At 57.4% G+C, this 452,477-nt stretch carries 426 protein-coding genes, 4 tRNA genes and 13 pseudogenes (2 of these 443 only partly in view); 251 read left to right on the top strand and 192 right to left on the bottom strand.

Translation table 11 applies throughout. From position 1 onward, the window contains the following. The 3 genes from sseA to ACZ1GS_RS14315 all read right to left on the bottom strand — a co-directional run. Positions 1–317 carry the 5' end (the start) of a 3-mercaptopyruvate sulfurtransferase gene (sseA, locus tag ACZ1GS_RS14325; protein ID WP_472695847.1) on the bottom strand. It extends 520 nt beyond the left edge of the window, so the window shows 317 of its 837 coding nt (coding positions 1–317); the start codon lies at positions 315–317; its stop codon lies off the left edge, out of view. Positions 318–453: 136 nt separating this feature from the next. Continuing rightward, on the bottom strand, positions 454–1,983 hold the full coding sequence (locus ACZ1GS_RS14320) for a cryptochrome/photolyase family protein (protein WP_472695846.1): 1,530 nt from the start codon (positions 1,981–1,983) through the stop codon (positions 454–456). A 64-nt stretch (positions 1,984–2,047) separates the two neighbouring features. Further along, entirely contained in the window at positions 2,048–3,478 is a 1,431-nt protein-coding gene (locus ACZ1GS_RS14315; RefSeq protein WP_472695845.1) for a hypothetical protein, read from the bottom strand. 130 nt (positions 3,479–3,608) lie between these two features. On the opposite strand from ACZ1GS_RS14315, the gene queF reads away from it, so the two are divergent. Both queF and ACZ1GS_RS14305 read left to right on the top strand, forming a co-directional pair. Then, entirely contained in the window at positions 3,609–4,079 is a 471-nt protein-coding gene (gene queF, locus ACZ1GS_RS14310) for a preQ(1) synthase (protein WP_472695844.1), read from the top strand. Further along, positions 4,079–5,167, top strand: a complete 1,089-nt coding sequence (locus ACZ1GS_RS14305; protein ID WP_472695843.1) for a glutathione S-transferase family protein — start codon at positions 4,079–4,081, stop codon at positions 5,165–5,167. The genes queF and ACZ1GS_RS14305 overlap by 1 nt, the downstream gene beginning before the upstream one ends. A 12-nt stretch (positions 5,168–5,179) precedes the next feature. On the opposite strand, the gene ACZ1GS_RS14300 is transcribed toward ACZ1GS_RS14305, so the two are convergent. Beyond that, on the bottom strand, positions 5,180–5,893 hold the full coding sequence (locus ACZ1GS_RS14300) for a glutathione S-transferase family protein (RefSeq protein ID WP_472695842.1): 714 nt from the start codon (positions 5,891–5,893) through the stop codon (positions 5,180–5,182). Positions 5,894–6,040: 147 nt separating this feature from the next. Here ACZ1GS_RS14300 and ACZ1GS_RS14295 point away from each other — a divergent pair, with 147 nt between their 5' ends. Beyond that, positions 6,041–6,442 (top strand): acyl-CoA thioesterase, encoded by a 402-nt coding sequence (locus ACZ1GS_RS14295; RefSeq protein WP_472695841.1) that lies wholly within the window; start codon positions 6,041–6,043, stop codon positions 6,440–6,442. Between the two features lie 30 nt (positions 6,443–6,472). Here ACZ1GS_RS14295 and ACZ1GS_RS14290 read toward each other — a convergent pair whose 3' ends face one another. From ACZ1GS_RS14290 to hflK, 5 genes are all read right to left on the bottom strand, one after another. After that, entirely contained in the window at positions 6,473–8,053 is a 1,581-nt protein-coding gene (locus tag ACZ1GS_RS14290; RefSeq protein WP_472695840.1) for a helicase HerA-like domain-containing protein, read from the bottom strand. A gap of 98 nt (positions 8,054–8,151) precedes the next feature. Beyond that, positions 8,152–9,690 (bottom strand): Do family serine endopeptidase, encoded by a 1,539-nt coding sequence (locus tag ACZ1GS_RS14285; protein ID WP_472695839.1) that lies wholly within the window; start codon positions 9,688–9,690, stop codon positions 8,152–8,154. A 296-nt stretch (positions 9,691–9,986) separates the two neighbouring features. Continuing rightward, positions 9,987–10,427 (bottom strand): nuclear transport factor 2 family protein, encoded by a 441-nt coding sequence (locus tag ACZ1GS_RS14280; RefSeq protein WP_472695838.1) that lies wholly within the window; start codon positions 10,425–10,427, stop codon positions 9,987–9,989. A gap of 17 nt (positions 10,428–10,444) precedes the next feature. Next, a complete protein-coding gene (gene hflC / locus ACZ1GS_RS14275; protein WP_472695837.1) occupies positions 10,445–11,284 on the bottom strand; it encodes a protease modulator HflC in 840 nt (279 codons plus the stop codon). A gap of 11 nt (positions 11,285–11,295) precedes the next feature. After that, positions 11,296–12,330 (bottom strand): FtsH protease activity modulator HflK, encoded by a 1,035-nt coding sequence (gene hflK / locus ACZ1GS_RS14270; RefSeq protein ID WP_472695836.1) that lies wholly within the window; start codon positions 12,328–12,330, stop codon positions 11,296–11,298. Between the two features lie 131 nt (positions 12,331–12,461). Between hflK and ACZ1GS_RS14265 the strand changes: the two genes are divergently transcribed. From ACZ1GS_RS14265 to ACZ1GS_RS14205, 13 genes are all read left to right on the top strand, one after another. Next, positions 12,462–13,424 carry an Mrp/NBP35 family ATP-binding protein gene (locus tag ACZ1GS_RS14265; protein WP_472695835.1) on the top strand — a complete coding sequence of 321 codons (963 nt, stop codon included), beginning with the start codon at positions 12,462–12,464 and terminating at the stop codon, positions 13,422–13,424. 29 nt (positions 13,425–13,453) lie between these two features. Beyond that, positions 13,454–13,891 (top strand): CoA-binding protein, encoded by a 438-nt coding sequence (locus ACZ1GS_RS14260; protein WP_472695834.1) that lies wholly within the window; start codon positions 13,454–13,456, stop codon positions 13,889–13,891. Then, entirely contained in the window at positions 13,881–16,298 is a 2,418-nt protein-coding gene (locus ACZ1GS_RS14255; protein WP_472695832.1) for a xanthine dehydrogenase family protein molybdopterin-binding subunit, read from the top strand. The genes ACZ1GS_RS14260 and ACZ1GS_RS14255 overlap by 11 nt, the downstream gene beginning before the upstream one ends. Beyond that, entirely contained in the window at positions 16,201–17,211 is a 1,011-nt protein-coding gene (gene hemH, locus ACZ1GS_RS14250; RefSeq protein WP_472695831.1) for a ferrochelatase, read from the top strand. Before ACZ1GS_RS14255 ends, hemH begins: the two co-directional genes overlap by 98 nt. Next, positions 17,202–17,465: a ribbon-helix-helix domain-containing protein gene (locus ACZ1GS_RS14245; protein WP_472695830.1), complete on the top strand. Its 264-nt coding sequence runs from the start codon at positions 17,202–17,204 to the stop codon at positions 17,463–17,465. The genes hemH and ACZ1GS_RS14245 overlap by 10 nt, the downstream gene beginning before the upstream one ends. 10 nt (positions 17,466–17,475) lie before the next feature. Further along, positions 17,476–17,853 carry a fluoride efflux transporter CrcB gene (gene crcB, locus ACZ1GS_RS14240; RefSeq protein ID WP_472695829.1) on the top strand — a complete coding sequence of 126 codons (378 nt, stop codon included), beginning with the start codon at positions 17,476–17,478 and terminating at the stop codon, positions 17,851–17,853. Continuing rightward, positions 17,850–19,127 carry an RluA family pseudouridine synthase gene (locus ACZ1GS_RS14235; RefSeq protein ID WP_472695828.1) on the top strand — a complete coding sequence of 426 codons (1,278 nt, stop codon included), beginning with the start codon at positions 17,850–17,852 and terminating at the stop codon, positions 19,125–19,127. The genes crcB and ACZ1GS_RS14235 overlap by 4 nt, the downstream gene beginning before the upstream one ends. A gap of 2 nt (positions 19,128–19,129) precedes the next feature. Then, positions 19,130–19,762, top strand: coding sequence for an FMN-binding negative transcriptional regulator (locus ACZ1GS_RS14230; protein WP_472695827.1), 633 nt, complete (start codon positions 19,130–19,132; stop codon positions 19,760–19,762). Continuing rightward, complete coding sequence (locus ACZ1GS_RS14225; protein WP_472695826.1) at positions 19,759–20,427, top strand: HAD-IA family hydrolase; 669 nt, start codon at positions 19,759–19,761, stop codon at positions 20,425–20,427. Before ACZ1GS_RS14230 ends, ACZ1GS_RS14225 begins: the two co-directional genes overlap by 4 nt. Next, positions 20,424–20,750 (top strand): hypothetical protein, encoded by a 327-nt coding sequence (locus ACZ1GS_RS14220; RefSeq protein WP_472695825.1) that lies wholly within the window; start codon positions 20,424–20,426, stop codon positions 20,748–20,750. The genes ACZ1GS_RS14225 and ACZ1GS_RS14220 overlap by 4 nt, the downstream gene beginning before the upstream one ends. Further along, positions 20,734–21,432 (top strand): ATP12 family chaperone protein, encoded by a 699-nt coding sequence (locus ACZ1GS_RS14215; RefSeq protein ID WP_472695824.1) that lies wholly within the window; start codon positions 20,734–20,736, stop codon positions 21,430–21,432. The genes ACZ1GS_RS14220 and ACZ1GS_RS14215 overlap by 17 nt, the downstream gene beginning before the upstream one ends. Before the next feature lie 56 nt (positions 21,433–21,488). Next, a complete protein-coding gene (locus ACZ1GS_RS14210) occupies positions 21,489–22,934 on the top strand; it encodes an AMP nucleosidase (RefSeq protein WP_472695823.1) in 1,446 nt (481 codons plus the stop codon). A 230-nt stretch (positions 22,935–23,164) separates the two neighbouring features. Then, positions 23,165–23,833, top strand: a complete 669-nt coding sequence (locus tag ACZ1GS_RS14205) for an OmpW/AlkL family protein (protein WP_472695822.1) — start codon at positions 23,165–23,167, stop codon at positions 23,831–23,833. An 89-nt stretch (positions 23,834–23,922) separates the two neighbouring features. Here the strand turns inward: ACZ1GS_RS14205 and ACZ1GS_RS14200 are convergent, their stop codons facing one another. Continuing rightward, positions 23,923–24,915: a tetratricopeptide repeat protein gene (locus tag ACZ1GS_RS14200; protein WP_472695821.1), complete on the bottom strand. Its 993-nt coding sequence runs from the start codon at positions 24,913–24,915 to the stop codon at positions 23,923–23,925. Between the two features lie 322 nt (positions 24,916–25,237). Here ACZ1GS_RS14200 and ACZ1GS_RS14195 point away from each other — a divergent pair, with 322 nt between their 5' ends. The 9 genes from ACZ1GS_RS14195 to ACZ1GS_RS14155 all read left to right on the top strand — a co-directional run bounded on the left by ACZ1GS_RS14195 (position 25,238) and on the right by ACZ1GS_RS14155 (position 36,055). Next, a complete protein-coding gene (locus tag ACZ1GS_RS14195) occupies positions 25,238–27,640 on the top strand; it encodes a cyclic nucleotide-binding domain-containing protein (RefSeq protein ID WP_472698151.1) in 2,403 nt (800 codons plus the stop codon). Beyond that, positions 27,640–28,524: a hypothetical protein gene (locus ACZ1GS_RS14190; protein WP_472695820.1), complete on the top strand. Its 885-nt coding sequence runs from the start codon at positions 27,640–27,642 to the stop codon at positions 28,522–28,524. Before ACZ1GS_RS14195 ends, ACZ1GS_RS14190 begins: the two co-directional genes overlap by 1 nt. A gap of 15 nt (positions 28,525–28,539) precedes the next feature. Next, complete coding sequence (locus ACZ1GS_RS14185; protein ID WP_472695819.1) at positions 28,540–30,423, top strand: cytochrome c3 family protein; 1,884 nt, start codon at positions 28,540–28,542, stop codon at positions 30,421–30,423. A gap of 45 nt (positions 30,424–30,468) precedes the next feature. Further along, the gene (locus ACZ1GS_RS14180; RefSeq protein WP_472695818.1) at positions 30,469–31,317 is read left to right on the top strand and encodes a phosphodiesterase; all 849 of its coding nucleotides are present in this window, start codon (positions 30,469–30,471) and stop codon (positions 31,315–31,317) included. Between the two features lie 109 nt (positions 31,318–31,426). After that, positions 31,427–32,719, top strand: coding sequence for an FAD-dependent oxidoreductase (locus ACZ1GS_RS14175; RefSeq protein WP_472695817.1), 1,293 nt, complete (start codon positions 31,427–31,429; stop codon positions 32,717–32,719). 9 nt (positions 32,720–32,728) lie between these two features. Then, the gene (locus tag ACZ1GS_RS14170) at positions 32,729–33,589 is read left to right on the top strand and encodes a methyltransferase domain-containing protein (protein WP_472695816.1); all 861 of its coding nucleotides are present in this window, start codon (positions 32,729–32,731) and stop codon (positions 33,587–33,589) included. 216 nt (positions 33,590–33,805) lie between these two features. Further along, a complete protein-coding gene (locus ACZ1GS_RS14165) occupies positions 33,806–34,945 on the top strand; it encodes a hypothetical protein (protein ID WP_472695815.1) in 1,140 nt (379 codons plus the stop codon). Then, positions 34,839–35,480, top strand: a complete 642-nt coding sequence (locus ACZ1GS_RS14160) for a M3 family metallopeptidase (RefSeq protein WP_472695814.1) — start codon at positions 34,839–34,841, stop codon at positions 35,478–35,480. The genes ACZ1GS_RS14165 and ACZ1GS_RS14160 overlap by 107 nt, the downstream gene beginning before the upstream one ends. Continuing rightward, entirely contained in the window at positions 35,477–36,055 is a 579-nt protein-coding gene (locus tag ACZ1GS_RS14155; protein WP_472695813.1) for a M3 family metallopeptidase, read from the top strand. The genes ACZ1GS_RS14160 and ACZ1GS_RS14155 overlap by 4 nt, the downstream gene beginning before the upstream one ends. Positions 36,056–36,146: 91 nt before the next feature. Here the strand turns inward: ACZ1GS_RS14155 and ACZ1GS_RS14150 are convergent, their stop codons facing one another. After that, the gene (locus tag ACZ1GS_RS14150) at positions 36,147–37,313 is read right to left on the bottom strand and encodes a serine hydrolase domain-containing protein (protein WP_472695812.1); all 1,167 of its coding nucleotides are present in this window, start codon (positions 37,311–37,313) and stop codon (positions 36,147–36,149) included. A 176-nt stretch (positions 37,314–37,489) separates the two neighbouring features. Here ACZ1GS_RS14150 and ACZ1GS_RS14145 point away from each other — a divergent pair, with 176 nt between their 5' ends. Continuing rightward, positions 37,490–38,398 (top strand): haloalkane dehalogenase, encoded by a 909-nt coding sequence (locus tag ACZ1GS_RS14145; protein WP_472695811.1) that lies wholly within the window; start codon positions 37,490–37,492, stop codon positions 38,396–38,398. A 9-nt stretch (positions 38,399–38,407) separates the two neighbouring features. Here ACZ1GS_RS14145 and ACZ1GS_RS14140 read toward each other — a convergent pair whose 3' ends face one another. The 3 genes from ACZ1GS_RS14140 to ACZ1GS_RS14130 form a co-directional block, all read right to left on the bottom strand. Continuing rightward, the gene (locus tag ACZ1GS_RS14140) at positions 38,408–38,611 is read right to left on the bottom strand and encodes a hypothetical protein (protein ID WP_472695810.1); all 204 of its coding nucleotides are present in this window, start codon (positions 38,609–38,611) and stop codon (positions 38,408–38,410) included. A gap of 338 nt (positions 38,612–38,949) precedes the next feature. After that, on the bottom strand, positions 38,950–39,786 hold the full coding sequence (locus tag ACZ1GS_RS14135; RefSeq protein ID WP_472695809.1) for a S1/P1 nuclease: 837 nt from the start codon (positions 39,784–39,786) through the stop codon (positions 38,950–38,952). 76 nt (positions 39,787–39,862) lie between these two features. After that, a complete protein-coding gene (locus ACZ1GS_RS14130; protein WP_472695808.1) occupies positions 39,863–41,401 on the bottom strand; it encodes an acyl-CoA carboxylase subunit beta in 1,539 nt (512 codons plus the stop codon). An 86-nt stretch (positions 41,402–41,487) separates the two neighbouring features. Here ACZ1GS_RS14130 and ACZ1GS_RS14125 point away from each other — a divergent pair, with 86 nt between their 5' ends. Both ACZ1GS_RS14125 and ACZ1GS_RS14120 read left to right on the top strand, forming a co-directional pair. Continuing rightward, positions 41,488–41,682, top strand: coding sequence for a hypothetical protein (locus tag ACZ1GS_RS14125; protein ID WP_472695807.1), 195 nt, complete (start codon positions 41,488–41,490; stop codon positions 41,680–41,682). Further along, a complete protein-coding gene (locus ACZ1GS_RS14120) occupies positions 41,679–42,578 on the top strand; it encodes a fatty acid desaturase (RefSeq protein ID WP_472695806.1) in 900 nt (299 codons plus the stop codon). The genes ACZ1GS_RS14125 and ACZ1GS_RS14120 overlap by 4 nt, the downstream gene beginning before the upstream one ends. Before the next feature lie 57 nt (positions 42,579–42,635). Here the strand turns inward: ACZ1GS_RS14120 and ACZ1GS_RS14115 are convergent, their stop codons facing one another. Further along, complete coding sequence (locus tag ACZ1GS_RS14115; RefSeq protein ID WP_472695805.1) at positions 42,636–43,769, bottom strand: isoaspartyl peptidase/L-asparaginase family protein; 1,134 nt, start codon at positions 43,767–43,769, stop codon at positions 42,636–42,638. Between the two features lie 80 nt (positions 43,770–43,849). Continuing rightward, positions 43,850–44,515, bottom strand: a complete 666-nt coding sequence (locus ACZ1GS_RS14110) for an SDR family oxidoreductase (protein WP_472695804.1) — start codon at positions 44,513–44,515, stop codon at positions 43,850–43,852. A 116-nt stretch (positions 44,516–44,631) separates the two neighbouring features. Between ACZ1GS_RS14110 and ispG the strand changes: the two genes are divergently transcribed. Then, a complete protein-coding gene (gene ispG / locus ACZ1GS_RS14105) occupies positions 44,632–45,765 on the top strand; it encodes a flavodoxin-dependent (E)-4-hydroxy-3-methylbut-2-enyl-diphosphate synthase (protein ID WP_472695803.1) in 1,134 nt (377 codons plus the stop codon). A gap of 12 nt (positions 45,766–45,777) precedes the next feature. Here the strand turns inward: ispG and ACZ1GS_RS14100 are convergent, their stop codons facing one another. Then, complete coding sequence (locus ACZ1GS_RS14100) at positions 45,778–46,293, bottom strand: RrF2 family transcriptional regulator (RefSeq protein WP_472695802.1); 516 nt, start codon at positions 46,291–46,293, stop codon at positions 45,778–45,780. A 73-nt stretch (positions 46,294–46,366) separates the two neighbouring features. Here ACZ1GS_RS14100 and ACZ1GS_RS14095 point away from each other — a divergent pair, with 73 nt between their 5' ends. From ACZ1GS_RS14095 to gspN, 4 genes are read left to right on the top strand one after another with little or no spacing between them, the layout of a single operon-like run. Then, entirely contained in the window at positions 46,367–47,293 is a 927-nt protein-coding gene (locus ACZ1GS_RS14095) for a hypothetical protein (protein WP_472695801.1), read from the top strand. A gap of 55 nt (positions 47,294–47,348) precedes the next feature. After that, positions 47,349–48,758 (top strand): NAD(P)-binding protein, encoded by a 1,410-nt coding sequence (locus tag ACZ1GS_RS14090; protein WP_472695800.1) that lies wholly within the window; start codon positions 47,349–47,351, stop codon positions 48,756–48,758. Between the two features lie 3 nt (positions 48,759–48,761). Then, positions 48,762–49,250 (top strand): thioredoxin family protein, encoded by a 489-nt coding sequence (locus ACZ1GS_RS14085; protein WP_472695799.1) that lies wholly within the window; start codon positions 48,762–48,764, stop codon positions 49,248–49,250. Between the two features lie 18 nt (positions 49,251–49,268). Next, entirely contained in the window at positions 49,269–50,000 is a 732-nt protein-coding gene (gene gspN, locus ACZ1GS_RS14080) for a type II secretion system protein N (RefSeq protein WP_472695798.1), read from the top strand. Positions 50,001–50,057: 57 nt separating this feature from the next. On the opposite strand, the gene ACZ1GS_RS14075 is transcribed toward gspN, so the two are convergent. Next, positions 50,058–50,339 carry a hypothetical protein gene (locus ACZ1GS_RS14075; protein ID WP_472695797.1) on the bottom strand — a complete coding sequence of 94 codons (282 nt, stop codon included), beginning with the start codon at positions 50,337–50,339 and terminating at the stop codon, positions 50,058–50,060. Between the two features lie 212 nt (positions 50,340–50,551). On the opposite strand from ACZ1GS_RS14075, the gene ACZ1GS_RS14070 reads away from it, so the two are divergent. The 3 genes from ACZ1GS_RS14070 (at position 50,552) to ACZ1GS_RS14060 (ending at position 54,240) form a co-directional block, all read left to right on the top strand. Next, a complete protein-coding gene (locus ACZ1GS_RS14070) occupies positions 50,552–51,553 on the top strand; it encodes an LLM class flavin-dependent oxidoreductase (RefSeq protein ID WP_472695796.1) in 1,002 nt (333 codons plus the stop codon). 99 nt (positions 51,554–51,652) lie between these two features. Next, positions 51,653–52,909, top strand: coding sequence for a Na+/H+ antiporter NhaA (nhaA, locus tag ACZ1GS_RS14065; protein ID WP_472695795.1), 1,257 nt, complete (start codon positions 51,653–51,655; stop codon positions 52,907–52,909). Next, positions 52,906–54,240: a hypothetical protein gene (locus ACZ1GS_RS14060; RefSeq protein WP_472695794.1), complete on the top strand. Its 1,335-nt coding sequence runs from the start codon at positions 52,906–52,908 to the stop codon at positions 54,238–54,240. Before nhaA ends, ACZ1GS_RS14060 begins: the two co-directional genes overlap by 4 nt. 333 nt (positions 54,241–54,573) lie before the next feature. Here the strand turns inward: ACZ1GS_RS14060 and ACZ1GS_RS14055 are convergent, their stop codons facing one another. After that, positions 54,574–54,831 carry a YjhX family toxin gene (locus tag ACZ1GS_RS14055; protein WP_472695793.1) on the bottom strand — a complete coding sequence of 86 codons (258 nt, stop codon included), beginning with the start codon at positions 54,829–54,831 and terminating at the stop codon, positions 54,574–54,576. 371 nt (positions 54,832–55,202) lie between these two features. Here ACZ1GS_RS14055 and ACZ1GS_RS14050 point away from each other — a divergent pair, with 371 nt between their 5' ends. From ACZ1GS_RS14050 to ACZ1GS_RS14025, 6 genes are all read left to right on the top strand, one after another. Beyond that, positions 55,203–56,777: an NAD(P)/FAD-dependent oxidoreductase gene (locus ACZ1GS_RS14050; RefSeq protein WP_472695792.1), complete on the top strand. Its 1,575-nt coding sequence runs from the start codon at positions 55,203–55,205 to the stop codon at positions 56,775–56,777. A gap of 5 nt (positions 56,778–56,782) precedes the next feature. Beyond that, on the top strand, positions 56,783–57,235 hold the full coding sequence (locus ACZ1GS_RS14045; protein ID WP_472695791.1) for a GtrA family protein: 453 nt from the start codon (positions 56,783–56,785) through the stop codon (positions 57,233–57,235). Then, positions 57,232–58,593, top strand: a complete 1,362-nt coding sequence (locus ACZ1GS_RS14040) for a sulfatase-like hydrolase/transferase (RefSeq protein WP_472695790.1) — start codon at positions 57,232–57,234, stop codon at positions 58,591–58,593. The genes ACZ1GS_RS14045 and ACZ1GS_RS14040 overlap by 4 nt, the downstream gene beginning before the upstream one ends. A 63-nt stretch (positions 58,594–58,656) precedes the next feature. Further along, positions 58,657–60,483, top strand: coding sequence for a hypothetical protein (locus tag ACZ1GS_RS14035; protein ID WP_472695789.1), 1,827 nt, complete (start codon positions 58,657–58,659; stop codon positions 60,481–60,483). After that, on the top strand, positions 60,480–62,276 hold the full coding sequence (locus tag ACZ1GS_RS14030; protein WP_472695788.1) for a hypothetical protein: 1,797 nt from the start codon (positions 60,480–60,482) through the stop codon (positions 62,274–62,276). Before ACZ1GS_RS14035 ends, ACZ1GS_RS14030 begins: the two co-directional genes overlap by 4 nt. Positions 62,277–62,343: 67 nt before the next feature. Further along, complete coding sequence (locus ACZ1GS_RS14025) at positions 62,344–62,730, top strand: VOC family protein (RefSeq protein ID WP_472695787.1); 387 nt, start codon at positions 62,344–62,346, stop codon at positions 62,728–62,730. A 31-nt stretch (positions 62,731–62,761) separates the two neighbouring features. On the opposite strand, the gene msrB is transcribed toward ACZ1GS_RS14025, so the two are convergent. The 4 genes from msrB to ACZ1GS_RS14005 form a co-directional block, all read right to left on the bottom strand. Next, positions 62,762–63,268, bottom strand: a complete 507-nt coding sequence (gene msrB / locus ACZ1GS_RS14020) for a peptide-methionine (R)-S-oxide reductase MsrB (RefSeq protein ID WP_472695786.1) — start codon at positions 63,266–63,268, stop codon at positions 62,762–62,764. Positions 63,269–63,348: 80 nt separating this feature from the next. Further along, positions 63,349–64,662 (bottom strand): cytochrome P450, encoded by a 1,314-nt coding sequence (locus tag ACZ1GS_RS14015; protein WP_472695785.1) that lies wholly within the window; start codon positions 64,660–64,662, stop codon positions 63,349–63,351. 120 nt (positions 64,663–64,782) lie between these two features. After that, positions 64,783–65,994, bottom strand: coding sequence for an ABC transporter permease (locus tag ACZ1GS_RS14010; RefSeq protein ID WP_472695784.1), 1,212 nt, complete (start codon positions 65,992–65,994; stop codon positions 64,783–64,785). Next, the gene (locus ACZ1GS_RS14005; RefSeq protein WP_472695783.1) at positions 65,991–66,983 is read right to left on the bottom strand and encodes an ABC transporter ATP-binding protein; all 993 of its coding nucleotides are present in this window, start codon (positions 66,981–66,983) and stop codon (positions 65,991–65,993) included. Before ACZ1GS_RS14005 ends, ACZ1GS_RS14010 begins: the two co-directional genes overlap by 4 nt. An 84-nt stretch (positions 66,984–67,067) precedes the next feature. On the opposite strand from ACZ1GS_RS14005, the gene queG reads away from it, so the two are divergent. Beyond that, positions 67,068–68,198 (top strand): tRNA epoxyqueuosine(34) reductase QueG, encoded by a 1,131-nt coding sequence (queG, locus tag ACZ1GS_RS14000; RefSeq protein WP_472695782.1) that lies wholly within the window; start codon positions 67,068–67,070, stop codon positions 68,196–68,198. A 3-nt stretch (positions 68,199–68,201) separates the two neighbouring features. Here queG and ACZ1GS_RS13995 read toward each other — a convergent pair whose 3' ends face one another. After that, the gene (locus tag ACZ1GS_RS13995; RefSeq protein ID WP_472695781.1) at positions 68,202–68,573 is read right to left on the bottom strand and encodes a hypothetical protein; all 372 of its coding nucleotides are present in this window, start codon (positions 68,571–68,573) and stop codon (positions 68,202–68,204) included. Next, positions 68,570–69,289, bottom strand: coding sequence for an EI24 domain-containing protein (locus ACZ1GS_RS13990; protein WP_472695780.1), 720 nt, complete (start codon positions 69,287–69,289; stop codon positions 68,570–68,572). Before ACZ1GS_RS13990 ends, ACZ1GS_RS13995 begins: the two co-directional genes overlap by 4 nt. A 108-nt stretch (positions 69,290–69,397) precedes the next feature. Here ACZ1GS_RS13990 and ACZ1GS_RS13985 point away from each other — a divergent pair, with 108 nt between their 5' ends. Beyond that, positions 69,398–70,396: an adenosine kinase gene (locus tag ACZ1GS_RS13985; protein ID WP_472695779.1), complete on the top strand. Its 999-nt coding sequence runs from the start codon at positions 69,398–69,400 to the stop codon at positions 70,394–70,396. Positions 70,397–70,416: 20 nt separating this feature from the next. Here the strand turns inward: ACZ1GS_RS13985 and ACZ1GS_RS13980 are convergent, their stop codons facing one another. From ACZ1GS_RS13980 to tsaD, 3 genes are all read right to left on the bottom strand, one after another. Then, complete coding sequence (locus ACZ1GS_RS13980) at positions 70,417–71,859, bottom strand: lipopolysaccharide biosynthesis protein (RefSeq protein ID WP_472698150.1); 1,443 nt, start codon at positions 71,857–71,859, stop codon at positions 70,417–70,419. A 218-nt stretch (positions 71,860–72,077) separates the two neighbouring features. Continuing rightward, the gene (locus tag ACZ1GS_RS13975; RefSeq protein WP_472695778.1) at positions 72,078–73,085 is read right to left on the bottom strand and encodes an NAD(P)H-dependent glycerol-3-phosphate dehydrogenase; all 1,008 of its coding nucleotides are present in this window, start codon (positions 73,083–73,085) and stop codon (positions 72,078–72,080) included. Continuing rightward, positions 73,082–74,116 carry a tRNA (adenosine(37)-N6)-threonylcarbamoyltransferase complex transferase subunit TsaD gene (gene tsaD / locus ACZ1GS_RS13970; RefSeq protein ID WP_472695777.1) on the bottom strand — a complete coding sequence of 345 codons (1,035 nt, stop codon included), beginning with the start codon at positions 74,114–74,116 and terminating at the stop codon, positions 73,082–73,084. The genes ACZ1GS_RS13975 and tsaD overlap by 4 nt, the downstream gene beginning before the upstream one ends. A gap of 41 nt (positions 74,117–74,157) precedes the next feature. Between tsaD and hemC the strand changes: the two genes are divergently transcribed. Genes hemC through ACZ1GS_RS13955 form a run of 3 tightly spaced genes read left to right on the top strand, consistent with a single transcriptional unit; the run spans position 74,158 to position 76,808 of the window. After that, entirely contained in the window at positions 74,158–75,117 is a 960-nt protein-coding gene (gene hemC, locus ACZ1GS_RS13965) for a hydroxymethylbilane synthase (RefSeq protein ID WP_472695776.1), read from the top strand. Further along, on the top strand, positions 75,114–75,812 hold the full coding sequence (locus ACZ1GS_RS13960; protein WP_472695775.1) for a uroporphyrinogen-III synthase: 699 nt from the start codon (positions 75,114–75,116) through the stop codon (positions 75,810–75,812). The genes hemC and ACZ1GS_RS13960 overlap by 4 nt, the downstream gene beginning before the upstream one ends. A 33-nt stretch (positions 75,813–75,845) precedes the next feature. After that, on the top strand, positions 75,846–76,808 hold the full coding sequence (locus ACZ1GS_RS13955; RefSeq protein WP_472695774.1) for a mitofilin family membrane protein: 963 nt from the start codon (positions 75,846–75,848) through the stop codon (positions 76,806–76,808). A gap of 11 nt (positions 76,809–76,819) precedes the next feature. Here the strand turns inward: ACZ1GS_RS13955 and ACZ1GS_RS13950 are convergent, their stop codons facing one another. Together ACZ1GS_RS13950 and ACZ1GS_RS13945 are read right to left on the bottom strand one after the other, a co-directional pair. After that, a complete protein-coding gene (locus tag ACZ1GS_RS13950; protein ID WP_472695773.1) occupies positions 76,820–77,221 on the bottom strand; it encodes an acyl-CoA thioesterase in 402 nt (133 codons plus the stop codon). Next, positions 77,221–79,290, bottom strand: a complete 2,070-nt coding sequence (locus tag ACZ1GS_RS13945; protein ID WP_472698149.1) for a S9 family peptidase — start codon at positions 79,288–79,290, stop codon at positions 77,221–77,223. The genes ACZ1GS_RS13950 and ACZ1GS_RS13945 overlap by 1 nt, the downstream gene beginning before the upstream one ends. A gap of 182 nt (positions 79,291–79,472) precedes the next feature. Between ACZ1GS_RS13945 and ACZ1GS_RS13940 the strand changes: the two genes are divergently transcribed. Both ACZ1GS_RS13940 and ACZ1GS_RS13935 read left to right on the top strand, forming a co-directional pair. Continuing rightward, positions 79,473–81,254, top strand: coding sequence for an aminopeptidase P family protein (locus tag ACZ1GS_RS13940; RefSeq protein ID WP_472698148.1), 1,782 nt, complete (start codon positions 79,473–79,475; stop codon positions 81,252–81,254). A gap of 85 nt (positions 81,255–81,339) precedes the next feature. Next, the gene (locus ACZ1GS_RS13935; protein ID WP_472695772.1) at positions 81,340–81,825 is read left to right on the top strand and encodes an acyl-CoA thioesterase; all 486 of its coding nucleotides are present in this window, start codon (positions 81,340–81,342) and stop codon (positions 81,823–81,825) included. Here ACZ1GS_RS13935 and ACZ1GS_RS13930 read toward each other — a convergent pair. After that, complete coding sequence (locus ACZ1GS_RS13930; protein ID WP_472695771.1) at positions 81,822–81,956, bottom strand: hypothetical protein; 135 nt, start codon at positions 81,954–81,956, stop codon at positions 81,822–81,824. The genes ACZ1GS_RS13935 and ACZ1GS_RS13930 overlap by 4 nt on opposite strands. A gap of 110 nt (positions 81,957–82,066) precedes the next feature. Between ACZ1GS_RS13930 and ACZ1GS_RS13925 the strand changes: the two genes are divergently transcribed. Continuing rightward, positions 82,067–82,141: transfer RNA gene (locus tag ACZ1GS_RS13925), tRNA-Thr, on the top strand. Between the two features lie 208 nt (positions 82,142–82,349). Here ACZ1GS_RS13925 and ACZ1GS_RS13920 read toward each other — a convergent pair. The 3 genes from ACZ1GS_RS13920 to ACZ1GS_RS13910 form a co-directional block, all read right to left on the bottom strand. Then, on the bottom strand, positions 82,350–83,969 hold the full coding sequence (locus tag ACZ1GS_RS13920; protein ID WP_472695770.1) for a recombinase family protein: 1,620 nt from the start codon (positions 83,967–83,969) through the stop codon (positions 82,350–82,352). Continuing rightward, positions 83,962–84,294: a DUF2924 domain-containing protein gene (locus ACZ1GS_RS13915; RefSeq protein WP_472698147.1), complete on the bottom strand. Its 333-nt coding sequence runs from the start codon at positions 84,292–84,294 to the stop codon at positions 83,962–83,964. Before ACZ1GS_RS13915 ends, ACZ1GS_RS13920 begins: the two co-directional genes overlap by 8 nt. 122 nt (positions 84,295–84,416) lie before the next feature. After that, positions 84,417–84,662, bottom strand: coding sequence for a DUF3489 domain-containing protein (locus ACZ1GS_RS13910; RefSeq protein ID WP_472695769.1), 246 nt, complete (start codon positions 84,660–84,662; stop codon positions 84,417–84,419). Between the two features lie 78 nt (positions 84,663–84,740). Here ACZ1GS_RS13910 and ACZ1GS_RS13905 point away from each other — a divergent pair, with 78 nt between their 5' ends. After that, complete coding sequence (locus ACZ1GS_RS13905) at positions 84,741–85,085, top strand: hypothetical protein (RefSeq protein ID WP_472695768.1); 345 nt, start codon at positions 84,741–84,743, stop codon at positions 85,083–85,085. A 343-nt stretch (positions 85,086–85,428) separates the two neighbouring features. On the opposite strand, the gene ACZ1GS_RS13900 is transcribed toward ACZ1GS_RS13905, so the two are convergent. Continuing rightward, positions 85,429–86,118: a response regulator gene (locus tag ACZ1GS_RS13900; protein WP_472695767.1), complete on the bottom strand. Its 690-nt coding sequence runs from the start codon at positions 86,116–86,118 to the stop codon at positions 85,429–85,431. A 62-nt stretch (positions 86,119–86,180) separates the two neighbouring features. Between ACZ1GS_RS13900 and ACZ1GS_RS13895 the strand changes: the two genes are divergently transcribed. Further along, positions 86,181–88,151: a sensor histidine kinase gene (locus ACZ1GS_RS13895; protein ID WP_472695766.1), complete on the top strand. Its 1,971-nt coding sequence runs from the start codon at positions 86,181–86,183 to the stop codon at positions 88,149–88,151. A gap of 16 nt (positions 88,152–88,167) precedes the next feature. Here ACZ1GS_RS13895 and ACZ1GS_RS13890 read toward each other — a convergent pair whose 3' ends face one another. The 6 genes from ACZ1GS_RS13890 to ACZ1GS_RS13865 form a co-directional block, all read right to left on the bottom strand. Further along, positions 88,168–88,401, bottom strand: a complete 234-nt coding sequence (locus ACZ1GS_RS13890) for a hypothetical protein (RefSeq protein WP_472695765.1) — start codon at positions 88,399–88,401, stop codon at positions 88,168–88,170. A 577-nt stretch (positions 88,402–88,978) separates the two neighbouring features. After that, a complete protein-coding gene (locus ACZ1GS_RS13885) occupies positions 88,979–89,335 on the bottom strand; it encodes a hypothetical protein (protein WP_472695764.1) in 357 nt (118 codons plus the stop codon). 30 nt (positions 89,336–89,365) lie between these two features. Further along, a complete protein-coding gene (locus tag ACZ1GS_RS13880) occupies positions 89,366–90,718 on the bottom strand; it encodes a hypothetical protein (protein WP_472695763.1) in 1,353 nt (450 codons plus the stop codon). Between the two features lie 175 nt (positions 90,719–90,893). Beyond that, the gene (locus tag ACZ1GS_RS13875; RefSeq protein ID WP_472695762.1) at positions 90,894–91,565 is read right to left on the bottom strand and encodes a hypothetical protein; all 672 of its coding nucleotides are present in this window, start codon (positions 91,563–91,565) and stop codon (positions 90,894–90,896) included. 21 nt (positions 91,566–91,586) lie between these two features. Then, positions 91,587–91,847, bottom strand: a complete 261-nt coding sequence (locus ACZ1GS_RS13870; RefSeq protein ID WP_472695761.1) for a hypothetical protein — start codon at positions 91,845–91,847, stop codon at positions 91,587–91,589. Between the two features lie 75 nt (positions 91,848–91,922). Further along, positions 91,923–92,081: a hypothetical protein gene (locus ACZ1GS_RS13865; protein ID WP_472695760.1), complete on the bottom strand. Its 159-nt coding sequence runs from the start codon at positions 92,079–92,081 to the stop codon at positions 91,923–91,925. Positions 92,082–92,183: 102 nt separating this feature from the next. Here ACZ1GS_RS13865 and ACZ1GS_RS13860 point away from each other — a divergent pair, with 102 nt between their 5' ends. Both ACZ1GS_RS13860 and ACZ1GS_RS13855 read left to right on the top strand, forming a co-directional pair. Further along, positions 92,184–92,759: a hypothetical protein gene (locus ACZ1GS_RS13860; protein ID WP_472695759.1), complete on the top strand. Its 576-nt coding sequence runs from the start codon at positions 92,184–92,186 to the stop codon at positions 92,757–92,759. A 130-nt stretch (positions 92,760–92,889) separates the two neighbouring features. Continuing rightward, positions 92,890–93,279, top strand: a complete 390-nt coding sequence (locus tag ACZ1GS_RS13855; RefSeq protein WP_472695758.1) for a hypothetical protein — start codon at positions 92,890–92,892, stop codon at positions 93,277–93,279. Positions 93,280–93,370: 91 nt separating this feature from the next. Here ACZ1GS_RS13855 and ACZ1GS_RS13850 read toward each other — a convergent pair whose 3' ends face one another. The 10 genes and pseudogenes from ACZ1GS_RS13850 to ACZ1GS_RS13805 all read right to left on the bottom strand — a co-directional run bounded on the left by ACZ1GS_RS13850 (position 93,371) and on the right by ACZ1GS_RS13805 (position 103,191). Further along, entirely contained in the window at positions 93,371–93,802 is a 432-nt protein-coding gene (locus tag ACZ1GS_RS13850) for a hypothetical protein (RefSeq protein ID WP_472695757.1), read from the bottom strand. Between the two features lie 358 nt (positions 93,803–94,160). Continuing rightward, positions 94,161–95,228 (bottom strand): M14 family metallopeptidase, encoded by a 1,068-nt coding sequence (locus tag ACZ1GS_RS13845; protein WP_472695756.1) that lies wholly within the window; start codon positions 95,226–95,228, stop codon positions 94,161–94,163. Positions 95,229–95,250: 22 nt separating this feature from the next. Then, on the bottom strand, positions 95,251–96,501 hold the full coding sequence (locus ACZ1GS_RS13840; protein ID WP_472695755.1) for a DUF3526 domain-containing protein: 1,251 nt from the start codon (positions 96,499–96,501) through the stop codon (positions 95,251–95,253). Next, a complete protein-coding gene (locus tag ACZ1GS_RS13835; RefSeq protein WP_472695754.1) occupies positions 96,501–97,937 on the bottom strand; it encodes a DUF3526 domain-containing protein in 1,437 nt (478 codons plus the stop codon). Before ACZ1GS_RS13835 ends, ACZ1GS_RS13840 begins: the two co-directional genes overlap by 1 nt. After that, a complete protein-coding gene (locus ACZ1GS_RS13830) occupies positions 97,934–98,653 on the bottom strand; it encodes an ABC transporter ATP-binding protein (protein ID WP_472695753.1) in 720 nt (239 codons plus the stop codon). The genes ACZ1GS_RS13835 and ACZ1GS_RS13830 overlap by 4 nt, the downstream gene beginning before the upstream one ends. An 18-nt stretch (positions 98,654–98,671) precedes the next feature. Continuing rightward, positions 98,672–100,852: a TonB-dependent siderophore receptor gene (locus ACZ1GS_RS13825; RefSeq protein ID WP_472695751.1), complete on the bottom strand. Its 2,181-nt coding sequence runs from the start codon at positions 100,850–100,852 to the stop codon at positions 98,672–98,674. Between the two features lie 124 nt (positions 100,853–100,976). Beyond that, positions 100,977–101,285 carry a hypothetical protein gene (locus ACZ1GS_RS13820; protein ID WP_472695750.1) on the bottom strand — a complete coding sequence of 103 codons (309 nt, stop codon included), beginning with the start codon at positions 101,283–101,285 and terminating at the stop codon, positions 100,977–100,979. 199 nt (positions 101,286–101,484) lie between these two features. Next, positions 101,485–101,801: pseudogene (locus ACZ1GS_RS13815) on the bottom strand (site-specific integrase); the annotation flags it as partial. 231 nt (positions 101,802–102,032) lie between these two features. After that, positions 102,033–102,353, bottom strand: a complete 321-nt coding sequence (locus ACZ1GS_RS13810) for a ParB N-terminal domain-containing protein (RefSeq protein ID WP_472695749.1) — start codon at positions 102,351–102,353, stop codon at positions 102,033–102,035. Positions 102,354–102,391: 38 nt separating this feature from the next. After that, positions 102,392–103,191: pseudogene (locus ACZ1GS_RS13805) on the bottom strand (alpha/beta hydrolase fold domain-containing protein). A 340-nt stretch (positions 103,192–103,531) separates the two neighbouring features. Between ACZ1GS_RS13805 and ACZ1GS_RS13800 the strand changes: the two are divergent. From ACZ1GS_RS13800 to ACZ1GS_RS13780, 5 genes are all read left to right on the top strand, one after another. Next, the gene (locus ACZ1GS_RS13800; RefSeq protein ID WP_472695748.1) at positions 103,532–103,948 is read left to right on the top strand and encodes a helix-turn-helix transcriptional regulator; all 417 of its coding nucleotides are present in this window, start codon (positions 103,532–103,534) and stop codon (positions 103,946–103,948) included. A gap of 114 nt (positions 103,949–104,062) precedes the next feature. Continuing rightward, positions 104,063–106,018 carry a hypothetical protein gene (locus tag ACZ1GS_RS13795; RefSeq protein WP_472695747.1) on the top strand — a complete coding sequence of 652 codons (1,956 nt, stop codon included), beginning with the start codon at positions 104,063–104,065 and terminating at the stop codon, positions 106,016–106,018. Between the two features lie 447 nt (positions 106,019–106,465). Next, positions 106,466–108,991 carry a TonB-dependent receptor gene (locus tag ACZ1GS_RS13790; protein ID WP_472695746.1) on the top strand — a complete coding sequence of 842 codons (2,526 nt, stop codon included), beginning with the start codon at positions 106,466–106,468 and terminating at the stop codon, positions 108,989–108,991. A gap of 73 nt (positions 108,992–109,064) precedes the next feature. Next, positions 109,065–111,062 carry a tetratricopeptide repeat-containing sulfotransferase family protein gene (locus ACZ1GS_RS13785; protein WP_472695745.1) on the top strand — a complete coding sequence of 666 codons (1,998 nt, stop codon included), beginning with the start codon at positions 109,065–109,067 and terminating at the stop codon, positions 111,060–111,062. Further along, complete coding sequence (locus ACZ1GS_RS13780; RefSeq protein ID WP_472695744.1) at positions 111,059–112,684, top strand: BCCT family transporter; 1,626 nt, start codon at positions 111,059–111,061, stop codon at positions 112,682–112,684. The genes ACZ1GS_RS13785 and ACZ1GS_RS13780 overlap by 4 nt, the downstream gene beginning before the upstream one ends. A gap of 77 nt (positions 112,685–112,761) precedes the next feature. Here ACZ1GS_RS13780 and ACZ1GS_RS13775 read toward each other — a convergent pair whose 3' ends face one another. Beyond that, on the bottom strand, positions 112,762–113,877 hold the full coding sequence (locus ACZ1GS_RS13775) for an FG-GAP repeat domain-containing protein (protein ID WP_472695743.1): 1,116 nt from the start codon (positions 113,875–113,877) through the stop codon (positions 112,762–112,764). 170 nt (positions 113,878–114,047) lie between these two features. After that, positions 114,048–114,566, bottom strand: a complete 519-nt coding sequence (locus ACZ1GS_RS13770; protein ID WP_472695742.1) for a GNAT family N-acetyltransferase — start codon at positions 114,564–114,566, stop codon at positions 114,048–114,050. 193 nt (positions 114,567–114,759) lie between these two features. Here ACZ1GS_RS13770 and ACZ1GS_RS13765 point away from each other — a divergent pair, with 193 nt between their 5' ends. Together ACZ1GS_RS13765 and ACZ1GS_RS13760 are read left to right on the top strand one after the other, a co-directional pair. Next, positions 114,760–115,230: an ASCH domain-containing protein gene (locus ACZ1GS_RS13765; RefSeq protein WP_472695741.1), complete on the top strand. Its 471-nt coding sequence runs from the start codon at positions 114,760–114,762 to the stop codon at positions 115,228–115,230. 24 nt (positions 115,231–115,254) lie between these two features. Further along, positions 115,255–115,554 (top strand): GNAT family N-acetyltransferase, encoded by a 300-nt coding sequence (locus ACZ1GS_RS13760; RefSeq protein ID WP_472695740.1) that lies wholly within the window; start codon positions 115,255–115,257, stop codon positions 115,552–115,554. Here ACZ1GS_RS13760 and ACZ1GS_RS13755 read toward each other — a convergent pair. Next, positions 115,516–115,761, bottom strand: a complete 246-nt coding sequence (locus ACZ1GS_RS13755; protein ID WP_472698179.1) for a hypothetical protein — start codon at positions 115,759–115,761, stop codon at positions 115,516–115,518. The two genes, ACZ1GS_RS13760 and ACZ1GS_RS13755, sit on opposite strands and share 39 nt — an antisense overlap. 172 nt (positions 115,762–115,933) lie before the next feature. Between ACZ1GS_RS13755 and ACZ1GS_RS13750 the strand changes: the two genes are divergently transcribed. The 4 genes from ACZ1GS_RS13750 (at position 115,934) to ACZ1GS_RS13735 (ending at position 121,351) form a co-directional block, all read left to right on the top strand. Next, positions 115,934–117,979 carry a S9 family peptidase gene (locus ACZ1GS_RS13750; RefSeq protein WP_472698146.1) on the top strand — a complete coding sequence of 682 codons (2,046 nt, stop codon included), beginning with the start codon at positions 115,934–115,936 and terminating at the stop codon, positions 117,977–117,979. Continuing rightward, positions 117,969–119,192, top strand: a complete 1,224-nt coding sequence (locus ACZ1GS_RS13745; RefSeq protein ID WP_472695739.1) for a DUF819 family protein — start codon at positions 117,969–117,971, stop codon at positions 119,190–119,192. Before ACZ1GS_RS13750 ends, ACZ1GS_RS13745 begins: the two co-directional genes overlap by 11 nt. Positions 119,193–119,281: 89 nt before the next feature. Next, on the top strand, positions 119,282–119,908 hold the full coding sequence (locus ACZ1GS_RS13740) for a Type 1 glutamine amidotransferase-like domain-containing protein (protein ID WP_472695738.1): 627 nt from the start codon (positions 119,282–119,284) through the stop codon (positions 119,906–119,908). 39 nt (positions 119,909–119,947) lie between these two features. Continuing rightward, positions 119,948–121,351 (top strand): aspartate ammonia-lyase, encoded by a 1,404-nt coding sequence (locus tag ACZ1GS_RS13735; protein WP_472695737.1) that lies wholly within the window; start codon positions 119,948–119,950, stop codon positions 121,349–121,351. Here ACZ1GS_RS13735 and ACZ1GS_RS13730 read toward each other — a convergent pair. Continuing rightward, entirely contained in the window at positions 121,346–122,254 is a 909-nt protein-coding gene (locus ACZ1GS_RS13730; RefSeq protein ID WP_472695736.1) for a LysR family transcriptional regulator, read from the bottom strand. The two genes, ACZ1GS_RS13735 and ACZ1GS_RS13730, sit on opposite strands and share 6 nt — an antisense overlap. A 156-nt stretch (positions 122,255–122,410) precedes the next feature. Here ACZ1GS_RS13730 and ACZ1GS_RS13725 point away from each other — a divergent pair, with 156 nt between their 5' ends. From ACZ1GS_RS13725 to ACZ1GS_RS13705, 5 genes are all read left to right on the top strand, one after another. Continuing rightward, positions 122,411–125,587, top strand: coding sequence for a TonB-dependent receptor (locus tag ACZ1GS_RS13725; protein WP_472695735.1), 3,177 nt, complete (start codon positions 122,411–122,413; stop codon positions 125,585–125,587). Between the two features lie 111 nt (positions 125,588–125,698). Next, positions 125,699–126,670 (top strand): alpha/beta fold hydrolase, encoded by a 972-nt coding sequence (locus tag ACZ1GS_RS13720; protein WP_472695734.1) that lies wholly within the window; start codon positions 125,699–125,701, stop codon positions 126,668–126,670. A gap of 318 nt (positions 126,671–126,988) precedes the next feature. Then, complete coding sequence (locus tag ACZ1GS_RS13715; RefSeq protein WP_472695733.1) at positions 126,989–127,441, top strand: hypothetical protein; 453 nt, start codon at positions 126,989–126,991, stop codon at positions 127,439–127,441. A gap of 114 nt (positions 127,442–127,555) precedes the next feature. Then, on the top strand, positions 127,556–127,924 hold the full coding sequence (locus ACZ1GS_RS13710; RefSeq protein WP_472695732.1) for a SnoaL-like domain-containing protein: 369 nt from the start codon (positions 127,556–127,558) through the stop codon (positions 127,922–127,924). Between the two features lie 48 nt (positions 127,925–127,972). Further along, positions 127,973–129,307 carry an MFS transporter gene (locus ACZ1GS_RS13705; RefSeq protein ID WP_472695731.1) on the top strand — a complete coding sequence of 445 codons (1,335 nt, stop codon included), beginning with the start codon at positions 127,973–127,975 and terminating at the stop codon, positions 129,305–129,307. Between the two features lie 81 nt (positions 129,308–129,388). Here the strand turns inward: ACZ1GS_RS13705 and ACZ1GS_RS13700 are convergent, their stop codons facing one another. From ACZ1GS_RS13700 to ACZ1GS_RS13685, 4 genes are all read right to left on the bottom strand, one after another. After that, positions 129,389–130,570: an acyl-CoA dehydrogenase family protein gene (locus ACZ1GS_RS13700; protein ID WP_472695730.1), complete on the bottom strand. Its 1,182-nt coding sequence runs from the start codon at positions 130,568–130,570 to the stop codon at positions 129,389–129,391. Between the two features lie 289 nt (positions 130,571–130,859). Next, on the bottom strand, positions 130,860–131,168 hold the full coding sequence (locus ACZ1GS_RS13695) for an ATP-binding protein (RefSeq protein WP_472695729.1): 309 nt from the start codon (positions 131,166–131,168) through the stop codon (positions 130,860–130,862). Further along, positions 131,050–132,774, bottom strand: a complete 1,725-nt coding sequence (locus tag ACZ1GS_RS13690; RefSeq protein WP_472695728.1) for a 7TM diverse intracellular signaling domain-containing protein — start codon at positions 132,772–132,774, stop codon at positions 131,050–131,052. Before ACZ1GS_RS13690 ends, ACZ1GS_RS13695 begins: the two co-directional genes overlap by 119 nt. Continuing rightward, a complete protein-coding gene (locus ACZ1GS_RS13685) occupies positions 132,767–133,420 on the bottom strand; it encodes a response regulator (protein WP_472695727.1) in 654 nt (217 codons plus the stop codon). Before ACZ1GS_RS13685 ends, ACZ1GS_RS13690 begins: the two co-directional genes overlap by 8 nt. Positions 133,421–133,624: 204 nt before the next feature. Here ACZ1GS_RS13685 and ACZ1GS_RS13680 point away from each other — a divergent pair, with 204 nt between their 5' ends. The 7 genes from ACZ1GS_RS13680 to ACZ1GS_RS13650 all read left to right on the top strand — a co-directional run bounded on the left by ACZ1GS_RS13680 (position 133,625) and on the right by ACZ1GS_RS13650 (position 142,560). Then, positions 133,625–134,044: a DUF4864 domain-containing protein gene (locus ACZ1GS_RS13680; protein ID WP_472695726.1), complete on the top strand. Its 420-nt coding sequence runs from the start codon at positions 133,625–133,627 to the stop codon at positions 134,042–134,044. 1 nt (position 134,045) lies between these two features. Further along, positions 134,046–134,438 (top strand): hypothetical protein, encoded by a 393-nt coding sequence (locus ACZ1GS_RS13675; RefSeq protein ID WP_472695725.1) that lies wholly within the window; start codon positions 134,046–134,048, stop codon positions 134,436–134,438. Between the two features lie 60 nt (positions 134,439–134,498). Further along, on the top strand, positions 134,499–137,246 hold the full coding sequence (locus ACZ1GS_RS13670) for a DEAD/DEAH box helicase family protein (RefSeq protein ID WP_472695724.1): 2,748 nt from the start codon (positions 134,499–134,501) through the stop codon (positions 137,244–137,246). Positions 137,247–137,434: 188 nt separating this feature from the next. Continuing rightward, complete coding sequence (locus tag ACZ1GS_RS13665) at positions 137,435–139,738, top strand: hypothetical protein (protein WP_472695723.1); 2,304 nt, start codon at positions 137,435–137,437, stop codon at positions 139,736–139,738. After that, positions 139,671–140,495 (top strand): hypothetical protein, encoded by an 825-nt coding sequence (locus ACZ1GS_RS13660; RefSeq protein WP_472695722.1) that lies wholly within the window; start codon positions 139,671–139,673, stop codon positions 140,493–140,495. Before ACZ1GS_RS13665 ends, ACZ1GS_RS13660 begins: the two co-directional genes overlap by 68 nt. A gap of 96 nt (positions 140,496–140,591) precedes the next feature. Continuing rightward, entirely contained in the window at positions 140,592–141,593 is a 1,002-nt protein-coding gene (locus tag ACZ1GS_RS13655; RefSeq protein ID WP_472695721.1) for a threonine aldolase family protein, read from the top strand. Positions 141,594–141,600: 7 nt separating this feature from the next. Next, positions 141,601–142,560, top strand: coding sequence for a DMT family transporter (locus tag ACZ1GS_RS13650; protein ID WP_472695720.1), 960 nt, complete (start codon positions 141,601–141,603; stop codon positions 142,558–142,560). On the opposite strand, the gene ACZ1GS_RS13645 is transcribed toward ACZ1GS_RS13650, so the two are convergent. Together ACZ1GS_RS13645 and ACZ1GS_RS13640 are read right to left on the bottom strand one after the other, a co-directional pair. Then, entirely contained in the window at positions 142,527–143,327 is an 801-nt protein-coding gene (locus tag ACZ1GS_RS13645; protein ID WP_472695719.1) for an SDR family oxidoreductase, read from the bottom strand. The two genes, ACZ1GS_RS13650 and ACZ1GS_RS13645, sit on opposite strands and share 34 nt — an antisense overlap. Before the next feature lie 5 nt (positions 143,328–143,332). Next, positions 143,333–144,643: a M48 family metallopeptidase gene (locus ACZ1GS_RS13640; protein ID WP_472695718.1), complete on the bottom strand. Its 1,311-nt coding sequence runs from the start codon at positions 144,641–144,643 to the stop codon at positions 143,333–143,335. A 74-nt stretch (positions 144,644–144,717) separates the two neighbouring features. Between ACZ1GS_RS13640 and pepN the strand changes: the two are divergent. From pepN to ACZ1GS_RS13620, 4 genes and pseudogenes are all read left to right on the top strand, one after another. Next, a pseudogene (pepN, locus tag ACZ1GS_RS13635) lies at positions 144,718–147,331 on the top strand (aminopeptidase N). Next, positions 147,324–148,106, top strand: a complete 783-nt coding sequence (pgeF, locus tag ACZ1GS_RS13630; RefSeq protein ID WP_472695717.1) for a peptidoglycan editing factor PgeF — start codon at positions 147,324–147,326, stop codon at positions 148,104–148,106. Before pepN ends, pgeF begins: the two are co-directional and overlap by 8 nt. A 40-nt stretch (positions 148,107–148,146) precedes the next feature. Next, the gene (locus ACZ1GS_RS13625) at positions 148,147–149,553 is read left to right on the top strand and encodes an SLC13 family permease (protein WP_472695716.1); all 1,407 of its coding nucleotides are present in this window, start codon (positions 148,147–148,149) and stop codon (positions 149,551–149,553) included. A 45-nt stretch (positions 149,554–149,598) separates the two neighbouring features. Continuing rightward, entirely contained in the window at positions 149,599–150,924 is a 1,326-nt protein-coding gene (locus ACZ1GS_RS13620) for a cystathionine gamma-synthase family protein (RefSeq protein WP_472695715.1), read from the top strand. Between the two features lie 18 nt (positions 150,925–150,942). On the opposite strand, the gene ACZ1GS_RS13615 is transcribed toward ACZ1GS_RS13620, so the two are convergent. Beyond that, positions 150,943–151,614 (bottom strand): HAD family hydrolase, encoded by a 672-nt coding sequence (locus ACZ1GS_RS13615; RefSeq protein ID WP_472695714.1) that lies wholly within the window; start codon positions 151,612–151,614, stop codon positions 150,943–150,945. A 116-nt stretch (positions 151,615–151,730) separates the two neighbouring features. Between ACZ1GS_RS13615 and ACZ1GS_RS13610 the strand changes: the two genes are divergently transcribed. The 4 genes from ACZ1GS_RS13610 (at position 151,731) to ACZ1GS_RS13595 (ending at position 155,291) form a co-directional block, all read left to right on the top strand. Beyond that, on the top strand, positions 151,731–152,843 hold the full coding sequence (locus ACZ1GS_RS13610; RefSeq protein ID WP_472698145.1) for an MlaE family ABC transporter permease: 1,113 nt from the start codon (positions 151,731–151,733) through the stop codon (positions 152,841–152,843). After that, positions 152,843–153,652 (top strand): ABC transporter ATP-binding protein, encoded by an 810-nt coding sequence (locus ACZ1GS_RS13605; protein WP_472695713.1) that lies wholly within the window; start codon positions 152,843–152,845, stop codon positions 153,650–153,652. The genes ACZ1GS_RS13610 and ACZ1GS_RS13605 overlap by 1 nt, the downstream gene beginning before the upstream one ends. Before the next feature lie 71 nt (positions 153,653–153,723). Beyond that, entirely contained in the window at positions 153,724–154,671 is a 948-nt protein-coding gene (locus tag ACZ1GS_RS13600; RefSeq protein WP_472695712.1) for an MlaD family protein, read from the top strand. Positions 154,672–154,685: 14 nt separating this feature from the next. Further along, positions 154,686–155,291, top strand: coding sequence for an ABC-type transport auxiliary lipoprotein family protein (locus tag ACZ1GS_RS13595; RefSeq protein WP_472695711.1), 606 nt, complete (start codon positions 154,686–154,688; stop codon positions 155,289–155,291). Between the two features lie 13 nt (positions 155,292–155,304). On the opposite strand, the gene ACZ1GS_RS13590 is transcribed toward ACZ1GS_RS13595, so the two are convergent. Together ACZ1GS_RS13590 and lgt are read right to left on the bottom strand one after the other, a co-directional pair. Further along, the gene (locus ACZ1GS_RS13590) at positions 155,305–156,177 is read right to left on the bottom strand and encodes a class I SAM-dependent methyltransferase (protein ID WP_472698144.1); all 873 of its coding nucleotides are present in this window, start codon (positions 156,175–156,177) and stop codon (positions 155,305–155,307) included. A gap of 228 nt (positions 156,178–156,405) precedes the next feature. Further along, a pseudogene (gene lgt / locus ACZ1GS_RS13585) lies at positions 156,406–157,263 on the bottom strand (prolipoprotein diacylglyceryl transferase); the annotation flags it as partial. Positions 157,264–157,326: 63 nt separating this feature from the next. Here lgt and ACZ1GS_RS13580 point away from each other — a divergent pair. Further along, on the top strand, positions 157,327–159,033 hold the full coding sequence (locus ACZ1GS_RS13580) for a class I adenylate-forming enzyme family protein (RefSeq protein WP_472695709.1): 1,707 nt from the start codon (positions 157,327–157,329) through the stop codon (positions 159,031–159,033). Further along, a complete protein-coding gene (locus ACZ1GS_RS13575) occupies positions 159,030–161,813 on the top strand; it encodes a [protein-PII] uridylyltransferase (protein WP_472695708.1) in 2,784 nt (927 codons plus the stop codon). The genes ACZ1GS_RS13580 and ACZ1GS_RS13575 overlap by 4 nt, the downstream gene beginning before the upstream one ends. A 12-nt stretch (positions 161,814–161,825) precedes the next feature. Here ACZ1GS_RS13575 and ACZ1GS_RS13570 read toward each other — a convergent pair whose 3' ends face one another. Both ACZ1GS_RS13570 and ACZ1GS_RS13565 read right to left on the bottom strand, forming a co-directional pair. Then, positions 161,826–162,377, bottom strand: a complete 552-nt coding sequence (locus ACZ1GS_RS13570) for a YceD family protein (RefSeq protein WP_472695707.1) — start codon at positions 162,375–162,377, stop codon at positions 161,826–161,828. Further along, positions 162,374–162,901 (bottom strand): ubiquinol-cytochrome C chaperone family protein, encoded by a 528-nt coding sequence (locus ACZ1GS_RS13565; protein WP_472695706.1) that lies wholly within the window; start codon positions 162,899–162,901, stop codon positions 162,374–162,376. Before ACZ1GS_RS13565 ends, ACZ1GS_RS13570 begins: the two co-directional genes overlap by 4 nt. Positions 162,902–163,096: 195 nt before the next feature. Between ACZ1GS_RS13565 and ACZ1GS_RS13560 the strand changes: the two genes are divergently transcribed. Then, on the top strand, positions 163,097–163,579 hold the full coding sequence (locus ACZ1GS_RS13560) for an outer membrane protein assembly factor BamE (protein WP_472695705.1): 483 nt from the start codon (positions 163,097–163,099) through the stop codon (positions 163,577–163,579). 78 nt (positions 163,580–163,657) lie between these two features. Here the strand turns inward: ACZ1GS_RS13560 and ACZ1GS_RS13555 are convergent, their stop codons facing one another. Then, positions 163,658–165,928 (bottom strand): NADP-dependent malic enzyme, encoded by a 2,271-nt coding sequence (locus ACZ1GS_RS13555; RefSeq protein ID WP_472695704.1) that lies wholly within the window; start codon positions 165,926–165,928, stop codon positions 163,658–163,660. Positions 165,929–166,225: 297 nt separating this feature from the next. Between ACZ1GS_RS13555 and mutS the strand changes: the two genes are divergently transcribed. The 8 genes from mutS (at position 166,226) to ACZ1GS_RS13515 (ending at position 173,051) form a co-directional block, all read left to right on the top strand. Then, the gene (gene mutS / locus ACZ1GS_RS13550) at positions 166,226–168,805 is read left to right on the top strand and encodes a DNA mismatch repair protein MutS (protein WP_472698143.1); all 2,580 of its coding nucleotides are present in this window, start codon (positions 166,226–166,228) and stop codon (positions 168,803–168,805) included. 15 nt (positions 168,806–168,820) lie between these two features. Then, complete coding sequence (locus ACZ1GS_RS13545; protein WP_472695703.1) at positions 168,821–169,114, top strand: hypothetical protein; 294 nt, start codon at positions 168,821–168,823, stop codon at positions 169,112–169,114. Continuing rightward, positions 169,054–169,398, top strand: coding sequence for a redoxin domain-containing protein (locus ACZ1GS_RS13540; protein ID WP_472698142.1), 345 nt, complete (start codon positions 169,054–169,056; stop codon positions 169,396–169,398). Before ACZ1GS_RS13545 ends, ACZ1GS_RS13540 begins: the two co-directional genes overlap by 61 nt. 42 nt (positions 169,399–169,440) lie before the next feature. Next, positions 169,441–170,370 (top strand): acetylglutamate kinase, encoded by a 930-nt coding sequence (gene argB / locus ACZ1GS_RS13535; RefSeq protein WP_472695702.1) that lies wholly within the window; start codon positions 169,441–169,443, stop codon positions 170,368–170,370. 108 nt (positions 170,371–170,478) lie between these two features. Next, complete coding sequence (locus ACZ1GS_RS13530; RefSeq protein WP_472695701.1) at positions 170,479–170,781, top strand: YggT family protein; 303 nt, start codon at positions 170,479–170,481, stop codon at positions 170,779–170,781. After that, entirely contained in the window at positions 170,778–171,680 is a 903-nt protein-coding gene (gene folD / locus ACZ1GS_RS13525; protein WP_472695700.1) for a bifunctional methylenetetrahydrofolate dehydrogenase/methenyltetrahydrofolate cyclohydrolase FolD, read from the top strand. The genes ACZ1GS_RS13530 and folD overlap by 4 nt, the downstream gene beginning before the upstream one ends. Before the next feature lie 4 nt (positions 171,681–171,684). Then, positions 171,685–172,401, top strand: coding sequence for a hypothetical protein (locus ACZ1GS_RS13520; protein WP_472695699.1), 717 nt, complete (start codon positions 171,685–171,687; stop codon positions 172,399–172,401). Further along, the gene (locus tag ACZ1GS_RS13515) at positions 172,398–173,051 is read left to right on the top strand and encodes a MarC family protein (RefSeq protein ID WP_472695698.1); all 654 of its coding nucleotides are present in this window, start codon (positions 172,398–172,400) and stop codon (positions 173,049–173,051) included. Before ACZ1GS_RS13520 ends, ACZ1GS_RS13515 begins: the two co-directional genes overlap by 4 nt. On the opposite strand, the gene ACZ1GS_RS13510 is transcribed toward ACZ1GS_RS13515, so the two are convergent. Genes ACZ1GS_RS13510 through trxA form a run of 3 tightly spaced genes read right to left on the bottom strand, consistent with a single transcriptional unit; the run spans position 173,026 to position 174,753 of the window. Next, positions 173,026–173,220: a Trm112 family protein gene (locus ACZ1GS_RS13510; protein ID WP_472695697.1), complete on the bottom strand. Its 195-nt coding sequence runs from the start codon at positions 173,218–173,220 to the stop codon at positions 173,026–173,028. The two genes, ACZ1GS_RS13515 and ACZ1GS_RS13510, sit on opposite strands and share 26 nt — an antisense overlap. Beyond that, positions 173,217–173,834: an LON peptidase substrate-binding domain-containing protein gene (locus ACZ1GS_RS13505; RefSeq protein ID WP_472695696.1), complete on the bottom strand. Its 618-nt coding sequence runs from the start codon at positions 173,832–173,834 to the stop codon at positions 173,217–173,219. Before ACZ1GS_RS13505 ends, ACZ1GS_RS13510 begins: the two co-directional genes overlap by 4 nt. A gap of 4 nt (positions 173,835–173,838) precedes the next feature. After that, positions 173,839–174,753: a thioredoxin gene (gene trxA / locus ACZ1GS_RS13500; RefSeq protein WP_472695695.1), complete on the bottom strand. Its 915-nt coding sequence runs from the start codon at positions 174,751–174,753 to the stop codon at positions 173,839–173,841. Positions 174,754–174,992: 239 nt separating this feature from the next. On the opposite strand from trxA, the gene ACZ1GS_RS13495 reads away from it, so the two are divergent. Then, positions 174,993–175,067, top strand: a tRNA-Gly gene (locus tag ACZ1GS_RS13495). A gap of 161 nt (positions 175,068–175,228) precedes the next feature. Next, positions 175,229–175,909 (top strand): crotonase/enoyl-CoA hydratase family protein, encoded by a 681-nt coding sequence (locus tag ACZ1GS_RS13490; protein WP_472695694.1) that lies wholly within the window; start codon positions 175,229–175,231, stop codon positions 175,907–175,909. Between the two features lie 16 nt (positions 175,910–175,925). Here the strand turns inward: ACZ1GS_RS13490 and ACZ1GS_RS13485 are convergent, their stop codons facing one another. From ACZ1GS_RS13485 to ACZ1GS_RS13465, 5 genes are all read right to left on the bottom strand, one after another. Beyond that, positions 175,926–176,300 carry a VOC family protein gene (locus ACZ1GS_RS13485; protein WP_472695693.1) on the bottom strand — a complete coding sequence of 125 codons (375 nt, stop codon included), beginning with the start codon at positions 176,298–176,300 and terminating at the stop codon, positions 175,926–175,928. A gap of 31 nt (positions 176,301–176,331) precedes the next feature. Further along, positions 176,332–176,883 carry a DUF4199 domain-containing protein gene (locus ACZ1GS_RS13480; protein WP_472695692.1) on the bottom strand — a complete coding sequence of 184 codons (552 nt, stop codon included), beginning with the start codon at positions 176,881–176,883 and terminating at the stop codon, positions 176,332–176,334. Positions 176,884–176,978: 95 nt separating this feature from the next. Beyond that, positions 176,979–177,404, bottom strand: coding sequence for a response regulator transcription factor (locus ACZ1GS_RS13475; RefSeq protein WP_472695691.1), 426 nt, complete (start codon positions 177,402–177,404; stop codon positions 176,979–176,981). Positions 177,405–177,408: 4 nt separating this feature from the next. After that, the gene (locus ACZ1GS_RS13470) at positions 177,409–180,081 is read right to left on the bottom strand and encodes a DUF2339 domain-containing protein (protein ID WP_472695690.1); all 2,673 of its coding nucleotides are present in this window, start codon (positions 180,079–180,081) and stop codon (positions 177,409–177,411) included. A gap of 3 nt (positions 180,082–180,084) precedes the next feature. Further along, complete coding sequence (locus ACZ1GS_RS13465) at positions 180,085–182,019, bottom strand: S9 family peptidase (RefSeq protein WP_472695689.1); 1,935 nt, start codon at positions 182,017–182,019, stop codon at positions 180,085–180,087. A gap of 71 nt (positions 182,020–182,090) precedes the next feature. Here ACZ1GS_RS13465 and pabB point away from each other — a divergent pair, with 71 nt between their 5' ends. From pabB to msrA, 8 genes are all read left to right on the top strand, one after another. Further along, complete coding sequence (gene pabB / locus ACZ1GS_RS13460; RefSeq protein WP_472695688.1) at positions 182,091–183,890, top strand: aminodeoxychorismate synthase component I; 1,800 nt, start codon at positions 182,091–182,093, stop codon at positions 183,888–183,890. Then, positions 183,887–184,318, top strand: coding sequence for a hypothetical protein (locus ACZ1GS_RS13455; RefSeq protein ID WP_472695687.1), 432 nt, complete (start codon positions 183,887–183,889; stop codon positions 184,316–184,318). Before pabB ends, ACZ1GS_RS13455 begins: the two co-directional genes overlap by 4 nt. Before the next feature lie 49 nt (positions 184,319–184,367). Beyond that, a complete protein-coding gene (locus tag ACZ1GS_RS13450; protein ID WP_472695686.1) occupies positions 184,368–185,657 on the top strand; it encodes an O-acetylhomoserine aminocarboxypropyltransferase in 1,290 nt (429 codons plus the stop codon). A 115-nt stretch (positions 185,658–185,772) separates the two neighbouring features. Next, complete coding sequence (locus ACZ1GS_RS13445) at positions 185,773–186,237, top strand: phosphate-starvation-inducible protein PsiE (protein ID WP_472695685.1); 465 nt, start codon at positions 185,773–185,775, stop codon at positions 186,235–186,237. A gap of 313 nt (positions 186,238–186,550) precedes the next feature. Then, entirely contained in the window at positions 186,551–187,099 is a 549-nt protein-coding gene (locus ACZ1GS_RS13440; RefSeq protein WP_472695684.1) for a hypothetical protein, read from the top strand. A gap of 354 nt (positions 187,100–187,453) precedes the next feature. Then, positions 187,454–188,656, top strand: coding sequence for a pyridoxal phosphate-dependent aminotransferase (locus tag ACZ1GS_RS13435; protein WP_472695683.1), 1,203 nt, complete (start codon positions 187,454–187,456; stop codon positions 188,654–188,656). A gap of 146 nt (positions 188,657–188,802) precedes the next feature. Next, entirely contained in the window at positions 188,803–188,961 is a 159-nt protein-coding gene (locus ACZ1GS_RS13430; RefSeq protein ID WP_472695682.1) for a hypothetical protein, read from the top strand. Positions 188,962–189,000: 39 nt separating this feature from the next. Next, positions 189,001–189,738, top strand: coding sequence for a peptide-methionine (S)-S-oxide reductase MsrA (gene msrA, locus ACZ1GS_RS13425; RefSeq protein ID WP_472695681.1), 738 nt, complete (start codon positions 189,001–189,003; stop codon positions 189,736–189,738). A gap of 271 nt (positions 189,739–190,009) precedes the next feature. Here the strand turns inward: msrA and infC are convergent, their stop codons facing one another. The 3 genes from infC to thrS all read right to left on the bottom strand — a co-directional run bounded on the left by infC (position 190,010) and on the right by thrS (position 193,124). Further along, entirely contained in the window at positions 190,010–190,549 is a 540-nt protein-coding gene (infC, locus tag ACZ1GS_RS13420) for a translation initiation factor IF-3 (RefSeq protein WP_472698141.1), read from the bottom strand. Positions 190,550–190,647: 98 nt separating this feature from the next. Continuing rightward, a complete protein-coding gene (gene copM / locus ACZ1GS_RS13415) occupies positions 190,648–191,121 on the bottom strand; it encodes a CopM family metallochaperone (RefSeq protein ID WP_472695680.1) in 474 nt (157 codons plus the stop codon). Beyond that, the gene (gene thrS, locus ACZ1GS_RS13410) at positions 191,118–193,124 is read right to left on the bottom strand and encodes a threonine--tRNA ligase (protein ID WP_472695679.1); all 2,007 of its coding nucleotides are present in this window, start codon (positions 193,122–193,124) and stop codon (positions 191,118–191,120) included. Before thrS ends, copM begins: the two co-directional genes overlap by 4 nt. Positions 193,125–193,462: 338 nt before the next feature. Here thrS and ACZ1GS_RS13405 point away from each other — a divergent pair, with 338 nt between their 5' ends. From ACZ1GS_RS13405 to ACZ1GS_RS13375, 7 genes are all read left to right on the top strand, one after another. Further along, on the top strand, positions 193,463–193,894 hold the full coding sequence (locus ACZ1GS_RS13405) for a hypothetical protein (protein ID WP_472695678.1): 432 nt from the start codon (positions 193,463–193,465) through the stop codon (positions 193,892–193,894). Further along, a complete protein-coding gene (locus ACZ1GS_RS13400) occupies positions 193,891–194,328 on the top strand; it encodes a hypothetical protein (RefSeq protein WP_472695677.1) in 438 nt (145 codons plus the stop codon). Before ACZ1GS_RS13405 ends, ACZ1GS_RS13400 begins: the two co-directional genes overlap by 4 nt. Beyond that, positions 194,325–194,516 carry a helix-turn-helix transcriptional regulator gene (locus ACZ1GS_RS13395; protein ID WP_472695676.1) on the top strand — a complete coding sequence of 64 codons (192 nt, stop codon included), beginning with the start codon at positions 194,325–194,327 and terminating at the stop codon, positions 194,514–194,516. The genes ACZ1GS_RS13400 and ACZ1GS_RS13395 overlap by 4 nt, the downstream gene beginning before the upstream one ends. A gap of 76 nt (positions 194,517–194,592) precedes the next feature. Continuing rightward, on the top strand, positions 194,593–194,946 hold the full coding sequence (locus ACZ1GS_RS13390; protein WP_472695675.1) for a hypothetical protein: 354 nt from the start codon (positions 194,593–194,595) through the stop codon (positions 194,944–194,946). A 152-nt stretch (positions 194,947–195,098) separates the two neighbouring features. Continuing rightward, a complete protein-coding gene (locus tag ACZ1GS_RS13385) occupies positions 195,099–195,845 on the top strand; it encodes an alpha/beta hydrolase (protein ID WP_472695674.1) in 747 nt (248 codons plus the stop codon). Between the two features lie 86 nt (positions 195,846–195,931). Continuing rightward, complete coding sequence (locus tag ACZ1GS_RS13380; protein ID WP_472695673.1) at positions 195,932–196,708, top strand: tetratricopeptide repeat protein; 777 nt, start codon at positions 195,932–195,934, stop codon at positions 196,706–196,708. Positions 196,709–196,811: 103 nt separating this feature from the next. Then, positions 196,812–197,318: a DUF3617 domain-containing protein gene (locus ACZ1GS_RS13375; RefSeq protein WP_472695672.1), complete on the top strand. Its 507-nt coding sequence runs from the start codon at positions 196,812–196,814 to the stop codon at positions 197,316–197,318. On the opposite strand, the gene ACZ1GS_RS13370 is transcribed toward ACZ1GS_RS13375, so the two are convergent. The 3 genes from ACZ1GS_RS13370 to ACZ1GS_RS13360 form a co-directional block, all read right to left on the bottom strand. Then, entirely contained in the window at positions 197,311–198,954 is a 1,644-nt protein-coding gene (locus ACZ1GS_RS13370; protein WP_472695671.1) for a DUF4166 domain-containing protein, read from the bottom strand. The genes ACZ1GS_RS13375 and ACZ1GS_RS13370 overlap by 8 nt on opposite strands. Next, complete coding sequence (locus ACZ1GS_RS13365) at positions 198,951–199,376, bottom strand: thiol-disulfide oxidoreductase DCC family protein (RefSeq protein ID WP_472695670.1); 426 nt, start codon at positions 199,374–199,376, stop codon at positions 198,951–198,953. Before ACZ1GS_RS13365 ends, ACZ1GS_RS13370 begins: the two co-directional genes overlap by 4 nt. A gap of 109 nt (positions 199,377–199,485) precedes the next feature. Beyond that, a complete protein-coding gene (locus ACZ1GS_RS13360; RefSeq protein WP_472695669.1) occupies positions 199,486–200,220 on the bottom strand; it encodes an SIMPL domain-containing protein in 735 nt (244 codons plus the stop codon). A 111-nt stretch (positions 200,221–200,331) separates the two neighbouring features. Here ACZ1GS_RS13360 and ACZ1GS_RS13355 point away from each other — a divergent pair, with 111 nt between their 5' ends. Further along, positions 200,332–200,772 carry a VOC family protein gene (locus ACZ1GS_RS13355; RefSeq protein ID WP_472695668.1) on the top strand — a complete coding sequence of 147 codons (441 nt, stop codon included), beginning with the start codon at positions 200,332–200,334 and terminating at the stop codon, positions 200,770–200,772. 12 nt (positions 200,773–200,784) lie between these two features. On the opposite strand, the gene ACZ1GS_RS13350 is transcribed toward ACZ1GS_RS13355, so the two are convergent. The 3 genes and pseudogenes from ACZ1GS_RS13350 to ACZ1GS_RS13340 all read right to left on the bottom strand — a co-directional run. Then, the gene (locus ACZ1GS_RS13350) at positions 200,785–202,419 is read right to left on the bottom strand and encodes a sensor domain-containing diguanylate cyclase (protein ID WP_472695667.1); all 1,635 of its coding nucleotides are present in this window, start codon (positions 202,417–202,419) and stop codon (positions 200,785–200,787) included. Between the two features lie 173 nt (positions 202,420–202,592). Further along, entirely contained in the window at positions 202,593–203,177 is a 585-nt protein-coding gene (locus ACZ1GS_RS13345; RefSeq protein WP_472698140.1) for a GGDEF domain-containing protein, read from the bottom strand. A 63-nt stretch (positions 203,178–203,240) separates the two neighbouring features. After that, a pseudogene (locus ACZ1GS_RS13340) lies at positions 203,241–203,764 on the bottom strand (7TM diverse intracellular signaling domain-containing protein); the annotation flags it as partial. Between the two features lie 714 nt (positions 203,765–204,478). Here ACZ1GS_RS13340 and gloB point away from each other — a divergent pair. Continuing rightward, complete coding sequence (gloB, locus tag ACZ1GS_RS13335) at positions 204,479–205,201, top strand: hydroxyacylglutathione hydrolase (protein ID WP_472695666.1); 723 nt, start codon at positions 204,479–204,481, stop codon at positions 205,199–205,201. 72 nt (positions 205,202–205,273) lie between these two features. Then, entirely contained in the window at positions 205,274–205,699 is a 426-nt protein-coding gene (locus ACZ1GS_RS13330; RefSeq protein ID WP_472695665.1) for a hypothetical protein, read from the top strand. A 30-nt stretch (positions 205,700–205,729) separates the two neighbouring features. Here ACZ1GS_RS13330 and ACZ1GS_RS13325 read toward each other — a convergent pair whose 3' ends face one another. From ACZ1GS_RS13325 to ACZ1GS_RS13315, 3 genes are all read right to left on the bottom strand, one after another. After that, complete coding sequence (locus ACZ1GS_RS13325) at positions 205,730–207,487, bottom strand: AMP-dependent synthetase/ligase (protein WP_472698139.1); 1,758 nt, start codon at positions 207,485–207,487, stop codon at positions 205,730–205,732. 202 nt (positions 207,488–207,689) lie between these two features. Further along, entirely contained in the window at positions 207,690–209,396 is a 1,707-nt protein-coding gene (gene ggt / locus ACZ1GS_RS13320; RefSeq protein ID WP_472695664.1) for a gamma-glutamyltransferase, read from the bottom strand. Between the two features lie 144 nt (positions 209,397–209,540). Continuing rightward, complete coding sequence (locus ACZ1GS_RS13315) at positions 209,541–210,587, bottom strand: quinone-dependent dihydroorotate dehydrogenase (RefSeq protein ID WP_472695663.1); 1,047 nt, start codon at positions 210,585–210,587, stop codon at positions 209,541–209,543. Positions 210,588–210,692: 105 nt separating this feature from the next. On the opposite strand from ACZ1GS_RS13315, the gene ACZ1GS_RS13310 reads away from it, so the two are divergent. From ACZ1GS_RS13310 to ACZ1GS_RS13290, 5 genes are all read left to right on the top strand, one after another. After that, on the top strand, positions 210,693–211,655 hold the full coding sequence (locus ACZ1GS_RS13310) for an NAD-dependent epimerase/dehydratase family protein (RefSeq protein WP_472695662.1): 963 nt from the start codon (positions 210,693–210,695) through the stop codon (positions 211,653–211,655). Beyond that, complete coding sequence (locus tag ACZ1GS_RS13305) at positions 211,652–212,338, top strand: glutathione S-transferase (protein WP_472695661.1); 687 nt, start codon at positions 211,652–211,654, stop codon at positions 212,336–212,338. The genes ACZ1GS_RS13310 and ACZ1GS_RS13305 overlap by 4 nt, the downstream gene beginning before the upstream one ends. Before the next feature lie 109 nt (positions 212,339–212,447). Further along, complete coding sequence (locus ACZ1GS_RS13300; protein WP_472695660.1) at positions 212,448–213,965, top strand: SulP family inorganic anion transporter; 1,518 nt, start codon at positions 212,448–212,450, stop codon at positions 213,963–213,965. Positions 213,966–214,039: 74 nt separating this feature from the next. Then, positions 214,040–214,672, top strand: a complete 633-nt coding sequence (locus tag ACZ1GS_RS13295; protein WP_472695659.1) for a glutathione S-transferase family protein — start codon at positions 214,040–214,042, stop codon at positions 214,670–214,672. Between the two features lie 95 nt (positions 214,673–214,767). Continuing rightward, positions 214,768–215,574 carry a DMT family transporter gene (locus ACZ1GS_RS13290; protein WP_472695658.1) on the top strand — a complete coding sequence of 269 codons (807 nt, stop codon included), beginning with the start codon at positions 214,768–214,770 and terminating at the stop codon, positions 215,572–215,574. Here the strand turns inward: ACZ1GS_RS13290 and ACZ1GS_RS13285 are convergent. Together ACZ1GS_RS13285 and ACZ1GS_RS13280 are read right to left on the bottom strand one after the other, a co-directional pair. Further along, positions 215,549–216,070 carry a sterol desaturase family protein gene (locus ACZ1GS_RS13285; protein ID WP_472695657.1) on the bottom strand — a complete coding sequence of 174 codons (522 nt, stop codon included), beginning with the start codon at positions 216,068–216,070 and terminating at the stop codon, positions 215,549–215,551. The genes ACZ1GS_RS13290 and ACZ1GS_RS13285 overlap by 26 nt on opposite strands. After that, entirely contained in the window at positions 216,067–216,912 is an 846-nt protein-coding gene (locus ACZ1GS_RS13280; RefSeq protein ID WP_472695656.1) for a hypothetical protein, read from the bottom strand. The genes ACZ1GS_RS13285 and ACZ1GS_RS13280 overlap by 4 nt, the downstream gene beginning before the upstream one ends. 72 nt (positions 216,913–216,984) lie before the next feature. Here ACZ1GS_RS13280 and leuC point away from each other — a divergent pair, with 72 nt between their 5' ends. From leuC to grxD, 7 genes are all read left to right on the top strand, one after another. After that, the gene (gene leuC, locus ACZ1GS_RS13275) at positions 216,985–218,415 is read left to right on the top strand and encodes a 3-isopropylmalate dehydratase large subunit (RefSeq protein ID WP_472695655.1); all 1,431 of its coding nucleotides are present in this window, start codon (positions 216,985–216,987) and stop codon (positions 218,413–218,415) included. Positions 218,416–218,425: 10 nt separating this feature from the next. Then, the gene (locus tag ACZ1GS_RS13270; RefSeq protein ID WP_472695654.1) at positions 218,426–218,680 is read left to right on the top strand and encodes a hypothetical protein; all 255 of its coding nucleotides are present in this window, start codon (positions 218,426–218,428) and stop codon (positions 218,678–218,680) included. After that, positions 218,677–219,270, top strand: coding sequence for a 3-isopropylmalate dehydratase small subunit (gene leuD, locus ACZ1GS_RS13265; protein ID WP_472695653.1), 594 nt, complete (start codon positions 218,677–218,679; stop codon positions 219,268–219,270). Before ACZ1GS_RS13270 ends, leuD begins: the two co-directional genes overlap by 4 nt. A gap of 51 nt (positions 219,271–219,321) precedes the next feature. Then, entirely contained in the window at positions 219,322–220,323 is a 1,002-nt protein-coding gene (locus tag ACZ1GS_RS13260) for an NADPH:quinone oxidoreductase family protein (protein ID WP_472695652.1), read from the top strand. An 86-nt stretch (positions 220,324–220,409) separates the two neighbouring features. Continuing rightward, positions 220,410–220,736, top strand: coding sequence for a DUF1476 domain-containing protein (locus ACZ1GS_RS13255; protein WP_472695651.1), 327 nt, complete (start codon positions 220,410–220,412; stop codon positions 220,734–220,736). Positions 220,737–220,747: 11 nt separating this feature from the next. Further along, positions 220,748–220,981 (top strand): BolA/IbaG family iron-sulfur metabolism protein, encoded by a 234-nt coding sequence (locus tag ACZ1GS_RS13250; protein ID WP_472695650.1) that lies wholly within the window; start codon positions 220,748–220,750, stop codon positions 220,979–220,981. A gap of 23 nt (positions 220,982–221,004) precedes the next feature. After that, a complete protein-coding gene (grxD, locus tag ACZ1GS_RS13245) occupies positions 221,005–221,340 on the top strand; it encodes a Grx4 family monothiol glutaredoxin (RefSeq protein ID WP_472695649.1) in 336 nt (111 codons plus the stop codon). A 30-nt stretch (positions 221,341–221,370) separates the two neighbouring features. Here grxD and ACZ1GS_RS13240 read toward each other — a convergent pair whose 3' ends face one another. Then, complete coding sequence (locus tag ACZ1GS_RS13240) at positions 221,371–221,811, bottom strand: YidH family protein (RefSeq protein WP_472695648.1); 441 nt, start codon at positions 221,809–221,811, stop codon at positions 221,371–221,373. Between the two features lie 433 nt (positions 221,812–222,244). Here ACZ1GS_RS13240 and ACZ1GS_RS13235 point away from each other — a divergent pair, with 433 nt between their 5' ends. From ACZ1GS_RS13235 to ACZ1GS_RS13190, 10 genes are all read left to right on the top strand, one after another. Next, positions 222,245–222,613, top strand: a complete 369-nt coding sequence (locus ACZ1GS_RS13235; RefSeq protein ID WP_472695647.1) for a BlaI/MecI/CopY family transcriptional regulator — start codon at positions 222,245–222,247, stop codon at positions 222,611–222,613. After that, positions 222,610–224,697, top strand: a complete 2,088-nt coding sequence (locus ACZ1GS_RS13230) for a M56 family metallopeptidase (protein WP_472695646.1) — start codon at positions 222,610–222,612, stop codon at positions 224,695–224,697. Before ACZ1GS_RS13235 ends, ACZ1GS_RS13230 begins: the two co-directional genes overlap by 4 nt. 127 nt (positions 224,698–224,824) lie before the next feature. After that, positions 224,825–225,706 carry an MBL fold metallo-hydrolase gene (locus ACZ1GS_RS13225; RefSeq protein WP_472695645.1) on the top strand — a complete coding sequence of 294 codons (882 nt, stop codon included), beginning with the start codon at positions 224,825–224,827 and terminating at the stop codon, positions 225,704–225,706. Continuing rightward, the gene (locus ACZ1GS_RS13220; protein ID WP_472695644.1) at positions 225,703–226,404 is read left to right on the top strand and encodes a DUF4230 domain-containing protein; all 702 of its coding nucleotides are present in this window, start codon (positions 225,703–225,705) and stop codon (positions 226,402–226,404) included. Before ACZ1GS_RS13225 ends, ACZ1GS_RS13220 begins: the two co-directional genes overlap by 4 nt. Next, entirely contained in the window at positions 226,401–227,492 is a 1,092-nt protein-coding gene (locus ACZ1GS_RS13215) for a Kelch repeat-containing protein (protein WP_472695643.1), read from the top strand. Before ACZ1GS_RS13220 ends, ACZ1GS_RS13215 begins: the two co-directional genes overlap by 4 nt. Before the next feature lie 87 nt (positions 227,493–227,579). Further along, positions 227,580–228,593 (top strand): quinolinate synthase NadA, encoded by a 1,014-nt coding sequence (gene nadA / locus ACZ1GS_RS13210; protein ID WP_472695642.1) that lies wholly within the window; start codon positions 227,580–227,582, stop codon positions 228,591–228,593. 98 nt (positions 228,594–228,691) lie between these two features. Then, positions 228,692–229,540, top strand: a complete 849-nt coding sequence (gene nadC / locus ACZ1GS_RS13205) for a carboxylating nicotinate-nucleotide diphosphorylase (RefSeq protein WP_472695641.1) — start codon at positions 228,692–228,694, stop codon at positions 229,538–229,540. Positions 229,541–229,543: 3 nt separating this feature from the next. Beyond that, positions 229,544–229,990 (top strand): hypothetical protein, encoded by a 447-nt coding sequence (locus ACZ1GS_RS13200; RefSeq protein ID WP_472695640.1) that lies wholly within the window; start codon positions 229,544–229,546, stop codon positions 229,988–229,990. Between the two features lie 51 nt (positions 229,991–230,041). Beyond that, a complete protein-coding gene (locus tag ACZ1GS_RS13195; RefSeq protein WP_472695639.1) occupies positions 230,042–230,533 on the top strand; it encodes a hypothetical protein in 492 nt (163 codons plus the stop codon). Next, a complete protein-coding gene (locus tag ACZ1GS_RS13190; protein ID WP_472695638.1) occupies positions 230,511–231,260 on the top strand; it encodes a ribonuclease T2 family protein in 750 nt (249 codons plus the stop codon). The genes ACZ1GS_RS13195 and ACZ1GS_RS13190 overlap by 23 nt, the downstream gene beginning before the upstream one ends. On the opposite strand, the gene ACZ1GS_RS13185 is transcribed toward ACZ1GS_RS13190, so the two are convergent. From ACZ1GS_RS13185 to ACZ1GS_RS13175, 3 genes are read right to left on the bottom strand one after another with little or no spacing between them, the layout of a single operon-like run. Further along, positions 231,257–231,679, bottom strand: coding sequence for a DUF4112 domain-containing protein (locus ACZ1GS_RS13185; RefSeq protein ID WP_472698138.1), 423 nt, complete (start codon positions 231,677–231,679; stop codon positions 231,257–231,259). The genes ACZ1GS_RS13190 and ACZ1GS_RS13185 overlap by 4 nt on opposite strands. A 32-nt stretch (positions 231,680–231,711) precedes the next feature. After that, positions 231,712–233,226 (bottom strand): ABC transporter substrate-binding protein, encoded by a 1,515-nt coding sequence (locus ACZ1GS_RS13180; protein WP_472695637.1) that lies wholly within the window; start codon positions 233,224–233,226, stop codon positions 231,712–231,714. Then, the gene (locus tag ACZ1GS_RS13175; protein WP_472695636.1) at positions 233,223–234,779 is read right to left on the bottom strand and encodes a peptide ABC transporter substrate-binding protein; all 1,557 of its coding nucleotides are present in this window, start codon (positions 234,777–234,779) and stop codon (positions 233,223–233,225) included. Before ACZ1GS_RS13175 ends, ACZ1GS_RS13180 begins: the two co-directional genes overlap by 4 nt. A 74-nt stretch (positions 234,780–234,853) precedes the next feature. Between ACZ1GS_RS13175 and ACZ1GS_RS13170 the strand changes: the two genes are divergently transcribed. The 3 genes from ACZ1GS_RS13170 (at position 234,854) to ACZ1GS_RS13160 (ending at position 237,770) form a co-directional block, all read left to right on the top strand. Beyond that, positions 234,854–236,038, top strand: coding sequence for an acyl-CoA dehydrogenase family protein (locus ACZ1GS_RS13170; protein WP_472695635.1), 1,185 nt, complete (start codon positions 234,854–234,856; stop codon positions 236,036–236,038). Positions 236,039–236,286: 248 nt separating this feature from the next. Continuing rightward, on the top strand, positions 236,287–237,420 hold the full coding sequence (locus ACZ1GS_RS13165) for a tyrosine-type recombinase/integrase (protein WP_472695634.1): 1,134 nt from the start codon (positions 236,287–236,289) through the stop codon (positions 237,418–237,420). Between the two features lie 95 nt (positions 237,421–237,515). After that, the gene (locus tag ACZ1GS_RS13160) at positions 237,516–237,770 is read left to right on the top strand and encodes a helix-turn-helix transcriptional regulator (RefSeq protein WP_472695633.1); all 255 of its coding nucleotides are present in this window, start codon (positions 237,516–237,518) and stop codon (positions 237,768–237,770) included. Here the strand turns inward: ACZ1GS_RS13160 and ACZ1GS_RS13155 are convergent. After that, on the bottom strand, positions 237,763–239,373 hold the full coding sequence (locus tag ACZ1GS_RS13155) for a hypothetical protein (RefSeq protein ID WP_472695632.1): 1,611 nt from the start codon (positions 239,371–239,373) through the stop codon (positions 237,763–237,765). The genes ACZ1GS_RS13160 and ACZ1GS_RS13155 overlap by 8 nt on opposite strands. A gap of 431 nt (positions 239,374–239,804) precedes the next feature. On the opposite strand from ACZ1GS_RS13155, the gene ACZ1GS_RS13150 reads away from it, so the two are divergent. The 4 genes from ACZ1GS_RS13150 to ACZ1GS_RS13135 all read left to right on the top strand — a co-directional run bounded on the left by ACZ1GS_RS13150 (position 239,805) and on the right by ACZ1GS_RS13135 (position 244,016). Further along, the gene (locus tag ACZ1GS_RS13150; protein WP_472695631.1) at positions 239,805–240,092 is read left to right on the top strand and encodes a helix-turn-helix transcriptional regulator; all 288 of its coding nucleotides are present in this window, start codon (positions 239,805–239,807) and stop codon (positions 240,090–240,092) included. Further along, a complete protein-coding gene (locus ACZ1GS_RS13145) occupies positions 240,070–242,265 on the top strand; it encodes a VapE domain-containing protein (RefSeq protein ID WP_472695630.1) in 2,196 nt (731 codons plus the stop codon). The genes ACZ1GS_RS13150 and ACZ1GS_RS13145 overlap by 23 nt, the downstream gene beginning before the upstream one ends. Positions 242,266–242,802: 537 nt before the next feature. Beyond that, a complete protein-coding gene (locus ACZ1GS_RS13140) occupies positions 242,803–243,372 on the top strand; it encodes a hypothetical protein (protein ID WP_472695629.1) in 570 nt (189 codons plus the stop codon). Further along, positions 243,369–244,016 carry a hypothetical protein gene (locus tag ACZ1GS_RS13135; protein ID WP_472695628.1) on the top strand — a complete coding sequence of 216 codons (648 nt, stop codon included), beginning with the start codon at positions 243,369–243,371 and terminating at the stop codon, positions 244,014–244,016. Before ACZ1GS_RS13140 ends, ACZ1GS_RS13135 begins: the two co-directional genes overlap by 4 nt. 402 nt (positions 244,017–244,418) lie before the next feature. On the opposite strand, the gene ACZ1GS_RS13130 is transcribed toward ACZ1GS_RS13135, so the two are convergent. After that, complete coding sequence (locus ACZ1GS_RS13130) at positions 244,419–244,640, bottom strand: excalibur calcium-binding domain-containing protein (protein WP_472695627.1); 222 nt, start codon at positions 244,638–244,640, stop codon at positions 244,419–244,421. Between the two features lie 230 nt (positions 244,641–244,870). On the opposite strand from ACZ1GS_RS13130, the gene ACZ1GS_RS13125 reads away from it, so the two are divergent. From ACZ1GS_RS13125 to ACZ1GS_RS13115, 3 genes are all read left to right on the top strand, one after another. Beyond that, complete coding sequence (locus ACZ1GS_RS13125) at positions 244,871–245,353, top strand: hypothetical protein (RefSeq protein ID WP_472695626.1); 483 nt, start codon at positions 244,871–244,873, stop codon at positions 245,351–245,353. After that, entirely contained in the window at positions 245,350–246,186 is an 837-nt protein-coding gene (locus ACZ1GS_RS13120) for a hypothetical protein (protein ID WP_472695625.1), read from the top strand. The genes ACZ1GS_RS13125 and ACZ1GS_RS13120 overlap by 4 nt, the downstream gene beginning before the upstream one ends. Positions 246,187–246,906: 720 nt before the next feature. After that, positions 246,907–248,067 carry a DNA cytosine methyltransferase gene (locus ACZ1GS_RS13115; protein WP_472695624.1) on the top strand — a complete coding sequence of 387 codons (1,161 nt, stop codon included), beginning with the start codon at positions 246,907–246,909 and terminating at the stop codon, positions 248,065–248,067. Here the strand turns inward: ACZ1GS_RS13115 and ACZ1GS_RS13110 are convergent. From ACZ1GS_RS13110 to aroA, 10 genes and pseudogenes are all read right to left on the bottom strand, one after another. Next, positions 248,060–249,067, bottom strand: coding sequence for an Eco29kI family restriction endonuclease (locus ACZ1GS_RS13110; protein ID WP_472695623.1), 1,008 nt, complete (start codon positions 249,065–249,067; stop codon positions 248,060–248,062). The two genes, ACZ1GS_RS13115 and ACZ1GS_RS13110, sit on opposite strands and share 8 nt — an antisense overlap. Positions 249,068–249,152: 85 nt before the next feature. Next, positions 249,153–249,392 (bottom strand): hypothetical protein, encoded by a 240-nt coding sequence (locus tag ACZ1GS_RS13105; RefSeq protein ID WP_472695622.1) that lies wholly within the window; start codon positions 249,390–249,392, stop codon positions 249,153–249,155. 82 nt (positions 249,393–249,474) lie between these two features. Continuing rightward, positions 249,475–250,194 (bottom strand): DUF262 domain-containing protein, encoded by a 720-nt coding sequence (locus tag ACZ1GS_RS13100; protein WP_472695621.1) that lies wholly within the window; start codon positions 250,192–250,194, stop codon positions 249,475–249,477. After that, positions 250,194–250,937 (bottom strand): FRG domain-containing protein, encoded by a 744-nt coding sequence (locus tag ACZ1GS_RS13095; RefSeq protein ID WP_472695620.1) that lies wholly within the window; start codon positions 250,935–250,937, stop codon positions 250,194–250,196. The genes ACZ1GS_RS13100 and ACZ1GS_RS13095 overlap by 1 nt, the downstream gene beginning before the upstream one ends. Before the next feature lie 19 nt (positions 250,938–250,956). After that, a tRNA-Leu gene (locus ACZ1GS_RS13090) sits at positions 250,957–251,043 on the bottom strand. A 286-nt stretch (positions 251,044–251,329) separates the two neighbouring features. Beyond that, positions 251,330–251,611 carry an integration host factor subunit beta gene (locus ACZ1GS_RS13085; protein ID WP_472695619.1) on the bottom strand — a complete coding sequence of 94 codons (282 nt, stop codon included), beginning with the start codon at positions 251,609–251,611 and terminating at the stop codon, positions 251,330–251,332. 258 nt (positions 251,612–251,869) lie between these two features. Next, positions 251,870–253,572 (bottom strand): annotated as a pseudogene (rpsA, locus tag ACZ1GS_RS13080) (30S ribosomal protein S1). Between the two features lie 205 nt (positions 253,573–253,777). Further along, positions 253,778–254,422 carry a (d)CMP kinase gene (cmk, locus tag ACZ1GS_RS13075; RefSeq protein ID WP_472695618.1) on the bottom strand — a complete coding sequence of 215 codons (645 nt, stop codon included), beginning with the start codon at positions 254,420–254,422 and terminating at the stop codon, positions 253,778–253,780. Continuing rightward, positions 254,419–254,679, bottom strand: coding sequence for a CBU_0592 family membrane protein (locus ACZ1GS_RS13070; protein ID WP_472695617.1), 261 nt, complete (start codon positions 254,677–254,679; stop codon positions 254,419–254,421). The genes cmk and ACZ1GS_RS13070 overlap by 4 nt, the downstream gene beginning before the upstream one ends. Next, entirely contained in the window at positions 254,676–256,046 is a 1,371-nt protein-coding gene (gene aroA, locus ACZ1GS_RS13065) for a 3-phosphoshikimate 1-carboxyvinyltransferase (protein ID WP_472695616.1), read from the bottom strand. The genes ACZ1GS_RS13070 and aroA overlap by 4 nt, the downstream gene beginning before the upstream one ends. A 182-nt stretch (positions 256,047–256,228) precedes the next feature. Here aroA and ACZ1GS_RS13060 point away from each other — a divergent pair, with 182 nt between their 5' ends. Further along, on the top strand, positions 256,229–256,552 hold the full coding sequence (locus ACZ1GS_RS13060; protein WP_472695615.1) for a TIGR02300 family protein: 324 nt from the start codon (positions 256,229–256,231) through the stop codon (positions 256,550–256,552). Between the two features lie 189 nt (positions 256,553–256,741). Here the strand turns inward: ACZ1GS_RS13060 and ACZ1GS_RS13055 are convergent. The 4 genes from ACZ1GS_RS13055 to ACZ1GS_RS13040 form a co-directional block, all read right to left on the bottom strand. Further along, positions 256,742–256,817: transfer RNA gene (locus tag ACZ1GS_RS13055), tRNA-Ala, on the bottom strand. A 214-nt stretch (positions 256,818–257,031) separates the two neighbouring features. Continuing rightward, entirely contained in the window at positions 257,032–258,276 is a 1,245-nt protein-coding gene (locus ACZ1GS_RS13050) for a glycosyltransferase (protein ID WP_472695614.1), read from the bottom strand. 87 nt (positions 258,277–258,363) lie between these two features. Continuing rightward, on the bottom strand, positions 258,364–259,476 hold the full coding sequence (locus tag ACZ1GS_RS13045) for a glycosyltransferase family 4 protein (RefSeq protein WP_472695613.1): 1,113 nt from the start codon (positions 259,474–259,476) through the stop codon (positions 258,364–258,366). 181 nt (positions 259,477–259,657) lie between these two features. Beyond that, positions 259,658–260,695 carry a glycosyltransferase family 2 protein gene (locus tag ACZ1GS_RS13040; protein WP_472695612.1) on the bottom strand — a complete coding sequence of 346 codons (1,038 nt, stop codon included), beginning with the start codon at positions 260,693–260,695 and terminating at the stop codon, positions 259,658–259,660. A gap of 262 nt (positions 260,696–260,957) precedes the next feature. Here ACZ1GS_RS13040 and ACZ1GS_RS13035 point away from each other — a divergent pair, with 262 nt between their 5' ends. The 3 genes from ACZ1GS_RS13035 to ACZ1GS_RS13025 all read left to right on the top strand — a co-directional run bounded on the left by ACZ1GS_RS13035 (position 260,958) and on the right by ACZ1GS_RS13025 (position 264,808). After that, entirely contained in the window at positions 260,958–262,142 is a 1,185-nt protein-coding gene (locus tag ACZ1GS_RS13035) for a BaiN/RdsA family NAD(P)/FAD-dependent oxidoreductase (protein WP_472695611.1), read from the top strand. Between the two features lie 99 nt (positions 262,143–262,241). Then, positions 262,242–264,308 (top strand): DEAD/DEAH box helicase, encoded by a 2,067-nt coding sequence (locus ACZ1GS_RS13030; protein ID WP_472695610.1) that lies wholly within the window; start codon positions 262,242–262,244, stop codon positions 264,306–264,308. A gap of 32 nt (positions 264,309–264,340) precedes the next feature. Beyond that, complete coding sequence (locus ACZ1GS_RS13025) at positions 264,341–264,808, top strand: YaiI/YqxD family protein (protein WP_472695609.1); 468 nt, start codon at positions 264,341–264,343, stop codon at positions 264,806–264,808. A 6-nt stretch (positions 264,809–264,814) separates the two neighbouring features. Here ACZ1GS_RS13025 and ACZ1GS_RS13020 read toward each other — a convergent pair whose 3' ends face one another. Next, on the bottom strand, positions 264,815–266,887 hold the full coding sequence (locus tag ACZ1GS_RS13020; RefSeq protein ID WP_472695608.1) for a DUF11 domain-containing protein: 2,073 nt from the start codon (positions 266,885–266,887) through the stop codon (positions 264,815–264,817). A 189-nt stretch (positions 266,888–267,076) separates the two neighbouring features. Beyond that, on the bottom strand, positions 267,077–267,838 hold the full coding sequence (locus ACZ1GS_RS13015; protein WP_472695607.1) for a 16S rRNA (uracil(1498)-N(3))-methyltransferase: 762 nt from the start codon (positions 267,836–267,838) through the stop codon (positions 267,077–267,079). Between the two features lie 147 nt (positions 267,839–267,985). On the opposite strand from ACZ1GS_RS13015, the gene ubiA reads away from it, so the two are divergent. From ubiA to ACZ1GS_RS12995, 4 genes are all read left to right on the top strand, one after another. Beyond that, positions 267,986–268,900, top strand: coding sequence for a 4-hydroxybenzoate octaprenyltransferase (gene ubiA / locus ACZ1GS_RS13010; RefSeq protein ID WP_472695606.1), 915 nt, complete (start codon positions 267,986–267,988; stop codon positions 268,898–268,900). 112 nt (positions 268,901–269,012) lie between these two features. Then, positions 269,013–270,029, top strand: a complete 1,017-nt coding sequence (locus tag ACZ1GS_RS13005; protein WP_472695605.1) for an aldo/keto reductase — start codon at positions 269,013–269,015, stop codon at positions 270,027–270,029. A gap of 43 nt (positions 270,030–270,072) precedes the next feature. Further along, entirely contained in the window at positions 270,073–271,008 is a 936-nt protein-coding gene (locus ACZ1GS_RS13000) for an NAD(P)H-dependent flavin oxidoreductase (RefSeq protein WP_472695604.1), read from the top strand. 31 nt (positions 271,009–271,039) lie between these two features. Next, positions 271,040–272,176 (top strand): MDR/zinc-dependent alcohol dehydrogenase-like family protein, encoded by a 1,137-nt coding sequence (locus ACZ1GS_RS12995; RefSeq protein ID WP_472695603.1) that lies wholly within the window; start codon positions 271,040–271,042, stop codon positions 272,174–272,176. A 71-nt stretch (positions 272,177–272,247) separates the two neighbouring features. Here ACZ1GS_RS12995 and ACZ1GS_RS12990 read toward each other — a convergent pair whose 3' ends face one another. The 3 genes from ACZ1GS_RS12990 to ACZ1GS_RS12980 form a co-directional block, all read right to left on the bottom strand. Next, positions 272,248–272,862 carry a pyridoxamine 5'-phosphate oxidase family protein gene (locus tag ACZ1GS_RS12990; protein WP_472695602.1) on the bottom strand — a complete coding sequence of 205 codons (615 nt, stop codon included), beginning with the start codon at positions 272,860–272,862 and terminating at the stop codon, positions 272,248–272,250. 79 nt (positions 272,863–272,941) lie between these two features. After that, complete coding sequence (locus tag ACZ1GS_RS12985) at positions 272,942–273,322, bottom strand: VOC family protein (protein ID WP_472695601.1); 381 nt, start codon at positions 273,320–273,322, stop codon at positions 272,942–272,944. Beyond that, on the bottom strand, positions 273,319–273,576 hold the full coding sequence (locus ACZ1GS_RS12980) for a VOC family protein (RefSeq protein ID WP_472695600.1): 258 nt from the start codon (positions 273,574–273,576) through the stop codon (positions 273,319–273,321). Before ACZ1GS_RS12980 ends, ACZ1GS_RS12985 begins: the two co-directional genes overlap by 4 nt. 430 nt (positions 273,577–274,006) lie before the next feature. Here ACZ1GS_RS12980 and soxR point away from each other — a divergent pair, with 430 nt between their 5' ends. Together soxR and ACZ1GS_RS12970 are read left to right on the top strand one after the other, a co-directional pair. After that, positions 274,007–274,453 carry a redox-sensitive transcriptional activator SoxR gene (gene soxR / locus ACZ1GS_RS12975; protein ID WP_472695599.1) on the top strand — a complete coding sequence of 149 codons (447 nt, stop codon included), beginning with the start codon at positions 274,007–274,009 and terminating at the stop codon, positions 274,451–274,453. 301 nt (positions 274,454–274,754) lie between these two features. Continuing rightward, positions 274,755–275,630 carry an OmpA family protein gene (locus ACZ1GS_RS12970; RefSeq protein ID WP_472695598.1) on the top strand — a complete coding sequence of 292 codons (876 nt, stop codon included), beginning with the start codon at positions 274,755–274,757 and terminating at the stop codon, positions 275,628–275,630. A gap of 111 nt (positions 275,631–275,741) precedes the next feature. On the opposite strand, the gene smc is transcribed toward ACZ1GS_RS12970, so the two are convergent. From smc to ACZ1GS_RS12950, 4 genes and pseudogenes are all read right to left on the bottom strand, one after another. Beyond that, entirely contained in the window at positions 275,742–279,179 is a 3,438-nt protein-coding gene (smc, locus tag ACZ1GS_RS12965; RefSeq protein ID WP_472695597.1) for a chromosome segregation protein SMC, read from the bottom strand. A gap of 67 nt (positions 279,180–279,246) precedes the next feature. Further along, positions 279,247–279,990, bottom strand: a complete 744-nt coding sequence (locus tag ACZ1GS_RS12960; protein ID WP_472695596.1) for a thioredoxin domain-containing protein — start codon at positions 279,988–279,990, stop codon at positions 279,247–279,249. A gap of 51 nt (positions 279,991–280,041) precedes the next feature. After that, positions 280,042–280,749, bottom strand: coding sequence for a thioredoxin domain-containing protein (locus tag ACZ1GS_RS12955; RefSeq protein ID WP_472695595.1), 708 nt, complete (start codon positions 280,747–280,749; stop codon positions 280,042–280,044). Positions 280,750–280,856: 107 nt separating this feature from the next. Then, positions 280,857–281,432: pseudogene (locus ACZ1GS_RS12950) on the bottom strand (DUF721 domain-containing protein); the annotation flags it as partial. A gap of 27 nt (positions 281,433–281,459) precedes the next feature. On the opposite strand from ACZ1GS_RS12950, the gene ACZ1GS_RS12945 reads away from it, so the two are divergent. Genes ACZ1GS_RS12945 through ACZ1GS_RS12930 form a run of 4 tightly spaced genes read left to right on the top strand, consistent with a single transcriptional unit; the run spans position 281,460 to position 285,332 of the window. After that, on the top strand, positions 281,460–282,563 hold the full coding sequence (locus ACZ1GS_RS12945) for an A/G-specific adenine glycosylase (protein ID WP_472695594.1): 1,104 nt from the start codon (positions 281,460–281,462) through the stop codon (positions 282,561–282,563). Continuing rightward, the gene (locus tag ACZ1GS_RS12940; RefSeq protein ID WP_472695593.1) at positions 282,560–283,894 is read left to right on the top strand and encodes a serine hydrolase domain-containing protein; all 1,335 of its coding nucleotides are present in this window, start codon (positions 282,560–282,562) and stop codon (positions 283,892–283,894) included. Before ACZ1GS_RS12945 ends, ACZ1GS_RS12940 begins: the two co-directional genes overlap by 4 nt. Then, positions 283,891–284,817, top strand: coding sequence for an NAD(+) diphosphatase (nudC, locus tag ACZ1GS_RS12935; protein ID WP_472695592.1), 927 nt, complete (start codon positions 283,891–283,893; stop codon positions 284,815–284,817). The genes ACZ1GS_RS12940 and nudC overlap by 4 nt, the downstream gene beginning before the upstream one ends. Continuing rightward, a complete protein-coding gene (locus ACZ1GS_RS12930) occupies positions 284,814–285,332 on the top strand; it encodes a DUF2867 domain-containing protein (RefSeq protein WP_472695590.1) in 519 nt (172 codons plus the stop codon). The genes nudC and ACZ1GS_RS12930 overlap by 4 nt, the downstream gene beginning before the upstream one ends. 53 nt (positions 285,333–285,385) lie before the next feature. Here ACZ1GS_RS12930 and ACZ1GS_RS12925 read toward each other — a convergent pair whose 3' ends face one another. Further along, a complete protein-coding gene (locus tag ACZ1GS_RS12925; protein WP_472695589.1) occupies positions 285,386–287,506 on the bottom strand; it encodes a phosphatase PAP2 family protein in 2,121 nt (706 codons plus the stop codon). A 282-nt stretch (positions 287,507–287,788) separates the two neighbouring features. Next, positions 287,789–288,190, bottom strand: a complete 402-nt coding sequence (locus tag ACZ1GS_RS12920; protein WP_472695588.1) for a DUF1489 family protein — start codon at positions 288,188–288,190, stop codon at positions 287,789–287,791. Between the two features lie 174 nt (positions 288,191–288,364). Here ACZ1GS_RS12920 and ACZ1GS_RS12915 point away from each other — a divergent pair, with 174 nt between their 5' ends. Continuing rightward, the gene (locus ACZ1GS_RS12915; RefSeq protein ID WP_472695587.1) at positions 288,365–288,793 is read left to right on the top strand and encodes a hypothetical protein; all 429 of its coding nucleotides are present in this window, start codon (positions 288,365–288,367) and stop codon (positions 288,791–288,793) included. 30 nt (positions 288,794–288,823) lie between these two features. Here the strand turns inward: ACZ1GS_RS12915 and mgtE are convergent, their stop codons facing one another. After that, positions 288,824–290,239 carry a magnesium transporter gene (mgtE, locus tag ACZ1GS_RS12910; RefSeq protein WP_472695586.1) on the bottom strand — a complete coding sequence of 472 codons (1,416 nt, stop codon included), beginning with the start codon at positions 290,237–290,239 and terminating at the stop codon, positions 288,824–288,826. A gap of 205 nt (positions 290,240–290,444) precedes the next feature. Between mgtE and ACZ1GS_RS12905 the strand changes: the two genes are divergently transcribed. The 4 genes from ACZ1GS_RS12905 to ACZ1GS_RS12890 all read left to right on the top strand — a co-directional run bounded on the left by ACZ1GS_RS12905 (position 290,445) and on the right by ACZ1GS_RS12890 (position 292,947). After that, positions 290,445–290,894, top strand: a complete 450-nt coding sequence (locus ACZ1GS_RS12905; RefSeq protein WP_472695585.1) for a peptidylprolyl isomerase — start codon at positions 290,445–290,447, stop codon at positions 290,892–290,894. A 6-nt stretch (positions 290,895–290,900) separates the two neighbouring features. Continuing rightward, positions 290,901–291,335 (top strand): hypothetical protein, encoded by a 435-nt coding sequence (locus tag ACZ1GS_RS12900; protein ID WP_472695584.1) that lies wholly within the window; start codon positions 290,901–290,903, stop codon positions 291,333–291,335. Positions 291,336–291,500: 165 nt separating this feature from the next. Continuing rightward, positions 291,501–292,397 carry a glutathione-dependent disulfide-bond oxidoreductase gene (gene yghU / locus ACZ1GS_RS12895; protein WP_472695583.1) on the top strand — a complete coding sequence of 299 codons (897 nt, stop codon included), beginning with the start codon at positions 291,501–291,503 and terminating at the stop codon, positions 292,395–292,397. Next, positions 292,384–292,947 (top strand): carboxymuconolactone decarboxylase family protein, encoded by a 564-nt coding sequence (locus tag ACZ1GS_RS12890; protein ID WP_472695582.1) that lies wholly within the window; start codon positions 292,384–292,386, stop codon positions 292,945–292,947. Before yghU ends, ACZ1GS_RS12890 begins: the two co-directional genes overlap by 14 nt. Before the next feature lie 9 nt (positions 292,948–292,956). Here ACZ1GS_RS12890 and ACZ1GS_RS12885 read toward each other — a convergent pair whose 3' ends face one another. Next, on the bottom strand, positions 292,957–293,790 hold the full coding sequence (locus ACZ1GS_RS12885) for an LD-carboxypeptidase (protein ID WP_472695581.1): 834 nt from the start codon (positions 293,788–293,790) through the stop codon (positions 292,957–292,959). A 56-nt stretch (positions 293,791–293,846) separates the two neighbouring features. Between ACZ1GS_RS12885 and ACZ1GS_RS12880 the strand changes: the two genes are divergently transcribed. After that, positions 293,847–295,238, top strand: coding sequence for a glutamate ligase domain-containing protein (locus ACZ1GS_RS12880; RefSeq protein WP_472698137.1), 1,392 nt, complete (start codon positions 293,847–293,849; stop codon positions 295,236–295,238). A 110-nt stretch (positions 295,239–295,348) separates the two neighbouring features. On the opposite strand, the gene ACZ1GS_RS12875 is transcribed toward ACZ1GS_RS12880, so the two are convergent. Beyond that, on the bottom strand, positions 295,349–295,612 hold the full coding sequence (locus ACZ1GS_RS12875; RefSeq protein WP_472695580.1) for a hypothetical protein: 264 nt from the start codon (positions 295,610–295,612) through the stop codon (positions 295,349–295,351). Positions 295,613–295,790: 178 nt separating this feature from the next. Further along, entirely contained in the window at positions 295,791–296,669 is an 879-nt protein-coding gene (locus tag ACZ1GS_RS12870; protein WP_472695579.1) for a LysR substrate-binding domain-containing protein, read from the bottom strand. A 359-nt stretch (positions 296,670–297,028) separates the two neighbouring features. Between ACZ1GS_RS12870 and ACZ1GS_RS12865 the strand changes: the two genes are divergently transcribed. Next, on the top strand, positions 297,029–299,365 hold the full coding sequence (locus ACZ1GS_RS12865) for a CDC48 family AAA ATPase (protein ID WP_472695578.1): 2,337 nt from the start codon (positions 297,029–297,031) through the stop codon (positions 299,363–299,365). Here the strand turns inward: ACZ1GS_RS12865 and ACZ1GS_RS12860 are convergent. Beyond that, on the bottom strand, positions 299,362–300,516 hold the full coding sequence (locus ACZ1GS_RS12860) for an MFS transporter (protein WP_472695577.1): 1,155 nt from the start codon (positions 300,514–300,516) through the stop codon (positions 299,362–299,364). The two genes, ACZ1GS_RS12865 and ACZ1GS_RS12860, sit on opposite strands and share 4 nt — an antisense overlap. A gap of 244 nt (positions 300,517–300,760) precedes the next feature. After that, positions 300,761–301,108 carry an antibiotic biosynthesis monooxygenase family protein gene (locus tag ACZ1GS_RS12855; protein WP_472695576.1) on the bottom strand — a complete coding sequence of 116 codons (348 nt, stop codon included), beginning with the start codon at positions 301,106–301,108 and terminating at the stop codon, positions 300,761–300,763. 106 nt (positions 301,109–301,214) lie between these two features. Here ACZ1GS_RS12855 and ACZ1GS_RS12850 point away from each other — a divergent pair, with 106 nt between their 5' ends. The 3 genes from ACZ1GS_RS12850 to ACZ1GS_RS12840 all read left to right on the top strand — a co-directional run bounded on the left by ACZ1GS_RS12850 (position 301,215) and on the right by ACZ1GS_RS12840 (position 305,229). Beyond that, on the top strand, positions 301,215–301,841 hold the full coding sequence (locus ACZ1GS_RS12850) for a class I SAM-dependent methyltransferase (protein ID WP_472695575.1): 627 nt from the start codon (positions 301,215–301,217) through the stop codon (positions 301,839–301,841). 139 nt (positions 301,842–301,980) lie between these two features. Beyond that, complete coding sequence (locus tag ACZ1GS_RS12845; protein ID WP_472695574.1) at positions 301,981–304,896, top strand: M16 family metallopeptidase; 2,916 nt, start codon at positions 301,981–301,983, stop codon at positions 304,894–304,896. A gap of 36 nt (positions 304,897–304,932) precedes the next feature. Next, positions 304,933–305,229, top strand: a complete 297-nt coding sequence (locus ACZ1GS_RS12840) for a hypothetical protein (protein ID WP_472695573.1) — start codon at positions 304,933–304,935, stop codon at positions 305,227–305,229. A 73-nt stretch (positions 305,230–305,302) separates the two neighbouring features. On the opposite strand, the gene pal is transcribed toward ACZ1GS_RS12840, so the two are convergent. From pal to ACZ1GS_RS12780, 12 genes are all read right to left on the bottom strand, one after another. Then, positions 305,303–305,812, bottom strand: a complete 510-nt coding sequence (gene pal / locus ACZ1GS_RS12835) for a peptidoglycan-associated lipoprotein Pal (protein WP_472695572.1) — start codon at positions 305,810–305,812, stop codon at positions 305,303–305,305. Positions 305,813–305,900: 88 nt separating this feature from the next. Beyond that, a complete protein-coding gene (gene tolB / locus ACZ1GS_RS12830) occupies positions 305,901–307,244 on the bottom strand; it encodes a Tol-Pal system beta propeller repeat protein TolB (protein ID WP_472695571.1) in 1,344 nt (447 codons plus the stop codon). 10 nt (positions 307,245–307,254) lie between these two features. Then, positions 307,255–308,049 carry a cell envelope biogenesis protein TolA gene (locus tag ACZ1GS_RS12825; RefSeq protein ID WP_472695570.1) on the bottom strand — a complete coding sequence of 265 codons (795 nt, stop codon included), beginning with the start codon at positions 308,047–308,049 and terminating at the stop codon, positions 307,255–307,257. Positions 308,050–308,064: 15 nt separating this feature from the next. Then, positions 308,065–308,511, bottom strand: a complete 447-nt coding sequence (gene tolR / locus ACZ1GS_RS12820) for a protein TolR (protein WP_472695569.1) — start codon at positions 308,509–308,511, stop codon at positions 308,065–308,067. Positions 308,512–308,514: 3 nt separating this feature from the next. Then, positions 308,515–309,213, bottom strand: a complete 699-nt coding sequence (gene tolQ / locus ACZ1GS_RS12815; protein WP_472695568.1) for a protein TolQ — start codon at positions 309,211–309,213, stop codon at positions 308,515–308,517. Positions 309,214–309,228: 15 nt separating this feature from the next. Next, positions 309,229–309,732, bottom strand: coding sequence for a YbgC/FadM family acyl-CoA thioesterase (locus tag ACZ1GS_RS12810; RefSeq protein ID WP_472695567.1), 504 nt, complete (start codon positions 309,730–309,732; stop codon positions 309,229–309,231). A gap of 287 nt (positions 309,733–310,019) precedes the next feature. Next, positions 310,020–310,367: a TraR/DksA family transcriptional regulator gene (locus ACZ1GS_RS12805; RefSeq protein WP_472695566.1), complete on the bottom strand. Its 348-nt coding sequence runs from the start codon at positions 310,365–310,367 to the stop codon at positions 310,020–310,022. Positions 310,368–310,373: 6 nt separating this feature from the next. Beyond that, positions 310,374–311,720 carry an amidohydrolase gene (locus tag ACZ1GS_RS12800; RefSeq protein ID WP_472695565.1) on the bottom strand — a complete coding sequence of 449 codons (1,347 nt, stop codon included), beginning with the start codon at positions 311,718–311,720 and terminating at the stop codon, positions 310,374–310,376. Positions 311,721–311,745: 25 nt separating this feature from the next. Then, a complete protein-coding gene (locus ACZ1GS_RS12795) occupies positions 311,746–312,138 on the bottom strand; it encodes a VOC family protein (RefSeq protein WP_472695564.1) in 393 nt (130 codons plus the stop codon). Positions 312,139–312,142: 4 nt separating this feature from the next. Further along, positions 312,143–312,526, bottom strand: a complete 384-nt coding sequence (locus ACZ1GS_RS12790; RefSeq protein ID WP_472695563.1) for a VOC family protein — start codon at positions 312,524–312,526, stop codon at positions 312,143–312,145. 45 nt (positions 312,527–312,571) lie between these two features. Beyond that, on the bottom strand, positions 312,572–313,702 hold the full coding sequence (locus ACZ1GS_RS12785) for a serine hydrolase domain-containing protein (RefSeq protein ID WP_472695562.1): 1,131 nt from the start codon (positions 313,700–313,702) through the stop codon (positions 312,572–312,574). Positions 313,703–313,766: 64 nt separating this feature from the next. After that, positions 313,767–314,309, bottom strand: coding sequence for a DUF3617 domain-containing protein (locus tag ACZ1GS_RS12780; RefSeq protein WP_472695561.1), 543 nt, complete (start codon positions 314,307–314,309; stop codon positions 313,767–313,769). Between the two features lie 140 nt (positions 314,310–314,449). Between ACZ1GS_RS12780 and uvrB the strand changes: the two genes are divergently transcribed. The 3 genes from uvrB to ACZ1GS_RS12765 all read left to right on the top strand — a co-directional run bounded on the left by uvrB (position 314,450) and on the right by ACZ1GS_RS12765 (position 318,203). Next, positions 314,450–316,627: an excinuclease ABC subunit UvrB gene (gene uvrB / locus ACZ1GS_RS12775; protein ID WP_472698136.1), complete on the top strand. Its 2,178-nt coding sequence runs from the start codon at positions 314,450–314,452 to the stop codon at positions 316,625–316,627. Between the two features lie 121 nt (positions 316,628–316,748). Continuing rightward, positions 316,749–317,549: a class I SAM-dependent methyltransferase gene (locus ACZ1GS_RS12770; protein ID WP_472695560.1), complete on the top strand. Its 801-nt coding sequence runs from the start codon at positions 316,749–316,751 to the stop codon at positions 317,547–317,549. A 450-nt stretch (positions 317,550–317,999) separates the two neighbouring features. Continuing rightward, complete coding sequence (locus ACZ1GS_RS12765; RefSeq protein ID WP_472695559.1) at positions 318,000–318,203, top strand: hypothetical protein; 204 nt, start codon at positions 318,000–318,002, stop codon at positions 318,201–318,203. Positions 318,204–318,475: 272 nt separating this feature from the next. On the opposite strand, the gene ACZ1GS_RS12760 is transcribed toward ACZ1GS_RS12765, so the two are convergent. Continuing rightward, entirely contained in the window at positions 318,476–319,093 is a 618-nt protein-coding gene (locus ACZ1GS_RS12760) for a thioredoxin family protein (RefSeq protein WP_472695558.1), read from the bottom strand. A 17-nt stretch (positions 319,094–319,110) separates the two neighbouring features. Then, complete coding sequence (locus ACZ1GS_RS12755; protein WP_472695557.1) at positions 319,111–321,294, bottom strand: protein-disulfide reductase DsbD family protein; 2,184 nt, start codon at positions 321,292–321,294, stop codon at positions 319,111–319,113. A gap of 83 nt (positions 321,295–321,377) precedes the next feature. On the opposite strand from ACZ1GS_RS12755, the gene ACZ1GS_RS12750 reads away from it, so the two are divergent. Both ACZ1GS_RS12750 and ACZ1GS_RS12745 read left to right on the top strand, forming a co-directional pair. Then, on the top strand, positions 321,378–323,051 hold the full coding sequence (locus ACZ1GS_RS12750; protein ID WP_472695556.1) for an alkaline phosphatase family protein: 1,674 nt from the start codon (positions 321,378–321,380) through the stop codon (positions 323,049–323,051). Positions 323,052–323,167: 116 nt separating this feature from the next. Next, positions 323,168–324,712: an amidohydrolase family protein gene (locus ACZ1GS_RS12745; RefSeq protein WP_472695555.1), complete on the top strand. Its 1,545-nt coding sequence runs from the start codon at positions 323,168–323,170 to the stop codon at positions 324,710–324,712. 22 nt (positions 324,713–324,734) lie between these two features. Here the strand turns inward: ACZ1GS_RS12745 and ACZ1GS_RS12740 are convergent, their stop codons facing one another. Next, positions 324,735–325,685 carry a right-handed parallel beta-helix repeat-containing protein gene (locus ACZ1GS_RS12740; RefSeq protein WP_472695554.1) on the bottom strand — a complete coding sequence of 317 codons (951 nt, stop codon included), beginning with the start codon at positions 325,683–325,685 and terminating at the stop codon, positions 324,735–324,737. Positions 325,686–325,953: 268 nt separating this feature from the next. Between ACZ1GS_RS12740 and ACZ1GS_RS12735 the strand changes: the two genes are divergently transcribed. Next, entirely contained in the window at positions 325,954–326,586 is a 633-nt protein-coding gene (locus ACZ1GS_RS12735; RefSeq protein WP_472695553.1) for a PEPxxWA-CTERM sorting domain-containing protein, read from the top strand. 48 nt (positions 326,587–326,634) lie between these two features. Here ACZ1GS_RS12735 and metH read toward each other — a convergent pair whose 3' ends face one another. From metH to ACZ1GS_RS12715, 4 genes and pseudogenes are all read right to left on the bottom strand, one after another. Next, positions 326,635–329,265 carry a methionine synthase gene (metH, locus tag ACZ1GS_RS12730; protein WP_472695552.1) on the bottom strand — a complete coding sequence of 877 codons (2,631 nt, stop codon included), beginning with the start codon at positions 329,263–329,265 and terminating at the stop codon, positions 326,635–326,637. 91 nt (positions 329,266–329,356) lie between these two features. Continuing rightward, positions 329,357–330,403, bottom strand: coding sequence for a homocysteine S-methyltransferase family protein (locus ACZ1GS_RS12725; RefSeq protein WP_472695551.1), 1,047 nt, complete (start codon positions 330,401–330,403; stop codon positions 329,357–329,359). Further along, positions 330,400–331,355, bottom strand: a pseudogene (gene metF / locus ACZ1GS_RS12720) (methylenetetrahydrofolate reductase). Before metF ends, ACZ1GS_RS12725 begins: the two are co-directional and overlap by 4 nt. Continuing rightward, positions 331,352–332,386 (bottom strand): ArsR/SmtB family transcription factor, encoded by a 1,035-nt coding sequence (locus ACZ1GS_RS12715; RefSeq protein ID WP_472695550.1) that lies wholly within the window; start codon positions 332,384–332,386, stop codon positions 331,352–331,354. The pseudogene metF and the gene ACZ1GS_RS12715 overlap by 4 nt, the downstream one beginning before the upstream one ends. A gap of 232 nt (positions 332,387–332,618) precedes the next feature. Between ACZ1GS_RS12715 and ACZ1GS_RS12710 the strand changes: the two genes are divergently transcribed. Together ACZ1GS_RS12710 and ACZ1GS_RS12705 are read left to right on the top strand one after the other, a co-directional pair. After that, a complete protein-coding gene (locus tag ACZ1GS_RS12710; RefSeq protein WP_472695549.1) occupies positions 332,619–332,990 on the top strand; it encodes a hypothetical protein in 372 nt (123 codons plus the stop codon). A 103-nt stretch (positions 332,991–333,093) separates the two neighbouring features. After that, on the top strand, positions 333,094–333,279 hold the full coding sequence (locus tag ACZ1GS_RS12705) for a hypothetical protein (RefSeq protein WP_472695548.1): 186 nt from the start codon (positions 333,094–333,096) through the stop codon (positions 333,277–333,279). Between the two features lie 22 nt (positions 333,280–333,301). On the opposite strand, the gene ACZ1GS_RS12700 is transcribed toward ACZ1GS_RS12705, so the two are convergent. Beyond that, positions 333,302–334,393 carry a serine hydrolase gene (locus tag ACZ1GS_RS12700; RefSeq protein WP_472695547.1) on the bottom strand — a complete coding sequence of 364 codons (1,092 nt, stop codon included), beginning with the start codon at positions 334,391–334,393 and terminating at the stop codon, positions 333,302–333,304. Positions 334,394–334,552: 159 nt separating this feature from the next. Beyond that, positions 334,553–335,752, bottom strand: a complete 1,200-nt coding sequence (locus ACZ1GS_RS12695; RefSeq protein WP_472695546.1) for a phospholipase D-like domain-containing protein — start codon at positions 335,750–335,752, stop codon at positions 334,553–334,555. A gap of 144 nt (positions 335,753–335,896) precedes the next feature. Between ACZ1GS_RS12695 and rpoZ the strand changes: the two genes are divergently transcribed. Next, positions 335,897–336,244 carry a DNA-directed RNA polymerase subunit omega gene (gene rpoZ / locus ACZ1GS_RS12690; protein ID WP_472695545.1) on the top strand — a complete coding sequence of 116 codons (348 nt, stop codon included), beginning with the start codon at positions 335,897–335,899 and terminating at the stop codon, positions 336,242–336,244. A 41-nt stretch (positions 336,245–336,285) separates the two neighbouring features. Here rpoZ and ACZ1GS_RS12685 read toward each other — a convergent pair whose 3' ends face one another. The 8 genes from ACZ1GS_RS12685 to ACZ1GS_RS12650 form a co-directional block, all read right to left on the bottom strand. Further along, the gene (locus ACZ1GS_RS12685) at positions 336,286–337,125 is read right to left on the bottom strand and encodes a sterol desaturase family protein (protein ID WP_472695544.1); all 840 of its coding nucleotides are present in this window, start codon (positions 337,123–337,125) and stop codon (positions 336,286–336,288) included. A gap of 71 nt (positions 337,126–337,196) precedes the next feature. Continuing rightward, complete coding sequence (locus tag ACZ1GS_RS12680; protein ID WP_472695543.1) at positions 337,197–337,691, bottom strand: hypothetical protein; 495 nt, start codon at positions 337,689–337,691, stop codon at positions 337,197–337,199. Next, the gene (ftsH, locus tag ACZ1GS_RS12675; RefSeq protein ID WP_472695542.1) at positions 337,663–339,615 is read right to left on the bottom strand and encodes an ATP-dependent zinc metalloprotease FtsH; all 1,953 of its coding nucleotides are present in this window, start codon (positions 339,613–339,615) and stop codon (positions 337,663–337,665) included. The genes ACZ1GS_RS12680 and ftsH overlap by 29 nt, the downstream gene beginning before the upstream one ends. Positions 339,616–339,767: 152 nt before the next feature. Then, a complete protein-coding gene (gene tilS / locus ACZ1GS_RS12670) occupies positions 339,768–340,712 on the bottom strand; it encodes a tRNA lysidine(34) synthetase TilS (RefSeq protein WP_472695541.1) in 945 nt (314 codons plus the stop codon). 70 nt (positions 340,713–340,782) lie between these two features. Next, positions 340,783–341,673: a tetratricopeptide repeat protein gene (locus ACZ1GS_RS12665; protein ID WP_472695540.1), complete on the bottom strand. Its 891-nt coding sequence runs from the start codon at positions 341,671–341,673 to the stop codon at positions 340,783–340,785. A gap of 127 nt (positions 341,674–341,800) precedes the next feature. Continuing rightward, a complete protein-coding gene (locus ACZ1GS_RS12660) occupies positions 341,801–342,670 on the bottom strand; it encodes a helix-turn-helix domain-containing protein (protein ID WP_472695539.1) in 870 nt (289 codons plus the stop codon). 176 nt (positions 342,671–342,846) lie between these two features. Beyond that, positions 342,847–345,129, bottom strand: coding sequence for a phosphoenolpyruvate--protein phosphotransferase (gene ptsP / locus ACZ1GS_RS12655; protein ID WP_472695538.1), 2,283 nt, complete (start codon positions 345,127–345,129; stop codon positions 342,847–342,849). Between the two features lie 125 nt (positions 345,130–345,254). Continuing rightward, positions 345,255–345,413: a YdcH family protein gene (locus ACZ1GS_RS12650; protein ID WP_472695537.1), complete on the bottom strand. Its 159-nt coding sequence runs from the start codon at positions 345,411–345,413 to the stop codon at positions 345,255–345,257. A gap of 191 nt (positions 345,414–345,604) precedes the next feature. Between ACZ1GS_RS12650 and ACZ1GS_RS12645 the strand changes: the two genes are divergently transcribed. Then, on the top strand, positions 345,605–345,802 hold the full coding sequence (locus ACZ1GS_RS12645) for a YdcH family protein (RefSeq protein WP_472698135.1): 198 nt from the start codon (positions 345,605–345,607) through the stop codon (positions 345,800–345,802). Between the two features lie 157 nt (positions 345,803–345,959). Next, complete coding sequence (locus ACZ1GS_RS12640) at positions 345,960–346,415, top strand: DUF1465 family protein (RefSeq protein ID WP_472695536.1); 456 nt, start codon at positions 345,960–345,962, stop codon at positions 346,413–346,415. 35 nt (positions 346,416–346,450) lie between these two features. On the opposite strand, the gene ACZ1GS_RS12635 is transcribed toward ACZ1GS_RS12640, so the two are convergent. After that, complete coding sequence (locus ACZ1GS_RS12635) at positions 346,451–347,548, bottom strand: alkene reductase (protein ID WP_472695535.1); 1,098 nt, start codon at positions 347,546–347,548, stop codon at positions 346,451–346,453. Positions 347,549–347,698: 150 nt separating this feature from the next. Between ACZ1GS_RS12635 and ACZ1GS_RS12630 the strand changes: the two genes are divergently transcribed. The 14 genes and pseudogenes from ACZ1GS_RS12630 to ACZ1GS_RS12565 all read left to right on the top strand — a co-directional run bounded on the left by ACZ1GS_RS12630 (position 347,699) and on the right by ACZ1GS_RS12565 (position 360,229). Next, a complete protein-coding gene (locus ACZ1GS_RS12630; RefSeq protein WP_472695534.1) occupies positions 347,699–348,376 on the top strand; it encodes a COQ9 family protein in 678 nt (225 codons plus the stop codon). A gap of 113 nt (positions 348,377–348,489) precedes the next feature. Then, complete coding sequence (locus ACZ1GS_RS12625) at positions 348,490–348,756, top strand: FeoA family protein (protein WP_472695533.1); 267 nt, start codon at positions 348,490–348,492, stop codon at positions 348,754–348,756. Between the two features lie 3 nt (positions 348,757–348,759). Beyond that, positions 348,760–350,619 (top strand): ferrous iron transporter B, encoded by a 1,860-nt coding sequence (gene feoB, locus ACZ1GS_RS12620; RefSeq protein ID WP_472695532.1) that lies wholly within the window; start codon positions 348,760–348,762, stop codon positions 350,617–350,619. Between the two features lie 51 nt (positions 350,620–350,670). Beyond that, the gene (gene ssb / locus ACZ1GS_RS12615; protein WP_472695531.1) at positions 350,671–351,216 is read left to right on the top strand and encodes a single-stranded DNA-binding protein; all 546 of its coding nucleotides are present in this window, start codon (positions 350,671–350,673) and stop codon (positions 351,214–351,216) included. Positions 351,217–351,367: 151 nt separating this feature from the next. Then, positions 351,368–352,078 carry a Crp/Fnr family transcriptional regulator gene (locus tag ACZ1GS_RS12610; protein WP_472695530.1) on the top strand — a complete coding sequence of 237 codons (711 nt, stop codon included), beginning with the start codon at positions 351,368–351,370 and terminating at the stop codon, positions 352,076–352,078. Positions 352,079–352,237: 159 nt separating this feature from the next. After that, positions 352,238–353,907: pseudogene (gene ccoN, locus ACZ1GS_RS12605) on the top strand (cytochrome-c oxidase, cbb3-type subunit I). 11 nt (positions 353,908–353,918) lie between these two features. Then, positions 353,919–354,650: a cytochrome-c oxidase, cbb3-type subunit II gene (gene ccoO, locus ACZ1GS_RS12600; RefSeq protein ID WP_472695529.1), complete on the top strand. Its 732-nt coding sequence runs from the start codon at positions 353,919–353,921 to the stop codon at positions 354,648–354,650. Further along, positions 354,647–354,808, top strand: a complete 162-nt coding sequence (locus ACZ1GS_RS12595; RefSeq protein WP_472695528.1) for a cbb3-type cytochrome c oxidase subunit 3 — start codon at positions 354,647–354,649, stop codon at positions 354,806–354,808. Before ccoO ends, ACZ1GS_RS12595 begins: the two co-directional genes overlap by 4 nt. After that, entirely contained in the window at positions 354,801–355,757 is a 957-nt protein-coding gene (gene ccoP, locus ACZ1GS_RS12590; RefSeq protein WP_472695527.1) for a cytochrome-c oxidase, cbb3-type subunit III, read from the top strand. The genes ACZ1GS_RS12595 and ccoP overlap by 8 nt, the downstream gene beginning before the upstream one ends. Then, complete coding sequence (gene ccoG, locus ACZ1GS_RS12585) at positions 355,744–357,201, top strand: cytochrome c oxidase accessory protein CcoG (RefSeq protein WP_472698134.1); 1,458 nt, start codon at positions 355,744–355,746, stop codon at positions 357,199–357,201. The genes ccoP and ccoG overlap by 14 nt, the downstream gene beginning before the upstream one ends. Further along, entirely contained in the window at positions 357,198–357,674 is a 477-nt protein-coding gene (locus tag ACZ1GS_RS12580) for a FixH family protein (protein WP_472695526.1), read from the top strand. Before ccoG ends, ACZ1GS_RS12580 begins: the two co-directional genes overlap by 4 nt. Before the next feature lie 56 nt (positions 357,675–357,730). Beyond that, entirely contained in the window at positions 357,731–359,812 is a 2,082-nt protein-coding gene (locus tag ACZ1GS_RS12575) for a heavy metal translocating P-type ATPase (protein WP_472698133.1), read from the top strand. Then, on the top strand, positions 359,809–359,988 hold the full coding sequence (gene ccoS / locus ACZ1GS_RS12570; protein ID WP_472695525.1) for a cbb3-type cytochrome oxidase assembly protein CcoS: 180 nt from the start codon (positions 359,809–359,811) through the stop codon (positions 359,986–359,988). Before ACZ1GS_RS12575 ends, ccoS begins: the two co-directional genes overlap by 4 nt. Further along, positions 359,978–360,229: a hypothetical protein gene (locus ACZ1GS_RS12565; protein WP_472695524.1), complete on the top strand. Its 252-nt coding sequence runs from the start codon at positions 359,978–359,980 to the stop codon at positions 360,227–360,229. Before ccoS ends, ACZ1GS_RS12565 begins: the two co-directional genes overlap by 11 nt. A gap of 22 nt (positions 360,230–360,251) precedes the next feature. Here ACZ1GS_RS12565 and ACZ1GS_RS12560 read toward each other — a convergent pair whose 3' ends face one another. The 6 genes from ACZ1GS_RS12560 to ACZ1GS_RS12535 form a co-directional block, all read right to left on the bottom strand. Continuing rightward, complete coding sequence (locus ACZ1GS_RS12560; protein WP_472695523.1) at positions 360,252–361,067, bottom strand: universal stress protein; 816 nt, start codon at positions 361,065–361,067, stop codon at positions 360,252–360,254. 69 nt (positions 361,068–361,136) lie between these two features. Then, positions 361,137–361,643, bottom strand: a complete 507-nt coding sequence (locus tag ACZ1GS_RS12555; protein ID WP_472695522.1) for a L,D-transpeptidase family protein — start codon at positions 361,641–361,643, stop codon at positions 361,137–361,139. Then, on the bottom strand, positions 361,640–362,653 hold the full coding sequence (gene ribA, locus ACZ1GS_RS12550; protein ID WP_472698132.1) for a GTP cyclohydrolase II: 1,014 nt from the start codon (positions 362,651–362,653) through the stop codon (positions 361,640–361,642). Before ribA ends, ACZ1GS_RS12555 begins: the two co-directional genes overlap by 4 nt. 50 nt (positions 362,654–362,703) lie before the next feature. Continuing rightward, on the bottom strand, positions 362,704–363,498 hold the full coding sequence (xth, locus tag ACZ1GS_RS12545) for an exodeoxyribonuclease III (protein WP_472695521.1): 795 nt from the start codon (positions 363,496–363,498) through the stop codon (positions 362,704–362,706). A 299-nt stretch (positions 363,499–363,797) separates the two neighbouring features. Continuing rightward, a complete protein-coding gene (locus ACZ1GS_RS12540) occupies positions 363,798–364,427 on the bottom strand; it encodes a LolA family protein (RefSeq protein ID WP_472695520.1) in 630 nt (209 codons plus the stop codon). A gap of 94 nt (positions 364,428–364,521) precedes the next feature. After that, the gene (locus tag ACZ1GS_RS12535) at positions 364,522–366,828 is read right to left on the bottom strand and encodes a DNA translocase FtsK (RefSeq protein ID WP_472695519.1); all 2,307 of its coding nucleotides are present in this window, start codon (positions 366,826–366,828) and stop codon (positions 364,522–364,524) included. A gap of 171 nt (positions 366,829–366,999) precedes the next feature. On the opposite strand from ACZ1GS_RS12535, the gene ACZ1GS_RS12530 reads away from it, so the two are divergent. Next, positions 367,000–368,232, top strand: coding sequence for a UbiH/UbiF/VisC/COQ6 family ubiquinone biosynthesis hydroxylase (locus ACZ1GS_RS12530; RefSeq protein WP_472695518.1), 1,233 nt, complete (start codon positions 367,000–367,002; stop codon positions 368,230–368,232). A gap of 12 nt (positions 368,233–368,244) precedes the next feature. On the opposite strand, the gene ACZ1GS_RS12525 is transcribed toward ACZ1GS_RS12530, so the two are convergent. The 4 genes from ACZ1GS_RS12525 to ACZ1GS_RS12510 all read right to left on the bottom strand — a co-directional run bounded on the left by ACZ1GS_RS12525 (position 368,245) and on the right by ACZ1GS_RS12510 (position 372,279). Further along, positions 368,245–369,741 carry an erythromycin esterase family protein gene (locus tag ACZ1GS_RS12525; RefSeq protein WP_472695517.1) on the bottom strand — a complete coding sequence of 499 codons (1,497 nt, stop codon included), beginning with the start codon at positions 369,739–369,741 and terminating at the stop codon, positions 368,245–368,247. Positions 369,742–369,929: 188 nt separating this feature from the next. Then, positions 369,930–370,550 carry a PEPxxWA-CTERM sorting domain-containing protein gene (locus ACZ1GS_RS12520; protein WP_472695516.1) on the bottom strand — a complete coding sequence of 207 codons (621 nt, stop codon included), beginning with the start codon at positions 370,548–370,550 and terminating at the stop codon, positions 369,930–369,932. Between the two features lie 197 nt (positions 370,551–370,747). After that, positions 370,748–371,515 (bottom strand): SDR family NAD(P)-dependent oxidoreductase, encoded by a 768-nt coding sequence (locus ACZ1GS_RS12515; RefSeq protein WP_472695515.1) that lies wholly within the window; start codon positions 371,513–371,515, stop codon positions 370,748–370,750. Between the two features lie 83 nt (positions 371,516–371,598). After that, entirely contained in the window at positions 371,599–372,279 is a 681-nt protein-coding gene (locus ACZ1GS_RS12510; protein WP_472695514.1) for a YiaD family glycine zipper/OmpA-like lipoprotein, read from the bottom strand. Positions 372,280–372,485: 206 nt separating this feature from the next. Between ACZ1GS_RS12510 and ACZ1GS_RS12505 the strand changes: the two are divergent. Beyond that, positions 372,486–373,797: pseudogene (locus ACZ1GS_RS12505) on the top strand (hemolysin family protein). A 3-nt stretch (positions 373,798–373,800) separates the two neighbouring features. On the opposite strand, the gene ACZ1GS_RS12500 reads toward ACZ1GS_RS12505, so the two are convergent. The 3 genes from ACZ1GS_RS12500 to ACZ1GS_RS12490 all read right to left on the bottom strand — a co-directional run bounded on the left by ACZ1GS_RS12500 (position 373,801) and on the right by ACZ1GS_RS12490 (position 377,044). After that, a complete protein-coding gene (locus tag ACZ1GS_RS12500; RefSeq protein ID WP_472695513.1) occupies positions 373,801–374,436 on the bottom strand; it encodes a hypothetical protein in 636 nt (211 codons plus the stop codon). A 158-nt stretch (positions 374,437–374,594) separates the two neighbouring features. Then, positions 374,595–375,353, bottom strand: coding sequence for an OmpA family protein (locus ACZ1GS_RS12495; RefSeq protein WP_472695512.1), 759 nt, complete (start codon positions 375,351–375,353; stop codon positions 374,595–374,597). Between the two features lie 206 nt (positions 375,354–375,559). Then, the gene (locus ACZ1GS_RS12490; RefSeq protein ID WP_472695511.1) at positions 375,560–377,044 is read right to left on the bottom strand and encodes a vWA domain-containing protein; all 1,485 of its coding nucleotides are present in this window, start codon (positions 377,042–377,044) and stop codon (positions 375,560–375,562) included. Between ACZ1GS_RS12490 and ACZ1GS_RS12485 the strand changes: the two genes are divergently transcribed. Further along, a complete protein-coding gene (locus ACZ1GS_RS12485) occupies positions 377,043–377,306 on the top strand; it encodes a hypothetical protein (RefSeq protein ID WP_472695510.1) in 264 nt (87 codons plus the stop codon). The genes ACZ1GS_RS12490 and ACZ1GS_RS12485 overlap by 2 nt on opposite strands. A 140-nt stretch (positions 377,307–377,446) precedes the next feature. Here ACZ1GS_RS12485 and ACZ1GS_RS12480 read toward each other — a convergent pair whose 3' ends face one another. Next, positions 377,447–378,184, bottom strand: coding sequence for a M48 family metalloprotease (locus ACZ1GS_RS12480; RefSeq protein WP_472695509.1), 738 nt, complete (start codon positions 378,182–378,184; stop codon positions 377,447–377,449). Positions 378,185–378,345: 161 nt separating this feature from the next. Continuing rightward, a complete protein-coding gene (purD, locus tag ACZ1GS_RS12475) occupies positions 378,346–379,629 on the bottom strand; it encodes a phosphoribosylamine--glycine ligase (RefSeq protein ID WP_472695508.1) in 1,284 nt (427 codons plus the stop codon). On the opposite strand from purD, the gene xseA reads away from it, so the two are divergent. From xseA to ACZ1GS_RS12460, 3 genes are all read left to right on the top strand, one after another. After that, complete coding sequence (xseA, locus tag ACZ1GS_RS12470; protein WP_472695507.1) at positions 379,628–381,121, top strand: exodeoxyribonuclease VII large subunit; 1,494 nt, start codon at positions 379,628–379,630, stop codon at positions 381,119–381,121. The genes purD and xseA overlap by 2 nt on opposite strands. Positions 381,122–381,197: 76 nt before the next feature. Beyond that, positions 381,198–381,407 carry a DUF2093 domain-containing protein gene (locus ACZ1GS_RS12465; RefSeq protein ID WP_472695506.1) on the top strand — a complete coding sequence of 70 codons (210 nt, stop codon included), beginning with the start codon at positions 381,198–381,200 and terminating at the stop codon, positions 381,405–381,407. Between the two features lie 20 nt (positions 381,408–381,427). Beyond that, the gene (locus tag ACZ1GS_RS12460) at positions 381,428–382,318 is read left to right on the top strand and encodes a M23 family metallopeptidase (protein WP_472695505.1); all 891 of its coding nucleotides are present in this window, start codon (positions 381,428–381,430) and stop codon (positions 382,316–382,318) included. Between the two features lie 72 nt (positions 382,319–382,390). On the opposite strand, the gene ACZ1GS_RS12455 is transcribed toward ACZ1GS_RS12460, so the two are convergent. After that, entirely contained in the window at positions 382,391–382,957 is a 567-nt protein-coding gene (locus ACZ1GS_RS12455) for a hypothetical protein (protein WP_472695504.1), read from the bottom strand. 395 nt (positions 382,958–383,352) lie between these two features. On the opposite strand from ACZ1GS_RS12455, the gene ACZ1GS_RS12450 reads away from it, so the two are divergent. The 4 genes from ACZ1GS_RS12450 to ACZ1GS_RS12435 all read left to right on the top strand — a co-directional run bounded on the left by ACZ1GS_RS12450 (position 383,353) and on the right by ACZ1GS_RS12435 (position 387,502). Beyond that, entirely contained in the window at positions 383,353–386,316 is a 2,964-nt protein-coding gene (locus ACZ1GS_RS12450) for a TonB-dependent receptor plug domain-containing protein (RefSeq protein WP_472695503.1), read from the top strand. A 64-nt stretch (positions 386,317–386,380) separates the two neighbouring features. Beyond that, positions 386,381–386,794: a hypothetical protein gene (locus tag ACZ1GS_RS12445; RefSeq protein WP_472695502.1), complete on the top strand. Its 414-nt coding sequence runs from the start codon at positions 386,381–386,383 to the stop codon at positions 386,792–386,794. Between the two features lie 51 nt (positions 386,795–386,845). Continuing rightward, the gene (locus ACZ1GS_RS12440; protein ID WP_472695501.1) at positions 386,846–387,178 is read left to right on the top strand and encodes a hypothetical protein; all 333 of its coding nucleotides are present in this window, start codon (positions 386,846–386,848) and stop codon (positions 387,176–387,178) included. 12 nt (positions 387,179–387,190) lie between these two features. Then, the gene (locus tag ACZ1GS_RS12435) at positions 387,191–387,502 is read left to right on the top strand and encodes a hypothetical protein (RefSeq protein ID WP_472695500.1); all 312 of its coding nucleotides are present in this window, start codon (positions 387,191–387,193) and stop codon (positions 387,500–387,502) included. A gap of 100 nt (positions 387,503–387,602) precedes the next feature. Here the strand turns inward: ACZ1GS_RS12435 and ACZ1GS_RS12430 are convergent, their stop codons facing one another. The 3 genes from ACZ1GS_RS12430 to ACZ1GS_RS12420 all read right to left on the bottom strand — a co-directional run bounded on the left by ACZ1GS_RS12430 (position 387,603) and on the right by ACZ1GS_RS12420 (position 392,870). After that, positions 387,603–388,562 carry a hypothetical protein gene (locus tag ACZ1GS_RS12430; RefSeq protein ID WP_472695499.1) on the bottom strand — a complete coding sequence of 320 codons (960 nt, stop codon included), beginning with the start codon at positions 388,560–388,562 and terminating at the stop codon, positions 387,603–387,605. 37 nt (positions 388,563–388,599) lie between these two features. After that, positions 388,600–391,197 (bottom strand): ATP-dependent chaperone ClpB, encoded by a 2,598-nt coding sequence (clpB, locus tag ACZ1GS_RS12425; RefSeq protein WP_472695498.1) that lies wholly within the window; start codon positions 391,195–391,197, stop codon positions 388,600–388,602. Positions 391,198–391,286: 89 nt separating this feature from the next. Beyond that, positions 391,287–392,870: a leucyl aminopeptidase gene (locus ACZ1GS_RS12420; protein ID WP_472695497.1), complete on the bottom strand. Its 1,584-nt coding sequence runs from the start codon at positions 392,868–392,870 to the stop codon at positions 391,287–391,289. A gap of 113 nt (positions 392,871–392,983) precedes the next feature. Between ACZ1GS_RS12420 and ACZ1GS_RS12415 the strand changes: the two are divergent. Beyond that, positions 392,984–394,450 (top strand): annotated as a pseudogene (locus tag ACZ1GS_RS12415) (penicillin acylase family protein); the annotation flags it as partial. Positions 394,451–394,542: 92 nt separating this feature from the next. Continuing rightward, complete coding sequence (locus ACZ1GS_RS12410) at positions 394,543–395,184, top strand: penicillin acylase family protein (protein ID WP_472695496.1); 642 nt, start codon at positions 394,543–394,545, stop codon at positions 395,182–395,184. A gap of 78 nt (positions 395,185–395,262) precedes the next feature. On the opposite strand, the gene ACZ1GS_RS12405 is transcribed toward ACZ1GS_RS12410, so the two are convergent. Then, positions 395,263–395,607 carry a hypothetical protein gene (locus tag ACZ1GS_RS12405; RefSeq protein ID WP_472695495.1) on the bottom strand — a complete coding sequence of 115 codons (345 nt, stop codon included), beginning with the start codon at positions 395,605–395,607 and terminating at the stop codon, positions 395,263–395,265. 274 nt (positions 395,608–395,881) lie between these two features. On the opposite strand from ACZ1GS_RS12405, the gene ACZ1GS_RS12400 reads away from it, so the two are divergent. Continuing rightward, the gene (locus ACZ1GS_RS12400; RefSeq protein ID WP_472695494.1) at positions 395,882–396,322 is read left to right on the top strand and encodes a hypothetical protein; all 441 of its coding nucleotides are present in this window, start codon (positions 395,882–395,884) and stop codon (positions 396,320–396,322) included. Positions 396,323–396,451: 129 nt separating this feature from the next. Then, complete coding sequence (locus tag ACZ1GS_RS12395; protein ID WP_472695493.1) at positions 396,452–396,856, top strand: hypothetical protein; 405 nt, start codon at positions 396,452–396,454, stop codon at positions 396,854–396,856. Positions 396,857–397,426: 570 nt separating this feature from the next. On the opposite strand, the gene gyrB is transcribed toward ACZ1GS_RS12395, so the two are convergent. Further along, positions 397,427–399,952 (bottom strand): DNA topoisomerase (ATP-hydrolyzing) subunit B, encoded by a 2,526-nt coding sequence (gyrB, locus tag ACZ1GS_RS12390; RefSeq protein ID WP_472695492.1) that lies wholly within the window; start codon positions 399,950–399,952, stop codon positions 397,427–397,429. Between the two features lie 170 nt (positions 399,953–400,122). Here gyrB and ACZ1GS_RS12385 point away from each other — a divergent pair, with 170 nt between their 5' ends. From ACZ1GS_RS12385 to ACZ1GS_RS12370, 4 genes are all read left to right on the top strand, one after another. Beyond that, positions 400,123–400,524 carry a PaaI family thioesterase gene (locus ACZ1GS_RS12385; RefSeq protein ID WP_472695491.1) on the top strand — a complete coding sequence of 134 codons (402 nt, stop codon included), beginning with the start codon at positions 400,123–400,125 and terminating at the stop codon, positions 400,522–400,524. Positions 400,525–400,581: 57 nt separating this feature from the next. Next, on the top strand, positions 400,582–401,112 hold the full coding sequence (locus tag ACZ1GS_RS12380; RefSeq protein WP_472695490.1) for a hypothetical protein: 531 nt from the start codon (positions 400,582–400,584) through the stop codon (positions 401,110–401,112). A 197-nt stretch (positions 401,113–401,309) separates the two neighbouring features. Next, on the top strand, positions 401,310–402,044 hold the full coding sequence (locus ACZ1GS_RS12375) for a formylglycine-generating enzyme family protein (RefSeq protein ID WP_472695489.1): 735 nt from the start codon (positions 401,310–401,312) through the stop codon (positions 402,042–402,044). 60 nt (positions 402,045–402,104) lie between these two features. Next, positions 402,105–403,670 carry a class I adenylate-forming enzyme family protein gene (locus tag ACZ1GS_RS12370; protein ID WP_472695488.1) on the top strand — a complete coding sequence of 522 codons (1,566 nt, stop codon included), beginning with the start codon at positions 402,105–402,107 and terminating at the stop codon, positions 403,668–403,670. 88 nt (positions 403,671–403,758) lie between these two features. On the opposite strand, the gene ACZ1GS_RS12365 is transcribed toward ACZ1GS_RS12370, so the two are convergent. Continuing rightward, positions 403,759–404,295, bottom strand: a complete 537-nt coding sequence (locus tag ACZ1GS_RS12365; RefSeq protein ID WP_472695487.1) for a PEP-CTERM sorting domain-containing protein — start codon at positions 404,293–404,295, stop codon at positions 403,759–403,761. Between the two features lie 351 nt (positions 404,296–404,646). Between ACZ1GS_RS12365 and ACZ1GS_RS12360 the strand changes: the two genes are divergently transcribed. From ACZ1GS_RS12360 to ACZ1GS_RS12320, 9 genes are all read left to right on the top strand, one after another. Beyond that, positions 404,647–406,278, top strand: coding sequence for a tetratricopeptide repeat protein (locus tag ACZ1GS_RS12360; RefSeq protein WP_472695486.1), 1,632 nt, complete (start codon positions 404,647–404,649; stop codon positions 406,276–406,278). Positions 406,279–406,386: 108 nt separating this feature from the next. Beyond that, positions 406,387–407,946: a glutamine-hydrolyzing GMP synthase gene (gene guaA / locus ACZ1GS_RS12355; protein WP_472695485.1), complete on the top strand. Its 1,560-nt coding sequence runs from the start codon at positions 406,387–406,389 to the stop codon at positions 407,944–407,946. Between the two features lie 242 nt (positions 407,947–408,188). Next, entirely contained in the window at positions 408,189–410,219 is a 2,031-nt protein-coding gene (locus tag ACZ1GS_RS12350; RefSeq protein WP_472695484.1) for an acyltransferase family protein, read from the top strand. Between the two features lie 87 nt (positions 410,220–410,306). After that, positions 410,307–411,314: a zinc-dependent alcohol dehydrogenase family protein gene (locus ACZ1GS_RS12345; protein ID WP_472695483.1), complete on the top strand. Its 1,008-nt coding sequence runs from the start codon at positions 410,307–410,309 to the stop codon at positions 411,312–411,314. A 6-nt stretch (positions 411,315–411,320) separates the two neighbouring features. Then, positions 411,321–411,722, top strand: a complete 402-nt coding sequence (locus tag ACZ1GS_RS12340; RefSeq protein WP_472695482.1) for a GNAT family acetyltransferase — start codon at positions 411,321–411,323, stop codon at positions 411,720–411,722. Positions 411,723–411,947: 225 nt separating this feature from the next. Further along, complete coding sequence (locus tag ACZ1GS_RS12335; protein WP_472695481.1) at positions 411,948–412,316, top strand: ArsC family reductase; 369 nt, start codon at positions 411,948–411,950, stop codon at positions 412,314–412,316. 11 nt (positions 412,317–412,327) lie between these two features. After that, on the top strand, positions 412,328–412,840 hold the full coding sequence (locus ACZ1GS_RS12330; protein ID WP_472695480.1) for a metal-dependent hydrolase: 513 nt from the start codon (positions 412,328–412,330) through the stop codon (positions 412,838–412,840). Between the two features lie 9 nt (positions 412,841–412,849). Continuing rightward, positions 412,850–413,134 carry a DUF427 domain-containing protein gene (locus ACZ1GS_RS12325; RefSeq protein WP_472695479.1) on the top strand — a complete coding sequence of 95 codons (285 nt, stop codon included), beginning with the start codon at positions 412,850–412,852 and terminating at the stop codon, positions 413,132–413,134. 107 nt (positions 413,135–413,241) lie between these two features. Beyond that, positions 413,242–414,249 (top strand): glycerophosphodiester phosphodiesterase, encoded by a 1,008-nt coding sequence (locus ACZ1GS_RS12320; protein ID WP_472698131.1) that lies wholly within the window; start codon positions 413,242–413,244, stop codon positions 414,247–414,249. Here ACZ1GS_RS12320 and ACZ1GS_RS12315 read toward each other — a convergent pair. Then, complete coding sequence (locus ACZ1GS_RS12315; protein ID WP_472695478.1) at positions 414,231–415,457, bottom strand: TCR/Tet family MFS transporter; 1,227 nt, start codon at positions 415,455–415,457, stop codon at positions 414,231–414,233. The two genes, ACZ1GS_RS12320 and ACZ1GS_RS12315, sit on opposite strands and share 19 nt — an antisense overlap. A gap of 122 nt (positions 415,458–415,579) precedes the next feature. On the opposite strand from ACZ1GS_RS12315, the gene panB reads away from it, so the two are divergent. The 5 genes from panB (at position 415,580) to ACZ1GS_RS12290 (ending at position 420,753) form a co-directional block, all read left to right on the top strand. After that, positions 415,580–416,452: a 3-methyl-2-oxobutanoate hydroxymethyltransferase gene (panB, locus tag ACZ1GS_RS12310; RefSeq protein ID WP_472695477.1), complete on the top strand. Its 873-nt coding sequence runs from the start codon at positions 415,580–415,582 to the stop codon at positions 416,450–416,452. A gap of 153 nt (positions 416,453–416,605) precedes the next feature. Then, positions 416,606–417,406: a tetratricopeptide repeat protein gene (locus ACZ1GS_RS12305; protein ID WP_472695476.1), complete on the top strand. Its 801-nt coding sequence runs from the start codon at positions 416,606–416,608 to the stop codon at positions 417,404–417,406. Beyond that, positions 417,406–418,755: an outer membrane protein assembly factor BamB family protein gene (locus ACZ1GS_RS12300; RefSeq protein WP_472695475.1), complete on the top strand. Its 1,350-nt coding sequence runs from the start codon at positions 417,406–417,408 to the stop codon at positions 418,753–418,755. The genes ACZ1GS_RS12305 and ACZ1GS_RS12300 overlap by 1 nt, the downstream gene beginning before the upstream one ends. A gap of 35 nt (positions 418,756–418,790) precedes the next feature. Continuing rightward, positions 418,791–420,182, top strand: a complete 1,392-nt coding sequence (der, locus tag ACZ1GS_RS12295) for a ribosome biogenesis GTPase Der (RefSeq protein ID WP_472695474.1) — start codon at positions 418,791–418,793, stop codon at positions 420,180–420,182. A 130-nt stretch (positions 420,183–420,312) separates the two neighbouring features. Next, positions 420,313–420,753 (top strand): Hpt domain-containing protein, encoded by a 441-nt coding sequence (locus ACZ1GS_RS12290; RefSeq protein ID WP_472695473.1) that lies wholly within the window; start codon positions 420,313–420,315, stop codon positions 420,751–420,753. Positions 420,754–420,763: 10 nt separating this feature from the next. Here ACZ1GS_RS12290 and bfr read toward each other — a convergent pair whose 3' ends face one another. Then, a complete protein-coding gene (bfr, locus tag ACZ1GS_RS12285) occupies positions 420,764–421,240 on the bottom strand; it encodes a bacterioferritin (protein WP_472695472.1) in 477 nt (158 codons plus the stop codon). 117 nt (positions 421,241–421,357) lie between these two features. Further along, complete coding sequence (locus tag ACZ1GS_RS12280; protein ID WP_472695471.1) at positions 421,358–421,528, bottom strand: (2Fe-2S)-binding protein; 171 nt, start codon at positions 421,526–421,528, stop codon at positions 421,358–421,360. A 145-nt stretch (positions 421,529–421,673) separates the two neighbouring features. Here ACZ1GS_RS12280 and ACZ1GS_RS12275 point away from each other — a divergent pair, with 145 nt between their 5' ends. Then, the gene (locus ACZ1GS_RS12275) at positions 421,674–422,552 is read left to right on the top strand and encodes a hypothetical protein (protein ID WP_472695470.1); all 879 of its coding nucleotides are present in this window, start codon (positions 421,674–421,676) and stop codon (positions 422,550–422,552) included. On the opposite strand, the gene ACZ1GS_RS12270 is transcribed toward ACZ1GS_RS12275, so the two are convergent. Together ACZ1GS_RS12270 and ACZ1GS_RS12265 are read right to left on the bottom strand one after the other, a co-directional pair. After that, positions 422,545–423,792, bottom strand: a complete 1,248-nt coding sequence (locus ACZ1GS_RS12270; RefSeq protein WP_472695469.1) for a DUF418 domain-containing protein — start codon at positions 423,790–423,792, stop codon at positions 422,545–422,547. The genes ACZ1GS_RS12275 and ACZ1GS_RS12270 overlap by 8 nt on opposite strands. A gap of 62 nt (positions 423,793–423,854) precedes the next feature. Next, entirely contained in the window at positions 423,855–424,529 is a 675-nt protein-coding gene (locus ACZ1GS_RS12265) for a nitroreductase family protein (protein ID WP_472695468.1), read from the bottom strand. 272 nt (positions 424,530–424,801) lie between these two features. Here ACZ1GS_RS12265 and ACZ1GS_RS12260 point away from each other — a divergent pair, with 272 nt between their 5' ends. Beyond that, the gene (locus tag ACZ1GS_RS12260) at positions 424,802–425,605 is read left to right on the top strand and encodes a Coq4 family protein (protein ID WP_472695467.1); all 804 of its coding nucleotides are present in this window, start codon (positions 424,802–424,804) and stop codon (positions 425,603–425,605) included. A 128-nt stretch (positions 425,606–425,733) separates the two neighbouring features. Here ACZ1GS_RS12260 and ACZ1GS_RS12255 read toward each other — a convergent pair whose 3' ends face one another. Together ACZ1GS_RS12255 and purL are read right to left on the bottom strand one after the other, a co-directional pair. Then, complete coding sequence (locus tag ACZ1GS_RS12255; protein ID WP_472695466.1) at positions 425,734–426,159, bottom strand: endonuclease domain-containing protein; 426 nt, start codon at positions 426,157–426,159, stop codon at positions 425,734–425,736. A 106-nt stretch (positions 426,160–426,265) separates the two neighbouring features. Further along, positions 426,266–428,479: a phosphoribosylformylglycinamidine synthase subunit PurL gene (purL, locus tag ACZ1GS_RS12250; protein ID WP_472695465.1), complete on the bottom strand. Its 2,214-nt coding sequence runs from the start codon at positions 428,477–428,479 to the stop codon at positions 426,266–426,268. A gap of 124 nt (positions 428,480–428,603) precedes the next feature. On the opposite strand from purL, the gene ACZ1GS_RS12245 reads away from it, so the two are divergent. Beyond that, entirely contained in the window at positions 428,604–429,329 is a 726-nt protein-coding gene (locus ACZ1GS_RS12245; RefSeq protein WP_472695464.1) for an SDR family NAD(P)-dependent oxidoreductase, read from the top strand. Positions 429,330–429,345: 16 nt separating this feature from the next. After that, a complete protein-coding gene (locus ACZ1GS_RS12240) occupies positions 429,346–429,936 on the top strand; it encodes a DsbA family protein (RefSeq protein ID WP_472695463.1) in 591 nt (196 codons plus the stop codon). On the opposite strand, the gene ACZ1GS_RS12235 is transcribed toward ACZ1GS_RS12240, so the two are convergent. Both ACZ1GS_RS12235 and ACZ1GS_RS12230 read right to left on the bottom strand, forming a co-directional pair. Then, a complete protein-coding gene (locus tag ACZ1GS_RS12235; protein WP_472695462.1) occupies positions 429,937–430,341 on the bottom strand; it encodes a DUF2177 family protein in 405 nt (134 codons plus the stop codon). A gap of 31 nt (positions 430,342–430,372) precedes the next feature. Further along, entirely contained in the window at positions 430,373–431,032 is a 660-nt protein-coding gene (locus ACZ1GS_RS12230; protein WP_472695461.1) for a hypothetical protein, read from the bottom strand. Between the two features lie 136 nt (positions 431,033–431,168). Between ACZ1GS_RS12230 and ACZ1GS_RS12225 the strand changes: the two genes are divergently transcribed. The 5 genes from ACZ1GS_RS12225 (at position 431,169) to queA (ending at position 434,670) form a co-directional block, all read left to right on the top strand. Continuing rightward, complete coding sequence (locus ACZ1GS_RS12225; protein ID WP_472695460.1) at positions 431,169–431,417, top strand: exodeoxyribonuclease VII small subunit; 249 nt, start codon at positions 431,169–431,171, stop codon at positions 431,415–431,417. Positions 431,418–431,459: 42 nt separating this feature from the next. Continuing rightward, positions 431,460–432,326: a polyprenyl synthetase family protein gene (locus ACZ1GS_RS12220; protein ID WP_472695459.1), complete on the top strand. Its 867-nt coding sequence runs from the start codon at positions 431,460–431,462 to the stop codon at positions 432,324–432,326. A 25-nt stretch (positions 432,327–432,351) separates the two neighbouring features. Then, a complete protein-coding gene (gene coaD / locus ACZ1GS_RS12215; RefSeq protein ID WP_472695458.1) occupies positions 432,352–432,855 on the top strand; it encodes a pantetheine-phosphate adenylyltransferase in 504 nt (167 codons plus the stop codon). A 157-nt stretch (positions 432,856–433,012) separates the two neighbouring features. Then, positions 433,013–433,627, top strand: coding sequence for a peptidylprolyl isomerase (locus ACZ1GS_RS12210; RefSeq protein WP_472695457.1), 615 nt, complete (start codon positions 433,013–433,015; stop codon positions 433,625–433,627). A gap of 8 nt (positions 433,628–433,635) precedes the next feature. Further along, the gene (queA, locus tag ACZ1GS_RS12205; protein WP_472695456.1) at positions 433,636–434,670 is read left to right on the top strand and encodes a tRNA preQ1(34) S-adenosylmethionine ribosyltransferase-isomerase QueA; all 1,035 of its coding nucleotides are present in this window, start codon (positions 433,636–433,638) and stop codon (positions 434,668–434,670) included. Between the two features lie 39 nt (positions 434,671–434,709). On the opposite strand, the gene ACZ1GS_RS12200 is transcribed toward queA, so the two are convergent. After that, entirely contained in the window at positions 434,710–435,639 is a 930-nt protein-coding gene (locus ACZ1GS_RS12200; RefSeq protein WP_472695455.1) for an FkbM family methyltransferase, read from the bottom strand. Between the two features lie 198 nt (positions 435,640–435,837). On the opposite strand from ACZ1GS_RS12200, the gene ACZ1GS_RS12195 reads away from it, so the two are divergent. Beyond that, complete coding sequence (locus ACZ1GS_RS12195; protein WP_472695454.1) at positions 435,838–437,040, top strand: glycosyltransferase family 4 protein; 1,203 nt, start codon at positions 435,838–435,840, stop codon at positions 437,038–437,040. A gap of 65 nt (positions 437,041–437,105) precedes the next feature. On the opposite strand, the gene ACZ1GS_RS12190 is transcribed toward ACZ1GS_RS12195, so the two are convergent. Beyond that, positions 437,106–437,456, bottom strand: coding sequence for a BufA1 family periplasmic bufferin-type metallophore (locus ACZ1GS_RS12190; RefSeq protein ID WP_472695453.1), 351 nt, complete (start codon positions 437,454–437,456; stop codon positions 437,106–437,108). A 185-nt stretch (positions 437,457–437,641) separates the two neighbouring features. Between ACZ1GS_RS12190 and tgt the strand changes: the two genes are divergently transcribed. The 8 genes and pseudogenes from tgt to ACZ1GS_RS12150 all read left to right on the top strand — a co-directional run bounded on the left by tgt (position 437,642) and on the right by ACZ1GS_RS12150 (position 445,747). Next, positions 437,642–438,769 (top strand): tRNA guanosine(34) transglycosylase Tgt, encoded by a 1,128-nt coding sequence (gene tgt, locus ACZ1GS_RS12185; protein WP_472695452.1) that lies wholly within the window; start codon positions 437,642–437,644, stop codon positions 438,767–438,769. Next, positions 438,766–441,494, top strand: a pseudogene (gene glnE, locus ACZ1GS_RS12180) (bifunctional [glutamate--ammonia ligase]-adenylyl-L-tyrosine phosphorylase/[glutamate--ammonia-ligase] adenylyltransferase). The gene tgt and the pseudogene glnE overlap by 4 nt, the downstream one beginning before the upstream one ends. Next, positions 441,491–441,952: a peroxiredoxin gene (locus ACZ1GS_RS12175; protein WP_472695451.1), complete on the top strand. Its 462-nt coding sequence runs from the start codon at positions 441,491–441,493 to the stop codon at positions 441,950–441,952. The pseudogene glnE and the gene ACZ1GS_RS12175 overlap by 4 nt, the downstream one beginning before the upstream one ends. A 132-nt stretch (positions 441,953–442,084) precedes the next feature. Beyond that, the gene (locus tag ACZ1GS_RS12170; protein ID WP_472698130.1) at positions 442,085–442,810 is read left to right on the top strand and encodes a ferritin-like domain-containing protein; all 726 of its coding nucleotides are present in this window, start codon (positions 442,085–442,087) and stop codon (positions 442,808–442,810) included. Positions 442,811–442,992: 182 nt separating this feature from the next. Further along, on the top strand, positions 442,993–443,616 hold the full coding sequence (locus ACZ1GS_RS12165) for a M23 family metallopeptidase (RefSeq protein ID WP_472695450.1): 624 nt from the start codon (positions 442,993–442,995) through the stop codon (positions 443,614–443,616). A 132-nt stretch (positions 443,617–443,748) separates the two neighbouring features. Then, positions 443,749–444,099 (top strand): iron-sulfur cluster insertion protein ErpA, encoded by a 351-nt coding sequence (gene erpA / locus ACZ1GS_RS12160; RefSeq protein WP_472695449.1) that lies wholly within the window; start codon positions 443,749–443,751, stop codon positions 444,097–444,099. Positions 444,100–444,122: 23 nt separating this feature from the next. Further along, positions 444,123–444,911, top strand: a complete 789-nt coding sequence (gene xth, locus ACZ1GS_RS12155; protein ID WP_472695448.1) for an exodeoxyribonuclease III — start codon at positions 444,123–444,125, stop codon at positions 444,909–444,911. Then, entirely contained in the window at positions 444,911–445,747 is an 837-nt protein-coding gene (locus tag ACZ1GS_RS12150; RefSeq protein ID WP_472695447.1) for an alpha/beta hydrolase, read from the top strand. Before xth (ACZ1GS_RS12155) ends, ACZ1GS_RS12150 begins: the two co-directional genes overlap by 1 nt. Before the next feature lie 10 nt (positions 445,748–445,757). On the opposite strand, the gene ACZ1GS_RS12145 is transcribed toward ACZ1GS_RS12150, so the two are convergent. Then, entirely contained in the window at positions 445,758–446,915 is a 1,158-nt protein-coding gene (locus tag ACZ1GS_RS12145; RefSeq protein WP_472698129.1) for an N-acetyltransferase, read from the bottom strand. A gap of 167 nt (positions 446,916–447,082) precedes the next feature. Here ACZ1GS_RS12145 and ACZ1GS_RS12140 point away from each other — a divergent pair, with 167 nt between their 5' ends. Continuing rightward, a complete protein-coding gene (locus ACZ1GS_RS12140) occupies positions 447,083–448,177 on the top strand; it encodes a fatty acid desaturase family protein (RefSeq protein ID WP_472695446.1) in 1,095 nt (364 codons plus the stop codon). A 2-nt stretch (positions 448,178–448,179) separates the two neighbouring features. Here ACZ1GS_RS12140 and lptG read toward each other — a convergent pair whose 3' ends face one another. Both lptG and lptF read right to left on the bottom strand, forming a co-directional pair. Then, entirely contained in the window at positions 448,180–449,268 is a 1,089-nt protein-coding gene (lptG, locus tag ACZ1GS_RS12135) for an LPS export ABC transporter permease LptG (protein WP_472695445.1), read from the bottom strand. A 36-nt stretch (positions 449,269–449,304) separates the two neighbouring features. Beyond that, positions 449,305–450,509 (bottom strand): annotated as a pseudogene (gene lptF / locus ACZ1GS_RS12130) (LPS export ABC transporter permease LptF). A 132-nt stretch (positions 450,510–450,641) separates the two neighbouring features. On the opposite strand from lptF, the gene ACZ1GS_RS12125 reads away from it, so the two are divergent. The 3 genes in view from ACZ1GS_RS12125 to ACZ1GS_RS12115 are tightly spaced (at most 34 nt apart) and all read left to right on the top strand, a layout consistent with a single transcriptional unit that may run on beyond the window. Next, positions 450,642–451,124 carry a DUF2141 domain-containing protein gene (locus ACZ1GS_RS12125; protein WP_472695444.1) on the top strand — a complete coding sequence of 161 codons (483 nt, stop codon included), beginning with the start codon at positions 450,642–450,644 and terminating at the stop codon, positions 451,122–451,124. Between the two features lie 34 nt (positions 451,125–451,158). After that, positions 451,159–452,133, top strand: a complete 975-nt coding sequence (locus tag ACZ1GS_RS12120) for a diacylglycerol/lipid kinase family protein (RefSeq protein WP_472695443.1) — start codon at positions 451,159–451,161, stop codon at positions 452,131–452,133. A 14-nt stretch (positions 452,134–452,147) separates the two neighbouring features. Continuing rightward, a protein-coding gene (locus ACZ1GS_RS12115; RefSeq protein ID WP_472695442.1) for a hypothetical protein crosses the window boundary here: on the top strand, positions 452,148–452,477 show its start. Its footprint extends 573 nt past the window's final position; the window shows 330 of its 903 coding nt (coding positions 1–330); the start codon lies at positions 452,148–452,150; its stop codon lies beyond the right edge, outside the window.

The following is a 452,477-nucleotide window of genomic DNA, read 5'->3' as shown; positions in this document are numbered from 1 at the left end:
GTCAGCATCCACCAGGCCCGGGCGGCACTTTTCAGCGGGCTGTCGTCATAGAGAACGATGCGGCTGCCGTCGCCCAGTCCAAGCGATTGCATCCGGCTCGCGAATTTCTCAGCCGGAGGGAGCATGTTTTCCACAGGATTGCTGGTATCGGTCAATTCGGCCAGATCCATGAAAACGGCGCCGGGAATATGACCGGCTTCATATTCAGCAGCAGGATTGCGTCCGGCATCAGGCATGAATTTCGTGGCATCGACGATACGGAGATCCGATGCGCCGAGTTCGTTTGCAAGCCAGTCGGTGGTTACCAGCAGTTCCATCTTAAGCTCCTTATGCGCGGCCAGAAAAGCTAGGCCATGAATTGCAATCTGTAACGAGTCGTTGTTCAGCCGTCGAGGCTATAACGCATTGGAAAAGGAATCCACCGCTTATGTGACTTTTGGGCAAATGATTGATTTATAACCGTTCCAGAAACGTAGCCGCGCTATCGCGTAGGGCCTTCTGGGCGTCAGCGTCCATCTTGTCCCACGTCCGATACGGCATCGCGAGCCGGTTATTGTCGCGCAGCTTGTCCGCGTTCCGGGCGAGAAAATCCCAGTAGAGCGCGTTAAAAGGACAAGCCTTGTCGCCCGTCTTCTGTTTGACGTCATAGGCGCAGGACGCGCAATGGTCGGACATTTTGTTGATATAGTTTCCGGATGACGCATAGGGTTTCGATGCAATGATTCCGCCGTCGCCAAATTGGCTCATGCCGAGCGTATTGGGCAGCTCCACCCATTCATAGGCATCGGCATAGACTTCCAGATACCAGCGATGCACCGCTTGCGGGTTAATGCCGGCGATGAGCGCGAAATTGCCGGTGATCATCAACCGTTGAATATGATGGGCATAAGCAAGATCCAGCGTCTGGCCGATCGCCTCGGACAGGCATTTCATGTCGGTTTCGCCGTGATAGTAGAAATCCGGCAACGGCCGATCCGCTTCAAGGAAATTGCGGCTGACATAATCCGGACCCTCGCGCCAGTAGATACCGCGGACATATTCCCGCCAGCCGATAATCTGCCGGATGAAGCCTTCTGCGGCGTTCAGCGGGACTTTTCCTTCGTCATATAGCGCAGCCACTTCCTCGCAGAGCTTGAGCGGATCAAGCAGGCCGGAATTGAGATAAGGCGACAGGATCGAATGCCACAGAAACGGTTCACCGGTCAGCATGGCGTCCTGATAGTCACCAAACCGGGCGAGCGCATGATCAAGAAACTGGCGTCGCTGACGCAGGGCCTCTCCTTGGGTGACGGCGAAATGGAAATGGTCGAGCGAACCGGGATGGTCAGCAAAGCGGTCATCCACCAGTTCCAGCACATCCTTGGTGATCGCATCGGACTGAAAGCGGATCGGCTGGGGCATCATGAGATCGGCCTGGGCCGGTTTCCGATTCTCGGAATCATAATTCCACTTGCCGCCTTCCGGTTTGCCTTCCTTATCCAGCAACAATCCGGTTTTGCGCCGCATTTCGCGATAGAAAAACTCCATCCGCAGCTGCTTTTTGCCCTCGGCCCAGTCGGCAAATTCCTGATGGGTGGCGATGAACCGATCATCCGGACAGATGGTAACCGGCAAACCGAACTGGTCTTCCCAGTTCTCGATCATCGCCATGACCCGCCATTCGCCGGCTTCGGTGATGCGGATGGCTGCGATGGCGTGCCGCTCCAGCGCGCGGGCTACTTCGCCGGTAAAGCTGCCGGTGGAATCCGGATCGTCCAACGCGATATAATCGACCTGCCAGCCACGTTCGCGCAAGTCTTCGGCATGATGTCGCATGGCCGAGAATATATAGGCAATCTTGGCCTTGTGATGCTTTACATAGTCGGTTTCATCCGCCACCTCCATCATCAGCAGGACGGTGGAATCGGGATCCTGATCGGCCAGCGAAGAGAGCGTGGCCGACAGCTGGTCGCCCAGAATCGGTATAAGAGTTTGCTTCGTCATCAGCGCTTTATGACGCGATCTGGAGGATATTGCATTCTGTGCTTTGGTGCAGGAATGCCGATTTTCAGAAGGCGTTAAGCTGCCGCTGTCCCACCGGTCCGAAATTGCGTGGCCCGAGGTCGAGCCGGAACGGGGCCATTTTTGGTCGTGGCGGCTCATATTCCTGGCCGATGATGAAGGTTGCCGATTGTTCGTGGCCGGAAGCGTGTCCATCCTCATAAGCCATTTTGAAACGGGCCAGCGGAACAAACAGGGCTTGTGATTTGAAGCTGATCGGTTTGATGGCGTTCAAAGGCAATTTGATCTCGCCGTGCAGGGTTACGGTATCTCCGGCAGCGATATCGCCGATCTGATGCAGGGCGTCTCCCATCTCGGGGAATGAAGAATCAGTCAATCGGTTGTCGGCTTGCTGCATCGTGCCGAACAGGCGGATATTGCGGACGGCTTCCGCTCCGTTATTGGCCAGGGTGATGCGATAGTTGAGCACCGCGTTGAGCAAAGTCGATGACGCGGCCTCGGGTTCAAAGGACAGCGACAGCGATGACACTCCTTTGCTGGTGGCGGCGCGGTGTGCTGATGGAACGCGGGCATTTGTCCGGTTCACGCTGCTGGTGACAAATCCGTCACGATCAGATGCGGCTTTTACGCTTTCGGGTTTTTCAGGCTCCAGTTCAACCGCTTTGGTCTCTGCGGTTGCTGCTTGGTCTTCGGGTTCGATCGCCGGTACCGGGACAGCCGCTTGCGACTCGGGTGCGGTGTCGGATTCGCTCTCGGTGATGGTGTTTTCGATCATGGCATATTCGTCGTTCACACCTTTTTTGCGACCGATCACAAACGCCACAGCGCCGGTGATCAGCAGCGCCAACAAGCCGCCGAGCCAGAGCCACAAATTGTCGCCGATGCCGGACGATTCGGCTGCCATTGGCTCGCCGGTCACAGGCCCATCATCGGTGGATGCCGGGTCGATGGCTGGGCCGCCGTCAGACGGTGACCCGAACGAAAAGCCTGGACGGGGTGCAGGGTCTGAAGTTGTAGGCGCGTTGACCGGTTCGCCGGCAGAAGCAGGCGGGTTTCTTGGTTCTGCTGGCGCTGGTCGTTGCGGGCGCGCAGCCGTTGCCGGGATCGCGTTGCCGGCAGGCACTGGCCGCGGTTCAACCCGGGGTTGGACAATGGCTGGAGCAGGACGGCGCGACGGGTTGACTGCCGGTTGATCTGAACCGGGTGGGCCGGTTGCCGGGTTTATTGGCTGGACATCAGCAGCTTGCGGAGGCGGCGCGATGTCTTCGGAGGGCCCTTCGGCTTGCGCTGATGCTGAGCTCTGGTTGGTTTCGTCTTCACCAGGCGGCAGGGAATATTCGCTGACCGATGGCAGGTCCGGCGCTGGCTCGGGCGGCAAGTCGCGCGGCACAGCCTGGCCCATGACCGGCTGCGTTATCAGCATGGCTATGGCAAAGCCCGGCAAGACGATCGCCATCGGCCGCTTTGCCATCATCATCACTCTGTCCTGCAATTTCGTCATTGCCCTCGCTGACCCCGTGCGACGAAAATGCCACTGCGGTCACTGAACCATCAATGAATATGCGCGATGGGATGACATGAGCCGCCCTGTGCACTAGATGATCTGCATGACAGATCAGACAGACCCCGCAGCGGCGCCCCGTTTTCTCGGGCAAGACAGCGACCTCCCCGAATCACCAGAACAGGCAGAACTGGACTATGTTCCCAATCCGCGGGCGGGAGAATTGTATCTCACGCGATTTGCCGTACCGGAATTCACCTCGCTTTGCCCGGTAACCGGGCAACCGGATTTTGCGCATCTGGTGATCGATTATGCGCCCGCCGAAACGATTGTCGAATCAAAGTCACTGAAGCTGTTTCTGGGATCGTTCCGTAACCATGCCGCCTTTCATGAAGATTGCACCGTGGGTATCGGAACGCGTCTGTTCGCCGAGATGAAGCCGCAATGGCTGCGGATCGGGGGCTATTGGTATCCGCGCGGTGGTATTCCGATTGATGTGTTCTGGCAATCGGGGGAACCGCCGAAGGGACTGTGGATACCGGATCAGGGTGTCGCTTCCTATCGGGGGCGGGGATAATGGGCCATAAATTTTACGGCGCACCCCTGTCGCTCTATTCTGGAAAAGCCCGCGCCTATCTCGACTGGAAGGGCGTCGATTATGAAGAGATACTCTCTTCCGCTGAGGTCTATCGTGACATCATCATTCCGAAAGTCGGCCGGCCGGTTATTCCGGTGCTGGAAACCGCAGACGGCGAGATTGTCCAGGATACGACCCTGATCATCGACCATTTTGAAAACACGATGCCGGGACCGTCCATCTATCCCGATACACCAAAACAACGGTTGGCGGCGTTGCTGCTCGAAACATTTGGCGACGAATGGCTTGTTATTCCAGCGATGCACTACCGCTGGAACTATAATGAGGAGTGGGTTTACGGCGAATTTGGCGCGGCATCGGCGCCAGAAGCCAGCAAGGAAGAGCAGCTGGCTATCGGCCGCGAACGCGGCGCCAGTTTCAAGGGTTTTTGCCCGATTCTCGGGATTAATCCCGACACCATTCCGGCGATTGAAGCGAGTTATGAAGCGTTGCTGGCAGAGCTCGACACGCATTTTGCCGCGCATGATTATCTGCTGGGATCGCGCCCCTCGATCGGGGATTATGGTCTGATCGGACCGCTCTATGCGCATCTCTACCGGGATCCGGCATCGGGCGAGATCATGAAGCGTCTTGCGCCCAAAGTGGCCGAATGGGTCGAACGGCTGGTCCATGTCTCGGCGCCGCTATCTGGTGATTTTCTGCCCGATGACACCATTCCTGAAACCTTGGTTCCGGTGCTCGAACGGATGATGACCGAGCAGATGCCATTTCTGCAAACCAGCGCTACGATGCTGAAAAGCTGGGCCGAAGAAAATGGCGATGCGGCGCTTCCCCGCGCGGTTGGGATGGCAGAATTCACCATCGAGGGCGTCTCTGGCCAGCGTATTGCGCCCCCGTTCAGCCTGTGGATGTTGCAACGGCCGTTGGACTATTATCAGAGCCTCGAAGGGCCAGCCAAAATGGCTGCTGACGCGATGTTGTCATCGATCAGAGGCGCTGACAATTTCCGGAATTTCAGCCTCGATCAACGGTTGAAATTTGCCGACTTCAAGCTGTCACTGGTTTGAGCAGGGTGACGCTCAACCGGTAAAGTCGGGGAACCACAAAGCCTGGCAGCGTTGCACATAAGGCGCAAAATTCGCATGAGACTGGGCCGCATCGAGTAACGGCCCGGGCAGGCTTTCGATCAGGCTGTTGGCGATGATCGGATAGGCAATCGCGTCGAGACTGGTCGGGCGATCACCAAACATATAGTCTTGTGACCCGAGTTGTACGGACAGGGCGGCGAGGTCGCTCTTGCCGAAAGCGTAGATCTGATCCGCGTCATGGCGCCCGATGCCATGGCCATGCAGCGCGCTGATGACTTGCCGGCGCGCCACCCAGGGCACAAGATTGCGCACCACCGGCGGCATGTCACCAAACCAGAAATCGGCAATGACAGGCCAGTTGGTGTCATCCATCCAGCGACTGTAAAGGGTTGTCCAATAGAGCCGCTCCTCGACCATCCGCGCCATCGCATGAGAGACTGCACGCTGCTCGGCGCTCAGTCCTGCGTCAAAATCGACACCGTAATTCTGCTGCAGATGTGCTGCAATCAACGCTGTATCCGCGATCTTCTTGCCGCCATCCTCGATATAGGGGAGCTTCCCTTTCGGCGCCTTGCGCGGGTCGTCGAGAATCTCTGTCTCATATTCGAGATTCGCCATTTTCAGCAGAATTTCGCCTTTCATGCAGAATGGGCTGGGGCAGGGCACGCCAAAACCGGGTCGAAATTGCACCAGTTTTATTGCCATCTATCGGTCTCCCCATTACGTAAAATGCTGATTTGCCATGGCTATATCACAAAATCACGGCGGCGTTTGGCGAGTCCCTGCAACAGTATGTCGCTTTTTTGGCTTTAGATCTATCAATTGCCGTTCGCTAACATTATTGTTAGCATCATGACAAACAGCCCCCACCATCATGCGATCGCTATCCAGCCGGACGATATTGATTTCATGGGGCATGTGAACAATGCCAATTATCTGAAATGGGTGCAGGATGCGGTGGTTTCCCACTGGCAGAATATTGCGCCTTCAGAAGCCGTGGCAACGCATTTGTGGGTCGCCTTGAAACATGAAATAACCTATCGCAAACCGGCGTTTCTGGATGACGATGTGTTCGCCGAAGTCCTGCTCGAGAAAGTGCACGGCGCCCGCGCTTTTTACAGCACGGTGATCCGCCGCGGCGAGGATGTGCTGGCCGAGGTTCAGTCAAGCTGGTGCTGCATTGACGCGGATACCTTGCGACCGATGCGCATCGCCAAGGATATTGTCGCCAATTTCCTGGGTTCGAAGGACTAGATTTCTGGTCCGACGACCCAGCCCACCGGCCTAGCGCATCAAGCCGCCAATCAGGTTTCGGACAAAACGCCCGGCGACGGGTCCGGCGAGTTCGGTCGCGATTGATCCCACCGCAGAGGTGACGCCGGAGCGCACCGGATTGGCTCGTGATTTCTTGCCGAGCATTGTCGAAGCGGCCATCCCGGCTGCGGACCCCATTGCAACCTTCGCGCCGCGGCTGAGGGCTTTTTCCCACATGCTTTTGCTTTTGCGCGGCCGCTTACGAACCTCTTCCTCCCCTTTTTCCTCGACTTCCTTGGCCGTTTCTGTGGCGTCGATGACCTTTTGGGCGAGGATTTCCTCGGCGCTGTTGCGATCGATCTCTTCGTCATATTTGCCTTCATAAGGCGAAATGGACTGCATGATCGCGCGTTCCTTGGCGGTCACTGGACCGAGGCGAGAGCGCGGCGGCTTGATCAGGGTGCGTTGCACAACCGAAGGGGCACCGTCCTCGAGCAGCGTCGAAACCAAAGCCTCGCCCACCCGCAATTCGGTAATTGCCTCTTCGACATCGAGATCCGGGTTGATCCGGAATGTATCGGCCGCCGCCTTGATCGCCTTTTTATCGCGGGGCGTGAAGGCGCGCAGCGCATGCTGCACCCGATTGCCCAGCTGGCCGGCCACATCTTCCGGGATATCGATCGGGTTTTGGGTTACGAAATAGACACCGACGCCTTTCGAGCGGATCAGGCGGACCACTTGTTCGATCTTGTCTTCGAGTGCCTTGGGTGCATCTTCGAAGAGCAAATGGGCTTCGTCAAAGAAGAAAACCAGTTTGGGTTTGTCGGGATCCCCAACCTCGGGCAGCGTTTCAAAAAGTTCGGACAACAACCACAGCAGGAAGGTCGCGTAGAGCTTTGGGCTGCGCATGAGCTGATCGGCAGCCAGCACGTTGATATAGCCGCGCCCCTGCTCATCACAGGCGATAAAATCATCGATCTCCAGAGCCGGTTCGCCAAAAAACTGGCCCGCGCCCTGACTATCGAGCTGCAACAGCTGCCGCTGGATAGCGCCGACGCTTGCCTTGCTGACATTGCCATATTTGGCCGACAGGTCCTTGGCATTTTCCGCCGTGTAGGCGAGCATCGACTGGAGATCCTCGAGATTGAGCAGCAAGAGGCCTTGTTCATCGGCAAAGCGAAACACAATGTTGAGCACGCCTTCCTGGGTGTCGTTCAGGTCCATCAGGCGCGCGAGCAAAAGCGGCCCCATCTCGGTGATCGTGGTGCGGATCGGATGGCCTTGTTTGCCATAGAGATCCCAGAAGACTGCGGGATTGTCGGAATAGGCATAATCATCCATGCTCAGTTCCTTGGCCCGTTCCTCGAGCTTGTCAGCATGTTTGAACTGGGGGGAGCCCGCCATTGAAATGCCGGCAAGATCGCCTTTGACATCCGCGACAAAGACCGGGACGCCATTGGCTGAAAAACTCTCGGCCAGTCCCTGGAGCGTGACGGTCTTGCCGGTTCCGGTGGCCCCAGCGATCAAGCCGTGACGGTTGGCCCGCGACAGGTTCAGCGCCTGTTTCTCGCCGCCGCCCAAACCCAGAAAAATCTCAGTTACATTACTCATTGCCGAATCCCCTTAGTCCGCTGCGCACAAACTAGAGTTGGCAAAAGAAAAAGGCCAGCGTCATGCTGGCCTTTATCCTGATTGCTGGGATCGAAAGATCAGCCTTCGTTAAGACGGACCGCGACGAAACGAGGATCGCGTCCACCGCGCTTGACCTGCAGCAGCACCGCCTCGCGGTCCGCGCGTTTGGCATTGCTGATCGCCTTGTCGAGATCCGCAGCCTTATTGACCGCTTGCCGATTGACGCTGGTGATCAGGAAACCGCGGCGAATGCCTTTCTGGGCTGCATCGCTATTCGGATTGACTGACGATACGACCACGCCTTTCTGGGTTGATGGCACGCCGATCTGACGGGCAATGGCGGCGGTCAAATCGACCACTGAGAGACCCAGCGCTTCGGCGGTTGCTTCAGCGCTGACACCGTCTTCTTCGGACCCCATGGCATCTTCCTGTGCGTCCGGATCGAAGCTGTTGGTCGCCAGTTCCTCATCGGACGGGCGTTTGCCAAGTTTGGCATTCACTTTGACCCGCTTGCCGTCACGCAGCAGCTCCAGTGGAACACTGGTTCCGACCGGCAGATTGGCCACGAGATAGGACAGGGTCTGGTCCGGTGTCACGTCTTTGCCGTTCACCTTGACGATGACATCGCCCGCCTGGATGCCCGCCTTTGATGCGGCTTCACCGGGCACGACGCTTTGGATGAATTCACCGCTATTCTTCTTCAGGCCAAGCGAATCAGCGAGATCTTCGGTCAGCGGGCTGATCTGGACGCCGAGATAACCCCGTTCAATTTCTTCGCCGCGTTTCAGCGTATTGACGATCGGAACCGCCACTTCGGCCGGGATCGCAAAGCCGATACCGACATTGCCGCCGGTTGGCGAGATAATGGCGTTGTTGATGCCGATGACATTGCCGTTCAGATCAAACATCGGTCCGCCGCTATTGCCGCGGTTGATCGAGGCGTCGGTCTGGAGGAAGCGGTCATAGGCGCCGCCCTGGCCGGTATTGCGGTGAATCGCCGACACGATGCCGGTGGTGACCGTGCCGCCAAGACCAAAGGGGTTGCCGATTGCAATCACCCAATCGCCAACACGCGCCGCTTCGCTATCGCCGAACTGGACGAACGGAAGCGGGTCTTTTGCGGTGATCTTGAGCACTGCGATATCGGAGGCGGCATCGCGGCCGACCAGCTTGGCATCATATTCGGTGCGATCCGGCATGATCACCGTGATCGACTCGATCGTGGCATTGCGATTGCCGGGGGCAACGACGTGGTTATTGGTTACGACATAGCCGTCGGCCGAAATGATGAAGCCGGAACCGAGCGACTGGGCCTGACGGGTTTGACCGCCGCCATTTCCGCCGCGCCGATTACCAAACAAGCCGTCAAACGGTGTGCCTGCAAAAGGATTGTTGTTTACCCGTACCTTTTGGGTCGTGGAAATGTTGACCACAGCGGGCTGCAGTTGTTCTGTCAAATCCGCAAAGCTCATCGGCGCGCCGGCGCGCGGGGCCGCGGCTTTCATGACTCTGCTGTCGTTGGCAGCCACTTGAGCGCCAGCCGAACCCACGCCGGCTAGCGTCGCGACGCTGCCCGCCAAAAGTAAAGCTGCTGAGATGCCATAAGCGTAACGCACAATAATATTCCTCTCAAATTAGTCGTCATCGGTCATAAGTCGTTCTGACCGGGTTCACAAAATCACTGCCGCAGAATTTATGAACCGAATTTGAATGTTACCACAGCCAAAGCTTAAGATCAGCTTTAACATGACTGATTTTCATCTGATCTCCCATATTTGGGTGCCCTGGAGCCCTTTCGCAAGCTAGGAATCCCAGATTCGTCGAAAATAAACAGTTTTTTGCAGAAAAAACGACAATTGTAGTCGATCCCGTTCCCGGATCGGGATTCTGGTGATATTTTGGGGTTGGCCGCCTAAAAAGAAAAGGGCCCGTCGGTAGGACAGGCTGGTTTTCCGTGAAATTCGAGCGCGTCATTGGCGAGCTGCGTATCGAAAAATTCGTGAACCGAGGCGATTTTGCCATCCCGGAAGGTGAAAATATGGGCATAGCGCTGGTCATAACGCTGTCCGTTTTTCGCGAGGCCCTGCGCCTCCATGATCGCGGTGATCCCGTCGGGCCCTTCGGTCATGATTGACCATTTGGTTGCAAACTGGAAATTCTCAAAATCCAGCGCATCAAAGATCAGTGGCAAGATCGTTTTGAGCGCCGCAAAGCCGTCATAGCGGCCGGAGATAATCGTGTTGCCCGACACAAGATAGACCACATCGGGATGATGCAGCGCTTCAAAGCCTTCGACGTCCAGCGCGGCCAAGGCCGAATAATAGGCATCGACAATGGCGCGCGGGCTAGACATTGGAGCTGGTCGTGATCCTATCGACCGCGAAACTGCCGCAGATATTCATTGTCGGGTGACAATACGAAGGACGAGCTCGGATCGCCTTCCTGGCCTCTGCGGAAGGTGGTTTCGTAGCTTTTCATGGCCCGGTAGAAATCATAGAATTCCGCATCCTTGCCAAAACTTTCGGCATAGGTGCGCGCGGCACTGGCATCCGCTTCAGCGCGAATAATCTGCGCTTGCTTCGCGCCTTGCGCCTTGATCGTGCGGGCTTCCTGTTCGCGTGCCGTGCGCATGCGCTGATAGGCGCTTTCCAGTGGCGTGCCATCAGGCAAATCCGCGCGCTTGATCCGGACATCGACAATTTCGGCTCCATATTGCCGGGCGACCCGGTTCAATCCGGTGCGGATATTGTCCATCACCTGACCGCGTTCCGGGCTGAGCAACGCAGCGAACGGGCGTTTGCCGAGCTCGTTCCGCAAAGCCGATCCGAGAATCGGGCGCAGTTCGTCAGCCACGCGGGCTTCGCTGCCGGCCGCGATAAACATGCGGAGCGGATCGGTGATCCGAAAGCGTGCAAAAGCATCAACCTGCAGACGCAGCTGGTCGGTCGAGAGCACCTGCTGCTGCTCCATTTCGACATCGAGAATCCGTTTGTCGATCCATTCGACCTGCTCGATAAACGGAACCTTGGGGAGCAGGCCGGCACCGGTCTGTCCAAAGGGCGCACCGGCCTGATAGCGATTGATGATCCGCACGGGCTCACCAAAGCGGACAACAACGCCTTGGCGGGTTTCCGGCACAATCACGAGCGTGTTGACCAGCACCAGCACCAGTCCGACAATGATGACGGCAAGCGCGACGGGGTTTTTCATGATGTTACCCATTATTTCGCCTCCACGGCTTGGGGCGCGGTTGCCTGAGCCCGTTTCTTGATTTCCGGCAGTGGCAGATAAGGTGTTACGCCATCCGCTTCTACGATGGTTTTGTCGACCTGGGACAGCACCCGTTCCATGGTCTCATAATACATCCGTTGGCGTGTCACCCGAGGTGCCAGCCGGTATTCCTCATAAACCTTGTCAAAAGCGGCCGACTCCCCTTGCGCTTGTGCAGTGAGCTGTTGCGCATAGGCGCGCGCTTCGTTGAGATAGGTCTGCGCGGTCTGCTGCGCCGCCGACACTTCTTTAAAGGCGTCATTCACGGCAGCGGGAGGATCCGCTTTCTTGATCGCGATACCACGAATGACCACGCCGGCGCCGTAGCCATCAAGCAGGGCCTGCATATTCTGTTCAACCTGCTGCTCGATCTCGGTCCGTTCGGAACCGATCGTATCGTCGAGGGTGAAATTGGCGACAGCGGCACGCATTGCCGATTCGGCCACTTCCTTGATCGTTTCTTCCTGCTCGGCAATCTGGAACAGGAACAATTCCGGTGCCTTGATATTCCAACGCACGGAGTAGGCGAGGTCAACGATATTCTGATCTCCGGTGAGGATCAGCTTTTCCGCTTCGCCCGACGGGATGTCGATGGTCCGGATTTCTTCGACGTCCAGCTTGATAACCTGTTCGAGGGGAGCAGGCAGCGAGAAATGCAGTCCCGGTTGCATCGTGCGGGAATAGGATCCGAAAAACGTCACAACGCCGCGTTCCTGCGGGCTAACCCGGTGAATCGATGTGAGCGCAGCCCACAGAATAATGAAGCCGATCAGCAGGATGGGCCACCATGGACGGCCGCCTGGACGTTTGGGAATGCCGCCCTTGAAGCCACCGCCAGTGCCTTTTTTGAACAGCTCTTCCAGCGAAGCCGATCCGCCACGCCGTCCACCACCGCCGGATGAACCGCCAGAAGGATTGCCCCACGGGTTACGGGGGCCGCCGCCATTGTCGTCGCCTCCGCCGCCATTTCCCCAAGGACTACTCATGTTAAAAATGCTGCCCCAGAACGATTTTGGGGTCGCTTGCCCATTAATTTTTTTATCCATTATTTCTTTATAGGTAGCGCCGGGTCAGAAAAACAGTGTCAATCCAAGAAAAGTGTAACTATGCCGATGCCATGACCGATATTCCTAACATTGAAGCGGCGCTCGAAGAGACCGCAAAGGGCCGTTTTAGCGCCGTTCGTATAGAAGATGGCCGGGTTTCCCTGGTGTTGAACGTAAGCGGGCTCGACGTCCGTGATCGTGGACAAATCGAAATCGCCGTCAAAGGACGCCTGTTGGAACTGGACGGGGTCGAGAAGGTCGACATTGTCATGACCGCTGAAAAGATCGAACGGCGACTAATTGCTGTCGGAAGCGGCAAGGGTGGGGTCGGCAAATCCACCTTGTCGACCAATCTGGCGATCGCGCTGAAGGCGCTGGACCGGAAAGTCGGGATGGTTGACGCCGATATCTATGGTCCTTCCCAACCGCGCTTGCTGAATTGCGAAGGCCGGCGGCCCGAAGCTGAAGGCAAGCAACTTATTCCGGTTGCCAATCCTTATGAAATTCCGGTGCTGTCCATGGGGCATCTCGCCAAACCCGGACAGGCGATTGCCTGGCGCGGACCGATGGCGGGCAAGGCGCTGGAGCAGCTGATCGACGCGCATTGGGGGGATACCGAAGAATTGATTGTCGACATGCCGCCGGGGACCGGTGACGTGCAGCTGTCGATGATGCAGAATCACAAACCAGTCGGCGCGGTGATCGTTTCAACCCCGCAGGATCTGGCGTTGATGGACGCGACGCGAGCGGTTGATCTGTTCGAACAGGCGAAGATTCCGATTATCGGCATGATCGAAAATATGGCGGGCTATATCTGTCCGCATTGTGGTGAAGGCAGCGATCCCTTTGGCGCTGGTGGTGCGGAAGCAGCGGCCAAAACCATGGGCATTCCCTTTCTTGGCCGCGTGCCGCTCGATATCGAGATCCGCAAGTCGAGTGATGGTGGTACACCACCAGCGGCGGAGAATAGTCCCCAGGGACGCGCCTTTCACGATATTGCCAAACGGCTCGCAACATGGTTGGATAATCAGTAGCTTCAAACAGGGACCCGACACCGCCAGACATGCTTTTGGAATCCGATCAGGAATTGACCCGGCTGCTGACAGATACGCAGCGCATCGCGCTGGTCGGCGCCTCCGCCAAGTCGGAACGCGACAGCAACCGGATCCTCCGGTTTCTTATCGACCAGGGCTATGAGGTCATTCCGGTCAATCCCGGCCTCGCGGGTCAGGAGATTCATGGACAGCGGGTCGTGGCCGCACTGGACGCGATTGCAGACCCGATTGATATGGTTGACATATTTCGCAACGCCGAGGCCGCTGGCGGTGTTGTCGACGAAGCCATTCGGGTCGGTGCGAAATCGGTCTGGATGCAATTGGGCGTCATCAACGAAGCGGCCGCCAAAAGAGCCGTAGAAGCTGGGCTGGATGTTGTCATGGACCGCTGTCCGAAGATCGACATTCCGCGACTGGGCCTGCTGAAGAGTGCCCATGACAACTGAGCAGCCTCACGAGTCCCCGCCTGAACCCGCCGACTCAAGCGCATCAGAAAAGCCCTCTGCGCCGACATTGACGCGGCGCAACCTGTTGATCGGGGGCGGTATCGGGGGCGGCCTGATCGTCGCCTGGGCGGTCTGGCCGCGCCAATATGAACCCAATATCATTGTGGACGACAATGAAGAAATTCTCGGCGCTTATCTCAAGATCGCGCGCGATGGCAGGGTGACGGTGGTCGTGCCGCAAAGCGAGATGGGGCAGGGGGTTTATACCGTGCTGCCGCAGATATTGGCGGATGAGCTGGGTGCTGACTGGCGGACCGTGGCGGTCGAACCCGCGCCGATCAATCCGCTCTATGCCAATGGCCTGCTGGCCAGACAATGGGCGGAAACCTTGTTGCCAGCCGGAGCGGATGCGTTGACCGAGGACCAGGCGGCAGCCTGGGCCGCCGAGAATATCGCCATGCGCAATGACTTTATCGTCACCGCTGATTCCTCGGCTATTCCTGCTTATGGTGACAGCTTTCGCGAAGCGGGCGCGGTGGCGCGCGTGTTGTTGAGCAAAGCGGCGGCGAAAAAATGGGATATTGGCTGGGAAACCTGCACGGTTGAAAACGGAATCGTCTCTCACGAGGACAAACAGCTGCGGTTTGGCGAGCTGGTGACCGAGGCGGTGGCGTTTGATGTTCCTGACCCGGTGCCGCTGCGATCCAGTCCGGTCAACAATCTGGTCGGCCAGGATTTGCCGCGCCTGGACCTACCCGCCAAGCTCGATGGATCTGCCAACTATGCCGGCGACATCCGGTTGCCGGATATGGTCTATGCCTCGGTACGTCAGGGACCGATTGGCAAAACCACCCTGAAATCATTCAACAAGGAAAGCCCGACCAAGATTGTCGGCTTCATCGAAATAGTCGAACATGACAACTGGATCGGCAGTGTCGCGACCAACTGGTGGGCAGCCAACAAGGCGCTTGATGCGATGAGTCCGGTTTTCGAAACCACCGGTCTGCTCCCGGATAGCGAGAAAATGGATGCCGCCTTGGAGAAGGCGCTTGATGAAGGGTCCGGAACCCGCTTTGCCAGTCGCGGCGAAACGGCGGCGGCATTTGCCGAGCATCGCACGATCCGGGCGCGCTATCAGGCGGATGCTGCGGTGCATGCGCCGATCGAGACCCGCACAGCGACGGCGGATTTCAAGGATGGTCGGCTGGCGCTGTGGATTGCGACCCAGGCGCCGGCGGCGGCCGTTGCGGCTGCCGCCGAGGCATTGGGAATCAGCGCGTCAAAGGTCACGCTGTATCCGATGCTGGGCGGAGGGTCTTTCGGGCGCAACCTGGACAGCAAGATTGCCGGTCAGGTCGCCATCATCGCCAAACAGGTCGCGCGGCCGGTGCAGCTGACCTGGTCGCGCGCCGAAGAAACCATGCACGACCATTATCGGCCGCCGGCCATGGCCCGCCTTGATGCAGCGACCGACAAAGCGGGCCGTATTCAGGCGTTGCAGATCAAAGTCGCCGCGCCCGCTGCCGCACGCGAACAAAGCAAGCGGGTGATTCGCGGTGTCGATGAAATATCGGCAATGCGTGCGGCGATCGGAGAAGCGGATGGCAAGGCGGTCGAGGGCGCCGATGTGCATTATGCCCTTGCCAATTTTACGCTTGATCACCATCCGGCCTATGTCGGCATTCCAACCGGCAACTGGCGGAGCAACGCCCATAGCTATAATGCGTTTTTCGTTGAATCCTTCATCGATGAACTGGCCGCTGCGGCAAAAATAGAACCGCTGACCTATCGCATGCAGATGATGACCGGCCGGCCGCGCCTGGCGCGTTGTCTAACCGGCGTAGCGGCGATGGCGGGTTGGGACGGTGGTCTCGACGGCAGCGGACAGGGTCTCGCCTGTCATTCGATGCGCGGCGGCCATATCGCGGTGATTGCGAGTGCCAATCGCGGCGATACTGGTCTGAAGGTCCGCCGGATTTCGGCGACCGTGGATATCGGCCGGATCATTCACCCCGATATCGCCCGGCAGCAGATCGAGGGCGGGATCGTTTTCGGTCTCGCCATGGCACTGGGCGCTTCGACACGGTTTGAGAAGGGTTTGACGACCGCGAAGCGGTTGCGCGATCTGTCCTTGCCGCGGCTGGATGAGATTCCGCCGATTCAGGTAGAATTCGTGCGCAGCGAAGAAGACCCTGTCGGTGTGGAGGAAATCGGTGTACCGGCAGTGGCACCGGCCATTGCCAATGCCCTTTTTCCGCGACCGGCGTCCGTTTTCGTCGCTTGCCCCTGTTTTCCGAGGTTGAATAACGATGCAAAAAGCGGATCACTGGCCCGCCGAACACCCCGCCGTGGCGCGGGGCAAGATCGGGCTGCTGCTGATCAATCTTGGGACACCGGACGCTCCTGATAAGCTGGCCGTCAAACGCTATCTGAAGGAGTTTCTGTCAGACAAGCGGGTTGTCGAGATACCAGACATATTGTGGCAACCGATATTGCGCGGCGTCATTCTCAATACGCGTCCCAAGAAATCCGCCGAAGCCTATAGCCTGGTGTGGACCGACGAAGGCTCGCCCTTGGCCGCCTACACCGCGAAGCAGGCTGCGGCCATGCAGGCCAGACTGGGGGAAACGGTCCGGGTCGATTGGGCCATGCGCTATGGCAATCCCAGCGTCGCCAGTCGGCTACAGGCTTTGAAAGATGCCGGGTGCGAGCGGATCCTGATCGCGCCACTTTATCCGCAATATTGCGGTGCCACGACGGCCAGCGCGCATGACGCGGTATTTGCTGCCCTTGCCGATATGCGCTGGCAGCCATCCATTCGACAGCTGCCTCCCTATCATGATGATGCGGATTATATTGCCGCCCTGAAGACAAGTGTAGAGGCGGGACTGGCGGCTCTCGACTTTGAGCCGGATGCGGTCATCGCCAGTTTCCATGGCATGCCGAAGCGGACGCTGGAACTCGGCGACCCCTATCATTGCCATTGTCAGAAAACCGCACGGCTGCTGTCCGAAGCGATGGGCCGGGAATTGACGATTGCCTTTCAGTCGCGCTTTGGACCGGCCAAATGGCTGGAGCCGCCGACTGACATGATGCTCGAGCAACTGGCTCGGGATGGGAAGAAGAAAGTCGCAATCTTCGCGCCGGGCTTCTCGAGCGATTGTCTGGAGACCTGCGAAGAACTGGCAATCCGTGGAAAAGAACAGTTTGAAGAGGCGGGCGGCGAGAAATTTGCCTATATACCGTGCCTCAATGACAGCGATGTGGGCATGGCGATGCTCGAAAAACTGATGCGCCGGGAAATGTCGGGATGGCTCTGACCGCCGCCGATATCTATCATCCTCCGGTCAAGCGCAGCATCACGATCGCCGGCCACCAGACATCGATAACGCTGGAACCGCTATTTTGGGATTTGCTCCAAAAAGCCGCCTCCCGATCGGACCTGCCGGTCAACGCCCTGGTGGCCCAGATTGACGTGCAGCGTCTCGAGGCGGACGATCCACCCGGACTGGCAACAGCGATCCGTTTGTGGCTGGCGCATGATCTGCTTGGAAATTCGGCGCCGTCCGACTAAGGCTGGCGCCATGAACGCAACCCTTCTCGTTATGGCCGGTGGAGCCCTTGGTGCAGCGGCGCGCTATAATCTGGGTCGCGTCGTGTTTCACCTCGGCGGAACCGGTTTGCCTTACGGGACGTTGATCGCGAATATTCTCGGCGGTTTGCTGATGGGTATTCTGGCTGGCGTTCTGGCGCGAAGCGCGGTTGTCGATGAACCCTGGCGGTTGTTGCTGGGGGTCGGTTTGCTGGGCGGGTTTACAACCTTTTCGGCGTTTAGTCTGGAAGTTTTGAATATGGTAGAACGCGGAAATTGGGGTGTCGCTGTGGGCTATGCCATCGTGTCGGTTGTCGGTTCGGTGCTCGCGCTGTTTGCCGGACTGCTCGCGGTGAGGGCCTTGGCATGACCAAATTTGATCCCACCGCCGAGAGCGGTTCAGACGCCGAACAACCGGAAGGCCAGGGCAAGCTCAAGGACCAGAAGCAGGCGCTGAAGGTTCTCGATGTCCGGCAATTCACGGTCTCGGCAGACGATGACGATATCCGTCTGGACCGCTGGTTCAAGCGTCATATGGAGGATGTCCCGTTCAATGTCGTATCGCGCTGGTCGCGCACCGGACAATTGCGGCTGGATGGCAAGCGGGTTTCGCCGGGCGATCGCATTCAGGCCGGTCAGGTCATACGGGTGCCCCCGGCCGAGATTGAACGGCCGGGCAGGGTGGCCAAGCCGCGGACCGAATTGTCGCAGGATCAGATTGATTTTGCGCAAGAGCTGGTGATTCACAAGGACAAGGCGGCGATCGTGGTCAACAAGCCGCCGGGTCTCGCAACCCAAGGCGGTAGCAAAACCACGACCCATCTCGACGGATTGCTCGACGCGCTGACCTATGATGCCAAATCCCGGCCGAAGCTTGTCCACCGGCTGGACAAGGATACAAGCGGCGCGATCCTGCTCGCCCGATCACCAGGATCCGCCTCCTATTTTTCGAAACGCTTTTCCGGGCGGACCGCGCGCAAGGTCTATTGGGCGATTGTCATGGGGGTTCCGGAAATTGCCGATGGCATGATCGATCTGCCCTTGTCCAAACAGCCGGGATCGGGCGGCGAAAAAATGCATGTCGATGAAGAAAATGGCCAGCTCGCCAAATCGCGCTACCGGATCATCGAACGCGCGGGCAACCGCGCCTGCTGGGTCGAACTGCAGCCCTTTACCGGACGCACCCACCAGTTGCGCGTTCACATGGCGGCCATCGGCCATCCGATTCTCGGCGACGGTAAATATGGTGGCAAAGAGGCTTTTCTGACCGGCGCGATCAGCCGCAAGATGCATCTGCACGCGCGCCGCTTACGGATCGAACATCCCGACGGCCACAAGCTCGACGTCAAAGCCGATTTGCCTGACCATTTTGCCGACACGATTGAAAATCTCGGCCTCGACCTGAGTCTGGGCGATTTGCCGCTCGACGAGAAAAAACCGGGTGGCAAGGCGGTTCGCAAGCAGCAGGGCCGGGCCCATGCCAAACAGATCCGCAAGGACAAGCGCGGCGAACGTCGCGGCCGCGGCGAGAATGAAGGCAAGCCGGTCAAGGCCGGCAAGCCATCCAAGCGGCCTCGCCCGTCAGCGGGCAAGGCGTCGCATAAAAAGGCGCTGCCGCACAAAGTGAAACAAAGACGGAAATAACCATGCATCCTGATCCAGCCTTCCGTTGGCCGAAAAATTCGAATGATCATGCCGACAGCGACGAGCGGGCTGCGCTCGAAGGACTGATTGCCGAAATTGGGTTCGGGATGATCTTTGGATCCACGCCGGACGGTCCTCGCGTGGCTCATCTTCCGGTGCTCTCCACCGGTGATGGAGCGATTCAGTTCCATCTGTCGCGCGGCAATGCGCTGACCAAGCACCTGCCCGGCGAGACGGCGCTTTGCGTGATTAACGGGCCCGATGCCTATGTCAGCCCGGACTGGTACGGGATCGACGATCAGGTGCCGACCTGGAACTATCTGACGCTCGAGCTTGAAGGTCCGGTCCGCAAGATGGAACGAGAAGGGCTGGTTGCCTTGCTTGATGATGTCGCAGCCCATCATGAAGCCCAGCTGGCCCCCAAGGAACCCTGGCACCGCGACAAGATGGACAGCAGTAAATTCGAGCGGATGGTCGATGCGATTGTCGGTTTTGAAATGGAAATCAAGGCGTGGCGGCCCACGGTCAAGATGAGTCAAAACAAGCCGGAAGCCGCGCGCCACAGCGCAGCCGAAGCGCTTGATGCGCAGGGACGGCGAGCGATTGCACATATGATGCGGAGTTTTGGCGGATGATCGCCGGATCGAAAAACCGGCTGGCGCTGTTTGATTGCGATGGCACGATGGTCGATAGTCAGGCCAATATCTGCGCATCGATGGATCTGGCGTTTCGCGAGCATGGCCTCACCCCGCCGGACCATCATCAAACCCGGCGGATTGTCGGGCTGAGCCTGCAGGAAGGCGTGCGGCAGCTGCTGCCCGACGCGGATGATGAGTTGGCGGCGGTTGTTGCCCAGTCTTATCGCGACGGTTTTTTTGCTCTGCGGGAAGAAGGCGGCGTGCGGGAACCGCTTTATGACGGCTTGCTCGACCTGATTGACCGGCTGGACCAGGATGGTTGGGTGCTCGGTGTGGCAACCGGCAAGTCGGACCGCGGTCTGCACCATTGTCTGGAAACCCATGGCCTGCTCAAACGCTTCGTAACCTTGCAGACCGCTGATCGTCACCCGTCCAAACCGCACCCGGCGATGATCGAGCTAGCTATGGCGGAAGCCGGCGCGATTGCCAGTACGACAGCGATGATTGGCGACACCAGTTTTGACATGGAAATGGGGCGCAATGCCGGTGTCAGGGCGATCGGTGTGAACTGGGGCTATCATGATGCCGCAGAACTGACGGATGCCGGGGCAGAGATTGTTGTCGCGACCATGGACAGCTTGTACGAGACTTTGACCCGATGAAAAAACCGACCCGCAATGCCGACGCGCCCTCTGACGATCCCATTTATGTGGCCGATCCGGAGAAGGAGAAACAGGCCAAGGCGCTCCATTTCATGGTCAGCATTATCCGGCTCCTGGGCATAGCGATCCTGATGCTCGGGATCGCCATCAGCATGGGCCGACTGGGGGGCATTCCGGCTGCCGTGGGCTATGTCCTGTGTGTGATTGGTCTGATCCAGACCTGGGTTGCCCCGATCATGATGGTGCGGGCGTTTGTGAAGCGTCAGGTCGCGGATGAACAGCTAGGGACGGAAGAACGGGCTGCGGATGAAAAAATTCTATAAGCACGCCGCTGCCGTGCCCGGTCCCGGCGGTCACGCGATTGAACTGGATGGACGTCCGGTCAAAACGCCGGAACGCAACAGTTTGTTGCTGCCCACCGAATCGCTTGCCGAAGCGATTGCTGCCGAATGGCTGGCGCAGGATGAGGAGATCGTCCCGGCGACCATGCCCCTAACCGCTCTGGCGCAAGGCGCGCTGGACCAGGTGGCCACTGAACGGGAGCGGATTGTTGGGCGCGTGGCCTCTTTTGCTGACAGTGACATGCTCTATTATCGCGGCGACGCGGAACAGGAGGCGCTGATACAATATCAGGCCGAGCAATGGGATCCGCTGCTCGCTTGGGCGCAGTCCCGCTTCGACGTCAGCTTTCATCTGATCAACGGGATCATGCATCAACCGCAGCCACAGGAGACGATTGATCGCTTGACCGAAGTGGTCGCCGCGCAGGATGATTTTGCGCTGGCCGCGATGCTGTCGATGGTCGGACTGGCCGGGTCGCTGGTCGTTGTCCTGGCCCTTGTCGAGCAGGAATATACCGCCGACCAGCTGTGGCCGTTGATCAATCTCGAAGAACTCTGGCAGGAACAACAATGGGGGCGTGATGAACTGGCCGCCACCACGCGCGGAATCAAACAGGCCGAATTTAACGCGGCCGACCGGTTTTTGACCCTGTCCCGCACATAGTTTTTCCCTTTTGCAGGAAATTCCGCTACAGGCTCGTAACTGTAAACGGAGACTACATGACAACAGAACCAATGACGCTTTGCGACAGCCCTGCTGAGGCCGTCGCAATTCTTGAAAAACTGTACCAGCAACAAATTGACCTGATTACCGAACGTTTCGGCCGCTACGCCAAGGGCGATCTCGCGGATGATGATCGTGAACAGGGCGTCTATCCCCAGATTTCCGTGGAAATTCCCGCCGATCAGGCAACCGAGACGAGCAATCTGGCGTCCGGCCGGATATCGGACATTAGCTGCTACAAGACCACGATCAGCCAGCCCGCGCTTTATCGCGACTATCTTCTCGACCAGCTCCAGCGGATCAACCGGATTTTTACCGCCAAAATTCACGTCGGCTTGTCAGACACTCCGATCCCGTTGGCCTTCGCGATTGAAAATGCCGGTGGCGGACTGGATCGTGACCGCAAGGATGCGCTGCCCAATCATTTCCACACCCCCAATCTGATCAACACCAATGACGAGATTGTCGATGGCGGTCAGATTTTCAGCGATCATGACGAAAGTGCGCTGTCGCTGTTCACCGCCGAGCGGGTGGACTATTCGCTTCACCGGATCCGCCATTATTGCGCGACGGATCCGGAATATTTCCAGCCCTTCATCCTGTTCACCAACTATCAGCGCTATGTCGACGAGTTTATCGAATTCGGTCTGGAAGAAGTGAAAGCAGGCAAGGCGGAAATGCTCGTCGAACCAGGCAATCGGATTACCGGTCCGGACGGCAAGCCGTCTTCACCGCCGATTGCCAAGCCGCCGCAAATGCCGGCCTATCATCTGGTCCGCAAGGACGGCAGCCCCGGCGTGACGCTAGTGAATATGGGCGTTGGCCCTTCCAATGCCAAAACCATCACCGACCATCTCGCGGTGCTGCGTCCGCATGTCTGGTTGATGATCGGTCACTGTGGAGCCCTGCGCCGGACCCAGCGACTGGGGGACTATGTCCTGGCGCACGCCTATTTGCGCGATGACAATGTCCTTGATGACGTTCTGCCACCCAGCATTCCGTTGCCGACCATTGCCGAAGTGCAGCTGGCGCTGACCAAGGCGGTGCAGGAAGAAACCGGTATCGACCAGTCGGAACTGAAACAGCATCTGCGCACCGGGACGGTGGTCACCACCGGTGACCGGAACTGGGAATTGCGGTTCGAGCAGATTGCCAAGCGGCTGAACCAGTCGCGGGCGATCGCGATCGACATGGAGTCCGCGACGGTTGCCGCCAATGGCTATCGCTATCGCGTGCCCTACGGAACCTTGCTGTGCGCGTCGGACAAGCCCTTGCATGGCGAGATCAAACTGCCGGGCATGGCGGATGCCTTTTATCAGGAGCGCGTTGGCCAGCATCTGGCAATCGGTCTCCGGACGATTGATCTGCTTGCGAAAGAGGCCGATGCCGGCACCTTGCATTCGCGGAAATTGCGGAGCTTTGGCGAGCCTTTGTTCCGCTGAACAGAGCCTAACGCAAGAGTTGATAAACGCACAGACGGCTCTTATCGGGGTCGTCTTTTTTGCCCGGGAACGCTCCGAAGTTCACACGGGTCACACGGTCGTGCGCGCCATCCCGGCCGATTTGCGCAGCTATGATTGACCCAAGTCAAAACTTGGGTTGCGCTGGATCAATGCACCCAGCCCGCCATGCTTCTAGATCTCGCTTGGAAACGAGAGAGAAGGATAAGATTATGCGTAAGCAATTGAAGTATATGGTTTTATTAATTGCTCCGGTGATCGGCTTGACCGCAGCGCCGGCGCATGCCGAACAAGGGGACATATTGCTGCGCGCCCGCGCGATCAACGTGATGCCGAGCGAAACCAGCGGTTCGGTCCTGCCGGGCTTCCCCGGTGAGCGCGTCAGTGTCGACAACAGCCCGGCGCCGGAGTTTGACATCACTTATATGGCGACCGACCATATCGGCTTCGAACTGATTGCCGCGACGACGAAGCACAGCGCCAGCGGTACCAGCGGCACGACCGGATCCATCGGTCGCCTGGCGAGTACCTGGGTGCTGCCGCCGACCCTGACGGCGCAATATCATTTCGCGCCGGATGCGGCGGTGCGGCCCTATATCGGGGCCGGCATCAACTATACAATTTTCTATAGCGAAAATGCTACCGATGAACTGGAAACGGCGGTTGGCGACACCAGCGTGAACCTCAGCGACAGCTTTGGCTGGGCCTTGCAGGCGGGCGTCGATATTCCGATCAACGAGAGAATTTCGCTGAATTTCGATGTGAAATATATCGATATCAACACCACCGCGACCTTGCGGACGACGGCGGCGGGCACGCAACAGGTCAAGATCGACCTCGATCCGGTGGTTGTCGGCGTGGGACTGGGAATCAAGCTGTAAGGATGAACTAGGATTACAGCGCGCGCGAACGCGCGGTCGGACCGGGCCGGAGGGGAGGGAGACCCGTTCGGCCTGGTTTTGATATGATATTATCCCCCAACGCCCAGCGCCATGGCGGCTTCGCGAATGCGCTTGGCTTCGGCGCCATTATTTTTGAACGCGTCCAGGCCGCGATCCCGGGCCTGTCTCGCCTGAACCGTCTGACCCAATTGCATCCGGCTGCGCATCAGCATGATCCAGCCATTGGCGTCATCGGGGTTGGATTGCAGCCGCTTGTCGAGACCGTCGACCATATTCTGGATCATCGCTTCCTGCTGCCCCGGCGGCAGCGCGGCAGCTTCCTTCATCTGGGCCTGGCTGGGGCCGGGAATCGCAGCGGTTGCGACTTGCGGGCCGTCGGTGGAAATGCCGCCTGTCGGGGCTGCCGGGGTTGCTTTGGCCAGTCGGGCCTGGACGTCAATCCCTTCATTCTCTGCCACCTGGCCGATGACCCGACGAATATCGGCGGCGTAAGGCGCGTCGGCGGGGGTGTCGTCGAGCAACGCAAACCAGTCCTCAATCGCGCCGCGATGATCGCCGGAAATGTCCTTCTGCACCGCGAGGAAATAGCGTGCCCGGGGATCGCTTCGGTCCAGCGCAAGGGCTTTCCTGAACGCGTCGGCGGCATCGCTTGGCACTTGCTGGCCATCACTGGCCATCACCAGGGCTTCGCCAAGCATCGACCAATATTCGGGATTTTTGGGATCGAGCGTGGTTGCGCGTTTCATCGCCGTGGCTGATTCGGCATATTTCTGGGTCTCGAAATAGCTCCAGCCCAGCATTCGCCAGCTTTCCGCGTCTTCGGGATCGTCCTGCAATTTCTTCTCGAGGCCCGCGATCACGGCATCAACACTGGGTGGTTGTTCAGACGAGCTGTCGGTTGCCGCAATCGCGGCTGGATCATCGCCATCGCCGGTGACACTGCGATAGACCTGCACGCCAATCGCGCCGAGCGCCAGCACCGCCGCAAAGGCGAGGGCAATCCGCCCGATAGTGCTATTGCCCTTCTTGTTCGATCTCGCCGCTTGTTCAGGCTCGCTCATCACTTTGTGTTCCTCATCTGGTGCGACCCGGATGTCGCCTTGCATTGTCGTAAACCGGACCGGTTTGACAAGCCCTTTATTACGCTTTGTGATTCCATTCATTCGCTAGCGACGCTGTGATATTTTCCACTGGTATATCAAAAGCTTTTTGGTAAGATGATGGTGGAGTGAATTTTTTTGGGTCGCGCAAAAGCCGAAAGAAATTGCTGAAAAGGTTCGTGAAGGCGCATGAGGGAGCGCTGAACCTGATCGGCTAGAGGGGGTAATAAAGCGCGTGTCGGACAAGTTTCGAGTGGTTATCGTCGGTTCGGGTCCTGCAGGCATGAGTGCCGCAGGGCGGGCGGCGCAATTGAAGCTCAAGCATGTTCTGCTTGAAAAAACGGATCACCTTTCCGACACGATTTTCAAATATCAAAAAGGCAAGCATGTCATGGCGACGCCCAGCCAGCTGGTGCTGCGCTCGGACATGGATTTTGACGCTGGCAAGCGTGAGGCGATTCTCGGGACGTGGGATGAGCAGACTGCCGCTTGCGGGGTAAACGTCCGGCACAATGCGGAACCCGTGAAGATTGAAGGCGAGGAAGGCAATTTCACGATCACGCTGAAAAATGGTGACACCGTGTTGGCGGAAACGATCGTCATGGCAATCGGCACCCAGGGCAATCCCAATCTGATGCGCTGCCCCGGCGGCGACAACAAGCTGGTCCAGTATCAGCTGGATGATCCCGGCGAATATTATGACGAACATATCACGGTGATCGGGTCCGGCGACGCCGGCATCGAGAACGCGCTGGGTCTGGCAGCGGATGCCGCTCAGAACAACATCGTCACCATCCTCAACCGGTCGGCGGAATTTGCCCGCGCGAAAAAAGCCAATGTGAAGCTGCTGATGGAAGCGGGCGAGCAGGGCAAGGTGATGATTCGCAACGAGACCACACCCGCGGAGGTCAAGGACGGCGAGCTGGTGCTCGAAACGCGCGATGGTCAGGAAACGATTAAATGCGACCGTATCATTGCCCGCATGGGTTCCGCGCCGCCGCGCAAATTTGTTGAGGAATGCGGGATCGAGTTTACCAGCGAAGACCGTGAAGCCTATCCGAAATTGTCGCCGGCCTTTGAAAGTACCAAGAAAGGCATTTACGTCATCGGCGCGCTGGCGGGCTATCCGCTGATCAAGCACTGCATGAACCAGGGCTATGACGTGATCGAGTTTATCAACGGCAATACCGATCTCAAGCCGGCTGATGAACCGATATTGGAAAAGAAATTTGCAGGTCTGCCAGGCGGCAAGTCGGTCGATGACTGGCTGGAGTTTTTCCGTGAACGGGTAACCATTCTCAACGACCTTTCTCCCCTGCAGATGCGCGAATTCATGCTCGACAGCGAACCGCGTCTCTATCGCAATGGCGAAGTGGTTTTTGAACGGAACGAACCCGGATCGTCGCTTTTCGCAATTGCCGAAGGGTCGGTGCTGGTCGAGATTAATCCGGACGACCCGTCGGTCACTGTGCCGATCGAGGAGGGGTCGATTTTTGGCGAAGTCGGCCTGATTTCCGGTCGCCGTCGCGGCGCGACGATCAAGGCGGCCGAGGATCTGATTGCAATCGAGATTTCCCGGACCGCCGCTCTGAAACTGCAAGCGTCTGTTCCGGCCGCCAAGCGCGCAATCACCCGCATCTCAACCGAACGCCAATTGCTGCAGATGTTCGGTTCCGGCCTGACCAAAGAGGATATTGCCGAAGCCGTCGAAACCAGCGAAATCATGAATGTGCGGGCGGGCGAGGCGATTATCGAAGAAGGCTCCGAGGGCAATGATATCTATGTCATCCGCGTCGGGTCGATGGTGGTTGAAAAGGAAATTGGCGGCAAGCCGGTGTTCCTGTCTTATCTGCCTGCTGGCTCCTATGTCGGGGAAATGACGCTGATCGCTGGTGGTATGCGCACCGCCACGGTCAAGGCGGCGATCAAGTCCGAAGTGATCAAGATCAACGGCGATGCGTTCAAGAAAGTGCTCGACCAGCATCCCGATCTGATGCGCAAAGCCAAGAAGGACATGGCTGCCCGTCAGGATGTGAACGCCTTTGTCGAGGCGAAGAAAGACAGTTTCTCCGGTGTTGTCGACATGTATTCCGGCGTCGCCAACTTCCTTGTCGACAACGGCATTGGCGAAGCGACCGACGTGTTGCTGATCGATGAGAATCTCTGCGTCGGCTGCGACAATTGCGAAAAAGCCTGTGCCGACAGCCATGAAGGCCTGTCCCGGCTCGATCGCGAGGCCGGGCGCACCTATGCGCATCTCCATGTTCCGACCAGTTGTCGCCACTGCGAGCATCCGCATTGCATGTCCGATTGCCCGCCGGACGCGATTCATCGTGGGCCCGACGGCGAAGTGTTTATCGATGACACCTGCATCGGCTGTGGCAATTGCCAGCGTTATTGCCCCTATGGCGTGATCCGGATGGACAAGGTGCCACCGAAAAAGCCGGGCATCCTGAACTGGCTGCTGTTCGGATTCGGACCGGGACCGGGCGAGCCAGACAAGGCCTGGGTGGCGGACAAGAGCGATCCGGCGGTCGAGAAGCCGAAAAAGGCGATCAAGTGCGATATGTGCGCCGGTATCCATGGCGGCCCCGCTTGTGTTCGGGCCTGCCCGACCGGCGCCGCGATCCGCGTTGCGCCGGAAGAGTTTCTGACCGTCGCCAAGCTTGAGCAGGAGGACGCATAATGGCTTCTGTTCTGGTTCCTGAGGGCGCGCGCAAAAAGAAAGTCGCCATGCATGACGGCTTTCTGAAACATGCGGGTTACCGCTGGCTCAAGATTTCGTCGGCGCTGATGCTGATTGCGATCGTCAGCTATTTTTTCATCGATGTATCCCCGCGCCATAATGGCGGGAGCTGGTATGGCTATACGCTGGGCACGATTGGGGCGCTGCTGATCCTCTGGCTGACGCTGCTCGGTGTGCGCAAACGGGCAATGACCCCGGGGAAATGGTCGCTCAAGGGCTGGACATCGGCGCATATTTATCTGGGCTTGTCGCTGATCATCATCGGCACGCTGCACACCGGTTTCCAGCTTGGTTGGAACATCCATACCGCCGCCTATGTGTTCATGATGATTGTCATTCTTTCGGGCATTGCCGGAATTTATTTCTACGCAACCATCCCGCAGGCGCTTTCGAACAACCGCGACGAAATGACCGAAACGCAGATGCTCGAAAGCCTGCGTTCGCTCGACCGGCAATTGCACGAAGCGGCCCAGCCGCTGTCCGCCGATCACGCTGCGCTGGTCCTTCAATCGCTTGAACAAGACCCGTTCGGTGGTGGTTTCATGCGCCGGATTTCCGGCAAATATCCGAATTGCGCGACCCGCCGTGCGCAGGCTGATCTGAGACGCGAACGCGCTTATCAGCCTCGCATGGCCGGGAAGGATGATCCGCTCGACAAGGTCGACGCGCTGCTCGAGAAGAAAGAGGCAACCCTCGCCCGTGTGCGGCGGCATTTAAGGCTCAAGGCGTTGCTGCAGGTGTGGCTGTTCATCCATGTGCCGACAACGTTCGCCCTGATCGCAACGCTCAGTGCGCACATCATCAGCGTTTTCTTTTACTGGTAGGCGGGAGAGACCGAAATGACCTTCATTGTCCGCCAGATTGCTGTCACTGCCGATGGCCGCGAAATCATCCGTGCCAATCCCTTTTCCGATCCGCAAATCGGTGTCGGGCGCAACGCCGAAAACGCCATCCACCTGCCCGACCTGGCGGTTAGTCCCGACCATGCGGTGATCCGTAAAGAAGATGGCGGAGAAATTACAGTCGAGAGCATTTCGGGGCAGAAATTCTCGGTCGACGGTCGCGACAAAATAGCGGCGACAATTGATCCGTCGCAAGGCGCCGAACTGGGTTTTGGCGGCCATGTCATTACGGTCAGCAGCGACGAAGAAGGCGTAATCCTGACCGTCAAGCGGGTCGAGGCGCTCTCGGATTCGGCTGAGGATCGCGAAGAAGGCTCGCTTTACACGCTCAAGGGACTGCTGCCGGGCAAACGGATCAGCGCCTGGAGCTTTGTCGGTCTGGCGCTGATCGCGTTTCTGATCTGGCCGATCTACACCTGGGCGACCTATCGCGACGTGGAAGAACGACCCGATGGCCAATTTTATGCCGACACGATGTGGACCAGCGGCAAGTTGAGCAAGGCCCATCACGGCCTGGAAGGTGATTGTCAGGCCTGTCATGTCGACGCATTTGTTTCGGTGCGCGACAATAGTTGCATGAATTGCCACGAAGAGGACGCCAATCCCCATGCCAAGAAAAACCGGCTGCTCACCGCGATGGGCGGGCCGGAAGGCTTTGAACATGTCGGTGCTGCGTTTGCATCGGCTTTCGGCAAGGAACCGGGCAGGTGTGTCGAATGTCACACCGAGCATGAAGGCGCGGGTGCTATGCAACCGACTGCGCAAAAATTCTGCGCGGATTGTCACGAAGGAATGGACGGGCGCTTGACCGATACCGAATTGGGAAATGCAGCGGATTTTGGAATTGAGCATCCGCAATTCCGTCCGGCCGTGCTGATCGAGCCTGGAGAAAAGCCCAAATATCAGCGGGTTTCACTGGATGACAAGCCGAGCGACAATAATGGCCTGAAATTCCCGCATGATCTGCATCTGTCGAAAACCAATGGCGTTGCCCAGATGGGCCGGCGCCTGGCGGCGAAATATAATTTCGGCGAATCGCTGGTCTGCAGTGACTGCCATACCGAAGATCCCAGCGGTGCGCGCTTTGAACCGGTCGATATGGAAGAAGACTGCGCAATGTGCCACAGCTTGGCCTTTGACAAGATTGGCGGAACAATCCGCACCTTGCGCCATGGCAAACCCGATCAGGTCCGCGCTGATTTGCGGGCCTATTATCGCTCCACCGGGCCCAATCGTCCAATCAATCTGGGCGGGATGAAGCGCCGCCGGCCGGGTGACGCCAACCAGAACCGGGTTGCCAGTGACTATGCACGAGCGGTCCAGTTTCGGCCAAGCCGCGCCAATCTGGCGATTCAGCAAGTCTTCTCGCGCGATGGTGCCTGTTTCGATTGCCATGGGGTGACGCCGCCAACCGCGCGCGGCCGGGTTGATTATGGCATCAAGCCGGTAACCCAGAGCGACCGTTTCATGCACAAGGGCTGGTTCAGCCACCAGGCGCATAATGATGAGGATTGCACATCCTGTCACACCGCCGAGACATCGAAAACCGCAACCGACCTGTTGCTGCCGGGTATCAAGACCTGCCGTGAATGCCATGGCGGGGAGTTTGCAGCAGAATCCGATGTGCCGTCATCCTGCGCCATGTGTCATGAATATCATGCCGATGGCGGCGAACCCTGGTTGATCCGCGAACAACAAAAAGACAAAAGACGGAAGAATAGCGACCTGACCTTTCGGGGTTGGAAAGAGGGCCTTTCGAACGCAGGAAAAGATACGAAGCTGAAAGTCAGGATAAGAAAGCAGAAGATTGCCAGTCGGTGATCTGGGTCGCGCTCCCAACCGGAGTGCAAGCAAGAGGAGGCGCCGATGCTGATGGCGCAAATTACGGATATTCATCTGGGCTTTGACCCGGACAATCCGGCTGAATTTAATCGCAAACGTCTTGATCAGGCGCTCAAGACGATCTGTGAGATGGAACCGCGTCCGGACGTATTGCTGGCCACTGGCGATCTCGTCGATCGCGGTGATCAGGCGAGCTATCAACGGCTTGAAAGCGCGCTGTCCAAGGTGCCGTTTCCGGTTTACATGTGCCTCGGCAATCATGACTTGCGTGCGCCGTTCCAGAAACAGTTTCCCGACGTCCCGACCACTGGCGGCTTTGTCCAATATGAAATTGATGACGGCCCGTTGCGGCTGTTGATACTCGATACGCTAGAAGAAGGCCGCCATGGCGGCGCCTTTTGTGATGTCCGCGCGCAGTGGCTGGCGGATCGTCTGGCGGAAAAGCAGGACAAGCCGACGGTGCTGGTTTTCCATCATCCTCCGGTGGAATCGGGCATAGCCTGGATGAACACCGATCCGCGCGAGCCCTGGGTTTCGACCTTGGCAGAAACGATCGCCGGCCATGATCAGATTGTCGGCATGATCACCGGTCATTTGCATCGCAACATCTCCACATCCTTTGAAGGCAGGAGCCTGTCCATCTGTGCATCGACCGCGCCGCAGGTGGCGTTTGATCTGGCGCCGATCGATCCCGAAAAACCCGACGATCGCAATATGATCGTCGCTGATCCACCCGCTATTGCGCTCCACTGGTGGAACGGCAAACAGCTGGTCAGCCATTTCGAAACGGCGGAAGAGCATGTCATGCTGGCCCGCTATGACGAAAATCTCCAGCCGTTGGTACGGGCGCTGTTGGCCGAGCGACCGAAATAGGCATGGCCGCCTGCTGCGGCGGGCTGGTCCCGCTATCAAGAAAAACGCTGTCGCAGCGGCCACCTATCGTTCATAGATAGGGCGAAGTCGAACGAGAGCGCCTGTCCCTATGCATCAGAAAAAACCGACGCTTGCTGTCATTGGCACCGGCATAGCTGGTCTGTCGGCCGCCTGGTTGCTGAAGGACAAATATGCGGTGACGGTCTTTGAAAGCCAGGCGCGTCCCGGGATGGGGGTCTACACGATCGACTATACCAACCGGGGGACGACCAGCCGGATCGATGTTCCGTTGCGGATATTTTGCCGCGGTTATTACCAGCATTTGCTGGCCCTTTACGACCATATCGGAGTGCAGATTCTGGCCAGCGATCACAGCGGCGCTTTTGCCGATGGTGATCGCCAGATGATCCTGCATTATGGCAATGCGACATTGGCGGGCTTGCGGTTTTCCTATCTCAAAGGGAGCAGTATTTTCAGTCCCCGGGCCTGGAAGATTGCCCTCCAAAGCGGACGGTTTTTCGCGCGGGCCAAGGCGGATATGCGGGCCCGCAAGGACCTCGACCAGATCCGTTTCGAAACCTATCTTCAAGAGCGCAAGACTGGCCGGGCCTTTGTCGATACCATCCTGTTGCCGATGATGTCGGTGACCTGCACCTGTGATTATCAAGCGGTGCTCGATTATCCCGCTGATATCATGCTGGGTTACCTGACCAGCGGTGTGCAGGAGTTCGGCATTCTCAGCGCGGCCCACGGGGTGGATGATATCGTGCCCCGGCTGCTCAACGGCGCAGATGTTCGCACCAACAGCCCGGTCACGCTGATCGCGAAACAGGATGACAAGCTGGCGGTGACCATCGCCAGCGGGGATACGCAGATATTCGATCATGTCGTGGTTGCTGCACAAGCCCAGCAGGCGGCGGCGATGCTATCGGATTTTGATGAACAGAAACAGTTGCTGGATGCGGTCCCGTTCGAGACTTCGGAAATGAGCGTTCACACCGATGATCAGCTTTTGCCGGATAGCCAGGTCCCGCTCTCTCCGGTCAGCTATGTCGCTCCCCATGGCGGGCAGCGCGCGGAAGTGACGGTCAACCTGACCCGGACCATCGCCCGCCTTGCCGACCAGGATACGGTGTTCCAGACCTGGAACCCGATCCGCGACCCTCGACCCGAAAAGGAACTGGCGCGGGTCAAGTTCACGCGCCCGGTGGTGAGCCAGGACAGCCGCGCAGCCATGGCCAGCTTGCGGGATTTCCATCATCAACAGGGGAACCAGCTGTGGTTTTGCGGTTCCTATGTCGCAGACAAGATTCCGCTGCTTGATGCGGCGGTTGATTCATCGGTTGCGGTGGCCGAGAAGCTCGGTGCGAACGTGCCCTGGAAAACCGGCCCGGTGCGCTGACGGTCCGCTATGGCCGAGTTTCACGATCTTGCAGAACGCGCGCTCAACAGCCCCGGGCAAAGCTGGGGCAATCTTGGCTATTGGCAGTATGAAAACGACTATTCCGCCGCCTGCCGGGCGCTGGCAATCCTGCTCGGGGACAGCGCGGGTCTCGATAAAAACGCGGTGGTCATGGATGTCGGTTTCGGCTGTGGCGATCAGCTGCTTTTATGGCGTGATCATTACCAGGTTCAAACGCTCTGCGGGATCAACTTTTCTCGCAGTCAGACCGCACTGGCACAGCAGCGGATGGCGACAGCCGGTTATGCTGACGATGCGGCAGCGTTGCATTATGGCGATATCGATGATGATGCCTGCTGGGCATTGAGCAAACCCGGCAAGCCGATCGACCGCATATTGGCGCTCGATTGCGCCTATCACTTTCCCAGCCGCGAGCGCTTTTTCAAGCGTGCGGGGCAACTCATCGCGCCATCGGGCCGGATCGCACTGACCGACTTGCTGCTCACCGAAGAGCACCGGCCCGGATCATGGCGCGATCATGTGCTGGCGATAATGTTGCACCTGTCCCGGATTCCAAAGCCGAACATGATCACGGCCAGCGCCTATCGGGACCAGCTAGAGCAAGCGGGCTTTGGGCAAGTGGTGATCGACGATATCAGCAGCGCCGTGTTGCCTGAATTTGCCGCCTGGTGGCGCAGATATTGTAAACAATCCGCCGCACGATCCGCGGCCATGCCGTGGGCAGCCCGATTGAAATATGCCGTGACTGGCCGGTTTCTAGCCTGGGCTTATCGCCAAAAGATGCTGCGTTACGGCATAATCACCGCCGACAAACGCCCTACCGATCCCGCGTCGGGCAAGCCGGGTTGATCACTGGAGCCGGCGCGCGACGAGATGTCGTTCATCGATGCGCAAGCGCCGTTCATCTAAAACATGATTTCAGCTGCAACCTTTTTTGCCTTTGCTTCGCTGTTATTGTATCGAAGGCACAAGCGCACTTCTGCGCAGGGTTGATTGTCCTTAACAGGGGCCAAGGCCATATTACCGGGTCCAACCTTTCGGACCCGATCTATTGGAGAGACATAAATGCGATTTTCAGTTTCCAGCAGCAAATTTTTCCTGGGTGTGTCCACCGCCGCCCTGCTCGGTATTGGTAGCCCGGCGCTTGCCGATCATCACGGCAAGAAAATGACCACCGCGGATCTCAATCGCATGAGTGCCAATGGAAATAGTGGAATGAAAAAAACTTCTGACGATGCCGCGGAAAACAGCATTTTGCAGGAATGGACCGGACCCTATGACGGTGTGCCGCCCTGGGATGAGGTGAAAGTCTCCGACTTCCCGGCTGCTTTCCAGACCTTGATGGATGAGGGCAAGAAGGAAGCGGAAGCCATATTGTCCAGCCCGGAACCGGCAACATTCGACAATTTCATGGTGCCGTGGGAATTGGCCGGATCAAAAGCCAATGAGGTTTTTGCTCTGTTCGGTGTGCATGCGAGCAACCTGTCCAACGCGGAAGTCCGCAAGGTTCAAGGCGAATGGCTGCCGAAAGTCTCTGCCTTTTTCAATGAGATCCAACTCGATCCGCGGCTGTTTCAGAAAACCAAGCAAGTCTATGACAATCTCGAAACATCCGGCCTCAACGCGCAGCAGAAACGGCTGGTCACGCGCCAGTATGAATCGCTGGTGCGCAATGGCGCCGAACTTGAAGGCGATGACAAGAAAGAACTGATCCGCCTCAACACCGAGCTGTCCAAGGCGTTTAACGAATTTTCGAACAAGGTTCTGGCGGACGAAGAAACCTATATCTATCTGACCGACGAAGCCGAACTGGCCGGTCTGCCCGACAGCTTCATTGCATCGATCAAGGGCGCTGCGGAAGCGCAGAAGAAAGACGGTTGGGCGCTGAAGAACACCCGGTCGGTGATGCAGCCGTTCCTGCAAAACTCGACCCGCCGGGATCTCCGTGAAAAGGTTTATAACGCTTATATTAATCGCGGCGACAATGGCGACGATAATGATACCAATGCGACGATCGCCAAGATCCTGAAATTGCGGGCCGACCGCGCCAAATTGCTCGGATCTCGAGACCCACGCCCATTACCGCATGGCCGATACCATGGCTCAGACACCGGAAGCCGCGATGGACCTGATGATGAAGGTCTGGCCGGCAGCGGTTGCCCGGGTGAAGGAAGAAGTCGCGGACATGCAGCAGGTTGCCGATGAATCCGGCGCCAATATCACCATCGCCCCATGGGATTATCGCTTTTACGCCGAGAAAGTGCGCAAGGCGAAATATGACCTCGATGAAGCCGAGATCAAACCCTATTTCAAACTGGATAATATGGTCGACGCGATGTTTGACGCCGCGGGCAAGCTCTATGGCATGACCTTTACCGAGAATACCGGCACGGTTCCGGTGTTCGAACCAAAGGTGCGCACCTTTGAAGTGAAGCGTGGAGACCGGGTGATCGGCCTCTTCTACCTCGACAATTTTGCCCGGGAAGGCAAACGATCGGGCGCGTGGATGACCACCTATCGCAGCCAGAACAAGCTGAGCGGCAAGAACCGCTATATCTTTGCGTCAAACAACAATAATTTTGTCGAAGGTGGCGAAGGTCAGCCGACCCTGATCAGTCTTGATGATGCGGCAACCTTGTTCCATGAATTTGGCCATGCGCTGCACTATCTCAACTATGACATCACCTATCCCGGCTTCGGCGGGACACCGCGGATTTCGTCGAATATCCAAGTCAGGTGAATGAGAACTGGCTGCTGACCCGCTATATTCTCGACAATTATGCGAAGCATGCCGAAACCGGCGAACCGATGCCGCAGGCGTTGGTCGACAAGATCAACAAGTCCAAGACCTTCAATGAAGGCTTTTCGACGGTTGAATATCTGTCCTCGGCCATTGTCGACATGAAGCTGCACAACCGCACCGATCCGGTCACCGATCCGGATGCGTTTGAGCGTGAAACCCTGACGGAAATCGGCATGCCGGATGAGATTGTGATGCGACACCGTTTGCCCCAGTTCAACCACCTTTTCTCGTCCGATGCCTATTCGGCCGGCTATTACAGCTATCTCTGGTCGGAAACGATGGATGCGGACACCTGGGCGGCGTTTGAAGAAGCGGGCGATGTCTGGGACAAGGATGTTGCCGAGCGCTTCCGTTCGATCATCCTCGCAACCGGCAATGAAACCGACCGCAAGGAAGCCTATCGCGCTTTCCGTGGCCGTGATCCCGAGGTTAAATATATCCTCAAGAAGCGCGGCTTCCCGGTGCCCGGTGAGAGTGCCGATGCCGGCAGCAAGGGTGACGCGGTGAAATAAGGCCGGTCATCATCGCCTAATCGAAAAGGGGAGCCGTTGCAGGCTCCCCTTTTTCGTTGGTAGCGCCCCGTTTGCCTCTCGACGGGTTCACTCAATCGCCCAAAGCCTCGACAATCAGTGGTTGCAATATCTGTTCCAGCGCGACGCCAATATCAGCAGTTCCCCGCTCTCCGCGGCGCGCAATGATGGCGAAATAGCCATTGTGAAAATCGATCCATGGGGTCCAGCCGAAGGAGCCCGGGCTGGAGTAGATCCGGGCGTCCGCGCAGGATGGAACAAAAGGCTCTTCATCGCATTCCAGCCAGGCGCCAAGAGCATAGTGCCAGTCGCCGTTTTCCGTCGCGCCGTTCGGGCGGAACAGAAATGTGACATTGCCGGTCCGATCAGCAAGAAAACTGGCCTGATCGACAATTAGCGAACCGTCGAGCAACCCTTGGAGGAACAGGGCATAGTCCCTGCCGGTCGAAACCGCACCGCCGCTGACTCGGGGATTGTTAGGGCGCGGAATGCGATAGGTTGAGCCAGCACTCATCCCCAGAAACGAAGCGATATTTTCCTGGAAAATCGCTTCAAATGACTGGCCAGTGGCTTGCTCTGCCATCGCTGCGGCAATTTGCATATGGTGTGGGCCATAAGCATAAGCGGTGCCCGGGTCTGTTGCGATGCCGTTTGTGTAAATCTCCTCGGCGCAGGCGAGGATCGTGGTGGTCGAGTCCTCAATACAACCGCTGACGGCGGGGTTGGCATTGAATCCCGAAGTAAAGGACAAGAGCTGTGCCAGTGTCACCTGCGATCGTGGGTCTGCCGGGTCGCTGGTCCAGAAGGTCAGATGGTCCTGAGGATGGTCCTCAAGCCGCATCACGCCGGCGTCGACCAGCCGCATGATCGTTGCGGCGGTGTACCATTTGCTCGCCGAAGCGATAGGAACGGGATCGGTGACCGAGAATCCGCCTTTTTCATATTGCAGGAGAGTTCCCGACGCATCGCCAATGATCAGCGCGAAAGCCGGATCGTCAAACGCTTCGGCAGCGGCAATCACCGGTTCAAAATCCGGTGGTGCCGGAGTCGGGACCGGTGTCGGCGGCGGCGCAGGCGTTGGCGGTGGTGGCGTCGGGCTGGGACCGGTTGGTGGCAGACTGATTGGCGCGCTCGCCGTGCTGCTGTCCCCGCCGCCGCAGGCCAGGCATAGCAAGCACAGGCTCAGGGCAGCGGTCCGGCGGGTTTGTTTCAGGGCATCGGAAATGAGATATGCTGTCATCAGACACTCGCGTTATCCAGCTGCGGGTGATGCAGCTATTGTTCCAACGAGCCCCGAGCGGAAATCCTTCGCGGCATCTGCATTATTGGGGTCAGCCGGTGCAAATATGCGCGCTTGACCGGACTGCGCAGCGATGACAAGTTTCGAATCGCAACCTGAGAGAGGATCCCCAAGCCATGACCATCAACGCCGTCCGCACCCCCGATGACCGCTTTGCCGATATTCCCGATTTTGATTATCCGGTCCATTATGCAGACGATTTGCCCGGCTATGAAGGGCTGCGCGCCGCCTGGATTGATGAGGGTGCGAAAGACGCCGATCGTACCTTTTTATGTTTGCACGGTGAACCGAGCTGGTCGTTTCTCTATCGGCGGATGATTCCGGTTTTTCTGGAAAGCGGTGCACGGGTTGTCGCGCCGGATTTCTTCGGCTTTGGCCGGTCTGACAAGCCGACCGAACTGGATGACTACACGTTTGATTTTCATCGTGACTATATATTGGCGTTGGTCGAGCGGCTCGACCTCAGGAATATCACGCTGGTGGTGCAGGACTGGGGTGGTCTGATCGGACTGACCTTGCCGGTTGATGCCAAATTCAAGGCGCGGCTCTCGCGGCTGATCGTGATGAATACCGGACTGGGTCTTGGCCGCACACCGGGCGATGGCTTTAACGCGTGGAAGGAGTTCGCGCTCAACACACCGGAGTTCAAGACCGGCCAGATTATCGCGAGCGGTACGCCGCATCTCACCGAGCAGGAAATCGCAGCCTATGACGCGCCGTTTCCGGATCCCAGCTATCAGGCCGGCGCGCGCAAATTCCCGGCGCTGGTCCCGGTATCGCCGGAAATGGATGGTGTCGAAGTCAGCACCAAAGCGGCGGCGTTCTGGCAAAAGGAATGGCAGGGCGAGAGCTTCATGGCGATTGGGGACGCCGATCCAGTTCTGGGACCGCCGGCGATGATGAGCCTGCGCCAATTGATCAACGGCTGCCCCGAACCGATGATGATCGAAGGCGGTGGCCATTTCGTGCAAGAGTGGGGCGAACCCATTGCCCGCGCCGCCCTCGCAAAATTCGGCGATCTCTAGACGTCAGGCTCAGGCCGCCATCGCGGTTTTGCTGAAGCTTTCGGTGAAGCGTGGTTCCATGGGCTGGCTGGAGACAATGGCGAGCGGCAATGCGGTTTCGCAATGCGCACATTCGGCGCTGAACCGGCCGACATGCCAATGGGATTTCCCGCAGCCGGGGCAGCGATTGACGATATCGAGATGATACATCGGCTGGTAGCCGCGCTGGGTCACTTCCAGGGCGCTGGATTTTGCAGAATCAGCCCCAGCATCGTGAGGGCGATTAACGAATGATCGTGGGGATAAATACATCGTTCTTCCTTCTTCTTGTTGCTCGTTGGACTACGCGTGATACTAAAATTGGCGGCTGAATTGCCGGTGAACCGTTTGTTTCAATAGACGAAATGTGGCTGGCTCGTCGATTTTTGAATAGGATTTATCCGCCATATCAGGGTGACAAAGCGCACATCTGTCCCCAAGCGATTGATTTCAATCACTAAAAAAGTGTAAATAACTGGCAGTTTTCCGGGCTGTTTCTTTACAGAGATGATTAACTCTGTTGAGAGATATGCTTAATTCAACGCCTCATCCAGCAAGCGGGCGAGTCGCAATCCCGCGCGTTCGATCTGCAGCCGGGCAACGGGCACCAGCGCTTTGATCTCTTCATTGTCAATCAGCCCCCGTTCGGTCAGTTTCGCGCCACAGGATTGCTTGTCCTCGGCGGTGGGATAGCTGTAGTCACGGGCCACCTGCCAGGCTTCTCTGGCCCAGTCTTCGGTGGTTCCGACGGCCTGAGCGGCTTTTTCGGCGGCGCTGTACTGCCGAACCATATCAGGGCCATCGGTGATGGCGCGTTCAGCGAGCGGACCATCCCACAGCCAGTGCAGATTCATCCGCCCGGTTATCGCCCCATAAGCCGCGCGAACATCATTGCCACCGCGATCGCTGCGGTCACCGCTGTGCAGGGGCATGTGCATGTCACCGACGAAATGAACCAGAAAGCTTAACGCTTCGAGCCGGATATGGGCGGGCAGCGTCTTGTCGTTAAGCAAAGCGCTGTTGCGATCAATCTGGGCGGAAACACAATTGCCGTTGCGGCATGCCGATTTCATATCAAACGGCTTGCAGATGTCGACATTCTGATAATGCCACGGCGCGGTATAGCCCCAGCGCAAGCGGTCACGACGGACACAATCGGGCCACACACTGGCATCACCAATGGTCTTGAGGTCACATTGCGGCGTGCCGAGCAGGGCGGCCGATTGGAACAGGCGATTCATCCGCGCCCGGGTTATTGGCGCGATGTTTTCATCGGTAATGCTAGCGATCGTGCGGTGGGCAAACTCGCCATAGGCCAGAGCCGGGGCGGGCAGGCAAAGCAGGATGAGAATCAGGATTTTTTTCAGCATGATATCCCTATGCGCTGTTTAGATTACAGCAATGTGTAGGGATTTGCGATGCACAAGCAAATGCAGAAAATAAATGCTATTCGGTTTCCAGTTTTTGCCAGGCCAAATCGGCAAATTCGCACAAGAGCGGGCGGGTATCGCGCGGGTCGATGATGTCCTCGACGCTGAAATGCTCGGCCGTGCGGAACGGGGATGTGACCTGATTGAGCTTGGCCTTGATTTCTGCCAGCCGGGCGGAAGGATCTTTCGCTGCTTCGATATCCGCCTTGTAGGCGACTTCCAGGCCGCCCGCTATGGGCAGTGATCCCCAGTCGCCGGACGGCCAGGCGAAACGATATTGGAAATTTTCGGCATTGGACATAGCCGAGCCGGCAATCCCGTAGGCGCGGCGGACGATGACGCTCGCCCAGGGCACGGTGGCTTTATACACTGCATTCATGGCCTGCACACCGTAGCGAATGGTGCCGGTGCGCTCGGCCTCTTCACCGATCATGAAGCCAGGATTATCCACCAGATGGATGACCGGCAGACGAAACTGGTCCGCAAGCTTGGCGAAACGCTCGACCTTTTCCGACGATTTGGCCTCCCACGAGCCGCCGAGAAAACTGGGATCATTGGCAAGCACTGCCACCGGATAGCCGTCGAGCCTAGCAAAAGCGGTAATCGCGGCGCGGCCCCAGCGTTTGCCCATTTCAAAGACGCTGCTTTTGCCCTGAGGATCGCGATCGAACACCGATTCCATGATCTTGCGCATGGAATAGACCTGTTTGTCTTTTTTCGGCACCGCCGACAACAGACTCTCGTCCCGGCGACCGACCGGATCGCTGCTCTGCGTCCGCGCGGCGCGCTGGGTCACATTGCTGGGCAGATAGGACAGGAATTTCCGCGCGGTGGCGAACGCTTCCGCTTCGCTGGCGACTTCCTCGTCAACCACGCCATTGGTGGTGTGAATGTCGGAGCCACCCAGTTCTTCCTTGGTTAGCGTGTCGCCAATCGCGGCGGCAACGGCGGGCCCGGCGGCAAACAGCTGGGACAGGCCGCGCACCATGATCGAGTAATGGCTGGCTACCGTGCGGGCAGCGCCCATGCCGGCGGTTGGCCCAAGGGCCAGCGCGACCACCGGAACGGTTTCCTGATTTTTGATAATATCATCCCAGCCGGGAACAGCGGGAACATAGGTAAAACCCATGTCTTCGAGACTCTTGACCGATCCCCCGCCACCCGTGCCGTCGATCATCCGGATCATTGGAATGCCCAGCGTATGGGCCATTTTCTCGCATTGCACGAACTTGCGATGCAGCGCCGCATCGGCGGCGCCGCCGCGGACCGTGAAATCGTCGGCGCTGGCGACGACCGGGCGGCCTTCGATATTTGCACGGCCGAAAATCAGGTTGCTGGGTGAAAAATCCTCAAATTCGGCCTTGTCATTATAGCGTCCCCGCCCGGCAATCTTGCCGATCTCGCGAAATGAGTCTTCGTCGACAATCCCGGCGATGCGCGCGCGGGCGTCCAGTTTGCCGCGCCCATGCTGGCGCGAGACTTTTTCCTCTCCGCCCATTTTCTCGGCGAGCCGCTGGCGCTCGGCCAATTCTTCCAGTTCGGGTTTCCATGTCATGCGGCGACCTTAACCAGACGATTAAAAAAGGCAAACTTGGATTTGCTGACATGATTGTTTACAAGAGGCAGTCAAAGGAGGCGTTGATGGAGAAGCTGCTCGCCGCGATCTTGAAATTTCTACCGTTGCTCTTTGCCTTCGGCTTCGTGGTGCCGGTTCTGGCCCAGGCCAGCATGGCGCTCGGCTGGACGCCACCGCTGGGTTTGAGCCCTCTCACTATTGCATTGATTGTCGGTGGCGGATGGGGCCTGTTTGCGCAGATTAAGGGGCGCTGGATATGAGCGTGCTTGATCCAGTTGCGATCCCGACGGACCTGACGCGGCTGTCTGATGGCGAGCTGATGAAACTGGAGCGCGACATCGCACGCCGGCATAGCGGCATGTTCCCCTGGCTGATGGTGGTTTGGGCCTTTGGCAATCTAGCCTTCTGGCTCGCGCTCTGGCCGCTGATATTGCTGGATATCATTCCGCTGTGGCTGGGTTTCATCCTGTCGACGATCAGCCTGTCGCTGGTCTATTTGCCGACCCATGATGCGCAGCATGATATTATCGCGCGACCGGGTCAGAAACTGCGCTGGCTCAATGAACTGGTCGGCCATGCCACGACCTGGATGATCGTCAATCCCTTCCAGGTGCTGCGCCTGACCCATCTCGATCATCATCGCTATGCCAATGACCCGGAGCGCGATCCGGACTATAGCAGCCACGCGCCTGGTCCCTGGTCGGCGATCTGGAAGTCAATCCGCCAGCGCCAACCCGATGGCCAACGCTCGGGGGATTATCTGAAAGCGCTCGAGCGGGCAGGCCGCACCGACCTGATCATATTGGCGATTGCTTATAAGCTCGGCCATTTCGCGATTTTATTTGCGCTAGCCTGGTCGGGTTTTGCTCTGGAGGCGCTGCTTCTCTGGTGGTTGCCGCTGCAGATTGCGCTCACCTATATTGTGTTTTTCCTGTCCTGGGCACCGCATCATCCCGGTATCGCGCAGGGGCGCTATCGCGACACCAGAAGCTGGAAGTCGCGGGTCGGCAATCTCGGTTCCATGGGCATGCAATTTCATATCGTCCATCATCTCCATCCCTATATCCCGCTCGACCGAACCCCGGCCGCCTATCGGGAAATGCAACCGATTCTCGAAGCAAGAGGATGTGACTTGGGAGATTGGCAAGGCGATTGATGCGCTGCCGGCCCGTGCGGAAAATCGCGTCGTACTCTTGATCGATTGAAGCGCCGGCTATTGTTCGTCGCCGTAAATGCCCACCATTTTTACGCCTTCGCTGTCCGCGCGGCCGCGATACATGCCGGGCGTGTTGAAGCTGAACAAAGACTGCCCCCAAGGCGTGGTCAGGATGATCCCGCCGGTGCCCCCAAGCCCGCCCATTTCGGCGATAACCGCATCGGCAATTTTCTGGGCTTCCGCTTCGGGAAAAGGAAATTCGCTGGCGTGGATATAATTTTCGGGCACGCCGCCCTTGCCCTTGGGCATGGCTTTGCGCGCGTCGCTAAGCAGCTCCCGGAATCGTATCCGGATCCGCGTGCAGATTTCATGGGCAACGCCGACGCGGATGAAGTATTCTCCCGAGCCCGTGGCACTCACGGCGCAGCTGCGATTGTCGGCATAGGTGCCTGCTCCGATGATCGGTGAATCGCCGATCCGGCCCCAGCGCTTGCCGGTCATGCCGCCGGTCGAAGTGCCCGCGGCCATATTGCCTTCGCGGTCGAGCGCCACCGCGCCGACTGTGCCGAATTTATAATCCACGTCTTTTGCGCTGACCTGTTTGGCGCGGACATTCTCAATTTGCTGCAATCGCCGCGGCGTGCTGTAATAGGCCGGTTCAACCTGTTCCAGCTGCTGCTCGCGGCTGAACTGGTTCGCCCCGGAGCCGGAGAGCAGGACATGCGGGCTGTTGTCTTTCACGGCGCGAGCCAGCAGAATCGGATTTTTGGTACCGTTGATCCCGGCGACCGCCCCGGCCGACCGGTCACTGCCATCCATGATACTCGCGTCCAGCTCGTTGGTCTTGTCCCAGGTGAATACCGCGCCTTTGCCCGCGTTGAAATTGGGGTCATCCTCGAGAATCATGATCGTGGCGGTGATTGCATCCATTGCGCTGCCGCCCGCGTCGAGCACCTTGGAGCCAGCCTCCAGCGCCTTGTTCAGTGCGGCGCGGATTTCGGCATCTTTCTCTGGCGTAATCCGATCCCGATTGATCGTCCCGGCGCCGCCATGGAGAGCGATCGACCAGCTATTTTCTCCTGCGGATTGCGAAGCGGTGTCAGCGGTTTGCGCCGCGGCGGTTTCACCGATAGCAGCGGCGGTGAGGGCGGTGATCGCAACAAAAGAGGTGATGATAGCGCGGGTGAACATGATGCGGCTCCTTTGCGACAGGTTTAGCATCAAATACCGACGCCGCAACAGCTGCGCTGCCGATCAAATTCTCCGTAAGACTACCAGGGAATTTCGCGGCCGCTATAGTCGTAAAACGCGCCGGTCTGTGCATGTTCGAGATTGTCGATCACCTTCCGCATGCCGCTGACGCTTTCTTCGGGGGCCAGGTCGGCGTGCGGGCCGCCCATGTCGGTCCGCACCCAGCCGGGATGCAGCATGGCCAGCGTCAGACCGTCGTCTTTCCATTTGTTGGACAGCGATTTCCAGGCCTGATTGACCGCCGCCTTGCTGGATCGATAATAGAGCATCTCGCTGCTGTCATTCTCGGCAATGCTGCCGACCTGGCTCGAGATAACGACCATTTTCTTGCCGTCCGAGCGAGCGACATTGTCCTTCACCGCATTGGCGAGCTGCACCGGTGCCACGACGTTGACATTGAACAGATCCAGCCAGCCTTCGCGATCAAAGTCCTGCGGACCATAAATGCCGGCATTGTTGATGAAGAGATCGACGGGCTGACGGCCCAATTCACGGGTGAAACGTTTGATACTGTCATCATCGGCCGCGTCCAGGTGGATCGTTTTGGCATTGCTGATGGCGTTCAGCTGCTCCGCCTTGTCCGGTTCGCGCGCGGTGCCGATCACGTCCCAGCCATTGTCAGCATATTGCTGTGCCATTTCGAGCCCGATGCCGCGATTGGCGCCGGTGATTAATACGGTTCCCATGATCTTTCCCTTCCAGCGGTGCGATTTTTCAGGGTCAAAAGGCAATCGCCCCTCGCACCTGTCCTATGAAACCGCTATATAGCGATCCAACAGCAATATTGTTACAGGTTTCCCATATGACCACCGATAATCCTTCCTTGCGTCCATGGCGTGACATTGACCGCCGCAAAAGCCGCCAGATCATGGTCGGGGATGTGCCGGTGGGTGGCGATGCGCCGATTACGGTGCAAACCATGACCAACACGCTGACCTCGGATGCGAAGGCGACGATCGACCAGATCCGGCGCTGCGAAGAGGCAGGTGTGGATATCATCCGCGTCTCCTGTCCGGATGTCGAGAGCACCACGGCGCTGAAGCAGATTGTCCGCGCCAGCCAGGTGCCGATCGTTGCGGATATTCATTTTCACTATAAGCGCGGGATCGAAGCGGCCGAGGCGGGCGCGGCCTGTTTGCGGATCAATCCCGGCAATATCGGATCATCGGACCGGGTGAAGGAGGTCGTTGATGCGGCCAAGGCCAATGGCTGTGCGATCCGAATCGGTGTGAACGCCGGCAGTCTGGAAAAAGATCTGCTGGAAAAATACGGCGAACCGTGCCCTGAGGCGCTTGTCGAAAGCGCGCTCGACCATATCAAGATTCTGCAGGATCATGATTTTCATGAATTCAAGGTGGCGGTGAAGGCGTCGGACGTGTTCCTCGCGGTGGCGGCTTATTCGCAGCTTGCCGATGCCGTGGACTGTCCGCTGCATCTCGGGATTACCGAAGCTGGCGGTCTGATCGGTGGGACGGTGAAAAGTTCGATCGGCATGGGCAATCTGCTCTGGGCCGGGATTGGCGACACAATCCGGGTCAGCCTGTCGGCCGAACCTGAAGAAGAGGTGCGCGTCGGCTATGAAATGCTCAAGGCGCTGGGTTTGCGCACCCGCGGCGTGCGTGTGGTCAGCTGTCCGAGCTGTGCGCGCCAGGGCTTTGATGTGATCCGCACCGTGCAGACCCTGGAAGAGCGCCTACAGCACATCCGCACGCCGCTCTCCTTGTCTGTACTTGGTTGCGTGGTAAATGGTCCCGGCGAAGCGCGCGAGACCGATATCGGCATTACCGGCGGCGGCAAGGGCAAGCATATGGTCTATCTGTCGGGTGTTACCGATCACCATGTCGAAGACAGCGACATGGTCGACCATATTGTCAAACTGGTCGAAGCCAAGGCGGCGGAGATTGAAGCCGATGCCGCGCAGGTCGCTGCCGAGTAGACAAGGTTGCGGTCAACCGCTGGTGCCTGATCCGCTGAGCGGCACGGCCTCTGCGCCGAGCCATGCCATGATGTCCTGCAAATGCGCTTGGGTTGAATCCTGGATGACCTGCGTACCGATATCAGCCAGACTGATGGCTTTCAAACTGTCCCGAAACGCCGCTTCTGCCGCCGCAAAGGCCGCCGCAATCTGACACGGGCTTTTACAATCCCTGCGCTTCAGGCCGCACGGCCCGTTCTGGCGAATTTCCGTGCACCGAAAGGCCGGTCCACTGCCTTCGATCGCGGCGGTGATATCCCACAGGCTGATCGCAGTGGCGGACCGGCCCAGCCGATAACCACCGTGAGCGCCGCGCGCAGTCTGCACAATTCCCGCCTTGCTCAACGCCTGGAGCTGTTTCGCCATATAGGCGGTCGGGACGCCATGATAGCGCGCCAGCGCCTCGGCCTTAAGACCGCGTCCTTCGGGCAGTCCGATCATCAACGCCGCCCCGTGCACCGCCCATTCAACACCCTTGGAAATCTGCAATGCTTGACTCTCCCTGCTAATCGGACAATAAATATCCGAATAGCAGGGAGGCTATCACTTCGAAAGGAAAAACATGCAATCAGGACCGATGGATTTTCTCGATCGCACGGCCCAGCTTCTGGTGCTGGCCGTCGGTCTGTTCGCGCTGCTTTTCGGAGCGTTCATGATTATCAGCCCACTCGACTGGTACACCGCTATCCCGACGGTGATCACCACCGGTCCACCGAACAAGCATTTCATCCGCGATATCGGCATCGCTTATGCAAGTTGCGGAGTGATATTGGTCTATGCCAGCGTTCACCTGGCGATGCGCTGGCTGGCGGCCTTTGCTGGCGCGCTCTGGTTGTCGCTGCACGGTGTCTTGCATATTTATGAGGTTTCGGTTGGCATATGCTCGCCATCCGTGTTCTGGGCCGACGCACCTGGTGTGCTTGGTCCGCCCGTGCTGGTCTATCTGGCGCTGGCGATGCTGTTTGTTCGCCGCCGGGTTGCGCCAGCGGGCGTGCCTGATGCGCTCTTTCTGAAGGCCGTTGACCAGATATCACCGGATGAAAGTGCCTATGTCCACGAGATCGCTGGAGCACCGGGCCATGCACTGGAAAAGTTCAAGCATTTCATGCCGGCGAGCAACCATCGGCGCGCGGCTTCGGCCGAATTGCTGGCGGCGGCCCGGATTGGTGCGGTCCTCGTCGAGGATTGTGGTCCTTGCGCGATGACCGCCGCACAGGGCGCCCTGGACGACGGGGTTCCACGCACACAAGTAAACCAGATGCTGTCCGGTGGCCCCAGTGAGGCGTCTGAAACCGCTTTTGCCTTTGGCCAGGCCATTGCCCGCCAATCGGCGGACGCCTTCACTCTCGGTGATGACATAGAAGACCGTTACGGTCGTGTCGTGCGGCTGGAACTGGCCATGGCGGCTGCCACGGTACGGGTCTATCCGGCAATGAAGCGCGGCCTCGGATTATCCCGCGCCTGTTCGCTGACACCGCTCGAAGTTTGATTGCACTCGACGGTATAAGCCCCTAGAAATCCCGGCATCCAGTCCGGGAGTCTTCATGCCATCCATTGAAACCGACTATCTGATCATTGGCAGCGGTGCCGTCGGCATGGCTTTTGCCGACACGCTGCTTGACGAGACCGATGCGCATATCACGATTGTCGATCGCCATGGCAAACCAGGAGGGCACTGGAATGATGCCTATTCCTTTGTGTCGCTGCATCAGCCCTCGGCCTTTTACGGGGTGAATTCGACCGAGCTTGGAAGTGGTGCGATTGATCAGAGCGGAACCAACCAGGGTTTTTACGAACTGGCGACCGGCTCCGAAGTGAACAGCTATTTTGAACGGGTCATGCATCAGCGCTTTCTGCCCAGCGGCAGGGTGCGCTATTTTCCAATGTCGGATTATCTTGGCGACGGCCGCTTTACCTCCTTGTTGTCCGGCGAGGAGACACAGGTCAACATCCGCAAGAAGACCGTCGATGCGACCTATTATGGCACCAATGTACCGGCAACCCACACGCCTAAATTCACCATCGAAGAGGGCGTGACGGTGATCCCGCCCAACGGATTGCCGGGGCTCTGGCAAGGCGCGGGTGCAAGACCCGGCAAATATGTCATTGTCGGCGCTGGCAAGACCGCGATGGATGTCGGTGTCTGGTTGCTGCGTTCCGGAGCTGACCCGGATGATATTATATGGGTCTGTCCGCGGGATTCCTGGCTGCTCAACCGCAACAGCACCCAACCGGGACAGGAATTTTTTCACCAGACGATCGGCGGTCAGCGCGATATCATGGCTGCGCTGGCGCAAGCCGGGACGGTGGATGATCTGTTCGCCCGGCTGGAACAGGCGCAGGTGATGTTGCGGATCGATCCCGAAGTCAAACCGACCATGTTCCACTATGCCACCATGTCGCAAGGGGAAGTCGATATTCTCCGCGCGATCAAAACCGTCGTGCGCATGGGCCGTGTCGAAACGATCAGTGCCACCGGCATGACGCTGGTCGACGGCGAATATCCGGTCGATGCGGATGCGCTCTATATTGATTGTACCGCCACCGCGGTGGAGCGGCGACCGGTGGTGCCGCAATTTCAGAAAGGCCTGATCACGCTGCAGATGATCCGTATTCCACAACCGGCGTTCAGCGCGGCGCTGTCGGCCTTTCTCGAAGCAACCTATGATGATGACGAAACCAAGAACCGGCTGGGTGCTCCCATACCGCTTCCTGACGGCGTAGACGGCTATCCGCTCGCCACGATGACCAATATGATGAACCAGTTTCAATGGTCGCAGGACGAGACGGTCAACAAGTGGATCGTCCAGAGCCGACTGGACGGCTTTGGCAAGATGATCTTCGGTATCGCACCGGATGATCAGGAAAAGCAGGCGGTGCTGCAAGAATTCCGCACCCATGCCATGGCGGCGATGGGGAATATTCCGAAAATCATCGCTCAGGCGGGGGGCTAAGCAATGCGGATATTGTTGATAATTCTGGGTTTGTTGGTTGTTCCGCTTGCGGCACCGATAGCCGTGGCCGAGCCCGGCGAGGCGGCCCATCCCGAAGCCCGTCCGTTTGACAAGCAAGCGACGGCGGCGGCCGAAGTGGACGCGGCCATGGCGCGCGCCATGGCCGCGGACAAGCGCGTCATTCTCGTCATGGGGGCTAATTGGTGCCATGACAGCCGGGGATTGGCCGGCTGGTTCGCCAAGCCCCGCTTTGCAACGATGCTCGAACCGAAATATGAAATTGTTTACGTCGATGTCGGCTATCGGGATCGCAATATCGCCATCGCCCAGCGTTTCGGGATCGACAAAATTGTCGGTACGCCAACGGTGCTCGTGCTGTCGCCAACCGGCTTTTTGCTGAACCGCAAAACCGCACCGACATGGCGCAATGCGGCGAGCCGGGACGCCGATGACATCTTTGCCTATTTCGCTCAATTTGTTCCAGAATTATAGCAGAGTGAAGGAAATCAGGTGTCCCGCATTTTGACGATATTTTTGATTCTTCTGGCCTTGCTTGCCGTGGCGGTTATTTTCATGCCGCTCAAGCTGGCGGTCAGCATGGCTGGTCTGGATGAAAACCGGTTCTCTGCCCGCAATATTAGTGGGACGATCTGGAATGGGCATATGGAGCAAGTCCAGATCGGCTATTTTGCACTCGGTGATCTCGATGCGAGTGTTCAGTTCCTCCCGTTGCTGACCGGGCAGATCAAGATGGATCTGGCGCGCAACCGGACCGGGGACGATTCTGGACTGTCCGCGACGGTCGGCAAGCGTGGTGGCGGGTTGATGGTCGAGAATGTCTCCACCACCCTGCGCGTCGGCGGCCAGCTGGCACCCTTGCCCGCATCTGATATCGAACTGGATGATGTCAGCGTGCTCTTTGCCAACGGGCGCTGCCAATCCGCGAGCGGAAAAGTGCGGTTATCGCTGGATGCAAATATTCCAGGCCTCGATCTCAAACAAGGTCTGCTGGGCAATGCCGGTTGTTCGGATGGTGTGCTCGTGCTGCCGCTGGTCAGCGGGTCGGGCATGGAAGAGGTGACAATGAAACTCGAGGGCAATGGTTTCTATACCGCCCGCCTGTTCCTGTCGGGCAACAACCGCGCCTGGACCTTGCTGCTCCCCACGCTCGGTTTCCAGCAAGTGTCCGATGGCTATGCGATGAAGATTGCCGGACAGTTGGGCAGCAAGATCCAGCGTTGAATTCCGTCAACAGCGGCAGACAAAAGCAGCTGATTTGAGGGTCTGTCCGATGACCAGCTACCGCCGGTAATAATTGATTTTTTTGCGCCGGTAGGTTTTCTGGCCGGAAATTTTCTCAAACATATAGCGCGCGGATCGCGAAGGCCAGCGGGAGGTGACGGATATTAGCCGCAATGGATATTCCATGCAGATCCGGGCGAAGGTGAACGGAAAAAGGTAGAAGTTCCGGCGCGCAAAACGGGCAAGGTCGGTATGTCTGAAAAAGCGGACATAGAGTCCGACGGAAATCAGGCTTAACAACAAATAGAGAATCGCTCCGGAAACCGCGTAATAGATCATATCAACATCCAAGTTGGTCGACCCTATTCTTCCCGGGGAACAGGCGACTCATACAAATGCAATTTACAGTCCGTTACATGATAATACAAAAAACTGCAATATCAAACCTGTCCGTTTGCGCATTTGGGGTTCGATTTCATTCAGGACATTCTTGCGGTTCAGGGATGGAAGCCCTACCAATCATGAAACCGTGATCGAGCAAGGAATAATTGATGTCGAAATCCGTGAAATTCTCGATACTTGATCTTTCACCTGTGCCGCAGGGCAGCGATGTCAAAACCGCCTTGGACCGGTCGCTGGCACTGGCACAGCATGGCGAGGCCCTGGGCTTTGAACGGTTCTGGATGGCGGAGCATCACGGCATGGCCGGGATTGCCAGTGCCGCAACATCAGTGGCCCTGGCCCATATTGGCGCCGGGACGCGGTCGATCCGTATCGGCGCGGGTGGCATCATGCTGCCCAATCACGCGCCCATGGTGATTGCTGAGCAATTCGGAACGTTGGAAGCGCTGTTCCCCAGCCGGATTGACCTCGGTCTGGGCCGCGCACCGGGATCGGATCAGCGGGTAGCGCAAGCCTTGCGCCGCAATCTCGACAGCGACCCTAATGCGTTTCCGCGGGATGTCGTCGAGTTGCAGGCGCTGCTGGAAGGCGATGAGCGCCTCGGCATCCAGGCGACACCGGGTGCCGGCGCAAAAATCCCGCTCTATATTCTCGGTAGCAGTCTTTTTGGCGCGCAACTGGCGGCCGCGCTTGGTTTGCCCTATGCTTTTGCATCGCATTTTGCGCCCCAGGCTCTGGATGATGCGCTCGCCATTTATCGCCGCGATTTCAAGCCATCGGCGCAGCTGGACGAGCCCTATGTGATGTGCGGGTTCAATATATTTGCGGCGGATACGGATGATGAAGCCGAGCATCTGGCAACCTCGATGATGCAAAGCTTCGTCGCTCTGCGCACCGGCAATCCTGGAAAATTACCGCCACCGGTGGCGGGCTATCGCGAGAGCCTCCCGCCCCAGGCGCAAGCGATGCTCGGACAAGTGATGCAGGGCAGCGCGATCGGCAATCCGGATGCGGTTCTCAAGGGCGCACGCGCCTTTCTCGAGCGCACCCAGGCCGATGAGCTGATTGTCTGTGGATCGATCTTTGATCAGTCGGCGCGCGAAAAATCCTACGGGCTGGCGGCGGAAGTGCGTGATCTAATAGCCGCATAGACTGGCAATTGCACCGGGACGGGCGATATCAGGCCTTGATTTTAAAAACTGGTCTGCGCAAGTGTGCCGCAACCGTCTGATTACCGAAAAAGGTTCTGTATGCCTCTCGACAAACTGAAACGAACGGGCACCAATTCCGCCCTGCGCAATTTTCTGAAAAGCGAAGCGGCAGGCGGCATTTTGCTAATGATTGCGGCTGCGCTGGCGATGATCGTGGCGAACAGCCCGCTCTACGACATGTACCACCATTTTCTGCACGAATTGAAAGGGCCGGTGCTGTCCAAGAAACTCGGACCGATGACCCCGCATTTGTGGATCAACGACGGTTTGATGGCGATTTTCTTCCTGCTGGTCGGGCTCGAGATCAAGCGGGAATTTGTCGATGGACGGCTCAATACCTGGGAGCGTCGCCGACTGCCGGTTCTGGCCGCTGCCGCCGGGATGGTTGTTCCGGCGATCATCTATCTGTTCGTGGTGCAGGGCGATCCCCAGCTGACCAACGGCTGGGCTATCCCCGCAGCGACCGATATTGCTTTTGCCATCGGTGTGCTGGCGTTGCTGGGTCCCAGAGCGCCAACATCGCTCAAGCTTTTTCTGGTCACCGTCGCGATTGTCGACGACATGGGCGCCGTGGCGATTATCGCGCTGGTTTACACGGCCGAGATTAACGGGGCGGCCTTGCTTGCCTCGGCCGTGATATTGGGCATCATGTACACGATGAACAAGGCTGGAGTGAAGTCGCTGATCATCTATCTGTTCTTCGCCTTGCTGCTCTGGTTTGCGGTGCTGCTGTCCGGTGTCCATGCGACGATCGCCGGTGTGCTCGCAGCGCTCGCCATTCCGATTGTTGTTACGCCCGGGTCACCGGATGCCGAGGATTCACCGCTGCACCGGCTGGAGCATGGGATTGCGCCGTGGAGCGCGTTTCTGATCGTGCCGGTCTTCGGCTTCGCCAATGCTGGCGTCTCGCTCGAAGGGATCGGTATCGATCAGATATTTGCACCGCTGCCGCTGGGCATTGCGGCGGGTCTGTTCCTGGGCAAGCAGGTCGGCATTTTTGCCAGCGTATGGCTGGCGGTCAAAACCGGCTTTGCGGGCCGTCTTGGCGGTGCCAGCTGGTTGCAGGTCTACGGCGTGTCGATGCTGTGCGGAATTGGCTTCACGATGAGCCTGTTCATCGGCGCCTTGGCTTTCCCGGGCAATGCATTGCTGATCGAAGAAGCGAAGATCGGGGTGCTCGGGGGATCGTTCCTCTCGGCGATTATCGGTTATTGCATCCTCCGCTTTGCGCCGCAGGAAAAGCATCTCGACTCGCTCGAAGAGGATGAGGCGCAGCAATTGAAGGCGGTGCTTTGAAACCGCTCGGATTGCCGCTCGGCGCGCTGTCTCTGGCGCTGGTGAGCTGTTCCTATCCGACGCCTGCAGAGCCTGTGGCGGCGGTCCAGCCGGCGGCCCCAATAAAAGCCACTGCTGTTGATGCGATAGCGGAAGATTATGTCAAACTGACTTTGGCACTGGGCGAACAGGAGGCCGGTTATGTGGACGCCTATTACGGGCCCGCGGAATGGGCCGCCGCCGCCAAGACCGATCCGCGGTCGCTCGTCGAGCTTGGCAATGCCATCGTGCGGCTTATGGAACGGATTGATGCGCTTCCGTCGAACCCTGATCCCCTGACGGAATCGCGCAAGCGTTTCCTCTCGGCCCAACTGGAAGCCGCACATACCCGCCATGCGATGATGTCTGGCGAGACTTTTCCGTTCGTCAAGGAAGCGGAAGGTTTGTTCGGTGTCACGCCGGTTATTCGGCCGCTGACCGACTTTGATCCGATCCTCGCGGAGATCGAACGGATCGTACCGGGTACCGGTCCGCTCAGCGCACGTGTAGACGCGTTTGAACAGCAATATGTCATTCCCAAGGACAAGCTGAAACTGGTGTTCGACACCGCGATCGCAGAGTGCAAGAAGCGGACCGAGGCCTATTTTGACCTGCCGGAATCCGAGAATTTCCGGATGGAATTTGTCACGGACAAAAGCTGGAGCGGCTATAATTATTATCAGGGCGGGTATCAGAGCCTGATCCAGATCAACACCGACTTGCCGATCAAGATTTCGCGCGCGGTCGATCTCGGTTGCCACGAAGGCTATCCCGGCCATCACGTCTATAATATGCTTCTCGAACGCAATTTGACCAACACGCGCGGCTGGCAGGAATTTTCGGTCTATCCGCTCTATTCGCCGCAGAGCCTGATTGCCGAAGGCTCGGCCAATTACGGGATTGAGTTGGCTTTTCCGGGCGTCAAACGGCTCGAATATGAACGCGATGTGCTCTATCCTCTGGCGGGACTGGATCCCGAGACGGCGAGCGCCTTCTGGGCTTTGCAGATCGCCAAGCAAGCGCTGACCGGCGCGCGCATGACGATCGCGCAGCGCTATCTCGACAAGGAAATATCGCGCGACGAAGCGGCCAGCGCGCTGATGAAATATCAGCTGGTCAGCCGCGAGCGGGCCGAACAATCGCTGGACTTTAATGACCAGTACCGCAGCTATGTGATCAACTATGGCCTCGGCCTGGACATGGTCCGGGCCTGGGTCGAAGCCCAGGGGGATGCTCCGGTCTGGCGCTGGAAGGCGATGGAAAAGCTACTCAGCGAACCGCTATTGCCGGTGGATTTGGCGGATCAGGAGTAAGGCGTTTAGAGGCTAGCGGTGCATTTGACACAAAAGTCCCAATTTTCAGACTTCTGCAGTGGGAATGATGTGACCATTCAGTTCGATCGCGGATGCTTGCTCGTCATGCTATCAATCCTGAATCTGTAACCTAAATTCGTCATGCTGAACTTGATTCAGCATCCAGAGCGGCCAACACAATTATTGCGGTTTTACGCTCTGGACCCCGGATCAAGTCCGGGGTGACGAGAATATCGGCGTGTTTCATTCATTCCGCCTTCAGTGCGCCGATTTCAGCATCACTTACCGGACGGATCGGTGGTTTGATATTCTGGTTTGGCATAATATCTTCCTTTATCGGTTATCAAGTTGGGATCGAACGGAGCGGCGACCGAGGAGCGAGATGCGATAGGGCGCTCCGTTGCGCGACTGGATCAGACCTCTGCGGCGCAGCCGCGCGAACACGCTGAGCGTGCAATCGGACAGCACATAGCCATCTCTCGTCACGCACATGACCTCGTCAATCTTGCTGTTATTGTTGCGTTTGTGGCGGATATGCCCGCCTTGCGCCAACGCGTGGAGCACGCGCTGTTCGGCTTTTGAAATATTCATTATCTGTACTCGGAATAGAAACCATAAGGCAGGACAAAGCCAAGGGTGCGCACTGCGCACCGGCTTTGTCATCGCTCTGATTTGAACCGCAAAAGGGCTTCAAATCAGCTGGTTGTTACATTCTCTAACAAAAACGCTCCGAGTATAAGCGCGCAAATCCGCGCTGCTGAGGCCACCTTTTTAGGGGATATTGGCCCCAATCGCAACCGCAATTCGATCCCGTGCCATCGGTTCGTCCACCACCCCGTCTCTTGTAAAATCCCATTTTCGAACGATTCGTTAACCACTCGCTAACCAATTTCGTTCACTCCGGTTTCTGAAACATAAACCAGTGCCTTGTGGGCACATGTTTTGAACAGGGAACGGAATTTATGACTACCGAAACAACCGGCACCAACGAACCCGTCGACGTCGCCATTATCGGCGCAGGTCCTGCAGGACTGACCGCAGCCTATCTGCTCAGCAAAAAGGGCCACTCGGTCACCGTGATCGAAAAAGATCCGACCTATGTCGGCGGGATCAGCCGGACAGTCGAATATGAAGGTTTTCGCTTTGATATTGGCGGACACCGGTTCTTCTCCAAGTCCAAAGAAGTGGTCGACCTGTGGAACGAAATTCTGCCCGACGATTTCATTCAGCGGCCGCGGATGAGCCGGATCTATTATGAAGGCAAATTCTACAGCTATCCCCTGCGGGCGTTTGAAGCCTTGTGGAATCTCGGCATCTGGCGGTCGACCCTGTGCATGGTGAGCTATGCCAAGGCGAAAGTTTTCCCGAACAAAAATGTGAAGAGCTTCGAGGACTGGACGGTTAACCAGTTCGGCTACAAGCTCTATTCGATCTTTTTCAAAACCTATACCGAGAAAGTATGGGGCATGCCCTGTGACGAAATGTCGGCCGACTGGGCGGCACAGCGGATCAAGGGCCTGAGCCTGTGGAGCGCGGTGACCGATGGTCTCAAGAGATCGCTGGGACTCAATAAGAAACCCAATGACGGCATGGAAACCAAAACCCTGCTCGAAACCTTCCGCTATCCGCGTCTCGGACCCGGTATGATGTGGGATGCGGCGCGCGATTTTGTTCGCAACAAGGGCAATAAAGTCCTGATGGGGCACAGCCTCAAGCAGCTCGCCCAGGATGCCGACGGCAACTGGCGGGTCAGCGCGTCCACCGATGACGGCGAAGTCGTGATCAACGCAAAACATGTCATCAGTTCCGCGCCGATGCGCGAATTGGCGACCCGGATCCATCCCTTGCCGCAATCATTGCCGGAAGCGCAGGATCTCAACTATCGCGACTTCCTGACCGTCGCGTTGATGGTCAAATCCGAAGATCTGTTCCCCGACAACTGGATCTATATCCATGACGATCGTGTGCAGGTTGGCCGGGTGCAAAATTTCCGCAGCTGGTCGCCAGAAATGGTACCGGATGAATCGATCGCCTGTGTCGGTCTTGAATATTTCTGTTTCGAGAATGACGGTCTCTGGTCTTCTTCCGATGAAGAACTGGTGGAACTGGCCAAAAAAGAAATGGCGATCCTCGGTTTGTGTAATCCGGAAGATGTGGTCGGCGGCGCGGTTGTGCGTCAGGAAAAAGCTTATCCGGTTTATGACGACAGCTACGAAACCAATGTGGAATCGATGCGCAGCGATCTTGAAGACCGTTTCCCGACGCTGCACATGGTTGGTCGCAACGGCATGCACCGCTACAATAATCAGGATCACGCCATGATGACGGCGATGCTGACGGTCGAGAATATCGAGGCCGGTACACGCAAGTGGAATGTCTGGAACGTCAACGAAGATGCTGAATATCACGAATCCGGTGATGAAGGTGCGGAAACGGTGATCCCTGAGGATCGGGCGGCTGCGCTGGAATCGATGCGTGATGTCCCGACTCGGATTGACGGCGACACGCCAGAAGCCAAGCCTTCGAAAGCGGCTTAAGAACCATGGAGCGCAGCGGCCAGGACAGACGATCAACCGTCGGGGTCTGGGTAGGCAATCTGCCCGGCCCGCTGGCGCTGTTGAACCGCTTTTCCATCACCCGGTATCTGATCGCCAGTGTGGTCAGCCTGGCCTTTGACGTCGCGCTGTTCATGGTGCTGGTGGCCTTTGCCACCGATCCCGGCTGGGCTTCGGCTGCAGGCTATACCGCCGGTATCATCGTGCACTGGATCATCTCCTCGAGCTTTGTCTTTCCCGGCAAGGCGCGCGAAGGCGCTGCGCTGCAATTGCAACGGCTGGGCTTTGTCGGCACCGCCATTTTGGGCCTCGGTATCACGGTCAGCATTGTCAGCTGGCTCACCGATCTCGGCACTTTGCCGGTGCTCGCCAAGGGTGCGGCAGTCTTTGTCAGCTTTTTCGTGGTCTACCTGACCCGCAAGTTCGGAGTATTCCGGTGACCACGGCGATAAGCGCGAACCCGATCCCTGCTCCGCAACCGGAGCAGACCCGCGATAGCGAGTGGAGGGGATTTCTCAACTGGGCGCTGGTCTGGATCGGGCTCACCAATATCAGTTTCATGGCTTTGTGGATCGTCGGCGCACCGCCGCGTTATGGCGAAATCTTGGTCATTGCGCTGATCGGTCTGCTGATCAAAAATGCCAGCTTCCTGGTGCGCTACTGCTATTTTTTCGCGGTGATGGTGTGGACGACGCTCAATTTTGTCGCCGATATCTTCAATCTCGATATCCAGCGGCTGTTGTCCTCGATCAAATTCGTTTTCTCGATCCAGCTCGCCACATCGGCCGAATATATCGCCGTGGCGATTGGCGTGGTGGCGATACTCGTGATCGGCTTTTTCCTGTTGCGGCGGGACAGCAGCTTCTCCAAATGGTCGCTCAGTCTGGCAGGACTGGGTCTCGCCTTTGGCGTTGCGGCGATTGACTATCAAATTGCCGGCGAAATGCGCGGCCATTACAAGCGCGCGGCCCCGGCGGGCGCCCCGTTCTCTTCGGCCATGGAGCAAAGCGGCATGCCCACCCGTGCCGATGGCCAGCGTCATCTGATATTGATCATGGTGGAATCGCTCGGCCAGCCGGTCGACAATGCCGAAATGGATAAGTTGCTTTTTGCGCATTACAAGAACAGCGACGCCATCGCCGCGCGCTACGACCTGTCCAGTGGCACCAGCCCCTTTTTCGGTAGCACGACAGCTGGCGAGATTCGGGAAATGTGTGGCCGCTGGGGAGACTATTTCCCGCTGATGGAAGCGTCGGACCCATCCTGTCTGCCTAACCAGCTGCAGGCCAAAGGCTATGACACGGTGGCGATGCACAGCTTTAACGGCATCTTTTTCGACCGCCATCAATGGTATCCGAATATCGGCTTCCAGCAACAGGAATTTGCCGAGGATCTGGTCGCCAATGGCGCAAGCGCCTGCGGCGGGGTTTTCCCTGGAGCCTGTGACCGCGATATTCCCGGACAAATGGCGGAAAAGCTGAAGAAGGCAGAGAAGCCTACCTTTCTTTACTGGCTCACCGTCAACTCGCATCTGCCGGTGCTCGAAGGGCATAATCTCAATGTCGAGAATTGCGATCGCATTTCGGCCGAGCTGGCGACCAACTATCCGCATATCTGCACCCAGTTTGCAGTATGGGACGATGTCGATCAGGCCGTCATTCAGCAGATTACCGCAAGCGACTTTCCGGATGCGGACATCCTGCTGGTCGGCGACCATATGCCGCCCTTTTTCGATCGCCATCATCGTCGTCAGATCGATCCCGGTCATGTTCCCTGGCTCTATCTGAAACGCAAATAAGCCGTTATTATCCATGGAGAAACCGGCGATAAACGTGCGCAGTCCGGAAGGGGCAGAGTCGCAATGAAGCAGTTCTGGGATGAACGCTTTTTCAAGCAGCAGATAGCATTGCTCTGGGCGACGCTGTCCGGATTGCTGCTGTTTGCGCAATGGTCCAATATCGCGATTTTCCAGATGGGCGATGCTGATGATCATTTGCGCTTGGTCCAGGTGCGCGACTGGCTGGCGGGACAAAGCTGGTTTGATGTCACCCAATATCGGATCAACGCACCCGACGGAGGCCCGATGCACTGGTCACGTCTGGTGGATGTGCCGCTGGCTGCGATCATCGTCATCCTGAAGCCGCTTATCGGGCAGATGCAGGCCGAAAAATGGGCCGCGGCGCTCATTCCCTTGCTGACGCTCGGTTGTGTGCTGGTCCTGACCGCTGGCATCGCGCGCCGTCTTTTCGGCCACAAGGCGGCTCTGCTGGCCGCCGCTGCCATTTTTGCGATTGTGCCCGCGATAAATCAGCTCTTGCCGATGCGGATTGATCACCATGGCTGGCAACTGGTGCTGTTTCTGACCTGTTTCCATGGCCTAATCGGTATCCGCTCGCCGCTTTGGTCCGCTTGTATTCTTGGGCTCGCGTCAGCGCTCTGGCTGGAAATTTCGGTTGAGGCCTTGCCGTTCGTCATATTGTTTCTCGGTCTCCTGGCGTTGCGTTGGATCTGGCCGGGTGAGGGCGATGGCCGAGCCGGTCGCGAGATTCAGTTCCCGGTGGCGTTGCTCGCTACGGCAATCGGGTCAGCGGCCCTGTTTGTGATGACCGAAGGCCTGCAGCCGGTTGGGAACCATTGTGATGCCCTCTCGCCTTTTCACGTTGCCGCCTGGGCGACGCTGGCGCTGGTTATCAACGCCGCGATCTGTACAGCGCGGACGGTTGGCCGACCTCTGAATGTCGTTTCCAAACTTGCTATCAGCGCTGTCGCGGCGGGGGCTGCGGCCTTTTGCGTGCTGACCATGGCGCCCCAATGTGCCGGCGACGCCTTTGCCAGTCTTGATCCCGTGGTGCGCGAATATTGGTTTGACCGGACGCCGGAAGGTTTGCCGTTATGGGCCCTCGATGGCCGCCAGTGGATTGCACCGCTTGCCGGTTTTGCGGTCGGCGTCGCTGCGGTGCTCTGCCTGTTTCACCGTGGCACCACGGTCACCGGGATGGACCGCATTTTGATCGCCTTGCTGTTCGCCGGGACGGTGCTTGTCGGGCTTTATGTCTCGCGGGTTGCGGTCTATGCGCTGGTCATCGCGACAATTCTTATTGCCCCCGTGGTGCTGGCCATGTTCCGCAAGAGCGATGCGCTATCCGGTTTGTTACCGCGCATGGGATTGCGGATTTTGGCGGCGTGTCTGCTGGTGCCAACACTGGTCGGACCGTTAGTCTTTCAGCTGCTGGCTACCCCTGCGGCCGCCGCAAGCAACGCCGCACAGGCTGCGGAAAAGACCCGGTTTGAAAAAGCCTTTGCCTGTCATGAACTGCCGGCCATTGTCGCTCTGGATCGTCTGGCGCCGGCACGGGTGATGACGGGTCTGGATGTCAGTCCTTCGATCTTGCAACATAGCGGTCTTGCTATTGTCGCAACGGGACATCATCGCAATCAAGCCGCCATGAAAGATGTGATCGAAACCTTCACTGGCACTGCTGAAACGGCGCGCATGATCATGCAGCGGCGTAATATTGACTATCTTGTCGGGTGCGACGGCAGTCCCGAATTGCGCTATTATGGGCTGCGGGCGCCGGACAGATTCTGGATGCAGTTGCACAAAGGCCAAAGCTTTGACTGGTTGGAACCGCAGCCGATGATCGGACCCTATCAGGTCTGGCGGGTGCGGCCGGGTGCGGGATCATGACGGAACAACCAGCATCTGATCCGCGGTCATCGTCGCTGCTCCCCGGAGTGGCGCTGATCTGGCTGGCTGTTTGCGTGGTGCTGATCGCGGTTACCTTTCCCAATATCCTGTCGGGCATGGGCTGGGGGCCGGATGATCAACTGCGGCAAGTCCAGCTGCGGGATTGGCTTGCCGGACAAAGCTGGATCGACAGCCATCAATATCGGATCGGCGATCCGAGCTCCGCGCCGATGCACTGGACACGTCTGATCGAACTGCCGCTGGCGGCGGTGATCCTTGTGCTGAAGCCCTTTGTCGGAGCCGCCGCCGCCGAAACCGCTGCGATGGTAGTTATTCCGTTGGTCACGCTGGCGCTGGTGATGCTGCTGGTCGCCAAAATCACCCGGCAAATATTCGACCGACGCACCGCCTGGCTTGCGGCGGCGCTGACCGCGACCGCGGTTCCTGTTATCGCTCAATTGCGCCCGATGCGGATTGATCATCATGGCTGGCAGATCGCGCTGGCGCTATTGGCGCTGTGGACGCTGTTCTGGCCGGCACAGCGGAAAGCCGGTCTGGTCCTGGGCGCGACCTTGGCGCTGTGGTTATCGATATCGCTGGAAGGCTTGCCCTTGTCGATCGGGTTTATCGGCCTGCTGGCGTGGCGCTGGATTCGCGATGCCGAAACGGGACCTCGCTTGTTCTGGACATTGGTGGGTTTCCTCGGTGTGAGCATCACGCTGTTCTGGATCAATCATGGTCATTTTGAATTGTGGCGGAGCTATTGTGACGCGATTTCAACCGGCCATTTGGTCGCCGGTCTGGCCGGCGCTGGCATCTTGTTGCCCGCGCTCCATTTCAAACCCGCTGCCATCAGCCTGCGACTGGCGGCGCTTGGCCTGGCGGCTATTGCCGGTTTCGTGGTGCTATACTGGATCACGCCCGATTGTCTGGGCAGCGCCTTTGGTCGTCTGGATCCGATGGTTCGCGATTATTGGTTGGTCAATGTCCGCGAGGGTCTGCCGCTCTGGAAACAGCCATGGACGGATAATGTGACAGTTTTCGGTGGTGCGATATTGGTCGGACTCGGCGGGCTGTTCGTGCTGCTTCGTTATCATGCCGACGCGATCGACAAAGACCGGTTTTTCATCCTTGCCTATGCCCTGTTGTGGGCGGTTCTGGTTTCGATATTCGTGCAGCGCGCTGCTGCGACGGCGGCGGTGTTTGCCTTGCCGTTCATGGCGTGGGCGGTGGAGCATGTCTTTGCCAAGGCGCGCGCGTTGAAAAGCCCGGCTGTCCGTATCGCCGCGACTGTCGCGGTGGTGTTTCTGATCCTGCCCGGTCCTTTGTTGCTCGCGGCCGTCAACACGGTCAGCGGTCCGGATGAAAAGACCCGATTGACACAAAAGCGGCAGGAGGCCGACGATCCGCTATGCGGATCAGCTGCATCCCTGACAAAGCTCAACGCCTTGCCGCCAACCTCGATCATGGCGCCGTTCGATTTCGGTCCTGCGATTCTTGTGCAGACACCGCACAAGGTGCTTGCCACCAGCCATCACCGCAATGATGCCGCGATGGGTGACCAGATCCGGGCCTTCTCCGCTTCCCCGCAAGACGCACGGGATATTCTGGATTTTCGGAATATCCGCTATATCGTCGCCTGTCCCGATGTCGCCGAGCTTGGCCTCTACACCGCACGGAACCCTGGCGGCCTGTGGGATCAACTGGCGCAAGGACGCACGCCATCCTGGCTGCAACCTGTCCATTTGCGGGACAGCGGCCTATTAGTTTGGCGAGTGGTGTCAAAACAGTGATGTAAACGATCGTAAAGCATGATAGCTATTTCCCTAGGGGCAGGGAGAATAGGTCGAGGAGGGACAATTGGCAAAAATCACCGGACTCGGCGGCGTTTTTCACAAAGTGAAAGACCCCGCTGCCACACGGGCATGGTATAAAGACACGCTGGGACTGGATGGCGAATATGGGCCGATGCTGAGCTGGTCCGAGGAGACTGGCGACCAGCCCTATAGCCTGATCAGCCATTTCAATCTCGATACCGACTATCTCGCCCCCAGCGAGACCAGCTTCATGATCAATCTCCGGGTTGATGATCTCGATGCCTATGTCGCCGACCTCCGGGACAAGGGTATCGAAATTCTCGGACAGGTGGATGAGGGTTATGGCAAATTTGCCTGGATTCTCGATTGCGACGGCGTGAAGCTGGAATTCTGGCAACAGGTTGAAGCGCCGGACGCACCCGCCGGTTGAAAGCCTTGTTCGCTGGCCATCGGTGCGGTGGCTAAGCGGGGATGAATCGCAAAGCCAGGCCGTTGATACAATGCCGCTTGCCGGTGGGTCGCGGACCGTCATTGAAGATATGGCCGAGATGGCCGCCACAGCGGCTGCAATGCACTTCGGTTCGTGCATAGCCGATTTTATAGTCGGTGGAAGTGCCGACACGCCCTTTGATCGGAGCCCAGAAACTGGGCCAGCCAGTACGGCTGTCAAATTTGGTTTTCGAGGAATAGAGGCCAAGATTACAGCCGGCGCAGGCAAAGATTCCAGCCCGTTTTTCCTGGTCCAAAGGACTCGAATAAGCCCGCTCAGTGCCGGCCTGGCGCAAAATGCGATAGCGCGAGGGTCCGAGCCGTTTCTTCCATTCAGCCGGCGTACGGGTAATGGCAAATTTCTTGTCGGATTGCGCGGCCGCGCGGCTGCTGTACAGGCCGGTGGCTGCCACGCCAGCACAAGCACCGGCTCCAACCAGCGCGGTGGTCAATATCATGCGGCGACTGATGGGCGTCATAATCCTATTCCTTTGCTATTCCCCTTATATTCGGGGCAAATTTCACAAAGGTTACAATATGGGTGGTGAACCGCGGCTGATCAATATTTGGAGAGCTTGACCTGCATTTTGCGGAAGCCGTGGACGAAACAGGCATGCACGCGTTTCAGCTCACCGGTAAGATTGATCTGCATTCGCCGTTTGGCCATTTCTTCCATCAGGATGCGGATTTGCAGTTCGGCCAGACGCGCGCCGACACAGCGGTGAATGCCGTAACCAAAGGCCAGATGGCGCCGCGCGTTTTCGCGCTCGACATCAATCTGGTCGGCATTTTCAAACACGGTTTCGTCGCGATTGGCGGAGATATACCACATGATGATCTTGTCGCCCTTTTTGATCTCATGACCAAATAAGTCGGCATCCTGGGTCGCGGTGCGCCGCATGTGAGCCAGCGGTGTTTGCCAGCGGATGATTTCCTGCACCGCATTGGGGATCAGGTCCGGATTGTCCTGCAGTTTCTTGCGCTGGTCGGGAAACTGATCGAGACCATAAGCCAGGCCGGACATGGTGTTGCGGGTCGTATCATTGCCGCCGACGATCAGCAGCACCAGATTGCCCATGAACTCCATCTGGTCCATGTCTTTCATCGCTTCGCTGTGGATCATCATCGAAATCAGGTCAGGCGTCGGCTCCGCGTTGACCCGCTCGTTCCAGAGATTCTGGAAATAGGCGCCCATCTCATAGAGAATTTTCTGCCGTTGTTCATCCAGTTCCGGTGCCAGCGAAAGCTCGACATCGCCCGCCCAGTCCGACCAATAGGTGAGCAGGCGGCGATCATCCCAGGGGAAGCCGAACAAAATGGCGAGCATGCCGGTGGTTAATTCGATCGACACCTTGTCGACCCAGTCAAATTCGGTGTCCCATGGCAGTCCATCGAGAACCTCTGCGGTGCGGGTGCGGATCTCGTCTTCCATCCGCTTCATTTCGGTTGGCGTGAAGGCGGGAGCAACGGTGCGGCGCTGGCCAGTATGTTTGGGGCGGTCCATGGCGATAAACATCGGCAACTGGAAATCGTTATTGTCGCGATTGTCGGCGATCGTAATCCCGCCAGCGTCGACATCGGATGAATAGATATCCGGCAGCGCCTCGATATGCTGGATCGCCTTGTGACCACAAATGTTCCAATAGGCGCCATAGGCCGAATCTTCGACCTTGTTGATCGGGGCATTGGCGCGCATCTCGGCGAACGGCGCCCGCCACAAATCCTTGCTGTACAGATCGGCGCGACTCACATCGCGCGGATTGGCATTGGCATCCGCGATCGGCGGATTGGCTTCGTACCAGGCTTCCAGGGCTTCTGCCGCGGTGGGCGAGGTGGTCAACGTATCTGCATTCAGCACGGGATTGGTAGCCATGATTCTCTCCTGCCGTTGCCCATTTTTGGCAATCGGTTGCGTTTCAAAACCCGTTCAGTCTCTATTTATTGACAGCAATGTCAATGAATTTTCGTCAGATGACGATCAATTATAGGCAATTTACTCAGCGGTTCTGCCGGTTAGACGGGCGATAATATTGATTTTTTTGCCGCTGTTGCCGGACTTCATGACATTGCGGCGGAACAGCATCACGCTGAATCGGATGATCAGCAGGGTGAATATCGCCTGCCACGCCAGGGCGAGTCCATGTTGCCAGATATTGTCCATCTGGGCCGCCCGTGCGATCATCGCAAAGGGCGAGCTGAACGGGAAGAGCACCGCGAACCACTCGACCGGTTCACCCAGCTTGGTGATCGAGGAAAAGGCGAGAAAGAAGACCAACAACTGTCCCATGGTCACCGGCATCGACAGCGTTTGGACTTCGCGGACGGTGGTCGCCATGGCACCAATGCCAAGGAACAGCGATCCGAGCAGCAGATAGGCCATCGAGAAATAAAGCACCAGCAGGATGCAGAATAGCGGCCAGCCCACAGCGGGCGGCGTGACTTGCGGCATGCCGGAAATGATCGCCGATACACCGATAAAGCCGAGCGTGGACCAGACCGCGATGCCGACCAGTGCCATGCCGAGCATGGCAAATAATTTACCGAGAAAAATCGCATCCATGGGAATGGCTGCCGCCAGAATCTCGATGATCTTATTGGTTTTTTCCTCAACCAGATTGGACAGCACCATGCCGGCGAGGATCATCGTCAGCAGGATCAGGATCGCTTGTCCGCCCTGCGCTGTGGCAAGCTGGGTACGCTTTTTAGCACTTTCGGTATCGGCCACCAGGTCGGTACTGACCGACACCGCTCGAGAGCCGGTGAGGGCGGTCTCGGCCAGCAAAGCGGTTTTGCCTGTCCATCGGTTGATATCGTCTTTGGATCCCGTGAGACGCGGCGATTCCAGCGATCCCGACAAGATTGCTGTCAGTGGTTGCTCCGCCGTGTTGAGATAGCGCCGGATATCGGGATCGTCGGGATTGGCGTTGGGCAAAATCTGCAGTTCCGGGAAACTGCGGCTGCCCAGGCTTTTGGATAAGGCGGCACGGGCTGCGATCAGGCGATCGGCTTCGTCGGCGGCCAGCGCTACGCCGAAGACCGGACGGTCAATATCCTGATTGACCTGCTGCCCGAGGCCGCCTGCGGCGATTCCGATCGCCAGCGGGAAAATCGGTCCGAGCAAAAAGAAGAAAAAGGATTTGGAAAAAATGATCGCGGTGAAGTCACGGCGAGCGATGACAAAAGCCGCGCGGATGGTCTCAATCATGCGATCGCTCCTGTTTCAACCGACTCTGAAGCGGCATCTTCTTCCATTTTTCGGGCAACGGCTTCGCCGGCAATATGGACAAAGGCATCATGGAGCCCCGGCCGTTCAATCGACAGGGATTCGATGCCGGCATCCCCTTCGATCAGCGCCCGCAGCAACGGCTCAACCCCGCTTTCAGGTAAGGTGAAATGCCAGTTGTGACCGAGCGGTTGGCAGTCGGAGGGAATGGCAGAGCGCCATGGGCCATCAAGATTGCGGGTTTCCAGATGCACTTGTGGCCGCAGGCGGTCCCGTGCCGTTGAAACCTTGCCGGTGAACGGAATTTTGCCGTTGGCAACAATCGCGATATCTTCACATAAGCGCTCGGCATGGGCGATAACGTGGGTTGAGAAAATCACCGTCACGCCCTTGTCAGCCTGATCCCGGATCAGCCGTTCGAGCTTGCCCTGGTTGAGCGCATCGAGGCCCGAAAAGGGTTCGTCGAGAATGATCAGCGCCGGTTCGTGAACAATCGTGCCGAGCAACTGAACGGTTTGTGCCATGCCCTTGGACAATTGGCGGATCTGTTTGTCGATCGCGTCACCCAGGCCGTGTTTCTCCATCATGTCCTTGCCGCGTCGCCGGCCTTCGGCGAGCGGCAGACCCCGCAAAGCCCCCATGAAAGCAATCGCATCATAGGCTTTCATCGATTGGTACAGGCCGCGTTCTTCGGGGAGATAGCCAACCTGATGGGCTTTGCTGATCGGGTCTGCAGATCCCAGCAGCAATCGCTCGCCGTCATCCGGATCAATAATGCCCAGCAGCATCCTCAGGGTCGTGGTCTTGCCGGCGCCATTCGGACCCAGAATGCCGAAAATGCTGCCCCGTTTGATTTCAAGATCAATGCCGTCAACCGCGATTTCGCCATCAAAATGCTTAACAATATGACGGGCTTCCACCGCCAGTTCGGGGCTGGGATCGGAAAGCGGACTGGAAACATGCGAGGTCATGCGCGACTTTCAAACAAGGGGGCCGGAAAAAGAACCCAAAATGGGACTGGTATATCCGGACTCGGTGATTGATAGTGGCCGGATATGGCTGATGACAAGTTAAGATTGACCGAAGCGATCGAAAAAAAAGTGCGGGCGGAAGGCTTTGCCGCTTGTGGTATCGCGCCGGCCCGATTGGCGCCGGAGACCGGCAAGAGGCTTCAGGCGTGGCTGGCAGAGGGCGGTCATGGCGACATGATCTGGATGGAGGGGCGAGCGGACCAGCGCGCGGATCCCCAGAGCCTGTGGCCGGAGGTCCGGTCGGTGATCATGCTGGGCATGAGCTACGCACCGGAACGCGACCCGTTCGCCCTGGCCGACATTGGCGATCGCGGGCGAATATCCGTTTATGCACAGGGAAAAGACTATCACGACGTGGTAAAGTCGGCGCTCAAGAGAGTGGCGCGCTGGCTGGTCGAGACCAGTGATTGTGCGGTCAAAGTCTTTGTCGACACCGCCCCGGTGATGGAGAAACCGCTGGCCGAGGCTGCGGGACTGGGCTGGCAGGGCAAACATACCAACCTTGTCAGCCGCAGCCACGGTAGCTGGCTGTTCCTCGGTGCGATCTACACCACGGCAGATCTGGTGCCAACCGCCGCGGGGCAGGATCGTTGCGGGCGATGCACCGCTTGCCAGGATATCTGCCCGACCAATGCGTTTCCCGCGCCTTATCAGCTCGATGCCAAGGCCTGCATTTCCTATCTGACGATTGAAAATAAGGGCCCGATTCCAGCCAAATACCGCGCCGCGATGGGGAACCATATCTATGGGTGCGATGATTGTCTGGCGGCCTGTCCCTGGAACAAGTTTGCCCAGTCTGCCGCAGCCCATAAGGCTTTTCTGCCCCGCGCCGAACTGGCAGCGCCCAAGCTGGGTGATCTGCTCGCGATGGATGATGCGGGGTTTCGCAAGATATTCTCGGGCTCGCCGATAAAACGGACCGGCCGCGACCGCATGGTCCGCAACAGCCTGATTGCGGCGGGCAATAGCGGGGATGCAAGTCTGATTGACCCGGTCGGCGCTTTGCTGGATGACGAGGCTACGGTGGTGCGCGGCGCCGCGATATGGGCGCTGTCTCAGCTTGATCCGGAACGGTTCATCAGCGAGAAAACGATGCGCGCTAGCAAGGAAAGCGACCCGATGGTGCAAGCCGAATGGTTGGGCGATCCGGTCTGAGTTCTAGCGCAAACGCAGCGCGTTCACGCAAGACACACGGTCGACTTCAGCACCATCGCTGCGCCGGGTATCGACATGGGTCACGCGGCCTTCGCCACCCTGTTCCTGGGGGTAGAGATAGGCATCCAAAATGCAGGCACCACTGGAAAACTGTAATTTCCGCGCCGGCGCTTCGACCACATCGGCTTGCGGATCCCCGAATATCCGTTTGAGCTGACCGGCCGTTTTGCCCATGACCAGCTCCAGCCCCGCAACTTTGCTGAGCGGCGATTCCGCAACCGTCGGCGTGTTGGCTGTCGGTTGCGGGACAACACCAGTGGAAGCGCAAGCCGCAAGGGCGGGAAGGACCATCAGCAGGGGCAAGGTACGGATCATGAGTTCTGCTCGCTTGATAAGGCGCCATCATGGCGGTGAACGTTACGATGACGGTGAACCAGATGGGTAGCCATAGCGGCTCCGAGGACCGGTGCAAGAAAATTGACAAACGGCACTGCGAGCAACAGCGCAGTGATTAATCCCAGGCCAAAGCGGCGGCTTTTGCCAATATGCCAGGCCGCATCAATCTGCCCGGGGACGGCGGTGTGCCGGGCGCCGACCATGTCCTGCAAATCGCGCCCGATCAGGATCGCATTGACCGCAAAAAAGGCGATCGGTGCGCCAACGCCGGTGACCAGCAACAGGATATAGAGCGGCGCCGCGAGCAGATTATAGGCGACCGCGCGGCCAACCGATGCCAGGCCCATTTTTATGCCCGTTGCCATGCTGGGCGGTTGCGCGGTCACTGCGCGCTCCGGATAGTGCACGGCTTCCACGGCATCGACCACCTCGTCGGAAAAAATGTTCAGCACGAACATTGCGATGAGACGGAAAAGGAAAATGCCGGTGAATATTGCGATGAGGGCCGCAAGCGCTGCCGCCGCAAAACCGCTGCTATCCCAGGAGGCCCAGGCAAACAGCCAGACCAGAAGGAAATAGGCGCCTACACCAAACACCACGAACAGAGCCAGGGACAGTAGCAAGACCTTGGCGAGCAGCTGCAAGATGCGGCGATCGGTCAATTGGCGGAGGGCGAGAAGCAAAGCGTCAATCATGCGGTCTCTTGTCATGGAACAGCTATGACCGTCAATTCTGCTTGAACGCAACCGCGCTTGGCCTTAACGCACAGCGCTTCAACCCAAGCCAATTTTCAGGAAATATATATGTCCACCGAAGCCCGTTACGATATTGTTGCCGTTGGCAACGCGATTGTCGATGTTATTGCTCAGGCGGATGACAGTTTTCTGGAAGAAGAGCAGCTGGCCAAGGGATCGATGACCTTGATCGATGCGGATCGGGCGACCCAGCTTTATCAGGACATGGGCGTGGCGCGCGAGATTAGCGGTGGCTCGGGATCCAACACGCTCGCAGGTGCATCTACACTTGGGCGACAATGCGCCCTGATTGCGCAGGTTGCCGATGATCAGTTGGGCGAAGTGTTTACCCATGACATCCGGGCCACCGGGATTGATTTTGACGTTCCGCCGCTAGGCAAGGAGCCGCCTACGGCGCGCTGCTTGATTTTGGTGACACCGGATGCCCAGCGGACGATGAATACGTTTCTCGGTGCGTCGCAGTTTCTGCCGCCAGCGTCAGTCGATGCCGATCTGATCGCGAGTGGCGCGGTGCTCTATCTCGAAGGCTATTTGTGGGATGCGGCCGAACCCAAGGCTGCGATGGCGCTGGCGATTGATATTGCCCAGAAAAATGACCGCAAGGTTGCGTTCACGCTGTCGGACGGATTTTGCGTCGACCGCCACCGGGATGATTTCATCGGTTTGATCCAGGATGGCAAGATTGACATATTGTTCTCGAACGAAGCGGAAATCATGTCTCTGTGCGAGACAGAAGACTTTGATGCAGCGGTCGCTCAAACCGCGAAATATGTCGATATTCTGATTGTAACGCGCAGCGAACAGGGCGCGATTGCGGTGCGTGACGGGAAAACCTATGCGGTGGGAGCCGAGCCGGTAGACAAGATTGTCGATACCACCGGTGCCGGCGATCTGTTCGCAGCGGGCTTTCTCAGCGGCTATAGTGAAGGGCGGTCGATGGAAGATTGTCTGACCATCGGAGCGATCGCAGCGGCCGAAGTGATTTCCCATTATGGCGCACGCCCGGAAGCGGATCTGAAAGCGCTGGTGGACCAGCGGTTCGGTTGATTGCCGGCGCGGCTGCAGCCTCAGCTTTTCATCTTGAATAGCTTGCGGTCTTCGGGGCCAAAGCCCCATTTCCAGATCACGAAGGCATAGCTGCCGAGAATCATCGGGATGCCGAGGATCAGTTCCGCCCATTCCGGCAGATAGGTCGCGAGATAGCCCACGGCTGTGCCGACCATGGCCGCGAGAATCAGCGACCAGCGCCAGCCATTTACTGGTGCCTTGAGCAGTTTCGACAGGAAAATGGATTTGACGACCGAGGCATAAGCCAGTGCAACCATCAGCGCAGCAGCGACGGCTGCCGCCTGGAATAGTGGGCTCCAGCCCAGCCGGACACAGATCTGGATGAACGCAACGCTCAACCCCGCTTGCAACAGCAACATCGACAGAGAGATCAGCAAATTGCGATGGCGGGCGATGTAGACCAGTGCCGATTCGCTGACCACGGCCGTGGCCGCCACCGCTTCTGCGGCCAGCAGAAAGGCCAAGGCGCCGGTGCCGCCCACAAAGCCTGGTCCAACCAGACCCATCACGGCTTCGCCGGGAATAGCCAGCGCCAGCGCGATGCCGGCCTGAGCAGCGATGATCCAGAAGCCGACCTGGCTAACCTGCTGGGCAATGCCTTTGAGATTGCCGGCTTCGAGATTACGGGTGATTACCGGCCCAAGGATCGGATCAAAGCTGGTTTTGAGTTTCTGCGGCAGGCTGGCGACCTGTTGCGCGATATAATAAATCCCGACAATGGCGGGTGACGCAAACAGACCGAGAATCGCAAGATCCAGACGCCGGGAACCCCATTCGGCGGCATCGGCGGCGGCCAGGGGCATATTGTGGCGCGCAAGCTTGGCGATCGCCAGCGGCTTGGGCCGCCAGCCCCAGGGCAGGCCATAGCTTCTGAACAGCGGCCAGAGCGAGGCCAGCAATGCGGCCAGCATCGATACGACATAGGACAGGATCAAGCCGTCACGCAGCGAATAATAGGAGAACAGAAAGGCGGCGATGCTGATCGTCCAGGGCTCGACGATCGAGCGCGCACGCACGGTGGACGCGATGTCATAGCGATAGGCCAGGGCGGCAAGCGCAATGTCCGCCCCTGCGATGGTGAATATCACCAGTGGCAGGAAGCGATCAAAGCCGTTGATTTCACTGTTCGGGAACATGATTTCAGGAACCAGAATCAGCAGGACCGCGGCCAGCAGCGAGGCGAAAAAGCTCACCAGCAGGCCGTCCCAGACGACATGGACATGTGGCCTTTCGGTGCGGCTCAGCTGTTCCGCCAGGCCCCGCTTGAGGCCCAGTGTCGCCAGCTGCGCTGCAAATTCAACGATCAAAATCGCATAGGCAAAGCGGCCCAGCGCTTCGGCGCCATAAATCCGGCCGGCAATGAACAGGAAGGGGAGGCGCGCGGCCAGCCGCAGCAGAAAGCCGAAAATATTGGTACGGCCACCCTTGGCCAGCGCCGCAATATCTTCCTTATTGTCGCTACCGGCGCCATCGACCGGGTCATCGGCCGCCGGAGACGCGGTTCCAAATGATGATGAGCCAGAAGGGTTCGGGCTGGTCAAAAAAAGGTCTCCGGATGAAAAAAGCGTTTGAGCTGGGCGTGATTTACAATCAAGCCTCAGGCTTTACGCCACTGAAAAGCTCTTGTCATCTTTTGCACCTGTATGACGTTTGAACGACGCTATCGGCGCTCTGGCGCCAGCGGCCGGCTCATCAAGGCTCTGACGATCGAAGGGGTATCGGTGTCGCCTTGCAACAGATCGCACACCGCATCGACGATCGGCATGTCGATTCCGCGCTGTCGGGCGTCGCGCTGCAGGACCGGCGCGGTGAACGCGCCCTCTGCAACGGTTGCGCGATCAACCATCAAGGTCGCGGCGGACTGGCCTTCACCAAGCCCTTTGCCGAGCGAGAAATTGCGCGAGCTGGTGGACGAGCAGGTCAGGACCAGATCGCCAAGGCCACACAGGCCGGACAAGGTTTCGGTCTCGGCTCCGCGCGCCGCGCCATAGCGCAACATTTCGGCAAAGCCGCGGCCAATCAGCGAAGCGCGGGCGTTTTGACCGAGACCGCTGCCGTCCACCACGCCGCAGCCGATCGCGAGGACATTCTTGATGGCACCGCCAATTTCAGCGCCAACAATATCGGTTGAAAAATAGGGCCGGAAACTGGCTTTCGCGACCAGTGGATAGAGCTGGTTCCATAAAGCTTCAGTTTCACAGGCGAGGGTTAGCGCGGTAGGAAGGCCTTGCGCCACTTCATGGGCGAAGGTCGGTCCGGACAACACCGCGATCGGATTGTCCGGCCGCACCGCTTTGGCGACCTCGCTCATCAGCATATGCGTGTCGTTTTCCATGCCTTTGCTGCACAGCAATAGCGGCGCATCGGTCGCTGGCAAGGCCTCGAGACTGGCGCGCATATGCTGGGCGGGCGTGACAATCACCAGTGCATCACAACCCGCAAGGTCCGTCATGTCATTGGTTGCGCGGATCTGCGGTTGCAGGGCATGGCCAGCCAGAAAGCTGCGGTTCTCATGGCTGCTATTGATCTGGTCAACAACCTGCGGTTCGCGGGCCCAGAGCAGCAGCTGGTCGGTCCCGTCGCACAGGACCTGCGCCAGCGCCGTGCCCCAGGCGCCGGCACCGACCACGCCGATCAGGGGTTTTGTTTGGTTTTGCATTTCGGTCATGCTTTGACTCCTGCTCCGCGGGCTTTTTCTGCACCCGGATCGAGCGGCCAGCGCGGGCGCGCCAGGCAATCGAGCGTGTCGGTCAGACCGGCGGCCAGGCGCTCGGCACCGGCCCAGGCGATCATTGCGGCATTGTCGGTACATAACCATCCCGGCGGCGCGGTGAAATCCATGCCATGGTCGGCGGCCAGCTGCTCAAGCATGGCCCGGATCGGTCCATTGGCCGCAACACCGCCAGCGACCACGAGATGGTCGACTGGATCATGGTCCCGGATCGTTTTTTCGAGGCGATCCTGCAGACAATCCACGGTGGCCTGCTGAAAGGCGGCGGCAATGTCTTCGGGGCGGTGCTCTCCGGTCTGGTGCGCGCGCAGGACTGCGCTTTTGAGACCGGCGAAGGAAAAATGCGGTTCTTTGGACCGGAGCAGCGGCCGTGGCAAAGGCACGGCCTGCGGATCGCCCTGAGCCGCGAGTTGCTCGACTTTGGGTCCGCCGGGATAGCCCAGGCCCAATATTTTTGCGGTCTTGTCAAACGCTTCCCCCGCAGCGTCGTCTATCGTGGTGGCCAGGCGCTGATAGCGATCGACGCCTTCGACGCGCAAAATCTGGCAATGTCCACCAGAGGCCAGCAGGAGCAGATAGGGAAAAGAGAGATCCGGATTGCTGAGCCGCGGCGACAGCGCATGGCCTTCAAGATGATTGACCGCGATCAGCGGCTTGCCGGTCGCCATCGCGATGGCCTTGCCGGTAACCAGCCCGACCATCACGCCGCCGATCAAGCCTGGACCAGCGGTCGCGGCAATTGCATCCACTTCATCCAGTGTCCTATCCGCTTGCTTTAGCGCAGCAGCAATCAGCGGCGACAGGATCTCGGCATGTGCCCGCGCGGCAATCTCGGGAACGACCCCGCCAAAGGGGGCATGGGCGGCTTCCTGTCCGGCCAGTTGATGGGCCAGAATCTGGCGATCTGAAGTGACCAGTGCTGCTGCTGTTTCGTCGCAGCTCGATTCCAGACCCAAAATGATGCTCATGTCACTGGTATCTAAGCCCTGAACCGATTAGGACAAGGGCCATGACGACCCGTGATCCCATCCGCAAGGAAATTCGCCCCGGTTTTGACCGGCCGCTACGCATCGGAACCCGCCAGTCTCCGTTGGCCATGGTGCAAGCAGAATTGACCGCCAAAGCCATTCTGTCGTCCCAGGGATGGCGACCCGATCAAGTCGAACTGGTCCCGATGATCGCCACCGGAGACAAGATTCAGGACCGCGCGCTGGCAGAAGTCGGCGGCAAGGCGCTATGGACCAAGGAACTGGACCGGGCGCTGTTCGAAAGCGAAATTGATTGCGCTGTTCACAGCATGAAAGATGTCGAAACGCTTCGCCCCTCGGCATTTGTGATTGGGGCGATGCTCGAACGGGCCGATATCCACGACCGGTTGGTTGGTGTCGACAATATTGCCGCTTTGCCGGACAATGCTGTTGTTGGAACGGCATCGCCGCGCCGAAAAGCCCAATTGCTGCGTCAACGGCCGGATCTCGATATCCGCCTGATTCGTGGCAATGTGCAGACCCGTTTGGGGAAGATTGAAAGTGGAGAATTTGCCGCGACATTGCTGGCAGCAGCAGGACTGAACCGACTTGGCATGGACGATTTCGGACAGGAGATCGCAGATGACATCATGTTGCCGGCCCCGGCCCAGGGCGCCGTCGGCATCGAGACACTGAGCGACAATCAGGGCATGCGCCGGATCTTGCGGGGCATTTCGTGCACCAGGACTTATCGCGCGGTGACCGCCGAACGGTCCTTTCTCAAGGAACTCACCGCCGACTGTCACAGTCCGGTGGCTGCGCTGGCCACTGTTGACGGTGTCGCCATTCATCTTCGGGCGGAGATTCTCTTGCCCGATGGCAGTGAAAGCCAGTCGGAGAGCAGCGATTTTGAGTCCGGCGACGTGGCGGCACCAGCGCGTCTTGCGCGGAAATTGTTGGGACGCGCAAGTCCCGCATTGCGAGCCGTGTTCAGCCAGTGAATCGGCGACTGCTGATCTTGCGCCCGCGCGATGGGGCGACGGAAACGGCAAAACGCGCGGCGGAACTGGGCATGGACTCGGTTGTCGATCCACTTTTCGCGATCGAACCGATCGGCTGGGATGCACCATCGGCAGAGAATTTTGATGCGTTGATGGTCACCAGTGCCAATGCAGTGATTCATGCTGGCTCACAACTGGAGGCCTATCGTGATCTGCCGGTATTGGCTGTCGGCGCCGCCACGGCGCAGGCGGCAAGGGCTGCGGGACTGGCGGTAGCGATAACCGGCGATGATGGCGCGCAGGCTCTGCTCGCATCGCTGCCGGCAGACCGCTATCACCGGATTTTGCGGCTCACCGGCAAGGATCATGTCGCATTGGTGCCAGAAGACCGATCGATCACCATGTGCAAGACCTATCAGGCGCGTGCGCTGACCTTGGGATTGGCAGCGCAGGAAATGCTGGCCGCCAGCGAGCAGGTGATTTTGCTTTATTCCGTGCGGGCGGCAAAAATATTGCTGGCCGAGATGGAGCGTCTGACGATCGACCGGTCACAGCAGCATCTTGTCGCGCTTTCTGCCAATATTGCTGCCGCGGCGGGTGACGGGTGGCTGTCAGTCGCCATTGCCGACCGTCCCACCGACGATGCTTTACTGGATGCTGCTGGACGACTATGTCTGGGACAAAGTCCTGGCTGAAAATGACACGCCGGACAAAGCAGAGGATGCTGAATGAGTCGCGATTACGAGAGAACAAATACCGGGCCCGCAAAGAGCAATCTCACACGCAATGTGCTGATATTGATGATTGTGGCCTTCATCGGTGGAGCGATCCTGACCGGCTGGGTCTTGTCTCGTTACAATCCATTCGAGAATGATGAAAAAGTCGAGGCCGCCACTCCGGTTGCTGCGGTGCCAGGGAAAGTGGATCCCGCTGACGCTCTGGCCAAGCGCATCGATGCGGACGGCACCGTATTGCCACCGCCAGTCAAGACTGATCTGGCTCCGGTTCCGGCTTTGACCCCTGAAAAAGAGCGGGCGCTGGCGGTTCGGGTGGCCGATCTGGAAGACCGCTTGTCACGGATCAACGTGCAGGCACAGGCCGCATCCGGCAACGCCGCGCGGGCCGAAGGCTTGCTGATTGCCTTTGCCGCGCGCAGGGCGCTCGATCGCGGTTCGCCGCTCGGCTATATCGAATCGCAATTGCGCCTGCGTTTCGGCGATGCGCAGCCGAAAGCGGTCACCACCATTGTCAACGCGTCTCGCGAACCGGTCACATTGGAAGAACTGGCGTCCGGGCTGGATGATATCGGCCCGACCCTGACCAGCGGTTCGAGCGGCGAAGGATTCTGGACCGACCTCAAGCGGGAACTATCCGAACTGTTTGTGATTCGGCGGGACGGTACACCGTCACCGGTACCGCAGCAGCGGTTGATACGGGCCAAACGCTATGTCGAGAATGGCAATGTGGATGCGGCGATATCCGAGATTGAAAAGCTGCCGGGCAGCGGCACCGACGAAGAGCAGTCGGCGGGCTGGATGGAAAAGGCACGGCGCTACAACGAAGCGCGAAGGGCGCTGGACGTGATCGAAACCGCTGCCATATTAGAGCCGCAGCAATTGCGCACGGCTGAAGGGGAGCGGGTTGATCAACCGTCGCCACTCGCGCCCGTCACGCCAATACCGGCGCCCTGATTCAGCGCAACCTAGGGGTCGACAGACAGGAATAAGGCTGCGAGCTCGGCCGGCACACGCACCGGTCGGCCACTGGTTTGGTCGATGATCGCCCAATTGGTCTTGGCCGACACCCTGATCTTTCCATCCGGTCCTGAAAATTCGACGTTGCGCCAAAATCGCGCGCCTTTGGGCGGCTCCGAAATCCAGGTGCGCGCGGTCACCCGTTCACCGGCGGCCACATTGCCGCGATAATCAATCTCATGCCGGCTGACGACCCAGATATAGCGGGCAACTGCCTCCGGCGGGGCAATGGCTTCCCAATGGCTGGTGGCAACTTCCTGGATCCAGCGGACCCAGACGGCATTATTGACATGACCCAGTTCGTCAATATCGGCCGGTTGCGCGACAATCTCCAGATGATGATCGCGCATCAGTCGGAAGCAGTCAGGCCCATTTGCCAGAGGATAAAGGCAAATTCCTCGGCGGTTTCCTGAACCCGGTTCCAGCGGCCGGATTTGCCGCCATGCCCCGCACCCATATTGGTCTTGAGCAACAGGATATTGTCATCGGTCTTGGTCGCCCGCAATTTCGCCGTCCATTTGGCCGGTTCCCAATAGGTCACGCGCGGGTCATTGAGGCCGCCAGTGATCAGCATCGGCGGATAGTCTTGCGCGCTGACCTGGTCATAGGGAGAATAGCTGCGGATATATTCAAACGCGGCCTTGTCGGTGATCGGGTTGCCCCATTCCGGCCATTCGCCCGGGGTGAGCGGCAGGCTTTCATCCTGCATCGTGTTGAGCACATCGACAAAAGGCACATGCGCCACCACGGCGCCGAACAGGTCTGGATCGCTGTTCACGACCGCACCCATCAGTTCGCCGCCGGCCGACCCGCCAGAAGCGGTTACCCGCCCGGTGCTGGTATAGTCCTTGGCGATCAAACCCTTCGCGACATCGACAAAATCGTTGAACGTGTTTGTCCGCTGCATCAATTTGCCTTGCAGATACCAGTTGCGACCGAGATCGTCGCCGCCGCGGATATGGGCGATCGCGTAAATGAACCCGCGATCGACCAGCGACAGGCGAGTGGTCGAGAAGCTGGGCGGAACGGCGTAACCATAAGCGCCATAGGCATAGAGATGAAGCGGCGCGCTGCCGTCCAATTGGGTGCCCTTTTTGTAGACCAGCGATACCGGCACCATCGCACCGTCTCGCGCTTTGATCGTCAGTCGCTCGGTGACATATTCCTCGGCATCATAGCCGGACGGGATTTCCTGAACCTTCAGTGTTTCCAATAGGCCGTTGGCGACGGTGAAGTCATAGACCGTATCGGGCGTGACCATGGATTCATAGGAGATCCGCAATTTGGTCACATCATATTCCGGATTGTCATCGAGGCCGGCATTATAGCTGGCTTCCGGAAATTTGATGCGGTCTTTGACGCCGCTGTCATAGGACCAGATATCGATCTGATCGAGGCCGTTTTCGCGGCCCTCGGTGACGTAGAAGTCCTTGAACGGCGTCACGTCGGTCAGATAGAATTCGTCCGACCCGGCGAGCAAGGTTGTCCATTGATCCGGCTCGTCTAGCGTTGCTGTGGCGAGGCGAAAGTTCACATGATCGTCATTGGTCAGAATATAGAGCGTGCCATCATGCTCCTCGACCGAATATTCGCGTCCCTTTTGGCGCGGTGAAATCAATATCGGCTCCGCTGCCGGGTTGTCGGTTGGGACCAGGCGGACTTCGCTGGTTTCATTGTCGCCGGTGGCGATGGTGATAAATTTTTCCGACTGGGTCAGGCCGATGCCAACCGTGAAGCCGTCCTGCTCTTCCTTGTAGAGCAGGATATCGTCCTTGGGATCTGTGCCCATGACGTGCATCCGGGCATTGTCGGTCCGCCAGTTCTCATTCGCCAGGCCGTAGAGCAGCTTGGTGGAATCCGCCGACCAGACCAGGCTCGACAATGTGCCCGGAATAACATCGGTGAGCATTTCTCCGGTTTCGAGATTCTTGAAGCGCGCTTCAAAGCGCTCGGCGCCGGTGTCGTCCACCGAAAAGGCGAGCAGTTTGCCATCCGGGCTGACCGACATCGCGCCGAGCCGGAAATATTCCTTGTCCTTGGCGAGAATATTCTCATCGAGGATCAGGACATCGGCACCGCCAGCGACGGGCTTGCGATAATGCTGCCGATATTGCGCGCCTTCCTCGAACTTGCTCCAGTAAATCCAGTCGCCGTCTTTCTGCGGAACGGTGGAATCATCTTCCTTGATCCGGGCCTTCATCTCCTCGAACAGCGTGTCGGTGAGGGCCTTCTGACCCGTCATATTCTGTTCGAACCACTGGTTTTCGGCTTTCAGATAATCGAGCACATCTTCGTCATCAATCTTTGGATAGCTCTGGTCTTTCAGCCAGTGATAGGGATCGCTGATGGTATAGCCATGGCGCTCGTAACTATAGGGGCGCTGTTCCGCCACGGGAGGATTTGTCAGTTTTTCGGTCATGGTCTCTTCTGTGGTTGGAGATTCGGCGAAAGCGGGAGCAGCAGCCAGATTGGCGGCCAGCAGCAAGGGGAATAATATCTGTTTCATAACGGTTATCCTCCGTGAAATCGGTGGCGGAGATGGACTAAAACACCTATGTGTTTGGACAGCCACTAATTCAAGGAGTTTCGAAACCGATGTTGATGTCCACCTATGAAGCGCGGCTCAAAGCCCTGCGCGAGCAAATGGCGAAAGACGGAATCGACGGTTTTGTGGTGCCGATCTGCGATGAGCATATGAGCGAATATGTCGGCGACTATGCGCAGCGCCTGGCCTGGCTGACCGGCTTTGGCGGTTCTGCGGGCGCGGCGGTTGTGCTCAAGGACAAGGCCGCGATATTTGTCGATGGCCGCTATACGATTCAGGTCCGTGATCAGGTCGATGGCAATCTCTATGAATATGTCGGCACCGCGGACCAGAGCCTGATTGAATGGCTGGGCGCCAATGCTCCGAAAGGCGCAGATATTGGCTATGATGCCTGGCTGCACACCCAGGACTGGTCGAAATCGGCGGCGGCGAAGCTGGCGAAGGCCGGGGCCAAGCTGGTCGCCGTCAAGCACAACCCGATCGATGCAATCTGGGACAATCAGCCGACACCGTCGCTCGCCAAGCTCGATGTCCAGCCTGACGAATTTGCCGGCAAGACCGCCATGGAAAAACGCGCTGACATTGCCGATTGGCTCCAGCAGGAAGGTCTCGATGCCACCGTGATTGCCGCACTGGATTCGGTCGCCTGGGCGTTTAACATTCGCGGCAAGGATATCGCCAACACCCCGGTTCCCCGCGGTTATGCGATCGTCAAAGCGGATGGCAGCGCGGAGCTGTTTGTTGCACCGGAAAAGCTGACCGACGAAGTCCGGGTGCATCTCGGCAATGCGGTGGCGCTGCGGGACTATGACGAATTTCCGGCGGCTCTTGCGGAGCAGAAAGGCCAGACCATCGGGGTTGATCCCGAGCGGTCCGTCGCGGCGATATTCGAACAACTGGATGGCGCGGGCGCGACGATCGTCAAGAAACGGGATCCGACGATCCTCGCCAAGGCGATCAAGAATGATGTCGAAGTGCAAGGCCATAAATCTGCGCAAGCCCGCGACGGCGCGGCGCTCAGCCGGTTCCTGCACTGGTTCTCGCAAGAGTCGCTGAATGGAACCCATGACGAGCTGTCGGTGGCGGCCAAGCTGGCAGAATTCCGCGGCCAGTCGGACAAGCTGATGGACCTGTCCTTCCGCACGATCTCTGGTGCCGGACCCAATGGCGCGCTGTGCCACTATAGCGTCAACGAAGAGACCAACCGCAAGATTGAATCCGGCACATTGTATCTGGTGGATAGCGGCGGGCAATATCGCGATGGCACCACCGATGTCACCCGAACCATGGCGGTGGGGGAACCGACAGCCGAGATGATCAAGCGCTACACCCAGGTTTTGCAGGGGCATATTGCCCTCGCCAAAGCGGTGTTCCCGAAAGGCACGACCGGCGGTCAGCTGGATATTCTCGCGCGCCAATATCTCTGGGCCGATGGCGTCGATTATGCCCATGGTACCGGCCACGGCGTCGGTGCCTATCTCTCGGTCCATGAAGGGCCACAGCGCATCGCTGCCTTTGGTGGGTTCGCAGAACCTTTGGTGGCCGGCATGATCTGTTCGAACGAGCCGGGCTATTACAAGACCGATGAATTTGGCATCCGGATCGAAAACCTGATTCTGGTCGAAGAGCGGGAAATTGCGGGGGCAGAGCAGGAGATGCTCGGTTTCGAAACCCTCACCTTTGCTCCGCTCGACCGGCGATTGATCGACCGGGCGATGCTGTCGGACAGCCAGCGCCAATGGGTCGATGCCTATCATGCTCAGGTGCTCGCCATTGTCGGCCCTCAGCTCGACGGTGACGCGCTGGACTGGCTCCAGCAGCAATGCCAGCCGCTATAAGATCAATTGCTCTTGCTGCCCGCAAACCTGCCCGGAGACCCTCTGGCGGGTGCACCGCTCATCATTCAGGATCAGACATAATCTCATGACCACCAAAACGACCAACCCCCGCGACGGGTTTCGCCTGATCACGCCGCTGCGCGTGCGCTATGCCGAGGCGGATATGCAGGGCATTGTTTTCAATGCTAATTATCTGGCATTTGCCGATGTCGGTGTGACCGAATATTTTCGTGCGCTGGTCGGCGCCACAGGCAATGATGATTCGCTCGGCAAATTTCTGGAACTGTTTGGCGGAGACAATTGGGTGCGCCACGCCGAGGTCGACTTTCACGCGCCGGCCAAGGCGGATGAGCTGATCGATATCTGCATGCGGGTGACCCGTTTCGGACGGACGAGCTATTCGGTACTGGTCCATATCGTGCGCGACGATGTGCTGCTCAACGCCATCAACCTGACCTATGTCTGGTTTGATCCCAAAACCGAGCAAGTGACGCCGGTCTCGCGGAAATTTATCGAGGCGGTGACCGAATTCGAGTTGATCAAGCCGGAACGGGCGGTTGTGTCGGCTTAATTCTGGTCGTCTTTAAGATCCTTGGCCTGCGCCTTGCGGCGTCGCAAATTGGCGCGCAGCTGTTCGGCCAGCCGCTCGGCTTTCTCCGCTTCCTTGCGCTGCTTGTCGTCGGGGCTTTGGGGTTTGGGCATGGAGAGTTTTTGCCAGCATCCCATCAAAAACGCAACTGCGCTTGACAAGTTGGTAACCATTTGGTCTTAGGCGCGGGACCCGGAGCGAGCCGCTCCCGGTAGAAACTAGTGCTGCTGTAGCTCAGTGGTAGAGCGCGTCATTGGTAATGACGAGGTCGGGAGTTCAATTCTCCCTAGCAGCACCATTTCTTTTCCCAATTTCGAGTGTCTCCGGTGACAGAAATCGGTCGCCCGTTTAATCCCCAAGTTTCGGTAGCTTAGCCCTATCCGGTTGGGTGAACGGTGCTCCAGAGACCATTTGGCGCCCGCCATATGCCTGCAATTAGCCGGATTATCTCGATGTCCCGAAACGCTGGCACCAGATGCACTTTTGAATTTTGTGTAATTTTGGCTCTATTCAAACCCCAGAAGGGTTCGCTGACCGGCCCAATCAAGCGGGAGGTCACCAGCGCGTAGAAGCCGCCTTCCTGTCAGGTTAACCGGTTGCGATCCTTGCACGATGGCGGTGATGATATCGGGTGCCAGAAAGCTGAGCCGCGCTAGATTTCTCAAGTGCCTTTGCGAATAGTCGGATATGATCGGTGAAGCTACTCCCTCGAACAGAAAATCCCGAGCGGCAAAAGCTTGTGCTATGAGGCGGAGCAATACCGGATCGGGCTCATGCTTTGCCGAGCCGTTGTCCGGCGCGACTGCCAACCGCAATTCTGATCCTTTGCTAACCAGTTTCGTATCAACGGAGATATTGATGGGATCGGAATGCTTTTCGATGCTCAGACTGATTTTCACGGCCTTAGCCTTTACTTGAACTTTTGCACGGCAATTGAGAAGGAACTTTCTTTGCTCGACAATGCTCAAGCATGGGAGGTGCTTGGCAGTTTCCCGATACTGATCGATCCTGTCCTTGCTCAAGGTCCTGTCTTCTGATTCCCAGATGAGTCCGCGTGACAGGTGGTTGGCAACGGTTTTGACAACAGTCTGTTCCAGATCTCCAGCAGGAAGATGCCAGGCAGAGGCCTTATCCTCCAGAGGTTTGAAGCGCGTGGAATAATATCGATAGGTGCGGGACTGTTTCTTCGACTGGGTTGGAGACATGGGTCTGCCATCCGGATCGGTGATCATTCCCGTCAAGAGACTGGGATTGCGACTTTTTTTGCCCAGGGCTTTGTCTCGACGATTGTCTGAGAAGATCGCCTGCACCTGATCAAACTGTTCCTGTGAAATTATTGGCTCATGTTCACCATCATATAGCTCCCCGCGATGCCGGATCTTGCCAATATAGATCGGGTTTTGCAGCATCAGTGTTAGGGCGCCGGTTGCAATATGAACCCCGCCGAGCACGCGGCCATTGGACATCACCCGTTTGCGGGTACGAAAGTTTTTCGCTGCCAGATCATCCACTAGCTTCGGAACAGACTTGAGCTCGATATAGCGGTTAAAAATGTAGCGGACCGATTCCACTTCCGATGGCTCAAACAACAGTTTTCTGTCTTCCACTCTATACCCGAGTGGCACTGGTCCACCCATCCACATGCCTTTCTTCTTGGATGCTGCAACCTTGTCCCGGATACGCTCTCCGGTGACCTCTCGCTCAAACTGGGCGAAGGAGAGCAGGACGTTGAGCGTGAGACGTCCCATGCTGGTGGTTGTGTTGAACGATTGTGTAACGCTTACGAAACTCGCCTCGTTCTCATCCAATATCTCAACGATCTTTGCAAAGTCGGCCAGCGCTCGGGTCAAGCGATCAACCTTGTAGACGACAATGATATCGACCTTGCCGGCTGTGACATCCTTCAGCAGCTGTTTGAGAGCGGGGCGTTCCATATTCCCGCCAGACCATCCCCCATCGTCATAAAGCTCGGAAACTGCTTCCCAGCCCTCGCTGGCCTGGCTGAGGATATAGGCGGCACAAGCTTCGCGCTGTGCATCCAGACTGTTAAAATCCTGCTCCAGGCCCTCTTCTGTCGATTTGCGGGTGTAGATAGCGCAGCGCTTGCGTTTGATGCGCTCAGCCATCGGCAGCAGCCTTCGACTTGTAGCCGCTTCGCTTCTTCAGTCCGAAGAACCGAGGGCCAGACCAATGCGCGCCGGTTATCTCTCGGGCAATGTGGCTGAGGCTTGCATAATGGCGGCCTTCAAATTCAAAGCCATTATCGGAGACTAGGGCATGATAGCTTTTGCCGTTCCATGACCTGACCAGTCTTGTTCCAGTCTTGAGAGAGATTGCATGCATGTGGCCAGCTTTACCGGTTCTTTCGACGCGGTTGCGAAGCCTCTCGATCTCCCGTTTGGTAGCACCAGTCAGGCTACCGTGGATGCGTTCCTGCAGGTGGTTGGCGATCCCGCGCCGAAGCAGGTCTGGTCCGATATCGGGCGCAGGCGACTTGAACGTATCACGCTAGGCAGACCGCAACTGGACAGGGGGCATTACCGAAAGCTCGGCCAATTTATTGCCCAGCAAAGTCATGCCGCACCTTTGAGCTCTTTTTTGCCTGGGCTTTGCGTGATCCGATAGGCGGTACCGTCATCGCCTCGCTGTTCGCGCGTAAGCACGAAGCCCTTCTTGCGTAGACCTGTCAGGAAGGCGCGGACGCTGTGTGATTTCCAATTGGTGGCTTTGCATATCTCATCGAGAGTAGCCCCCTTGGTTCGCGATAGCAGCGTGATGACTTTTGCGGATTTGGTTTGAGGCTTTGATTTGGTGGACATGTTTTGTCTCCAGTTTGGCGCTGGAGGGGCCAGCGCTTCCACCGACCCAAGCCGCGGATCGCCTCTGCGGCGGGCGGCTTGTCGCATCCGATAGTTGCGACACCGACAGCAAAGCTCGAACACACAACCAAGTCCAGTGGTTTATCTGCATTTTTGCAAAAGCTGCATGTGGACTTCCATGCTAAGTCGAGCATGGGTAAGGGCATGGCAGATACAGACGACGAAATTGACCCAATCAAGGTACGAACGGGATTGTTTGCGCTTGTCACTGCACGGTTAGAAGATGCTCATGTAACCGTCGTAAAAAGGCAGGCCGCCAAGACCAGTAGTCAAGATATTGGCGGTTTAATCGTCGATCTGCGTTCAAAGCTCGATGAAATCAATATTCAGATTGATGCGACAAATTTGTTGCGTGACCCCTAGCGGCAGTTTGCCGGCCTTCGACTTTCCATACAATGGCAGTCGATTTGACTCGAGACTGGAATTGGGCCGACAGCGGAATGTCTGGTTCTGACCGCGATGGGTGCAAAAGCGGACATTGATGCGGCCTGATCGGAACCAAGGCCAAGCAACCCGCCACGCAATTCAATTCACGGGTTGCAACAACCATAGAATGGTGTGATCACACCAGTTCATTATAGACCAATGCACCGTACAGTGAATCCCTTCTGATTTGGTTGCAGGAAACAGAAAATGGGATCATTAAAGCGGTATTTCAGGCGGCATTTGGAGGGCCATCGCGATGATTGTGCTGATCTGCCCGAAATCACTCCAGGCTGTCATCGGCGCTGCCGTTGTCTACAATCCGTGTGTGATCAACGATTTCCAAGAGCCCGTCACGCGCCGCCAATGTCATGAGTTCGGCGAGTGAGTGCACATCCAATTTTTGCATCAGGCTGGTGCGATGATTGTTGACTGTGTTGGTGCTGATCCCGAGCCGGGCCGCCAGCGCCCCGTTGCTGCCACCTTGTATCAGGCCGATGAGTATCTGCCGTTCCCGCCTGGTCAGGCTGTCGTGAATGGACGGTTCTTCGAGAACCGCTTTCACACTCTTCGAAACCCGCATTTCGCCACCAGCGATGTCACAGAGGAGCTGGGGCCATTGATCAATTTCATCGCCCTTCAAAAGGAGACCGTGCGCCCCACTCGCCACGGCGCATTTCATAATGGTCGGGTTTTGCAAGCCGGTCATCAGGACGATTTTTGTATCCGGGCACCAGCGGCAGATCTCTTCAACCACTTCCAGTCCGGTGATGACCGGCATGGCAATATCGACAATCAGAATATCCGGGCGGTGCTGTTTGGTTGCTGCGATGGTTTTGAGGCCGTCCTGAGCATCTGCAAGGATGGCGAAGCGACCATCCCGTTCCAGCACGCCTCGCAGCCCCGCACGCACGACCGCATGATCATCTCCGAGGACGATCCGCAGGGGATTTTGCGAGTGAATAATGTCCATTGTCCCCCCACCACGCTTTGTTCCAGCGGCTTGTCAGCAATATCCGGAACGGCACGCACAATATGAACAGCATGCCCGATATTATCAACCAGCATGTGCCGCACCAACAATACAGGCAATTTGGCTGGCTTACACTGCCGCTGCTGGTCCTGTTTTCCTTCCTTGCTCTGACAATGATGAGCGAGGAAGCAAAAGCCAACCAGACCGTGGTTGATCTCGCAAATATTTCAACGATCGAAGATATTCAGGCCATTGCAAAACCGGTTTTGCGGGAACAAAATGGCGAGCTGGAATTTGTCCGATATAGTTTGCAACTTGAAAACAGCACTGAAAAACCTCTCCTTTTCAGGGTTGTGACGGAGGAAGCGGCACGGGCAGAGGTTCTCATAAGCCTCGTAGATCAGGGCGAGACGGAAATTCTTCTGCAATCCCGCCAGCGGTTCAGGGATGCAGAAACGCTGAGCAGCCAAAACCTCCAGCTGGCATCCCGGCCGGTCGTTATAGCGGAAAGCGGATTGATCCGGCTTGATATTGATATCCGTGTCGCCGCCAGCGACCGTGCGTTTCCGATCAGTCTGGTATCCGAGGAACAGTTTATAGCCAAACGCCAGTCGGTGACTGCCGTTCATGGCCTGTATTTTGGTGCGACCCTGTTTGCCGTCGTGCTGGCCACCGGATTTGCGATCCTGATGCGCTCGACTGTCATCGCCCTGTTTTCGCTTTACACGTTCACGCTGATCTTGCTGAACGTTCATACCTATGGTTATGCGACGCCCTATCTGCCAGAATTTTTCTCCATCCACCATGACGGCATAAAACGCATCCTGCGGCTTTCGTGGTGCGTTTTCTATTTCTTCTTTGCGACCAGTTTCACCAATGCCTCGCACAACGCACCGCGCATGTTTCGGATTGCCCTGTTTGTCGTGGCAGCAACCGTCCTGAATTCTCTGGTTGGCGCAGTGTTTCATCTGCCGGTCACGACCATCATCATGATCGCCACCGGGACCGGATTCTTGGCTTTTGTCGGTTATTTCGTTTGGACGGCGCTTCGGGAAAAAGTCAAAGGCGCAGGTTTGTTCGCCCTCGGTTTTTTCATCCTGCTGGCTTACATCATGCTTACCATACGCGCCGGCTTTCCCGATGTCGCCCGATATAATGATCTGTTCGACACCGCCGCCCTGTTTCTGCTGGTGCTGGATTGCCTGGTCTTCGGGGCAGCGATCATCAGCCAGGTACGCGGCATCATTCAGGAACGGGATGCATCAAAGGAGCAACAGCTCGCGGCTGCGATGCAAAGCAGTGAGATCGCCAACCGGTTGGCACAGGCCCATGTTGATCGCAATATCGCCCTTGCCGAGATTAGTCGCGCACGGCGCAGTCTTTCCGAAACGCGGCATGATTTACGCCAGCCGCTTGTTTCGCTGCAAAGTGCATTGTCGGGCGTGGACCCCAAGAACCGGGAACTGCACCGGGCGCTGGAATGGAGCATTGATTATATCGATCAGCTGTTGTCGGCAACAACGCTCGACGAAGAAGGCGCTGTCACAACAATCCAGAGGAAAACCGAAGACGCCCAAAGTCGCCAGGAGACAGCGCTGGATGAGCATTTGCTGACGCTGGAACAAATGTTTGCCGAAGAGGCGCTGGCCAATGGCTGCGCCCTCGAAATCGACAAGAGCGATCTGGTCCTGGCGGTACCGTCAGTGGCCATTCACCGCATTTTGTCAAATCTGATCGATAATGCGATCAAGCATTCCGGCGCATCTTGCATTGCCGTAAAAACCGGACTGGACGATGGACGCGCCTGGATCGACGTGACCGATGATGGTTCGGGCTTGCCACCAGATATCGTGGCAAATTTTGACCATGAGCATGATGAACAGGAGCGCGATCAGAATCATGGCCCCCATGGACTGGGTCTCGGGATCGCGCGTTCGATTTCTACGGGTGAAGGCCTCAAGCTCGAACATTGTCCGACAGAATCCGGGACACGTTGGAGGCTGTCCGATATCCCGATCTCGCAAACCCGATGAAAGCCTAGGGGTCTCCCTAGTTGAAGTTAAAGCGGTTATCGCCCCCCGGCGTTAGTTCAAATTCAAACATCTTGACCAGCCGCTGGCCCGGAGCCGTGCAAGCCATCCGGTCGCTGTCGATATGGTCAAAAGTTGAAGGGTGGACGCAGAAGCTATAGTCGCTTTGACCCCATTTAATATTGTCTGACATGGCATGGAGATAAACCGTGTCGTCATAAGGATCACCATTGCGGTAATTCGGGAAGTCCATGGTTTTGCAGTGGCGCGGCGCAATTTGGCCCAGCCTTGCGCCCGCCAGTTTTTCGGACGCCGATTTTCACCCCAGTCGTGCCATACCCAGGCGGCGTAAATTGTATCGGTGCGAGACCGGTTGCACAGAGTGAGTGCTGTATATTGTACTTCACCGCGTCCATAGCCATTTGCTGGCGGAGCGGGGACCGGCTGTGGGGGCGGATCTGGCCGGCGAACCGTGTTCTGACCGCAATGAACCGTACGCCCATGCAGGTGATAGCGAGACGTACCTCTCTGTTGGCGACAGGCTTCGGCGTAACTCAGCCGCTTGAACCCGCCAGTTGTAACCATGTTATAGCCAAACCGCCCAGGGATCCAGCACCCCCAGCGCCCCTTTTTGGCGTTCCATTTGGCTCCGATCTTGGACTGCAGGCCGCGCAGCAATCCGTTCCGATATTTGCCATCACAAAATTTGGAAAGATTGACCGAGGAGCCTGCTGCTTGTGCCGGCGAAGGAAGGGCGATTCCAGATATTGTGAGGAAGGCGGGAATGACCATAAAACAGATTTGGAGGCGGTTCACAGGACGGTTCGTCATTAGTGATCATCGCGGCCGCAAGATACGTTTCCGGCACCGTGCCAGTGAAAATCCGAACGTCCGGTTGAGAAACGGCAAAGGTCATGCAGGTTGATCCAGAAAGTCCTGCCCTTGACCGACGTGTTCAGACCCATCGAATCCTTTTCCCGGCACTCCATGCGTTTGGTTCTGCTATTATAGCCATAGCTCCAGCCAGGTTTGATGCCCCGCAATGCGCCTGTTCGATATTTTGCTTCGCAATAGGCGCGATATTGCGGTGTTGATCCGCTGGCCAGTGCCGGTCCAGAGAGCGACAATGCGGCCACAGGCGCCAGAAGCAGGGCTGCGACGGTTGGGAATGCAGACAATGTTTTCATGAGCTGTCTCCTGGCTGTTGGGGGCAAATCCTACCGGCACTTCTTCTTGTTCAACCCGAGAAGAGTGGAAAAACCCTTGCAGGTCGACTTGCCGATATTGCTGATCGTTTTGGTTGCGCGTTTTGCGCCATATTTGACCTGCTTGTTCGCATATTTGGGATCGGTCATGAAACGGGCTCCGTCTCTCGTGGTTTTGACTGCGGCCGATCCGACATATTGCACCGCACCGACGCCGGTTCGCGCAACGCCGGTGACGGCGCGTCTCATATTTCCCGGAATCTTGCGCGGATCACGGATCGACTGGTCGATCCCCTGTGCCGCGCCGACAAGATTGGATCCCAGGCGCCGGGTCGCCCGCCCGGCCGCGACAACCGGATCGCCGCCATTGGCAAAAGTTCGCGCCTGACCATAGGTCATGTCCAGGCCATATTCTCCGAACCCGGTGCTGCGGCCACCAATAGCTTCTGTGCCAAAATCCACACCCGAGACCTTGTTGGACAGCGACGTCGCAGTATAGCCATTTCGGACGCCGTTGACGACGCGCTTCACAGGGCGTGCCTTCGCTGCCGGGTTCCTCGCGGGATGTCTTCCGGCACCCGGATAGTGGTTCCCATAGTTTGCCGGTTTACGGTAGTCGGGAGCGCCGCCGCTTGTGACGGGGCGATAGCCATTGCGGACACCCCGATCGATCTGCGCCTGACGGCCGCGCTGCTGAAGATTGCGGCGTTCGGTTGGCGTCAGGTCATATTGGTCCCTGACTTGATGGCCAGGCCGGGCCCGTCGGGCATCATAGCCGCGTTGCTCGAGCTGTTGGAGATTGCCGTTTGCCGCCAAGCCCCCAACGTGCCTGCGATATTGAGGACCGTTAAAGTCGGAACTGCGCGCTGTTCGTGATCCAGCGCTGTGACGCGAGGTGTTCGTATCTGTCGCTCGCGGATGTCCCGATGTGCTGCGAGCAGCGACATAGCCTGGACGCGTGCCACGGGTTATCTGGGCATCCCGTCCGCGACGCTGCAGCTCCCGCCTCTCGTTGGGCGTCAGATCGTTCTCATTGCGGACTTGCTGTCCGGGACGCGTCCGGCGCGCGTCGTAGCCGCGCTGCTCAAGCGACTGCAGATCGGCATTGGCCGCCAGACTGCCGACGTGCTGGCGATATTCGGGACCGTCAAAATCGGGTGTTGCCGGTTGTCTGGCATTGGTCCGGCGATCGCCTGTCTGGTTGCCGCGGCGTTCGGACTGCCGTGCGGCATCACCATCCTGCTTCTTGAAATGGTCTGCAAAAGTCTTTGCCTGCGCGTGTGCGGGCTGTGATCCCACGGTGGTCAGCGCAACACAAATCATCGCTGCCATCGATATTCCGGGTTGAAATCCAATCTTTTTCACCGTCCGTCTCCCTTGTCTCTTGTTGGACTGATCATGAAAAGAATGCCTGGGTTTGCCCATAGTGGGATCACACTATATTTTGCGAAAAATGGTTCATTTTCAGTTCATTAATTCAAACGAAAAAGCCGAGTTTTGCGCGATATCCAGGCACCGGGCAAAGGACAGGACTGGCTAGTCAGCAGTCGACGCCGCCTGTTTTCACCTTGCCGGAATAACCGGACTTGCGGCTGAAGCGCTTCTCGATGGCTTTCATGAATCTTGGCATCAGACTGGGAATGCTGCCGCACGTTCCGTTGCTTTTCAAACGCAACTCGTAGACCGGCATGGTTTTCGCCGAGGCATTGGCCGCCAATATGTCGACATTTACAAACCGCGCAAATTCGATCGAGTTTCGCGTTTTCTGCGTATAGCCTTTAATCCCGTAAACCGGGTCCGTCCCGCTGACCGTGCTGTTGATTACCTGTTTCCCGGGTGCCGTGTCATCGATAACGGTCGACGTGGTTTGGCTGTTGTAGATCGTTCCCCATTCGGGGACATTATAAGTATAGCTGACGGGTTGCCCATCATCGATACCATAGTCGAGATAGGCCACATAGTCGGCACGCTGTCCCGGTTCCACGACCCGCAATCCAGCTTCGCGCATGATACCGGACAGGCGCTGCGCGTAATTGCGGAACTCCAGGCTGTTTTCCAGTTCTGGTCGCCACGACACAACCGTGAATGTTGCTGATGCCGGGACATTTTCCAGCGTGTTAAACTGGGAAACATTGCTGCGGACCCCGCCGCCAAGGCAGCCGCTCAATCCCAGGCTCATTGCCGCTACCACTATTATCATCTGGCGTGTCATGTTTCATGTCTCCCTTTGGCGTTACCGAGGAATTACGGGAGCATCATCGCTGGCGGAATAGTGCGATGACACTATTTTGGGAGCGCCGACGAGCGCGTATTGGAAAGCCAGAATATCGTTGCCGTTGTGGAACAGGTTTTTGGGAGTTGCGAAATGCATCACCGATTTTCGAAATGGCTTTTGCTTCCAGCCTTGTGCTTCGGCGCCGCTCTCGCGCCGATCCCAGCCGCGGCGCAAAGCCTTCCGACGACCGACAATGGCTTCTACATGTTGCAGCTGCACGCGGATGATCTGTCGGATTATCGGTCCGTCGACAGCATGTGTATTGGCGAGACTCGCGATGGTCTGATGGCTTTTTCAAATGCGGGCAATGGTACCGTTGACTATCTTGAACCGGGGACAGGGGAACGTCTTGCGCCAACCCGGCTGAAAATCAGCGAAGTCCATGCAGGCGCCGGTCAGATCCGCTATCGGCTTGTCGAACCCGAACGGGATGAAACCGCCCTTGAACTGCATTTCGTAAATCCGGGCGCACTGGGGGATCCTGCCCAGATAACGATGTCGACGCTATCCAGCGTCCATAGTCCACAGCCCGAACCCACTTCTCTGGAATGCCTGATGGGCCAGCATGTCTTATATGCTGGCATTGATCAGAACCACAGAGTGACGGTGATGACCGATGCAGAAGGCACGCTTATATATCAGCAGAATTCGATCAAAGAAAAATGGGTGGCCCGCAATATTACTGGCGGGTTTTGGTCATCGGGGAAAAACGACGAAATTATCTTCACCTTCATCGAACGGGGGGCGCTGACAACTATAAAAGCGGCGCCTCATAGGCATATTGAATATCCTGCATGGCGAACGGCAAATCCCGACGGACGCAAATATTCTGCAAGTCCCAAGGGCTTTTTCGTGGCTGATATGGAAAAGCTTGGCAGTCCGTCGAACCGCTTGCCCTTTGGTCTCGTCCTGCATTTTGAACGGCTCGAGATCTGCAGTCATCTTACCGGTGAAACCAGTGGAAACCCGGATCGTGACAAGCAGGTTGCAAATAGCTGGCAAAGAGCGGGGTGCGATGAAGCAAAGAGGCAACATAGCGTTTATATTCAGCAATTTTCCGACAATGAGGCGGTTTCCGAAATATTGAAAACGCATGGTGCAGATTTTCTGAATCGTGGTCACGGGCAGTGATGACAGCGGAGAAAGTACATGGGCAGGAAAAGCTGAATTGGAGCCAGGCCTATTGCAACTGTGCTGGTTGCTGCGACGAACCTACAAAAAAACAATGCAGCATCGACTGCAGGATGCAGGATAGATGAACATGATGTCCGGTATTAAACAAGCCAAATTGGCAACACTTTTGATCATGCTTGCCAATCCGAACCCGGTTCTGGCTCAAACCCTGGATAATGCTGAACCGGCATTCCGGGTGGATCGGAACGCAACCGTTTACCGGTGCGAAAATAGCATGGCGCTCGATGTCATATTCATGACAATAGACAAACTGCCACTGATCAAGCTGACGCATCCGTCCGCGAGATCCGGAAAGAAAAGCCGCAATCTGCTGCTTCCACAATCACAAAGTGGCAGCGGTGTGCGCTATGCAACCGATCTGATCAGCTTGCATATGAAAAATGACGCGCTTGTGCTGACGTCCAGGGAGTCCGCGATGACGGATGAAATTGCGCCGGTACGCTGTGTCACAAACTAGGACGAAATGAGATTTCATGTACAGTGTAGAGGGCTAGCACCATGGGCTGGTCTCCCACCGTGATGTTTCCAACGGCATAGCGTCAAGGGGGCTAAACCGGCCATTTGTGATGGCGAACAAGCCAGAATGTCGCACCAGCCGCCGCACCTATTGGACCAAGCGTAACATAGTCCTCAATAGCACGCATCACCGTGATCTGGTCGCCGCGGAACAGGACGGGAAGCCCTGCAACAGCTCCGGCAATAAGGAAAAACCACAACCGGGTGATCTTGCGGATTTCCGAAACAAGTATCGTGACCACAGCGACGGGGGCAGCAAGGATCCCGGCCATGACAGCGAATACCGGCAGATAACCCGCCTGGTTCGCGACATCCTCGCTGAACGTCACGCCTTCCAAAAGCGGTTGCCCAATCGTCATGAGCGTAGCAATCAAAAACATCCCGAGCGAGGCGGCGAAGCAAGCAGCGCCATAGGCGAGTGCAATGCGGATCAATGCCTTGACGCTTGTCATGATGGTTATCAACGCCGGCTCCTCATTTCAGGGGTCCTTTTGCAACAATATAGGCCGGCATCGATCAACCGCGAATGGTGTAAAGACACTATTATCGGCTAAGGAAAGAAACCGGGAGCAGGTCACCGGCATCCCGATGCGCAACATCCGTCAAACATATGGCTCGATAACAAGACCTGTATTCGGTCTTGTTATCGTCAATATCCAATGTCCGCTTTTTGGGTTGAAGCGGAAATCATAGGAAGGTCCGAAGCTGGGGCGCTTTGCAGACAGGTGGCAATTGGGCGGATTGCGGATCGTCTGGTTCTGACCGCTTTGGGCGCAAAAGCGGACACTGAAAACCGCCCAAAAAATATAAAAACAGAGCCAATCAAAATCCGTCTGTTGGTATTCCAATGGTAACAACACTCCAACCTGCCCGGACCGGTGGGCCTTGTATGCCGTAGAGCGCATATCCATCAATCGGTGCGTAAATCCGCTCCACTTCCTTGCCGGAATAATCGCGGATTGTTCCGATCAGATCGCCTTTGAAAAGATATCGGCGCTCGGGATCAGCCGGATAGAAAAGGCCGGAATGCGACGCGCGGGCGGCGGTTGTTCCTTCAAACAGGCGCAGTACGGGCGGTACGTTTTGTGTTGGCTTGTCCCAGATACCGAGGATATTGAGGGCATTTTCTACCCCTGTCACGATCCCGGCAACGAACTTCTCATCGCGCCTGCCATTTTGACCAAACTCCACCAGCACTGTTGGGATGCCGCTTGCTACGCCCTGTCGGTTTAAAGATCTACCAGTATCCACTTGCTGTTGCGTGTTCATCGAATAGCGGACGAGATTGGGAAAACCGAACCCTTCGCCTACGGCCCGTGCAAGCTCAAAATTGGTCGCTAGCGGTCCGCCGTAAACGCCAACAAATGGTTCGAGAAATTCTGCACCATCGCCGCAGTGAAGGTCGAGCAGAAAATCGGCCCGCGCCACCACCTCGCGCGAGAGAATATCAGCGATCCGCTCGGTTGAAGTGCCGGACGGACTTCCCGGGAAGCTGCGATTGAGGTTTTTCCCGTCGATCGGATTGAGATGGGGTGATTTCCCTTCATAAGACGGGATATTGGCGATACGCACGAGAATGACGGTGCCGGTTAGATCCGCTGGGTCAATCCGGTCCGCCAAGCGGTCCGCTGCTATGATGGGTGGGAATTCAAAACCGTGCACACCCGAGACAGCGGCCAGCACTGGCCCTGCTTCATCACCGTGAAGCACGGTGACAGGTATAAAGGTTCCCGGTTCATCGCCAACAGAGGGCACAGTCAGGCGAAAGTCTGCGCGCGTTCCGGGAGCGATGATCTCATCACCAATTTTGAATGACTGGGCTTCAGCAGCGAGGACTGGAACTGCAATCAGGCCCAGCAGGGCCACAAGAATTGAGCGAAGCAAGAACATGATTATCCTTTGGGTTTTGCTGTCATGACGGGGGTGTATATGTGGGTAAACCGCTCAACAATTCCTCATCATATGGCTTGTCTGGAAACATTAGCGGATAGTGAAAGGCCCTCAGCTCCGCGTGGAATTCACGAACTGCATCTTCATAAGCGATCATTGAAGCCGCATCAGTTTTGGCAAGCTTTTCAAAGGTGCGCTCAACAAAGGATGTGGGTGACAGCAATGAAACGAGGCCGGCCTGCCGGTCGCGCGATAATCGTCCTTCGCGATATTGTTCAACCAGCGGTGCTGCTTTCTGGTCGCCAACGTGCTGAAACGCATAATACCATTTCCAGGCCCAAGGGCCGTCAATAACAGCGTGTTCGGCCCATTCCGGATGTTCCTCAATGAATGGTATCATTGTGTCTTCCTTGGGCAGGTCCCAGGCATTATTGACGGTCTCGCGCTGAAGCAGCAAGATCTCGCCGCCATCCGGGACAGGATTGCTTTCCTCAATCATCGTCTTGGAAAGCGCGGGAATGACGATTGCAAAGGCCAACCAGATGCCGATCAATGTTGTCAGCAAAATGGATGGTGCAGCGTCAATGCGGCTCACCAGTTCGACTATCAACCACCAGATCAGCAGGGAACCGATCACGATGGCAGTGGCTTGCAACAGGGTGACTGCTGATGATCCTTCGATCAGTGCCGCCGCCCAGAGCGGGGTAAGCAATAAAAGCGCCAGCAGGCCGATGCGAACCAATGCTCTTGGCAACCATAATTGCCATGGAGAACCGGCGGTCGCCACGAGCAGGTCATGTCGCCGCGCGGTCCGTTCGGATGCCCGCAGATCATAGAGCAGCAGAATCAGAAGCAAAGGAGCGACCGAGGCCGCGAGGAACGCAAAGTCAAATCGACCAACCAATCCAAAATCGGCATTCCGTGTATCGGACTCGTGGATCTGTCCTTCGAGCGCGAGCATGCGTACCCGATGTTTCCACGGACTGCTGTCCCGCTGTCCCATTGCGGCGAATGCAAAGTCAGATGGCGGTGCATAGGTCAGATGAAACGCATAATAGGCAGCGCTGCCCCATTCTTCCTGACCCTGCAAGGCGTTGGCTCGATCAGCAGCATCTTCCTTGATCAAAGTGGAAATTGTTTCCCGCTGTTCCCGGACCTCCGTCACGCCGAAGGAAACCGCCACAACAGAAAGGGCAAAGGCCAATAGCAGCCAGAATAAAGCGCCCCGGTCTGTGGTCAGGAAACGGGCTTCGCGAAATATGTTCCTGAACATTACAGACGGACCTTTCGTGCAGAAAAGAACACAACAGCAGCGGCGAGGAAGAGCCAGAAGGCCAATATGCCCAGCGACAACATCGCCCGGCTGTTTCTCTCAGCAGCGCTATCTGGGACAAATCGGAACTCATCAAGAACCTGCCAGGCCTCTGCATTGACGCGCGCCCGGCGTGAGGCCTCAGGATCCGCATTGCGGTTCATATCGATGGCATAGTCGAGTTCCTCAGCATGGACTGCATTGAGCGACTGGACAAAATCAAAACGCAGCGCCTCACTCTCGCGGAGGAACCGGTGGTGCGTTGCCAGATCCGTTCCCGACAAGGTCCGCGAGGCTGAACTGATTGCAATTGTGGGAGAAGCAAGTCCAAAGAAATCGAATATCCGCGATTGCGCTGCCTCCAGACTCATTCGGTTCTCTGCATAGCCATTCAATAACTCGGTGAGCTCTGCTTCCGAATAGGAAGCCACCACGCCGCGCCAGTTGATTGGTAATTCCTCGATTGTTTCAACTTCATACTGTTCCAGAACTTCGGCCTGTAGGCGCTGGAAGGCCGGATCGGCCGCGTTATGACCATCGCCCAGCTTGCGTTGTTCGGCGAGCATAACGAGATCACTCTCGATCTTTCCGGGCGCATCAACCATGGCGCTGCTGGCATTGATCGCGAAGCGCGGAACAACCAGCGCTGCGAATAGCCATGCAAAGATCAGCACGCCCAGCGATACCGCGCGCTGTTTCAAGATGATGGAGGCAGCAAGTACAATCGCACCCCAGGCGCACAAATAGGCGAAATAACCGCCCATTAGCGAGAATGCCGCAAGGCTGCTCTCTCCAAGGCTTATTGAGTAGATTGCAAGCGCTATCAGCGGGATCATGAAAATGGCGATAACGGAAAGCAGAGCCGCTGCCTTGCCCGCAGCGAGTTTCACGCCCGATTGGCCTTGTGCCAGCATAACAGCCAATGTTCCGCTTTCGCGTTCGCGCAGAAACAAGGCGTGGCCCAGCACGATCAGGAGCAATGGGAGGAGCAGCTGATATAAACTGGCCGGTGTCAGCGCCGCAAACCCGCCCAGATCAGCCGCAGCCTTTGTGTCAGCAAACATGGCCGTATTCTGCCGGTGTCCTTCCAGAAAAATCGACTGGCCTGTAACCGCATCCACTCCCGGTTCAAACATCGCCAGCGGTGGCGGCGGGCGGAAAGCATAATGGCCATAGTGAACCATCCGGTGCGGATGTCTGTCTGGTTGAGCAAAAAATGTCTCTTCGGCAGCGACTTGCTGTTCCAATCGCTCTGCTTGCTCGGTCGCAACCCGATTGATCGTAAGCAGGCTTGTTGCAGCAAGCAACACGGCAACAATCAGCGCAGCAGCGATGACGACTTTTGATCGCAGCCAAAGTCGCCATTCTTCGCGGGCAATACGAGTAACTGCTCTCATGCCGCTTCTCGCTCGGCAAAGGCAGCATGCACTGTTTCTGTATCAATGCGCTGGCCATTTTCCGCCGAAAAACTGCCAACCAATTTGCCACGGCGAAGCAGGCCAACCCGATCGGCTACCTGGCAAGCTCCATAAACATCATGCGTCACCATCAGGATGGTTTGCCCTCCCTTGGCAAGGGCTTTGACCAGATCATGGAACTCGTCGATGGCAACCGGATCAAGTCCAGATGTCGGTTCATCCAGCAACAAAATGGGCGTTTCGCGGAGCAGGGCCAGGGCGATAGCCGCCTTTTGCCGCATACCTTTTGAGTAGGACTGCAATCGCCGGGACCGGGCCTCCTCGGGAAGGGCTACCCGGTCCAATGCTGCATTCAGCTCATCGCGGCCTGCTGATCGTCCGGCCAGATCAAGAAAATAGTCGAGATTTTCATAGGCGGTCATATGCCCATAAAGCGACGTTGCTTCTGGCAAATAGGCGATAGAATTGCGAGCAGCGGTTACGTCATTCGCGACATTCTGACCGTTGACCAGAACCTCACCGCCCGACGGATCAAGAAAGCCGAGAAAGGTCAGCAGAGTGCTCGACTTCCCGGCGCCATTGCCGCCGAGCAGAGCAAAGATTTCGCCTTGCGCTACCGTGAAAGAAACATCGTCGAGGACGGTATTGCCGTCGCGCTTTAACGAAAGAGAACGCGCTTCAAGTGGAGATGTCATACTTACAGTCATCCTTTCCTAAAATTTGAATCGACCAGAAACGCGCACGGCCCTTGGAGCGCCCGGCTGTACCCAGACATTGGCAAAGGAGTCCGTGTAATAGGTCTCGTCAAACAGGTTATCGACATCGACCCGGATCGCAAAATTTTCGATCGGTTCGATCTGCGCAAAAAGGCGGAATGTGGTGTAATCCGGAAGATCGAAATTCCCGCCCACTTCGCCGTTTCGCTCTCCAACATGAAGCATGCCCCCGCCAATTTGCGCCCCGAGGCCAGCAATAGAAAAGCTTTGGGATATTTGCAGGCTGAGCTGATGATCCGGAGAGTTGATCAGCGGTTCGCCGGGATTGAATGTCGTGAATGTCGCCGAGTCCGTTCCGCTGTTGGTATATTCCGCATCCGTATAGGCGTATGAAAACCAGATCCGCAGACCGCTTTCAAAGCTGGCATTGGCATCCAGTTCCAGTCCGCGGCTGCGCGCCTCACCTGCCGGGACTAGTTCACCAGCGGCTTGTGGGCGGGGATCAAAGATGAGAATATTGCTTTGATCGACATCGAAGTAAGTCAGGGAAGCCGAACCCTGCACGCCGGGAAATAGCGTTCCAAGATCAACTTTGATACCGGCCTCGAACGAGGTCGATTCGTTTGGATCGAAAGAGTTTCCTTCAAAGTCGGTGCCAGACAGTTGGCGGATACCTTCCCCGTAGGACGCGTAGAGGCTGATACTGTCAATTGGACGAAAGACGAGGCCCGCCTGTGGCGAAAACGCGCTGTTAGAGGATTCGCTGACAGTGGCAGGATTGTTGCGTCGGTTTATCAACATTTGGTCGAAATCGTCAAACCGGCCACCCAGACGAATCTGAAGCCTTTCGGTCAGATCGATCTGGTCCTGAATGTAGAAACCGAGACCACTGGTTGTTTCCAGCCGATCAATCTGGGCAGCTGCATTGGGTGGCGGATAGAGCCCATATTGCGGATTGTTGACATCGATCAGCAAATAGGTTTGCGGATCCAGCGTGTTGCTCGGCGCGCCCCCGATTCCAGCCTGGCGAAAACGATTGGCTACCTGATCATTGTCGAACTCATCATAATCCACGCCCATGATCACCCGATGGCGAATGCCGCCGGTGTTGAACTCGCCAGTCAATTCGGCGCGCAGAGCCAGATAGTCGGCTTCATAGTCGCGGAAACGGAAAAAACGCGAAATGGCCTGGCCATCGACCAGATAAGGCTGACGACTGCCGAAATTATTTTCATAGGCGTCTCCGACGAGCGATGTCTCACGATAGCCTGCGCCGACGAGGATGCTCCAGTTATCGTTAAAGTTATGCTGAAATTCCAACTGGTGACCCAGAACCTCGGTGTCGATGAGCGCATCGGGTTCACCTGTAAAAAGCCTGCGCGGTGAGAACCCGAACTGCGGGGAAAAGATGACACCACGATCCTGCGGCAATTCCTGCGCAGTATATTCCAGTTCATAGGTGAGGATCGAATTCTCCCCTATATCAAACCGCACTGATGGGTAGATTCCATATTTTTGCGTTTCCTTGGGCCCGCGAAAGCTCCCCGCGTCTTCGTAAAATCCCGCGATCCGGATGCCGATACCATCTCCGAGGGTGGTTTGCAGATCCACATCGCCGCGATAGAAATCGAAAGAGCCGCCCTGAAATTGAACATAACCCGAAGTTTCGAGCTGTGGACGTTTTGTGATCAGGTTGATGGTGCCACCGGGCTCACCGCGCCCATAAACCGCGGAGCGCGGACCTTTTAGAACTTCAACAGCTTCGATCCCCGAAATATCACGGGGTCCGCCAAATCCGCGACCCGCGTTAAAGCCGTTCACAAGAAAATTGCTTGGCAGGTTGATGTCGCCCGAAAAGCCCCGGATGGAAAAGCTGTTCCACAATCCGCCAAAATTATTCTGCCGGGCAACGGAAGCCGACAGATCCAGAGCGCTGTTTAAGTCCAGTGCATTAGTGTCGCGCAAAATTTCTGCGTCGAGCGTCTGGTTAGACTGGGGAATTTCCAAATCGTCAAAGTCGCCGCGATAGGCGGGGCGAACGCCAGATACGATGATTGCCGATTCATCATCGGCAGCTGAATCTGTGGAGTCATCGTCCTGAATTTGTGCATAAGCGACGTTGGCAAAACAGAGAGGCGCGCTGCTCAACAGCAAGCGTAGGAAATTCAATTTTTTCATTATTTTATCCCTGAAAATCAAAAGAAGGCGCGCCCACTCCCATTGGATGGCGCCAATATATCTTTGAAAAAGTCAGAGTCAGGAAATCTTACAGCATGAATTTGCTGCTGATTTTGATCTGACTTCAGGAATAAGGGGGTGCGCGTGCTTTTGCTTCCAGCACCACGGCAGAAGACTGTGATTTTACAGCCTCAAATTGCCACAATTGCACAAAATCCAGGCTTTGTGCTTCAGCAGCATCTGGTAAATCGAGGTCATCATTCTGAGTAGCCTGCGAGCAAATCGCACACTCGGAACCGGCGGATGCATCGAGTTCATTTTCGTGAAAATGGCCGCCAGCAACGATCTGCCCGAACAGGAAGATGCACAAAATGGCAGGCAGCCAAACTGGCATCACCATCTTGCGTCCAAATTGAATCGGGCGTGAGTTCATCGTTATGTAACTATGTAACATTGAAGAGCATTGCAACAGTCGATGTAGGAAGGTTCCCAGATCGCAGCTTTGGCTAGGATCACCGACCAGCTAACGCCCGCTATCGGGATCGAACGGTCCCAAAACTGTGAGAATTCAATCGTACACATTCATCTCAAAAGTGGGTGCCAGTCGAAAATCGTCTGGCGCCCGACATTACTCAAATTTCGGTCTTCTCAGCTACGGTCAGCGCGTTTTCGATATCCACGCCGAGATAGCGAACAGTGTTCTCTAACTTGGAGTGACTGAGAAGGATATGAATTGCCCTCAAATCCCCAGTCGCCTTATAGACAATCAACGTCTTCGTTCGGTGAAGCGAATGGGTTCCATATTCCTCAGGTCGCAAATCAATTGCCACAACCACTTATCGACCAGCCTTGCACATTGGCGTGTACTTAGGTGCCTTGAGTAATCGACACGACCCGGGAAGACATATTCTTCCACTGACCCACCTCTGCGTTCAAACCAAGCAAAAAGGCAATAAAAATAGGAATAATTGGATTATGTGCGTAATCATATTACAATTATTATACGATATATTGAGCGTTGATCATAAGGGAACCCGCGAAGCCGGGCTGCTCTATGGCGAAGCCAAGCTCAGTGAAAAATAGCAATCGGTCCATTCTGGAATATCCGATTTCAAACCGGAATCACTGTCCTGATTTTGGTTTGTCGCTTGCATTGTCCGTCTGGTTAGTCAGGTTGCTTTCATCGTCTGGCTTCCATCAGCATCCGACCATCTATCAGATTTTGATTTTCATCGATTAAGACGGGAGCAACTTGTCCAAATTCCTTCAGTGATGACATCAGGTGTTGAATGTGTTTGCTTTGATTTTTACGGAGCGATTTTGACGGCAGAGTGATTGATTCAATAGGCAAAGATTTGAATTGTAATGTGGGAACGAGGTTATTTTTGCCGGCGTTTGGAAGTTGCTGCTTTTCTGCGCTGTTACTATCGGCAGCGATTTTTTCTTCCGAAGCATCGGAGTTGGCGGTATCTGACGATCGTCCATCGCCTGTTTGCGGCACCGTTCGCCACGCCGATAGCTATGGCGGCGTTGTCAAAATCAGGACGGGCGCTCAACCAAACCGCCGATAAAGCCTGAGACCAGATCAAAACTGCTTTGCGCATCCTTGGAACCAAAGCGCTCCAGATGATGGCGCGGGCTATCCCAGTAATTCATCCGTACAGGCACGTTGGCATCATGGGCTTTTTCTGCAAGCTGAATGGCATCGTCAAAATGCATGTCGTGGCGACTGCAATGGATGGCCAGCGGCGGAAATTCGCGCAAATCGGCGTATACCGGCGAGGCGCGGGGATCGGTTGGCAATGTGTCGCCGAGATAGAGTTTGGCGCTGAACGCCGCAGTTTCCATGCGAAACGGGCTATTCCCGCTCATGCTTTTGGAAATATAGGACCAGCCGCGCATCGCCAGATCCCCCAGGGGGAGAAGAGAACCGCTCCCGCCGGCATCGGCAATCGCCGTTCGCGCAGTTCCAGCAACATCGCGAGGATCAGCGTCGCCCCGGCGCTGTCACCCGACAGGATGATCTGGCTCGGCGGCCTTCCCGACTGCAAAATCGCGGCATATTGATCGGCGAGATCCTTGGCTGGAATAGGGAACGGATATTCGGGGGCCAGCCGATGTTTGCCGATCACCGCCTCGCAGCGGCAATGCTCGGCCAAGCGGAAGGCCAGCGCGACCTGCTTGGGCGATGGCGGCAGGATGAATCCGCCGCCAGGAACATAAAAGAGGATCGGCTCGTCTGTGCCGCCCTCGGGCCACTCGGCATCCGGATCGGCATAATCCTCGAGCAGCGGGGAAGCGGGATCAAACAGCAGCTGCGTATCGGGCGGCGCCTGCATCACCGGATTGAAAGCGGCAAAGGTCCCGCGTGCAGTGGCGGTCCGGTAGGCCGAAAGCAGGCGGGCGGTTTCGGCCGGATCATGGGGGTTTTCCAACGCGGGCTTCAAGGCCCGCAGGAGAAACGCCTTGATAATGCGGTTTTCGATCTTTGCGCCAAAATCCGAGAATGTCTTGGACAGCGGGGCCATTTGTGACCGCACGGCATGGGCGATGGTCTTTGCTTCCAGCTCTAAAAGCCGAAAATCAATGTCGCTCCCCTCTATGACGGGAAATCCTGTGGCTGCCCCTTCCATGACCGGCAGCCTATTACAGCGAACCGAAAAATGATAGGGGGACGCTATGACCGATGACAGCAAGGATGAACCCGACAAGGCCGCACAGATCGCCTATATTCGTCCGTTTCTCAATCAGTTTCGCGGCGACGGGGTAAAAATCAGCGCCGAACCGGTCTGGTCCGACCGGGTCGAGGAAATCCTCGCGCATATGCCTGAGGACCTGCTCGACGACATTGCCAGCAGAATTCGGCAGTCCAATGAAAATCAGCTGATTGACTTTGTGGCCTTTGGAGAGGCCCACGGTCTTACGCCTGCCGAGATCAAGATGGTCGACAGTATCGTTGGCGGCTTGTCGGTACCCGAGCATGCCGAAGCCCAGGGTATCTCGGTCAATACCGCCCGGGTTCATATGCAGCGCGTGCTGGAAAAGACCGGATCCAGCCGGCAGACCGATCTGCTGCGCAAAGTGTTTGGTCGCTAGCGTCAAACATAGCGCGTGGTAGTGCCGTGTAATACAAATGCATGATGCGCGGTTTTAGCGACCACCATATTCCCGTTTTCAAGGGTCAGATCTTGATAAAACAGGGAATTGAATATGAAACGGATGCATTGGGCGATTTCACTCTTGCTGGCGGGTACTGCGATGCAAGCGCAGGCCAGGGAACGATCACTGCAGGATATCGCGGTACCGGTCTCGGTTCTCGGCACCGAAACTCTGGAACAAAATGTCGACCGGCTTGAAGATATCAACAAGGCCTGTGCCATCAATCGCGGCCATCCCGCCTTTGGCCGCAACGCCACGCCCGGTGTCATCGAACATTTTGACATCAGGGGGATCAAAACGGAATATGGTGGCCGCTACGGTTTCACGGTGCGCGGGTTCAGGGGATCGGAAACGGTTCCGGTTGCTCCCGATGGCCGAACCTATCTGCCATCCGAACTCCAGCGGATTGAAGTTCTGCAAACCCCGCAAGCGTTGAATTGCGAGGCTTATGGTGCCGAAGCTTATGCTGCCGAAAATATCACTCCGGGCACATCGAATAGCCCCCTTGGTGCAGAGTCGGGTGATCCCGATTTGGCTGTGCAGTCCCTGCCGCCAGAGGTGCAATTTGCGCGCTCCGTGCCTACCGCAGCGAAAATCAGAGCAGAGCTGGACAGTCTTGTGCAACTGTGCCTGACCGGTGCCGACGACGAAACCAATGCCGCGCGCGAGGAACGCTATCGGCAATTGTTCGACCAGCTGCGCGAATTTGGCGCAATCCGTGATGTTCTTCGCGAACGCCTGCTGCTGAACGATCCTGAACTGGACCGGGCGGATGCCCTCGAACAGCTGAAGCGGCTCGATCCGGCGATTGACGGTGCGGTTTTTCCCAGCCAGCTGAAATGCCCGCCAACGCAGCAGGAATTGGCGCAATCATCCGCCGATCCTTCGGTTTTATACAGCGATTATGATGTCGGTCCCGCAGGCGACTATCTTGCGGCCGAATTTGACCGGTTGAATCAGGACCCGCAAATAGTCGAACTGGTCCAGCGTATGACCGATGACTTTAGCGGGCCAAGTCCCAATGCGGCAACCCAAACCAATCCGGATCAGGGATCACCCGCGACAGACGGTATTGGAACCTACGGATCGGCCGGCCTGTCCTGGGGTCAAATCAATTTTGGCAACGAGAGCACGGGGATCGGTTTTCAATCGACCGGACCCGGCACCGAAACCTTCGCCGGAACTGCGCCCGAGCAATCTGATAGCTTCGGCGTTTCTGGCGGTGCTACGTTCAACATTGCCGATCATATCGTCGGATCCGTGCACTATGGTTATGGCGAGGGCGATGCACGCCGCGATTTCGATATTCCGGCAGGCGGCGCTATTGATGTCGGCAATGTCTATGGCGGTTTTTCACCCAGCGGATCCACCGGCCTCAACATCGGCAATCGCGGTCTGACGGGCTTTAACGAAGCCGAGTTTCAAATGCATGAAATCAAGTTTGCTGCGACGACACCGATTGCGACCGAGGGACCGTTCACATCGACCGCGACCTTGTTCATCAACGCGTTGTTCATGGACCGCGACTATCGCAGCGAGACCAATGCCACGGTTTTTGGCACGCCGATTACCCAGACTCGCGATCAAGCGGTGCAGGACAGACTATTCGGGCTGGGCGGAATTCTAAACGGCCGCGTGCGGATCGCGGAAGGGGTCGCGGCGACCGGATCGCTGGCAGGCGGTGTCTACTACCGGGATAGCGAGATGGAGGCTACCGAAACCAATGTCTGTGGCCTCTGTCCTCCGGCAGACCAGAATTTTACGCTGAATTTTGAAGAGTTTGATTCTGCTCTGGAATTTGCAGGCTCCGTATCCGCCGGACTGGAATTTGACGTCTCGCCCTTTCTGAAATTCCTTGTAGGAGCGGAAGCCAGCTATCTCTCTGGTGTTGGCGAGATTGTAAATCCAAGTTCCGGAGATCAGGTGCTTGCAGGAGAATCCACGCGGCTTGATAGCACCAGCGCGTGGCGGTGGAGAGGTTTTGCAGCCGCGAGATTGCGCTTCTAGACCCGTGGCAAACGCGATCAGCGCCCGAGTATGATCGCGTTTGGAAGCGGTTTCCAATGTCCGCTTTTACGCGAAAAGCGGACATTGGGCCCGGTGGGTTGGTCAATCGCCTGGATCAGCCAAAAGCAGCCACTAAAGATTGCCACATCTTGATCTTCGAGGGCATCGAAAGCGCCAAAACCAACACGACGGTTCACAAAGCCGTATTGGTTGCTATAATGGCCAAGATTTGAAAGCCGAGGTCGCAGGGGACATCTTTCTTTTTGGCTTTGCAATGGGTTCGATAGGTTTTCACCGGTCGAACGTGTTTTTCCCTAAAATTTAAAGAAACCACACGAGGGTTATTTGATCTATTTAAAAACGGGCGCATCGCTTGCGGTTATCGCAGCTATGGGCTGTGCATCGGCACAAGCTCAAGAAACAGAAAATAATGAACAGCAAAGAGGTGTGCAGGAAATCGTCGTTACAGCGACGAAACGCGCTGCGGACTTGCAGGACGTTGCAGTCGCCGTTCAGGCTTTGGGTGAAGAAACACTCGATCAACTGGGCGTAACCGTCTTTGATGATTATCTGCAGCAACTGCCCGGCGTTACCGCTGGTGGCGGCGGACCGGGTCAAAGCACCATCTATATTCGCGGCTTGGCATCCACCACTCCCAATCTGACCACCGCCGGCGTTGCCGGCCTTGCACCCAATGTGGCGCTTTACCTCGACGAACAGCCGGTTTCGCAGCCAGGCCGTAACCTCGACGTCTACGCAGCCGATCTGGAGCGCGTGGAAGTGTTGTCCGGGCCACAAGGAACCTTGTTCGGCGCCAGCTCGCAAGCAGGCACCGTGCGTTTGATTACCAACAAGCCGGTTCTCGGACAGTTTCAGGTCAAAGCGAAGGCGGGCGTTTCGTTCACCAAAAGCGGTGATCCCAGCAACAATATCGAGGTCATGGTGAATGTCCCGGTTACGGACAGCTTTGCGATCCGCGCTGTTGGTTATTATGACCATAAGGGTGGTTACATCAACAATGTCGCCGGAACCCGCAGCACCGCCGATAGCGCCCGATTCCGCGCAGCTGGCACAGTCCGCGACAATGGTGTTCCGGTCAGTGCCGCTCGCAACGGGCTGCAGGCCGGTGCCGATCTAACCGGCGTGAATTTCATCTTGGCAGACAATAGCGCGCTCGCCGAGAAGAATTTCAACGATACACAATATCTCGGCTTCCGGGTCAGCGGTACATATGAATTTTCAAACGACTGGAGCCTGACTGTTGCCCACGCCCGCCAGGGACTGGATTCCGATGGCGTTTTCTTTGAAGACCCGACACTGGGCGATCTGGAAATCGAACGGTTTGAACAGGATGAAATCAAGGATGATTTCAACAATACCAGCTGGACATTAGAAGGCCGGATCGGCGCATTGGAATTGGTCTATACCGGTGCTTACACCAAACGGGACACAACGCAGCGGGTCGATTATTCCGACTATCTGTTCGTTGGCCAATATCTGCCTTATTATATCTGTGACGGGTCGGTATCCTATCCCGGCGCTGCGCCAACCGGCACCTGTCAAGCACCCAATTTGCTTGTGAATTCGCGGACGGAAACCGAAGTGATGACCCATGAGCTGCGTTTCAATACACCGGCAGATTATCCGTTGCGCTTAACCGCCGGCGGCTTTTACAGCGATCTGGAATTGCTGGAACGCAATGATTTCACCTATCCCGGCAGCACCGCGATTGATTTGTTCGGCGGCTCTTTTCCGGCTAATTTTTCACAACCAACCGCATTCAACACGGATAGTAGCGCTTATCCAGCCGGCGTCATATTCCGCAATGATGTGCGCCGTACCGACAAGCAACTCGGTCTATTTGGTGAAGCCACATATGATATTTCGGATCAGTTCGCGATCACTTTGGGCGCGCGCTATTATGACGTCGAAGTGGATCTAGAGGGCAGCGCGAATTCATCTTTCTGTAATTCAAGCGGCGTTGATGAAAATGCCTTTGGCACGAATATCAGCGATCTTTATGATGGCGATGGCAGCTTTACCTTTATCGGGAGTTGTACTGACGCCTTGCGCCAGACGTTTACCCTGGGCCAATCGGTAGCCGATATTGAGGCTGCTGGATTGAGTCCAGCACAAGCGCAGCAAGTGTTCAACTCGCTCAGTGCACCGGACAAAGCGACAACCGATGGCTTTATCTTCAAGGCCAATCTGACATGGACGCCAACCGATGATTTGTTGTTCTATGCAACCTATTCGGAAGGCTTTCGGCCAGGACTGCTGAACCGTCCCGGCGGCGCGCAAAGTCCCGGCGGCTTTACCGTGCCATTCGCGCTCGAAACCGATGAAGTAACCAATTACGAAATTGGTTGGAAAACATCGCTCTTCGATAATCAGGTGCGTTTCAACGGCAATGCGTTCTTTGTAGATGTGAAGAATTTGCAGACCACGATCTTTGATACCAGTATCACCAATTTGTTCTTCTCGGACAATGCCGCGAATGCCGAGATATTGGGCCTCGAGGCAGATATCACGATCGCGCCTTATGCAATCGAAGGTTTGACGGTGAGCGCAGCTTTCTCCATTTTGGATACGGAAATTACCGACGTTCTCACGCCAACCAACGATGTGGTTGAAGGACGCAGTCTCGCTTATGCGCCAAGTTTCCAAGGCAATTTGCGGGCTCGCTATGAATGGAATGTCTTTGGCGATTGGACAGCCCATGTTCAGCCGCAGATGACCCATTCCGCTTCTTCAGCGACCGACATTATCGAGATTAACCGGATTACGCTCGACAGCTGGACGACATTTGGTCTGTCGGCCGGGGTTAGCGATGACAAATGGTCCTTCGAGATATTTGGCGATAATTTAACCGACCAACGCGCCGAGATTAGCGGCAGTTTTGTTTATGATCGTTCGCGTATCACGGTGAACCGCCCGCTGACCGTGGGCGCACGGGTTTCCTTCACATATTAAGGAACAATACAACAGGGGGAGGCTAGCCAACGGGTTAGTCTCCCTTTTTTGAAGGACAGAAAACCGCGAAGACATGTCTGAAAACGGTCTGGATATAGCCGAATTGCTGAAACAGGCGCGCACTCAAATGTATGAGGGGCGTTTCGAGGCTGCGCTGAGCACCGCGATGGCGGTGTTGCAAGATGATCCCGAAAATATTGATGCCCTTTACATGAAAGCGGTTTGCCAGCGCTATCTCGATCAAAATGAACAGGCATTGGCCAGCGTCAATCAGTTGAAGAACCTCTCCCCCGATTTTGGCAGAGCCTATCAGGAAGAGGGCCATATTTTCAGAGCCATGGGCGATGACGAAAGCGCGCTCGCCGCCTATCGCCGGGCCTGCCAATGCAACCCCGTGCTGCAAGCCAGCTGGAAAGCACAAGCCGACATATTTGAAAGCCGGGGCCAACGCGAGGCCGCAGCCGAAATGCGCGGGCAGGAACAGCGTGTAGCTGCCATGCCCAAGCCCTTGGTCGGCGTGTCGCATCTGTTGCACGAGGGCAAGCTGATCAAGGCTGAAAATGCCTGTCGCCATTTCCTGCAGAAAAATCCCCGGAATGTCGAAGGCATGCGGCTACTCGCCGATATCGGCGCGCGCTTGGGCATATTGGAAGATGCCGATTTCCTGCTCGAAAGCGCGATTGAATTTGAGCCGGATAATATCCAGGTGCGGATTGATTATATCCAGATCCTGCGCAAGCGTCAGAAATTTTCAGAAGCGCTGAAACAGAGCAAGCTGCTCTATCAGCGTGACACCGCAAACCCGGTTTTCCAATCCCTTTATGCGATCGAGTCGATGCAGACCGGTGACTATGAACAGGCCTTGGATCTGTTCGAAAAGGTTTTGCAGCGGCTTCCCGATGATCCGGTCACATTGACCTCCAGAGGACATGCTCTGAAGACATTTGGCCGCCATGATGAGGCTGTTTCATCCTACCAATCAGCCATTCAGTCAGACCCAGGCTATGGCGACGCCTATTATGGTCTGGCCAATCTCAAAACCTATCGGTTTAGCGACGAAGAACTCGGCCTGATGGAAGCGCAAGAACAGGGCAATCGGCTGAGCTACCAGAACCGCATCCATATCTGTTTTGCCCTCGGCAAAGCCTATGAAGACCGGAAGGATTATGACACGTCCTTTGGCTATTATCAGCGCGGCAATGAATTGAAGCGCGTGCAGTCACGCTATGATGCCGATCAGATGACGGCAGAGCTCGACAACCAGATAACGGCCTGCACCCCGGCGCTGTTTGACAAGCAGTCGGGCAAAGGTTGCGACGCACCGGATCCGATATTCATCCTCGGCCTGCCGCGTGCCGGGTCGACATTGCTCGAACAGATATTGGCATCGCATAGCCAGGTCGATGGCACGCTGGAATTGCCCAATATCCTGTCGCTGGCGCACCGCTTGCGGCGGCAGAAACAAGCGAGCAACGATTCCCTATATCCCGACAATCTGAACGATCTCGAGGCCGATCAATTGCGCGCCATGGGTCAGGACTTTATCGATAGCACCCGCATCCATCGGCAGGACGCACCCTATTTTATCGACAAGATGCCTAATAACTTCCGCCATATCGGCCTGATCAAGCTCATTCTCCCCAATGCAAAAATCATCGATGCGCGCCGGGAGCCCATGGCTTGCTGCTTCTCCGGGTTCAAGCAGCTCTTCGCCGAGGGCCAGGAATTTACCTACGGATTAAACGAGATTGGCCGCTATTATCGCGACTATGTGCGCCTGATGGATCATTGGGACCAGGTGTTGCCCGGAGCGATCCTGCGTGTCCAACATGAAGATGTTCTGGATGATCTGGAAGGCCAGGTACGGCGGATGCTGGATTATCTCGGCCTGCCATTTGAACAAGCCTGCATCGATTTTCATCAGACAAAACGCGCCGTTCGAACAGCCAGTTCTGAACAGGTGCGCCAACCCATCACCAAGGCGAGCGTCGATCTCTGGCGGCACTATGAAACACATTTGCAGCCGCTGAAAGCTGTGCTGGGACACAATATATTGGAGCCTCAACAGTGAGCGGAACAAAATCAGCAGTAGAGGCGGCGACCGCAACCGACGTGATCGATACGGATTATGAAACCGATTACGAAGCCGGTCAGGACAACGTCAATCCGTTCGGGCTGGAAATGCATAATCCCGTATTCTTTATCAGCGCGGTTCTGATCATTACCTTCGTCTTGCTGACGCTGATATTTCCCGAGACGGCAAAAATCGGACTGGAAACGAGCAAGGCGTGGACGCTGGAAAATTTTGACTGGTTCTTTGTTATCGCCAGCAACATCGTCCTGCTTTTTTGTGTGTCCGTCGCCGCTTCGCCTTTGGGCAAAATTCGCTTGGGTGGCGCGGATGCCAGGAAGGAATTCGGCACCGCATCCTGGATTGCCATGCTGTTCTCCGCAGGTGTTGGTATCGGCATGGTCTTCTACGGCTCGGCCGAGCCCATGGCCTATTATACCGATTGGGGCGGAACACCGCTTAACGTGGAGCCCCGCACGCCCGAAGCGATGCGCCTGGCCCTCGCGGCTACGGTCTTCCACTGGGGGCTTACACCTTGGGCCATTTATGCAGTCATCGGCCTGGCTCTTGCGTTTTTCGCCTTCAACAAAGGGCTGCCGCTCACCATCCGCTCGGCTTTCTATCCTATTTTAGGCGACCGGATCTGGGGCTGGCCAGGGCATTGCATTGACATATTAGCGGTCATTGCGACCATGTTTGGCCTGGCAACGTCCCTCGGCCTGGGCGCCCAGCAAGCTGCGACCGGCATTTCCTTTCTCTTTGGCGTCGAAGCCACCTTGACCTCCAAACTGCTGCTCATCGCCGTAATTACCGCCCTCGCTGTCATTTCGGTCGTCCGGGGAATGAATGGCGGTGTCAAATTGCTGAGCAATATCAACATGGTTCTGGCCGCATCGCTGCTCGCCTTTGTCTTTGTGGCAGGGCCAACAATGGCGATATTGGCGGGCTTTGGTACGACCATCGTGAGCTATGCCGAATATGCGATTCCGTTGAGCGACTGGACCGGCCGCGAAGACAAGGACTGGTATCACGGCTGGACGATATTTTACTGGGCCTGGTGGGTCAGCTGGTCGCCGTTTGTCGGCATGTTCATTGCCCGGATTTCCAAAGGACGGACCATCCGTGAATTTTTATCGGTTGTTCTTGTCATCCCCGTCATTGTAGCGATCATATGGTTCACAACATTTGGTGTGACGGCAATTGAACAAGTCAAGGCTGGTGTTGGCCAATTGCCAGCCGGCATTACTGAAGCCCCCCTGGTGCTGTTCCAGATGCTGGAGAATATGCCCTTCCCTTATATCGCCTCTTCCCTGGCGATCATCCTGTTAATCGTATTCTTCGTGACGTCGTCTGATTCTGGTTCGCTGGTCATTGATGCGATTACCGCTGGTGGCCGAACCGATGCGCCGGTGGCACAGCGCATTTTCTGGGCGGTATTGCAGGGTTCGGTAGCTGCGGCGCTATTGGTCGGGGGCGGAGCCACGGCACTGGGCACGATGCAAGCCGGTACCATCGCGAGCGGCCTGCCTTTCACCCTGATAATGCTGGTCTGTTGCTACAGCCTGTTCAAAGGCTTGCTGTCAGAATATCGGCTGTTGAAAGCGGAAACTAAACCCGTTTGACGAGAAGGATCAATGCACCGCCACGCTAGTCTTCTAGTGCCAGATTTCGCGCCCAAAGCGGACACCAGGATCAACCGCTAGGGTTTGGATTGCGATGGTTTTCGCGAGAGCACGACTGCGTTTGCAGATCCCGAATTGGCAAATACGATATCCGGCAAGCCGTCACCGTTCATATCGCCAAGGGCAACACCATAGGTATCGGCTTCGCTGCGGATGATTTGACGCGCGAATTGGCCCGTACCATCATTGACATAGAGAATATTCGGACCATCTGCGCCTGCCACCAGATCATTGTCGCCATCTTGGTCAATATCCCCTGCAGCAAGGGCCTGAACAGCCTCACCCGCCTTCCCGAACGTGCGTGGTTTTTGAAAACTGTTATTACTATCCTGCTGATACAGCAGGTGCAGCCCGTCGGTAGAGACCAGAATAATTTCGGGTTTGCCATCGCCGTTCATATCAGCGAGCGCCGCTTTGCGATGATCGCCTTCGCTGCCGGTTAGCGAAATAGAACGAAAAGTGCCTTTGCCATCGTTCAGCATGATCACGCTTGCTGCGCCATCTCGGCGCGCGATGACCAGATCAACGTCTCCGTCAGAGTCCAGGTCTCCACCGACAACACCGGTCGATCCATAACCCTTGTCTGGCAACGCAACGCCTTCGTAAAAACGGCCTTGCCCATCACCCCTGTAGAGCCGGTCTGGCGATCGCCGCGTCACCACCACCAAATCCAAGGCATCATCCCCATCCGCATCGACCAGAATTGCTGATCGGGCGGGCCCAGCGCTTTGCGGCACTTCGCCGACCAAGCTGAAGCCGCCATAGCCATCATTGGTGAACGATAGTGCTGGGAGCATGTCTCTTATGACCACGGCGTCGAGATCGCCGTCGCCATCCAAATCTCCTGTTTGCACCGTGTAGCTGGCGGATTTTTGACGTCCCAAGGGCAGAGCTTCAAGCAGTTTGCCATTTCCAATATTGAGATAGACAAAATCCTGCTGGGCCCAGTGCCGTCCGTTCGCAACAATCGCATCCAGATCGCCATCGCTATCGACATCGGCTAGCGAAATATCCGCTGTCCGATTTCCTTCGATGTCAAATTCAAGAAAGGGATGCTGACGAAATTCGGGAACGGCTTGTTGAGCACCAAGTGGCGCTGCTCCGACAAAGAGGGTGGTGGCAGCAGCGATCATCAAAAATTTGAAATAGGATATGGTTATTCTCCTCTGACGGAGGTGTATCGTTGCCATAGTACAGTGTCAATCGATTGGGGGATGTGTTGAGCGTTAGCCGATAGTGGTTTTCGCCCGCTTTTGCATCCAATACCGACTTGATTGGAACATTCCGAAAGCCGGTATGGATGCTAGAGAGTTCTGCGCATGGCGCATCTTTGGTCAATGGGTAGTCCGGCGGCTTTTTCTTGTTGCAAAATAGTCTGCAAATAGCCTGGCAAGCCGCTGGATTCCAGCACCACAAACCCCAGTCTTTCATAATATGGCGCATTCCAGGGCACATGCGTGAAGGTCGTTAGCGTTGCCGACTGCACGCCTTGCAATCTTGCTTCTGCCAACGCCGCCTCGAATAGTTTGGAACCTATGCCCTGTTGCTGATGGGCTTCGACAACCGAAATCTCGCCAACATAAAAATCGCCTTCCATCATCTCGGCGGTGATGAAGCCGACATTGGTTTGAGAGAGCGTGTCATAGGCAACCCAGCTAAATCCCGAATCCAATATCCGTTCATGGTCTTCGACGGACATCACGCTGTCATCCGCAATCCAGGCGAGATCGGGTATGGATCGAAAGGCTTTGCCGGCGGATTGCTCTATCCGTGGCAGATCGACGACATCAGAGCGTTGCGTTTTGCGGATAATGTAAGGCATCGGAATCCCTACCATCGCTTGTTTTGCATTTAAACCCGATGTTGCTCTCTGTCGCCCGGATCAGAGGGTGACGGTCTGGCCGCACGATCCGGAATGCAGACCGTCGTCGCGGGCAATAACAAGCTCCGAAAGTTCAGCGACGGCACAAGATCCTGCTTGTTCGAATGCGGTGTTTCTGATCTATGCTTCGTTTATGAACTCTGTTCCGCGCCCGTCTCTTTGGGAAGAATATTGTGCCCACAACGCGATCAGCGGCCCGTGTCCACCCGTGGATCAATTTGGCGACACGCCAGAATTGGCGGATGAATTGGTTCAGTTGGTGCTCATTGGGCAAAAGCAAGCAACCTGTGAACTGAAAAGGTGGTTTGACAGTCGCGGACTTCCCCTTCCGGCGATTGGAGACCGGTGGATAATCACCGATGGCTCCGGCGCGGAGCAATGTATTGTCGAAACCACACAGGTAGACCTGTGTCCGGTGCGACAGGTCGATGAGACCTTTGCCTGGGACGAGGGCGAAGGCGACCGATCCCTTGTTTTCTGGAAAGAGGCGCATGATGCCTATTTCCGGCGCCAGGCAGAGCGGGATGGCTTTGTCTATTCCGATGACATGACCTGTATATGTGAACGGTTCCAGCTGATCTGGCCGCGCGCTATGCCCAATTGATCCGCCCGGCTTTGGTTTTACCCGATGCAATCGATGTTCCGCTTCCGACCTGTTGACAATTCCGATGCCGGCTGGATCGCGGAGGCCTTGCGCGATGAGCAAGTGGCCATGAACACCGCCACAATTCCGCATCCATTACCTGCGGCTTTTGCAGAAACCTGGGTGTCCGACTGGAAAGCTATGGAAGCGCAGAGCCGGGGTTTCCGTATCATCGGAAAAACCGCTGATAACCAAGGCTTCGGATCTGCAGCGGTGAAGAGAACCAGTGCATTTTCCGGAGAATTGTCATTCTGGATTGCGCCCCGGTTCTGGCGGCAGGGATAAGCCAGCCTGATCGGCAGAGCGGCCGTTGATCGAGCCCGAGATATCGGATTTGTAAAACTGACGGCGGGTCATTTTGACGACAATGCCGGTTCCTCGTCCGTCTTGAGAAAACTGGACTTCCGGCCATTGGAGCAACTCCACGAAACGTTCAGTCTGAGCCGCAACAAGTCGGTTCGGACGGTTCGATACGAATTGAAACTGGATCACTGATCATCCGCGCGCCTATCGATTTTGGAAGTCATGCAAAAAAATCACCGGGCAATTCGATAATTGAATTGGAGATTGCATCGGTTTTGCGGCAATGAAATGGTCAACAGAAAGCAAAGCTGGGGGACGAAAATTGCGAGGCACCGGATCCAGATTTGTAACCGCATCAGTGATGCGTTCCGTGGCGCTGTTTTGCCTCCTTCTGGCGATCACGCAGCCCGCCCAGGCTGATGAAAGCGATAGCGTTGGTTCTTCCAAACCGCTTTCCCCTTTTGCTTTTGTCGAGATGGGGCGCCTGAAGAATCCCGTTCTGTCTCCTGACGGAAAGCATGTTGTGCTGCAACGCAGCACAGTCGATTGGCTGGAGAATGAGAGGATCTCGCGCTATCAGATCATCGCTATCGATTCCGGCACGGTTGCGGAAATTCCGTCATGGGACAGCGATACGGAAAAGGTTTCACCGGTCGCGTGGTCCCCGGACGGGCAGGGTTTCATCACGCTGCTGGAGGGCGACGACGACAAGGACGATGCCGCCTATTTTTATGACCTGAAATCGGGAAAGCTGACCAAGGTTACCGATCATGTTGAGAATATTCGTGACGTAAAATGGATGCCTGACGGCGGTTCCTTTTTCTTTCGGTCTCGCCGTCATGACAAGCGTTCGAAGCTCGAGAAAAAACAGGTTGTCGAGCCCTACGACATTGAGGCCCCGGTTGAGCTATGGCGGCATCAGCTCGGCGAAACGCAAAATCAGTTGGTGTTGGGCGGTGCCTTTTCCGTGCAGGGCTATTCCTTGTCGCGCGATGGTTCGAAAATATTATACAGCCGCCGGCGAGAGGGCGTGCAATATGAGAGCCGCCACCGCGAACTGTGGCTCCGCGATCAGGAAACCGGCACGGATCTGCGGCTGACGAACAATGATTTTCGCGAATCCAATGCCAAATTATCGCCCGATGCCAAACAGTTTGCGTTCATTGCGACGGTGAACGAGCGCGGCGAGGGCTATTTCGAGGACAATCTTTTCATCCAGACCGTCGGGGCCGCGACACCCCGTCTGCTCATCCCCGCCGAACCGCTCGAGGTGCTTGATTTTGCATGGGACAAAGACGGGCAATCGATTTTCATTCTCGGTAATATCGGGGTTCGAACCGAGCTTTTCACACTCGACCTTGCGACCGAAAAGCTTCAGCGTCTGACGACCGGCGACCATGTGATATCGGAATGGCATTACGATCCGGCCTCCGGACAGCATGTCGCCAAAATCTCCGATGCCAGCAATCCGGGTGAAATATATCTGAAACCCAATCGCCAGGAACCCTTCCGACAGCTCAGCGCAGAATATGCGCAATGGAAAAATACCGTGCGGCTTCCCGTGCAGCGCGTTTTTGAATGGACGGCGCGGGATGGGCAGCCGCTCGAAGGCTTATTGGTCCATCCCGTCGACTATCAGGCCGGTCAAAAATATCCGCTGGTCACGATAACCCATGGCGGTCCGCGTTCATCTGCCCAATTCGGGAGCTGGAACGTTTCGCGTTATGTCAGCGTTCTGGCGGGGCAGGGCTATGCGGTGTTTCTGCCCAATCATCGCGGTGGAACCGGTTATGGCGATGCCTTCATGCGCGATATGGTCGGGAATTATTTCAACAATGCCCATTTCGACGTCCTCGACGGCATTGATGCCTTGATCGCGCAGGGCATTGCCGATCCCGATCAGCTCATCAAAATGGGATGGAGCGCCGGCGGGCATATGACCAACAAACTGATTACCGTAACCGACCGGTTCAAAGCAGCCTCTTCGGGTGCAGGCGCGTCGGACTGGACGTCAATGTATGGAGAAAGCGACGTCCGGCACAACCGAACCTTCTGGTTCGGCGGCTCGCCCTGGGAGGAAAATGCACCGATCGATTCCTTCGTTGCACAGTCGGTTCTCAAGGGCAGCTGGCGGGTCAAGACACCGACACTGTTTTTCAGCGGCGAAAAGGATGTGCGCGTCCCGCCCACCCAGTCGATCATGCTCCATCGCGGCGTTCGGGCGACCGGTACACCAACCGAACTCTATATTGCCAAGGGAGAGCCCCATAATTATCGCAAGCCGTGGAACCAGCTGTTCAAGATAAACAAGGAACTGGACTGGTATGCGCGGCATTTGTCGGGATCCTCTTTTCCTGCCAATCTCCCCGAAATTGCAAAGGGCAGGAAAACCACTAATGCTGAATAATGTAGAAACTTTCGGCGTCCTATGCGCCATTCTGGGCGGTCTGTTCTATCTGAAAAACAAAGGGGGCGGCTGGGATCGATTCTTTACGTTCGTGCCAGTTATTCTGCTCTGCTATCTGATCCCGTCGCTTCTCACCAGCTTCGGAATCACAGCGTCTGCCGATGGCGGATTGTGGCAGATAGCAAAGGACTATTTCCTGCCCGCGGCGTTGATTTTGATGACCCTGAGCATCGATTTGAAGGCGGTGCTCGGTCTGGGACCCAAAGCGTTGATCATGTTTTTCACCGCCACCGTGGGCATTGTCATCGGCGGCCCTCTGGCGGTGCTGATTGTCGGTAGCTTCAGTCCCGAAACCATTGGCGGGGAGGGCGCAAATGCCGCATGGCGCGGCCTTGCCACTGTTGCTGGCAGCTGGATCGGCGGCGGCGCGAACCAGACCGCGATGCTCGAGGTCTATGGCTATAATGTCGAGCGCTATGCAGCGATGGTGGCGATTGACATTGTTGTCGCCAACATTTGGATGGCCTTCCTGCTCTACGGCGCCGGCAATGCCGAGCGGATTGATCGCTGGCTGAAAGCCGATTCCAGCGCCATTGACCGGCTCCGCGATACGATGGCCGAGTATAGCTTGTCGGTCGAACGCAAATCCACCGTTCCGGAACTGATGCTGCTTTTGGCTGTCGCTTTTGGCGGTGTTGCCCTTGCGCATCTCGGGGCGGACTTCCTGACGCCGCTTTTTGCGGGCCTGCTTGGAACCGAAGACAGTATCCTGGCGAGCAATTTCTTCTGGATCGTGGTTATTGCAACCACGCTGGGTCTGGGGCTCAGCTTTACCAAGGCCCGCGATCTGGAAGGTGCGGGGGCCTCCAAATTTGGGACCGTCATGATTTTCTTGCTTGTGGCGATTATCGGCACCAAGATGGATATTTTCAAAATGGCCGAGGCCCCGATGCTGATCGTGCTGGGGATCGTCTGGATGACGATCCATTCGGTCCTGCTGCTGACGGTTGCCAAGATCATCCGGGCACCGTTTTTCTTTGTCGCGGTGGGAAGCAAGGCCAATGTCGGTGGCGCGGCATCCGCACCCGTAGTGGCCGCCGCATTCCACCCCGCGCTAGCGCCCGTGGGAGTCCTGCTCGCGGTGCTCGGCTATGCTTTGGGCACCTATGGCGCGATTTTCTGTGCCGAACTGATGCGGATGGCTGCGATGTGACCAAGCCCAAACGCCAGATATTCGGTTTGAGCGATTCCGCGTCATTATTTGTTGGCGCAGACAGTCGGCCGCTGCTCGGAGAACAGCTGGTGGCGCTTGCGGGAAAGCCGCAACCCGTCATGTGTTATGTCGGTGCGGCAAAAGGCGATGATCCAGAACGGATCGCCGCGTTCAAGGGCTTATGCGATCGTCTTGATGCCGAGCCCAAAGTCCTGAGCCTGTTCAACCCGCCGACAGGGAATGCAGGTGAATTCTTTGTCGGTGCTGATATTATTTTTGTGGACGGGGGCTCGACGCGAAACCTATTGGCGCTGTTTCGGGAATGGGACGTCGTCGAACCGTTTCGCGCTGCCTATGCCAATGGCGTCGTGATTGCGGGCGCCAGCGCTGGTCTGAATATTCTTTTCGATTGGAGCATTACGGATTCAATCAAGAGCAGTTTGCAGCCTATTCAAGGCCTTGGTATTCTGGATGGCAGTGTCTGTGTCCACCATGATAGCCACCCAGACCGGCCGGCCATTTTTGAAAAGTTCCTGCAAGACAATCGCGCGGCCTTGCCTGCCTACACGCTGGATGATGGCGTGGCTGTGCACTTCGTGAATGAACAAATTGCAGCGATTCTGAGCCTGTTCGATAACGCCCGGTTTCAATACCTGACCAGAGATGGTGATACCATTCGAAACGACGTCCTGAATGCGACCCACATTGCGGCCTGACCTTGGCGATTCGAGACATTTAAGCGAAAGGAAGCGGGTTTGATCGAAACCAATGCCGGTGAGCAAAATGGTTCCAATATGCGGCTGGAAGAGGACTTTCTAGGCGCCCTGGAAGTGCCAGAAAACTGCCTCTTCGGGATAGAGACGATGCGAGCGCTCGACAATTTTCCGATCACCGGCATTCCGATTTCAAAAATGCCCGAACTGATAAAGGCGCTTGCCTGGATCAAAATGGCGGCGGCGAAAACAAATTGTGAAGCTGGGGATCTCGGCCGCGAGCAGTCCGAAGCCATTATTGCGGCCTGTCGGGAAATTCTGGCTGGACAGCATCGTGACGCCTTTTGTGTCGATGTCCTGCAAGGGGGAGCCGGTACCTCGACCAATATGAACGCCAATGAAGTCATCGCCAACCGCGGATTGGAAATCATCGGCCGGCGTCGCGGTGACTATGAGTTTTTGCATCCCAAAGATCATGTCAACAAATGCCAGTCGACCAATGATGTCTATGCCACGGCTATTCGGCTGACGATCGTCCAAGTCAATCGGACCCTGTGCGAAGCGATCAGATCATGTGTCGACGCATTTGAACGGAAAGCGCAGCAGTTTCACGCGATCAAGAAGCTGGGCCGCACCCAGTTGCAGGATGCAGTGCCGATGACCGTCGGCGACGAGATGCAGGCATTTGCAGACTCGTTGGCCGAAGATATCGATCGCATCGAAGAAATGCAGACTCTGTTTCTGGAAACCAATCTTGGCGGATCAGCAATCGGCACCACGGTGGGCGTGAGTCCCTATTATCTGGACAATATTGTCGCCAATCTCGCCACCATCAGTGCCATGCCGCTAACCCCTTCTGCTAACCGAATTGAAGCCAGCTGGGATACTGGAATATTTGTCTACTATAGCGGCTTGCTGAAACGACTGGCCACCAAGTTGAGCAAAATAGCAAATGACCTGCGTTTGCTGTCCAGCGGCCCGGTTGGCGGGATTGGCGAACTGAATTTGCCCGAAAAGCAGCCGGGATCGTCGATTATGCCGGGCAAAGTGAACCCGGTGATCCCGGAGGTCATGAACCAGATTTGCTATCGCATCTTCGGCGCGGACACCACCGTGACCTTTGCCAGCGAAGCGGGGCAGTTGCAGCTCAATGCCATGGAACCGGTTATCATCTGGTCTATTTATGAAAGCAGCACATCGTTGATTGCAGGCATTAACACGCTGGTGGAAAATTGCATTGACGGGATCACGGTCGACGAGAGTCGGACCAACCAGATTCTCCATTCCAGTACGGCTTATGTTACGTCACTGATGCCGGTAATTGGCTATGCAGCGGCAAGCCGGGTGGCCCAGAATATCGTGCAGGAAAAAGAGTCACTCGCCCAGTCCTTGCAGAAGATCGTGCCGGCACAGGCCGATCGGCTGATCGGGGACCTGGATCTATGATCGGAACCGGTTCGCGTTTTTGATCGCATCCCAGATTTCCGTCACCAGCGGGTTGGTGTTGCTGGCGGCGCGGTAAACCTGGATGCTCAAGCTGGTTTCAAACTGGCTGGGGACAAGGCGAAGGCCCAGTTTTTCAGGGTCATCGGGAACCACTGTCTCCGGCAGCCAGGCAATGCCAAATCCGGCCTGTGTTGCAGAGAGCATGCTTTCAACGAGCGACGCCCGATAAGAGATCTGCAATCGCCGCTTGAATGGTGCCTTGCCAAGAAGCTGTTCAAAAACCCGGGACATGAATGATGTGCCGGCATATTCGACATAGGGAATGTCACCGGCCGCCTTGTCGTCCAGGCTGATCGGTTCGGCGTTGATGCTCTGATAGGGGCGCAAATGATGAGAGGCGATTTCAACCCGAGGAAATTGAGCGGGATTGACGTCGAGCGAGATCGAGGGATGCGAATAACAGATGAAGAAGTCGCTGGTGCCATTGAACAGGGCGGTCAAATATTCTTCAACGGTCCGCGTTTCAGCGATGATTGAAGTTGAAAATGGCCGAACTTCTTGACGCCATTTGCTGATCAGTTCGGGGACGAATTTCAAAGCCAATGTATGAAGACAGGAAATTGTGATGCTGTTTTCTCCGATCTTGGAATATTCATTCGCGACCGAACGGGCTTCGTAAGACAGATCGATAATCTGTCTCGCCGTTTTGATGAATTCTGCGCCTGCCGGGGTCAATTTGATCGGATGCTCGGAGCGATCAAACAGCGCTGTCCCAATCCACAATTCCAGCGACTGGATTCTGCGACTCAATGCCGACTGGGTGACGAATCGTGTTTCCGCTGCCTGGGCAAAGTGTCCCTTTTCGGCAACACATAGGAAATCTTCCAACCACTTGAGTTCCATAAAAATCTACCTTTATCAGATACTTGCATTTTTAGCATCATAACATTCCGATTTTGAATTTGAAGCTAGTTTTTTTGCTGACAGACCGACAGGGGAAATAAAGCAACCAAAGTTGTTGAGCTTGAATATTATTTTATCTCCAAGGGGTGATTTCATATGATAAAATTACACACTGCTCTGAAGCGCTCGGCCTTGCTGGCGTCCATATCGTCATTGGCCGTCTCTGCGCCGTTGTTCGCCCAAAGTAGCGATCAGACAGCCAGTCAACCTGCGGTTGAAACGGATCCAAATACCGGACAAACGACGATCATCGTCGAAGGCACCAGAGCATCGATTGGCAACTCGATTGACGCCAAGCGCAATTCCGATGCGATTGTTGATGTTCTGTCGGCTGATGATGCCGGCCGGTTTCCTGATAATAATATTGCGGAGTCACTGGCGAGAATTCCAGGTATCTCCTTTCAACGCGACAATGATACCTCGGATGGCGAATTCATATCGATCCGCGGGTTCGATTCCTCTTTTGTCACCATTCTCGAAAACGGCGTGCGCGTAGGGACTGCCGATACCTTCCGCCGCACGCCGTTAAACGTCGTGACCGGTGATGGCGTGTCGTCGATATTTGTAACCAAGGCGCCGTTGCCCGAGCATTATTCCGAAGGTCTCGGCGGGGTTGTGGATATCCGATCCCGCGGCGCACTCGAACGCAAGGAAAGATTGAGCTTCGACTCCCGATTTTATGCCAACAGCTTCGCCGAGCGGGTTGGCTATCGGTTTGGTGGCAGTTGGGTCGAGCATGTGACCGATAATCTTGGTTTTAACATATCGGCATCCTACCGGCGTCGCTTTTTCAACAATTTTCAGATTAACCCCGCCACGACCACGCCGGAAATCCTGTTTCCACAGACGTTCACCGATACCAATGGCAACCAGGTGACGATCGGCAGCGACGGAGATGATGAGGATATTGAGGAAGTCTTCGATATCCTGCCGACCGGTTTCCTCGACGTATCCAATTTTACGTCAGAACAGACCGATTATGAATATGCGGATATTGATGACGAGACGATCAATATCTCCGGCACATTGGACTGGGAAGTCAGCGACACCACGAAAATCACCATTGGCGGGCAATATAGCCGTGGCGATCGCAAGGAGACCATTTCGAATATCGAGTTTGACGCTGATCCCAGCAGCTTCGAAGATGGCTCGCTGGTTCCTGGTGGCACAGCTGGCCAGTTGATCAGGAGCTTCCGCGATTCCGAAGTGAATTTCGAAGGCCAAATTGAAGACGAGATTGAAACCCAGCAAAGTTACTTTCTGCGCAGCGAAACCAAATTGGACGACTGGCATTTCAATTTCGTTGCGGGCTATTCCCGCGCCTTTCGGGATGTGCCAATCCTGTCGATTGATTTTGTACAAGAGCTGGAAGATGTGCCTGGCAGTCCGGGAACCGGAGCCGATGATGAGCGCGCAATTTCTTTCGCGCCGTTCATTCTCAATGGACCGTTTGTCTCACCAAATCCCTTCAATCTCGACGTTTTCCAGCGCGCTCTGAATCCCTTTTGTCAACAGGCTGACGGGGATTCCTGTGGTGAGATTGCCGATTTCGATGAAGAGCTGGTCGATTCATCGGAAAATGAGCGCTATTCCGCGAGGATCGACGTCACCCGCTTTTTCCAAGACAGCATGGTCGAATATGTCAAGGCAGGCGCGCTGTTTGAAAATTCCGATATCAGGGAAGTCTTGATCGACATTGCCGATACGGATGAGGCTCTGACCGATGACTTTACCTTCATTGGCATTGACCCGAGTGGGGACAATAACGGAATTGTCGGTGATTTCGGGGTTTTCAAAACCAGCGACAGCATTGCCTATTTTGATCCCATCGGGAACCCTTTCTCCGATATCGGATTTAACGGCATCCCGCTGTTCAGCCGTTCAGGGTTGCTGAATATTCGCCGAAATTTCCGGCAGGGGTTTTTGGACAGCAACGCTACGCCTGATCAGTTTGTTACGGAAATTGTGGAAGCGAACGAGAAATTCTACGCCGGATATTTGCAAACCAAGCTGAATTTCAACGATGTTGTGACCATTGTCGGTGGCGTCCGTTTCGAACACTATGAGGGTCGCTTTTCCGCACCATCAGTGTTCGATTCCGAGCTCCGGTTTGATCAAACCGGGATGGATCCTGACGAAATCACGCTTGCCGATCCCACTGCGGCCTTTCAATCGGTCAACACCACAGACAATTTCGAGGTGCTCCCTCGCGTGATTGCCAATTTTAATCTCGATGACCGCTTGCGTCTTCGGGCGGGTTATACAACCGCCATTGCCCGCCCAACATTCGATCTGCTGGTGGGTTCCTTTGATGGCGCTTTCAATATCAACCTGACCGACGGTATTGATCCAAACACCGCAACAGCGGCCGATATTGAAAGTTTCTCAGCGGGCTTCGACTTTGGCAACCCGAACCTTAAAAATGCCTATGCGCACAGTTTTGATATTTCCGCCGAATATTTCTTTGATCGGCAGAATGCGATTTCCATTGCCGGTTATTACAAGCGGATCAACAACTTCATTTTCAACAGTTTTGTGTTCGATGACTCAATCGGTTTTGGTTCGGATCCGGCGGATCCGTCGAACACCATCTCCGAAATTGTGGCCGGGGCGCAATTTACCCCCGAAGGGCAGGCCATTATTGACCGGCTCGGCGGTATCGAGGCGCTGATCGGAGCGGCTGGTACACAGATTGCCGTCAACCAACCCGCCAATGGCAACAAGGCTGAAGTTTACGGGCTGGAAGTGGGATTGCTGCACACATTCTCCTATCTGCCCGGCCTGTTGAGCAATTTCGGCTTTATCGGCAATCTGACGGTGCAGAAAACCAAGACCGATATCAATTTGGGAACCTTGAACGCTGAGGATGTCCTGGTCCGCAATGGCACCAATCAGGTGGGTGATCAGGTCATTCAGGAATTCCAGTTCTTCAATTCTCCCGAATTTATCGGTAACGCGACATTATTCTATGAAAGCCGTCATCTCGACGCGGCGCTCAGCTATCGCTACTCCGGCCTGCAGCTGGAAGAAATCGAGTCCTTTGGTTTGGCCCAATTTCAGCAACCCCGCGGGTTTCTGGATTTCGATCTCGACTATACGTTCCGCAATGCCGGTCCGTTTAACCGCTTAACATTTTCCTTTGCGGTCAGCGATATTCTGGACGGAGGCCGCAGGCCGTCGGTGTTCGAAACCCGCGGCAAAACAAGGGCGTTCAGTGATCTCGGAACCTTTAACGGGCGGACTGTGACCTTTGGTGTCGGGGTTCGGTTCTAACGTTTGGCAGTCATACGAGACGGGCACGCCGGATCGTCTGAGACCCGGTTGGTTCGGGGCTTCCGATCTGATTTTGCATGGGCTAGGGTTTAAAACGGTGACGGGGAGGCGATGATGAGAAACAGATATCTGGGGCTGACGGTGGCAATGCTGAGCCTGACTGCATGTCAACCGGAAACCGAAGCGGCTTCGGCCTCTGCCCCGGTTCAGGGGATCGTTCAAGCGACCGAGCATCCCTATCATATGATTGCTTCTCCCAATATTGCGGAAGCCAGCGAATTGACCCCAGGCGTGATCAACCGCTTCCTGTTTACCGACTGGGAGGGTCCGGATCTGCCCGTGTGGGCCTATGTACCTGCCGGTGTTGATGTGAAAAACGCTCCGATCGTGTTCATGCTCCACGGCGCAAAGCGGGCGCCTCATCGCTATCTTCGCGAATGGGTCGGGCCGGCAGAGGATAACGGGTTGATTATCGTGGCCCCGGAATTCAGCGCCACCGATTTCCCGAAATCGGCGGGCTATAATCTCGGCAATGTTTTCCGCAAAGAAGGCAAAGGATTGCAGGCCGAAGCCATCTGGTCATTTTCCGCGATCGAGCCGTTGTTTGATGTTGTCCGTCGTGCCGTGGGGAGTGAGCAACTGAAATATTCGATTTACGGTCATTCCGCCGGTTCCCAATTTGTACATCGGTTTCTCTATTACAAGCCCGATGCGCGGGTGAACCGATACATCGCCGCCAATGCCGGCTGGTACACCAATCCCGATCTGGACGAACGCTATCCCTATGGGTTGAAAGGGGCGGGAGTCTCTGAGGAAACGTTGAAAATAGCGCTATCAAGGGACGTTGTGATTTTGCTCGGTGATCAGGACAATGATCCAACCCACAGCAGTCTTCGCAGAACCGCAGAGGCCATGCGGCAAGGCCCCCACCGGTTTGCCCGTGGCCTCATGTTTCATCAAACAGGCACACAACAGGCGGCGAAATATGGCATCCGCTATGGCTGGTCCGTCCAAACCGTTGCAGGGGTGGCGCATTCCAATGGCGGCATGGCCAAGGCCGCTGCGGCGTTGATCGGCCGCTGATCTCAAGGCCATTCTGATGTCGCCTGTCGTGATCGCGGCCGGCACAGAGCGCCACCGGTCACCAGGGCAGGGCTGAACAATACACGCGCTGACATCAACTTGATTGCTTCCCGCATTTGGCGGCCGGGGAGGCACTCTTGTCCACTATTGACGCTTTTTTGACGGTAGCGCCGTTGACGGGATGTTACATCTTGAGCCATCACCAACGCACTGAAATCGCAGACAAGTTGATCTCATCAGTCGGGCTGGAATCACAGGATTCCGCCAATGGGAAAGCTGTGCCTGCTGTTTCGGGGCATTGAAAACAGGAGAATGAAGATGAAACTGATGAAAAACATGATGGTCGCGACCGCCTTCTTGGTATCGGCACCAATGGCACTGCCGACAGCGGCCATGGCACAAGAATTTCCACTCGTCGCCGGAGATTATTCCGAAGTGAGCGGCATTTTTATCAAAGACGGTGGCGCGTATAAATACGCAACCCATCTGGCCGGCAAATGGACCCAGGTTCAGGAATTTGCCAAATCCAAAGGCTGGATCAGTGACTATAAAATTCTGATCAATGAAAATTCCCGCGATGGCGAACCGACCCTTTATCTGATGACGACATTTGCCAAAATGGCTGATGCGGCCGAAATGGAACGCCGCAACAAGGCCTATGATGCCTATATGAAATCGTCCGCCGAGCAGCAGATCGCTGAATCCGGCAATCGGGCAGAATATCGCACCGTGATGAGCAGCATGCTGTTGCGCGAATATAAACCGCGATAGGCCACCCTTAGGCCTCTTTCGAAAAGCGCGCCCAAGCGCTGCGTCCGGCGGATGGTTTTGCGACCTGCCATCCGTCGGATTTTCTTGCAATCGCGCACAGATGGGCCTGACGATATGGGCACAATCCATAGCCTTGCACATGATTTCTCCTCTCTGCTCCGATCCGGTCAACCAGTCGCGGCGGCGAAAAAATACTGGGCCATCGATATCGTCAGCATCGAACCGGCGAGCGGGACAGAACATGGCCCGGCGATCGTGACCGGATTTGATGCGGCCCATGACAAGTTGACGGCTTGGCTGGGGCACAGTGCGATGGAAGAGCTCGGCATTGATGGCCCGTTTGTCACCGGCAACCGTTTCGCGCTGTTCATCGACATGCTGATCAAATGCCGCGCGACCGGCGCGCGCGAACCCTTTTCCGAAATCGCAATCTACACCGTCCGCGACGGCAAGATCATCGAAGAGCGATTTTTTTATGACTGATCGAAACGCTTCTGGCGCTTTCACTCAGGGCCTGGAGGCAAACCACTAATGCCATATGCCGCAGAGATTCCCATCGCCACAGTTGGACGTCGAGTTATTCCGGCAATGTCCGACAATGTCTATTTGCGGTTCACCGCCGTCATATTGCTCTATTTCATGCAGGGCATTGTCGCCGGCCTCACGCTGATCGCGCTCCCCGCCTGGCTCGCAGCCCGCGGCGCGTCCGCGATCGAAGTCGGCGGTTTTGTAGGAACCGCGATGCTGCCCTGGTCGCTGAAGCTTTTCAACGGCCTGTTGATGGACCGGTTTACCTATCGCCCGATGGGCAGACGCCGGTCCTGGATATTGGTCGCGCAGGCGGCGATGATGCTAACGCTGTTCGGCTTTGCGATCGTTGCGCCTTCGGCCGGTCAGATCGCCTTGCTCACCGGCTTTTGCTTCACTCTTAATCTGTGCGCAGCGTTCAACGACGTAGCGGTCGATGGTATGACAATTGATCTGGTGCCGGAGGCAGAGCGCACCACTATCAACGGATTCATGTTAGCCTCTCAGACATTGGGCATTTCTGCGTCCGGCTTTATTGCCGGGCAGCTGTTGGCGGATGATAAAGTTGCGACCACGGCGCTGCTGTTTGGAGCTTTTGTTGGTATTGCGTCGCTGTTCCTCGCGCTGTTCCGGGAACGCCCCGGAGAACGGCTTTTTCCATGGACCAGTGGCCGGGCTTCAGCAGAATGCACGGCGCGTCAGCATGGGGCGTGGCTTCCCATATTGAAGGGAATTTTCCGGTCCTTGCTGTCGCTACATATTTTGCTGTTCCTGTTCGGTGCTGCGCTGGCCATGGCCACTTTTTCTTTCCTCGATTCCGTCGCGCCGACGCTGGCGGTCCAACATCTCGGGTGGGCGAGCGACGAATATAGCAATTTTGCGAGTGTCGTGGGTCTGGTTGGGGCGATTGCGGGCGCCACGATGGCGACAATCCTGGTGCGCTGGGCGGGCATGCGCAAGGCGCTGTCAGCGCTTTTGCTGATCCTTGCTGTTACCGCGATCATAGCGGGTATCACGTTTGAACAATGGGAAAGCAGCACGATCTTTGCCGCCGTCTTCGTGGTCCAGGAAGTTATCGCCCTTTTGATGGCCGTTGTGCTTATTGCCTGGGCCATGCGTCTTTGTAATCCCGCGATCGCCGCGAGTCTGTTCGCACTGTTCATGGCGGTCCCCAATCTTGGTCGCTCGCTTATGTCGGGCGGCTTTGGATGGATCGTCGATGGCAGTGGCTATCCAGCGGTCTATTTTGCTGTGGCCGCGCTATCCCTCGTTGCCCTGATCCTGTGTCTGCTGGCCAAAGTCGGGGCGAGCGAACAAGAGCATCGGGCAGAACAATAGGCCGGCCGCCATCGATTTAACACGCATGACGCCGAAGAATGGGATGACCGGTGAACCTGAGATTACCCTAGATTCAAGATGTCAGAAGCCCATTTGACGGGAGGCGAGATCCCGCATGATTTCTTCCGAACCACCGCCAATCGCCATCACCCGCACCTCGCGATAGATGCGTTCGACGCGGTGACCGCGGATGAAGCCCGCGCCGCCCAGCATCTGCATCGCTTCCCGGGCACAAAATTCCATCGTTTCGGTCGCCTGCACTTTCAGCATCGCCAGTTCCGCCACCGGACTTTCGCCATTCATCACGCGCCACGCACAATTGTCGAGAAAAGTGGTGGTGGCCCAGACGCGTTGCGCCATGCTCGCCAGTTTGTGCCGGATCACCTGATGATCAGCCAGCCGTTTACCAAAAGTCTGACGCTCCTGCGCCCATGCCGCGGCATCTTCGATACAGGCGCGGGCAAAGGCGGTGGCCTGTGCGGCCATGCCGAGCCGTTCGCCGTTGAAATTCGCCATAATCCCATAGAAACCCCGATTTTCCTCGCCGATCAGATTGTCGGCCGGGACAAAGACATCGTCAAAGTGGATCGTGGCCGTGTCGCTGCTCCACCAGCCCATTTTGGGCAATTCGGTCCGGCTCACGCCTTCGCTTTCCAGATCGATTAGCAGCAGCGAAATTCCGGCCATACCCTCTTCACCAGTCCGCACTGCGGTGGTCAGCCATTGGGATGTCATTCCGCCCGTGATGAAGGTTTTGGAACCGTTGACCCGCCATCCATTGCCATCCCGCACCGCTTTGGTTTTGAGTTTCGCGACATCGGATCCCCCAGAGGGTTCGGTGATGCCAAGGCTGATCTGCTTGGCGCCGGACAGCACCTGGGGAACAATGGCTTGCTGCATGTTTTCGGTTCCCAGGCGCATCACCGGCGGCAGGCCGATACCGTGGATCATCAGGGCAGCGGCAATGCCGCCGGCCCCGACCCGGGACAATTCCTCGCTGGTGACGATGGCGTGAAAAGCATCGGTCTCGTCTCCCGCACCGCCGAGCGCTTCGGGATAGTTCATGCCCAGCAATCCGGCTTCGGCCGCTTTCGGATAGAGATCACGAGGTATCCGACCGGCGCTTTCCCATTCTTCCACATGGGGCATGATTTCCCGATCGACAAAATTGCGCACAGAGTCGCGCCACAAGGCGTGACTTTCGTCCATCCAGGGACAGGGAGGACGGAGACCATCAAAGGAAATTTCGTTTGTTTTCTTCATTACACTCTTTGCCATTTGTTACGCTTTGAAGGGATGGAAGCGTCGGTCTCGTCGTCGTTTTTGAACGCCATTATGGTCAGCAACCGAAAGCGTGCCGCCAAGGAAATCGTCACCCGGATCATCACATAACCTCTCCAAAAAATGCTTAGGCTTCCATGACTTGTAGCCTAAACAATGTTCGAGAGCATGTAAAACAACCTGTATCGAAAACGCTGACATCCGGTCTTGCGCCTGCGCCAACCCAAAGAAAGATAATCGGCATCGTTTTGCAGGCGCGCGCGTCGTGCGCTCAGCTTGCTGCCTCTTGCGGAAGCCACAAACGGACCGCCGTACCACCGGTTTCGGCCGGTTCGACAACCAGATGGCCCGCCAGGGTCATCGCCCGCTGGTGCATGAAGGCCAGTCCCTTGCTCTTGTTGGCCGGATCCTTCACAAAGCCGCATCCGTTGTCGATAATGCTGATCCGGATACCCGGTCGGTCATCCCGATCTTCGGGCTTGCAGGCCAGCGTGATCGAAGTGGCAGCCGCGTGTTGCAGGACGTTGCTGATCGCTTCCTGCAAAAGGCGAAGCAAATGGAGGCTGTGGGAGGCATCCATCCAGTCCAGCCGCGGGCAGTCCTCGACCTGCCAGATGCTCGCGACACCTGCTTCGAGCAGCTCCCGTTCCATGCGATGCCGCAAATTGGCCAGCAGCGTGACGACATCGCCTTCCACCGGGGCGAGCAGAATCGACGGTGATTTTCAGATCCCCGATCGCCCGTTGCAGGGTTGTGATGGTGGATTGCGGCGCATCGCGTTTGCGCGCAACCGCGAGGGCGGTGACGAGATTCGATCCGATGCCGTCATGCATTTCATGCATCAGACGCTCGCGCTCCATTTCCAGCGCCCGTTCGACTTCCAGTTGACGCCGGGCCTCTTCGCTTTCGGCTAACGCCGTGGTTGCCTGAGTGACGCTTCTTTCGAGGTGGACATTGGTTTCCTCAACCAGACTGAGCGCGCTCAGGAAGCGCCGGGCGAGCGACATCATGAACACCAGAAAAAGGAAAAACCCGATATAGGGCTGAAAGTGGAAGCCGGCGCCGTCCCACCAGTTCACATTGGGAATGCGGCCGATATCATGCACGCCGGTCAGCAGGGCGAGGGACAGGATCGCCAGCAGGATCAGGCTTTCCGAGGCGCGCGTTTTCCAGCAATGATGGCCCAGCACGATAAGGAACGACCCGAACAGCAGGGCGGTCAGCAAGCTGCTGATCATGTCGGTGCGATCGGCGACAATCAGGGTGACCCGGACCACGCTGAGCAGCACGCCGATCGCGATCATCGTGAAAATAATCGCCTTGCGATGCCTGAGCTTGAGAAATTCCGTACAAAAGGCGAGCGTCATGGCCACGGCGAAATAGACCGAATAATAGCTGAGCTGCTGGAACAGATAGGGTTCGAAAGGCACGGCCTGGGCGAAGAAGTGATAGTTGCGCACGAACCAGAACAGGCCGGTGAGCCCCAGCCAGAGCAGTTCCGTTTCCTGCCTGCGGCCGAGCCACATCCACAGCACCAGCGCCGACAGCAGCAGCATGATCCAGTTCACCGTTTTCGGCGCATCAATCCGGAAGAAATATTGCCGGTCATAGAGACCGCCAACCGCATTATGCGCGCCGATCGCCAGCGTACCGACGCCAATCGAGTGATTGCGACCGGCGGCGACCCGCATCACGATCTCGTTGATGCCGGGTTTGATCAGATCGCTGGAAACCGGGACCAGATAGGGGTGGTTCCAGCCCAGCATGTCCTGCTGATCATTTGTGAAATTGCGGAAGATCGTCACGCCGTTCACATAGATGGTGATCTGTTCGCGATTATTTTCGGTGAAAATGGACAGGTTATCCGCGGATATGGCGCCCGCATCAAACCGGACTCGGGTCCAGGCGGTCAGGTTGCCGCTTTGCCGTTGCCGCGCCTCGTCGGACAGCCAGACCGAAGGCAGCGTCCGCCGGACCCAGCCTTCTGCGGGAATGGCCGTGGTTTCGGCAAAGGAAAGATCGGCGTCGGCAAAGCGGAGGATATCGCCTTGCGGAGTCGGTTCGATCAGGATGCCGTTGATGCTTGCAGCGTCCTGTGCCGCGGCCGGCGGAGCTGCCAAAGCCATCGCGACCATGGCGCAGAACAGCACCAGCCAGCCGCGGCGGTCAGGGGCAATATTACCCACCCAATAGCCCGCGACTGGACGCCTCGAACACCGCCTCCGCGCGGGAATGCACTTCGAGCTTGCGATAGATATGCTTGACATAGGTTGCCACGGTGTGCGCCGAAATATCCATGATTTCGGCCGCTTCGGCATAGGAAAAACCCCGTGACAACAGGTTCAGGGTTTCCAGCTCGCGGGTCGAAAGCGGCTCGGCCACCTGGTCGACGGGCTGGGAGTCGGGTTGCAGCTGTTTCAGCACCAAGCGGGCAATGATCGGACTGATCGGCGAGCCACCCGCGCGGATTTCGCGAACCGCATCGACGCAATGCTCCAGCGGCTGGTCTTTGAGCAGATAGCCACGGGCACCGGCCCGGATCGCATTGAGCACTTTCTGGTGATCGGCAAACATGGTCAGCACCATGATGTCGATTTCATGCTGCCGGTTCGCTGCTTCCCGGATGAGATCGGTGCCATCGCCATCCGGCAGGCCCAGATCGCAGATCAGCACGTCAAAGCCGCCGTCCGCCACCAGCGCGAGGCCGGTGGTGAAGTTGATTGCGGAGCCGACCAGCTCCATATCATCCGCCATTTCTATGGTCCTGGAGATGCCGGCCAGCACCGGGGGATCATCCTCGATCACGGCTACTTTGGAAAATCTGCGATGCATGCGCTCTCCCGGTCGCGGCGATCGGCCCGATCGCCCGGCCTCTGTTATGCCCGATGGCCCAATTAAATCAACAAGCGGCCATCCGGCCATCCCATGAACTGGGGATGGCATCTCGCGCCATTGTCACCCAGCTTTGGGACAACGGGTCGACTGGTTGCTGGCCATTGCCATGCACATCGAAAGGACAGGAATATGCAAACGTGGATGAAGGTTATTTTGGGCGGCGTGGTCGCGGTATTTGTGCTGATCGGTCTGATCTTCTGGATTACCGGTGATATCGCGAAAGCGGGCGACGAGTTTTTCGCAGCGGCAAAAAATGACGACATGGACACAGCCTACAACATGCTGTCGCCCGATTTTCAGGCCAGTGCCAGCAAGGCGGATCTGAAGGAATTTCTGGCCGCCAATGCGCTCGACCAGGTGACCGAGGTGAGCTGGGGCTCGCGCTCGATCACCAATAATACCGGCGAATTGCAAGGCACGCTGACGACCGAGAGCGGGGGCGTCATTCCGGTCACGCTCGGACTGGTCAATTCCGATGACGGATGGAAAATCCAGAGTCTGCAGAAAGCCAATGCCGGGATCACCACCGGCGGGACAAATCGGCCGAAGTTCGGCGACTGACATGGCCAGCCTCAGCGCAGAGGAACGCGTCTTCAAGGTGTATGGCGCGCGCAACGGGATCAGGGTTTATTGGCCGGTGATCGTGATCATCCTCGCAAGCATTGCGATCAGTGAAATCAGGCCGGAAATATATCCGCCCTGCATCGGCGGATTCGCGGACGGATATACAAAATATGACCGGCAATTCCGCGCCTTGGTGGCGTTGCCCTGCAGCCCGTTCCTGATCGGCGGGGGCGTGTGGAACTGGGTGCTTCTGGCTGCGGCCTGGGTCCCGGTTCCGTTTCTGGTTCGCAACATATTATGGGCGAAGCGCAAGCGCGCCTATTGGGAAAAGGTCCGTCGCAAGGAACGCGAGCGGCGCCAGCGCAAACGGGACGAAAAAGCCGGGAAATAGCCTTGGCCCAAATTGCTTTTGGTCGCGACAGGGGTGTTGACCGGACGACGCTCTTGCAGGATGAGCAACGCGATGTTTTCGTTCATGAAATTTCAGGGCCAATGGCGCGACTATCAGCAGCGTGTGCTTGAGGAACTGCAGGCGCATTTGTCGGATACCAAGCTGCACATTGTCGCAGCACCGGGCTCGGGGAAGACGGTGCTCGGCCTCGAAGTCATGCGGGAACTGGGCAAGCCGGCGATCCTGTTGTCGCCCAGTCTGACCATTCGCAACCAGTGGAGCGAACGTCTGTTCGAGATGTTCGTTCCGCCGGGTACTCCCGACATCAGCGCGATTTCCCATGATCTCAAAAACCCGGCGCTGATCACCAGCGTGACCTATCAGGCCTTGCACGCGTTGTGGAAGGTCGAAACGCCGCACGGTGCGCACGCGGAAGAGGACGGGCCCCGGCGTCCGGACTTTACGCGGCTAGTTGAATCGCTGTCCGGCGCGGCGGGCATCACCATCATTGTTGACGAAGCGCATCATCTGCGCCGGGAATGGTGGCGGGCCTTGAACGCGCTGGTGGAGGCTCTGCCCGAGGCCACGCTGGTCGCGCTGACCGCAACGCCGCCTTATGACGCGAGCCACGCGGAATGGTCGCGCTATGATAATCTCTGTGGTCCGATCGATGCCGAGATTTCGGTGCCCGAGCTGGTCCGCAACGGCGATCTCTGCCCGCATCAGGATTATATCCATTTCTCGCTGCCGCAGCGCGATGAACGGGCGCTGCTCGCCGATCGCCAGCGCGGCATCGCCGCCTTTCTTGCGCAATGGCTGGCGGATGATGATTTTATCGGATCATTGGCCGCTCATCCCTGGATCACACAGCCGGAGACGCATGAAGAAGACCTGTTGAGCGATCCCGCCTTTCTGTCATCGATGCTGATCCTGATGGCCAGCGCCGATGTCCCCCTGCCGCGCGCGCCGCTTGACCTGCTCGGCGTGGCCAAGGCCGATATCCCGCTGCTGTCCCCGCAATGGTTGCAGGTCTTTCTCAACGGCTTCCTGTTTGATCATCGCGAGACCTTTGCGCAATCGGCTGTCGCCCAGAAAGCCATGGAGCGGCAATTGCGCGGCCTGGGTTTGGTCGAGGGCAAGCGGGTCAAGCTGATCGAGAGCCGCAAATTGTTCAAGGCGATGGCGGGCAGCCTGGCCAAACTGGACTCGATCACCGCCATTGCCGCGGCCGAGCGGCAGACGCTGGCCGATGATCTGCGGATGGTCGTGCTCACCGACTATGTCCGTGCCGCGGATTTGCCGCGCACCGAGGGGCAACCGTTCCGGCCGACCAAATTGGGCGTGGTGCCAATATTTGAAGCGTTGCGGCGATCCAAACCCGGCACCGCGCGGATTGGCGTGCTGACGGGTTCGCTGGTCATCATACCCGACGCCGCCAAGACTGGCCTTGCCGCAGCGGCAAAGGCCGCACGCATTGCGCCGGATGCTATTGCATTGACCGCGCTGCCCGGCTGCCCGGGCTATAGTCAATTGCAGGTCGGCGGGAACAGCAACCAGAAAACCGTGCGTCTGGTGACCCAGCTGTTCAATCGCGGCGCGATCCGTATCCTGGTGGGGACGCAAGCCTTGCTGGGCGAGGGGTGGGATGCGCCGACGATCAACACGCTGGTGCTGGCCAGCAATGTTGGCTCCTATATGCTGTCCAACCAGATGCGCGGTCGGGCCATCCGGATTGACCGCAGCGCGCCCGATAAAGTGGCCAATATCTGGCATCTGGCGACGGTCGAGCCGCAGCCAGATCGTCTCTTGCCCTCGCCGGTTTCGCGCTTTGTCTGGGATATGCCGGGTGCGACCGACCAGTCTGGTCTGCAGAAACTGGGCAGCGACATGCGGCTGCTGGCCAAACGCTTCGCCATGTTTGACGGCATTGCCCATGGCGCCGGTCAGGTGATTGGCAACGGTCTCGACCGGCTCGATATCCCGTCGGAAAACTGGGGGGAAGAGGAGATCGCGGATCAAAACGCGTTGATGCTATCCCGCGCCCGGGGCCGGCCGGAGACCGCTCGCAAATGGGCCGATTCTCTCGGCAGCGCCCATGAACGCAGCCATGTGCACAAGATTGCAGAGCCCAATTATGCCCCGCGCGGCGGGTCTTATGATCAGACCCTGCGCTATCTGGCGATCAACGCGGTTATCGGGGGCTTTGCCTCGGCGGCCGGGGCCTTGCGCCAGTTTCAGTCGGTCCGCGAGATTGCGACCCTGCTGCTGATCTTTGGCGGCCTCACGCTCTTCTATTCGGTCCCCAAGCTGGTTCTGGCCATGCGGTTGCTGGTCAAGAATGGCACGCTCGAACGCAGTCTGCGGCAGGTTTGCGATGTCCTGCTGAAAAGCCTCGACCATGTGCAGGCGCTGAAATCGCCGCTGGGCAGCTATAGGATTGAAATAGAACCCAGCCTGCAGGGGCATCATACGATCATCCTGCACGGCGCATCGCGGGCCGAGGAGCGCTTGTTCCTCGACGCGCTGGCCGAGATATTGGGGCCGATCGAGAATCCCCGCTATCTGTTGATCCGCAAGAGCCGGCTGGGATGGTTCAGACGCCAGGATTATCATGCGGTCCCGGCGCTGCTCGGCGCGCATAAGGACAATGCGGCCTATTTCGCCCGCTGCTGGACCAGCCAGATCGGTCCGGTCAAACCGATATTCACCCGCCAGCGCGAAGGGCGCAAACGGCTGCTTCAGGCGCGGCCCCAGTCCATGGCCGCCGGCTTTCAGCGCCGGGTCGATCGCCGATCGCAGTGGCGATAAGCCGGAATGGCGGGGGTTTTGCGGACCTGAAATCTGTGTAAAAAGCTAGCTGTCCGAAAAAGACCAGCAGCTAACAATCTGAGATTCAGTGCGTTTTTCCGGCATTATACTTAAGTAGTAGCAAAACTAGATTGTGAATCTAATTTCATTACATTATCTCGAAAATATATTTTTTGAGGAAACAATCTATGCTTTGCCTTCGCTCTTCGGTCCGTTTGGGCCTGTTGCTCACCACCAGCATCGGCGCGCTGACGCTGTCCAGTCCCGCTCAGGCGGAAGATTGCCTTCTGGATCGCGACAATGATAAGTTTGTGTCGACAGGGGACGATGATGGCGATGCGAATTCGAACGACAATGATGGCAATCTGGCATGCGGTGGAAATTCTCAGGCCACAGGGGAGGCAAGTGTAGCTCTGGGGGCATCATCAATAGCGATACGAACGTCAACCACGGCAGTCGGCAACGGCAGTCAGGCAATAGCGCTTGAAGCGTCTGCTTTCGGGCAACGCAGCCAGGCCAGCGGTGAACGAGCAACGGCGCTTGGTGTAGAGAGCAAGGCATTAGGCAACAACAGTGTAGCTTTGGGGACTAGCAGTGAAGCCACCACCGATGCGACGGCCATCGGTGTAGAAAGCTCGGTTACTGCTGTGGGCTCTACTGCGGTGGGTTATAAGAGCAATGCCGAGACAATCAACGGTGTCGCAGTGGGTAACAGTTCCCGAGCGGGCAATAAAGACACTAACGCCGCAGGAGCAACGGCTATCGGTAATCTGAGTCAAGCTTTGGCACGGCACAGCTCGGCCCTGGGCCATGACAGCCGGGCCAGCGGAAACGATGCGACAGCGATTGGGACCTTTTCCAAAGCATTGGGCAACGCAAGTGTGGCTTTGGGTGTTAGCAGCGAAGCCAAAAACCAAGCAACCGCGCTGGGGCACGCGAGCCGGGCCAATGGTGAGTTATCGACTGCTATTGGCCAAGGCAGCTTGGTTGAGGACTCAGCCAGCCACGGTGTCGCCGTGGGATCCAGCAGCACAGTAACAAGCGCCAATAGCGTTGCCCTGGGCCATGTCAGCCGGGCAGCGGGGGAGAATAGCGCTGCCCTGGGGCATGCCAGCCAGGCGCAGGGGATCGGCAGTGTCGCTTTGGGGGCCAATAGCAACGCTTCTGCGCTCAATGGCATGGCGCTTGGAACCAGCAGCATGGCATCCCAAAGGAACGTGGTCGCGCTCGGGGCAAATAGCACTGGATCGGGTGACAGTGCAACGGCGATTGGCCAAGGCAGCTTGGCCCAAGGCGACTACAGCGTCGCATTGGGGTCCAGTAGTACTGTAACGGGCGAAAATAGCGTAGCCCTGGGCCATGTCAGCCGGGCGACCGGCACGAACAGCGCCGCCCTCGGTCACGGCAGCCAGGCACAGGGGATCGGCAGCGTCGCTTTGGGTTTTGAATCGGTCGCCGACCGGAACAATAGCGTATCCGTCGGGTCGAGCACGCTCCAGCGCACGATCACCAATCTCGCGGCCGGGACAGAAGCCACGGATGCGGTCAATAAGGGACAGCTGGATGGGGTTGCGGCGACCGCGACGCAGGGCGTTAATGATGCGGCAACGGCGCAGGGTGATGCGACACAGGCTCTGGACGATGCATCGGCTGCCCAGGCAACTGCAATTACGGCGCGGGAGGAAGCGGCGTCGGCACGGAGGCTGGCGCAAGAGGCCGGGGACGACGCGACCGATGCGCAGGCAACTGCAGATACGGCGCGGGAGGAAGCGGCGTCAGCACGGTCGTTGGCGCAAGAGGCCGGGGACGACGCGGCCAATGCGCGGGCAACAGCGGACGAGGCCCGGCAAACCGCGACGGATGCAGAAGCCAAGGCGGACGCGGCGCAGGTGGAAGCGGCGGCGGCAAAGAACAGCGCCGACAGCGCTTTGAGTCAAGTGGCCATGGCCCAGAGCACCGCCGATCAGGCCCGCGACGAAGCCGGGACCGCCCAATCGCGCGCGGATGCCGCTTTTGATTCCGCAACCGCTGCGCAGAGCACGGCGGAACAGGCGATGACCGATGTCGCGGCGGTACAGACGCTGGTGCAAGAGGCCGGGGCCGGCGCGGCCGATGCGCAGGCAACAGCGGACGAGGCCCGGCAAACCGCTACGGCTGCAGAAACCAAGGCGGACGCGGCCCAGGCGGAAGCCGCCACGGCGCAAAGTGATGCAACACAGGCTCTGGCCGACGCATCCACCGCGCAGACTCTGGCGACGACTGCACAGGAAGAAGCGGAAACCGCCCAGACCACCGCCACCACCGCGCGGGAAGAAGCGGCGACGGCGCAGCAGACCGCCGACGGCAACGCCCGGCAGCTGGTCTTTTTCGAAACCAACAGCACCGGACCGGCGGCCGAGGCCACGGGGCGCGATTCTGATCGCCATGGGCGCCAGCAGCGTCGCCAGCGGGGATCAATCGGTCGCGATTGGTTCCGGTGCCCGGGCGATTGATGGCAAGGCGGTTTCGATCGGCTTTGGCAATGTCGCCTCCGGCGATGGCGCGGTCGCGATCGGCGATCCCAATTTTGCCACCGGCCGCGGGGCGGTTGCGCTGGGCGCGGATAATCGCGCGACCGGCACCGGCTCGCTAGCCATGGGCAATCTCAATGTCGCCGACGGCATTGGCGCCGTTGCGCTCGGCAATCGCGCCACCGCGATCGGCAATGGCGCCGTTGCAATTGGTGACGGCGCATCGGCGGAGCGGGACAATCTGATTGCGCTTGGCAATGCCGATACCACGATCCGCATGTCCGGACTGACCTCGTCGGCCAGCGCGCTGGCCCAGCAGGGCGCCTTGCAGCTGGTCACCACCGATCCGCAGGGCAATCTCGGCGTCATTCCGATCGAGGATGGCGGGGTGCCGGCGCTGCGCTATGTCGTTGGGGAACTGGACCAGCGGACCGATGTGCTTGATCAGCGGACCGCCTTGCTCGACGAGCGCGCAACCCAGATGGAGCAGCAATCGGTCCTGATCGACCGGCGCGCCGATGGCGGCATTGCCGCGGCGATCGCCATGGGGGGGACGATCATTGTGCCGGACAGCACCGTGTCCTTCTCGTTCAACCTGTCCACCTATCGCGGCGAGGAAGGCTATTCCTACGCCATTGTCGGCCGGTTGCGCGACAATATCTACATGTCGGCAGCGGTCGGGGGCTCATCGGTCAAGGGCACCACCAGCGGCCGGGTCGGATTCGCGGTCGGGTTCTGACCGCCGAAGGGTGGCGCGCGCGCCTTAGGTTCCCCCGCGCGCCATTTCCCGTCATCCTGTCTTGACGCCGCCGCCGCTTCGCAGCATGGCGCTGTCATGCGATTTTTCTCCGACAATGCCGCCTCCGTCCACCCCGCCGTTATGGCGGCGCTTGCGGCTGCCAACCAGCAGGACACCGCCTATGATGGCGACGCGCTGAGCGCGCGGCTCAACGGCGCGTTTTCCGATCTGTTCGAAACCGAAGTCGAGGCGCTGTGGGTGGCCACTGGCACCGCCGCCAATGCGCTGGCGCTGGCCGCACTATGCCAGCCGCATCAGGGCGTGATCTGCCACGAAGAAGCGCATATCGAACAGGATGAAGCCGGCGCACCGGGCTTTTATACCGGCGGGGCAAAGCTGATGCTCTGTCCGGGCGACGGCGCGAAACTGTCTCCGGCCACGATCGATAACCTCTGCGCGGCCATTCGCGATGATGTCCATCAGGTGCAACCGGCCGCGGTGTCGATCACCAATGCCACCGAATATGGTCTGGTCTACCGGCCCGAGGAAGTGGCCGCGATTGCCGACGTCACCAAAGCGCGCGGCCTCGGCCTGCACATGGACGGCGCCCGTTTTGCCAATGCGGTGGCGACCCTGGGCTGTTCGCCTGCGGATATCACCTGGAAAGCGGGCGTCGACGCCCTCAGTTTCGGCTGCGTCAAAAATGGCGGCATGGGCGCCGAGGCGCTGATTTTCTTTGACAAGGAACTCGCCGCAGCGACCCATTATCGCCGCAAACGCGCCGGTCATCTGCAATCCAAGGGCCGCTATCTCGCGGCGCAGATCCTCGCCATGCTCGACCAGGATCTGTGGCTTGAAAACGCCCATGCCGCCAATGGCGGGGCGCAGCTGATTGCCGAAGCCGCCGCCGATCGTCTGCTCCATCCGGTCGAAGCCAACGAGATTTTCATTCGCCTCAGCGCCGACGAAGCCGCCCGCTTGCGCGCTGCCGGCTTCGATTTTTACGACTGGGGCGAAGGCCAGGCGCGGCTGGTGACCAGCTGGAACCAGAGCGCCGACGACATTCGCTCGCTGGCGGAGGCACTGGCTGCCCTATGACCAGCTTATGACTGCGGAACCGGGCAGCGGAGAGCCCAGTTTGCTGACCCCCAGAATATTGCTGCCATTCCTGTTGGTCTCGCTGATCTGGGGCTCGACCTGGCTGGTGATCAAGGACCAGATTTCCGACGTTCCGCCGAGCTGGTCGGTCAGCTATCGCTTTGTCATCGCCGCTGCTGCGATGTTTGTGCTGGTGGCCTGGAAACGCCTGCCTTTCCGGCTCGGACCGCAGGGGCAGTTCTGGGCGATCCTGATCGGCATCGCGCAATTCTCGTTCAACTTCAATTTCGTCTATAATGCCGAAATCTATATCACCTCGGGACTGGTGGCGGTGCTGTTCGCTCTGTTGATGGTGCCCAATGCGATCCTTGGCCGGATCTTTCTCGGGCAGCAAATCAACGCCGGCTTCATCGCCGGATCAGCCATTGCCGCCATCGGCATCGCGATGCTGTTCTGGCACGAATATCAATCCTCGACCGCGACCATTGGCGACGTCTTGCTGGGCGTTGCGCTGACCGTCGGTGGGATATTGTCCGCGTCCATTGCTAATGTCATGCAAGCCTTGCCCCGATTGAAAAGCTTTCCGATCCTGACGCTGCTCGCCTGGTCGATGTTCTGGGGCGCGGCGATCAACATCCTGCTGTCCTGGGCCACAGTGGGCCCACCGGTATTCGAAGCGCGCGCTGCCTATCTCGGCGGGATTGTCTATCTCGCGATCGTCGGATCGGTGATCACCTTTCCGCTCTATTTTGCCCTGGTGCGCGAAATCGGAGCCGGCAAGGCGGCCTATTCCAGCGTGCTGGTTCCGGTGGTCGCAATGATCTTGTCGACTCTGTTCGAAGGCTATGTCTGGACGCTTTTGCCAGCGGTCGGCGCGCTGCTGGCCATGGCCGGTTTGATCGTGGCCATGCGGGCGCGGCGGGCCAAGCCGGCTCAGCCGACGAGCGCTGCCATGCCGGACTTATAATCCGGATAGCGCGGTTGCCAGCCGAGCAGTCGCTTGGCCTTGCCATTGGCCACCCGGCGATTCTCTTCGTAAAAACCGAGCGCCGACGGCGACAGATCGGCTTCGTCCAGCGACAATAAAGGCGGCGGCGGAATGCCCAGCAGATGCGCGGCATGGGCAATGACTTCATGCTGCGGAGCCGGGAGATTGTCGGCGATATTATACGCGCCGGGCGGGCCATCAAACGCGGCCCGCACAGCGGAGACAATATCGTCAACATGGATCCGGCTGAACACCTGCCCGGGCACATCCACGCGCTTCGCCTTGCCCTGGTTGACCCGGGTCATCGGGTTGCGGCCGGGGCCATAAATGCCGGGCAGACGCAAGACATGCACGGCATCGCGCAGCGCTTGCCACGCCTGATCAGCCGCGCTCCGCGCCTGGCGGCGGCCGGTTCCGATCGGCGCGCTTTCGTCCACCCAGGCCCCGGCCGCGTCTCCATACACACCGGTTGAAGACAGATAACCGGTCCATTGCAAATTGACGGCCTGGATCGCCTTGCCATAGCGCTCGAGCACGGGTTCTGAGCCATCGCGGGCCGGCGGCACCGAGGACAGGATATGGGTGGCTTGATCGAGCGCGGAAAGCACCGCCTGTTCATCATCAAAGGCGATCGCGCCGTCCGCCGCGGCGCGTTTGGTGCCGGTCACTTGCCACCCGTCCGCACGCAGCCGCGCGGCCAGCCGAGTGGCGGTATACCCCATGCCAAAGATCAGCATATGCGACATCAATGCTATTCCTTTTCCAGCGGACCGGGTTCGATGATCACGGGATTTTCGGTATTCTGGGCTTTCCACTCCATCGCCATCCGCACCCGCGTGGCGCCGGAGGGATGGTCAAAGAACAGCATTTCCTCCACCGCGCCGGGTTCGATCTTGCGATATTCCGACAAGCGCATCGCGACCTTGGCAAAACCGTCCGGTTCCTTCGCGGCGTTGAGACCAAAGAGATCCGCATCGCTTTCATTGACCCGGATCAGCGTGTTGAACGCCGGTGTCGCGGCAAGGAAATAGAGGGTCAGCAATATCCCGAACAAGGGCAGCGCGGCGGGATCCGCGACGTTTCGGATCCCCCATTTTTCTCCGTGACGAGCGATCAGGCGCGGGGCGATGCGGGCAATCAGAAACAGCCCGAACGCCATGATCAGGCCGAGGATCAGGATCATCCGCCATGTATGACCCAGGACATAGTGGCCCAGCTCATGCCCCATAACCGCCGCGACTTCATCGGGATCGGTGCGTTCGAGCAGATTGTCGTTGAGCGAAATCCGGATGGTCGGTCCGACACCGGAGACATTGGCGGAGATCCGCTTATGCTGTTTCGACTGATTGAACACGTAGATATTCTCGGTCGGGACATCATAGTCTTCCGCCATGGCGACAATGCGGTCGCGCAGCGGCCCGGGTTCCATCTCGGTATAATCATTGAACAAGGGTGAAACGAACACCGGTCCCAGTAACAGTCCGACAAACAGGAAGGCCGAGATCACGCCGGTTCCCCAGATCCACCAGCTTTTCGGGGCCCGGCGGATAACCGCAAATATCGCGACCACCAGCAACGGGAAAATCACCAACGAGATGGCGAAACTGATCGCCACTTCGCCGATCCACTCGCCGAAACTCTGACTCATCAGATCATAATGTTTTTCGCGGATGAAGTTGGTGTAAATCGACCAGGGCAAGCCGAGCAGGAAACTGGCGATCAGATAGGGTATGGTGGTCAGCCAGGTGACGGCCGAAGGACGCCGGACCTTGCGCTCCGCCCAGGCGCGAAACCCTGATGACCAGCGAAATTTGAGAAACAGATAGTCGATCAGAAACGCGACCACCGCCCCCCACAGAATCAGCCTGTAACCGCCTTCAAAATAGCTGTTGGATTTTTCCAGATCAGCGCCTTGCAGGCTATCGATATAAGCGCGGCTGGCTTGTTCGACGTCAAAGCCTGACGGTGCCGCGACAGCCTGCGCCCAGCCCGCCTCTGATGGCAGGGCCAGGCCGGCCACCGCGGTTAATGCCAAGATCCCGTGTTTTATCCCGAATTTCATGTTTGCGCGCTCCCCATTTGGCTGATGTCATAAACCCAATTGCACGCTTGGCAAATGGCTCTTATGGCTTGGTCATGCCAGATATTCAAAAGACCGATGCGGCGATGCCCGCGACCGAGCCAGCCATTGTCCGCCGTGAGGACTATCGTCCGCCGGCCTGGTTCGTGCCTGAAATTTCTCTCGACTTTCAACTGGATCTCGAACGGACCGTCGTCCGGTCGCGCCTCGATGTGCGCCGGTCCAAGTCGGCCAAATATCAGGAGCCGCTGGTGCTGGATGGCGATGATCTGCTTCCGGTCGCGGTCAGGGTCGATGGCGCGCCGTTCGAGGATTGGCGTCTGGTCGAGGGCAATCTGGAGCTGCCGCTAACCGGAACCGCCCATATCGTGGAAATAGAAGTCGAGCTCGATCCGTCGACCAACACCCAGTTGATGGGGCTTTACGCATCGCAGGGCATGTTGTGCACCCAGTGCGAAGCGGAAGGGTTCCGGCGGATTACCTTTTTCCCGGACCGGCCCGATATTCTGAGCCGCTATCAGGTGCGCATGGAAGGCGATAAACAGGCTTTTCCGATTTTGCTGTGCAATGGCGACAAGGTCGATGCAGGCGAGGATGGCAATGGTCGGCATTGGGCGCAGTGGAACGACCCCTGGCCCAAACCGAGCTATTTATTTGCGCTGGTGGCTGGCGATCTGGTCGCCAATAGCGACAGCTTTACAACCCGCTCAGGCAAGCCGGTGGAACTCAACATCTGGGTCCGCGATGGCGATTTGCCGCGCACCGGCCATGCAATGCAGGCGTTGAAAGATTCTGATGCGCTGGGATGAAGAGGTTTACGGGCGCGAATATGATCTTGGCCTGTTCAACATTGTTGCGGTCAGCGATTTCAACATGGGTGCGATGGAGAATAAGGGGCTCAATATCTTCAATTCGCGCTATATTCTGGCCGACCCCGAAGTCGCGACCGATGCCGATTTTGACGGCATTGAAGGCGTCGTGGCGCATGAATATTTTCACAACTGGTCGGGCAATCGGGTGACCTGCCGGGACTGGTTCCAGCTCAGCCTGAAAGAAGGCTTTACGGTTTATCGGGATCAGAGCTTTTCCGCGGACATGAGCTCTGCCGCGCTCAAGCGGATCGAAGATGTCCGGATTTTGCGTGCAGCCCAGTTCCCCGAGGACGCAGGGCCGTTGGCCCATCCAATCCGGCCGGATAGCTATCAGGAGATCTCGAACTTCTACACCGCGACCGTGTATAACAAGGGCGCGGAAGTCATTCGCATGATGGCCAGCATGATGGGACCGGACCGCTTTCGTCAGGGCACGGACCTCTATTTTGACCGCCATGATGGCGAAGCGGCCACATGCGAGGATTTTGTCGTGGCGATGGAAGAGGGCGGGGCGATCGATCTGACCCAGTTCCGGTCCTGGTATCACACGCCCGGCACACCGCGCGTATCGGTGCGGCTCAGCCACGATCCGCAGACCCAGACCGCAACCCTCGATATCAGCCAGAAAATTGCCAATGGCGGCGCCAAGCCCGAACCTTCGGACATGGTGATCCCGCTGAAAACCGCTTTGCTGGACCCCGAGACCGGAGCGCATCAGGGCGAGGAAATGCTGATCCTGGACAAGGCGGAACAAAGCTTCACCTTTCCGGATCAGAAGGAGCGCCCCTTATTGTCGATCAACCGCAATTTTTCGGCGCCGATCATCCTCGAAAGCAGCCGGACGATGGAGGAGCTCGCGTTTCTTTCGGCGCATGATGATGATCCCTTCGCCCGGTTCGAGGCGATGCAGCAGCTGATGACCAGCTATCTGGTCGCGCAAATTGGCGGGACGCCGGCGGACCGTGACATTCTGTTGCAGGCGGTCGGAGCGGCGGTGAAGGATCAGGACATTGACCGGGCGTTTCTGGCGGAACTGATCCAGCTGCCCAGCGAAGCCTTTCTGAGCGACCAACTGGCGACAGTGGATCCCCAGGCGGTACACGACGCACGCGAAAAACTGCGCGGCAAGATCGGCGTGCAGTTCGAACGCCAGTTCCGGCGGCTTTACGCCCAATGTCGGCCGGAGGCCTTTTCGCTCGATGCGGCGGCGCGCGCGGATCGCAAATTGCGCAACGGCACTTTGGCCTATCTCGCTGCATCGCAGGCCGAGGATGCGAATGCCCTGGCCTTTGACCAATATCGCGAGGCGGACAATATGACCGCGATGCAGGGCGCGCTTGCGGTCCTGTCGCACAGCGACAGTGAGGAGCGGACAGCGGTTTTTGAAGATTTCTACAAGCGCTTCCGCGACAATGCTCTGGTGCTCGACAAATGGTTCATGCTGCAGGGGCTTTCGCTGCGCAGCGATACGCTGAAACGGATCGAGCGACTGGCCAAACATCCGGACTTCACGCTGGCCAATCCCAATCGCGTACGAGCGCTTTATGGCAGTCTGACCGCCAATCCCGTCCGCTTTCATGATCCCTCCGGCAAGGGCTATCAGCTGGTTGCCGACATGGTCATCGCGCTGGACGCGCAAAACCCTCAGACGGCGGCGCGGTTCATTCCACCGCTCGGCCGCTGGCGCCGCTACGAACGGCAACGGTCGGAATTGATGCGGCTGGCGCTGGAGAAAATTGCAGCCACGCCAAATTTGTCCAAGGATGTTGCAGAACAGGTGAACAAGAGCCTTGCCTGACCGCGAACCGCCCGCTCTCGATATCACGAGATCGCCGGTGCTGGCCGGCGCTGCGCATGGATTTCTGGGCCGGCGTGGCGGTTTGTCGACCGGCATATATGCGGGATTGAATGTCGGGCTGGGCAGTGATGATGATCAAGCGGTCATTCTTGCCAATCGCCAGCGGGTGAAATCGGCGATTCTGCCGGACAGCGAACTGGTGACCGTGCATCAGGTGCACAGCGGCGATGTCGTGGCCGTCGATGCGCCCTTTGCACTGGCCGACCGGCCGCCTGTCGATGCAATGGTCACCGATCGTCCGGGCTTGTTGCTCGGTATATTGACCGCCGATTGTGTGCCGGTTCTGTTTCATGATGCCGAAGCCGGGGTCGTTGGCGCCGCGCATGCCGGGTGGAAAGGCGCGATTGGCGGCGTGACCGACAATACGATTGCGGCGATGGAAACAATCGGCGCATCGCGCGGGCATATTGCCTGCGCCATCGGTCCGTGCATCGCGCCGGAAAGCTATGAAGTGGATGCCGGATTTCACCAGAGATTTGTGGATGATGATCCGGAAAACAGGGCCTTTTTCGAAGCCGGCGCGCCGGGCCATTTTCAGTTTGATATCGAATCCTATGTCGCCATGCGCCTGACAAGAGCCGGGATCGGCACAATCGACACGCTCGGTCTCGACACCTATGCGCTGGAAGATCGCTATTATAGCTATCGCCGCAGTTGTCATCGCAGCGAGCCTGGCTATGGTCGGCAGATAGCGGTGATCGGACTGCAGCGCTGACACCAAGCCAGCCCTTTTGGACTCCGGGAGTAGTCGCAACATGACCGCACAACGCGCAGGGCTTTTCGGGGGATTGATCCTGTTTGTCGGGATGCTGCTCGCCCCGGTTCCCGCGGCGATGGGGGCAACCGCCTGGTATGTCGCGGCCTTGACGGTTCTGATGGCGATCTGGTGGATGACACAGGCAGTGCCGCTGACCGCCACCGCTTTATTGCCATTTCTGGCGCTGCCGGTGATGGACGTGATGGATGTCCGGGAAACCGCCAGCCAATATTATTCGCCGATCCTGTTCCTGATTCTCGGCGGCGCTTTTCTGGCGCTGGCGATCGAACGGGTTGGCCTGCACCGCCGCCTGGCGCTGGCAATTATCGGGATGGCCGGGAAAAGCGCCTGGGGTGTGCTGCTGGCCTTCATGATCGCCACCGCCTTGCTCAGCATGCTGATCTCCAACACCTCCTCCACCCTGATCATGATACCGATCGCCCTGGCGGTGCTGGTGGCGGGCGGTGTCGAAGAAGCGGAGACCAAGGGTTTTGCTGGCGCGCTGGTGATGGGCGTGGCCTTTGCGGCGTCGATTGGCGGCCTCGGGACGCTGGTCGGCAGCCCGACCAACGCGATTGCCGCCGGACTGATCAACAAGACGCTGGCTATGGACATTGATTTTTTGAGCTGGCTGATGTTCGGATTGCCGATCGTGCTCATTGGTATCCCGGTTTGTGCCATCATCCTGATCACCATTCAGAAAGTCGGCCGGAACAGCTTTGACGGGGCGCGGGCGCAAAGCGCGATCGGGTCACCGGGCCCCTGGAGCGTCCAAGAAAAACGGCTGGTGCCGGTGGTCGCAATCGTGGTGCTGGGCTGGCTGCTATTGCCGCAGATCAAGGCGGTGCTCCCGCCCGGCGCGGTGCATGATGGCAGTATTGCGATATTGGGCGGACTGTTGCTGTTCATTTTGCCGGACGGGACCGGACGCCGGTTGCTCAACTGGGACGAGGCCGATCGCGCGCCATGGGGCGTGATCATGATGTTTGGCGGTGGACTGGCGCTGGCCGCCGGTATCATCGAGTCCGGTCTGGCGAGCTGGCTTGGAGAGGCGTTGTCGCCGCTCAAGACGGTTCCGGTCATCGCGATCGCGATCGCGCTGGTGGCGCTGGTCATATTGGTCACCGAATTTGCCTCCAACGTTGCCACTGCCAGCGGGATCATGCCGGTGGTGGCCAGCCTGATATTGGCCACCGGGGTTGATCCCGTGTTGCTGGCGATGCCGGCGGCGATGGCGGCCAGCTGGGGCTTCATGCTGCCCTCGGGGACCGGCCCCAATGCGATTGCCTGGTCCACGGGCCATATCCATTTGCCGAACATGCTGAAATCCGGCTTTGTCCTTGATCTGGCAGGCATTCCCATCATCATCGGTGGAATCTGGATGGTTTCATTTGTAATCAGTTAGGATTTCCGGCATTGAGCCCGCAATCAATTTTGCGGGAGAATGCAGATGTCCGACCATGACGAGAATGATGCCGTTCCAGTAACGCCGCGGCGCATGCCCAAGGCACCGATTGAAGAAATTGGCGGGCGCAAGCTGAAGCCGTCCACCCTGATGATGGGCCATGGCTATGATCCGGTGCTGTCGGAAGGCTCGCTCAAGCCGCCAATTTTTCTTACCTCAACCTTTGCGTTTGAAAGCGCGGCGGCGGGCAAGCGCCATTTCGAAGGCGTAACCGGCAAGCGGCCCGGCGGATCAGACGGTCTGGTCTATTCGCGCTTCAATGGTCCCAATCAGGAAATTCTTGAAGACCGGCTGAGTATCTGGGACGAAGCGGAAGATGCGCTGGTTTTCTCCAGCGGCATGTCAGCCATTGCCACCGTCCTGCTGGCCAATGTCAATCAGGGCGATGTCGTCGTCCATAGCGGCCCGCTTTATGCCGCGACCGAGACGCTGATCAACAAGATCCTCGGGCGCTTCGGTGTGACCTTCCTGGATTTCCCCGCCGGCGCGACGCCTGGCGAGGTGGCGACATTGCTCGAACAGGCCAAGGCCCAGGCGGACCAGAATGGCGGCAAGGTTGCGATAATCTATCTTGAAAGCCCGGCCAATCCGACCAATGCGCTGGTTGACATTGAAGGCGTCAACGCCGCGCGGGCACAAGTCTTTGGCGACGGTGATCTGCCGCCGATTGCCATCGACAATACATTTCTTGGCCCTCTGTGGCAGCAGCCCCTGAAACATGGCGCTGATATCGTCATCTACAGTCTCACCAAATATGCCGGCGGCCATAGCGATCTCGTGGCCGGCGGTGTGCTCGGAGCGAAATCGGCGATGGATCCGATCCGCGCCATCCGCAACACCATCGGCACGATTTGTGATCCCAATACGGCCTGGATGCTGCTTCGGAGTCTGGAAACACTGGAATTGCGCATGTCGCGGGCCGGCGAAAATGCCGAAAAAGTCTGTGCGTTTCTGCGCGATCATCCTAAAGTCGATGGCCTGGGCTATCTTGGCTTTATCAGCGATCCGTCGCAGCAGGATATTTATGACCGCCATTGCAGCGGCGCCGGGTCGACCTTCTCGGTGTTCATCAAGGGCGGCGAACCGGAGGCCTTTGCGTTTCTCGACAATCTGAAGATCGCCAAATTGGCGGTCAGTCTTGGCGGGACCGAGACATTGGCGAGTTTGCCGGCCGCCATGACCCATTTGTCGGTACCGGATGACCGCCGGGCCGCGCTGGGCATAACCGACAATCTGGTGCGTATTTCCATTGGTGTTGAAGATGCCGATGATCTGATCGCGGACTTTGATCAGGCGCTGGCCGCCGTTTGAGCGCCTGCCTTTGGGCGCTTAATCCCAGTCGACAATATCCCAGCCCCGCTGCTGTGCTAGTTTGCGGAGCGGCGGGCTGGGCGTCGTCGCGACCGCTTCATCGGCATAGTCGAGCATCGGCGCATCGCTGACATGATCGGAATAGGCGCGGATATGAACCGCATCCCGGTCCAGGTTGCGATTGTTCAGGAAGGCCTGGATCCGGTCGAGTTTGGCGACATCATAACAGTTTTCGCCAATAATTTTCGGGAGCACCCGGCCCTGATCGTCTATTTCCAGATCGGTGCCGATAACATTTTCTATGCCCAGCCGATCGGCTATGGCTTCGACATAAAGGGAATAGGAGGCGGTCGCCAAAACCAGCATCCGACCCTCGGCGCGATCCGCTTCCAGTTGGGCGATCGCCTTCGGATAGCTGTTATGACTCAACACCTTGTCGGCATAGCGCTCGATATGCGGCTGCAAGTCCGTCACGCGCGGACGGCTGCCGAGCATTAGCCGCTGGTTATAGGTCTTCAGAGTCTTCCGGCTGATCAACTTGAGCCCGTAGCCGATAAAGCCGAACGGCAGCAGCGGCAGCATCACCAAACGCCAGGGCGCACGGGCGAGAACCATATGGAGCAGAAACGGCGTATAAGTGCCGCTTTTGGTAATTGTCCGGTCCATGTCGTAAATTGCAATTTTGGTCATCGGGCCCCGTTCGTCGATTTTCCGCTATCTTTAGCAGCCTGATCCGAAAAGCCACAAATATTTGATCGGTGATAATGGCTTGAGCTTTCAGCAATTTTCGGTCACCAATGGCGGTGATGACAAGTGCGAGCGATTTTGTCGAAGAAACAGCGGATGATGGAGCCCGGACGCTTCGTTTTTCCGGTGATCTTTCAATTGCTGCGATTGGTGATCTCCCCGAACGCTTGCGGGATTACAGCTATGATGTCGACCGGCTGAATCTCTGCGATATTGGCTATGTCGATACGGTCGGGGCGTGGCTGGTTCATCGCACCGCCCGCGATATGGATGCCGAAATTATCGGCATGGACAACGAGATGCAACGGCTGATCGCAGCGGTCAGCAGCGTGGATCAACCCGCAGAAGTCCGGCCCACGCCACCAAATGCGGTTATCCGTGTGCTCGGCGAAGTGGGCGAGGCGACGTCCATCGCCTTGTCGACTCTGGCCGGTCTGATCGGTTTTTTCGGGGCGGTGATCGCCGCCACCTTTTCCTTATTGCTCCACCCGAAGCGGATCCGCTGGAATGCGGTGATCCAACGCTTTGACGTGGTGGGTGTTCGTGCGCTGGGGATTATCGGCCTGATGAGCTTTCTGATCGGACTGGTTATCGCGCAGCAGGGCGCCGTACAACTGCGCCAATTTGGGGCGGAGGTGTTCACGGTTAATCTGGTCGGCCGTCTGACCTTGCGGGAACTGGGTGTCCTGATGACCGCGATCATGGTTGCCGGGCGTTCCGGTTCGGCTTTTGCCGCCCAATTGGGGACAATGAAGCTTACCGAGGAAATCGACGCGATGCGCACAATTGGTGTGTCACCCGTCGAAGCGCTTGTTCTGCCGCGTTTCTTCGCGGCTGTCTTCATGTTGCCGCTGCTCGGTTTTTACGCCTCTGTCGTCGCCATTATTGGCGGCGGTCTGCTGAGCTGGGTCGAGCTGGATATTCCGCCCGCGACCTTTTTTGCACGCATCCGCGAAGTCGTCCCGCTGACCGATGTCTATGTCGGGCTGGTCAAAGCGCCAGTCTTCGGCGCCATTATCGCGGTATGTGGTTGCTATCAGGGCATGCAGGTTGAAGGCAATGCGGAAGAAGTCGGCAAGCGGACCACGGCAGCGGTGGTGCAGGCGATTTTCCTGGTGATCGTTCTCGACGCGTTTTTCGCGGTGTTCTTCAGCTGGATCGGATGGAATTAATGGCCCAGGATGATCCCGCCATTGTTGACCGCGCCTTTGATGGACCGGTGATTTGCGTCAAGGGGCTGCGCAACAGCTTTGGCGACCAGGTGGTTCATGAAAATCTCGATCTCGATGTTCGCAAAGGTGAGATTCTGGGCGTGGTTGGTGGATCGGGGACCGGCAAATCCGTGCTGATGCGGTCGATTATCGGTTTGCAGCAGCCCGATGAAGGATCGGTTGAGGTCTTTGGCCAGTCCTTGCTCGAACGCTCCGAGCAGGACACGATTGATGTGCGCAAGCGGTGGGGCGTCCTGTTCCAGGGCGGCGCGTTATTCTCGACCCTGACGGTCGCGGAAAATGTGATGGTGCCGATCCGCGAATTTTATCCGAAAATGGACCGCGACTTCCGGCGTGAAATTGCGAAATATAAGGTTTGCCTTTCGGGTCTGCCGCCGGAGGCCTCGCCGAAATATCCCTCGGAATTGTCGGGCGGGATGAAGAAACGCGCTGGTATCGCGCGGGCGCTGGCGCTCGATCCGGAACTGCTGTTTCTCGACGAACCGACCGCCGGGCTCGATCCGATCGGGGCTGCTGCGTTTGACAATCTGACGCGCGAATTACAGCAGACGCTCGGGCTGACGGTCTTTCTGATCACCCATGATCTCGACACGCTCCACGCCATTTGTGATCGCGTGGCGGTGCTGGCGGACCAGCAGGTCATCGCAGTCGGTACGATCCCTGAATTGCTCGCAATGGATCACCCCTGGATCCAGGAATATTTCAACGGGCCGCGCGGCCGGATGGCCAATCCGGAGGGCGCGGTATGATGGGCATTGGCAGCATGGCTTTGAGAGATGGCTTGCAGCCCATCCCCGGCAGCGGCATAAAGGACGCTTAAATGGAAACTCGGTCTAATCATATTCTTGTCGGGGTCATCACCCTAGCGTTGTTGGCCATGGTGGCGGCATTCCTCGTCTGGATCGTGCGCTTCGGCGATGGTGCGACGAAGGAATATGACATATTCTTCGCACAATCTGTTGGCGGCCTCGCGCAGGGGACCGGGGTGACCTTTGCCGGCGTGCCTTCCGGGCAGGTGCTCGACGTTGAATTGTGGAAAAAAGATCCCGATTTCGTCCGCGTGCGGATTGCCGTGAGCGACGAAACGCCGATTTTGCAGGGCACCACCGCGACCATTCAAAGCATCAGCTTTACCGCCCCGCCGAATATTCAACTGGATGGCGCGGTCAAGGATGCGCCGCCGATTACCGATTTGGGCCCTGAAGGCGTGCCAGTGATTCCGACCAAGCCAGGTGCGCTGGGTGAATTGCTCAACAGCGCTCCGCTGGTTGTCGAACGCCTGGCGACGCTGACCGACCGGCTGACCTTGCTGTTGTCGGACAAGAATCAGGAATCGATCGAAGGAATATTGGACAATACCGAAGCGCTGACCGGCAGCCTCGCCAAACAGGCTCCCGGCCTCGAGGCGCTGATGGCGGAATCACAAATCGCCATTCGCAACGCCGGCCAGACCGCCGAGAAACTCTCGGCAGTCGCCGACAATGCCAATCAACTGCTCAGCGCGAACGGGGAACCCTTGGCGAAAAACCTGACCAAGACACTGGCGGCGGCGGAAAAGAGCATGGCGGCGTTGAATGGGGTTCTCGAAGATGTGCGGCCCGGGGTGCAGCAATTTGGCAACAAGACGTTGCCCGAGGTTGATCAGCTGGTCGAGGATATGCAGGCTTTGACCAAGTCGCTGACCGCCGTCACCGAACGGCTCGATCAAGGGGGTGCTGGCGCCCTGATTTCAGCTCCGGCGCTGCCGGACTATGAACCCGGCAATTAGAGGGGCGTGGTAAAATGACCGCAACAGGATCAATCGGACGACTCATGGTGCTCGTGGTGGGCATCGGATCACTCAGCGCTTGCGTGAGCTTTGGTGGCTCGGAACCGCCGCCGTTCCTGCTGTCGCTAAGCTCGGACGCAAGGATCAGCGCAGGAGCGGAAACGGCTCTCGCGGGACAACAAGCTGATGCCTTGGTCGTGCGCATGCCGACGACACCGCAAAAACTGAACAATGTCCGGGTGCCGGTGCAGACCGGAGCGACCGGTATCGCCTATCTGAAAGAGGCAATCTGGGTCGACAAGCCGGCCCGCCTGTTTCAGGGCTTGCTGACCGAAACCATCGCTGCGAAAAATAGCCGTATGGTGCTGACTCCGGCCGAAGCCGGGGGCAGGGCGCAATCCTATCTTTCCGGGCAATTGGTGAATTTTGGTCTGGATGGCCCCAGCCTGATGGTGACGGTCACCTATGATGCGGTGAAAATGCGGGATGGTCAGCCGATTGAAAAACGCCGGTTTGAATCAAAAGAACCGGTATTTGCCGCCGAACCCGGGCCGGTCGGAGAGGCCTTGAACAAAGCCGCGAATGCGGTTGTTGTCGAAGTGGCGGAATGGGTCGGTTAGGTCCCCGATCTGGTCATTCTTCGCCGTAAATAAAGCCAGCGGGTGCGGGCCACTCCATTGACACTGCGGCCATCGCTTTGAACAATCGACCCATTTCATCAATATGCGTCAGGCGATGATGGGCGGCCGCCACGGCATCGGCCTGTTTGGGGTCGGATTCAACCAGTTTCTGGGCACGCTGATCGATGCCGAGCGCTTTTAGCCAGATGCCTTGTTCGGCCGGACCGTGGACCGACAACAGCCGGGTTCTGGCAATATTGGCGAGGCTGTGGAAATCGACATGCGCGGTGAGATCCGATGTGCCCGGGCTGTCAAACGGGCTGATCGGCATATGGCCCTTGATCGCTTGCAAGGTGCTGCCGGTTCCGGGTCGATCATAGCCATAGTCGATAATCAACAGCACGCCGCCCTGATTGTGCAGGCGATTGGCGAGTGTCTCGACAATCTCCGCGCTGGCTGGTGAGCGTTCCAATATCGTTCCGGGAGGAAAGCCCTTGGCGGATCCCGGAACCCTGTCATCGGCTGAAATCGTGCCGGGAATGGCAATAAACTTGTTGCGTTCGCGCGCGACCATATGCCGTCGCCATCCGCCTTCGGTGGCGATAAATTGTTCCACCGGCAAGGCATCGAAAAACTCGTTGGCGATGATCAGCAAGGGCGCATCGTCGGGCAAGCTGTCGATGGTCTGATGCCAGACCGCATCGGGATGCAGCGCGGCTTGCTTTTCCTTCAGGACCGGGCTGGTTTCAACGAAATGGCAATCCGGTTCGCAACCGAAGGTCTTGAGCGCCCGCAGCGCATCCTTGGCCAGCGTGCCCCGGCCCGGACCCAATTCGACATAGTGCAGGTGGTCAGGTTGCCCCTTGCGCAGCCACAGGTCGGCCATCCAGATCCCGATCATCTCGCCAAACATCTGGCTGATTTCCGGCGCGGTGATAAAATCACCCTCTTCGCCGAGCGGATCCTTGGCGGCATAATAGGCGGCGTTGGCAATCGCGATATAGTCGCTCAGCGGAACCGGGCCATCACGATCAATTTTTTCGGCGAGAATATGGGCGGCGGATTCGCTGTCAGGCAACGGTTTCGTCTCCAGCGGGGTTTCCGCCCGGACCCGTCGGCCTTTCGCCGTGATCACCAGGAACAGGCCCAGCAACAGCATCGGAACCGTTAGGGTCTGCCCCATGGTCAGTCCCCAGCTGAGATTTTCGAGGCCCTTGTCCGGTTGACGGACAAACTCGACCGCGAAACGGCTCAGGCCATAGACCAGCAACCCGGTGCCGACCAGCTTGCCGGGTTGATAGCGGGCATCGGTTTTCCAGAACAGGAAGGACGTGATCAGGAAATAGACTATGCCTTCCAGGCCGGCTTCATAGAGCTGGCTGGGATGACGCGGTTCCGCGCCGCCCATCGGAAAGATAATCGCCCAGGGCACATCGGTTACCCGGCCCCAAAGCTCGCCATTGACGAAATTGGCGAGGCGTCCGAACAGCAGGCCGAACGGGATAACGCAGGCGATATAGTCACAAATCCGCAGGAAACTGAGCTTTTCCTTGCGCGCAATCCACCAGATCGCAAGGACGACGCCAAGCACGCCGCCATGCAGCGACATGCCGCCGTTCCAGACTTTGAAAATGTCGACCGGGTCGGCCAAAATGCTGGGCTGATAGAAAAACACATAGCCCAGCCGGCCGCCGAGGATGATGCCGAGCGTGGCGTAGAAGATCATGTCATCCGCATGCCGCCGTGCGAGCGGCGCTCCGGGCTGGACAATCAGTCTAGTGAGATACCAATAGCCGATCAGAATTCCGGCGAGATAGGCGAGCGAATACCATTTGAGCTGAAAGAATCCGAGGTCAAGCGCATTCGGTGACAGTCCCAATTCTTCAAAACGCGTAAATTGGGCTGCATTCGCGAGAATAATATCAATCAACTCTTTTCCCCGTTCGGTTTCATCGTCATATAGACAGGGCATATACCGGTAAATTCCCCTAGACCAAGAGGGAATGCCAAACAGACACTTTGGGAGACATAAGAAATGCCATCGCCTTTGGACGCCATGATCGATGAAACGCTCAACGCAATGACCCAGCCGGGGCAATTGCTCGAGCTGGATTCGGTGAACAAATATGGCGTTGACATGCCCGCCTTCAAAAACGCGCCGAGCAATGTCGCGGATTATCTCGCCTTTTTCTCGGCCCAGCATGCGGACAAGGAATTTCTGGTTGATGGCGATATTCGGCTGACTTTCGGGGAATCCTATGCTGCTGCGCGCACCCTGGCTGCCGGCCTGGTGGCGGGACATGGCGTCAAGAAAGGCGACCGCATCGGTATCGCGGCCCGCAATTCGGCCAACTGGATCATTCTCGACATGGCGATCACCATTGCCGGCGGTGTCTCCACCAAGCTCAATGGCTGGTGGCAGGGTGATGAGCTGGCTGACGGCATTGAAGATGTCAGCTGCGCGATCGTGTTCGCCGATGCCCAGCGCGCCGCGCGCCTGACCGAATCGGGTCGGGACCATGGCGCAGAGGTCATTTTGTTCGACCATGATGTGCCGCCGCTTGACGGCTTGAAAGCCTGTCTCGAAAAAGGCGGCGATGCTGAAACCGCGCTTCCGCAATTGGGACCGGAAGATAATGCGACAATCTTGTTCACCTCGGGATCCACCGGCCGGTCGAAAGGCGCCTATGCCGAGCATCGCGCAGTGGTTCAGGGCGCGATGAGCTATGTTGGCGCCTTTGCGGTCATGGCCCATCTGATGGAAAAAGCCGGGACCTTGCCGGATATCCAGCCCACCGCGATCGTTGCCGTGCCGCTGTTCCATGTCACTGCCTCGGTGCCACTGGTGCTGGTCAGCTATGCGATTGGCCGCAAGCTGGTGATGATGAAAAAATGGGACGCCGAAGAGGCGATGCGGCTAATCGAGAAAGAAAAAGTCACCTATTTTGTCGGTGTTCCGCTGATGAGCATGGAAATTTATTCTCATCCCAATGTCGATAAATATGACCTCAGCACCTGTGTCTCGATGGCCGCTGGCGGGGCGCCGCGGCCGGTCGACCACGTCAAGCGGATCAAGGAAGGCATGGGCAAGGGCTTCCCGCTGATTGGCTATGGCCTGACTGAAACCAATGGTGTTGGCTGCTCCAACCAGAATGAAAATTATCTCGCCAAACCGGACAGCACCGGTCGCGCGACCCCGCCGATTGTCGAGGTTGGTATCCTGGACGATGATGGTGCTGCGGTAGCGCAAGGCGAGCGGGGCGAAGTCTGCATTCGCACGGTGGCCAATTTCACCGGCTACTGGAACAACGAACAAGCCACCAAAGAGGCGTTTACCGAGGACGGCTTTTTCCGCACCGGCGATATCGGCTATCTCGACGAGGACGAATATCTCTATATCGTCGATCGCAAGAAAGAGATCATCATCCGCGGCGGCGAAAATATCAGCTGCCAGGAAGTCGAAGCCGCGATCTACGCGCATGAGTCCGTCGCGGAAGCCTGTATCTTTGGCGTCGATGACGAGCGTTTTGGCGAGGTGCCGGCACTGGTCTATCACGTCAAGGAGGGCCACAGCCTGTCGCAAGAGGAATTGCTGGAATTCCTGAAAGACAAGCTCGCACCGTTCAAGATGCCGGTCCATATCTGGCAATATGACGAACCGCTTCCGAAGCTGGGAACCGCTAAAATCGCCAAGATCGTGCTGGCGAAGAAGCACCGGGAAATGTTGGCGGCAACCGGATGAACGCGCGCGTCGATATCCCCAAGCCGGCCGATGATCCGGGCAAACGGATTGTCCGGCAACGGGATATCATCAATCGCCGGTCTCTGGCGGAAGCCATCGAAACGATTATCGCGGACCTCGGGATTGAAAAGGCGCGACCGAAAATCCTGCCCCTTTTGCAACAGGCGCTGGCCGATGGCCGGGCAGAGATCAGCCGCCGGTTGGTGGCAAAGCCCTCGGCGGGCCATGATGCTGCGGTAGCGCAATCCTTTCTGATCGATCAGCTCATCCGCTTGATCCACGATATTGCTGTGCGGCATCAATATCCGGTCAGCAACCCGTCGGCCGGCGAGCGGATCGCAATCATGGCGGTCGGTGGCTATGGCCGCGCTGAAATGGCGCCGCATAGCGATGTCGACGTCGCTTTTCTGACGCCGTTCAAGCAAACCAGCTGGACCGAGCAGGCGATCGAAGCCATGCTCTATTGGCTATGGGACCTCGGGTTGAAAGTCGGACAAAGCAGCCGTTCGATTGACGAGATGGTCCACATGGCCAATGACGATCTCAGCATTCGCACCGCGCTGCTGGAGGGCCGTTATATCTGGGGGGACACCGCGGTATATGAAGAAGCCAAGATGCGCTTTTTCAATGATGTGGTCTCGGGAACGGACCGCACTTTTGTAGCGGAAAAACTGGCCGAAAGGGACGAACGCCACAAACGGATGGGCGACAGCCGCTATGTCGTCGAACCCAATGTCAAGGAAGGCAAAGGCGGCCTGCGCGATCTCCAGACATTATACTGGATCGGCAAATATATTCACCGGGTGACATCGGCCGCGGAACTGGTTGATGTCGGCCTGTTGACGACGACCGAGTTCAAGCGCTTTCGCAAGGCGGCCAATTTCCTGTGGGCAGTGCGCTGCCATATGCACGATATGACCGGACGGGCCGAGGACCGACTGACCTTCGACCTGCAGCCGGAAGTGGCGCGGCGGATGCGTTTTGCCGATCGCCCGGGGAAATCCGCAGTCGAACGCTTCATGCAATATTATTTCCTCAACGCCAAAGTGGTCGGCAACCTGACCGGCGTGTTTCTCGCTCATCTTGACGAGACCCACAATGCCGGCGTCCGGCGGTTCATTCCCAATATCACGCGCCGCCCGAAAAAACTCAAAGGCTTCACCCTCGACCGCGGACGTCTTGCGCTGCCCGAAGAGGAGTTTTTTGCGGAGGATCCCGTCCGCTTGATCGAGATTTTTCAGCTGGCCGACAAGCACGAGCTGGAAATCCACCCGCTCGCGATGCGCTCGGCGCGCCGCGATGCCAAACTGATCACCAACAAGGTGCGCAAGGACAGGCGCGCCAACGCCTTGTTCATGGATGTGCTGACCTCGCCGCGCGATCCGGAACTGGTGCTGCGCTGGATGAACGAGGCGTCGATTTTTGGCCGTTTCATCCCGGATTTTGGCCGGGTCGTGGCGCAGATGCAGTTTGATATGTATCATCATTATACGGTCGATGAGCATAGTATCAGAGCGATCGGCTTGCTGGCCCGGATCGGCAGTGGTGATCTGGTAGAAGATCATCCCAATTCGACCGAAACGATGCGGAAATTGCAAAACCGGCGCGTCGTCTTCGTCGCCACGCTGCTGCATGATATTGCCAAGGGGCGCGGTGGTGATCATTCCATTCTCGGCGCCGAGGTGGCGATGCACCTGTGTCCGCGGCTCGGCCTACAACCTTATGAAACCGAATTGGTCGCCTGGCTCGTCCGCCATCATCTGCTGATGTCCGCAACCGCGTTCAAACGCGATCTCGCGGATTTCAAAACGATTCAGGATTTTGTCAGCCAGGTCAAAAGCCTCGAGCGGCTCCGTTTGCTGACGATCCTGACCGTTGTCGATATCCGCGCGGTGGGACCCGGTGTCTGGAACAGCTGGAAGCGGCAATTGTTGACCGATCTGTTCGAAGCAGCGGAAGAGATGTTGATGCTTGGTCACAAGCAGCGTGGACGCAAGGAACGGATTGAAGCGAAAAAAGAGACGTTGAAGGCCGCACTGGGATTGCCGGAAGCCGAATTTGAGCCGCTCGCCAAACGGATGCCGGATGCCTTCTGGATCGCGGAACCGGACGATGTGATCGAGCAGAACGCGCGGCTTGTCTTGGCCGCTGGGGATTCCAATCTTGCCATTTCCGCCGAAGTCTATCCCGAGCGCGGGGCCACGCTGGTCACCATCTATGCCGCCGATCATCCCGGACTATTTTATCGCATAGCCGGCGGTATCCACGTAACCGGTGGCAATATTATCGACGCCCGTATTCACACCACTCGGGATGGCATGGCATTGGACAATTTTCTGGTTCAGGATCCACAGGGGCGGCCCTTTTCCGAGAAGCGGCAACTCGACCGGATCAAGCAGGCGGTGGAAGATGCGCTGGCCAATCGGTCCAAACTGGCAACCAAGCTCGACGCTCGCCCGCTCGCCCATTCCCGCGCCGGTGCTTTCAATATCGTGCCCAATGCGATGGTCGATAATGATGCGTCCAATCGCTATACGGTGATCGAAGTGACCGCACAGGATCGTCCGGCCCTGTTGAATGCCCTGGCCTATGTCCTGTTCGGTGCCAAGGTGACGGTGCACAGCGCGCATATCGCCACCTATGGCGAGCGCGCCGTCGACACATTTTATGTGACCGATTTGCTGGGTGCCAAAATCGAAAACAAGACTCGCCTCAACAATCTGAAAAAGAAGCTGATTCAGGCGGCCTCACAAGAGGATGACAACCCGGTTGCGGCTTGAGCCAATGGCGCGCTAAAGCTTGTCTTTCAGCGCTGCCAAAGCGCCAAAGGGACCGGCTTCTTCCTCATTTTTCAGGCCCTGCTTCTCAGCCGCCTCATCGGCGGTCGGGCCACGGGGATAGGGATCCAGGGCGAGATAGAATGTCTGGGCCAGCGCTTCACCCAGATCGAGCTTGCCGCCGGCATATTCCATGATGTCACAATCTTCAGCTGCGAGTTCGACTTCCTGTTCGCTGCCGGGTTCGTCGGGGATCTGGCTGTCCGCCGCGACAAACAGGATGTTAAACGGCTCCGCTACCGCGATCGGAAACGGGTCGCCGCTGATCGCACAACTCTGATGCGCCTGGGCGTCCAATTGCCCGGTACAGCGAATGCCATCGGCCTCTGGTACAAGCGCATAGGTGCCGCGCAGAGATTCGATCGACGGTAAGGCAAAACGTTTGGCCAGGGCGCGGCGCTGGTCCTTGTCAGCCGATAGCGTGCCGGTTGCTTCCGGACCGCTGACGTCCGAAATCTTGACGGTGACCGAAAATTCGAGCGCTGGAAGCGGAGCCTCCGCGGTCATGATTGCTCTCCTGCAATCTGGCCGGCGACAATGTCGTCGGGTTCAAGGCGCTGAATATGCTCATGGAAGCGAATGAAATGGGTCGCTGTAAATTCCAGTGCTTTCTGGTCCGGTTCCTCACCGCGATACAGGTTGCGGACCAGGGCAGCGTCGAGATCCTCGTCGGCCAGCAGCGCATCGCGATAGGCGCCGAGGCGCCCGCCAAGCGCGCCGACCATGCGCCCGACATGTTTGCCGACAATCAGGTCTCCGACACCAATCTGACGCAACTGCCCTTCCATGTCGGTGGCGAATTGCTCCATCAGCCAGACAAATTCCTGTTTCTTGTCCTCGAACTGTTCCAGGCGGATGAGAACAACGCAGAGTATCGCGGCGATCATGTCGAAGCGGCCATCCAGCGTATCGGGCACCTGACCATCAATATACCAATGGGGTTTCCGGCCTTCGGCAATCACCGCCTCATAAAGCGGCCGCACCGCGCCATTGGGATTTTTGCGTCCGAAAAGTTCGCTGATAAATGACATGAGGCTGGTCTGGTCCTGTGGCTGCTGTTCAGACGAGGTATCGCGTAACCGGCTTACCGTTAAGTCTAGATACAGGGGATATTGATATTTATGCTGCGAGATGCAATGGGCCTGTTAAAGTGACCGCTGCATTAGCGCAATGGTCGACCGGTCCCGGCCCATAATTGTCGGGCTGGCTGTATGGAGAATGAGTTGATGAATCGTCTTGGTAAGATGCAGGTTGCAACCGTCAGCTTGGTCGCTGCGGGTTTGCTGCTGTCCGGTTGTACGCGAGTGCCTGGTCATCAGGGTTATATTGTGGACCCCGTGCTCACTAACGCCATTACTGCCGGCGTTGACAATCGTCAGTCGGTGGAAGCCACGCTCGGTCGGCCGACCTTTACCGGACAATTTGATGAACGCACCTGGTATTATGTGTCACGCGAGACGCGGCAGCTGGCCTTCAACACGCCGAGCCCGAGCAGCCAGATGGTGATGCGCATCAGTTTCGACCCGGCGGGCAATGTGACAGCGGTGGACCGGACCGGCGTTGAGCTGGTTGCCAATATCAGCCCCGATGGGGACAAAACCCCGACTCTCGGCCGGGAACGCGGCTTCTTTGAAGAGCTGTTCGGTAATATCGGTGCGGTCGGTGCGCCCGGTGCGAATAGTCCGAGCAACGATCCAACCCGTCCTTGATCCACAAGCAAGAGGCCGGACCTGAAGGTCCAGCCTCTGGTTTTTTCACATCTTTTTCTGCGCTGACCGCGCCCGTCGTTATTTAGCGATGCCGCTTGCTGCGAGCACCGCCAAGGTCACCAGTTCAGATGCAGCCGACGCCATGGTCGCGATCTGCACCGATTTCTCGAGGCCGACCAGCATCGGTCCGATAACCGCGTCACCGCCGAGCTCGCGGAGCAATTTGGCCGACAGATTGGCGGATTGCAGGCCGGGCATCACCAGCACATTGGCCGGGTTGGACAGGCGGCTGAATGGATAATTGGCCATTAGCTTGGGATTGAGCGCCACATCCGGCGCCATTTCCCCTTCATATTCAAAATTGACCCGGCGTTCATCCAGCAGCGCCACCGCTTCGCGGATATTTTCCAGCCAGCGGCCGGCCGGATTGCCAAAGGTCGAATAGCTCAGAAACGCAACCCGCGGCTCGTGCCCCATTTTCCGGGCGACGGCAGCGGTCTGTTCGGCGATATCGGCGAGCTCTGGCGCCGTCGGACGTTCGTTGACCGTGGTGTCGGCCATGAACACGGTGTGGCTCTGCCCGACCATCACATGAATGCCGAATGCGGTGCGGCCTTTTTCGACATCGATGACTTTCGCAATATCGCGGAAGGTTTGCGAATAGGGCCGGGTCACGCCGGTGATCATCGCATCGCCCTGATCCATCGCAAGCAAGGCGGATCCGAAAATATTGCGGTCCTGATTGACCATCCGCTTGATATCGCGCTCCATATGGCCGCGACGGCCGAGCCGGTCATACAGCATGTTGACCATATCCGGCACGAGCGGGCTGTTGCGCGAATTGTGGATTTCGAACCGGTCCGGGTCACCGACACCCAGTTCCTGCAGTTTCTCGCGGACCTTGTCGTCACGTCCGACCAGCACGGGCGTGCCATAGCCACCATCCTGGAACTGGATCGCGGCGCGCAGCACGACATCCTCTTCCGCTTCGGCGAAGATGACCCGCTTGGGTGCCTTGCGCGAGGCTTCATAGGCTTGCGTCAACACCGATGTCGTCGGGTTGAGGCGGGCTTTGAGGCTCTGGCGATAGGCATCGAGGTCATCGATTGGTTTTTGTGCGACGCCGCTATCCATGGCTGCCTTGGCAACCGCTGCGGACACGACATCCATGAGCCGCGGATCAAACGGGGCCGGAATAATATAGTCGACGCCAAATGTCGGCGCCTGGCCACCATAAGCGGCAGCAACTTCTTCGGGCACCTGTTCCCGAGCCAGTTCCGCAATCGCATTGGCGGCGGCCACTTTCATCTCGTCATTGATTCGCGTGGCGCGCACGTCGAGGGCGCCACGGAAAATGAACGGGAAGCCGAGGACGTTGTTGACCTGATTGGGATAATCGGAGCGCCCGGTGGCGACAATCGCATCGGGCCGGGCCGCCTTGGCGTCGGGCGGGGTAATTTCGGGATCCGGATTGGCCATCGCAAAGATAATCGGCTGATCCGCCATATCCTTGACCATTTCGGGTTTCAGAGCGCCTGCGGCCGACAGGCCGAGGAACACGTCCGCGCCTTTCAGCGCCTCGGTCAGATCGCGGTCTTCGGTATCAATCGCATGGGCCGACTTCCACTGGTCGACATTGTCACGCCCGCGATAGATCACCCCGCTGCGATCACACATGGTCAGATTGTCGTGCGGCACGCCCATTGCCTTGATCAGCGCGGCACAGGCAATGGCCGCGGCGCCGGCGCCGTTGACGACCACCTTGATATCCTTGACGTCGCGCTTGGTCAGCAGACAGGCGTTGATGATCCCGGCCGCGGCAATGATCGCGGTGCCGTGCTGATCATCATGGAACACCGGAATGTTCATCCGGTCGCGCAAGGTCTGTTCGATGATGAAACAGGCGGGCGCGCCAATATCTTCGAGATTGATCCCGCCAAAGCTCGGTTCCATCAGCTCGACCGCGTTGATGAAGGCGTCGGTATCTTCGGTGTCGAGTTCGAGATCGATCGAATCGACGTCGGCAAATCGCTTGAACAGCACGGCCTTGCCTTCCATGACCGGTTTCGAGGCGAGGGCGCCGAGATTGCCGAGGCCAAGAATTGCCGTGCCGTTTGAGATAACCGCGACCAGATTGCCTTTTGCGGTATAATCATAGGCGGTGGCTGGATTCTCGGCGATGGCCCGCACCGGCACGGCAACACCGGGCGAATAAGCCAGGCTGAGATCGCGCTGGGTTGCCATCGGTTTCGAGGCAATAATCTCGATTTTTCCAGGTCGCCCATGAGAGTGAAATAACAATGCTTCGCGTTCGGAAAACTCTACGTTGCTCTCGTTCTTGTCGGCCAAATTGTCTCTCCGTAATTTGGGCTCGGCTGATATTGCCGGTCCTCCCCGCGTCCCACGATCTGCCTACCCCTATTGCTATGGTTTGGGCAAGGGCTGCTTGCTATTCATTTTCGCCGGCAATTGGATCGGCTGCGCACCAAGTTTCTGACCGGCGGCCTTTTATGAAATGCGAGACTAAGCTATCGCCACAGCATGGCGACTCAGACTCGACGAAAATCAACCGTGCAGGACAAAAAGCCCGAAAAATCCGCGGCGACTGGCAAAGCCGTGTCCGGCAAAAGCGCGAAAATGACGCCGATGATGGAGCAATATTTTGCGCTCAAGGAAAAGGCGCAGGATTGCCTGCTTTTCTATCGCATGGGCGATTTCTTCGAGCTGTTTTTCGACGATGCCAAACGGGCGGCTGCGGCGCTCGATATCGCGCTGACGACGCGTGGGAAAAATGCCGGAGAGTCGATCCCGATGTGCGGTGTGCCGGTCCATTCTGCCGAGGGCTATCTCGCGAAGCTCATCCGCGCCGGGTTCAAGGTGGCGATTGCCGAGCAAACCGAAACCCCGGCGGAGGCCAAGGCGCGGGGCGGCTATAAGGCGCTCGTTGCGCGGGACATTATTCGCTATGTGACCGCTGGTACGCTGACCGAGGACAGTTTGCTCGATGCGCGGTCGGACAATATGTTGGTTGCGCTGTGCATGGTGCAGGCAGAGGTCGGGATCGCGGCGTGCGATATTTCCACCGGCGACTTTGAATTGCTGGCCGTGACCGAGGACCGGCTCGAAGCCGAACTGGCGCGGATCGGACCGTCTGAAGTCATTTGCCATCCCGGTCTGGCCGATCGCCTTGAGACGGCGACCGACTGGCCAAAGGAAGATTTTGACAGCCAGCGCGCCGAACAGAAGCTCAAGACCCTGTTCGCGGTCTCGACGCTCGACAGTTTCGGTGATTTCTCGCGCGCCGAAATCGCCGCTGCCGGCGGTTTGATCGCCTATGTAGAGCATGCGGCCCAGGGCGATGCCCCTTTTCTCAAACCACCGGTTCAACGCCATGCCGGCGAATATCTGCTGATCGACGGCGCGACCCGCGCCAGTCTCGAGATCGAACGCACGCTGGCGGGTGAACGCAATGGCAGTCTGCTCGGCAATGTTGATCGCACGGTGACACCCGGCGGCGCGCGGCTGCTGGCGCGGGATCTTGCGGCGCCGCTTTATGATGCCGCTGCGATCAATCACCGGCTTGGCATGGTGCAATGGTTCCACGATGGCCAGATCGTCCGCGATCAGGTCCGCGAGGCGCTCAAGGCGATGCCGGATATCAGCCGCGCGCTCGGGCGGTTGTCGGCAGGGCGCGGCAGTCCGCGTGATCTCGGGCAAATTCGCGACGGTCTGAGCGGCGCGCGCGAATTGCGCGAACATCTCGCGCTTGATCTGGCGTTGCCGGACATGATGGTGAACCTGCTGCCGGCGCTGGATGGTCATGGCGCGATGGTCGATCTGCTTGAACGCGCGCTGGTCGAGGCGCCGCCGACCGAAATGGCGAATGGTGGCTATATCGCGCCCGGTTTTGACCCCGCGCTGGACGAACTGCGCAGCGCGGGCTCCGATGGCCGCAAGGCGATTGCATCGCTCGAAGCGCGCTATCGCGATGCCACCGGGATCAACAGCCTGAAGATCAAGCATAATGCGGTGCTCGGCTATTTTGTCGAAGTCCCCGCGCGCCATGGTGACAATCTGATGGCCGAGGATTCCGGCTTTGCCCATCGCCAGACACTGGCCGGTGTCGTGCGTTTCAATTCCACCGAGCTGCACGAGGAAGCGGTCCGGGTAACACAAGCCGGTGCCCACGCGCTGGCCGCCGAAGCCGCGCATTTCGAAGAGCTGGTGACAACCGTGTTGGATCGTCAGGGCGCCATTGCCCAAAGCGCCGACGCGCTGGCGCGGATCGATGTGTCCGCCGCGATGGCCGAGCGGGCAGTGGACGGCCAATGGTGCCGGCCGGAATTTGTCGATGGCAATATTCTCGATATCGCAGGCGGCCGCCATCCGGTGGTCGAAACCGCGCTCGCGGTGACCGGGGATCCCTTTGTCGCCAATGATTGCGCGCTGTCGGATGCCGAGCGGCTATGGCTGGTCTCGGGACCGAACATGGGTGGTAAGTCGACCTTTTTGCGGCAAAACGCATTGATCATCATTCTGGCCCAGGCGGGCGCCTTTGTGCCGGCCGCTTCGGCCCGTCTCAGTCTCGTGGACCGACTGTTCAGCCGCGTCGGCGCGTCGGATAATCTCGCACAGGGGCGCTCGACCTTCATGGTTGAAATGGTCGAAACCGCCGCGATCCTGAGCCAGGCAACCGCGAGCAGTTTTGTCATTCTCGACGAGGTTGGACGCGGAACATCAACCTATGACGGGCTGTCGCTTGCCTGGGCGGTGGTCGAGGCGGTGCATGAACATAACCGCTGCCGCTGCCTGTTTGCCACCCATTATCACGAGCTGACGCGGTTGGCGGACCAGCTCGATGCGATGTCGCTGCATCATGTCCGGGCCCGGGAATGGAAAGGTGATCTGGTGTTGCTGCACGAGCTTGCCAAGGGCCCGGCGGACAAAAGCTATGGTCTGGCGGTTGCGAAGCTGGCGGGGATCCCGCAGCCGGTGATCAAGCGCGCCAAGGCGGTGCTCGACAAGCTCGAAGCGGGCAAGGCCGAGACCGGCGGACTGGCTGCCGGTCTTGGTGATCTCCCGCTATTCGCCGCCAGTCTCGAGGAAGAAGAGCAACATCAGGATGCGGTGCGCGACCTGTTGACAGAATTGGACGTCGATGCGCTTAGCCCCAGAGAAGCGCTCGACCAATTATATGCGCTGAAGGCAGCGCTGGATCAGGAATGAACGGAAAATCATAATATGAATCGCTGGATTATCATCATCATGTCGGCCTTGCTGATCGGCGGCGGGCTGTATGTCTATAGCTCGCGGGAAGCCAATGCCGAGCCGTTGCAGGTGGGCGCTGCGGCACCGGATTTTGAAACCGTCGGCGCGCTGGCGGGCAAGCCGTTCACGCTGAATCTCGCCGAGAAGCTGCGCAAGGGCCCGGTCGTGCTCTATTTTTTCCAAAAGCCTTTACCGAAGGCTGCACCATCGAAGCCAATCTCTTCGCCGAAGCCACCGCCGCGTTTGAAGAAGCGGGTGCAACGGTGATCGGTATGTCCGGTGATTCCATGGAAGAATTGGCCAAATTCTCGGTTTCCGAATGCCGCGACAAATTTGCTGTCGCGCGGGCGGACGATGCGGTCATGGATGGCTATCAGGTGCGCATGGCGCCCAGTCTCGCGCTGACCAACCGGACCAGTTATGTGATCGACCAGGATAGCCAGATTGCCTTTGTTCACAGCGCCCAGGATCCCCATGGTCATGTCAAAATGACGCTCGAAAAGGTCCAGCAAATGGCGCGCGCAAAAACCGCAGCGCCGCCTGAAAGTTGATAAATATGTTGCATTTGCGCGGCAGCTGGATTGAAAGATGCCATGACTGATGAAATCCAGAACCATGCGCCGGACCCGGCGATGCTCGCCAAGGCCGAAACGCTCACCGAAGCGCTGCCCTATTTGCAGCGCTATGCGGGCGAGACCTTTGTCGTAAAATATGGCGGTCACGCAATGGGCGACCCGGCCCTGGCGCGCAATTTTGCGGAAGATATCGTGCTGCTGAAGGCGGTCGGGATCAATCCGGTCGTGGTCCATGGCGGCGGACCGCAAATTGGCGCGATGCTCGAGCGGGTCGGTGTCGAAAGCAAATTTGTCGACGGGCTGCGGGTGACCACCAAGGAAACCGCCGAAATTGCCGAAATGGTCCTGTCGGGCGCAATCAACAAGGAACTGGTCAGCTGGATCGAAAAAGCCGGTGGCAGCGCAATCGGGATTTCAGGCAAGGATGGCGGCTTTGTCAAAGCTGCCAAATTGCGGCGCACCGCCCGCGATCCCGACAGCAATATCGAACGGATTATCGATCTCGGTTTTGTCGGCGAACCCAAGAAAGTCGATCGCAGCGTTGTCGACACGATTTCGGGCGCCGGGATGATCCCGGTCATCGCCCCGATTGGCGTCGGATCGGATGGCCATACCTATAATATCAACGCCGACACCATGGCCGGCGCCGTGGCCTCGGCGCTGCGGGCATCGCGCCTGTTCCTGCTGACCGACGTGGCCGGCGTGCTCGACAAGCAGGGCGCCTTGCTGACCGATCTCGATCCGGCCGGCATTCGGCGATTGTCGTCGGATGGAACGATTTCCGGTGGCATGATTCCCAAGCTCGAAACCTGCGTGAAAGCGGTCGAAAATGGGGTCGATGCAGCGGTTGTGCTGGACGGCCGGGTACCGCACGCGATGCTGCTCGAGATATTTACCAGCAAGGGCGCGGGCACGCTGGTGCGGGATGATTTTGAAACGGTTGATTAATTGCCATAGTGTATTATATTGTTGATACACCAATTGTCGGCACAGAGTGCTTGGCAATACCATCCACAATCGGCTAGTGGCCGATGGAAAGCCAAAAAGGTTGCGTCCATGTTTTTTGCTCTGTTTCAAATTATCGGCATTTTGTTGAATGTCGCGATCACCGTCATCATCGTTCAGGCGATTATGAGCTGGTTGCTGGCCTTCAATGTGATCAATCTGCAAAATGACATTGCGCGGGCGATCTGGACAACTTTGGATGCGCTGACCGCGCCGATTTACAACCCGATCCGCAAGATCATGCCGGACTTCGGGTCGATTGATCTGACCCCGATGGTGGTGATCATCGGTATCATTATCCTGCAGGATGCAATTCTGCCGCCGCTCGGTGCGGCCCTGATACCCGTGCTGTGAACCAGTCCGGGGCGGCGATAATCGACGGCAAGGCCTTTGCCGCCGGTTTGCGGGAACGCATAAAAGCAGCGGTTCCGGCGTTTGAATCCCAGACCGGCCGGGTTCCCGGACTGGCCGTCGTGCTGGTCGGCGACGATCCGGCCAGCCAGGTCTATGTCGCTTCGAAACACAAGGCGACTATTGCGGCCGGAATGGCCAGTTTTGAGCATCGGCTGCCAGCTGATACAACCCAATCCGGTCTGATGGCGATGGTCGAATCGCTCAATGCCGACGAGACGGTTGATGGCATATTGGTGCAATTGCCCTTGCCGGATCATCTGGACGAAAAGGCGGTCGTCATGGCGATCGATCCCGACAAGGATGTCGATGGCCTACATGTCATCAACGCCGGCCGGCTGGCCAATGGTGAAGAGGCGCTGACCCCGTGCACGCCGCTTGGCAGTCTGATGCTGCTCAAGGATCAGCTCGGTGATTTGACGAGTCTCAATGCCGTGGTGGTGGGCCGTTCGATTCTGGTCGGCAAACCGATGGCGCAGCTGCTGCTCGCCGAAAATTGCACGGTGACCATGGCGCATAGCCGGACCCGCAATCTGCCGGACGTGGTGCGCGGCGCGGATATTGTGGTGGCTGCGGTCGGCCGGGCGGAAATGGTCAAAGGCGACTGGCTGAAAGACGGTGCCGTCGTGATCGATGTCGGCATCAACCGGCTGGCACCCGATCCGGGCAAGGAAAAAGGCCGGCTGGTTGGCGATGTCGCAACCGCCGAAGCCCTCGACCATGTCCGGGCGATCACCCCTGTGCCGGGCGGCGTTGGTCCGATGACCATCGCCGTGCTGCTGCGCAACACACTGGTCGCGGCCTCTGCCCGCGCTGGATTGCCAAAACCGGAAGGATTTTAGGGTCATGAAGACAATATTGGCGGTTACCGCTCTATCCTTGGCGCTGGCTGGTTGCGCAAGCACTGGCGGGCCATCGGATCGCGAGCGGTTTGCGCGCACGGCGGGCAAGCCCGTGGCGAACCCAAGCGCGGTGGTCAAAGCTGAACTCTCCTTTGCCCGCCTGGCTCGGGAAGAAGGGCAGTGGACCGCCTTTCGGAAGACCGCCACCGCTGATGCGGTGATGTTCGTTCCCGATCTGATGAGCGCGCAAGTCTGGCTCAAGGGCAAGGCCGACCCGCCGACCGCGGTCGACTGGCAACCGCATCGCATCTATATGTCCTGTGACGGCAGCATGGGGGCTTCAACCGGAGCCTGGCAGGGGCGGAAGGGCACCGGCTATTTCACCACCATCTGGCAGAAACAGGACGCCGAAGAGCGCCGTTTTCGTGGCAAGGAAGCCGATTGGAAATGGGTGCTGGATCATGGCGAGTCGGTGGATGAACCGTTGGCCGAACCGGATTTTGTCAGCAGCGAAATCGCGTCCTGCAAAGGCGATGTCGTGGTGCCGGCGAACCGTCCGATCCCGGGCGGAAAACAGAAATCCGGGCAGTCCACCGACCGCACGCTGATCTGGGTTGCCGAGCAATATCCCGATGGCCGCCGTCAGATCACCGTTTCGCTGTGGACCGGTACCGCCTTTGAACCGGTGGTCACCAACAAGTTGGCGCCGCCAGCTCCATGACCGAATTGTTTATCTCTGCCTTCATCACCTTTTTCGTGGTGATTGATCCGCCCGGCTGCGCGCCGATTTATGGCAGCCTGACCAACAACGCCCCGCCGGCGCAACGCCGCAACATGGCATTTCGCGCGATTGCCGTGGCGGCGCTGATCCTGGTCGTGTTCGCCGCCTTTGGCGAGCAATTGCTGAGCGCGCTCGGGATCAGTCTCGACAGTTTCCGCATTGCTGGCGGGATCATGCTGTTCATCATTGCTCTGGAAATGGTCTTCGAAAAGCGCACCCAGCGCCGCGAGGACCGCGCCCAGGATATTATGGACAAGCCGGAAATCGAGGATGTTTCGATTTTCCCCATGGCGATGCCGATGATTGCCGGGCCAGGGTCCATCGCCGCAGTCATGCTGCTGATGTCGCAAAATGAGGGCATCGAGAATACATTCGTCATTCTCGGCGCGCTGGCGGCGGTCTTGTTGCTGACGCTGGTGGGATTGTTACTGGCAGGGCCGCTGTTGCGAGTCCTTGGCGGCAATGTCGAAGCGGTGGTCACGCGGGTATTGGGCGTCTTGCTCGGCGCGCTGGCGGTGCAGTTCGTGGTCGACGGTGTGATCGGTAGTTTCCCGCCCAAAGCGGCTATAGCGGTCGCGCTTCTTCAATAAGCATGACGGGGGTCCCGCGCCTGATTGGATAGGCGACGCCGGCCTTTTGGCTGATCAGTTCCTGCGCGGCCTCGTCATAATCGAGCGGCCCGCGCGTGACCGGACAGACCAGTTTGGCGAGCAATGTCGGGTCTATCGGCGGCGATGCCGTGGTCTCTCCGTCGGTCACTGGAGCGTCACGCGCCCGTCGTCGCCGTCCTGTCGCCCGAAAAATTCCAGCAACTGGATGATCAGTTCGGACCGGTTTGCGAGTCCGTCAATTTCGAGCAAGGCCTGTTTCGAGGCGGCGTCAAACGGGGCAATCTGGGCGATGCCGTTGACGAAGGACATATCGTCGAGGCGGCCGATTGAGTCCCAGTCGACCTGATAGCCCTGCGCTTCCGCAAATTTGCGGGATTCGATTTCCAGTGCCGCGCGCTCGGTGCTGGCCAGCACTTCGTCCATTTCGATATTCTCTTCGACATCCGCCAATATCTGTCGAAAAGCGGTAGAGGCATCCAGTTCCTCGATCACCCGAAAGCGGGCGACGCCTTCGAGCACAATATTGAACCGCCCGTCATCCAGCGCCTCGATATCGACAATCTTGCCGACGCAGCCGACCGAGAATAGCTCGGGATGTTCGCCATCGGACTTGGGCTGGATCATGCCAATCTGGCGATCGCGCGCCATCGCATCATTGATCAGCGCGCGGTAGCGCTCCTCGAAAATGTGCAGCGGCAGGTGCATGCCGGGGAACAGCAAGGCGCCGGCCAGCGGAAAGATGGAAAGGCGTTTTTGCTCCATCCGACTAACCGAACAAAATCGCGGAAAGCTTGCGCCGGGTGGCGGCGACCCAGTCATCTTCCAGACCGACCACTTCAAACAGCGACAGCAGCTTGGCGCGGGCGGCGCCGTCATTCCAGTCCTTGTCGGTCGCGATGATCGTCAGCAGATGCTCGGCCGCGCCATCATGATCGCCCGATGCGATCAGCGCGCTGGCAAGATCGAAACGGGCCTGATGATCTGCAGGATTGGCTTCAACAGCGGCGCGCAAATTTTCGGTTTCGCTATCATCCGGCTTGTCCTTGGCGAGGGCGAGCGCCGCGCGGGCCCGATCGATGGCAGGGTCGGCGGCCAGCGCTTCCGGAACGCTCGCCAACGCCGCTTCGGCTTCGGGCAGATGATCGGCCAATACCAGCGCACGGACCAGTCCGCTAAGCGCTTCAGCATTATCCGGTGCCATGTCGAGAATCTGGGCGAAGATACTGGCGGCGCGGTCGGCGTCGCCATCACTGATCGTCTGTTCACCCATTGCGATCAGCGGTTCGATATCCTGTGCGGGCTGCTCGCCTCCGGCCTGTCCGACCGGCAGTTGTGCGAGCAACTGATCGAGCATCTGGGACAGCTGGCTTTCGGTGCGGGCGGGCGTGAGATCCGCGACCGGCTTGCCCTGGAAAATGGCATAGACGGTCGGAATCGACTGCACCTGAAATTGCGAGGCGATAAACTTGTTCTCATCGACATTGATCTTGGCCAGCACGACGCCCTTGTCGGCATATTGGGCGGCCACTTTTTCGAGGACCGGCGTCAGCGCCTTGCACGGGCCGCACCATTCGGCCCAGAAATCCACGATGACCAGCTTGTCCATGCTCGGGGTCACCACGGCCTGCTGAAATTCTTGTACGGCTTTTTGCTCGTCGACGGTTAATCCTGCGGTCGCCAATATGTGCTCCTGTCTGTTTTCTCGCGGCAATTCTGTTGTCCGCGCCGGTTCTTCAAAAGGAAGAATCGCGCGTCTATTGCCATTATCTCTGGGCTTTATGTGGGGTTGCTGAGGGCAAAGCCAAGCATATTTTTACTTTTCCCGGCGAAGGAATGAAAAATGGGGCTTGCCGGGCTGTATAACCCATGCTAACCGCGCGCCTCAACTGCTGATGACGATACCCATGTCACAGCCGCCGAGCGGGCGTAGCTCAGGGGTAGAGCACAACCTTGCCAAGGTTGGGGTCGAGAGTTCGAATCTCTTCGCCCGCTCCAGATTTTTTCAAGACCACCGCTAAGGATATGCCGTTACGGCATGGTGCGATCGCGCGATATTTCGCGTTCGATTGCCAGAAAAGCTAGCAATTTAGCGGTTGACGGCGATGCTCTGTCCGATTTAACCAATCAGTTAAATTTGGATATTCGGAGATTTTACGATGAGCATCACAGTCGACAAGCAAGGCGATGTGGCCTTGATCACCATGGATGATGGCAAAGCCAATGCGGTCAATTTTGACCTGATGGAAGCTTTGAACGATGCCCTTGACCAGGCCGAGGCGGACGCCAAGGCGATTGTCATCGCTGGACGGGACGGACGATTCTCCGGCGGGTTTGACCTCAAGGCGATGGCGAATTTCCAGCCAGAGGATGCGGTGCGGCTGCTCGACCGGGCGAGCGAGCTGTTGCTCCGCCTTTATGGCGGCCCGCTGCCGGTGGTCGGCGCCTGTACCGGCCATGCAATTGCGATGGGCACATTCATGCTGCTGGCCTGTGATACCCGTGTCGGGGCGGCAGGGGATTTCAAGCTGGGGGCCAATGAATCGGCAACCGGGATGACTTTGCCGGTCTTTGCGCTGGAACTGGCGCGCGACCGGTTGAGTCCGCGCCATCTCACCCGGGCGATGATCCAAGCCTTTATCTATGACCCGCAGGGCGCCGTGGATGCGGGCTATCTCGATATGCTGACCGCGCCGGACAAGGTGATCGGACAGGCGGTGGCGATTGCCGGGCAGCTGGGCAGTCTGTCGACGCGCGCCTATGCCTATCAGAAATCCGCTCTGCGCAAGCCGACGCTCGACGCGATCCGCGCGAGTATCGGCAATCATCCCAACCTGTAGCTGCGCCGGTTACCGCCTAGCCGACATGCTGGTCGACCAGGATCGCATTGCCGTCCGGGTCGACAACGGTAAAACTGGCGGGCCCTTTGCTGTCCGGATCGGCTTCGGTGGTCAGTTCCACGCCTTTGGCCTTCAGATCGGCCTGGAGGGCGCGAACATCGGTAAAGTCGTCGAGCGTCTGGGCATTGCTGTCCCATCCGGGATTGAAGGTCAGGATATTGTCCGGGAACATGCCCTGAAACAGACCGATAATGGTGTCGCCATTTTTCATGATCAGCCAGTTCTGGCTTTTGTCACCGCCAAAATCGGTGAAACCGAGTTTCTGGTAAAAGGCGTGTGAGGCGGTCAGGTCTTTGACCGCGAGACTGACCGAGAAGGCTCCAAGTTGCATATGTCATTCCTTTCAGGCGGGTTGAAGTGGGTTATGCTTTTGCCGGCAACAGTTTTGGATTGCGCAGCAAGGTGGCCGACAGCAAGGCGATGATCAGACCAATCGGAAAGATTTCGAGAAAGGTCATCGGTAGCCGGATATAGAATTTGGCATAGTCGGCCCTTAAAACCTCCATTTCCGCCAACAGTTTGTCGAGACCGGGACCGCTGAGTCCTTCGGCTTTTTTCGCTTCGATTATCGCCGATATATAATCTTCAATAAAGGCATAGTCGGTGCTGTAGAGATAGAATTCCCACACGCAGACATAGATCACACCAGCAATGGCGGCAATGGCGAGGCCGAGCACAAAGGCCGGTACAAATTTGATCACGCCGCCCAATTCGAGATCGCGGTACCGTTTGACGCCAATGAAGATCATCGACAGGGCGATCAGCATCATCAGATAACCGAAAGCTTCCGAAGCAAAAAAGCCAGCGGCGCCGCTGGCGGCCAGGCCGTAGATCATCGTGCAGATCACAATAGCCCCCGAGATGACTCCATAAACCACCGCGATTTTCAGCATCAGCAATGTAAACCGTATCATTGATTTTCCCTCCGATATGGGCTCCTGCTATGGCGCACAATGGCGGTGGTGGAAATCACCCGGATGGGTGACTGGGGGATAATCGCCCGTTCCGACTATGGAATAAGCTCCAGGGATTTGGCTTTTTCGATCGCCAGGACACGCCGATCAACCGACAGTTTTTCAAACAGATGGGCGATATGGGTTTTAACCGTATTGGGCGAGACCCCGAGGCTGCGCGCAATTTCCTTGTTGGACTGGCCTGCGGCCAGCGCCTGCAACACTTCCAGTTCGCGGCGGGAAATACCCAGCGCGGTCAGGGCCCGGTCATTTTGTTCAAACGGTTCGCTTTTCTGGCGGGCGGTCAGCCGGTGCCCGATCCAGATGCCGAGGGATATGAAAAACACCGCCACCAGGATGATATAGAAACTGGTCGGCATGGTTTTCAGAAAGACCTTATATTCCAGCCACTGCAGGGCAAAGGTCGCCAGCGCCAACAGCATGGCATAGAGGATGATCGTGCTGAAAACAGATTTTGTCATCGCCCTATTCCGCGGTGTCGCTGGCTCCTTCCGTGGCTGTTTCTTCCGTCCGCATGATCTTGCCATAGACCCAGCCAATGGCAAGCAATGCGATGCCCAGTCCGAGGAAGGACAGGATCCGCAACAGGCCTTCCAACTGCGCCGCATCAATGACGAACACCTTGAAGGTAACCAGGGTCAGCAATAAGAGCCCGGCGATTCTCAGCAGCCCGCTGCTCGTCTGGATGCCGCGTGTCAGCCAGGCGAGGGCGAGGCCCATCAAGCCGGCGCTATACAGATAGGTTTCGGTCGATGTGAAGGGCGGTGTCGCGATGTCCGTGCCATGGACCGCCTGGCGCACGGTGATCAGGATTGTGATGATCGCGGCAAAGAAACTCGCAATTTCCAGCGGCCGAACCAGTCGGGAACCGGTTTCGCGGACCGCGCTGGTCCGGGCGAAGAGCCAGAGCCAGACCATGGCCAGCCCATAGTGCAGCGTGCCGAGATTGGCGATTGGCGCCGGGCCCATCGCCTGTTTGACCGCGGTCGGGCTGAGCAGGAAAATATCGAAATAGACAAATCGGAACAGCGCCAGACCGGCACAAACAGCGCCGAGAACTTGCAGGGACCGCAGCCATTTTTCCGGCCATGGGCGCTGCAGCAACAGCCAGCCAGCCAGCGCCAGCGCATGGGTAAACAGCCCCCGCTCGACAAAGCCATAGGAGACAAACTCCTGAAACGGGCCGATTGCGAGCGGTTGTTTGGCCAGCAGATAGACGAAGCCAAGCGTCCCCGCGCCGCCAAGCGTGGCGATTGCCAGCGCCGGTCTGCGGTTGAACGCCCCGCGGAACCAGAAGCTGATCGCGACAATGCCCAGCGCCGGTAACAATAAGCGCAGGACCATCGGTGCCACCTCCGGCAAATAGCGGTAGAGATCGGTTTCTCCGAACAGTGAGGCGAATTGCACTTCGATCAGGCCTGCCGCCTGAATGGCCATCAGCAGGCCGCCAAATAATATCGCGACGATCGATTGGGCAAGCACGGCGCGGCGCTCTGTAAACGTGGCCCAATAGGAGAGACCGGCGGCAATCACGATGGTGACCATGGCGGCAGCCGATTCGGGCAACCAGATCCACAGGGCGATGGCGAGCAGGATTGCGGTGAAGCCGCTGGCCAAGGGCAGGGGGAGTGCTTGACCGGTTGCGCGCGTTCGCCAGGCCATGATTGCGGTGCTGATCGCCACGACCGCGCAGGCAATCGCCCAGCGATTGTCGGGCCAGTCGAGATCACCGAACACATATCCGGTCAGCAACAAGGCGATGGGCGCGAGCAGCCCGATAACCGCCCATAGCCAGCCGCTTTGGGCGCGGGTCGAGAAAATATGGCCCGCGACCGCGAACAGCAGGATCAAGCCGCTGGCCGCCGTCAGTTCCAGCCGGTTGGCACCGCCATCGGCAAAGGCGGCGGCGATCATCGCGACATTGAGCGCCAGCGCACCCGCTACGGCGGGGGTCAGCGCCTCGTCCTTCCACGCGAGTGCGATCGCAAATAGCGACAATATCGCAAAGAAAATCCAGCTGGTGACGGAGAAGGAAATCAGCGGAGCCAGCAGGATCAATTGCAACAGGCCGACGCCCAGCGGGATGATCTGCAGGACGGTCTTGGGGATGCCAAAGCTGCCGCCGGTCCGCGACAGGGTCAGTACGCTGCCAATCGCCAGCAAGGTGACAAAGGCGCCGACAAAGCCAGCATCGCTACCGAGGTCCATGAACAGCAGGGCGGTGGTCCACAACACGCTGCCGCCGGTGGCGAGCAGCGCCAACCAGGCCCAGCCGCGATGGATCGCAAGACCGAACAGGCCAGCGGTGAACACGCCGAGATAGATGAGCAACGGGGCGATTGATTCTGGCCCCAGACCGGCGACATAAGGCGCGGCAAAGCCGCCGAGCAGACCCATGAGCGCGGTGGCCGGGCCGTGGCGCTGGGACAGGGCAAAGGCGAGGATCGTGACGGCCGCCACGCCGACCAGGGCGCCGATCGGACCGATCAGGCCATAAAGCTCGCTGGCCATATACAAGGTTGCGTAGAGGATCGCGATTCCGGCCCCCGCGATCGAATGGCCGATGCGCGGTTCGTCGGCGAAAATATAGCCGAATTTGGGAATCCGGCTGCCAAATTCGCTGAGACCGATCAGCAGCAGGCCGAACAGGGCGGCGGTGATACAACGGGCCAGCGGGCCGAACAGACCGGCTTCAATCGAAAAACGGACGAGGAAAAAGCCTGCGAAGATCAGCGCGATGCCGCCAATCCAGATCGGCAATTTGCCGCCGATCAGATCTTCAAACCGTTTGGCGGCGCTGACTTTCGGTTTGGGCGGCGGTGCTGGCGCTTTTGGCGGCGTCGGACTTGGTTGCGGGGCCGCTTGCCGGACGCTTGCCGGTTCGGGAGCGGGAATGCTCTCGCGGGCGGCTTTGGGCTGCGCTTTGGCGGCGCGCCGGGTTTCTTTCTCGGCGGGAGCTGGTCTGGTTTCGCCCGCCTGTGCAATCGCGGGCTCTGCGGTTGGCGCCGCGTCGGCGGTGCGCCGCCCAATCGCCTGCTCCATCTGCTCGATACGGGTGCGCAACAGGGCGATGGTGCGCCGCGCATCGAGAACCAGCACGAACAGCAGGATCACCCCCGCAAAGAGCAGCATTTCCATGAACTATTGATCCTCGCCGAGAAGATATTTCTGCCAGAACAGCAGCGAGGCCCAGAATTGATAATCGGCATTGGCCTTCTTGCGGAAACCATGCCCCTCGTTCTTGGCGAGCAGGTGCCAGGCGGCATTGCCGTTCTTGCGCACGGCTGCGATGATCTGGTCGGCTTCGCTCGCCGGCACCCGCGGATCATTGGCCCCGGTGACCACCATCAGCGGCAGGTCGATCTGGTCGGCCTTGCCCAGCGGGCTGATTTCTTCCAGCTTGGCGCGCTGTTCGGGAATCCGTTCATCGCCATATTCGGCCCGGCGCAGGTCGCGGCGATAGGGTTGGGTGTTTTCCAGAAAAGTGACAAAATTGGAGATGCCGACAATTTCCAGTCCGGCCCTGAGCTGGCTTTTGAACCGCAGCATCGAAGCGAGAGTCATATAGCCGCCATAGCTGCCGCCGGTGATCGCAATCCGCTTCCTGTCAATCCGCCGATCCTTGCGCAGGCCCTTCAGAAAGGCGCCGATATCCTCGACCGAATTGGCCCGCCGCCACGGGCCGTTGTCGAGCGCGACGAACCGTTTGCCAAAGCCGGTTGATCCGCGGACATTGGGATAGAAGATCGCCACGCCCAGCTCGTTGATCAGATAATTGTTGCGGCCGAGAAACCGGGCCGTGGCCTGGCCTTCCGGTCCGCCATGAACATTGATGATCAGCGGGCGTTTGCCTTTATGCTTCTTGGGGTCCGGACGATAGAGAAAGCCGGACATTTTCTCGCCGTCAAAGCTGCTAATCTCGATCAGTTCGGGGGCTACATTGCGGCTTGCATCCAGACCACCGGTCTCGCTGCGCGTCCAGCGGGTGAGGACCAGGGTCTCGGGATCGAGGCTGTAGCTGTCGCTGCCGGTCTGGTTGGAGTTGAGGGTGAAGCCCAGTTCGCCCCAGGGCGCGAATTTCAAGCCGCCGATGACGCCCGCCGGTACCGCGGTGACCGGCCGGACTGCACCGCTGTTCATGTCATAGATTTTGAGCACCGATCGGCCGGCCTGGTTGACTTCATAGGCGATCCATCGACCGTCCTTGCTGATGTCAAAGTCCGAAACATCCCAGGTCTTTTCGTCAATAATCGGCCTAAAGCTGGCAGTGTCGATATCGACCACGCCCAGCCGCTTCACATCGCTGCCGTCGTCGGAAGAGGCCCAGAGGCGCCCATCGGGGGCAAAGCGCAGTCCGTTGTAGGCGACCGGCTTGCTGCTGTCGGTCAGCTTGCGCGACGTGCCATTGGCCAGATCGATCAGATGGAGCTGGTTGTCGGTCACCGAGACATAGTTGAACACCAGCAGATATTTGTCGTCCGGCGAGAAATCGATCGGAAACCAGCCCCCGCCACTGGATGCCACCAGCATGGTGGCGGCTTCCGGTTGCGCCGGGTCCATCAGATAAATGTCGTTGTACAATCCGGTGCGCTTGTTGGAGCCAAAGGCGACCCGCGTTCCGTTGTTCGACCAGGGCCCCAGCCGATTGCGGCTCTTGCCATCGGTCAGCATTTTCGGACGGCCGTCTTCGAGCGCGAAAATCTGGTTCACCTCGTTGCCGCCGCTGTCTTTCTGGAACAGCAGGACCGACCCGTCGGGCGAATAGCTGGCCGATCGGACCGGTTCATTGGCAAAAGTGATCTGGTTGCGCGTGCCGAGCGGCTTGTCGACGCGGTGCAGCTGGCTGGTATCGGCAAAGCGGGTGCGGACCAGCATCGCCTTGGTCCGGGGATCCCAGTCAACAAATCCAGCAGTGCGAAATTCCATATAGGGCCGGGTATCCTCAACCACTGCCTGCGGAATGGCGGGCACCTGATCCGCCACCAGCGCCGCGGGTTTCGGCGCAAATTCTTCGGCGGCAGCCGGCTGTCCAAAGGCCCAGATGGTCGTCGCCAGGCCGATAATAACTTTGTGCATGGTGCGTCTCTCCCAATCCACTTTTGTCATGCTTATGGACGAACCACATGAAAAGCAATTAGGGAGAGGAGATGGTCGTCGACAACAACCCCTTCATTTTGCTGGATGATGCCCGAACCTCGTCCGATGCGGCGCCGGCGCGGCTCTATCGGGATCCGGTTGCAATCATCACCACCGACGACCCCGGCGCCCTCGACAGCTGCTTCACCCGGATTGCCAGCGCCACCGACAGCGGGTCCCATGTTGCGGGCTATTGTTCTTACGAAGCCGGCCTGGCCCTCGAGCACCGGCTGATCCATCATCTGCCGGCCAATCCCGCGGGTCCGTTGCTCTGGTTTGGAGTGTTCGCGGACTATAGGTCGATCGCTCCGGAGCAACTGACCGATCATCTGCCCGATCCGTCCGGTGCGTGGATCGGCGCGCTGCGGCCCGATGTCTCTCAGGACCAGTATCGCAAGGCTTTTGAACAGGTTATCGGCTATATTGAGGCAGGCGATATCTATCAGGCCAATCTCACCTTTTCCGCCACGGCGCGCTATGCCGGCCATCCGCTGGCGCTATACGCGGCCATTCGGGCGCAAGCGGGCGCCGGCTATGGCGGGGTGGTTTTCGATGGCACCCGTTGGCTGTTGTCTTTTTCGCCCGAGCTTTTCTTCGCGCTGAAAGACGGCCGCGTTACCGCCAAGCCGATGAAAGGCACAGCGGCGCGCGAAGGCGATCCCGATAAGGATGCAGCCGTGCGCGCAGAATTGCAGCAGGATCCCAAACAGCGCGCCGAAAATCTGATGATTGTCGACCTGCTGCGCAACGACCTGTCCAAGGTTGCGGTGCCCGGTAGTGTGAAGGTGCCGGATCTGTTCCAGATTGAAAGCTATCCAACCATCCACCAGATGACCTCGACGGTCACCGCACAATTGGCCCCCGATCAGCGACCGACCGACCTGATCCGCGAGATTTTCCCATGCGGCTCGATTACCGGTGCGCCCAAAATTCGTGCGATGGAGATTATTTCCGACCTCGAGCAACGCGAACGGGGCATCTATTGCGGCTCGATCGGGCGGATCGATCCACCCGGCGAAAATGGCCATTCCGATGCCGCATTCAACGTGGCGATCCGGACCATGATGCTCAATGTCGAGCAAGAAACTCTTTCCATCGGCCTCGGCTCTGGCATAGTAGCGGACTCCAACGGGATTGATGAATGGCGGGAATGTCTTGCCAAGGGGAGATTTGCTGCCGTGAAAAATGGCAACGGTCACGATGTCAGCGTGGATCTGATCGAGACGATGATGTTCGATCCGATGCACGGGATTGCGCGGCTCGAAGCGCATCTCGAACGGATGAAAAAAAGCGCCGCCGCGCTCGACTTCGAATTTGATCGCCACGCCGCCCGCAACACGATTCAGGCCATCACCTTTCACCAGGATCAACGGGCGAAAGTGCGTCTGATGCTTGCCCGGTCCGGTGCTGTCGCGATTGAATTGCAGCCAATGCCGGCGCCCCTCAACGACGCGGTTCCGGTCAAACTGGTGCCGATGCAGGCGCAGGCCGAGGACTTCCGCCTGCACCATAAAACCAGCGACCGCCGCGTCTATGCTGCCCCGGATCTCGACGACGGCGTGCATCCGGTCTTTGTCGATGCCGATGGCTATGTCACCGAAGGCGCGATCTGGAGCGTCTTTGTCGAGCGCGACGGAAAATTGCTGACCCCGCCCTTGTCCCGCGGCCTGCTCCCCGGCGTGTTGCGCGCGGAGTTGCTCGAACAGGGCAAGGCCGTGGAAGCGGATTTGCGCGTTGATGATTTGGCCGACGGCTTTTGGTTAGGGAACAGTCTGCGGGGGATGGTGAGAGGGAAAGTCGCCAGACAGTGATCCTGGAGCCCGTTTCCAATTTTGTCGCGTTTGTCAGCGTCGGCCTGGCAATGGGTATTCTCGGATTGGCGATCACCTTTTCTGCCTGGGTTATGTTCGTGAGCAGTAAGGGGCAGGTTGGCGGTCTAACCATGTTTTCGAGTCTGATTGCGATCGCTGTTCTCCTTTTTCTTGCTTTTGCTTTCTTCATATTTGTCGTCGTGCACCATGTATTGGGCGCGGGTTTCAGCTATCCGCAGTTGGCGAGCGCGTTTTTTGTCTTTTCGAGCTTGATGTTAGGCTGCCATCTTGTTTCGTCGGTGATTTTGAAGCGCGAGAAATTTGACTTGGTTTTGCTGGGTTTGGGATTGATAGTCTCCATCGTGGCCGGACTGATCGGTCCGGTCATCCCCATAATTTTGAGATTTGTGTGGTGGGCGATTTTATGATTTGTAGACCGCAGCAAACCAGCCCCTCTTTTGATCAAAGGCTTCATCTATGACCCAATCCCCTCCGAAAGACCGTCTCGAAACGCTCGCCGTGCATGCCGGCACCGAACCGGATCCGACCACCAATGCCCGGATCACGCCGATTTATCAGACCGCATCCTATGTGTTTGATGATGTCGATCACGCGGCGAATCTGTTCAATCTCGATGCGGTCGGCAATATCTATACGCGGATCACCAATCCGACCAATGGCGCGCTTGAAGGCAAGATTGCGGCGATGGAAGGCGGGCTGGCCGGGCTTGCCGTGGCGTCCGGCCATGCCGCGCAATTGCTGGCTTTTCATGTACTGATGGACCCCGGTGCGCATATCGTTGCGGCGAAAAAACTTTATGGCGGATCGCTCAACCAGCTCGGCCACAGTTTCAAGAAATTTGGCTGGGACGTCAGCTTTGTCGATGCGGACGATCTCGATGCGGTGCAGGCGGCGATTACCGATGCGACGCGCTGTGTGTTTATCGAAAGCCTCGCCAATCCCGGCGGTGTTGTGCAGGATATCGCCGCGATTGCCGACATCGCCCATGCCGCCGGCATTCCGTTGATTGTTGACAATACCATGGCCTCTCCGGCCCTGTGCCGTCCGATCGAACATGGCGCTGATATTGTGGTCGAGAGCGGAACCAAATTTCTCGGTGGCCATGGCAATTCGATTGCCGGATTGATCGTTGATTCGGGCAAATTCGACTGGACGCAAAGCGACAAATTCGCGTTTCTCAACCAGCCCAATCCCTCCTATCATGGCAAGGTATTTACCGAAGCCTTTGGCGAGCTGGCGTTCATTCTTGCAGCCCGAGCCTTGTCGCTGCGGGATCTCGGTCCGGCGCTGGCACCGCAAAATGCCTTCAACATCCTGACCGGCATGGAAACCCTGACGCTGCGGATGGAACGCCACTGTGCCAACGCCATGGCTCTGGCCCAATGGCTGCAGAATCACGCGGCGGTCGACTGGGTCTCCTATGCCGGTCTGCCCGACAGCCCCTATCATGGACTGGCGCAGAAATATCTCGGCGGCCAGGGCGGGGCGGTGTTCACCTTTGGCCTCAAAGGCGGCTATGATGCCGGTGTGAAGCTGGTCAGTGCGGTCAACATGTTCAGTCATCTCGCCAATATTGGCGACACCCGCTCGCTGATCATCCACCCTTCATCGACAACCCATCGCCAGCTCAGCGAAGCCAATCAGGTGGAAGCCGGTGCTGGACCGGATGTGGTCCGGGTGTCGGTCGGGATCGAGCATATTGATGATATTATCGCCGATATGGATCAGGCACTGGCGACTCTGTAACCGCCGCTATCCATTCGCCTTTTTCTAGTATAGCGCCCGGTAGCAACTTGGTTGAGTGACGGAAACCATCGCGGTTTTTTGCGATATTCGCCCAACTGGAGTAAGATTGGGCGGCATGCCCGATCGCCCATCTTCCGATAGCGAGGCGCCGTCCCGATCCGCGCCGCCGGTGATGGCGCGCGAAGTTCAGGAATCCTCGCTGCCGGGTTTGGCCTTTCGCGGCATTGAACGGGTCTTGCTGGCGATCATCGCGCTGATGACGATCATTGCTGCCGGACTCGAGCTGTGGTCCGCCTATGAAGCGCGCGATATCGATCTGGCCGACATATTGCTGATGTTTCTCTATACCGAGGTGATTGGCATGATTGCGGTCTTCTATACCGGTCGCGGTTCGCCCTTTGTCTATCCGATCTTCATTGCGATGACCGCGCTGGCCCGGCTGATCGTGTTGCAGGGCAAGGACATGGCGCCGGAAAATATCCTCTACGAGGCCGCCGCCATCCTGTTGCTCGCCATCGCCGCGGTGATCATATTGAAATCGCGGATCAGCCCGAAGGCCTTTGTCGGGGATGGATCCTGAAACACGTTCAGGATGACGGCTTTTTTGGCACGGTGATGGCAGAAAATGGGGCCCTGCGGTTTGGCGAGGCCTGTTCCGATCGCGGCCATCCATCCCGGTGACTTGATAGCCAGTCAAAAATAGAGTATCAAGGAGCTAGTCAGCAGTCGCAGAATATAAACTAATTGCTGAAATCTAAAGAGTTTTTTGTTCACTGCTCCGCATTAGTTCAAAAACATATTAGTATAAATTACCAGATTATTGAGGTCGCAATTGAAAGAACGGTCCGGGAAGCCGGGGGCCGCTTAACGCTGTCTGTCTATAGGAGGATGTAATGAGCGCAATTGAAGACTTTGCAAAGAAATGCCAATCTGAAAAACGGAAGTCTGATCGCGACCGTCTGCAGGAAGGCCATCTCGCCTGGTTTGCGGGACGGCCTGCACCTGCGGACAAAGGATTTGTGGCGATTGAAACCGTTAGAGGTACGGTTCTGACAATTTCGGCTGATGACGTCGGTGCCGTAGAGCCTATTGATGGCAGCAAATCATACCGGGTTGGCGTCAAGCCCGACGCCGATGTGATGACGACCACAACGACAACCCACAATCTGGATAGCTGCGATTGCGGTGGAAATGACTATGGTCCACCAGTGTCGGCGCGGTATGATTTGAACAAGATACTGGGGTTTCCGCCCTGGGCGCTGGGCGGAGGCGTAATAGACCCTGGAATTCCAGGCTATACTGATCCCTGTGTGACGGCTGGCCGGAACACAGAAACGGATTGTTGGAAAAATGGCGGTGATCCTTGGACGTGTTTCTATCATGGAACCATGCAACGCGACTGGTGCGAATTGCAGCGGCAACGCTATCCCGGAACATTTTAGCTGCGATTGTAACAGTGACCAAGTTTCCGGGTTGAAGACATTGATCTAAGATTTCTTCTCGCAACGTCTTTCCTACACCAGCCTGTTTCGGCCATGTTGGGTGCATGATGAGTCCATTTCCCCATCGCACGGTCGACCGCGTGTCTGCGGATCTTTTCAAAGGTCACACTAGAATCGCGAGAAACTGTCTATATACCAATAAAATCAATGGTATATGGGAAATTCTCACCCAAAGAAACACCCCATGCGGTGTGAACTGGTTGGGAAAATTCGGTTCCCGCCAATCTCCCTGTTGCACCGCAACAGCAACCTCATTATGCCTCGGCTGTACGGACCTGAAACAGGATTTTCCCCATGACCCAACTTTCGCAAGCCCTCGGCAGAATTCAACCATCCGCGACGATGGCAATGTCGGGCCGTGTCACCGAACTCAAGGCGCAAGGCATAGACGTCATTGGCCTGTCCGCTGGAGAACCGGATTTCGATACGCCGGATTTTGTCAAGGAAGCGGCGATCAAGGCGATTCGGGACGGGGACACCAATTACACGACAGTCGACGGCACCACGGCTGTGAAGGAAGCGGTGATCGCGAAGTTTCAGCGCGACAATGACCTGACCTACACACCGTCGCAGATTTCGGTCAATAATGGCGGCAAGCACACTTTGTTTAACGCGCTGGTCGCGACGCTCGACGCCGGTGACGAGGTGGTTATTCCGGCGCCTTACTGGGTGAGCTATCCCGATATTGTCAATTTCGCCGGCGGCAAGCCCGTGGTGGTCGAAGCGGGCGCCGATCAGAATTACAAAATCACGCCCGAGCAGCTCGAAGCGGCGATTACGCCGCAGACCAAATGGCTGATCCTCAACTCGCCGTCCAACCCGACCGGTGCCGCCTATAGCGGCGCTGAGCTGAAGGCGCTTGGCGAGGTGCTGCTGCGCCATGAACAGGTTATGGTGATGACCGACGATATGTACGAGCATATCTGGTATGCCGATTTTCCGTTCACGACGATCGCGCAGGTCTGTCCCGATCTCTATGACCGGACGCTGACGGTGAATGGCTGTTCGAAGGCCTATGCGATGACCGGCTGGCGGGTCGGCTATGCCGGAGGACCGGAATGGCTGATCAGTGCGATGCGGAAATTGCAGTCGCAGTCGACGTCCAACCCTTGCTCTATATCGCAGGCCGCTGCAGTGGCAGCGCTTAACGGTCCGCAGGACTTTCTCGCCGACCGCAACGCGGCGTTCAAGAAGCGGCGCGATCTGGTGGTCTCGATGATTAACGACACACCAGGGCTGATCTGTCCGACGCCGGAAGGGGCCTTTTATGTCTATCCCGATGCCAGCGAACTGATCGGCAAGGCGACGCCGGATGGTAAGGTGATCAACAGCGATCAGGATCTGATCGGTTATTTTCTCGATGAAGCGCAAGTGGCTGCGGTCCATGGCGCGGCTTTCGGTTTGTCACCGGCTTTCCGGATCAGCTACGCGACGTCCGAAGACATATTGCGCGATGCCTGTACCCGCATCCAGCGGGCTTGTGCGGCGTTACGCTAAGCGGATCTGAAAAGAAAATCTTGGCGCGGCCAAACTGAATGTCGCCCTGTGATGCTGTTCACAACGGCGACAGGCCGCTTACATTATTACTGTAACCAATTCAGGGGAACCTCCGAACAGGAGGGTAACCACAACAGGAAATAGTGATGGCGAAATTTTTGAAATCAGATTTGACCTACAGCCTGAGCGGCGGATTCATTCTTGGCGCGCTGGTCTTGTTTTTCATGCAACCCGTACAGGATCAACAGGAATTCAGCCAGACGCTGACATCGACGATGAGCGCGGCCAGCCAGTTGCTGGGCTAACAGGCACAATGATGTGCAATCGATAACAGAGGCTTGGACATGAGCAATATCTTTCCCAAATTGGCGGTTGCCGGCGCTGGCATAGCGACTTTCGCGGTCGTCTGGGCGGGCATGAGCGGTGGTGCGTTGCAACCGGATCACGGATCGAGCCTGCTGGTCGGCGAAGCCCATGCCGCAGAAAAAGCGACAATCATCCCGGCGCCGCGGATCAACGCTACCGAAAAAGGCCGGCGCGCCGTTGCCATTTTTGCCGGTGGCTGCTTCTGGGGCGTTGAAGGCGTGTTCGAACATACCAAGGGCGTGATCACTGCGGCGTCCGGCTATCATGGCGGAACCAAGCGAGGCGCGACCTATCAGCTGGTCAGTGCCGGGTTGACCAACCATGCCGAAGCGGTGCGTGTGGTCTATGACCCGCAGCAGGTCAGCTATGGGCAGCTGATGCATATCTTCTTTTCGGTCATTGCCGACCCGACAACCTTGAACGCGCAGGGGCCGGATCGCGGCAAGCATTACCGGTCCGCGCTGATCCCGACCAATGCGGCCCAGGCGAAAGCCGCCCGGGCTTACATCGCGGAACTGAACAAGGGCAAATATTGGAAGCGCCCGATCGTCACCAAGATCGAGAGCCAAAAGGCCTTTTACCGCGCAGAAACCTATCATCAGGATTTCATGCAGAAAAACCCCCGCCAGGGCTATATCGTCCGCTGGGACAAGCCCAAAATCGCCAATCTGAAGCGGCATTTCCCCAAACAATATCGTGCAAAGCCTGTGACTTAACGGCTCTGTCTGGAAAAGCCGTTACGGCTTAACCGCCTATTAGGCCCGCTTTGGTACAAGGGACCATTCCAGAGGGCAGGGACAATGGTCAACCAGGAGTTTGAAATCGTGATTGCAATGGCGGCGCTGGTTGTCGGCATCGCTTTCCTGTGGATCGCCCGCAGCCAGCCCGATTGAAATCACCCTGGGCAACCGGAACCACCAAAAGAAATGGCCGCTGTCGCCCTGAGAGGCAATTGCGGCCATCACCGGAACAAAGGAAACTGCCAGTCTATTTCGGGCAGAGCACCATCAGCATCTGACGGCCTTCCAGCTTGGGATAGGCCTCCACTTTCGCGGTTTCCTTGGTGTCTTCCTGCACCCGCTGCAGCAATTGCATGCCGAGTTGCTGATGCGACATTTCGCGACCGCGGAAACGCAAGGTGACTTTGACCTTGTCACCATTGTCGATGAACTTGTTCACGTTGCGCATTTTGACCTGATAATCGTGATCATCGATATTCGGACGCATCTTGATCTCTTTAACGTCCTGCACCTTTTGCGTCTTGCGCGCGGCATTGGCCTTTTTCTGCGACTCATATTTGAACTTGCCGACGTCCAGAAATTTCGCAACCGGAGGATTGGCATTTGGCGACACTTCCACCAGATCAAGGCCAACATCCTTGGCTCGTTCGATCGCTTCGCCGGTGTTCATGACGCCGAGATTTTCACCCTTGTCGTCGATCACCCGCACAGTGTCGGAATTGATGAGGTTATTGAAACGCGGACCGCCTTTGACGGGTGGCGTTGGACGGCGTGGTGGTGCAGCTATGTTAAATACTCCTGATTTATCAAATGAACCCGGCCAATAGCGGGGAATCGCCATGGTCGCAAATTCTTATATGCATGTAATGCCTCACAGAGGTGCGATCAATGGCCAGAATGATCATCGGGATCGGCTTCGGTAATGATCTCCGGATTGCGCGGGGCGCCCGGATCGCCGGCTTTCGGCACCTGACGCTTGGCCGTTCCGGGTAAGGCATCGCGCTTTTTGAGCCAGTCTTGCATCTGCGCAATTTCCACGGTCTGGGTCTTGATCACCGCCTCGGCGAGCGCGCGAACTTCCGGATCCTTGCCATATTTCAGGACTATTTCGGCCATTTCGACGGCGCCTTCATGGTGCGGGATCATGCCCTGCATGAAGGCGATATCGGGATCGGGATCGATCCGGTTCATGCCCGCATGCATCCGCGCATTGGCGGCTTCATAGGCCTTTACGGCGTCATTCTTCTCGATCATCTGCATGGGCTTTTTGTCGGCCTTTTGGGCATTGCCGTCAACCGGCTGGCAGGCAATGATCAGCAGCGCGCAGCCGGCAATTGATAATATTGGTCCTGTTTTCATGCTTGTTCCCCTTTCAAATCCGGTGGCAGGGCATCCTGCTTGAGCATCGCGATCGCATCGTCAACGGCAAGGAACTGCTGTTCCTTCTGTCCCAACCGGCGCACGGCGACCTTGCCTTCTTCGGCTTCGCGCATGCCGACGACGAAAATATAGGGCACCTTGGCGAGCGAATGTTCGCGAACCTTATAGTTGATTTTCTCGTTTCGCAGATCGGCGGAAACCCGAATGCCGGCGGCCCTGAGCTTGGCAGCAACATCTTCCGCATAGCCATTGGCATCGGTCACGATCGTCGCGACAACCGCCTGGGTTGGTGCTAGCCAGGTCGGCATGCGACCGGCAAAATGCTCGATCAAAATGCCAATGAACCGCTCATAAGACCCGAAGATCGCGCGATGCAGCATGACCGGACGATGGCGATCACCGTCCTCGCCGATATAGCTGGCGTCGAGACGCTCGGGCAACACACGGTCGGACTGGATCGTCCCTACTTGCCAGGTGCGGCCAATCGCATCGGTCAAATGCCATTCGAGCTTGGGCGCATAAAAGGCACCTTCGCCGGGCAATTCTTCCCAACCATATTCCTCGGTCGCCATGCCTTCGTCAACGACCGCCTGGCGCAGTTCGTTCTCGGCCTGGTCCCATTCCGCATCGGTGCCAAACCGCTTCTCCGGCCGCAAGGCGAGCTTGATCGAATAGCCTTCAAAACCCATGTCGCGATAGACCCGGTCGGCAAGCGCACAGAAGGCGCGAACCTCGTCGACAATCTGGTCTTCCCGGCAAAATATATGCGCATCATCCTGGGTGAATTGACGCACCCGCATCAAGCCATGCAACGCCCCATGGGGTTCGTTGCGGTGGCAGCAGCCATGTTCAAACAAGCGCAAGGGCAGATCGCGGTAACTCTTGATCCCCTGCCGGAACACCAGCACATGGGCGGGGCAGTTCATCGGCTTGATCGCCATCATGTCCGCGTCACCGCGAATGACCGGTCCTTCGCCGTCAGCATCGGGAACCTCGTCGGGGACGGCAAACATATTCTCGGAATATTTGCCCCAGTGACCGGAACTTTCCCACTGCTTGACGTCCATCAATTGCGGCGTCTTGATTTCCTCATAGCCGGTCGCGTCAATCGCCCGGCGCATATAGGCTTCGAGCTCCCGCCAGATCGTAAAGCCCTTGGCGTGCCAGAAAATGCTGCCCTGCGCTTCGGCCTGAATATGGAACAGGTCCATTTCCTGGCCGAGTTTGCGATGGTCGCGTTTCGCCGCTTCCTCAAGTCGGACGAGATGGGCCTTGAGCTGTTTCTTGTTCAGCCAGCCGGTGCCGTAGATCCGCGAAAGCTGCGGATTGCGCTGATCCCCGCGCCAATAGGCGCCGGACACGCGCATGAGTTTGAACGCGGCAGGGTCGAGCTTGCCGGTCGACGCCAGATGCGGCCCGCGGCACATGTCCATCCAGTCGTCGCCGGACCAGTAGACGCTGATTTCGTCGCCTTCAGGCAATTCTGCGGCCCATTCAGCCTTGAAGCTTTCGCCATCCTTTTTCCACAAGGCGATCAGATCATTGCGGTCCCAGACTTCCCGGCGCAGTGGTTTGTCCGCCTTGATGATCCGCCGCATTTCTTCTTCAATCTTGGGCAGATCTTCATCGGTGAACGGATCACCGGCAGGCGCAAAGTCGTAATAGAATCCGTCGTCCGTCGAGGGGCCGAACGTAATCTGGGTCCCGGGAAACAAATTCTGCACGGCCTCGGCGAGCACATGCGCAAAGTCATGGCGGGCGAGTTCAAGCGCGTCGGCCTCGTCACGGGATGTGATCAGCGCCAGTTCGGTATCGACCTCCAGGGGGCGCATGATGTCGCGCACTTCGCCGTCGATGCGCGCAGCCAGCGCTGCCTTGGCCAGTCCCGGCCCGATATCGGCGGCAATTTGCGCCGGTGTGGTGCCCATAGCCACTTCACGCGCGCTGCCGTCGGGAAGGGTTATCTTGATCATTTTGGTCATGGGCGTTCAATCTCTAAAGTTCACACAGTTCTCACCCCGGAATCCTAGAAAACCGGGAGTCCTGAATATTGATTGCCTTAGTGGTTGATCCGGTCAAGTCAACTGCCCTGAGCATAGCGCGCGTGCTAGATGTAGGAAAGGAATATTGTCATAATGTCATGGACACTTGACATTTGTGCGAATCCGATCAATAAAGTCAAGGAAACCTGACATCTGGTCCGGTGATTCTGAAGGAGATTGACGATGAAAATGAGAGAACGGCGCTGCCGTCCGCTGAGCAAAAGTGAAAATATCAGCATTTGGGCCGCCTTGGCGATCCTGTTCATTGCGGTGTTGTGATGACAAATAAGGCCTCGCTCGGGCTATGGCGGCGCTTTTGCCGCCTGTTGAAGCCGGACTGGATGTTCGGGTTTCTGATTCTGGCTGGCGCTGCGATGCTGGTTTTGGCGGTGATCGAACCGGCCAACCCGATTCCCGGAAGCGCAACGTCTCTGGTCAAATTGCTGGTTTTCTTTCCGCTGGTGATCGCCTTGGCCTTTTTTGCAACCCTCGGCGCGGCGCTAGATCGCCGGAAAATCGAGGACTATCACTATCAATTAATGGCCAATGGCGCGATCATTGCGGTGATCACGGCGGTTTTCTCCAATATGATCAGCTTGATCTTCGCCGACCATATCGGGTTGCTGAGCGCCGAATCCCTGGTGGCTATCCTGATACTGGCATGGGGCCTGGGCTATTTCTTCCATCGGATCAGGGGATTGAACGGATGAACAACATGGAACCGCAAAACGAACCGCAAGGCTTTGGCAAACCAGGAGTTCCGCCATCGATGAAGCGCTATTTCTGGCGCATCGGACTGTTCATGATGGCCTATATGGTGATCCTCGTTGCGGGCCTGTCATGGCACAATTCGGCGTCTCCACCCACCGGATTGCTGGTCTATCTGCTTGCGCTTCTGACCGCCTTGCCGATGTGCGGCGTGTTCTGGACGATCTTTCGCTTGCTGGTCGAAATGGAAGACGAATATCAACGCTTTCTGGTTACCAAACAGATCATGGTCGCCACCGCCATCACGTTATGTGCCGCAACAATCTGGCAGTTTCTCAATGTTTATGAACTGGCGGAAGATGGCCCGCAATGGCTTGGCGTGCTCTGGTTGGCCAGCTTCGGCATTGCCGGCGGCCTTGTCCGGTGGCGTGCATGAAGAACCGGCTGAAGGTGCTGCGCGCCGAACGGGACTGGTCGCAGGCGGATCTTGCTGGCCGTTTGCACGTGTCTCGTCAGAGCGTGAATGCGATCGAAACCGGAAAATACGACCCGTCGCTGCCGCTCGCGTTCAGGATTGCCAGCCTTTTTGACATGACGATTGAGGAGATCTTCATCCCCGAATGAGGTGGCGGGTGAGCGATTTTCCAAAATCCGCGCGGTAAACATTTGGTAACCGCGAGCGACTATATGTTTTTCGGTTATGAGCAGTAATTCTCCGGTCTGGCATCGCGATGCCAAAGGCGCACGCAAACGCACCGTGCGGATCGAGACTATTGGGAACACGTTCCTGTTTTTTGAAAACCAAATCCGCAGCGAAGCCTATCATTTCGGTGATCTGGTCTATCGCGGGCTGATTGGCGGCGCCCATGTATTCGGTCTGGAAGACGGCATCAAGGCGCGGCCGCATTGGCAGCTTGGTTTTGCCGGGGAACCTCCCGCCGAACTCGCGGGACTGCTGCCCAAACACAAGCCGCCTGTGCTCAGCGGTGTCGGCATGTTGATCATCGCGTTCCTGTGTCTCGCTATCGTCTATTTCGGATCGGCGCACGTCTGAGGCGGATCGGCCATTGGACCACCGGCCAACGCATCAGGCGCCTGGTTTATATCTGGGTTGCTAAGCGCTAGGCGGCTGCCCTAATGCTCGACTTTGACAGATCGTCCTCCGGTCGGACCGGGGGCACGGACAAGATAAGGCGACCAGAGCAAATGGAAGACGATATACTCTACATGCAGCGCCCGGGCGGCACCGATCTGGCCTATTGTTACCGGCCGGCTAAACCGGGCGTTACTGGCAGCACGCTGGTATTCCTGCCGGGCTATATGTCCGATATGGAAGGCGGCAAGGCCTTGGCGCTGGATCAATGGGCAGAGCGGGAAGGCCGCGCCATGTTGCGGCTGGACTATGCCGGCTGCGGCGCCAGTGCCGGTGATTTCGAACAGCAAAGCCTGATCGACTGGCGCGATGATGTGCTTTTTCTGATCGAGAAAGTTACCGCGGGTTCGATCACATTGGTCGGTTCGTCGATGGGCGGGTGGCTGATGCTGCTGGTCGCGCTGGCGCGACCGATGCGGGTCAAGGCGCTGGTCGGTATTGCAGCAGCGCCCGATTTCACGGACTGGGGCTTCTCGCAGGAGCAGAAAATGACGATTTTGCGCGAAGGAAAGCTCGAAGAAACCAGCGAGTATAGCGATGATCCTTATGTCACGACGCAGATTTTCTGGCAGTCGGGTGAAGCCAATCGGCTGTTGCACAAGGAGATTGCATTTGATGGTCCGGTGCGTCTGTTGCACGGCCAGCAGGATGAGGATGTGCCCTGGGCCTATGCTCTCGAAATCGCGAAGAAAATGCGTTCAGATCAAGTGCAGGTCCATCTGGTAAAAGACGGCGATCACCGGCTGTCGCGCGATCAGGATATTGCCTTGCTGATCGATATCGTCGCCGGACTGGATTAAAAATATGACTGCATCGTCGTGAAAGCCGGCCTTATTCTGCCCTTCCGCAAAGGCTTGCAACAGATGCGCAAATCACGGACCCCAATATGATTTCTGCCCCCCTCCTGCTCCTTCTGGCACAAGCCGCTCCGGTTCTGGCCGAAGATCCCTCGGCGCCGATGACCATGACCGAAGTCCGGTTCAACGCCTGTATCGATCTGGCAGTGGACGATCCGCAAAGCGGAATTGTGCAAGCCAATCAGTGGCGTTTGGAAGGCGGCGGTTTTCTCGCCCGCCATTGTCTCGGCTTTGCCTATGCGGAACAGTTTAAATGGGATGCCGCAACCACGGCCTTTGTCGAAGCCGCCCGGGAGGCTGAAATTGCGCGCTATCCCCGGGTCGCGAATTTCTGGGCGCAAGCCGGCAATGCCGCGCTCGCCAACCAAAAGCCGGACAAGGCGCTGGAATATCTCAATGCCGCGCTGGTTCAGGGCAGTCTGACGGGTCTGGCCAAAGGCGAGGTGCATCTTGATCGCGCGCGGGCGCAGGTTGCGCTCGACAATTATCCGGCCGCCAAGTCGGAATTTGCGCTGGTCCACGAATTGGCGCCGCAAGACCCGCTCGGCTGGCTGCTATCCGCAACACTGGCGCGGCGGATGAATGATCTGGTTCTGGCTCAGGCCGATATCGCGGTCGCGGCAAAGCTCGCTCCGGGTGATCCCGCCATCGCCTTGGAACTGGGCAACATCGCTTATTCGGCCGGTGACGCCACTGCGGCCAAAGCCCATTGGGAAAAGACGGTCGCGATTGATGCAGAAAGCCGATCTGCCAAAGTTGCGGAAAAATATCTCGTCCAGTTGGTCACCAGCGTTTCCGAAAACTAGCGTTCCCAAATGGGACGTGGCGGCTATCCAGACCTGTGAAGGTTTGCATTTCCCGTGCAGGTCTTTAGGCAGAGAGCATCACCCAATAAAAAGGCGCTTACCGATGACGAAGACCCTTCTCCTTCCGCTGCTCTCTTTGCCCCTCATGCTCGCCGCCTGCGGCCAGAGCGATGATGGCGGACCCGTGGCTGGCCAGTATAGGCAGACCGTAAAGATTACCCAACTCGACTTTCCTGGTCTGCCCGAAAATGTGAAGCAACAGACCATTGCGACCATGGAAAATTCGGCTTTGGGCAATAATGACGGCCTGTTCTGCCTGCAGGGCAATGACGATGGCCAGCAATGGAAAGAAGCGGCAAAACAGATGTCGAACGCGCTCGGCGGCCAATGCACCACACAAAAGGACGAAGGCTCGGCAACGACCATCGATCTCGAGATGACCTGCACCGGAACCGGAAGAGGAGATGTCGCGATCAAAATGACTGGCGCGGCCAACCCCGAGGGCTTTGATAGCGAAATGGCTTTTGATATCGAGGAGCCGAACAGCGGTGCCAAAGCGAAGCTGGCGATGACCATCGGCGCCAAACGCCAGGGCGACTGCCCTAGCTAGGCCGCTTGCCAATCGGTTCCAAAATACCGCGATAGTGCACCATCAGTCCAAAAAGCGGCAGGATAATGGGCACATCGAGGTGGAATTTGCCATCGGCTTCCCATTCCCTGGCGGGGGATTTGGGGGCGAGAAACAGCGGCAGTGGAACCGGACCCATTTGCCAGGCCGCCAAAGCCATGGACAGTTCATTACCGCTTCGCGGCAGGTCGAAGTGAAACCGGAACGGCCCGAAACTTTCGGTGAGATAGGGACCGGTTTGTTGCAGGCGGCTGGAGAATTTCTGGCCTGAAAAGGACCGCGTCCAGCGTTCTTCGCCATTTTGCGCTGCGATATGGACATGCAAATCATGACGACCGACGGTCGGGAAGCCGAAAAGCCGCGCCACCAGCCTGGCAACGGGATTGCGACCGCGGGTCACGATCGCCTCACCAACAAATCCCGCGTCCCGATGCACGCTGTGCAGCTGCGCCAGACTGGGAGCCAGATTTGCAAATTGATCGCCCATCACGCGCTGATAGAGCGAGGGTCGGGCAGCCTGAACAACCGTCTCATGAACAATCGCATGTGCATCGAAAAGGTCCTGAAATTCGGTCAGCGACAATGTCTGACTGGCGTCATAGGCACCGGTTTCGGCCTGTCCCCGTAGAATTTGCTCAGCCAGCAGGACGGCCGCGAAAACCGGAATCTGGGGGCCATCGCCTGCCCGGGCCACAAGCGTCCAGCTTTTCTCCAGCGCTTCTTGGCCCTCGTAACCGAAAACGCGGACGTTCATTGCTGACACATCGGTACCCCAAGATCGGGTGATGGTCTGGAGCCAGAGCAGCAATCTCGCCATTGGACGCAACGAACCTAGCCAATTCCATCGCACCATCCAGCTTGCGAGCCACAGAGCCCGGTTCTGAAATCGCAATTCGGTACCGGCGCGAAACGCAACGGCGGAAACGCCCGGATATTGGGATGGCAACAAGGCCAGGTCCGGCACATCGGCGAGGCCAACACTGCGTTCCCCTGCCGTGTGGCCGCGGACCGGACCGAAGTGGACGTTGATCACGTCCTGCCAGCCATATCCGGCATCAGAGCGCCCCCCGCGCCATATGGCGATTGGCTTGCCAACGTAACTTAGAATGGCAGCGCTCACCGATGGTCCCGCGGTGGCCTGGTTGGACGCGCTGATTGCCATTTCGATCGCGGTGAGCTGGTCCATGTTTCGACTGAGCTGCCGGACCACCGCTCCTGACAGGGCCGGAACGCTTGAGGCGCCGGATATCACCGTGACACCGGCTGCTCTGGCATCCTTGTCCAACCGGCCAATGCCGGCCACAAAATCCCGGCCATCGGCGAGGTCGAGATAGTCTATGCCGGCGGCAATGCATTGTTGCGGGACGCGATAGCTGCTGTCCTGAAAGGGGCCGGCCGCATCAATCACCAGATCGGGTTGCAGCGTGGCCAGAATATCGGTCAAATCCTGCTCGCGATCGGCCGAAACAGCCGTGGCGTTGGCGATGGTTTTGCAAAAGATTTCGGCTTTTTGAAGATTGCGACCGCAGACCAGCACATGACACCCGCGGTTGGCGAGCAGATGCGACAACCGTCCGCCAAATCCGCCATATCCGCCCAGCACCAGGATTGTTTTCACAGCATGCGATCCTCGAATGCGGGGTCGGGAACCCAACAGGTGGAACGCTGACCGAAAATACGATAGCGGTTGCGTGCGATGAACAGATAGACCGGATCGCGCAGAACCCGGGGTATGCCGCGCAACACCGAAAGGATTTTCCACGGCCAGCCCAGACCGGCATAGATCGCCAGAACCGCATCGCTGTTGCGGAACAGACGATCGCCGTCCACGACAATCAGGGTTTCCGGGTTGGATGGATCGATGCCATATTTCCGGTACAGCGTGCTGCCATAGTCTCCCTGCATTGATGCCAGCAGAAAATGCTTGCGATGATCATGGTTCAAGATGAATTGCGCATTGGCGGAGCACAGCACGCATTCTGCATCGAAAACGATGACCTTGTGCGTTTTGACGCGCGGATCCGACAGCGGAAGACTCATCGTCCTGCGTTCATATCAGCTTATCCTGACAGGTCAGCAACAATCCGCAACAGAGCCCGATCGTTGGCAATTGTCTTGCCGTTATTCCCGGGCTCCGTGCTTCGCACCATCAGTCCAGATAGAAATTGACCGTCGTGACCACTCGTACTTTTTTGTAGGGCGTGTCGGTGACGCCATAGCCGCCACCGTCGCCGTCTCTCGAATTGATCGAGAAATAGCCCTGGGTGGCCGACTTGATCCCGCCGACGTCGGTGCCGCTGTCCTGGGCAAATTGCTCGGCGGATTTGCGCGCATCCTTGGTTGCTTCGGCAACCATTTCGGGTTTGATCTCGTCCAGCTTGGTGAAGGTGTAGCTCATCCCGGATCCGTCCTCGAGAACCACCCCGCGGCGGACCAGGTCAAATTGCCGCGCGACGGCGGCCTGGGCCTTTTCGATGTCATCGGTGCGCAGCGACAGACGCTGGCGAATGGTATATTGGGGAATGCCGTTGCTGCGATACTGGTTCACATTGGCACCGGTCGGCTTCAGCGCATCGGCCTTGAACCCGAGTTCCTTGAAAAAGGCACCAATGGCAGCGGTATCGCGATCAATGTCGGATTGCGCATCGGCGAGGCTGCTGCTTTGTGCGCTATAGGCAATCGTCCAGGTGGCGAGATCAGCGGTCACTTCGCGCTCCGCCAGCCCGCGGACGGTCACGCTCCGGTCCGCCATTTTCGATCGCAGCAATCCATCGCCGAGCAGATAGCCGCCAGCGATCAGGCCGATCGATAAAATACCCGCTCCCACGAGCAGCACATGGTTTCCCTTGTCGAGAAATTTCGCGGTTTCCTGGTTCTCTGTCATTGGTCTTTCCCTCTCGCCTGATGCGTCCTATGGTTTGCAAGTGACCCGGTTTCGTGATGCCGTCATTACGATGAACCGTTTGTGAATAGCGATGAATGGAGTTTGTCCCCAATGCCGATCCAATATCTTCACACCATGTTACGGGTTTCCGATCCCGAAGCCACGATCCGCTTTTTTGGTTTGCTGGGCCTCGAAGAAGTGCGGCGCTATGATAGCGAGCAAGGCCGGTTCTCGCTCATATTTCTCGCTGCGCCGGGGCAAAAAGACGTTGCCGAAGTGGAGCTGACCCATAACTGGCCCAATGAAGACGGGTCGGTCGAAGAATATGATGGCGGCCGGAATTTCGGTCATCTCGCCTATCGGGTCGACGATATTTACGCGCTTTGCCAGAGCCTGATGGATGCCGGCGTGACGATCAACCGACCGCCGCGCGACGGGCATATGGCGTTTGTGCGATCACCCGACAATATATCGGTTGAACTGCTGCAGGCGGGCGAAAACCTGCCGGTGCAGGAACCCTGGGCCTCGATGGAAAATATTGGTGAGTGGTAGTCTTGCCCGCGCTCAGAAGCGCGCGGCTTTCGTTTGCAGCCATTGCGGTGCGCTGCTCGGTGGTTGGGTGATGGCCTGCGCGCCGAAGCGGCCGGTCATCAACCGGTTGCGCCCGCTTTTCTTGGCCGAGTAGAGCAATCGGTCGGCCCCTTCGACCAATTGATTGAACCGGTCATCCTCTGGTGCATCATTTTCATCAAACCGAAGCAGTCCGCAGCTGGCGGTTATTGGTGCGTGTAATCCTGGCACCAGATGCGCGACACTGGAACTAATGGCTTGCCGCCGGCGTTCCGCTACTTGGCCGGCATTTTCGCCCCTTAGCAACAGGATAAACTCTTCTCCGCCATAACGCCCGCAAATCATATTGGGTGCGGATTGCAATACCTGGCCAATCGCCTGCAATACCATGTCACCCGCCCGGTGCCCGTGGGTGTCGTTGATCGCCTTGAAATGGTCGATGTCGAGCATCGCAATGGCATCAAACGGCTTGGGATCGCATCGGAAAATGCGTTCGATGGCCCGGCGATTGGGGAGGCCGGTGAGGCTGTCCGTTTCCGACAGATCCTTCATCGCCGACGACAGCGTATCCGCGCGATCGCGATCCCGGCGCAGTGAAAGAAACCGGTCGGCTAGCGCGGCGGCGACAACTATCGTCTCTATCGCCAGCGCAAAATAGAGCAGCATATCGAGCTCTGCCGAACCGGCATAAAGCCCGCTGGCCCGCAATATCCGCTCGGCACCGGCCAGCAATATCGCGGTCCAGGCAAAGGCCAGAAACCGGGCTGCCCGGCTGCCGCGCAAAATGGCTGCGATAAACAGCACCGGAAACAGCAGGAGCAGCGGCACGAAGGACCAGAAGTAGAAACGTTGACCCATCGCGCGCAGCATGTCGGATGGCAGCGTAGAAAGCAGCGTTGATAGGAGTATGGGCAGCAGGGTGAGTAACCAGACGCGCACTTCCCAGCGCCGCAATATCTGCGGTTCGATATAGCTCCTGCAGAACATCACACCCGCCAGAACGGTGATGGCGAGCGACCATAGGGTCAGGGCATATTGACCGTCAGCAGTGAAATCTGGCCAGATCAGATAGATCAATCCGCTCGCGCTCAGGGCATGGACAAATAACGAGCTGGCGACCAGAGCGTGCCAGATCATGAAGCGTTCCCGCAGGGCACCATAAAGGACGATATTGTACAATATCGGAACCGTCAAAATGCCGAAAAAGAGCACGAAAAGCAGACTGATCTTGTAGTGCTGATTGTCCGCTTCAGCGGAGGAAAGCAGACGCGTTTGCTGGATGATTTGCGGCATATGCAAATTGTCATAGCTAATCGCTATCGCGACAGGCTGTTCGGTAGAGCGCGGCAGGTCTACGCGGAACTGGCCGCCAGCCTGCCAGTTGCGGGCCCGGATGTTAGCATCATAGCGATATCCTTCCCATATGCCGTCCTGATATTGCGCAAAAATACCGATTTCTGAAAATCCCGACTGCGTCAGCAACAATGTCGAGCGAATGTCGGTTGCAGAATTTTCCGGGATATCCGCAAAGGCCCAGATACGGCCGCTGGTGACCGGAAAACCGCCAATTTTACAATTGCTTCTTTCGGCCAAGGCGAGGTCGAGATGGATGTTGTTCTGCGTTCCCATGAGGCAAAGACGATCGCCTGGAGCCGCCGCCTGCGCAGTATATCCGATACTCGTTCCGAGCAGCATTATCATCAAGGCCACAAAGATGCGCAACGCAGTCCAATCCCCCCACTTCAGCCTGCGGGCCTATCAGGGAAGCATTGAAACTCGGTTAACCAAAACCTTGGAACGGGTTAGGATGTCGCGGTTCGGGCTTGGTTTTTCTTATGCTTTGACAGATCAAAGCCGACCACCTGGTTCCGGCCATTATTCTTGGCGCTGTAAAGCCGACGATCGGCCACCGCCAATATCGCCGCGAGTGGCTCCCGTTTTGCGATCGTGGTCAGGCCAACCGACAGAGTGACCGGTCGCTGAATTTCGGGAACCTGCCGATGCACGGCGGTGATCAACTGGCTGCAAATATGGGTCAGTTCGGATGTGGCGTTTTCCCCGTCGCTCGACAAGGCGCCGGGGTTGAGTAACAGGACAAATTCCTCGCCACCGATACGCGCTGCAAAATGCGGTGTCTTCGCCAATTGGCTGCCAACGGCGCGCAGAACATGATCACCCACTTCATGGCCGTAGACATCATTGACCTGTTTGAAATGGTCAATATCCAGCATCGCGAGATGGCTATAGTTTTTCGTCCGGCCATTGATGGCGAAGGTGCGTTCCAGCGCTCGGCGATTGGCGAGGCCAGTCAGGCCGTCGGTTTCGGCCAGCAGTTGCAGCTCCTTTTGCCGGATACGCGCGTTATCACGATCCTTGCGCAGGCCCATGATGCGATGCGCGACACCGAAAGCGAGAATAAGCGTGTCGAGCACAAGCGCAAAGTACAGCCCATAATCCAGTTCATGGATCCCGATATACAGGTCCATGCCGCGGGCAATGCGGTCAAAGCTGAACGCGATAATCGGGGTCCAGGCACCGATCTGAAACCAGATCACCTTGCTGCCGCGGCGCAAGGCGTGGACCATGGTGAACAGCACGACCAGCAGGAAGGGCACAAAGGACATGTGATAATAGTTGCGGATGTCGGTGCTGTAACCATCGATCGTCTGAAACAGATAGGCCGTGACGAAAACGGGCAATACGGCAGAAATCAGCAATATCGGACGCAGCCAGCCGGCAATTTTTCCGGGTTCGACAAACCGGTCGAGAAAAAGCCGCTGGCAGCGATCGAGATCGCCAAGGTCCAGTAGTTCAACAGAAATTTCGTGGTCAGATCGGCATCCGGAAACACGAGAAAGATCAATCCCGACGAACTGAAAGTATAGACCACCGTGCCGACAATCATGACGCTGTGCCAGAGCATGAAACTATATCGCAGCGCGCTGTAGAAAAACGCATTGTAGAAAAACGGCATAGCCGCCATGCCACAGAGCAGCGCAAACATGGCGGAAAGCGGCAGTTTCAAATTGTCCCAATCTGCCTTGGACTCCAGCTGGATCAACGTGATCGAACTGGATACTCGCGGATTATCGATGGTCAGATAGACCGTTTCAATCTGGCTGCGCGTGCTGGCATCTTCTGAACCGGGGATTGCCAGCCCATAATGACCCTTGGGCCGCCAGCTGTCGATGACCTGCTGCTCGGTAAAATAGCGCGACTTGATCGTGCCATCGCCGAGCACGGAGTGGACAGCCATGGTCGTAAGACCGTTATTGTCTCCCTGGACTTCGACGATTCCCGGGGGGATTTCGGCGGCCTTGAAGGGTATTTTGACCCATAGTTTCGGTCCGGCAAACTCATATTTGTCATCGGAACAGTCAAATTGCGCGCTTGCCGCAACGACATCGGCGATGCGGCTGTCGAGCGCCGTGCCATAGGTGCACAATTCATGTGCGAGCGGCGCGCTGGCCTGGGCCGGGGCGGTGCAGCAGAAAAATGCCAGAATGATGGCCCAAAAGCGCAAAACGGTTTCCCTTGAGGCGGATCCTCATCAAACGATGTCTCATAAGGTAAAACAGTTATCGGGCGGTTAACTATCAACACATTGAAAATAGTCGAAAAAATAGGCGGAAAATGAGACGATTCTTGGCTATCGACAGCGGTGGCGTTGATGCTTACCATTGGCGCTATGCTAGAAATTATCCGTATTCCCGTTTTGTCCGACAATTATGTCTGGCTCGTTCACGAACCCGCCTCAAAAGAGACCATGGTGGTGGATCCCGCTGTTGCCGATCCGGTGATTGCCGAAGCCGAGAGCCGGGGATGGGCTATCACTCAGATCTGGAACACCCATTGGCACCCGGATCATACCGGCGGCAATGCCGCGATAAAGGAAGCGACCGGTTGCCACATTACCGGGCCCGAGGCCGAGCAGGCCCGGATCCCGACTCTCGATCGTCTGGTCAAGGAAGGCGACACCGTGCATCTGGGCGACGTCACCGCGACGGTTATCGATGTGCCCGCGCATACCGCGGGCCATATTGCGTTCCATATCGCAGAGGAACAGGTGGTGTTTGTCGGTGATACCCTGTTTGCCATGGGCTGCGGCCGTTTGTTCGAGGGAACCGCGGCGCAGATGTATGACAATATGCGCAAACTGGAGCAGCTGCCGGCCAATACCAAGGTGTATTGCGCGCATGAATATACCCAGGCAAATGGCGAATATGCGCTGGTCGCCGAGCCTGATAATATCGCGTTGAAAGACCGGATGGATGACGTGCTGGCTGCCCGCCAAAAGGGCGAAGCAACCGTGCCGACAACCATTGGACTGGAAACCGCAACCAACCCCTTCATGCGGGCCAAGTCCGTTGAACAACTGGCCGAAAGACGAACCGCGAAAGACAATTTCTAGACGCTGGTTTCGGTTTTTTCGCTTTTTATGATATACGGTTACATGGATGGGGGCATCTAGAGGAGACTCGTCATGCGTAAATTGTTTATGGCTCTGCCAATGGCCTTGCTGCTCGCCGCACCCGCGGTGCAAAGCGGTACCAATGAAGTCAAGCTCAGCGAAAAAGAACAGGCAAAATTTGACAAGCTGGTAACCGGCCGGACTGCCGGGAAACCGGTCAGCTGCATCACCCGGTTTGATCAGGACAATATGACCGTCGTCGGGGACAAATATCTGGTTTACAGCCGCAGCCGCAATGCCAAGACCATCTATGTCAACGAGCCTTATGGCGGCTGCCGGAACGTCGATCGCTATGCCTTGGTGACGCGCCGGTCGCACGGCAATTTGTGCCGCGGTGAAATTGCCGAGGTGAAGGATTTCAACAGCGGCGCGTTTGTCGACAGCTGCTCGTTCAGTTCCTTCGTGCCTTATACCAAGGATGACGCCTCGGGCTCCTGAGCCCGTTGATTGTTCCGTACGTTTGCCGGACTATTTCTTATACAGGCTGTTCAGCCGGTCCTGATAGCGTTCGCGAATGACATGGCGCCGAATTTTCATGCTTGGCGTCAATTCTTCATTTTCTATGGCAAAGGGTTCGTCGGCAAATTCAAACCGGCGGACTTTTTCCGTCACCGACAGGTTTTTGTTGACCCGATCCACCGCCTTGCTGACCGCGGATTTGAATTGCGGATTGGCCTGGAGCTTGAGAAAGTCATAAGCCATGCCTTCCTGGCGCGACCATTCGAGCGCCCATTCGGGATCGGGTACGATCAATCCCACCATATAAGGCCGCTTGTCTCCGGCGATCATCGCCTGCAAAATTTCGGGCTGCAAGGTTAGCATGCCCTCGACTTTCTGGGGCGCGACATTCTCGCCCTTGTCGTTGACAATCAGATCCTTTTTGCGGTCGGTAATGGCCACCCGTCCCGCCTCGTCGATCAGGCCGATGTCGCCGGTATGCAGCCAGCCATCCTTGATCACGCGATCGGTTTCGGCCTGGTTGCGCCAATAGCCTTTCATCACCAGCTCACCGCGCACCAGAATTTCGCCGTCATCGGCAATCCGCACTTCGGTATCGATCATCGGCGGGCCGACGGTATCCATTTTGAGACCCGTACGCGGCCGGTTACAGGCGATAATCGGCCCGGATTCGGTTTGGCCATAGCCTTGCAAAAGCGTCAGTCCGAGCGATTGAAAGAACACGCCAATATCGGGATTTAGCGGCGCGCCGCCGGATACCATCGCCTTGATCCGGCCGCCAAAGCGCTTTTGAACCTTGGGACGCAAAGTGCGATTGAGGAACAATTCCATCGGCTTGTCGCGCTTCCGCTTTTTCCCGTCAGCCTCGCGCTCGCCAATTGCCAGCGCCTTGCCGAGCAGATATCGCGGCATCTTGCCCTGTTTCTCAACCGTTTTGATCAACCGCTGGCGCAAGACTTCAAACAGGCGCGGCACCACCACCATGATGGTTGGCCGGACATCTTCGATATTGCCGGCCAGTTTCTCGAGGCCTTCGGAATAATAGATTTGTGCGCCCAGTCCGATCGGGAAAAACTGGCCGGCACTGTGCTCGTAGGCGTGGCTGAGCGGGAGAAAGGACAGAAAGACCTCGTCATCCCAGCCGAAATCATTTTCGATAACCTCGCTCGGGCCTTTAACATTGTGCAGGATTGCACCGTGATGCTGCATCACACCGCGGGGTTTGCCGCCGGTTCCGCTGGTATAGATGATACAGGCAACATCATCGCGGGTGAAGGCCTCGGCCTGCTTGGTGATATCCGCGACATCCTGGTCATCACCCTGGACCAGATCATTCCAGTTATGGATCGCGAAATCGCCGGTCTGGCCGATGCGCAAGTCGGACATGCCGATCACGATTTCGGCATCAGAGGAACTGATGACGGCCGGCACCAGATTCTGGGCCAGCTTCTGGTTGGAAACAATCACCGCCCGCGCGCCGCTATTGTCGAGAATATGCTGGTGATCATTCGGGGTGTTGGTCGTGTAGGTCGGGACCGTGATGCATCCGGCGGCCATGATCGCCAGATCGGCGATACACCATTGCGGACAATTATCGGCCACCAGCATGATACGGTCGCCGGGTTTCAGGCCGATTTTCTTGAACGACTTGGCCAGTGCGGCCACCTGGCGCGCGGCCTCCGCCCAGCTTGTCGCCCGCCATTCGCCGTCAATTTTTGCGCTCAGAAACGGCGCATCGCCGCCTTCACGAGCGCGCTGGAAAAACATCGATACCAGATTGTCAAAGCCATCAAATTCGAGATAGCGCTCGCTAGTTTTTTTGCCGACACTGTGCTTCACTCTCCCGTGCGATCTGACCGTTTGTCGGTCAGTCCCCTATATCCAGAAACAGGCTAGCGTGGTTGGCCAACAGGGGCAAATATTTTGCGATTGGCCTGACAGTCTGGCCGCCTTCTGGATGATAATGATATTATGGCAGCTCGCTGACCGCTTCGCCGGTGCTGCGCGGATCAACCGCGCCGACCCAGCCTTTTTCGGTTTTCTGGGCACCGGCCAATTTCGATGGCAAATTGGAAGTGACAACCAGATGGCCCATGCGGGCGAGATCTTGCTGCAATGGAATCAGGGCACTGCCATTTTCGATCAGCAGTCCGTCGCCGCCGAAATAGATATTCGGCAGCGCCATCGCGTCTTTCAACGGCAATCCATAGTCGAGAACTCCGATCAGCGATTTGGCGACATGCATGATAATCCGTTTGCCGCCAGCAGATCCGAGAGCCAAGATCGGTTCGCCATCCGCATTATAGACAATGGTCGGCGACATGGATGACAGCGGCCGCTTGCCGGGCTGCACCCGGTTGGCCACCGGAGCACCGTCTTTTTCGGGCGCGAAGGTAAAGTCGGTCAGTTCGTTGTTGAGGACCATCCCCCGGGCGAGCAGCTGGCTACCAAATGGGCCTTCGACCGTGGAGGTCATATTGGCAATATTGCCCTCGCTGTCGACGGCGGTGAAATGGGTCGTCCCGGCGACTTCAGAAGAAATCGCCGCGGTGCGGGGCAGGGCGCCAGGCGGATTGCCTGCGGGATAGGTCTCGATCCCCGGCAATTGCGGCCGCGCGCGTTGCAGGGCAATCATCTGCGACCGGCTGGCGAGATATTGCTTGTCGATCAGACCGGCAACCGGAACCGCGACAAAATCCTGATCTGCGAGATATTTTTCGCGGTCGGCATAAGCCAGACGCATGGCTTCGCCAATGACATGCCAGGCCTTGGCGGGTTCCTTGGCATAAAGCGCGCCCATGTCGAATTTCTCGATCGAGCCGAGTATCTGAAGCACCGTGGTTGCGCCGGATGATGGGGGACCCATGCCGCAAATCCGATATTCACGATAGGTCGAGCAGACTGGCTGGCGCACAATGGCGCGATAATTGTCAAAATCCTGCTGGGTCAGTTCTGACGGATTGCGCGGTGCGTTGGCGACCGCAGCGGTGATCGCTGTGACGGTTTCACCTGAATAGAAGGCATCTGCGCCTTCCGCCTGCAATTCGCGCAGCAAGGCACCCAGTTCCGGGTTCTTGATGATCGTGCCGCGCGGCGCCGGCGCGCCGTTGCGCCAATAGAGTTTCTGCATCTCCGGGAAATTCACCCAGAGCTTTTCAAGCCTTTTCATCCAGTCATATTGCGGGGGACTGACCGCATAGCCTTGTTCCGCGAGCCTGATCGCGGGGTCGAATAGTCGGGCCCATGGCAGCTTGCCCCATTTCTTGTGGGCCTTTTCCATCAGCCGCATATTGCCGGGGATGCCGACGGACTTGCCGCCCGGAGCTGCCGCGAAGAATCGCAATGGTTTGCCATTTTCATCGAGAAACCGGTCTGCGCGCGCCGCGGCCGGGGCCATTTCACGTCCGTCAACCGTTTCCATCCACCCGCTTTTTGCATCATGGTGGAGCAGGAAGCCGCCACCGCCAATGCCACTGGACTGCGGTTCCACAACCGTCAGCGCCAGCATCATCGCCATAGCCGCATCGGTTGCCGATCCGCCGGCCTGCAATATTTCAAAGCCAGCCTTGGTTGCCTCCGGATGGGCAGAGGCGGCGGTGCCGGCATTTTGTGCATGCGCCGCAGAGGTGAACGGGATGAGGATCAGGATCGACAGGAAAGTGAGGAATTTTTTCATGGTTTTACGCGCTACCCGGTTGGGAAAAATCCGTTGGTGACAAATTTTGCAGCGCTGATCTCGGTCGTTCAGCTGGTGCTGACATCTCAAATTCAATACTGCGAAAACAGAGCTACCGGATAACCATCTGGTTTCCAAGAGCAACTATGGTCTGGTGCCCGAACCCACAGCTTCGGCCAGCGATGCAAATCCGTCCTGCTTCAGCAGCCGCGCCAGTTCGCAAGCCATTTTGCGCGCCATGATCGGACCTTCATAGATCATAGCGGTGTATAGCTGGACCAGTGATGCGCCTGCCCGGATTCTTTCATAGGCGTCTGCTGCATTGGCGATCCCGCCGACACCGATCAAGGCTATGGTCCCGCCGCTGGCGGAGCGGAAATCCTTGAGCCGTTGCAAGGCCAGATCTTTCAGCGGCGCTCCCGAAAGCCCACCGGTTTCATCGCGGTTGGAGGACTGTAAGGAAGGCCGGGTAATTGTTGTGTTTGATACAATCAACGCCTCAATCTGCTGCGCTTTTGTCACTGCGACAATATCGTCAATATCGGCCGGTTCCAGATCGGGGGCAACTTTCAGGAATACCGGAACGGTTTGTGAACCGCGGGCCTCCATGACCGCACCCAGCAGATCTTCGAGCGCTTTCTTGTCCTGCAAGGCCCGCAAACCCGGCGTGTTGGGGGAGGATATGTTGACCGTCAGATAATCGGCCAGCGGCGCCATATTGCGCACGCCGGTGACATAGTCGGCAATCCGGTCATCGCTATCCTTGTTCGCGCCGATATTGATGCCGAGCACACCCTGGCCCATGCGACCCCGCATCCGTTGCAGCCGGGGCATGGCCTTGTCCTGACCGTCATTGTTGAAGCCCAGACGATTGATCACGGCCTTGTCAGTCGGCAGGCGGAAAATCCGGGGTTTCGGATTGCCGGATTGTGGCCGCGGGGTCAGCGTCCCGACTTCCGCGAAGCCGAAGCCCATCCGGATGAGCGCGTCGGGCACTTCTCCATTTTTGTCAAATCCCGGCGCCATGCCGATCGGATTGGCAAAATCCAGACCCGCCACGGTGGTGGCGAGAACCGGATCGCTTTTGGGTGCGGGGCCCAGCGGGAGCGCCTTGAGCCCGGCAATGGTCAGGCCATGGGCCTTTTCCGCTTCGAGCGCAAAAATGAACGGGCGAGCGAGATCGTAAATCATGCGGCGCCTATGACATCGCGCCGGGTTTTCGGCAATGCAAAAGCACGCTAGACAGATTGCGATCCAAGGGCCCTGATGACCGGGTCGATGACCAAGGGAATGACTATGGCAATCTTAGTGACGGGATCTTCGGGATGGCTGGGACGGTTTCTGTGCCCGCGATTGCAAGCCAAAGGGTATGAAACCATAGGCCTCGATGTGGCACCCGGCACTTGCACGGACATTGTCGGCAGCGTCGCCGACCTGGCCGTCGTTGATCAAGTCATGCGCGACCATGATATCGCCGCTATTGTCCATGCGGGGGCGCTGCACAAACCCGACATTGTGCGTTATCCCCCCCAAGCCTTTGTCGACGTCAATATCACCGGCACGATGAATCTGCTCGAAGCCGCTGCCAAAGCTGGGCATGACCGGTTCATTTTCACATCGACCACATCGCTGATGATCTCGGCCGATGTCCGCGCCGGGAAATCGGGCGGCGCGACGCAAGCTTATTGGCTGGATGAAGAATTCGGTCCGCTGAGGCCGCGAAACATCTATGGTGTGACCAAATTGGCGGCCGAGCATTTATGCCGCCTCTATGCCGTTCAGCGCGGCCTGGATATTGCCATATTGCGGACCGGCCGGTTCTTTCCGGCAGAGGATGATACGCATAATTTCCCTAGCGGCCCCAATCTCAAGGCGAACGAGTTTCTCAACCGCCGGCTGACCGTGGAAGATGCGGCGGACGCCCATATCGCTGCGCTGGAAAATATCGGAGGCCAGGGATGCGAAACCTTCATTCTCTCGGCGCCACCGCCGTTCGGGCGCGATGACGCGACAGACCTGATTGCGCGGCTGCCGGAGCTGATCGCGCGCTATTTTCCGGAAGCGGCAGATCTTTACGCGCAGCAAGACTGGGTGCTGCCGGACCATATTGATCGCGTCTATGATCCTTCCAAAGCGGAACGGTTGCTGGGTTTTCGTCCCCAAACTGATTTTGCTTCGGTGCTCAGAGCTCTGGCCGGAGGACACGCACTGCCCTTTCACCACGACGCAAGCAATATATCGCCCAAGGAGACCGCATGAGCTACACATTGATAACCGCCAATCGCAACTACTCCAGCTGGTCGTTGCGCCCCTGGATCCTGATGTCGGCGCTTGAAATTCCTTTTGCGAATGACATTGTCCTGTTCGAAGCCGAAAATTACGAACGGTTTCGCGCCTTCGCGCCCAATGCCCAGGTGCCCTGTCTGAAAGATGGTGACCGGACGATCTGGGATTCGCTGGCGATCATGGAATATCTCGCAGAGCGTCATCCTGGCGTTTGGCCCGCAGACGAGGCCGCCCGGGCCTGGGCGCGCTGCGCCGCGGCGGAAATGCATGGCGGCTTTGGGCCGCTGCGCAACCAATGTCCGATGAATATCGGCGTGCGCGCGCAATTGCACGCGATCGACACGCCTTTACAGCGGAATATCGACCGGATCGGCGAATTATTTGCCCAAGGCCGCGACCGCTTTGGCGGGCCATGGCTGGCAGGGGCGCAGCTTACCGCGGTCGATGCCTTTTACGCGCCAGTGGCCTATCGGGTGCGCAGTTTTGACCTCGATATTGGGAAGCCGGGGCGGGACTGGGTCGATCATATCATCGCCCATCCTGCGATGCAGGCGTGGGAAGCCGAAGCCTTGGCAGAGCCCCATCGCGAGATCGGTCATGAAGAGGAGATTGCCGCGACGGCAACCGTCACCGATGACTTCCGCGCCGCAGGGTGACCGTATTGGAGACATTTGCGGTTGATTAGCATCGCGCCATCGTTCAAAGGCGGGCTCGGTTCAATGCTGCATTGCAGCAATTCTCATAGCAAAAGGCGGGGGCCTGTTCATGGCGATTCATAGCGATTTTAAACGCGACTGGCTGTCCAATCCGAAGAGCGAATTTCTCGCCGGACTGGTCGTGGCGCTCGCGCTGATCCCGGAAGCGATCGGTTTCGCGATTATCGCCGGTGTCGACCCCCGGGTCGGTCTCTACGCCAGTTTCTCAATTGCCGTCATCATTTCGATGATTGGCGGACGGCCCGGCATGATCAGTGCTGCGACTGCTGCGGTAGCCGTTCTCGTGGTGCCGTTGGTGCGCGATCACGGGCCCGAATATCTGTTCGCGGCAACCATCTTAATGGGCATTTTCCAGGCGATCGCAGCGTTGCTGAGGCTGGACCTGCTGATGCGCTTTGTCTCGCGGTCGGTGATCACCGGCTTTGTCAACGCGCTCGCGATCCTGATCTTCATGGCGCAATTGCCACAGCTGACCGGGGAAGCTTTTACCTGGCAGACCTATGCGATGGTCGCAGCGGGGCTCGCGATTATTTATGGTCTTCCCAAGCTCACCACCTGGATTCCATCACCGCTCGCCGCGATAGTCGTGCTCGCGGCATTCAGCATGTATCTTACTGGGTTTCTTGAATATTATTTGGGCGTGGAGTTCAATGTTTCAACCGTTGGCGATATGGGCGAACTGCCCGATAGCCTGCCGTGGATCCATATTCCGCAAATCCCGATTACCTGGGAAACGCTGCAGATTATCGCGCCTTATTCGCTGGCGATGGCGGCGGTCGGATTGCTCGAATCCCTGCTGACCGCGTCAATTGTCGATGACATGACCGAAACCCGCAGCGACAAGAAGCGGGAAACCTACGGACAGGGCATTGCCAATTTTGTCACCGGCTGGATCGGCGGCATGGGCGGCTGTGCGATGATCGGTCAATCGGTGATCAACATCAAATCCGGCGGCAGTCGCCGATTGTCGACGTTCGTGGCGGGTGTCATGCTGATTGTCCTGATCGTCGGTCTCGGACCGCTGGTCGCACAGATTCCGATGCCGGCGCTGGTTGCGGTGATGATTTTTGTGTCGATCAGCACGTTTCGCTGGCAGAGCTTCACCGAAATCACCCATCACCCCTGGCCATCCAATTTTGTCATGATCGCCACCGTGGTCATGGTGGTGGTAACCCATGATCTGTCGATCGGGGTGCTGACCGGGGTCTTGCTGTCGGGCATTTTCTTCGCCTGGAAAGTGCGCCAGCTGGTGACGATTCAGGACTTTGTCGAAGTGACCACCCACCGCTATGTCTTTGGCGGTCAGATTTTCTTCGGTTCGGTCGACATGCTCTACGAGGCGATGGAATTTAACGAAGACGGTATCGAGCATGTGATCATCGATGTGCACGATGCCCATTTCTGGGATATTTCCGCGACGGGTATTCTCGACAAGATTGTCGAACGGCTGAAGAATGAAGGCAAGACCGTGGACCTGATCGGGCTCAACGAAGCCAGCGCCACCCTGGTGGAAAAATATAGCGAGAATGACCGACCATTTGAAAGTTTGGGGGTCATCGGACATTAGTTTTCGCAGCTTTGAGAAAACCAGTCTATGGTGGGATAAACCCCTGATTCGACTTCCAATCAAAGGCACATCCCATGATCAAACTGCACCATCTCGAATATAGCCGTTCCACCCGGATTATCTGGCTGCTGGAGGAGCTGGGCGTTGAATATGAAATGGTGCGCCATCAACGCCATCCTGAAACGATGCGCGCGCAGGCGGATCTGGCCGCCATCCACCCGCTGGCCAAAGCGCCCACGGCGATCATTGACGGCCACTTGATGATGGAATCGGGCGCCATCATTGAGTATATTCTGGAGCAATATGGCGATGGGAAGCTGGCTCCGGCACCGGGCTCCAAAGACCGCGCGGAATATCTCGAATGGCTGCATTTTGCAGAAGGAACCCTGGCCAACCCGGTGATCGTGCAAATGCTCGCTCCGCGGTTCGGCGGCCTGGGCGAAGGCTATGCGCCCTTTGTCGAAGGCGAGGTGGTCAAGCTGCTCGACTATGTCGAACATCATCTAGACAATCGCGAATTTCTGGTCGGCGACGGCTTTACCGGAGCGGATATCAACATCAGCTATGTCATCGAATTGGCGACCGCGGCGGGCATGCTCGCCAACCGTCCCGCAGCGATGGATTATGGCAAGCGGATGATGGCGCGGCCGGCCTATAAGAAAGCCATTGAACTGGGTGGCCCGGTCGTACCAACGCTCGCGGGCTAGTGCCGTTTGCGGATCCGGCGCGAGACCGCGCGGGCGGGCGACTGCTGACGGCTGTTCTGCTCGTAACAACGCTGTGCGCTTTTGCCGGAAACAGTTTGCTCAATCGCGCGGCATTGGCGGAAAACTCGATTGACTGGGCAAGCTTCACCGCTATCCGTCTGATTTCCGGCGCACTATTTCTGGGTCTGCTGCTGGGTCTGCGCCATGGTGTAGCCGTGGTGCCACGCCGCGATACGCTGGTGCCGGCTGCGGCGCTGTTCGTTTATGCCGTCAGTTTCTCTTTTGCCTATGTGTCGCTTGACGCTGCGATCGGGGCGCTGATCCTGTTTCCCGCAGGGCAGCTCAGTTTGCAGATGATCGGCATTGCGCGTGGTATCTATCCGACCGCGGTGCAATGGATCGGCCTGTTACTGGCGATTGCCGGCCTGGCGGTTTTTCTGGCACCGGGAGAGACCGCGCCGCCGCTGGTCGCCGGGCTGATCATGGCGCTGGCGGGCCTGTCTTGGGGGTTTTACAGCTGGGCCGGAAAAGGCGCCGCCCGACCAGCGCTCGCCACCACCCGGAATTTTGTCGGCGCTGCTTTGCTCTGCTTGCTGCTTGTTCCTTTCCTCGCTGACGGTGGTCAGGTTCACCCGACCGGGATCGGGCTGGCCGTAATATCGGGGACGATAACTTCGGCGCTCGGCTATATCACCTGGTATGCGGTTCTGCCCCGATTATCCGTCAGTACCGCGGCCGCATCGCAACTATCGGTCCCCGCCATCGCCGCATTGGGCGGAGTGCTGTTGCTCGGCGAAACGTTGACGACGCGATTTTTCATCGGCAGCGCGATGATTTTCGCTGGCATTGGGTTGACGATGTTCAAATGGAATGGTTTTAAGCCGCGCCGACAGAATCCCTGACAACGGCTTTGCCAGCCTCCCGCTGGACCTTCAGTTCAGCCTTCAACTTCGCTGGATCGCGGGCAAAGACAAAGCCGAAACTGACGCCGCCCTCCTTGCCAATCGTCGCATGATGCAGCTTGTGCGCTTGCACCAGGCGCTTGGCATAGCCGCGTTTCGGCACATATTTGAAATAGCGCTGATGCACCAGACCGTCGTGGATAAGCGTGTAGATGATGCCGTAAAAGAGGATCCCCAGGCCTACCCATGTCCCAGGCTCCCAATAGCGCGCGCCCATGATCAGCGGACTGCCGATGATGAACATCGATATGCTCATGACAGCGCCGACAATTCCGTAAAGATCATTTTTTTCCAGCCTGTTGTCATGGGGCTCGTGATGATCGCGATGCCAGGCCCAGCCAAAGCCATGCATAATATATTTGTGGCTCGCCCAGGCGATAAACTCCATTGCGATAACGGAGGCTAGGACAGTCGCAATGATGGCAAACATACTCATCGGTCGAGATCTATCAGGCGCACTCGGGGTTGCCCACTACTAACCTCTGCAGCCCATAATTTCTTGTTCTGGGTGGTGCTGACATAGATCGGCTTACGGGCGGCAAATACCGAGAATATGTGAATTTCCGTCGGAACCGGATCGAGCAAATGCGTAATCAGCAGGGCTTCGGGCTCGCCTTTTTCTTGGTCGTCCTTCAACGTCAGATCAATACAGCTCTTGGTGAACGCTTTCTGGTTCACAACCTTGCCGTCTTTCACCGAGAACCGGTGATGACCGCCCAACGGAATGGCATCATTGCTGGTCTGGGGAGTCAGGAAGTAGACAAGAATGGGATCATCAGCCGTAGCCGGCGGCAAAATGACGGTATTGAAAGGAGAGTCGCTGCACCGCAGGACCTCATAGCCATTGATCAGTTGCTTGGCCTCAATAAGCTGAATCTGCTGTGTGTTCAGGCGGGCGCTGTCCCCTGATAACACGGAACGATTGCTGACTTGCCCGGACCCCCAGACTGCCGAATAGACGCCCGCATATGTTTCGCCGTCCGGCCGCCAGAATGTAACCAGCCATCCGGCTTCGGTTTTGGTAACAACCCAGCCACGGATGCCACTATTCTGCAAATCGGGAACATCTTCACGCATCGTGTCGGTGGTATGCCATGCAGCCTGATCATGGCGGTGCAGGTCCAGACCTCTGTTGAGCGCCAGTTGAAGAGCCGCCTTGTCCGCATCAGGAAAATCAGATGTTTCCGCAAATGCCGGAGTGCTAAACAGGATCAGGGCACAGGTAACCAGGGCGCGATAAATGGTCATGGTGCGAAGATAGTCACTCTTGGTCGGCATTTGAAGCCTATTCTATCTTGCGCCAAAGTTTGATCCGGCTAAACGAAAGCCTATATTGGAAGTCAGGAACTTATGACCGAAGCAAAAACCCTCTACGAGAAAATCTGGGACGCGCATGTCGTCGACCAGCGCGATGATGGCACCGCCCTGATTTATATCGATCGCCACCTTGTCCATGAAGTGACGAGTCCTCAGGCCTTTGAAGGGTTGCGCAAGGCGGGCCGGAAGGTGCGGCGTCCCGACCTGACATTGGCGGTGCCTGATCATAATCTGCCAACGACGGCGCGGGTTGACGCGGCAGGGAACAAAATTCCGATCGCCGATCCGCAGAGCGCTGCGCAGCTCGAGGCATTGGAAGCCAATGCGCCGGCTTTCGGCATCAAATATATCGGTGCCAGCGATATCAACCAGGGCATCGTGCATGTAATTGGTCCGGAACAGGGCTTTACCTTGCCGGGAACGACTCTGGTCTGCGGAGACAGCCACACCGCCGCCCATGGGGCGCTGGGTGCCCTGGCTTTCGGGATCGGCACCAGCGAGGTCGAACATGTCCTCGCCACCCAGACGCTGCAGCTGACGCGCTCCAAATCCATGGAAATACGGGTTGAAGGGGCACTCGCACCTAATGTCAGCCCGAAGGATCTGATCCTGCATATTATCGGTGTCATTGGAACGGCCGGGGGTACGGGTTCGGTCATCGAATATCGCGGGGCGGTGTTTGAGCAGATGTCGATCGAAGGTCGCCTGACTGTATCTAACATGTCGATCGAAGCAGGTGCGCGGGCCGGATTGATCGCTCCGGATGAGAAGACCTTTGCCTATTTGAAAGGGCGTCCAATGGCACCGCAAGGCGCGGATTGGGATGCCGCACTGGCTTATTGGCAAACGCTACATACGGATGATGGCGCGCGGTTTGACAAGAGCGTGACGATCAACGCAGCCGATGTCGCGCCGACCGTCAGCTGGGGCACCAGTCCCGAAGATGTTGTGCCGGTGACGGGTGTCGTGCCGGCACCCGAAAGTTTTGCTGATGCGTCGAAACAGGACGCGGCGCGCAAGGCGCTGGACTATATGGGGCTGGAACCCGGACAGGCGCTCCGGGATGTCGCGGTTGAAAATATCTTCATCGGCAGCTGCACTAACAGCCGGATCGAAGATCTGCGCGCCGCAGCGGCGGTTCTCGACGGTCGCAAAAAGGCGGATGGCGTGAAATGGGCCATTGTCGTGCCCGGCTCCGGTCTGGTAAAGGCGCAGGCCGAAGCAGAAGGGTTGGACAGAATTTTCGTTGATTCCGGATTTGAATGGCGTGAGCCAGGCTGTTCCGCCTGTCTCGGAATGAATCCCGACAAGGTGCCATCGGGCGAACGCTGCGCCTCGACATCCAATCGGAATTTTGTCGGGCGGCAGGGTCCGGGGGCAAGAACCCATCTGATGTCTCCTGCAATGGCTGCCGCCGCGGCGGTGACCGGCAAGCTGACCGATGTCCGCGAATTGATAGAATAAGGCTGAGAATATGACAAAAAAGACAGACGATCCCAAAACGCCGGCGGATGATGAAAAAAATGCCGCAGGAGACAAAAAGGGAAAATGGTCAACCGGGGCAAAAGTGGGTGCCGCCGTGGGCTCCGCTGCAGTCGCCGCAGCATTGATCTATGCCGGGCGTCACAAGATGCGCAAAATGGATGAATTCCGGTCTGCCGGACCGACGTCGGGAACCCGCTATGAAAATGAACCGGAGGATGATCCGGACGACGAGGGCGCGGCATGAAGCCGGTCAGTCAGGTTGAAGGGCGGGCGATTCCGTTTGGCCAGAAAAATGTCGATACCGATGTCATTATTTCGGCAGAATGGCTCAAAACCGTGTCCCGCGATGGACTGGGGAAGGGCGCCTTTGAATCGGTGCGGGCGCAACCCGGCAATATATTTGACGATCCCGAATATGCAGGCGCTTCTATTCTGATTGCGGGTGATAATTTTGGCTGTGGATCGAGCCGGGAACATGCGGCCTGGGCGTTGGACGACATGGGCATAAAGGCGATTATCGCACCCAGTTTTTCGGACATATTTTCCGGCAACGCGTTCAAAAATGGATTGCTTGCGATTGCTTTGCCGCAAGCCGCCATTGATCGGTTGATGGAGGTTGCGAAAACCGATCCGATAACCGTCGATATGGAGAGCATGAGCGTAACCACTCCGTTTCAGGATCGCTTTGCTTTTAAAATGGATGCCTTTCGACACGAGTGCCTGATGAACGGTCTCGATGAAATAGACCTGACAATGGCAAAATCCGATGCCATAGATGCGCATGAACGGCGGACTGATTCTGGTCAGCCATGGCACCGTCCGGTTTCTGCCTGATCAATCTGGGATTTGTTCTGACGGAATTGGTTTTTCTGGGAAGGGAAAAATATGAAAGCATTGATGTCCACAAAAGTTGGGGGTCCCGACAGTCTCGAAATGCTGGAGGTGGACGCACCCTCAGCCGGCAAAGGCCAGGTGGTCATTGATGTCAAAGCCTGCTCCATCAACTATCCGGATGTTCTGATCATTCAGGACATGTACCAGTTCAAGCCGCCCCGGCCATTCGCGCCAGGCGGAGAAGTCGCCGGGGTAATCGCCGAGGTTGGCGAAGGCGTGACGGACTTTAAAGTCGGCGATCGGGTGGCCTCGACTACCGGCCATGGCGGTCTTGTCGAAAAGGTGGCTGTCGACAGCAACAGTGTTTTCAAGATTCCGGATAGCGTCAGTTTCGAAGACGCCTCCGCTCTCATCCTGACCTATGGCACGTCCATTCATGCTTTGGTCGATCGGGGTCATATCAAGGAGGGCGATACGCTGTTGGTGCTTGGCGCCTCCGGTGGTGTCGGTATCGCGGCAGTAGAGCTCGGCAAAGCCTTTGGCGCCCGGGTTGTGGCAGCCGTTTCTTCGGAAGAAAAGGCGGCTTTTGCGAAGGCGGCTGGCGCCGATGAAACGGTGGTTTACGAGCGCGCTCCATTTGACAAGGATCAATCCAAGGCCCTGGCGGCCCAATTCAAGGCGGCGGTTGGTCCAAATGGCGCCAACATTGTCTATGATGCCGTTGGCGGTGATTACAGCGAACCGGCGGTCCGCTCGATTGCCTGGGAAGGCCGCTTTTTGGTGGTCGGTTTCCCAGCCGGTATTGCGAAGCTGCCGCTGAATCTCACCCTGCTGAAGTCCTGTGACGTCTGCGGCGTTTTCTGGGGGGCATTCGCGATGCGCGAGCCGGCTGCCAACCGGTCGCATATCAACCGGCTGTTCAAGCTGTGGGGGCAGGGCATGATTCAACCGCGGGTGTCTGAGACGTTCGCCTTTGCCGATGCCGGCAAGGCGATCCAGAAAATGGCTGATCGCGGTGCAATCGGCAAACTTGTGGTAAAAGTTGCCGATTGAGTCGGTTCGGGCTCTTGTGGGTATTGATAACAGTGCCTATTTTACGTGCAGAGATTGAAGGACAATTGGTCCAGTAAGGGAATATTATGGCCGGTTTTGAAGATCGTGAAAAAGCGTTCGAGAATAAATATGCGCGCGATGAGGAAATGCAGTTCAAGGTTACCGCACGGCGCAATCGTCTGGTCGGTGAATGGGCTGCCGAAAAAATGGGCCTGACGGATGAAGAGACCGATGCCTATGCCAAGGCGGTCGTTCAGGCGGACTTCGAAGAAGCGGGCGACGAGGACGTTATTCGCAAGCTGTTGGGCGATTTGACCTCCGCCGGCGTTGACATTGACGATGCCGGCATTCGTACGGCGCTGTCCGACAAGATGGTCGAAGCGCGCCGGCAGTTTATCGAACAAGCCGAATAGGATTTAAAACCATGCCCATGGCAAGCGACGACATCAAGGCGATGATTCTGGACGCGTTTCCGGACGCAACGGTCGAGATCCAGGATCTCGCTGGCGATGGCGATCATTACGCAGCGAAAGTGCTGTCGTCGGCTTTTGCCGGCATGAATCGGGTGAATCAGCAGCGCGCTGTCTATGCAGCGCTCAAAGGCAAAATGGGCGGCGAATTGCATGCACTGCAACTGACCACCGGTGTTCCGGAATAACCGCCCGTACAAGGAGAATGAAGATGAGTGACACGGTACATGCAAAGATTGATTCAATGGTCACATCCAATGATGTTGTCCTGTTCATGAAGGGTACGCCGCTTTTCCCCCAATGCGGTTTCTCGAGCAAATCGGTTGCCATTCTTGAGCATCTTGGTGTGGCTTTTGAATCGGTAGATGTGTTGCAGGACATGGAAATCCGGCAGGGCATCAAGGAATTTTCCGACTGGCCAACCATTCCGCAGCTTTATGTCAAAGGAGAGTTTATCGGCGGCAGCGACATCATGATGGAAATGTATGAAGCTGGCGAACTCGGGGAATTGATGGCTGAAAAGAAGGTCGCACCAGCGGCGACCTGAGCCGCACCCCACGACATTGATCCGGTCGGCCTAGCTGTCCGGTATCTCGATCAGCCACATTCCAATCGCGAGACTGAGGCTCCCGAACGCCATGCATCCGGCGATCAGGCGCAGATTCATGCCCTTCATCGGCGTGGCATCATGCGCGCTCAGCCGGTCCTGAACCCGGCACCCGTTGCGCTGGGCAAGATAGAATATGCCGATCCCGATGGCGATGAACATCGTCGCAATGGCGCGGGGTAGCCAGAAGGGCTGCAATTTTCCAAACAGGGCGTTGAAGCCAAGACCAATGCCAACGGCCGCCAGACCGGTCCGCATCCAGCCAGCAAAGGTGCGTTCATTGGCCAGGACTGTGCGATCTTCTGCCCAGTCGGTTCGCTCTTCGGCAAGATCGGTCCGGTCTTCGGCGAGATCGTTGCTGTCTTTCTGGTTGTCGCTCATGTTGCGGCTGGTTCCCGAACGCTGTTCCATCGGAACTTACACCAACCGCCGCATTGTGCCAGCGGAATCAAAAACGGCCCGAACAATCTGTTCGAGCCGCTTTTTGGGTGGGTGTGTCATAGTCAATTTTTAATGAGAGGGGACCGCGGAGACCAGTACGCCGTCCCCCTCATTTCTGCGTTTCATGGGTGTGAAACAATAGGAACATCCATAGCTTTGCATCCGCCGTGCCAGTTTTTCGATCATATGATTTCTCAAAGACTTAGTTGGTTTCAGCCTTGTTAACCTGTTGGGAATTGTAAATAATTTCGACAATTGCGATCGGATTTGGGCGCGGATTGGTGGCGGCGCTGCCCCTGGGATCCAACCAAATGTAAAATTCTATATTTACATCTGTAGTCGATAGAACTACAACTGTAGTCAGACGTTGGTCTGAGCTGGAGGGTTAAAGGATGGCTAGGTCATGGTAGAGCGCATCAGTGACGCCGAACATGAAATCATGGAAGTGCTGTGGAAACAGTCGCCGCTGACCGCGACGGAAGTCGCGGATCAAGTGGCGGATGCCAAAGGCTGGTCTCTGCAGACTGTCAAAACCCTCTTGTCGAGATTGGCCGCCAAAGCGGTGCTCGGTACCGAGCGCGACGGGCGCCGGTTTCTTTATTCTCCCTTGGTAGATCGGGATATCTATCTTGCTGGCGTTTCGAGAAAATTTGTCGATCGCCTGTTCGGCGGCAAGGTCACCCCCTTGGTCGCGCATCTCGCGGAAGCGGATGAATTGAGTGACGATGATATCCGGGAAATTGAAGAGCTTTTGAGGGAGTTGAAAGCATGACCGATTGGATGATGGACACGATGGTGTCGATGACACTGCTCATGGCACTGGTGCTGATGATCCGCAAACCGGTCCAGCATTTTTTCGGTGCGCATATTGCCTATTTGCTGTGGGCCCTGCCGCTGGCGCGGCTGTTCATGCCTTCCCTGACGCTGAAAGCGCCCCCTCCGCAACCGGTTGCAGATGCGGCTGCGGTTGCGCCAGCCGTTTATGAAAGTCCTTTGTCCGGCCTGGCCGCCGCTGCACCGGTCGAACAATTCAGCCTTGGTGCCCTGGCATCGGTTGACTGGCTGATGATCTTGCTCGTTGTCTGGCTTGGGGGCGCCGGTATGTTGTTCATCAGCAAGTTGGCGGCCTATTTCCAGTTTCGCGAAGACATTGTTGCAGATGGCCGACTGGTTGGGCGCCACGGCAATATCAAAATTCTCGAGACGGCTGCCGTCGGTGGCCCGCTGGCGTTTGGATTGTTCAAAAAATATATTGCGGTGCCGACCAATTTCTTTCGCGATTTCGCGCCCCGCGAGCGGGAACTCGCGCTCGAACATGAGATTGCCCATCACGAATCCGGAGATCTGGCGGCGAACTTTATCGGATTGCTGATTCTGTCCCTGCACTGGTTCAACCCGGTCGCCTGGTATGCCTGGGTGGCATTCCGCCAGGATCAGGAAGCCGCCTGCGACGCCCGCATCCTGCAGAAAGGCGGCCGCGAAGTGCGGGCCGTCTATGGCCGTACGATTGCCAAGTCGGTGTCCGGTCACAAGCTTGGACTGGCCAGCCCGCTCAATCAGAAAAACAAGATCAAATCGCGTCTGAAATTGCTGGGCCAAAGTCAGAAATCCGCTTTTCGTAAACGCCTCGGCGCACTGATGGTCGGGGCTGGTACGGTGATTGCTTTGCCACTGACGGCGACCATTACCTATGCCGAGGAAGCGGAAGCGCATCCTCATGATGCCCAGGATCACGCCAGTCGTGGCACGGCGATTGACGTTGGCGGCCGTGACGGGGTTCAAATCCGCACGGGTGGTCAGACGATTGATGTCGGGCGCAATGGCGTGGTTATCGCCAAGAAAGTGGCGGATGGCTATAAATACCGGGTTGAGAATGACCGCGGCAGCTTTGAATTCCGCTCCGATCAGAAGCTCGGCGACAAGGCTATTGCCAAACGCCTGAAAAAAATGACGCCCAAGCCCAAGAAGATCAGCGCCCCAGTGGCGCCGGTTCCGCCCGTGGCCCCGGTACCGCCCGTACCACCGGCGCCGGAATCCTGGGATGACAATGTGAATATCACCATGCTGAATGGCGAGAAAGATTGGCAAAAGGTCCGCAAAGAGGGCCGGGAGCATGTCTATCGCGTGAAGCATAATGGCCGGACCGTCGTTTTGAGAACCAACAAGGCTCTCAGCCAGAAGCAGGTTGAGAAAATGGTAAAAAAGGCGGAAGAATCGCGCCTCGAGGCCGAAGAAGCGCGCCGTGAAGTCCGCGAATCCATCCGGGAAGCGCGGATGGAAAAAGAAGAATGGCGCCGCGAGATGAGGCAGGTTGAACGCGAAGTTGAACAGGCACGCCAGGAAGCGGAGCGGGAATCCCGTGCCGCGGTTCGGGAAGCGATGCTTGAAGCTCGTGAAGCGCAGCGGGAAGCCCTGAGAGAGGCCCGCGAAGCACAACGCGAAGCGATAGAAGCGGACCACGAAGCGCGCGAAGAACGGCGGGAAGCGAAAAGCGTGGCGGCGCGAATCTGGGAAGTGTCCCAAATCGCATTCAAGCCCAATTTCCGGGTCAAGGTCACCAAATCAAAACCGGATTGTCTGGCGATGAACAAGGCGATTGCTTTCGGTGGTCCGCAACAGGACGTCAGTCAAAGTCAGGCTTTCGCTATTGTTGCCGGTTGCAAAGAAGCCAAGTTCAATCCAAACCATATCGGCCATGTCGACCAGAAAGCGCTGCTCCGCGTCGCGCTGGAAGGGCTGGAAAAAACCCGGGCCAAAGCCGCAAAATGCAACAGCAAGGATGCCGACCATCTGCGCAAATTGAAAGCCTATGACCGGGATATCAAGGAGCTGAAAGCCCAGCTTTCAATGACCTGATCAACAGACAAACCTATCGTCACTGAATCGGGGGCAGCGCTTCATTGGGCTGCTCCCGTTTTTTTCCGGGGGCCTAGCTCTAAAATTTCATGGTTGTTTTATGCCCTGAATCTGCCACATCTTGCTCATGACAGCAGAATTTAACCCTGATGATTTTCCCACTGGCTTGGCCGAACAGCTCGAGCCGCTGGTGGTTCGCGTCCTCGCGGGCAATCCCAGCCCCTATACCTATACCGGGACGCAGACCTATATTGTCGGGAACAAATCCGATCGCGCGGTGATTGACCCGGGTCCCGCGCTGGATGATCATATCGACGCTATCCTCGCGGCGGTTGGCGAAGCCAGGATTACCGCGATCATGTGCACCCACACCCATCGCGACCACAGTCCGGCTGCGGCGCCCCTGGCCGAACGCACTGGTGCGCCGATTGTCGGATGTGCGCCCCTCGTGCTGGATGATGACGGCCCGCGAGCGGATGAGAGTTTTGACACCACCTATAAACCGGACCGGGTTTTGTCAGACGGCGAAACAGTGGCTGGCGACGGATGGACGATCGAGGCGGTGGCGACGCCGGGGCACACGTCCAATCATTTGTGCCTCAGCGTACAGGAATCCGGCGCGCTGTTTACCGGCGATCATGTCATGGCCTGGTCGACCAGTGTGATTGTGCCGCCAGATGGCGATATGGCGGACTATATGGCGAGCTTGCAGAAAATCTATGAGCGCGAGGACAAGGTCTATTATCCCGCCCACGGCAAAAAGGTCGACAAGCCGCAACAACTGGTGCGCGGCATGATGGGTCATCGTAAACAGCGGGAGCGTCAAATTCTCAACTTGCTCGAAGGCGGCGCCGCAGCGATTCCGGACATGGTGACGCAAATGTACAAAGGCCTGGATCCACGTCTGAAAGGCGCGGCCGGCCAGTCCGTGCGTGCGCATCTGATAGACCTCCAGAACCGGAATATCGTGATGGTCGACGGCGATATCTGGCAAATGCGGCCGGCATGAACCGCCGCTTCGCCATCCCCCTGGCGATCATGGCCGGCGTGCTGCTGATCCTCGGCCTGTTGTCCTGGTTATTGCTGTCGAAATTCGAAAACAGCTTCACGCCCGATCCGGTGTCCATTGCCAGCGCAAGTCTCGATGGCCTGCGCGAACAGAACCGGCTGACGGTTTTTTCGGCCAGCTATAATGCGACGGTCACCACAACGGTCAACCGGATGGGCCTGTCGGCGCGCAAAACGCTGATCATGCCCGGGTCGGTGCGTTATGAGGTCGATCTGGCCAAACTCGATGCGGACAATGTCCGCTGGGATGAGGCGACAAAGACCCTGTCGGTCGAGATGCCGACGATCGAGATTGCGCGACCGGAGGTCCAGATTGATCGCATCCAAAGCTATGACGATGGCGGGATATTGATGGCGCTGACCGATGCGGAAAAAACGCTGGATCAAGCCAATCGCAAAAAAGGCGTGGCCGAACTGGCTGAGCAGGCGAGGAACCCATTGCAAATGCGACTGGCCCGGGATGCCGCGCGGCGAGCGGTTGAGAGCAGCTTCGTCTTGCCACTGCGCGCAGCCGGGCTGGATGCCAAAGTAGACGCCTTTTTCGATTTTGAGCGGGGCGCAGGCAATGCCGATCGCTGGGATGTGTCGCGTTCGATCCAGGATGTGCTCGCCGACAAGGAACAACAGGGGACGGAATGATGAAATTTCAGATACGGTCCGCGATTCTGGGCGCCGCTCTGGCGATCAGTGCATGTGGGCAAGAACCAACAGACCAGCGAGCAGAACCGCCGGTTTCGTCCATGGCCGAATTTGAGCTTCCAACTCCGATCAGCAATAATGCCGTGGCGCTGGCCGACGGACCGGACGGGCCGACGCTTTACAGTTTCAACGGCCTGAAAGCCGGCAAGACTTGGCAAGATACCAGCAACGCCGCCTTTGCCTGCATCATCAGTATCAAGGAATGTCAGGAAATTGCGTCTGTCCCGGTAGATGAAGGCCGTCTGGCCAGCGCCGCCGTCACTCTGGGCGATAAAATCTACCTGTTTGGTGGCTATACCGTAGCCGAAAATGGCGATGAAGTGTCGACGCCTGAGGTCTTTGCCTTTGATCCCCAAACAACCGCTTATGCGCGTCTTGCCGACATGCCGACACCGGTCGACGACATGGTCGTGCTGCCCTATCGCGACCGCTATATCTATCTCGTTTCCGGCTGGCATGATGAAGGCAATGTAAGCCTGGTCCAGCTCTATGACACGCAAACCGACAGCTGGAGCATGGCTACGGAATTTCCCGGTAAACCGGTTTTCGGTCATGCCGGCGGGCTGGCAGGCAACAGCATGATCATCACCGATGGTGTCGCGGTCGCCGGCTTGGTTGACGGCAAGCGCAAATTTGCGGCCGCTCCCTTTGCCTGGCGCGGCGATATTGATCCGGCCGATCCGGCGCGGATTACCTGGCGGGCCATAGATGCCCATTCTGGTGGACCGCAATATCGTATGGCCGCGATCGGCGACAATGACCGCGGTCTGGTTCTGTTTGCCGGCGGTGGTGACAATCCCTATAATTACGATGGAATAGGTTATGACGGCGCGCCTGCCACGCCGACAGACCGGGTGTTTGGCTATGATCTGAAAACCGATCAGTGGACGGAGCTGGGCAAACTGGCGGCCCCCAGCATGGATCATCGCGGCCTCGTAAAAGCGGGCGATGATCACTATATCTTAGGGGGAATGGATGCGGATCAGGCGGTTACGGCGCGGATCATGAAATTTCGCATCGACGATTGATTTCCATTAGACACTAACTTGCTCTAAACCATCTGGGAATCACCAATAGCGCTCATGTTGAGCGGGTTGAAAGAATAGGAAAAGACAATGGACGCACGTGGCGGAATCGGTGGCAGCTTGGCCGGAGTGGATGTAGTCGAGGAAATCCATCGGCTGCGCAAAGAGCGCAACGCGATTATCCTGGCGCATTATTACCAGAAGCCGGAAATTCAGGACATTGCCGATTTTGTGGGCGATTCCCTCGAGCTTTCACGCAAGGCAGCGGAAACCGATGCCGATGTGATCGCGTTTTGCGGCGTCAAGTTCATGGCGGAAACCGCGAAGATCCTGTCGCCGGAAAAAATCGTTGTGCTGCCAGATCTGGACGCGGGTTGCAGCCTGGAAGACAGCTGTCCGCCGGACAAGTTCAAGGCGTTTCGCGACGAACATCCCGACCATATCGCGCTGACCTATATTAACTGCTCGGCCGAGGTGAAGGCGCTGTCCGATATCATCGTGACCAGCTCGTCGGCGGAACATATTCTCTCGCAGATTCCCAAGGATCAGAAGATCATCTTTGGTCCCGACAAACATCTCGGCGGCTATATCGCCAAGAAAACCGGCCGCGACATGCTGCTGTGGCCCGGCGTCTGTATCGTCCACGAAGCGTTTAGCGAGACGGAATTGCTGAAACTGCAGACCCAGCATCCCGACGCCCCTGTCGCGGCGCATCCCGAATGCCCGGCTTACATCTTGGACCATGCCGATATGGTCGGATCAACCAGCGCGATCCTGAAATATGCCAAGGAATTTGAAGGCGATACGATCATCATCGCCACCGAGCCGCATATCATCCACCAAATGGAAAAAGCCGTGCCGGAAAAGAACTTCATCGGCGCACCGGGTGCTGACGGCAACTGCAACTGCAATATCTGCCCCTATATGGCGCTCAACACGATGGAAAAGCTCTATGTCGCCCTGCGCGATCTTGAACCGCGCATCGAAATGGACGAGGAACTGCGCCTGCAGGCTCGCAAGTCGATCGACCGGATGATGGAAATGGCCAGCGCGACCGTTGGGCAGGGCGATCTCGGACCGGCTGATCTGGCGCATGAGGATTGAGTGATGGGTCACCCCAACGCAGGCTGGCGTGACGGTTTGGCAGTTTTGGCCAGCGATAGTTTGGCTTGAGCCAGCGGTCGGAATAGGTAGAAGAGCGTATGACCTTCACTCTAGACCGTTTCGACATCGATGCTTTCGTCGCATCCACTCTCGCCGAAGACCTCGGTCCCACGGGCCGCGATGTCACCTCGGAAGCGGTGATTCCGGAGGATTCCATTTTTTCTGGCGTGATGGACAGCCGTCATGATGCGGTGATTGCCGGATTGCCGATTGCGGAAGCGTTTTTCCGCGCGCTCGATGCGGATGTCGAAATCGAAATTCTGGCACAGGAAGGCGAATCGGTTGCGGCCGGCACCGATATCATGCGCCTCAAGGGCAAGGGCCGCGCGATGCTGACCGCAGAACGCAGCGCGCTCAATACGGTCCAGCATCTGACCGGAATTGCCAGCATGACCAACGATTATGTGCGCCGGATTCAAGGAACCAACTGCACGTTGCTCGACACCCGCAAGACCATTCCGGGGCTCCGCGTTCTGGAAAAATATGCCACGCGGATGGGCGGCGCACAAAACCATCGCATGGGGCTGTGGGACGCGGCGATGATCAAGGATAATCATGTCGCGGTTGCGGGTGATATCAGCGCTGCCGTGCAACGCGCGGCGGCCGCCGGTATCGAACGGATCATTGTCGAAGTGGACCGGGTCGACCAGATCGAACCGGCACTGGCCGCTGGTGCCACCCATTTGCTGCTCGACAATATGGAGCCGGCGACCTTGCGGGGCGCGGTGACGTTGATCGGTGATCGTGTGCCAACCGAAGCATCGGGCGGCGTGACGCTGGAAACGATCCGCGAGAAGGCCGAAACCGGGGTAAATTTCATCTCGGTCGGCCGCCTGACCCAATCAGCGCCCGCGGCGGATATCGGCCTTGATTTCGCGCAGGTCTAGCAGGTGGTAGGCCGCCGACCTCATTCGATCCTCTGGTTTGAGTGGTTATTCTGGGTTTCCGTCATCTCGAGTTTCGCGATGGGCTGGATGGTGGAGGAGCGCAATTTCCAGTCTCTGCTGGTGAACATTTTCGCTTTTGGTTTGCTCGCCTTGTTCTGGTATCTCATCGCGCGCCGCGCCAATGCTGTTTTCAAATGGATATTTGCTGCTCTCGTTTGCATGGGGGTAGGGTCTTACGGGTTGGCGCTTATCTGGGCCGTCTTCGGGTTTAACATTATCGGAGATGAACTCCCTGTCATGACGGCACTGGAAATGGTTCTCGGAGGATTGAACAATGCTGTTTCGGTTGGTGCGGCCATTTGTCTGTTTCTGAAACCTTCGAGAATCTGGTTTGAATCGAAAGGATTGGCGATTGCACGACCCGATCAACTATCCGATGTTTTCGAGTGAAGCAGACATGATCCTGACTTCCAGCAGATGTCACCAATTGATACTGGCCGCATGACCGGCAGTAGACCCGTCTCGATTCTCTGGTTCGAGCGACTCTATTTCCTGTCGCTCGGCATCAGCGTGCTCGAGATGATCTATTACTGGTCCGAAGAAGTCGAGCTCATGGCGGTCGATTTCGGGTCCGAGCGTATCGCTGTCATTGCGCTTGTGGTGCTGTGGATCTTTGTGCTGTTCGTGTCACTGGCGATCTGGTTTTACGCGGCGATCAAGGCAAAGCCATGGGCCAAATGGGTCCAGGTGATTTTCACGGCGATTGCCTGTGTCAGCGTGATGCTCGAAATTATCTTCTTTCTGTTGCCAGGGGTGATGGAAGCCGGTCAAATTGTCGTGGATGTCGGGAAAATGCTGGCCCCTGACCATTGGACATTATTCTATTTCCTCTCCATCCTGCTGACCATAGCGGCGACGGCATTCCTGTTCCGGTCCGATGCAGTCGACTGGTTTGAGCAGAAGCGCCCCAATGTCGAGAATGTCTTTGATTGAGAAACCAACCCTGTCATCTCCCCTGGTGCTGGTCGCGGCCGTGATCATGCTGGCCATCCCGGCGGTCGCCGAGGCGCAGGCCTATCAATGTGCCGCCCCATCCGGGATCACGGCCGCCGGTGCGGCCCGAAAACCGGCGGATGAACCGCGGCGGATCAAGCCGGTTTCAGGCTATACGCTGGCGCTGAGCTGGTCGCCGGAATTTTGCCGGCTGAACAAGAAGGCGCCCCGCCACGAAAACCAGTGCAGCGGCGATGCCGGAAGTTTTGCGTTCATCCTGCACGGTCTATGGCCAGATGCGCGAGGATCGCGCTATCCGCAATGGTGCCGCGCAACCAAAGCCCTGCCGCCCGCTCTGGTGAAACGGAATTTCTGCATGATGCCGTCGGCGCGGTTGATGGCGACCGAATGGGCCAAACACGGGACCTGCATGACCCGGCGGCCCGAAACTTATTTCCGGATCGCGAGAACCATGTTTGCGGCGGTGCGCTATCCCAATATGGACAAGCTGTCACGGCGTCCATTGACGGCGGGCGAACTGCGCGATGCGATCGCGGCGGTCAATGACGGTCTGGGCCCCGAAATGATACGGCTCAAGATCAATCGGCGGGGCTGGCTGCAGGAAGTACGGCTGTGCCTCGGCAAGAGCTTTCGACCACGGCGATGCCCGCAGAGCATGCAGCCAGTTCGGGATGACCGCGCGGTCAAGATCTGGCGCGGCGCCTAGCCTTCCAAGGTTCGCGTACCCGGGTGATGCTTGTCGAGATGTTTGGTGATGATCCGCAAGTTGCGGCTGTTCGAACGCCAGAGAAAGTCGAAAACATCGCCGGCCAGCGGAATCGCACCAAGGGCGGTATCTATGCCGACATTGGTCGCCATCCGCGTCAGTTGCCATTTGGACATGCCAAGATTGCGGGCTTCCCAGACAATATAGGCGCCCATGGCCGCGGTTGCGATATCTCCGACAATCGGGATTAGTCCAACCAGTGAGTCGAGCCCAATCGGGCGGTTTATGCCCGGTATTACAAAGGCGCGTTCGAGCAGTTTTTCCATCGCTTCGACGCGCGTTCGCACGGCCTGGGGGTCGCGGCTGACATCGGGCAACTGCTCCGCCAGTCGCTTCAATTGTTCTTCGGAAATGGCCATGCCCTCGGTCATCCTGTTTTTTGCTATCATGTTTAGGATATAGGTATTCCAACCAGCGGATTCAATGGATGCCACCCGCGCGGGTTCACCGCAAAGCCGCGCTGGTTCGGTCGTGCAATCGACCAGCGGACCGGAACACTCAGCGGTATGTAGTTGTAATGTTGAACTAAAATCTGTTCCGTTTGGGCATAGAGCCGCGCCTTGATCTGAAGGTTGGTCGCCGCATCAGCATCGGCGAGCAGGTCATCGGCATCGTTCAGACAGACCGGTGTCGCCCGGCAGGTGAACTGTGAGAGGAACCAGCGGGGGCTGTCATAGGGCGCAATAATATCGATCAGTTCGACATCGGCCTCGTCAAGGGCATTGGCCTTGCGCGCATTCAGCCCGACCCGCTGCATGTCCGAACGGACACGATGGAACAGGATGTCCGCGCCAGCCGCATCTGGCAAGGCGATGACGAGCGGTTTGATCGGACCTTCGGAGGCAATCCATCGCCGGACATGTTCTTGCGCAAAAACCCGCCGGTCGGGCAGGGGCATGCCGCTCCAGTCGGGCCGGGCGTTGATCTCTGCAACGTCCAGCGCTTCCGGGATGATTTTCTGACGGCTTTGCCAGGCAGTAACCTTCGGAAAGGACGTCAACAGCGCCGGGCGATCAATCGCCATCGACAGGATCTCCCGATTCTTGGGTACCGACCAAAAGCCGTCTCCGCGCAGAAAGCGGAATCCGAACAGACCAGCCACCGGATCAAGCCGCAGATCGTTGGTGCTGATTCCCGCTTCATCGAGCAGCGGCAAATGATGAAATTTGCCGTGCAGGACCAAATCCGTATGACCGGATAGATAGCGCGCGATTGCTTTGGCCGCGCGCTCACTGCGCACCCGAACGCGGCGCGGATCATTCTCGGTATCGGCTTCCGCATCGGCTTCCTCCGTCGGCTCGCCTTCTTCGTCGGGCGCCGGTTCGGGCAACAGGCCCAGCGTATAGATATTGCCATCCTCCAGGACCTGCATCGGTCCGGCACCGTGACCGACGCGGAACAGGCCGAGTTCGGGTTGCGCCAGCAGTTGCAGAAAATTGGGATTGGGTGCGTTGAGCTGGATTTCGATCACCCGGCCGGTCATCGACAATATCTCGTCAATGACCTTCAAATCATCGCCCAGCCGGCTGCGTTCCAGTTCGGCGACACGCTCATTAAGCAATTTGGCCACGCGTTCGGCCGTGATTTGGCGACCGTCATCCCAGCGTCCTTCGTTCAACCGGAAAATATAGCTCAGGCCATCATCGGTGACGATCCAGCGCGCGGCTATGGCCGGTACCACCCGGCCTTGTTCGTCGAGACCGACCAACCCTTTGGCAATTGCCGCGCGGGTCGTGGCGGAGGCATAGTTCAAGGCAATCCCGACCGGCTTGATATCGGCGATGCCATCTTCGATCACGGTCACGCGGACTTTGTCTTCGTCTCCGGCAAAGCTGCAGGATGATAAGATCCCGAGGGCCGCAGTCGCGAGCATGCGCATGGTCAAAGGAAAACGCCGCGAGGTCATGATCCCCCTATACGCAGAGTCCGGCTCGGATGCACATTGGAAATATTATCTTCCCATCCGCTGATTCGGGCGCTGACCAGCGACCGGGTGACATAGAAATAGAGGGGCAATATCGGCATGTCATTGATCAGCAACTTCTCTGCCTGCAGCATCAGGCTCCGGCGCTGCTCGAGATCGGATGTCGCCAGCGCCAGCGCCAGAATCTGATCATAAACCGGGTTGTCATAGCCGGAATAATTGCCGGCGCCGTTGGCGGTCTGATGGACCGTCAGAAAATTCTCGGCTGCTGGAATATCGGCGATCCAGCCGGATCGGGCGAGCGAAAAGTCATGTGCGCGGAGCGCTGCAAAATGCAATGCGGCCTCGCTGTTGAACAGGCTGGCTTCGACATGCAGCGGTTTCCACATCGCCGCCAGCGCCACCGAGACCCGGCGATGCTCGGCAGAACTGTTAAACCGGATTTCGAAGCGCAGCGGATTGGCGGGGCCATAGCCCATGTCTTCCAATAGCGTACGCGCGGTTGCCAGGCGTTTCTCGCGATCCCAGTCAGCCCATGCCGGACGGTTGCTCTCGGTGCCTGCCAGTGCGGGTGGGACCAGGGTCCAGGCCGGGATATTGCCGATTCCGATCACCTCTTCGGCAATCCATTCCCGTTCGACCGCCATGGACAGGGCAATGCGCACCGCAGCCTTGTCGAACGGCGGTTTCCTGGTGTTGAAGGCGAAATAATAGCTTCCGAGATACGGCACGCTATGCGCGGCATCAGGATGATTTTGCTTAAGCCAGCGATGCCGGCTGGCGGGATAGTCGGCCGCGATATCTGCACCGCCCGCCAGAAAGAGACGCAAGGCGGAAAGACTGTCATCCATTGGTTTCCAGATTATGTTCGGCACCGGTGCCGGTACATCATGCCAGGCCGGATTACCTTCGAGATGGGCGTGATCATTCAGCAACCAGCGTTTCAGGCGGTAGGGACCGCTGGTGATCATCGGACGGCCTTGGGTCCATCGATCACCGCGTTCTGCAATGACATGGAGCGGAATGGCGGCCAACGCCGGATGGGCCAGCAAGGTGGGGAGCGCCGGGGTTGGCGCTGCCAGCTGCACGGTCACGATATCTGGAGCGGGCGTCTCGATGGAGACGATATTCTCGAACAGCGCAAATGTCGGGGATGCGGTTTCCGGCGCGCGCAAACGGTCGAGCAATTGCGGAAACAGGGCAGCCTTAATTGGCACGCCATCCGAAAATTCCAGATCCGGGCGGAGCCGGAACGTCCATTGCAAACCATCGTCCGAAACGCGCCAGTCGCTGGCCAGCCCCGGTTCCGCCATCCCTGCCGCAGTGTAACGGGTCAGACCTTCAAATTGATCGGCAGCCACACGCAAAGAGGACAGATCGGAAATTTTCTGGGGATCGAGCCCCTTGATTTCGGAATCGGACAAGCGGACGAGCTGATCTGAACCAGGCGTGACGTCGCTGGAGGGTGACCGGTCACAGCCAGCCAGCGCCAGGAGCAGCGGAAGGACCAAAACCAGAAGCGCAATTCTATGCATTTGCTATCAGTAGATGTTTTTGCTGGATCAACAAACAGTAACTCTTATGCTGGCGGTGAACGGGAGAAACGGCAATGGCAGGTTTGCGCTACGATATTGAAGGCATTGGCGGATCGACCGGCGCTGCGATTGCGGCGTTGCTCCCGGAAATCAGCGCACGAGCGGAAGAATGCGAGACCACCCGGCATTTGCCGGCGGATCTTGCCGAGAAAATGGCCGCCGCCGGCGCCTATAACCTGTCCAAGCCGCGGGCGCAGGGCGGTCTCGAGCTGCCGCCAGCGGAGTTTATGAAACTGATTGTCACCATGGCCGAAGCTGATGCCAGCGCGGGATGGTGTGCGATGATTGCGGTCACCTCGACGCTCGCCGCCGCCTATATGGAAGAGGATGTCGCGAGCACCATTTTTGGACCGCCCGAGGTGATTACTGGCGGTGTGTTCGCCCCGATGGGCAAGGCGGACGATCGCGGCGATCATTATGTCCTGTCAGGGCAATGGCAATGGGGATCGGGATCGGCCAATTGCAGCTGGCTCGGCGGTGGCGCAATGATTTTCAAAGACGGCGAACTGCAGAAATTTGACAATGGTGCGCCCTATCATCGCATGCTGTTTTTCCCGGTCGCGGATGTCCAGTTTATCGACAGCTGGCATGTCGCCGGGATGAAAGGCACTGGCTCGGGCGACTTCAGCGTCCAAGACATTATTGTCCCCAAAGGGCGGAGTGTCTCCTTTGTCGGAGACAAGCCGCGGGACGCCGGCGCGCTCTACAAATTTCCGCTATTCGGGCTACTGGCTCTGGGCGTATCCTCGGTGGCGCTGGGCAACGCTCAGGCGGCACTCGCGGACATTCGCGAGATCGCGATTCACAAGAAAACGCCAGGCGGCGGCCGGTCAATGGCCCAGCGCGCGACCGTCCAGGTCGAAATTGCGCGTGCGACAGCGCAGCTGGGCGGAGCGTTTCATTTGCTCGAAAATGCTGTCGCAGCCGCATGGGCGGAAGCGCAAGGCGCCGGCGAGATATCACCCCAGGCACGGGCAGATCTGCGCCTGGCATGCGCCCACGCCACCGAAACCGCGGCGGAGATTTGCAAGATTGCCTATACGCTCGGTGGCGGCGGCGCGGTTTACGCGCGCAGCAGCCTCCAGCGCCGCTTCCGCGACGCCCACGTCGCCACCCAACATATCGCCACCGCCCCCGCCGTGTTCGAACTGGCCGGCCGTGTGTTGCTGGACCAGCCGGTTGATATGGCGATGTTGTAGAGAAGTGGTGATGGATGGCCGCCAGGGTTACGACGAAAACTGGTGCGGACGGCGGGACTCGAACCCGCACACCCATTTCGGATAGCAGATTTTAAGTCACGCCGTGCTGCACATTATATCGCCTAATAGTGCCTAATCAGGGTCCGCGAACCAGATAAAACAAGACATTATTGCCTCATAGCATGTCCTGAGACCTGTCGGGACCTAACCGAAACATGGCCTGGGACATGGCCTATGGAGGCGAGACGATGACGACCAGACTCACCCAGGCTGCGGTGTCGCGGCTGGCGGAGGAGCACCCTGCTGGCACCCAGATCTACGACAGCGAAGCCAAGGGGCTGCGGCTGGTCGTGGGCAAGCGCAGCGTGTCATACAAGCACGTGGGCCGCATCAACGACGGGACCGACCGTTACGTTTCCGTGATCATCGGGCGGACCGATGAGGTGTCGCTGCGGTTCGCGCGGGAGCGTTCGGCGGAGCTTAGGCTTGCGCTGCGGCGCGGAGTGGACCCGAGGGCCAGAAAGGTATCAGTTCCGACCATCCGTGAGGCTTTGGAACGCTATCTTGAGAGCAGGCCGGACCTGAGCAGGCGGACCGTCGGCTGGTATCGACAGAAGGTCGACGGGCCGCTCATTGGCCTTGCCAAGCTGCCCGCAGACCGCATCGACCGGGAGGCGGTAAGGTCACTGCACGAGCGCCTTACCAAGAACATCGGACCCTACGGCGCGAACGGTGCCATGCGGGTGCTGAAGCTGCTGCTAAATGACGTCGCCAGAACCCATGACCTTGGTCCCAACCCGGTGACGCGCGGCGTGCGGATGAACAGGGAGCGGGCAAGGGACTGGGCGATAGGCCCGGATGATATGCCGCTCCTATGGCAAAGGCTCGATGCCGTTGAAGACAGGATGCGCCGCGCGTGCTGGCTGCTGATGCTCACAACCGGTCTGCGCTCAGGCAACGCTAGGTCACCAAAGTGGGAGCACCTCGGTGACGATGGCGTGCTCTTGGTGCCGCGCGCAAAGTCCGGTCGCAGCTTCAGCCTGCCGCTGCCGCGGCTGATGATACAGGAGCTGGGGGAGGTGCGCGAGCTTACAAGGCCGATGGAGAGCCCCTTCATCTTCCCCTCTGCGGCCTCCAGGTCGGGCCACATCGAGCAGATCCGAAGACTGGCCAACTTCCACTACGCGCCCCACCAGATGCGTCACACCTATCGCACCCACGCGCTTGAGGCCGGCGTCGACTTTCAGTCGGTGACCATGCTGATGGACCACGCCAACACCCACGTCTCATTCAACTACGTGACGCGCGCCCACCTGACCGGGCACCTCCGCGACTGCCAGGAGAGGATCTGCGCGCGCCTGCTGTCATACCGTGGCTTATGATGCTTCATTGGGCCACATAAGGCCGAATTGATGGTCCACGGTCAGATGCCGATCATCCAACATGCTCAGAATATGCACCGAAATGGAGTTAGGGCATGGAGCAGATCATCGACCGCCTTGAACGCATTGAACAGATGCTTTCCAAACAGGCGGTGCCGCGCGAATATCTCAGCATAGATGAGGCAGCAGTTTTTGTCGGCGTCAGCCGCCAGACCATGGACAGGTGGCGGATGGACGCATCCGGGCCAGCGGTCCACAGGGTTGGGCGGCGGGTTCTCTACTCCCTAACCGATCTGCGTTCATTCATGGAGGGCCATCGCCAGGAGGCTATAGTTGCACCACTCAACTAGACACGGCTAATTCATGTGTGTTTCCCTCGACATCGAGGATTTCGACAACATAGCTTCGTACTTTATGTTTCTTCGACATCTTTTGTCTAATCTTCATTTTCCCATCCAGATGCTTTTTATACATCCAACTGCAAGATTTTTTATGACCGCTAGAGTGATTGTTTGAAGGACATCGCACGGAAGCCGACTCATACATTCCGGGGTGGGCAAGTCGAATTCTGTTCTCGGGTGCTTCATCGATCTTCTCGCTAGACATTGATGCTTCGAGAATTCCATCGCGAAATAACCTTATCTCTTTGATTAGCGGCGTATTCGTCAATTCCAATTGTAGTGACGGGAACAGTTGATAGTTTGCATAGGTTTTGCCGGTGGAGCTCTTTGTGCTGGTTTGCCAACCCAATGAGCGAGCAAACACGCCGTCAGTCATCGAAACAAGATTTATCTTGGATGATTCTGGTGGCTTCAGTGCGCAGTTCGAAAGCTTGGGATCGGCGCGGCACAAAAGCTCTGCTGCAAGCATTTGGTCAAGTTCGCCTTCGAGTCCTTCAATTAGGCTGTTGATTGACGATACGGAACCTGTTTTTAACTTTACCTCTCCGGTCGTATTGCCACTAAGCATCGCGCGCAGCACCGCCGCTCTCCGCGCACGTGTCATACGGCTTTCAAAGGCCTTCTCGAGACGTGGGCCAATAATCTGAAAGTAGGTGTTAGGATCACTGGAGGCCGGAATCCCAAACTGAGGTCCATAGGACTGATTTGCGAAGCGGAGAATGGCACTCGATTTGTACTGTTGACGCTCAAGGATAGGCGTTAACTTAGCACGAATTGCATCAAGATCACCTGGGGCGATGGCAACTAATGTATCAACTGTTGGAGCATCAATAGAAGCGCCTCGCTGAAAGACCTTGGCGGTTAAAGATACTGACTTATCTACCTTCCGCACCGATTCATAAAAAGAACTTCGCGCACCACCGCTTACGCCGCCGTAAGATGCCGCACCGGCGATGGTTGACCGTATTCTTGAAGCCTTTTCGACGGTTGATGCTTGGAAAAAGTAAACCAGAGAGATACTGGAACCTCGGGTGACTTGGGAGATAATAGATGTACCGCAACGCGCAAATAGTGAGCTGTAGTTGTTCGAATTGGTTGCATCGTCGAGGTTTGATCTGGCGCTTGGCGTCAATTCAAGCGTATTTAGGAATTCCGGCGTGTAAGACCTCTCTGCAAGAAGAGCCCAAACAACGGTGCGCTCATCTACGATAGCAGAATTTAGAGTACTTAACGTTGCTCGTATCCCACCGCTAATCCCGCCGATCGAGGCACTTGCCGACGCAGAGGTCCTTTCCCTGGTAACACGTTTAAAATCTCGTGAATTGTCCACAAATTCTGAGCGAAACTGCAGGTTATTCAGAGAAGGTTCCTTTTCACCATTGGCAAATCGGGTTGTGGGTTTGAAACAGCTTCCAATCACTTTGTTCTGTGAAGGGTTCGCCGCATCCCATCCATGTCCCAATGCTATTTGGTGGTCGTCAAGCATTTCGTGAGTCTCTGCATTTGCCGGCGAACAGCCAAACGCCAGTATTAGCCAAGCTAGTCTCTTCATTTATATTGCCCCCAATCAAGATTTGAACGCCTTATTGAGTACATATTTTAGAAGACTAATCAATATTGTTCTAATATTTGATTTTAAAGATATGCCATTCCTTATTTCCAGCAATAGCGGAATGACTAAGTCAACTCCCTCTTATCGCTCAGAAGGATTCAATTGTATCACTACAAATCGACAAGCAAGACTGACGCCGGAATCTGTTAATCTTTGGTAGAGTTTAGGCTAGCGATTGGGGAGGTTGCAATACTCAAAAAAACGTAAGATGCTGATATAAAATAGTTAAAATTCCTCCCGATAGCTCAAACGTTTATATACGCGGTCAAAAGCGTTGGCGTATTCTTTGATCGTCGAGGACTACGATCATCTTCGATATCAAAGCTGACCCGCCGCGCCTTTGGGGGACGCGACGGGCGTGATCGATAGACATGTCCAACCTGAAGGAAGCTAAAGACATGACCAAGAACGACACTGCCGCGAGTCCGCCGGCGGGAATACCCACGTTACCAGAGGGCGACAGATACCTCACGACTAAGGAATTGTCGGAAATGGCCGAACTGAGCGTGGCCACCCTCCGAGACTACAGGTCGCATCGCGGAAGGCGCTTCGGTCCGCCATACCACAAGCACGGCAGGCGGGTGCTGTACCGCCTATCCGAAGTGCTGCACTGGATGGATTCTAGAGTCACCCGCCATGGGGGTCGAAACAGTGCTTGATCCAGGACTGCTGCAAAAGTTTTTGGAGGTTGCGGAACGAAACGAACATGAGCCGGCTCTGGTTCTTCTAAGAGACAAGAGGCCGTGTCAGAAGGGCTGGCCGGACCTCAGGCCGACGGTCGACGAAGCCATTCAGCACCTTGGAAGAAACCCCGGTCGCAACGCCTTGGGTGTGCAGCCGGCTTCTATAGGCTGCGTGGTACTTGACTGTGACGAAGGCGACGGGCCCGAAATCGCTTCCCAGATTGTGACCGAACGCCATGGCAAGGTCGTTGCCTGCGTTACCCCCTCAACCAGTGGTCGGGCGGACCGCGGGCACGTGTGGGTGCGGTGCGAGCAGGCAGCTGCCGTGGGCAACTGGCACTTTGAGCTTGAAGAAGGGATCGACCTGGTAAAGGGCGACCTGCGATCGGCTGGCGGTCAGGTGCGCCTGAACGAGAAAGCCATGTCGACCCTGATTGATGCATTTGGCTCTGCGGATGGACTGGAGGATGAGGCGCCCGTCAGCGTGTTCGGTTCAATGCGCACATCCTCCGCAGTGGAGGTCGATCCAAACTTTGATCGAAAATCTGGAAGCGAAGTGTCTGAAGAGACGCTGACCTTGCTCACTGATAGGTTAGACGGCCCCGACGCCGGTCCAAGGCACGAGCATTTTTTTGCACTGGTGTCTGATTTAAAGGCATCTGGAGCTTGTTTCGATGCGAGCCTGGCACTGCTGATGGATCACGTGCCTAATTGGCCCACAGCTGATGGCAGCGACGATGGCAAATATGCGGGCAGTGAGCTTGAAAGACATCTGGCAATGGCGTGGGCAAAGCTCCCGCAGTACGTATCCGCCGCTGAAGACTTTGATGACGACCTGGACGGCTCAATATCGGATAAAAACGCGGCGCTGCCTGAGGTGCGGTCCACTTTCAAGCGCGGGCTGAAGGTCACAAACAATAGAGCCGTTGATACCTACACGAACGCGAAAGCCGGCATCTTTGGGCAGGGCCTCAGGCCGGCATACAACGAGTTGAAGCAGACCGTGACATTCCTGGGCGATATCAACTGGTCTGAAAGCTACGGACGGGAGCTGACCGACCACACCGCCAGAATGGTAAGGGATCTCCTGATCGAAGCATATCATGGCGTTGAATATCAGCCAACCAAGGACAATGTCTACGAAGCGATCATGTCGGCCAGCTATGAGAACAAGTTCCACCCCGTTCTGGACTATCTCAACGGCCTGAAATGGGACGGCGTTTCACGGTGTCATGAACTGTTCACACGGGGATTCCCCTGCATCGATGATGCCAGCTACCTGGCCGAGTGCGGCTTGCGTTTCATGATTTCGGCAATTGCCCGGGCCCGAAGACCTGGGTGCAAGGTGGACACGATGCCGGTGGTATGCTCGCCGCAGGGCTCGCTGAAGTCCACGGGCGTGCAGGTGCTGTTCGGCGTCGATTGGTCGTCTGATGCAGCCATACCCGACCTGAAGTCAAAGGATGCAGCGATCGTGCTCAGAGGGACCTGGTGCCACGAGTATGCCGAACTTGCAGGGATGGGCAACCAAGATGTGGCGACCCTGAAGGCGTTTTTGTCACGCGCCGTGGACACCTATCGCGCGCCCTACGGAAGGACGGCAGACGACCATCCAAGGCGCTGTGTTTTCATCGGCACCGTCAATGAGACAGGATACCTTCGCGACCCCACCGGTGGCAGGCGCTTCTGGCCAATGGAGATGGACTCAGGGGCACGCGTGGACACAGCCTGGATCGCATCCAACCGCGACCAGCTCTGGGCGGAGGCAGACGCGCGATTTGCAAAGGGCGAGCGATGGTGGCTGGAAGATGATGCCTGGAAGCTGGCCCTTGAGCGTGCGGCCGAGGAGACAGTGGAGGATCCATGGGCAGCAACCATCGGAGAATATCTGGTCAAACGCATGGATCCGCTGTTCGACGAGGATGGGCCTCCCCCAACAGAGGGCAGGGTCTTCACCAAGGACCTGCTGCAGGCACTGGGCCTCGGCGGCGGCAGGGCGCGGACTGCGGAGAGCAAAAGGCTGCGGCGGGTCATTGAGACCGAGATCGGCGGCTGGAAGTACCGGCGCAAGCTTAGAATAGGAAAAGAGACCTATTCCGGTTACTACCGCATCGATGCCCCTGAGAATGCAACGTTCAATGGGCGCTGACCGGACGGTCCGTTCCATTTGTTCCACTAGGGTAGACCTAAGTGGAACGCCCTAAGCTGCTGTTTTCAAAACCTTGTTCCATTTGTTCTACTTGTTCTACTTAGATATAAGACTTCTGTAAAAGAGGCAGATAGTGCCCGCAGTCGAGCGTATCGGCATAGCTGACATATTATATAAGCGGCCAAGTGGCACAAATAGAACAGGTAGAACAAGACAGCGAAATCAAGGGCTTACGAGGATGCTGGAAATGCCGCGTTCCACTTGCCTCAAGGGGGCGGCTCCGCCCGTGATTGAATGGGAACCTCTCGCCCCCCGAGCAACGCTGGTTCTCCCACGGTCGGAAGGCGCGCCATATCGGTCAGAGACGGCCGACGCGGCGATCCGATTTTTCCGGGCGCCTCCCGGGGCCGATACGTCCCCGGGGGCGACGGACAGGGGATCATGCGTCCCGAAAAGGGGGCCGAAAAGCCCATGGATATCAACGCCCTGTAGGGGGCCAAAAACGGGGCCCTGCGGTGGGCCCGAAACAGGTGGAAGATGAGCAACCCAGCGATACAGGTGCGCCCGCCGGCCGATGCGGACGCGCCCAGCATATACCAGACGCGCGCCGCCATACCCCGGGACGTCGAAGGGCGCTTCCTGGCCGCGCTGGCCGAATTCGGGCAGGTGACCTACGCGGCTAACGTGAGCGGCATGGCCCGGCGTTCACTGTACGAGCGAAGGCGGCGCGATCCCGACTTCGCATCCCGCTGGGATGATGCGGTGGAAGCCTTCGAGGAGACGCTGACCCAGAGGGTCATCTCGACCGCGATGCACATGGGCACCGGTCGGTGGGTGCCCGCCATAGATCCGGAGACGGAGCGGCCGGAGCTGGACGACGACTTCGAGCCCCTAATGCGGTTCGACTGCTCCCACGTCGACCCCCGGATAGCGGTGAAGCTGATGTCGCTGCGCATGCGCGACCTGAACGCCAGGACCCAGCCGCTCGTGGCGGTGCAGAACAACAACTACGCAGCGGGCGCGGAGGTCAGACGGGGAAGCCCGCTGGACCTGGACGCCCTCAAGGCGGAGGTGGACGCGATCGAAGCGGGCGACGGCTGCCGATGACTAGGGTGACAGTTCTATTCGAGGAGGGCAGGGCACTGGTCAGCGGCATCGAGACCGACGCGGTCGGCGTCGAGGGCGACCTGCCGTACCTCTCTGAGAGGGTCCGCGTGGCCGCGGTGAAGGACGCCCTGGCCAGGGGCGACCGCAGCGCCGCCGAGGCTGCGGCCGCCAGGGGCGTCCTGGCACCCGCCGACGGGGATCAGGTCACGGTCAACTTCGTCGGCCCTCCCGACTGGTCCCGGTTCGGGGACGCCCTCTGGGATCCGGACACCGGCCGGGCGCACGCGGTGTTCCTGTCGTCAGACATGCTGGTCGACGGTGCCGCCGTACTGGGTTGCGCGGGCCTGCCCTTCGAGGACGAGAGGGCGCGGCGCGACTGCGCGGCATGGTGTCTGAGGAACGGGCTGGACGAGCTGGCGCACAGTGTGGGCCGCACTCCGGTTGGCGGCGAGGGACCCCACTGCACCTGGCCGTCGACCGACATCGAGCCGGAGGAGCATCGGCAGCCCGAACCTGAGCCGAGCTCGAACTCCGCCACCGAGGAGCCCGGCGACCTGCCCGTGGAAGCCGAGCGGCCGACCGGCGACGCGGGCGGCAACGTCGTGCCCCTGTTCGGCGCCGTGTTCGATTCCGGGGACGCCTGAACCCCGTCCAACTATCCAGCTGCCCTGTCGCGGCCTACTTGCGGGTATGCCGACCTTCAACTTTCTTGCTGATCATGATTTCAACAGTCATTCAAGTTTCCCGGCTCGTTAATCAAAGCGCGTTCTCTAACATTGATCTCGTCCGGTTTGATTTCCAATCTATACCACTCATCGTGGCTGGAATCGGGAACGTGCTCAGCCACGATCTAAACACGAAAAGCAGATCGCGATTTCTTCCGATACGTGGCCCTCGTGAACTGGAAACCTTTGATGGCAGTGCAGGCACTCAACCTTCGGAACGCCCATGCTAGTGTCCAACGAGGAAGGATCGCCAGCCGAGCCATAGCTTTGATACTTTGCGACATCCAATCCTTTGGGCTTTGTCTTCCTCGGCATCGACCCTCACCCGCTGTATGGTTCGCAGGCGATGCCGTCGCTGTCCGCATCCAGCTGGTATCGATATCCCGGGTCGCCTCTGTTGAGAGGAGCCACGCCGCCGGCCCTTGCTGCAGCGCAGTTCGGGTAGAAAGGGTCTCCGACCGTGTCTGGCGAAAGGGCCAGCCACGTTCCACAGAATGTCAGGACACAGAGCGTCGCCGTCAGTTTTAGGAAGCTACGGTTCATCTCTCAAATCTACGATGGATTGGTTTTTAAATGGTTACCGTGGTCGCGCGATCAGAGTGCCTGTCATCAGCTGCGATCGGCGGCTCTTCCAGCTCAGCAGGAGCGCCCGCCCAAGCATTGGACAGAACGATCGGATTCACCCGCGACCCGACCTGCCACGGAAACGATGGTGTCATCTGCAGCACGTTTCTCCGCACCATGCGCGGAGAGATTTTTTGCGAGGATAGCTGATGTTCGACAAGGCGAAGAGACTGATACTGAGCGACCGCGATGCGGCGCGCAGGGCGCTGAAGGCGGAGATGACGGCCGACAAGAGACGGGCCGTCGAGACCGAGCTCGACCGGCTGAAGGTCGAGGCCGAGGATGCCGAAAGGAAGGTGGCGGCCGAGCGGGAGCGCAGGGCCGCAGAGGCCGCCAGGCTCGAGGAGGTCGAGGTGACCAGGAAGAACATGGCCGTTGCGGCGGCCGATTTCGATGCGGCCGCAGCGACCCTGGGGCAGGCCTTTGACAAATTGGAGGCGCTCCAGTCCCGGCTGGCGACGCTCGATCCCGGAGCTCGCGTCGACGTCAACATGCGAAAGTGGGGCTACGTCCGCAGTCTCTGGTTCGCGGCCGCTCCGCTCTGCAGAAGGCTCGGCCTGGCGCGCACCATGGGCTCGAGGCCGAACGCCCCACTGGCGGAGCGCTTCAGGGAACAAGGAAAAGGGAAATGACGATATCAGAGAGCAAGCTGATCACCTTTCGTCGACTGGTGTCCAGGGCAGCGCTCGCGCTCCACGACCGGGCGCCGAACCGAATTAAGAAGAGGGCGGAGACGATCTCGAAATCCGCGGCCGATGCGTCCGCTGCGGGCCTGTCGCAGATGGCTGCCGAGCTGCTGCAGATCGTCCAGGACCGCCGCGACGAGATGATCGAGGGCATAGTGACAGGCACTGGCACGGACCGTGGTCAGGCGGAACGCGCGCTGGACGCAACGTCGGCCGGAAGGGCGCTCGACGAGATAGTGGGCGCAATGCAGGCGGTCCTGAAGGCGCTCGAGGGCGCTGGCGACGCGCTCGGCAAACGGACATCAGACCGGAGCGGGGTGGCGAAGGCGGTGACCCAGGAGATGCTCGACGCGCTGCACCGGACGGTCGCGGTCCAGCCGACGAGCGACCAGCGGGAACAGCTGCTCGACGTCATCGAGGACGCGGACCCGCGGGAAACGAGCGACCGGCAGTACGAACAGATGATAGCGGCGGCGAGGTCGCTGCCACAGGAGGTAAGTGAGATGACCCAGAAACACGAATTTGCAAAGAACGGGCAGCTGCCCGACGCCTACTACGATCAGTTCGGGAACGTCCGGCCGGAGATGACCGGTGCCGCGCTAGAACACCTAGCGAAGGCCCATAGTTCGCAGGCCTATGAACGGACGGAGAGCGAGGCGGAGAGGCTGTTCTACCGGAAAGTCGAGGAGCTGACGGAGGCGGGCTCCGACTTCTCCGGCGCGTGCGCGCAGGTCGCCGCCGCCGAGCCGGAGCTCGCGAAGCGGGCATTCGATCACTGAATTCGACCTACCGGCCCGGGGCGGATTGCTCTCCTCTCCTCCCGGGTCGTCCCCGACCGTGTTTTCAGTCAGTCCACGGTCGTGGTCGCCCGGCGGCGTCATAGGCAGCGCCGTCGGGCGAATTTTTGCTTCCCTTTTTGGCTCTGTGCTGTCGCTTCCACCATGCTCTGAGCGATGGGAGGTCTATTATTCTTGTGCTAACGAATACACCACAGTCGTTTCGTGCTTTATTGAGATATTACCAAGCCACAACACTGATATTTTCGGTTCGTTCGTTTAACGTCCTGGCTGTTTCCTCAGCTGTTTCAATTGGCGTGCCATCAGGAAAGTCGATCCGTATTCGTTTGTTGTGGGGTAAACCATTCTCACTGTCTGGTTGGACTATGACATATGGTTGTCCAGTTGGACCTTCTTTAACCTCAGCTGTGAATTTTCTTGCCACGGTTTAGCTCTCCTCATCCTTTTTGAACGTTGAATGGCGCATGATGACTAGAATGCGCAACGTATTTGTGGTCTTAGAAGTACGACATTCCTTCCTTTGTCGCCTCGATTGTTCGTTCCAATAGCATTTGTCCGGCATTGGGTGCCACAAAGCCTATGTACGAAGACATTATTTTACCTTACATCTTCATCGATATGGAGCCCGTTAAGTAAAAGCTAGGCGTTGCTGAGAGTGTGTTCAGCTTCGATTTCGTAGGGCACCGGGAACGGAAGAATGGTATGAAGTCTGTTGAGCTATTTGTCGGAGCTGGAGGCCTCGGGTTGGGCGTGAGTCAGGCGGGGTTCGAGGCGGCGGCAGTCATGGACTGGGACAAATGGGCCTGCGATACAATTCGTCAAAACCAAGAAAGAGGCTTCGATCTCGTAGCTGACTGGCCTCTGCACGAGGTGGACGTTCGGGAGTTCAATTTTGAAAGTATCGGGTGTGACGTCGACCTCGTGACCGGTGGACCTCCCTGTCAGCCATTTTCTCTCGGTGGAAGACACAAGGCTCACCTCGACCCGAGGGATATGTTCCCTCAGGCAGTGCGCGCAATCAGAATTCTTAAGCCACGCGCCTTCGTGTTCGAGAACGTGAAGGGACTGACGAGAACGACGTTTGCTAACTACCTCGAGTACATCCGCTTGCAGCTAAAGCATCCCGAGCTTGTCGAGAGGGAGAACGAGCCTTGGCTGGAACATCTGGCAAGACTGGAGGACTACGAAACTAAGGGACGATATCGCGGCCTGGAATATCGTGTTGCACTTCGCGTTCTGAATTCGGCGAACTATGGAGTGCCTCAAAAACGAGAGCGCGTCTTTATCGTTGGCTTTCGTTCTGACACTTCTACGGAGTGGCATTTTCCGGACCCCACACACAAGCAGGATGCATTGCTCTGGGACAAGTGGAGGTCCGGCGACTACTGGGAACGTCTTCGCGTAGCAAAAAGAGATCGCCCGGAGGACGAGCGTCAACTCCGTCGAGCTTTCCGCCTAGACGCTCGGCCCAATGCGGCAGCCTGGAAAACGGTCAGGGAAGCAATCTACGACCTGCCTGACCCCGAACGGTCCCCGAGGCGATCAACGAAGTTTCGCGACCACAAGTTTCAACCCGGCGCGAAGAGCTATCCTGGTCACACCGGCAGCCCGCTCGATGAACCAGCAAAGACGCTAAAGGCTGGGGTTCACGGAGTGCCTGGCGGGGAGAACATGTTGCGACGTCCAGATGGCACCGTCAGGTACTTCACAATAAGGGAGTCGGCCCGCCTGCAGACCTTTCCCGACGAAATGGTGTTCCACGGTTCCTGGTCTGAGACGATGCGCCAGCTCGGCAATGCGGTTCCGGTTGAACTTGGCCGCGTAGTCGCCGAGAGCGTCAGAGACAAACTGGCGACTAGTTAGACTCGCCCAGAAGGAGTGATTTAAAGTCAACTTCGTCGATTGGTGGGAAAGCATCCAGATGGTCTGAGATATCGGCTGCGATCTCTGTTGGCGTTTTTAGCTCTTCGCTCGCAAGAGCCCATTTGCGGCCCGGATGCAGGGTGTCCCAAGGCGATTTTTTGTTTTTCCGTGTTTTCGCATCGTCACCGTGCTTACCGATGCCGAAACAGATCTTCGTCTCTTTGTTCCAGATCGGCTTAAAATGGCTGATCAAAAAGTTCTCGGCTGTAACCTGAAATCCACTGGCGGTGACCAGATACCTCACCTCAAAGTCTTCCAGCCCAATTCCATTGGCGCTCGAAACGAGTTTGATGCTCTTTCTGTGTTCGTTGATTCTTCGGCTCAAGGAATCGCCCTGTTCGGTCGGGTTGACCGCGTGTGCAATCTTTGGATCGGCCTTGCCCGCATAGAGCGGCGTTTCTGTTCCTGACACCTTTTCATATGCTGCGAAGTCACCCTTGTAGTAAAGGGCATAGACTCCAGCGCCGTAGAACTTTTCAACCTCCGCCAGCGGGTGTCGCGGCTGGATCAGCAGCGCGGCAGCAGTAAAGCGGCCCATATAGTTGGGATTCGAGGGATCAAAAATGTGGTCCGGCTGCTTCACCGCATCGAGCTCGGCCTCGAGTTCTCTTAGCACCTCCATCTGTGCGACGAGCTCTTGACGCAGCCTCTTTTTCTTTACCGCGCTGAGCGCGTCGATCGCCGCTCTGGCGTTGTGCGGGTCCGAAGTAATTAGGTCGCCTGCGACCGAGTTGGCCCCACTCAAGGCATCGCCAATTGCCTTACCATCCCTCTCAAGCCAATCTTTGAACTCTTCGATCCTATAGACTGGCCCGCTCGGACCTTCCGAAATGGGCTTTGGGAAATCTGGCTTTCGCTTGGACCAATTCCATACTGCCTGACGTGAGACGTTTGCTATCGCTGCCAGTTCGGTCAGAGATGCAAGCTGTGCGTTTGCCAAAGCTTCCTCCTGTGTACATCAATGTTGTACACAGTTGAGGGACAGTAACGCGTTTGTCAAGTGTGTACCCTATGAATGTACACAGCTATACTAGATGCTCTCTAAGCACCTCATATCGACGCTGGATCGCGGAGCCGTCGTTTGAAGACTGCGCTAGCTCATCAAATTCAATAAGTTTGAAATCCACACCATCTTTCTCCTCAGCAAACTTTGCGCGGTTGGCTTTGCGGACGTTTTCAAACTCAACTAGATCTGCGCGCCCAAAACTTATCTCCTTGTTCTCTGCCATCAGTTTTGAAAACAAGAGGTAATAAACAACGATCATACCGGTGCTTCTAAGGAGGATATCTCCATCGGAATATGTAGAGACCATCCTGTTCAGGACAACTTTCACATGGGCCACTGTTTCATTTGAAACAGTGATCTTTCTGGCCTTGGCGTCCTTTACAAACGAGATCGAGGGATGCCTTTTTTGTGTCAACGAACTCATTCAAATGCTCAAGATATAGAAGTTTAGCTGCGAGGTCATTGTAGCGATAGCGAGACGCAGAGACTTTAACCTTTTTCTGAAAGAAAGGTAATTCCGCGATATCCCGCAAAATTGCAGGTATGGGTCCCCCGAATGCATTCCTTTTTTCGGCGGCATTCAAAGGCGTGGCTTCATTCAAGCGTGTGAACATATCCTCAATAAAATCCAGCTCATCCGCAATGATGACCTGAACTGGCAGCAGTCTTGTATGGAGCTTGGAAAGAATCCGCGGATACTTGTCGGATATCTCGCTATACGTCATATTCGCAGCTTCGACGTCGGAGTTGTCTTGAGCCACAAAGTCATCGCCGAGCGCGAACTTTCCCTCGACGAAATCCCAAATGGCCTCCAATCTCTGACGCCCGTCGATTACCGCGTACTTTTTGCCTTCTATTGCATTTGGGCCAAACAAATAGTGAAAATAAAACTTTGGAATATCATACCGGTTTATGAGTGAATCGATAAACAACTGCTTCTTGTATCGAGACCAAACGCCGCCGGGTCTTTGATATTCTGGGTTAACTTGAATTTCGGGTTTCAATTCCACGAGGTCCAAAACGGAGGATTCAGACATTGTATTGATGTCAAACTTTGCCATTATACTAGACTCCTTGCGTGCGCAGCCGCATTCGATAACTCAGGGAACAAGGACAGCTTGCTTAGGTTCAAGGCTTTCAGCTGGGTTCGAAATTCAGGCTTGCTCGCCGCTGGAATTACCAATTTCCATAGAGGACTTGTGTCTGGCAACTGATCCAAGCCAGTCATATCTCGGTGTGAAACGGTAAACACACCTTGTTGCATCTGAATTCTGGGATTGTTCCGAACCGCTGTGGCAGCCAGGGGTTGAAAAGTTTGCAGCTGAGCACCGATTTTAGTCGGAAGATAGTCGTCAAAGTGTTTGTCGTCGCCTAATCCTAGAACCGTTTTCGCACCATTATCGCGCAAGGAGATTGCGTTCAGTTCATGTGGAAGAATCACCCATATGCAACCATCCTTGTCACTGTGATCGGTGCCGTCATCGTTAATCGCAAAGTACAAAGCAACGAGAACGCTCTCAGACCAGTCTAGCAATCGTGTCGGTAAGCCATGGTGTTGCATCAGAAATAGCCATTCCCATTCATCTCCTGGTCGGTTTGCGATTAGTGGAAGAGCGTTTTGCTTGAATCTCCGGATCAAAGGCAGTTCGTTATCCATACCCCCGTTGCGCGCTAGTGTGCATTCCAGATGCCAATTAACATCCGCATGTCCACGGAACCAAACCTGCTCAGTTTCCTGCACTTGTTCCGCGAGGCAGTCCAGCAAGTCGCCAATCCCAGTAATGTTTCGATCATCGTACTTCATTGTAATCCAATCCCAAATTTGGTGCGGGCGGGGGGACTCGAACCCCCACGGGGAAAAACCCCAACAGATTTTAAGTCTGGTATGTCTACCATTCCATCACGCCCGCACGGCGCCTCAGCGAAAACTACCTCCGGGGCCTATTTTGGGCCTCAAAAACTCAGTACGGCTCTAAGGCCATGAAAACAATACACAACGCGGACGGAACATCGGGATTTTAAGTCTGCTGCGTCTACCATTTCGCCACGTCCGCACCGGTAATCTCTGACAAGCGTCAGATGACTCTGGGACAAGCAACATTGTGGCCGGAAGGTCAAGAGCCCTCTGCGCTTAATGCTGTATTTTTCGAAAGCTGGTCAGGACCGCGCCCGGGATCGGGCTAACCCGCCAAGGGCTTAGCTCTTGTTGAGGCGTTCCCGGATTTCCTTGCCCGGCTTGAAATAGGGCACGCGCTTGGCCGGGACTTCGACGGACTCGCCGGTCCGCGGGTTTCGGCCGATACGGGGTTTGCGTTGCCTGGTTGAAAAGGCGCCAAAACCGCGCAATTCGACGCGGCCGCCTTCGGCCAGCTTCTGGCTTATCTGGTTAAAAAACAGATCGACAATCTTTTCGATTTCGTCCGGCTTTAGGTCCGGATTTTCTTCGGCAAGTTTTTCAAGCAATTCAGAGCGTATCATAAGCCGGCCTTTCCGATGGGGGGCAACCTAGCGATTATAGCAGTTCCCTTTACAACCAGGCTGTGGGGGGAACGGATGATCTAAGATAGTGACAGAAAATTTACATGTTTTCAATGGGCTTTGGATTTTACGTTGTGATACGTCTTGTATTGGGACGCACTTGCCGCATGGGAAATCGTCACGACCCATAAAAAAGCCCGCTTCCGATCAGGGAAGCGGGCTTTTTCGAAATATTGTAGCGACAATAGCCAGTTAGGCTTAGTCGTCCTTTTTCTTGAGCGCTTCGCCAAGAATATCGCCCAGACTTGCGCCGGAATCGGTAGAACCGAATTGTTCGACAGCCTGTTTCTCTTCGGCCAACTGATGGGCTTTGATCGAAAAATTCGGCTTTTTCGAACGGTCGAACCCGATAATCATCGCATCGACCTTCTGGCCAACCTGGAAGCGATCCGGACGTTGCTCGTCGCGATCGCGGCCGAGATCCGTACGCTTGATAAATCCGGTCGCGCCGTCGTCGCCGACTTGCACTTCCAGGCCACCGTCGCGAACTTCGAGTACGGTAACCGTCGTGACCGCGCCTTTGCGCAATCCACCAGCATCCGCACCGCCCACGGCAGGTGCACCTTTTCAAGCTGCTTCATGCCCAGAGAGATACGCTCTTTCTCGACGTCGATGTCGAGAACAACCGCTTTGACCTCTTCGCCCTTGTGGTGCAGGTTCAAAGCGTCTTCGCCAGAAATGCCCCAGGCAATGTCGGACATGTGAACCATGCCGTCGACGTCGCCTTCGAGCCCGATGAACAGGCCGAATTCGGTGGCGTTCTTGACTTCGCCTGCAACCGTGCTGCCAATTGGGTTCTTGTCGGCAAAGTCGGTCCATGGGTTGGACTGTGCCTGTTTGAGGCCCAAGGAAATACGACGCTTTTCGGTATCGACTTCGAGCACCAGAACATCGACTTCCTGTGAGGTGGAGACGATTTTGCCCGGATGGACGTTCTTCTTCGTCCAGCTCATTTCGGACACGTGAACCAGGCCTTCAATGCCGGGCTCGAGTTCCACAAAAGCACCATATTCGGTGATGTTGGTAACCGCACCGCTGAGTTTCGCGCCAACCGGATATTTTTCCGATGCCGATTCCCAAGGATCGCTTTCGAGCTGTTTCATGCCCAGAGAAATTCGCTGCGTATCCTTGTTGATCTTGATGATCTGGACTTTCAGCGTGTCGCCGATGTTGATCATCTCGTTCGGGTGATTGACCCGCTTGTAGCTGAGGTCGGTGACGTGCAGCAGGCCATCAATGCCGCCGAGATCAACAAACGCACCATAATCGGTGATGTTCTTGACGACGCCTTCAATGACTTGACCCTCGGCCAGCGATTCAATCAGGCCGGAACGTTGTTCTGCACGGGTTTCTTCAAGGATCGCCCGGCGCGAGACAACAATATTGCCGCGCTTGCGGTCCATCTTGAGGATCTGGAACGGCTGTTTGATGTCCATGAGCGGGGTCACGTCGCGCACGGGGCGTACGTCAACCTGGCTGCCAGGTAGGAACGCAACGGCGCCATCGAGGTCGACAGTGAAGCCACCTTTGACACGGCCGAAGATAATGCCTTCGACCCGATTGCCTTCATCATATTCTTTTTCAAGCTTGTCCCAGCTCGCTTCGCGGCGGGCGCGATCGCGGGACAGCATGGCTTCGCCGTTCACATTTTCGATGCGGTCGACATAGACTTCGACTTCGTCACCAACGCTGAGTTCGGCTTTTTGACCCGGTGCGGCGAATTCGCGCAACGCAACACGGCCTTCGGATTTCAGTCCAACATCGATGATCGCCATGTCATTTTCGATGCCGACAACGGTGCCTTTGACCACGCGGCCTTCAAAGCCTTGATCTTCACCGCCAATTGATTCGTTTAAAAGTGCCGCGAAGTCGTCGCGACTGGGAAATGCCGTAGAGGCCATAGAGTTTATCCTTGTTCGTCATTTTTTCGGGCCAAGCGGTTGGTTCCGCTGGTCTTGGACCAAAATACAACATCCACCGCATGTGCATGCTGTATCCAACCGAAAACGGCCAAAAGCGAATGCTTCCAAGAGAAACCAGAAAAACAAAAACCGCGCCAAAATCGAAGCGATACGGGACCGCTCCGTGTTGCGCGTTGCTTATCTGCTATACCGGTTCTTTGTCGCGCCGGCGGTTAATCTTCGCATTCACCAAGGCAATTGCCTGTTGAACGGCGTCGCCTATAGTCAAATCCGTCGTATCAAGCAAGTCCGCATCTTTGGCGGGTTTCAACGGTGCGGCGGTGCGGTTCTTGTCGCGTTCATCGCGTTTCAGGATATCGGCCAATATGTCATCGAAATTTACCGGTTCACCGCGCCGTTTCATTTCCTCGAACCGGCGCACCGCGCGGGCGTCAGACGAGGCCGTCACAAACAGCTTCACATCGGCATCGGGCGCGATCACCGTGCCGATGTCGCGCCCGTCGAGCACCGCGCCCGCCGGCTGATAGGCAAAATCCTTCTGATGCTTGTCGAGCGCCTTGCGGACGGCGGGGTGAACCGAAACCCGGCTAGCGAGCCCGCCGACCGCTTCGCTGCGCAAATCCGGATTGTCCAGCAGGCTGCTGTCAAAGGCGCAAGCGGCGAGGGCATGCTCGGGATTGTCTGCATTGCCGCGCTGTTCCCGCAGGGTCCAGCCGACCGCCCGATAGAGCAAGCCGGTATCGAGAAAGGGCAGGCCGAAATATTTGGCCAGTTCCTTGGATATGGTTCCTTTTCCCGAAGCGGTCGGGCCATCCACTGCAATAATCATCGCTGATGCTCCGACTGGTCGCGATAGGCTTTCCACAGCCCGCCGATCGCAATGGCAATCCAGACAATTTCCAGCAACAGGGATGCCAGATTGAAATGGACCATCAAAGACAGCGTCAACAGCAGCGCGCCGAGCAGGTTGGTGCCATTGTAGATGAAGGCGTTCACGGTTCTGGCATAGACATTATAGGCATAAGCCGAAACGATCAGCGCGCTGCCGACGATGCCGATGACATTTGCGGTGAAGCCGTCGATCATGACGATGACAGCGCTTTCATCAGCTCCACAAAGCCGGGAAAGCTGGTTTCGGTTGGGCTCATATCATCCACCGCGACACCGCCCGCAATGCCCAGTCCGGTAACCGCGAAGCTCATCGCGATGCGATGGTCCAGTGCGGTTTCGACGGGCGTTGACAAGGCATTGCCGGTCAGATTGTCACCGCCATGACCGTTGATCACTAGGCCATCCGGCTTTTCTTCGATATCGGCCCCGATCAATTCCAGGCCTTTGGCCATCTGGGCGAGGCGGTCCGATTCCTTGACCCGTAGTTCAGCCAGTCCGCTGGTGGTCGTGGTGCCCTGCGCAAAGCAGGCGGCCACGAACAGAACTGGAAATTCGTCTATCATCGCTGGTGCGATATCGGCGGGCACCTTGATGCCGGTCAATGGGCTGTGTTTGACATGAATATCAGCAACCGGCTCGCCGCCAACGGTGCGCTGGTTCTCGAACCGGATGTCGCCGCCCATTTGCTGCAAGACGGCAAACAGCCCGGCGCGGGTTGGATTGATCCCGACATTTTCTATGATGACATCCGACCCGGGGACGACCAGCGCCGCGACGACCGGGAAGGCGGCGGATGAAGGGTCACCGGGAACCATGATATTTTGCGGCCGCAATTCGGTTTCGCCCACCAGCGCAATGATTTTTTCATCTTTGTCATTGGTTTCGACACTGATCTCGGCACCAAATCCCTTGAGCATGGTTTCGCTGTGGTCGCGTGTGGGCACGGGTTCGATTACCCGAGTGATCCCGGGCGTATTGAGAGCAGCCAGCAAGACTGCCGATTTCACCTGCGCCGATGCCACGGGCAGGTGATAGTCCATCGGCACGGCCGGGCACAGACCGCGCATCGTCAAAGGCAAGCAGGCTTTGCCATCGGTGGTCATCCGCGCCGTAAAATCGGCCCCCATCATCGACAGCGGATCAATCACCCGGCCCATTGGGCGTTTTGACAGGCTGGCATCACCGGTTAGCGTGACGGTCATGTGATGGGAGGCGAGCAAGCCCATGAGCAACCGTACAGATGTTCCGCTATTGCCCAGATCCAGCGCGTTTTCCGGCTGCATCAAGCCGCCCACGCCGACGCCGTGAACGATCCAGGATGATCCTTTCTGTTCGATCGAAGCGCCCATTGCTCTGAGCGCCGCAGCGGTTGCCAGCACGTCTTCGCCTTCCAGCAGGCCGGTTATTTCGCTGCGACCAACGGCCAGCGCGGAGAGAATCAGCGCGCGATGGGAAATTGACTTGTCGCCCGGAACCGTGATTTTTCCAGTCAACGGACCAAGCGGCCGAAACGCGGTCGCGGTGCCAGAGCTGGGAGAGGGATCTTTGGTTTTGAGGTTCATTGACAGACTTTACATGGCATCCTGCGCAGATGTTTTGCGCATGATTCGTTGCAGGGATATCAAACGGCTTTTGACAGCGCCGCTCAGCTATGGCAAGGCGCGCCCCGATTGGATGAACGATTCCGGAATTTTGTGATCGTGCATCAGGTAGATTACTGACAAACAAGGATTTGGAGCCAGCCATGGTGAAGCCAGAATGGGGCACGAAAAGATCTTGCCCAAAATGCGGAACACGTTTTTACGATCTCGGTAAGGAAGATCCGGTCGAGTGCATCGAATGCGGCGAGACCTGGACGCCAGAGCCCAGCTTGAAATCCAAGCAACCGATGCCGTTTGAAGAAGCGCCAAAGAAAGACACCAAGAAAGAAGCCGAAGTGGCTGATGATGATCTCGACATCGATATTGATGACGATGAGCCGTCACCGGACAACGAAGTGGATCTGGGCGGCGACGATGATCTGGGCGTCACCAAAGGCAAGGGCGACGACGACGACGCCGAAACCTGAAGACCCGTAGCGGCTTTCTGAAAGTAACAGGGTTGTTCTTTCCTGCTATGAGCGGGTTTGGCCGCGCTTCGCGCCGGACGGTGATGTGAGCCTAATCGGTGTTCCCGTGCAGCGTGTCGTCAAGATTTTTCTGCTAACATAAGCTGACGCCTATCCGGCCATTTGCGGGAGCGGATAGGATGGAAAAAATGGTGGAGCCTAGGAGGATCGAACTCCTGACCTCTTCGCTGCCAGCGAAGCGCTCTCCCAGCTGAGCTAAGGCCCCAATGGACTCTGGCAAGTCCAATGGCACGCATCTATTCAGCGGTGCCTTACAATGCAAGTGCTTTTCTGTATCCTTCTGGCGGTGTGCATTTTTTTCCGCATTGGTCATGTGATCCAGGCGATGGTGATCGGCGACCAGAATCAGTTAATTGTTGAATTATTTGCTAAATTTGTGTGACTTGCCGATCGATTGCACAGATTGACGACGTCCGGACTCAAAGTTGGGAATCCGTCGCATTGACAAAGAGATTGAACAGCTTGGCGGCTTCGATCGCTCCGGAATGCCGTTTCCGAACCCGATCACGCGCGCTTATGCCCATGGCCTCGATCACGTCATGGTCCCAGCCCAGAAATTTCTCCATCGCGTCTGCCAGACCTTCTGCATCGCTGGCGTAAACCAGCAGGCCCTCCTGATTGTCGCGCACCAGTTCGGGAATGCCGGCAATATAAGTGGTGATCACGGGCCGCGCGATCGCCATGGCTTCCATGATGACAACCGGCAGTCCTTCAGCGAAACTGGGGACAACCAGCGCCTGGCAATCGGTCAGATATTCTCTGATCTCCGGGCCACTTTTCCAGCCCACCAATTCAACGGTCTTTTCGAGGCCGAGGGCCTGGATTTCCTGCTCAATCTGAGGCCGCATATCGCCATCACCGACCAACCGCATGGTAAAGTCTATGCCCCTCTGTGCAAGCAGGCCGCATGCGCGGATCAACACGATCTGGCCTTTCTGTTCAGCAAAACGACCAACCGAGACGAAACGTGGAGCGGCCGGTGGCGGGGTGGCGTTGTTGTTCAGAAAGCCATCGCCCAGTCCGCAATGGACAATCTGTATCTTGCGCCAGTCTTCCTCGCGCGAAAAACGGTAGAGCTGACTGCGTCCGAATGAGGATATGGCCACGACGAAACGGCACCGCTTGATCTTCTCCCGCAAATTCAACTCATAGGCTTTGTCAAATTCTTCAGGTCCGTGAACCGTGAAGCTGTAGGTCGTGGCGCCGAGCGCACTGCACAACATCCCGACTTCGGTGGCATTGGTACCGAAATGGCAATGCACATGCCGGACCTGATGCTGGTGCATTTTCTTTTGCAAGAGACAGGCTTCGGCCAGATAGACAAAGTGAATCAGGAGGCCGCGCTGGCTCGAACGCGCCATTTTCAGCGCCAGGCGGGCGGCTGAAAACAGCCCTAGCGGGCGGGTGAATGCAGCCTGCAAAAAAGCCAGTATCAGGGGAAGCAGACCATCGCGCAACAGATAGGACGTGATCAGGCGTTCCTTCCTGTCGTCATCATCGGCCAGTTCCGCATCCCAGCCCCGCACCGAGATTCGCGTCACGTCCATGCCCTGCTTTTCCAGCGCCTGGATCTCGGTGCGGATGAAGGTGTGGCTGATCGTCGGATATTGATTGACCAGATAGGCAATTTTGGTCGGTTGCGATTGTCGGTCGTTTTGGCTCATGAGGTTCGACTTTCACATTTGATCAGCGCAACGGAATCCCGTTGTGACCAGACCGGCCAGCGGTCCTGCAAACAGGCACGGGATATATTAGCGCACCGCATCATCTGATATGCCCTTCTTTTCCATCAACTCTTGGATAAAGCTACGATATTGCGCGGCAATTCTAGGCCAGGTGAAATTGGCAACACGATCGGAGACGGCTTGCCCCTTGTCCGGGCGCGCCGTCAGAGCGGCATCGATTGCGGATGTGACCAGCGCAATATTCTCCGTGTCGACGAGATGTTCGTTCTCCCCGACAATCCAGCGCAGGCGGGGGGTGTCATGCCCGACGACCGGCAGGCCGCAGGCGATCGCTTCGACAAACACATTGCCGAACGCTTCCAGTTTGGACATGTGCAAAAACACATCGGCAGACTGATAGAGCGCGGGCATCTGGTCGGGCGAAACATTGACCTGGGTAAATCGGTTGGGCAGCAATTCTGCCGCCAGGGCTTTCACGTCTTCGCGCAATGGACCATCGCCGGCGACAACAAAATGGGTGTCTGCCAGTGGGGCGGTTGCCCGGATGCCATCCATCACCCGTTTGGTGCTGATGAGCGCGCTGACCATCAGGACGATCTTGCGGTCTTCGGGCAAACCGAAGGTTTTCGGGTCTGCCGGTCCGAGGCGGAAGCGGTCGGTTGAGATGCCATTGGGGATCAGGGCGCAAGTCCAGCGGTCTTTGCTGTTCTCGTAGAAATCCGGATTGGTACAGACCAGACCGTCGCAAGAGAAGAACCGGTATTCCGAGTCATTGGAAATGGCTGGCCATTCGCCATTCTGGGAGATGAACAGGTTGAGCGGTTTTTTGCCCGACAGGGTGGGGCGGCGCAGGACCATGTTCGTGAACGGAAAAGAGCAGGTGATCACGGCATCATAATCGGCGGGCCGATAGTGCCGAAGCAGGCCGGGCACAAAGGTCGCCTCTTCATAGACCGTTTCGCTGCGCAGGGGTGGAAAAGTCGGCAGTGATTCACATTTTTCCCGGCGCACTGATCCGGCCCGCAGAAACCGGTAAGGCGTCCCGGCCCGTGCCTCGCCAGACCCGATGACGGTGACGTTGTCGCCCGATTGGGCCAGTTCACTGGCAACCGACAGCAGGGCGATCTCGGCGCCGCGCTCGTAACGGTGAAAGCCCGGTAAGGCAAATAACAGTCTCATTTTGGTTCCATAGTTCAAAATTTGAAAAAAGCGCCAGCGCTGCAGGGCTTTACCTGAAATAATCGATAGGCGCTATTGGTCTGTATTTTGTTAAGAAGCCCCAAGATTCTCTCCGTTTTCGCAGGACGCTGCCGTTTCTGGGTCGGGTGAGAACCATCGCATAATGGAGCGGCGAAGCGCGCTATTTATACAAGATCGCGCCGCCCTTGCGCCGCCGGAGCAATTGCATCGCGAAGCGTGCGGCACCCTGGAACTCCGCAAATTTCCCTAGCACCGACAGCGCGGCTGATTGCCATGCAAAACGCTGCGTCACACCTTCGCGGATCGCCAGGCGGATCAGTTGGGCACCGTAAATAGCGGGCAGGAGCAGCGGCACCAGCGGATGGAAAACTGCGCCGACGATCAGGATGAGTGGCAGGAGAAAGGCCCAGATGATGGCGCGCAACAGTTCGCGTCCCCAAAGCGGCTTTTGCCGTTTCCTGGTGGTCCACCAGCCCTGCGTATAAGCGAAACCACAGCGCAGGCTCCGCAGCCAATATTGGCGGAAATGGTGCATGTCTGCATCATGCAGCGTCATGGGGGCATCCATGCGCTGAATGCGCAGGCCCTTTTCCCGAATCCGGTTACACATTTCCGGCTCTTCACCCGCAACCATGGCGCTGTCATAGCCGCCGACCGCCTGGAATGATGATATTCGGATCAATGCATCGCCGCCACAAGCCTCAGTTTCCCCGATCGGAGTGTTCCATTCGCGGTCGCAAAGCGCGTTGTACAAAGAACTGTCTGGCTGGCGTTCGCGGCGGCGTCCACAGGCAACGGCGAAATCGTCATGCGCATCCAGAAAGCCAAGCGCAGCCGCGATCCAGCCGTCTTCCACTTCGCAATCGCCGTCGACAAATTGCACATAGTCGAGCGTAGGCACTGCGTCGAAGAGTGCGGCAAAGCCTTCGTTGCGCGCCCGAGCGGCGGTAAACGGCTTGCTCATGTCGAGGGCGACGACGGTGGCGCCGCGAGCCTCAGCAGCGGCGACGCTGCCATCCGTCGACGCGGAATCGACATAGACGACGGGAACGCCAAGCTGGTGAAGCGATTCCAGGCATCGGATCAGCCTGTCACCCTCGTTTCGACCGATGGCAACGACACCAACGCGCTCGGCAATTGGCCGTGGGTTGGATCCTGCGGCCACCAAATCGGGCCTGCTGGTTTCGCGATCGGTCATGAAGCCCCTTTTCATCCTTGCCGGCGGACTTTGCATTAGGCGGCAATAGAGTGAAGTCAATAAGCTTGCCGGAATCCCCGTTGCAATATTGCACAAGCCGGCTTCCTGTGCCACTAGCCCGCCAGCGCCGTTCCATTTTCATCGCGTTCAACCGGTAGTGGGTGCGGTTGTCGTGGCGGAACAGCATCAAGCTTGCACCATTGAAAACTCATAATCTGTGCTGCTCTCGAAACCCGGAAAGCGCCAAAGGAATTGCCTCATCATGCCCAAACCTGTTGCCGCTTTTGACGCCATCATCCTTGGCGCGGGCGGCGCCGGCCTGATGTGCGCTGCCGTCGCCGGCCAACGGGGGCGCCGGGTGTTGTTGATCGATCATGCTGATGAGCCGGGCAAGAAAATCCTGATATCAGGCGGCGGGCGGTGTAATTTTACCAACAGTAATACCGCGCCGGATCGCTATCTGTCGGCCAATCGCCATTTCGCCAAGTCGGCGCTGAGCCGTTACACGGCCCAGGATTTTATCGCGCTGGTCAACGGTTATGATATTGCCTGGCACGAGAAAACGCTGGGTCAGCTGTTTTGCGATGGTTCTGCAAAGCAGATCGTGGCGATGCTGATGAGTGAATGTCCTGAAGAGACGGTGACACTGTCTCTCGGACAACCGGTAACGGATATCCGCCATGGCGATGGCACCTATCATGTCGCCTATGGTGGTGTGACCGCCACAGCACCGTCCTTGGTGGTTGCCACCGGCGGACCATCCATCCCGAAAATGGGGGCGACCAGTTTTGCCTATGACATTGCGCGGCAATTTGGCTTGAAAATTGTCGAACCCCGTCCTGCATTGGTACCGCTGACCCTGGGCGGCGAAGAAACCCTGTTCCGCTCGCTGTCCGGCGTCTCGGCACCGATTGTCGCCAGCTGCGGCAAAACCGCTTTTCGTGAAGCGGCGTTGTTTACCCATAAAGGGCTTTCTGGGCCGGCCATATTGCAAATCTCTTCCTACTGGCGCCACGGGGAATCCGTGAACGTGAATTTTCTGCCCGACCTGCGGCCCGACTGGCTCACGCAGTTGAAACGGGAGCAGCCGCGTGTTTCGCTCAGCAAGGCGGTTGACCTGCATCTGCCATCCCGCTTGGCCGAAACCCTGCTGGACCGCATCGCGCTGAGTGGCGATCTGGGAAATCTCGCCGATCGCAAGCTGGAAGAAGCTGCCCGGCGCCTGTCGCAATGGCGGTTCATGCCCAATGGAACCGAGGGTTATGCCAAGGCCGAAGTCACCGCTGGTGGTATCTGTACAGCGGAATTATCGTCGAAAAACATGGAAGCTAGGCAAGTGCCCGGTCTCTATGCTATTGGCGAAGCCGTAGATGTTACCGGCTGGCTCGGTGGCTATAATTTTCAATGGGCTTGGGCGAGCGGCCATGCGGCCGGTGAGGCAATATAGATCGCTGCACAGACCCTCTAGATAACCGATATTTTATCGAAACCCGCTGGCGATTGGCTTTCCCAGCGGTTTTTCAATTTTGCCACTGAACGGATTTTCATGCCTTTTACCAAACTACCACCGCTTCTTGCGGAAGCGCTTACCGAACGCGAATATGACAAACCTACGGCTGTCCAGGCCGCGGTGCTGGAACCGGAAACCGAAGGGCGCGATCTGATCGTGTCGGCGCAAACCGGTTCCGGAAAGACGGTCGCCTTCGGTCTGGCGATGGCGCCGCAATTGCTTGAAGACACGGGTCGCTTTCCCTTTTTGGTCGAGCCCTTGGCCTTGGTTATTGCCCCGACCCGGGAACTGGCGCTGCAGGTGAGCCGTGAATTGAACTGGCTCTATGCCAAAGCGGGCGCCCAGATCGCAACCTGTGTCGGCGGGATGGATGCATCCAAAGAACGCCGCACCTTGCGTCGTGGTGCGCATGTTATCGTCGGAACGCCCGGACGCTTGCGGGATCACCTCGAACGGGGCGCGCTGGACCTCAGCAAATTACGCGCCGCTGTTCTCGACGAAGCGGACGAGATGCTCGACATGGGTTTTCGCGAAGATCTCGAAGAAATTCTCGACGCCACCGGTGAAGAGCGCCGCACGCTGTTGTTTTCGGCAACCATCCCCAAGCCAATCATCAATCTGGCGAAGCGCTATCAGAATGATGCGATGCGCATTTCGACGGTCGGGGAAGACCGCGGTCATGGCGATATCGCCTATCAGGCCATAACCGTGGCGCCTGCCGATACCGAGAATGCGGTGGTCAACCTGCTGCGCTTTCACGAGGCGGAATCGGCCATGCTGTTCTGCGGGACCCGCGAAGCGGTTCGCCGCCTCCATGCCAGTCTGGTCGATCGCGGTTTCAGCGCCGTGGCGCTTTCCGGCGAGCATACGCAGGCCGAACGCAACCAGGCGATGCAGGCGCTGCGCAGCAAACGCGCGCGGGTTTGTGTGGCGACCGATGTGGCAGCCCGCGGCCTCGATCTGCCGACATTGTCTCTGGTCGTCCATGTCGAGATACCACGCGATGCCGAGACGTTGCAGCATCGCTCCGGACGGACGGGCCGGGCCGGCAAAAAGGGTACGGCGGTTATCATCGTGCCATATCAGCGCCGCAAGCGGGTCGAATCCATGTTGCGCGGAGCCAAGATCAATGCCGAATGGAAAGACGCGCCGACGCGCGCTGACATCCGCAAGAATGATGCAGAACGGCTAATCGAAACACTGCTGCAGCCGGCCGAGATTGATGAGGACGATCTGGAATTGGCAAAACGTCTGATGGCTGAAAAGACGCCGGAAGAAATTGCTGCCATGCTGGTGCAGTCCCATCGCGCGAAAATGCCGGCGCCGGAACAGATGCTGGATCGCGGCGCGCAGTCACAACCCGCTCCGGGCGGACCGCGACCCGGTTTCGAGGATACCGTCTGGTTCAAAATGAACGTCGGTCACAATCAGCGCGCGGATGCGCGATGGATTTTGCCGGTGCTCTGTCGTCGCGGTCATATCACCAAGAATGAGATCGGCGCGATCCGGATCAATGGCGATGACACATTGTTCGAAATTCCGCGCCGGGTGGTGGACAAGTTCACCAAGGCGATTGCCGAGAAACGGGAAGCCGGCGGCGACGATACGGATGATATCGCAATCACGCAGTTTGAGGGAACCCCTCGCGATGCAGCAAAACGCAACCGCAAAGGTGGGCGTCGGGATAATGCCGGCGGTGGCGGTCGCGACTATAGCAATGCGAGCAAGAAATTTGGTGGCAAGAAATTCGGGGCCAAGAAATTTGGCGACCGCAAATCGGGCGGTGGACATTCCGGAGACGGCAAATCCGGCGGCTCGGATTTCGGCGGCAAAAAGAAATATGGCCAGAAATCTGCCGATGGCGGCAAGCCCTATGTCAAGCGCAAGCCGGCCGGGGATCGGACCGGGCATGACAGCGGTGGCAAGGGCGGCAGCGATGGCGGCGGCAAACGCGATTTTGGCGAGGGGTTCAAAAAGAAGTCTGACTTCAAGGGCGATCGCAAATCCGGGCCAAAGGGTGATTTTGGCGGCAAGAAGAAAAAGCCACATCGCGGCAAACGCCCCTATGAAGGACCGAAAGGCAAGGGTCCCGGAGGCGCATAACGCTCTCTTCGGCGATCAGCACGGAACAGATCATGTCTCATCCCATCCAGATCTATGTCGACGGTGATGCCTGCCCGGTAAAGGATGAAATTTACCGGGTGGCCTATCGTCATGAAGTGCCGGTGGTGGTGGTGAGCAACAGTCATTTTCGGGTGCCGGACCATCCTCTGGTCAGCCGGGTTGTCGTAAGCGACGCTTTCGATGCCGCTGATGACTATATTGCAGAGCGTGCCGGGACCGGCTGTGTTATCATTACCGCGGATATTTTGCTGGCAGACCGCTGCATCAAGGGCGGATCGGAAGTATTGGCACCCAATGGCAAACCGTTTACCGCCAATTCAATCGGCGCGGCGGTGGCGACCCGTGCGATCATGGCCGACCTGCGAGCCGGCATGGGCACAGAGAATATCGGCGGACCGCCGCCTTTCAGCAAAGCGGATCGATCACAATTTCTGTCTTCGCTGGACGAAGTGCTGGTGCGCCTCAAACGCGGCGCCTAAGCCCGATCAGTCAATCGTAACCTGAAAGACCAGCGCATAGGCTTCGGCTGGCCCGAGGGCATTTGCCGCGGTTGATATGGTGCTGCCGCTGATCGACGCGCCAAAAGGATCCGTTTCGTCAGCCCCGGTCGCATCATCATCTTCAGCGGTACTTGCTGAGCCACAATTGGCCCCGGTCAGCATGGAATCCGCCGTATAGGTGACATCGCCCGGCAGCGCGTCCGTAGCGGTTATGGCCGATGCCGTCGCGCTTCCGGCATTGCTGATCAGGATACAATATTGAATGGTTGCGCCGGGAATGGCCTTGGGGTCCGTGGTGCCGTTGACCGGATCGCTGATAATCTGGCTGAGCTTGGTCACGCTCAGGGTGGTTGCCGGATTGCAGAAGGTGATGTCATGGATAGAAATCGCCTGGCCGTCAGGATCAGCAGGCGCCGTCCCGGCATTGCCATATTCGATGGTGACGGTATCGACCGGGGATGTGAAGGTCACAACAACATTGCCATTGGCCGATGTTGATCCGGACGAACCATCACCGATCGCGACATTGCCAACAACATAGTTGACGACACCATTGGTCAAGGTTGGCAGGACCGTGGTGCCATTGAAACTCCCGGTGACGGTCAGTTTGTCGGCAAAGTCGTTCGCGGCAAAGTCGATATCAAACACCGTGAACTGCAGGCCCGGCACGGCGGTTGGCAAGGTCAATACGGTCGTGGCGACCTGCGACCGGTTGGTAAATTGCAGGTTCTGATACAGTGATTGCTCGGTTCCGGCCAGTCCGCCAGTATTGTTGCTGTTATCGTCCGGTGATCCGTCATCCCAGACACCCCCCGTGTTGCTCAGATCAAAATTTATCGAACCGATATTGGCGACGGTATAGCTGGTGTTGAATGTTCCGCCGGCCCATGTCCGGGTGTTCCAGTCGAACAGCGTCTGATTGATCGCGGGGCACGTCGCGTTCAGACTGGGCGGGGTTCCTGCTGTCCGCGTACCCTGAACCGTGAAGCTGCGGCTGGCATCGTCGTCTTCATTGGTGCTGCCATTGCCCGGCGTGCTGTCCGTGTCAAAATTGGTCTGGGAAAAGACTTCGGCAAAATTGGTGATTGTGACCCCTGCCGGTGCGGTGACTGTGCCGGTCAAAGTGATCGACCGGGTCTGGCCCGACGCGATCGACGGGACGGTCCACAAATTGGTCGCGGTCGAATAGGAACCGAAGCCCGACGCGCCTGTGAAGCTGAAGCCCGCAGGCAAGATATCTTCCACCTGGACATTGGTTTCGGCCACCGGACCACTATTGGTCAGACTGAGCGTGTAGCTGATGGTTGATCCGGTTGTCGGTGTCGTGTTGCTGACGGTCTTGCCCAGGGAAAGATCGGATACCGGTGCTCCGGGTGCCTGAAACGAGAAATCGGACAAGCCCATATACTGGACATTGCCGGCCGGATCACCCGCTTCATTCTGCCCGAAATGATAGGTAATACGAACCCGCAAGACCGAAATCGCGCCCATATTGACGTTCACATTGCCGGTTGTGCTCGCGGTGCCGCCGGCAGAGCCGGTTCCGTGGAATCCGGGCACGCCCGACAGGGTCGTCGTGCCGACTACAGCGCCCAGGGTGAAGGTCGAGGGTGTCGACCGGATATTCTGCCAGACACCGGTGCCGGTGTCATATTCGATGGTGACCCCATCATGGCGCGGGCTGGTGCCGCGATCGACATGGGAAACAAAAAAGGCGAGATTGGTGACCGCGCTGTCAAATGTATAGATGGACTCGAACCGGTCGTCGGGATCAAATGTGTCATTGTCCATGGAATAGAGCAAGGAACCGGTCTGGCCGCCGAGATTGCCATTCCAGTAGTTGAGCATTTCGGTGCCGTAAAAATTGGTGAACGGGCCGCCGTCGGTAATTTGACTGTGCGTGATGGTTACGGTTCTGGGGCCGGCGGTTACCGCTGATCCGGTCGGCACACCGTCGATGCTGCCAACGCCGAGATTGGTCCAGTCGGCGGTGAATGTCTGCGCCTGAGCCGATACCGAGAAGAACAACAGCATGGCCGCCAGCAAGGCTCCCGCCAAAGGCCGGATTGCCCACGCCAATGGGCTGGATCGCAACGATCCCGCGCATGTTGTCCCCACAAACATGAGCCCTCGCTAGGGAAATAGGTTGAATATTTGGTAAAAAAACTGCCGACCAGACAAGATTAACATGATTTTACATATGGTTGTATTTACCAGAATTCCGGCGCTGGGGGCGGTTCTGCCGCGCTAGCCATTCCAGTCTCCGCGCCCCGCCATCCACAGGCTGATCGCTGCCACGGCGGCGGTATCTGCACGCAATATTCGGGGGCCAAGGGACACCGGAACGGCCTGGGGCAGGGCACGGATGTTGTCATTTTCTGCATCGGTAAACCCGCCTTCCGGCCCAATCAGAATTGCGGCCGGACCGGCATTTGCAACCAGCGCCTTGCGAAAACTGCCTGCTCCACTCTCATGCAGCCGTTCATCGGCGAAAAACAAATGGCGGCCGACGGGCCAGTCGTTCAACAAATCCGCGAGCGGAAGCATGTCCTGAAGCACCGGCAAGGCCGTGCGTTCGCATTGCTCGGCGGCTTCGATCATATGCGCGCGCAGTTTTTCATTTTTAACGAGGCTGTTCTGTACGCGTTCGGTACGCACCGGAATCATCCGGGAAACCCCCAGTTCGGTCGCTTTTTCGGCGATCCAGTTATAGCGATCTTTTTTGATCGGCGCAGCAAGCAGCCACAGGTCCGGGGCCGCTTCCCGCTCGCGGGTTTTGCCGTCGATCAGCAGGATCAGGTCTCGTTTGCCCAGGGTTGTGACATGGGCGAGATATTCACCGGTCCGGTCATCGAACAATTTGACGGGTTGCCCTTCCTTGATCCGCAGAACCTTGAGCAGATAGTGGGCGTGACCGCCATCCAACCGGATCTCCGCACCCGTGCTGAGTTCGACATCAACATAGAGCCGCGGGGTGCTGCGAGGTGGATAGGCGGGCGTGGCTGGCATGCTGTTTATTTGCACATATTGCGCTGGGCGTCATGCTGAAATTACGGTGGCCGCGCTGGGTGCTCGGGGCGGTGATAGCACCTCCGAAATCCAGACCGGCATCAACTTCCGGATGACGCGAAAAAAATGTTGTTCTAAGACCCTGTCATGCAAACGCAGCCCGAAACCGTTCCGGATACCGAACATCATGGCCTGGTCGGCTTGTTGCCCGCTGCGGCGAGACCTTATGCCTTGCTCGCGCGATTTGATCGCCCGATCGGATGGTGGCTGCTGTTCTGGCCTTGTGCCTGGGGTGTTGCCCTGGCCGGCGGTGCTTTTTTGCGATGGGACCTGATGCTGTGGCTGTTGGTGGGCGCGATCGCGATGCGCGGGGCCGGCTGCGTCTATAATGATATTGTCGACCGGGATCTCGACCGGCAGGTTGCCCGCACCCGTTCCCGTCCGCTAGCGAGCGGAGCGGTTTCGACACGCGCCGCCTGGATGTGGCTGGGATCCCTGATCGCGATTGGCTTTGTGGTCTGGTTGCAACTGAACATGGTGGCAAAACTCGTTGCGCTGTCCAGTGTCATGCTGGTGGCCGCCTATCCGTTCATGAAACGGATCACCTGGTGGCCGCAAGCCTGGCTGGGACTGGTTTTCTCTTGGGGTGCGCTGGTCGGCTGGCTAGCGATCGAGCCGGTTTTCTCTCCGGTCATGCTGCTGCTTTATGGCGGTGCCGTGTTCTGGGTGATCGGCTATGATACGATTTACGCGCTCCAGGATCGCGAAGATGATGCGCTGGTCGGCATCCGGTCCAGCGCGTTGCGGCTGGGCGAGAATGTTCGTTTTGGTGTCGCTGGTTTCTATACGCTGGCCATGGCGAGCTGGATCGGCGCTTTCTGGATGGTCAGACCGGATATGCTGGCTCTGGCGGCGCTGGGGCCCTTGGCGTTGCACCTGATGTGGCAGGTGGCGACGCTTGATACCAAAGATGGCCACAACGCGCTGCAGCGTTTCCGGTCCAATCGCTTCGCCGGCCTGCTGCTTTTTCTGGCCTGCCTCGTGCTCGGCCAGGCGGGTTGAATAGCGAGGGTCGCTATCCTGCCGGCGCATTTATTTACATTGCCTCTTGCAACCTAAGCGATTTCTGCCATTTTAATCGTCTAGTTAACTGACCTTTTTCCTGGAGTCCTCGATGAAACAACGCCGCCTTGGTCGCAGCCCCATTTACGTGTCTGAAATCTGCATGGGTACGATGACTTTCGGCAGCGGTGCAGATGAAGCCATGTCGCACCGGATCATGGACGCATCGGTAGAAGCGGGGATCAATTTCTTTGATACCGCCGAGAATTACCCGGTTCCGCCAAAACCCGAATGGGCGGGCGAAACCGAAAAGATTGTTGGCCGCTGGATGAAGGGCAAGGACCGCGACAGCCTGATCATTGCAACCAAGGTCAGTGGGCCCAGCCATGGCTGGATCCGATCGGCCCAACGCGCCGGCATGACCGCGATGGATCGCCACAATATCGTGCGGGCGCTGGACGCCAGTCTCAAACGGCTCGATACCGACTATATTGATCTGTACCAGACCCATTGGCCGGACCATGGCACCGCCTATGATGAAACCATGGAAGTGCTCGACGAGGAAATGCGCAAAGGGAAGATTCGTGCGATTGGGTGTTCCAACGAAACCAGCTGGGGATTGATGAAATCGCTGGAGGCATCCGAACGGCTGGGCGTGGCGCGCTATTGCACGATTCAGAATAATTTCAGCATGAACAACCGCCGGTTCGAAGATGAACTCGCGCAGGTCTGCAACCAGGAGGGGGTCAGCCTGATCCCTTATTCGCCGCTTGGTGGTGGCATGTTGTCCGGCAAATATAATGATGGCGCGACGCCGGAAGGCGCCCGGTTCTCGGCCTATCTCAATCTCGGCGGACGCCAGAAGAAAATGGCTGAACGGTTTGTGAATCCCAAAACGGAAGAGTCGACCAAGCGCTTCATGGCGATTGCCGAAGAACTGGATATGGCGCCAGTCACCCTCGCAACCGCCTGGTCCAAACAGCATGATTTCGTCGCATCGACCATTGTCGGGGCAACCCATACCGATCAATTGGCGGACATATTTGCCGCGGCTGATGTCGAACTGAGCGCCGAAGTGATGAAGCGGATCTACAAGATCAGCCGGGAAATCATGTACCCGATGGGCTGATGGACCTGAATAAATCTGAAGTGACCAAAGGAAAGAGCCAGCCATGAACCGTTTCCTGGAACATACCGGTGCCAAATATCCGATCGTGCAAGCCCCGATGGGCTGGATCGCGCGGTCCCAGCTGGCCTCTGCGGTTTGCAATGCGGGTGGTCTCGGAATTATCGAGACATCGTCCGGTGAAACCGAAAATTGCCTCACGGAAATCGCCAAGATGGCGGATCTCACCGATGCGCCTTTTGGCGTGAACTTGCCGATCATGTTCCTTAAGGATCCGGCGATCCTGGATCATATATGTGGTTCCGGTGTGAAATTTGTGACCACATCGGCGGGCAGTCCGGCCAAATTTATCGGCCCGTTGAAAGAAGCCGGAATCACCGTCTATCACGCCGTTCCCACGGTCGATGCGGCGATGAAATGTGTCGCAGCCGGCATTGATGGCCTGGTGGTCGAGGGCGCGGAAGGCGGCGGGTTCAAAAATCCCGAAGAAGTGTCCACGCTGGTTCTGCTACAGGCGATCCGGCGTCAGACCGATGTGCCGATGGTCGCGGCCGGCGGCATTGCTGATGGCAAAGGCATGGCGGCGGCTTTTGCGCTGGGCGCCGAAGCCATTCAGATGGGCACGCGCTTTGTCTCCAGCGCCGAAAGTCCGGTGCATCATAATTACAAGCAAGCGATACTGGATGCCAAGGAAACCGGCACTTATGTCCTCAACAAAAAGGCAACACCCTGTATCCGTGCGCTGAAAACCGAACGGACGGCCAAGATCTATGAAGACGGCCTGATGCCGCCAGATACGTTCAAGGGCATATTGGATGTCTATTTTGGCGGCGACATGGAGGCCGCGGTCGGACTGGCCGGGCAATCCTCCGGTTTGATTGATGAGATAAAGACTGCCAAACAGATAATTGACGAAACGGTGACCGAGTTTTTCGAGATTACCGAACGCATGAGCGCGATGAACAGCGCCAGAAGTTTCTAAACGATCCCAATTCAGAAAGAGGAAAATACCCATGAGTCACGATATTACCGACGCAAAGCAATTGTTCACCACGGTGACCGAAGATGGCAAACTCGTGCTGTCCGTAGAACCCTATGCCGTGCCAGAATTGAAGGATCATGAAGTCGTCGTCCAGATGGAGGCGGTTCCAATCAACCCGTCGGATCTCGGTTTGCTGACCGCGCCAGCGGACATGAGCACCGTGCGCCGCGAAGAGGTTGACGGTCATCCGGCGCTGGTCGCTGATATCGACCCGAAGATGATGCGGATTTTTGCTGGCCGTAAGGGCAAGAAGCTCGCTGCCGGCAATGAAGGCGCGGGCAAGGTTGTTGCTGCCGGGGCCTCCGATGCCGCGCAGGCTCTGCTCGGCAAGACGGTCACGATCGTCGGCGGTGAAATGTATCGCACCCATCGCATCATGCCGGCGATGATGTGTGTGCCGCTGCCAGAAGGCGCGCCGGCCAAGGAAGGCGCCAGTCTGTTCGTCAATCCGATGACCGCGCAAGGTTTTGTCAACACGATGCGCGCAGAAGGCCATGAAGCACTGGTTCACACCGCTGCCGCCTCGAATCTCGGACAGATGCTCGCCAAACTCTGCCTCAAGGAGAATATTCCGCTGGTTGCCATCGTGCGCAGTGACGAGCAGAAAAAGATTCTGACGGATATTGGCCTGACCCATGTGCTCGACAGCTCGAAGGACGACTTCATGCCGAGCCTCGTCGATGCGCTGGCAGACACCGGCGCGACGCTGGGCTTTGACGCAATTGGCGGCGGCAAGATGGCCAATTACATTCTGACTGCCATGGAACAGGCGGCGGCCAAGCGTGGCGCCGAGTTCAGTGTTTATGGGTCGACCGTCAACAAGCAGGTCTATATCTACGGACGCCTGGATACCGGTGACACCATCCTGGGTGCCGGCTATGGCCTCTACTGGGGTGTCGGCGGCTGGTTGCTGACCCCGCATCTCGAAGAAGTCGGCATGGAGCGGATGATGGAAATGCGCATGTTCACCGTCGCCGAACGCAACGGAATATTCCACAGCGATTACAGCAGCGAGATATCCCTGCTCGATATGATCGATCCGGACATTGCCAAAGCCTATGAGAAGAAAGCCACGGGCGAAAAGGTGCTGGTCAATCCAAGCCTGTAAGAACGGCAATCTGAAATAACGCCGTTCCCGTCATCCTGCACGCAAATCAGGATGGCGGGAACGCGCCATGATCATTTCAATTTCGCCCGCAAGGCCGCGTTCTCTGCGGTCAGGCGGGCGATTTCGTCTTGTAGGGGCTGGGCGGCCAAGTCGACCATGTCCTTGGTATAGCGCGGGACGATATGCTGGGGGCAGTTCCAGTCATAGGCTTCCAGCGACAGGGTGATCAGCCGTTCCGGCTGGCCCGGATAGTCCGGATCGACAATCTGCTGTGCCAGTTCCCGATTCCCATCGAGCGAGTGGGCTTTCATGTGGGCCAGCAATTTCAAGCGTTTGCGTCGCGGATAATCGACCATGAACAAGGCCACCCGGTCATCCGCCCGGACATTTCCGAGGCTGATATACTGGCGATTGCCCTGGAAATCGGCAAAGCCCAGCGTCTTGTCATCCAGTATTTTTACAAAACCGGGCGGGCCGCCGCGATGCTGAACATAGGGCCAGCCATTTTCGGACACGCTCGCCATGTAGAAGCTGTCGCGCGCGGCAATAAAAGCGGCGGCCCGGTCGTCAAAATGATCAAAGACGCGATCTCCGGCAAAATCTGCCCACTGGTCACGGGCGCCATTTTCGGATTGCGCATCGCGGACGCTGTCGGTGGTCAGCATATCGAGAAATGTATAGGCCATGATCTGTCTCCGCAATCCGGTTCGGGGCGCCGCGGTCAAAGGTTACCCGCGGGCGGCTCGAATGGGAAGGCGGGACTGATCAGCTGTAACTTACAATCTCGAACTCGTTCCCGTTCCAGTCGAAAAAGTAGAACCGCCGGCCCGGGTCATAATCACCATGGTTGAAGGGTTCCAGCCCGGCCGCAATCACCTTCGCCTCGACGGCATCGAGGTCATCGACCGTCATCGCGACATGATTGAGTGGTTGGCCCTTCTTGAAATGAGGGTCCGCGGCCTGCACTTCGTCATTGGTGTACAGCGCGACATATTGATCATCGGCCCCAACGTGGATCGTGTGGCCACCCAACATTGATGGCCCCTCCCACCGGATATGCCAGCCAAATAGATCGCGCATCAGGTCGGCTGACCGTTGCGGGTTTCTCACGGTGATGTTGACGTGCTCGAGTTTTGCGGTGTTCATGATTCATGTCCTTTTCCTTGTTTGTGGTTGGTGATGCGCCATGGCGGGAAGCGACGATTGTCGCCGCCATGGAAGAGGCATAGCCGGTTGCCGGCCGGATCGCGCAGGCGCGCCTCTCGCCAGCCCCAGCTCTGGTCGGTCGGGGGCGTGTCGAAACTTATGCCCTTGCTGGTCAGGCTGGCGACATCGTCGTCGAGCGTTTCGGTCTCGAAATACAACACCACCGACGAGATCGGGATTGCGTTCCACCGCATGAATCGAGAAAGTTTCGCCGCTATCGGTTTCAAAACGCGCATAGCGCGGCGGGGCATCGACAATCTGGGTCAAGCCCAGGGCGCGATAGAAAGCGACCGACTGTTCATAGTCAACACAGCCAACGGTGACCTGGTTCAAGCGCATGACAATCCTTTCGTCCTTTTCGGTTCGACCGCCGCCATCCCGGAATGACACAAGGGACGATGCGTTGAGGCGGCCAAAACCGGTTGAATTCTGTGTCCTTGTGATTCGTACAACCTCAAGCTAAGTTGAGGTCAAGAGCATAATTTGTGATCTCCCGTTATTCCATTTTGGCGATGGTGGCGGGCGAGCCGAGCAGGGGCGAGGGAAGGAAAGACAGCGAGAGCGACGCGAGGGTATTCCATGCCCGCAAGGCAATACAGCCAACAAGATGAAGAAAGACCCGAGATGACCGAAACCAAATCACTGACCATCGGCGCGCTGGCGGCGCGCACCGGCCTGTCCGTTTCTGCCATCCGCTTTTATGAGGAAAAGGGGCTGGTGGAACCGTTTCGTTCGAGCGGCGGTCAGCGTCGGTTTCTGCGGTCCGATATCCGCCGCCTGTCTTTTGTTCTGATCGCGCAGCAACTGGGCTTGAGTATCGGCGATATCGAGCGACAGCTGGCCAATTTACCGCATGGCCGGACCCCGAACGCTGCGGACTGGCGCAAGATCAGCAAGGCGATGCGTACGCTTATCGACCGGCGAATCGCCGAACTGGAGCGCACGCGCGACCGCCTGGACGGGTGTATCGGTTGCGGGTGCCTCAGCCTGAAAAAATGTGCGCTCTACAACCCGCAGGATCGCGCCAATTTAAAGGGACCCGGGCCGCGACTGGTTCTCGATGAAGCCTGAACAGGGCCGGTTTGCCGGATGGCGCCAATATCTCGAAAATGGATATTTTATTCTGCTTTCTGAGCCACTCGCAACAACTGTTCGCCGCACGAGACACTCGGATTGTCCGCACAACCGGCAAGTTTAACGCCTGTGTTCATGCACCAGAAAGGATAACCTGAACAATTAGGATGTTCATACCGCATTTTTGTTTGGCGAGATGAAGACACTTCATAACGGTCGGACACGCCATCTCCCGACCGGTCGAACAAGAAAGTCACGAACATTGGGGGCAAAGGCTATTGTGTGAAGGAATAGAATTATGAGGGATTTTTCAAGAAGTTCAAAAACCGCGCTGCTGGTTGCGACGCTGGCGCTGGCGACGCCAATCGGTGTCTATGCGCAGGATCAGGAAGCAACGGGCAGTGATATCACCGTCTATGGCACACCGCCGGCGGATCTGTCTGGCTTGACCGAAGGGCCTGAAATTGAGGGCTTTATTTCCGCGCGGAAAGACAACCGCATGCAGGTGACCAGCGAGAATGGCACCAACACCGCAGTGATCGTGGCTGACGCCACCGAAATCCGGGCCAGCAAGGGCTTTTTGGGACTCGGACGCAGCGAACTGGCTGCCGACTCCTTGCTCAATGGTCTGCCGGTAACCGTCAAGACCGTGGAATGGGGCGAAGGCCTGGTGGCGAGCAAGATCAGCCTCCGGGGTAATGATCTCAAGACCGCCAGCATGATCCGCAACGGCACTGCACAGGGATTTGCCGAACAGACCGCCGCCACCGAAGCCTTGCGTGGCCGGGTGGGCGATATTGACAAATATAATATCAAGGGCACGACCAACGTCTATTTCGACACCGGCAAGTGGAACCTGACCGACAGCGCCCGCGATGAGCTATGTGCCACGGCTGCGCAAGCCGAGGCGATGGACAACGCGCTGCTGCTGGTTGTCGGCTATACCGATTCCGTCGGTAGCCAGGATTATAACCAGGTGCTGAGTGAGCGCCGCGCCGGCCGGGTGGTCAACCACATCCAGCAGGCTTGTGGCTGGAAGCCTTATCGCATGCTGACCCCAACCGGAATGGCTGAAGCCGATCCGCTGGCGGATAACAGCACGCAGGAAGGCAAGGCGCAGAACCGTCGGGTAGCCGTGAACATCATGGTCAGCAAGAGCGTCGAAGGCCTCTAAACATTATTGCGCGGGGTGGGTTGGTCTCACCCCGCGTTTTTTTTGCGTGAAATCGGGCGTGCGGGGCCCGCACCCATGCTGTCTCGCGAACGCGAAGCAGCAACGCTCCTATCACTCCGCTGCGAGCAGTTCCTCTGCAGCGTCGAGATCCACGGATACCAGCTGCGATATGCCGCGTTCGATCATCGTGACACCGAACAGGCGGTGCATGCGGCTCATCGTCACGGCATTGTGCGTCACGATCAAATAGCGCGTGTTGGTTTCGGCCACCATCTTGTCGAGCAGATCGCAGAAGCGTTCGATATTCGCATCATCCAGCGGCGCATCGACCTCGTCGAGCACACAAATCGGGGCAGGATTGGTCAGGAACAGGCCAAAGATCAGGGCGACCGCCGTCAAAGCCTGTTCACCGCCGGAAAGCAGGGTGAGCGACGTCAGTTTCTTGCCTGGTGGCTGGGCCATGATTTCTAGGCCGGCTTCCAGCGGGTCATCGCTGTCGACCAGTTCAAGATGGGCCTTGCCGCCATCAAACAGGGTCGTGAACAGCCGCTGGAAATGCTGGTCCACCTCTTCGAAGGCCGCGAGCAGCCGCTGCCGGCCCTCGCGGTTTAGGCTGCCAATCGACCCCCGCAGCTGGTTAATCGCTTCGTTCAGTTCGGTGCTTTCCTGGGTCGATTTTTCCCATTCGGCTTCCAGTTCTTCGAGCTCGTCGGCGGCCACCAGATTGACTGGACCAATACGCTCCCGGCTTAGCGTCAGGCGTTCGAGTTCGGCTGATTCAAGGCTGGCATCACCGACCGTGCCTTCATCAAAATCACATTTTTCAGGCAGCAGTTGCGGCGGACATTCAAATTTCTCGCCCGAGATCCGGCCCATTTCGACCCGGCGCAGTTCCTGATTCTCTGCGCGAGCCTTGGCGCCGGCGCGTGTTTCGCGGGCCTGACTGAGCGCTTCACTGGTGGCTGTCAATCGATCCTCATGATCGCGCTGAGCCAGTTCCGCGGTTTGTAACGCGGCATCTTTCTCGGTGACAATCGCGTTTAGTGCATCTTGCTGCTCCTGCAGCTTGGTGACTTCCACATTGATGACCCGCGGGCGATCCGCCAATGATTCCACTTCGGCTTCAATCGCGGCGGCGCGCTTGCTCATTTCCGCCATCCGGGTCGCGGCTTCGCTGGAGCGATCCTGCCAGGATTTGATCTGCGCGGCGGCCACGGCTTTTTGTTCTTTGACCTGTGCCAGTCGTTGGCCCTGTCCCGACAAGGCCGCCTGGGAGGACATGACCTGCTGTCGCGCAGCATCCCGCTGGTCCTGCAAAGCGGCCCGCGCTTGCTCCTGCGCTGCGCCATCGGGCTGGCCGCTGCGGTCCTGTTGCGCGGTTTCCAGTTCCGCGCGGGCGGTTTCGGTTTCCTGCTGCAGCGCGGTTTCCCGCTCGGACAGGCTGGCGGTGCGCTTCTGCAGCCAGCCGAGCGCTTCTTCGGCCTGATCGGTTTCCCGCAGCGCCTGGCGCAGCAGATCTTCTGCTTCGCGCCGGGCATTGCGGGCGTCGGCCAGCTGCTGTTCCGCGGTGGCAATGGCTTGCTGCTGTTGTGCCAGGGCGGTTTCGGCCGCCGCAACCTTGGCTTCGGCCGGAGCCAGCAGTGTGTTTAGCTCGGCCAGACGGTTGGCGCGCACCAGTTGTTCGGCGCTGGCATTGCCGTCATCGCGTGCAACAAATCCGTCCCAGCGCCGCAGCCTGCCCGATGTGGTGACCAGCCTCTGGCCCAAGACCAACGGTTGCCCATCATCCTGATCGGCGACGAAAATTTGAGACAGGCGACTGTGGAGCGGGGGCGGGGCATCGACATGGTCGAGCAATATTTCGGTGCCGTCGGGCTTCCCGCCATCCACCGCACTGGTTTCTCCACCCCAGAACCGGTCCCCCTCATCGCCAATCGAGGCGAGCAAATCATCGCCGAGGGCCGCGGCCAAGGCCCGCTCGTAGCCAGGTGCGGCTGTGACCTGGTCTATGGCTTTGTGCGTGCTTTCGCTTTTTGACAGTTCGCGTTCCAGCGCACGCTGTTCGGACTGCAACCCCGCCAGTTCGGCATTCAGAGAGGCCAGCGCTGACTCTGCGGCATCGCGTGCCTCGCTGGCGGTCAGACGCCGGGCTTCATGGTCGGCAATGTGCGCACCGCTCTGTTCGGCCTGTTTTTGTGCCGAATCCCGTGCGGTTATGGCTGCGCTCAGCGCGGCCTTTAATTCGCCTTCATCGCCCATTTCAGCGCGCTCGGCAACAAGCCGCTGCAGTTCGGCGGTCAACCGGCCATGGCGCGTTTGAGCGGCCTCCAATGCGGCATCGGCCACCTTGATTTCCGCCTGGATGCGCGCTTCCTCAGCCACCGCCTTGGCAAGCTCCACTTCGCTTTCGCTGGCGGCCCGTTCGGCTTTCTCGGCCTGCTTTTCAAGCGCCGGTCGCTCGGCTTCGAGATCCTTAAGCTCCGTCGATAGCCGGGCGTCATCCTGCTCAAGCCGGGATAGCGCCTCCATCGCATCGCGAGTCAGCTGGTCCTCACGGGCGTTGTCATCGGTAATCCGCTGGGCCTGGGCCTGCAGATCGAGCAGGCGTGACTTCAGATTGTCGCGCTCGTTGGTCAGCGAAAGCAGACGGTGGCTGGATTCGCTTGCGTCTTCGCGGGCGCGGGTGAGGTCAGCCCGTAAGATGCCAAGTGTTTTGGCGCTTTCATTCTGAGCCTTGACCGCAGTCTGTTGGGCATTTTGCGCGGCATTGACTTGCGCTTCAGCCGCTTCCGCTTCGATTTTGGCCGCATCGGCTGCGGCCGCTGCTTCCTGCCACCGGGCGTAAATTAACCGGGCCTCGACCGTCGTGATTTGGCCGCTGAGCTTTTTGTAGCGCTCTGCCTGTTTTGCCTGCCGCCGTAGCGCCGTGGCGCGCTGTTCCATGTCGCCCAATATGTCATCCAGCCGCGCGAGATTGCGTTCGGCTGCGCGCAATTTCTGTTCGGCATCCTTGCGGCGAACATGCAACCCGGAAATGCCAGCGGCTTCCTCGAGCATTTCGCGGCGATCAGTAGGCTTGGACGAAATAACATTGCTGATCTTGCCCTGGCTAACCAGCGCAGGGCTGTGCGCGCCGGTTGCGGCATCGGCAAAAATCAGCGCGACATCCTTGGCCCGCACATCAACGCCATTGGCACGATAAGCGGATCCCGCGCCGCGTTCGATCCGGCGGACGATCTCCAGTTCGCTGTCATTGTCACCAACATGGAGTGACGAGAGATCGCCGGTTTCCCTCGCGGCATGCAGGGCGACTTCGGCAAATTGCCGCTCCGGGCGGTTCTGGGTGCCGGCAAAAATGACGTCTTCCATGCCGCCGCCGCGCATGGATTTGGGAGAGCTCTCGCCCATCACCCAGCGAATGGCTTCGAGCAGATTGGATTTGCCGCAGCCGTTGGGACCGACCACGCCGGTCAGGCCTTTTTCGATCCGCAATTCGGTTGGATCGACAAAGCTCTTGAAGCCCGAAAGTTTGAGCCTTTTTATCTGCACTCAGATGGCCTCGCTATGACATCCATCACCATGATCATGTGTCGCTCCCCCAAACGATGGCGGGCGCTTACCGCGCGCCAGCCTCTTGCAATTTGGTTTCGAGAACCGGCCAGGACGTGCCTTCGACCCGTTGCCCGTTCAAAAGAAAGGTCGGCGTCCCTTCAATATCCAGATCCTTCACCGCGGTCTGGGTATCATTCATCAATTTCTCCGCAGCGGCCTGATCGCTCAGGCAGGCTTTGGCCTGATCGGCGGAAATGCCGCGCTGTTGGAAGAAGCTGATCATGCCGAGGCTTTCCGCCAGCGCGACGAAACGGGATTCGACAGGTTGTTGTAACACGCCGTCGAGCTGGCCGTTTTGCTGCATTTGCTGGGCCGTGGTGAGAAACTCGTTCTGGGCACCAAGCGCCTGTTTGGTCAGTGCAAAATACGGCGCTTCGCCGCCACAACGGGTTAGAATCGACGCAGAGAGATCGACCGGGTCGCGGACGAAATTGCGCACTTCGAAGCTCACGCGACCGGAATTGACATAGGTGTCGCGAATATCATCAAAGGCCTGTTCGCCGAAGGTGGCACAGTGTGAACAGGTGATCGACATGAACTCAACCAGCTTGAGCGGAGCGTCGGGATTGCCCATGACGATACCGCCGTCATCGGTCGTGTTGACGACTTCCGACCATTGCTGGCCGTCGGGGGCCGCAACCTCGGCAATGGCTTCGCCTGAAGAGGCACCATCGGTCTCGGCAGCGCCGCCGCAGCCGGTCAGGGCCAGTGCAAGGGTAATGGGAAAAAGAAAGTGTGTTTTTGACATTTCGTTCGTTCCTGTTCTGTCAACGGGGTCTAAAAGTGAATGCGGTTCAATCTATTCGGGCAGGGCGAGCAGCCGGGGTTGCAGGCTTGTCCAGCTGTGCACCTTGTCGAGGGCCTTGCCATTGAGTGTGAAGCTCGGCGTGCCGCCGAGTTTCAATGTCCTGGTGGCATAGCTGGTCATATCGACCACCCGGTCCTGCGCGGCCTTGTCAACCAGGCAGGCATTGACCTGACTTTTGGAATAGCCGCGCTGTTTCATCAGCCCATAGAAATCCGCGGCCTTGGCGATTTTCTTCAGGCGACTGTTTGTGTCGCCCTGGCTCAGCGCTTTAATCTCTTCCGGCGATGTCGACTGGAATGTCTTCATCCAGTTGCTCTGCTGGCTGAGAAAGGCACGGTGATTGCCGAAAAACTTGGTGCGACCGCCGCATCGCGCCAGGACGGCGGCGGCGAAGTCAATCGGATTGAGGACCAGGTTGCGCACTTCGAAACTGACATGTCCTTTGCGGACATAATTGGCTGTGATCGCGCTATGCGCTTCGGCATCAAAATTCGCGCAATGGTTGCAGGTATAGCTCATATATTCGGTCAGGCGATGTTTTGCGAGCGGGTTGCCGAGAACGTGGCCGCCCTTATCGGATTGCGTGACCCGCTTGGTCCAGTCGGTCTCGGCGGTTTGCGCGACCGCGCTGCCCGGTACCGACATCATCGCGGTGGTTGCCATCGCCATCGAAGCAAAGAACGCGCTTCTCAATTTCATTACTCATCCTTCTCTTTGTCCACAGCCTCGTCGCTGGTGTCCGATTGTGCAGACCGCTTTTTGCCGCCGCCCACTTTTCCGATTATCGTGATGGGCTGCGGTTCCTCTATTTGCGGAGCCCCTTCCGACTTGGCAATAGCCGAGGCAAGGGAATCCAGTACCCTGTTCAATTCCGGGTCACCGATATCGCGCAGGCTATCGCCCAATTCGATCGGGGCCGGCTTGAGCGACAGTGGTAGAGATACTGGTCTTTTCTTTTGTTTTTCAGTATCTTCTTTGGTCTTTATGAGACCTTGCCTGAATCGAACCTGACTGATCGCGCCATATCCGAAGAAGCGGTTCACCCGGTCGATAATATCGGGCGTAATATGTTGCATCAGCGTCGCATGCGCCCCGGAAACCAGTAAATGGAGCGTACCACCCTCTTTTTCGCCGCGCGGGAAGCGGATTGATTCGGGTAACGATACCTCGGCATAGCGATCGCCGACTATTTCCGGCCAGCGACTGACAACCGAACTCTGGATGAACCCGTAGCGCCGAAAGGCCGCACGCCCGATTTCCGGCATCAGATCGGAAATGCTGCGGGCTTCGCCACCCCGGCGCCGTTGAAACTTGTTATATTTGCGCGGCGCGGCCTTTCCGCTCTTGGGCTTTTTGCCTTCGGGACTATTTTCCTTCGCCATAGCGATACACCATGCCATAGGCGCGGCATGGACGTCGATAGGGTAAAGGATCGCGCAGGGCCTATCTCTGCCGAAATCGGGGCATATTATGTGGATAACGCGCGGGCTTTGCCGTGGCGCGTCCCTCCGCAGCTGTCAGCAAATGGAACTCGGCCCGATCCATATCATATATGGCTGTCCGAGGTCATGCTGCAGCAGACCACGGTGGCGGCGGTCAAAGCCTATTTCGAAACCTTTACCCAGCGGTGGCCAACCGTGTTTGATTTGGCAGCGGCGGAAGAAGAGGCCGTGCTCGCGGCATGGGCCGGGCTGGGCTATTATGCCCGGGCCCGAAACCTTCACAAATGTGCACGCTATATTGTTGAAAAAATGCAGGGAATCTTCCCAGACAAAGAGGCGGATCTTTTGCAGCTGCCCGGTGTTGGCGCCTATACAGCGGCGGCGATTGCCGCCATTGCATTTGGCGAGCGGGCGGTTGTCGTCGATGCGAATATCGAGCGGCTCGTTGCACGGCTCTTTGGTATCGATACACCGTTGCCCGCAGGCAAAGCTGATATTCGCCGCGGCATGGAGGCGCTTACGCCGCAAAAGGGTGCCGGTGACTTTGCCCAGGCCTGCATGGATATCGGCGCAACGCTCTGTACCGCAAAAAATCCCGGTTGCACGCGCTGTCCCTTGCAAGACAACTGTCTGGCATTTGCCCACGGCAATGCCGAATCCTTGCCGGTCAAGCCGCCCAAGAAAAAGAAGCCCGTCCGCGCCGGCCGGTTTTTCTGGATCGAGCGGGAGGATCAGCTGCTGCTGATCAAGCGGCCAGCCAAAGGCATGCTGGGTTCCATGCGCGGCTTGCCGGATGATGGCTGGGCAGCCCGGACCGACGGCCACGGGCGGGCGCCCCTGGACGGCGACTGGCAGCTGCACGCCAATATCGTTCAGCATAGCTTCACGCATTTTTCGCTTGAGGTCGATTTGGCGGTTTATCAATGGGATAAAATGGCTATTAACAGTGATGATAGTATCACGGGAAAATTCGAAGATGCTGTGTGGTGGCCGTTGCGAGGGATTGAGGATGCTGGCCTGCCGACCTTGTTTGCCAAGGCGGTGCAGTGGAAAATGAAGGAACAGAAATGACCGACAAGACAAATCTCTCCGCTTTCGACCGGCGCTCGGTGCTCGGTGGCATCGGCCTTGGTGCTCTGCTCGCGGGCGCACCCAAGCTGGCCATCGCGCGCACGATAGCGATGGAACCGGCTTTTCCCGGTCTGACCAAGATCATTCAGGACTATGTGGCGGAGAAGAAAGTGGCCGGGATGCTCGCGGCAATTGGTCTCGGCAATTCCGATCCGATCGCCATTGCTGCCGGGACGCATGCACTGGGTTCTGACAAGGCTGTCGATCTGAACACATTGTGGCGGCTCTATTCGCAGACCAAGCCGGTGACCGGCATGGCGGTGATGATGCTGATCGAAGACGGCAAGCTGAAAATGGACCAGCCTCTGGCCGATATATTACCTGAATTCGCCAATCTGCGGGTATTGAAGGATCCCGAGGGATCGCTCGACGACACGGTGCCTGCGCGGACCCAGATCACCATTCGTCATTTGCTCACCCACACGGCTGGTCTGGGTTACACGATCATCAGCAAGGGGCCGATCCAGAAAGCCTATTTCGCCGAAGGGATTACCCCCGGCGTTGTCAGCCGCATGCCCTTGCCAGGCATCGAGGTCGGCGCACCGACGCCGGATGCCGCGACATTTTCGAAAAACCTCGCATCCTTGCCGCTGGTCTATGAGCCGGGCAGCAAATGGAGCTATTCGGTCAGTCTTGATCTGCTCAGCTATGTGGTCGAAGTGGCTTCCGGCAAGCCGCTTGACCAGTTCCTGCAGGAGCGGATGTTTGATCCGCTGGGCATGAAGGATACGTTCTTCCAGTTGCCGGCGGATCGGGTCGCTGACTTTACCGACAATTATGCCCCCTTTGCGGGCAGTCTCATCCCGATTGATCCCGCGGAAAACAGCATTTATCTAGACAAGCCGGCTTTCGCCTTCGGTGGCGCCGGACTGGTGGGTTCCGCGGCAGATTATGACAAGTTTCTTGCCATGCTGCTGGGATTCGGAACCTTGAACGGCACCGCCATCATGCAGCCCGAAACCGCCAAGCTGGGCATGTCCAATTTGTTGCCGGCAGGCGCAGACATGACGGGCACCTGGGTGGTCAATCAGGGCTTTGGCGCCGGCGGCCGAGTCGGTCTCGGAACAGCGAAAAGCCCAGCTGGGACATTTGGCTGGGGCGGTGCAGCGGGAACCTCCGCGTTTGTGGATACGGTCAACAAGCTCCGGGCCGGCGGATATACGCAATATATGCCATCCAACACCTACCCGTTCCAATCGGAATTTCCGAAATATGTCTATGCCGATCTGATGGGTGCTGCTCAGGCTGGTGAAGGCAAAACCAGCCCATGAGTATCAGCCCGATCATGACATCCGACCTCAGCGCGATCGTTCCCACCTTTGCCGGCGGCACGATGGACCGGGCGGATCAGGTGCGCGTCAATCCTGACAAGCTCCGGGCCGCGATGATGCGGCCGGATGCGCGGCTGCTGCGGATGGATGGCCTCAACCCGGTCTTTGATCCGGAAGGCAATCTGAGCTGGGGCATGGCTATTGATGCCGCACCGGAAAACGACCTGCTGTTGCTCGGTATTGATGGTGAAACACCGCATTTCGCCGAGCTGACCGGTGCCGGTGATGCCGGACCAGCGGCCAACCCGCGGCTGTGGCAGATGCTCGGCACACTCCACGCCAATGAAGCGGCGATTTACGCCACCGCCCGCAGTCTCGTCGACTGGCATGCGCGCCATGGTTTCTGCGCGCAATGCGGACTGCCGACCCAGTCCCGCAAGGGCGGCTGGGCGCGCCAATGCGATCGCGATACCGGTGGTTGCGGCGCGGAGCATTTTCCGCGCACCGATCCGGTGACGATCATGCTGGCGGAATGTGAAGGCAAGGTGTTGCTGGGCCGTCAGCCCCGTTTTCCACCAAAGCGATTTTCCGCGCTGGCCGGTTTCCTCGAACCCGGTGAAAGCATGGAGGGCGCGGTTGCCCGCGAGCTCTGGGAAGAAGCCGGGATCAAGGTGCGTGATGTCCGCTATGTCGCCAGCCAGCCTTGGCCGTTCCCTTCTTCGCTGATGATTGCGTGCACCAGCATCACCGATGATCCGGCGCTGACGCTGGACGAGGAAGAGATTGAGGAGGCGGCGTGGTTTTCACTGGAGGAAGTGAAGGCGGCCATGGCGGGTGATCCGGAGGCGCCGTTTATTGCACCGCCGCCCTTCGCTATCGCTTTTAACCTGCTCAAACACTGGGTCGACGAGCAGGAAAAATGACCGTCCAGGCGATATCGGTCCCGGAGGAAAGCGCGATCGCGTCCTATTTGCCCGGTGCCGATTTTGCCGACGCCTTTTATACCGATGTCCCGGTTTCGGATCAGCGGATTGAAGACAGCTATCACGCGATCATGGGATCGATGCCCTATTGGTTCCGTTCGCTGTTCAAGCTGCGCAACCGGCTGGTCCGCCCGCTGGGTCTGGAAGCGCCGCGTTCGGAAGAGCTCAACAATCTGACGACGAAATCTTCCTATGTCACTGGCGAGAAAGCGGGCGTTTTCACCTTTTATGGCCGGACCGACAATGAGTTTGTTGCGGGCGGGGATGACAAGCATCTGGACTTCCGCTTGTCGGTCTTGCGAACCCGGGTCGCTGACCGGGATCGTGTGACCGTCTCGACGCTTTTCAAAACCCATAATATCGGCGGAAAGCTCTATCTCGGCACGATCCTGCCGTTTCACAAGCTGGGCGTGATGACGCTGCTCGGCAATGCCGCACGCGACGGCAAGCTCTAAACGGAAACAGGCCGGATCACTCCGGCCTGTCCCCTGTTCCCTCCTCGGCCGGATTACATGCCGACGATCAACTGCTCGCCGGGTACATGGCGAAGCCACCATTGCTGATTGGAAATCGGCTGTCCGTGGCGATCTATGATCGTCAGTGTCGGCGCAGCGTCTGCCTGGCCGCTGATCGAAATGAAATCACCGTCAAAGCTGGTGAAGGTGGTGTCGACCGGGTCACCATAGGTCGGCGCCTGTTCAAGCAGGATACCCACTGCCACGCGCTCGCCCATCCGCAGGCTGTCATAATAGTCGGAGTAGAAATGAACTCCGGCCATGTTCCGGCCAATCGAGATATTGGCCGCGAGCTTGTCGAGCTCACCCTGGATGGTCAGCACGCCAGTGAACTTGTCATCGGCCACCAGACGCGAGCCATTGGCATTGGGTACGAACACAATCGGGTCGCCTTCCGTGTCCACCAGTGCCCTTTCGATGCCGCTGTCATGGCTTTCAAACATTTCGAAAAAGGCCTTGATCATGGTCACGCAACCGCCCGCCACCGTTGCATGGCCCGCGCCATAGGCCGGATGCATCGGAGACCCTTCAGGGAAGGCCATCGGCAACAGCAGATTGCAGTCATCGAAATTGCTGAACGGCGTTGTCCCGCCGGCACAATCGACCTGACGCATGGTGTTCATCGCAGTTTCGTTCTGCGCTTCATTATGCGCGATGACGGCTTCTTTCAGCGCGGCTGGGAGTTCGCTGTGCATCTGCTCGAAGGCCGCCTGCGCGCTGCCCAGCTGGGCCGCTTCGCCGCATTCGACCAGCGCCATCCGTCCACCCATCAATTCGGGGCGGGCCCGGCGGTGATAGTTGAACTTCTCGCGCCGCACCGCCTTCAGGCAGCGGGTCGCCACCTCGGTAACCAGCGACAGGATATGCGGTCCGCCAAAAGTAGCAAAGGCGGTCCGCCGCGGCGTGCCTGGTGCATCCCGAAAGCCCGGCTCGGGAAAGCCCTTGGAGGCCGGAACACCCATCGCATCCATAATCAGCACGGCATTGAGATAGGCTTCATAGAGTGCGTCATAATGCACATAGGTTGCGAGATCGCGGGGCGTCGTGATGAAACGACGCTTTTCCTCGAACAGGTCGGCACCCCGGAAATTGGCACCGTTTTGAACATCGCGCCAGCTCGGCCAGTCGGTCATATGATCGAGGCAGGATTTGTGCACCGTCGCGCGCTGGTCGATCGAGAGACTGCCATAGCGAATGAAACCATCCTGCAGATCATAGGTCGCGCTTTTGCCGGGATAGCTGGCGGCCCCGCCACCGGGACCCGCAAGACCGGTATTGCCGATCAGCATGAACTGCGACAGATAGGGGCCGGTCAAGGAACCCGGCGTCGATCCACGGAACAGGCTTTCGCTGGTCAACGCCGCCGTGAACGGGTTGGCATCATCCTGCGTTCGCGCAAAACGGCGGTTGCGTTCAAAGCTGTTGAGACCGCTGGCATCACTATAGGGCGGTGTCGCCGAAGCGATATTGGTGCCGTTGAAATAGGGCATGCTGTTCAAGGCCTGCACCACGTCATCGCCGGTCATCTGAGCGGTTGGGACGGAGCCGTTGACGCCGTCGCACAGCTGTTCCGCGCTGCCGCCCGCACAAATCGCTGTGAAAGGAACATCGCGCAGGATCGCCATCGCATAGACTTCGGCGACTTCTGCCGCCTTTTCCGAGGATCCGACGCGCGGGGCAGGGGCCATGCCAACACTGTCGGCATCGGGGCCTTGCAGTTCATAGACATGCCCGGCGCGCGGGCTTTCCCAGCCGCGCCATTGCGGCATGTCGCCGTTAAACGTGCACTGAAATGGCGCATCGCCATTTTCTGCTGCACGGTCGGTGGCATCCTTGACATGATTGTCAAAGAGATTGGCATCGGCGCTGTTTATTGCTTCGACAAACGTGCGATAATCGTCGCCAGCAGAGAGAATACCAAATTCATCATGATGCAGTCCCTTGGTAAAATTGGTGGGGAAATTCGCACCGGCATAGTCCAGTTCTTCGGCATTGTTACGGGATGCTGCATGGGGTCGGGTGCGAGAGATTTCCGCTGCCGTTTCACGCAACTGTTTTGCCTTTCGGGCGCGTTCGCTGCCATTGGGGCAGGGTACATTATGGGGTAGTTTCACGTTTACATCTCCTTAGAATCAAGAAAATGCGACCTGAAGCCCAGTCCTCATTCTTGGGGGTGGATCATGGCTTCTGCGATTGGAGATACAGGCCCCGCCCCGCTATCGGATTGGACAAATACGACATACAAGCCTTTGTAAAAGAGGCGAATTTATCCTATTTCACAGTTAAGTGAATGAGAACAGGGCGAAGCTTTTTGGTCAGCGCTTTGGGCAATGAATCCAGTCATTACGGCTAAGTATCTGTTTTCACTGTGGAAAAAATTGATCGCCGTTAGCCGCCTAGATCAAGCCCAGATCGGACAGTTCACCGAGCATTTCGGCGGGCATTTCTTCGGCCCCCTCAGCGCCCTGACCGAGATCAGGTGGCGTGTCCTTTTCCTCGAGATACCGCCAGCCCTGGTGGGCGCGGCGCGGAACAGTCTGAACGGCGACAAGCCGGGGTTCAAGCCGTATCCACTGCCGGCCTTCGCCGTTTTCCATGAAGCCAATAATCGGGCTTCGCCCGACAATTTTCTTGCTGTGTATCCAGTAAAGTGAACCTCCGACCATTTCGGCATGTCGTTTCGGCAAGTAACGCGTGGTCAAGCGCGCTTCCCCGAGTTCCGCATGGGATTCCAGCCAGGCACGCAAGGTCGCGGGGCTTTCACTGCGGAATGCAATTTTGGTCATGTTCAGCGGCATGACGCTTCTCTGAGCGGAGCGCCCATGGGAGTCAAGCATCGGCGCGACAGCGGTACCTATATGGCGTGATCAGCAACCTGAAACGCTCTGCCGCATTTTGATCAAGATCATAGTTGCAAATGATAATTAGTCGCAATAAGGTCTGTTCATCGAGTCTGCCATGGAGAGAAAAATATGAACATAGAATCGGGAAGTCTTGCAAAACTGGTCCCTGTCATGCCGGATCTGATGTCCCTGTCCGGCGCTGAGGCCCGTATCGTCCTGGCTTTGCGATTGGCGGTCCTGGGGCAGAAATCCTATCAGGACGTGCGCCCGGCGCTGCAGTCTCGTCTCGGCAGTGGCCGTGCGGTCAATTGTTTGCTGATCCTGATCGAGACCCTGGGTCATGCCTGGCCGGAAAAATTCGTCATCGGCCGGGCTTGTTGTCCACAGACCACGCCAGACGAAATGCTGTTCCTGACTCTGCTGCGCCAGGTGGTGCACGGCGATCGCCGTGCGTTCGACCTGCAAATTGGCGAAATGGTCGGCGATGAAGTGCGGCAGCGCGTGTATACTGACTTGAGCAATTTCGTCGCGGTCTATGGTCCGCGCGACGCCCGATGACACGGGCCTGCTGGCCCCGAACGCCAGCTTCTAGAAGCTGACCAGCCCGCTGGCCACTGCCAGGCCGAGAAAGGCAAGGAAGCCCATGGTATCGGTAATCATGGTGACGAAAACCGAAGATGCGAGCGCGGGATCCTGATCCATCCGGTCGAGCATGACCGGTACGAAAATCCCGGCAAAGCCAGCGATGACAATATTGATCAGCATGGCCACGCCGATCACGACACCGAGCATCGGATTGGCAAAGAGCAGTCCGGTGCCGATACCGACAAGCACCGCGATGGTTCCGCCATTGAGCAAGGCGATGCGGAATTCCCGGCCGATAATCCGGCGGGTGTTCGACCGGGTAAGCTCATTCATCGCAAGCGCGCGCACCGAAACCGCCATGGTCTGGGTCCCGGCATTGCCGCCAATTGAAGCCACGATCGGCATTAATATGGCCAGCGCGACCATCTGTTCGATCGCCGCGCCAAAGATCGAGATGACAAAACTTGCGACCATGGCGGTTGCCAGATTGGCGACCAGCCAGCGGACGCGGGCCTTGTAACTGTCGCGTATCGGTTCGTTAATGTCGCCTTCGCCGGCACCGGAGAGCAGCAGCACATCCTCACTGGCTTCATCTTCGACAATATGGAGAATGTCATCCACGGTGATCATCCCGATCAGCCGGCCATCTTCATTGACCACCGCCGCAGAGATCAGGTTATATTTCTGGAAGCGCAGCGCGACCTCTTCCTGGTCCATATCGACCGGAATCAGCGTCTGCTCGCGTTTCATGATATCGCCAACAGCAATGTCGCGCGGCGTCCGCAAGATCCAGCTGAGCTGACAGGTGCCAACCGGTTTGTGGGTCGGGTCGACGACATAGACTTCCCAGAATTCGGTCGTCAGGTCCTTGTGCTCGCGCAGAAAATCGATCAGCTGACCGACATTCATATGTTCCGGCACCGCGACCAGATCCCGTTGCATGATCCGGCCCGCGGATTCTTCGGGATAGGTCAGCGCGCTTTCGATGACCGCGCGATCTTCGGCATCCAGTTCGGCGAGAACGGCCTGCTGTTCGGTCTCTTCAAGATCCTCGATGATCGCGACCGCGTCGTCGGTCTCGAGCTGTTCCGTCAGATCCGCAATCTGCCCCGGTTCGAGCACCTCGATCAGATCTTCGCGAACATGCTCGTTCATTTCTGCGAGCACATCGGCGCTGACCAGATCGCCGAGCGCACCGGCCAGCGGCGCGCGTTCATCTTCGTCGATCAATTCGAACAGATCGGCAATATCGGCATTGTGCAGCGGATTGACGAGTTCCTGCGCCAGGTTCGGATCTGCGGCCTCAACCGCGTCCGACACCGACCGGACAAACTCGTCGGTCAGCCGGTTGTCTTCATCGAGGCTGGGTGGATTATGTTCGGTGTCTTCCGGGCTCGAGGAGTCAGTCATCTCGGTCATGGCGATGCTCCCCTTTTGCTTCCGACAGAGCAATAAAACACAGCCTCCTGCCTAGCTGTGGAAGCCCTGAACAGCAACTCTCTAGTGGAGGAATGTGAATCCGTACAATTTATTTTCCGGCTGGGGTGATTTTGTTAATCTTTGACCCTATATCCCGTTGCAGAAAATCAAACTTCCATTCCAATCATGATTTAAGGAATCCTCCATGGCGCATGAAAAACTGACTCTTCACCTCGAAACCGGTGATGTCGAAATCAAACTCCGTCCCGATCTGGCTCCGGGCCATGTCGCGCGGATCACCGAACTGGCATCCGAAGGTTTTTATGACGGGGTTGTCTTTCACCGCGTGATTGACGGGTTCATGGCGCAGGGCGGTGATCCGACCGGTACTGGCATGTCCGGATCGGACAAGCCCGATATTGCCGCTGAATTTTCGCAAGAGCCGCATGTCCGTGGTGTCTGCTCAATGGCGCGGACGATGGATCCGAACAGCGCCAACAGCCAGTTCTTCATCTGTCTCGATGACGCCACCTTCCTTGACGGTCAATATACCGTCTGGGGCGAAGTCACGACCGGCATGGATGCGGTCGATGCCTTGCCAAAAGGCGAGCCACCGGCACAGCCCGGTGCGATCAAGTCCGTCACGCTTGGCTAAGCGGGTTTGAACAAATTTCTATCATTTGCCGGATTGGCTGCTTGCGTTCTCACGCTCACTGCGTGCTGGCCATCAGCCGATCCGGAAAATGAAACCAGTGACACACCGGCACCCGCAGTGACACCGGATGTCGAGCCGGTCCAGGATAGCTATCTCGATCAGATGCAAGGCATCTGGGTATCGGATGACGATCCCGAGGCGGTGGTCACGATCAAGGGCAATGGATTTCTGCACAGCCTTGGCGGCCCCGATGCCAGTCCGGTTCCAATCACCTTTGTCGATAGCTGTTCCGACCAGAACCCCGATGAAACAGGCAAAGCGTTCACGCTTCAGGATGTCGAGGGCATTACCTGTTATCTGATCGACCGGGTGACCGAAGACAAGCTGGTCTATATTCTCGCATCCCGCGGCCGGATGATGCGATTTACGCGTCAGGAATAGAAATGGCGGGAGCCCACGGGTCCCGGATTATCACGTTGATCAGGCCCACAAAATTATCTTTTCTGCCTGAAAGAAGCTTATCCTAGGATTCCGGGGTGCATTTATAGTAGGCCCTTGTTCATGATCGCTGCACTGGTGCAGCAGAGCAGAAGGAGCCCCGTGCACATGACCGACAATCTCCCTGATTATACCCCGCCCAAAGTCTGGAAATGGGACAAGGCCAATGGTGGCCGTTTTGCCAATATCAACCGGCCGATTGCCGGACCGACCAAGGATGCGGAATTGCCGATCGGCAAGCACCCGTTGCAGTTGCATTCGATGGCGACGCCCAATGGCGTGAAGGTTACGATCATGCTCGAAGAGTTGCTGGCCCTTGGGCATGAAGGCGCGGAATATGATGCCTATCTGATTAATATTGGCGAAGGCGATCAGTTTGGCAGCGGCTTTGTCGACATCAATCCCAATTCCAAGATCCCGGCCTTGCTCGATCGCAGCACCAATCCGCCAACCCGGCTGTTCGAGTCCGGATCCATCCTGCATTATCTCGCCGAAAAATTTGGTGCGTTCCTGCCAACTGACCCGGCCAAGCGGGCGGAAACGATGAACTGGCTGTTCTGGCAAATGGGCAGCGCGCCCTATCTTGGCGGTGGCTTCGGGCATTTCTACGCTTATGCGCCGGTGAAGATCGAATATTGTATCGACCGCTTTGCGATGGAAGTGAAGCGCCAACTCGACGTGCTCGATCGCCATCTTGCCGACAATGAATATATGGCCGGTGACGAGTATACCATTGCCGATATGGCGATCTGGCCGTGGTATGGCGCACTGGTCAAGAATATCGTCTACGAAGCGGCGGAGTTTCTCGACACCGCGTCCTACAAGCATATGAACCGCTGGACCGACATGATCGGCGAGCGCGAAGCGGTGCAGCGCGGCAAGATGGTCAACCGCGCCTGGGGACCACCCGAAGGTCAGCTGCACGAGCGCCATGATGCGAGCGATTTTGAATTGCGCACCCAGGACAAGATCGCGCCCGCCGAAGCTGCCGATGCGGCTGAATAAACCGCGCATCGCGCCGCTCGCCGATGCGGACATGGATGACGAGCAAAAGGCCATGCTGGGCGAACGGTTCCAGCAAGGACCGGTGCTCAATATCTTCCGCACGCTGGCCAAGGCACCCAAGGCGTTCAAGGCCTTTATGTGGTGGGGCGGCTATATGCTATCTCGCCACAACAGCCTGGCACCGCGCGAGCGGGAGATGGTTATTCTGCGCACCGGCTATAACTGGAAATCCGGTTATGAATGGGCGCAGCACGAACGGATCGGCAAGGATTGCGGGCTGACCGATGCCGAGATCGAACGGATCAAGGCGGGACCGGATGCCGATGGATGGACGGCTATCGAAGCGGCCTTGTTGCGCGCAACCGATGAACTGACCGCCGATTCCTTCGTATCGGATGCGACCTGGCAGGCGCTTGCTGAACTGACCGAGAAACAGCGCATGGACCTGGTGATGACCGTCGGCCAATATACCCAGGTGTCGATGATGCTGAACAGTTTTGGCGTGCAGCTTGATGAGGATTTGACGCTGGACCCGGACCTCAGGGCCTAAGCCGCACAGTTATGCAGGAATATCGCCGAACGGGACGATCTTGTTCTCCACATCATGGCCGATATCAGCGCGCCCGAGATAGGCGATACCGGCGCGATCACAGCATCGCTGCATGATTTCCTCGACTTCTTCACCAAAGGGGCGGTTGTTCTCGGGCACGTCGCTGACCCGGCCCAGGCGCATCCCCGCCAGCCGCGATCCGGCGAGATGGCTCGTGACGTTGAACAGCGCGCGGTCAAAGGCATAGAGATATTCGGCAATTTCCTCGACCATAACCAGATGTCTGTCGAGATCCGGTAGCAACGGCGTGCCGACCATCATCGCGAGCGTCATCAGGTTGAAAGCCGCTGTTTTCTGGTCTCCGGTCACATGGGTTTCGAGCGCCGAGCGATCACGATGGACCAGCCAGTCCAGCGCCCTTCTGACCGCCAGATCCCCATTGTCGCGGCGGATATCGACCGGCATTGGTCCGTGGGCCTGAAAGCCGATGCCGGCCTTGTACAAGGCGCCGAGCAGATTGCCGCCGTCGCTATAGCCGAGATAGTGTTTGGTCTTGGCGGCCGGTTCGAGCTGAGCGAGAATTTCGTCGGCGATCCGCGCGGCGCCATAGCCACCGCGCGCAAACCAGACGGCATCCAGCGTCGGATCATTGGCCATCGCAAGAAAGGCGGTTGTGCGCAGGTCATCCTTGCCGGCGAAATGTCCGGCAATCGCGAAGCACTGGTCATGAAAAACCAGCTCGGCTTCCGGATGGCTCGCGCTGGCAAGCGCCGTGACTTTTTCCATGTCCTCGGTGTAAAGCGGGGTTGAGGGTGCACAAATCCCGATCCTGATCCGCTTCATGTAATTTTTCCCCTGATGCGATTGCCAAAAGCTTTGCGACGCAATAGCGGGGGATGATGACCAAAGACAAATCCTATTATTTTTGCGGTATCGGTGGCTCTGGCATGATGCCTCTGGCGATGATTGTCCGCGAAGGCGGCGCAGCAGTAGCCGGCTCTGACCGGGCACTGGATCAGGGGCGTCTCGCGGCCAAGTTCGAATGGCTGCAGGCGAAAGGCATCGGGTTGTTTCCCCAGGACGGCAGCGGACTGGTAACCGGTGACCAGATCCTGATCGCGTCGGCCGCGATTGAAGACAGTGTCCCGGATGTCGCCCAGGCCAATGCGCTGGGTTGTACCCGAATGACCCGGGCGGAATTGCTCGCTGAACAGTTTAACGCTGCGCCGCGCAGCATCGCGATCGGCGGAACCAGCGGCAAGTCGACGGTCACCGGGATGATTGGCTGGATCCTGACCCAGGCCGGCCTTGATCCGACGATCATGAACGGTGCGGTGATGAAAGATTTCGTCGCCGATGACGCCCCTTTTGCCAGCTCCCGGGTGGGCGATGGTGGTGTGATGGTCAGCGAAGTCGACGAAAGCGACGGATCTATTGCGCTTTTCCATCCCGAAGTGGCGGTGCTCAACAATATCAGTCTCGATCACAAGAGCCTCGAAGAATTGCGTCAGCTGTTCGGCGATTTCGCCCAGAAGGCCCAGCGTATCGTGTGGAATGCGGACGATGACGAAAGCGTCGCCTTGATGGCAGCCCGGCCGATCGAGCGCGGTATCAGCTTCGGTTTCTCTGCGCAGGCCGATTTGTGTGCGATCGATGTCGACGAGGCGCCATTGGGCAGCCGATTCACGCTGGAGACCGACGACGAGACATTTGCTGCCAGCTTAAAAGTGCCGGGACGCCATAATATCGCCAATGGACTGGCGGCAATTGCCGCAGCAGCCGCTGTGGGCGTGTCGGTTGCGGATAGCGTTGCGGCGTTGGCGACATTCACCGGGCTGGCGCGGCGGTTTGATATTGTCGGTCAAGCCAATGGGATCAGCGTCATCGATGATTTCGGGCATAATCCCGACAAGATCTCGGCGACACTCAAGACAATGAAAGCGTTTCCCGGGCGGATTATTGCCTTTTTCCAACCGCATGGTTTTGGTCCGATCCGCAAAATGGGGGCCGAGCTTGCTGAGGTATTCGTCGATCTGCTCGATGCGGATGACCATGTTGTGCTCTGTGACCCGGTCTATTTCGGGGGAACCGTAGACCGTTCGATCGGCAGCGAGGCAATTACCGATGCTGTGGTGGCCGCCGGTGGCGCGGCTAAACATATATCAGAGCGGACCGATTGCGGTGACTATATCGTGTCGCTGGCCAAGTCGGGTGACCGGATCGTGATCATGGGCGCGCGCGACGATACATTGAGCCTGTTTGCCCGCGACATTCTCACCCGGCTGGGCTGATCGGGTTTCCAGGACCATTGTTTTCTGGGGCTAGCCGGTTTGCGGATAGCCCCAGAAACCATTGAGCGCAGTTCAGTTCACACTGTTCCAGTGCCATTGTTCGCGCGTGTTCAGGGACTGACCGGATCATCGTCATCATCGTCGTCATTGTTCACGATCGTGAGGGTTACAAAAGCGATAGCGATGGCACCGGCCAATACCGCAATCAGCGTATCGGAACCGCCGCCGAGATTATTGACATCTTCCGCGCCGGCAGAAACGCGTTCCGCCTTGGCGGTGACTGCCGGGGCTACTGGCTGGGACTGTGCCGAGGCGATTGTCGGCATTGCGGCAATCGAAAAAGCTGATAGCAAAGTAAGAGTTTTGAAACGCATGAAAATTCTCCAATAATTCCAATGAAGAACCCGCACCTCCCCAAAAGGCTTTGATGGTTTCTTCATCAGTTCATTAGTGACAAGGGTTTGTCAGTCATGCGTGACGAACAGTTTATTGTATCAGGCTAATAATGACTTGTCACCGAAGCCTGACGGTAATTTCCAATCAGCTGGTCGCTTAAAGCCCTGCTTTGACAACCCAATCGTGGAAAATCCGGACCGCTCGATTCTTCTTGTCGCGTTTGCGACAGACAAACCAATAGGAATAGGGGCTGTCGATATCATAATTGAACAGACGGGCGAGGCGCGGATCATTGGCATCCGAAAAATGGCCGCCATGCATGATCGCGATGCCAAGCCCTTGTGCCGCCGCTTCCAGGATCAACGGCCCGCTGTTCATGTGATCAATGCTCGCCGGCTGCAGATCGGGCAGACCCACCGCTTCCTTCCACTGGTCAAAGGCGCGCGCCATATCCGAATGGATCAGGATGTTATGATCTTTGAGATCGGATGGTTCCTTGATCGCGTTTGGGCCATTGACCAGCTGCGTGGATGCAATCGCATAGACCTTGTTGCTGTCGAGCTTCACCGAATAGAGATTGGGATCGACGTGATCGGTGATGATAATCGCCGCGTCGATAACGTCGCCGAGCATGTTTTCGGCGTGGGTTGACGTATCCACATCAATATGGAGCTTGGGATAGAGCTGACGGAGCTCCGGTAGCCGCGGCATGAGCCGGGTGGCGCCAAACAACGGCAGCACGCCCAAGCGCAGACGCAGGTCGCCGCCGGTCTCGGTCATCTGATCAACCGCTTCACCGATGGTTTCGATTGCTGGCGCCACCGCCTCCAGTAACAAGGTGCCATCGTCGTTCAGAATCATCGACTGGTTGCGCCGTTCGAACAAGGGCTTGCCGACATGGTCCTCGAGCGATTTTATTCGGCGACTCAGCGCTGGCGGAGACAATGCCAGTTCAGCCGCCGCGGCTTTCGAAGAGCCCAGTTTGGCCACTCGAATAAAAGCTTCCAGAGCGCGGAGGGGAGGAAGGCGTCGCATGGTACAAGCTATATCGGGACTATTCCTGTATTGTGCAACGCAAAACTTTAGCAAAAAAGTATAGATTGGCCAAATACGGACCTTATGAGAATTGATAAGATGCAAATTATGCAACTAACAATGTCTATTTCGCACTTGCAACATAATGGGTTTTGCCCCAATTAAGACGGGCCTTTCAGGCATCCTCTCCTAAAAACTTTTACAGGCTGGTCCCTCGGGATCAGCCTTTTTTTGGCCGATTTCCAGCGCGCAAGCGGTGATATGTGCGTGGTCTCCGATTGCCGCCCGAAATATGGAGTCGCATAATCGTCGACTGCTCCCTATCTTGTTGAAAAGACAAGAGCAGCAGGAGTCCTCCCATGTCTGATGATGCCAAATCCGATCCCGAATCCTCCGAATCGGATGACTCGTTCCTAAAATTGCAAGTGGCCAATGCCCGCCCCGAGGATAGCGGTCGCGGACTGGCGCGCCTGTCGCGCGACAATCTCGCGAAACTGGGACTGGTCGAAGGGGATATTGTCGAAATCTGCGGGAAAGAGGCAACTCCGGCGCGGGCCGTTTTGCCTTATCCCGAGGATGAAGGCCTGGATTTTGTGCGACTTGACGGTTTGCAGCGTGCCAATGCCGGGGTCGGATCCGGTGATTTTGTCGAAATTCGGAAAATCGAGTCGAAACCGGCCAAGAAAGTCGTGTTTGCACCGGCGCAAAAGGATCTCCGCCTGCATGGTAATGGCAATGGACTGAAGCGGAGCTTCATGGGGCGTCCGCTCAATGCTGGCGACTTTGTCGCGACCCACGGGCAACAGCAGGTCGACCGCAGCGACATGCCGCCACAATTGCGCCAAATGCTGGCTGCTCCGGCTTTTTCCTTGCAACAGATCCGCCTGGTTGTGGTGTCGACAATGCCAAAGGGCGTCGTCCATATTGACGAGAATACCGAAGTCGACTTGCGCCCGGAATATGAAGAATCAACCGAGCATCGCCGTGCGGATGTCACTTATGATGATATTGGCGGCATGCACGAAACCATTGATCAGCTGCGCGAGATGGTGGAACTGCCATTGCGCTATCCGCAACTGTTCACCCGGCTCGGCGTCGATCCCCCACGCGGCGTGTTGCTCCACGGCCCGCCCGGTACCGGCAAAACCCGCCTCGCAAGGGCGGTTGCCAATGAAAGCGATGCCGAGTTTTTCCTGATCAACGGGCCTGAAATCATGGGTTCCGCTTATGGCGAGTCGGAGAAAAAGCTGCGTGAGATCTTTGAAGCGGCCACCAAGGCGGCGCCGTCGATCCTGTTTATCGATGAAATTGATTCGATCGCGCCGAAGCGTGGGCAGGTGCAGGGCGAAACCGAGAAACGGCTGGTTGCCCAGCTGCTCACGTTGATGGACGGGCTGGAGTCGCGGCTCAATCTGGTCGTGATTGCCGCAACCAACCGGCCGGAAGCGATTGATGAAGCGTTGCGCCGGCCGGGCCGCTTTGATCGCGAGATCATTGTTGGGGTGCCTGATATGCGCGGCCGGAAAGAAATATTGGGTATCCACACCCGCGGCATGCCGCTGGAATCCGCCGTGGATCTCGGTGAGCTGGCGCGCACGACCTATGGTTTCGTGGGGGCCGATCTCGCCGCGCTGACACGCGAAGCAGCGATTGAAGCGGTGCGGCGGATCATGCCAAAACTGGACCTGGAAAAAGAGACCGTCCCGCCCGAGGTGCTCGATGAACTGTTCGTCCGCCGGGATGATTTTGTCGAGGCGCTGAAACGCGTCCAGCCATCAGCCATGCGCGAAGTGATGGTCCAGGCTCCCGATGTGCGCTGGGAAGATATAGGCGGCCTTGATGATGCCCAGATGCGCTTGAAAGAAGGCATTGAGTTGCCGATGAAAAATCCCGAAGCCTTTACCCGTCTGGGGATCCGGCCAGCCAAGGGCTTCTTGCTTTATGGGCCGCCCGGCACCGGCAAGACATTGCTGGCCAAAGCGGTTGCGCGGGAAGCAGAGGCGAATTTCATCGCCACCAAGTCCAGCGATCTGCTGTCCAAATGGTATGGCGAGAGCGAACAGCAGATTGCGCGGCTTTTTGCCCGCGCACGCCAAGTGGCACCGACAATCCTGTTTATCGACGAGATTGACAGCCTGGTGCCGGCCCGTGGGCGGGGCATGGGTGAACCACAGGCGACGGAACGGGTGGTCAATACCATTTTAGCTGAAATGGATGGTCTGGAAGAAATGCAGTCGGTCATTCTGATCGGGGCAACCAATCGCCCCGGTCTTGTCGATCCGGCATTGCTGCGACCGGGACGCTTTGATGAGCTGGTTTATGTGCCGGTTCCGGAGAAAGCCGGCCGGCGCCGGATATTGGCGATTCACACCGCCAAAATGCCGATTGGCAAAGATGTTGATCTGGATGAAATCGCCGAGCGGGCAGAGCGTTATTCTGGCGCTGATCTCGAGGATCTGGTGCGTCGTGCCGGTCTTTATGCGCTGCGCGAACATGGCGGTCTGGTCGAAACGGTTTCGATGAAACATTTCGAATTGGCACTCAAAGCCAGTCGCGCGTCCGTGACTCCGGAAATGGTCGAGGAATATTCGAAGATGGAAGCCGAGCTGAAGCAAAATGCGATGCGCGCGGAGCCGATCGGATTTGTGGCTCCCGGCATGTTGACGCCGGTGCACGACAGCAAACATGAAAGCTAGCGTTGTTCGAGCTGGTCTTCGTCCAGTTGCAGGGTCCTGTAGCCCCAGCCGAATATGAACAGGCACATGGTCACCGCAATCCAGAACGGGAGCGCGCTGACATAAGTGTAGAGCAGAACCCCCAGGGCGGGTGATGCGATGAACGCCATGCCGTTGACCGAAGCGACAATGCCGGCGACGCCATTTTGTTCCGACCTTTTGACGGCGAGCGACGCGCCTGCCGTAAAGCCGGGACGGAACAGTCCAAAGCCGAGCGAAGCAATTGCGAAGCCCAGAATGATGCCGTAAAGCTCGTCCGCCATTCCAATGACGAGACAGCCGATGGCGGCGAGCAACATGCCCCACAGCACCGACGAGCGCGGCCCCATCTGGAGCAGCGGGATCAGGCCCCATTGTGCGAGCAGCGTGGCGGCCGCCCCGGACATTAGCACGATTCCGGTCATCTCGATCGCGGTTTTCGGATCCTCGCGCAATCCGAGCCGGTCAAGCACCAGAAACCCGATCACGCCCAGAATGACCGCATGGGCATTGCCGCCCATGATGCCGGTAACGAGCCACGGCTTGATCCGGGAATCGCCCCAGCGCAAGCGCGGGGGCAGGTTTTGTTCTTCGGCCCCGTCCAAGGCATCGGCATTGGCGCTGTCGTCATCGGAGCTATCATCTTGTTTCAGACTGTTCGCGGAAGGCGCCGAGCTATAAGGCTCCGACGTCACCACCCCGCGCGCGGCGAATCCGGGATCGTCATTGGGCAGCTTGAGCGCCAGCGCAATCATCACCGCAATGCCGATCAGGGCAAAGGCGAACATCGGGCTGGAGAGGCCGAAAAAGGGCAGGATCAGCAAGGGTGCAATCGCCGGGCCGACAATGGTGCCCAAGCCGAAGGATGACGAGATGAGCGACAGCGCCTTGGTTCGATCCTGGCGTTCTGTCCGGGCAGCGACATAGGCCTGCACCGCAGGCGGCGCGGCCGATCCCAGCAATCCGTACAGGCTTCGGAAAATCGCAAACAGCACGAAGGTCCAGATCGCGCTGTACCAGCCCGACAAGCCGAAAAAAGCGCGAGGCCAGCCAGCGCCATGGACGAGGTAAAGCCGATCATGCCTAGTCGCATCAGGGCCTTGCGGCCGCGATGATCGGACAGCCGGGCCCATTTGGGCGCCGTATAGACCCACAAAAGCGCCGACCAGCTGAATGCGGCGCTGACCCAGAAATCCGGAATTTTGAGCTGGGTGCCAATCGTTGGCAGGATCGATTGCATGGCGGTGTTGCCCGATGCCGTGACCAGCATGACAGCAAACAGAACCGCCATCCGGCTATTGTCGAGCGGTTTTTTGGGGGCGGTCTTTAGCGGGGGCGCTGCCTCGGAGACAGAAGGAGAATCGGCCATGGACAACCCTATGGCATGCTATCGGCATCAGTCCCAGATTTTTCCCAACCATAGCGCCGGTCGATTGTCGCGACATGCAGGCTGTAGCTTTGGTACCAGATATCGCGCCCGCGATCCCGGATCGCCACGTGGTCGGGATGATCGCGCCAAGCCTTGGCTGCTGCCTCATCTTGCCAGTAGCTGACCGTAATACCGAGACCGTCCGGAGAACGGCTATGATCCTGGCCAAGATATCCCGGTTGGCTTGCGGCCAACGTGCTCATCTCCGATGCCGCGGCATCATAGCCGCTATTGTCAAGCGCCGTGCGTTGCGCACAAAAGATCACCGCGATCGAACCTTGAGGATGGAGCAGCATGCCGTCTTTTTAAACTTATGCCCGCCCCGGGCAAGCGCGAAGATGTTTGAAGTTTATACTGCATTGTTTTAGTAAGACAGTACGTCGACCCCAGGAGGACCTCCCTTTGACCAGCACCTTAGCAAAAGCCCGGCTCTGGGACCGAATCAGATCGCGGGCCGCACGAACCTTTGGTGCCTGGGGCGTGTTTTTCAAAGGATTTCTGAAACATCCGGTGATGGTCGGATCGATCATTCCATCGTCCGGGGTTACCATCAAAAAAATGCTCGCGCCGGTCGATTGGCAAAATTGCGATGTTTTTGTTGAATATGGGCCGGGTGTAGGGACTTTCTGTCGGCCGGTTCTCGAACAGATGAAGCCCGATGGGGTACTGATTGTCATTGACCTCAATCCCGATTTTATCGCCTATCTCAGCAAGACCATCCGCGACAGCCGCTTTTTCCCGATTCACGGGTCTGCCGACAATGTTCAGCAAATCCTTGCCGAACTCGGCCATGACAAGGCGGACTATATTCTGTCCGGTTTGCCATTTTCGACGCTGCCCAATCAACTCGGTCCCAAAATTGCAGCAGAAACACACGCTGCGCTCCGACCCGGCGGCGGGTTTCTGGTTTATCAATTTGTTAAACGCGCGCGGGATTTCATGGCCCCGCATTTTGATCGAATCGACCATGGCTATTCGGTCTGGAACATATTGCCCTGTCACCTGTTCTGGGGCTGGAAGAAGAAATAGACCTTCAGGACGGCACGGATATGCGTTGCCGTTGGTCGAAACCCGTCGTCATTTGGTCGAAGACCACCAACAAGGCTTGCATCGTAGCAACCCAAACCGATACTAGTTTCAAATGACATTATTTGAGAGGAAACAACCCATGCCCCGCTTGACCCGTACCCTCGCGATTGCTCTCGCCACAAGCGCACTGACGCTGACATCCCCTGCTTATGCTGACAATCACGCCAGCGCCAAACCAGCGCCGGTGAGCAAGCTGGTTGATGCGGTGAATATCCCCTATGAAGAATTCACCCTCGACAACGGGTTGAAAGTCCTGGTGCATACCGATCGCAAGGCGCCGATCGTCGCGGTCTCGATCTGGTATGGCGTAGGATCCAAGCATGAGCCCAAGGGTAAGACCGGCTATGCCCATCTGTTCGAGCATATCATGTTCAACGGCTCCGAAAATGCCCCGGGCGACTATTTCGAACCGCTGCGGCAAATTGGCGCGACCGATCTTAACGGCACGACCTGGCTCGACCGGACCAACTATTTTCAGACGGTTCCAAAATCCGCGCTGGAAGTGGCGCTGTTTCTGGAAAGCGATCGCATGGGCCATTTGCTCGGTGCGGTGACCCAGGAAAAGCTCGACAATCAGATCGGGGTTGTTTCCAACGAGAAACGGCAAGGCGATAACCAACCCTATGGCCTGGTCAGCTATCGCCAGACCGAACTGCTCTTCCCGGAAGAGGGCCATCCCTATGGCCATAGTACGATCGGTTCGCTCGAAGATCTCGAAGCCGCGTCGCTCGATGACATGAAACAATGGTTCATCGATCATTACGGCCCGAACAATGCCATATTGGTTCTGGCTGGCGATCTCGACGCGGCTTCTGCCAAGCCGCTGGTCCAGAAATGGTTCGGTGCCATCCCCCGCGGGAAACCGATCCCGGAGCTCAACCCGGAACTGCCAACCCTGGATGCGCCGGTTTATGAGGTGATGAAAGACAAGGTCGCAACCACGCGGATCTACCGCAACTGGATTGTGCCTGGTCTGAATGATCCGGAATATACGCCATTAGACGTAGGCATGACGGTTCTCGGCGGTCTCGCCAGTTCGCGGCTCGACAATATCATGGTCCGCGAAGAAAAGAACGCCGTGGCCGTTTCCGCTTATGTCATCCCGTTCGTACATGGCAGCCTGGTCAATATCCAAGCGGACGTGAAGCCGGGTGAAGATGCCGATATGGTCGCCAAGCGGCTCGACGAGATTGTCGCCGATTTCATCCAGAATGGCCCGACCGAAGATGAAGTTCAACGCGTCGCAACACGCAACGCTGCCGCCCGCATCGCTGGTCTGGAACAGGTCGGCGGATTTAACGGCAAGGCGACTGCACTGGCGCAGGGCGAACTCTATTCGGACGATCCGCAATATTACAAACGGCAGCTTGAACGGCTGGCCTCGACAACCCCGGCATCGGTCACCTCGGCAATGCAGAAATGGCTGACCCGGCCGGTGGTGGGCATTCGCGTCGTTCCCGGTGAGCGCGAAGCTTATCAGGAAGTCGAGGCCGGTGCCGGCGCGCGGACCGGGACGCTGACCGCCCCGGCATTTTACACTCAGGATGGGGAGACCGGGACCGTCACCGCGCCGGACCGGTCGCAATTGCCGGAAGTGGGCGAGGTGCCCAATGTTGATTTTCCGGATGTCGAGACGGCAACCCTGTCCAACGGTATCACCGTGCATTTCGCTCGCCGCGATGCCGTGCCGATGACCCGGGTCACGATGTCCTTTGATGCCGGATCCTCGGCGGATCCAGCCGACAAGGTGGGCTTGCATAATTTTGTCACCGCAATGCTTGAAGAAGGCACAACCAGTCTGACTTCGGTACAGATTGCGGAGCAACAGGAGCGGCTCGGTGCCAATGTCAGCGTCGGCGGCGGTCGTGACCGCACCATGGTGAGCCTCAGCGCGGTGAACCCCAATCTCGATGCGTCGCTCGACTTGATGGCTGACATCGTCAAAAATCCGGCCTTCAAGACTGATGATATCGAGCGTATCCGAGTGCAGCAGCTGACCGCGATTGACCGCGAAGAGAGCAATCCGCGCAGCATTGCCACCAACGCCCTGCCGCCATTGCTCTTTGGTGACCAGCATCCTTATGGCCGCGGGCTGTCAGGCAATGGCAACAAGGCTTCGGTCCAGGCGATCACTCGCAATGATCTGACCGGATTTCACAATGGCTGGATGCGACCGGAAAATGCGACCATTTTTGCAGTCGGTCAAATTGATCGCGCCGCGTTGGTCGAGAAGCTGGAAATGCGTTTCGGTAACTGGACAGTATCTGGAGCAGCCGCGCCGGCCAAGAATTTTGATGCCGCTATCCCGGACGGCGAAGGCAAGATTGTCGTCATCCATCGCGCGAATTCACCGCAGTCGATGATCCTTGCCGGACAGGTTCTGCCGGTGAAAGGAACCGACGATCTGCTCAAGCTGAATGCCGCCAACGAGATTCTGGGTGGCAATTTCCTGTCCCGGATCAATATGGATCTGCGGGAAACCAAAGGCTGGAGCTATGGCACGCGTAACACGGTGCTGCGCGGCGAACATGATGTGCCTTATATCATGCGGGCACCGGTTCAGACCAACCAGACCGGTCCCGCTGTGGCCGCGATCATGGGTCAGGTGAAGGACTTCCTCGGCGACAATGGCGTTACACCGGCGGAACTGGAGCGGACGGTCAACGGCAATGTCCGGCAATTGCCCGGCCAGTTTGAACAGTCCAACCGGGTTCTCGGACAGATGCAAAATGACCAGATGTTCAAGCGCCCGTTCAACTATGCCGAAACCGTCGCAGAACGCTATCAGGCGCTGACCGCAGAGGAGCTCAACACCGCGATGGCGGACGCGATTGATCCGGATAAATTCACTTGGGTGATCGTGGGCGATGCCGACAAGATCAAGACCCAGCTGGAAGCATTGGATATGCCGATCGAATATCGCGGCTATGAAGCTGGTGACACTGCTGTTAGTAATGCGGCAAGTTCAGATGATTCGGCTGTCGGTGCAGACTGACAGCTTTATTACGACTTGCATGAAAAGGAGAAAATTATGTCGATAGATGGTTCATATGATTGCGTAACAAAATCCCCGATGGGCGATCAGGCTTCGGTTGTAACGATTGTCACCAATGGCGATACGTTCACCGGCACCAACGAAGGCGCCATGGGCTCCATGGAACTGGAAGATGGCAAGATTGACGGCAATGAGCTCACCTGGGTGATGAACATGACTGTCCCGATGCCAATGAAGCTCGAAGGCAAGGCAACAGTTGTAGACGGCGTTCTCACCGGTTCGGTCAATGCCGGTGCTTTTGGTGAAATGGCGATGTCTGGCACCAAGAAATAGGCTTTACCGTAAGCCATAAAAAAGGCCGCTACCCGAAAGGGTTAGCGGCCTTTTTTTGATCTTGTGAAAGCGGTTACTGAACAACCACGCTGACCGCGCGGCGGTTCTGCGCCCAGGCGGCTTCATTGGAACCCAGCGCCTCGGGGCGTTCCTTGCCATAGCTGACCGTGGTCATGCGGCCAGGGCTGACGCCGAGAGACGCGAGATAATTTTTCGCAGCATTGGCGCGGCGCTCGCCGAGCGCGAGGTTATAGTCACGGGTACCGCGTTCGTCGGCATGGCCTTCGATTGTGATCCGGGCATTGGGATGCTGCGCCAACCATTGCGCCTGGCTTTGCAGGACAACCTGATCCTGCGAATCCACATTGAAACGGTCGGTATCAAACAGGATGCGGTCTGACATCGTATTGGCCAGAAAATCGCCTTGTGAACCGGGCGCATAGCCAGGGCCAGCTGGCGGCGTGGGTGTTGGCTCGGAGGTGCCAACCGGTGCGGGTGGCAGTTCTTCCGGTGCTTTCTTTGCGCAGCCGGCAACAACCAGACTGGTGGTGATAAGGAGGGGGATCGCATATTTTTTTAACATTTCATTGCTCCTATTCTAAGTGCCCTTGGCGGCAGTTATAACCTGTTTTCAGTCACTTGTCTCACTTTACTTGTAAGCCTTTGGAAGATCAGGGCAGCAGTGGACCCCATGCCGGATCCGATCCGTCAACCGGCGTTGGCAGCTGTCGTTCATTACGTCCGGTCAGGTCTACCTGCCAGATCCCGGTCTTGCCGCTGCCACGGCTGGTGCGGAAAAACTGGATAACCCGGCCGTTGGGCGCCCAGGTCGGCGCTTCATCCTGCCAGCTATTGGTCAACAGGCGCTGGCCGCCGCCACTGGGTGTCATCACGCCGACCCGGAAATTGCCGGCAATTTTGGTAAAGGCGATCAAATCGCCGCGCGGGCTCCACTCGGGCGTGGCAAAGCGGCCACCGCCGAAGCTGATCCGCCGTTCATTGCCGCCATTGGCGCCCATGACATAGAGTTGCTGGCTGCCCGAGCGATCGCTTTCGAACACGATCCGGCTGCCGTCGGGGGAAAAGCTGCCACCAATATCAATGCCCGGTGAAAATGTCAGACGCTGGGGCTGTCCCCCTTGTGCCGAGACCTTGTAAATGTCGGTATTACCGGCAATTGCCATCGAATAGAGGATCCACTCGCCGTCGGGGGACCATCGCGGTGCAAATGTCGGATTGGTGCTCTGGGTGATCAGCTTTTGCCGACCGGTGCCGATTTCATAGACATAGATGCGCGGGTTGCCATCCAGAAAGCTGAGATAAACGATCCGTTTGTAATCGGGAGAGAAGCGCGGGGTGAGGGCGGTCGCCTGGCCATTGGTGATGAACCGGTGATTGGCCCCGTCGCTATCCATGATCGCCAGCCGCTTGCGCCGGTTATCCTTCGGTCCGGTTTCCGCAATATAGGCAATCCGGCTATCAAAAAACGGCGATTCTCCGCTCAGTCGGGAATAGATGGCGTCGGCACATTTATGCGCAGCACGCCGCCAATCCCGCGGGGCCACGACAAACCCTTTGCGGGTGAGCTCGCTCTCCAGAGCAACATCATAGAGATAGCAGCCGACGGTAATATTGCCGTCCCCATTTGTACGGACAAAACCCTGAATCAGCGCGGAGGCGTTGGTGCTGCTCCAATAGGGAAATTGCGGTGCAGCGACTTCGCTGAAGCTGATTCCGCGCACCTCGTTGCGGCCCTTCGGATCGAATAGTCCGCTGGAGCGCAGATCGCTGGCGATGACATCGCTGATCTTGTCACCGAGCTCGGCAGTGCTGCCAGCAGGGGTGTCCGCATTTTGTGGCGTTGGCAGACCAGGCACGGCGACAATCAGTTCATCTTCGCCGACTCCGTCAACATCAACGGTCAGCTGCGCCTGTGCGGGCAGTGCAAGGCTGAAGCCCAGGGCTAGGCCCATGATCCAGGATTTCAGGCGATTGGGGGCGGTGGTTGCTAACATGGTCGGTCTCCTAGATACCGAGATGGAGGACGGGTTCAATAACCTTCCACTCATCGTAAAATTTTTCGGGGAAAGTGGTGTAGGGCGCCGCCAGCTTTACCGCGGCGATGGCGCGTTCCTTGTGAATTCCGGCCTGCGAGCGGTTGCTGGCATTGATCCCGGTGGTTGTTGCGGTCGGTGTGCCGATGATGTTGCCGGCGCGGTCCAGCCGGGCGGTGACCTTGGTGCGCAGCAGTTCGGCATCGGCGCCGCTTGGCGGCCGCCACTTGCGTTTGACCTGACGATAAAGTTCACGCTGCAGCGAAGCGACCGCGCTCGCCGACGCTTTTTCAGCGGAAATATTCTGGTTGCGGCTGGTCGAGGACTGGTCGGTGACGCCTTTGAGGAAATCCTTGCCGAGACGGGATCCTTTTGCCCTGGGCTTGGGCGTGTCTTTAGGCTTCGCTCTGGGCTTTGGTTTTTCTTTCGCGGCTGGTTTGGGTTTCGGATCCGACCTGGCTGCGGGTTTTTCGCGTGGCGGCGTGGGCGTGATGTCGGGTGCCGGGGTTAGCTCCATCGCGTCGGGCTGCGACAGGTCTTCGGGATCGGGATCACCGAGCTCGGGCGCGACGCTTGTGGCCGGGGGCAGGAGGGCAGGGTTGGGAGAAGCGCTTTCCAGACCGATCTCATCGGCGATCATCACCTCCATCGGTTTTGGGCGATAGGCTTCATCCGGTGTCGCAATCAGGCTGAAGGACAGCACTGCAAACAGGGCAAGATGTCCCGCCGCTGCAACGCCTAAGCCAATTTTTTCAGCTCTTTCCATATCAGCCTGCAATATCTAATTTGATTCAGATGAACCTGTTGTGACCAGCGACACCCGGTTCAAGCCCGCCCGATTGAGCTCGCCCATCACCCGCATGATCAATCCATAGGTCAATTTTGTATCGCCACGTAGCATGATTTGTCTTGGATTTTCAGGGTTTTGATTGGCAGCAATGTCCCGCAGCTGCATCGCCAGGCCATTCTGGCTGACTTCTTCGTCATCCAGATAAATCCGGCCTTCCTGATCAATTGAAATCTGGACCGGATCCTGGTCCTGCTCCAGCGCATTGGCGCGGCTTTCGGGTAGATCCACGGGGACGCCTGCGACGAGCAAAGGCGCGGTGACCATGAAGATGATCAGCAAGACCAGCATCACGTCGACAAAGGGGGTCACGTTGATTTCGGATATCGGGGCGCGGCCGCGACGGCGGCGTCCGTTGCCAGGGGCCGGAGACATGCCCACCGCCTAGCTCCCGATTTCCAGTTCGCGGCTCAGTGTCGCATGAAAGCCGTCGGCAAAGCGCTCCATGCGCGCTTCCAGCTTGTTTAGCCGGTGGGAGAAGCGGTTATAGGCAATAACCGCCGGAATCGCGGCAAATAGGCCAATTGCGGTAGCAAAAAGCGCTTCCGCAATTCCTGGCGCAACGACCGCCAAGGAGCTGTTCTGCTCAGCGGCAATGGCGGCAAAACTGCGCATGATGCCCCAGACGGTGCCGAACAGGCCGACAAATGGTGCAACGCTGCCGACGGTTGCGAGGAAATTCAGGCGATCGGACATCTTGTCGACTTCATGAGCAATAGTGGTGTTCATCGCCGTCGCCAGGCGTTGCCGCGTGCCCTCACGGTCAATCGGCCCTTTCGCGGTGGATCGCCGCCACTCGCGCATGCCCGCGTTCAGCACTTTCGCCATTGGCAGCGTCGATTTGCGGTGATCCTCGAAAAACTGGTCCGCATTGTCGGCCTTTGAAAAGGCTCTTTCAAACTGATCGGATTTTTTGCTCGTTTTGCCGATTTTGAGCGCGAAGCTGACGATGATCGTCCACGTCCACACGCTTGCCAGCAACAAACCGATCATCACCAGCTTGACGACAATATCGGCATCGAGAAACAGTTCAACCGGCGAAAAACTGCCGGATACGGCATCGAGGGAAAGGCTGTCTAGCAAGGGTTTGTCCTCTTGTTATTCTGTGTCACTGCGCTCGCTGTCTTCCATGACCGCAGCAAAAGCCTTTGTCCATGCTTCCGGTTGCCGACGGGGACGGCCTGCGGGCGTAAGAAAGGCGGCCTGAACATGGGCTGACGCAATTTTCTGGGCACCCCGCATGATGAGCTGCTCGATATTCACGCTCGCCTTGCGCAACTGGCTGACATGACTGATCACCAGCAGATCATCCTGAAATTTGGCAGGGGCAACATATTTAATCTGCAGGTCCACCACCGCATAGGCGCCTTCAGCCGCTTCAAAGGCCGCACGCTGATCCATGCCAAGCGCATGCAGCATATCGGAGCGGGCGCGTTCCATAAATCTCAGATAATTGGCATGGTAGACAATACCGGAGAAATCCGTGTCCTCATAATAAACCCGGCAGGCAAAATAGTGACGATGGTCGCGAAATTGTCCTTCATGCGGCCGTATGTCGGACGGAAGATTGCTGATGGCATCCATTTCGGTGACATTAGTCACCTGTTTTCAAAGGGGAAAGCGCTATTCTTTCCACTGGGCGTAAATTTGAGTCTTTTGAGCGGCTGCCCCCGCTTTCTGTTTCGGTCCGCTCAAGCCTGCGCTTTCCTACAGGCCTCGAGAACGCTAAGGTTGCAGCGGTTCTTTCTCAGCGTTGAAAATCGATTTTGTCACCAATAAATTCTGAACGAGAGGGTGTGAATTGTGTGAACTTTGACGGGTTGTCCTGAAGTAAGGCACCGTAAGCGCGCTCACCCTCAGCCTGTTGGTAGGCGGATTCAAATGGGGCGCTAGCGCGCGCAGCCAATGCACAGCGCGGCAGCCGGATCAATCTCCAAGCGTCGATAGGCAATGGGTTCCCCGCATTCCGCGCACCAGCCATATTCCTCTTCCGCGATACGCTGCAGGGCAACTTCTATTCGGGCGAGGTCGGTGGCCCGGCGACGCGCTTCGGCTTGTGCCATTTCCTGCTGTTGCATGGCGTCCATACGGGACAACCGGCCGACGCTTTGCTGGTCCAGCTCAACCGTATCGCGCCACGTCGCCCCATCGGCATCGAGCGCTTTGAGCTCTGCCTGCCGGTTTATCAGCAAGGCGTTTAGCCTTTCGATTTCAGCGGCAGAGAGATCATCCGCCAAAGCTGGTTACTCGGTCTTCGGAGCCAGCAGGTCCAGAGCGGCTGCGGTCATCGCTTCGGTTCCCAAAGTCACTGATTCGCGCGGGGCGACCTTGAAGAACGGGGAGTGATGGGAGGGGACGGGTGGCCCGCCATTTTCCTCGGCGTCGAATTCAGCCTGCGGTGTGCCACCGACGCTGAAATAGACGCCCGGGACATCGGTATTGGGGGCGACGAAATAGGCAAAATCCTCTGCGCCCATGCCTTCGCGCGGCTGATCGTCAAACACATCGTCCCCGAACCGGTCCTTGAACAGCGCGCGGATCCGCTGGGTCAGGGCCGAGTCGTTATAGGTGGCCGGAGTGCGCTCATGCGAAATCGTGACCTCGGGGAGCTTGTCCTCTGGCATGCCGTTCATCCGGCCGACATTCTCGGCAATGCGCTTGATCCCGGCGAGCAGTTTTTCGCGCGTCTCCTGATCGTCAGAGCGCACGGTCAGCTGCATGGTGGCCTTGTCGGAGATGATGTTGTGCTTGAACCCGCTATGAAAGGATCCGACTGTCACCACACCCGGCTTCAGTGGCGCAATTTCGCGGCTGACAATGGTCTGCAAATTCATGATGATCTGGGCGCCCATCACAATCGGGTCTTTGCCCCGATGCGGGGAGGCTCCATGCGCACCGACGCCATGCACAGTGATGTCGACGCTGTCCGATGACGAATAGGTAATGCCTTCGTCCAAGGCGAGCTTTCCGGTCGGCGTGTCCGCTGAAACGTGAAAGGCCATCGCGAAATCCGGTTTGGGAAAGCGGCTGTACAGACCATCATCCATCATCAGCTTTGCGCCGCCAATCCGTTCTTCCGCCGGCTGGGCGATCAGCACGATGGTCCCGCGCCAGGCATCCTTGCGACGCACCAGTTGACGCGCTGTGCCGATCAGCGAAGTGATATGCACATCATGACCGCATGCGTGCATGACGGGCTTTTCTTCGCCATCAATGCTCACTTGCTTGACCGTCGACATATAGTCGAGCCCGCTATCTTCAACCAGCGGCAAGCCATCCATATCGGCGCGCAGCATCAGCGTTGGCCCGTCGCCATTTTTCATGACCGCGACCACACCGGTGCCACCAACTTGTTCGGTCACATCCCATCCCGATGCGCGCCATTCCTTGGCAATAATCGCGGCGGTGCGGGTTTCCTTGTAGGACAGTTCGGGGTTGCGATGAAAATCGATAAACAGCGCTTCGAGCTTGGCGTCATAATCTGCTGCGACCGCTTTGCCGAGCTCCGAAGCAGGTCCAGTCTGGGCCGCAAGCGGCTGAAGACCAACAAGCGCGGTGCTGGCGACCAGCGCCAAAAGAGGATGTTTCACGATTTTCTCCTATATGTTTCGACTCTTATGCCGGGCCAACGCGAAAAGCGCAAAACTTATGACCTTCTGGGTCGCGAAAATAAGCGGCGTAAAAGGCCTGCGGTCCGTCATCGCCGCGCACGCCCGGAGCGCCTTCATCGCTGCCGCCCAATTCGAGCGCCTTGTTGTAGAAGCTGTCGACCTTGGCCCGTTCCTCAAACGGAATGGCGATCATGTTGCCGTTGCCGGGCACGGCCGGCTTCTCGTCATAGGGTTGGGTGATCGCCAGCGACGGGGCGCCCATTTCGGTGCCATAGAGCGTAAAGCCACCTTCTTCGAGTTGCATCAGGCGCTTGGCGCCGATTTCGGCGAGCAGCGCGTCATAATATTCGCGGGCCTTGTCGACATTGTTCGAGCCCAGAGTTGCATAGCCAATCATCGGATCATCCTCCCATATTCATTTTGCAGACGCACAGCTTGTTGCCGTCCGGGTCGCGGAAATAGGCGCCGTAAAAGACGTCCGGTGCGCGCCAGCCGGGATCGCCTTCATTGGCCGCTCCCAGTTCCAGCGCGCGCGCATGAAGGCTGTCAATCTGATCGGTGTCGTCAAAGGACAGCGCCACCATGGTGCCATTGCCAAAACACGCTTCGCCGCCATCATAGGGGTTGGTGATACACAGCATCGGCTGACCCGGCTGCTTGCCGTAAAACTGCCCGCCCAGCGGGGTCTGGAACAGCTTCTTGACTTCAGTGCCTTCAAAAAGCTTGTCGTAAAAGGCAACGGATTTGTCTTTGTCGTTGGTGCCGAGCATGGTGTAGGCGATCATCAGCGTCTCTCCTCAAGGGGTTTTAGTTGCATTTTGCTATGTGTATCAGTTGCAGGGATAGATGCAATGACCCGAGGGGTCATCTTCCGGCACCTCCGTGCGAAAAAAGGCGACGCCCTGACGGGTGGCCGGATTCATCCAGAAACCAGACTTGAGTGCATAAGCTTCACCGCTATGCCCAAAGCGTGTCTGACCATCGCCGAACGGGTCATCCTGACAGGATGATGGGCGTCCCGGCAGAGCCAGGATATGCACGGCCAGGCCATAGGCGCAGAAATAGCCGTTTTCGCTATCGCCATTGCGCCCGTCATAACGCCAGGCTGGCGCGGTCATGGTGGCGATGCTGGCGCGGCTGAGATAGGAGCCATCGTTGCGCAGCAGGACCTGACCCACTTTTGCAAGGTCGCGGGCGGAGATTCGCAAGCCGCCTTGCGGGCTGAAAATCGATCCGGTCTGGCCGAGTCGATAGCGGTTGATGTCGCAGCTGCCATCTTGTGCCGGAACCAGCGAGCAATCTTCACGCCGTCCGCGCAGGTCGTCGCGCGCAACATCGCCATTGGCTCGGTATAGCGTGACGGCATTCGCCACTTTGCCATCGCTGCATCGGGTCCAGTTGAAACAGGCGTCCAGTTGCAGCGGTTCGAACAGCTCCTCCGCCATGACTTGGTCAAACCGTTTTCCGGTGGCTGCTTCGATCACCGCCGCGATGACCGGGAAATTGAGATTGGAATAGGTAAAATAACCGCCCGGCCGGTGCTCGCTGTCCCAGGCGTCAGGATTCTGCAGTGCGTCCACCAGCCGCACATCCATCGGCAGCGCATAGTTGATTCCATCGCGCAATCCCGATTGGTGTGACAACAGCATGCGCAAGGTGATCGGGGTGTCCGGAAACGCCGGATGGCGTAACGGCCAACCAAGATAGGAGCTGCTGTCTCTGTCCAGATCCAGCACCGCCTCCTGCTCGGTCAGACGCATGACGGCAAGGCTGACAAAAAATTTGGATATCGAGGCAATCCGTACCGGGTCATCCGGCATCAACGCCCGTCCGGTGGTGCGATTGGAAAGCCCTTGAATGGCGCGGGTTTGGATGGTGTCGCGGTCAAATTCGACTGTGACTTGTGCGGGCGGGGCCGTGGTTTGAGCCGACGCCGGGCTGATCCAACCGAACCCGCTCAAAAGAAAAGCGGAGCAAAGGCCCAACGCCCTTGCTCCGCTTTTGAAAGTGTAACAAGACAAAAATCTATCCCGCAGGACAATCACCGATCCGTTTGCCGGTGCTTTTGGCCTTCATCTTCATTTTCATCGGACCCGCATCACCGTTCATGGTCATGGTCATGTCATAGTTGCTCGGGCCATATTGGCCGGACATTGCCATGGCCATTTCACCAGGCGCGCCGCCCATATTCTTGCAGGACAGTTCCAGATCCACTGCGCCGCCGCTCATGTTGAATTTCGTGACTTCGCAGTTGGTCTGTTCCTGTGCCGAGAAAAATTCAGCGCCCGGATTTTCGGCTTGCTCCTTGGTGATGCAGGACTTGCTCTTGGTCGTTTGCCCCTTGAGATTGTCCATCATCCCGGCTGGCGCGCCGGCTGGAAGGCCTTCGATTTCGACATCGACGATTTCGACGGTGTTTTCCCACTCGCCTGGCTCAAGCGTGACTTCATTCATTTCCTTGGCCACTTCTTCCGCCGTGATCTTGCCATCGCCATCGGCGTCCGCTCCCTGATCGGAGCAGCCTGCAACCAGGGCGACAACCGCCACTGACATAATCAACTTTTTCACGTAAAATTCCCTCGTGTAGTTTTCGAACCCGAATCCGCCATAAACAGAACCGTTCTCGTTGTAAATTTGCGAAGTGTAACAGGTTGAAAAGCCGGATATTCGGGGATGACATTGGTCTTGTTTTGTTCCATATTGGCTCGATGGCGCAATTGGTGATCAGAACCGGGCTGGCAGAACCGGATACGGACGAAGATTTCGTTCCGCACAAGCCGAACCGGCCGGAGAAATCCGAAGGCGGCAAACGGTTCGAGCTGGTTAGTGATTTTGAACCGTCCGGTGATCAGCCCGAGGCGATCAAGGAGCTTGTCGAAGGCATTAGCGCCGATGAACTCGATCAGGTTCTTCTGGGTGTCACGGGATCCGGCAAGACCTTCACGATGGCGAAAATCATCGAGAAAACCCAGCGCCCGGCCTTGATCCTGGCGCCCAACAAGATCCTTGCGGCGCAGCTATACGGCGAATTCAAGAACTTCTTCCCGAACAACGCCGTCGAATATTTCGTCAGCTATTATGACTATTATCAGCCCGAAGCCTATGTTGCGCGGTCGGACACCTATATCGAGAAGGAAAGCTCGGTAAACGAAGCGATCGACCGGATGCGCCATTCTGCAACCCGATCCCTGCTCGAGCGGGACGATGTGATCATCGTTGCCTCGGTGTCCTGTCTTTATGGTATCGGATCGGTCGAGACCTATTCAGCGATGATCTTCGATCTCAAGAAGGAACAGGCGGTTGATCAGCGCGATATTATTCGCAAGCTGGTTTCGTTGCAATATAAGCGCAATGATCAGGCGTTCGCGCGCGGCAATTTCCGGGTTCGCGGCGACAATCTCGAAATATTCCCTTCCCACTATGAAGACATGGCATGGCGGATTTCCTTTTTCGGCGATGAAATTGAAGAAATTGTCGAATTTGATCCGCTGACCGGCAAGAAGGGCGCGAGTCTGGACCGCGTGCGAATTTTTGCGAACTCGCACTATGTGACGCCAGGGCCGACGATGAAACAGGCCATGGAAGCGATCAAGCTGGAGCTTTCGGTACGCCTCGAGGAGCTCGAAGCCGAGGGAAAATTGCTCGAGCATCAGCGGCTCGAGCAGCGGACGAATTTTGATCTCGAAATGATCGCTGCGACCGGCAGCTGCGCGGGCATTGAAAATTACTCGCGGTTCCTGACCGGTCGACTGCCTGGCGAGCCGCCGCCGACCCTGTTTGAATATCTGCCGGACAATGCGCTGCTCTTTGTCGATGAAAGCCATCAGACCGTGCCGCAGATCGGTGCAATGTCCAAGGGCGATCACCGGCGCAAGATCACGCTCGCCGAATATGGTTTTCGGCTGCCAAGCTGCATCGACAACCGGCCGCTGCGGTTTAACGAGTGGGATGCGATGCGCCCGCAAACCGTTAGTGTTTCGGCCACCCCGGGGCCTTGGGAGCTCGAGCAAACCGGCGGCGTGTTTGCCGAGCAGGTCATTCGCCCGACCGGATTGATTGATCCACCGGTCGAGATAAAACCGGTCGAAGATCAGGTTGATGATCTGATTAACGAATGCAAGAAAGTGGCGGAGCAAGGCTATCGGACCCTGGTGACCACGCTGACCAAGCGCATGGCCGAGGATCTGACCGAGTTCATGCACGAAGCCGGGATCAAGGTGCGATACATGCACAGCGATGTCGAAACGCTCGAGCGCATAGAGCTGATCCGCGATTTGCGGCTTGGCGTCTACGACGTGCTGGTCGGGATCAACCTGTTGCGCGAAGGCCTGGATATTCCGGAATGTGGTCTGGTGGCGATACTCGACGCGGACAAGGAAGGGTTCTTGCGATCCGAAACCTCGCTGATCCAGACGATCGGCCGGGCGGCGCGGAACGTGGACGGGCGGGTCATTCTCTACGCGGACCGGATGACCGGATCGATGGAACGGGCGCTGAACGAGACCGGCCGGCGGCGCGAGAAGCAGGAAGAATATAACGCGCTGCACGGGATCACGCCGACGACGATCAAGAAGAATATCGGTGATATTGTCGCGCATGTCGCGAGCAAGGATCAGGTTACGGTTCCAATTGACGACGATACCGAGCATTTGGTCGGCCATAATCTGCGCAGCCATATCGAAAGCCTCGAGAAGCGCATGCGGGACGCAGCAGCGGATCTCGAGTTTGAGGAAGCCGGCCGGCTGCGCGACGAAATCCGCAAGCTGGAAGCGGACGAGCTGGGGATCCCGGATGACCTGCAAGTCGCCAAACCGAAAGGGCGGTCAACCGAAGGCAAGCCGGGGACCCGAAAAATGGGCTTTGGTCGGACCCAGCGGAAGTTTTAGCGCCCGCAGTCGGTTGGATTCGACCAACGGCATGCCGGGATAGACCAGCGACAACTACAATGGTTGCCCGCTCGCGCCCGCAGGTTCATGCTTGTCGCCATAGCAAGCGGGGAGAGACAAGATGAAAACACAGATATTATTACCATTGGTGAGCGCCATTTTGGTGCTCGGTGCCAGCTCCTATGACGCTGCGGTGGCCGCGTCTGAATCATCCGAGGCAGCGCCTGTATCCAAGCCCGATTATGCAGCGGCAGTCGCTGCGCCGGGCCGTGCAGAGGGTGATATCGCCCTGGACGAGAGCCGCCAGCCAGCAAAAGTTCTGGCCTTCATGGGATTGCAAGCCGGCGATGCCGTGCTCGATATTTTTGCCGGCGGCGGTTATTATAGCGAGATCATGGCTGGAGCTGTCGGCGCTACCGGTTCGGTTGTCGCGGTCAATCCGCCCCAATTTGTGTCCAGCGACGCCGCCAAGACGAAATGGAGCAATATCGCCGAACGCCAGCCGAACGTGACCTTGCTGCCATCGCAGCTGGGCGATTATGCGCCGGCGGCCAACAGCTTTGACTTTGCGATGATGCACCTGATCTATCATGACCTGTATTGGGAAAGCGAAAAGTTCAAGGTTGCGCGCATGGACCCGGCGGCGTTTCTCGATCGGCTCTATGCAGGCATGAAGCCGGGCGGGATTGTGGCGGTCATCGATCATGTCGGCAACGCTGGTGATACCAGAGAAGTCGTCAACAAGACTCATCGGATTGATCCGGCGGTGGCCAAGGCTGATTTTCTCAAGGCCGGTTTCATAGTCGATGGAGAAAGCGATATGTTCGTCAATCCTGCCGATGATCTGGAAAAGAATGTATTTGATGCATCGGTTCGCGGCAAAACCAATCGGTTTGTCATGCGGTTCCGCAAACCAGGCTGATCATCCCAGCGGACCCACGATAGTGACAAGCAACGAGATCGCGCCGGTTCTGGCCTGTGCGAGTCGAAATTGTGCATTGCAGCATTTTTCGCGGCAGGCGAAACCCCTGCGTCCACAATATTCCCAAAAATTGTAATATAATTTCAATGCGTTACGGTATGTTACAATAGTTTACGACCGTATTCACCTGATGTTGGGCTAAAGATTGCTACACAAGTTGCGTAGTTAAGTACCAGTAGAGACAGTTCATATTGCAGATTAATTGGTGAAGGTTTGATGGCGCTTGTGATGGGAAATGGAAATCATGAAACCGCACAATGCGCGGGGCAATCAAGCCGACCAAAATTTGCAACGGTGGATTCAGCCGAATTGAGGGCAGGGCCGACCATGGGGCATGGTTTGTATCTCGTCGTGCGGGGCCCAATGCCCGCGGGGAACGGCGACATCAGGTTGCAGCCCGCGCTCAATGAAGCGACGCCGGAATTTCGGCAGATTGAAGTCGCCTGGACACAGCAAGCGCAGCGACGGGGATCGCTGGCGCGTGACGTGAACAGGTATGAAAAGTCTATTCCACTGTCCGGCCTTGCGGGGACCAAGGGCGTGGAGCTGGTCAGCGCGAACGAGACCAGACGGTTCGTGTTGACGGGGCATTAGTTTGGCCGGCGGCGCCTCTTCTTAGGGTCGCATGTCGTCGGGACAAAGGCGGGGTACAGGATCGAGTTGTGTACTGATCCTGTACCTCGAACCTTCAGGAATTTTTAGTTTACGTTCGTTGACAGTTAGGTCCGGCAATCCGTTTACGGGGGCTTTCAGGGGGTTTGCAAGCCGCCGGACTCTTGGGGGAGCAGGGTTAGTGCACCGGTTGCTTATCGTGCGCTGGCCCTGCTTTTTCTTCGGTTTCGGCGGATTGCTTCTCGGGCAGTAGGCTAGCTCATATATTTGACGGAACAGCCATAGGCGCGCGAGCTGGCGACGCTTATTTTCTTGCCCGATTTCATTTCATTCAATGCTGCCGTCACATGGTTGCGTGCGCCCTTGATATCCGCTGGATTGGCGGTGGGCTTGTCGTCGATGCCGCCTTGGTAGACGAGCTTTCCGGTGCCATCGATGATATACATATGCGGTGTCGTTCGGGCGCCATAGGCCTTGCCAACTACGCCTTTGCCATCGAGCAGATAGTGGGTGAATTGGTGGTCCTGCTGCTTGGCCAAGGACTGTGCCTCCGGCCCGGTCATGTGACCCTGTTTGCCTTTTGCACCGCTGTTGATCGTCAACCAGACCGCGCCCTGCTTGCGTGCAGCAGCCTGCGTGGCTTGCATATTCCCACTGTCATAATGTTTTTTCACAAACGGGCATCCCGGATTGTGCCATTCCATGACGACGGTTTTGCCACGAAACTGCGAAAGCTGGACGGTCTTGCCATACATGTCGGTCAGCTTGAAATCCTGTGCGATGGCCCCGTTCTTCTGGGCGGCGGCCAGCGGCATGGCGAAGCCGACGGCGGCTATGGTGGTGACGGCAGCGAGAGCGGATTTGCGGAACATAGTGGTTTCTCCGTTATTCAGTTGGCTTGAGCGACTTGTTGCCGACTATTGACCAGATCGGTCAACGTGCCGACGGTCAGGATCTGGGGTAATATAACAGGATCTGCGCCGGGGGCATAATAGAGGTAGAGCGGAACGCCAGCTCGTCCATGCTTCTCCAGAAATTTGCTGATCTCCGGATCCGGGCGGGTCCAGTCCCCCATCAAGACGCTGACATTGCCGGCGGCGAAGGCATCGGCGGTTTCCTGCCGTTGGACGGCAGCTGCTTCATTGGCTTTGCAGGTGATGCACCAGTCAGCGGTAAAATAAGCAAAAACCGGCTGGTCGGATGCCCGCAATTCCGCGAGGCGCGCTTCGCTGAACGGTTCGCTGGGCAAAATGGCCGAGGAGGCGGTTGCCGCTTTCTGGCTTTCCATGGCTTCTTCACCAGGCAGGGCCAGAACCCCGCCGACGGTTGCCGCAAACAGCGCCCCGCTTGTCACCATGCCGCGGGATAGTCCCTTGATCTGACCGCCGCCAAACCACCACAGGACCAGCGTGACCAGCAGCAGGAAGATCAGCGACAGACCAAGCGAGTCAGTGCCGATCTGCCGGCCAAGCAACCAGATCAGGCCAATCGCGGTGAGGAACATGGGGATTGCCATAACCTTGCGGAAGCTGTCGAGCCACGCACCGGGCTTGGGCAGGCGGCTTCGGATCGCCGGCACAAACGCGATCAGCAGGAACGGCAGCGCCAGACCGATGCCCAGACCCGCAAAGATCACCAGCGCAGCAATCGGCGGCAACACGATGGTCGCCCCCAGTGCCGCGGCCATGAACGGTCCGGTGCAGGGCGTTGCCACAAACGCGGCAAGCGCGCCGGTCCAGAATGATCCAGCAGGGCCGTCCTTGTCGGCGAGCTTGTTGCCAAAATTGACATTAGGCAATTCAAACAGCCCGGCCAGGTTAAAGCCGATCGCCGTGACCAGCGCCAGAAGCACGAAAATAATGCGCGGATCCTGCAGCTGGAACGCCCAGCCGACGGCCGCTCCGCTGGCGCGCAGTCCGAGGAGCAAGGCGCCCAATGCCGTTGCCACGACGACAACGCCGGCGGTGTAGGCCAGGGCATCCCGGCGGACGACCGCTTCATCACCACCGGCTTTGGCCAGGCTGATCGCCTTGAGGCTCAGGATCGGGAACACGCAGGGCATCAGATTGAGCAACAGCCCGCCCAATATCGCGCCGCCCAGTGCTATCACCATCAGTGATGCGTCAAATTGGCCGCCACCACCGGTAAAATTTCCGCTGTCGGAATTCCCGACAATGGGTGTCCCGGACATGGCCACGTCACCGCTGGTTGCCTTGAGTGCCAGGCCCATGTTCGCCCCGATTTTGAGGACGCCGGTAACAGTATCCAACTGATCGCCGCGCGCGGCGGTCTCGATAATCAGCCGGTCGCCATCGCGGTTCACTTTCTGCGGCGCGCCATAGTCGACAATGCCGTCTTCCTTGATAAAGAAATAGGGCGTGTCGACATCAATATTGGCAGGAAACGAAACCGACAGCCGGAACAGGTCATCCTTGACCGAAAAGGTTGCGGCGCTGCCCAGCTGGCGGGGCAGGGCTTCGCGAAACGCGTTGAAGCGGTTGTCCAGCGCAACAGCGGCATCTTTGCCGACCACTTGCAGAGTGATTGCCAGTTCATCTTGTTCGGGTACGCAGATTTCATCGGTGCAGGCCAGCCATTCGGACTTTACCGTGATCGGCAGCGGTCCGGGCTTCACCCGTTCGGAGACCACGAGATTGACCAGAACCGCATAGTCGCCTTTGTAGATATAATTCATGATGCCCGAGATCAGCAAGGTGTCGGGTACCGGATATTGCGGGTTTCCCGCACTGACGCCGTCGGGCAGCGTCCAGTCGAAACTCATTCCAATGCCCGCATCGCCCGGATTTTCCCAATAGCCGTGCCAGGTCGGCTTGGGGGTCATGACGAACGCCAGCGTGACGCTCTGGCCTGCCTGCACCTGTGTGGATTCAGCGACAAGGGTCGCCGGGACATTCAACTCTTTGTTGTTCAGACTGACCTGCGCCCGCGCCGGACTCGCGGCCAGCAGGGCGATAAAAAATAAAGCAAATGCCAGGGTCTGCAGAGCAGTTCGGATATTGGAAGCCGCAGGGGCCGGTGCTCCGATCGCTTGGGCAGAGACGTTAAATGTCATAAAAACTCACCATTTCATATTTATCGCTATTTAGTCTATCAACCGCCGACTTGCCAGAGCGGCTTTTACCATGGGGATTATTCGTGCGCTTCATCAAAATCGTTACAAGTTTCATAGCTTTTATCGCAATATGTGGAACCGCCCATGCCGAACGTCACAAAGCCGCAGATTCTCCGCAGCCCAAGCTGGTGGTGGCGATATCGGTTGATCAGCTTTCGGCCGACCTGTTCAGCGAATATCGCAGCACGTTCACCGGCGGATTGAAGCGCCTTGCGGATGGTGCCGTGTTTCCTTCGGGTTATCAGGGACATGCCGCAACGGAGACCTGTCCGGGGCACGCGACGATCATGACCGGCGTCCATCCGGGCCGCGCGGGGATCATCGCCAATAACTGGATTGATCTCGATGTGCAGCGGGAAGACAAGACCGTTTACTGCGCCGAGGACGAGCGGATCGCCGGCACTAGCTTTGGCAACATTACCGCAGCGACACAAGGCGACTATGTCGCATCGGCCTGGCATCTGCTGGTCCCGACCCTGGGCGAGAGACTGAAGAAAATGACGCCGAAATCCCGTAATGTTGCAGTGGCGGGCAAGGACCGGTCGGCATTGATGATGGGTAGCCAGACCGTCGATGCGATTTACTGGTGGAAAGGGTCGGGTTTCACGACGTTAAAGGGCCGCGAGTCGACAGCGAGTGTGACCGGGCTGAACGCGGACATTGCCACGATGCTAGCCAATCCGCGCGTGCCCTATGCCGTCCCCAGCCATTGCTCCGCCAGAAACGAGGCCATTCAGACCGGCGAAAATAGCGCAGTGGGCACCTACCATTTTCAGCGGCCCGCCAATGGCGGCCGGATATTCCGTGCCTCTCCGGACTTTGATGCGGTGACCTTGCAGTTGGCGCAAAATCTGGTCACCGAAATGAAACTGGGTCAGCAAGCAGCCACCGATGTGCTGTCGGTCGGTCTTTCCGCGACCGATTATATTGGCCATGCGTTCGGTACCAATGGCGCCGAAATGTGCATTCAGATGGCGGCTCTGGATCGCAGTCTGGACAGCTTTTTCGAAGGTCTTGACGCGATGAGTATCGATTATGTGGTGGTGTTGACGGCGGATCATGGCGGCCATGATTTGCCCGAGCGCTTGCAGTTGCAAGGCGCTCCTGATGCTGCGCGGATCGACCCGGAGCTCAACTGGAAGGGCGTCAATGCGACATTGCAGGAGACGTTGGGCCTGCAATCCGAGGGTCAGCTGATTTACGCCGACAGCCCGCTTGGCGACTATTATGTGAGCAAAACCCTGTCTCCATCCCAGCGTGCATCGGTCAAGCAGGCGGCAATGAAGATTTTTGCCGACCATCCCCAAGTGCACAAAGTGCTGGATGGGGCTGAACTGGCTCAAATGCCCTGGCCAACCGGCCCGGTTGAGGAATGGACAATGGCCGAGCGTACCCGCGCCTCCTTTCATCCGGATCGCTCTGGTGATTTCATCGTGCTACTCGAGAAGGCCATCACGCCGATAGCCAAGCCGATGCAAGGCTATGTTGCTACTCACGGCAGTCCGTGGGACTATGATCGGCGGGTGCCCATCCTGTTCTGGCATCGCGACATGAAGCCGTTTGAGCAATCGCTGTCGGTGCAAACGGTCGATATTGCGCCGACCCTGGCGGCGCTCATCGGGTTGGAGATACCCGCCGACGAAACCGATGGACGGTGTCTTGATCTGGATGCCGGGGCTGGATCGACCTGCGACTGAAGCTAGCCATTTCAATCGATAGCAAGCGGCAGAAAACGGTCTGGAAACAACAGGCTAGCCTTGTTGCATCCCGTTGTGAGCCTACCTATGGTCGTCGTCCGGGGGAGGATGCACGGATGGCAGGATTTGGAAAATCGGGTGTTGCGGCGGGCCTGGCGATGGTCCTTATTTTGGCCGCACCCTTGGCAAAGAGCCAGCCGGCTGGCGAGATAATTTACGATATCGTTATTGCTGACGGGCGGGCGATCGATCCGGAAACCGGGCTCGATGCAGAGCGCCATATTGGCATTGCAGATGGGACCATTGCAGCGATTTCCGCGCAACCGCTGCAAGGCAAGAAGACCCTGAATGCGGAAGGTCTTGTGGTCGCGCCCGGTTTTATCGATATTCATAATCACAGTCCGACGCCGCTCGGACTGGCCTATCAGGCGCATGATGGTGTCACAACCACGCTGGAATTGGAAGCCGGAGCGTTTCCGATCGCCGATCATGGCGCCTATATTCGCGGCAAAGCGTTAATCAACTATGGCGCGTCAGCCGGCCATGCCCAAGCGCGCTTGTTCGCTTTCACTGGCGATACTCAGGCCGGAATTGCCGAGATATTTGGCGCCAAACGCGAGAATCTCGGACGCGACAATGGCGCCGCGCGAGCGCGCTTTCATCAGGCCAATGCCGGGGAACGAAAGCAAATTGTCGCTGCCGTCGAACAGGGTGTGCAACAGGGCGGCATCGGCATTGGCATTTTGCTCGACTATTTAAGCGAAGCGGTGAACGAAGAGGAGCTGCACGCCCTATTGGCGCTCGCGGCGAAATATGAGACGCCGGTTTTCATTCATATCCGTCGCGGCGTGGCCGGTGATCCGGCCGGGTTGGAAGAGGTTCTGGCAATCGCCAAGACCACTGGCGCGACCATCCACATCTGCCATATGTCGCATAGCGCCATGAAAAACGTGGATCTGTTTCTCGATAAAATCCGGGTGGCGCGCGCTGAGGGTGTAAAGGTGACCAGTGAAGTCCTGCCCTATAATGCCGGGTCGACCAGCATCGGCGCCGCGGTTTTCGGACGCGACTGGCAGACCATTTTCGATATCAGCTACGCCGATGTCCAGCTGGCTTCGACGGGGGAATATTTTACCGAAGAAAGCTTCAAGCGCACCCGCCGCGACAATCCTGGCGCTGCGATCATTCATCACTATCTCAAGGAAGAATGGACCCGCAGCCTCGTAGCCGCTCCGGATGTCATTATCGCCAGCGACGGCTTGCCGGTGATCAGCAAGGACCAGAAAGTGCCGCCACAGGGCATCGGCAGTTTTTCGAAAATTCTTGGGCAATATGTGCGCGAGGAAAAAGCGCTCGATCTGGTTACCGCGCTTTCGAAAATGACGTTGCAACCGGCGCGCCTGCTTGAGACATCGGCGCCAGCATTTCGCCTCAAGGGCCGCCTGCAAATCGGGATGGATGCGGATATCACCATTTTCGACCCCGCAACCATTCGGGCCAACACCAGTTACGCAAACCCGCATCGGCCATCGACGGGCGTCCGCTATCTGCTGGTTGATGGGCAGCTGGTAATTGACGAGGGCGTTCTTGTTCCGCAAAGCTTTCCCGGACAGCGCCTGCTGGCCAGTCCGCGCAAAAGAGTGACAGTTTCGGTCGACTGATCGCTGTTATTCCGCTTTGCGACTACCGCCGATGATAGCGGGTGAGGCCACGGCCGAGGCTGTTATTCGCGATCCGCATCTGATCGCCGCTCCAGTCGCCAACAAACCAGGTTTTGCGCTGGACGCCTTTGGCAAGTGACGCGGCGTTAGAGTGGATGTTGAGACCCGCGCTGCTGTAGATTTTACCCTCTGCCGCAATCGCGATAAATGCACTCCAGTTTTCCTTATTCTCCCCCTGGACGAAAACATTGCCACTAATCTCGCCCGAGGCGCCGGCCGGCAGGTCAATCATATAATTGGTACCGGTGCCTTTGGTGTCGTCGAAACTGTTGTTGAGGATCGTCGCCCGGCGGGACCGGCTTTTGACATAATGTCCGCCATTGCCTTTCTCAAAGCGGGAATTGATCACCCGCAAGGCACCATAATTGCCGATATAGATGCTGTGCGCACAGGACAGGCCCCGGTCGCATCGGCCCAGATGCTGAAAGGTCGACCGTTCAATTGTGATCGTGCTGTTGGGATCGTCGGCGGACAACATGCCTTGCTCGCTGTTGCGGAACAGGGCGTTGACGACAGTCAAATCGCCTTTTTCGATCCGGATGCCCGCGCCATTGGCGTCCGGAACCCGCATATTCTGGAATATGATGCCATCGACCACCGCCGAGCGTCCGCGCAGGACTAATGCGGCCTTGCTTTCACAGATACCGCCATCAAATATGGTCTGCCCCGGAACCGCGGCGCGATAGGTGATGCTGCCGGCGGTTTGCACCGCGCAATCGCCATAGGTGCCGGGAGAAATGACAATCGTGCCTTGCTGATCACCGATTGTATCGACGGCATCCGAGAGGCGGCTGAAACTCTGTCCGCTTTCCGCAATCAGAAAGGGGGCGCGATTTTGCGCCGTGGCAACCGATGGTAGGACGGTGGTCAAGAGCGACGCGATCGTGGCTTTCAGCAAAAATCTCACAGGCATTCAGCTCCAAACAGAGGGGATTAATGTGCGATCATTTAGCGGGCATTGGTTAGGGAAACAATATCGCAGCCATGCCTGTCCCAAATGAACGCAGCACCGCCAAAATTGTTAAGATGCCCGGCTGTGGCTTTGGCCGCGGCGTAGAATCGCGGAATCCCAAAATGGGACATTTCTTTCTGAAACTGGATACATGCCTAATATTGTGCTAATTGACAGCCTTGGGTCGCATTGTAGCGCGCATCTGTTCGCGCGTAAAAGGAACGATACAATGCATAAATATGTCATGACCGCGGCAGCGGTCGCTTCTCTCACCATCGCCGGATCTGCCAACGCCGCCATCGTCATGGGCGAGTTGACTGGTGGATCGGCTTCTACATCTGGCGGTGTCTTTGAACAATTGACGCCGGCAGCCGGATTTGATGTCGGCAACAACAACCAGCAGTCGAACAACCTTTTTGCTTTTGACGAGCAGCAGGGCGTCGCTCTGACATCAGCCGTTGGTGGTCTCGCTGCGGGCACTGTGGTCTACAGTCACTATGTCTTTTTCGATCCGGGCCCGACTCGTACGGCCCTGGGCTATGTTGATTTCGATGGCGATATTCTGGCGGTCCTCGAAAACAAGAGCCAGATGGACGCAACCGATGCGCTGCTGGGTGATGGCAATGTGAACTATATCAGCGTGGGGTTACGCGGGCTTGAGAGCGCAGACAGTTTCTCGATTGTCGGCAATCGCCTGAATGTGGATTTCCGGGCGTCATCTCCCGGTGACTATGTCCGTGTGCTGACCTCGGCGCCTGCGGTGCCCGAACCGACGACCTGGGCGATGATGATCGGCGGCTTTGGTCTGATCGGTGGCGCGCTTCGTCGCCGGAAAAAAATTGCCAAGGTCCAGTTCGCCTGAGCCGGTCCGCTAGCTGAAATTCAAAGCCGGCCTGGCAACGGGCCGGCTTTATTCATTCAGATTGGGGCGTAACCACTGGCGCGCTTTGTCCCGCGAAATCCCTCGGCGGCGGGCATAGTCGTCGACCTGATCCTCGCCAATGCGTGCAACTCCAAAATAGTCGGCGTCCGGATGCGCAAAATAGAAGCCCGAAACCGCAGCCGTTGGGGTCATGGCAAAACTGCTGGTCAGTTCGAGGCCGGTATTGCGCGTCGCATCCAGCATATCGAACAGGATTGGCTTCAGGCTGTGGTCCGGACAGGCCGGATAGCCGGGGGCCGGGCGGATGCCCTGATATTGCTCCTTGATCAACGCGGCATTGTCGAGCGCTTCATCTTTGGCATAGCCCCACAGGTCCTTGCGGACATGCTCGTGCATGCGTTCGGCAAAAGCTTCGGCCAGCCGGTCTGCAAGGGCCTTGATCAGGATACTGTTATAGTCGTCCTTGTCTGCCTCAAAGCGCGCAATATGCTCTTCGATGCCATGCCCTGCGGTCACCGCAAAGCCACCCATCCAGTCATCACTGGTATCGATGAAATCGGCAAGACAGGCATTGGCCTTTCCGGCGCGCTTGTTCACCTGCTGGCGCAGCATCGGCAAGGCAATCTCTTCGTTTTCTGGTGAAACCAGAATGTCATCGCCATCCCGCCGCGCGCGCCAGAGACCGACGACGCCTTTGGCGGTCAGCCATTTTTCGTCAATGATCCGGTCCAGCATCGCTTGCGCATCCCTGAACAGATCGCTGGCGCTTTCACCGACAATCTCGTCGGTCAGGATCGCCGGATAGGTCCCGGCCAATTCCCAGGCGCGGAAAAACGGGGTCCAGTCAATATAGTCCCTGAGATCCCCAAGATCCCAATCGTCATAGACATGCAGTCCGGGTTGCAGCGGTGCCGGCGGCTTCTGGCCGCTATCGATTGTCGCGCCATTGGCGCGCGCTTCTTCCAGTGTCGCCAGTTTTTTGGCGGTTTTGCCAGCGCGGGCGACGCGGACCGCTTCATAGTCCTCCCGGGTTGATGCGATAAACGGCGCGGCCTGCGTGTCGCTGACCAGTTTCGAGGCCACGCCCACTGCGCGGCTGGCATCCAGAACGTAGACGGTCGGGCCTGAATAAGCCGGTTCGATGCGCAAGGCGGTGTGCGTCTTGGACGTCGTCGCGCCACCGATCAGCAGCGGCATGGTCATCTTGGCGCGCTCCATCTCTTCGGAGACAGTCACCATTTCGTCCAGTGACGGCGTGATCAGCCCGGACAAGCCGATCATGTCGGCGTCATTCTCGTTGGCGGCTTTCAAAATGTCCGTCCACGGCACCATCACGCCCAGATCGATGACTTCAAAGCCATTGCATTGCAGCACCACACCGACGATATTCTTCCCGATATCATGTACGTCACCCTTGACGGTGGCCATGATGATCTTGCCCTTGCCCTTGGCGCCTTCTTCCTTCTCCGCCTCGATATAGGGGAAGAGATGCGCAACGGCTTTCTTCATGACCCGCGCCGATTTCACGACTTGTGGCAGGAACATCTTGCCGGACCCGAACAGGTCGCCCACAACGTTCATCCCATCCATCAACGGGCCTTCGATAACCTCGATCGGACGGCCGCCTGCCTCCTTGACCGAAACCCGCATTTCTTCGGTATCTTCGATAATATGGGCATCAATGCCTTTGACCAGCGCATGCTCGAGGCGTTTAACCACATCATAGCCGCGCCATTCGGCGGCGGCTTTTTCCGCAGCCTTGTCGGTACCGCGAAAAGTCTCGGCCAGGGTAATCAGACGATCCGTGGCATCCCCGCCATCTTTGGGTTCCCGGTCCAGGATGACATCTTCGCAATGCTCGCGCAGGACAGGGTCGATATCATCATAAATGTCCAACTGGCCGGCATTGACGATCGCCATGTCCAGTCCGGCGGGAATGGCGTGATACAGAAAGACGCTGTGCATCGCCCGGCGCACTGGTTCGTTGCCGCGAAAGCTGAACGAGAGATTGGATAGCCCGCCGGAAAAATGCACATGCGGGCATCGTGCCTTGATTTCAGCCACGGCTTCAATGAAATCCAGACCGTAGCGGCGATGCTCGTCAATCCCGGTCGCCACCGCGAACACATTGGGATCAAAGATAATATCTTCAGGTGGAAATCCGATGCCGGTCAGCAATGCATAGGCCCGCTCGCAAATCTCGACTTTGCGCTCCTTGGTATCGGCCTGACCTGTTTCGTCAAATGCCATGACCACAACAGCCGCGCCATAGGCCATGCATTTGCGGGCATATTTCAGAAACTCTTCTTCGCCTTCCTTCATCGAGATCGAATTGACGATCGGTTTGCCCGATACACATTTCAGGCCTGCCTCGATGACCGACCATTTGGAACTGTCGATCATCACCGGCACGCGGGCGATATCGGGCTCCGCAGCGATCAGTTTCAGAAATGTTGTCATCGCCATTTCGGCGTCGAGCAGGCCTTCATCCATGTTGACGTCGATGATCTGGGCGCCGTTTTCCACTTGCTGGCGGGCGACCTCAACCGCTGCCTCATAATCATCGTTGAGGATGAGTTTCTTGAACCGCGCGGAACCGGTCACATTGGTACGCTCGCCGATATTGACAAACTGAGCGGAGGAAGGGGTTGCGGTCATGTAAAGCACTCATAACCCTGAACTTGTTTCAGGATGTTGTTTAAGGAAGGAGAATATCCCGACCCAGGATCAGGATGACAATGCAGGAAAATCATGCCGCCATCGTGAACGGTTCCAGGCCAGACAGACGGGTTCGGATTTCGGGCGTGGCCGGCGGGCGCGGCTTGGCATTCTGAACGGACTGGCTGATCGCGGCAATATGCTCCGGTGTGGTGCCGCAACATCCACCGACAATATTGACGAGACCGTCATCCAGCCATTCGCTGATAAGCGCGGCCGTCTGATCGGGCAGCTCGTCATATTCACCCAGTTCATTCGGCAGGCCCGCATTGGGATAGGCCATGATCAGCGTGTCCGCCACTTTTGTCAGCATGGCGAGATGGGGGCGCAATTGGTCAGCACCAAAAGAACAGTTCAATCCAATGGTCAGCGGCTTGAGGTGACGGATGGCATGCCAGAAGGCTTCCACCGTGTGCCCGGACAAGTTCCGGCCAGACAGGTCGGTCAGCGTCATCGAGATCATCATCGGCACATCCCGGTCGCTCGCGGCTGCGGCCTCCTGGGCGGCCATGCCTGCACATTTGGCGTTCAGCGTGTCGAAAATCGTCTCGATCAACAGGAAGTCGACACCGCCCGCGATCAGCGCATCGCATTGCTCGCGATACACATCCTTGAGATAGTCGAAGGTGATTTCCCGGAAACCCGGATCATTAACGTCCGGCGAGAGTGATAATGTCTTGTTGGTGGGGCCAATGGCTCCGGCGACGAACCGTCGCTTGCCATCGGCAGCTTCTGCTTCGTCGCAGGCTTCCCGGGCGAGCTCCGCCGACCGGATGTTCAGTTTCTCGACGAGATGCTCGCAACTATAATCTGCCTGGCTGATCTTGGTCGAACTGAACGTGTTGGTTTCGACAATGTCGGCCCCCGCTGCCAGATAGTCTGCATGGATTTCCTTGATGATATCGGGCCGCGTCAGGCTGAGCAGGTCATTATTGCCTTTCTGGTCATCGGTGAGCTCCAAGGTGCCGCGATAATCCCGTTCTCCGAGACCGTGATTCTGGATCGCAGTCCCGTAGCCACCATCAAAGACCAATATGCGTTGTGCGGCCATGGCGCGAAGCTGTTCGGCGGCGGTCATGCGGCAATCTCCCGGCTCTTGCCCCCGGGCCGTTTGCCGAGCAGATGGCAAATTGCATAGCTCAGCTCAGCGCGGTTCAGCGTGTAGAAGTGAAACTGACGGACGCCACCGGCATAGAGTTTCCGGCACAATTCGGCCGCAACGGTCGCAGCGATCAATTGGCGGGCTGCCGGATGATCGTCCAGTCCGTCAAACAGATCGTTCATCCAGACCGGGATTTCGGCACCGCACATGCCAGCGAATTTGCGCGTTTGTGCGACGTTGGATACCGGCAGGATGCCCGGCACTATTTCCGCGTCGATGCCGGCCGCGGCGGCCGCATCCTGAAATCGGAAAAACGCTTCGGCGGTGAAGAAAAACTGTGTGATCGCCCGGCTCGCTCCGGCGTCCAGCTTGCGCTTGAGATTGTCCAGGTCGGTCTGCGGACAATTGGCCTCCGGATGGGTTTCCGGATAAGCGGCGACCGAAATATCAAAAGGCGCAATGTCTTTCAGTCCGGCCACCAATTCGGCGGCGCTGGCATAGCCGTCCGGATGCGGTTCAAAAGCCTGCCCTTCGCTGGGCGGGTCACCGCGCAAAGCGACGATATGACGCACGCCCGCTTGCCAATAGGACTCAGCAACTTCGGCTATTTCGGCCCGGCTGGCATCGACACATGTCAAATGGGCGGCTGCCGGAATACCGGTTTCCTTCACGATCCGCGCAACCGTGCTGTGGGTGCGCTCGCGCGTCGACCCTCCAGCACCGTAGGTGACCGAAACAAATCGGGGATTGAGCGGTTCAAGCGTGACAACGCTGTCCCATAATGTGCGTTCCATCTTCTCTGTTTTCGGGGGAAAAACTCGAACGAAACATCGGCATCGCCGCTCAGGCCGGCAAATAGGGGAATGTCCAGTGCGCGCTTCGCTTCTTCCAAAGCGCCAAGACCCATTGTTTGTGTCGCGTTTTTCATAATGCGGTTCTTTTTCTGCTTTGATGGTCGGTTGCGGTATCATCGGCGGTCGGATGAATCTGGGACAAGGCTGATTTGCGGCCAACCCATATTTTTACGGTCAAGGCACCGCCGTCCAAAGTGCGCGTCTGGACCAGATGGATTTCGGCTTCGGTAAACCAGGTCCGGATGCTTTCGTCGGCGAAGCCGAGCCGGGCATGCGCATGCACTGTTCGTAGCTCCTCGCGATCATGGGCAGCAAAGTCGGTGATCATGATCGTGCCATTATGGGCGAGGACGCGCGCCACTTCCTTGAGCACGGCTTCAGGATGTTGGGCGTAATGCAGCACCTGATGCATCAGCACAGAATCCGCCGTGCCGTTGTCGAGCGGCAAATTGTTGAAATCGCCCAGCCGGATGTCGGTTTTCTGGTGGGCATCAGGAAAACCATCGGTGCGGCCCGCCTTGGTGACAGCCTGCAACAGTTTGGATCTGGCTAGACGCAGCATTTCAGGGCTTTTGTCGAGCGCGGTGATCCGTCGTGCAAAGGGTGCGAACAGTTCGACCATGCGGCCCGTTCCGGTGCCGATATCTAGCAAATGCCCCAGATCAATATCCTTGAGCAGCGCCAGCATCGCCCGTTCAACATCGCTTTCGGGCAAATGGAGAGAACGAATGGCATCCCATTCTTCGGCATGGGCGGCAAAATATTGCTCCGCCAGCACCGCACGCATCTCGCGCACGGAAGCCAGTTTCTCTTCATCCGCGATGACTTGATCGGACGAAACAACCGAGTCCGAACGAAATATCCGGCGTAGGAGTTCCAGCTCTCCGGCCTTGCCAGGGCGCAGGAATACCCAGCTGCCTTCTTTTCGGCGCTCCGCGAGCCCCGCTTCGACCAATATCCGGATATGGCGGGATATGCGTGGCTGGCTCTGCTCCAAAATCTGTGCCAGTTCACCCACAGCTAGCTCCATCTTCTGCAGCAAAAGCATGATTCGTAGCCGTGTCGGATCGGCGAGTGCGCGAAAAATGGTCAAGATGCTATCCATAAGACATATGCATATAAAGAAATCTTTATATGCAGTCAATCGGCTAGATTGGCTGGATTACAATCCAAAAGAAGAAGAAAAGGGCTGAAAAAAAGCCAGCAAGATCAGAGCGAAGCCATGTTCGCCATTGCTATCCAATTTCCAAAACGTTAATGACCCGGTCCGCAGGCAGGTTGAGGGAGTATTCATCTGTTTGCGTGGTTTTTTGAGGAATAAGTAAAGGGTTTACCCAATGAAAAAAGTTACAACATCTATCGTTCTCGCTGCTGCACTCGGCCTGGCCGCATGTTCCGGCGCTGCTGACAACGCAGAAGCAGGCGCAGAAGAAGCTGTAGAAGGCACCGAAGCAACCGCTGAAGAAGCTGCTGACGACGCTATGGATGCTGCTGAAGGTTCTGCAGACGCCATGGGCGAAGCTGCTGCTGAAGCAACCGAAGCTGCTGGCGACGCTGCTGAAGAAGCAACCGACGCTGCTGCTGCAGCCGCTGGCGACGCTGCTGACGCTGCTGGTTCTGCTGCTGATGCCGCTAAGGACGCTGCAAAAGACGCAGCCAACAAAATGATCGAAAAAGGCGCTGACGCTGCTAAAAAAGCAGTTGAATAAGCCTTTTTGAGATATTGACGAAAAGGGCTGCCAGTTTGGCGGCCCTTTTTTTGTCTGTAACCGAGCAGACTATTCCGGCAATAGGAGACGGAGGAGAGACGTGATGCAACGCAGTCATTGGTTATATCTACCCGTCCTGATGCTCGCGGCATGTGGACCGGCCCAGAATGATCCCGGCCCCGGCGGCGTTACCGTCGGTGAAGCCAAAGCGCTCGATGAAGCCGCTGAAATGCTGGATGAACGCTATGCGCCTGAATCCGCGGAAACCGAAGCAAAGCCCGCTGAGTAGGCCGAGATTGTTGGTCTAGCCGTTACCGGTGATAGCGGGCGACGGCGCGCGTTACCGCTTGCATCATCCGCATCCGTTCCGGAATGGGCGCGGTCGTATCGCCGAGCATCACAGCGACTGCGTAGCGCGTACCATCTGGCGCTGTCATGATGCCGACATCATTATAGCCGGTTGATACGGCGCCCAGCACCTGACCGGTACCAGTCTTGTGCAAAAACTCCCATCCCGCAGGGACTCCCGCCTTGAGCCGATTGGGACCGCTGCGGGTCCGTTTCAGAATGGACTGGAGCAACTGGCTGGAATTGGCGGACAATAATTGCCCGCGCGCGAGCTGGTCCAATGCATTGACAATCGCACCGGGGCTCGCGCCATCAATCGGATCCGCGAGATAGTCCGCCAGAGCCTTTTTGCGGGTTTCCAGTGGCAGATTGGCTCTTGCGGTATAGAATTTTCGGCCCTGGGAAAGACTCTGGTTCCATTTCAGGCCCGCAATTTTGCTCTGCATCAGCCGTTCGCCGGGGCCAAATTTGATTTTGCCGAGACTGTTTCGCCGGATGAACTGATTGACCGCATCCGGACCGCCGGCATGGCGCAACAAGGCGTCATTGGCGGTGTTGTCGCTATAGGCGAGCGCGCGTTCCAAAAGGGTATAGACGCTCTTGACCACGCCCCCTTCGCGTTTCACTTCGGCTGCCAGGGGTTGATAGAATAAGGTCAAGTCTTCCGGACCAATGCGAATGGCATCGGACAGCGAGATTTTGCCCTGATCAACCTTATCGAGAACCGTCATCGCGACCCATAATTTGGACACGCTTTGCTGGGGGAAATTCTGGTCGATCCGGTGACCGATCTGCCAATTGCCATCAATGCGCTTGACCGCAATTCCGGTTTTTCCGGGAAATGTTCGCCAAAGCTCGGCAATTTCCTGTTCCAGAGCCGGGTTTGGACGATCCTGAGGCCGGACGGCCGGTTGCCGTGGAGGCGGCGGTGTATAGCGCGGCGGTGGATTGGAAACCGGGTCACTGGACGCGACTGGCCGTCCTTGGGATGGCGCCACACAAGCGGTCATCAGGCTGGTTGCCAGAAAGGCGAGGGCGAAGCGGAAACAGTTCATAAGTGCGGGATCATTTTTAGCCTGGACCTCTTACCAAAATATGTCTTGGTTTCATGTCGTTGAATCTAAACTACAGTTTTACGTAAGCGATTTTCCCTGAACAGAGCTGTAACCAATGTTTGCGACGAACGATTCTGCACGTGCGACAAACCGCAATGATTATTTTTTCACCCCGAAGTTCAGTCGCCTGGTGACCGTATAGTCGAGAATATTCACGACAAAATAGGACAGGGTCCAGCGCAGCCGGTTGAGCAATCCCTTGCGCGACTTGTGAATCTCTTGCGTGATCAGCAGGGCGTCCTTGCTCATATGCTCTACCAGCGCTCTGGCGTGGCGGGCGAATGCGGCGTCTTCTATCCGCACCATCATTTCGACGTTGATAAACAGGCTGCGAAGATCGAAATTGGCGGAGCCGATATAGACCGCGTCGTCGACGATCGCCAATTTCATATGCAGGCGCTTGAGTTCATATTCGTATATCGTCGCGTTGCGTTTCAACAAATAGCCGTAAAGCAGCCGACTGGCGCCGATCGTCGCACCATTGTCGGTTTTCCCGGCCAGCACCAGGCGGTTGCGTCCGCCGCGTTTGGACAATCGTGCGATCCGCCGCAGCAAGCCCTGACCGGGCGAGAAATAGGCGCTGACAAGGTCAATTTGTTGCCCTTTTTCAAGATCATTCTTAATCGCCCAGGCCCATCGACTCAACCGATTGCTCGGGCCGCCGAGGAGCCATTGAAATGCCCCGCCTCCGGCATCCCATTTCCGAACCATTTTCTGGAGCGACCGGATATTCCCGTTATCCTTGAGGACCCAGCCTTTCAACAACGCGAAATAGCGTGACAATGTTTCGACCTCAGATCCTTCGATGATCAGTCCGAGGTCGGCCCAGCTTGTCTCGTTCAAACGTTCGCCCTCGTCCGCCGAATGACGATCGAAATATTGGTTGGCGATATTGAACCCGCCGACCATAGCCTGACGGTCATCCGCAATAAGCATTTTCTGATGGTTACGGACAAAATAGCTGGTGGAAAAGCGTGGACTGAAAACCGCGAAAGCACCGCCAGCATCCACCAGCGGATTGAAAAAACCATTGGGCGCGCCGTTTGATCCGAAGCTGTCGACCATCAGATCGACAGCAATTCCCCGCTCGGCAGCGGCGACCAGCTTGTCAAGGATCAATTGTCCAATTTCGTCGCCTTCAAACATATAATAGAAGAGCTTAAGCGTGTGCTGCGCGCTATCGATCAGGTTGATCAGGCCCGCCAATCGCGCTTCGGCCTGGTGGAGCAATCGGAGCTTTTGATCTCCAACCGCGATCCAGTCGCCATCATCAATTTGCGGGTTGGGGATTGCCGTCATGGCGGGCGCATATAATATTTGCTCTGAACCAACAAATATATAACGCAATTATCGGTGCGCCGGGATCAGATTTGTTGACAAAATCGCCGAAAAACCCTAGGCGTGTCGCTCCTTCCACAAACTTTTGAGAATCAGGAGCGGCTTATGGCTCGCGTTACAGTTGAAGATTGCGTTGATAAGGTCACCAATCGTTTTGATTTGGTCCTTTTTGCCGCACAACGTGCGCGTGAGATTTCCGGTGGTGCAGAGCTGACCGTAGACCGCGATCGCGATAAAAACCCGGTTGTCTCCCTGCGTGAAATTGCCGAAGAGACGATCAAGCCGAAAGATCTCGAAGAAAGCCTCGTGCAATCGCTGCAGAAGGTTCAGATTGACGATGATGATACGCCGGATGAAATCGGGTCAATCAGCCAATCGGCTGAGGCGCTTCGTTTGACCGCTGCCGCTCCACCGCGCAGCGCGGGTGTTGCGGGAGACTACGGCCGTCGGTAATCAGAGATGATCACAGGCCACACAAAAACCGGGCGGCGCTTCTAGGAAGCGCCGCCTGTTTTGGTTGGGGCGGGAGTCTTTTGTGCGCCCTGGAATGGTGCGATCAGGCTCCAGACCAGACTGGCCGGCCGACTATCCTGATATTCTGACAATCCAACCGTCATCGCGTCATGGCCTTTTTGCGGTTGCGCGACATAGGTGCCAAATAACCGGTCCCAAATCGTCAGGAAAAAACTGTAATTGCTATCCGTTTCGCGGACGTTGGCAGAGTGATGCACGCGGTGCATGTCGGGTGTCACGATGACCATCCGCAAGGTCCGATCCCACGCGAGCGGTAACCGGAGGTTGGCGTGATGGAACATGGACGATGCGTTCAAGATCACTTCGAACAGGAAGACGGCCATCGCGGCCGGTCCGATCAGCGCTATGCATGCGAGCTTATAGGCCATTGAAATCACCGCTTCGAGAGGATGGAATCGCGCGCCGCTTGTGACATCAAGATCGCGATCGGCATGATGTACTTTATGCATTCGCCAGAGCAGCGGGATTTTATGGAAGCCGATATGCTGCACATAGATCAGCAGGTCGAGCAGCAGGAACGCGATGACGATTTCCGCCCATAATGGCAGCTCCACAAGCGCCAGCATCCCCCATTCCCGCTGATCTGCATATTCTGCCATGCCGATGGCAAGGATCGGCATGATGAGCCGTAACGCGAGTGTATCGACAACAACCAAGCCGATATTGGTAAACCACCGCGCGCTTTTAGACTCCGTTCGCTGTCGTCTGGGCATAGCCATTTCCAGCAGCGCCATCAGCGCGAAAATACCGACGAACACGCCGAGCCGCGTGATCGTCTCATAGTGTTCGAGAAATGCCATGGGACATTGCTACCCGGAAGCCAGTGGTTTGCATAGGCCTATGCACCGCGATTGGCCATTGTGCAGGCCGGTTATGGGCAGGGATATTTTTGGGCCATAAAGCCGGCAAAGGCCGTCTTCACTTCCATGGTCCGCCGGTTCACCGGTATTGTCTTGAGATGCGCGAGAAATGCCTTGCCGTTGACTGAACCTTTGCCTTTGGGCGGCGGGCAGCTGGCCGGTTTTTTCCCGGATGCTTTTGCGGCCTGGACGTCGGCGCGATAGCTGGTTGTCACCTTTTCCATTTCCGCCATGACCGGTTTGCGATGTTTGGAAAACATGGCGCCCATCCCCGCGTTCATCAACTTCTCCGCCTTGGGGAGAAACTCTGCAACCGTCATGGCTTGCGCCGGCGCTGCAATGGTGAGGATCAAAAGACAGGCTGCGGAAAAAAGTACCGGGCGCACAAAAAAGGCCTCCTTCAACAATGAAAGAGGCCTTTTGTCTGTGTGCAACTGAACTGCTTGTGAATTTCGTGTAGCAGTTAGAAGGGCTTGCTTAAACTCCTTGCGGCTTGGGATCGCCAAACGGGCCCTTGCGGTTCTTGCCTGCTTTGGGGATCGACGTGCCAACCGTCGGAACGCTGGATGGTTTGATTACGTCTCCGTCTGCCCGCTCGACCTTGCCGCTTTCGATCAACTTGTCGATCTCTTCACCGGAAAGCGTTTCATATTCGAGCAACGCGTTGGCCAGCAGATGCAACTGCTTTTCATGTTTGGTCAGCACATCCTTGGCGCGTTCATAGCCGGCATCGACCAGACCGCGAATCTCGCTGTCAATCTTCTTGGCGGTTTCGTCGGACATGTGGACACGCTGCGACTGTGAATAACCGAGGAAGGTTTCGCCTTGCTCTTCTTCATATTGCAGCGGACCCATCTCATCCGACATGCCCCATTGGGTGACCATATCGCGGGCCAATTTGGTTGCATATTGGATATCGCCGGAGGCGCCAGAGGAAACCTTGTCATAGCCGAAGATGATCTCCTCGGCGACACGACCGCCCATGGAGACCGCCATATTGGCGTGCATCTTGTCGCGATGATAGCTGTAATTGTCCCGTTCCGGCAGGCGCATCACCATTCCCAGCGCACGACCGCGCGGAATGATTGTTGCCTTGTGGATCGGATCGGAAGCCGGTTCGTGTACCGCGACAAGAGCATGGCCCGCTTCATGATAAGCGGTCATTTTCTTCTCGTCTTCGGTCATCACCATCGATTTCCGTTCGGTCCCCATCATTACCTTGTCTTTGGCGGTTTCAAATTCATCCATCGCCACCAGGCGCTTGCCGCGCCGAGCAGCCATCAACGCCGCCTCGTTCACCAGATTGGCGAGATCAGCACCAGAGAAACCCGGGGTTCCGCGGGCGATCGTGCGGGCATTGACGTCGGGCGCCAGCGGCACTTTTTTCATATGGACTTCGAGGATCTTCTCGCGCCCTTCGATATCGGGACGGGGAACGACAACCTGGCGATCGAAGCGACCAGGACGCAGCAGCGCCGGATCGAGCACATCGGGGCGGTTGGTGGCGGCGATGATGATAATGCCCTCATTGGCTTCAAAGCCGTCCATTTCGACGAGCAGCTGGTTGAGCGTCTGTTCGCGCTCGTCATTGCCGTTGCCGAGACCGGCGCCGCGATGACGACCGACCGCATCAATCTCGTCGATAAAGACAATGCAAGGCGCGTTCTTCTTGGCTTGTTCGAACATGTCGCGGACACGGCTTGCGCCGACGCCGACAAACATTTCGACAAAATCGGAGCCAGAAATGGTGAAAAACGGAACGCCCGCTTCGCCGGCAATGGCGCGTGCAAGCAATGTTTTACCAGTACCTGGTGAACCCACCAGCAAGGCGCCTTTGGGAATCTGACCGCCCAATTTCGCGAACCGGCTCGGATTTTTCAGGAAATCAACAATTTCTTCGAGTTCTTCACGGGCTTCGTCAATGCCGGCGACATCTTCAAAAGTGACTTTGCCCTGTTTCTCGGTCAGCATCTTGGCTTTCGATTTCCCGAAACCCATTGCGCCGGATCCGCTGCCTTTCTGCATTTGTCGCAGAACGAAAAACGCGATCCCGAGGATCAGCAGGAACGGCAAGGACTGGATCAGCAGATATTGCCATATGCTCGGCGTTTCTTCTGCCTGTCCGCTATATTCGACGCCTTTTTCGTCGAGCAATTTGACGAGGCTCGGATCATTGCCAACCGGGGTTGTCGAAAACTTGTCGCCATTGGTCAATTCGCCGGTAATCTTGTCAGGCGCGATTGCCACGGTCTTGACACTGCCTTCGGCAACTTTGGCCCGGAACGACGAATAGCTGATACCATTGCCGGCATCGGCACTGGTCCCGGCACCGAACATGGATACGGTGAGCAGCAACGCGACAATGACGCCTGCCCAGATCAACATACTCTTCATCCAGGGATTGTCTTTTGGATCCTGTTCGTCATTCATAATCTGAAGCGTCCTGTATTCTTTTCGCGGAGCGGAATATTCCGTGCCTTAAAGATAGGCTTTTTGCGCGAGATAACAATATGAGCGTCAATGTTTTTGCCGATCACGCTGATCGACCCGTCAATGGCTATCGCGAAAGACTGAAATAATCGCTAATTTCTGCGCTTTGGTGCAGGCGAAAACCGCCATGTGGCGCCGCCTTGGCACAAAATATCTCCGATCGTCAGTGTTTCGCCCTGTTTCAGACCCGCGACGGTCCGATCGAGCTGAACGCCGCGCGGCGACAGGCTGGGATCGCAAATATGAAGGCATTTGAGCAACAAACGGCGAATAAGCTCGTTGGGAAAGTCGGTCTTGTCGAGCTCGCATCCGGTTTCTGTGCGATGGATATGTCGGCCCGCCAATTCGTCCACAACCCAGTGAATCGCGACCCGGGCATCGTCGAGTGCGGCCGCGCTTTGGCTTGCCAGACCAACATCGAACCCGGTCAATGTCGCCAGCGTGTCGCGCACACGAACCCGGTCAAAGCTGTGATCGCGATTGGACGGGTCTTCAATTGCGACAATGTCCTGCGCCGTGACAAACTGCACCAGTTTCTGTTTGGTGATCGACAATAGAGGTCGGACAATATGCCCGCGCCGGGCGCGGATAGCGGACATGCCGTCAATCCCGCTGCCACGCAGGATGCGCATCACCAGCGTTTCGAGTTGATCATCCGCATGATGGGCCGTGGCCAGCCATTGACATTGCGCGCGTCCGATCCACTGGTTGAGAAGGGCATAGCGGGTTTTGCGCGCTTCGGCCTGAATGCTGCCTCTAATCGGCGTGGCGGGCCGCAAAATATCGTGCGGAATACGTTTTTCGATGCACAATTGCGCCACAAAATCGCATTCCTCGCTCGCTTCCTTCCGCAGGCCATGATCTACGCTCGCCGCCGCAATCCTGCCGGGAAAGCAGCTCTGCGCTAGCAGCAACAGAGCCAGGCTGTCCGGCCCGCCCGACACCGCCAGGCCCAGCCGATCATCGCTCTGTTCAAAATTAGGGATCAACGCCGTCACGGCTTGATGAAAAGCATCGACGAGCGTTTGATCCGCCATTACCGCTCGCGAAAACCTGACGGCAGAAGCCGGCCTTCTAGCCTTTGTGGCTGTGTTGCGCGTGGCCCGCTCAATTGCAATCTGCTGCGGATTTGCCGCGTGCAACGCGGGCGCTCAGCCGACCAGTGGCCTGATCAGGATAGACATCTTCCAATTCTCCCAGAACACGGCAGGCATCCTGTTTCTTGTCCAGTTGGACCAAAGCGGTGCTAAGGAAATAGAGGCTGTCCGGTGCCCGCTCACCGCGCGGCAGTTTCTGGTAATTTTCATACAGAGCAACCGACGCCAGAGCGGGTTTGCCGTCATCAAGATAGGCCCGCCCCAGAAGATTTTTGGCAAAGCTGGCTCGCCGGTGATCAGGGTGATCCTCGGCGGCTTTTTTCAGCTGCACCTGGGCTTCCGGATAGAATTTGGCATCCCAGAGACGATATCCATAAATATACGCGTCTTCGGCCGCATCGCCGGTATTGGGCATAACAATGGCTTGCACGCCTTCAATCCGGGCCGGATCGGGGACAGGGGTCTCGGTTGTGGAACTTGTAGCTTCGCCCCCGCCGGCGGGGGCGGGGTCGGCAGAAGACACGGTGGCAGGATCCGTACTGATCGCCGGGGCACGCGCCGCCAGCTCATCTTCGATTTTCTTCAGCCGAAAGCCATTTTCTTCCACCTGGCCGGTCAGCGCGGCGAGGCTCTGTTCCATCGCATCGACCCGCGCAATCAAGTCGGAAACGGCGGATGTTGTGGTCGAGGGGGTCACTGGCGATGCCGCGTCGGGTTTGATTTCAGGTTCAAAGAAACGCGATGATCCGCCCGGGAAAACCTTGCGCTGAACCGCGCGCATTTCCTGCTCCAGTCGGTCTACCCGTTTGTCAACATTGGCATTTTGCGCCAAAGCTGGCAGCGGCGCCACAAGGCTGGTGGTGAATAGCAAAGCGGTCAAGCTCAGGACTGCGGTTTTCATTGTGAACCTCCAAATAACATCTTTGGTTTAACCATATATCATGCTGAAAAGTAAATAGATTAGCGTCCGGCTCTGCATAGCATGCGAAAAAGACGGTTCCGAGCCACTCGACGCGATTGGCTGAAGACTAGTTGTTTGTGAGATTGTCGTTTTGCACGGGCGATCCGTCGGCAACGGACTCCGAAGATTCGTTACGCGCCAGCAGCGCCGCTGCGCTGATCCCGACATCCTTGATGGTTCGATCCGCAGTGCCCAGGGCCGGAACCACCTTGCCGTCAATCGTGACGGTCAGAGCATCCGGCCTGCCCGTCAGAATTTGCGGGCCGTTGGCATCCGCTGGCACTGTATATTTTTCGCCCGGCGCCATTTCCTTTTCAAACAGCCGCTTGCCGTCATTGTCATAGATTTTCAACCACACCGTTTCGGTTGCAGTGAGGACGACGGCGCCATCTTCGGCAATCGGAGTGCTCAAGCTGTTCGGATCGGCATCAAGGCTTTGTTCCGTACCAATTTCACTGGAAAATTCCGGATCCGCTGAGGTGGAGGCAAAAGTGTCTGGTTCGAGATAAAGTGTCCGCCAAACCAGAAAGCCGACAAACAGGACAGCCGCAATACCAGCCGCGGTCAGAGCGAGATATTTGGGGGGAATGCTGCTGGGGTTGGCGGGCGCATAGCCGCTAATTTCGGGCTGGTAGGCGCCATGGCCCTGATCATCCATTTCCTCGCGGAGCTGGCTGCCGATGGTCACTTCGCTCAGGCCGACGGTCCGCGCATAGGATTTGGCAAAGCCGATCGCATAGGTCCGCCCCGGCAAGGCGCCAAGATCACCGGTCTCTATCGATTCCAGGTGCCGTTGCGGAATGCGGGTGGTTTTGGCGACATCCTCGATACTGAGATTTTTTTGCTCGCGCGCGTGACGAAGCATCTCGCCCGTATTGTGCAAGTTGAGCTCGGTGCTATCCTGCTCATTCTCTTCCGTATCAATTTCTTCGGCCACGACATTCTCCTACGGCCGGTTCGCGGTGCGACCCCGATGAACCTTGGAGACAGAGAAGCCATCAGAGCGCATAAATGTCAATGACATTCATATGTAACTGCCGCCAAATATTTGGCTTTTCGGGACTATTGCTGCATCGGCCTTATGTGCCGATACAAGATGTTACACGCCGACTATTATCCGAGGTCCACGTCCTGCTGTTCCGCCCATTGCTGAAGCGCAGCACGCGGATCATCCGACGGCTTTTCGAGCACGGATTTCAGATGGTCTTTGGTGTTTTCGAGGTGCAGGGACCGAATCATGGCCTTGATCGGGCCAACCGAAGCGGGCGTGATCGAGAGACGATTGATCCCCAGACCAAGCAGCGCCAGCGCCTCGAGCGGCCGACCGCCCATTTCACCACAGACGCTGAGCTCGATATCGAGATCTTCAGCCTGTCTGGATATACGGCCCAGGAACCGCAAGATTGCCGGGCTCAACCAGTCAAACCGCTCTGCCAGCTTGGGATTGCTGCGATCGGCTGCAAACAGAAATTGGGTGAGGTCATTGGTGCCGATCGACAGAAAGTCGAGGCGCGGCGCCATCAGATCGAGACATTCGGCCAGGGCCGGCACTTCGAGCATAGCCCCGTAGCGGATCGAAAGCGGTACCTGCTTCTTCCGGCGCTTGAGAAAATCGAGTTGTTTTTCAAACACGGCCTTGGCTTCGTCAAATTCCCAGGGTTCTGCGATCATCGGAAACATCACGCTGAGCTTCTTGCCGGCGGCGGCCTCGATCAATGACCGGGCCTGCACTTTCATCAAGGCATCGCGTTCTAGCCCGATACGCAGCGCGCGCCAGCCCATTGCCGGGTTTTCCTCTTTCACATCGCTGGCCTGAAAATAGGGCAGTGGTTTGTCACCGCCAATATCGATCGTCCGGAAAATCACCGGCTTGTCCCCGGCGGCCTCGATTACGTCGCGGTAGAAGCGCAGCTGACCGGATCGTCCCGGCATGGTCGCGGCAACCAGAAACTGGAATTCGGTGCGGAACAGACCAATGCCGTCGGCTCCCGTCAGGTTGAGCATGCCGACATCGTCGCGCAGTCCGGCATTGATGTTGAGCGCGATCCGGACGCCATCCTTGGTAATCGGCTCCGCGTCTTTCAGTGCCGTATAGGCGGCGCGCTTTTTCTGGCTCAGTTCAATCTGCGTTTCAAACGCGTTTTCCATCGAGCTGGTGGGGCGCACGAACAGCGCGTTGTCATCCACATTGAGCAGCAGCAGGTCATTCTCCCGCACGGTCTGGCGAATATTCTTGACCTGGCCCAATATGGGTATGCCCATCGCGCGGGCGATGATCGTGACATGGGCGGTCAGGGACCCTTCTTCCAGCACGACGCCCTTGAGCCGGCGGCGATCATATTCCAGCAGCTCGGCGGGACCGAGATTGCGGGCGATCAAAATCGTGTCCTGCCGCAAACCCATGGTCGCTGCTGTGCCCATCTGGCCCGAAACGATCCGCAACAGGCGGTTGGCGAGATCTTCCAGATCATGCATCCGCTCCGCGAGCAGGGGATCATCAATCTGGCGCATGCGCATGCGGGTATGCTGTTGGACGCGCTCGATCGCTGCTTCTGCGGTCAGACCACTGTCGATCGCTTCGTTGATCCTGCGGCTCCAGCCTTCGTCATAGGCAAACATCTTGTAAGTTTGCAGGACCTCTTCATGTTCGCCGCCGATGCCGAATTCGGCCTGATTGGTCATTTGATCAATCTGGGTGCGCATCTTGTCAAAGGCGGAATAGACCCGGTGTCGTTCGGCTTCCGTATCTTCGGCCACGGTATGTTCGATTTTGACCCGCGGTTGATGGAAAACCGCAAAGCCGCGGGCCTTGCCTTTGACCAGCTGCAAGCCGCCCAGTCGATCGGCGCCGTCATTTTGTGCCTGTGGCTCATTGGCGAGATTTTCGTCGACCAGATCGGCGTTCGATATGAGTTCGGACAGCACCATGGCGGCGGTCTGGAACGACTCAATTTCTTCCTCGGAATATCGGCGCGGGTCAATATGCTGTGCGCACAGCACGCCGATTGAGCGCTGGTTGCGGATAATCGGCACGCCGGCGAAGCTGTGGAATTTCTCTTCACCGGTTTCGGGGCGGTACTGGAAATCCGGGTGACTGGCCGCTTCGTCGAGGTTCAGGGTTTCGACATTTTTGGCAATATAGCCAGTCAGACCCTCGCCGAAGGCCAGCTTTGTGACATGGACGGCTTCCTGGTTGAGGCCATGGGTGGCGTATAGTTCCAGAACGCCTTCACGCCGCAGATAGATGGAACACACTTCACTGCTGACCGCTTCCGCAATTGTCTCGACAACCTGATTGAGCTTGGTCTGGGCGTTGCCCGACGATGCCATGATCGAGCGCAGCCCGGTCAAGATATTCCGGGCGGTCACCGGGCTGGAGGTTTGTTTTGTGGCCATGAAACCGATCTAGCAGAAACCGCCGCACGGAGCGATATGCAAATCGGCGTTACAAATAATAATAGCGCATCCGGTGATCCGGGATGAAGCGGTTCGGCCTCATTGCTGTCGGGCGGGGTTGCTGGTCAGGCGTCCGCCAGCAATTCCTCTTTCAATCGCAGCTTTTCTTTTTTCAGACGATGGATCAGAATCGTGTCGGGAGCGGGGCGGGCCTCTTCTTCTGCGATCTTGCGATCGACGGCCTGATGTTTTCCGCGCAGAGCTGACAGGTGATTCTTATCCATTACGTTCTCCTAAAAAGTGCTGGTGTTGGAAAGTGGTTGCGGGTGTCCCTTCCTTTGCGGGGTGGCATTGTCGATTCACCGCCGCTATCAAGCATGATCTATCTTTTAGAAGTTGTTTTGTAGATCATGAATAAAGTTAAGATGGCAAATTTGCGGAAGGCACGCAAGGGACGATTGGATCCGATATGGCGATGAGCGATGAAGAGTTGCGGGAGCGGCTTGAGATGCTGAAGATCGAGCATCGTGACCTTGACGACGCGATCGGTGCGTTGCTCGAAAAAGGAGACATCGATCAATTGCGCACCGCGCGTTTGAAAAAACGAAAATTGCATTTGCGCGACCGCATCATCCAGATCGAGAACCAACTGATCCCCGACATCATCGCCTAAACGGCAGCCGGCCTGAAGGTCCGCGATTGTTAACCAGTCCTGTCGACCGATTAACTTCACCTGTTTCCGCGTATCAGTTTGAAACAGCCCCCATATTAACCATCCGGCAATGACTTTTATCTGGTCCCGAGGCCGGAAAATTTGCTAGGTCTGCCTGATGGCCGATACCGAAGCACTGATCACGCCCAAATTGCTGGACGCGCTGTACACCGAAGCGATGATTCTGGCGGATGAGGCGCGGTCCTATTTCGAATCGGGCCGCTTTCACGAACAGAGCCAAGAAAATGCAGCGCTCGCTGTGTCTTTTTCCTGCGAATCCTTGAAGGTGACCACGCGGCTGATGCACTGCATCGCCTGGTTGTTGAATCAGCGCGCGCTCCATGCCGGTGATTTGTCCGAAGGCGAACAATGGAATCATGACCGCGCGCTCGGTTACGCAGCCGCGAGTGATGGTCCGATGGTCGCGCAATTTCCCGCGGAAGCTCAGCAGATTATCATGGTCAGCGAAGAGCTGTTTCAGCGGTTGCAACGCTTGTCGGCGCGTCTAGAACAGGAGCAAGTCGAAGAGCCGGCAATCCATGACATGTTCCGCAGGCTGCAAAGCTCCTTCTAGATCACACTGATTTCCAGCCGAGACATTTCGCCGCCTCAGCCGGTCGCTTTGGCCGCTTCCATCGTCGGATAGTCCACATAACCCTCCGGCCCCTGACTATACCAGGTCGGGGTGAAGTCGATCGGATTGAGCGCGGCGCCGGTGCGAAAGCGCTCCGGGAGGTCTGGATTGGTAATGAACGTCCGGCCGAAACTGATCGCATCAGCTTTGTTGGCGTCCAGGGCTTCCGTGGCGTTGTCGAAGAAATAGTCGCTGTTCAATACCAGTGGTTTGCTGAAAACCGGCCGGATATCGGGGCTGACGGCAGGAATATCGGTATTTCCATAGGTACCATGAGCCGGTGGTTCGCGCAGCTCGAGAAAAGCGATGCCGATGCTATCGAGCAATTTGGCCGCAGCGGTGAACGTTTCCACAGGCGTGGCATCGTCAGCGCCTTGGGAGTCGCCATTGGGAGACAGGCGAACGGCAACGCGATCGCTGCCCCAGACGTCGACGAGGCGCTGCGTGACCTCACCGAGCAAGCGAATCCGGTTTTCAATCGAGCCGCCATATTGATCGGTGCGGAAGTTGGTGCCGGAGCGGATGAACTGGTCGATCAGATAGCCATTGGCGCTGTGCAATTGTACTCCGTCAAAGCCAGCCTTTTTCGCGTTTTCTGCGGCATTCTGATAATCATCAAGCAGGCCGGGTATCTCGTCCAGTTCCAAAGGCCGGGCTTCGACATAGTCGCGCTTGCCTTGATAGGTCCGGACGCTGCCCGGCGCGGTGGTGGCGGAGGATGAAACTGGCTTTTCACCGCCGAGAAAATCCGGATGAACGATTCGGCCCATGTGCCACAATTGGCAGATGATCCGGCCGCCAGCCTGATGGACCTGCTCGACAATCGGCTTCCACGCTTCGGTCTGTTCGTCGGTCCAGATTCCCGGCGCAAACGGCGTTCCGAGACCTTGCTGGCTGATCCCCGTCGCTTCCGAAATGATCACACCCGCACCGGCGCGCTGCGAATAATATTCGCCCATGATCGGGGTTGGCACGTGCTCCATGGTTGCACGGCAACGGGTCAGCGGAGCCATGAACATCCGGTTGGGGGCGGTAATGGCGCCGATGGTGATAGGATCGAATAACGTGCTCATGCAGACAGACTTTCTCTGGTTTAATTGCTTGATGAATAGCTACGCAGGCCAGTCGATTAATGCAATGCAGTGCTTTGAAAATTTTCTCTTTCTGCCTATATCGGGAAAGTTTACTGCGCTATTCTGTGCGGTGTTTGAGGAACCGGAACCATGGCTGCACCAGCATCACCGTCTTTGCGTGACGATCCGACACTGGATGAAGTGCGGGCTTTTCTGGCGCCGCACCTCGCGGAACATGCTGCATTTGATGGCTGGAACGAGCAAGCCGTGTTGGCGGTTGCTGCCGATCAATCGGTTGATGGGGACCTTGCACGACTGGCGTTTAACGCCGGACCAGTTGATATGATCGATGCCTGGTTCCAGGCGATTGATGAAGGCATGGCCGCAAAATATGGCGCCGCTGAACTTGCCGCGATGAAGGTTCGCGAGCGGATTACCGCTTTGGTGCTGGCGCGTCTGGAACTGCTTGAGTCGAACCGCGAAGGCTTGCGGCGGGCGCTCGCCATATTGGCGTCGCCGCCGCATATTCGCCAGGCCGCGAAACTGGGCTGGCGCGCGGCTGATACCATGTGGCGGCTGGCGGGTGATACATCGACCGATTACAATCACTATACCAAGCGCACCTTGTTATCAGCGGTCTACGGCAGCACAATCAGCGTGTTTCTGGATGACGAGAGTGAATCCTATGCCGAGACGAGAGCGTTTCTCGATCGCCGCATTGAAAATGTCATGCAGTTTGAAAAAGCCAAGGCCAAACTGACCCGCCCGGGCGGGGATCGGTTCAGCATGGCCCGTTTCATTGGACGGTTGCGCTACCGGGGCAGCTGATCCCGGTATTCTGAGAGAATTGTCACCGATCTGCAGCGATGTCGCCACAAAAGACTCGCCACCATCAATTAATATTGATAATCAATCGCAACTGAGATTGATCGAGTTTTCCTATGCACGCACCCGTTACAACAGCGCTGACCCTAGACCGCCTGTCGATGCGTCAGCGCGCTGAAATTTCCGCCATCGACTGGGATGCGATGTCCGAAAATGAAGGCGCTCGTTTGCGGGCTCTGGGTATCGATGCAGGGGTGCAGGTCGAAAAGCTCCACAAAGGCATGTTCGGTTTCAACGATCCGATCGCCCTGAAAGTGGGGCGAATGATGGTCGCGGTCCGCAAAGCCCATGCGGCGGCGATATCGGTGATTGTTTCGGCCTAGAAAATGAGCACAGCAGCGCCCCTCATTGTCCTTGCGGGCAACCCCAATGCCGGCAAGAGCGCCCTGTTCAACGCGCTAACCGGTGCACGCCAGAAAATTGCAAACTATCCTGGCGTGACCGTCGAACGCAAATCAGGCCACTTTCAGTTGTCTGATGGACGGCCCGTGGAGCTGGTCGATCTGCCAGGCAGCTATAGCCTTGATCCGACGAGTCCCGATGAAGCGGTTACGCGCAGCGTGATTTTCGGTGAGCAAAAGGGCGAGCGCAAACCGGACGCGATCATCATCGTGCTCGACGCTGCCAATCTCGACAATCATCTGCGGTTCGCGCTGGAAATCATCGCGCTGGGGCAACCGGTGATTGTGGCGCTGAACATGATGGACCTCGCCGAGCGGGACGGGTTGACGCTTGATCCTGCCCAGCTGGAACAGGCGCTGGGTGTACCGGTTATCCCCACCGTGGCCGTTCGCCGGCGCGGTCTGGAGGACCTGTCCGCTGCAATTGAGACGCGGCTGGCCGAGGAAATCAACCCGGAAGCCTTGATCGTTCCCAAGCAACGCGACAGCGGGCTGCGCAAACAAGCACAGAAAATCGCCAGTCTGGCGGTGGTTTCAGAAACCGCCGGCCGCCGCTGGTCGGAGCGGGCCGATGCTGTCTTTCTGCATCCGATTGTCGGTCCGATGATTTTGCTGGCGACCATGTTCGTCATGTTTCAGGCGGTTTTCGCATGGTCCGAAGCCCCGATTGGCTGGATTGAAGGCGCCACCGAATGGGCCGCTGGCGGTATTGAAGCCAGTCTTGGTGAAGGTTTTTTGCGAGACTTCCTGATCGAAGGCGCGATTGGTGGCGTGGGATCGGTGGTGGTGTTTCTGCCCCAGATTCTGATCCTGTTTCTGTTCATCCTGTTGCTCGAAGCCAGCGGCTACATGACTCGCGCCGCTTTTATCATGGACCGGCTAATGGCCAGCGTCGGTCTGTCCGGTCGCAGTTTTATACCGCTGCTGTCGTCTTTTGCCTGCGCCATCCCGGGCATCATGGCGACCCGCAGTATTGCCGATCCCAAAGACCGGCTCACAACCATATTGGTCGCGCCGCTTATGACCTGTGCGGCGCGGCTGCCGGTCTATGCAATTATCATCGGCGCGTTCATCCCGGCGCGCGATGTGGGATGGGGCGTGGGCTTGCAGGGCCTGGTCCTGTTCGCACTTTATATTTTCGGAATTGTCGGTGCGATGCTTGTCGCCCTCGTCCTGCGGAGCACTGTGGCCAAGGGTCCCAATAGTGGTTTCCTGATGGAAATGCCGAAATATCAGCTGCCGCGGATCCGGGATATTCTCCTTGGCCTTTGGCAGCGCGCCTGGATATTCTTGCGTCGCGCCGGCACCATCATCTTTGCCGCGACGGTCGTGCTCTGGCTGATGCTGACCTATCCCAAAGTGCCGGTCGACAGTCCGCTGAGTCAGGTGGATTATTCCGCCGCCGGGCGGATTGCCAATGTGATCGAACCGGTGGTCGCTCCGATTGGATTCAACCGCGACATCGCCCTGGCGCTGATCCCGGCCATGGCGGCGCGCGAAGTTGCAGTGGCGGCTCTTGCGACAACCTATGCAATTGACGCCCCGGATGAAGAAGCCGAAGCCCGCTCTCTGACCGAGCGCCTGCAAAGCCGCTGGTCTCTGCCCACCGCGCTGGCTTTTCTCGCTTGGTTTGTCTTTGCCCCGCAATGCATTTCGACGATCGCCGTGACCAAACGGGAAACCAATGGCTGGAAATGGCCAATGTTCATGCTCGGCTATCTTTTTGCGCTCGCATATGTCGCGGCGGGGATTACATATTGGAGTGCTGTCGCCCTCGGTCTATAGACCCTCAAGAGAATCGAAATTTAACATTTATACCTCTGAGGGGAACAGACAATGGCTGGCGGCATTAACAAGGTTATCATCGTAGGAAATCTGGGTGCCGACCCCGAAGTGCGGACGTTCAACAATGGCGGAAAGGTCTGCAATTTGCGAATTGCGACATCGGAAAGCTGGAAAGATCGCAACACCGGCGAGCGCAAGGAAAAGACCGAGTGGCATAGCGTTGCCATTTTCTCCGAGGGCCTCGCCGGCGTGGCGGAAAAATATCTTCGCAAAGGCAGCAAGGTCTATATCGAAGGCAAGTTGCAGACCCGCAAGTGGCAGGACAATTCCGGCAATGATCGCTACTCGACTGAGATCGTGCTGCAAGGCTTTGATGGCAAGCTGGAAATGCTCGACTCCCGGCAGGGTGGCGGCATGGGTGGCGGCCAAGGCGGCGGCAATGACGGCTGGAGCAGCGGTGGTGGCGGCTCGGGTGGATCATCTGGCGGCGGCAATGATGGCTGGGGACAAACCGGCGGCGGTTCCGGTGGTGGCTCAGGCGGCGGTCAGGGCGGCGGCGCCTTTGACAGCGACCTGGATGACGACGTACCGTTCTAGAATTGTTGGCCGATAGTGCAGTCCGGGTTGGGAGGCCTGGGCGACAATTACCATTTGCGGCCAACCGTAACGCCAATCAATACGATCACGTCTATCGAAGGGGACCGACCGAGGCACCAGCCTCCAAGACCGATGAGGGTAACGGACTAAAATGAGCAATTGCGACCTGTGTAGCGTGCGGAACCGAGCGATTTGCTCTGCTCTCGATCCGGATGAGTTGATTGCACTGAACCAGATTTCCCGAAAGGTTGCGATCAAAGCGGGCCAGGCACTGATCTGGGAAGGCGATGATTCCCTGATCGTGGCCAATGTCGTGGAAGGTGTTTTCAAGCTGACATCCTCGCTCGAAGACGGGCGCGAGCAGATTATCGGCCTGCTATATCCGTCAGACTTTGTCGGCCGGCCGTTTGGCGACAAAAACGAGTTTTCCGTCACCGCGCTGGCGGACTCCAAAGTGTGTGTCTTTGCGCGCTCCGATTTTGACAAATTCGTTCGTGCGCATCCGGACATGGAGCACAAGCTTCTGCAGCGTACATTGGTCGAACTCGACCGGGTGCGCCGCTCGATGCTGCTGCTTGGCCGGAAAACAGCGGCAGAGCGCGTCGCCTCCTTTCTGCTGGAAATGTCAGAGCGCATGGCCGATGCTACTTGCGTGACGGTTACCGGTCAGCTTGAAACCTTCATGCTCCCGTTCGGGCGACAACAGGTAGCGGATATATTGGGTTTGACCATAGAGACGGTCAGTCGCCAGTTTACCCAGCTCAAGAAGGACGCGGTGATTGCCTTGCCTGACAACAGAACCGTAGAAATTCTGGATCACCAGCGCTTGACTGAAATAGCTGATATTTCTCTGGTTCGCTAAAGAATGAAATCCGGATGCGTTTCAATCGAAACCCCGAAATCTGCCAAATTCGAAGCTATTTCAATCCGTTGATCTAGATCAATGCGGCCATCAGGTCTGCGTGGCACTGGTTCCCCGTTGACCGCGATTTTTCAAATCGCTGAAACGGGGAAGGAAATTATGGATATTTTGCTGTTAAAAGCCGGCGGCTGGCTGGCGCTCGCATTTCTTGCGCTGGCCGCGATGGTTCTCGCTGTGGACACGGGGTTTGCGGTCCACATGGCGATCATGGGGGCAGCGGCAGTGATTGCCCTGCTCGTGACGATCAACAAGGTTGACTATGCCGCGATGGCACGGGGGATATTAAAGGCCCCCGCAGACCCCGGGCGCTATGACGATGATGTCATCCGTTGGGGTGTGATCGCCACCATATTCTGGGGCATTGCCGGTTTAACAGTCGGCCTGGTGATCGCGCTGCAACTGGCGTTTCCGGTGCTCAACTTCAATCTTGAATATACCACATTCGGGCGCCTGCGCCCGCTCCACACATCTGCCGTAATTTTTGCTTTTGGAGGCAATGCGCTGATCGCAACGAGTTTTTACGTTGTTCAGCGCACGTGCAGGGCGAGGTTGGCCTTCCCGGCCTCGCCCGTTTCGTTTTCTGGGGCTACCAGCTGTTTATCGTGCTGGCGGCCACTGGCTATCTGATGGGAGTCACCCAGTCCAAGGAATATGCCGAGCCGGAATGGTATGTCGATATCTGGCTGACCATCGTCTGGGTTTCCTATGCCGCCGTGTTCATCGGAACCGTCGCGCGCCGTTCGGAACCCCATATCTATGTCGCCAACTGGTTCTATCTCGCGTTCATCCTGACGGTTGCCATGCTGCATCTCGTCAATGGTCTGGCGATGCCGGTCAGTCTGCTTGGCGCGAAAAGCTACAGCGCCTTTGCCGGCGTGCAGGATGCCCTGACGCAATGGTGGTATGGCCATAATGCCGTCGGATTCTTTCTGACCGCCGGCTTCCTGGCGATGATGTATTATTTCGTGCCCAAACAGGCGGAACGACCGGTCTACAGCTATCGCCTGTCGATCATCCATTTCTGGTCGCTGATCTTCCTGTATATCTGGGCCGGCCCGCATCATCTGCACTACACGGCGCTGCCGGACTGGGCGCAGACATTGGGGATGGTCTTCTCGATCATCTTGTGGATGCCGAGCTGGGGCGGGATGATCAACGGCCTGATGACGCTCAACGGCGCGTGGGACAAGATCCGCACCGACCCGATTATCCGGATGATGGTGCTTGCCCTCGCTTTTTACGGGATGAGCACCTTTGAAGGGCCGATGATGTCGATCAAGGCGGTGAACAGCCTGTCGCACTATACCGACTGGACCATTGGTCACGTCCACAGCGGCGCGCTGGGATGGAACGGCATGATCACCTTTGCCTGCATCTATTACCTCGTTCCCCGCCTGTGGGGTCGCCAGCGGCTCTATTCCCTGCGGATGGTGAACTGGCACTTCTGGCTCGCGACGCTCGGTATCGTTCTGTACGCGGCGGCCATGTGGGTGGCTGGCATCATGCAAGGCCTGATGTGGCGCGAATATGGCGAAGATGGCTATCTTGTCTACGCCTTTTCCGAAGTCGTGTCGGCGATGCTGCCCATGTACCTGATCCGCGCAGCGGGTGGGTTGCTCTACCTCGCTGGAGCCCTGGTGCTGGTCTACAACGTCTGGATGACGATTGCCGGTCGCCAGCGGGATGAGAAAGCGATGACCGAAACGCCGCATAATCCCGAAGCCGACAAGCCGATCGTGGCTCGTCCTGCCATTGCACCAGCGGAATAAGGGGAAAGCTCATGGCCTTTGCTGAAAAACACAAGAAGCTTGAACGCAATGTTACGCTGCTCGGACTGGCAGCCTTTGCTGCGGTGGCAATTGGCGGGATTGTCGAAATTGCGCCGCTATTCTGGATCGACAACACGATTGAGGAAGTGGAAGGCGTTCGCCCCTACACTCCGCTCGAACTGGCTGGGCGCAATATCTACATCCGCGAGGGCTGTTACAGCTGTCACAGCCAGATGATCCGCCCGTTCCGCGATGAAGTGGAGCGCTATGGTCACTATAGCCTCGCGGCGGAAAGCATGTATGATCATCCGTTTCAATGGGGTTCCAAACGCACCGGGCCCGATCTGGCGCGGGTTGGCGGGCGCTATTCGGATGAATGGCATGTCCAGCATCTGATCGACCCGCGCTCGGTGGTTCCGGAATCGATCATGCCGCCTTATGCCTTTCTCGCCGAAAAGGACTTGAACGCTGGCGACATGGTGCAGCATCTCACCGCTCAAAAGCGAGTCGGCGTGCCCTATAGCGACGAGGCAATTGCTGCGGCCAATGAGGATCTGGTCACCCAGGCCGATCCCAACGCCACGCCCACCGATCTGATCAAGCGCTATCCGAAAGCGCAAGCGCGCGATTTTGACGGCGATCCGGACCGGTTGACCGAAATGGATGCTCTGGTGGCCTATTTGCAAATGATTGGCACGCTGGTCGATTTCGAGGCGGGTGAAGCGCAGGAGCAGCCGCGATGAACTACGAAGAGCTGAGACATTTTGCCGATAGCTGGGGCCTGATTTTCCTTAGCATGGTGTTTCTGAGCCTGATTGGCTGGACCTTCCGGCCCGGTTCCAGCGCAAAGAACAAAGATGCGGCAGAAATGATCTTTGAAGAGGATCGTGACGATGGTTGAGAAGAAACGGATTGATGAACCCACGGGCACGCAGACGGTTGGCCATGAATGGGACGGTATCGAGGAACTCGATACGCCGATGCCGCGCTGGTGGCTGTGGACGCTCTATGCGACGATCATCTGGGGTCTCGTCTATGTTGTGCTCTATCCGGCCTGGCCGATGCTCAACAGCGCGACGACCGGAACATTGGGGTGGACCAGTCGTGGGGATTTCGAGCAGACAATGGCGGCGCGGGAAGCGGAACTGGAACCGATCCGTGCGGCCTTGGCTGCGACGCCGATCGCGCAACTGGCCGAGCCTTCGGAACTGCGCAACCAGGCCATTCAAGGCGGACAATCGGCGTTCAAGGTGCATTGCGTGCAATGCCATGGCGCGGGCGCTGCCGGGTCTGTGGGCTATCCCAATCTCAACGATGATGAATGGCTGTGGGGCGGCGATCTCGAGGCAATCGAATATACGCTTTTCCACGGTATCCGCAATCCGGAGCATGACGAGACCCGTTTCTCGATGATGCCGGCATTCGGGCGCGACGGTCTGCTGGAAGCCGATCAGATTGCCGATCTTGTATCCTATGTCCGGGTGCTGAGCGGGCGCGAGCAACAGAGCGCGGCGGCGCAGCGCGGCGCGGTTTTGTTCGAAACCAATTGTGCGATCTGCCACGGAAGCGATGGCAAAGGCGACCGCCAACAAGGCGCGCCCAACCTGACTGATGCGATCAGTCTGTACGGACTGGACCGGGCGTCGCTGACCGAGACGATTACCAATAGTCGCTATGGTGTCATGCCGCGCTGGGGTCACCGGTTGGACGAGGTCACGATCCGGATGCTGGCGGTCTATGTCCACTCTCTGGGTGGCGGTGAAGCTACGCCGGTTGCGCCTGATGCGACGGCTGATGCCGATGCGGCGGCGCAGAGCGGCGAAGAGAGTGCGGATGATGGGCAATCCTGACGAGATTCTCGATCCCGGACTGAAACTGTACGAAAAGCGGAAAGGGGTTTTTCCCAAGGCGGTCGATGGTTCATTTCGACGTCTGAAATGGGTGATCATGGCGGTCACGCTCGCGATCTATTATGTGACTCCATGGATCCGCTGGGATCGCGGGCCCTATGCCCCCAATCAGGCGGTGCTGGTCGATCTCGCCAACCGGCGGTTTTACATGTTCGGTATCGAGATCTGGCCCCATGAATTTTACTATGTCGCCGGTATGCTGGTGATGGCCGGCATTGGTCTGTTTCTGGTAACCTCTGCCGTCGGGCGCGCCTGGTGCGGCTATTCATGTCCGCAAACTGTCTGGACCGATGTGTTCCAGCATATCGAGCGCGCGATTGATGGCGATCGCAACGCCCAGTTCCGGTTGCAGGATGCACCCTGGGGACCGGAGAAGATTGCCAAGCGCTTGAGCAAATGGACGATCTGGCTGCTGGTTGCCCTCGCAACCGGTGGCGCGTGGATATTCTATTTTGCCGATGCGCCGACCCTGGCGCGTGATTTTGTGACCGGGGAAGCGGCCTTTGTTGCCTATGCAACGGTTGGCGTATTAACCGCGACAACCTTTATCTTCGGTGGTTTCATGCGCGAGCAGGTCTGCATCTACATGTGCCCGTGGCCGCGGATTCAGACCGCGATGATGGATGAAAAGTCGCTGACCGTCACCTATCGCGACTGGCGCGGTGAACCCCGCGGCAGCGTCAAGAAAGCGGAAGCCCAGCCCGGATCGTTCGGCGATTGTATCGACTGCAATCAATGCGTCGCGGTTTGTCCAACGGGGATCGATATTCGCGAAGGACCTCAGATCGGTTGTATCACTTGTGCGCTCTGTATTGACGCCTGTGATACGGTGATGGATCAGGTCAGCCGACCCCGCGGTCTCATCGCCTATGCCACGCTCGAAGACGCGGAGCTCGAAAAAGCAGGCAAGCCGGGCAACCCCATTTTGAAAACGCTGCTGCGGCCCCGGACATTGGTCTATTTCTCGGTATGGGGCGCGATCGGCCTGGCAATGCTGTTCGCGGTCGGCAATCGCACCCGTATTGACATTAGCGCCAATCACGACCGCAACCCGCTCTATGTGCAGCTGGCGGATGGTCATGTCCGCAACAGCTATACGGTCAATTTGCGCAATATGGAGAACCGGCCCCGCACTATGGAGATCAGCCAGTCCGGTTTGCCATCGGCGATCATGTGGTCGGCCGATGGCGCGCGAGCAACCGCACAGGATATCGTAGCGATCACGGTGCCAGCCGACAGTGTCCAGAAAGTGCGACTCTATATTGCCGCGCCGGGCGACGGCCCCACCCGGGAAGAATTTGATCTCGCCGTGGAAGCACGGGATGATCGCACCGCCAGAGATACGCATGGCGTCTTTTTTGAACGACCGGAGAATGGATCATGACGATGGAAAATAGCGACCGCAAAAAATTCACCGGTTTCCATGCAACCGTCATTATCGTTGCCTTTTTTGCCGTCGTGGTTTGCGTCAATCTGGTGATGGCACGTTTTGCCATATCGAGTTTCGGTGGCACGGTGGTCGACAACAGCTATGTGGCGAGCCAGAAATATAACCAGTGGCTCGATCAGGCCCGGCAACAGCAGGCTTACGGCTGGACGGTGACGCCGGCTGTGCGGTCAGGCGACCGGCTAGTGGTGGCGATGACCGATGCCACCGGCGCAGCGCTCGAAGGCGCGGATATCGTTATTAAGGCCGAGCATCCGGTCGGCCGGACAGAGACGTTGACTATCCCTTTTGAAGAAACCAGCGGCGGCGCATACCGCAGCACGATAGCGGTACCGCAAGGCCGCTGGAAACTGCGCGTGTCGATCGTCCATCAGGGCAAGACAATGACGCTCAAACAGGAAGTGTCTTGACCGTTGCCGTATCCTTGTCCGGCGATAGCCAAGGCGGATCTCGCCAAGCGCGGGAAGTGGTTTCGCGCTTTTCCGTGCCGGCCATTCGCTGCGCTGGCTGCATATCCAAAATTGAAACCGGATTGATCCAGGACCCGGATATCGTGTCGGCGCGAGTCAATTTCTCGACCAAGCGGGTCGCGGTGGCCCATCGCCCCACGCTCGGCGAGGATGCGGTGAAGCGCCGGATCGAGCAGCTGGGATTTGAAGTCGAGATCCTGGCCGATAATCCCCTGGCCATCGAGAAAGGCGGCACCAGCAAGTTGATCCGCGCGCTGGCCGTGGCGGGGTTCGGGATGATGAACATCATGCTGCTTTCGGTCAGTATCTGGTCCGGCGCCGCTGGCACCACGCGGGACCTGTTTCACTGGCTTTCGGCGCTGGTTGCAATACCGGTGATCCTTTATTCCGGCCGACCCTTTTTTGCCTCTGCCTGGATGGCGCTGCGACACGGCCGTACCAATATGGACGTGCCGATCATGATTGGTATCGTGTTGGCGACGGGATTGAGTCTTTTTGAAACCATGACTGGTGGCGCGCACGCCTATTTCGAAAGCGTGGTGATGCTGATTTTCTTCCTGCTGGCCGGCCGCGTGCTCGATGCGATGATGCGGGATCGGGCGCGGAACGGAATTGCGGCGCTGCTGAAACGCAATGCGGCCGGCGCGATGGTGCTGGACGAATCGGGTCGCAGCCGCTGGCTGGCGGCGGCCGATCTGCGTCCCGACATGCGGATGATTGTCGCTGCTGGCGATAATCTGGCGGCCGATGGCGTGATCGAAACCGGGGGCAGCGCGTTTGATTTGTCCTTGATGACCGGCGAAAGCGAACCGCAGACAAAAACCGTCGGGGATGATGTTCTGGCCGGAACAACCAATTTGTCCGCGCCGGTGACCGTCCGGATTACGGCTACCGGGGAAGATACCAGTCTCGCTGATATCGCGCGACTGATGGATGACGCCGGGCAACGGCGGTCCTTCTATGTCCGGGTCGCCGATCGCGCGGCACGGTTCTATGCGCCCGCTGTCCATAGTCTGGCCCTCGGCGCATTCATTTACTGGATGCTGGCCGGGGCAGGGTGGCACCAATCCCTGCTGATCGCCGTGGCGGTGCTGATTATCACCTGTCCCTGTGCCCTTGGTCTGGCGGTACCTGCAGCGCAAGTCGTCGCCTCGGGCGCGCTTCTCCGCAAGGGCGTGATGATCAAGGATGGCAGTGCGTTGGAACGGTTGGCGACGGCTGATCTGGTGTTGCTTGACAAAACCGGCACGTTGACGCTGGGCCGGCCGGTGCCGCAAAATCTCGAACAGATCTTGCTGCCGCATCGCCAGGTGGCGCTGGCGCTGGCGCAAGCGAGCAATCATCCGGTCAGCAAAGGGCTGCGTGCGGCCTTGCTGGATCAGGGCATCGCGCCGGCCGCGCTGGAAGATGTGTCGGAAGTGCCGGGCGAGGGGATGTCTGGGTGCTGGAATGGGATCGCCGTGCGGCTCGGCAAGCCGGAGCGCGCGGGTCGCCAATTGTCCTGTGCATTGCAGATTGGCAATCAATCCCACGATATTGAGTTGCGCGATATGTTAAGACCAGATGTAAATAGGGCGATCGCCGGGCTCGGTAATCTGGGCCTCGGCGCCACAATCCTGTCGGGTGACAAGGCGGAATCGGTCGGACCCATTGCCGAAGCGCTGGGACTGACTGCGCAAACCAGCGCCAGTCCGGAGGCGAAGCTGGATATGATCACGCGGTTGAGCGCCGCAGGGCATCGACCCTTGATGGTCGGCGACGGTCTGAATGACGGACCTGCCCTGGCGGCGGCCCATGTCTCGATTGCGCCAGGTTCGGCCAGCGATGTGGGTCAGCAGGCGGCCGATGCGGTGTTCACCAGCAACTCGCTGTTGCCAGTGGCGCTGGCAGTCAAGGTTGCCAGACGGACGATGCAAATTGTCCGACAGAATTTTGCTCTGGCAATCGGATATAACATATTGGCGGTGCCGCTCGCGCTGACCGGGATGGTGACCCCTTTGATCGCAGCGATCGCGATGTCGCTTTCATCGCTGATTGTGGTGGGCAATGCCTTGCGTCTGAATCGGGCCACGCGATGAACGGCCTGATGATCCTGATCCCGGTGGCCCTGTTGATGGGGTTATTCGGTCTGGTGGTCTTTTTCTGGGCGATCCGGCACAACCAGTTTGAAGATCTCGACGGAGCTGCGCAGCGGGTTCTGATTGATGATCAGGAAGAGCAACAGAACCGGGAGGAACCGGAAAATGGCCTCTAGCCCGCTGTTTACAGGACCCAGTCATCCGGCCTGGCTGGCGGTCGTCATGCTTGCGGTTACCCCGATGGTTCCCGACACCGACAGGCTGATGTTGTCGGTTTGCGGCGCCGATGGCGTGAACCGGACTGTTTCCGTGCCGATAGAGCGTGATGAGGATCGGCCTGAAGACTGCGCGCAAGCCTGTCATGCGGTCTGCAGCCGCAAGCCGGCCGATGGTGACCGGCCGGGAGAAGAGGTTTGATCTAAACCCGCGAAGCTTGCTGTCAGTGTCCCATCAACAATGGAACATTGCTCTCGGCAAGGAGGCTTTTGGTGACGCCGCCGAACAGGGTTTGCCGCAAACGGCTGTGACCATAGGCGCCCATCACCAGCGCGCTGACTCCGAGCTCTGTTGCGAAGTTCAACAGGATGTCCGGCGCCTCTGAGCCTTTGCCTTTCAGTTCGTGGAGGACCGTGGCCACCCCGTGCCGGGTCAAATAGGTCGCGGCTTCGGTGCTTGGAAATTCGCTTTCATCGTCGCCGACGGTGGCGAGATGCACCTCCTTCGCCAATTGCAGCATCGGCATTGCCAGCCGGATCGCCTTGGCCGCTTCCCGGGTTCCATTCCAAGCGATCACCATCGGCGCGGCGCAGTCAAAGCTGTTCAGCGCCGTTGGAACCACTAATGTTGCCGCATCAGCATAGACCGCGATATCGCCCGCAATCGGCAACGGTTCGTCGCCCGCATTTCGGTTGCCGAAGGACTGGCTGAGGATGATCAGGTCGGCCAGACGGCTATAGTCGGTAATCAGCGTTGCCGGGTCGCCCAGTCCGGTCTTCCAGTCCCAGGACACGTCCTCATCCTTCAGGCGGTCTTCGACCTTGGCGCGGTGTCGACGCTCTGCAGCGTCCATTTCGTCAAAGCTGATGCCCGATACAAAGTCACCACCCATTGATCCGAACGACATGGGCGCAAACTGCGTCGTTGGCTGGACACAGGTCAAATGCGCTTCATGTCCGCGCGCGATGTCCAGCGCGACTTGCAGCCGCGACTCGAGCCCATTGTCATCAAATACATGCAATATAATCGATTTCATCATCTCTCTCCTGTCCAAGTGGAGAAAGTATAAGTCTGCGGCGGTGCGCACCGCATTGATCTGCCGCAATGATCAGCTGATCCGCATGCGATCCCCGGTCGTCAGTTGAGGCAGTAGGCGATCCATATCGCGCCGCGCAATCGCCACACACCCTTCCGTAGGCTTTGCTGACCGCCAGATATGGAAAAAAACGGCACTTCCTTTGCCCGGCTCCGGTGGAGCGTCGTTGTGGCCAAAAATGACAATGATATCATAGAGCGGATCGTCCCGGATCAGCGCCTCCGCGCTGTAGCGGTGCGGCAATCGCACCGGACGATTATACTGGGGGTCGCGGGGATCATCCGACCAGCCATCCGATGATCCGATCCATCGCCAGGGCAATTGCAGGCCAGGGGGTGGTGCGCTGCGGCCGGGACGGAACAAGACCGCTCGCATGGGCCATTCGCCCAGCGGTGTATGGCCATCCCCTTCCTGTTTGTCAGCAGCGGGGCAAACGCCCGCGCGCCCCAGCGCGCAGTCCATCCGTTCCTCTTCGAAGGTGAGGCAGCGTGTGGCGCTGTCCACCGTCAGGATGGTCAAAGCTTGTGTCCGGTGCGATCCCGCTTCGTATCGAGGTAGAATTCGTTGTACGGATTGGCCGCAATCTTGACCGGCATGCGATCGGTCACGGTGATCCCGCATGCCTCGAGCCCGGCCACTTTTTCGGGATTGTTGGTCATCAGCTGGATCGCCGGGACATTGAGCAGATCGAGCATCCGCGCGGCGATCGAGAAATCTCTTGCGTCGATCGCGAAACCAAGCCGCTCGTTCGCGTCCACCGTATCAAATCCCTGATCCTGCAAGGCATAGGCGCGAAGCTTGTTGATCAGACCGATCCCGCGCCCTTCCTGACGGAGATAGAGCAATATGCCCCAATTGGATTCGCTCATTTGTCCCAGCGCCGCATGCAGTTGCGGTCCACAATCACATTTCAGGCTGCCGAGAACATCGCCGGTCAGACATTCGCTATGCAAGCGGGCAACCGGCGTGGTGCCATCCCGTTCCCCGACGACCAGCGCAATATGATCGGTGGCATCGGCGTCGCTGCGAAAGCCATAGATATGGGCCTTGCTGTTCGCGGCCACCGGCAAACGCGCATGGGCGCTGATGATGAGATTGTCGGAATCGGCATAGTCGTCGACGTCACTGGCTGCGACGCGATCTTCTGCGGGGCCTTCGACCACCAGAAAGGCTGGCAACATGCCGGCATGGCGGGCCAGTTCCATCGCGGCCTTCGCGGCCTGTGCATTGCTCAGTTCCGTGCTCCGAAACGGGCCCTTCAGGGGATATTCCATGTCCTTTACCGGATCGATGATCGCATAAATCTCGGCCGCGCTGACCGGCGGCGTGAGTATGATCTGAACTGGCAGGGCCGGGTCAGCCGCCGCGCGTTGATTGAGCAATTTCAGCGTGTCCGCCCGGCTGGCCGAGATCAGCAGGTTGATCGGCGCCTGATCCGGGAGGGCAGCGTCAATATCGGCGGTTTCAATCGGCAACAGGGTGAGGGCGTGGTCGTCGGCGTCAATGGTTATCGGCCAGCCACGACGCATGGCATCAATGGCCCTCGCCGCGCGCCGGGCGCCCGATCGGGCCGCTGCGTTCAAAATTTGAATTCCGTGATCAGTGGTGCGTGGTCCGATGGCTTGGCCCAGCCGCGACTGTCCTCATGCACGACATGGCTGGTGGCCTTGTTCTCCAGCTCGGGGCTGACCCAGACATGATCCAGCCGGCGTCCTTTATCCGATGCCCGCCAGTCGCGTGCGCGATAGCTCCACCAGGTATAGAGCCGCTCGGGAGCCGGGATCATCTTGCGGCCAATATCAACCCAGCCATGCGCTTCCTGCATTTTCGCCAGTGTATCAATCTCGATTTGCGTGTGGCTGACCACGTTGATCAGCTGCTTGTGGCTCCAGACGTCGGATTCCAGCGGGGCGACATTGAAATCGCCGAGTAGGATTGTCGGCGTGTCGAGCGCGGCGGACCAGTCGGTCATGCGCTGATAGAAATCCAGCTTCTGGCCAAATTTCGGATTGACCTCGCGATCCGCAACTTCCCCACCGGCGGGGATATAGACATTTTCGATCCGCACCCCATTTTCAAGCCGAGCGCCAACATGGCGGGCTTCGCCATTGGCCTGCCAATCGAATCGCTCTTCCTTGTGCAGCGGGACGCGGCTGATCATGGCCACGCCATGGTGCATCGGCTGGCCGTTCAGAACCAGGTGATTATAGCCCAATTGGCGGAAAATTCCTTCGGGAAACTGGTCATCGCGAACCTTGGTTTCCTGCAGACAAAGGACATCGGGGGCCTCTTCCCGCAAGAATCGCTCGACGATCTCGAGTCGCGCACGGACGCTGTTAATGTTCCAGCTTACTATCTTCAGAGTGTCTGTCATGCCCATGTCCTAGCCATGCTAGGGCCGAAACCCAAGCCCCAAGCCAAGAAATTTTCACTATGGGAAGAATATTCAAGATTATGATTTTGAACGAAAAACCCCCACCTCCGGGGGCATTTAGGAGGTGGGGGCTAACTCGCGTTCGTCACGCTTAGAATGTTCCGAGATTTGTAAAGTCAGGTAACAGGGGGAAAACCTGACCGCCTCTTCGCATCCTGTATTCCTTATAGAACCGCGTTTCTGTCGCTTAGATGAACAAAACCTGTTAGCGCATCCGCTGGTCGAGGCCGCGCCTCCGTTCATCGCCCTCCGCGACGTTTTCGACGGGGATCGGTCCAATTGAACGTGCTATTGGGTACCGAGACGCCGAATTTCTGATCCGAAAGCCGGATCGAGGTGCGGTTGTTTTTCGAATCCAGCGATACCCAGCCATCCAGCCGCAATCCGGCCGGCGCGCTGGGTACTTTGGTGAAGACCATCGTAATAACGCCGTATTCTGGGCGTTTCGGGTCGCGGACTTCGACGCTGAGCACGTTGGGATTGCGCGTTGCGATCATTTTTCCATATTTGGACAGGTCCCGTTCGGGGTTGAGCAGCGCGCCAAGCGGGCTGTTCCTGATCGGCCAGCGCTGGACCTGATTCACCTCGTAATCGATCATCGTCAGCGACTTTCCGTTGCCGACAATCAACAGATCTGCCTCCTTGCCATATTGAAAGCGAATGCGTCCGGGTTGTTTGAGTGTCAGTTTCCCTGGGAGAATCCTGCCACTGCGATCGGTCTGGGTAAAATTGGCCGTCATTGTCGTCATTGCGCGCAGATGCGCTGAAATCTTGTCCAGATTGTCGCTTGGGCTCTGTTGCGCCGTCGCCGGGACACTGGCGGTTACCGCTAGCGGCAGGGCGACAAGGGCGGCGGCATATTTCAACATCTTGAAAACTCCTGATAAATCATGCGTCTGTCTGCATCAGAGGGATTGAACCAAAGCTGAATTGCATGGCCCGCCGGCCCTTTTGCCCCGCAGCTCAGCGAATCTCGCCATTTTGATCCCGCAACACTTCCCTCCGGCCAATATGATTGGGTGGGCTGATAAATTCATCTTCCTCCATCCGGTCGATGATTCGCGCTGCGGTGTTATAGCCGATCCGCATCTGGCGCTGGAGCCAGCTGGTCGACACTTTCTGGCCTTCGAACACGATCTGGCAGGCCTGGGCATATTGCCGGTCTTCCTTGCTGTCAGACAGATCGGCCCCATCAAGCGCATAGCCGCCATCTTCCGGTTCTTCGGTCACCGCCTGAATATATTCCGGTGATCCCTGCGAGCGCCAATGATCGGCGACCATGCGGACTTCGTCATCAGAAACAAAAGGACCATGAACACGGGTCAACTGTTTGCCGCCGGGCATATAAAGCATATCGCCCTTGCCGAGCAGCTGTTCCGCGCCCTGCTCGCCAAGAATGGTTCGCGAATCGATTTTCGAGGTGACGTGGAAGCTGATGCGTGTCGGCAGATTGGCCTTGATCACGCCGGTGATGACATCCACCGAGGGGCGCTGGGTGGCCATGATCAGATGGATGCCGGCGGCGCGGGCCTTTTGCGCGAGCCGCTGGATCAGGAATTCGACTTCCTTGCCGGCGGTCATCATCAGGTCCGCGAGCTCGTCGACGATGATCACAATCTGCGGCAGCACTTCATAATCGAGCTGCTCTTCTTCATAGATCGGGCGCGAGGTTTCGGGGTCATATCCGGTCTGAACCTTGCGGCCGAGCGGGTTGCCCTTGGCTTTGGCGGCTTTCACTTTCTCGTTATAATTTGCAAGATTGCGCACCGAAATGGACGACATCATCCGGTAGCGTTCTTCCATCTGCTCGACCGCCCATTTGAGCGCACGGACCGCTTTGGCGGGTTCGGTCACGACCGGCGACAGCAGATGTGGGATATCATCATAGGTGCTCAGCTCGAGCATCTTCGGATCGATCATGATCATCTTGCACTGATCCGGCGTCAGACGATAGAGCAGCGACACGATCATGCAGTTGAGACCCACCGACTTACCCGAGCCGGTGGTCCCCGCGATCAGCAAGTGGGGCATCGGCGCGAGGTCGGCAATGACCGGATCGCCCGAGATATTCTTGCCGAGAATGATCGGCAATTGTCCGCTTTGGTCATTGAAGCTGTCGCTGCCGATCATCTCGTGCAGCACGACCGATTCGCGCTGCACATTCGGCAATTCGATGCCCATCACGGTGCGGCCGGGAATAGCGGCGACACGGGCGGAGAGCGCCGACATGTTGCGGGCGATGTCCTCAGCGAGCTGGATGACCCGACTGGCCTTGATGCCGGGAGCGGGTTCGAGCTCGTACATGGTGACGACGGGGCCGGGCCGCACCGCATTGATCGTGCCCTTCACATGGAAATCATCGAGCACCGACTCCAGCAACCGCGCATTGCGTTCCAGCCCGGCCTTGTCGATGACATTATTGGCTTCTTCGGGGCGCGGCGTCAGCAGATCGATCGAGGGCAGCGAATAGGGGCCAAAGAAATCGCCCTGCTTGCCGCTCGACAAATTGGCTTTTTTGGGCGGCAACGTGCGATCGCTAATCTCCGGTGGCGGGCGATTATCCGGTTTGACCGCCTTTCGCGGCGCCGGTGCTTTCTTCGCTTTCACTGGCGTCTCTTCGTCACCGGTTTCGATGACCAGTCCGCTATCTTCCTCACGCGCAGCGAATTTGGGCAATTTGATCTGCGGCATGGCGAATAGCGGCCGGTCGAGGCGCAGGCTGAGATAACCGATCACCAGTCCACTGGTCATGGTCACGGCAACCAGCAATCCCGAAATCAAGCCGCTCCAGCTGTTCGACAGGCTGTTCAAGCCAGCGCCAATCGCCTTGGCAGACAATAATCCGGTCAGACCGCCCCAGCCGGAGGGAAGGTCGGCCTGGCTGTCCGCGAACCAGAGTGACAGACCGACACCCAGCAACAGCGCTGCAACCAGGCACCAGAAGAGCTGTTTTTTCCACTCTTCCTGGGGGATGTCACGCCACAATCGGTGGGCGAGGATCAGGATCAGGGGGAGGAACAGGGCGACCGGTACACCCAGCAAGGAAAGCAACAGATCCGAAATATAGGCGCCTGGCGCGCCCATCCAGTTGTGATCAACACTGCCGGCGGCGGTGTTGAAGGACGGATCGCTCGGCGAATAGCTGACCAGCGCGAGAAACAGAAAGCCGGTCGTCACTGTCAGTGCCACCGCTCCGATCAGGGCGCCGCTGCGCAGCAAGCTTTGCCGCATCACGTCGCGCCAATGGGATTGCTTTGCTTTACCGGCCATAATCTACTCCCGCGGCCAGACCAACCGGCTGACCATTAACTCTCTTCTCTTCCTTTGCGCGAATCGGGGAGTCGCCGTCAAGTTTTGTCACGCTTTCTTCCCCGAAAATCCTTTCCTTTGGCCCCGCCGCTGCCTATCTTTAGAGCGAACAGCGAATGGAAAGGCGGGTTGATGAGCCAAGCGAGCGAAAAGCATGATGTGCTGATATTGGGCGCTGGCCTGATCGGTCTGACCCAGGCCCTGACTCTGGCCGCCCATGGCCTGCGGGTCGCAGTGATAGACCGGGCCGAGCCCGAGATGTTGCTCGCACCCGGAACCGACGCACGGGTTTCGGCGATCAACAGCGCGAGCTGGGCGATGTACGAAGCGATTGGCATAGCCGATGCGCTCCGCCCCCAGGGCTGTCCGATCGCCAAGATTGTCATCAATGATGGTCTGAAACCCGGCAAGCTTGATTTTGCCCCCGATAGCGAAGACGGCCCGCTCGGCATGATGGTCGAGAATGCGCTGCTGCGGCGGACCTTGTTCGAAGCCGCCCAGGCAGAAGACCAGATTACGGTGCATATGCCGGCATCGATGACCAGTCATCAGCGCGATGACCATGGTGTTTCGATCACGCTCGAGAGCGGAGCGCATTTGGCCGCGCCGCTGATGATCGCGGCCGACGGACGCGGCAGTGCCATGCGCGAGGCCGCCGGGATCACAATGGCGCGCTGGCAATATGAACATAGCGCGATTATCTGCACGGTCGCCCATGAGCAATCCCACGCAGATACGGCTTATGAGATATTCTATCCCAGCGGACCGTTTGCGGTTCTGCCGATGCGCGATGATAGCGATGGGCGGCATCGATCGGCCGTTGTCTGGACGGTGGCGAGAGAAGATGGTCCGGCGCTGGCGCGGATCAACGGGCGTGCCTTTGCCGCGGAACTGATGAAAAAAACCGGCGGATTTCTAGGCGGTATGACGGTGCTTTCTGACCGCTCTACCTATCCGCTGGGCTTTCACCACAGCGCCGATCTGACCGCGCAGCGGTTGGCGCTGGTTGGCGATGCCGGGCACGGTATTCATCCCATTGCAGGGCAGGGCCTGAACCTCGGTCTTCGGGATGTGGCAGCACTGACGGAATGTCTGGTCGATGGCGCACGCACCGGGCTCGATCTTGGTGATGCACAGATATTGGCGCGCTATGATCGTTGGCGGGGTCTCGACAATCTGATGGTATCGGCCGCGACCGACATTCTTACGCGCCTGTTTGGCCTGCCTGGGGACACGTCATCCGCTATCCGCCGGTTCGGAATCGGTCTGGTGCAGCGCATTCCGCCGCTCAAGGCCCAGTTTATGGCGGAAGCGCGAGGCGAAAGCGGTGATCTGCCGAAACTGTTAATGGGTGACTTGGTTTAGCCGTTCGCAGGTCTAGCGATATGCCGGTACCGTTGATCGATCGATGAACAGGATGCCGTCATACTGATCACTCGGAATAATCGAATATTGTCCAAACGCGCCGCCCCAATAAAAGGCTTCGGTCCGTTCAAAAATGAAATCATTTCCGTCTTCGCGCGTCTGGCTGGCTGACGTGTCGACAAACAGGGCCGCCTTGCGAATGGAATAGGCGATCGCTTCCAGGCTGTTGTCGCGGGGAATCGAAACCGGAATAGATGTCCCGCCATTATCGGCCGTCGCGCCGCGCAGCATATATAGTCCGATCGTATAGAGATCATCCGGAAACGCCGCACGCAGATGAAAACCCATCGGGACGCTGGGATAGTTGGAAATGCTGTCAATCGGTTGGGTCGGACTCTGTCCCAGGGCCACGTGGCGGTTATGTGCCCAGATCACGATCTTCTCACCCGGGAACAGCTCCGATCGCAGCTGCTGGAAGATATCGGCCATCGCCTCGTCGCGCACGTTTCCGGTGTCCCGGGTGCGATAGGATGCGAGGCTGTTGTCAATTTGTCCGATCGCCGCAAAAGCCGTGATATACAGAATTTTTACATCGCGATCCGCAGACCCCAATGCGAGCAGTTCACTACGGCTTTGAACCAGCGCGGCGCGTATCGAATCGGCTTCGGATACGATCTGGTCGCAAGTGGCATTTTGTTGGCTGAAGCAGCTCTGTCGGGAAAAATCGATCTGCATGTCCTGATAGTTGGTCAACGCGTTGCGCAACGCGATTTTTTGCGTTGCGGAGACCCCCGTTGTCGACGGAAGCGCGTCGATAAACGGATAGACTTCGTTGAAAAAGCTCGAACTGACCTGGGTGTCGAAGCCGGCGATGCGCAGCGGGTTGCTGGTCGACTGGCTTTCCTGAATATAGCGGAACAGCTCGAACACCTCATCGGTATGCCAAACCGGGAATAAAAAGCGCATCAATCGGTTGGGGTCCGCGATTGAGCGACCGCGGTCGGCCTGGAAGCCATCGAAAAATCCGCTTTCGAACGCGACCACGGAAAAGCCCATTTCCTGGTGCAGATATTTGATCAGTCGCGTTTTGACCTGGTTAAATTCACGGGTGCCGTGCGAACTTTCGCCGAGCTGGACGATGGTTTTGTCACCGATCAGTCCGGCCAAAAAGCGCAGGTCGGAAAAGTCGCGGTCATAGGTGACGGAACGGATCGGTTGGTGATTGCTGGCCAGCCAGTCGGTATAAATCTGCAGGTTGACCGGTGGCCGGGAAAGCGCAGGCGTCTGCAATTCGGCATCGGAGAGCAGCTTGTCCTGGGTCAAATCTGGCGAGCCGCCCGTTGGTGTTGGTGCTGGTGTCGGTGTCGGAGCAGGCGTTGGCGTCGGGGGCGTGGGCAGTTGAACGGGCGGCGTCGGATTGTTGCCGCCCCCTCCGCCGCAACTCATCAGCATCACGCTCATGGCAGCCGATGCGAGACATTTGTTCAGCAATGACAAGGTGGTTTTCATGGGAAAGATGTCTGGGCCCGGCTAGACGATTGGAAAGCACCATAGCACCAGATTTTTTTCGAAAATTCAATAGGTTTCAGTCGTTTAGGAAAATGGGCGAGGCTGGCCACCACAAACCCGCGCTCATGGCAGGCATAAGAAAACCCGCCAGATCGCTCTGGCGGGGTTTCTAGAACTTATCGGTCGATTCAGGCGTAGCGGACAGTGGTGTTCGTCTTGCGGGTCCGCCGCAGCGCGCCGCCAATGGCGCCAAATCCGAGGATCATGAATGCCCAGGTCGCCGGTTCGGGAACCGCCGCAATGGAAACATTGTCAAATTCAAACGAATTGCGGCCACTCAGAAACTCCAGCGACTGCAACTGGGTTGGTGCATCAAACTGGAGGTTGAACCGGAAATTGGTGCCGAAGGAACTCTGGTCGCCATTGGCCGGCGGCAGATCGTTGCCGGTGATCGTGAAATTGCCTGAATCGGTAAAGACGTTCAGGCTGTTATAGGTGTCGACGCTGCCCCAATCGAGCGAGAAGCCGGAAACCAGCTGGTTTACCGCTAGCGAAGCGCTGCCGCCCCCGAGAATGGCGATCTGTGATGTGCTGTTGCCGGGCAGTGCTGCGGCATTGCCCTGGCTGGATGAGAAATTGATAAAGCTGCCGGTCAAGGCGCCGCCGCAATCGGTCACGCCATCACAGATCAGCGTGTCATTCGCATTGATGACCCCGATCGGCCCTTGGGTGATGACCATGGCAGCCTGTGCCGGAGCGACGCTCAAGCCGAATGCGGTTGCCGCCAGAAGTGATGTTTTGATACGCATGATAAATCCCTGATTTGCTACTCGAACACGCAACAGGCGGTTCGTCATAAAGACCCTGAACAGCCGGTAAACCATCCGGGTTGCAGACACAAAGACAATGCGTCACATCCCTGCGAATGTCCATGATCGGGACGGTTTCGCTTGCAAGTATTTACATCTGAAATGACCAGAAAAAACCGGTTACGGGCTGATCGAAACTATCGGGGGCCTTGGCCGTCATCCACTTTGATAATGGTTCCGGTAACCGCTTCGGAAGAGGGTGAAACCAGGAACAGCAAAGTGCTGTCCATCTGTGCGGTCTGGCACATGCGCTTGCGCGGAAAATGTTGCGAAATATCGCCCATTCTTTCGACCATTCCATCCATCATTTCGGTGGAAAAGGCGCCGGGAGCAATCGCATTGACATTGATGAAGAAGCGCGACCATTCCACTGCCAGCGCTTCCGTCATTCTGGCCAGACCGGCTTTCGTGGTGGAGTACAGAGCCGCGCCATTGCCATCATAATGATAGGCCAAGGTCGATGCGATATTGACGATGCGACCGGGTTTTTTGGCGTCGATCAGCGGGCGTGCGACTTCGTTGGACAGAATATAGGCGCTGCGCAAATTGGTATCGATCATATTGTCCACGAAATCGGGGGTCATCGCGACCGCCCTTTTGGCATCGGGAATGCCCGCATTATTGATCAATATGTCCGGTTGTCCGAGCGATTCCGTCACCGCAGGCACGATTGCGACCAGCTGATCTGCGTCTCTGACATCCAGATCAAAGGCCTGCGCAGTGCCGCCGTCCGCTTCGATCTCACTGACCAGCCTGTCGAGCTTTTCCCGGCGTCTTGCGGTGCAGGCTACCTTCGCCCCGCAGGCCGCGAGGACTTTTGCAAAGCGGTGGCCAAAGCCGGACGATGCGCCGGTCACAATGGCGGTATGACCGCTCAGGTCGATTGAAAATTGGGGCGTCGTCATGGTCGGGCATCCTCTGCTGGTAACCAACAGGGGATGCCCGAGAATTTGTGCTCATTGCAAGCAGTTACTGCCGATGGGCGATATTATCCGCGCAAATCCTGTTCGGTGATCGGCACGATCTTCAGTTCGACCCGGCGATTGGCGGCGCGCCCTTCCTCGGTGCTGTTGCTGGCAACCGGCTGGCTTTCGCCATAGCCGCGGGTTTCGATCCGTGCCTGCTGAACGCCGCTATTGCTAAGGAAATTGGCAACCGAAGTGGCGCGGCGCTCGGAAAGCGACTGGTTATATTGGTCGCTTCCGGTGCTGTCCGTATGTCCGTAGATGTCAATATAGCTTTTCTCATATTGCGAAAGCGTATCCGAGACCGTGGCCAGGGTTTGCTGAAACTCCGGTTGGATGGCAGCGCTGTTGACCGGGAAGGTGACATTGGACGGCATGTTGAGGATCAGATTGTCGCCATCGCGGGTCACGTCAATACCGGTCCCGGCGGTTTGCTGCCGCAGTTTCTTCTCCTGCTCGTCCATATAATAGCCGACGCCGGCGCCGGCCAGGCCACCAAGGCCTGCGCCAAGGATCTTGGCGGTCCGGTCGTTGCGACCGCCGATAATGTCGCCTAGCAAATAGCCGCCCAAAGCGCCGCCAATGCCGCCGATCGCCGCCTTGGAAAGCACGCGATTGCCGGTTTCAGGATTGGTCGTGCAGCCGCTCGCCACCATCACGGCGCTGAGCGACAAGGCGGTTAGAAATCCGTTTCGTTTCAACATAGTCTATTCCCTCTATTCTGTAGGCCAGCGTCAAACGCATTTTGTCGCATTGCGCGGCGCAGGCCCTGAAAAATTTCGATAAATTCCTATAACGGATCCCAGATGAACCGGAAATTATGAACCGGGTCTGACAGGGTATTTGATATTTTGTAAAACATGTGGCTATAGGGTTGCTTTGCTGCGGCGCGGTTTCTCTATTGGATATTATGACACCCTTTCCCTGGTTTGATGTCGTTATCATCGTAATTCTGGTGCTGATCAATGGCGTGTTCGCAATGTCCGAACTCGCCATCGTCTCTGCGCGCAAGGCCTCCTTGCACTCGGCCGCCGAAAAAGGCAGCCGCGGCGCAAAGATCGCATTGCGCCTCGCGGCGGACCCCGGCAAGTTTCTGTCGACCGTACAAATCGGGATCACGCTGATCGGTATCATTGCCGGCGCTTTTTCGGGGGCGAGTCTCGGCGGACCGGTCGCGGAGCGGCTGGCCGCGCTGGGCATGGCGCCCGATTTGTCCGCAAGCATCGGCTTTGCCCTGGTGATCGGCTTGACCACATATGCGTCCCTGGTGATCGGTGAACTGGTGCCCAAGCAATTTGCTCTGCGTTCATCGGAAAAAATAGCGGTCATCATGGCACCACCGATGGATTTGCTCGCCCGCATTGCCGCGCCGCTGGTGTGGCTGCTGGACGGCACCAGCGCGCTGATTTTCCGCCTGTTGCGCCTGAAACGCAACCAGTCGAGTCATGTCACCGCAGATGAACTGCAAATGGTGTTCGCCGAAGCCACTCGATCGGGCGTTATCGAAGAGCATGAGCGGGCGGTGATTGCCGGGGTGGTGCGGATGGCGGATCGGCCGATCCGGGAGGTGATGACACCGCGGACCGAAGTTGATTGGCTCGATATTTCCGCGACCACTGAAGATATCCACGCCATGCTGATCGAATCACCGCACAGCCGTATTCCGGTTGCCGAGGATCTCGGTCGACGAGATTAAAGGCGTGGTGCAGGCGCGGGATATTGTTGCCGCACAATTGAGCGGGGAAACTCTGGATCTAAGCGCGCTGCTGCGACCGCTGGAAAAAGTACCTGATCAGCTTGATGCGCTCGATGCGCTGGAAATTCTGCGGGAAGCTGAAGTGCCGATGGTGCTTGTCCATGACGAATATGGGCATTTTGAAGGGATCGTCACGCCGAATGATCTGCTGAGTTCGATTGCCGGCGAATTTGTCTCGGACCAGGATGAGAAGACCCAGCGCAGCCTGATCGAGCGCGCAGATGGGAGCTTCCTGGTATCCGGTGCCATGTCGATCGATGCGCTGGCCGATCGTCTGGGGATCAAGCTTCCCGATGACCGCGACTATGCGACCGTCGCCGGCCACGCGCTGGGGCAGCTGCGCCATCTCCCCGAAGAAGGCGAGCATTTCGAGGACCAGAACTGGCTGTTCGAAATTATCGACATGGACGGCCGCAAGATCGACAAGCTGATCGTGCGTGAAATCGAACCTGCGGCAGCCGACTAAGGCTTAAAGTTTACCATATTTCTTTTCAAAGCCGGCAATATCATCCTTGGCAAGATATTTGGCCTGATCGATCCAGGCATCGCGCGTGATCCGCCCGCTGAAGCTTTCCAGATAGCGATCAACTTCCTGAATTTCCGCTTCTTTCCAGGCGGCGATCTGGTCAAAACGCGTGATGCCAAGATTGTTGAGAAGCGTGTTCAGTTTCGGACCGACGCCCTTGATCAGGCGAAGATTATCGGGGTCGCCTACTGCTTCGGCAATATTCGGTTTCCCCTCCGGAGCCGGCGCGGCTGGTGCCGGTGCCACCGCTGGCTTCTTGCGCGGTTGGGGGGCTGGCGTAACCTTGGGTTCGGGCTTAACTGCGGGCGCCGGTTTCGCTTTCGCAGCAGGCGCGGCTGCTGCTGCGGCGGCTACCGGTGCCACTTTAACCGGCTCTGGTGCCGGCGCGGGCGCCGGGGCTGGTGTGACTGGTTCGGGAACGACCGCATCGCTGGCTTTTTCAAGCAAGCCATCATTGGCGTCAAACTGTCCGGCGGTGCTGTCTCTGCCGGATGCTGCCCACGCCCAGAACGCGGTCGCAATGCCGATCAAAAAGGCGGCAACCAATAGCAGCCAATTGGCGGAAATCAGCGAAATCATGACGTAAAACCCCTATATTCACTTCAGTGGAATGGTGATGCGGTTGCGCGCTCTTACAGCTCTTCGCGATCCCGGCCCCAGATAAACCATCCGATGCCAAGGCCAATTGCAAAAGTTACCATCAGGAGCAATAGATTTTCGACTAATAAAGGCATGGATCATTCCCCCTGTTGCGATTCCGCATCATTTTTATTTAACGTAGCCGCTGGCTGTATTTTAAATTCTATCCGTCTGTTCTGTGCAGCCGCTTCCGGGCCGGTGGCCGGATTGAGCGGTTGTTCGGCACCATATCCGGTTGCGGTGACAAGATTTTCAGCAATACCCCGTTCGATCAATCCGGCGCGCACGCGGTCCGCCCGCTCTTGCGAGAGGATTTTGTTGACCTGAGCATTGCCCGCCCCGTCGGTATGTCCGCCAATGGCGACACCCAGCTCGGAACAGGGTTTCAGCGCTGCGGCCACCTGGTCGAGAATCTTGTTTGAAGCCGGGGAAATATAGGCGCTGCCGGAACGGAAGCTGAGTTTCTGGTCCCCCACCGCGCTATCGACGGCGGACTGGCACTGGGTCACCGCCGGATCGCTGCCGGCCGCGCCCTTTTCCGTGGCGGCCGCCGTATCGGCATTGGCTACAGGCTTTTCACCGGCCCAGCGCGCGCCGCTCACTCCGGGAATGCCGGCCACAGTCGCCAGCGCTTTCTGCTTGATCTCATCGGATACGTCGCCGTCCAGAATGGCCGAACGGGAAAGGCTCCCGTTGGAAAAGGACGCCGACACGCCATCAATGCCCTGGGCAGCCATTTCTTTTTGAGCGGTCGATTCCAAGTTCGATATAAAGCCATCGGCCGTTGCCATATGGCCGACGATGGCGACAAGCGCTGTCACTATAGCGCCGGTGAATATCTTACCCCCAATTTCCATTGCGGAACCCCTATCTCAATTCATGTTCTCATTCGGATGATCAATCAAAATGAAGGAAAACCAACGACGAGTCCAGTTGCCCAGAGCGGCTTGTTCGTCATTTGTCCGACGAGTCGAGCCGAATGTGTCCCCATATGAGACAAGTGTTTATCAAATATGGTTAACAAAGGCCGCCGAACCAGATGCCAGAGCGGGTTGTGGTCGAATCAGCTGCGCTCTTGTGCGCGCGCGAGATCATTGAGCTTGCGAAATTCTTGGCGCCAGAATGTTCCGCCCTTTCCGGAAAGCTTGCGGATGTTCGGAAAATCGAAATCACCGAGATATTTGTCGCCGCGCAATTTCTGTCCAAAGGCTGCGACCGCAATGGCAAAGGCCATATCCCCGGTCGGTGTTGCCGCGTCGCGCAATTGGGCCATCGAAATGGGGCGGGAGATCAACCGGGACCGGTCGCCTTTGGGTAATTTGTAGCGCAATTTGACCTGAGCCAGTTCACCCGCGAAGCGACTCTTTTGGGGCGCATCCTGATTGGCGCGATAGCGGCGTTCGGGCAGCCAGCCGGCGGCCGATCGCGGCATGATCTCATACAGGGCGGTTACCTGATGACCTGCTCCGATATCGCCGGCATCGATCCGGTCATTGTCGAAATCCTCTTCGGCGAGCAGCCGGTTTTCATATCCGATCAGCCGATATTCTTTGACATGGGCCGGGTTGAATTCGATTTGAATCTTTACATCCTTGGCGATGGTGAACAGCGTCGAACTCAATTCTTCGCTCAGCACCTTTTGGGCTTCCATCGCGCTGTCAATATAGGCGTAATTGCCGTTCCCGACATTGGCGATACCCTCCATCAATTCATCGCGGATATTGCCGGTCCCAAAGCCAAGCATGGTCAGTGTGACGCCGGATTCCCGCTGTTTGGCGACGATTTTCTTCAGATCATCGGTATTTTTCGTGCCGACGTTAAAATCGCCATCGGTGGCCATGATGATCCGGTTGATACCCTGATCGATAAAGGTCCGGCGTGCGGTGGAATAAGCCAGTTTCAGGGCGTCGCCACCGGCGGTGGAACCGCTAGCATGAAGGCAGTCCACGGCTTCCTTGATATGGCTTTTGTCGGAAGTTGGGGCGAGCAAAGTGCCGACCGTGCCCGAATAGACCACGATGGACACGCGATCGTCGGGTTGCAATTCGTCGGCCAGACCGCGCAAGGTCGATTGCACCAGCGGCAGCTTGTCCTTGCTCCCCATCGATCCCGAAACATCGACCAGAAACACCAGATTGGCTCGTGGCCGTTCGGCCCGGTTGAGGTCATAGCCACGCAATCCGATGCGGAGCAGGCGGCTTTCGTCATGCCATGGGGTTTTGGCGATGTCGGTGCTCACCGAAAACGGCGTGTCCCGGTTCTCCGGTCGCGGATAGTCATAGCGGAAATAATTGATCAGTTCTTCCGTGCGAACCGCGGCGGATGGCGGCATTTGTCCGTCGTTGAGGAAGCGTCGTACATTGGAATAGCTCGCGGTGTCGACATCCACGGCGAAAGTGGAAACCGGGTTTTCGGTGACCCGTTGAATAGAGGCAACCGCGTTGTCGGCATATTTTTCCCGGTTTTGCTGCACCGGGACCGGATAGGGATAGGGCCGCGGAGAGGCGATTCTGGACGAGCTGGAAGAGGTTCCGGCGACTGATCGCATGATACCGCCGGACGGCGCGACTGCCGGCGGCGGTGGTGGTGGGGGGAGGGCTCAATTGCCCGCGCTGTGGTTGCACCGATCGCCGAATCTTTTGTCCGGTAGTCGTGACACGATCACCGGTGGGACGCGCGAACAGGCTGCAATTGACCGGATGGGGCGGGGGCAAGCGGACGAGATCCGGGCGCTTGCCTTGCCGGGACTGGGCGTCCAGCGGGGCGGCTCCCGATGTGCCCAGCAAGCCGACAGCTGCCAGGCCGGATAAAAATTTCGAAAGCGCTGGAATCTGTCTCATGACCATATTCTCCCCAAGTCGAACCCGAGGCAGAAGGTGCGCCAGGTAAGCTGACTGGAGAATGAACCAATGATATAAGGTTACATTCTCCAGTCAGGCTTTGGGTGGAATCAAGCGAGTTTCTTGCGCAGCCGTTTGGACCGTGCTTCCGGGCTGGGATGAGTCTGCAGCCAGGGCAGGCCGCCACCGCCGCCGCTCAGGCCGGCCAGCTTGTCGAGCGCGGTGACGCAGGCCATCGGATCATATTGTTTCTGCTGCATAAAGCTCAAGGCATAGTCATCCGCCTCTTTTTCATGTTTCTGCGAATGCTGAGAGCTGATCACGTCGCCAAATAATTTGCCGAGTTTGGAATTGGCGATCTTGCCGACTTTCCCGCCAGCGGCATCCGCAACACCCAGAGCGGCTTCCTTTTGCAGGGCGCCCTGCATGCGCTTTTTGGTATGGCCTTCTTTGACATGGCCGATTTCGTGACCGATGACATAGCGCACTTCGTCGTCGGTAAACTTGTCCATCAACCCGGCAAACACCCGGATCGTGCCGTTGGCCATCGCAAAGGCATTCACATCGCGAACCAGATAGGCTTTGATGTCGAGGTCCAGACCGTCATGGTTCTTGAGCCCTTTGGACAGGTTTGCGATCCGCTTGCCATAAGGGTCATTGGCCCCCGCAACCGGATTGCGCCCGTCCATATCCGCAGCCATCTGGTCGAAATAGACCGCCATTTCCTCGTCATTATACGATCCGGCCTTGGCTATTTTTCCGGCGGCGCCGAGCCCTTTTTTCAAGTTGAACTGCGCGTGCAGCGGTGCGCTCGCGCTGACGCCGCCGGCCAGGGCGGCTAACACCATGATTTGTCGCCGTGTCAGTATCATGTCATCGTTTTTCATGTGTTCCCAATCCTTTTTCCGCCCCCGGAGCACGGTTTATGCAAAAAAAGGTCACGTTTTACAATGCGCTAAACCAGCTTTCCGTGTAAATTTTCCAGAGATGTGCAGTGCTGATTCCAGCGCTACCCGTTTTGCAATTCCCGTTCGACTTCCCGCCAGCCAATGTCGCGCCGGCAGAAACCGCTTTCAAACGCGATTTCATCAATCGCCGCATATGCTCTTGTTTTTGCATCTGTCGCATTGGTGCCGAGCGCTGTGACGTTGAGCACGCGCCCCCCATTCGCAACGAGTTTGCCATCCGTTTCCTTGGTCCCGGCGTGGAATATCTTGGCACCGCTGCGCTCGGCCCGACCGAGATTGCGAATCTGTCCGCCTTTTTCTGGGGTTCCGGGATAGCCTTTGGCCGCCATCACCACGGTCAGCGCGGTATCGGGATCAAAGCTGGGCGCGCTGACCTGTGCAAGTTCACCTTTGGCCGTAGCCAGCATGATCGCCGCGAGATCGGATTGCAGCCGCATCATCAGCACCTGACATTCGGGATCGCCAAAGCGGGCGTTATATTCGATCAGCTTCGGGCCCGACTCCGTCAGCATCAATCCGGCAAACAGCACTCCGCTATAGGGCATGCCTTCTTCTGCCAGCGTGTCGACCGTTGGGCGAATGATTCTGGTCATCACCTGTTCCTGAAGCGCTGCGGTCAGAACCGGTGCGGGGCTGTAGGCGCCCATGCCGCCGGTATTTGGTCCGACATCGCCTTCGCCGACCCGTTTATGGTCCTGTGCGGTGCCAAAGGCCATGATCGTTTCGCCGTCGGTGATCGCAAAGAAACTGGCTTCCTCTCCGGTCAGAAATTCCTCGATGACCACTTCGGCTCCGGCTTCCCCAAAGCCACCATCGAACATCATCATGACGGCTTCTTCTGCGTCCTTTCGGGATTCCGCGATGATGACGCCCTTGCCAGCGGCCAGTCCGTCCGCCTTGATCACGACCGGGATCGCGAAGTCCTGCAGCGCCGACAGCGCATCAGCGAGCGTGGTTGCGCGGACATAGCCGGCCGTGGGAATGTTCGCACGCGCGCACAGATCCTTGGTGAATCCCTTGGATCCTTCCAGCTGCGCCGCTGCCTGATCGGGACCGAATACGAGAATATTGGCTTTGCGCAAGCTGTCCCCCAAGCCATCGACCAGTGGCGCTTCCGGTCCCACAACCACCAATGTGACCCGGTTCCGTTCACAGAACAGAATGACGGCTTCATGGTCATGCACATCCAGCGCGACGCATTCCGCATGCTGTTCGATGCCCGGATTTCCGGGGCTGGCAAAAAATTTCTCGACTGACGGGGATTGCGCCAGTTTCCAGCTCAGTGCATGTTCCCGGCCACCGGACCCGAGCAACAGGATATTCATGAACGATTCCCTCTCATTAGATGCGAAGCTGTTAGCCGAGAGTGGTGCGGGCGACAATGCCCCTCCGTTGAGCGTGTCGGAAATCTCGAACAGCCTGAAGCGTGTGGTCGAGGACCGGTTCGGCTATGTCCGGATCCGGGGCGAGATTTCGGGCTATAAGCGCGCGGCATCGGGCCATGTCTATCTGACTCTGAAGGATGACAAGGCGGTGCTCGATGGCGTGATGTGGAAAGGCAATGCGGGGCGCCTGCCGTTTCAGCCGGAAGATGGCATCGAAGTGGTCATTTCGGGCAAGCTGACAACTTATCCGGGGCGCTCAAAATATCAGGTCGTCATCGACAAAATGGAATTGGCGGGCGAGGGGGCCCTGATGCAGCTTTTCGAGAAGCTGAAAGCCAAGTTGCGCGGCGAGGGTCTGTTCGACACAGATCGCAAGCGAAAATTGCCGTTTCTTCCCAAAACCATCGGTGTTGTGACCTCGCCGACCGGTTCGGTTATCCGCGATATATTGCATCGCCTCGCCGATCGCTGTCCGTCCCATGTCATTGTCTGGCCAGTGCTCGTGCAGGGGGAAGCCGCGCCCAATCAGATCGCCCATGCGATCAACGGCTTTTCCAACCTCGCACAAGACGGCCCGGTCGCCAGACCCGATCTGATCATCGTCGCCAGAGGCGGCGGTTCGATCGAAGATCTGTGGAGCTTCAATGAAGAAGCAGTGGTCCGGGCCGTGGCGGACTGTTCGATTCCGGTTATTTCGGCCGTCGGGCACGAAACCGACACGACCTTGTGCGATTTTGCCGCGGACATGCGGGCGCCAACACCAACTGCGGCAGCGGAGATGGCGGTGCCGGTTCGGGCGGAATGGCTGGCTTCGCTGACCGAAACCAAGGCCCGTCTCGCCCGAACGGTACAACGCAGTTTCAGCGTCGCGGGCGAACGTCTGGAGGCGCAGCGTCGCCTGATGCCGGGGTTGACCGATTTGCTGCGCCCCCATCAGCAGCGGCTGGATGAACGCACCGATGCCCTGAAATATGCCATGGGCCAGCAAGTTTCCGCCGCCGGCAGCCGTTTTGCCCAGACCGAGGGGGCGCTGCGTCCCTCTTTGTTGAAGCATCGCTGGCAGGCCGCAAAAAGCCAGATTGATCGCCTGGCCTTGCCGGCATCGCTGTTGCAGCGCCCGCTGTCTGAAGCACAGCAACGGTTGTCATCCTTGTGGCGGCTGGCCGAGCAAGTTTCGCCAGACGGTCCGCTGAAGCGCGGCTATGCCCGGGTTTCTGGGGAAAATGGCAATTTGATCGGGAGCCGGGTCGCCGCGCTTGATGCCGGCGGGGTCCGATTGCATTTCCACGACGGTGCGGTGGGGGCCCGGATCGGGGGATCGGATGATCCGGACAAGCCAGCCATCAGCCGCCCGGATGACAAACCGAAGCGCAAAGCAAAGCCGAAACGAATCAAAAAACCGGCAGATGACAGGCAGCAGGATTTATTCTAGGGAATTTTTTGTTATCAATATCGCAATTTTTCGTTGGTAAATCACAAGTACATTATGCCGGGGGTATGATCTGACCATGTTAATGTCCAATCGCAACAAAGTGGCAAAGCTGCACTATATGCCCAACGGTTTCAGGCCGTTATCCTCGGGCGATCATGTGCTATGCGCGGTAACCGGCGACGCCATTCCCCTGGATGAATTGCGCTATTGGAGCGTCGAGCGTCAGGAGCCTTATGCCAGCGCCCAGATTTCAGCGCGGGCGCATCTACCGGTGGACGAACAATGATGCGCGGCGGAAAAAAGACAATGGCCGGGTTGGTCACAGCTATCGCGACCTTTGGCCTTTCCGTTCCTCTTTCGGCCAGTATGACCAACAATGAAGCAGAAGATTCTGCAGATTCTGCCACCGAAGCCGCTTCGGAATCCGCTTTTCGCCAGGCAACAAAATTCGGCTTTACCGGGCAGGAGATCCAGGGCGGTGTGATGCTCGGTACCGCCCCCGAAGGCACAGCCAGCCTGTCCTTTGAAGGCCAAGCGGTTCCGATTGATCAGGACGGAACGTTCATCGTCGCCTTCAACCGGGATGCGGGCCAGTCCGCCCAGCTGGTGGCAACGCTGGAAAATGGCCAGACGGTGAAGAAATTTTTCTCGGTCGCGCCTCGCAAATGGAAGATCGAGCACGTCAATGTCGCCCGCCGCAAAAGCGGACCGAGCGCGGCTTTCATGGCGCGCCGGGCACCGGAACTGGCGCAGATCAATGCGGCGCGCCAGGTGCGGAGCGACAGCAAGGGCTGGCGGCAAACCTTTATCTGGCCAGCAAAAGGCCGGATTTCAGGCATGTTCGGATCACAACGCGTCTATCGTGGCGAGCCGGGCAGCTATCATAGCGGTGTCGATATTGCTGGCGGCGCTGGAACTTTCTTTGTCGCGCCAGCCGATGGTGTGGTCACGCTGGCCACCAAAAAGCCCTTCTCGCTGGAGGGCAATTTGCTGATGATTGACCATGGCATGGGATTAAACAGCGCCTTTCTGCACGCGTCCGAGATTCTGGTCGAGGAAGGTCAGACGGTAAAGCGCGGCGAACCGATTGGCCGTATCGGTTCAACCGGGCGGGCTACCGGCCCCCATCTGCACTGGTCGATGAAATGGAACAAGGCGCGGATCGACCCGATTTTGCTCACTGGCCCGATGGACTGATTGCCACGGTCAACTTGTCAGGTTCCATTTTCTGGCCGAATCCTGAAGACCCCGGTCCGGTTTGAATCATGGTCAGTTCACGACCCGCTTGACCTTGAATCCGCGGCCGTCGTTCACTTTGGCCAGGAAACTGCCCAGTGATCCCCGCTTGATCACGATAGAGTCGCCGGCGCGCGGAGACCGCATCGAGCTTCGCCCCGAGGTTTGCTGCCAGGACGCGCCATCTTCCAGCCGAATGAGCCACTTGCCGCCGCGCAACTGGCGCACCGATGCAATTTTGCTTTCAATCTGATCGACCTGACCGTCATCATCATCACCGCCGCCAAACAGCTTTATTCTGGGTAGGGAAAGGCCAAACAGGCCGCGGCGCGCTTCTTCGACCTGCTTGCGATCCGCAATGACCACTTCCTTGTTGGTCTGTGCGGTCTCCAATGCCGCGATTTTTTCGTCGAAACAGGCGAGGCGCTGGGTTGGATCGGGGATCGCTTTGCACGCCACAAGATCGGTATAAATAGCTGGCGGGGCGGTGATATTGGACTTGGGCTCTGCGGCTAACGCTGTGCTCGGCCCAAGAAAGACTGCGCAAAGCAGTAAAGTTTTCGTCCGGCCAAACCCTGTGAAATTGCGTGTCATCGTCATATTCTTTCCATTTTCCAAAGCCAGTTTTCATTCAAATCCGGCGCGCAAATATCAAAAGGAGCGCCCGTTCTGTGCCGCTTCTAGCATATATCCCTTGCAGCACAATCCCGGGCCAATATCGGTAAGTCGATGGAACGCGGAGGAATTCTTGAGTTATCAGAAGAGCTTCTGCGATCGGAGTTTGGACGCTACACCACTGTGACAAAATAGTTACATTCTTTACAAAAGAGCGCCTTTGGGCCGAAGTCACGCTTTACAGAATTGTGCATTTCCGGCATCTGCCAGCCATTCCGTTGGAATTTCGCGCGCTTTTGTGGTGCGCATGATTCGAGCGGGCAACTACAGGGGCGGGCCATTGGGGGCTCTGCTCTTCCAGAATAAGGGACTGGATTAACATGAAAAAATTTAACAAGCTGATGAGCGGCACGGCACCAATGGTGCTCGGTCTCGCTATGGTATCAGCACCTGCCTATGCGCAGGACCAAGACGCTCAAGAAGCGGATGCAGCTGATGAAAGCGTAATCGTTGTTACGGGTTCGCGTATCAGCAACCCTAACCTGGAGCTGTCTAGCCCAGTTGGCGTTGTGACATCCGAAGAACTTGAACTGCGTCAGACCAACGTTGCTGAGCAGTTCCTGCGCGAACTGCCAAGTGCAATTCCAAGCACCGGCTCTGCAGTGAACAATGGTAACGGCGGTTCTTCCTTCGTTAACCTTCGCGGCATTGGTTCGGTTCGTAACCTGGTTCTGCTTGACGGACGTCGTTTCGTTCCAGCTGACACCACGGGCCGTGTCGACCTTAACAGCATCCCACTTGCTGTCATCGAGCGTACCGACGTTTTGACCGGTGGTGCTACGACGACTTATGGTGCGGACGCGATCTCTGGTGTTGTAAACTTCATCACCAAGCGTGACTTTGCCGGTATCGAGCTGAACCTCAGCGAGCAGATCACTGAGCAGGGCGACGGCAACGTATTCCGTTCCGACCTGACGATCGGTGCAAACTTCGACGATGGTCGCGGTAACGTTGTACTGAGCGTTGGCTATCAGGATCAGGACGCTGTATTCCAGGGCGATCGCTCTTTTGGTGAATTCAACGTAAGCTCCTTCTCTGGTAACCCAGGTGGTTCGTCAAACGCTGTTCCTGCGAACATCGTTTACACCAGCCCAGTCGATGCGGCTAACCTGTCCTTCAACGGTCAGATCAACGCAGCGGGCACGGATGTTACGCCAACGTTCAACCCAAATCCGTTTAACTTTAACCCGTTCAACATTTTCCAGACTCCATTCGAACGGTTTAACATTTACGGTTCCGGTCGTTATGAAATTAACGAGAACATCGAACTCTACTCGCAGGCTGTCTTCTCGAAACAGACCGTTTCGACGATTATTGCCCCAGGTGGTTCGTTCTTCAACACCTATCAGTTGAACCTCAACAACCCGTTCATTCCTGCCGCAATTGCGCAGCGTTATTGTAACGGTGAAGGCCTGACCGCTGCTGAATGTACCGCAGCGATCAACACGCCTTTCGGTTCGACCCTGGCTGACGGTTCTGCAAACGCAGACTATCGCGAAGTTGCTACGCAGGTTCGTCGTCGTTCGGTTGAAGCCGGTACGCGTAACTCGGACTTCACCTCGACGCTGTTCAACATCGTTGTTGGTGCACGCGGTGCGATCACGGACAACATCAGCTATGATGTTTCCGCGACCTACGGCGAAAGCGAGCGTATCCAACGTCAGAGCGGTTTTGCCCGTTTTGCACGTTTGCAGCAGTCTTTGCTTTCTTTGCCTGATGGTACCTGTTCCGATCCAAGCGGTGGTTGTGTTCCAATCAACCTCTTTGGTCAGCTCGGTTCGATCACGCCAGAATCAATCGGCTATGTCTTCGGCTTGACCCAACAGGTCATCACCGGAACGTCGATTGCAACCGTAAACGGCACCGTAACCGGTGATCTGGGCTTCGGCATCTCCGAAACCCCAATCCAGTTTGCTGTTGGTGGCGAATATCGTGAGTTCACGGCAACCCGTCTTTCCGACGAAGCGTCGCAGACTCCTGGTGCTGTTGTTGGTGGTGGCGGTGCTGCTCCTGACATTAACGGTTCCTACGATGTTTATGATGCCTTTGGTGAAGTCAGCATCCCGGTATTCGAAGGTGCTCCATTCGCTGAAAGCCTGACCATCGACCTTGGTGCTCGTTACTCAGACTATTCAACTGCTGGTACCGAGTTCACTTGGAAAGCTGGCGGTAGCTGGGAACCAACAATTGGTCTTACCATCCGTGGTAACTACCAGCGTTCCTCGCGTGCACCGAACATTGGTGAGCTGTTCACGCCTGTTTCGACCGGTTTGAGCAACCTGCAGACTGACCCATGTCAGCTGGCATTGCCTGTTGGTAACGCTAACCTGACTGCAGTTTGTATCGCTCAGGGTGCACCGGCTGGTGTTATCGGTTCCATTCAGCCACCGGCTGCTGGACAGATCAACATCACCACTGGTGGTAACCTCAACCTCGGTACTGAAACCGCCCGTACTTGGACGGTTGGTGTCGCTTGGCAGCCTGAATTCCTGCCTGGCTTCTCTGCAACGCTCGACTACTTCAACATTGAAGTGACCGGCGCTGTATCAGCACCTGCTGTTGGTGACATCATCGGCGGTTGTTTCAACAACCTGACCGCTGCAAGTGCAACCGACCCAGCGTGTGTTGACTTGATCCAACGTAGCCCCTTCACCGGTGGCCTCGACGGTTCGCCAAACGAAGTTCCAGGCCTGATCCTGCAACAGTCTAACCTCGGTACGATTGAAACCGACGGTCTTGACCTGAGCATGCGTTACAGCACGGATCTGACCGACAGCATCGCTGTTCGCGCTTCGTTCGACGGTACCTGGACCAACAAGAACACCTTCCAGTCTGCACCAGGTAACCTGGTTCGTGATTGTGTTGGCTTCTTCAGTGTGAACTGTGGTTCGCCACAATCCGAGTTTGCGTTCACGCAGCGTACCTCGTTTGTGTTCGATGAAACCTACACGCTGTCCCTGCGCTGGCGCTACCTGAGTGGCCTGGAGCAAGAGCCAGACGACATCATCAATGGTAACGGTCCTGCATTCCAGGGTACGTCTCCACTGTTCGGTGACGTTGACTTCCAGCGCATTGGTGCTGAGCACTACTTCGACCTGACATTCCAGTGGGATGTAAGCGACAACGTATTGTTCACGCTGACCGCTCAGAACATCTTCGACAACCAGCCTGCAATTGTTGGTTCGAACATTGGTTCTACAGCGTTCAACTCTGGTAACATCTACCCATCCAGCTATGATCCATTGGGTCGTCGCTATGGTGCGAGCGTTAAGTTCAGCTTCTAATCCAAGCGGTTAGAATTGAAATGAAGAGGGCGGGCCGCAAGGCTCGCCCTTTTTCGTTGGCGATTTGATTTTTGACGATGGAATAGTTATACATCATCGTGCAACGAGGGGGGTCATGGGACTGAAGTTACGCGCAACATTGATGATGCTTTCGATGGCACTCGCGGCTCAACCGGCCTGGGCGGCGCAAGAAACGACGGTCAAAACCGAAAACCCTGACGGTCTCATCATCGTGAAAGTGGCACCACCGGAAGACGGACCAAGAATTCGCTCTTCAGAGGATGCCAAAACACAACGTATCACCGACCGGAAAGACCCGCGATATATTCGCTGTCGGGTCGAACCTGTTGCTGGTTCCATCCTCAAAACACGCCGGGTCTGCATGTCTAACCAGGATTGGAAATTGGCCATCCGGTTGGGCAACAGATATGCGCGGGATTTTGTCGACCTGCATCAATCCGGCATGATCAGTAACTAGATTAATCGGACACAGCCTTTTTTCCCTCACTTTCAATCTTTGGAGTTTAGAATGAATAATCTGAAAATCGTTTCGCTTGCTGGCGCTCTTGCTTTTTCTCTCGGCGTCGCCCCCAGTATTGCCGCCAAGGAAAAAGCGAAGGTGGAAAAAGTCTCTGCAACGACGGAAGATGGGCAGAAGAAAAAGAAAAAGGCGAAAAAGATCACCGACCGCAACGATCCCAATTATGTCCGCTGCCGTTCGGAACCGATTATCGGTTCGCTGGCCCGCAAGAAACGGGTGTGCAAGACCAACCAGGAATGGAAGCTGGCATCGCGGGAAGGCAATCGCCAGGCGGATGAATTTATCTCGGAAAACCGCCCTGGCGCGACCAGCGGTCGATAGGACATAAAGAACATGATCCTGAAAGCAACATCCGCCGCCCTGCTGTCCGCGCTGCTTTTCTCCGCGCAATCGGCCCATGCCACCAACCAGACACCGACGGTCGAAGCGGAGCCTGAAAAGAAAAAGAAGGCGACCAAAATAACCGATCGACGGCATCCGCAATATATCCGGTGCCGCAGCGAACCGATTATCGGTTCCCTGTCGCGCAAGCGCCGGCTGTGCATGACCAACAAGCAATGGGCGGAATATAAGCGATCCGGATCGCGCAGCTCGCGGGAATTTGTCGATGACAATCAACCGGGTTTCATGATGACGCCCAACTGACGCGCGGTCGGTCCCGCCTTACAGGAGCGCGGCGCCGATATCCATCTGGATCCCCTGGCTGTCCGCCACTGCGCGGGTCCATTGCGCAACCATTTCTATTTCAGGACCGTGTAGCGCTGCTACGCGGTCCTGTTCTTTTGCGGGCTTCGGCATCGAATATTTCGCCAGGCTTGGCCTGATCCAGCTTCGAGTGGCTTGTAAATGCGGGGCCTTCGAGCACCGATTGCAGGCCTTGCTCGTCCAGCGCCAGATTAAAATGGCGGTTGAGCGCGGCCATGGTCTGCGCCTGGTTCTCGAGAAAATGATCGCTGTCGAGCAGCCGTATCCGTTCGGGCCCAAAGCGCTCCAATATTTTCGCGAAGGCGGCATGCTGTGACAGCCAGCCAATCGCCGCGATTTGCAGATCGGTCAGGCGCAACCATTCATCGTCAGAGAAACCGCCAACCGCATAGCCGTCGAGCCGGGTCCCGATAAGAACGTCGCGCACCCAGATCCGTCCCCACATTTCTTTCTTGGCAATCGACTTGAGATAGGATTCGATTGGGGCATAGAGCAGCAGCGCCTTGGCATCGGGCCGCATCTCTAGCGCCGGTATCGCCAGGGGTGTGCAAATATTCGAGGGTTTGATGATCACCGACTGATCGGTTCCGAACGGCCGGGCAAGCAGGTGCAGCGATTGATCCAGGACCGTGCGTAGCTGTTCTTCGCTGGCCCCGCGCCGGCGCCATCCAACCATGTCGTTGAGCAGGACGGGCTCTTTGAGGCCCATCGCTGTTCCTTCAATGTCGACCGCGCGGGCGAGCATGGTTGAACAGCAATAAGCGGAATGAAAGATGAAATGGACGGGGGCCGTCTCGATCGCGGATTGCGCTAGCGCGGTGCGGCGGACCAGTTCATATTGCTCGACATTGGGCAAATGTTCGTCAGTGATAAACGTGCATTGCTGGTGCACGGTCCGGGGCACGTGCACAAAGCGGAAGGAATCGCCATTTTCATCATAGCGATGGGCGAGATAGGCAGCGTCGCCAACAATATCGGACACTCGTTCGGGCGTTGTCATAGGGGATTACTGCCCGCTGTCCGTGCGACGCGCAAGCCTAAGCCGCTTCGCTGACCAACGCGGCGTCCATTTTGAGTGCGCCATCCCCTTCGTCGATTGTCACGATGCTGTTGTCCGGCACATTGCCACGCAGGATCATGTCGGCAAGCGGGTCCTGGAGATATTTCTGGATCGCCCGCTTGAGCGGCCGGGCGCCATAAACCGGATCATAGCCCACGCGGCCGAGCCAGCGTTTCGCTGCGTCCGACAGGTCGAGGACAATCTTGCGGTCCTTGAGCAATTTCTGCACCCGCGCGACCTGGATTTCGACAATCGGCGCCATATGCTCTTCCGCCAGCCGGTGGAACAGGATGATCTCGTCGAGCCGGTTGAGAAATTCCGGACGGAAATGGCCGCGCACGACTTCCATGACCTGCGGTTCGACATCCTTCACTTTCTGGTCATCGGACAGGTTCGCCATGAACTGGCTTCCGAGATTGGAGGTCAATATGATCAGCGTGTTGGAAAAATCCACTTGCCGTCCCTGACCATCGGTCAACCGTCCGTCGTCGAGCACTTGCAGCAAGACATTGAAGACATCGCCATGGGCTTTTTCGACTTCATCAAACAGGATGACCTGATAGGGGCGCCGGCGGACGGCTTCCGTCAGGACTCCGCCTTCTTCATAGCCGACATAGCCGGGAGGCGCACCAATCAGCCGTGCGACGCTATGCTTTTCCATGAATTCCGACATGTCGATGCGGACCATCGCCTGATCATCATCGAACAGGAAACCGGCGAGCGCCTTGGTCAGTTCGGTCTTCCCGACGCCCGTGGGGCCGAGGAACAGGAAACTGCCGAGCGGACGGTTCGGGTCCTGCAATCCGGCCCGGGACCGGCGCACAGCGGAGGATACCGCATCAATTGCGTCTCTCTGTCCGATCACGCGCTTGCCGATCAGCTCTTCCATCGCGAGCAGTTTTTCACGCTCGCCCTCGAGCATCTTGTCGACCGGAATACCCGTCCAGCGAGAGACCACGGACGCGATATCCTCGCTGACCACTTCTTCGCGCAACATCGCTCCTTCCGTCGCATCGGCGGCTTCTTCCAGCTTCTTTTCGAGATCGGGAATTTTCCCGTAGCTCAGCTCACCCGCCTTGGCGAGATCACCAGCCCGTTCGGCCTGCTCGAGTTCAAGGCGCGCGGCATCGAGTTCTTCCTTCAAATGCGCTTCGGCATTGATCTTGTCTTTCTCGCCTTGCCAACGGGTGGTCAACTCAGCAGATTGTTGCTCGAGCTCCGCGAGATCCTTTTCCAGGGCCTCAAGGCGGCTTTTCGAGCCATCGTCGCTTTCTTTCGAGAGCGCCTCGCGTTCGATTTTCAGCTGGATGATCCGGCGATCAAGCGTTTCGATTTCTTCCGGTTTGGATTCAACCTCCATCCGGATCCGCGATGCCGCCTCGTCCATCAAGTCGATCGCCTTGTCGGGCAGGAAGCGGTCGGAAATATAGCGATGCGACAGGGTCGCTGCGCTGACCAGCGCGCCGTCGGTAATCCGCACCCCGTGGTGCAGTTCATATTTTTCCTTCAGGCCGCGCAGGATCGAGATCGTGTCTTCCACCGTTGGCTCACCAATGACAACCGGCTGGAACCGGCGCTGCAGAGCGGGATCTTTTTCCACATGCTTTTGATATTCGTCGAGCGTGGTCGCGCCAATGCAGTGCAATTCACCGCGGGCAAGGGCGGGTTTCAGCAAATTGCTGGCATCCATCGCGCCTTCTGACGCGCCCGCACCGATCAGCGTGTGCATTTCATCAATGAACAGAATGATTTCACCGTCGGCGCCGCGCACTTCATCGAGCACGCCCTTGAGCCGTTCTTCGAACTCGCCGCGATATTTCGCGCCGGCAATCAGCGACCCCATGTCGAGCGCCATCAGCCGGCGGTCCTTGAGGCTGTCCGGCACATCGCCATTGGCAATGCGCAAGGCCAATCCTTCGGCAATCGCGGTCTTGCCAACGCCAGGCTCGCCGATCAGGACCGGATTGTTCTTGGTGCGCCGGGCGAGAATCTGAATGGTGCGCCGGATTTCCTCGTCGCGGCCAATCACCGGATCCATTTTGCCTTCGCGCGCAGCTTCGGTGAGATCACGGGCGAATTTCTTCATCGCTTCATAGCGGTCTTCTGCCGAAGCGGTGTCAGCCGTCCGCCCCCCGCGCAATTCGTTGATCGCGCTGTTGAGGCCTTCAGCCGTGACACCGGCACCGGTCAACGCCTTGCCGGCGGCCGTGTCTTTGGACAAGGTCAGCGCCAGCAACAGGCGCTCAACCGTCACATAGGAATCGCCAGCTTTTTCTGCGACCTGTTCGGCCTGATCGAGAACCCGGACGGCGTCATTGTTCAACCCGGGAGTCTGCTGCGCGCCGCCGCCGGACACAGCCGGAATCTTGGCCAGCGCGGCGTCGACATCGAGATGCGCCTTTTTCGGATCGCCGCCGGCCTTGACGATCAGACCGGATGCCATGCCCTGATCATCTTCGAGCAACGCCTTCAACAGATGCGCCGCCGTAATCTGCTGGTGGTTCATGCGAATGGCCACCGTTTGCGCCGATTGCAAAAAGCCCTTGGCGCGATCTGTAAATTTTTCGAGATTCATTGTCCCGTTCCCTCGTTCCTGGTTCTCTCCAGATATGGCGTGATAATTTTATCACACAAGGGATCGGGACAAATAATTATACGATTGCCTTATGGCGCGGTCCAGTTCCGGGCCAGCTGATCAAGCAGACGGACGCCAAATCCCGAGGCACCTTTGGGCGTCAGCGGATCGCTCGACTTGTTCCAGTCAACACCAGCAATATCGAGATGCGCCCAGGGCAGGGATTTGTCGACAAAATAGCCGATGAAATGCGCCCCGGCGCTGGCGCCCGGTGCATCGGTGACGCCGGAATTTTTGACATCTGCAATGTCTGACCGGATCGCCTTGGCATAGGCCGGGTGAAGCGGCAGCCGCCATAGATGCTCGCCGCTGTCCTCGGCGGCTTTCATCAGGCGGTCGGCAATCGCATCCTCGCGGGCAAACAGGCCGGCATATTGATCCCCGACAGCGCGGCCAACCGATCCGGTCAAGGTCGCGATGTCGACCAGCGCGAACGGCTTGTAGCGGTCGGCGATATATTGCACGGCGTCCGCGAGCACCAAACGGCCCTCGGCATCGGTGCTCAGGATCTCGATGGTCTTACCGCCATAGGTGCGGACAACGTCACCCGGGCGCTGGGCATTGGCACCCGGCATATTCTCAGCCAGCGCGGCAACCGCCACGATATTGACCGGTGCCCGGCTTTTGGCGAGCGACAGGGTGGCCCCCATCACTGCGGCCGCGCCCGACATGTCGGCTTTCATCGCCCACATACCACTATTGCCCTTTAGCGATATGCCGCCCGTATCGAACGTAATACCCTTGCCGGCCAGGGCCAGCGGAGCGCCGCTACCGCCGGTATAGCGGACCACCATCATCCGCGATCCGCGTGGACTGCCTTGGCCAACGCCGACAATCGCGCCCATGTTCATTTTGCGCATCGCGGCTTCGTCGAGAATTTCGATCCGGATATTGGGCACGCCCTTAAAGGCTGCACTGACCCGATCCACGAAGCTTTCCGGATAGATCGTATTGGCGGGTTCACTCTGCAGATCGCGCACCAGTTTGACGCTGTCGGCAAGATGGCGGGTGCGGCTGTTCCACAGCGCCTCGCCAGCGGATGCCGCCGGTCCGGCAAAGGTCACACTCTGCGCGGCCGGGGCGGTCTCGACATCGGTCTGATAGCGGTCAAAGCGATATTGCCCGAGTTCCAGACCCAGCGCCGCATCAGCCATGGCCGCAGCATCGGGCAGTCCGACAACCGCCAGCGCCGCTTTTTCCGTCTTGAGCTTTTGTATCGCGCTGCCAGCGGCGGATTTCCAGTCGGGTCCGGCATCATCGGCCTTGGCGGCGCCGGCGAGCATGATGAAGGGGCGGCTGCCAATCCCGCGCAATTTCAGATTGCCTCCGGTCTTCCCCTTGAATTCGGCAGATTGAATTGCCGCTTCCACAGCGCTCCGTTCGGCGGCCGACAGGGCCGGGGTTTCGGGCAAGGTTGCACCCTGCATCACAATGATCAGACCGGCCTGTGCGGGGGCCTGTTCTGCAAAGGCGATGGGCCGTTCGTCGCTATTGGAAACCGTGCTGGCTGGAACGCCGGATCCGAGCACGGTCTGCGCCTGTATAGGGACGGCAAAGGTGAGCGCGGACAGGGCGGATAGCAGGGCGAGGCGAGAGATATTTGATTTCGGCATGAACGATCCTTTGTGGCTGTGGTGATCGGAGGGCTTCCCGGTTGACCAATGTCGCAACTTTGCGCAAGAGCGTCAAAAGGGCAAGGGCGATTGCCATAGAAAAAGGAAATGAAATGAAGGCGATCAAACGGGTTGGACTGGGATTGCTGGTTCTGGTTTTGCTGGTCGCCGTCGCGTTGGCGGTCTGGGAACCGATCAGTGTTTCCTCGGTCTCCCCACCCGCGCCGGGCCGGGAATATGAAGCGCGGATTGTCCGCGATGATTTTGGGGTTCCACATATTTTTGGCAAGACCGATGCCGATGTTGCTTATGGCGTCGCCTATGCGCATGCCGAGGATGATTTCGACACGTTGCAGGAAGTGACGGCGATGACCCGCGGCCGCTTGGCAACCCTGAACGGGGCGAGCGGCGCACCGATTGACTATGTCGCGGCGCTGCTCGATGTCAGCGGCACGGTGAAGCGGAAATATGATGATCTTCCGGCCGATGTGCGGGCGTTGCTGGATGGCTATGCAACCGGCTTGAACGCCTTTGCCGAAGAGCATCCCGATGAAGTGAAGCTCGCCAAGCTTTTTCCGGTCAATGGCCGGGATATTGCGGCTGGCTTTGCCCTGCGTTCGCCATTTTTCTTTGGCCTCAACGGCCCGATTCAGGCGCTGACCGAGAACAAGCCGCTGCGCCGCGAAGGCGGACCCAGCCTCGCGGTGCCAATCGAGTCCAAGACCGTCCACCCGCTGAGCGAAGACAAGGTGATCACGCCGACCGGACCGGATCCGGATGAAAACGGATCCAATGCCTATGCCATTGCGCCAGCGCAGACACCGGATAATCAGACCCGATTAATCTCCAACTCGCATCAGCCCTTGCGCGGCAATGTCGCCTGGTACGAACTGGTGGTGCACAGCGAAGAAGGTTGGGATTTTGCCGGCGCCAATTTCCCCGGCTCGCCGTTCCCGTTTCTGGGACACAACAAGAATTTGGGCTGGACCAATACCGTCAACCGGCCTGATCTGATGGATATCTACAAGCTCACCCTCAACGAGGATCGCAGCGCTTACCAATTTGATGGTGAATGGAAGCCGCTCGAAAAGAAGCGCATCTGGCTGAAGATCAAATATGGTCCGTTTGTGATTCCCTATCCGCAAATGGTCTACCGGTCGATCCACGGGCCGGTGATCCTCAACGACAGCGGCGCATATGCGATCCGCTATGCCGGCATGGATCAGCTTGATATGCTGACCCAATATTATCGCATCAACAAGGCCCAGAATTTTGACCAGTGGCAGGCGGCGATGGCCGGGCAGGGCGTGCCTGCGACTAATTTCATCTATGCCGATGCCGAGGGCAATATCGGGATGTTCTACAATGCGATGTTCCCGGACCGGGCGCCGGGCTTTGACTGGCGCACCGTGTTGCCGGGCGATACGTCCAAGGCGGTCTGGCAGAACACTTTGCCATTCACCCGCGTACCGGCGGTGATCAATCCGGAATCGGGCTATGTCATGAACGCCAATAATACGCCTTATGTTGCAGCAGGGCCTGGCGATGAATTGAATCCCGACAATTATTCCCCGCTGATGGGCATCGAGAATGACCAGACCAACCGCTCCCGCCGGTCGATCGTGCTGCTCGAACAGGCGCTCGCTTCGGGGGGAAGATTGGCGAACAGGAAATGCGGCGGATCAAATATGACACCGCCTATGAAAAAGCCGGCTATGCCAAGGACTGGCTGGACAGAATTGCGAAGCTCGAACTCGAGGCCGGCAGCGATCTGGCGAAAGCCCAGATATTGCTCGCCGACTGGGACTGGGATCTCGATGGCCAAGGGCCCGCTGACGCGCTGGCGCTGATGGTGTTGCGGCCAGCCAACAAGGCGCATTACCAGCGCGGCGAGGTGCCGGATGCGAAAGAGATTTTGCAGGAAACGGTCGATCATCTGAACACCCATTTCGATCGCATCGATCCGCCGATGCTGGAGGTGCTCAGACTGCGCCAGGGCGATGTTGATCTACCGATTGACGGCGGCAATGACACGATCCGCGCGTCGACGCTCTGGGACGTCGAGGAGGATGGCCGGCTTTCGGTCCGCCATGGCGACAGCTTCATCATGTTCATCGAATGGGACGCCGACGGTGATGTCCAGTCGCGCTCGATCCAGCCCTTTGGCGCCGCCACAACCCGCCCCGACAGCCCGCATTATACCGACCAGATGCAGCTTTTCGTCGACAAGAAACTGAAGCCGGTCTGGTTCGATCCGGCGGAGCTCGAAAAGCACAAAAGCCGCGATTATGTCGTTGGCACCGCGCAACGCTAGCGGGCGGTTTGCGCTGGCATTGATAATAGGATGCCGTTTGGCGGGGCTTTTCGTTTGGGCGCTAAAACCCGTCTGCGATCAGATTTGCCATAAGCCCTGTTGCACACCGCCCAGCGCAAAGATCGAGAAGCTTCCCAGTCCCGGAATGTCGGTCGGCGGGAGCATGACTTCCGCCCCGGCTGCCTCTGCCGCCGCCGTGGCCGCGGCAATATCCGCGGTCAGGAAATAGGGCCGGGCCACCGGCTCCTCGGCACCATGCATCGGCGCGCGGACGCCGATCCGGCCGCCATTTGCCAGCTCGGCAACCCGGGCGTTGCCGAGCCGTTCGTCGGGTGCCGCAAAAACGGTGCCGTTCTGACCCGCGTGAAGCGCACAAAAACGCTCCACATCCGGTGTGACGATTTCCAGATAATAGATTTGCATAACCATCCTCCGATTGTCCTGGACGCCTCTGGACTGGGCATCCGGCGTCCATCATATTGGCCCTCGGTGGTTTTGCAAATGCGCTGCCCGTTGGCTGCCAAAAAGCGGCGGTTAGGGAATTTCTGGAATTGTCGAAGTTGCCAACTGTCAAGAAACCCACCATAAAGTCCGAATGCAGGATCAGACGCTTATTAAAGAACTAAAATTCATATTAAATTCAGTCCTTGCACGTACTCACAAAAGTCGCGGCCGGATCTCAAAGGCAAGAACGCGTTTGGATGCCGCACTCACTTTAGAAGACGATCCACCACACTATCTCTTGGCTTTTGATGCCAACCTGATGGTTCAGGAAAGCCGCCATGACGAAGCCAAAGACCGATTCAGAGAATGCTTGGCTAGGTTGCCTGACATATTGGGGGCTGAAGAATCCTATGTGTCCCTCTACTGCAGATTGATGCTGGGCCCCTACGACGAAAACTGCCTCTACGAGGAACTTGAGGAACTGCATCAGAATGCAATTAGTCTGGGAGTTGGCGGGACGACGAAATATTTTTTGCCGATCGGTTCGAAATCGTCGCTCCTCGACCACTATGGATATCGGACGCCGTCGGAGAAGCCTTTCAATTGGCAGGCTGATCCAACCATATCTTCTCAGGTCCAATACAGTCCATCCTTCGCCCGACCAGCTGTCTCCCTAAAAAACCGCCAAAGTTAATGTCCGCTTTGGGGATAAGCCGCCATAACGCCAATGTCTGCTCTGGGCGCAAAAACGGACATTGAGAATATTATCTGTTAAGGCTTCGAACAGTCAATCCATCCGGCAGCCACGGGGAATTTTTCAACAATGATGTTCAAGCTGATCATCGCCAGCTCAGCACTTCCGGTGATTGCGAGCTGTGCAGCAACGAGGCCAACGCTGACTGAGGACGGCCATTCGGTTTTGACAACTGCACAATTGGATGATTTAATTGACAATCCCATCAAGTGGGATGGCAGAACTTTTCTAGTAAATATCTATCCTGTGGACCTTCAATATAGCCGGGGGTCATTCGAAGTTTGTTTCGATAAGGCGTGCCAGCTAGAAAAAGGTTTTGCTCCAACTTCAGTTTTATACGCAAAAGACGATCGATTCAAAGGCTATCGAGGTGATGTTTCTGAGACCGTCAAAGTAACTTTTGACGCGGGATGTTTTGACGATCGCCGGGTGTGTGTGGACCTGAGAAATTTCCATTTTTATGAAACGGAATGACAATTCAAACTACCACACTAACGTCCGCGTTGGGCGCAAAAGGCGCCATTGCGCAAGCGGCGGTAGTTGGCCAATTCGCGCCCAAATTTTAGACATCAAAAAATGATACCTTGACCATTTCTACTGGAAATTTGACCGCATTCATATGGGCCTTCATCGCTGAGAATCCGGAGGATGTCGCCGTCATCGAAAGAAAGTGTCAGCCGATATGGTTCGACTTCTAACGACCGGATTTTTTGTCCAATCAGGTGGTGCAAAAAGAGGGGCGAGAGACGGCTCTCATCCGTGTTGTGCTGTCGAACAATCCCTGTCTTGTCTATATGCTGAAGGCTACCCTCAACGATGATGTGAGCGGAGTCGAAATTCAATTGAATCTGCCATTGTGCGAAGCAGATTTGGTTAAGTTCGGATTCTACGAGGAATTGGAGCTTGGAAGCCTTTGGGAACGGATGCATGCAAGTTATATCAATAATAAGTTTGGTGCCGTCAATGTTTGCACCCCATCCGATAGTCACCGAAAAGAATTTCAGGCATCAACGCCCACTTCCACCCTATCGCCACCCAATCGCCCTAAACGTCGAGATTGGCCACATTCAGCGCATTGTCGACGATGAATTCCCGCCGTGGTTCGACCACTTCGCCCATTAATTTGGTGAAGATATCGTCGGTGACATCGGCTTGTTCGACCGTGACTTGCAGCAGCGAGCGGACTTCGGGGTCGAGGGTGGTTTCCCACAGCTGTTCCGCGTTCATCTCGCCCAGGCCTTTATAGCGCTGGAAGGACAGGCCCTTGCGCCCGGCGGCGAGGACGGAATCGAGCAGTTCGGACGGCCTGGTGATCAGCAAGCCATCGCTGCCGACGCTGTCATCTTCTTCGCTCGCGTCACCGGCGCTGTTTTTGACCAGGCGGCTGCCGCTGGCATAGGTGCTGCTTTGCTCGGCTGCGAGGCCGTGCAATTTGCGCGCTTCGGCGGATTCGAGGAATTTTGCCTCGATAATATGATGGTCGGTGACCCCGCGCCACAGCCGTTCGAACAGATAGCCGCCTTCTTCGGAAACGCTGCCGGACCAGCGGCCTTCTTCGTCGACCTTGTCCATCCACGCAGCGGTGGCCTCAACGGCGGCCTGGCGTTCCGGCCGGCCATGGCTGGGGTTGAGCGCGCCGGTCAGCGCCATGCCCTCGACAATCGTGCTGTCATAGCGCCGCGGCACATAGGCCATGAGCGAACGCATGCGCCTTGCATGGTCGATCAGGCTTCTGAGATCATCACCCGAGCGGGCGCCTTCGGCTGTCTGCAGGATCATGTTCTGCAAACCGGCGTCGACCAGATATTGGTCGAGCGCATTATCGTCTTTCAGATAGACCTCGCTCTTGCCTTTGCCGACTTTGTACAGCGGTGGCTGGGCAATATAGAGATGGCCGTTTTCGATAATCTCGGGCATTTGCCGGTAGAAGAAGGTCAGCAGCAGGGTGCGGATATGCGCGCCATCGACATCGGCGTCGGTCATGATGACGATCTTGTGATAGCGCAGCTTCTCAATATTGAAATCCTCGCGGCCAATGCCGGTGCCCATGGCCTGGATCAGCGTGCCGACTTCCTTGGAGGACAGCATCCGGTCAAAGCGCGCCCGCTCGACATTGAGGATCTTGCCCTTGAGCGGCAGGATCGCCTGATAATGCCGGTCGCGGCCCTGTTTGGCCGAGCCACCAGCGGAATCGCCCTCGACCAGGAACAGTTCGGACTTTGCCGGATCGCGTTCCTGACAGTCGGCCAGCTTGCCCGGCAGCGAGGCGATATCCATCGCGCCCTTGCGCCGGGTGAGTTCGCGCGCCTTTTTGGCGGCTTCGCGGGCGGCGGCTGCATCGATGACCTTCTGGACAACCATCATCGCATTTTGCGGATTTTCCTCAAGCCATTCGGCCAGCTTGTCGGCCATCAGGCTTTCCAGCGGCTGCCGGACTTCCGACGAGACCAGCTTGTCTTTGGTCTGGGAACTGAATTTCGGATCCGGCAGCTTGACCGAGACAATCGCGGTCAGGCCTTCGCGCATGTCATCGCCGGTCAGCTTGACCTTTTCCTTTTTCAGCGCGCCGGAACTTTCGGCATAATTGTTCAGCGTCCGCGTCAGGGCCGAACGGAAAGCGGCGAGATGGGTGCCGCCATCGCGCTGGGGAATATTGTTGGTGAAGCACAGGACATTTTCATAATAGCTGTCATTCCATTCCAGCGCGACATCGATGGTGACATCGTCGCGGGTGCCGTGAATGGCGATGGGCTCCGGAACAAGAGCGGTCTTGTTGCGATCAAGATATTGCACAAAAGCGGCAATGCCGCCTTCGTAAAACAGGTCGATTTCCTTGGTTTCCTCACCGCGCGCATCGCGCAACAGGATATGAACGCCGCTGTTGAGGAAGGCCAGTTCGCGATAGCGATGCTCGAGCTTCTCAAAGTCAAATTCGGTAATCTTGAAGGTTTCAGGTGACGGGAAGAAGGTGACCCTTGTGCCCTTCTTCAAGCCGGTTTCATTGTCCGCTGGCGGGGCATCGCCAATAATCTCCAGCGACCGCACCGCGTCGCCGAATTCGAAACGCATATTATGCTCTTTGCCTTCGCGCCAGATATTGAGTTCCAGCCATTCGGACAGTGCGTTCACGACCGAGACACCGACACCGTGGAGGCCGCCGGACACCTTGTAGGCATTGTCATCGGAGGTGTTCTCGAACTTGCCGCCAGCGTGCAGCTGGGTCATGATGACTTCGGCTGCCGACACGCCTTCTTCCTTGTGCATGCCCACCGGGATCCCGCGGCCATTATCTTCCACGGAAACACTGCCATCGGCGTTCAGCGTGATCAGGATCAGGTCACAATGGCCAGCCAACGCCTCATCAATCGCATTGTCGGAGACTTCAAACACCATATGGTGCAATCCGGACCCGTCGTCGGTATCACCAATATACATGCCGGGCCGCTTGCGAACCGCATCCAGACCCTTCAGGACCTTGATCGAATCCGCGCCATAGGCGTTCTGATTGGAGGTGTCGGCGGCTTGTTCGGGAGCCGCCGCAGCGGCGTCAGTATCTTTGTTTTCACTCATCTTCATCTTTTAGCTGTTCATGGCCGGAAATCCAAGGGAATTATCCGAATTAACGATATTAAAAACATTGAAAAACAGTGACTTAATTTGTTTTTGCCAAAACCGGCCAATGGGTCCCTTTCGGCCTGTTCACGGGCTGGTTAAACCGTTGCCCGAGAAGGAGAAAAGCAATGAACAACCCTGCAGATATGGTGCCTTTTGCCAAGACAATGGGCATCGTGATCACCGCGATGACCAAGGAAAAGGTCACCGGTGAAATGCTGGTCCGGCCCGAATTTTGTACCGCAGGTAACGGGCGGGGCTCGCCCTCGATCCACGGCGGGGCGGTGATGACGCTGGCGGATGTGCTGGGCGCATTTGGCGGATTCGCGAATTTGCCCGAAGGATCAAGCGGTACGACCACGTCCGAGAGCAAGACCAATTTTCTCAGCGCCGCGCCGGAAGGCAGCACGGTTTATGGTGAGGCGGTGCCGTTGAAGGTCGGCCGGCGGCAATCGGTCTGGCAAACCCGGCTCAGCCTGGAGGACGGCAGCTTGGTGGCGGTGGTCACGCAGACCCAGATCGTGTTGTGAATCGGCAAGGTGATTAGAATCTTTCCAAAGCCGCTGCTTTTGGTCTAGGCTTGTCTCATGATGAAAAGATTGATCCTTCCCGTCTGTCTCGGCCTGATGGTGGGCGCCTGTTCCGAAACCACCCAGGTCAGCGATGATCTGGCCGAAAGTCAGGGCGATGCCGGCAACCCGACCGGCCGGACCGAGCGGGTTGGCTCCAATCCCGGCGAACGGGCGGTGAGAATCGGCGAAGGAGGACCGCGTTTTGATGCGTGCCAGGCGGTCGGCCGGGTGACCGGATTGCGCGGCGCTGAACTGGATGTCCGGATCGCGCCGTTTGACAGCGCCAAGTCGAAAGACAAACTGTCCGAAGCCAAGCTGGTCTATATCTGCACCCGCAGCCATGACCAGCAATGGCTGGGTATTGTCTATGCGAAGGCTGCTGCGCCGACGGCGGATAGCGAAGCGGCTGCCGATGCTGGGACCAGCGCCGGGACCAGCGCCGGAGACTGCGGCGTCACCTCGCCGGTGCGCTCCAAGCGCAATTATGACGGGCCGTGCGAAAGCGGCTGGGTCGAAAGCACGTTCGTCAAACTGGTGGCAGGCTGAACACCGCTTTTAGCCGGGATGCAAGTTGCGGGGTCTGAATGACGGAGTTGCTGTTCCTACCCTTGTTCCTTTTGTTTGCTGCTGGGGCACAGTCTGGCGCGCAATCTGAAACAGTGTCAGAGCGGCAATCGCCCCCTTCATCATCGGAATTTGTGGAACCAGGGGTTCCGATCAAGGATTGTGAAGATTGTCCGCCGATGGTCAGGATTCCATCGCTTCCTGGCCAATATGTTGCGCTCTTTGCCGCGCAGCACGAACTGACCTGGAAAGAATATCTGTCCGCTATACGCGAGGCTTCCTGTCCCTTGCCGCAGGCGCCGCACAATGTCGTTTATAGCGCAGCCGCGGTCGACCAATATGCCGATGACTATCCGGTCAACTATATCGCGCCGGATGCTTTTCAATGCTATTTGGATTGGATCAGCGAAAAAACCGGGCATCGCTATCGTTTGCCAAGTTCCGCGGAATGGAATCATCTCGCTCGAGCGGGTTCGGCGACCCGATATCCCTGGGGAGATGATCTGGGGCAGGGTCATGCGGCCATTAATTTCCACTATGATTTCAAAAGCCTGCAAACGCACAGCCGCTATGATCTGCGCTTCAGAAGCGGTCAGAATATTGGTCTGGTGCCGGTGGAATCGTTCAAGCCCAACGCATGGGGGCTCTATGATGTGATCGGCAATGTCGCCGAATATGTGGATGAGACCAAAGCGGCACCTGAAACCTGTCTGGCGAAATTCGGTCAGGGTGGGTGCCAGCTTATCGCCGTGCGCGGCGGAGGGGTCGGAAGCATTGGCTATCGAATCACCGGCGATCAGCCTGCACAGATTGTCGGCGAGGACCAAGACTGGATGGATCGCATTCTGTGGACCTATGCCCGGCTGGGAGAAGCGGTTGCGCAACCGCATGGATACCGGCTTGTGCGAAATTGATAGGGCCGCGCGGCCAACTGGTTGTTGCATTTCACCCCAATTTCCCGGAACATATCTGGTATGACAATCAATCCTATCACCTATCTCGAACAGCCCTTTGGTCATCTCGCGGATCTGATCCAGGCCCATGCGGAAAACCAGCCCGACCGGATCGCGCTGGACGATGGGGAAGAGCGGTTGAGCTGGGCCGAAACCGCCGCGCTGGTCAACCAAATTGCTAAGCAATTACAAGAGGATGGGCTTGAAAAAGGACAAGCGGTGTCGATTCTCGGAACGACCACCATCCGCTACGCCCTGGTCTATCTCGGGACCATCGTCGCTGGCGGTTGCGCGGCCCCTTTGACCACTTCGGCAACACCCAAACAGCTCGCCAACATGATGGCCGACAGCGGCGCGATGCATCTGTTCGTCGACCGCGCAAAGCGCGCTGAATTGCGGGACAGCGGCCTTGATCTGCCGCCGTTGCAAACCATCATGATGGATGAAGCCGAGGGAGATGCTCCGCAGATGTTCGACTGGATGGCCCCCGAAGGCGCGACGCCCGAAGACCCTCAGGTTGGTCCGGGAGATCCGTATAATATCATCTATTCCAGCGGCACCACCGGCACCCCGAAAGGCATCGTCCATTCGCGCCAGATGCGCTGGTATCAGATGGCGGTGGGCGAAAATTCGGGCTACGGGAAGCCGGGACAGGTCTCCCTATTCTCGACACCGCTTTATTCGAATACGACCCTCGGCATATTTGTCGCGACCATGGCTTATGGCGGGACCGCGGTCCTGATGCGCAAATTTGATTGCCAGCGCTGGCTCGAGCTCGCTCAAACCCATCGCGCGACCCATACCATGCTGGTGCCGGTCCAATATCAACGGCTGATGGATTTCGATGGGTTTGATGATTATGACCTGTCAGCCTTCACCCATAAATATTGCACAAGCGCGCCGTTTTCGGCGGAACTCAAGGCCGAGGTGCTGGATCGCATGCCGGGCGGTCTGATTGAAATTTATTCAATGACCGAAGGGGGCGTGGTCTGCATCTTGCTGGCTCATGCCCATCCCGACAAGCTGCATACGGTCGGCGTGGCGTGGGGGGATAGCGAAGTGATTACTGTCGACGAAGACCTCAACAAACTGCCAGCGGGGGAAATGGGTGAGCTCATTGGCCGTTCGCAAACGATGATGAGCGGTTATCAGAACCAGCCCGAAAAAACCGAGGAAGCCAGCTGGTATGACGAAGACGGCAATCGCTGGCAGCGCATGGGAGATATCGGAAAGGTTGATGACGATGGCTTCATCACCCTGATGGGACGGTCCAAGGACATGATTATTTCCGGCGGATTCAATATCTATCCGCGTGATCTGGAAGAAGCATTGCTGGCGCAACCGGGCGTGGCCGATGCTGCTGTGATCGGTGTCGAATCCAGACAGTGGGGCGAGACACCGTTTGGCTTTGTCGTCCCGGAACCCGGCGAAACACTGGATCTCGAAGCGCTTCGGGAAACGACCAATGCAGAGCTGGGCAAGACCCAGCGTTTGTCTGCGCTGCAGCTGATCGATGAATTGCCACGCAGCCATATTGGCAAGATATTGAAGCGGGAATTGCGCGACCTGGTTTCAGCGGCCGCTTAGAGCAGCACTTATTCTGGACCGGGGGATGCTTCGCCCAAAAAAAGGGGCAACGTTTCCGCTGCCCCCGATTGAAATATTGGTGATTTGCTTAGGCGTAAACCAGGCCATCCTGGCCAGGCTTCGCATTCAGGCTCTTGCGCCGACGAGCGAACCACAGTCCACCCAGGCCGAGACCGAGCAGGCCGAGCATGCCGGGCTCAGGTACTTCAGTTGGCGGCGTGTAGCTCTTTATCTTGGTGATATAGTCACCGGCAACGACGGGGTTGCCCCAGTAAGACCAGAGATTTACGCGGCCGTTATTTTGAAACAGCAGCTTTTGGGTATGGGACGGGTTGTCGTTATAAGCCCGGCCGCGAACGGTGCGGGTGCCGTCCAGGGTCGACAGAACGAAGGTCAGTCCCTTGGGCTTTTCGCCGCCCTGGAAAGATTTGAAGCCATTGCTGGTGAACGTGGTGTCGATATTGCGCCCCTTGAGCGAACCCGAACCATTGCTGCTATCAATGGTTAAAACATCCCCGTTGGTCTGGTTGTAGGTGAACAACGCTGCCGAAGCAGGATTGCTCAGCGTGATGGCTGCGGTCGCTGCGGCTACAAACAATGCCGGTTTCTGCCAAATAGTCTTCATTATATGCTCCCAGGTCCCCCGGACCCTGTTGTTGTTTTTGCAAATGCTCTGACGAGAATTTGTCATGTAAGACTAATCAGCAATTGCCGTGCCATTTCCTAAAAATGCTTAATAAACAGCATATTACTGGTTAACCCTATTTCCTAAATCTGGCTTTTGTCAAAGCATCCGACAGTTTTTGAGCGATATGGCTAAGGCGATCGTCCATTTTCATGCTCTAGCAGCCCGGCGTTAACGATAAGCTTATCACCAATATGATCAGGGTCGCGAGGCAAGAATTGCAGCGGGCGACGTCGGTTATGGCGGGAATCCATTAACCGCTCCTCAAACCTTTTGGCGTAGCGCCATGACATGCAAAATTTATCACGATCCTTAAGACAGACGGCTCTGCTGACCGGCGCGGTATTCACCCTGAGCCTGGCAGGCTGCTCTGGTGGTTCGACCGACCCGCTCGCCGCGGCAAATGCGGCCTATGAGCGGCACGAATATTCTGCTGCACGCATCCATATCCTGTCAGCATTGCAAGAGGATTCCTCGAATATCCAGGCGAATCTGACATTCGGAAAGATATTGCTGGCGGTGGGCGACGGTGAGGGGGCCAGCGCGGCTTTCAGGAAAGTCATGATCGACCCGGCGTACAAGAAACAGGCGCTGCCGCTTTACGCGCATGCCCTGTTGCTGACCGGCGCTTCGGACAAGGCGCTCGAAACCATCGGCTCGCCGGAAAATCCATCGCTCAGCGCTGAGGAAGCGGCCAAATATTATTGGGTGAAAGCCTGTGCCTTGCTTGACCTGGGGCGTGTTGAAGAAGCGCTATCCTTGATCGATGACGGTTTGACCAGAACCCCGAAAAATGTCGATTTGCTGGTGTTGAAAGCCAAAACGCTCATTCCACTGGGCGAAGTCCGGGTCGCCAAGGGTCTGGCCGCGCAGGCGTTGCAGGCCGGACCGGATGATCTTGAAGCGCTCCAGCTTTCGGGCCGGCTGGCGATGATGGACCAGGATCTGGAGACGGCCAAAACGCGGTTTGCAAAAGCGGCCCGGCTTTATCCGGACAGTATAATCCCTTTGTTTTCCCTCGCCGCGATTCACTCTGATCTCGGTGAAGAGAAAAAGTCGCGGGACTATTTTGGCCGGATTTTGAAGAAGGTCCCGCAGCATCCCCTGGCCCTGTTCATGCTGGCAAAGCTGGAATATGACAAAGGCAAAATATCCGAAGCGCATGAAATGCTGCAGGTAGCCGGCGAGGGCGTTGCTGATGTCCCGCAGGCGATCTTGCTCAGCGGTCAGATCGCACATGCACGCGGCAATCACGAAATCGCAATCGCACGGTTGCAAAGATATCTTGGCCTGTTTCCCGATGATGTTGCAGGTATAACGGCTTTGGGTCGGGCATTGCTCGCAGCGGGCAATGGCGCTCAGGCTTATACATTGGTCAAGCCTGCTGCGATGCGGGCCACGGCATCGTCCGAATTGCTGAAATTGGCTGCCACGCTTGCGGAACAGCAGAAAGACCCTGCCGCCCGCGCCTTTGCCACTCGCGCGAAGCAAGCGGGATCGGGCAGCATTGATCAGCAGATGAAAAAGGCAGAGCGCGCCATGGCCGCTGGAGATTGGCCGCAGGCCTCGGCGATTTATGCCAGCTTGCGCGATGCGGGTAACCAGGACAATCCGGTCGTTCTGAACAACAGCGCGTTGGTGGCGTTGCAAATGGAGCAACCGGCAGAAGCCGAAAAGCTGGCGCGGGCCGCCTATGCACTGGCACCGGAGGATGCCTTTATCATGGATACGCTTGGCTGGATCTTGCTTCAGCGCGGCAACGACAAGGCACAGGCGCTGACATTGATCCGAAAGGCTGCGGAGCTTGCCCCGAACAATACGGAGATTCTGGGGCATCTGGCTAGCGCTTATGCCGCAAATGGGGATAGTGCGGCGGCCGAACAAATCACCATCCGCCTCAAGGGCATCAAAGCTCCGGGATAGGAGATTTTTGGTGCGCGTGCGTGCTGCCCGGTGAATAAGCGATCCAAATCGCCAATATACGCATTCAATATATAGACTCTTCCGCCCGGCACCATTAAGCGCTTCGTCATGTCTATAGCTCATGAAGAAACCATTCTGATCGTCGATTTCGGCTCTCAGGTCACGCAGCTTATTGCCCGCCGGGTGCGGGAAGCCGGCGTTTATTCCGAAATTGCGCCGTTCAATAGCGCCGAAGAAGCGTTTGCGCGGATGAAGCCGAAGGGGATTATCCTGTCGGGCAGCCCGGCGAGCGTGACCGAAGAGGGAAGCCCGCGCATTCCGCAGGCGTTTCTCGATGCCGGGATCCCGGTTCTGGGAATTTGTTACGGCCAGCAGGTCATGACAACCCAATTGGGCGGGCAGGTTGAAGGTGGCGACAGCGGTGAATTCGGCCGGGCCTTTATCGAGATTTCTGAAAATTGTGTCCTGTTTGATGGTTTGTGGCAGGTCGGCGAAAAGCATCAGGTATGGATGAGCCACGGCGACAAGGTCACCGAATTTGCACCGGGCTTTCGGATTGTTGCAACCACCGAAGGCGCACCCTTTGCGATTATCGCCGATGATGAGAAGCGCTTTTACGGCATGCAGTTCCATCCCGAAGTGGTGCACACACCGGATGGCGGACGGCTGATTGCCAATTTCGTGCGGCATGTCTGCGGCTGTGCGGGCGACTGGACGATGGCGGAATTCAAGGAAGCCAAGATCAAGGAAATCCGAGAGCAGGTCGGTGATGGCAAGGTGATTTGCGGCCTTAGTGGCGGCGTCGACAGCGCGGTTGCAGCGGTGCTGATCCACGAAGCGATTGGCGAACAACTGACCTGCGTGTTTGTCGATCACGGCCTGATGCGCATGGGGGAAGCGGATCAAGTCGTGAGCCTGTTCAAGGGGCATTATAATATTCCGCTTGTGCATCTCGATGTCGAGACGCTGTTCATGAACGGCCTCAAAGGCGAGACGGATCCCGAGAAGAAGCGCAAGTTTATTGGCAAGACCTTCATTGATGTCTTTGAGATCGAAGCCAAAAAAGTTGGCGGTGCTGATTTCCTTGCACAGGGCACGCTCTATCCCGATGTGATCGAAAGCGTCAGCTTTACCGGTGGCCCCAGTGTCACGATCAAGTCGCATCACAATGTGGGCGGCCTGCCGGAGCGCATGAATATGCAGCTGGTTGAACCGTTGCGCGAATTGTTCAAGGACGAAGTCCGCGCATTGGGTCGGGAACTGGGACTGCCGGAAATTTTTGTCGGTCGCCATCCGTTCCCCGGCCCGGGCCTGGCCATCCGTATTCCCGGTGAAGTGACCAAAGAGCGGTGCGATATCCTGCGCAAAGCCGACGCGATCTATCTCGAGGAAATCCGCAACGCCGGTCTCTATGACGCGATCTGGCAGGCTTTTGCCGTCTTACTCCCGGTCAAGACGGTTGGTGTGATGGGCGACGGTCGTACCTATGACAATGTCTGCGGTCTCCGTGCAGTGACCAGCACCGACGGAATGACCGCCGATGTCTATCCGTTCGATGCCAGCTTCCTGACTCGTGTTTCCACACGGATTGTCAATGAAGTGAAGGGGATTAACCGGGTGGTCTACGACTATACGTCCAAGCCTCCGGGGACCATTGAGTGGGAATAACCTGTTGGTCAAGATTCTACTATAGTCAAAGCCGTTCCGGATGACTTGTTGAAATCGTTACAATGACCTTTACACGTGTCATCGTGGTACAAAAAACATTGGACCATTGATGTCCGCCACCAACAGTGCAAGAACATAGTGATTGATATTAAACCAAAATATTATCGCGACCATATAGGTTAGCCCTATGCTGGCTGGAATATGGCTAGCGTATCAATCGTTCTGAACAAGGATCCAAAATCGTGCAGTATCGTTCAGAGATTGACGGGTTGCGCGCGTTAGCGGTTCTTCCGGTCATCCTGTTCCATGCGGGATTTGAGCTGTTTAGCGGCGGGTATGTCGGCGTTGACATATTCTTTGTGATCAGCGGCTATCTGATCACTTCGATCATCATCGAAGACATCGAGAAAAATCGCTTTAGTTTGATCCATTTTTATGAGCGGCGGGCTCGACGGATCTTGCCAGCGTTGTTTCTGGTCCTGCTGACCTGTTTGCCGTTCGCATGGATATGGATGATTCCAGGTCAGCTCGAAAACTTTTCCGAGAGTCTCGTCTCTGTCGGTTTGTTCTCCTCCAATATCCTGTTTTGGTTGCAAACTGGCTATTTTGATGTGGCGGCAGAGGAAAAGCCATTGCTTCACACTTGGAGTTTGGCGGTGGAAGAGCAATATTATTTGATCTTTCCGGTGTTGATGATTCTCACGTGGCGCTTTGGCAAGAATCGCGTTTTTTGGATGATTGCCGTTTTTGCTGCTCTCAGCCTTGCTTTGAGTGAATGGAGTTGGCGGCAGGATGATTCGACCGCTTCGGCGAATTTCTTTCTCGCACCAACACGTGCATGGGAATTATTGGCCGGATCAATCGCAGCTTTTTTGGTTCGGAAGCGGGGTGTGCAATCAAATAACTTTCTGTCGTTGCTCGGATTGACGGCGATTTTCGTTGCGATTTTTGCATATGACCAGACTACGCCATTTCCAAGCGCCTACGCATTGGTCCCAGTCCTCGGTGTGTTTCTGCTGATTCTATACTCCGGCAAAGGAACGTTCACCGAAAAGCTACTGAGTACCAGAGTTCTGGTGGCGATAGGGTTGATTAGCTACAGCGCTTATTTGTGGCATCAACCGCTCTTTGCATTTGCCAGAATCCGGACGCAAGCGGCACCCGAACCCGCTCTGATGCTGGCGCTCGCGTTCGTAGCCTTGATATTGGCGGCAATGAGTTGGAAATGGGTGGAACAGCCTTTTCGTAAACGTTTTTCGCGACGCACGATATTTTCCGTTTCTGCCGCTGGATTGGCATTTTTCATCGGCATCGGTCTGATCGGTAACTACCTTGAAGGCGCGGCTAATCCCTATTTTACAACCCCGAAAAATGTCCGATGGGAATCGCTGGAAGACAAGATCAAGAACATCGGCGATGTCTGTGAGCAAGAACCGATTTTGGTTGAAGAACCTTGGTTAACAGGTTGTGCAATTGGAGCTGCAAGCGGAGAAAAGCGGGTGGTTCTATTGGGAGACTCCCATAGTCAGGCGATTGGCTATTCGCTCGATCGTGACCTGAAAGATCGCAATATCGAGGGACAATGGCTACAAATTGATGGTTGTGAACCCATTCCCTTCTTTCGACCTAGTCGCAATCGCACCATTGGCGATTGTGACAAACGGTTTGATCGTTTGCTCAGCTATATCGCAAGTTTAAATGCAGATGTTATCGTACTGAACCGCTGGACATATCGACTATATCCAGTCACCGGACTTGATCTGGACATGCCTTATAGGAACAGCGAGGGGTATGATGAGGCAGGGAATTTTCGCGAGTTTGATGTCGTGAAAAACGGTGGCTACTACCGTGATCCTGCGTCGAAGGCCGAGGCTCTAGAGCGCTATATTGGTCAATTGTCCGCAGCGTCCAGTCGGTTGTTTCTCGTCTATCCCGTGCCTGAGACGGGCATAGATATTTTTAGGCTCAATTGGGATCACTGGAACCGGGAAGGCACAGTTTTACAAGACATCTCAACCCCTTATTCCGACTATGAAAATCGCCATGTCTTTGTAACCGGTGTTTTTGACCGGTTGTCACAGCCCAACATCATTCCCGTGAGAACCGATTCACTGTTCTGCAATAGGGAATTTCCGGGTCGATGCACGATGCAATATCGCGGTGTTCCGTTCTATGTCGACGATGATCATCTGGGAACGCATGGCGCAGATCGTCTAGTGAACCAAATCGCAAGGCTCGCCAATTGGAGGCGGCCGGTTCGCCCAGGAAAATGAGCGTTTTAGATATCTAAAGGGGGGTGACCATGGGCGATCGCTGCTCTAGATTATACTAAGTCACAGAACAAAGGAAATCCACATTCCATGAAAGCCATTCAACTGCACGCTCCCGCATCGCTGGACAATCTCAAGCTCGTCGACTTGCCCGATCCGGCGGCGCCTGGCCCCGGTGAAATCGCCGTGCGGTTGCAGGCCTCTTCGCTGAACTATCACGACTATGCCGTGGTCAAGGGCATGTTGCCCACCGCCGAGAACCGGATCCCGATGTCCGATGGTGCGGGTGAAGTCACCGCTGTGGGCGAAGGGGTGACGGCCTTCAAGGTGGGGGACGCGGTGGTGTCGACCTTCTTCCCCGACTGGATCGATGGCACGCCGCCCGAAGGCGGGTTTCAGCGCGTGCCAGGAGACGGTATTGATGGCTATGCTGTCGAACAGGCGGTTGGGCCAGCGACGGCCTGGACGCGTGCGCCGAGAGGATATTCCGCCGCTGAATCAGCGACTTTGACTTGCGCGGGCCTCACCGCCTGGCGCGCCTTGTTCGTTGATGGGACCGTGAAACCAGGCGATACGGTGCTGGTGCAGGGTACGGGCGGGGTATCGATTTTCGCGCTGCAATTCGCCAAAGCCGCGGGCGCCACGGTTATCGCGACATCATCATCCGATGAAAAGTTGAGCCGCCTCAAGGGCATGGGTGCGGATCATGTGATCAACTACAAAGAGGTTGAAGCCTGGGGACCGAAAGTGCTCGAACTGACGGGTGGGCAGGGTGTCGATTGCGTCGTTGAAATTGGTGGACCGGGAACGCTCGATCAATCGATGATGGCGACACGGATCGGCGGGCATATCGCGCTGATCGGTGTGCTTACGGGATTTGCCGGTCCGGTGCAGACCGCCATGCTGATGGCCAAGAACCTGCGCGTCCAGGGTCTGACCGTTGGCAGCCGCGCCCAGCAACAGGACATGATTGCGGCCATTGAAGCCAATGGCATCAAACCGGTGATCGACAGGCATTTTCCGCTTGCCGACTTGGCCGACGCGTTCCGGCATCAGGAATCCGGCGCACATTTTGGCAAGATTGTCGTGGACATCTGACCCGCGATGCGGTGCGCAACATCCCAGGATTGCGCGGCGACCATCGCCTTGTGGGAGGCGTGCGGACTGACCCGTCCGTGGAATGATGCCGCTGCCGATTTCCACCGTGCGGTCAACGCCGACATGTCCGACATTTTATGCGTGGAGCAGGACGGCGCGATGATCGCGACCATCATGGTCGGTTATGACGGGCATCGCGGTTGGGTCTACTATCTCGGCGTTGCACCCCGAAGCCGGAAAAAGGGTCTCGGCAGGATATTGATGGATGCCGCGGAGGCTTGGCTGACTGACCGCGAGGCGCCAAAGATCCAGTTGATGGTGCGCGACGACAATCACCAGGCGATCGGCTTTTACAAGGCTATCGGATATGATCTGCAGCCGGTGGTTACTATCGGCCGGCGCCTTTGACCTTGTAGCGGGGGCGGTTAGGCTCCTCGGACGAACCGGTGATCTGACGCGGCCGCTGAAATTTCTCCAATCCTTTAAGACGAACGCGGCCGTAATTGCTTCCTGCCGCAGTTGGTGTTGCGGCAATTGCCTCTTGCGCCCGCGCCAATTCTGACTAAGTCCAATCGGGAAACGCTTTGTCGGCAATGATCGGCATGATGCGGAAGAAACAGGATGGAATTTGCGATGACAACCGAAACGAAAATGTACGGCATATCCAATTGTGACACAATCAAGAAGGCCCGCAACTGGATGGAGAAAAACGGCATCAACTATGTGTTTCATGACTATAAAAAGTCCGGAATAACCAAGGATATGCTGGAATTGTGGGTGATGCAGGTTGGTTGGGAGCCGCTGCTCAACAAGCGCGGTACGACCTTCAAGAAGCTCCCCGATATGATGAAAGAGAATATCGACGAGAATAGCGCGATCATGTTGATGATGGAGAATCCCAGCATGATCAAACGGCCGGTTCTCGAGCATGGCGACGCGATTGTCGTCGGGTTCAAGGCATCGGATTACGAAGCGGCCGGTCTGGAAGCACGCAACAGCTGATGCCAACCATCATGTCCCATGCGGCAGTGCCCCTGGCGGGGGCTCTCATGCTGGGGCGCGATCGCATATCAACGCCGGTGCTTGTCACTGGTATTGCGTTTGCGATGCTGCCGGATGCGGACGTCGTCGGCTTTCGCTTTGGTATCGACTATGGCGCCGAATGGGGCCATCGCGGCGCCAGCCATTCTTTATTCTTCGCTGCTCTGGCGGCGCTTTTTGCCACCGCTTTGTTGCGACCCGATCGCTACCTGATTGCCGGGCTGTTTCTGTTTGTCGCGATGGCTTCGCATGGCCTGCTGGACACTCTGACCAATGGCGGGCTGGGCGCCGCTCTGCTGTGGCCGTGGGACAGTGCGCGCTATTTCGCTCCGTCCACGCCGATCGCGGTTTCGCCCATCGGGATCGCCAATTTTCTCTCCGAGCGTGGCTTAAAAGTGTTACAATCCGAGGCTATATGGATCTGGGCGCCGCTGGCTTTCACGGTTCTGTTGATTGGCGGTAGTCGCAAATTATTGGAAAAATAGGAGATCGATATGGTCAAGGCGCGTTGGAATGGCGAGATTATCGCAGAGAGTGACGACACGGTCATCGTCGAAGGCAATCACTATTTTCCGCGGGCAGCGGTCAAAAGCGAGCTTCTGAGCGACAGCGCCACCACTAGCTATTGCCCCTGGAAAGGCACCTCTTCCTATCATTCGATCACGGTTGGTGGGGAAACCAACGCTGATGCGGCCTGGTATTATCCCGATCCAAAAGACGCGGCGAGCGAAATCAAAGACCGGATTGCGTTCTGGAAGGGTGTCGAGGTTTCCGACTGATGGTGCTTCGCACGCTGGCGTTGCGCTTGCTGGGTTTGGCAACACTGGTGCTCGTCGCTAGCGGATGCAGCGGCGAAACGGATATAAAATCAACAGAGGAACGCGTCATGACTCTCCATGGGCAACCGCCTATCATCATCGCGCATCGCGGGGCTAGCGGCGAGCGGCCCGAACACACGCTGGCCGCCTATGCGTTAGCGATTGAGCAGGGGGCGGACTTTATTGAACCCGATCTCGTGCTGACCAAAGATGGCGTGCTGGTCGCGCGGCACGAAAATGAAATCGGGGGCACCACCGATGTGGACGACAAGCCCGAATTTGCGGACCGGAAGACGACAAAGACGATCGATGGTCAGGACTATACCGGCTGGTTTACCGAAGATTTCACGCTCGCGGAACTCAAAACACTGCGCGCGAAAGAGCGGTTGCCGGAGCTGCGCGCAACCAATAGCCGTTATGACGGCGACTTTGAAATTCCGACGCTGGAAGAAATTTTGCAGCTATTGCAAGCCTATCAACAGGAAACGGGCAAGCGGATTGGTGTCTATCCGGAAACCAAACATCCGTCCTATTTTGCCGACATCGATCTGCCGCATGCCAAACCGCTGCTTGAGATGCTGGGCCGCTATGGATATGCAGACGTGGATGACCCCGTTTTTATCCAGTCGTTCGAGGTTGGCAATCTCAAGCAGCTCGCCAACCAGACCACGATACGGCTAGTCCAATTGGTCGCCAGCGAAGGCGGCCCGCCAGACGATCCCGCAATCAGCTACGCCGAGATGACAACGGCAGAAGGTCTCACAGCAATTGCGGTTTATGCCGATGGACTGGGACCATCGAAAGATATGGTTATTGGCCGCGACGCGTTGCGGCAACTGGCCGCTCCGACAGGGCTGGTCGCAGCGGCCCATGCAGCCGGGCTGGAAGTGCACCCCTGGACATTCCGACGCGAAAACTACTTCTTGCCAACCGACATGGTGAGCGGTTGGAAGCCATCCGACGCCGGGAATATCGAGGCAGAAATCCGCGCTTATCTTGCGGCGGGTGTGGATGGCCTGTTCTCGGACAATCCGCGCGAAGCGGTCGCGGCGGTTGCTCAGGCAGCGGCTGAATAATAGCGCCGGACGGTGATGGCATAGATCAGGATCGCGCCGGCCATCAGGGCGGTGCCCGCCAGAAATGGGGCGCCGGGAAAATAGACACCCTGCTTGTCCGCATAAGCTGCAAAAATTCCGGCCATCACCACCGGGCCGAAGATCGACGTGAGGCTGATCATGCTGGCCACCGCGCCTTGCAATTCTCCCTGGGCATCTTCGTCGATCCGCGCGCTCATCATCTGCTGCATCGCGGGAAAGGCGAAGCCGCTCAGCGCGCCGATGATAACCCCGACATAGACCATCCACGGATGCGGGGCGAAGGCAAAGCAGAGATAGGCTGGAATGCCGAACAGCAAGCCGAAAAAGGCCGTGCGGCGTTCGCCAAAGCGCGCAATGGCGGGACCGGTCAGTCCCCCTTGAACGATGGCGATCAGCAGACCGTAAATGGCAACGCTCATGCCGATTTGAAACGTGCTCCAGTCAAACCGCTCGATCAGCCAATAGGCCCACACCGCGATCTGCGCCTGGGCGGCTAGCTGGAGGACAAAAATGGCCGACAAAAAGCCGATCACCAAGGGGGTCTTCGACATTTGCATGATGCTGCCCAGCGGATTGGCGCGGGTGATGGCAAAGGCGCGACGCTTCTCGGGCGGCAAAGTTTCCTTGAGAACCACCAGGCCAACCGCAGTGCCCAGAAACGCCAGAACCGCGGCTGCCACAAAGGGGAGGCGATCGCCATATTCGCCAAGCAGGCCGCCTAGGCCTGGACCAACAACAAATCCGAACGCACCGGCGCCGCCCAGGATGCCGAAGAACCGGCCCCGGTCCTCGCGGCTAGCAACGTCGGCTACGCAACTGTTGGCGGCGGCCCAGCTGGCGCCCATGATTCCGGCGATTACACGGCCGATGAACAGCCAGATCAGATCCGGTGCCCAGGCCATGATCGCATAATCGAGGCCGAGCAGGAACAGGGTGGTCAGCAACACGGGCCGCCGGCCAAAGCGATCGCTCAATCCGCCGATAAACGGCGCGAACAGGAATTGCATGGTCGCATAAGCAAAGAGCAACCAGCCCCCGATTTCTGCCGCCCGGTCGAGCGAAGCGCCGCTCAATCCCTGAACCAGCGAAGGCATGACAGGCAGGATCAGGCCGATCCCCATCATGTCGATAAACACAATGAACGCGACAAATAGTAATATGGACGGCGGTTTGCGGGCCGTTGTCATATTGAAATCCATTAGCTTGGAGATGGAAATGTCGTGATCAGTTGGGTGCGAAGCGTACATGCCGCGTTTTTCCGGCAAAGGCAATGCTGGCCTTATTCTTCGCAGGCAGTTATTAGGCCGTTATGTCTACAACTTATACTCTCGACACGTCCACGAGCCGTGCCAATCCGACGCCGCAGCCGATGAAACGGCTCTCGGCTCCCAAAATCCAGCGCCGCAAACAGGATGGGGTGACAGCCGATCCGGTTGTCATGCTGACCGCCTATACCGCGCGGACTGCCCAGCTGCTGGACGCCCATTGCGATATGTTGCTGGTTGGCGATTCGCTCGCACAGGTCATTTATGGTTTGCCCTCGACGATTCCCGTGACCCTCGACATGATGTGCAATCACGGCGCCGCGGTGGTGCGGGGCAGCTATCACAGTGTGGTCGTGGTCGATATGCCGTTCGGCTCCTATGAAGCGTCGCCCCAGCAAGCCTATGAAAGTGCCGCTCGGATATTGAAGGATACCGGAGCAGCAGCCGTGAAGCTCGAAGGCGGAGAGGTGATGGCGGAGACCGTGCGTTTCCTGGTCGATCGGGGTATCCCGGTTGTGGGCCATGTCGGTCTGACGCCGCAGGCGATTAATGTTCTCGGTGGCTATGCCGCGCGCGGTCGTAGCGATGCCGAAGCTAAAAAAATTGTCGGTGATGCGGTTGCGCTGGATCAGGCCGGCGCCTTTGCCATTGTGCTCGAAGGCGTGCTGGAACCGATTGCGATCGAGGCCACCAAAGCGGTCAGCGCGATCACCATTGGCATTGGCGCATCGGCACAATGCGACGGACAGGTGCTGGTAACCGAGGACATGCTTGGCATGTTCGAGCGTACCGCGCGTTTCGTAAAGCGCTATCACAATATTTCGGAAAATATCGAACGGGCGGCCCAGGACTATGCCGAAGAGGTTCGCAGCCGCAGTTTTCCCGGACCGGAACAACTTTACCAACCCAAAAAATAGCAAATTGCCGATCCCGAAAATATCTGCCGTTCAGCATCTGGAAATGGACGATATACTTGGACTTTTTTGATGCTCTCGCTAAAGGACAAGCGATGAGATGTTGGGAGGCATTATCTTGCAATCCCAAAGCGACGAAGAGTGAAGGAGGCCGGATTGGCCAAAGACGACAAAAATAAGCCGGAAGAAGGCCCAGACCGTCAACAACCAGACCGTCAACAAGAAGTGTTCATGCGCGAAGTGGACGATGCGGTTCGCGATGCTGATCTGAAAAATTTTGGACGCCGTTACGGGGTCTGGATCGGGCTGGCTGTCGTTGTCGGCCTGGCCTCTCTCGCGGGCTGGATTTTCTACAACAACAGTCAGGACGAAGATTCCGGTGTCCGCAGTGAGGAATATGTGGCTGCGATCGACAGCGTGAAACGCAATAATCTTGATGGCGCGACCAAAGCCCTGGACGGCCTGAAAGAGGCCAAGCAGGACGGATATCGCGCGGCTGCGGTATTGATGCAATCCAATATCGCGCTCGAAAAGCAGGACGCGAAGGCCGCGATTACCGGTTATCAGGCGGTCGTTGCCGATGAATCGCTGCCACAACCGTTTCGCGATCTGGCGTTGATCCGGCAAACCGCAGCCGAATTTGACGATCTCGAACCCCAGGCGGTGATCGACCGGTTGAAATCGCTCGCGGTACCGGGGAATCCCTGGTTCGGGAGCGCCGGTGAACTGGTTGCGTTGTCCTATCTCAACCTCGACAAGGCCGATCTGGCCGGTCCGCTCTTCGCGCAACTGGCAAAGGACGAATCCGTTCCGCCGACGATCCGATCGAGAGCCCTGCAAATGGCCGGCCTGCAAGGCATTGATGCCGTCGTACAGGAAGGCGATAACAATAATGACCCGGCAACTGACGCGGCACAAGACGCAGCGCCCTCCGCCGGCGAAGGAGACAGTGAGTAATGTATAAGCTCCGGAACAAGCATTTTTCCCGTCTATGCGCTGGCCTGATGGCCGTGACACTGCTGTCTGGCTGCGCGGTTTTCGGCGGCGGCGGTGGTGACGACAAGAAAGCAACACCGACGCTGGGCAAAAGAACCAATATCCTGACTGGCGAAAGCGGCGCGGAAGTTGATCCGGCGCTGGCCGGTATTTCGGTCATTTTGCCGAGCCCGCGGAGCAATACGGAATGGGCGCAGTCCGGCGGTAACGCTGGTAAATCCGTTGGTCATCTCGCGCTCGGCAGCGCGCCGACGCGAGTCTGGACCGCGAATATCAGCGGCACGACCAAAAGGGCGCGCCTGGCGGCGGCACCGGTGGTTTCCGGCGGCCGGCTTTTTGCCGTGGATACGCAAGCCGTTGTGCATGCTTTTGACGCCAAGACCGGCGCGAAGGTCTGGGCATCCCAGATTGAGGTCAAGGATGATGGCAAGCCGTCACGCTTTGGCGGCGGCGTGAGTGCGCAAGGAACCATGGTTTATGCAACCAATGGTGTCGGCGATGTGGTTGCTCTGAACGCTGCGGATGGCAGTCAGTCCTGGAAAGTGCGTCCGGCTGGACCATTGCGCGGCGCTCCGACCCTGTCCAACGGCAATGTCTATGTGATGACGCAGGACAATCAAATTTATGCGCTGAATCAGAATGACGGTTCGGTCCAGTGGAACGAAGCCGGCACGGTCGGCCTGGCGGGCATTTTTGGTGTTGCGGCTCCGGCTGCGGCCCAGGGAACGGTGATCGCAGGCTATTCTTCCGGCGAGCTGACGGCCTATCGCTACGAGAATGGCCGCAACCTTTGGAATGATGCGTTGGCGAGAACCAGCATTTCCACCTCGGTTGCAACCTTGTCCGATATTGACGCCGATCCGGTGATTGACCGCGGGCGGGTTTTTGCGCTCGGGCAGGGCGGTCGCATGGCGGCTTACGAACTGGTTACCGGTCAACGGATCTGGGAGTTGAACATCGCCGGTATTGCAACACCGGTGGTCGCAGGCGAATGGGTGTTCGTGCTGACCGATGATGCGAAACTGCTCTGTATTGCGCGGCCCACCGGCAAAGTGCGGTGGATCAGTAAACTGGCAGCGTTCCGTAACGAAGAGAAGAAGAAAAATCCGATCACTTGGACCGGACCGGTTCTTGCCGGCAATCGTCTCATCGTTGCCAGCACGGAAGGTGATGTGGTTTCCATATCGCCCGCTGAAGGCAGTAGCTCGACCATGTTTGAGCTGAATGACGGTGTGTCCTTGCCGCCGATCGTTGCCGACGGCATGCTCTATATTCTGGACAATAGCGGCCGGATTTCGGCATTCCGCTAGGGTTCCGCAACATGTAAAGAACGGGATTGCGCATCATGCTGCCCAATATTGCGATTATCGGGCGGCCTAATGTGGGCAAGTCCACATTGTTCAACCGGCTGGTTGGTAAGAAGCTGGCGCTGGTCGACGATCGTCCCGGCGTGACCAGAGACCGGCGCGAAGGCGTCGCCAATCTGCTTGGTCTCGCCTTCAACATTATCGACACGGCCGGATATGAGGATGAGGATGCCAAGAGTCTGCCAGGCCGGATGCGGCATCAGACCGAACTGGCGGTTGCGGATGCAGAACTCGCCCTTTTTGTCATTGACGGCCGCGCCGGCCTGACACCGCTGGACGAGGAAATTGCCCGCTGGCTGCGCAGCGCGAAAACACCAGTTGTGCTGCTCGTCAACAAGGCAGAGGGCAAGGCTGCAGAATCCGGTATACTTGAGAGCTATTCGCTCGGGTTCGGGGATCCGATTCCGTTCAGCGCCGAACATGGCGATGGTGTGGCAGACCTGTTTCAGGCGATCCGTCCTTATGTCGAAGCCTTCGAAGCCGCCGCCAAAGACGAACCGGTCGATGAAACGGCTCCGCTGAAACTGGCAATCGTCGGGCGCCCCAATGCCGGCAAATCGACGCTGATCAACAAGATGCTCGATGAAGACCGGATGATCACCGGACCAGAAGCGGGCATTACCCGCGACAGCATCGCGATCAATTGGGTCTGGCATGACAATGACCTGACCGAAGACGAGAAACTCGACGGGATCACGCCGGACCGTACGGTGCGTCTGATCGATACCGCCGGCATGCGCAAGCGCGCCAAGGTTAATGACAAGCTTGAAAAACTGTCAGTGGCTGATGCCAAGCGGGCGGTCGATTTCGCGGAAGTGGTGGTTTTGCTGCTGGATGCGACCAAGGGCCTTGAAGCGCAGGATTTGCGGATTGCCGACCAGACGATTCAGGAAGGGCGTTGTCTGATCATCGCGATCAACAAATGGGATATTGCCGAAGGACCGAGCAAGCTGTTCAACGGAATCCGGGCCGCCCTGGATGATGGTCTGGCGCAGGTGCGCGATGTCCCGCTGATCGCTGTTTCGGCTTTCACCGGCAAAGGCATCGATCAAATCATGAAAGCGGCCTTCAATGTCCGCCGGGTTTGGTCGCAGCGGGTTTCGACCGGAAAACTCAACCGCTGGTTCGAAGATGCGATTACCGACAATCCGCCGCCCGCTCCCGGCGGCAAGCGGATCAAGCTGCGCTACATCACCCAGGCGAAAACGCGGCCGCCTTCGTTTGTTATCTTTGGTACCCGGGTCGATGACCTGCCGGAAAGCTATCGTCGCTATCTGATCAACGGGATCCGGCGGCAATTGGGCTTTGGCGGGGTTCCGGTGCGCCTGATCATCCGTGCACCCGATAATCCTTATCATAGCAAGGGTTGAGGCCAACCGGTCATCGCGTCCTCAGCGCGCTGGCGGGCGACAAACTGAAGAGCGGTAACAAAGTCTTTACCAATGGCGCGTTATCCTTGCTCCGCCGGAATTTTGTCCGGCTGAGTCAAAGGATAGACCAGTGGCGTCACCCATCAGCGATCTGATCGACTGGACGATATATACCGAAACGCGGGCCGCATTGGGTCCGGATTTCGTGCGCCTGCTCGGCTATTTTCGCGAAGACGGCACCCGCTCGGTACGAGAAATCGAGGCGGCGATGCGGACCAGGGACGCGACGCAGATTGTCATGCCAGCACATAGCCTGAAGGGCGAATCCGGGCAATTTGGGGCAACCCGCTTGTCCAATGTCGCCGAACAGATCGAATTTACTGCGCGCAAATGTATCGAACATCGCCAGGAACCGGACGAGATCCTCGAGCTGGTCGCTGGATTGCGCAGTCTGTTCGAGGAAACGCTGGCGATATTGGAACGGGAATCGAGTCCCGTCGTCCAGCGTCAAGCCGATGGCTTCGGGCGGCGACCGGCCAGCATATCAGCCTTGTCACCGCCCGGATTTTAGGGCCCGGCGGCTATTCAGCCGATTCCGATTGCAGCTGGACATAATTTTCAATGCCCATGCGCTCGATCATGTCGAACTGTTTTTCCAGCGTGTCGACATGTTCTTCTTCGCTTTCGAGAATTTCCGCAAACAGATCACGGGTGACATAGTCCTGCACGCTTTCGCAGTGGGCAATGCCTTCCTTGAGCGGGGGCAGTGCCTCGTGCTCGAGCGCGAGATCCGCTTTCAGGATTTCTTCCACCGTCTCGCCGATTTTGAGACGTCCGAGCAGCTGAAAATTGGGCAAGCCATCCAGAAATAGGATGCGCTCCGCCAGCTTGTCGGCATGCTTCATCTCGTCGATTGATTCCTCATATTCGAACTTGGCCAGCTTGCTGACACCCCAATTGTCCAGCATCTTGCTATGCAGGAAATATTGGTTGATCGCTGTGAGCTCGTTTTTCAGCGCTTCGTTGAGATAATCAATGACCTTGGCGTCACCCTTCATGCTGCTATCCTTTAGGTGGGGAAAGTTTCAAACATCCCTATACACCAGCAGCACCCTGTAGGAAAGGGCTTGTTCCGCGTAAAAGTCAATTATTTCAATGATTTGATAAAGAGAATGCTAAGCGGTCGCAACTTCGGCTTCGATTATCGACCGTGCAAATGCGAGGCATTGTCCACATTTCGGTTTGCGACCAAGCTGGGCATAGACCTGACTGGGCTTGTCCGAGCCGCTGCGAACTGCAGCTCGCAGGTCTTTTTCCTTAATCGCATTGCAGACGCAAACAACCATATCGGCTCCTTATGCGACTCGTATATAGCTAATGAGAATAGATCGCAATAGCAAAAGTGATGAGGTCTTTGATTCTGCGATTTGTCGGTCCAGATCACTCAAATACCCTTTGGATTCTGCTGCCTGTTCCCGATATCACGCTGCCATGATTAGAAAACTCAGCGCTGCCTTCGTTCTGACTGTTGCTACAACGCCTGTGGCGGCCATTCCAATAACCGAAACCGAGCCGCGTGCGGATGGTGTCAGCGTTGGACAACCCGTTTCAGCTTTCGAGTTCTGGAAGTTAATGCGTGTTGAATTGGCCGAGCCGTTGGCAGATCTGCAAAAAGCGATGGAACCGGAGCTGAAATCCATGATTCTGCCGACAGGTCCATTCGAAAAGGGATGGAGCGAAAAAGGCATCGACCTGGACGCCTATCTGGATTCCCTGCCGGGCAAGATCTCTGGAAATGCTCTGTTAACACCCGGACAAACTCCCATGCTTGAATTTCGGGGCGCAGTCCCGGCAAATATACTGGATGGCTGGGAAATGGTGTATGACGGTGCGCAATCCATAGGTCCTGCAGATGCCGATGGTGGAGCGTTTGTCGCGATCGGGCCGCGCCATATTGTGTTTGTCGGCAGCGGCAAAACCGAAAAAATTGGCACTGCCTATTGTTTGTCCGAAGCAATAGAAAGTCCGGCAAATCATCTGAAGATATACCGTGATTCCGAATTTCCCCTGGACTTGCGTCGCGAGGAGGATGTCGAAATTGAAACGGAAGCATTGATGATGAGTCATTTGGTTGGACTCTCGCCCATCCCCGCAGTGTGCACGATCTCTTATAAAAAATCGGATCATTTGATCGTACAGCAGGTCTATAACCGCGGAGGGCGTCCCCTTGGCCAACTGAATGATGCTGATGACGTTGCTCAAATTGTTCAGCAATTTGACTTGCGCTTGCAGCTGACTTCACAAACAGGCCCGTTGTTTCTCAGTTCGGAGGACGAGAATGGCGATGAGATGCAACCGGACGCTAATTGATTTTCATCGACTGCATCTCTCGCCGTGCCAGCGAGCGCCACAGCCATTCCAACGGGCCATAGCGGAATCGCATCAGCCAGGGTTTTGACCATAGCAGCATCAAGATCCAGGCGCTGGACACAAACAGATAGAGCTCCGCGCGGCCGATCTGGCCATAGAGACCCAGGCCCCAGCCGTAGAACAGGAAGGTCATCAGGATACTCGTGCCGAGATAGTTGGAAAAGGCCACCCGGCCGGCGGCAGCGATGCGGTGCAGCAGAGCCGTATTGGCGAGGGCCTTGATCAGCAGAATCAGCAAAGCGGCATAGCCCAATGTCATCAGCAGGCGCGATGGCATGGACCAGGCCATCGAGGCGTTGATCGTGATCAGCGGGTCATAGCCCGTGGTCATGATAAGCACCGCCAGCGGTGCGATCGTCAGCAAGCCGATGCCGGTCATCATCAGGCCGAATTTCTTGTAGCGCGCGATTTCCCATTCGCCGGTCATGAAGCCATTGCGAAAGAAGACCATGCCCAGCATCATCAGCGGCAACGTCTCCGACAGCATCATCAGCACGGCACTGAGCGGCCCCCACCATTGCTCCGTAAACTTCTCGGCGACAATGGTTCCGAAGCTGCCCTGATGGAGCGCGATATCCGCTGCGATCAGCTTGGGTCCGGTGGCGATCTCCCGGATTGCTTCCTGATAGTCGGCATCCATGGCGGAGCCAGGGCCGGCGGCCTGAGCGAGATATTGCATGTAGAAGAGGCTGCCCATGAACAGCGCGAAGGTCACAAACCCGATCACATAGATTAACAAGGCGCCGCGGATCAGCTTGCTCTCGCTCCAGTCGGCGACGAAAAAGGCGAGGCAGCCGATAATCGCATAGACAAATAATATATCGCCCCACCAGATCAGGAAATAATGCGCCAGTCCGAAAACCGCGAGCCAGAGCATTCGGGAATAATGGACCTTGGCCGGGTCTTCGCCCTTGGCTTCCGCTCGTTGGAGCACCAGCATCATGCTGGCACCGAATAGCAGCGTGAACAATCCTCGCATTTTCCCATCGACAAACAGAAAGGACAGCAGCCAGGCGATGATATCGGGTGTGTCCGTGCCGCCGTGAATAGCCGGGCTCATATAAGCCATTTCGGGCATCGAGAAGGCGATGATGTTCATCAGCAATATGCCCATGACCGCAAAACCCCGCAAGGCATCGAGCGTGAGATAGCGAGGCGTTTTGGCGGTGGCCATGGTCATAGAGTGGTTCCGTTTATTCTTATTGTTACGCGAAGAGACAGCCTATCACAGGCCGGGCGGGGTCACAGCCAGCTGGCAATCTGATCCAGCGGTTTTTTGATCGTAGCGTGTAGAGGAATGGTCGCGTCCGGGGCCGGCTTGCCGACCACCAGCACCATCATGGGTTTCTCATTGGCGGGCCGTTCGCACAGGTCGTTGAGAAATTTCATCGGATTGGGTGTGTGGGTTAGAGTCGCAAGACCGGCATCGTGAAGCGCCGTGATCAGCATGCCGGTTGCAATACCGACGCTTTCGTTGACATAATAATTTTGCTTCATCTCGCCAGGGAGCATCCCGCCTTTGCGCTGACCGAATATAACAATCAGATAGGGAGCGGTCTCGAGAAACGGCTTGTCGGCATCGGTGCCAAGCGGCGCCAGCGCTTCAAGCCATTCGTCGCTGGCCTTGGTTTTATAAAATTCCCGCTCTTCGGTTTCGGCCGCTATGCGCAAGGCGCGCTTCTTTTCCGCGCTTTCAATCACAGCAAAATGCCACGGCTGATGATTGGCACCATTGGGCGCCGTGCCAGCGGCCAGCAGGGCATTCTCAATGACCGCGCGCGGGATCGCCTCGTCGGTGAAATAGCGACAGGTCCGCCGTTGCTTCAGCGCGTCATAAAAGGCTTTTGACCGCGCGATACGCTGGTCATCCGAATAGTCCGGAAGCGCGGTATAGGGCAGGGTATCATGCGGCTTCATTACGGATTTCCTTGATATTATAGCAGGTTGCGAGCGATACTATGGGATCTGACGGGTTGAAAGTTCACACAAGCCACACGCTCCTAGCGGGATTGGCGCTATATTCAAAGTTCACACATTTCACACCCTCTGCCGCCTCACTGTTCTTTGCTCATCATCCGGCGAAAATCATAGTCATCTGCGCCTGGGTAGGAAAGTGAATATCCACTATTGACATGGATGTTAGTAGTTGGTAGCCACTTACTAACACTCATGTAAAAAGCGATTCTCTCATGACGAAATCTTCTGCCTCCATCTCACCGTTGCACATGCCGTTGGTAAACCCCAATCACGCGCCGCCGAAAATCCGGCCGCTCAAGGCGTTTCGGCATTTTCGCAATCTGATCGCGGACAAGGAAGACACGGCAGAGGTTTTCCACATCATTGAAGCGCTGGCGGGCAAGGCGTTTATCCGCAACGCGAAGCGGTTTCTCAACAGTCCCAATGCGCGCGACATCATGGAGCGCAATGTCTATTTGCCCACGGTCCTTGACGATCATGACAAATTGCGGGAACTGCCGATTGACAGCCTCGGGCAAGCCTATGTCCGATTCATGGAAAAAGAAGGCCTATCGGCGGCGGGTCTGGTTGCGGAATTTGACCGCTATGGCGCCGACTATGAAAAACGCAATGATCTGACCGAATGGTTCGGCAACCGGATGCGCGATACGCATGATCTGTTCCATGTGCTGACCGGCTATGGCCGCGATGCGCTGGGCGAACAATGTGTGCTGGCCTTTACCTATAGCCAGAACCCCAATCTCGGTATTCTATTCATCGCCTATGCCGGCGCGCTGGAAATGAAGAAGCAGTCGCCTTCGGATGCCCGTGTTCTTGGGGCAGTGCGGGAAGCGCAGCGTCTCGGCAAAGCGGCGAAGCGCATTGGCTATCATGATATCGAAAAGCTCCTCGCCATGCCGATTGACGAAGCGCGCGCGTTTCTCAACATCGGCGCGCCGACCTTGTATCAGCAAGCGCATGAAGCCTATCGGGCACAGGGCATTGATCCCTATAATCTGCTCGGCCAGACCGCTTAGGACCGCCCTGACAGCGCCGCGTTGACAATTCCGGCTCCCGGCTGGTGCAAAACGACCTCAAATGATATCCAATCCTCCCCGTTGCGCAGCAATGGGGAGGTGGCACGCCGTAGGCGGGTCGGAGGGGTCTAGCGCAAAGCTTCAACATATCGCAGCAGAGCGTCAGCCACGATTTCCGGGCCATTGACAACATCCGAAGCGGCAACGCGCACGGTCTTCAAGCCCCGTTCTTTGAGAAACGCATCTCGTTTTTCGTCGCGCTGCGGTCGATCCCCCATATCATGAACGATACCATCGACTTCGATCGCAAGCTTGGCTGCTGCGCAATAGAAATCCAGAACATAAGGCCCGACCGGATGCTGTCGACGAAATTTGAAGCCGAGCGGTTTCTGGCGAAGGATCTGCCAAAGGGCAATTTCTGGCGGCGTCATGGTGCGGCGCAGTTTTCGCGCTTTTCGAATCGTTTCGCCGTTCGTGGTTGCCAATGGCCCCTCCGTCACGCCGTTGGCGTGCCACCTCCCCATTGCTGCGCAACGGGGAGGAATAGATATCATCCGGAGTTTTTTTGGGCCAGCCAGGAGCCGTAACTGTCAAACATTCCTCCCTGTGCCGCAGGCATGGGGAGGGGGACCGCGCGCAGCGTGGTGGAGGGGCCTTCGCCTAGTCTTCCATCCACTCGCGGAAAAACCGGTCATGCGCTTCACGCAATTCCGAAACCGCGACAGTCGATCCGGATATGTCGAGCGCATCGCCACCGGTAGTGCCGATCCGGGTCATCGGCAGACCCGCCGCCTGAATCTGGTCGCCGATCGCGCTGGTCACAATATAGCGGCCCTGCTCTTCGCCAAAGCCGGTCAGATGGTCGCCAATTTCGGTGACCGTGGCACCGATACCGCTGGCCATGGCCATTTCCGCCAGCGCCACCAGCAGGCCGCCATCGGACACGTCATGGACCGCAGAGACCTTGCCTGTTTTGATCAGGTCCCGAACGAAATCGCCATGGGCGAGCTCCGCGTCGAGATCGACCTTGGGTGCCGGACCATCCTTGATCCCGTGCAATTCGCGCAGCCAGATCGACTGGGCGATATGGCCGTTCATCTCACCAATGACGAAAATCGCTTCGCCTTCAGCCTTGAAACCGATCGTTGTCATGGTATCGAGATCATCGATCAAGCCCACGCCGCCAATCGCCGGGGTTGGCAAGATCGCATGGCTGATGCCGTCAGCGCCGGTGGTTTCATTGTACAGGCTGACATTGCCGCTGACGATCGGCATGTCGAGCGCGGTGCAGGCTTCGCCCATGCCTTCGATGCTGTGGACAAATTGCGCCATGATATGGGGCTTTTCAGGATTGCCGAAATTCATGCAGTCCGTGGTCGCAAGCGGCTTCGCACCGACTGCGGTCAGGTTGCGGTAACATTCGGCAATCGCCTGTTTGCCACCTTCATAGGGATCTTCATGGACATAGCGCGGGGTGCAGTCGGTCGAAATGGCCAGGCCCTTGTTGGTGCCGTGCACACGCACGACGGCAGCATCGCCGCCGGAGCGCTGGGCGGTGTCAGCGCCGACCTGGCTATCATATTGTTCCCAGATCCATTTGCGGCTGGCCAGCGCAGGCAGCGCCAGCATCTTGAGCAGGTCCTGTCCCAGATCCTTGCATTGCGGCATATCGGATGGTGGACCGTCATATTGCACATGGGCTTTATAGTCTTCGCGGCTGAGATGCGGCCGGTCATAGAGCGGCGCATCGTCCGCCAGCGGTCCGAGCGGAATGTCGCAAATCGTTTCGCCCTTGTGGGTCAGCACCATGCGCCGGGTATCGGTCACTTCGCCGATGACGGCAAAGTCGAGTTCCCATTTGGTGAAAATCGCCTCGGCCATTTCCTCGCGCCCCGGCTTGAGCACCATCAGCATGCGTTCCTGGCTCTCGGAGAGCATCATCTCATAAGCGGTCATCTCGGTTTCGCGGCAGGGCACCTTGTCCATGTCGAGAATGATGCCGACTTCGCCGTTGGTCGCCATTTCCACGCTGGAACTGGTCAGGCCGGCCGCACCCATATCCTGAATCGCGACAATCGCATCGCTCGCCATCAGTTCAAGACAGGCTTCGATCAGCAGTTTCTCGGTGAACGGATCGCCCACCTGAACGGTTGGGCGCTTCTCATCGCTGTCATCATCAAACTCGGCACTCGCCATGGTTGCACCATGAATGCCGTCGCGGCCGGTCTTGGACCCAACATAGACGATCGGATTACCGACGCCGGAGGCCGCGGAGTAGAAAATCTTGTCGGCATCGGCGACGCCAACGGTCATCGCGTTGACGATGATATTGCCGTCATAAGCCGCATCGAAATTGGTCTCGCCGCCAACCGTCGGCACACCGACGCAATTGCCGTAGCCGCCGATACCGGCGACGACACCTTTGACCAGATGCTTCATCTTGGGGTGATCCGGCCGGCCAAAGCGCAGCGCGTTGAGATTGGCCACTGGCCGCGCGCCCATGGTGAACACATCGCGCAAAATCCCACCAACGCCAGTGGCTGCGCCCTGATAGGGTTCGATATAGCTCGGGTGGTTGTGGCTTTCCATCTTGAAGATCGCAGCCTGACCGTCGCCAATATCGATCACACCGGCATTTTCGCCGGGGCCGCAAATCACCTGCGGGCCGGTGGTTGGCAGCTTCTTGAGATGCAGGCGCGAGCTTTTATAGGAGCAATGTTCGGACCACATGACCGAAAAAATGCCGAGCTCGGTAATATTCGGTTCGCGACCGAGCGCATTCAGAATGCGCTGATATTCCTCTTCGTTCAGGCCGTGTTCGGCGACGATTTCCGGGGTGATGATTTCGGCGGTGCGCGAGCTTGTCTGAGTCATGCAAAGCCTTTAGCGGCCACTGCCAAATTCGCCTAGGGGTTAATCCACTTTTGCTGCACATTTGCTGTCGGCTTGTGGCATGGTTTCAAATTGCAACCGAAAACGATCTCGATGGGGACGGAATATGGCCAACAAAGTCGTGCTGGTTATGGGAGCGGGCGATGCCATTGGCAGCGCGATCATGCGCGCATTTGCGGATGTCGGCTATACGGTCTGCGGCGCGCGGCGGAACGGCGAAAAGCTGGACCCGCTGGTGACCGAGCTCAAGGCCGCCGGACAGGAAGCCCATGGTTTCACCTGCGATGCCCGCAACGAAGAGCAGGTGGATGCGCTATTCGCCAAAATCGAGGCGGACATCGGACCGCTCGACTGTGTCGTCTTCAATGTCGGGGCCAATGTGCCGATCACGATGCTCGACACGGACGTGCGCAAGTTTACGAAAATCTGGGAAATGGCGACATTGGCGGGTTTCCTCACGGGCCGGGCGGCGGCGCGGATCATGACCGATCGCGGACGCGGCTCGATATTGTTCACCGGCGCCACGGCCAGCATGCGGGGCGCCGCGGGCTTTGGCGCTTTTGCCAGCGCCAAAGGGGCGCTTCGCAATATGGTGCAGAGCCTTGCCCGGGAAATGGGGCCGCAAAATGTGCATGTCGCCCATGTCGTGATTGATGCGGCGGTGGATACCGACTGGATCAAGGGCATGCTGCCGGACTATGCCGAACGCAAGGCCAATGATGGCGTGGTGAATCCCGACGATCTGGCGCAAAATTATGTCTGGCTGCACGAGCAGCCGCGCAATTGCTGGACGTTCGAGCTTGATGTCCGGCCGTGGAACGAGAAATGGTGAACAGGGGACAGGACAGATGACCAAGACCGTAGAATTTTATTTCGATTTCGGCAGCCCGACCGCCTATCTGGCGCACAAACGCCTGGGGCAGCTGGCGGCGCAATATGAGGCGGACATCAAATATATCCCGATGTTGCTCGGCGGCGTGTTCAAGGCAACCGGCAATCAGACACCGGCGGCGATCCCGGCCAAAAGCGCTTATATGAATCGCCATGACATGCCGCGCTTTGCCCGGCGCTATGGGGTTGAACTGAACGGCAATCCGTTTTTCCCGATCAACACCCTGACCCTGATGCGCGGCGCGATCGCGGCCCAGCAGCAGGATGTCTTTGCCGCTTATGCCGACGCCGTGTTTGACGGGATCTGGAAGGACTCCAAAAATCTGGGCGAGTTGGAGATTGCCGCCGAAACATTGACCAGCGCCGGACTGGATGCCCGGGCGTTGCTCGAGGCAACCCAGGATCCGGACGTCAAGGCGGCGCTGATTGCCAATACCGAGGAAGCGGTAAAACGCGGTGTCTTTGGCGCGCCGAGCATTTTTATCGGCGATGATTTTTACTTTGGCCAGGATCGGCTCGATTTCGTCGAGCAGGCGCTCGCGGGCTGATCAGGCTTTCACAAATTTGAGCACCAGATAGGCTGTCAGCGCAGCGGTCACGCCGGTTGCAAACGTGCCCCAGGCAATGTCGTAAAGCGTGATCTTGGTCGACCAGACTTTGAGCACGGCCTGGCTCGTCAGATCATAAGTGGCATAGGCTATGCCGCCGAACAGCGCGCCGTTGAGCAGGGCGGTTGTCCATTGTCCGCTGGCCAGCGCCGGCTTGACCCCGAACCAGACAATGCCGAACAAATAGATCAGATAAAAGGCCAGGGCCGGCGCCTTACGAAATTCGTCGGCCATGATCTCGCCAATGACCGGCCGATAGAGCGAATTGGCCATATTGCTGAGCCACAGAAAATCGAGAATGCCAAAAATAATGGCGGCAATGACATAGGCGGCGATAAATTGCATGCGAGATGCTCCTGTTTTCTAGTCCAGCCGGTCAGGCATGTTGCAACGTGCGGGTCCGCCCGACAAAAAAGGCCGCCAGCGCTGCCACGGCAAAGGCGATCAGCGCGGTGACTTTCATGGCCATATCGACTGTTTCGGGCGGCGGTCCAAACCAGTTAATCGCCTGAAACACCAGCAGCAATATGGCCAGAAGCACTAAGGCCGGCTTGGAGCGCGGAGAGGTCGATCGCGTGCGGGATACGAAAAAGGCGAGGGCGCCAAAGGTGATCGCGATTTCCAATGGCATTTCGATCATCGGATAGTCCCACAGTCCGAAGCCGAGTTTTGGCGGGCTTCCGGCCAGGGTCAGATCGGGGGCGTGGACCAGCAGATCGAGAAACCAGTGGGACAGGACCACCGCGCCGCCGATCAGGGCACCGGTCCGGTTGCGCGTGAACAACCAGATCAGCAGCGCAAATCCCAGGGCCCAGATACCGGTGCCCAGCAAGCTGTGCGTGAACGGCATGTCATACAGGTCGAGCGGGACCATGGCCGTGATGCCGGGGGTAATCCGGAAGTTTTCGATACCGGCAATGGCAAGGCCGAAAAATCCGAAATCCACCAGTTGCCCGGCAACAAACAAGGTTCCAAGCCCGGGGGCTTTGGGATGCGTGGCAGCGACCATAGCGGGCGCAAAATGACCAATGAACATGAAAAACTTCCCCTCCGGTCGGTATCGTAACCGGTCGGAAAGCAAATGGCTAGCGAGCGCATTGCGGTGGGAAAATCTCGCAAGTTTGACCAAGCCAGACTTGACCCAAACTCAAAGCAGCGTCATTGCAATGGTCATGAGTGAAAGCATCGATGACATCGCCAATTTGAGTTTCGAGGATGCGCTGAAACGCCTCGAAGAAATCGTCCGCAAACTGGAAACTGGCGATGCCCCGCTGGATCAGTCGATCACCCTCTATGAAGAAGGTGAGAAACTGCGCACATTGTGCCAGAAACGGCTCGAAGATGCGCAGGCGAAGATTGAGAAAATCACCCTCGACAGAGATGGTCAACCCCAGGGCGTCACCGCCTTTGATGCGGACTGACCCGCGGTGCCGGCGAATAATAATTTGGACCTGCAGCAGGAAATGACTCGGATCGCGGCTGCGGTCGACAAGCAGTTCGACCTGCTGCTGGCCGTGCCGGATGATCCGCGCGCAGCCTTGTTCGAGACTATGCGGCATGCGGCCATTGGCGGTGGCAAGCGGCTGCGGCCCTTATTGCTGATCGCGACGTCCAATTTGTTCAATGTCGACGAGAGCTGCGCCTTGCGCGCCGCAACGGCGCTGGAGGCCTTGCATGTCTATTCGCTGATCCATGACGATTTGCCGTGCATGGACGATGATGACATGCGCCGTGGCAAGCCGACCGCTCACAAGGCCTTTGGCGAAGCCCAGGCCGTGCTCGCGGGCGATGCGCTTCATGCATTGGCATTTGAACTACTGACCGACGAGGCGACTCACAGCGACCCGTTTGTGCGCGCAGAAATGTCCTCCTGTCTGGCGAAGGCCGCCGGGCCGGCCGGCATGGCTGGCGGTCAAATGATGGACCTCGTCGCCGAAACAAAAACCTTTGACCTGCCGACCGTCACCCGGTTGCAGCAGTTGAAAACCGGGGCCCTTATTTCGGCTTGCGTCGAAATTGGCGCCATTCTTGGCAAGGTCCCGGTCGAAGGACGGACAGGATTGCGTGGCTATGCGCATGATCTCGGCCTCGCGTTCCAGATTGCCGATGATATTCTCGACGAAGAAGGTGATGAGGAACTGGCCGGCAAGGCGCTGCACAAGGATGCCGCCGCCGGCAAACAGACTTTTCTGACGCTCATGGGTCTCGAACGCGCCCGCGATCAGGCGGAGATGCTGGTCGACCAAGCCAAGTCGCACTTGAACGGCTATGGTGAGGAAGCCGATTTGCTGCGTGCCATCGCCGAATTTACCATTCATCGAGATCGCTGAAAAGCCGCAATAAAGGAATGAAACTATGAGAGTTGGGGTCTATCCGGGGACATTCGATCCGATTACATTGGGCCATATGGATATTATCCAGCGGGGCACGCGATTGGTCGATAAGCTCGTTATTGGCGTTACCACCAATCCGTCGAAATCACCCATGTTCACGCTCGAAGAACGCCTCGACATGGTGCGCCGGGAAACTGCTGCCATGGGCGATGCCGTGGAAGTGGTCGCTTTTAACGCGCTGCTGATGAAATTTGCCGAGAAACAGGGCGCCGGTATCATCGTCCGCGGATTGCGCGCGGTTGCCGATTTCGAATATGAATATCAAATGGCGGGCATGAACCAGCAGCTGAATGACGATATCGAAACGGTGTTTCTGATGGCTGATGTGTCGTTGCAGCCCATTGCATCGCGACTGGTCAAGGAAATTGCCGTTTACGGTGGTGATATTCACAAATTCGTTTCCCCCACGGTTGAGAAGGAAGTTGTTGCGCGGGTTGTGAAAACCGGCCTGAAGGGTGATCAATAACCCGCTTTGGCCAAGCAGTTCATTGCGGTGAAAGCATAAATCGTTCAAGAGGCGCAAATATTGTTTTTTGGCTCCCGAAGCGACGCCATCGTAACCAGATTATAGGTGATGAGTTCTCATGTTTAGCAGATTTTTTCTTTGGCTTGCAGCATCGGTAATGATGAGCGGCGCGGCGATTGCGCAGGATCAGCCAGCCGCGGCGGATCCGGCTCCAGCTTCGGTTCCGGCGGAAGAAAATATTCTGCTGCTTGATCTGTCCAATGGCGGACGCGTGCAAATCCAGCTGTTCCCGGCAGCAGCGCCCAATCATGTCGAGCGGATCAAGACGCTGACTCGGCAGGGATTTTATGATGGCATCATTTTCCACCGGGTGATCGATGGTTTCATGGCCCAGACCGGCGATCCGACCGGGACCGGTACTGGCGGCTCTTCGCTACCCGACCTCAAGGCCGAATTTCATCGCTTTCCCCATTTGCGCGGTGTCGTTTCGATGGCGCGCGCAGAAAGTGACGATAGTGCGAACAGCCAGTTTTTCATTGTCTTCTATCCGCGCTTTGCGCTGGATCAGAAATATACCGTGTTCGGTCGGGTAACCGCTGGGATGGAATATGTCGACACGATCGAACGGGGCGAGCCACCGGCGAATCCGACCCGTATTCTTCAGGCTTCCATCGCGATAGACGGAAAAGCGCCGCCAGCGCCTGGTGCGGTTGCGACCACGCCCGAGCCAGAAATCACGGTTGATGACTTGAACGCGCCGATCAATCCCTAGCCACCGCGATGCGCGTTGATCTGTTCGATTTTGCCCTGCCGCAAGAAAATATCGCGCTGCGACCGGCGGTGCCCCGGGACAGCGCCCGTCTGCTGAATGTCGCCGCGACCGGTCAATGCAGTGATCATATTGTCCGGGATTTGCCGAATCTCCTGTCATCCAAAGATATTCTGGTGTTCAACGACACCAAGGTGATCCCGGCGCAATTGCACGGGCATCGGGGAGAAGCGCGGATCGGCGCGACCCTGCACAAACGGATTGATCTGCGGCGGTGGCAGGCTTTCGTCCGCAATGCCAAGCGTCTGAAGGCCGGTGATCGTGTTGATTTCGGGGCTGATGTCTGGGCCGTCGCTGAAGATCGTTTGGCGAACGGCAGTTTTGTCTTTGCGTTCGAGGGCGATGAGCCGGTTGAATTGCTGCTGGAGCGCGCCGGGACCATGCCGTTGCCACCCTATATTGCCAGCAAGCGTGCAATCGATGCACGGGATGCGGACGATTATCAAACCATGTTCGCGCGCGAAAAGGGTGCGGTTGCCGCGCCCACCGCGGCGCTGCATTTCACCGAGCAGATGATGGCGGCGCTGGGGGATGCCGGAGTCGGGCGCGAAACCCTGACCCTGCATGTGGGAGCCGGGACATTTCTGCCGGTCAAGGCTGAAGAAACCGATGATCATCAAATGCATAGCGAGTGGGGCCGGATTGAACCGGATGTCGCCGAACGGCTCAACGCCGCACGGCGCGATGGCGGGCGGGTGATTGCGGTTGGTACGACCAGCTTGCGGTTGCTGGAAAGCGCAACCGGCGAGGACGGTATCATCCAGCCATTTGCTGGTGACACCGACATATTCATTACCCCGGGTTATCAGTTCCGTGCGATTGATGGTCTGATGACCAATTTCCACTTACCCAAATCAACCCTTTTCATGCTGGTCAGTGCGCTGATGGGCCTGGATGTGATGCAGCATGCTTATGCCCATGCGATCACGGAAGGCTATCGTTTCTACAGCTATGGCGATTCCAGCCTGCTGCTGCCCGAACGATAGGTTTGAATCCGACGGCCGGGTTCAACTCACGGATGTTGGCTAGGCCAGCAAATGAGCCGGAATATCCTTTGATACCGATTGCGGGAGCCAGGCATAATCGCCGTCCATCCAATCGGATCCACGCGGATGAAATCGCAGGTGATGGCGCATCCCCTGTCGGGCCAGGGTCAGTCGATATCCGACATAGCCATGACCTTCCAGCATCGCGATCAGATCAGCCGGTTTACTCTCGTCCCGCATCAGGTGGGAGGCAATCATTTCCATGGCAATGATGGGTGCCGAACGGGCGATGGTTCTTTCCAGACCGCGGATAACATGCGCTTCAAATCCCTCGACATCGATTTTTATCAGCGCGGGTGTTTGATCCTCTAATATCGTATCACCGACAACAATCGTAGCGTCATGATTATGACCTTTTTGTCCCTCCACCGCGGTGAAGGTGCCTTCGCCGCTATTGTGATCCGGAATGAACAATTCCAGCGTGCCGGGTACATCGCCAACGCCTTCGCGGCGCAGCGTGATATTGTCTATTCCGTTGATCCGGATCGATTCCTCCAGATAGCCTGCGGGTTCCGGATTGGGTTCAAACGCAGTCACCATGCCCTCCGGTCCGACGAGACGAGACGCCAGCAGGGACATCATCCCTTCATTGGCCCCAATATCCACAAACTGACTGCCGGGCTTGAGATAGTGAATCAGCAATTGCTGGGTGGGCAGATCATAAAAGCGCTCGACAAAATAGGTAAACCGGTTTGACCAACCCCCGATCCGCAACCGGATCCGGTACCCGTGGAGCTTGCCGACGATCTCCTTGACCGGGTGCCCGGCCCACCAGCTGTCGCGCTCGAAACTGCCTACAAAGGTGCGATAGAGCCATCCCCACCCGGGCCATTCCCGGCGAATATAGGGACGAAACAGGGTGATGACCCCGCGAGTCAGGAACAGTCTCCAGCTGCGACTAGATTGCAATGCTCATCTCCCCCAAATTCCAATATTGCTATTGTAAAATTTTCAATGACACCAATTGTTTAGCGTATAATTAAATTAGTATTTCCGGTCGACACATTTGTTGGACTTTGCAATTCAACCAGTAGCGACCATGGCCTTGCACTGGTTTGTTATTCGTTTTAGGCAAAACCGAATATGCACAGGGGGAACAGCATCGTCATGCGTAACGAAAGGATAGCCTATGTTTCCGGTCCGGTTGATGCTGAGGCCGTCTACAACGAATATGTGAGAAACGGACACCCAGACAATTTCGGCACGAGCTATCTCCAACAATTTTACAGCGTGAGCGATGAACACGGCATGGAACCGTTTGTTATCACAACCCACGAAACGTTAGGAGACTATGGTCGAGATATTCGAATTTCCGCTAAAAACATTGCGATGCCGGCAGATGAAACCGGGGGGATCAAATATCATGTGCGCATGATTGCATGGTCGTTGAAAGTTTTGCGGCATTTGTTCAAAAGTCGTCCGGATATTGTTATTCTGACCGCCGGTCGGAACTATTTTTTTGTCCTTGCAATGATAAAATTGATCGGCGCCAAGGTCATCGTTTCTTATCATTGTGCGCTGTACAGCCCGAAAACAAAAGATAAACCGATCGAGAGGATATATCGGTTTCTAAACAGAAAAATACTCGGCTGGGCTGCCAATGCCTATATGTTCGTTTCTCAAGAAGTGGGTCGGCAAGTTAAACAGCAGCTGCCATCCACAAATTTGAGCTGTGAACGTTTTTTCTCGACATATGATCGTCGCCATTTTGAGAATATTGGCGCGACAACGTGGCAGGGAAACGGCACGTTCAAGCTCCTATATTGCGGCCGCGTCGAGCAGAACAAGGGAGTGTTCGATTTGCTCGATATTGCGGAAAAGATCAAAACGGATCGGCAGATTAAGATGCAAATCGATTTGTGTGGCGATGGCAATGCGTTGTCTGAACTGCGTGATCAAATCATCCGTCGTGGTCTGAGCGGTGAAGTGACCGCACATGGCAATGTGAACAGCGACAAATTATGGGAATATTATGACCAGAGCCATGCTGTTGTGGTGCCCACGCGTTCCAATTTGGAAGAGGGGTTTAACAAGGTATGTGCGGAAGCCGTGATGGCCCGACGGCCGGTGATTACCTCCATCGGTTGTCCGGCATTGGAAGATGTCAGGGATGCAGCGGTTGAGGCGGTGATTGACGATGTCGACAGCTATCATGACGCAGTCATAAGGCTTGCCACGGACATGAACTTCTATCGTTCCAAGGTCGACGCAACAAAACATGTTCGAGAGCTGTTTTTCGACAATAGTCGAAGTTATGGTGCAGCACTGACGCGGGCGTTGCGTGCAATTGTCAAGTCTGGCGATTCCTAGAGACATGATTCAATAAAAAGGGCGGCTCGTGGAGCCGCCCTTTCGCAATTCTATGTCAGAAGGGTTTAGCCTTCTGCTGCAGCCGGAGCGACCGGTGGGTCGTTGTCTGCAACTTCGGTCAGCGAACCGCCCTGGGCTTCGCACTCACCGGAGTCGGTATATTTCCAGGCATTGCCCTGATAGTCGACGACCGACGTACCAGCACAGCTCGTGCCTTCGCCAGCGGCACAGTCATTTTCGCCCGCTTTAGCAATGCCGAAGCATTTTTCTTTTTCAGCGGCTGCCGTTTCGGTGGCTTCCGATGCACTGGCTTCTGCGCCTTCGGTGGCTTCACTGGCACCACCGGAACAGGCGGAAAGCGCTGCAGCGGCGATAAGCGCGGTTGCGGCGGAACCCAATTTCATTGTCTTCGTCATTTTATACTCCCGATTTTGGTCTTTGAAAAACTGATACAATCCTGCACAGTTACTGAGGGATTCGTGCAAGAAGGGCTAGTGGTACACCATCAGCCCGAAAACACAAAATCTGTTTGTTTTTTAAGCTATATTTTACACGTGCCAGCGCCTTGACCGGAGTGGGGGCGTGACCGGGAAAAACTCATATGACCAAACGCTTTGGCTTTTCCATTGCTGCGACCGATGGCAAAGCGCGTACCGGGACGATCCGCATGCAGCGCGGTGACATTCGCACCCCGGCGTTCATGCCCGTCGGCACGGCTGCAACGGTCAAGGCCATGAAGCCGGAATCCGTGCGGGCAACCGGCGCCGACATCATATTGGGAAATACCTATCATCTCATGTTGCGCCCCGGTGCGGAACGGGTGGCTCGCCTGGGCGGCTTGCACAAGTTCATGAACTGGGACCGTCCGATCTTGACGGATAGCGGCGGTTATCAGGTGATGAGCCTTTCTGATCTCACGAAAATGAGCGAGGATGGCGTGGAGTTCCAGAGCCATCTCGACGGGTCACGGCATATGCTGACGCCGGAGCGATCGATGGAAATCCAGCGCTTGCTCGGCAGCGATATTGTCATGGCTTTTGACGAGTGCACCAAGAACGGTGCCACGCGAGACGAGGCGATGGAGTCGATGGAGCGGTCGATGCGCTGGGCCAGGCGCTCGCGCGATGGTTTTGACAGCGGCACCGATCACGCCGCCAAAGCTGCTTTGTTTGGTATTCAGCAAGGGTCGCTTGATCAGGAAATCCGTCAGGCTTCGGCCGAAGCACTGATCGAAATCGGCTTTGATGGCTATGCCATAGGCGGCTTGGCGGTGGGTGAGGGGCAGGAGGCGATGTTCGGCGTGCTGGACTATGCGCCGGATCAACTGCCTGCTGACCGGCCGCGATATCTGATGGGCGTGGGCAAGCCGGACGATCTGGTCGGTGCGGTTGAGCGCGGGGTCGATATGTTTGACTGCGTCTTGCCCAGCCGATCAGGGCGCAACGGCCAGGCTTTCACCCATCACGGCCCAATCAATATCCGCAACGCCCGGTTTGCCGAAGACCAGGAACCCCTCGATCCGGAGTGCAGTTGTTCGGTTTGCCAGACCTATAGCCGGGCCTATCTGCACCATCTTATCCGCGCCAAGGAGATTCTCGGCGCGATGCTGATGACCGAACATAATATCGCGTTCTATCAATCCCTGATGGCCAATATGCGCGCTGCAATCGCCGAGCAGCGCTTTGCCGATTTCGCACGCGCTTTTCGCTCAGCTTATCTGCAGCCATGACCAGGACGCCCTTACCCGAGCCGACCAGCATGGTCGATGCAATGGCGCGGGCGCGGGCGCATGCCCCTTATCTGGAAATGGCGCTGGAGCGCCAACCCGAACTGACCGAAATCCTGGCGCAGGACGATCTCAAGGGCGCCATGGCTGCAGCGCAACAGGTAGGCGCTGGTGCGGAAAATGTCCGGCAAAAACTGCGCCGGGAAAAAGGGCTTTGGCCCTGGTGCTGGCGATTGGCGATCTGGCCGGCCAGCTGAGTTTGACCGAAGTCACCCATGCCCTGTCGGATTTTGCTGATCGGGCCCTGGAAGAAGCGCTCGCCGATATTTTTGCGACGCGCTATCCGGATGCCGATCCCGGTGGATTCGCGGTGATTGCCCTGGGCAAGCATGGTAGCCGGGAACTCAACTATTCGTCGGATATTGATCCGATCTTCATCTATGACCCGGACAAGATCCCGATGCGCGGGCGCGAAGAGCCCAGCGATGCGTCGCGGCGCATCGGCCAGCAGCTGGTCGACAGCCTGAATAGCCGGGATGCCGATGGTTATGTTTTCCGGGTCGACATGCGATTGCGCCCTTCGCCTGAAGTCAGCCCGGTCGCTTTACCGGTTGATGCAGCAATCAGCTATTATGAATCCAGCGCGCTGACCTGGGAGCAGGCGGCCTTTATCCGGTCGCGCTTCGCCGCCGGGGATTCCGGCCTTGGGCTGGATTTTCTCGAGACGATCAACCCGTTCATCTGGCGGCGGTCGCTGGACTATGGCGCGATTCAGAATATCGGCTCGGTATCGGCGCAAATTCGCGATCATTATGCATCGGGACAGGCTTTTGGTCCGGGCTTTGACCTCAAGCGCGGACGCGGCGGTATCCGGGAAGTCGAATTTTATGCCCAGATGCACCAGTTGATCTTCGGTGGCCGGGACGCCGCGTTGCGGATCGCACCGACACGCGATGCGTTGCAGATGCTGGCCGCTGCGGGTCGGATCAACGGCGAAAAAGCGGAGCAACTGAGTGCGTCTTACACGCTCTATCGCACGATCGAGCATCGTCTGCAGATGGTCAATGATCAGCAAACCCACAGCTTTCCCGAAGACACTGCCGGGATGGATCGGGTGGCCGGCCTCCATGGTCTTGATTCCGGAGCAGAATTACTGGCATTGCTTCAACCCCATGTCGAACGTGTCGGTGCGATCTATGACGACCTTATCCGTTCGGAAGACGAAGATGCTCTGCCCCACGAAGCGACGGCGCTGCGCCATTATTTTGCGTCTGATGGGGTGGCCGAGCCGGATATGTTTGTGACCAAGGTCCAGCGCTGGCGCAGCGGCAAGATAACCGCCTTGCGCAGTGCGGCAGCGATGGAATCGTTTGAAGCGGTGTTGCCCGATCTGGTCAAGTCGATTGCCGCGTCTCCTGATCCGGAAAAGGCGCTGGCTCGGCTCGATAGCGTGATCGAAAAGCTGCCGACCGCGATCAATTTTTTCCGCATGCTGGAAGCCCGGCCGGGTCTGCGAGACATGCTCAGCCGGATATTGAGTCATGCGCCGGTCCTGGCCGATGGCTTGTCGCGGCGCATAGAGTTGCTCGAAGGGCTGATTGACACCACCGCGCTGGACTTGCCGCCTTCAGTGGATGATCTGATCACTGAATTCGCGCGCCAGGAGCCTGGCGATGACTATCAGATGCTGCTGGACCGGGTCCGGGCTCGGGTCGGGGAAAAGCGATTTGCGCTGGGCACACAATTGATCGAGTCCCGCCATGATCCGCTGCAAATTGCTGCTGGCTATGCGCGGGTTGCGGAAGCGGCCATCCGGGTGCTGGCCGACGCAACCATTGCCGAGTTTGAATCGGCCCATGGCAAGGTGCCGGAGAGCGAGATCGTCATTCTGGCGCTGGGCCGGTTGGGAGGCGAGGCGCTGACGCACGCATCAGATCTCGATCTGATCTTTCTGTTCACCGGAGACCATAGCGCGGATTCGGATGGTCCGCGATCGCTGGGTGGAACCCAATATTATAATCGGCTCGCGCAACGGATTGTGGCGGCGCTCTCCGTGGCAACGGCTGCTGGTCCACTCTATGAGGTCGATACCCGGCTTCGTCCTTCGGGTACCCAGGGGCCGATGGCGGTGACCTTCGAAAGTTTCTATAAATATCAAGAACAACAGGCCTGGACCTGGGAGCATATGGCACTGACTCGCGCGCGGCCAGTCTATGGCAGCGCAGCGGCTACCGCAGCGCTTCAAGGCCATATCGAGATGATTTTGCGGCAATCGCGCGAAGCCGAACCGCTGCGAAAAGCGGTCCGGAAAATGCGGCTCGATATTGTGCAACACAAGCCGCCGCAGGGGCCTTTGGATACCAAGCTGATGGAAGGCGGTCTGGTCGATTGGGAATTTATCGTGCATTTTCTGCAACTGAAAACCGGCGAAGCATTGCACCCGCAATTGGGTAAAGCGGCCCAGGCACTGGCCGATGCCGGGCATCTCAATCCCGATATGGTGGCGGCGCATCAGTTGATGACCCGCATCCTCGTGGCGCTGCGCCTGATGTCTCCCGATTGTGACTACCCACCTGAGATCAGCCGCGAGCTGATCGCTCATGCCTCCGGACAGAAAAACTGGGATGCCCTTTTGACCGGGTATGATGCGGCGCGGCAATGCGTTATTGAAGAATGGAATCGGCACTTGCGGCCGGACCCTCATGAGATTTTAGGAGACATTACATGATCGCAGTTGGAGATACGGTTCCGGACATGGAACTGGTGGCGCCGGACGGCACGACAGTGAAGATTTCGGATTATGCCGGTAAAAAGCTGGTGCTGTATTTTTATCCCAAGGACAATACGCCGGGTTGTACAACCGAGGCGAAAGATTTTTCGGCGATGCTCAACGATTTCGCCAAGGCCGATACGGCTGTGCTCGGCATATCCAAGGACTCTCCCAAAAAGCACCAGAATTTCATCGCCAAGCAGGAGCTCACGGTTCCGCTGGCTTCGGATGAAGAAGGGAAGTTTCTGGAAGCCTTGGGTGTTTGGGCCGAGAAGAAAATGTATGGCAAGACATTCATGGGCATTATCCGGTCGACTTTTCTGGTCGGTCCGGATGGCAAGGTTCTCCAGGCCTGGCCCAAGGTTCGGGTCAAAGGCCATGCCGAGGAAGTGCTCGCCGCCGCGCAAGCCGCTTGAGGCCTTCGCTTGCCATTGCACCTATCAGATCGACCAGATGAGCGCGCGACCATATTAGGGTCACCAGCGCCTGTGGCTGCCGGAGAAGCGGTGCGTTCCGTCTTGTTGACTGCCGCGCCATCCGCCAAGGTCATGGCCGCGCGGCACACGGTGCGCGCATGGCGCAAAGGGGCGTTCGCTGCTGATTTCTCCGCCGCCATGCCGGACGTGCCGGCGCGACCGGATCGGCCGGAATTGCTGCGACCGGGCAAAATGCCGCGGCGCGGCAAGGGGAGCTCGATCACCAAACGGATCGCGCTGGTGCACGCTCTGGCGCATATCGAATTTGTCGCCATCGATCTCGCTTTCGACATGATTGGACGGTTCGGCGATCATTTTCCGCGCGCTTTTGCCGATGACTGGTTTCGCGTCGGCGCCGAGGAAGCGATGCATTTTGTGCTGCTCGACCGGCGTTTGCGTGAGATGGGGAGCTTCTATGGCGCGCTGCCGGCGCATGACGGTCTGTGGGATGCGGCACGGGAAACCGCTTATGACGCATCGGCCCGCCTGGCGATTGTGCCGATGGTCCTGGAGGCCCGGGGCCTCGACATCACGTTGGAGACGGTCAAGCGGTTCGAAGCCCAGGGTGATCCGCTCACCGCCAAGGTGCTGAACCGCATTTTCCACGATGAGATTGTCCATGTCTCGTTCGGAACGAAATGGTTTGAATGGTGTTGCGAAAAGCAGAAAAACGATCCGCACGACCATTGGCGGCATCTCGTAAAAACCCACTTCAAAGGCGGGTTAAAGCCGCCTTTCAACGACTCGGCGCGTCGGTCAGCCGGTTTAACTCAAGAATATTATCTTGGTATTGAATAATTAACCAGAATGATTTTACGTCTGTAACAACAAGACGGGGGCAGACTTTTCTGTCAAAATTTGGATCAAGCGTGCTTGATCTTATAGTAACAGGGCTCGATCAGTTTATGACCGACAGTGTAGTATTTTTGTTTCAAAAGGCTGTGAGAAAAGTCACAGCAATTGCCATCCTCGGATCGGCGATGATCTTTTCCCCCGCTGCGATAGCCGCCGAAGAAGCGGCCGATGCCAGCCTTCCGGTTGATGCGCTCAAGTCCAAATCTGCCGAACCCTTGCTTGGTGATGCCGATCCCGCTTTTCGCCTGCTGTTCAAAAAATGGGCTGGCGAAGGCAAGAAGCAACCAGTCAAACTGATGATCCCCTCGCGCAAGCCAGTGGAAGATTTCAAACTGACCAGCTCTTTCGGATTTCGCTCTGACCCATTCAAGGGACGGCGCGCCCGACACAAGGGCATCGACATGGCTGGCCCGGTCGGTACGCCAATTTACGCAACAGCCGACGGTATTGTCGGCCGCTCGCAATGGGTGCGGGGCTATGGCAACTATATCGAAATCAACCATGGCAATGAAATTCAAACCCGCTACGGCCACATGTCGCGCCTTAACGTAAAGGCCAATGCCCGCGTCAAGAGCGGCGACCTGATCGGCTTCATGGGATCCACCGGCCGTTCCACCGGCAGCCATTTGCACTATGAAGTCCGGATCGCCGGCGAAGCGGTCAATCCGGTTCCGTTCATGCAGTCCAATGATTTTCTGATCGCGCAAAAAGCAACTCCCGGCGTTGCCCTTGGCGGTCCTGCCAACTGATATTGCTATTACGAAATACCTTTGGGAGAGGGTGCAAAAGGAGCCGGTCAAGCTGAAGCGCTTGCCGGCTCTTTTTTCTTATTCTCTCCAGTGTGTTTTGACTCTCGGAGAGGCAGTCCCTATCTTGATACCATGACCGAAGCGAACCCCATTCTCGATCAGGATATCATCCTGACCCCCAACGCCGCCAAGCGGGTTGCCGCTATTGCGGAAAAGCAGGAGAAACCTGCTATTTTGCGATTGGCCGTCGAAGGCGGAGGTTGCTCGGGGTTCCAATATCGATTTGGTCTGGCCGAAAGCGTCGAAAGCGACGATGTCGCCGTCGAAGAAGCGGGCGTAACGCTGGTGGTCGATGAAATCAGTCTCGACCTGGTGCGGGGCAGTGCCGTGGATTTCGTCGAATCGCTCGGCGGTAGCGCCTTTCAGGTCACCAACCCCAATGCTGCATCCGGTTGCGGTTGCGGCTCCAGCTTTTCCGTCTGACGCCGGTCGTTGGTTCGCACAAAGTGAAAATAGCCAGTTTCAATATTAACGGGATCAAGGCGCGTCTGCCGCGTTTGCTTGAATGGCTGGAAGAAACCCAGCCAACCGTGGCCTGTCTCCAGGAAATCAAGACCCAGGATGAAGGCTTCCCGGCAGAAGCCTTTGAAAAAATTGGCTATGGCGCGATCTGGCATGGCCAGAAAAGTTTCAATGGTGTCGCTATTCTGGCCCGTGACCAGGTTCCGGAAGAAACCAAACGGGGTCTCGACGGCGAACCGGAAGACGAACATAGCCGCTATCTCGAAGCCAATATCAAAGGCGCTGACGGGCAGGATGTGCGGGTCGCAAGCATCTATCTGCCCAATGGCAATCCGCTGCCGGGACCGAAATTCGATTTTAAATTGCGATGGATGGAGCGGTTGCGCAATCGCGCCGCAGAGATCTGGCAGGAAGAAATTCCGGCGGTGCTGGCCGGCGACTATAATGTGATTCCGCGCGACAATGACGTGTTTTCCGTCAAGGCCATGGCCAGCGACGCATTGATGCAACCCGAAAGCCGGGCCGGATATCAGCGGATCCTGCATGATGGCTGGACCGACGCGCTCGGCGTGACCTATCCGGCGGGCAATATCTGGACCTATTGGGATTATCGCAGCGGCGGATGGCAGCGGGACCAGGGGTTCCGGATCGACCATCTTCTGTTGAGCCCACTGGCGGCGGATCGCCTGCAATCCTGCGGGGTCGACAAGGAGCATCGCGGCCGGGAAAAAGCCAGCGATCACGCGCCGACCTGGGTGCAGCTCGACCTCTGATGCGCATGCTGCTGACGGCTGCCGCAATTAGCTTTGGCCTTTATTGTGTCCTGCTCTTGGGTGCCTATCTGTTCCAGCGCAGCCTGCTCTATTTTCCGGATCAGCAGCCGCTCGCGGATACCTATCTGGCCCAATCCGGATTTAGCAGCGTCGAGATCACCAAGACGGAAGATGGTCCGCTCCGATCCCTTTGGCATGAACCCTCGGATGAACAACAACCGATAATCCTCCATTTCCACGGCAATGCCGGTTCTCATTTGTTGAGATTGCCCTTGTACCAGATGATGGCGCAGGAAGGGGCAGGCGTCTTGGGAGCCGGCTATCCTGGCTATGGCGGCAATGCCGGTTCACCCAGTGAAGCTGCTTTGTTCGCGGCGGCGCAAGCCAATTATGATTGGCTGCGAAAGCGGTATCCCGCGTCTCGTATCGTTCTTGTCGGCCAATCCCTTGGCACCGGCGTCGCGACATGGCTGGCAACCGAAAATCCCGCGGCTGGCCTGATCCTCGAAGCCGCCTATTCCGGCATGGACGACATGGCACAGCGGCAGTTTCCGATCCTGCCCGCCAAATATCTCGTCAAGGACCGCTATCGCTCGCTCGAGCGCATTGATACCATTGCGATGCCGTTGGTCTGGATCCACGGTACCGCTGATGCATTGATTCCCTTTGCCATGGGTCAGCGCCTGTTTGATGCCGCAAAACAACCGAAGGTTGCGCAGCCGATGACGGGTGGCGGGCATAATGACTTGTGGGATCGCGGGATTGACCGGATCATCCGCGAAGAGGCGGTGCGCCTTGTGAATAGCAGCGATCCGGATGGCCAGAACGTCCCTTGAGGCGCCGTTTTCAAATCGCTTTTTCGTACACCGTATAAACCCGATTGACCTTGGCCTGAATCGCATCGGCAATGGCGACCATGCCTTTGTTGTCATCCAATATCCAGCCCAGCTCCCCGCGCACCGCGCCATAGTCGGCCACCGCTTCCCGGCGGATATATTCGATCATCATGAATGCCATTTGGCTGGCAAGGCGGCTGTTTTGCAGCTCCTTGATCACGCCCATTAACGGCACCCGCATGGTTGGGGATTTCGGAAATTTGAGCCACCACAGCAATTTGGCCCAGTTAAACGGCAACAAAGACCCGTTCATGTCTTTGGTCCGGTCATTGAGATCGGGCAGGGTGATCATGAACGCGACCGGTTTGCCGTCCAGTTCGGCGATCCGGATCAGGTCTTCGAACACAATCGGTTTGAGCTTCACGCCGACATGATCAATTTCACCGTCGGTCAACGGCACGAATCCCCAATTGTCCGACCAGGCATCGTTGAGAATATGCATGATGATCTTTGCTTCGCGATCAAAATGCGCCTTGTCGACCTTGCGAATGGTCAGTTTGCTGTTGCGTTCGCCCGATTTGATGATCCGGTCAATTAACGGCGGAAAACCCTCAACGATCGGCAGGTCATAGGTGAACAGCTCCTTGACCATGGCATAGCCATTCTCTTCGATCCAATGCTGATAAGCCGGGTTGTGGTGCCCCATCATGACGGTTGGACTATGGTCGTGGCCTTTGGTGAGCAAGCCGGGTTCGTCCCATACCGAAAGGCTCATCGGCGCGATGATCCGGTGCATGCCTTGCTGTTTCAGCCAGCTTTCGGCCGCTGCGATCAGCGCATCTGCAATGGCCGCATTTTCTGCCTCCAGCAGTCCCCAGTTTCCGGTGCCGGGGCCAAGTCCCTGCTCGACCGGTTGTTCAAAAGACAGATGGTCATAATGAGCGCTGATCCGGCCAACCACGCGGCCATCTTGCTCGGCCAGCAGGAGCTGGACCGTCGCATGTTCATAGAACGGGTTTTTCTTTGGGCTCAGCAACGCATAGACCTCGGACTTGAGCGGTGGAACCCAGCGGGGGTCGCTTGCGTTGAGCCGGTAGGCCAGATCCACGAAAGCCTTGGTCTGGGCCTTGGTGGTAACCGGTTTGATGATTATATCAGACGTCAAGATCGTGTATTGCACCTTCCAAGCTGCATCGGCACCATATTGGTATGCGCTGGCTGTGGCGTCAATCCGCCCGTCCTGTCAAGAGCGGGACCGAGGCGGACAATCACAGGCTTGCCATCATATCGCCACGATGTTCTGGTGATAGCACCGCAAAACGAAGACAGGACATTATGGAAAACACGCTCCCCCTGACCAAGAATAATGACAGGTCAACAGAACAAACATCCGACACGCCGGCCCGCCAGCGCATGGAGGATGACAATGAGCTGATTCGCACCGCTGCGAAAGTGACGCGGGATCTGCACGCCTTGCGCCCGGCAATCTACTGGACGGACCTGCTTTTGTCGGTCCTTGTCGGCTATGGCGCCATGGCGGCCGCGATCCTGGTGAGCAGCACCGGTCTGGCCATCGCCGCGGGCATTGTTTCCGTGCTTGCGCTCTATCGCGCCGGCAGTTTCATCCATGAGCTGACTCATATTCGCCACGCATCAATGCCCGGTTTTCGCCTCGGCTGGAACATCCTGGTCGGCGTGCCGCTTCTGCTGCCTTCGTTCATGTATGAAGGCGTCCACAATCTGCATCATGCCAGAACCCGCTATGGCACGGTCGAGGATCCCGAATATCTGCCGCTCGCGCTGATGAAGCCCTATACGGTGCCGTTATTCGTCCTCGTGGCATCGCTGGCACCCGTCGGCCTGTTGCTGCGCTATGCAATCCTCGCGCCGCTTTCCGTAATTATTCCGCCGCTGCGGAAGATTGTGGTTGAGCGCTATTCCGGTCTGGTGATCAATCCGGAATTCCGCCGCCGCCATCCTGAAGGCGCTTTCCGTAAGCAATGGTATGCGCAGGAAATAGCCGCGAGCCTCTGGGCGATTGGACTGCTTACCATGGTGGCAACCGGTATCCTGCCAATGCGCGCATTTCTGATCATGATCGCCATCGCTTCCGGGTCGGTTGTGCTTAATCAGGTGCGGACTCTGGTCGCGCATTTGTGGGAAAATGATGGCGAAGTGATGAGCGTGACCGGCCAATATCTCGACAGTGTCAACGTGCCGCCGCCGGCAATGTTGCCCGCCCTGTGGGCGCCTGTTGGCTTGCGCTATCACGCGTTGCATCATCTGCTGCCGGGACTGCCTTATCATGCGCTGGGCGAAGCCCACCGCCGGATCGCTGCTGCGTTACCGCAGGAATCGACCTATTACCGGGCCAATCACAAGGGCCTGTGGGGTCTGGTTGCCGGTCTGGTGCAAGGCAGCGCGCGCTGATGCTATTCTTCGGTCCGGACGAGAACCGTTTCGCCGATAAGGAAGAACAGTACAAACGGAGCCCAGGCCGCCAAAATTGGTGGGTAAGCGCCGATTGTACCCATGGCCAGCGAGAAATTGTCGGCCACGAAATAGGCAAAGCCAAGCGCCATGCCGAGTACTGCGCGGACAAAAAGCTGTCCCGAACGGGCCAGTCCGAACGCCGCGACAGCGCCCAGCAGTGGCATCAGGACGGACGATAGCGGGCCGGATATCTTATGCCACAGGCTGGCCTCCAGCCCCATGGTTGGCCGCCCGGCGGCCTTGAGATCAGCAATGGCTGCCTGCAAGTCAGGAAAGGACAGGCCTTCCGCATTGACATTGGCAAGCGTGAACTGATCGGGACGCAAACTGTCGCCGATGGTCAGTTTCTCTTCGGTTTGCTCCGTGCCCGTAGAAACATCAAAGCGCGTGACGCCGGTAATTGCCCAGCCAGACCCGGTGAACCGGCCTTCCTCCGCCTGCATCAGGCTTCTTAGCCCGTTTCCGGTGCGGTTGTAGATGGTGATGTCTCGGAGCACGACATCCGATCCCTTGCCGATCACGGTTTTCGCATTGACCAGATTATTGCCGTCGCGCACCCAAATATTAGTCCGCACGTTGCTTTCCGCCGGGATCGGGCCGAACTCAACCTTTTCCCACTGGGACAGCCGGTCGGTTGCGGGTGCGACGACTGTTTCGTTAAACAGAAACGATATGATCGCGATCAGAAAGCTGGTCAATATCAGGGGGGCGAGGATCTGATGGGCGGATAGCCCGCCGGATTTCATCGAGACGACCTCGCTATTCTGGTTCAGCGTAGCTGCGGTAATGATGGTGCCAAGCAAGACCGCAAAGGGCAGAAAACGGGCAATCAGCTGCGGTGCACGCAGCGTGACATAGGTCCACAGCTCGCCTTCGCCATTGCCTTCATGGGCCAGGATCTTGCCGCTTTCGCCAAGCAGATCAAGCGCTTGCAAGACCAGCACCAGCAGCGCGAGCACGGCGATGGTCCGGAGCACGAACATTTTGGCCATGTAGAAGGCCAGGGTTCGGGATGGGAAAAAGTTCATGGACGGTTTTCTCCCAGCCCGGTGAGCGCGCTTATTCTATTCTTTGACATCGGCCCGCTTCCGGTTGAAGTTGAGAATCCCCTTGAACACCCCGCCAAAGCGCGAAAAGGCCTTTTCAAGCGCGCCAATGGGCTGCCCGCCGGGAACATGCGCAACCATGTGATACATCCACAGGATAAGCCCGCCAAACAGGACAAAGGGCACCCACAGGGCGATGATCGGATCGACAATGCCGAGGGCGCCGACATCCTCTCCATATTGATTGACCTTGTGATAGGTCACAATCATGACGATCGAGATAAACACGCCGAGCGCCGAATTGGACCGTTTGGGCGGGATCGCGAGCGCGAGGGCGAGCAACGGCATGAGCAGCATCATGACCACCTCGACCATCCGGTAGTGGAAATTGGCCCGGCTTTCATTGCGCTCTGTCTCGGGGCGATTCTCATCGAGACCCACGCGAACCAGTTCCGGGATGGTATATTCCAGATTCTTGCCGCCGCGCGACCGGAAGGCCTCGATATCCGGCAGGTCGATCGGCAAATCGTGGCTGCTGAAACTCAATATCCGCGGCTGCTCATAGCTTGGCGCATCGTGCACCAGAACACCCTGAGAAAGTCGCAAGATGATCGTATCGGGGTCATCCGTCGCGAGAAACTGGCCTGATTCGCGGTGACCGACACGGTCTGACCCGATTTATTCTCCGCGCGGACGAACATCCCGCTCAATCGGGTGCCATTGTCCCGGCTTTCCTCGATCCGCATCGTCATCCGCTCGCCCAATTTGGTGAATTCACCGACTTTGATCGAGGCTCCGAGCGCGCCGGAGCGCAGTTCGAACCGCAATTCTTCGTAATAATAGCGGGACAGGGGCTGGACAAAGCCGACCAGCGTGAGGTTGACCAGCATCAGGGTCACGGCGAACATGTAGGGGACCTTGAGCAACCGGCCATAGCCTTGGCCAACCGCCCGGAAAACATCGAGTTCGGAGCTCAGGGCGAGCTTGCGAAATGCTAGCAGGATACCGAGTAGCAGGCCGATCGGAATGCCGAGCGACAGATATTCGGGGATCAGATTGGCCAGCATCCGCCACACAACACTGACCGGCCCGCCTTCCGCGGCGACAAAGTCGAACAGCCGCAGCATCTTTTCGAGCACCAGCAACATGGCCGCGATAACCAGCGTGCTAAACAGCGGAACCGCGATCAACCGGGCGATATAGCGGTCAGTAGAACTCAACAATTTCAACTTATCGTCGCCCTCTCACCATGTTTCTGCCGCAAATGAACATCATTAAGTCTCTTATATCAGGGGGCTGATTCTAATGACCTGCCGCAGTTGAAAGCAGGTATAACGAGTAGGAGTATTTTCGTCATGTTGAAATTTGCAGCTTTTTCTGCCCTTTCAACCGCCCTGTTGGCTGTTTCCGCCCCCGCCATGGCTGGTGGGCAGAAAATCAGTAACGACCTGAGCAAGTGCCAGGCGGGCAATGGCCCCGCCGTATTGGTCAAAATTAACGGCCTGAAATCAGCCAACGGCAAGGTCCGCGTCCAGAGCTATCGGGGGATCAAGGCCGAATGGCTGAAAAAAGGCGCCTGGCTTAATCGTATCGAAACCCCGGCAAGTGCGCGGAGCATGACGGTCTGTGTGCCGGTGCCATCAAGCGGCACTTACGGTATCGCGGTCCGGCATGATCTCAACGGCAACGGCAAGACCGACATCTCGTCGGATGGCGGCGGCATGTCGAACAACCCCAGCATCAACATCTTTAATCTTGGCAAGCCCAGCTACAAGAAGACGAAATTTTCAGTGGGCAATGAAGTGAAATCGATCACCATCAACATGAAATATCTCTGATGGCGGTCGCGTACGGAAAGGCGGAGCGGACATAGTGACCAATGTAGCGTTACTTTCGAATCCCAATTCAACGGGCAATCGCGCGATTTTGCCGGAAGTACGCTGTTTCTGTCTCAAGAATAGCGACGTTTTCCACTATGAAGTGGATGATGTCGATGAAATCACCAAAGCCCTGAAAACCATCGCCCGGGTCAAGCCCAAGGTGCTCGTGATCAATGGCGGTGATGGCACGGTTCAGGCCGCACTGACCGAATTGCACCAGGGTGGTCATTTCGGCGAAAACCCGCCGCCGGTGGCGGTTCTGCCCAATGGCAAGACCAATTTGATTGCGCTCGATCTCGGCGCGGAAGGCAATCCGCTCAAGGCGCTCGAACGGATCGTCGAAATGGCCAAACATGATCTGCATGAGCACCTGGTGGCGCGCGAGCTGATCGAACTGACCGATGGCCAGGAAGGCACCAAGGCGGTGCTCGGGATGTTCCTCGGCGGCGCTGGGCTGTCCGAATTCATTCTCTATTGCCGGCACAAAATCTATCCGCTGGGTCTGCCCAATGCGGCGTCGCATGTGCTGACCGTTTTTGCGGCGCTGGCGTCGCTGCTGTTCGGCATCCGGGCCAAGTTTCTGCCCAACAGGCCATCGCCAATCAGCATTTCGCTGATCCGCGACGGCCAATATCAGGGCAATTTCGCGATTCTGATCGTGACGACGCTGGAAAAATTATTGCTCATGCGCCGCTTGACCCGTTCGCGTGCGCGCGTCGGGCGGATGCAGTTCATGGCGATTGACCACAAGCCGGTCGTCTTGCTGCGCTTCATTTTCTCCGCCTTGTCCGGGCGCCTCGGAAAAACGGCACAAAAGGGCATCCATCTCGAACAGGGTGACATGATCCGGATCGAAGGCGAGGGCAGCAATGTGGTGATGGACGGCGAGCTGTTCCGCGCACAGGAAGGGCGGCCGATTATCTTGAAATCGACCAAGCCGGTCTCTTTCCTTCGCCTGGCTGCCTAGGCTATCATCCCCGCGTGAGCGTTCTGACAAATCTGATCGAAGCGGAACTGGCGGAGCCGGTAGACCCGCGCGTCCAGGCCTTTGCCGAAGCGGTCGCGCAGCGCTATGGCGACGCGTCCCGGGCGGTGCTGTTCTATGGTTCCTGTCTGCGAACCACCGAGCTGGACGGGCAGATGCTCGATTTCTATCTGATCGTCTCGAGCTACGAAGCCGCCTATGGCAAAAGCTGGCTGGTCCGGGCCAACCAATTGCTTCCGCCCAATGTCTTTCCGGCCGAGCATGACGGTCTGGTGGCCAAGGTCGCGGTGCTTAGTGAAGCGGATTTTCACAAACTTAACCGTGTC

The organism is Parasphingorhabdus sp. W113 (genome assembly GCF_055693205.1).
This window is presented reverse-complemented; position numbering and strand designations above follow the sequence as displayed.

What these genes read in the sequence shown, in the direction of transcription:
- ACZ1GS_RS12565 (WP_472695524.1), top strand. Translation starts at nt 359,978, where the DNA reads ATGGCCTCTAGCCCGCTGTTTACAGGACCCAGTCATCCGGCCTGGCTG.
- ACZ1GS_RS12170 (WP_472698130.1), top strand. Translation starts at nt 442,085, where the DNA reads ATGGCCGCGCGGCACACGGTGCGCGCATGGCGCAAAGGGGCGTTCGCT.
- ACZ1GS_RS13520 (WP_472695699.1), top strand. Translation starts at nt 171,685, where the DNA reads ATGAAGACAATATTGGCGGTTACCGCTCTATCCTTGGCGCTGGCTGGT.
- ACZ1GS_RS12395 (WP_472695493.1), top strand. Translation starts at nt 396,452, where the DNA reads ATGATGTTCAAGCTGATCATCGCCAGCTCAGCACTTCCGGTGATTGCG.
- ACZ1GS_RS12435 (WP_472695500.1), top strand. Translation starts at nt 387,191, where the DNA reads ATGATCCTGAAAGCAACATCCGCCGCCCTGCTGTCCGCGCTGCTTTTC.
- yghU (WP_472695583.1), top strand. Translation starts at nt 291,501, where the DNA reads ATGACCGACAATCTCCCTGATTATACCCCGCCCAAAGTCTGGAAATGG.
- coaD (WP_472695458.1), top strand. Translation starts at nt 432,352, where the DNA reads ATGAGAGTTGGGGTCTATCCGGGGACATTCGATCCGATTACATTGGGC.
- ACZ1GS_RS13085 (WP_472695619.1), bottom strand. Translation starts at nt 251,611, where the DNA reads ATGATACGCTCTGAATTGCTTGAAAAACTTGCCGAAGAAAATCCGGAC.
- ACZ1GS_RS14210 (WP_472695823.1), top strand. Translation starts at nt 21,489, where the DNA reads ATGACAACAGAACCAATGACGCTTTGCGACAGCCCTGCTGAGGCCGTC.
- ACZ1GS_RS13355 (WP_472695668.1), top strand. Translation starts at nt 200,332, where the DNA reads ATGCCGATCCAATATCTTCACACCATGTTACGGGTTTCCGATCCCGAA.
- argB (WP_472695702.1), top strand. Translation starts at nt 169,441, where the DNA reads ATGACTGATGAAATCCAGAACCATGCGCCGGACCCGGCGATGCTCGCC.
- ACZ1GS_RS14235 (WP_472695828.1), top strand. Translation starts at nt 17,850, where the DNA reads ATGACCAAATTTGATCCCACCGCCGAGAGCGGTTCAGACGCCGAACAA.
- ACZ1GS_RS13150 (WP_472695631.1), top strand. Translation starts at nt 239,805, where the DNA reads ATGTCCAACCTGAAGGAAGCTAAAGACATGACCAAGAACGACACTGCC.
- ACZ1GS_RS13745 (WP_472695739.1), top strand. Translation starts at nt 117,969, where the DNA reads ATGCTGAATAATGTAGAAACTTTCGGCGTCCTATGCGCCATTCTGGGC.
- ACZ1GS_RS14280 (WP_472695838.1), bottom strand. Translation starts at nt 10,427, where the DNA reads ATGTCTAGCCCGCGCGCCATTGTCGATGCCTATTATTCGGCCTTGGCC.
- ACZ1GS_RS13760 (WP_472695740.1), top strand. Translation starts at nt 115,255, where the DNA reads ATGCAATCGATGTTCCGCTTCCGACCTGTTGACAATTCCGATGCCGGC.
- ACZ1GS_RS12165 (WP_472695450.1), top strand. Translation starts at nt 442,993, where the DNA reads ATGATCTTTTCCCCCGCTGCGATAGCCGCCGAAGAAGCGGCCGATGCC.
- ACZ1GS_RS14185 (WP_472695819.1), top strand. Translation starts at nt 28,540, where the DNA reads ATGACCTTCATTGTCCGCCAGATTGCTGTCACTGCCGATGGCCGCGAA.
- ACZ1GS_RS14130 (WP_472695808.1), bottom strand. Translation starts at nt 41,401, where the DNA reads ATGACATGGAAACCCGAACTGGAAGAATTGGCCGAGCGCCAGCGGCTC.
- ACZ1GS_RS13465 (WP_472695689.1), bottom strand. Translation starts at nt 182,019, where the DNA reads ATGCACAAAGTTATTATCGGCCTGGCGACGACCATCTGGGCCTTTGGA.
- ACZ1GS_RS14200 (WP_472695821.1), bottom strand. Translation starts at nt 24,915, where the DNA reads ATGAGCGAGCCTGAACAAGCGGCGAGATCGAACAAGAAGGGCAATAGC.
- ACZ1GS_RS13170 (WP_472695635.1), top strand. Translation starts at nt 234,854, where the DNA reads ATGGCAGGTTTGCGCTACGATATTGAAGGCATTGGCGGATCGACCGGC.
- ACZ1GS_RS13890 (WP_472695765.1), bottom strand. Translation starts at nt 88,401, where the DNA reads ATGGACTTCCCGAATTACCGCAATGGTGATCCTTATGACGACACGGTT.
- ACZ1GS_RS13395 (WP_472695676.1), top strand. Translation starts at nt 194,325, where the DNA reads ATGAAGAACCGGCTGAAGGTGCTGCGCGCCGAACGGGACTGGTCGCAG.
- ccoP (WP_472695527.1), top strand. Translation starts at nt 354,801, where the DNA reads ATGGTTGAGAAGAAACGGATTGATGAACCCACGGGCACGCAGACGGTT.
- ACZ1GS_RS13130 (WP_472695627.1), bottom strand. Translation starts at nt 244,640, where the DNA reads ATGAACCGTAGCTTCCTAAAACTGACGGCGACGCTCTGTGTCCTGACA.
- crcB (WP_472695829.1), top strand. Translation starts at nt 17,476, where the DNA reads ATGAACGCAACCCTTCTCGTTATGGCCGGTGGAGCCCTTGGTGCAGCG.
- ACZ1GS_RS13675 (WP_472695725.1), top strand. Translation starts at nt 134,046, where the DNA reads ATGGCCAGCCTCAGCGCAGAGGAACGCGTCTTCAAGGTGTATGGCGCG.
- ACZ1GS_RS13795 (WP_472695747.1), top strand. Translation starts at nt 104,063, where the DNA reads ATGAAACGGATGCATTGGGCGATTTCACTCTTGCTGGCGGGTACTGCG.
- ACZ1GS_RS12405 (WP_472695495.1), bottom strand. Translation starts at nt 395,607, where the DNA reads ATGCAAATCTATTATCTGGAAATCGTCACACCGGATGTGGAGCGTTTT.
- ACZ1GS_RS12540 (WP_472695520.1), bottom strand. Translation starts at nt 364,427, where the DNA reads ATGTTGAAATATGCCGCCGCCCTTGTCGCCCTGCCGCTAGCGGTAACC.
- grxD (WP_472695649.1), top strand. Translation starts at nt 221,005, where the DNA reads ATGAGTGACACGGTACATGCAAAGATTGATTCAATGGTCACATCCAAT.
- ACZ1GS_RS13855 (WP_472695758.1), top strand. Translation starts at nt 92,890, where the DNA reads ATGATGTCCGGTATTAAACAAGCCAAATTGGCAACACTTTTGATCATG.
- ACZ1GS_RS14175 (WP_472695817.1), top strand. Translation starts at nt 31,427, where the DNA reads ATGCATCAGAAAAAACCGACGCTTGCTGTCATTGGCACCGGCATAGCT.
- ACZ1GS_RS13750 (WP_472698146.1), top strand. Translation starts at nt 115,934, where the DNA reads ATGCGTTCCGTGGCGCTGTTTTGCCTCCTTCTGGCGATCACGCAGCCC.
- ACZ1GS_RS12875 (WP_472695580.1), bottom strand. Translation starts at nt 295,612, where the DNA reads ATGCGTTTCAAAACTCTTACTTTGCTATCAGCTTTTTCGATTGCCGCA.
- ACZ1GS_RS13180 (WP_472695637.1), bottom strand. Translation starts at nt 233,226, where the DNA reads ATGACCTCGCGGCGTTTTCCTTTGACCATGCGCATGCTCGCGACTGCG.
- ACZ1GS_RS12150 (WP_472695447.1), top strand. Translation starts at nt 444,911, where the DNA reads ATGCGCATGCTGCTGACGGCTGCCGCAATTAGCTTTGGCCTTTATTGT.
- ACZ1GS_RS13875 (WP_472695762.1), bottom strand. Translation starts at nt 91,565, where the DNA reads ATGACACGCCAGATGATAATAGTGGTAGCGGCAATGAGCCTGGGATTG.
- ACZ1GS_RS13930 (WP_472695771.1), bottom strand. Translation starts at nt 81,956, where the DNA reads ATGCCCAAACCCCAAAGCCCCGACGACAAGCAGCGCAAGGAAGCGGAG.
- ACZ1GS_RS12500 (WP_472695513.1), bottom strand. Translation starts at nt 374,436, where the DNA reads ATGATTTCGCTGATTTCCGCCAATTGGCTGCTATTGGTTGCCGCCTTT.
- ACZ1GS_RS13155 (WP_472695632.1), bottom strand. Translation starts at nt 239,373, where the DNA reads ATGAAGAGACTAGCTTGGCTAATACTGGCGTTTGGCTGTTCGCCGGCA.
- ACZ1GS_RS13035 (WP_472695611.1), top strand. Translation starts at nt 260,958, where the DNA reads ATGCCCAAACCTGTTGCCGCTTTTGACGCCATCATCCTTGGCGCGGGC.
- ACZ1GS_RS13375 (WP_472695672.1), top strand. Translation starts at nt 196,812, where the DNA reads ATGACGAAGACCCTTCTCCTTCCGCTGCTCTCTTTGCCCCTCATGCTC.
- ACZ1GS_RS13490 (WP_472695694.1), top strand. Translation starts at nt 175,229, where the DNA reads ATGAGCATCACAGTCGACAAGCAAGGCGATGTGGCCTTGATCACCATG.
- ACZ1GS_RS14070 (WP_472695796.1), top strand. Translation starts at nt 50,552, where the DNA reads ATGTCGAAATCCGTGAAATTCTCGATACTTGATCTTTCACCTGTGCCG.
- ACZ1GS_RS13685 (WP_472695727.1), bottom strand. Translation starts at nt 133,420, where the DNA reads ATGCATCGCAGATTTTCCAAAGTAGCCGTGATCGAGGATGATCCCCCG.
- ACZ1GS_RS12345 (WP_472695483.1), top strand. Translation starts at nt 410,307, where the DNA reads ATGAAAGCCATTCAACTGCACGCTCCCGCATCGCTGGACAATCTCAAG.
- ACZ1GS_RS13070 (WP_472695617.1), bottom strand. Translation starts at nt 254,679, where the DNA reads ATGATCGACGGCTTCACCGCAAATGTCATCGGCATCGTCGGCAGCGCG.
- ACZ1GS_RS12280 (WP_472695471.1), bottom strand. Translation starts at nt 421,528, where the DNA reads ATGGTTGTTTGCGTCTGCAATGCGATTAAGGAAAAAGACCTGCGAGCT.
- ACZ1GS_RS13955 (WP_472695774.1), top strand. Translation starts at nt 75,846, where the DNA reads ATGAGTCGCGATTACGAGAGAACAAATACCGGGCCCGCAAAGAGCAAT.
- ACZ1GS_RS12880 (WP_472698137.1), top strand. Translation starts at nt 293,847, where the DNA reads ATGACCAAAGACAAATCCTATTATTTTTGCGGTATCGGTGGCTCTGGC.
- ACZ1GS_RS12985 (WP_472695601.1), bottom strand. Translation starts at nt 273,322, where the DNA reads ATGAACACCGCAAAACTCGAGCACGTCAACATCACCGTGAGAAACCCG.
- ACZ1GS_RS13950 (WP_472695773.1), bottom strand. Translation starts at nt 77,221, where the DNA reads ATGCGCGATCATCATCTGGAGATTGTCGCGCAACCGGCCGATATTGAC.
- ACZ1GS_RS13135 (WP_472695628.1), top strand. Translation starts at nt 243,369, where the DNA reads ATGACTAGGGTGACAGTTCTATTCGAGGAGGGCAGGGCACTGGTCAGC.
- ACZ1GS_RS13240 (WP_472695648.1), bottom strand. Translation starts at nt 221,811, where the DNA reads ATGGAACAGCGTTCGGGAACCAGCCGCAACATGAGCGACAACCAGAAA.
- ACZ1GS_RS14010 (WP_472695784.1), bottom strand. Translation starts at nt 65,994, where the DNA reads ATGATTGAGACCATCCGCGCGGCTTTTGTCATCGCTCGCCGTGACTTC.
- ACZ1GS_RS14160 (WP_472695814.1), top strand. Translation starts at nt 34,839, where the DNA reads ATGGCTCAGACACCGGAAGCCGCGATGGACCTGATGATGAAGGTCTGG.
- ACZ1GS_RS12240 (WP_472695463.1), top strand. Translation starts at nt 429,346, where the DNA reads ATGACCAAGACCGTAGAATTTTATTTCGATTTCGGCAGCCCGACCGCC.
- ACZ1GS_RS12700 (WP_472695547.1), bottom strand. Translation starts at nt 334,393, where the DNA reads ATGAACTGTTTCCGCTTCGCCCTCGCCTTTCTGGCAACCAGCCTGATG.
- ACZ1GS_RS13480 (WP_472695692.1), bottom strand. Translation starts at nt 176,883, where the DNA reads ATGATACGGTTTACATTGCTGATGCTGAAAATCGCGGTGGTTTATGGA.
- ACZ1GS_RS12865 (WP_472695578.1), top strand. Translation starts at nt 297,029, where the DNA reads ATGTCTGATGATGCCAAATCCGATCCCGAATCCTCCGAATCGGATGAC.
- ACZ1GS_RS12630 (WP_472695534.1), top strand. Translation starts at nt 347,699, where the DNA reads ATGGCTGCACCAGCATCACCGTCTTTGCGTGACGATCCGACACTGGAT.
- ACZ1GS_RS12410 (WP_472695496.1), top strand. Translation starts at nt 394,543, where the DNA reads ATGCGGCGGATCAAATATGACACCGCCTATGAAAAAGCCGGCTATGCC.
- ACZ1GS_RS13840 (WP_472695755.1), bottom strand. Translation starts at nt 96,501, where the DNA reads ATGTTCAGGAACATATTTCGCGAAGCCCGTTTCCTGACCACAGACCGG.
- ACZ1GS_RS13025 (WP_472695609.1), top strand. Translation starts at nt 264,341, where the DNA reads ATGTCTCATCCCATCCAGATCTATGTCGACGGTGATGCCTGCCCGGTA.
- ACZ1GS_RS12490 (WP_472695511.1), bottom strand. Translation starts at nt 377,044, where the DNA reads ATGCGATCAGTCGCCGGAACCTCTTCCAGCTCGTCCAGAATCGCCTCT.
- ACZ1GS_RS12885 (WP_472695581.1), bottom strand. Translation starts at nt 293,790, where the DNA reads ATGAAGCGGATCAGGATCGGGATTTGTGCACCCTCAACCCCGCTTTAC.
- ACZ1GS_RS13255 (WP_472695651.1), top strand. Translation starts at nt 220,410, where the DNA reads ATGGCCGGTTTTGAAGATCGTGAAAAAGCGTTCGAGAATAAATATGCG.
- ACZ1GS_RS12640 (WP_472695536.1), top strand. Translation starts at nt 345,960, where the DNA reads ATGGCCGATACCGAAGCACTGATCACGCCCAAATTGCTGGACGCGCTG.
- ccoG (WP_472698134.1), top strand. Translation starts at nt 355,744, where the DNA reads ATGGGCAATCCTGACGAGATTCTCGATCCCGGACTGAAACTGTACGAA.
- ACZ1GS_RS13705 (WP_472695731.1), top strand. Translation starts at nt 127,973, where the DNA reads ATGCCATATGCCGCAGAGATTCCCATCGCCACAGTTGGACGTCGAGTT.
- ACZ1GS_RS13405 (WP_472695678.1), top strand. Translation starts at nt 193,463, where the DNA reads ATGACAAATAAGGCCTCGCTCGGGCTATGGCGGCGCTTTTGCCGCCTG.
- ACZ1GS_RS12855 (WP_472695576.1), bottom strand. Translation starts at nt 301,108, where the DNA reads ATGCTGCTCCATCCTCAAGGTTCGATCGCGGTGATCTTTTGTGCGCAA.
- nadC (WP_472695641.1), top strand. Translation starts at nt 228,692, where the DNA reads ATGACCTTCACTCTAGACCGTTTCGACATCGATGCTTTCGTCGCATCC.
- msrB (WP_472695786.1), bottom strand. Translation starts at nt 63,268, where the DNA reads ATGACGCCCATCAGTCGCCGCATGATATTGACCACCGCGCTGGTTGGA.
- ACZ1GS_RS12725 (WP_472695551.1), bottom strand. Translation starts at nt 330,403, where the DNA reads ATGACCGCCGCCGAACAGCTTCGCGCCATGGCCGCACAACGCATATTG.
- tsaD (WP_472695777.1), bottom strand. Translation starts at nt 74,116, where the DNA reads ATGAGCATCATTTTGGGTCTGGAATCGAGCTGCGACGAAACAGCAGCA.
- ACZ1GS_RS12450 (WP_472695503.1), top strand. Translation starts at nt 383,353, where the DNA reads ATGAAAAAATTTAACAAGCTGATGAGCGGCACGGCACCAATGGTGCTC.
- ACZ1GS_RS12420 (WP_472695497.1), bottom strand. Translation starts at nt 392,870, where the DNA reads ATGCCGAAATCAAATATCTCTCGCCTCGCCCTGCTATCCGCCCTGTCC.
- ACZ1GS_RS12175 (WP_472695451.1), top strand. Translation starts at nt 441,491, where the DNA reads ATGATCGCAGTTGGAGATACGGTTCCGGACATGGAACTGGTGGCGCCG.
- ACZ1GS_RS12695 (WP_472695546.1), bottom strand. Translation starts at nt 335,752, where the DNA reads ATGACGGCAATCCCCAACCCGCAAATTGATGATGGCGACTGGATCGCG.
- ACZ1GS_RS13715 (WP_472695733.1), top strand. Translation starts at nt 126,989, where the DNA reads ATGAAACTGATGAAAAACATGATGGTCGCGACCGCCTTCTTGGTATCG.
- ACZ1GS_RS14015 (WP_472695785.1), bottom strand. Translation starts at nt 64,662, where the DNA reads ATGGCTACCAATCCCGTGCTGAATGCAGATACGTTGACCACCTCGCCC.
- ACZ1GS_RS12220 (WP_472695459.1), top strand. Translation starts at nt 431,460, where the DNA reads ATGACTCGGATCGCGGCTGCGGTCGACAAGCAGTTCGACCTGCTGCTG.
- ACZ1GS_RS13040 (WP_472695612.1), bottom strand. Translation starts at nt 260,695, where the DNA reads ATGACCGATCGCGAAACCAGCAGGCCCGATTTGGTGGCCGCAGGATCC.
- ACZ1GS_RS12365 (WP_472695487.1), bottom strand. Translation starts at nt 404,295, where the DNA reads ATGAAGACTATTTGGCAGAAACCGGCATTGTTTGTAGCCGCAGCGACC.
- ACZ1GS_RS13225 (WP_472695645.1), top strand. Translation starts at nt 224,825, where the DNA reads ATGACAGCAGAATTTAACCCTGATGATTTTCCCACTGGCTTGGCCGAA.
- ACZ1GS_RS13215 (WP_472695643.1), top strand. Translation starts at nt 226,401, where the DNA reads ATGATGAAATTTCAGATACGGTCCGCGATTCTGGGCGCCGCTCTGGCG.
- ACZ1GS_RS12740 (WP_472695554.1), bottom strand. Translation starts at nt 325,685, where the DNA reads ATGCCTGTGAGATTTTTGCTGAAAGCCACGATCGCGTCGCTCTTGACC.
- ACZ1GS_RS13350 (WP_472695667.1), bottom strand. Translation starts at nt 202,419, where the DNA reads ATGGGAACGCAGAACAACATCCATCTCGACCTCGCCTTGGCCGAAAGA.
- ACZ1GS_RS13710 (WP_472695732.1), top strand. Translation starts at nt 127,556, where the DNA reads ATGGGCACAATCCATAGCCTTGCACATGATTTCTCCTCTCTGCTCCGA.
- ACZ1GS_RS13235 (WP_472695647.1), top strand. Translation starts at nt 222,245, where the DNA reads ATGGTAGAGCGCATCAGTGACGCCGAACATGAAATCATGGAAGTGCTG.
- ACZ1GS_RS13330 (WP_472695665.1), top strand. Translation starts at nt 205,274, where the DNA reads ATGCGTAAATTGTTTATGGCTCTGCCAATGGCCTTGCTGCTCGCCGCA.
- ACZ1GS_RS14075 (WP_472695797.1), bottom strand. Translation starts at nt 50,339, where the DNA reads ATGATCTATTACGCGGTTTCCGGAGCGATTCTCTATTTGTTGTTAAGC.
- ACZ1GS_RS14085 (WP_472695799.1), top strand. Translation starts at nt 48,762, where the DNA reads ATGCGGATATTGTTGATAATTCTGGGTTTGTTGGTTGTTCCGCTTGCG.
- ACZ1GS_RS13045 (WP_472695613.1), bottom strand. Translation starts at nt 259,476, where the DNA reads ATGAGACTGTTATTTGCCTTACCGGGCTTTCACCGTTACGAGCGCGGC.
- hemH (WP_472695831.1), top strand. Translation starts at nt 16,201, where the DNA reads ATGCAAAAAGCGGATCACTGGCCCGCCGAACACCCCGCCGTGGCGCGG.
- ubiA (WP_472695606.1), top strand. Translation starts at nt 267,986, where the DNA reads ATGCAAACGCAGCCCGAAACCGTTCCGGATACCGAACATCATGGCCTG.
- ACZ1GS_RS13100 (WP_472695621.1), bottom strand. Translation starts at nt 250,194, where the DNA reads ATGGCAAAGTTTGACATCAATACAATGTCTGAATCCTCCGTTTTGGAC.
- ACZ1GS_RS13160 (WP_472695633.1), top strand. Translation starts at nt 237,516, where the DNA reads ATGGAGCAGATCATCGACCGCCTTGAACGCATTGAACAGATGCTTTCC.
- ACZ1GS_RS12795 (WP_472695564.1), bottom strand. Translation starts at nt 312,138, where the DNA reads ATGATTGGCTATGCAACTCTGGGCTCGAACAATGTCGACAAGGCCCGC.
- ACZ1GS_RS12920 (WP_472695588.1), bottom strand. Translation starts at nt 288,190, where the DNA reads ATGCCGCTGAACATGACCAAAATTGCATTCCGCAGTGAAAGCCCCGCG.
- leuC (WP_472695655.1), top strand. Translation starts at nt 216,985, where the DNA reads ATGACCGAAGCAAAAACCCTCTACGAGAAAATCTGGGACGCGCATGTC.
- ACZ1GS_RS13305 (WP_472695661.1), top strand. Translation starts at nt 211,652, where the DNA reads ATGAGCTACACATTGATAACCGCCAATCGCAACTACTCCAGCTGGTCG.
- ACZ1GS_RS13005 (WP_472695605.1), top strand. Translation starts at nt 269,013, where the DNA reads ATGAAACAACGCCGCCTTGGTCGCAGCCCCATTTACGTGTCTGAAATC.
- ACZ1GS_RS13645 (WP_472695719.1), bottom strand. Translation starts at nt 143,327, where the DNA reads ATGTCGCATATGCTGATCTTTGGCATGGGGTATACCGCCACTCGGCTG.
- ACZ1GS_RS13920 (WP_472695770.1), bottom strand. Translation starts at nt 83,969, where the DNA reads ATGGCTGAGCGCATCAAACGCAAGCGCTGCGCTATCTACACCCGCAAA.
- ACZ1GS_RS14035 (WP_472695789.1), top strand. Translation starts at nt 58,657, where the DNA reads ATGAAGCAGTTCTGGGATGAACGCTTTTTCAAGCAGCAGATAGCATTG.
- purD (WP_472695508.1), bottom strand. Translation starts at nt 379,629, where the DNA reads ATGAATATCCTGTTGCTCGGGTCCGGTGGCCGGGAACATGCACTGAGC.
- ACZ1GS_RS14180 (WP_472695818.1), top strand. Translation starts at nt 30,469, where the DNA reads ATGCTGATGGCGCAAATTACGGATATTCATCTGGGCTTTGACCCGGAC.
- ACZ1GS_RS13030 (WP_472695610.1), top strand. Translation starts at nt 262,242, where the DNA reads ATGCCTTTTACCAAACTACCACCGCTTCTTGCGGAAGCGCTTACCGAA.
- ACZ1GS_RS13360 (WP_472695669.1), bottom strand. Translation starts at nt 200,220, where the DNA reads ATGACAGAGAACCAGGAAACCGCGAAATTTCTCGACAAGGGAAACCAT.
- erpA (WP_472695449.1), top strand. Translation starts at nt 443,749, where the DNA reads ATGACCGAAGCGAACCCCATTCTCGATCAGGATATCATCCTGACCCCC.
- ACZ1GS_RS13280 (WP_472695656.1), bottom strand. Translation starts at nt 216,912, where the DNA reads ATGCCGACCAAGAGTGACTATCTTCGCACCATGACCATTTATCGCGCC.
- ACZ1GS_RS12995 (WP_472695603.1), top strand. Translation starts at nt 271,040, where the DNA reads ATGAGTCACGATATTACCGACGCAAAGCAATTGTTCACCACGGTGACC.
- ACZ1GS_RS13435 (WP_472695683.1), top strand. Translation starts at nt 187,454, where the DNA reads ATGACCCAACTTTCGCAAGCCCTCGGCAGAATTCAACCATCCGCGACG.
- ACZ1GS_RS13580 (WP_472695709.1), top strand. Translation starts at nt 157,327, where the DNA reads ATGCCATCGCCTTTGGACGCCATGATCGATGAAACGCTCAACGCAATG.
- ACZ1GS_RS13390 (WP_472695675.1), top strand. Translation starts at nt 194,593, where the DNA reads ATGAGCAGTAATTCTCCGGTCTGGCATCGCGATGCCAAAGGCGCACGC.
- ACZ1GS_RS13935 (WP_472695772.1), top strand. Translation starts at nt 81,340, where the DNA reads ATGACCACCAAAACGACCAACCCCCGCGACGGGTTTCGCCTGATCACG.
- ACZ1GS_RS13250 (WP_472695650.1), top strand. Translation starts at nt 220,748, where the DNA reads ATGCCCATGGCAAGCGACGACATCAAGGCGATGATTCTGGACGCGTTT.
- ACZ1GS_RS12960 (WP_472695596.1), bottom strand. Translation starts at nt 279,990, where the DNA reads ATGTCAAAAACACACTTTCTTTTTCCCATTACCCTTGCACTGGCCCTG.
- ACZ1GS_RS12715 (WP_472695550.1), bottom strand. Translation starts at nt 332,386, where the DNA reads ATGGATAGCATCTTGACCATTTTTCGCGCACTCGCCGATCCGACACGG.
- ACZ1GS_RS13640 (WP_472695718.1), bottom strand. Translation starts at nt 144,643, where the DNA reads ATGAAATTCGGGATAAAACACGGGATCTTGGCATTAACCGCGGTGGCC.
- ACZ1GS_RS13940 (WP_472698148.1), top strand. Translation starts at nt 79,473, where the DNA reads ATGTCCACCTATGAAGCGCGGCTCAAAGCCCTGCGCGAGCAAATGGCG.
- ACZ1GS_RS12510 (WP_472695514.1), bottom strand. Translation starts at nt 372,279, where the DNA reads ATGTTGAAACGAAACGGATTTCTAACCGCCTTGTCGCTCAGCGCCGTG.
- ACZ1GS_RS12455 (WP_472695504.1), bottom strand. Translation starts at nt 382,957, where the DNA reads ATGACGATGACACGCAATTTCACAGGGTTTGGCCGGACGAAAACTTTA.
- ACZ1GS_RS14220 (WP_472695825.1), top strand. Translation starts at nt 20,424, where the DNA reads ATGAAAAAACCGACCCGCAATGCCGACGCGCCCTCTGACGATCCCATT.
- ACZ1GS_RS13725 (WP_472695735.1), top strand. Translation starts at nt 122,411, where the DNA reads ATGATAAAATTACACACTGCTCTGAAGCGCTCGGCCTTGCTGGCGTCC.
- ACZ1GS_RS14165 (WP_472695815.1), top strand. Translation starts at nt 33,806, where the DNA reads ATGCGATTTTCAGTTTCCAGCAGCAAATTTTTCCTGGGTGTGTCCACC.
- hflK (WP_472695836.1), bottom strand. Translation starts at nt 12,330, where the DNA reads ATGAGTAGTCCTTGGGGAAATGGCGGCGGAGGCGACGACAATGGCGGC.
- ACZ1GS_RS13670 (WP_472695724.1), top strand. Translation starts at nt 134,499, where the DNA reads ATGAGCAACGCGATGTTTTCGTTCATGAAATTTCAGGGCCAATGGCGC.
- hemC (WP_472695776.1), top strand. Translation starts at nt 74,158, where the DNA reads ATGACGACCCGTGATCCCATCCGCAAGGAAATTCGCCCCGGTTTTGAC.
- ACZ1GS_RS12905 (WP_472695585.1), top strand. Translation starts at nt 290,445, where the DNA reads ATGGCGCATGAAAAACTGACTCTTCACCTCGAAACCGGTGATGTCGAA.
- ACZ1GS_RS12440 (WP_472695501.1), top strand. Translation starts at nt 386,846, where the DNA reads ATGAATAATCTGAAAATCGTTTCGCTTGCTGGCGCTCTTGCTTTTTCT.
- ACZ1GS_RS13785 (WP_472695745.1), top strand. Translation starts at nt 109,065, where the DNA reads ATGTCTGAAAACGGTCTGGATATAGCCGAATTGCTGAAACAGGCGCGC.
- ACZ1GS_RS13175 (WP_472695636.1), bottom strand. Translation starts at nt 234,779, where the DNA reads ATGCATAGAATTGCGCTTCTGGTTTTGGTCCTTCCGCTGCTCCTGGCG.
- ACZ1GS_RS12515 (WP_472695515.1), bottom strand. Translation starts at nt 371,515, where the DNA reads ATGACGACGCCCCAATTTTCAATCGACCTGAGCGGTCATACCGCCATT.
- clpB (WP_472695498.1), bottom strand. Translation starts at nt 391,197, where the DNA reads ATGAATCTCGAAAAATTTACAGATCGCGCCAAGGGCTTTTTGCAATCG.
- ACZ1GS_RS13285 (WP_472695657.1), bottom strand. Translation starts at nt 216,070, where the DNA reads ATGAGTATGTTTGCCATCATTGCGACTGTCCTAGCCTCCGTTATCGCA.
- ACZ1GS_RS13695 (WP_472695729.1), bottom strand. Translation starts at nt 131,168, where the DNA reads ATGGATGCCTCCCACAGCCTCCATTTGCTTCGCCTTTTGCAGGAAGCG.
- ACZ1GS_RS12235 (WP_472695462.1), bottom strand. Translation starts at nt 430,341, where the DNA reads ATGCAATTTATCGCCGCCTATGTCATTGCCGCCATTATTTTTGGCATT.
- ACZ1GS_RS14145 (WP_472695811.1), top strand. Translation starts at nt 37,490, where the DNA reads ATGACCATCAACGCCGTCCGCACCCCCGATGACCGCTTTGCCGATATT.
- ACZ1GS_RS12370 (WP_472695488.1), top strand. Translation starts at nt 402,105, where the DNA reads ATGACAATCAATCCTATCACCTATCTCGAACAGCCCTTTGGTCATCTC.
- ACZ1GS_RS13505 (WP_472695696.1), bottom strand. Translation starts at nt 173,834, where the DNA reads ATGGAGCAAAAACGCCTTTCCATCTTTCCGCTGGCCGGCGCCTTGCTG.
- ACZ1GS_RS12385 (WP_472695491.1), top strand. Translation starts at nt 400,123, where the DNA reads ATGAACAACCCTGCAGATATGGTGCCTTTTGCCAAGACAATGGGCATC.
- lptG (WP_472695445.1), bottom strand. Translation starts at nt 449,268, where the DNA reads ATGAACTTTTTCCCATCCCGAACCCTGGCCTTCTACATGGCCAAAATG.
- ACZ1GS_RS13015 (WP_472695607.1), bottom strand. Translation starts at nt 267,838, where the DNA reads ATGCCAGCCACGCCCGCCTATCCACCTCGCAGCACCCCGCGGCTCTAT.
- ACZ1GS_RS12340 (WP_472695482.1), top strand. Translation starts at nt 411,321, where the DNA reads ATGCGGTGCGCAACATCCCAGGATTGCGCGGCGACCATCGCCTTGTGG.
- ACZ1GS_RS12685 (WP_472695544.1), bottom strand. Translation starts at nt 337,125, where the DNA reads ATGGCATTTCTCGAACACTATGAGACGATCACGCGGCTCGGCGTGTTC.
- ACZ1GS_RS12745 (WP_472695555.1), top strand. Translation starts at nt 323,168, where the DNA reads ATGGCAGGATTTGGAAAATCGGGTGTTGCGGCGGGCCTGGCGATGGTC.
- ACZ1GS_RS12860 (WP_472695577.1), bottom strand. Translation starts at nt 300,516, where the DNA reads ATGGGCCCGGCTGTCCGATCATCGCGGCCGCAAGGCCCTGATGCGACT.
- ACZ1GS_RS13445 (WP_472695685.1), top strand. Translation starts at nt 185,773, where the DNA reads ATGCCCGATCGCCCATCTTCCGATAGCGAGGCGCCGTCCCGATCCGCG.
- ACZ1GS_RS14230 (WP_472695827.1), top strand. Translation starts at nt 19,130, where the DNA reads ATGCATCCTGATCCAGCCTTCCGTTGGCCGAAAAATTCGAATGATCAT.
- ACZ1GS_RS13185 (WP_472698138.1), bottom strand. Translation starts at nt 231,679, where the DNA reads ATGGCCATTTCCGAAGAACAATTGAAGCGACTGGCGGAGCAGTTGCCC.
- ACZ1GS_RS12195 (WP_472695454.1), top strand. Translation starts at nt 435,838, where the DNA reads ATGCGTAACGAAAGGATAGCCTATGTTTCCGGTCCGGTTGATGCTGAG.
- ACZ1GS_RS12265 (WP_472695468.1), bottom strand. Translation starts at nt 424,529, where the DNA reads ATGAAGCCGCATGATACCCTGCCCTATACCGCGCTTCCGGACTATTCG.
- ACZ1GS_RS12430 (WP_472695499.1), bottom strand. Translation starts at nt 388,562, where the DNA reads ATGACAACGCCCGAACGAGTGTCCGATATTGTTGGCGACGCTGCCTAT.
- ACZ1GS_RS12245 (WP_472695464.1), top strand. Translation starts at nt 428,604, where the DNA reads ATGGCCAACAAAGTCGTGCTGGTTATGGGAGCGGGCGATGCCATTGGC.
- ACZ1GS_RS13730 (WP_472695736.1), bottom strand. Translation starts at nt 122,254, where the DNA reads ATGGAACTCAAGTGGTTGGAAGATTTCCTATGTGTTGCCGAAAAGGGA.
- ACZ1GS_RS13440 (WP_472695684.1), top strand. Translation starts at nt 186,551, where the DNA reads ATGAGCGCAATTGAAGACTTTGCAAAGAAATGCCAATCTGAAAAACGG.
- feoB (WP_472695532.1), top strand. Translation starts at nt 348,760, where the DNA reads ATGAGCACAGCAGCGCCCCTCATTGTCCTTGCGGGCAACCCCAATGCC.
- uvrB (WP_472698136.1), top strand. Translation starts at nt 314,450, where the DNA reads ATGGCGCAATTGGTGATCAGAACCGGGCTGGCAGAACCGGATACGGAC.
- ACZ1GS_RS14205 (WP_472695822.1), top strand. Translation starts at nt 23,165, where the DNA reads ATGCGTAAGCAATTGAAGTATATGGTTTTATTAATTGCTCCGGTGATC.
- copM (WP_472695680.1), bottom strand. Translation starts at nt 191,121, where the DNA reads ATGAAAACAGGACCAATATTATCAATTGCCGGCTGCGCGCTGCTGATC.
- ACZ1GS_RS13680 (WP_472695726.1), top strand. Translation starts at nt 133,625, where the DNA reads ATGAAGGTTATTTTGGGCGGCGTGGTCGCGGTATTTGTGCTGATCGGT.
- ACZ1GS_RS12990 (WP_472695602.1), bottom strand. Translation starts at nt 272,862, where the DNA reads ATGGCCTATACATTTCTCGATATGCTGACCACCGACAGCGTCCGCGAT.
- ACZ1GS_RS13605 (WP_472695713.1), top strand. Translation starts at nt 152,843, where the DNA reads ATGGCCCAGGATGATCCCGCCATTGTTGACCGCGCCTTTGATGGACCG.
- ACZ1GS_RS12930 (WP_472695590.1), top strand. Translation starts at nt 284,814, where the DNA reads ATGACCGTCCAGGCGATATCGGTCCCGGAGGAAAGCGCGATCGCGTCC.
- ACZ1GS_RS14030 (WP_472695788.1), top strand. Translation starts at nt 60,480, where the DNA reads ATGACGGAACAACCAGCATCTGATCCGCGGTCATCGTCGCTGCTCCCC.
- ccoS (WP_472695525.1), top strand. Translation starts at nt 359,809, where the DNA reads ATGAACGGCCTGATGATCCTGATCCCGGTGGCCCTGTTGATGGGGTTA.
- ACZ1GS_RS13590 (WP_472698144.1), bottom strand. Translation starts at nt 156,177, where the DNA reads ATGGCCGACCTGTGGCTGCGCAAGGGGCAACCTGACCACCTGCACTAT.
- ACZ1GS_RS12940 (WP_472695593.1), top strand. Translation starts at nt 282,560, where the DNA reads ATGACCGACAAGACAAATCTCTCCGCTTTCGACCGGCGCTCGGTGCTC.
- ptsP (WP_472695538.1), bottom strand. Translation starts at nt 345,129, where the DNA reads ATGGCCACAAAACAAACCTCCAGCCCGGTGACCGCCCGGAATATCTTG.
- ACZ1GS_RS13485 (WP_472695693.1), bottom strand. Translation starts at nt 176,300, where the DNA reads ATGCAACTTGGAGCCTTCTCGGTCAGTCTCGCGGTCAAAGACCTGACC.
- ACZ1GS_RS14050 (WP_472695792.1), top strand. Translation starts at nt 55,203, where the DNA reads ATGACTACCGAAACAACCGGCACCAACGAACCCGTCGACGTCGCCATT.
- xseA (WP_472695507.1), top strand. Translation starts at nt 379,628, where the DNA reads ATGAACGATTCCCTCTCATTAGATGCGAAGCTGTTAGCCGAGAGTGGT.
- ACZ1GS_RS13720 (WP_472695734.1), top strand. Translation starts at nt 125,699, where the DNA reads ATGATGAGAAACAGATATCTGGGGCTGACGGTGGCAATGCTGAGCCTG.
- gloB (WP_472695666.1), top strand. Translation starts at nt 204,479, where the DNA reads ATGCTAGAAATTATCCGTATTCCCGTTTTGTCCGACAATTATGTCTGG.
- ACZ1GS_RS13115 (WP_472695624.1), top strand. Translation starts at nt 246,907, where the DNA reads ATGAAGTCTGTTGAGCTATTTGTCGGAGCTGGAGGCCTCGGGTTGGGC.
- ACZ1GS_RS13565 (WP_472695706.1), bottom strand. Translation starts at nt 162,901, where the DNA reads ATGTCATTTATCAGCGAACTTTTCGGACGCAAAAATCCCAATGGCGCG.
- ACZ1GS_RS12735 (WP_472695553.1), top strand. Translation starts at nt 325,954, where the DNA reads ATGCATAAATATGTCATGACCGCGGCAGCGGTCGCTTCTCTCACCATC.
- ACZ1GS_RS14090 (WP_472695800.1), top strand. Translation starts at nt 47,349, where the DNA reads ATGCCATCCATTGAAACCGACTATCTGATCATTGGCAGCGGTGCCGTC.
- ACZ1GS_RS14300 (WP_472695842.1), bottom strand. Translation starts at nt 5,893, where the DNA reads ATGGCAATAAAACTGGTGCAATTTCGACCCGGTTTTGGCGTGCCCTGC.
- ACZ1GS_RS12970 (WP_472695598.1), top strand. Translation starts at nt 274,755, where the DNA reads ATGAGGGATTTTTCAAGAAGTTCAAAAACCGCGCTGCTGGTTGCGACG.
- ACZ1GS_RS14190 (WP_472695820.1), top strand. Translation starts at nt 27,640, where the DNA reads ATGGCTTCTGTTCTGGTTCCTGAGGGCGCGCGCAAAAAGAAAGTCGCC.
- ACZ1GS_RS14005 (WP_472695783.1), bottom strand. Translation starts at nt 66,983, where the DNA reads ATGACCTCGCATGTTTCCAGTCCGCTTTCCGATCCCAGCCCCGAACTG.
- ACZ1GS_RS13295 (WP_472695659.1), top strand. Translation starts at nt 214,040, where the DNA reads ATGATCAAACTGCACCATCTCGAATATAGCCGTTCCACCCGGATTATC.
- ACZ1GS_RS13885 (WP_472695764.1), bottom strand. Translation starts at nt 89,335, where the DNA reads ATGAAAACATTGTCTGCATTCCCAACCGTCGCAGCCCTGCTTCTGGCG.
- pal (WP_472695572.1), bottom strand. Translation starts at nt 305,812, where the DNA reads ATGTTAAAAAAATATGCGATCCCCCTCCTTATCACCACCAGTCTGGTT.
- ACZ1GS_RS13765 (WP_472695741.1), top strand. Translation starts at nt 114,760, where the DNA reads ATGAACTCTGTTCCGCGCCCGTCTCTTTGGGAAGAATATTGTGCCCAC.
- ACZ1GS_RS13625 (WP_472695716.1), top strand. Translation starts at nt 148,147, where the DNA reads ATGACCGCACAACGCGCAGGGCTTTTCGGGGGATTGATCCTGTTTGTC.
- ACZ1GS_RS13650 (WP_472695720.1), top strand. Translation starts at nt 141,601, where the DNA reads ATGACTGCGGAACCGGGCAGCGGAGAGCCCAGTTTGCTGACCCCCAGA.
- ACZ1GS_RS13995 (WP_472695781.1), bottom strand. Translation starts at nt 68,573, where the DNA reads ATGATCCGTACCTTGCCCCTGCTGATGGTCCTTCCCGCCCTTGCGGCT.
- mgtE (WP_472695586.1), bottom strand. Translation starts at nt 290,239, where the DNA reads ATGACCGAGATGACTGACTCCTCGAGCCCGGAAGACACCGAACATAAT.
- queG (WP_472695782.1), top strand. Translation starts at nt 67,068, where the DNA reads ATGGCTGATGACAAGTTAAGATTGACCGAAGCGATCGAAAAAAAAGTG.
- ACZ1GS_RS12760 (WP_472695558.1), bottom strand. Translation starts at nt 319,093, where the DNA reads ATGTTCCGCAAATCCGCTCTCGCTGCCGTCACCACCATAGCCGCCGTC.
- ACZ1GS_RS13655 (WP_472695721.1), top strand. Translation starts at nt 140,592, where the DNA reads ATGCGATTTTTCTCCGACAATGCCGCCTCCGTCCACCCCGCCGTTATG.
- ACZ1GS_RS13145 (WP_472695630.1), top strand. Translation starts at nt 240,070, where the DNA reads ATGGGGGTCGAAACAGTGCTTGATCCAGGACTGCTGCAAAAGTTTTTG.
- ACZ1GS_RS14095 (WP_472695801.1), top strand. Translation starts at nt 46,367, where the DNA reads ATGCAATCAGGACCGATGGATTTTCTCGATCGCACGGCCCAGCTTCTG.
- ACZ1GS_RS12140 (WP_472695446.1), top strand. Translation starts at nt 447,083, where the DNA reads ATGGAAAACACGCTCCCCCTGACCAAGAATAATGACAGGTCAACAGAA.
- ACZ1GS_RS12380 (WP_472695490.1), top strand. Translation starts at nt 400,582, where the DNA reads ATGATGAAAAGATTGATCCTTCCCGTCTGTCTCGGCCTGATGGTGGGC.
- ACZ1GS_RS14045 (WP_472695791.1), top strand. Translation starts at nt 56,783, where the DNA reads ATGGAGCGCAGCGGCCAGGACAGACGATCAACCGTCGGGGTCTGGGTA.
- ACZ1GS_RS13450 (WP_472695686.1), top strand. Translation starts at nt 184,368, where the DNA reads ATGACCCAATCCCCTCCGAAAGACCGTCTCGAAACGCTCGCCGTGCAT.
- xth (WP_472695521.1), bottom strand. Translation starts at nt 363,498, where the DNA reads ATGACAGACACTCTGAAGATAGTAAGCTGGAACATTAACAGCGTCCGT.
- guaA (WP_472695485.1), top strand. Translation starts at nt 406,387, where the DNA reads ATGTCTATAGCTCATGAAGAAACCATTCTGATCGTCGATTTCGGCTCT.
- ACZ1GS_RS12125 (WP_472695444.1), top strand. Translation starts at nt 450,642, where the DNA reads ATGTTGAAATTTGCAGCTTTTTCTGCCCTTTCAACCGCCCTGTTGGCT.
- bfr (WP_472695472.1), bottom strand. Translation starts at nt 421,240, where the DNA reads ATGAAGGGTGACGCCAAGGTCATTGATTATCTCAACGAAGCGCTGAAA.
- ACZ1GS_RS13270 (WP_472695654.1), top strand. Translation starts at nt 218,426, where the DNA reads ATGACAAAAAAGACAGACGATCCCAAAACGCCGGCGGATGATGAAAAA.
- thrS (WP_472695679.1), bottom strand. Translation starts at nt 193,124, where the DNA reads ATGACCAAAATGATCAAGATAACCCTTCCCGACGGCAGCGCGCGTGAA.
- ACZ1GS_RS12325 (WP_472695479.1), top strand. Translation starts at nt 412,850, where the DNA reads ATGGTCAAGGCGCGTTGGAATGGCGAGATTATCGCAGAGAGTGACGAC.
- ACZ1GS_RS13400 (WP_472695677.1), top strand. Translation starts at nt 193,891, where the DNA reads ATGAACAACATGGAACCGCAAAACGAACCGCAAGGCTTTGGCAAACCA.
- ACZ1GS_RS14215 (WP_472695824.1), top strand. Translation starts at nt 20,734, where the DNA reads ATGAAAAAATTCTATAAGCACGCCGCTGCCGTGCCCGGTCCCGGCGGT.
- ACZ1GS_RS12955 (WP_472695595.1), bottom strand. Translation starts at nt 280,749, where the DNA reads ATGAAATTGAGAAGCGCGTTCTTTGCTTCGATGGCGATGGCAACCACC.
- ACZ1GS_RS12665 (WP_472695540.1), bottom strand. Translation starts at nt 341,673, where the DNA reads ATGAAAACCGCAGTCCTGAGCTTGACCGCTTTGCTATTCACCACCAGC.
- ACZ1GS_RS12580 (WP_472695526.1), top strand. Translation starts at nt 357,198, where the DNA reads ATGACGATGGAAAATAGCGACCGCAAAAAATTCACCGGTTTCCATGCA.
- nhaA (WP_472695795.1), top strand. Translation starts at nt 51,653, where the DNA reads ATGCCTCTCGACAAACTGAAACGAACGGGCACCAATTCCGCCCTGCGC.
- ACZ1GS_RS14195 (WP_472698151.1), top strand. Translation starts at nt 25,238, where the DNA reads ATGAGTGCCGCAGGGCGGGCGGCGCAATTGAAGCTCAAGCATGTTCTG.
- ACZ1GS_RS13775 (WP_472695743.1), bottom strand. Translation starts at nt 113,877, where the DNA reads ATGATCGCTGCTGCCACCACCCTCTTTGTCGGAGCAGCGCCACTTGGT.
- ACZ1GS_RS13385 (WP_472695674.1), top strand. Translation starts at nt 195,099, where the DNA reads ATGGAAGACGATATACTCTACATGCAGCGCCCGGGCGGCACCGATCTG.
- ACZ1GS_RS13575 (WP_472695708.1), top strand. Translation starts at nt 159,030, where the DNA reads ATGAACGCGCGCGTCGATATCCCCAAGCCGGCCGATGATCCGGGCAAA.
- ACZ1GS_RS13975 (WP_472695778.1), bottom strand. Translation starts at nt 73,085, where the DNA reads ATGACCGAAATGCAAAACCAAACAAAACCCCTGATCGGCGTGGTCGGT.
- ACZ1GS_RS13325 (WP_472698139.1), bottom strand. Translation starts at nt 207,487, where the DNA reads ATGTTTTTCCAGCGCGCTCGTGAAGGCGGCGATGCGCCGTTTCTGAGC.
- ACZ1GS_RS13430 (WP_472695682.1), top strand. Translation starts at nt 188,803, where the DNA reads ATGGCGAAATTTTTGAAATCAGATTTGACCTACAGCCTGAGCGGCGGA.
- ACZ1GS_RS13800 (WP_472695748.1), top strand. Translation starts at nt 103,532, where the DNA reads ATGACCGATGACAGCAAGGATGAACCCGACAAGGCCGCACAGATCGCC.
- ACZ1GS_RS12870 (WP_472695579.1), bottom strand. Translation starts at nt 296,669, where the DNA reads ATGCGACGCCTTCCTCCCCTCCGCGCTCTGGAAGCTTTTATTCGAGTG.
- ACZ1GS_RS13945 (WP_472698149.1), bottom strand. Translation starts at nt 79,290, where the DNA reads ATGACCGAAAAACTGACAAATCCTCCCGTGGCGGAACAGCGCCCCTAT.
- ACZ1GS_RS13140 (WP_472695629.1), top strand. Translation starts at nt 242,803, where the DNA reads ATGAGCAACCCAGCGATACAGGTGCGCCCGCCGGCCGATGCGGACGCG.
- ribA (WP_472698132.1), bottom strand. Translation starts at nt 362,653, where the DNA reads ATGCGTCGTGGCTGGCCGATAACCATTGACGCCGACGACCACGCCCTC.
- ACZ1GS_RS12790 (WP_472695563.1), bottom strand. Translation starts at nt 312,526, where the DNA reads ATGATCGCCTACACCATGCTCGGCACCAACGACAAAGACAAATCCGTT.
- queF (WP_472695844.1), top strand. Translation starts at nt 3,609, where the DNA reads ATGACAGATCAGACAGACCCCGCAGCGGCGCCCCGTTTTCTCGGGCAA.
- ACZ1GS_RS13900 (WP_472695767.1), bottom strand. Translation starts at nt 86,118, where the DNA reads ATGGACATTATTCACTCGCAAAATCCCCTGCGGATCGTCCTCGGAGAT.
- ACZ1GS_RS12375 (WP_472695489.1), top strand. Translation starts at nt 401,310, where the DNA reads ATGGTCAGGATTCCATCGCTTCCTGGCCAATATGTTGCGCTCTTTGCC.
- ACZ1GS_RS14295 (WP_472695841.1), top strand. Translation starts at nt 6,041, where the DNA reads ATGACAAACAGCCCCCACCATCATGCGATCGCTATCCAGCCGGACGAT.
- panB (WP_472695477.1), top strand. Translation starts at nt 415,580, where the DNA reads ATGTCTACAACTTATACTCTCGACACGTCCACGAGCCGTGCCAATCCG.
- ACZ1GS_RS12625 (WP_472695533.1), top strand. Translation starts at nt 348,490, where the DNA reads ATGCACGCACCCGTTACAACAGCGCTGACCCTAGACCGCCTGTCGATG.
- ftsH (WP_472695542.1), bottom strand. Translation starts at nt 339,615, where the DNA reads ATGAATGACGAACAGGATCCAAAAGACAATCCCTGGATGAAGAGTATG.
- ACZ1GS_RS13095 (WP_472695620.1), bottom strand. Translation starts at nt 250,937, where the DNA reads ATGAAGTACGATGATCGAAACATTACTGGGATTGGCGACTTGCTGGAC.
- ACZ1GS_RS13985 (WP_472695779.1), top strand. Translation starts at nt 69,398, where the DNA reads ATGTCCACCGAAGCCCGTTACGATATTGTTGCCGTTGGCAACGCGATT.
- ACZ1GS_RS13105 (WP_472695622.1), bottom strand. Translation starts at nt 249,392, where the DNA reads ATGATCGTTGTTTATTACCTCTTGTTTTCAAAACTGATGGCAGAGAAC.
- ACZ1GS_RS12560 (WP_472695523.1), bottom strand. Translation starts at nt 361,067, where the DNA reads ATGATGAAATCGATTATATTGCATGTATTTGATGACAATGGGCTCGAG.
- ACZ1GS_RS13300 (WP_472695660.1), top strand. Translation starts at nt 212,448, where the DNA reads ATGGCGATTCATAGCGATTTTAAACGCGACTGGCTGTCCAATCCGAAG.
- ACZ1GS_RS12650 (WP_472695537.1), bottom strand. Translation starts at nt 345,413, where the DNA reads ATGGATAAGAATCACCTGTCAGCTCTGCGCGGAAAACATCAGGCCGTC.
- ACZ1GS_RS12260 (WP_472695467.1), top strand. Translation starts at nt 424,802, where the DNA reads ATGACGAAATCTTCTGCCTCCATCTCACCGTTGCACATGCCGTTGGTA.
- ACZ1GS_RS14315 (WP_472695845.1), bottom strand. Translation starts at nt 3,478, where the DNA reads ATGATGATGGCAAAGCGGCCGATGGCGATCGTCTTGCCGGGCTTTGCC.
- queA (WP_472695456.1), top strand. Translation starts at nt 433,636, where the DNA reads ATGCGCGTTGATCTGTTCGATTTTGCCCTGCCGCAAGAAAATATCGCG.
- ACZ1GS_RS13865 (WP_472695760.1), bottom strand. Translation starts at nt 92,081, where the DNA reads ATGCAGTTCAAGGGCGGTTTCATCCCGTTCGGGTTCGACAAGCCGATA.
- ACZ1GS_RS12210 (WP_472695457.1), top strand. Translation starts at nt 433,013, where the DNA reads ATGATGAGCGGCGCGGCGATTGCGCAGGATCAGCCAGCCGCGGCGGAT.
- hflC (WP_472695837.1), bottom strand. Translation starts at nt 11,284, where the DNA reads ATGAAAAACCCCGTCGCGCTTGCCGTCATCATTGTCGGACTGGTGCTG.
- ACZ1GS_RS12890 (WP_472695582.1), top strand. Translation starts at nt 292,384, where the DNA reads ATGCGGCTGAATAAACCGCGCATCGCGCCGCTCGCCGATGCGGACATG.
- ACZ1GS_RS13050 (WP_472695614.1), bottom strand. Translation starts at nt 258,276, where the DNA reads ATGAGCCAAAACGACCGACAATCGCAACCGACCAAAATTGCCTATCTG.
- ACZ1GS_RS13000 (WP_472695604.1), top strand. Translation starts at nt 270,073, where the DNA reads ATGAACCGTTTCCTGGAACATACCGGTGCCAAATATCCGATCGTGCAA.
- ACZ1GS_RS13195 (WP_472695639.1), top strand. Translation starts at nt 230,042, where the DNA reads ATGACCGGCAGTAGACCCGTCTCGATTCTCTGGTTCGAGCGACTCTAT.
- ACZ1GS_RS13345 (WP_472698140.1), bottom strand. Translation starts at nt 203,177, where the DNA reads ATGGGCCTGCGCAAGGATCGTGATAACGCGCGTATCCGGCAAAAGGAG.
- der (WP_472695474.1), top strand. Translation starts at nt 418,791, where the DNA reads ATGCTGCCCAATATTGCGATTATCGGGCGGCCTAATGTGGGCAAGTCC.
- ACZ1GS_RS12275 (WP_472695470.1), top strand. Translation starts at nt 421,674, where the DNA reads ATGATTAGAAAACTCAGCGCTGCCTTCGTTCTGACTGTTGCTACAACG.
- ACZ1GS_RS12190 (WP_472695453.1), bottom strand. Translation starts at nt 437,456, where the DNA reads ATGACGAAGACAATGAAATTGGGTTCCGCCGCAACCGCGCTTATCGCC.
- ACZ1GS_RS13125 (WP_472695626.1), top strand. Translation starts at nt 244,871, where the DNA reads ATGTTCGACAAGGCGAAGAGACTGATACTGAGCGACCGCGATGCGGCG.
- ACZ1GS_RS13570 (WP_472695707.1), bottom strand. Translation starts at nt 162,377, where the DNA reads ATGACCGCGGAGGCTCCGCTTCCAGCGCTCGAATTTTCGGTCACCGTC.
- cmk (WP_472695618.1), bottom strand. Translation starts at nt 254,422, where the DNA reads ATGATTATTGCAGTGGATGGCCCGACCGCTTCGGGAAAAGGAACCATA.
- ACZ1GS_RS12645 (WP_472698135.1), top strand. Translation starts at nt 345,605, where the DNA reads ATGAGCGATGAAGAGTTGCGGGAGCGGCTTGAGATGCTGAAGATCGAG.
- ACZ1GS_RS12705 (WP_472695548.1), top strand. Translation starts at nt 333,094, where the DNA reads ATGCAACGCAGTCATTGGTTATATCTACCCGTCCTGATGCTCGCGGCA.
- msrA (WP_472695681.1), top strand. Translation starts at nt 189,001, where the DNA reads ATGAGCAATATCTTTCCCAAATTGGCGGTTGCCGGCGCTGGCATAGCG.
- ACZ1GS_RS13825 (WP_472695751.1), bottom strand. Translation starts at nt 100,852, where the DNA reads ATGAAAAAATTGAATTTCCTACGCTTGCTGTTGAGCAGCGCGCCTCTC.
- ACZ1GS_RS14110 (WP_472695804.1), bottom strand. Translation starts at nt 44,515, where the DNA reads ATGGGAACCGTATTAATCACCGGCGCCAATCGCGGCATCGGGCTCGAA.
- ACZ1GS_RS12465 (WP_472695506.1), top strand. Translation starts at nt 381,198, where the DNA reads ATGTTAATGTCCAATCGCAACAAAGTGGCAAAGCTGCACTATATGCCC.
- ACZ1GS_RS13060 (WP_472695615.1), top strand. Translation starts at nt 256,229, where the DNA reads ATGGTGAAGCCAGAATGGGGCACGAAAAGATCTTGCCCAAAATGCGGA.
- ACZ1GS_RS12845 (WP_472695574.1), top strand. Translation starts at nt 301,981, where the DNA reads ATGCCCCGCTTGACCCGTACCCTCGCGATTGCTCTCGCCACAAGCGCA.
- ACZ1GS_RS12300 (WP_472695475.1), top strand. Translation starts at nt 417,406, where the DNA reads ATGTATAAGCTCCGGAACAAGCATTTTTCCCGTCTATGCGCTGGCCTG.
- tgt (WP_472695452.1), top strand. Translation starts at nt 437,642, where the DNA reads ATGACCAAACGCTTTGGCTTTTCCATTGCTGCGACCGATGGCAAAGCG.
- ACZ1GS_RS12980 (WP_472695600.1), bottom strand. Translation starts at nt 273,576, where the DNA reads ATGCGGTGGAACGCAATCCCGATCTCGTCGGTGGTGTTGTATTTCGAG.
- ACZ1GS_RS14125 (WP_472695807.1), top strand. Translation starts at nt 41,488, where the DNA reads ATGGAGAAGCTGCTCGCCGCGATCTTGAAATTTCTACCGTTGCTCTTT.
- mutS (WP_472698143.1), top strand. Translation starts at nt 166,226, where the DNA reads ATGATGGAGCAATATTTTGCGCTCAAGGAAAAGGCGCAGGATTGCCTG.
- ACZ1GS_RS13600 (WP_472695712.1), top strand. Translation starts at nt 153,724, where the DNA reads ATGGAAACTCGGTCTAATCATATTCTTGTCGGGGTCATCACCCTAGCG.
- ACZ1GS_RS12840 (WP_472695573.1), top strand. Translation starts at nt 304,933, where the DNA reads ATGTCGATAGATGGTTCATATGATTGCGTAACAAAATCCCCGATGGGC.
- ACZ1GS_RS13530 (WP_472695701.1), top strand. Translation starts at nt 170,479, where the DNA reads ATGTTTTTTGCTCTGTTTCAAATTATCGGCATTTTGTTGAATGTCGCG.
- ACZ1GS_RS13260 (WP_472695652.1), top strand. Translation starts at nt 219,322, where the DNA reads ATGAAAGCATTGATGTCCACAAAAGTTGGGGGTCCCGACAGTCTCGAA.
- ACZ1GS_RS14265 (WP_472695835.1), top strand. Translation starts at nt 12,462, where the DNA reads ATGACCGATATTCCTAACATTGAAGCGGCGCTCGAAGAGACCGCAAAG.
- ACZ1GS_RS14150 (WP_472695812.1), bottom strand. Translation starts at nt 37,313, where the DNA reads ATGACAGCATATCTCATTTCCGATGCCCTGAAACAAACCCGCCGGACC.
- ACZ1GS_RS12270 (WP_472695469.1), bottom strand. Translation starts at nt 423,792, where the DNA reads ATGACCATGGCCACCGCCAAAACGCCTCGCTATCTCACGCTCGATGCC.
- ACZ1GS_RS14305 (WP_472695843.1), top strand. Translation starts at nt 4,079, where the DNA reads ATGGGCCATAAATTTTACGGCGCACCCCTGTCGCTCTATTCTGGAAAA.
- ACZ1GS_RS13845 (WP_472695756.1), bottom strand. Translation starts at nt 95,228, where the DNA reads ATGTTCTTGCTTCGCTCAATTCTTGTGGCCCTGCTGGGCCTGATTGCA.
- ACZ1GS_RS13610 (WP_472698145.1), top strand. Translation starts at nt 151,731, where the DNA reads ATGACAAGTGCGAGCGATTTTGTCGAAGAAACAGCGGATGATGGAGCC.
- ACZ1GS_RS13910 (WP_472695769.1), bottom strand. Translation starts at nt 84,662, where the DNA reads ATGTCCACCAAATCAAAGCCTCAAACCAAATCCGCAAAAGTCATCACG.
- ACZ1GS_RS12320 (WP_472698131.1), top strand. Translation starts at nt 413,242, where the DNA reads ATGACTCTCCATGGGCAACCGCCTATCATCATCGCGCATCGCGGGGCT.
- ACZ1GS_RS13615 (WP_472695714.1), bottom strand. Translation starts at nt 151,614, where the DNA reads ATGACCAAAATTGCAATTTACGACATGGACCGGACAATTACCAAAAGC.
- ACZ1GS_RS13380 (WP_472695673.1), top strand. Translation starts at nt 195,932, where the DNA reads ATGATTTCTGCCCCCCTCCTGCTCCTTCTGGCACAAGCCGCTCCGGTT.
- ACZ1GS_RS13310 (WP_472695662.1), top strand. Translation starts at nt 210,693, where the DNA reads ATGGCAATCTTAGTGACGGGATCTTCGGGATGGCTGGGACGGTTTCTG.
- ACZ1GS_RS12535 (WP_472695519.1), bottom strand. Translation starts at nt 366,828, where the DNA reads ATGGCCGGTAAAGCAAAGCAATCCCATTGGCGCGACGTGATGCGGCAA.
- ACZ1GS_RS14115 (WP_472695805.1), bottom strand. Translation starts at nt 43,769, where the DNA reads ATGTTCACCCGCGCTATCATCACCTCTTTTGTTGCGATCACCGCCCTC.
- ACZ1GS_RS13830 (WP_472695753.1), bottom strand. Translation starts at nt 98,653, where the DNA reads ATGACATCTCCACTTGAAGCGCGTTCTCTTTCGTTAAAGCGCGACGGC.
- ACZ1GS_RS13595 (WP_472695711.1), top strand. Translation starts at nt 154,686, where the DNA reads ATGACCGCAACAGGATCAATCGGACGACTCATGGTGCTCGTGGTGGGC.
- ACZ1GS_RS13230 (WP_472695646.1), top strand. Translation starts at nt 222,610, where the DNA reads ATGACCGATTGGATGATGGACACGATGGTGTCGATGACACTGCTCATG.
- ACZ1GS_RS13895 (WP_472695766.1), top strand. Translation starts at nt 86,181, where the DNA reads ATGAACAGCATGCCCGATATTATCAACCAGCATGTGCCGCACCAACAA.
- pabB (WP_472695688.1), top strand. Translation starts at nt 182,091, where the DNA reads ATGGTCGTCGACAACAACCCCTTCATTTTGCTGGATGATGCCCGAACC.
- ssb (WP_472695531.1), top strand. Translation starts at nt 350,671, where the DNA reads ATGGCTGGCGGCATTAACAAGGTTATCATCGTAGGAAATCTGGGTGCC.
- ACZ1GS_RS12335 (WP_472695481.1), top strand. Translation starts at nt 411,948, where the DNA reads ATGACAACCGAAACGAAAATGTACGGCATATCCAATTGTGACACAATC.
- aroA (WP_472695616.1), bottom strand. Translation starts at nt 256,046, where the DNA reads ATGAACCTCAAAACCAAAGATCCCTCTCCCAGCTCTGGCACCGCGACC.
- gyrB (WP_472695492.1), bottom strand. Translation starts at nt 399,952, where the DNA reads ATGAGTGAAAACAAAGATACTGACGCCGCTGCGGCGGCTCCCGAACAA.
- ACZ1GS_RS14135 (WP_472695809.1), bottom strand. Translation starts at nt 39,786, where the DNA reads ATGCTGAAAAAAATCCTGATTCTCATCCTGCTTTGCCTGCCCGCCCCG.
- ACZ1GS_RS13770 (WP_472695742.1), bottom strand. Translation starts at nt 114,566, where the DNA reads ATGCCTTACATTATCCGCAAAACGCAACGCTCTGATGTCGTCGATCTG.
- ACZ1GS_RS12755 (WP_472695557.1), bottom strand. Translation starts at nt 321,294, where the DNA reads ATGACATTTAACGTCTCTGCCCAAGCGATCGGAGCACCGGCCCCTGCG.
- ACZ1GS_RS13315 (WP_472695663.1), bottom strand. Translation starts at nt 210,587, where the DNA reads ATGATTTACGATCTCGCTCGCCCGTTCATTTTTGCGCTCGAAGCGGAA.
- ACZ1GS_RS12945 (WP_472695594.1), top strand. Translation starts at nt 281,460, where the DNA reads ATGGACGTCGATAGGGTAAAGGATCGCGCAGGGCCTATCTCTGCCGAA.
- ACZ1GS_RS13660 (WP_472695722.1), top strand. Translation starts at nt 139,671, where the DNA reads ATGGGCGCCAGCAGCGTCGCCAGCGGGGATCAATCGGTCGCGATTGGT.
- ACZ1GS_RS13165 (WP_472695634.1), top strand. Translation starts at nt 236,287, where the DNA reads ATGACGACCAGACTCACCCAGGCTGCGGTGTCGCGGCTGGCGGAGGAG.
- ccoO (WP_472695529.1), top strand. Translation starts at nt 353,919, where the DNA reads ATGGCCTTTGCTGAAAAACACAAGAAGCTTGAACGCAATGTTACGCTG.
- ACZ1GS_RS14055 (WP_472695793.1), bottom strand. Translation starts at nt 54,831, where the DNA reads ATGAATATTTCAAAAGCCGAACAGCGCGTGCTCCACGCGTTGGCGCAA.
- ACZ1GS_RS13560 (WP_472695705.1), top strand. Translation starts at nt 163,097, where the DNA reads ATGAATCGTCTTGGTAAGATGCAGGTTGCAACCGTCAGCTTGGTCGCT.
- ACZ1GS_RS12710 (WP_472695549.1), top strand. Translation starts at nt 332,619, where the DNA reads ATGAAAAAAGTTACAACATCTATCGTTCTCGCTGCTGCACTCGGCCTG.
- ACZ1GS_RS14120 (WP_472695806.1), top strand. Translation starts at nt 41,679, where the DNA reads ATGAGCGTGCTTGATCCAGTTGCGATCCCGACGGACCTGACGCGGCTG.
- ACZ1GS_RS12610 (WP_472695530.1), top strand. Translation starts at nt 351,368, where the DNA reads ATGAGCAATTGCGACCTGTGTAGCGTGCGGAACCGAGCGATTTGCTCT.
- ACZ1GS_RS12360 (WP_472695486.1), top strand. Translation starts at nt 404,647, where the DNA reads ATGCAAAATTTATCACGATCCTTAAGACAGACGGCTCTGCTGACCGGC.
- ACZ1GS_RS12315 (WP_472695478.1), bottom strand. Translation starts at nt 415,457, where the DNA reads ATGACAACGGCCCGCAAACCGCCGTCCATATTACTATTTGTCGCGTTC.
- ACZ1GS_RS12595 (WP_472695528.1), top strand. Translation starts at nt 354,647, where the DNA reads ATGAACTACGAAGAGCTGAGACATTTTGCCGATAGCTGGGGCCTGATT.
- ACZ1GS_RS13990 (WP_472695780.1), bottom strand. Translation starts at nt 69,289, where the DNA reads ATGATTGACGCTTTGCTTCTCGCCCTCCGCCAATTGACCGATCGCCGC.
- ACZ1GS_RS14245 (WP_472695830.1), top strand. Translation starts at nt 17,202, where the DNA reads ATGGCTCTGACCGCCGCCGATATCTATCATCCTCCGGTCAAGCGCAGC.
- ACZ1GS_RS13820 (WP_472695750.1), bottom strand. Translation starts at nt 101,285, where the DNA reads ATGAACTCACGCCCGATTCAATTTGGACGCAAGATGGTGATGCCAGTT.
- ACZ1GS_RS13665 (WP_472695723.1), top strand. Translation starts at nt 137,435, where the DNA reads ATGCTTTGCCTTCGCTCTTCGGTCCGTTTGGGCCTGTTGCTCACCACC.
- ACZ1GS_RS13470 (WP_472695690.1), bottom strand. Translation starts at nt 180,081, where the DNA reads ATGGAAATGCTGCTCTTTGCGGGGGTGATCCTGCTGTTCGTGCTGGTT.
- ACZ1GS_RS13620 (WP_472695715.1), top strand. Translation starts at nt 149,599, where the DNA reads ATGTCCGACCATGACGAGAATGATGCCGTTCCAGTAACGCCGCGGCGC.
- ggt (WP_472695664.1), bottom strand. Translation starts at nt 209,396, where the DNA reads ATGAAAAAATTCCTCACTTTCCTGTCGATCCTGATCCTCATCCCGTTC.
- nudC (WP_472695592.1), top strand. Translation starts at nt 283,891, where the DNA reads ATGAGTATCAGCCCGATCATGACATCCGACCTCAGCGCGATCGTTCCC.
- ACZ1GS_RS14170 (WP_472695816.1), top strand. Translation starts at nt 32,729, where the DNA reads ATGGCCGAGTTTCACGATCTTGCAGAACGCGCGCTCAACAGCCCCGGG.
- ACZ1GS_RS12460 (WP_472695505.1), top strand. Translation starts at nt 381,428, where the DNA reads ATGGCCGGGTTGGTCACAGCTATCGCGACCTTTGGCCTTTCCGTTCCT.
- ACZ1GS_RS13220 (WP_472695644.1), top strand. Translation starts at nt 225,703, where the DNA reads ATGAACCGCCGCTTCGCCATCCCCCTGGCGATCATGGCCGGCGTGCTG.
- ACZ1GS_RS12230 (WP_472695461.1), bottom strand. Translation starts at nt 431,032, where the DNA reads ATGTTCATTGGTCATTTTGCGCCCGCTATGGTCGCTGCCACGCATCCC.
- purL (WP_472695465.1), bottom strand. Translation starts at nt 428,479, where the DNA reads ATGACTCAGACAAGCTCGCGCACCGCCGAAATCATCACCCCGGAAATC.
- ACZ1GS_RS13545 (WP_472695703.1), top strand. Translation starts at nt 168,821, where the DNA reads ATGAATCGCTGGATTATCATCATCATGTCGGCCTTGCTGATCGGCGGC.
- ACZ1GS_RS12330 (WP_472695480.1), top strand. Translation starts at nt 412,328, where the DNA reads ATGTCCCATGCGGCAGTGCCCCTGGCGGGGGCTCTCATGCTGGGGCGC.
- ACZ1GS_RS12520 (WP_472695516.1), bottom strand. Translation starts at nt 370,550, where the DNA reads ATGCGTATCAAAACATCACTTCTGGCGGCAACCGCATTCGGCTTGAGC.
- ACZ1GS_RS13120 (WP_472695625.1), top strand. Translation starts at nt 245,350, where the DNA reads ATGACGATATCAGAGAGCAAGCTGATCACCTTTCGTCGACTGGTGTCC.
- ACZ1GS_RS12915 (WP_472695587.1), top strand. Translation starts at nt 288,365, where the DNA reads ATGAACATAGAATCGGGAAGTCTTGCAAAACTGGTCCCTGTCATGCCG.
- rpoZ (WP_472695545.1), top strand. Translation starts at nt 335,897, where the DNA reads ATGGCTCGCGTTACAGTTGAAGATTGCGTTGATAAGGTCACCAATCGT.
- ACZ1GS_RS13860 (WP_472695759.1), top strand. Translation starts at nt 92,184, where the DNA reads ATGGGCCAGCATGTCTTATATGCTGGCATTGATCAGAACCACAGAGTG.
- metH (WP_472695552.1), bottom strand. Translation starts at nt 329,265, where the DNA reads ATGACCGCAACCCCTTCCTCCGCTCAGTTTGTCAATATCGGCGAGCGT.
- ACZ1GS_RS12530 (WP_472695518.1), top strand. Translation starts at nt 367,000, where the DNA reads ATGAGCCAAGCGAGCGAAAAGCATGATGTGCTGATATTGGGCGCTGGC.
- ACZ1GS_RS13700 (WP_472695730.1), bottom strand. Translation starts at nt 130,570, where the DNA reads ATGAAGAAAACAAACGAAATTTCCTTTGATGGTCTCCGTCCTCCCTGT.
- ACZ1GS_RS13835 (WP_472695754.1), bottom strand. Translation starts at nt 97,937, where the DNA reads ATGAGAGCAGTTACTCGTATTGCCCGCGAAGAATGGCGACTTTGGCTG.
- ACZ1GS_RS13190 (WP_472695638.1), top strand. Translation starts at nt 230,511, where the DNA reads ATGTCGAGAATGTCTTTGATTGAGAAACCAACCCTGTCATCTCCCCTG.
- leuD (WP_472695653.1), top strand. Translation starts at nt 218,677, where the DNA reads ATGAAGCCGGTCAGTCAGGTTGAAGGGCGGGCGATTCCGTTTGGCCAG.
- ACZ1GS_RS12525 (WP_472695517.1), bottom strand. Translation starts at nt 369,741, where the DNA reads ATGAAAACCACCTTGTCATTGCTGAACAAATGTCTCGCATCGGCTGCC.
- ACZ1GS_RS12485 (WP_472695510.1), top strand. Translation starts at nt 377,043, where the DNA reads ATGATACCGCCGGACGGCGCGACTGCCGGCGGCGGTGGTGGTGGGGGG.
- ACZ1GS_RS12225 (WP_472695460.1), top strand. Translation starts at nt 431,169, where the DNA reads ATGAGTGAAAGCATCGATGACATCGCCAATTTGAGTTTCGAGGATGCG.
- ACZ1GS_RS12495 (WP_472695512.1), bottom strand. Translation starts at nt 375,353, where the DNA reads ATGGAAATTGGGGGTAAGATATTCACCGGCGCTATAGTGACAGCGCTT.
- ACZ1GS_RS13365 (WP_472695670.1), bottom strand. Translation starts at nt 199,376, where the DNA reads ATGAGTCTTCCGCTGTCGGATCCGCGCGTCAAAACGCACAAGGTCATC.
- ACZ1GS_RS13515 (WP_472695698.1), top strand. Translation starts at nt 172,398, where the DNA reads ATGACCGAATTGTTTATCTCTGCCTTCATCACCTTTTTCGTGGTGATT.
- ispG (WP_472695803.1), top strand. Translation starts at nt 44,632, where the DNA reads ATGACCACCGATAATCCTTCCTTGCGTCCATGGCGTGACATTGACCGC.
- ACZ1GS_RS12770 (WP_472695560.1), top strand. Translation starts at nt 316,749, where the DNA reads ATGAAAACACAGATATTATTACCATTGGTGAGCGCCATTTTGGTGCTC.
- ACZ1GS_RS12480 (WP_472695509.1), bottom strand. Translation starts at nt 378,184, where the DNA reads ATGGTGTTAGCCGCCCTGGCCGGCGGCGTCAGCGCGAGCGCACCGCTG.
- ACZ1GS_RS14320 (WP_472695846.1), bottom strand. Translation starts at nt 1,983, where the DNA reads ATGACGAAGCAAACTCTTATACCGATTCTGGGCGACCAGCTGTCGGCC.
- soxR (WP_472695599.1), top strand. Translation starts at nt 274,007, where the DNA reads ATGACCGAAACCAAATCACTGACCATCGGCGCGCTGGCGGCGCGCACC.
- tolB (WP_472695571.1), bottom strand. Translation starts at nt 307,244, where the DNA reads ATGTTAGCAACCACCGCCCCCAATCGCCTGAAATCCTGGATCATGGGC.
- ACZ1GS_RS14290 (WP_472695840.1), bottom strand. Translation starts at nt 8,053, where the DNA reads ATGAGTAATGTAACTGAGATTTTTCTGGGTTTGGGCGGCGGCGAGAAA.
- ACZ1GS_RS14260 (WP_472695834.1), top strand. Translation starts at nt 13,454, where the DNA reads ATGCTTTTGGAATCCGATCAGGAATTGACCCGGCTGCTGACAGATACG.
- ACZ1GS_RS13475 (WP_472695691.1), bottom strand. Translation starts at nt 177,404, where the DNA reads ATGACAAAATCTGTTTTCAGCACGATCATCCTCTATGCCATGCTGTTG.
- ACZ1GS_RS14225 (WP_472695826.1), top strand. Translation starts at nt 19,759, where the DNA reads ATGATCGCCGGATCGAAAAACCGGCTGGCGCTGTTTGATTGCGATGGC.
- ACZ1GS_RS14255 (WP_472695832.1), top strand. Translation starts at nt 13,881, where the DNA reads ATGACAACTGAGCAGCCTCACGAGTCCCCGCCTGAACCCGCCGACTCA.
- nadA (WP_472695642.1), top strand. Translation starts at nt 227,580, where the DNA reads ATGGACGCACGTGGCGGAATCGGTGGCAGCTTGGCCGGAGTGGATGTA.
- ACZ1GS_RS12635 (WP_472695535.1), bottom strand. Translation starts at nt 347,548, where the DNA reads ATGAGCACGTTATTCGATCCTATCACCATCGGCGCCATTACCGCCCCC.
- tilS (WP_472695541.1), bottom strand. Translation starts at nt 340,712, where the DNA reads ATGGCGGATCAAACGCTCGTCGATGCTTTTCATCAAGCCGTGACGGCG.
- ACZ1GS_RS12825 (WP_472695570.1), bottom strand. Translation starts at nt 308,049, where the DNA reads ATGGAAAGAGCTGAAAAAATTGGCTTAGGCGTTGCAGCGGCGGGACAT.
- ACZ1GS_RS12255 (WP_472695466.1), bottom strand. Translation starts at nt 426,159, where the DNA reads ATGATATCTATTCCTCCCCGTTGCGCAGCAATGGGGAGGTGGCACGCC.